Here is a 461373-nt window from a genome sequence, read left to right as displayed (position 1 = left end):
GCTGGCGGCGTTCACCAGCGTGCCAACGTGAAAAGCGCTGTGGCCGACGCGGCCGCTGATTGGCGAGGAAATGCGGGTGTAATCGAGCGTAATTTGTTGCGCCGTCACTCGCGCCTTCACCTGTTCCACGGCGGCGGCGGCGACGTCACGCTGCATCTGCGCGGTGTCGACATCATTACGGCTGATCGAGTGGTTGGTTTTAAGACTCTGGTAGCGCGTCAGCAGTTGCTGCGCCTGACGCAACGAGGCCTGCGCGCTTTTCAGCTCCGCCTGCGCCAGCGCTAACGCCGCGCGCGGCTGGGCGTCATCCAGCGTGAACAGCAGGTCGCCTTGCTTGATGTCCTGCCCGTCCTCAAAGTGGCGCTGCACGATGGTGCCCTCGGTACGTGCGCGAATTTCAACGGCGTGAATAGCCTCAACGCGCCCCGGCAGCTGGCGCTCAACCGCGTGCGGCGCGCGCTCGACGGTGGCGACGCGCACCGGTACCGAGGCAAACGCCAGCGTGCAGCCGGCCAGGCCACAGGCCAGCAGGGCGAGGCGGAAAGTGTTTTTCATGTCGGGGATCCTTGCGTGGCAAGCGTCCCTCTCCGACGGGAGAGGGACAAGTCATCACGACTACGTGGTCTTGTGGAAACGGCGGGTCAGACGCTTTTCAACTTCCACCACCAGGAACATCGCGGCTCCAATCGCCAAAGTGATGCCCCAGTAGCGCAGCGGCAGCGCTTCGGTGCCGAACAGCGTCTGCATCAGCGGCAGGTAGATAATCGCCAGCTGTAGCAGAAGCAGCACGCCGGTCACCAGCCAGATGCCTTTGTTCTTCAGCAGCCCACGGTTCAGGGAGAAGCCATTGCTGCGGCAGTTAATCATGTAGACCCACTGCGCGGTCACCAGCATCTGCAACAGCACGGTGCGGGTAAACTCGGCGCTGTGGCCACGCGGCGCCAGCCATGCCTCAAGAATGAAGGCGGCGATGGCAATCATCGAGCCGACGAAGGCGACGCGCCACACGGCAAACGCATCCATCACATGCTGACCGGTTTTACGCGGCGGGCGGTTCATCACGTTACGCTCGGCGGCTTCAAACGCGAGGCCGAAGGAGAGCGTGGCGGACGTCGCCATGTTCATCCACAGAATCAGCACCGGCGTCAGCGGAATAATATTCCCCGCCAGCAGCGCGATAATAATCAGCAGCCCCTGCGCCAGGTTGGTCGGCATGATGAACAGAATAGTTTTCTTCAGGTTGTCGTAAACGCGACGCCCCTCTTTGACCGAACTGGCGATGGTGGCAAAGTTGTCATCGGTCAGCACCATGTCGGCGGCCTCTTTGGTCACCTCGGTGCCTTTGATCCCCATGGCGATACCGACATCCGCCTGGCGCAGGGCCGGAGCGTCGTTGACGCCGTCGCCGGTCATGCCGACAATTTCACCGCTCTCCTGCAACGCTTTCACCAGGCGCAGCTTATGCTCCGGGCTGGTACGGGCGAAGATGTCATACTCCACCGCCGCTTTCGCCAGCTCGGCATCATCCATGTGCTCCAGCTGGTAGCCGGTCATCGCTTCGCTGCTGTTGCGGATCCCCAGCATCTGGCCAATGCTCATGGCCGTCTGCGGGTGATCGCCAGTGATCATCTTCACGCGGATCCCCGCGTTCTGGCAGGTGTGAATCGCATCGACCGCTTCCGGGCGCGGCGGGTCCATCATCCCGGCAATACCGAGGAACACCAGGCCGTCCTGCAGGTCGCTGTGGTCGAGGGTTTTCTGCCCGACATTGGCGGGCTTGGTCGCCGCCGCCACCATACGCAGACCCTGGCTGGCGAAACGCGCCATTTCTGCTTCCCAGTAGCTACGCACGAACGGCTCCACGCCGCGCGCGGTCTGCTGCTGCTGACACAGGGCGAAGAGGACGTCCGGCGCACCGGTTACCATCACAATCTCTTCGTCCGCCAGCTGGAAGTGGGTGGCCATGTACTTATACTGCGAGTCAAACGGGATCTTGGCGATCAGCTGCGTGTGTATCGGCTCCAGGCTGACTTTCGCCGCCAGCACCTTCAGCGCCCCCTCGGTTGGGCCACCGGTAATGCCCCAATGCCCCTGCGCGTCTTTTACCAGCTGGCTGTCGTTACACAGATCGATAGTCCGCAGGTACTTTTCCAGCACGGTGCGCGGCTGCACTTTCACCGGCTCGTTGCTGCCTTCAAGGTAGATATTACCGTGCGGCTCATAGCTGTCGCCGTCGACGCGGTAGCAGCTGTCGGCGGTAATCACCGCCTTCACGGTCATTTCATTCATGGTCAGGGTGCCGGTTTTATCCGAGCAGACCACGGTCATTGCCCCCAGCGTTTCCACGGTCGGCAGCTTGCGGATAATCGCCCGCTTGCGCGCCATCGCCTGAACGCCCAGTGACAGAATAATCGAGATAATCGCCGGCAAACCTTCCGGTACGGCGGCAACCGCGAGGCTAATCAACGACAGCAGCAGCTCGCCCAGCGGAATATCGCGCAGCAGCATGCTGAACACGAACAGCGCGACCATCATCGCCAGGATGATAGCGAAAATGGCTTTACCCAGCTTGTCCATCTGCACCAGCAGCGGCGTGCGGTGTTTTTCAATCCCCGCCATCATCTGGTTGATGTGGCCGAGTTCGGTCTCCTGGCCGGTGCCCACCACCACGCCAGTGCCGCCACCTGCGCTCACGGTAGTGCCGGAGAACACCATATTGGTGCGGTCGCCCAGCGGCAGTTCACCGTGCAGCACGTCAGTGTGCTTATCCACCACGGTAGATTCGCCGGTGAGAATCGCCTCTTCGACGCGCAGGTTATGCGCTTCAATCAGACGCATATCCGCCGGGATACGGTCGCCCGCGCGCAGCACCACGATATCGCCCGGCACCAGTTCGGTGGTCGCAACCGTTTTATGGCTGCCGTCACGAATGACCTGCGCGTCGCTGGAGAGCATATTGCGAATGCTTTTCAGCGACTTTTCTGCGTTGCTTTCCTGAATGTGACCAATCAGGGCATTGATCACCGTGACGCCGAGAATAACAAAAGTATCAACCCAGTGGCCCATCACGGCGGTCAGCGCCGCCGCGGCCAGCAGGACGTAGATCAGGACATCATTAAAGTGGGCGAGGAAGCGCAGCCACGCAGGCTTGCCTTTTTTCTCCGGCAGCGCATTCGGCCCCCAGGTGTTCAGGCGCTCCGCGGCATCTGCCCCGCTCAGCCCTTCTGGCTGGCTGTTGAGCTGGGATAACACGCGCTCGGTAGACTGCTGGTAGGCGTGCTCTTGCGGGTCGTAACCCGCGTGCGGCACATTTTTAGTATTCATCATTTTCGACACGATAAATTTTCCTTTTAAATTCCTGCAAACGGAAAGCCTGAAATCATTTCTGGCCAAGGCGACATCGTTGGATATTTTCTTAAGGCGAAGGAATATTATTTAACTCACAATATTTTCGCTTTTTAAATTTCAAAACGACATTCAGTTGATTTACTGATATTAATATTACAGAATATTCCTAAACCCCATCTAAACGAGGTCATTATGTTCGGAATCTACAGAGGACGCCGCCTGGCGCTATACATTGCACTGGCTATCGTGATTGCGACGCTGGTGGGATACAGTACCTATACTTTTGTAAAAATATTATCGTGAGCATGACGTTAATTTACGATTACATTATTTAATTTAAACCAAATCGTTATTTAACGACCTTTTCTGCGAATATATTCGTAGGCTTCATTATTTGTTTTAAATATTCAAAAAGAGTTTGTTAACATAGAAACATTGCGTTCCTGTAAAAATTACCGGAAAATAATATTTTTAACTAAAGATTAACACCGCATGAAGCATCCTCTTGAATCCCTGATGACCGCCGCAGGTATTTTGCTTATGGCGTTCCTTTCCTGTCTGTTACTTCCAGCGCCCTCGCTGGGGTTAACGCTGGCGCAAAAGCTGGTGGATACCTTCCACTTTATGGACCTGAACCAGTTTTACACCGTGCTGTTCTGCGTGTGGTTTTTGGTATTAGGGACGATTGAATATCTGGTGATTCGCTTCGTGTGGCGACGCTGGTTTTCGCTGGCGGATTAACTGATACGCGAACGCCCTCCCCGAAGGGAGGGCGCTGGTGTCAATGTGCCCGTGGACGGTGATGGACTTTACGGTAGGCACCCGGCGACTGGTTAAACGTGCGGGTGAAAATGCGTGTAAAGGTCTGCTGGGAATCAAACCCGTACTTCAGGCAGATGTCATAGACCTTTTGATCGGTCGTGCACAATTCATCCGCCGCCAGATTCAGCTTACGCTGGCGGATGTAGCGCCCAAGGCTCTCCCCTTTATGCTGTAAAAACAGACGCTGCAGATGCCATTTTGAATACCCCGCCCGGCGGGCGATCTCATCAATACGCAATGGCTGATGCAGATTTTCGTCAATCCATTCGACCAGTGTGTCAATCACCTGAGTGGCTAAATCAGTCATACACCCCTCCCCTCGTTTTATGACAGCCGGTGTTTATTCCCACCAGGCACGAAATGTTTGTGTTGGATTCGCCAGCCAAACCGGCTCGCCCTGCATCGGCGTTAACAACCGATACGCTTTATCTTTGCTGGCCTGCGCCAGCCGCTTGTACGGATCATCCCAGGTATGCTTCGCCAGCACGAAACGTCCGGCGTGCCCCGGCAGCACCCGCTGTGCATTCAGGTCCACCGCCGCCTGGGCGGTCTGCTCCGGCATCATGTGGATATAGCGCCAGTCCTGGTCGTACTGGCCATCTTCCAGAATGGCGACGTCCACCTTGCCAAACTGTTCGCCAATCGCCTTGAAGTGCGGGCCGTAGCCGCTGTCGCCGCTGTAATAAATCTTTTGCTCCGGCGTCACGAACATAAAGCTGGCCCACAACGTCTGGTTTCGCTTAAGGCCACGGCCAGAGAAGTGGCGCGCGGGCAGCACGTGGACGGTCAGCGCATCGCTGATAGCAACGTTCTGCTGCCAATCGGCTTCGGTAATCACTTCACTCGCCATGCCCCAGTAGCGCAAGTGAGACCCCACGCCTAACGGCACCACGGCACGCTTAACCTTTGGCATCAGCGCCTTAATCGTGGCGTAGTCCAGATGGTCATAGTGGTCGTGAGAGATAATCAGCAGATCGATCTCCGGCATCGTCTCGGCACGCCACGGATAGTGGCCGTCAAACGCTTTATTCAGAAACGAAAACGGCGCGGCGTAGCTGCTGAATACCGGATCAATCAGAATACGTTTGCCCGCCAGCTGCAGATACCAGGATGAATGCCCCAGCCAGATCATCGTCTCCTGCTCGCTCGGCAGGCTGGTGAGATCGGTCGGCACCAACGGCAGTGGCTGCTGCGGGCGCGCATTCTCCCGCTTCGCGGTTAAAAACTCCCACCACGCCATCAGCATGTTCTTGTCGCCGGTAAACCCCGGCGTCGGCAAGGTGTTGTGAAACGCCCCGTCGCGGTAGTTTGGCGAGCGCTCAATCAGACTCTTTTCCGCCCCTTGCGGCGGCTGGCCGAAACCGGCATTCAAAACAAAAGGCAAGCTTGCTGCACTGGCGATAAGCATGATGGCAACCACACTGATGATGAACGGTTTCATTTCCTGACCCGTGACCGGCCTCATCCAGGAAGCCACACAAAAAAAGTTGATTATGAGTGAGTAGGCACTCATTATAGAAAGGCGGGGAAAAAATCGTCAAGCAATTTTCAAATTTTGACAATCGGCGTTGAAGTCCCTGGGTTCGACATGTTTCAATCACCTTTTTAACCGTCAGAGAGGTAAAGTGTAGTGGCTCGTCCGAAGAGTGAAGATAAAAAACAAGCGTTACTGGAAGCGGCCACCTGCGCCATTGCCCAATCTGGCATCGGCGCGTCAACGGCGTTGATTGCGCGCAGCGCAGGTGTAGCGGAAGGTACCCTGTTTCGTTATTTCGCCACCAAAGACGATCTGCTTAATGCGCTTTATCTGCACCTGAAAACGGACTTATGCCAGACCATGCTGGCATGCCTGACCGACACTGAATCACCAAAAGCCTTCACCCACAGCATCTGGAACAGCTACATCGACTGGGGCATTCTCCACCCTGTTGGGCATCAAGCCATTCGGCGCATGGCCGTCAGTGGGAAAATTACTAACGAAACGATACTGCAGGCCAGAGCGCTATTTCCGGAGCTCAATAAACTCTGTCAGCGTTCCATGCGCCCGGTATTTATGTCTGACGACTTCCGTGCTTTTGGCGATGCGCTGTTCCTGTCGCTTGCAGAGACCACCATTGAGTTCGCCAGCCGCGAACCCGAACGTGCAGATAAACTTAAGGCGCTCGGCTTTGAAGCCATGTGGCGAGCGTTGTCAGAGGATGAATAATGGACGGTAAAACGCTGCATGAAAAAGCGCAGGAATTTGCGCTAACCCTCCCCTTTTCGGAACCAGCCTGGCCTTTTGGCCCCGAGTACGATGTGTTCACGGTTGAGGGAAAAATCTTTATGATCAAGATGTCGCTGCGCGGTGAGCACATCGTCAATCTGAAGGTTGATCCGGAGCAATCGTTGCTGCATCAGACAATCTACCCGCACATTAAGCCGGGCTACCACATGAACAAAAAACACTGGATTTCAGTCTATCCTGGCGATGAAATCACCGTTGAACTGCTCAACAGCCTGATTGAAGACTCGTGGAATCTGGTGGTGAACAAACTGCCAAAACGCGTTCAACAGCGCGTGCGTCCCGTTTGATTTTGCGTTAAATGCGATAAGTGTTATCGCATTTTCCACCCTTCTCATTTGTTAAATCGCACGGTACCCTGCTGTGATACAACGCACCGATTTGCGGTGCCTTTTATCATTCAGGAGTATTTATGGACATCGTTTCCGTTGCTAAAGCGCGCTATTCCACTAAAGCCTTTGATGCCAGCAAAAAGCTGACCGCCGAGCAGGCCGCCAATCTGAAAACCCTGCTGCGCTATAGCCCATCCAGCACCAACTCCCAGCCGTGGCACTTTATCGTCGCCAGCACCGACGAAGGAAAAGCGCGCGTCGCGAAATCCGCCGCTGGCGGCTACGTGTTCAACGAACGCAAAATGCTGGATGCTTCCCACGTCGTGGTGTTCTGCGCCAAAACGGCAATCGATGATGCCTGGCTGGAAAAAGTGGTCGATCAAGAAGACGCCGATGGCCGTTTCGCCACACCGGAAGCCAAAGCCGCTAACCACAAAGGCCGCACCTTCTTCGCCGACCTGCACCGTAAAGAGCGTCACGATGACGCGCAGTGGGCTGCCAACCAAACCTACCTGAACGTCGGCAACTTCCTGCTGGCTATGGGCGCCATGGGTCTGGACGCGGTGCCGATTGAAGGCTTCGACGCCGAGATTCTGGACGCCGAATTCGGCCTGAAAGAAAAAGGCTACACCAGCCTGGTCGTGGTGCCGGTTGGCCACCACAGCGTAGAAGACTTCAACAAAGCGCTGCCAAAATCTCGTCTGCCGGAAGAGACGGTGATTACCGAGATCTAATTTAAGTCGGCCACTTCCCGGCCTGGCGCTGCCTGGCCGGGAAATTTCAATACAGTAAAATTTGCGGATGTTTTACGCCACAAGCCAGTGCGTAGCGCGTCAGCGTATCGAGGCTCGCCCGCGTCAGCCCTGCATAACCACGCCACTGCGCGAGCATGTCACGCAACTTCTCCTGCCGTTCCTGCGTATCAAACGCCGCCATCACATCTGACCGTTCCAGCATTTACTCTCTGACATCGGCATGAACAAGAATTCTGAACACGATTATCGTCCCTGAGAATTAGCATATAAGGCAAATTGCATTAAAGGCTAATTCACCCTACCCCGGCAAATATCAAAATTCAGACTCCTGCTTCAAACATGGCTAACGGGATCTCACCACCGTCGTTTTTTGAAAGACAAAAAAATATTGATATGTTCTCATCTTTCTTTTGTCATATAGGATATATAAAAATGAACATTTTGAGACTTTTCTGTTCTGCACCAGTTGCAAAGCTTCCTTCTTATACCAGTTCGGAAATTAGTCATTCTGCGAAAAAGTTTATTAATGAACTGCAAAGCATTAGGAATACGGCGGAGACTAAAGGGAGTAAAGTTTCATCCATGTACCATAAAACAGAACATTATGCTGGAAAGTTAGCCAGTAGCGCCGAAAAAGGAAATATTAAAGATACTCTGAAATATGTAGGCAAATTACAAAAACATTCAGATGATTTATTTTCCGCAACGGGTAGTCCATTTACGCGAAGTGCCATTACGGCCGCAAAAGTGGAACGTTCAAATATTGCATCTGAATTGTTGCGGAACAAACTCAGTTTACGGTAACTGGAGCACTATTCTGCAAAGCTAACGAGGCTAATTTTAGTGAACCTCAATGGCTGATATTAACCTTGCCTCATGGAGGCAAGGTTATTCCGCCAAATTGCATTGTTTGAGACGAATGTTAACGTTTCATCTTTCAAAATCCTGTATACCATGGAATGTGCAATGTAGAGCTGTCTGCCTTCATTGGTACGTTCCAGTATCCTGCGCCATTCGGCCTGTGCCGCCGCTGACAGAACGGTGACTACCACTTTACCCATTTCACCATCGGTGCCGATCCCGTCATCAATAAACCGGACAGCCCCTCAGGGGATAAAACGCTTTCGGCCTGAAGTCCCTGACAAGGTCAAATGTTCCTGCCCTGACCCGGCAACGGCTGAACGGGACAAAAACAAACTACCTGCGGGGTGAAACGATCACCAGTACGAATGCCTGGCTGGTTGATATTCAGGCCACGCAGCCACTGGCACAGTTCTGGGGTATGTCTGAGCGGCCCTCTACTACAGCTTCGCCAGCACCGCCTCCCCCACTTCATCCACGGGTAAATAAACCAGCAGACGAGAGCCGTTGCGGGGCGCGGAGTACCAGTACATCTGCTGCAGCTGGAAATGGCCAAACTCAGGATGCTGGAAGTTTTTAATCTGGTTTTCGACGCCGCGAACTTCGTAACGCTGGTGCCATAGCGCCTCAAATTCGCAGGAAGCGGCAAAAAAGCGAGCCAGCTTGTTTTCCCATGCCGGATTGCCACGGTGCTCCGCCATCGCGGCACGGAAATAGGAGACAAAGGTCGCGAGCGCGTCGCGATTGGCCAGACGGCTACGCCAGCCGGGGTGGGTCAGATACAGGTAGATACAATTTCGATCATCTTCCGGAATGGTCGAAAAATCGACGCCCATCAGCCGACAAAACGCGTCATTCCACGCCACGATATCGAAATCAGGCTTCTGAATGCTGGCCGGTTGCGGCAGCAAACTGTCCAGCATACGCCGCGTGCCGGGGCTTATCCCTTCGCACGGGGGAACGTTAGCCGACTCCAGCGGTGTCAGCCCAGCCAGCACAAACAGATGACGAGTCTCAAGCGCGCTGCACTGGAGCGCTTCGGCGACCGCTTGCATTACCGCCGCCGACGGATTAACCTCGCGCCCCTGCTCAAGCCAGGTATACCAGGTCACGCCAACGTCCGCCAGCATCGCCACTTCTTCGCGACGCAGGCCCGGCGTGCGCCGCCGCCCACTGCGCGGTAATCCCAACCGCTGTGGATCGAGACTTTCCCGTCGCGCCCGAAGAAATGCACCCAGCTGCTTACGGCTATCGTCCTGCCGTGACGGCAATACGTCCATTTCATTGTGGCTGATGAGGCTCATGGTATCTCCAGCATGGTAGTGCCAGTACCAGTATAACCAGGAACTGGTACCCGTTTATTGAATCAGCGATGCTACGTCCAATCGCTGAATGACGCAATGGAGTCACCATGAAAACGTCTGCTGTTTCACCCGGTCGCGCAGGGCTTTTCCTGCTGTTGACCGGCCTGATGTTGCCCCAGATCGATACCTCGATCACCAATGTCGCCCTCGACTCAATCACCGCATCGCTGCACGCCAGCCCAACCCAGCTGGAGCTTATCGTCGCGCTGTACGGCGTGGCGTTTGCCGTTTGTCTGGCCATGGGCAGCAAGCTTGGCGACAACTACGGTCGCCGTCGGCTGTTTATGTGGGGCGTGGCGATTTTCAGCCTCGCTTCGCTGCTGTGCGGCCTGGCCAACTCGATCACCGCCCTGCTGGCCGCGCGCACCCTACAGGGCGCAGGCGCGGCGCTGATCGTCCCGCAAATTCTCGCGACCCTGCACGTTACGCTAAAAGGAACGGCCCACGCCCGGGCTATCAGCCTGTATGGCGGCATTGGCGGCATCTCGTTTATCGTTGGGCAGATGTTCGGCGGCTGGCTGGTATCAGCGGACATCGCCGGCCTGGGCTGGCGTAACGCCTTTTTCATCAACGTGCCCATTGGCCTGCTGGTGCTGGCCTTCAGTCGCCGCTACGTGCCAGAAACCCGTCGCGATGAGCACGCACGCATTGACTGGCAGGGTACCTTTAGCCTGGGCCTGATTCTCTGCTGCCTGCTGTTCCCGATGGCGCTGGGGCCGGAACTGCACTGGCCGTGGTCAATGCGTCTGATGTTGCTGGCGATTATCCCATTGTTGCTGTGGATGCGGGCCAGCGCACTGGGTAAAGAGCAGCGCGGTGAACACCCGCTGCTGCCGCCTCGACTGCTGAAATTTGCCAGTATTCGCTTCGGCATGGTCATTGCGCTGCTGTTTTTCAGCGCCTGGTCCGGCTTTATGTTCTGCATGGCGCTCACTCTCCAGTCCGGCCTCGGCATGGCGCCGTGGCAGTCGGGCAACAGCTTTGTGGCGCTGGGCGTCGCCTATTTTCTTTCAGCGATGTATGCGCCGAAGCTGATCGCCCGCCACAGCATGGGGCGCATTCTGGTGGCAGGCCTGATCGTGCAAATTAGCGGCCTGCTGCTGTTGATGGAGACGTTCCACCACTTCGGCCAGGCGACGTCCACCCTCACGCTGGTGCCCTCGACCGCGCTGATTGGCTATGGCCAGGCGCTGATCGTCAACTGCTTTTATCGGGTTGGGATGCGCGATATTACCGCCAACGATGCGGGTGCGGGCAGCGCGCTGCTCAGCACGCTACAGCAGGCCACGCTGGGCCTTGGCCCGGCGGTGTTTGGTTCACTGCTGCTGGTGCTGACGCGCGGGCATCATGGAAGCTATACCGATGCGATGACCGGCTTCCTCGGCGTAGAAGCGGTGATGATGCTGCTGCTGGCAATCATTGCCGTTAGCCTCCGCCATCACTTAAACCGTAGTCCGGCGATCGCAACGTCATAACCTTAAGTTCCTGTATAGCTGTTTGCATAATATAGCCAGCGCAGCCATTATAATTAGCTGGCTATACAGGAGACGTTATGCAGGAACTGATTTCACAGATCGAAGATATGGGCATTGAAATAAACCATACCAATTCGCTGATCATCATATTTGGTATTATTTTTCTCACTGCCATCATTGTTCATCTGATTCTACATCGGGTGGTGCTGCGCGCGTTCGAAAAACGGGCACAGGCCAGCAGTCATTTATGGCTGCAAATTATCACGCAAAATAAACTTTTCCACCGGTTGGCGTTTACCCTACAGGGGATTATTGTCAACGTACAGGCCGTGCTGTGGTTGCAAAAAGGCAGTGATGCCGCGCAGATATTAACCACGGGCGCACAGCTATGGGTCATGCTCTACGCTCTGCTGTCATTCTTCTCGCTGCTGGACGTTATTTTCAACCTCTCACAAAAGCTATCTTTCTCTTCGCAGCTGCCGCTCAAAGGGATATTCCAGGGAGTTAAGCTGGTCAGCGCCATTCTGATTGGCATTCTGATGATCTCCCTGCTGCTGGGGCAATCACCGGCAATACTGATAAGTGGTCTGGGTGCGATGGCCGCGGTACTGATGCTGGTATTTAAGGACCCGATTCTCGGCCTGGTGGCAGGGATTCAGCTCTCGGCAAACGACATGTTAAAGCTCGGCGACTGGTTGGAAATGCCGAAATACGGCGCCGACGGTGCGGTGACCGATATTGGCTTAACCACCGTCAAAGTGCGTAACTGGGATAATACCATCACCACCATTCCGACCTGGTCGCTGGTGTCGGATTCGTTTAAAAACTGGAGCGGAATGTCTGCTTCAGGTGGCCGAAGAATTAAGCGCAGCATCAACGTGGATACCACCAGCGTGCATTTTCTCGATGAGCAAGAGCAGCAGCGGTTAATTCAGGCGAAGCTGCTGAAACCGTATATGGACTCTCGCCATGAGGAAATTAACCTGTGGAACCAGGAGCACGGCAGCGCCGATTCGGTGTTGAATCTGCGCAAGATGACCAATATTGGTACCTTCCGCGCTTACCTCAACGAATATTTGCGTAACCATCCGAAAATTCGCAAAGATATGACGCTGATGGTACGTCAGTTGGCACCCGATAATAACGGTCTGCCGATTGAAATATACGCCTTTACCAATACGGTGGTGTGGGCCGAATATGAAGGTATTCAGGCCGATATTTTTGACCATATTTTTGCCGTGGTCGAGGAATTTGGCTTACGTATTCATCAATCACCGACCGGCAATGATATTCGCGCCCTGGCAGGCGCGATCGGGCAAGAATAATCACGCGCTAGCGCGTGAAATAAAGCGCCAGTCCAGCATCACCCGCTCCGGCGGCACGTCCGGGTTATCGATTTTATTAAGCAGCAGTTCGACCGCTCTGGCGCCGATCTCCCGCGACGGCTGCTGGACGGTCGTCAGCTGCGGCGACACCATTTCGGCAAGTTCAGTGCCGTCAAACCCCACCACCGCAATCTCTTCCGGTACCTTTAGCCCTGCCTGTTCAATGGCGCGAATAGCCCCGGCGGCCAGCGAGTCAGAAACCGCAAACACCGCGTCCGGGCGCGGGTTCATCGCCAGCAACGTTTGCATCGCCAGTTTCCCCGCCGCCGCGCTCAGATCGCTGGCATACTCGACAGCATGAAACGCCAGCCCTTGAGATTGCAGCACATTTTTGTACCCCTGCTCGCGCAGGCGGGCGTACTTGTAGCTCAAGTCGTGGTTAATCAACGCAATCCGCTCACGCCCCTGCGCTGCGAGATAGCTCACCGCATGCTCCGCGGCATCGACATCGTGGATCCCCACGCAGGAGACCGCGCCCGCATCAGCATATTCCGCACATTGCACCCATGGCGCATCGCCAATCACCGTGGTTAACTCCGGCAGCTTGCTGAAGGCGTCCATGGTGATAATACCGTCGACCATTTTTCCGGTTAGCAGTCGCAGGCCTGATTTAGAGCGTTCAATATCCGAGCCGGAGTTGCACAGTAAAATCCGATAGCCGTTCTTTTCCGCGGCCTCTTCAATTCCTTTTACCACTTCGGCGCAAAAAGGGTTGGCGATATTCGACACCATCACCAGAATCATGGAGCTTCGCGCCGTACGCAGCTGGCGCGCCAGCAGATTAGGCTGATAGTTACTCTCTTTAATGGCCTGAAGCACCCGTTCGCGGTTTTTGGCTTTTACGGTATCGCTGTTGTTAAGCACCCGCGACACGGTCGCCACCGATACCCCCGCCAACTGGGCGATTTTCTGAATTGACATACAACGCCGTTCCCTGCAGTTAACGCTTTGCGTGCAGGCTACCATAAAAAGCGTGCCCGGCGTACCGGGCACAGCGTTATTGTTCGACGCTGACCCAGCGCCGTTGCTGATGGCTTTTTATAATCGCATCAATGATATACATGACATTTGCTCCATCAATGAATGAGGCAAAATGCGGCTCGCCAGCGGCGGGCATTTTCCCGCTCTGCACGGCGCGGTAGAAATTGCCCATCATGTTTTTAAACGCGTCTGGCCATCCCTCACTATGGCCGCCGGGGAAGTTCGCCTGTCCGGCGACATCGCGGTTAAGCAGGCTCGGGTCGTCACTCAGCAACTGATTGGGCTGACTGCGGTGACCAATCCACAGTTGCTGCGGCGTTTCCTGATCCCAGGCCAGCGAACAGGCGCTGGCATTGATATCAAAATGCAGCCGATTTTTACGCCCGGCGCAGACCTGCGAAACGCTAAAGCAGCCTTTACTGCCGTCGTCGAAGCGGAACAGAACCGAACCGGCATCTTCGGTTGTCACCGCGACATCGCGATACTGCGTCGCGTCATCGTGTTCACTGAACGTCGCCTGCGCCTCAACGCTGGCCTTACGCGTTGGCCAGACGATAGCGAGATCGGCCATCACCTCCACAATCCGCCGTCCGGTCACAAACTGCACCGTGTCGCACCAGTGCGAACCGATATCGGCCACCGCGCGCGACGCACCACCCTGCGCCGCGTCCACCCGCCAGTTAAAGTCATTCTCCAACAGCATCCAGTCCTGATGGTAGCCGCCGTAGGCTGAGAACAAACGTCCGGCATGGCCTGCGCGCATCATGCTGGCCGCCTGCTGCACCATCGCAAACTGACGATAAACGAAGCTCACGCCGTGGACCACGCCCGCATCCCGCGCCATCTGCTCCAGTTCACGAGCCTCCTCCGACGTCATGCACAGCGGTTTCTCAGAGAAAACGTGTTTTCCCGCGCGTAAAATCTGCCAATTAACCGACGCGTGCAGAAAATTGGGCGTGCAGTTATGCACCACCTGTAGCCCAGGATGCGCCAGCAGCGCGTCAACATCAGCGTAAGCATGCGGAATATTGAGCTGCCGCGCTTTGGTCTGCGCCAGCTCCAGCGAGGCGTCGCACAGCGCGACCACCTCGACAAAACCCAGTCGACGCAGCGCCTCAATATGTGCCGGGCCAATAAAACCTGAACCGATAATACCCACCTGAATCATCCGCGCACCTCACTACCCGCGGCAAAGTCATCAAAGGCCCGCGCGGAGACGGGAATGATATGCCGTTTAATAAACTCGCTGCCTTCGCGCGCGCCGATCTGCGCGTCCTTCAGGCAGCACTCCCATTCCATTACCGCCCAGCCGTCAAAATCGTACTGGGTCAGCTTGCTGAAAATCTTTTTGAAATCGATATCGCCGTCGCCCAACGAGCGGAAACGCCCGGCACGATCCGCCCAGTTCTGATAGCCGCCGTAAACGCCGCTACGTCCGTTACGTTGGAACTCGGCGTCCTTAACGTGAAACGCGCGAATACGGGAGTGGTAGATATCGATATAGCTAAGATAGTCAATATCCTGTAAATGCAGATGGCTCGGGTCATACAGCATATGGCAGCGCGGATGATTCTTCACCTGGTCTAGAAAACGCTCGAACGTAACGCCATCATGCAAATCCTCACCGGGGTGAATTTCGTAGCACAGGTCAACGCCGTGCTCGTCAAAACAGTCCAGAATGGGCCGCCAGCGGCTGGCGAGTTCACTAAACGCTTCATCCAGCAGCGCCGCATTGTGCGGTGGCCACGGATAGAAATAAGGCCAGGCCAGCGCGCCGGAAAAGGTCGCATGCGCCTTCAACCCCAGGCGCGCCGAAGCTTGCGCGGCCTTTTTCACGCTCTCGACGGCCCACTGCTGGCGGGCCGTCGGATTACCGCGCAGCGCCGCCGGCGCAAAAGCATCGAAAGCGCTGTCATAGGCCGGATTAACGGCGACAAGCTGCCCTTCGAGATGCGTTGACAGTTCACTAATCACCAGACCGTGCTCCGCCAGTCGCCCGGCAATATCATCGCAATAGGTCTGGCTCGCCGCGGCCTGCGCCAGGTCGAATATCGCCGGGTGATTGCAGGGCAGCTGTAGCGCCTTAAAGCCCAGCCCGGCCGCCCATTGCGCTATCCCATCGAGCGTATTAAACGGCGGCTCGCCGCCGATAAACTGCGCCAGAAAAATGCCCGGCCCCTTGATGGTTTTCATACCCCCTCCTTAAAAATTTACGCCTGCTTTTGCTCGTCGTATTTAAACGAGACAAGGAAAATCACCGCGATCACCACGGCAGCCACCGCCGGAATCCACCAGAAGTTCACCCACGCCGCCGGAACGGTTTGGCCAGCGACCAGGTGGTTATACAGGGCACCGGAAATCTGCGATCCCAGCAGCATGCCGATGCCGTAGGTAAACATCACCACCATGCTCTGCGCCTGCCCTTTCACCTTTTCGCCCGCCACACGGTCGGTATAGATAAAGCCCACCACGAAGAAAAAGTCGTAGCACACGCCGTGCAGCAGAATGCCGAGATACAGCAGGAAGCGGGTCTCTTCATTGATACCCAGCGCAAAGAACATATAGCGTACGAACCACGCCAGCATGCCGATCAGCAGCATGTACTTCACACCCAGACGGCGGAACAGCAGCGGGATAATCAGCATAAAGAAGATTTCTGACATCTGACCGAAGGACATCGCGGTGCTCACATCCGCGACGCCCGCGTCCGCCAGAAATGACGCGGTATAGGCATAGTAAGTACCGAGCGGTACGGAAATCAGCGTGGCGCAGACGGCAAACACCAGGAAGTGCCGGATTCTGAGCAATGCGAAAGCGTCGGCGCAGAACAGATCGCGCAGCTTCAGCGGCTGGCCTTTCGCCGGGGCCGGCGTGTGCGGCAGCGTCAGGCTATATACCGCCAGCACCACCGAGCACAGCGCCGCCAGCGTAAAGATGCCGGTGGTATCCGAAATCCCGGTTACGCCGATAAAGATGCCCGCGACAATCCAACCGATGGTGCCGAACACGCGCACTACCGGGAAGGTTTTATCGATATTTTTCAGGCTGTGGAAGGCAATATTGTTGGTCAGCGCCAGCGTCGGCATATAACAGAGCGTGTAGCCAAACAGCAGCGCAATTAACAACGCACCGTTTTCCGCGACCAGCGCCTGCGGTACGAACCACAGAATCACCGCGCCAAGCAGGTGCATCACCGCCATCACCTTCTGCGAGGCAAAAAAACGGTCAACCAACATTCCCAAAACAAAAGGGGAAAGAATTGAAGCGATCGGCCCCGCCGAGAACGCATCGCCAATCAGCAGCGACATGTTGTACTGCGTCATCACCAGTCCAAGCGTGACCGACCAGCTTCCCCAGATAAAAAACTGCATAAACATCATTAACGACAGGCGCGGGACTAACAGCCGATGCTGTACGCCACTTTGTTCACGACTTTCCGTTGTAGACACCATGTTCTCACCCTCAAAAGTAATCGATTACAAAACACCACAAATGAAAAGTAATCGATTACAAAAATAAGATCGCGCTGATAGAAACGGATTTGGGAGAGCGATCACGATAAAAACGAGGAAGGGAATGTGTTGCAGCAACGAGCGGGAAACAGCGGAGGAGGCAAACCTGCCCCCTCCGGGCGATATTATCAGGCTTTACGACGCAGCGTTTTGAAAGCCGCAAACAGGAACAACACCCACACCGGCAGCAGAATCGCCGACAGGCGCATGCCGTCCATGGTGCACATCAGCCCAAGGATCATCAGCAAAAATGCGATACAGATGTAGTTGCTGGCAGGCGCAAACAGCGCTTTGAATTTCGACTCACGCCCCTTGCGGCGCATGGCGGCGCGGAACTTAAGGTGGGCCATGCAGATCATGATCCAGTTCAGCAGCAGCGTTGCCACCACCAACGCCATCAGCAGGCCAAACGCTTTCTGCGGCAGCAGATAGTTCACCAGCACCACCAGCGAGGTGATCGCGCCAGAGAGCAGCAGCGAATTCACCGGCACGCCGCGACGGCTCACTTTGGTCAGGAAGCGCGGCGCGTTACCCTGCACGGAGAGGCCAAACAGCATGCGGCTGTTTGAATAGACGCCGCTGTTATAAACCGACAGCGAAGCCACCAGAATCACAAAGTTCAGCGCGGATGCCACTACGTTACTGTCCAGATTGTGGAAGATCATCACGAACGGACTGCTGTCTGACTTAATGCCCTGCCACGGATAGAGCGCCAGCAGCACAATCAGCGAGCCGATATAGAACAACAGGATACGGTAAACCACCTGGTTGACCGCTTTCGGAATAGTGGTTTCCGGGCTGCGTGCTTCCGCCGCTGTAATGCCAATAAGTTCCAGCCCGCCGAAGGAGAACATAATCACCGCCAGCGACAAAATCAGCCCCTTCCAGCCCGTGGCAAGGAAGCCGCCATCACGCCAGAGATTGTCGATGCTCGCATGCTCACCGCCACGCCCCGTCGCCAGCATCCAGATGCCAAAGCCGATCATGCCGATAATCGCCAGCACCTTAATCAGTGCAAACCAGAACTCCGTTTCGCCATACAGGCGCACGTTCACCAGGTTGACGGCGTTAATCAAAATGAAGAAACCGGCAGCCCAAATCCAGGTCGGTACGTGTGGCAGCCAATACTGCATATAAATTCCGGCGGCGGTCAGCTCGGCCATTCCCACCAGCACGAACATGACCCAATAGTTCCAGCCGGAAAGAAAACCGGCGAACGGCCCCCAGTATTTATAAGCAAAATGAGCAAATGAACCGGATACCGGCTCTTCCACCACCATCTCGCCAAGCTGGCGCATGATCAGAAACGCGATAATTCCGGCAATCGCATAGCCCAGCACCACTGCCGGGCCAGCCATTTGAATCGCCGGGCCGATGCCAAGAAACAGGCCGGTGCCAATGGCGCCCCCAAGGGCGATGAGTTGAATATGACGGTTTTGTAACCCGCGGTGAAGCGTCGGCCCCTGCTCCGACGAAGCATCCGGTTGATTCTGGCTGGATGCTGAGGACGCGTTTTTCACGTCTAACCCCTGTAGCTTTTTTTGGAAGGGGCACCTTTTAACACTTAGCGCGGCTTGCCGCAAGGCAATCAGTCGCAGGAACCCCGTGCCCAAAAGTGCCGGAAGATACGCGTTGCTGGGGTGATAACCTTATTCCTACAAGGGGTTAGCCGCGCTAGCCAGCCCTAACGTTCAACGTATGCGGCACACCCGCTGTGAAGCAAATACCATTGGATACGTTGCCGTATCGGCGGAGCACAAAACGATGACCCGGCATGCCGTGGCTTGCGGCATAATTCGCTGACCGCATTTCGAGGAATCTTCCGTGCTGCTCAAAATCCTGCTGACTATGGCCGCGTTCGCCGCCAACTCGCTGCTCTGTCGGCTGGCGCTGAAGGGGATGCATATGGATGCCGTCTCTTTTAGTAGCATTCGCTTGCTAAGCGGTGCGGTGGCGCTGCTGATACTCCTGAGGCTACCCGCCATCAAAAAGAGGCCGGAATTCAATGTGCTGAACGCGGTACTACTGGCCATTTACGTCTTTGCCTTTTCCCTTGCCTACCTGTCCTTAACCACCGCCGCTGGCGCGTTGTTGCTGTTCGGTACGGTCCAGTGCGTGATGACCGGCTGGGGGTTGATTCGCGGCGAGCGCCTGACGTGGCTAAAAAGCGTCGGTATGCTGGGCGCAGTGACCGGGCTAGCGTTGCTGCTATTACCGGGTGCAGGTCATCCTTCCGGCGGCGCCGCGCTGCTGATGATGGTCTCCGGCGCGGCCTGGGCCGCCTACTGTATTACCGGCAAAAAAGTGCAGAACGCGGCAGCGGCCACGGCGGGCAACTTTACGCTGGCGGTGCCGATAGCGCTGGTGGTGTTTGTGCTTAGCGGTATGCACATCCGCGCCGATGCCGTTGGGCTAGTGCTGGCAGTCTCCTCCGGGGCGCTGATGTCCGGCGGCGCGTATCTGCTCTGGTACTCCCTGTTGCCACGGCTTAGCCCAACCACCGCCAGCACACTGCAATTAAGCGTCCCCTGTCTTGCGGCACTGGGCGGGCTAATTTTTATGGGCGAACCGTTGGGCCTGAGGATGGTGTTAGCTATCGCACTCACCCTCTCCGGTATTGGGCTGGTGATTATCGCCGATCGGCGACGAGAGCATTAACCGCCGGGCCGGCGTGTCGCCAGTCCGCACCACACGCCCGGCGTTTTTCACTACCCCTTTGGCTCGAGGGCAACAAACATTTCAATATCCCAGTAGCCGTCTTCCGCACCGTTGTTATGGTAGATTTCAAAGCATGGCTTCGCAGCCAGGCGGTAGGTTTCATCTTTCAGGACGCTATCAAAAAACTGATACCATGGCGTGGAGAAATCGTGATCGATAACCCGCGCACGCGCTGCCGCGTACAGGCCTCCCGCAACTTCCGCCATCATGACCCCTTCGCTGTTCGGCGGGATAACAAAGTCGTCATCGACAGAGACCACGGTGTCGCAACGCAGCTTTTCCGCCGGGACTTCATCCGGATTGTCGTAGTAAACGGCCAGCCACTCCCGAGCGGGAATCTGCTGGCCATCGACCCACATCATCAACTGCTCAAAACCCTGCTTAACCGTCTGCTCCCACGGCCCAACCATATGAAAACCGGCAATTTTACGCGCTGCAATCTGCTTAACTTCGTATTCCATACCGCCTCCGTTAATACACTGTAATTACATACAGTATAATGGGCGTTTTTTGTTTGCGCCAAACGGGTAGCGAGCGATATGTGAGCAGATTCGCACTCTTGATAAGAGAGTTGGGGGAAGAGGAAACAGGAAAATGGTACGCCCTACAGGATTCGAACCTGTGACCCACGACTTAGAAGGTCGTTGCTCTATCCAACTGAGCTAAGGGCGCACTGGGGAAGTCAAAACTTCATGGTGGGGTGAAACGCGTGGAATTATACGGTCACTGACAGGTGAGTCAATCCATTTCCTTACGAAACCTGCGCGGTATGCAATGATGGATAAAGTGCGACCAACTATCGCTCAACTCTTCGGCAAAACCACTTTCCGATGAAAACTCGCAAACGAGACCTGACAGCAAGCCTCGCATCTGACAAAATATGTCCATCCCCCCTTCGTGAATGACAGATGGAATATTTTCCCTGATGGCAGCAAAGATTATTGACGGTAAAACGATTGCGCAGCAGGTGCGCTCTGAGGTTGCGGAAAAAGTGAAGGCGCGCGTTGCCGCAGGAAAACGCGCCCCTGGGCTTGCCGTTGTGCTGGTTGGCAGCAACCCGGCCTCACAAATTTATGTCGGCAGCAAGCGCAAAGCCTGCGAAGAGGTGGGCTTCGTCTCCCGCTCCTACGATCTGCCGGAAACCACGTCCGAAGCCGAACTGCTGACGCTGATTGACACCCTGAACGCCGACACCACCATCGACGGCATTCTGGTGCAGCTTCCGCTGCCGGCGGGTATTGATAACGTTAAGGTCCTTGAGCGCATCGCGCCGGACAAAGACGTCGACGGCTTCCATCCGTACAACGTGGGTCGTCTGTGCCAGCGCGCGCCACGCCTGCGTCCGTGTACCCCGCGCGGTATCGTTACCCTGCTGGAGCGCTACCATATCGACACCTATGGCCTGAACGCCGTGGTGATTGGCGCGTCCAACATCGTGGGCCGCCCGATGAGCATGGAGCTGCTGCTGGCTGGCTGTACCACCACCGTCACCCACCGCTTTACCAAAAACCTGCGCCACCATGTGGAGCACGCGGATCTGCTGATCGTCGCGGTCGGTAAACCGGGCTTTATTCCTGGCGAGTGGATTAAAGAAGGCGCAATTGTCATTGATGTCGGGATTAATCGCCTCGAAAACGGTAAAGTCGTCGGCGATGTGGTGTTTGAAGAGGCTGCCGCGCGCGCCTCTTACATCACCCCAGTACCGGGCGGCGTCGGTCCCATGACCGTAGCCACCCTGATTGAAAACACCTTACAGGCGTGTGAAGAGTATCACGACGTGGAGAAGGCATAAGATGGCAACATTTTCTTTGGGTAAGCATCCGCATGTGGAACTCTGTGACTTACTGAAGCTGGAAGGCTGGAGCGAAAGCGGCGCGCAGGCGAAAATCGCTATCGCCGACGGTCTGGTCAAAGTGGACGGCGCGGTGGAAACCCGCAAACGCTGCAAAATTGTCGCCGGTCAAACCGTGAGTTTTGAAGGCCAAAGCGTTACCGTTACCGCATAAATCCTGCCAGTCACCCGGCTTCGCCAGTCGATGCCGGGTTTTATTCCCCAAATAGCGCCCTACCGTATCTTCCCACTTCAGCAGTAATACGCTGTATGTCCATACCCGATGCTAACTATCGTGACACGTCCATCGCCCGGTAGCGCTGCGTCAAAGTGAGGCGCATCACAAATCATCACGTCGAAGCCGTCTTCCCCGACGCATTCAAACTTTCAGCCTACATTTAATACTTTGAATTTAAAGATTTTAAAATCACCACCGACGAAATCAATTCAATAAAAATATCAATACGCGCATTAATTGAATTGGATTGCAAATCGACTGCTCCGCAGAATACCGCGAAACATCCCTGTTTCTGGAGTCTGTATGTCAACGTCAATTCTCAATAATGCCCCTTACGAAGCCGTCGAAATCCTGCGCGCAGCAAAGCCCGGGTTTACCCCGCGTATCGCCTTAATCCTCGGTTCCGGTCTCGGCGCGCTGGCCGACCGTATGGATAACAAAACCACCCTTTCCTACGAAGCGCTACCGGGTTTTCCGGTCAGCACCGTCATCGGCCACGCCGGGGAAATTGTAATGGGAACGCTGCACGGCGTGCCGCTGATTTGCATGAAAGGCCGCGGTCATTTCTATGAAGGCCTCGGCATGGGCATCATGACCCAGGCGGTACGCACCTTTAAGCTGCTCGGCTGTGAATTCATGTTCTGCACCAACGCCGCAGGCTCGCTGAACGCGGATATCCCCGCAGGCAGCCTGGTGGCGCTAAACGACCATATCAATACCATGCCGTCCACGCCGATGGTCGGCCCGAATGACGATCGCTTTGGCCCACGCTTCTTCAGCCTGGCAAACGCCTACGACAAAGATCTGCGCGCCCAACTGCACCAGACCGCCAAAGGGCTGGATATCCCGCTGCACGAAGGCGTTTTTGTCTCCTATCCGGGGCCAAACTTCGAAACCGCCGCGGAAATCCGCATGATGCAGCGCATGGGCGGCGATGTGGTTGGAATGTCGGTGGTGCCAGAAGTGATCGCGGCGCGCCACTGTGGGCTAAAAGTGCTGGCCGTATCGGCCATCACCAATATGGCTGAAGGGTTGAGCGACGTGGAGCTGTCGCACGAACAAACGCTCAAATGCGCAGCCATGGTGACGGAAGACTTTATCCGCCTGATTGGCCAGTTCATTAAACAATACGCCTAATTTCTGATGCATCGGCGGGTAGACTGCTGCCCGCCTGGAGATACGTCTATGTCTGACATGTCCTGGTCCCGCCCGAATTTAAACGCCGTCTCGTATCTAAGCTATTACTTCGTCGGCGCGTTAGTTTCCACCCTTGGCATCGTGCTCGGCCCGCTGTGCGCAGCCTTCCACAAAGACCCGAGCTTTATCGGCCAGGTCTTCACACTGATGAACATCGGCATGTTTATTCCCATCATGCTGGGCGGTATTCTGATGCGCAAATGGGGGCTGCAAAAACCGCTGGTTATCGCAGCGGCGCTCACCGTTCTTATCAGCGCGATTCTGTTTGTGTCGCCTACTCTGACGATGTTCAGCTTTGCCGTCGCCGGCATTGGCGCCTGTGGCGGTATTTTCATGACCATCGGCAGCTATCTGGTGGTGCGAATCAATCCGGACGAAAAAAGCCGTTCCTCGAGCCTGATTTTTACCGATTTCTTCTTTAGCCTCGCCGGGGCGACGCTCTCCTTCTTGCTGGCCTGGCTGTTCCGCATGGGCGCGAGCTGGGTGGCGATGTACGGTATCATGGGTGGTTTAGGTGCGCTGATGCTGGCGTTAACGATTCGCTGCCGTTTCCCGTCCACCGAAGCGCCAGCACCCGCGCAGCAAAGCACAAACACCGCTCGTGAGCCCTGGGGTCCATCGGTCTATCTGATTTGTTTCGCGCTGTTCGCCTTCCTGTTGGCTGAGCCTATCTTCACCATGTGGACACCGGGCTATTTACAGTTCCGCTTCCATATTGAGCCGCAGGAGGCAGCGCTGTACACCACCGTCTACTGGGTGGCGAAAGCTATCGGCCTGTTCCTCAACCAGTTCACCGTGAAGTGGATGAAGCTGCGCACCTTCCTGCTGGGTTGTACCGCGATCGGTCTTATCGCCATCATGCTGATTGCCAACAGCGGCAACACCACGCTGATTCTTGTCGCCTGCGCCGTTTTTGGCTTCTTCAACTCCGGTCTGTTCTCCGGGCTGATGAGCTACGGTTCGCTGCAGGTGAGCCAAAGCTCGCCAACGCTGATTTCCGCGTTACTGACCTGCGGTACGGTAGGCACACTGCTGTTCGCCAGCGTCTCCTCGCTCGTTAATGGCCGCTACGGCTTGCATGGCGCGCTGAATACCGCCACGGTGTCCTATATCGTGCTGCTGGTTGTGCTGGTCACGGCTATCTTCTGTAGTCGGGCTGAACGCCTGCATACCTCCCCGTCGGCGGCGGTTTGACAAGGCAAAAGGAGGGGGGCATGATGGCCCTCCCTCCCCTTTATCCCGAACGAACCATGACCGACGCTCTGGCCAACAACCGCATTAACATTCGCGCGCTGCGTTACTTTCAGGCTCTTGCTGAAGAACTGCATTTCGGGCGAGCAGCAGCGCGGCTGAATATCTCCCAGCCACCGCTGAGCATGCAGATTAAAGAGCTGGAAGAGACGCTGGAAACAAAATTGTTTGAACGAACCAGTCGGAAAGTGGTACTGACCCGCGCCGGGCTGGTCCTAAAAACCGAGGTTGACCGCATCCTGAGCGCCACCGAGCAGTCGTTGAACTACGTGCGGCAAATCGGTCGCAGCGAGAACCTGCATATCACCATCGGTATTGTCGGCAGCGCACTGTGGGGCACCCTACTGACGCGGCTGAAAACGTTTAAGGCGAAGAATCCGGGGGTCGAGTGGAGTCTGCGCGAGCTGTCGCAGCATCAGCAAATTGACGCGCTGCGCGCCCGCACTATCGACATCGCCATTAACCGCAACGTCCTGCCTTATGCTGAAACCAACATCCGTAACCAGCTGATTGCCCATGAATCTATCGCTCTCGCAGTGCCGGAGAACGATCCGTTGTGCCAGCTAAGCTCGGTTCCCTTAACCGCGCTGGCCACCAGACCGCTGATTTCACTCTCCTTTGAACAGAGCGACTTCGCTCGTCAGCTGCACGACCGCTGCGTGGAGGCGGGGTTTTATCCGTTAATTACCCATCAGGTAAACGAGCCGCAAACGGCGTTAGCGCTGGTGAGCGCGGGAATGGGGCTATCGCTGTTGCCGGAAACCTGCGGGTTGATTCACTGGCCGGGCGTACGTTTTCTGCCGCTTGCACAAGCGGTACCCGCCGATCTTTATGCATTGTGGTACGACGAACCGCTGTCAGAGCTGATGACGGCGTTTGTGGAGGGGCTACAAGGGCGGGAACCCCCTCTCTCTGGCAGAGAGAGGGGTTAAAGCTTACTTACGGCGCCAGGTTGTGCCCTGCGGGCCATCTTCCAGCACGATGCCCATCTCGTTGAGACGGTCACGTGCGGCGTCGGCCGCCGCCCAATCTTTCGCTTTACGCGCGTCCAGGCGCTGCTGGATTAACGCTTCAATTTCAGCCACTTCGCCGTCGTCTGCCTGCGCACCGCTTTGCAGGAAGGCTTCCGGCTCCTGCTCCAGCAGGCCCAGCACGGCAGAAAGCTTACGCATATGCGACGCCAGCGCGTTCGCAGCCTGCATATCTTCAGCCTTCAGGCGGTTCACTTCACGCGCCATATCGAACAGCACGGAGTAAGCTTCCGGGGTATTGAAATCGTCGTCCATCGCTTCAATAAAGCGCGCTTCGAACGCTTCGCCGCCCGCCGCCGGGACGGATGTGTCGGTACCGCGCAGCGCGGTGTACAGACGCTCCAGCGCGGAACGCGCCTGCTTGAGGTTCTCTTCGCTGTAGTTCAGCTGGCTACGGTAGTGGCCGGACATCAGGAAGTAACGGATGGTTTCGGCGTCGTAGTACTTCAGCACATCGCGCACGGTAAAGAAGTTACCCAGCGATTTGGACATCTTTTCGCGGTCAACCATCACCATGCCGGAGTGCATCCAGTAGTTCACGTACTCACCGTCGTGCGCGCAGGTAGACTGGGCGATTTCGTTTTCATGGTGCGGGAACATCAGATCCGAACCGCCGCCGTGAATATCGAAATGGTTGCCCAACTGCTTGCAGTTCATCGCGGAACATTCAATATGCCAGCCCGGACGGCCTTCGCCCCACGGAGACGGCCAGCTCGGCTCGCCTTCTTTGGACATCTTCCACAGCACGAAGTCCATTGGGTTACGCTTCACGTCAACCACGTCAACGCGCGCGCCGGCCTGCAACTGGTCCAGATCCTGACGCGACAGCTTGCCGTAGTTTGGATCGGTCGGCACCGAGAACATCACGTCGCCGTTGTCCGCCACGTAGGCGTGGCCTTTAGCGATCAGCTGCTCGGTGATTTCAATGATTTCGTGGATATGGTGCGTGGCGCGCGGCTCCTGATCCGGACGCAGAATATTCAGCGCGTCGAAATCGTTGTGCATCTCGGCGATCATACGATCCACCAGCGCGACAAAGCTTTCACCGTTCTCGTTGGCGCGTTTGATAATTTTGTCGTCAATATCGGTGATGTTACGCACGTACTTCAGCTTATAGCCGAGGAAGCGCAGATAGCGCGCCACCACGTCAAAGGAGACGAAGGTACGGCCATGGCCGATATGACAGAGATCGTAAACGGTGATACCACACACGTACATGCCCACTTCTCCGGCATGAATGGGCTTAAATTCCTCTTTTTGGCGGGTCATTGTGTTGAAGATTTTTAGCATCGAGAATTCCATGTTTACGTGTGTGAACCGGGCTTTCGCCTGAAACGGTATATTCTACCCGTAATTCAACCCGGAAGCAGCACACAATGCAAGGTGATCGATGTTCCGGGTTATGCTATAACAGACGCCTATATGCCGCCCACAGGCGGGCTAAAGCACCACTTTAAACGGAACAGGATGCAGAAATGGTTACTTTCCACACTAATCACGGCGACATCGTCATCAAAACTTTCGACGACAAAGCGCCGGAAACAGTCAAAAACTTCCTGGACTACTGCCGCGAAGGTTTCTACAACAACACGATTTTCCACCGTGTTATCAACGGTTTCATGATTCAGGGCGGCGGCTTCGAGCCGGGCATGAAGCAGAAAACCACCAAAGAAGCGATCAAAAACGAAGCCAACAACGGTCTGAAAAACACCCGTGGCACGCTGGCCATGGCGCGTACCCAGGCTCCGCACTCCGCGACCGCTCAGTTCTTCATCAACGTAGCAGACAACGACTTCCTGAACTTCTCCGGCGAAAGCCTGCAGGGTTGGGGCTACTGCGTATTTGCTGAAGTGGTTGAAGGCATGGACGTGGTTGACAAGATCAAAGGCGTTTCTACCGGCCGCAGCGGTATGCATCAGGACGTTCCAAAAGAAGACGTTGTGATTACAAGCGTGACCGTCAGCGAGTAATCGGTGGCGACACTCTTTATTGCAGATTTGCATCTGCAAACGGAAGAACCGGCGATTACCGCCGGTTTTCTGCGTTTTTTGCACGGTGAAGCTCGTCAGGCCGACGCGTTGTACATCCTTGGCGACCTGTTTGAAGCCTGGATTGGCGACGATGACCCCAACCCGCTACATCGTGAAATGGCCATTGCCATTAAATCGCTGGTTGATTCCGGCGTCCCCTGCTTCTTTATTCACGGCAACCGTGATTTCCTGATTGGCAAACGCTTCGCCCGCGAGAGTGGCATGCAGTTGCTGCCTGAAGAACAGGTACTCACGCTTTATGGCCGCCGGGTGCTGATTATGCACGGCGACACGCTATGTACCGACGATCCGGGCTATCTCGCGTTTCGCGCCAAAGTACACACCCCGTGGATCCAGAAGCTATTCCTCGCCCTGCCGCTGTTTATCCGCCGCCGTATCGCGCAGAAGATGCGTAGTGACAGCAAGGCCGCCAACAGCAGTAAATCGATGGAAATCATGGACGTCAACCCGCGGGCGGTGGTTGAGGTGATGGAAAAGCATCAGGTGCAGTGGCTGATTCACGGCCATACCCATCGCCCGGATATCCACACGCTAAGCGCCAACGGCGGGCAGGCGCACCGCGTGGTGCTCGGCGCATGGCACAACCACGGTTCTATGGTCAAAGTGACCGCGGAAGACGTTGAGCTGATCCCCTTCCCGTTTTAATTTTTCCGCCGTAATCAGCCGTCCCACGGCGACGCAACCGTTTTCCTTGCCCATTTTCCGTGTTATTCTCTGTGGCCTCTAACGTCGTGTGCAGCACACCCACAGGAGTTTTCAGACGCATGTCTTCCCGCAATAATCCGGCACGTATCGCCATCGTGATGGGGTCCAAAAGCGACTGGGCTACCATGCAGTTCGCCGCAGAAATCCTCGATATTCTGAACGTACCTCACCATGTTGAAGTGGTTTCCGCCCACCGCACGCCCGATAAACTGTTCAGCTTCGCCGAAGACGCCGAAAGCAACGGTTATCAGGTGATTATTGCCGGTGCCGGCGGCGCTGCGCACTTACCCGGAATGATTGCCGCCAAAACGCTGGTCCCGGTATTGGGTGTCCCCGTCCAGAGCGCCGCATTAAGCGGTGTCGATAGCCTCTACTCCATCGTGCAGATGCCGCGCGGAATTCCGGTCGGTACGCTGGCGATTGGTAAAGCCGGTGCCGCTAACGCCGCCCTGCTCGCCGCGCAGATTCTGGCTCAGCACGACGCGGAACTGCATCAGCGCCTCGCCGACTGGCGTAAAGCGCAAACCGATGAAGTGCTGGATAACCCGGACCCGCGAGGTGCCGCATGAAGCAGGTCTGCGTGCTGGGCAACGGGCAGCTAGGTCGTATGCTGCGCCAGGCCGGTGAGCCGCTGGGCATCGCCGTCTGGCCGGTCGGTTTAGAAGCCGACCCTGCCGCCGTGCCGTTTCAGCAGAGTGTGATCACCGCTGAAATCGAGCGCTGGCCGGAAACCGCCCTCACTCGCGAGCTGGCGGAGCACACCGCGTTTGTGAACCGTGACGTTTTCCCGATCATTGCCGACCGTCTGACGCAAAAGCAGCTGTTCGATAAGCTCAATCTGGCAACCGCGCCGTGGCAACTGCTGGCCCGCGCCGATGAGTGGCCTGGCGTTTTTGACCGTCTGGGCGAGCTGGCGATCGTTAAGCGCCGCACCGGCGGCTACGATGGCCGCGGCCAGTGGCGTCTGCGCAAAGACGACACCGCGCAGCTGCCGGACGAATGCTATGGCGAATGCATCGTTGAGCAGGGCATTAACTTCTCCGGCGAAGTGTCGCTGGTTGGCGCCCGAGCCCACGACGGCAGCACCGTATTCTATCCGCTGACGCATAACCTGCATCAGGACGGCATTCTGCGCATGAGCGTCGCCTTCCCGCAGGCCGACGCCCAGCAGCAGGCGCAGGCGGAAGCCATGCTCAGCGCCATTATGCAGGAGCTGAACTACGTTGGCGTGATGGCGATGGAGTGCTTCGTCACCCCTGGCGGTCTGCTGATCAACGAGCTGGCGCCCCGCGTACACAACAGCGGCCACTGGACGCAAAACGGCGCCTCCATCAGCCAGTTCGAGCTGCATCTGCGCGCCATTACCGACCTGCCGCTGCCGCCGCCGGTAGTTAATAGCCCGTCGGTGATGGTCAACCTGATTGGTTCCGATCTGAACTACGACTGGCTGAAGCTGCCGCTGGTGCACCTGCACTGGTACGACAAAGAGGTACGACCGGGCCGTAAAGTAGGCCATCTCAACCTCAACGACAGCGATACAGGCCGCCTGAGCGCGACGCTGGAAGCGCTGGTGCCGCTGCTGCCGGGCGAATACGCCAGCGGCATTGCCTGGGCGCAAACGCGTCTGAAATAGACCTTTCGTGCCGGGGAAAGTATCTAACGCTTCCCCGGCCCCCTCCTTGAAGCGTAAAATCCTGCCCTGACCGCCTTACCCCCACTTTGTTAGAGAAGGATTGCCCATGAAAAATGGGACGGATTACTGCGCTATTCTGCGCGCAGAAACGCCCATCATTGACGTTCGCGCGCCGGTTGAGTTTGCGCATGGCGCGATGCCCGCCGCAGTCAACCTGCCGTTAATGAACGATCAAGAGCGCGCTGCCGTTGGTACCTGCTATAAACGTCAGGGGCCGGAAGCCGCGCTGGCGCTGGGGCACGAACTGGTCTCCGGCGAAACGCGCCAGCAGCGCATAGCAGCGTGGCTGGAGGCCTGTCGGCAGGCGCCGCAGGGCTATCTGTGCTGCGCGCGCGGTGGGCAGCGTTCGCATATCACACAAAGCTGGATTAAGGCCGAAGGCATTGACTATCCGCTGATCGTCGGCGGCTACAAGGCGCTGCGCCAGGCGGCGATGCAGGCCACGGAAGAGCTGGTGCGCCACCCGATCGTGCTGATCGGCGGCTGCACCGGCAACGGCAAAACGCCGCTGGTCCGCCAGCAGCCGCAGGGGATCGACCTTGAAGGGCTGGCGCATCATCGCGGTTCATCGTTTGGCCGTACGCTTGACGCGCAGTTTTCACAGGCCACCTTTGAGAACCATCTGGCTACGGCGCTGCTCAAAGGGGCACATCAACAGGAGCGCGTTCGCTGGGTGCTGGAAGATGAAGGCCGGATGATCGGCGCGAATCATCTGCCGGAGTGTCTGCGGGATCGGATGGCCGAGTCGCCGATCGCGGTAGTGGAAGATCCGTTCGATCTGCGTCTTGAGCGCCTGCGTGAAGAGTATTTCACCCGCATGCATCACGATTTCCTCGCCGCCTATGGCGAAGAAAAGGGCTGGCTGGAGTACTGCGAATACCTGCATCACGGCCTGTTCGCCATTCGCCGTCGTCTGGGGTTACAGCGCTTTGCTGAACTGACGGCGACGCTCGACGACGCGCTGGCCGAACAGCAGCGCAGCGGCTCCACCGAGGCGCACTTCGCCTGGCTGGTGCCGCTGCTGAACGAGTATTACGACCCGATGTACCGCTATCAGCTAGAGAAAAAAGCCGACAAGATTGTCTTTCGCGGCACATCGGAAGCGGTCGTCCACTGGCTGGCTACGCACGCTTAAGCTTTAAATAGCCAGCAGGCCGCAAAGTGACGCGGCGCGATCTCCTGCATTGGCGGCTCCTGCTGCTGGCACTGCGGCATGACATGCGGGCAGCGGCTGCAAAATCGGCAGCCGCGAATGTCCGCCGTCGGGCTCGGAATCTCGCCCTTCAGCCCGCCTTCTTCCAGTTGCCGCACGCGTGGATCAGGCACCGGTACCGACGCCAGTAGCGCCTGGGTATACGGGTGCGCGGGCCGCTGATACAGTTCTCCGGCAGGCGCGACTTCGACCAGTTTGCCGAGATACATCACCCCGATGCGGCTGGAAATATGCCGCACCATCGACAGATCGTGGGCTATGAACAGATAGGTCAGCCCTAGCTCCTGCTGGAGATCCTGCAGAATATTGACCACCTGCGCCTGCACCGATACGTCCAGCGCCGACAGCGGTTCGTCGCACAACACAAACTCCGGATTCACCGACAACGCGCGGGCAATGCTGATACGCTGGCGCTGGCCGCCGCTAAACTCATGCGGGAAGCGCGTCAGATGCTCGGATTTCAGGCCGACTTTGTCGAGCATTTCCGCCGCGCGTTCACGCTGGGTCTGCGCATCATAGCCATGAATCTTCATCGGCTCCGCCACCAGCTGCTGCACCGTCATGCCGGGGTTCAGCGACGACCACGGGTCCTGAAATATCGCCTGCATCCGGCGGCGTAGCGGCTTAAGGGTTTTCTCCGACGCCTGGGCAATCTCCTGCCCGGCAAAGGCAATGTCGCCGGAGGTAATGTCGAACAGGCGTAAAATGGCGCGCCCCACCGTCGATTTGCCGCAGCCGGACTCCCCCACCAGGCCGAATGTCTCCCCCGGCTGAATATCAAAGCTGACGCCATCCACCGCTTTCACCAGCCGTTTGGGGCCTAACAACCCGCCATTCAGCGCATAGTGTTTACGTACCTCGCGCAGACGAATTAACGGTAACTCGCTCATGCCGATGCCTCCTGTTCCAGCCATAACCAACATGCCACCCGATGCCCCTCACCGCAGGAATAAAACGCGGGCGGACGCGCGCACTGCGGCCGACGATGCGCACAACGCTCGGCAAACGGGCAGCCCGGCGGCGGGTTTAACAGACCGGGCGGGGAGCCTTCAATGGGCGATAGCCGATGCTCCGGGTCGTCGGCACGCGGTAAGGAGGCCAGCAGCCCTTGTGTATAGGGATGCGCCGGGCGCAGGAAGATATCTTCAACCTTCCCCTCTTCCATCACCTGCCCGCCGTACATCACCACCACGCGGCTGCACATTTGCGCCACCACGCCAAGGTCGTGGGTAATCAGCAAGATAGCGGTCTGCGTCTGTTGCTGTAGCGACTTCAGCAGCCGCAGAATTTGCGCCTGGATGGTCACATCCAGCGCGGTGGTGGGCTCATCGGCAATCAACAGCTGCGGGTGACAGGAGAGCGCGATGGCAATCATCACGCGCTGGCGCATCCCACCGCTGAACTCATGCGGATACTGTTCAAAGCGTCGCGCCGCATCGGCGATACCGACGCTATCGAGCATCGCCAGCGCTTTCGCTTTTGCCGCCCGGCGGTCCAGCCCCTGGTTGCGCATCAGAATTTCGCTCATCTGGCGACCAATGGTCAGCACCGGATTCAGCGCCGTCATCGGGTCCTGGAAAATCATCGCAATCTCACTGCCGCGAATCCGCCGCATCTGTTGCGACGTTTTCTCCGCCAGGTCATCGCCGCGAAAGCGAATGCTGCCGCCGGTAATTTTGCCGTTATTACCCAGCAGCTGGAGAATCGACTTACAGGTGACGCTCTTACCGCATCCGGATTCTCCGACAATGCCGACCAGTTCCCCGGCGTTCAATGAAAAACTGACGCCACGCACCGCATGTACTTCCCCCTCGCGGGTGAAGAAAGAAGTGTGCAGGTTGGTAATATCCAGCAGGTTACTCATCGCGGTTGGCTCCCGGTTCAAAGGCGGTACGGAAAACGTCGCCCAGCACGTTAAAGCTGAACACGGTCAGCAGAATCAGAATCCCCGGGAACATCGCCAGCCACGATGCTTCGCCAATATACGACTGCGCATTGTTCAGCATGCTGCCCCATGATGCCGCGGGCTGCTGTACGCCGAGACCAAGGAAGCTCAGCGTCGACTCCATCAGGATTGCCGAAGCGATATTTAGCGTGGCGGCCACAATAATTGTCGGCAGCACGCCGGGAATAATATGGCGGGCAATAATACGCAGCGGATTTTCGCCAGAAGCCCGCGCGTAGAGGACATATTCACGCTCCTTAATAGACAGCGTTTCCGCACGCACCAGCCGCGACATGTTCATCCACGTCAGCAGGCTGATAATCAGAATGATGTTGTCCACGCCCGGCTTCAGATAGGCGTTCAGCACCAGCAGCAGGAAGAAAGCGGGAATCGCCATCAGAATATCAACGGCGCGCATCAGCAAATTATCCAGCCAGCCGCCAAAGTAGCCGCTAATCGTGCCCACCAGCGTGCCAATCAGCGTGGAAAACAGCATCGCCAGGAAGCCGACCAGCAGGGAAATTCGCCCGCCCCACAGCGCGCGGGTAAAATAGTCGCGGCCATATTCGTCGGTGCCGAACCAATGGCTGGCATCGGGCGGCAGCATCCGCGAGGCCAGTGACATCTGGTCCGGGTCGTAAGGGGTCAATCCCGCGCACAGCGCCGCGAGAATAAAAATAAACAGTACCAACAGCGAAAACTGCGCCGGACGATTGCGGCGAAGCTGATGGCGTACGTTTTGCCAGCGTCTGGTCATCGTGGCTACCTCAATGTACGAATGCGGGGATCGGCGAAGCGATACAGCAGATCGGCCAGCAGGTTGCCAACGATCAGCATCAGTGACGACAGCAGAATAATCGCCATGATCAGCGGGTAGTCCAGCGAGGTGATCGCCTGGATCCCAAGCAGCCCCATCCCCGGCCACGAGAAGACGCTCTCGGTGACATAGGCTCCCACCACCAGTTCGCCAAACGACAGGCCAAACAGCGTAATCACCGGCAGCAGCACGTTTTTCAGCACATGACGGAACAGAATCGTACGGTAGGTCGCCCCATAGGCGAGCTGCGTTTGCACGTAATCCGCCGAGAGCTGGCTAATGGTGTTGGAGCGTACGTAACGCACGTAAGTCGAGAGGTTGTAAAAAGTCAGCGCAATGCACGGCAACACGCCGTGGCGCGCCACGTCCAGCCAGCTGTCCTCAATGCCGATTGTGCGCATCCCCATACTGGGAAACCAGTTGAGCTGGACGGCAAACACGGTAATCAGCAGGATACCAAACCAGAAAATGGGTACCGAAATGCCGATATAGGCAAACAGGTTCAGCACGTAGTCCAGCCAGCGGTGCTTAAATGCCCCGGCCAGCAGTCCTAACGGCACCGCCAGGACGATAGCCAGCAGCAGCGATGCCCCCATCAGACCAAGGGTGGCGGGGATACGTTCAACGATCATCTCCAGCACTGGGCGATGGTAAATCAGCGAATAGCCCAGATCGCCACGCAGGATATTTTTCAGCCAGATGAGATACTGGGTGACCAGCGGTTTATCCAGCCCCAGGCTGTGGCGGATATGCGCAATGTCTTCCGGCGACATGCGCGGCGTTATGTAGGCCGCAACCGGGTCACCGGGGGCGAGTTTGACCAGCAAAAACGCCACCAGCGAGATAAAGAAAAGCATCGGCAGCAGCTGCAGCAGCCGACGAGTCAACATAGTGTTCACGACATTCCCTTCACAAAAAGCCCCCGCAAGCGGGGGCTAAAAATACTTACTTTTGATAGAGCTTCGATAAATCCTGGAACATATAAACCGGCTTCGGCTCTGCTTCCTGAGTGCCGCCGAAACGTTTATCAACCGCCACCACCGCGTTGGTGTAGGCAATCGGATAGTAGGTCATGTCCGTCGCCACCACCTGCTGGATTTGCTTATAGATTTCACCGCGTTTGGCGCTATCGGTTTCAATGGCGCCTTTATCCCACAGGGCATCGAACTGTGGATTTTTATAGTGCGCGTAGTTGTAGGCTTCGTTGCTCATAAACAGCGATTTGTAGCCATCCGGCTCGGCACCCATGATGTAACCGCCCAGGCTCAGTTCATAGGCGGTGTTGTTCATGTCCAGGCTGCGCTGGGACATGGCGTTGGCGTCCAGCGGCATCAGCTCGACGTTGATCCCCAGCGCTTTCAGCTGCTGCTGGATATACAGCCCCATGCTCTCCTGGGTTTTATTGGTGTTGATATAGGCTAAACGCAGCTTCAGGTCGTTCGGCGCACCGGACGCTTTCAGTAGCGCTTTAGCCTTATCCAGATCGTAAGCGTACTGATCCACATCGTCAGAGTGGTACAGCGTGTCCGGCGTCAGGAATGAGGTTGCCGGTTTAGCGTAGTCCAGCGACGTGAAGGCCGTCGTCACCAGATCGTTTTTGTTGATGGCATAGGCAATGGCCTGGCGCAGGGCTTTGCTCTGCATCGCCGGTACGTTCTGGTTAAAGGTCATGTAAGCCAGACGCCCTTCCGGGTAAACCACGAAGTTAAATTTATCGGTTTTTTGCAGGCGGGTGACGTCCTGCGGGTCGACCATCTTCAAGTTTATCTCGCCGTTTTGCAGCGCAAGGTTTGCCGAATTGCTGTCTTTCGCAAAGCGATAGGTCACCGAATCAAGCTTCGCTTTGCCGTTCCAGTAGTCGTCAAAGCGGGTGAGCGCATAGTACTGACCCGCGCGGTACTCTTTGAATTTGAACGGCCCGGAGCCTACCGGGGCATCGTTTTTCGCGCTTTTTTCCAGATCGCTTTCGTTAGCGAACACGTGCTGCGGGATCGGGTAGATCTGCACCAGCGTGCCAACAAACGCGGCGCTAACCTGCGGCAACGTAAATTTCACCGTTAAATCATCGACCTTGCTCACCTGCACCGGCTTGCCGCCGAACATAAACATACTGCGGAAGAAGCTATGCTGCTTTTCATCCAACAGTTTGTTGAAGGTGAAGACCACGTCGTCGGCTGTGATCGGCTGACCGTCCTGCCATTTCAGGTTAGGCTTGAGCTTCAGGGTATAGCTGAGGTTATCGGCGGAAGGCTCAAGGCTTTCAGCCAGGCCCCACTCGACTTTCCCGTCGTTGTAGCTGTAGAGCGGCGCGTACAGCGCCTGCATAATGGTGAGGGTTGTGCGATCGCTGGCATAAATCGGGTTCACCGCCAGCGGATCGCCGCTGGTAATACCGATAATCAGCGAACCGCCCTCTTTCGGCGCGCTGTCGCTGCTGGCCGCAGGAGCCGCGGCGGTTTCTTTATTTTTTGCATCATCACAGCCGCTTAAACCCAACGCGAGTGAAATTAACGCCGCGGGAACAAATAAATTACGCATACCTCATTAACTCCTTACCCTTAAATTTTTAATTCTTTCAAAGAAATAAATAACTGGACTGGCGCATTTAAGATATTTCACAAGCTTTTCATTACGCAGGATTTTATTTGCATCCCGTTTTATTTTTAACACGCTATATTTGCCCGTACAATCATTGCCAGGCAATTGAATTCTATTCACTTTGCCAATCTGTTCACAATTCCAACAGCATGAAAATAAAGCCAGCATTATCAAGAAGATAATTCCGGTAAGAGCCATTAAAAACGAATAAAAACAGGAAAATGAACGTTGGGGATTATAACCAGCTGATGTGTAACAAAAAAGCGGGAAGCGCGGCGGGAGTTAGATGTTATTTAACTAAGGAAAGACAAAAATAAACTAAGCAAAGGGCGGCAAGGCCGCCCTTTTGACGATTAGAAATCGTAACGCAGACGGACCAGGTTCATGTCGCCCAGATCGTCGGTGCTGGAGGTAAACACGTGTTCGTAGTCCACGCGGAAACCGTAATCCAGTTGGAAGCTGATACCCACGCCGTTATCGATGCGCTGGTAGTTGCGGCCATTCACGTATTCAATACGGTCACCCATAAAGTATGGCTGAACGGATTTAAGCGCGTACTGGCCCACCGGGATTTTGTAGCCCGCGAAGTATTCAATACCCCACGCATCGCCCGCGAAGTAATCGTGAACGGAGGATTTTTTGGTGGTCATAAAGTTCTGATACCAGCCGCCGCCAACGGAGAACGTCCAGTTATCCGGCGTCCAGCTCAGCGCCGTACCCACGATGTTCTGATCGTAAGTTTTACCGTCGTTGTTGTAGGTGGTATTCATATCCGCACGGGTATAGTTCCATGCCGTACCCCAGGAGAGGTCGTCGGTGATATGGTAATCCACACCCAGTGAACCGCCGCCTTTACGTTTGTACAGCAGACCGTTGTTGAGGTTCAAATCATCGCTGAATAGATAAGACGCGTAGAGATCAACATCGCCTACCGTTTTCTTATACTTCAGTGATTTACGGGTACGATAAGAACCATCGTAGTCGCCGTTGATACCGTTACCCGGCGCCTGACCAATCATGTCATAGTCCCAGATATCGGTTTTCGCACCGACCACATCGTAGTAGATGCTGTTTTGTTGACCGAAGGTCAGCGTACCCCAGGTATCGCTCTTCAGGCCGGTGTAGAGCATACGACGAGTCGTGTCGTTGGCGCCTTCAGCGTAGTGGTTATCCCAGTCGAAGACTGCCGGAATGTTCACGCCCAGTTCGTAGTAGCTGATCCAGCTAATGTCATCGAACAGGTAGTAATCCGCGGCGAAGCGGAAACGCGTGCCGCCGTCAAAACCGTTACGTTTGTAAGAGCCTTTGTCACCATCGCCGGTCATCATGTTGAACTGCGGACGAATACTCCCGCCCACGGTGAAGTTCAGACGGCTAAGCGGGTTCCCGGCCTGCGGATCCTGCTTGAGCAGGGTAATTTCAGCCTGGGATGCGAAAGACGTTAAAGCCACTGCAGCACCGATCGATAACGCCAGTGCTTTCATTTTTATAGTCATTATTTTTCCTTGATAGATTTATAGCCAACTATCTGGCAAACAAATATTATCGTTTATTAATAAATTCCACCTCGCTGATTTTTAATGAAACGTGCGCTTTAGGTTTCCAGAATTACCGAAAGGTGCCGTAAAACAGGCAACGTGATGAAAGGATGAGCGATTTCGATGAGAAGCGAGGAAGCGTGATGGCGGTTACCCGGCATTGCTGTGCTCCGCCGGGTAACGTCAGGACAGAATTAGCTTGAGAACTGGCGGAACAGCGCCCGCCCCTTCAGCAGGCGCAGGCCCAAACCGCCGCCGCACAGAGACAGCAGGAACGCCCCGCACAACGGCAACGATACCCACAGACGCCAGTCCGGCGACCACGGGAAATCAAACACGTGAGTTTGCAGCATCGCCAGCGCGGTTTCGGCTCCGATGGCTGCCACCAGGCCGGAAATCGCCCCGAGCAGGGCAAACTCGGCCCACAGCGTCATTCGCAGCAGCGACTTTCCTGCCCCGAGGGTGCGATACACCACCAGCTCCTGATGACGCTGACGCATCCCCACCTGCACCTGCGCCAACAGCAGCAGCACGCCGCAGGCCGTCACCAGCACCACCATCACCTCCAGCGCGCGGCTTACCTGGGCCAGCACCTGGCCGATCTGCTTTAATATCGCCCCAATATCCAGCAGGCTGACCGTCGGGAACTCGCGGTTCAGCTGCGTCAGCAGCGTGTTGCCGCGATCCCAGCGGAAGCTGGTCAGCCAACTCTGCGGCTGGCCGTCCAGCGCGCCGTCCGGGAAGATAAAGAAGAAGTTTGGCCGCAGGCTCTCCCAGTCGACCTTGCGGATACTGCTCACTTTGGCGGTAAAGTCCTGCGTGTCGCCGGTGAAGGTGACGCTATCGCCCAGATCAATCTTCAAGCGCTGCGCCAGCCCCTCTTCAATTGAGACCTCCCCAGCCTTTGGCGGCCAGCTTCCCGCCACCAGCGGGTTATGCGCCGGTCGCTGGTTTTGCCAGGTCAGGTTCAGCTCGCGGTTGAGCGACTCATCCTTATTGCCTTCGGTACTCTGACCGTTAATCTGGGTCAGCCGCGCGCGGACAATCGGGTAGAACGCCGCCGGGATCACCTGATGCTCGGCAAGGAACGTTTTCACCTCACTCACCTGCTCTGGCGCAATATTGATCAGGAAATAGTTCGGACTTTCCGGCGGCAACTGCTGTTGCCAGCGATCCAGCAGATCGCCGCGCAGCACCAGCAGCAGCGCCAGCAGCATAAACGACAACGAGAAAGCCGCCAGCTGGCTCAGCGTCGACCACGGTTGACGCAGCAGGCGGTTCACCGCCAGACGCAGCGGCAGCGCGCGCAAGGTCAGGCGTTTCAGAACCTTCAGCAGCAGCCAGCCCACCAGGCCACACAGCGCCGCTAACACCACCGCCCCGGCCAGCACCGACCACAGCAGCGGGCTGCCGCCCATCAGCCAGGCGAGCAGCAGGACAGTGACCCCGCTCACCAGCGGCAGGTAAATTTTCAGCGGCCAGACGTTGGCAACAATATCCTGGCGCAATACGCGCAGCGGTTGCGTCGCCAGCAGCAATCGGTACGGGCGCAGTCCCACCAGCAGGGAAATCATCGTCATCGACCCCACTGCCCACAGCCACGGCCAGGCGCTGGCGGCGGGCAGCGCCGCGGGCAGCACCGGCTTCAGCAGAGTCAGTAAGATAGATTCAAACAACAGCCCCATCGCGCCGCCCGCCAGCGCGGAGAGCGCCAGCAACAGCAGCCACTGGCCGATAATCAGCTTACGCAGCTGCGCGCGCCCTGCCCCCAGCGTTTTGAGGATGGCCACCAGATCGTAGCGGCTGCGGCAGTAGTGCCCCATCGCCACCGCCACGGCAGCCACCGCCAGCAGCAGCGTCAGCAATGCCGACAACAGTAAAAATTGCTGGGAACGCTGCAACGATTTGCCCAACGCGCCGTCGTCCTGATCCGGCCCGATCCAGCGGTTCTCAGGTTTGAGCTGCGGTAGCAGCCAGCTTTCATAGCTCGCCAGCTGCGCCGCATTGCCAGCGAACATATAGCGCCAGCTCACCCGGCTACCGGGCTGCACCGCGCCGGTTTTCGCCACGTCGGCCAGGTTCATCATCAGGCGCGGAGCCATCTGGAACGGGTTAAAGCCGCTGTCCGGCTCCTGCACAATCTCCCCGGCGATACGCAACGTGGCATCGCCAACATCGATATTGTCGCCGGTTTTCAGGTTCAGCAGCGCCAGCAGACGCGGCGCCAGCAGTACCGTGCCGGCGGCGGGCTTCAGGCTGGCCGGGGTGGTTTCCAGAACGCCATACAGCGGGTAGCTATCGTCTACCGCCTTCACATCCGCCAACTGCGGGGTATCGCCCGCCCAGGTCATGGTGGAGAAGTTAATCTGTTCGCCCACCGTCAGCCCCAGCGCACGGGCTTTTTCCAGCCATTCGCGCGGCACTTCACGCGAGCTGCGCAGCACCCGGTCGCCCGCCATATATTCGCGGCTTTGCTGATTAAGCCCTTTGTCCATTCGGTCGCTGATACTGCCCAGCGCCAGCACGCAGGCCACCGCCAGGCTTAGCGCCAGCCAAACAATCAGCAGCGACGGCGAGCGCCATTCTCGCCAGAACCAGCGTAAAATCATGCTTCCTCCCGGAGCTGCCCGTCGACCAGACGCAGACGGCGGTCACAGCGGGCGGCCAGCTGAGCGTCATGGGTAACCAGAATCAGCGTGGTGCCGTGTTCGCGGTTGAGCGAAAACAGCAGGTCGGCAATTTTGTCGCCGGTATGGCGGTCGAGGTTACCGGTTGGCTCATCGGCGAACAGCAAATCCGGGCGGCCGTTGAACGCGCGGGCCAGCGCCACGCGCTGCTGCTCACCGCCGGAAAGCTGGGCGGGAAGATGCTGTAGACGTTTGCCAAGCCCGAGCTGTTCCAGCAGCGCTTTTGCCCCCTGTCGGCTTTGCGCGTCGCTTTCACCGCGCAGCAGCGCCGGTAGCTCGACGTTTTCCAGCGCGTTGAGGGTCGGTATCAACATAAAAGATTGAAACACAAAGCCGATATGCTGAGCGCGCAGGCGTGCCCGAGCCTCTTCGTCCATGTTATCCAGCGGCTGGCCTAACAGCTTCACCGTGCCACTGCTGCCATCGTCCAGCCCGGCAAGAATCGCCAGCAGCGTCGACTTGCCGGAACCCGACTCGCCAATTAAAGCAAGGGTTTGCGCCGGTTTGACAATCAGGTTAACTCCGGTAAGGATGGAAAGCTCATGCTCCCCCTGACCGACGGATTTCTTAAGATGATGCACTTCAAGTACGTTTTCCGCTGGCATTTGCCTTTCCTGTTTTTAATACTGTTTAGCCTTCGCGCCGCGGCGGCGGACACGCTGTTAGTTCTTGGCGATAGCCTGAGCGCGGGCTATCGCATGGCGGGTACTGCCGCCTGGCCTGCCCTGCTTAACGACAAGTGGCAGCCTGATATCACGGTCATCAACGGCAGCATCAGCGGCGACACCGCCCAGCAGGGGCTGGCGCGCCTGCCCGCATTGCTGAAACAGCACCAGCCGCGCTGGGTGCTGGTCGAGCTTGGCGGCAACGACGGCCTGCGCGGATTTCCACCGCAGCAGATTGAACAGACCCTGCGCACCGTTTTGCAGCAGATCAAAGCCGCTAACGTCCAGCCGCTGTTAATGCAAATTCGTCTGCCCGCAAACTACGGACGCCGCTATAATGAGGCGTTTAGCGCGGTTTATCCGAAACTCGCCAGCGAATTCACTATTCCACTGCTGCCCTTCTTTATGGAAGAGGTCTACCTTAAGCCGCAGTGGATGCAGGATGACGGCATTCATCCCAACCGTGACGCCCAGCCGTTTATTGCCGACTGGATGGCGACACGTCTGGCTCCATTAGTTAATCACGACGCCGGAAAGTAAAGCGGTGTCTTCAGGTAAAGTTATGCAAAAATCGGTCTTAATTACAGGATGTTCCAGCGGCATTGGCCTGGAAAGCGCGCTTGAGCTGAAGCGTCAGGGGTTTCGCGTGCTCGCCGCCTGTCGTAAACCTGAGGATGTGAAGCGGATGAACGGCATGGGCTTCACCGGCGTGCTGCTCGACCTCGACAGCCCGGAAAGCATCGATGCCGCCGCCGAAGAGGTCATCGCGCTCACCCATAATCGCCTGTTCGGCCTGTTTAACAACGCCGGCTATGGCGTCTACGGCCCGTTGACCAGCATCAGCCGCGAGCAGATGGAGCAGCAATTTTCCGCCAACTTCTTTGGCGCTCATCAGCTTACCATGCGTCTGCTGCCCGCCATGGTGCCTCACGGCGAGGGGCGCATCGTGATGACCTCCTCGGTGATGGGGCTGATTTCCACGCCGGGCCGCGGCGCCTATGCGGCCAGCAAATATGCGCTGGAGGCGTGGTCCGACGCGCTGCGCATGGAGCTGCGTCATTCCGGCATCAAGGTCAGCCTGATCGAACCCGGCCCGATTCGCACCCGCTTTACCGACAACGTGAACCAGACCAGCGACCAGGCGGTGGAAAACCCGGGTATTGCGGCTCGTTTTACGCTCGGCCCGGACGCGGTGGTAGAAAAGGTGCGTCACGCCTTTATCAGCGATAAGCCGAAATTACGCTACCCGGTCACCCTGGTTACCCATGCCGTATGCTGGCTAAAACGCCTGCTGCCGGGGCGCGTCATGGACAAAATTCTGCAGGGGTAACGTTGAAGCGTGCGCTTTTGCCCCCACCTCGAATACAAACCGACTACAGAGAATGACTCATGTCCGTACAGAATATTGTAAACATTACTGAAGCTAACCTGCACCAGACGCTGGAACAATCCGTTGCCACGCCGGTGCTGTTCTACTTCTGGTCCGAGCGCAGCCAGCACTGCCTGGAGCTGACGCCGGTGCTGGAAAATCTGGCGGCGCAGTATAACGGTCAGTTTATTCTGGCGAAGGTCGACTGCGACGCCGAGCAGATGGTCGCCTCACAGTTTGGCCTGCGCGCCATCCCGACCGTCTACCTGTTCCAGAACGGCCAGCCGGTTGACGGCTTCCAGGGCCCGCAGCCGGAAGAGGCCATTCGCGCGCTGCTCGATAAAGTGCTGCCGCGTGAAGAAGAGCTGAAGGCGCAAGAAGCGCTGGCGCTGATTCAGGAAGGTAAGCACGCCGAAGCGCTGCCGCTGCTGAAAGACGCCTGGCAGCTTTCCGGCCAGGACAGCCAGATCGGCCTGCTGCTGGCGGAAACGCAGATTGCGCTCAACCGCTCTGAAGACGCGGAAGCGGTGCTGAAAACCATTCCGATGCAGGATCAGGATACCCGCTATCAGGGGCTGGTCGCGCAGATTGAGCTGTTGAAGCAAGCGGCGGATACGCCGGAGATTCAGCAACTGCAACAACAAGTAGAGCAAAACCCGGACGATGCGGCGCTGGCCTCGAAGCTGGCGCTGCAGCTGCATCAGGTTGGGCGTAACGAAGAGGCGTTGGAACTGCTGTTCAGCCATCTGCGCAAAGATTTAGGCGCGGCCGATGGTCAGGCGCGCAAAATGTTGCAGGAAATTCTGGCCGCGCTGGGCACCGGCGACGCGCTGGCGTCGAAGTACCGCCGCCAGTTGTATTCGCTGCTGTACTAACAGCGAGCGTTATCTTGTCGGCCTGATGGCGCTACGCCTGGCAGGCCGACGTTTCACTATGCGCTACGCGCGCTTCTTCAACGACGTCACCACCAGCTGGTGACGGGCGTTATAAAACTTCCGATAGGTCAGATAGCAGGCAATAATGGTCGACAGACTGGCGGTCGAAAGCAGCATAAAAGTGACCATAATCTGATACTTAATCGCCTTCACCGGGTCGATACCAGCAAAAATCAGCCCCGACATCATCCCCGGTAAGCTCACCAGCCCCACGGTTTTCGCCGAATCCACGGTCGGAATTAACGACGCGCGAATGCTCTCGCGAATCAGCCGCGCGGAGGCCATTTTCGGCGTCGCCCCCAGGCTCAGTTTTTCCTGAATTTGCTGCTGCTCGGCGCTAAAGCGCTGGCCGAGGTTGTTGTAGCACAGCCCCACCGCAATCATGGCGTTACCGGCGATCATCCCGGAAATCGGGATCACCTGCATTGGCACGAAGGCAATCGAGCCGGAAAAAACCAGTACAGCCAGCGTCAGCCCGGCCCCGGTGGTAATGGCGATAAACGAGGAGACAAAGGCTTTATCGATATACTTACTGCGCTTTTGCGCGTTATACGCCGCGTTAAAGCAGATAAACAGCACCATCAGCAGCGTCAACACCGCATGGTTAACGTTGAAAATATACTTCAGCACGTAGCCGACAATGATCAGCTGCACCACCGCCCGGCAGATACTCCAGATGATGTCTTTTTCCAGCGCCAGCTTTTCCCGGTAGCTCACCAGAATCGCCACCAGCACCAGCACCATCGACAGCGCCAGTGATTGGTTCGTAATAATATGTTCGTTATTCATGACGTGACTCCCTGACGCTCTCCTGATGGGATGGCAGTGTAATCACTTCATCCGCATGACTAATTTCATCTTTATCATGGGTGACCCACAGCACGGCAACGTTTTGCTCGCGGACATACTGATGAATAATCTCATTCACGTTCTTTTTATTTTGCTCATCCAGCGCGCTGGTAATTTCATCGAGCAATAAAACCTTGGGCAAAAATTGTAGATTGCGAATCAACGAAACCCGCTGTTTTTCCCCACCTGACAGATCATTAATCGATTTTGACAGCGTATCTTCCGCCAGATCAAAGCGCGACAGCTGGCCCAGAAAACGATCGGGATCCGGCTGCTGATTACGGATTTGCCAGGGGAAAATCAAGTTGTCGTAAACCGTATCGCCAAACAGCGCGGGCGTCTGCGCGCAGTAAGAAACCTGCTGGCGATAGGCTTCCGGCGACAGGGTATTGATATCCTGCCCGGCAAACAGAATGTGTCCGCCGCTCGGTGAAAGGAGCGAAGCGATGATTTTTAATAAAGTGCTTTTACCGCAGCCTGACGGGCCGGTGATGAGCTTAAATTCACCGGGGGCCACGCTAAGATTGATATTCTCAAGGACCGTTTTCTCGCCAATATGAAAGCTTACCTGCGTAAGCTGTAGAATCGCGCTATTTTCCTTCATTGCCTTTCTTTGCCCTGTTTTTTCTTTTATCTCTTGTAGTGTAACGCCAATTAATTTCAGGGGGCGAATTTCACCGCCAGAGCCGATATACTTATTGCAGTTACGGACAGTAAAACAGGAGGTTTTATGCTGGTGTTTATCCCTATTCTTATCTTCGTCGCCCTGGTGGTGGTTGCCGCGGGGGTCAAAATCGTGCCGCAGGGCTATCAGTGGACGGTTGAACGCTTTGGCCGCTACACCAAAACCCTGCATCCGGGTTTAAGCCTTGTCGTGCCGTTTATGGATCGTATTGGCCGAAAAATCAACATGATGGAGCAGGTTCTCGATATTCCATCGCAGGAAGTTATCTCTAAAGACAACGCCAACGTCGCCATCGACGCCGTGTGCTTTATTCAGGTGATCGACGCGCCAAAAGCGGCGTACGAGGTCAGCAACCTGGAACTGGCGATCATCAACCTGACGATGACCAACATTCGTACCGTGCTCGGTTCCATGGAGCTCGACGAAATGCTCTCCCAGCGCGATAACATCAATACCCGCCTGCTGCATATTGTCGACGAAGCCACCAATCCGTGGGGGATTAAAATCACCCGTATTGAGATTCGCGACGTGCGCCCACCGGCAGAGCTTATCGACGCGATGAACGCGCAGATGAAGGCCGAGCGTACCAAGCGTGCCTATATCCTGGAAGCTGAAGGGATCCGCCAGGCGCAGATCGTCAAAGCCGAAGGTGAAAAACAGGCGCAGATTCTCACCGCCGAGGGCGAGCGTCAGTCCGCGTTCCTGCAGGCAGAAGCCCGCGAGCGTTCCGCAGAAGCGGAAGCGCGCGCCACCAAAATGGTCTCCGAAGCGATTGCCGCCGGGGATATTCAGGCGATTAACTACTTTGTGGCGCAAAAATACACCGATGCCCTCCAGCAGATTGGCTCGGCGAATAATAGCAAAGTGGTGATGATGCCGCTGGATGCCAGCAGCCTGATGGGGTCTATCGCCGGGGTTGCCGAGCTGATTAAAGACAGCAGCCGCGACCGGAAATCATCATGATCGCGCTGGTGCTGGCGCACCCACATATCTTCTGGCTGAGCCTCGGCGGCCTGCTGCTGGCGGCAGAAATGCTCGGCGGTAGCGGTTATTTGCTGTGGAGCGGCGTGGCCGCAGCGGCTACCGGGCTGATAACCTGGGTACTGCCGGTCGACTGGGCATGGCAGGGGACGCTGTTTGCGGTGCTGACGCTGCTGGCGGCCTGGCTGTGGTGGAAGTGGCTCAGCCGTCGGGGCGACAGACAGCGCCCGGCGGAAAGTCAGCTTAACCAGCGCGGACAGCAGTTGCTGGGGCAGCGGTTTACCTTAGACAACGCGCTGATCAACGGACGCGGCCATATGCGCGTCGGCGACAGTTCGTGGCCGGTCCGCGCCGATGAGGATCTGCCCGCAGGCAGCAACGTTGAGGTGATTGCGGTGGAAGGGATCGTCCTGCGTATCAGGCTCTCCCCTCCTCGTTAGTCGTCAAGCCTGGGCTTTACGATGGCAGCAGCCGGAAAGATTATCAATAATCGGGCAGTCGGCGCTGTCATCTCCCGGGCAGGATGCCGCCAGCGACAGCAGCTGCTCGCGCATCGCCTGCAGATCGCTGATGTGGCGCTCAATATCCGCCACTTTCTGTAGCGTATAGGCTTTGACGTCGGCGCTGTGGCGTTTCGGGTCGTTAAACAGATTCACCAGCTCGCCGCACTCTTCCAGATTAAACCCAACCTGCCGCGCCTGGCGCAGCAGCGTAAACTCATCCAGATGCTTTTGCGTGTAGCTGCGGTAGCCGTTCTCGCTGCGCAGCGGCGGCGTCACCAGCCCCTTCTCTTCATAAAAGCGAATGGCTTTGCTGGTCAAACCGGTTTTTTTGGCAACATCACTGATATTCACATTCCCCCCTTGACCTTCCCCTTGCTGGAAGGTTTAACCTTTCTCACTGTAGACCAAAAGATGAATTTGGTCACCCATCAATTGAGGAGAGGAATATGTCTCAAACTATCGATCTGGCGCTGGACGGTCTGTCCTGCGGCCACTGCGTCAAACGCGTGAAGGAGAGCCTGGAGCAGCGTCCTGACGTTGACCATGCGGAAGTGACCATCGATGCGGCGCACGTTACCGGCAGCGCGAGCGCCGAGGCGTTGATTGACACCATCAAACAAGCCGGTTACGGCGCGGAGCTCAGCCACCCAAAGGCTAAACCGCTGGCAGAGTCATCACTCCCGTCGGAAGCACTGACAGCGGCCTCCCCTGAGCTTCCGGCAGCACAGGAACTGGATGACAGCCAACAGCTGCTGATCAACGGTATGAGCTGCGCCAGCTGCGTTTCCCGGGTCCAGAATGCCTTGCAGGCGGTACCGGGCGTGGTCCAGGCACGGGTAAACCTGGCGGAGCGCACGGCCCTGGTGATGGGTCATGCGTCCGCCAGCGATTTAGTCCAGGCCGTAGAGAAAGCCGGCTACGGCGCAGAAGCCATTGAAGACGATATTAAACGCCGCGAACGTCAGCAGGAAACCGCGCTGGCGACCATGAAACGTTTTCGCTGGCAGGCGATCGTCGCCCTGCTGGTAGGTGTGCCAGTCATGGTCTGGGGCATGATCGGCGACAATATGATGGTCTCCGACGACAACCGCTCGCTGTGGCTGATTATCGGCCTCATCACCCTGGCGGTGATGGTGTTTGCCGGCGGTCATTTTTACACCAGCGCATGGAAAAGCCTGAAGAACCGTACCGCGACGATGGATACCCTCGTGGCGCTCGGTACCGGTGTCGCCTGGCTGTATTCGATGAGCGTCAACCTGTGGCCGCAGTGGTTCCCGATGGAAGCCCGCCACCTCTATTACGAAGCCAGCGCCATGATTATTGGTCTGATTAACCTTGGCCATATGCTGGAAGCGCGAGCGCGCCAGCGTTCGTCCCGGGCGCTGGAAAAATTGCTCGACCTGACGCCGCCCACCGCGCGGGTCGTCACCGACGACGGTGAAAAAACGGTGCCACTGGCCGACGTACAGCCGGGTATGATCCTGCGCCTCGCCACCGGCGACCGCGTTCCCGTCGACGGCGAAATCAGCCAGGGCGAAGCCTGGTTTGATGAAGCGATGCTGACCGGCGAGCCGATTCCGCAGCAGAAAGGCGACGGCGACAGCATTCACGCCGGTACGGTGGTGCAGGACGGCTCAGTCTTATTCCGCGCCAGCGCCGTGGGTAGCCATACCACGCTGTCACGTATTATCAAAATGGTGCGCCAGGCGCAGAGCAGCAAGCCGGAAATCGGCCAGCTGGCGGATAGAATCTCCGCCGTGTTCGTGCCGGTGGTGGTGGCGATTGCCATTTTCAGCGCCGCCATCTGGTACTTCTTTGGCCCTGCGCCGCAGATTGTCTACACCCTGGTGATCGCTACCACGGTGCTGATCATCGCCTGTCCGTGTGCGCTGGGTCTGGCTACGCCGATGTCGATTATTGCCGGTGTCGGTCGCGCCGCAGAGTATGGCGTGCTGGTCCGCGACGCCGACGCGCTACAGCGCGCCAGTGAACTGACCACGCTGGTGTTTGATAAAACCGGTACCTTGACCGAAGGTAAGCCGCAGGTCGTCGCGGTGAAAACCCTCGGCGCGATCGGTGAATCGACCGCGCTGCGCCTGGCCGCCGCGCTGGAGCAAGGTTCGAACCACCCTCTGGCGCGCGCTATTCTGGAGAAAGCAGCCGATAACACGCTGCCACAGGTCACCGCGTTCCGCACGCTACGTGGGCTGGGGGTCAGCGGCGAGACCGAAGGACACTCGCTGCTGCTGGGCAACCAGGCGTTGATGCACGAACAGCAGGTGGATACCCGCGAGCTGGATAACGAACTGGCTCAGCAGGCAGCTCAGGGAGCCACGCCGGTACTGCTCGCCATTGATGGTCAAGCCGCCGCGCTGTTCGCCATTCGCGATCCGCTGCGTAGCGACAGCGTCGCCGCCTTGCAGCGACTGCATCAGGAAGGCTATCGACTGGTGATGCTGACCGGTGATAACCCGGTAACCGCTAACGCGATTGCCAAAGAGGCGGGCATTGATGAAGTGATTGCCGGAGTACTGCCGGACGGTAAAGCGCAGGCGATTAAAGACTTGCAGGCGCAAGGCCAGAAGGTGGCAATGGTCGGCGACGGTATCAACGATGCCCCGGCGCTGGCGCAGGCCGACGTCGGTATTGCCATGGGCGGCGGCAGCGATGTGGCGATTGAAACCGCAGCGATTACGCTGATGCGCCACAGTCTGGTGGGCGTCGCCGATGCGCTGGCGATCTCCCGCGCCACGTTGCGCAATATGAAGCAGAACCTGCTCGGTGCCTTCGTCTATAACTCGCTGGGCATTCCGATTGCCGCGGGGATCCTCTGGCCGCTGACCGGTACGCTGCTCAACCCGGTCGTTGCCGGAGCCGCGATGGCGCTCTCTTCCATTACGGTAGTGAGCAACGCCAACCGCCTGCTGCGCTTTAAACCCAAAGCCTGATCCACCGCCCTGCCCGAAACGGGCAGAGCGCGTTTGCACCTTTCTCCCCAGCGCGCTAGCATGGAATTTTCCTTCCAGGGAGCGCGGATGAGTCTGTTATATCAACTACAACGTCTATGGCGAACCCTGCGCGGTTCGCCTTACGGCTGGCCAGCGCTCGACGTGTCGCTGCCCGGTGGCCGCCACCTGCATCTGGTCGGCAGCATTCATATGGGGACACGCGATATGTCTCCCCTACCGGCAAAGCTGGTGAAGAAACTGCATCAAGCCGACGCGCTGATTGTCGAAGCCGATATTTCCGGCAATGAAACACCGTTCAGCAATCTGCCGGAATTCCCGCCACTCGCCGAGCGTCTGAGTGCCGAACAGTTAAGCGAACTGGAAAAACGGATCAGCGAGCAAGGAATGTCGCTGGTCCGTTTTGATAACCAGCCGTTATGGCAGATTGCGATGGTGCTGCAAGCCACCCAGGCGCAGCGGCTGGGATTACGTCCGGACTACGGCATTGATTACCAGTTGCTGCAGGCTGCGCGCGCGGCGTCGCTGCCGGTTCAGGAACTGGAGGGCGCAGACAGCCAGGTCAGCCTTTTGTGCCAGTTGCCCGACGGCGGCATGGCGCTGCTCGACGATACGCTGACGCACTGGCACACCAACGCGCGACTGTTACAGGTGATGATCGGCTGGTGGCTCGAGCAGCCACCGACGAACGGCAGGACTTCGTTGCCCAATACCTTTAGTCAGTCGCTGTATGATGTGCTGATGGTGAAGCGAAATGAAGCCTGGCGCGACGCGCTGCTGGCGCTGCCGCCGGGGCGCTATGTGGTCGCCGTGGGAGCGCTTCATCTGTATGGCGAAGGCAATCTGCCGGAGATGCTGAAATAAAAAAAATGGCCAATATCTCTATTGGCCCGTCAAAGAGGAATTTCATCATTATTATTATCCCGAAGTAATCACTCCGGATCTTTCGATTGTCGCTCAAAGTTGCTGCAACTGCCAATACCTATTGCGCAAGATTATACTATTTTTTAGTCCGTTTTAGGGCGTATGCTGGCTGCATACCCTGTCTGTAGTAAGAAGGAACGTTATGACTCCCGCGGTTAAGTTACTCGAAAAGAACAAGATCCCGTTTAGCATTCATACCTACGATCACGATCCGAATGAAACGAACTTTGGTGACGAGGTGGTGCGAAAATTAGGACTGAACGCTGACCAGGTTTACAAAACTCTGCTGGTGGCGATGAACGGCGATATGAAACAGCTGGCGGTAGCGGTCACGCCGGTCGCCGGGCAGCTGGATTTAAAAAAGGTCGCGAAGGCTTTAGGGGCGAAAAAAGTCGATATGGCCGATCCGATGGTGGCCCAGCGCGTCACCGGCTATCTGGTCGGTGGCATTAGCCCACTGGGGCAAAAAAAGCGTCTGCCCACGGTGATTGATGCGCCGTCGCAGGAATTTGCTTCGATTTATGTTTCAGGCGGCAAACGCGGGCTCGATATTGAGCTGGCGGCGGGTGATTTAGCGAAAATTCTTGGCGCGACGTTTGCGGATATTGCGCGACGGGATTAAACAGACGGTTCTCCCCTCACCTAAACCCTCTCCCCAAAAGGGAGAGGGTATTGAACAACGCCCGAGCTTACTGCCAGCTCACTTCCCCTTTCGGTTCGTAAGCATTCACATCCAGCGGCGAGTTCTGCTCAATGTACTGCTTAAGCACCTCGGCATCGATAAACCCGGTATTCACATACCCTGGTTTGTTGTCGATTTTCGGATAGCCGTCACCGCCGGTAGCGTTAAAGCTCAGCGTCGCCAGACGATAGGTTTTCGCCGGGTCGACAGGTTCGCCTTTGATTTTCAGGTCCTGAAGCTGGCCGTTCTTCGCCACAAAGCTGACGTTGGCAAACTGCGGATAAGCACCGGAATCGGGCTTCATCTGCGCCACGGCGGTCAGATACTCCACCACCTCTTTACCGCTCATATCGGCGTACACCACCACGTTGCCAAACGGCTGCACCTTCAGCACGCTCTTGTAGGTAATATTTCCCGCTTCAATGGAATCACGAATGCCGCCGCCGCTCATCACGCCAAAGTCGGCGCCGGTGCGCGCCATCTGCGCCGCCAGAATCAGGTGGCCCATGTTGGTCTGCACGAAGCGAACCTTGCTGCGGTCGCCTTCCAGATGCCCGTTCACGCTGCCCACTTTCACTTCCAGCTGCGCCTTGCCTTTACTCTGGAACGGCGTCAGCAGCGAGAGCATCTGCGGGTTTTCCGGAATTTGCGGCGTGTAAAGTACGCGCTCACTCTGCCCGTTATCGTAGGTGACTTTCTTCTTCAGGTTCACCGGGATCAGCTGATAGTGCACCATTTTCAGCTCGCCGTTGCGGAACTCGAAATCGGCGCGGCCCACATATTTGCCCCACTCATGGGCCTGCACAATCCAGATACCGTTCTGTTTATCTGGCGCACACGGGGTGCCCGGCACGTAGTCGACCTGCTTTTTATTCTCCGAAGCCATGCACACCGGATCCTGTGAGTGACCACCCACAATCATCCCTAACGCGCCGGTCGGCAGGCTGCGCGCCATCTCGACATCACCCGGTGCGTTTGAACCGTGTTCGCCGTTATCGTAGTGGCCCATGTGGGTCGCGGCCAGAATCAGGTCAGGCTTCTCTTTCTGCTGGAGCTCCTGAATCACCAGCTTCGCTTCTTCCGCCGGTTTGCGGAATTCAATATCGGTGAAGTATTCCGGGTTGCCAATTTTGGCGGTGTCATCGGTGGTTAAACCGATAACGGCAATTTTCAGGTCCTGGCGTTTAAAGATCGCCCACGGTTTAAACAGGCGTTCACCGGTACTTTTCTGGTAAATATTGGCGGAGAGGAACGGGAATTTGGCCCATTTTTCCTGCTGACGCAACACGCTCAGCGGGTTATCAAACTCATGGTTGCCGACAGCCATCGCGTCGTAGCCCACCAGATTCATGCCACGGAAGTCTGGCTCGGCGTCCTGCAGGTCTGATTCCGGTACCCCGGTATTGATATCGCCGCCCGACAGCAGCAGCACGCTGCCGCCTTCAGCCGCGACTTCCTTACGAATGCCGTCGACCAGCGTTTTTTGCGCGGCCAGACCGTACTCGCCGTATTCACTGCGCCAGAAGTGCCCATGGTGATCGTTGGTATGCAGGATGGTGATTTTATACGTTTTATCTTGCTGATAAGCCTGTGAAGGCAGGCTGACTAACGACAGTGCCGTCAGCATCGCCAGCGCCACGCCTCGTTTGACGAATTGCATGTTTCTCTCCCTGAGTGAATAACAACCGCAGAAATTACAACGCTATGAAATATTAGTCTAATTTGTTTTCAGAAATGAGACTTCCTTCAAACGTCTTAGACAGGTATCTTAGTCTGATAATTATTATTAAAGCGTTTATCTCCAACATCGCACTACCAAATATAAGTGGAATCTATGGCAATCACTGAAACCAGCCCTACCCGGCCTGGCCCATCTGCGTCTTCGCAAAAGGGCCGTACCTCATTCGGTATCCTGGGAGCGATCAGTCTCTCCCACCTGCTCAACGACATGATTCAGTCGCTGATTCTGGCGATTTATCCGCTGCTGCAGTCCGAATTCTCTCTGACCTTCGTGCAGATTGGGATGATTACCCTCACCTTCCAGCTCACATCGTCCCTCTTCCAGCCGGTCATCGGCTACATCACCGATAAGCGTTCGATGCCGTGGTCGCTGCCGGTGGGCATGTGCTTTACCCTGAGCGGGCTGGTGCTGCTGGCGCTGGCGGGCAGCTTCGGTACGGTGCTATTGGCCGCCGCGCTGGTGGGTACTGGCTCATCGGTGTTCCATCCGGAATCATCCCGCGTGGCGCGAATGGCCTCCGGTGGCCGTCACGGCCTGGCGCAGTCAATCTTCCAGGTGGGCGGTAACTTCGGCAGTTCGCTGGGGCCGTTGCTGGCGGCGGTTATCATTGCGCCGTACGGGAAAGGCAACGTGGCCTGGTTTGTGCTGGCGGCGCTGTTGGCTATCGTTGTGCTGGCGCAGGTCAGCCGCTGGTACGCGGCACAGCACCGTATGGCAAAAGGTAAACCGAAAGCTACGATTATCAATCCGCTGCCGAAAAACAAAGTGATTCTTGCCGTCTGCATCCTGCTGATGCTGATTTTCTCGAAATACTTCTATATGGCGAGCATTAGCAGCTACTACACCTTTTATCTGATGCAAAAATTCGGATTATCGGTACAAAACGCGCAGATTCACTTATTCGCCTTCTTGTTTGCGGTTGCCGCAGGGACCGTCATTGGCGGGCCGGTGGGTGACAAAATTGGCCGTAAATATGTGATTTGGGGCTCTATCCTCGGCGTTGCGCCGTTTACCCTCCTTTTACCCTACGCGACCCTTTGGTGGACCGGGATTTTAACGGTCATTATTGGATTTATCCTCGCCTCGGCGTTTTCTGCCATTCTGGTGTACGCGCAGGAGCTATTACCGGGGCGTATCGGTATGGTTTCCGGGCTATTCTTCGGTTTCGCTTTCGGCATGGGTGGCCTTGGCGCCGCCGTGTTGGGGCTGGTGGCTGACCATACCAGTATCGAGTTGGTTTATAAAATATGTGCTTTCCTACCACTTATTGGTATGTTGACCATATTCTTACCTGATAACCGCCAAAAACACTAAATTCCGGGCAGCCAAACCTTCATTTTGGCTGCCTCCTTTCTCCCCGCAACCGCGCGTCGTCTCTGACTTCTCATATTCAACTTTCATTTTTGTGCCATTTACTCTTAAAAATTCAATTTTTTAGCTAAATTCAAGAATTATTCACAAACAAAATAGTGGAAATTGTCATAAACTATTACGAGGTTTTTTGGTTTTCAGGCTGTTGCGACACTCTGCGCCAAAAATGGGACCACGCATCACGACGAAAGGAGACGGAATGCATCACGCCACACCGCTAATCACCACCATTGTTGGTGGCCTTGTGCTCGCTTTTTTCCTTGGCATGATTGCCAATAAGTTAAGAATTTCTCCACTGGTAGGATATTTGTTAGCGGGCGTACTGGCCGGACCCTTTACTCCAGGATTTGTCGCTGATACCAAACTGGCACCAGAACTCGCGGAATTAGGCGTTATTTTGCTGATGTTCGGCGTCGGTCTCCATTTCTCACTGAAAGATTTGATGGCGGTAAAGTCCATCGCCATACCCGGCGCGATAGCGCAGATAGCGGTCGCCACCCTGCTCGGGATGCTGCTCTCCACCTTCTTAGGCTGGTCCATAATGACCGGCATCGTCTTTGGCCTGTGCCTGTCTACCGCCAGTACCGTGGTGCTGCTGCGCGCGTTAGAAGAACGACAGCTTATTGATAGTCAGCGGGGGCAAATTGCCATCGGCTGGCTGATCGTTGAAGATCTGGTGATGGTCCTGACGCTGGTGCTGCTGCCCGCCGTCGCCGGAATGATGGAAAAAGAAAATATCGGTTTCGCCTCGCTGGCTATCGATATGGCGATAACCATCGGTAAAGTGGTGGCGTTTATCGCCATTATGATGCTGGTTGGCCGCCGCCTGGTGCCGTGGATCCTCTCTCGCAGCGCCGCCACCGGCTCTCGCGAACTGTTCACGCTCTCGGTACTGGCGCTGGCGCTGGGCATCGCCTTCGGCGCGGTAGAACTGTTTGACGTCTCGTTCGCGCTGGGTGCGTTCTTCGCCGGGATGGTGCTGAACGAATCCGAACTGAGCCATCGTGCGGCGCACGATACCCTGCCGCTACGTGACGCGTTTGCGGTACTGTTCTTTGTCTCCGTCGGCATGCTGTTTGATCCGCTGATTCTGATTGAGCAGCCGCTGGCGGTACTGGGAACGCTGGCAATCATCATCTTCGGTAAATCGCTCGCGGCGTTTGGCCTGGTGCGTTTGTTCGGCCACTCCCAGCGTACCGCCCTGACCATCGCCACCAGCCTCGCGCAGATTGGCGAATTCGCCTTTATTCTCGCCGGTCTGGGCATGGCGCTGGATCTCCTGCCGCAGGCCGGGCAAAACCTGGTGCTGGCGGGGGCGATTCTCTCCATTATGCTCAATCCGGTGCTGTTCTCCGTGCTGGAGAAATACCTCGAGAAAACGGAAACGCTTGAGGAACAGACCCTGGAAGAGGCGCTGGAAGATGAAAAACAGATTCCGGTAGATATCTGTAACCACGCGCTGCTGGTTGGCTACGGTCGCGTCGGCAGCCTGCTCGGCGAGAAGCTGATGGCGCAAGGGATTCCGCTGGTGGTGATTGAAACCTCCCGTACCCGCGTGGACGAACTGCGCGAGCGCGGCATTCGCGCGGTACTGGGTAATGCCGCCAACGAAGAGATTATGACGCTGGCGCATCTCGACTGCGCCCGCTGGCTGCTGCTGACCATTCCAAACGGCTATGAGGCCGGAGAAATCGTCGCCAGCGCCCGCGAGAAGTATCCGCATCTTGAGATTATCGCCCGTGCGCATTACGACGATGAAGTCGCGTATATCAGCGAACGAGGTGCCAATGAGGTGGTCATGGGTGAGCGTGAGATAGCGAAAACCATGCTGGGGCTATTGAGCGATCCGCCGTTGAGTGAGGCTGTTAGCGGATAGCATCGTAAGCCGGATAAGGCAAAGCCGCCATCCGGCAATGTGCATGCCTGATGGCGCTACGCTTATCAGGCCTACGCGTTTACGTAGGCCTGAATAACAATATTACCGCTCCCAGTACGCCTCTTCGAGGCTATCTTCTTTCTCCGGCAGGCCGCGCGTCAAACGCGGCGAATGCTGGTTCAGCACCTGATAACTCACGCGGTTAGCATACTTACACACCTGCGCCAGCGACGAGTAGGTCAGCCAGTTATGCTGGTGCTTACTGGAATTCGGCACGTTGCTGCGATGGTAAGCGTTAGCGGTAATGTCGTGCAGCAGCGCCGCCAGCGCGCCGTCACCTGCGCCGTTGGTATTCATGATCTTCTCAGGGCCACCCATAAACGGCGCAATGTGCGAGTAGATACGCAGCGGATCCTGACAGTCTTTATAGCGTACCGCACGGCTGAATTCGTACTGGTTAAACTCGGCAATGGCCCCCGGCAGCAGCGGGTGCTGAGTTTTGCGCTTGGCTTCGTTTTCGGTGAAGCCCGCCATATACAGCCCGGTCGGCCCGGCGGTACACAGCACCAGGTCCACCCAATCCAGCGCTTTATCCGCCGCCTGTAACGGGTCGCTCAAGCCGGTCAGCGCTTCCGCTTCTTCTTCGTTCATCGCCAGAATCGACACGTGCTCTTTAATAAAGCTCTGCCACCATTCCGGGCTATCGGCAATCACAAACTTGGTGCCCAGCGTCAGCACCACCGGCACATTGTGTTTCTTCGCGTAGGCGATGGCCTGCATCGTGGCGTCCGGCATCGGCTCGCCCGGCTTGCAGCGCACCAGGTAGGAGGTGAGCACCAGCGCAGAGGCGCCGGCAATCACCGATTCCGGCACGCTTTCCGGACGCAGTTTGTTCATGTGTCCTGGGCTGATAGCAAAAGTACGCTCTCCGCTTTCGCTGATCAGCGTAAAGCAGCGGCCAATCGGGCCATCGACGCCCTGTAGATGGTTGAGGTCGGTACGGCTGGAGGTATTACACAGGTAACGATAGGCATAGCCGCCAATTTCAATATTGCTGCACATGACGCCCAGCAGTACCGAACGGTCGTCCGCCAGAACCGAATAGTTGTGCATGGTATTACCGATGGTGCCACCGGCAAACTGATGGGTAATCAGGCTCTCGCGTACCAGTTCCTGGTATAGCGCTTCCGCGACATCATCTTCAATCACCAGCGAATGCCCGGCGCTCAGGCCATAGCGCTGAATAAACGCATCGTCGACTTTGGCTTCAATATCCACCAGCGTCTGGTCGATACCGACAACCCAGGCGGTACTGGTTTCACTTTCAGGTTGAATCTGCTGGAGCAGCGGATCGCGAGCGTCCACCGGGAAGTAATGTTTAGATTTGCGTTTACCGGGAAATTTCATGGTGATTTCTGGATGACTAGGAACAAGCGGGGAATAGTAGCACACCCCCCGCCCGCTTGCGATTAGCGATACGATGCCGTCAGATTCACCATCATTTCGATATGTGCGGCATCGTCATTGAGCGCCGGAATATACTCATATTTCTGCCCGCCCGCCTCGAGGAACAGTTCGCAGTTTTGCACCGCAATCTCTTCCAGCGTCTCAAGACAGTCGGCAGAGAAACCTGGGCACATCACCTGAATATGTTTCACGCCCTTTTCCGCGAGCATCTTGAGCGTTTCGTCGGTATACGGCGTGAGCCACGGTTCGCGGCCAAAGCGCGACTGGAAGGTCATCATCACCTTATCAGGCGAAATACCCAAAGCGGAGACCAGTTCACGCGTGGTGTCACGACAGCGCTGCGGGTAATCGTCGCCTTCATTAGCATAACGCTGAGGAATACCGTGGTAGGAAAGCAGCAGGAGATCGGGCTCGCCGTGGCGCTCAAATGACGCCCGTGCGCTCGCCGCCAGCGCCTGAATATAGTTGCGATCGGTCGCGTAATCACGAATAAACGAGACGCCCGGAATCGCGCGTTTGGTTGCCAGAATGCGTGCCAGTTCATCCCACACCGCAGCCACGGTGGAACAGGAATACTGCGGATAGAGCGGCAACACGATGAGCTGGTCAACGCCCTGCGCCAGCAGTTCATCCACCGCGCTTTGCAGCGATGGCGTGCCATAGCTCATGCCCAGCACCACCGGCACATCCGGCAGACGTGCCGCCAGCGCCTGCTGCTGACGACGGCTGTAGACCAGCAGCGGTGAGCCCTCTTCCATCCATACCGATTCATATAGCTTCGCCACTCTCGGCGCGCGGATCGGCAGAATGACGCCGCGCAGCAACGGCCACCAAAGCAGGCGAGGCGTATCCACGACGCGCTTATCGCTTAAGAACTGCTTCAGATAGCGTTTAATGGCTTCAGACGTGGGAGCATCGGGAGTGCCGAGGTTAACCAGCAGGATACCAGGTTTCTTATGATGCATTACCGCCTCTTATCGATTCAAATTGTTGATAATTGTAGCGGAAAAGCGAGGAAGAAAAACTAATTGCTGTGAGAGGTAAAGCGAGAATTTTTGCCTGATGGCGCTGCGCTTATCCGGCCTACAGAACGGCATAGATGGGATAAGGCGTTTACGCCGCCATCCGGCATCGGATGGCGGCACAACATTAGCCGAGAATTTTTTCCAGCTCTGCGCGTACGTCAGCCACGGCCTGAGTGCCGTCAACTTTCGCGTATTTGGTGTTACCCGCCTGCGCTTCTTTGGAGTAGTAGCCGATCAGCGGCGCGGTCATCTGATGGTATTCCACCAGGCGTTTACGCACGGTCTCTTCCTGATCGTCCTTACGGGTGGTCAGCTCTTCGCCGGTCACGTCATCTTTACCTTCAACTTTAGGCGGGTTGAATTTGATGTGGTAAACGCGGCCAGAAGCGGCGTGTACGCGACGGCCAACGATACGGTCAACGATCAGCTCGTCCGGTACGTCGAATTCCAGCACGTAGTCAACGTTGATGCCCGCTTCTTTCATGGCGTCAGCCTGCGGAATGGTGCGCGGGAAGCCGTCCAGCAGGAAACCGTTGCGGCAGTCTTCCTGAGCGATACGCTCTTTGACCAGCGCGATAACCAGTTCGTCAGTAACCAGTTTGCCGGCGTCCATGATGTCTTTAGCCTGTTTGCCCAGCTCGCTGCCGGATTTAACAGCGGCGCGCAGCATATCACCGGTGGAAATTTGCGGAATGCCATATTTCTCCATGATGAACTGTGCCTGAGTTCCTTTACCCGCGCCAGGTGCGCCAAGCAGAATGATACGCATTGCGAAAATCCCCTCAAAGGTTGTCAATATTTTTTAAAAAGCGCTAAAAGATACCACCAGAACGGCGATGGCTCAAGGAAGGCGGGACGGCTGAAACGGTTAATGGTCAGATATTTTGCGTACGGAGCAGTTTGATGCCCTCACCCCGCCCCTCTCCCACTGGGAGAGGGAGAATACCAGCGCCGGGCCAGTCCCCCTCCCTTTCAGGGAGAGGGTTAGGGTGAGGGTAAGGTTTATGACACCAGCAGCTGGTTCATGCGGCGGATAAACTGGTTAGGATCGTCCAGCGTACCGCGCTCGGCGAACAGCGCCTGGTCGAGCAGCAGTTCAACCCACTCTTTAAACTGCCCTTCGTCCTGGGTATCCGCGGTGCGTTTCACCAGCACGTGGTCCGGGTTCAGTTCAAAGATGTACTTCACTTCCGGCGCGGCCTGGCCCGCAGCGGCAAACAGCTTCGCCATCTGGGTGCTCATTTCATCGGCGTCGGTGGTGACGATGGCCGGGGTGTCGGTCAGACGGTGAGTCAGACGCACCTCTTTCACGCGGTCGCCCAGCAGGGTTTTCACGCGTTCAACGAACGGAGTCAGCGCTTTTTCTGCTTCTTTAGCGCTCTCGTCCACTTCATCCGCCAGCTTGTCGATGGACTCATCGGCTTTAGCAACGGACTGGAACGGCTTGCCGTCGAACTCGGTCAGGTAGTTCATCATCCACTCATCGATGCGGTCGGAAAGCAGCAGCACTTCGATGCCTTTCTTACGCAGCAGCTCCAGATGCGGGCTGCTCTTCGCCGCAGCATAGCTGTCGGCGGTGATGTAGTAGATCTTCTCCTGCCCTTCTTTCATGCGCGACACGTAGTCGGCCAGCGACACGTTCTGCTCGGAAGTGTCGGTATGGGTAGACGCAAAGCGCAGCAGTTTGGCGATCGCTTCCTGGTTAGCATGGTCTTCCGCCGGACCTTCTTTCAGCACCAGACCAAACTGTTTCCAGAAGGTCAGGTACTTCTCGGCGTCGTCTTTCGCCAGCTTATCCAGCATCTGCAGTACGCGCTTGGTCAGGGCGTTACGCAGGTTACGGGTGACGTTGCTGTCCTGCAGAATTTCACGGGAGACGTTCAGCGGCAGATCGTTGGAGTCTATCAGCCCGCGCACAAAACGCAGGTAGTTCGGCATAAACTGCTCGGCGTCGTCCATGATAAAGACGCGCTGCACGTACAGCTTCAGACCGTGTTTATGATCGCGGTTCCACATATCCCACGGCGCCTGCGACGGGATATACAGCAGGCTGGTGTACTCCTGCTTACCTTCCACACGGTTGTGGCTCCAGGTCAGCGGGTCGGTAAAGTCGTGGGCGATATGCTTGTAGAACGCTTTGTATTCATCGTCGTTCAGCTCGGCTTTATTACGCGTCCACAGCGCCTGCGCTTTGTTGATTTTCTCCCAGGAAACCACAGTTTCGCCGTCTTTCTCTTCGGATTTCTCTATTTCTACCGGCAGCGCGATATGGTCGGAATATTTGCTGATGATCGAGCGTACGCGCCAGTCGTCGAGGAACTCGTCCTCGCCTTCGCGCAGGTGCAGGGTAATTTCGGTACCGCGATCGTCTTTGGTGATGTCGGCCACGGTGTATTCGCCCGCGCCTTCGGATTCCCAGAACACACCGTTCTCTGCGCTATCGCCCGCCGCACGGGTGCGCACGGTAACTTTATCCGCCACGATAAACGCGGAATAGAAACCGACGCCGAACTGACCGATCAGCTGGCTGTCTTTGGCCTGGTCTGAGCCCATGGATTCGAGGAATGCTTTGGTGCCGGATTTTGCGATCGTCCCGAGATGATCGATCACCTCGTCGCGATTCATACCAATACCGTTGTCGGCAATGGTCAACGTACGCTTATCTTTATCGAAGGAGACGCGTACGCGCAGCTCGCCATCGCCCTCATACAGATCCGGGTTAGACAGCGCGCGGAAGCGCAGCTTGTCGGCAGCATCTGAAGCGTTAGAGATAAGCTCACGCAGGAAGATTTCTTTATTGGAATACAGAGAATGGATCATCAGGTGCAGAAGCTGTTTTACTTCTGACTGAAAGCCACGTGTTTCTTGTCCTTTCATTGCAAAATACCTCAATGGTGATTACAAGGTAAAAAAAGCGATGAGAGGAAAATGGGGATGGGTGGTGAGGATTTCAAGCGAGAGCAGAAAATCCTGCTCTCGTTTGATTAAAAACGAATCTTATGACGACCGGCCAGCGAGTGCGACAGCGTGGTGCCATCGACCATCTCCAGCTCACCGCCTACCGGAACGCCGTGGGCGATACGGCTGGCTTCAACGCCATATTGCGCGCACAGCTCAGCGATATAGTTGGCCGTGGCTTCCCCTTCCACCGTCGGGTTGGTGGCGAGGATAATCTCCGTGAGCTGCTCCGTTTCCAGACGCTGCTCAAGGCGGTCAAGACCAATATCATCCGGGCCGATGCCGTCGAGCGGCGACAGATGCCCCATCAGCACGAAGTAGCGGCCGGAGAACTGCCCGGTCTGCTCAATGGCGTAGATGTCCGCCGGACTCTCCACCACGCAGATCTGGCCGTTTTCCTGGCGACGCGGGTTCGCACAAATGTTGCACACCTCCTGCTCAGTGAAGGTGCGGCAATCGGCACAGTGGCCGATTTCCGACATCGCGCGGGTTAAAGCTTGCGCCAGACGCATCCCGCCGCTGCGGTCACGCTGCAGCAGGGTAAACGCCATACGCTGCGCCGACTTCGGGCCAACGCCCGGCAGGCAGCGCAGCGCTTCCATCAGCTGAGTTAACAGCGGACTGGTTTGCATCAGAACGGCATCTTGAAACCTGGCGGCAGCTGCATACCAGAGGATACAGAGGCCATTTTCTCTTTCTGGGTTTCATCAATACGGCGCGCCGCATCGTTGAACGCCGCAGCGACCAGGTCTTCCAGCATCTCTTTGTCGTCTTCCAGCAGGCTTGGGTCGATTTCAACGCGACGGCAGTTGTGCGCGCCGTTGATGGTCACTTTGACCAGACCTGCGCCAGATTCGCCGGTGACTTCCAGCTGGGCGATTTCTTCCTGCATTTTCTGCATTTTGTCTTGCATCTGCTGGGCCTGTTTCATCAGGTTACCCAGACCGCCTTTACCAAACATAGGCTTCTCTCTCAGTAGGTCACGTTAAAGAATAACGACCGTAAGCAGCGCTTGCGGTCAAATGGGGCGAATACTCTCTTCATCCAGGTCCGCGTCGAAGAACCGACGCAGGGTCTGAATGTTATTATCCGCGATGATCGACTCGCGCGCCTGCGCGAGTTTCTCTTCATAAATGGCCTGTCGCCACTCCAGCGGCGTACGCACCGCCGGATTATCATCTTCCACGATGGTCAATTCAACAGGCGCGCCGTATAAACTGCTCATCGCCTCAGCCAGCTTCTGCTTCGCGCCGGGGGAATTAAGATGCCGCTGCGTCGGGCGCAGATGCAGGCACACCGTACTGCCGTCCTGCTCTTTCCACGCGTTGAGCGCCACCTGCTCGACCAGCTTCGGCAGCGCCATCTGGCTGACCTCCGCCGCCCACGGGTCGCGCTCTAATGATTCCGCCGCCAGCTTCGCCGACAGTTCCGGCGTTTTTTCATGCTCCAGCGCTTTCTTCAACGCTTTTGGCGTGGCGACTTCTTCTTTTTTGACTTCTTCAACCGGCGTGGTCGCTTTCCAGCGATAAGCCTCTTTTTTCACCGCCGGTTGGGTCAACGCGGACGGCGCCGGGCGCGCCTGAACGCGTTCGGACACCGAAGCCAGTCTTTCCAGCGCAGCGTTATTCACCGGCCGCGCGCGGGAAGCGGCTGCCGGTTCACTCTTTTTTGGGGTGGTTGCTCCCTGACTGCTTTGCTGCAACTGACGTCGCGCGGCCAGCACCTGATGGGTGGACTCTGGCAGCGGCGCGGCCGCTGGCGGCGGCGTCATCGGCGCGGCAGAAGGCATGGGCGCAGGCTGTTGCGTCACCGGGGCATAGGCAGGCGCAAACGTCTGCTGCGGCCTTTCCGGCTCCGGCAGCGGCGCATTCGGATGAAATGCCAATGCGCGCAGCAGCGTCATTTCAATGCCCATGCGGCGATCCGGCGCGAACGGCAGCTCTTTGCGGCCAATCAGCAGCGTTTGATAGTACAGCTGTACGTCGGTGGGCGGCACGGTACGCGCAAGGTTGCGCATCCGTTGTTCAATCGCCGCCATATCGCTGCCCAGCGCCGCAGGCGACAGCTGAACCATGGCAATCCGGTGCAGCAGACTCTGCATTTCAACCAGCAGCGCCTCCCAGTCGACGCCGCGCAGCGCGGCATCGTTAACCAACTCCATCGTCCGCTCGCCATTCGCGGCCACCAGCGCTTCAATCAGCGACAGCGCCTGGTCGTCATCCAGCGTGCCAAGCATTTCGCTGACGGAGACGGTTGTCAGCTGGCCTTCGCCGCTGGCAATCGCCTGATCGGTGAGGCTTAACGCATCGCGCAGGCTGCCGTCCGCCGCACGCGCCAGCAGCTGCAGGGCGCGAGGCTCGTGGACGATATGCTCTTCGTCGAGGATATGCTCAAGCTGATGGCGAATCTGCTCAACGTCGAGCGCCTTGAGGTGGAACTGAAGACAACGCGAGAGAATGGTCACCGGCAGTTTTTGCGGATCGGTGGTCGCCAGCAGGAATTTGACGTGCGCAGGCGGCTCCTCCAGCGTCTTCAACAGGGCGTTGAAGCTGTGGCGGGAGAGCATGTGCACTTCGTCGATCAGATAGACCTTAAAGCGGCCGCGCGCAGGCGCGTACTGGACATTATCCAGCAGGTCGCGGGTATCTTCGACTTTGGTTCGCGAGGCGGCGTCGATCTCAATTAAATCGACGAAACGCCCCTGCTCAATTTCACGGCAGTTATCACACACGCCGCAAGGCGTGGCGGTAATGCCGGTTTCGCAGTTCAGCCCCTTCGCCAGCAAGCGGGCGATAGAGGTTTTCCCGACGCCACGGGTGCCGGAAAAGAGATATGCGTGATGAATGCGCCCTAACGATAAGCCGTTCGCCAGTGCGGTCAGCACATGTTCCTGGCCGACGACGTCAGCAAAGGTTTGTGGGCGCCATTTTCGGGCTAAGACCTGATAACTCATTGGCAGGCTCTGAAACGCTGGAAGGTGGATTCACGAAGGGATAATGCTACCACAGCCCCGCCGGATCGGCGAGGCTATGTATCGGGAAATGCTTAGTGCCCCGGGAAATTCACCAGGCTGTAGCTGGTGATGCCCTGTTTTTCCAGGCGCTGTTCGCCGCCCAGATCGAACAGGTTGATGATGAAGGCCGCATCGTGCACTTCACCACCCAGACGACGGATCAGTTTCACCGTCGCTTCAATGGTCCCGCCGGTTGCCAGCAGATCGTCGACTACCAGCACTTTGTCGCCCGGTTTGATCGCGTCAACGTGGATTTCCAGCTGATCGGTGCCGTACTCCAGCTCGTAGCTTTCGGCGATGGTTTCACGCGGCAGCTTGCGCGGTTTACGCACCGGGACAAAACCTACGCCCATTGCCAGCGCGACCGGCGCGCCAAACAGGAAACCACGCGCTTCGGTACCCACGACTTTGGTGATACCGGCGTCTTTGTACTTCTCGACCAGCAGTTCAATGCTGAGCGCGTAGGCTTTCGGGTCTTCCAGTAAGCTGGTGACATCGCGGAAAAGAATGCCAGGTTTCGGATAATCCTGGATGCTCTGGATGCTGTTCTTCAGATATTCAAGCTGCTGTGCAGTTGCGGTCATAGGTTTGTGCCTGATTGAAACAGTGTTACTCAAGGCGAGCAAAATGGGCTAAAAGTTACATTTGATTAACTTTTAACCAGGCGCGCCTGTGCTCGAAAACGCCAGAATTTACTGGCAAGCTCGCAGAATTGCAACACCATTAATGCGGTTCACGGCTTTTGTTGCTCTGCATCAACGACGGGAATTCGCCATAAAAAAATCAACAATCCGCAGAGGATTGCCAACAGCAGTAGACGAACCCACAGCAAATTGACCAGCCACAGCGAAACAGCAAAGGTCAACAAAATCACCGCGATGGCGCGCGGCTTCGCGCCCGGCGGCATAGCTTTGTAACGCTGCCAGTGGCGCAGATAGCCGCCAAACCAGGAGCGATACAGCAGCCAGTTATGAAAACGCGGCGACGAGCGGGCGAAGCACCAGGCGGCCAGCAGAATAAACGGCGTGGTGGGCAACAGCGGCAGCACAACACCGATTGTGCCGAGGGCTACCGCCAGCCAGCCAATAATGATTAGAATAGTACGCTGCATAATGCGAATCGTTATCAAATGAGCATGCTACTGTAGCATAGCCGATAACAAGAAAACGGAGAATCCGGTGAAAACGGCCCTGCTTTTACAAACGCTGGAACAACAGCTTGCACGTCTGCAGGCACGTATCGCGCCGCTTTCCGCGCACGCCACGCTGAGCGCCCGCTTTGACCGTCAGCTGTTCCAGACGCGCAGCACCCAAATGCAGGCCTATCTTGATGAGGCGAACGCCCATTTTCAGGAGTTAAAGCACGCCGTCGAGCAGCAACAGCTGCCACAGGTTGCCTGGCTTGCTGAACGCCTCGCGGCGCAAATTGAAGCCATCAATCGGGAAAGCGAAGCCTGGTCGCTGCGTGTGTGGGACAGCGCCTCGCCGGGGTTACGTCGCTGGCAGCGTAAGCGGCTGGAAACACAGGAGTTTGAGCGTCGTCTGCTGGAGATGAAGCAGCAACGCCAGCAGCAGTATCAGCAGGCGACCACGCTCGACGATCAACAGCGTCTGGCCCGCGAAATTACCGCCTTTGACGGTCGACTTGCCCGCTGCCGTCAGGCGCTGGAAGAAATAGAACGAGTGCTGGCGCGCATCACGCGCTAAAGGAGAAAGTATGTCGCTGGAAAACGCGCCCGATGACGTCAAGCTGGCGGTCGATTTAATAGAACTGCTGGAGAGCAACCAAATCGCCCCGGAAATTGTGCTAAGCGCGCTGGAGATGGTGCGCAAAGATTACATCAACAAGCTGAAAAGCCGCCCGGATGAGGCGCCTTAGCGCCCAGGACACGATCTGTAGGCCGGATAAGCGCTGCGCCATCAGGCACGCCGCCGTATATTGCCGGATGGCGGCGTTGCCTTATCCGGCCTACGGATTAATCGGCAATCATATCCTTGCCGTCATTTTTACTGTCGCGCTTCACTTCCGTCACTTCATCGCCCTTCTCATTGTGCAGATGCACTTCCAACTGGTTGAAGGCGATATTGATGTCGTTTTCGCGACACAGACGGTCGATGGTGCGGTTCAGTTCATCGACGGTGTAGCTGCGGTCGCGCAGTTCACGCACGTACAGACGCAGTTCGTGATCCAGCGTGCTGGCACCAAAAGCGGTAAAGAAGACCGACGGCTCCGGATCGTGCATCACCTTCGGATGCTCCATCGCCGCTTTCAGCAGCACCTCTTTCACTTTGGTCAGATCCGATCCATAAGCCACGCCAAGGCGGATCACCACGCGGGTGATGGTATCGCTGAGCGACCAGTTGATCAGGCGTTCGGTGACGAAAGCCTTGTTCGGAATGATCACCTCTTTGCGATCGAAATCAGTAATGGTCGTCGCGCGGATGCGGATCTTGCTAACCGTCCCGGAGAAAGTGCCGATCGTCACCGTATCGCCAATGCGAACCGGACGTTCAAACAGAATAATCAGGCCGGAGACGAAGTTACCGAAAATCTCCTGCAAGCCAAAACCAAGACCTACCGATAGCGCGGCGGCCAGCCACTGTAGTTTATCCCACGACACGCCCAGCGAGCCGAACACGGTCATCGCCCCGACGGCGATAATCACGTAGTTCAGAATCGTGGTAATGGCGTAGGAGGCCCCCTGACGCATGTTCAGCCGCGAAAGCACCAGCACTTCCAGAAGACCTGGTAAGTTACGGATCAGCGCCCACGCCACCATCGAGGCGATAATGGCGAACAGCAGGCTGCCCATGGTGACGCTTTTCACCACGCTCGCCCCGGCTTCGGTGCCGTTGTAATGCCACAGGGTGATGCTGTCAAGATAGCTAAAGACGGTAATTAAGTCTGACCAGATAGCCCAGAACATCACGCCAAACAGCGCAATCATCACCAGCATGGTAATACGCAGCGTCTGCTGGTTGATCTGCTCCAGCGCGATCGCCGGTTCTTCCTGCGGTTCGGCGCCTTCGGCCCCCTCTTTCACCATATTCTGCCGACGCGCGACCGCACGACGGTATGCGATGCGTCGCGCCGCGACGCTCAGGCCGCGAAGCACGGTCTGGTAAAGCAGGTTCCAGAAGATCACCAGATAAACGGTTTCAATCCAGCGGCCAGAGAGGCGCAGCGTGGTGTAGAAATAACCGGTGGCGGTCAGCACCATCAGGCCGACCGGCACCAGCGCCAGCACGGTCATGGTGATCAGGCGCAGGCTGTGTGATTCTTTATCGCGCCAGCTTTCGCGGCACATTGGCCACATCAGCGTCGCAATCACCAGCAGGTTAAGGAAAATCACGAACTGCCCCAGTACGTCGTCCATCAGGTTCAGCGGCGAAAGCTCAGACACCACAGACCAGAAGTGCAGCGGCAGCAGCGCCAGGCTGATGCGCACAATCTGCCGACGCCAGTGGCTGGTGAGCTGTTCCGGCATATTGAAGTGGCGTACGGCAACGCCGTTTTTCTCCAGCACCTTCCAGCACAGGCCAAACACCAGCCAGAAAATCGCCAGCTTTTTACTGAATGCCCACAGCAGCGCGCTGATGTTGAGTTGCATGGTGAGCAAAATCAGGCCAATCGCCAGAATGATCAGCACCACCGGCAGCGCGCGAATGAGATCGATGAGGATAGCCTTCGGCGTATGCAGTTGGCTGTCGTTACGAAGATTACCCACCTGATCGCCGAGCTTGTCCTGATAGCTGCGCAACCACTGTAGCCGCCAGCGAATCAGCCCGGCAATCAGCAGCAGCGGAAGCCCGGCAAGGAAGGCGACAAACACGGCGGGCCACGCTTTCTCCCAGTTTACGGTGATTTTCATCGACTTAAACTGGTCTTTCAGCGCTTCCGGGAAGGACTTAATCCAGTCCCAGTCCATCGGTTTATTGCTGTTAACCCAGAATATTTGCTGCGTCAGAATAGATTTCAGGCTTTTTGACACGCTCATCAACTGCTGCTGATTGATTTGCAGGTTGATGGCCATCATCAACTGGGTGCCCAGCTGTTTGTTGATCAGATCCAGCATTTCGCGGCGCGCATCGACAATTTGCAGCAGCGCGTCGTGCACTTCGCTATCCACTTCGCTGCTATGCCCTTCCTCCAGTTTGGCGACGAATTCATCGCTCTGGAACAGGGCATCACGCTGTTGGTTAATCTCAAACTGTTCGAGTCGCAGGTCGGCGATGCGGGTGGTCATATCCTCCAGTTCATCCGCCGACGGCAGCGTCTGCTGCTGTTGATAAAGAATACGCGACAGCAGCAGGCTTCCCTTCAGGACGGCAATCTGCTCTTTTACGTTACGTTCAGATTGCAGCGCGCGGTCGAGCCAGGTTTTCACCTTGATATTCTGTTGCACCAGTTGGTTACCGCTTTCGGTGGCGGTAATCAACTTCTGGCTTAACTGATGGTTAACTTCCAGCTCCTGCTTCACCAGCGGATTGCCCTGAATGCGGGCGGTCTCTTCCGGCGAGGCGTTTTCAGCGGCGGTTTTTTCCGTCAGCGTCAGGCGCTTGCTGTTCACCGCTTCCTGCAGCAGTTGAAGCTGGTGCTCCAGACGCGTGCTGTAAGCAGTCACGTAGTCACGTTGTTTTTGCAGGGTATCCTGCAAAGAGGTATTGCTGGCGAGGCTTTTACGCTGTAGCTCAATTTCGGCGTCGAGCAGCGTTTTCTGCACCTGTAGCATCGTCTGCTGGGTCGGCCGCAGCCCGTCCCCGACGGTGTTCGCGTTCAGGCTGTTTCGCACCTGCAGCAGTTGCTGCGAGGCTGAGTTCATGGCGTTCTGTACGCGCTCTGGCTGGGTTTGCAGCGAAACCAGCTGGCTGTTGTAAGTGGCAAGGTCGTTTTGCGCATTTTGCAAATCGTCAACGGCCTGCGAGACGCGAGCTTCCAGCTGGCGCAGGGACAGCGTGCTCAACGTTTTTCGCGTTTCTTCATCACTATCAACGTCGCTCAGCGCATTGAGATTATCGGTGGCCTGACGCAGCTTGAGCGGAGCTTGATCCACCTGTTTTTGCAGCGCCGCGGTTTCCGCCTTCACGTTGTCGATTTTATCCAGCAGCTGCAGAGTCTCCGTGAGGTCCTGCTGAACCAGTTTTTCCTGCGGCGTCAGGTCTTTCTTGTTATTCAACGCCGATAGCTGATCCTGGACATCGGCGCGGTCAGGAATATCGCTACCGTTTAGCGCGCGCGCCTGCGCCGTGGCTAACGAGAAAAGAAAGCAGACAATAATAATGAAAAATGCGGAAATCGTGGCCCGAGGGCGGATATTATGCAGCATAATTTTAACATGAGTGGTTGCTAAAGCCGGTGAAAAACCGGGGATAAATGCCCGCGCAGAATAGCACTTCTGGCTACAGGCGAAAAGTCGCAGAATCCAGGATTATTCCTGGTAATTAAGGAAGGTTCAGGCCGGCGTCTCGCCGCGCAGCGTCGGGCAAAATTGGTACATCTCGAGCAGGATGGCGACATAAGCCTGCGCCTCTGCCCGTAGGTCGAACGAAGTTGGGGCAAACAGCCAGTTTTCCATCAGCCCGGAAATATAGCTGCGGGTGAGAATAGCCGCGCGGCGACTGAGCAAATTAGCCGGTAAGACGTTGGCTGCCACACAGTCATTTAACGTCTGTTCAATGCGATCGTAACTTTCTAAACATAAATTACGCTGTGCCTGTTGCACTACGGCCATTTCACCGACAAACTCACATTTGTGAAAAATGATTTCCATCATCAGACGTCGGCGCTCTTCGAGCACGGTAGCTTCGAGAATGTAAACCAGGATTTCCCTCAATACTGAGAGTGGATCCCCCGGGTATTTTGCCCGATACTCAATCTCAAGATCGCTGATGCTGGATTCTGATAACGCCCAGATTTCGTTAAACAGATCCGACTTATCCTTAAAGTGCCAGTAGATTGCCCCACGCGTCACCCCAGCCGCTTTTGCAATCTCGGCGAGTGAAGTAGATGATACCCCCTGCTGTGAGAACAACCGTAGGGCAACATCCAGTATGTGCTGACGCGTAGCTTGCGCTTGTTCTTTGGTTTTTCGTGCCATAGGTCGGTGAAATTGCAGGGGTTAGATTTACATACATTTATGAATGTATGTACCATAGTATGACGATAATACAAACGCAGCAATGGGTTTGTGGACGCTTGTTCCATTGATCAATTTGAAATCGGACACTCGAGGTTTACATATGAACAAAAACAGAGGGTTAACGCCTCTGGCGGTCGTTCTGATGCTCTCAGGCAGCTTAGCGCTAACAGGATGTGACGACAAACCAGCTCAGCAAGGAGCACAACATATGCCAGAAGTTGGCGTTGTGACGCTCAAATCTGAACCTCTTGTAATCACGACAGAATTACCGGGACGTACCAGCGCCTTCCGTATCGCGGAAGTTCGTCCGCAGGTCAGCGGTATTATTCTGAAGCGCAACTTTATCGAAGGTGGCGAAATCACAGCGGGCGAATCGCTGTATCAGATTGATCCGGCAACTTACCAGGCGTCTTATGAAAGTGCGAAAGGTGATTTAGCGAAAGCCGAAGCGGCAGCGAACATCGCCAAACTGACCGTCAGCCGTTACTCTAAACTTCTGGGTACTCAGTACATCAGTAAACAGGATTACGATACCGCCCTGGCCGATGCCCAACAGGCTAACGCCGCCGTTGTCGCCGCAAAAGCCGCCGTAGAAACCGCGCGTATCAACCTGGCTTACACCAAAGTCACCTCGCCTATCAGCGGACGCATTGGTAAGTCTTCGGTCACAGAAGGCGCACTGGTACAGAACGGGCAAACCACCGCGCTGGCCACCGTTCAGCAGTTGGACCCTATCTATGTTGACGTTACGCAGTCCAGCAACGACTTCCTGCGCCTGAAGCAGGAGCTGGCGGATGGCAAACTGAAACAAGAAAACGGCAAAGCGAAAGTGGATCTGGTGACCAACGACGGCATCAAATATCCGCAGAGCGGCACCTTAGAGTTCTCTGACGTGACCGTTGACCAGACGACCGGTTCTATCACGCTGCGCGCGATCTTCCCGAACCCAGATCATACGCTGCTGCCGGGCATGTTCGTGCGTGCACGTCTGGAAGAAGGTACCAACCCGACTGCACTGCTGGTGCCTCAGCAGGGTGTCACCCGTACGCCACGTGGCGACGCGAGTGCGCTGGTTATCGGTGAAGGCGATAAAGTTGAAACCCGCCAGATTGTTGCAACCCAGGCCATTGGCGATAAATGGCTGGTGACCGAAGGTCTGAAAGATGGCGATCGCGTCATCATCAGCGGTCTGCAAAAAGTGAAACCTGGCGTTCAGGTAAAAGCCCAGGAAGTCACTTCTGACGATAAACAGCAAGCCGCAGCGGGCGCTGCTCAGTCAGAACAATCCAAGTCTTAACTTAAACAGGAGCCGTTAAGACATGCCTAATTTCTTTATCGATCGCCCCATATTTGCGTGGGTGATCGCCATCATTATCATGCTGGCTGGGGGGCTATCGATCCTCAAATTGCCGGTTGCGCAATATCCGACGATTGCGCCGCCTGCAATTTCGATCACAGCCATGTACCCCGGTGCTGACGCCGAAACGGTGCAGAACACGGTTACTCAGGTTATCGAACAGAATATGAACGGTATCGATCACCTGATGTACATGTCCTCCAACGGCGACTCCACCGGTACCGCAACCATCACGCTGACCTTCGAATCCGGTACCGATCCGGACATCGCTCAGGTTCAGGTACAGAACAAGCTCGCACTGGCAACGCCACTTCTGCCGCAGGAAGTTCAGCAGCAGGGTATCAGCGTTGAGAAAGCGTCCAGTAGCTTCCTGATGGTCGTCGGTGTTATCAACACCAACGGCACCATGAACCAGGACGATATTTCTGACTACGTGGCAGCGAACATGAAAGACGCCATCAGCCGTACCAGCGGCGTGGGCGACGTTCAGCTGTTCGGTTCTCAGTATGCGATGCGTATCTGGATGGACCCGAACAAGCTGAACAACTTCCAGTTAACGCCGGTTGATGTCATCAGCGCTCTGAAAGCGCAGAACGCCCAGGTTGCGGCAGGTCAGTTAGGTGGTACGCCGCCTGTACCTGGCCAGCAGCTGAACGCCTCTATCGTGGCGCAGACCCGACTGACGAATACCGAAGAGTTTGGCAACATTCTGCTGAAGGTCAATCAGGACGGTTCACAGGTTCGCCTGCGCGACGTTGCGAAAATTGAGCTCGGCGGTGAAAGCTATGACGTGGTAGCGAAGTTTAACGGACAGCCGGCTTCCGGTCTGGGGATTAAACTGGCGACCGGCGCTAACGCCCTGGACACCGCGAATGCCATTCGCGCTGAACTGGTGAAAATGGAGCCGTTCTTCCCGTCAGGCCTGAAAATCGTTTACCCGTACGACACCACCCCGTTCGTTAAGATCTCGATTCACGAAGTAGTGAAAACGCTGGTCGAAGCGATCATCCTGGTGTTCCTGGTGATGTATCTGTTCCTGCAGAACTTCCGCGCGACGTTGATCCCAACCATCGCCGTACCGGTCGTCCTGCTCGGGACCTTTGCGGTGCTTGCCGCGTTCGGCTTCTCGATAAACACCCTGACGATGTTCGGGATGGTGCTCGCCATCGGGCTATTGGTGGATGACGCCATCGTGGTGGTCGAGAACGTTGAGCGTGTGATGGCCGAAGAGGGCCTGCCGCCTAAAGAAGCGACGCGTAAGTCCATGGGCCAGATTCAGGGCGCACTGGTCGGTATCGCGATGGTGCTGTCTGCGGTATTTATCCCGATGGCCTTCTTCGGCGGTTCTACCGGTGCTATCTATCGTCAGTTCTCCATCACTATCGTTTCGGCGATGGCGCTGTCGGTACTGGTGGCGTTGATTCTGACGCCGGCGCTGTGTGCCACTATGCTGAAACCTATTCAGAAAGGCAGCCATGGCACAACCACCGGTTTCTTCGGCTGGTTTAACCGGATGTTCGAGAAGAGCACGCACCACTACACCGATAGCGTAGGCAACATTCTGCGCAGCACCGGTCGTTACCTGCTGCTGTATCTGATCATCGTTGTCGGCATGGCGTTCCTGTTTGTACGTCTGCCAAGCTCGTTCCTGCCGGACGAAGACCAGGGCGTATTCCTCAGCATGGCGCAGCTGCCTGCCGGTGCGACCCAGGAACGTACGCAGAAAGTGCTGGATGAGATGACCGATTACTATCTCACCAAAGAGAAAAACAACGTTGAATCCGTCTTCGCCGTAAACGGCTTCGGCTTCGCGGGACGTGGCCAGAACACCGGTATAGCGTTCGTGTCGCTGAAAGACTGGAGTGAACGTCCGGGCGCAGAGAACAAGGTTGAAGCGATTACCGGTCGTGCGATGGGCTACTTCTCGCAGATTAAAGACGCGATGGTGTTCGCCTTTAACCTGCCGGCTATCGTAGAACTGGGTACCGCAACCGGCTTCGACTTCCAGCTGATTGACCAGGCGGGTCTGGGACACGAAAAACTGACCCAGGCGCGTAACCAGCTGTTCGGGATGATTGCCCAGCACCCAGACGTGCTGACCGGCGTACGTCCTAACGGCCTGGAAGATACGCCGCAGTTCAAGATTGATATCGACCAGGAAAAAGCCCAGGCGCTGGGTGTATCCATCAGCGACATCAATACCACTCTCGGCACGGCCTGGGGCGGTAGCTACGTCAACGACTTCATCGACCGCGGTCGTGTGAAGAAGGTGTACCTGATGTCTGAAGCGAAATACCGTATGCTGCCGGAAGATATCGGCAAATGGTACGTTCGCGGTAGCGATGGTCAGATGGTGCCGTTCTCCGCATTCTCTACTTCACGTTGGGAATACGGCTCACCGCGTCTGGAACGTTACAACGGTCTGCCATCCATGGAAATCCTGGGTCAGGCGGCTGAAGGTAAGAGTACCGGTGAGGCCATGAACCTGATGGAAGAACTGGCGGGTAAACTGCCTGCGGGTATCGGCTACGACTGGACGGGGATGTCCTACCAGGAACGTCTGTCCGGTAACCAGGCCCCTGCCCTGTACGCGATTTCCCTGATCGTCGTCTTCCTCTGTCTGGCAGCGCTGTATGAGAGCTGGTCAATTCCGTTCTCGGTTATGCTGGTGGTTCCGCTGGGGGTTGTCGGTGCGCTGCTGGCCGCAACGCTGCGCGGTTTGACCAACGACGTTTACTTCCAGGTTGGTCTGTTGACCACCATCGGTCTATCGGCGAAAAACGCCATCTTGATTGTTGAGTTTGCCAAAGACCTGATGGACAAAGAAGGTAAAGGTCTCATCGAGGCGACGCTGGAAGCGGTTCGTATGCGTCTGCGTCCAATCCTGATGACCTCGCTGGCCTTTATCCTCGGTGTAATGCCGCTGGTTATCAGTTCCGGTGCAGGCTCCGGTGCGCAGAACGCCGTTGGTACCGGCGTAATGGGCGGGATGGTCACGGCGACCGTACTGGCTATCTTCTTCGTACCGGTGTTCTTCGTGGTCGTGCGTCGTCGTTTCAGTCGTAAAAACGAAGACATTGAGCACAGCCATAAGGTTGAGCATCACTAAAACGCTCTCACCGAAAGGGCCGCGCAAGCGGCCCTTTTTTTTATCCCATTGCCAACAATCTTAAAACGTCTATTTTTTAATCATTCATTAATAAATGTGAATCGTTGAGTCCCTGTAATAATAAAAATAACGTGGACTGTTAATTTTAAGAATTTGAGATTTATCTTTAATTTATTTCGAATAATCTGGAAAATGCGTATTCTCTTTAAAAAAATTAGGAATTTTCCTAACATAAATGAACGCACCAACCCTGGCAAACCGCTGTCTAAGCTTATGAATCGACATAGCCTGTAACCTCTTCTGAAGCAAAACAAGACGTTAGCTTTTCTCTGCTCATTCATATGGGTGAGAAGAAGAAAAATTTAACCGTCTGAGATTTAATTGTAATTTTTCGTAATAGCTCGGTGAAATCTTTTGCGGAGTAGATTATAGTTACAGCAGATCAGGAACAGGTGCACGTTTCAGGTTGCCAGCAGTACCATCCCACACCGGTATTTGTTATTCGTTGTTTGCACTACGACAAGGGGGATGCGTTATGGACGAATACTCACCAAAAAGACATGATATCGCACAGCTTAAGTTTCTTTGTGAAACCCTGTATCATGATTGTCTTGCCACACTCGAAGAGAGTAACCATGGCTGGGTGAATGACCCTACCTCGGCGGTTAACCTGCAGCTTAATGAGCTGATAGAACATATTGCGACGTTCGCACTTAATTATAAAATTAAGTACGACGACGATAATAAACTGATTGCACAGATTGACGAATATCTGGATGATACTTTCATGTTATTCAGCAACTACGGCATTAATAGCGTCGACCTGCAAAAATGGCGGAAGTCAGGGAACAAACTCTTCCGTTGTTTTGTCAATGCTAGCCGTGCTAACCCTGTTAGCCTGTCTTGTTAAAATTATTACAATCAATGGGTGAATTATGTCTGATAAACCACTAACTAAAACCGATTATTTGATGCGTCTACGCCGCTGTCAGTCTATTGACACGCTGGAACGCGTTATTGAAAAAAATAAATATGAACTCTCTGATAATGAGCTGGCGGTATTTTACTCAGCAGCCGATCATCGTCTGGCAGAATTGACGATGAATAAACTGTACGACAAGATCCCTTCAACCGTGTGGAAATACATCCGTTAATTTTTCTGTTTCATGCATGACTTCTCCCTGTTATGTGACTGATTGTGTGAATGGCATCACATCGACGAGTGGGGAACGTTCCCAAATCGCTAATCACCTTTTAAGGTGATGGCTCTATAAAAGGGAGACGCCCATGAGCGATGAAAAACGTAAGATGATTGCCGGCGAGCATTATCGCCCGGCCGATGACACGCTAAGAACGGACAGGATCCGCGCAAGGCAGCTTATTCACCGATATAACCATACGGCTCCGGATGAAAAAGCCGAACGCACAGCGCTACTCAACGAACTGCTCGGCAAAGGTGACGATGCTTATATCGAGCCAACGTTCCGCTGCGACTATGGCTACAATATCTTTCTTGGCGCCAACTTCTACGCTAACTTCGATTGCGTCATGCTCGACGTCTGTCCGATTCATATCGGCGATAACTGCATGCTGGCACCGGGTGTACATATCTACACCGCCACTCATCCCCTCAATGCCATTGAACGCAATAGCGGTATCGAGTTCGGCAAACCGGTGACAATCGGCCACAATGTGTGGATTGGCGGACGTGCGGTGATTAACCCCGGCGTGACGATTGGCGATAACGCGGTGATTGCTTCCGGCGCTGTTGTCGTGAAAGATGTTCCAGCCAATGCCGTTGTCGGCGGCAACCCGGCCCGCGTCATCAAGATGTTAGCTTGATAACAGCAACAGACTGTTATGCTTTTTTGCAACCAATCTGTTACTTTCTGCATGGATTAACGCAACATACAATAGGCTATTCCGCCTAACGTTGCCGAGCAAAAGATGTCAGAGATCCAGCGATTACTCACGCAAACTATTGATGAACTCAACGCCCGCGAAAAGCGCGACAACCGGCCGCGCTTTAGTATCAGCTTTATTCGCAACCACCCCGGCCTGTTCATTGCCATGTACCTCGCCTTCTTCGCCACCCTGGTGGTGATGATGCGTTCCGACACGCTGGCCGATTCGGTTTGGCTACTGTGGCTGCTGTTTGCGCTACTGAACGGCTTCTTCTTCTTCGACGTCTATCCGCGCTACCGCTACGAAGATATCGATGTGCTGGATTTTCGCGTGTGTTACAACGGTGAGTGGTACAACACTCGCTTCGTACCACCGGAGTTGATTGACAATATCCTGCACTCTAACCGCGTCGACGGTCAGTACAAAACGCAGCTGCAAAAAATGGTCACCACCAAGGGCGACCTGTCGTTCTACGACGTCTTCACCCTTGCCCGCGCCGAAGCGGCGCAATAAGCCGCTGTAACGTCCGTATTGCCGGTGCAAACTGTGAGGCGGACGTATTACCATAGCCCAACACCAACCCCGTACGGGCATGCTGACGGTCGAGATAAAATGTGCTGAGCGCGCTGGGCGTCATCTGATGCGCACGCGCCTGGCGCACCAGCGACACGTCATCAATGCCGTCAATAGCGACCGTCATATGTAACCCGCCCTCACCCGCCATTAATTGGTGCGGAACGCTTAATTCCTCTTCCAGCGCCGCGCGTAGCTGCGCCTGACGCTTGCGGTACAGACGGCGCATCGCCGCCAGATGTCGGGCATAGTGTCCTTCCTCAATAAAGCTCGCCAGCGCCCGCTGCTCCGCCCGATGTCCACCGCGCAGCAGCGCACGAATAGCAGGTTGTGCCGCCTCCACCAGCATCGGCGGCAGGACCATAAATCCAATGCGCAGCGATGGAAATAACGTCTTGCTGAAAGTACCGAGGTACACCACCGGCGCGTTGTCGTCCATGCCGCGCATCGCCGGAATAGGCTCACCGCTGAAGCGAAATTCACTGTCGTAGTCATCTTCGATAATCCAGCAGCCATGCTGGCGCGCATATTCCAGCAGCGCCAGCCGTCGCGCCACGCTGAGCACCCTGCCGGTCGGATACTGATGCGAGGGTGAAGTAAAGATCAGCGTCGGCGGCGGCAAATCATCGGCAATTCGCATTCCTTCGTTATCGACCGCCACGCCCTCCAGCACAAGCCCCGACGCCAGAAACGCGCTTTTCGCGCCGAAGTATCCCGGCTCCTCTACCCATGCTCTCTGTCCCGGTTCACTCAGCAGATGGGTGCAGAGATTCACGCCTTCCAGCGCCCCTTCCGTGATCACAATTTGCCGCGCATCGCAGTCGATACCCCGCGATAGCGCCAGATGCCGGGCAATCGCCGCCCGCAGCGGCCACTCTCCCGCCGCATCGCCGTAGCCAAGCAGGCTGCTACCCTGTTCGCGCAAAACGCGATCCAGCAATCGACGCCACAGCGGCAAAGGAAAGTAGTTGATAGCCGGCGTGCCGGGGGTGAACAGGAGCGGCGGCGTATCGCGAGGCTGTACCTGCGGCAAATCCAGCAGGCGTTCCGGCAGTGAGACCGGGATACAGTCTGTGGCCCCCGCCGTCTGCGGTAGAGACGCCACCCGGGAGCCACGACGATCGCGACGTAGATAACCTTCCATCGCCAGCTGATCCAGGGCGGCGTTGACCGTATTACGTGAAATGCTCAGCCGCTCGGCCAACGTCCGAGAACCAGGAAGCCAGCTCTGCGCCTGGAGCTGTCCGCACAGGATGGCGTCTCTGAGCGCCGCGTACAGGCTGCGTTGCAGCGTCTCCGCACCGCGCGCCGCAAGCGCATCATTCAAGAGAGTAAAAAAGGGATCGTCGGGAATATTCATGGCTGCTCCTCGTGGCACCATCAAAAGATACTCTGGTGGCACTTTTTATGGAACCAGCAAAGCCCTACGCTCGGCGTATTGTCTATTTCCCTAAGGAGAGGTTATGAGTCAGCTCAATCAATTTGGTCAGCTAATTGGCGATGCCCTGCCGGACTGGCAGCCGCGCCCGTATCCGCAGCGCGTGGTGCTGGAAGGTCAGTATTGCCGTCTGGAACCGCTAAGTCTGCAACATGCTGATGCGCTCTTTGCCGCCCATCAGCAAGCGGCGGATACCCGCAACTGGACGTGGCTGCTGCGTGAGCCAGAGGGATCGGTGGAAGAGTATCGTCAGTGGATCGCCGGCGTGGAATCCCTTCAGGATCCGCTGCACTTTGCGGTAATAGATATCCGCACCCAGCAGCCAGTGGGCTCGCTGGCACTGATGCGTATCGACCCAAATCATGGGGTGATGGAAGTGGGGCATGTTCACTTTTCGCCACTGCTTAGCCGCACGCCCGCCTCGACGGAAGCGCAGTGGCTGTTGATGCGCTACGCCTTCGAGACGCTCGGCTACCGTCGCTATGAATGGAAATGCAACAGTTTCAATGAACCCTCACGCCGTGCGGCACTACGTTTAGGTTTTCAGTTTGAAGGACGTTTTCGCCAGGCGCTGGTGATTAAAGGCCACAACCGCGATACCGACTGGTTTTCCATTATCGACGGCGAATGGCCCGCGCTGGACCGCGCCTTCCAGGCCTGGCTTGCCGCCGATAACTTTACCGCCGACGGCAAGCAGCGCCAGTCCCTGGAGGCTTTCCGTTAACGACGTTTTTTGCGCCCCTGTACGGCTTTAAAGCGGGGGTTGGATTTACAGATCACGTAAAGACGACCTTTGCGCTTCACTATCTGACAATCCGGGTGGCGCTGTTTCGCACTGCGCAGCGAGTTAAGTACCTGCATCAGGACCCCCTTTTCACATCAACAAAGCGGCCAAAACGCTGGGTAAAGCGCGCGACGCTACCTTCGGCGGAAACGCTGCGCTGCTTCCCGGTGTAGTACGGGTGCGATTTTGATGAAACATCAATCGTGACATAAGGATATGTCACGCCTTCCAGCTCAATTTCCCGGTCCGTTTTGATGGTGGAGCCGACTTTAAAGTACTCGTTAGCGCTGGTGTCGTGGAATACCACGGTACGGTAATGGGGGTGGATGTTCTCTTTCATCTGAGCCTCAATTAATATGTTATAACATAACAATTACGATACGCCGTCAAAAAGCGCTTTGCAACACTACAGTTTTAAGGGAAATAGCCGAAGTGCAGACTGCACTCCGGCAAGGGAGGTTAGCGGCTAAGCTGATGCGCAATCGCGCGCAGCTGCTCGGCAATCGCCTGCATATCTTTGCCCTGCTCCACCTTCGCACCAGAAGAGTGGCGCACGACAAGGCGAGCAGGGAGAATGGATGAAGTCCGTGACGAAGCGTTGTCGTCACTTTCAAGAATGCGGCGTACCGCCTCTTTGCCCTGCAAGTCCAGGTCTAGCGATACCGTGGTCAGCGCTGGGTAGAAAAATGAGCTTTCATAGGTATCATCGTAACCAATCACCGACTTTTCGCCGGGAATGGCGACCTGATGCTGATGAAATGCGCTCAGCACCCCTAACGCCATCTGATCGTTCCCCACCAGCACCGCCGAGAAATCCGGGGTCTCGCGCAGCATTTGCAGCGCACAGGCATAGCCGCTTTGTGCATCCCAGTTGCCGTGCAGCACGGTCACCGGCTTCAGTCCGTAGCTATTGAGCGTATCCAGCCAACTTCTCAAACGTAGGTTGGCGGAGACAGAACTCACCGGGCCGGCCAGAATAGCCATCTCACGATGACCCGACTCATACAGATATTTGACGCTGGCACGGGTGCCATCTGCCGGATTAAACGAAACGTTATACACCGAACTATAGGGATCAACATCGAGGAAAAGGCAGACGATATCATCGTTGTCATCTGCAATTTTCTGTGCTGTTTCAGTCTCTAATGGTACGTTGATAATCACTTTGCTGACCAGCTGTGATTTCAGTTCGTTGATCGAATCCTGAACACTATGATTGACGTTCTCATCAATCATCGAAATCAGTACCTGATACCCCTCTACATTTGCGTAGCGTTTCACCGCTGCCGCAACCTGAGAAGGCGCGTGCAACGCCAGTGAAGTGGTCACCAGTCCAAGGGTATGAGTGGTCTTGCCAACCAGCTGCTGGGCAAGTCGGTTTGGGACATAGCGGAGTGCCTCGATGGATTTCTCCACCTTGTGGCGTGTGGCTTCGGATACATTGGCAGATTTATTGAGTACCCTGGACACAGTCTGGTAGGAGACGCCCGCATGGCGAGCAACGTCTTCCAAAGTTGCGCTTTTAGACTTCATCGTCCGGTTCCTTATGTTGTTATCGCTAGATTGTAACAGGGGTCATCCCAAAAAACGTCTACCGACCTGATTTATGACATACGATAACATAAAAAAGAGATACGCCCACATTCCCATGCAACAAGAAACCCCTTACAAAATGAACAGAAAATGGTTAATTTATTTGCAGTTAGTCACATATCAACAATCAAATGTTTGCCAGATTTTACATTTAGGCATTTTATTACACTCGTTATGTGAACGTAATACAAAACAAAACGAGGATAATAATGAAAACAACCATACGCACGCTTTCAATTGCGTTAGCTACTGCGCTGACTTCATCTTCTCTGCTGGCGGCAACGTCAGTTCCTATTGATTTCCATGGCTACCTCCGCTCCGGCGTAGGCGTTTCTGGCGATGGCGGAATGCAGGAATGGCAAAAAAACAAACTCGGCCGTTTGGGAAACGAAGCCGACACCTACGGTGAACTTGAATTGGGTTCTGAGGTGTATAAGAAAAACGATGTCAGTTTCTACCTGGACTCAATGGTCAGCATGGTTTCCGACGGTTCAAACGATAACGAAACTACCTTCGGCGACGATGCGCAGTTTGGTCTGCGTCAATTAAACCTACAGATTAAAGGGCTTATCCCGGGCGATCCGAATGCGGTTATCTGGGGTGGGAAACGCTATTACCAACGCCACGATCTGCACATCATTGATACCAAATACTGGAATATTTCCGGCTCCGGCGCCGGGATCGAAAATTATACCGTCGGCCCTGGCGCAGTTTCATTGGCCTGGATCCGCGGCGACGCCAACGATGTCGACTATCGCGTTGACGGTGATAACGACGTAAACATTAACTACATTGATCTTCGCTATGCGGGCTGGAAACCATGGAGCGGTGCCTGGACCGAATTCGGTATCGACTACGCCATGCCGAACGCAACTGACAAACAGAAGGATTACGGCGGCCTGTATGATGCTGATAACGGTGTAATGCTGACCGGTGAAATCAGCCAGGATATGTTTGGCGGCTATAACAAGCTGGTGCTGCAATATGCCAACAAAGGCCTGGCGCAGAACATGGTCTCCCAGGGTGGAGGTTGGTACGACATGTGGAACTACGTCAATGATGCCACCGGCTACCGTGTTATCAACACCGGTCTGATCCCAATTACCGACAAGTTCTCTCTTAACCACGTGCTGACCTACGGTTCGGCGGATAACACCACCGAATACACCGATAAATCACGTCTGGTCTCGTTGGTTGGCCGCGCGCAATATCAGTTCACTGAATATGTACGTTTAATTGGTGAAGTGGGTGGTTTCTATCAGAAAGACTCATACACTGACGGTAGCCACTATAAGCAGAGCGGCGAGAAATACACCATCGCGTTAGGCCTGGCAGATGGCCCTGACTTTATGTCTCGTCCGGAGCTGCGCGTCTTTGCCTCTTACCTGAATGATTCCGAACAGGGCAATGCCTTTAACGACGGCACCGCCAGCGATACCTGGAACTTCGGCGTGCAGGTGGAAGCCTGGTGGTAATACGTTAACCTGACTGAATCATTGTTTTGCCCTAATTCTATCTTTTGTTATTTGCGCCAATTTTATATTTGCCACTCCATTATTGTTTCTATCATCTGGCCTTGGGGATAATGCTATTATTAGGTTGTCCTCTTTTTTTATCGCACCAATAATAAAAAACCCCGATATCAAATCAGGGTTTTCATATAAAGCCATTATTTCCCAAATAAACGAAGCGCCATCCGGCAGAACCGTGAAAAATTTCCAGATGGCAACATACCAATTTATTTATTACCCGCAAAGTGTTCATCTAACAACTGACGCAGCGCATCAGATTGCTTGCCAAAAATAGCGTGAACCTGCTGCCCAAGAATAATAACCCCCAGCGCACCTTCATTCTGCAACGCCTGAGAATCCACGACAGACAGGTCCTTAACCGTGACGCGCAATCGCGTAATACAGGCATCAACATTTTCAATATTATTCTGACCACCAAATGCGCTAATCAGACGCTGAATTTGCTGTTGCTCGCTGGCGCTTAATGGCACCGACGGTTTAGGCTGGGAGAAGTAGTGCAGGAAGGATTTAAGACTGACCATCATCGACGCTCCTTGATTATCTACAGAAGTAAAAAAGCCTGCTCGGATGAGCAGGCTTGGAATTGCAGCGGATTATGCTTTACGACGAACGATACGGCAGTCCCAGGGTTGCAGCACCTGCTGACCGCTGGCATCAGCGCCTGTCGCGGCATGTTCATAGCCATCCGGCAAGGTAACTGTCTGCGTCTGCGCGGTAAAGTTCTGCACAAAGACAAAGGCGCTTTCGCCATCGGTACGCGCGGTAGCCACCACCCCAGGTGGAAAGATGCTGGCAACCGCTCGCGGCAGCGCCAGCTCATCCATTAACGATGTGAAGAAATCTCGCTGGAACGCCAGATCGTTGCGCGAAGCAATATGCCACGCCTTGCCCTTACCGACGCTATTGACGGTCACGGCCGGGCGCCCCGCATAGAAATCATCACGATACGCCGCCAGCGTCTGCGCGGTTTCAGGGTGAATCAGTTCACACAGATGGCGCACCTGGTAAGGCCCCTGCAGTCCAACCATGTTTCCCGCCAGCCCCTGAACCTGGTTACGCTCGCCGTCGTCCAGGCAATCTATCTCTTCCGCCCAGATACCTAACAGCTTGCGCAGCGGGCCAGGGAAACCGCCCAGGTGGCAGAGATCGCTTTCATTGACGATCCCCGTCCAGTAGGTGGTGACCAGGTGGCCGCCGTTAGCGACAAAGGCTTCGGCGCGCTCGGCAAAACCTTCGCGCACCATATACAGCATTGGCGCAATCACCAGCTGATAGGCGCTGAGATCGCCATCGGCGTCAATCACGTCTACGGCGACCCCTTGCTCCCAGAACGGACGGTAGTGTTCGTTCACCGTCAGCTCATACTCCATACCTTTGTTACGTGGCCCTTGCGCATCGTCCATGGCCCAACGGCTCTGCTGGTCAAAGATGATGGCGACCTTCGCATCAGTGCGACAGCCGACAACGTCCGGTAGCTGTCTTAAGATATGACCAAGCTGAGTGACCTCGCGGCCAACGCGGGTATCGAGATGCCCGACATGATCGATAATCGCACCGTGGAATTTCTCCACCGAACCACGGCTCTTACGCCACTGGAAGTACTGCACGGAATCCGCGCCGTGGGCTACGGCCTGTAGCGAAGAGAGGATGTGCATACCCGGTTTCTTCAGCTTGCTGGTCGGCTGCCAGTTGGTCACACTCGGCGTGGATTCCATCAGCACGAACGGTTTGCCGCCCTTCAGTGTACGCATCATATCGTGGTACATCGCGGTATAGCAGGCGAGCGTGGTCTCGTCTTTATCGCGATGCCACATTGGATAGCTATCCCAGGAGATGAAGTCCAGCGGCTCGGCGAGCTGCGAATAATCGTAATCGTAGAAATACTCCATAAAGTTGGTGGTCACCGGCAGGTCCGGGTTCACCGCCTTTAATGGCGCAATTTCATGACGACAAAATTCAGTCACCTGCGCGGTGTTAAAACGTCGCCAGTCGAGGTTCAGGCCATGGATAGACACTTCCCCCTGCGGCGACGGTGATTCAATCTGCTCCCAGTCGGTATAGGTGTGGCTCCAGAAGGTGCTCCACCAGGCGTGGTTCAGATTATCGAGCGTCTTATAACGCGCCTTCAGCCAGTCGCGAAACTTAGCCTGACAACGCGGGCAGTGGCACTCGCCGCCGTATTCATTGGAAATATGCCAGCCCAGCACCGCCGGGTGCTGTGAATAGCGTTCCGCCAGCAGCGTATTGATTTTTAGCGTCTTCTCGCGGTAAACCGGCGAGGTCATACAGTGATTATGGCGACCGCCGTGCAGCGCCGGCACGCGGTCACGCCCCACGCGCAACACTTCCGGATAGGCTTTTGACATCCACGCCGGACGCGCGCCGCTTGGGGTGGCTAAAAAAACATGTATCCCGGCGGCATACAGTTTATCAATAACATTATCCAGCCAGGCGAAATCAAATACGCCTTCTTGCGGCTCAAGTTTGGCCCAGCTAAATATCCCCACCGACATGACATTACAGTTTGCCTGCTGCATCATCGTAATATCCTGGTCGATAATACCGGGATAATTCTCCCATTGTTCCGGGTTATAATCTGCACCATGCAATAGCGCATTAACCTTCGGGCTCAAAGGCGGAAATTTTTTCATAATAAAATCCTGAAAAAGAGTGTTCAAATTAATTAAATACTTTTACCGACGACAAGACTTTCCCTTTACAGTCAAATAGCGCCTGATTTTCGCGCGCATTACCTTCTTTCCATTCATCATGGATATATTTCATGCCCGGTTTTGTAGCCCAAGTATTTCCCGGAACGGCAATCCAGGTTGGCTCCCAATAAAAAATGCCTTTGCCTCGATTATCGGGAACATCAATAATGGCCTGCATCAAGTCATGAATATAGTTATATTGCCCCTGAACCGTGCCCGGATAACCACCGTCTTTCTCTTCTTTCGCCTGGAAGCTGTTTTCCGCGTTATCGCAGTTCTCCAGGGTATAGCCGTAGGCGGCTTCGACCACGATGACATCTTTGTTGTAGCGTTTGCTGATGTCATCCATGTTGGCCTTCAATGCGCTGATAGGGCCATTCCAGTAGGTATACATCGACAGGCCAATCACGTCATACGGCACGTTGCGTTTGCTGATTTCATCAAACCACCAGCGGAAAGTGTCGTTTTTAGTGCCTTCAGCCAGGTGGAGCATAATTTTAACCTGCTCGCCATCCTTCAGATTCTCTTTAAGCCCGGAAATCGCCGCATTCAGCAGGCCGGCTAAACGGTCAAATTCGCCGCCGCCCTGCCCCCAGCTTTTGCCTTCCGGCCAGAGAATACCGCCGTTAATTTCGTTGCCAATCTGCACCATATCCGGCAGCACGCCCTCTTTTTTGAAGCGGGCGATAGTGTCGCGGGTATATTTGTGAATCTCGGTTTTCAGCTGCGGATAGTCCATCTTTTCCCAGGCTTTTGGTTTGTACTGCTTGCCTGGGTCGGTCCAGAAATCACTGTAGTGGAAGTCCAGCAGCAGCTTCATACCCTGCGCTTTTGCTCGCTTCGCCAGCGCCAGCGTACTGGCGAGATCGTTATCACCACCGCCATACGCGTTGCCGTCGGCATCTTTCGGATCAACCCACAGGCGCAGACGAACGTAGTTCACACCGTTGGCTTTGAGAATAGCCAGCGCGTCCTGTGGCTGGTTTTGTTCATTATAGAAACGAGCACCATGCTTCTCGGCATCCAGCAGCGTCGAAATATCCGCACCTTTAATAAAGTCCGCTGGCATCGCGTTAAACGGCTTCGTTTGCAGCACCTCGGCCGCAAACGACGATGCGGAAAAACTACAGGAGAGACAAACAGCAAGCAAAGCGGGTGCAAATCTTTTCATGTGGTTATCCTTTGGTGCTGCCGGAGGTCAGGCCGGACACGAAGTATTTCTGTAATGCCAGATAGAGAATCGCCACCGGTACGGCAATCAGCACGGCACCTGCCGCGTAGGTGGTGTAACTGGCGCCCATTTTTTGCGCCACCAGGTTGTACAACCCGATAGGCAGCGTGTATTTATCCGGCGTACGCAGGATGGTGCTGGAGAGAATGAAATCTCCCAGCGGGCCGGTGAAGGAAAACAGCGCCACCACCGCCACAATCGGCTTCGACAGCGGCATGATTATCTCGATAAAGATGCGGAAGTTACTCGCCCCGTCCATGCGCGCGGACTCATCAAGATCTTTGGGGATCGCGTCGAGATAGCCTTTCATCAGATAGGTATTCATCGGGATCATCCCCGCCACGTAGATCAGCACCAGCGCGAAGTGGCTGTTAATCAGCCCCAGCAGCTGAGAGAGCACGAAAATGGCGATCAGCGCGGAAAACTGCGGGATCATCTGCAGCAGTAAAAACAGCATCAGCCCGTTCTGCCGCCCTTTAAAGCGAAAGCGCGAGAACGCGTAGGCGGTGAAGCTGACACTGATCAGCGTCAGTACCATGGTCAGGAAGCTGATTTTCATCGAGTTCCAGTACCAGGTCATATAGTTCACCTGGCCGTTAAACAGATCCGCGTAATGCTGGAACGACAGATTCTCCGGAATAATGGAGGTACTCAACAGGCTGTTACCGGCGTTGAGCGACGCGCCAATGGTCCAGATCAGCGGGTAAATAATGATGGTGGAAACCAGCACGATAACCAGCCAGGAGAGCGAGAGACGCACCCATTTTTCACGTTTGATACTTTGTGATTTAGCCATGTTATTCCCTTACGCCATATCGTCGTTTTTGAAGGATTTCGTGGCGCGGAACTGCCACAACGCCAGCCCGACGACAAAAATCGACAGCAGGATGGTAATGGTTGCCGCAATGGCGTACTGGGAAGAGGACATAGTCAGCTTATAGATCCACGACACCAGAATATCCGTACCGCCCGCGTTCGACCCAGCCACCGCCGGCCCACCGTTGTTAAACAAGTAGATGATGTTGAAGTTGTTAAAGTTGAAGGTGTATTGCGTGATGATGATGGGCGCAATCGAGTACAGCACCAGCGGCAGCGTAATCGTGCGCAGTTTGGTGGTGGTGCTGGCACCGTCCATCGTCGCCGCTTCGTAGAGATCGTCAGGAATCGCCTGCAATACCCCCGTGGTCATGGCAAACACAAACGGGAAGCCAAGCCAGGTCTGCATCATAATCAGCGCGGTCTTGGTCCAGAACGGATCGGTCATCCACGCTTTCGGGCTGATACCGAAGAACGCCAGAATTGCGTTGTTAATGACGCCGAAAGAGTCGTTAAACATCCCGGCAAACACCAGAATGGTGACAAAGCCCGGCACCGCCCACGGCAGAATAAAGATAGTCCGGATAAGCGGCTTAAAGCGCAGATCCTTCTGGTTCACCAGAATCGCCAGCAGCACGCCCACGGTACATTGCAGCGTGGTAGCCAGCAGCGTCCAGACCACCGTCCACTGCAGCACATCAAAGAAGGTCGAACGCCAGATGGATAGCGTGAAAATATTGACGAAGTTCTTAAGCCCTACCCAGTCCACCAGCTTGGCTGGCGGCGTGTGGTAAAGGTTGTAGTTGGTAAAGGCAATGGCAAAACCAAACAGGATCGGGAAAATCACCACGAATACCAGCAGGATGAACCCTGGGGTGATCATGAGATAGGGAAAGCCATCGCTCAGCAGCATCTGATACTGCTTGCGCACGCTGTTCAGCTGCTGGCCTTCATCGCGCTTCTTGCCGTTGACCCACGCATCACGCAAGGAGAGGTAATAGACGGTAACGCCAAAGGCGACAATCAGGACGCTGATAATCCCTTCCGCTAACAGGAAAATAGAGTTATCGCGCGGTACCTCTTCTCCCAACGTGTATAGCCCCCACAGCCCTTCACGCAAGAAATCATAAAACACCCCCATAAAGCTGCTGAGCAGCACCAGGAAGATAAGTCCCTTTAGCCACTGGCGGTGATAGAACTGGCCAAAGCCAGGCACAATGGCCAACAACAGGCCGCACCACGCATGGCGACCAGCCCCCTGCGCTCTGTTTACATTTTCGCTTGGATTGATAATCACACACGGCTCCTTCTTAAAACGGGAGGTCCCCCTCCCGTCCGTGACGTCAGCGCTTACTGGTTACTCGCCTGCATGGCTTCGATCTGCATCTTGACCTGTTTTTCGGCGTTATCGAGCGCCGCTTTCGGCTCTTGCTTACCGGTGAGGCTCAGCTCGAGCGCCGCGTTGGCCGGCCCCCACACTTCGCCCATTTCCGGAATACCCGGCATTGCCGTCGCGCGCGCCGCCTGCACCGCAACGGCGCTGGCTTTCTCATCGTTCTTGATAATTGGATCGTCAATCATCGCCTTCTGCGGTGGGATCTCACGCGTCGCGATATAGCGCGTTTTCACATACTGCGGCTGGTTGATAAACGCGATGAACTTCTGCGCCATCTCCTTATCTTTACTCCATGTCGACACCACGTAGCCCTTCACGCCAAGGAAGGAGCTCATCGGTTTACCGTCCGGCAGATTTGGTAGCGGTGCCACACCGTAGTTGATGCCGGCGGCTTCATACGGCTGGAAAGCCCACGGTCCATTGATAACCGCCGCCGCTTTCTTCTCAGTGAACAGCGAATCAATGGCGTTCAGACCGTTGTCGCCAATAATTCCCGCAGGGAAGACGCCGTCGGCATAGAATTTTTTCAGGTAAGTTACCGCTTCCACGGCGCCAGGCTTGTTCAGACCGACATCCTGCGCGTTGTAGCCGCCTTTGCCGTTATCGCCAAAGATATAGCCGCCCATCGGGCCAATCGCGCCCCAGCTGTAGTAAATCTGGTCGAACTTGGCGAGCAGCCCGTATTTGTTCTGCGCACGCTGGGTTTTCGAATAGTCATACCATTCCGGAAGGCTGGCCAGCGGCTTATCGATTAAATCTTTGTTGTAAATCAGCACCAGCGTTTCGACCGCTTTCGGCACACCATACAGAGCGTTGTCCATACGAAAAGCGTTAATCGATGCAGGGGTAAACTCATCAATTTGCTTCTGGTCAAGCTTCAGCGGCGACAGCAGCCCCTGAACCACCGCGCCACCGAGCTGATCGTTTGGAATAACCAGAACATCAGGGCCAATCCCCGCCGGGCCATCAAGGCGCAGTTTTTCCAGCTGCTGCGCGTAGGGCATCTCCTGCACGTTGACCTTAACGTCATACTGTTTTTCGAAATCAGCGATAGCATCCTTAATTCCGGCGGATTTCTTTATGTCTTCCCAGACGTTAAGCTGCGTAGCCGCGTGAGCCTGCAGGCTAATCAACTGCCCCGCGGCCAGAGTGGTAAGGACAAGTGCGGCAATAGTGTTCTTTTTCATTATCAACCTCATGTGAAGGTGTAACAATTTATCGTTTTTGACTACAGGGTACAGAACGCTGTGATACGTATAATGCTTGTTTAGCACCGAGTTACTCGGCCGCCTTTACTTTGTTATACGCTACGCTTTGAGTAATGATAAAACCACTAACAACTGCGAGTTGTGTGATCGTGATTGCAGAAATGAAACATCGATATAGGGCACGTAATTAGCGGAAGTTATAGTCTTTCCAAGATTTTTACGCTGTTGAGCATCGCCTGACTGAATTGTAATACGTAATACACAAATGACATTCAGCGGCCCTCCTCCAACGGCAGGCAAAGGTTAACAACTTCGGGGAACGTCGATGTCTAATATCCGACTGAGGAACGTCACAAAACGCTTTGGCAGCACCGTCACGCTGCATAATGTCAATCTCGATATTGAAGACGGCGAATTTGCCGTGTTTGTCGGCCCATCCGGCTGCGGCAAGTCAACGCTGCTGCGGATGATTGCCGGGCTGGAAGAGGTCAGCGACGGCGAAGTACTGATCGGCGACGAAGTCATGAACGATGTCGCGCCGTCGCACCGCGGTGTGGCGATGGTATTCCAGTCTTACGCCCTCTACCCACACATGACCGTCGCCGAGAACATGGGCTACGGCCTGAAGGTGAACAAAGTGCCGAAAGACGATATTCGTCGTCAGGTCGAAATGGTCGCCAAAACGCTACAGCTTTCTCACCTGCTGGATCGTAAACCAAAGCAACTTTCCGGCGGCCAGCGTCAGCGTGTGGCCATTGGGCGTGCCATCGTGCGTAACCCTCGCGTTTTTATGTTCGATGAGCCGCTGTCAAACCTCGACGCCGAACTGCGCGTGGATATGCGTCTGCACATTGCGCGCCTGCACCAGGAGCTGAAAACCACCATGGTGTATGTCACCCACGATCAGGTCGAAGCGATGACGCTGGCCGATAAAATCGTGGTGATGAACTACGGTAAGGTTGAGCAGATGGGCTCACCGATGGATCTTTACTACAACCCTATCAATAAGTTTGTCGCCGGGTTTATCGGCTCACCGAAGATGAACTTCCTGCCCGCTACCGTTGCCGACTGGCAGCCAGGCTCGCTGACCGTGAAACTCGCCCAGCAGCACACGCTGACGCTGGCTATAGAGACCACCCCACTCACGCCGGGCGCCACCGTCACGCTGGGCATTCGCCCGGAGCATCTCTCAACCAACACCACAAGCGGGACGGTACTGGCCTTTAACTGTGAAGTGGTCGAGCGTCTTGGCAACAATACCTATCTGTTCGGTCAGTGCTACGGCCACGATAACGTGAAAATTCTGCTGCCGGGGGACGTTCATTTCCGCCCATGGCAGCAAATTGACCTCGCCTTCGATAACCAGCACTGCATGATCTTTGACGAAGATGGCCTGCGCATCAGCGCAGATATTGCCGCGCCGAATCAGCATTAATCCCCTTCTCGCGCGCACGGCCTTGTGCCGTGCGCTTTAGCAAAATTTCGCAAAAGCTCAGACCCTCCCGCAGTTCTAAATTAGAAAATAACGTTATTGGTCGCCTCCTCCGCCATCAGGCAGTCTGTCTCCATTAACCCAAAGGAGATATCCCATGCAGCGCTGTTGTTGTCATCCCGCATTCGCACCACCTGAATACCACGGCATTCATCTGCAAAATGGAGAGCACCATGAGTCTGACCACCCTGCCAATCCTCAGCCTGGCCCGCTATCATCAGCCATCTGAGCGCGCTGAATTTCTGCAAGAGCTTCGCCACGCAGCCCGCGACGTTGGCTTTTTTTATCTGACCGATCACGGCATCAACGACGCCCTACAGCAGTCGTTACAGTCTGAATCCCGCCGCTTTTTCGCCCTGTCCGACGAACAAAAACAGCAGGTGGCGATGATTCACTCCCCGCATTTTCGTGGCTACAACCGCAGTGCCGCCGAGCTCACCCGCGGGCAACCAGACTGGCGAGAACAGTTTGATATCGGCGCGGAACGCCAGGCGATTACCCTAAGGGAACACGATCCACGCTGGCTGCAATTACAGGGGCCAAATCTGTGGCCCGAAGCGCTGCCGACGTTGCGCCCGGTTCTACTGCAATGGCAACGCGCGATGACCGAGATGGCCATGACGCTACTGCGCGCCTTCGCCGAGTCGCTCCAGCTGCCGCCGGAAGCCTTCGATACCCTGTACGGCGAAAAGCCGAACGAACATATCAAACTGATTCGCTATCCGGGCCAGCAGGAGACGCAGAACAGCACCCAGGGTGTTGGCGCGCACAAAGATTCCGGCTTCCTGAGCTTCCTGCTGCAAGATGACCAGAAAGGTCTACAGGTGGAGGTCAGCGACGGTCAGTGGATCGATGCGGTCCCGCTGCCCGGCAGCTTTGTGGTGAACATTGGCGAACTGCTGGAGCTGGCGACCAATGGCTATCTGCGCGCTACCGTCCATCGCGTGGTGACGCCACCAGCCAATCAGCAGCGCCTGTCTATCGCCTTCTTCCTCGGCGCTCAGCTGGACGCCGTGGTGCCGGTTTACTCGCTGCCTGAAACGCTGGCGCGGGAAGCCAACGGGCCACAAAGCGATCCGCAGAATCCATTGCTACGCGATGTGGGCTGGAACTATCTGAAAGGCCGCCTGCGATCCCACCCGGACGTGGCAGAACGCTATTACCGTGATGTGCTGCGCGCCCGCAGCGAACAACTGATTGCCTGACACCAAAACAATAAGGAAACACACCATGAAACATGCCGCATTCAAACTGGCAGGGGTTGCACTGTCTCTTTCTCTGGCCTGGAGCGCATCAGCCGAGCCGCTGCGTATCGCTGCTGACCCGGTTCCACATGCAGAAATCCTTAACTTTATTAAGAAACAGGATCCTAAACTCGATCTGAAAATCGTCGAGCTGACCAGCGGCGTTAACGCCAACGAACTGCTGGCCAACGGCGACGTCGACGCCAACTACTTCCAGCACGTGCCGTATCTGAAAGATCAGGAAAAAGCGTTGGGTAAAACCTTCGCCGTCGCCGCGACGGTGCACATTGAGCCGTTGGGCATCTATTCGCACAAGCACAAAGATCTGCAGTCGCTGCCGGAAGGCGCCACCGTGGCGGTACCGAACAACACCACCAACCTGAGCCGCGCGCTGTTCCTGCTGCAAAGCAAAGGGCTGATTAAGCTCGCGGCCAAATTTACCGACCCGGCCACCACGCTGGCAACGCCAAAAGATATCGTTGAGAACCCGCATAAGCTGAAGATTCTGGAAGTGGAATCGCCGCAGATCCCGCGCTCGCTGGATGACGTCGATCTGGCGGTGATCAACGGTAACTACGCGCTGGAAGCTGGGCTGACGCCGGCGAAAGACGCGCTGGGGCTGGAGAGCGCCGAACATAACCCGTATGCCAATATTCTGGTCACCAACCCGCAGTTGGCTAACGATCCGCGCATCAAAGAGCTGGCTAAAGATCTGACCTCGCCGCAGGTGGCGGAATTTATTCGCCAGCACTATAACGGCTCAGTGATCCCGGTTAGCGCGCCACAGTCATGATCGTTATTGAAGGGCTGAGCAAGCAGTATGCCGGAGGCGGCCAACCGGCACTCAACAACGTGTCGTTTAGCGTTCCGAAAGGGGCGATTTACGGGATACTCGGGCGCAGCGGCGCAGGTAAAAGTACCCTGATTCGTTGCCTGAATTTACTGGAGCGGCCCAGCGCGGGCCGCGTCCTGTTCAACGGAGAAGATATTGCGCAGTACGATAAGGCGCAGCTGCGCGCCCATCGTCTGCGCACCGGCATGATTTTTCAGCACTTCAACCTTTTACACGCCCGCAGCGTCGCCGACAACGTCGCGGTGCCGCTGGAAATTGCCGGTATCGCGAAAGCGCAGCGGCAACAACGCGTCGCCGAACTGCTGGCGCTGGTGGGGCTAAGCGACAAAGCTGACGCCTTCCCCTCCCAGCTTTCCGGAGGCCAAAAACAGCGCGTAGGCATTGCCCGCGCGCTGGCGGCGGAACCCGACGTGCTGCTGTGCGATGAAGCGACCAGCGCGCTCGACGCCGAGACCACTGCCAGCGTGCTGGCGCTACTGGAAACCATTAACCGCCAGCTTGGGTTGACGATTGTCCTGATTACCCACCAGTTGGAAGTGGTGAAAAATCTCTGCGATCACGTGGCGCTACTGGAAGGTGGCGAACTCCAGGAGAGCGGTAAAATCGCCGATCTGCTGGCCTCTCCCTGGTCGCGCCTGCGCGATATTTTACTGGGGGACGGCGACGAAGAGCGCCGCTTCCTGGCACGTCATGGCCTCGACAGGAGACAATTATGCATAGTCGCATGAGCTGGGAAGATTTATGGCCGCTGCTGGTCAACGGCACGCTGGAGACGCTGTACATGGTGGGTCTGGCAGCGCTGTTTACCGTGCTGATTGGCCTGCCGCTGGGGGTATTACTGTTCATCTCGCGCCGTCAGGGATTAGTGCCGATGCCGCGCCTTAACGCAGTGCTGGGCGCAGTCATCAATACCGGTCGCTCGCTGCCGTTTATTGTGCTGCTGATTGCGCTGATACCCTTTACCCGTCTGCTGGTGGGCACCACGCTAGGCAGCACCGCGGCGATTGTGCCCATTACCATCGGCGCATTCCCCTTTTTCGCGCGCCTGACGGAAAACGCGCTGGATGAAGTGGACTACGGGCGAATTGAAGCAGTGTTGTCGATGGGCGGCAGCGTCTGGCACGTCATCGCCAAAGCGCTACTCCCCGAAGCGCTGCCCGCGTTGCTGGCCGCCACCACCCTAACCATCGTGATGCTGATTGGCTTTTCCTCAATGGCCGGCGTTATCGGCGGTGGTGGGCTCGGTGACTTAGCCATTCGCTACGGTTATCAGCGGTTTAACGATCAAATTATGGTCGGCACCGTGTTAATTCTGGTACTGATGGTGCAGGCGGTGCAGATGGGCGGCGACAGGCTGGTACGTTCGCTGGCGCATCGGCGCTAGCCTGCTGTCATTTGAACAAACGAGCGATTTCGCGTAATAACCGTCTGGATTGTCAGGTATACTTGTCGTACTTAGCCTAGGATAAGGACTGGCAGTGACAACTCGACATCTGGTCGGTCTGATAACCGGCGTGCTTATTTTGGCCATTTTTTTGCCGATACTGCTGAGTGTCTGGCTCGCCCAACGTGAAGCGCACAATCAGTTTATCGATGAGCAGGAGACCTACGCCTCCCGGGTCTTTATTCGCACCGAACAGGTTATGGAGCAGGCAAAAGGCGCGCTGCGGGAGATGGATTCACTCCAGGTGTCCGGGTGTGACCCGGAACACCTGCAGGCCATGCGCCGTCTCTCCTACTCCTGGCGCTATATCCAGGAAGTGCTGTATCTCGATGGAAATACCGTCCAATGTTCGTCGCTGGAAAGTGACGGCAACGGCTTTACCTTCCCACCGCCGGACCGCATTATCCCCGCAGGCTATCGCGCCTGGTACACCGAGAGAAACGATCTGGGTATTCAGCGTTATATGGCGGCTTTCGCCTCCGAACACCATATGGTGATTATCGACCCTATCTCGTTTATTGACGTCATTCCGTTTACCAACTCAACCACCCAGGTCGCGCTGATCAGCACCCATAACAACCGCGTCCTCGCCAGCAGCGCGCCGCTCGACCAACAGGCATGGCAACGTATCAAGCAGGAGCATCTTTCATCGCTGACCAGCAACAACGTGGTCTACACCGTGCGTCAGTTCCCTGATATACAGGTCACGATCATGACCTGGTCGTCTACCCTCCCGCTGTCGACGCGTTTACGGCATCAGCTGATGATTTGGGTACCGGCAGGCATGGTCATCAGCCTGCTTGCCTGCTGGCTGATTCTGCGGGTGCTAAAACGTCTGCAATCACCAAAACAACGAATGCAGGATGCGTTAAACAACGACGATATTTCCGTTTACTATCAGCCGATTGTGTCGCTAAGCGACGGTAAAGTGGTGGGCTGTGAAGCGCTCGCACGCTGGAAACAACCGGACGGCACTTATCTCTCGCCGGAGATCTTTATTCCACTTGCAGAACAATGCGGGCTCATTACCGCGCTGACCGAAAGCGTCGTCAAAACGGTCTTCCACGACCTGGGTAAATGGCTAAGTCTGCATCCTGAACTGCACGTGTCGATTAATCTCTCAGTCGCTGATTTTCAATCGGTGGTGCTGCAAACTCTGCTACACCAGCAGCTGCGAATCTGGCAGGTGCAGCCGCAGCAGGTAGCGCTGGAGTTGACCGAACGCGGCTTTGCCGACCCGAAAACCACGCTGCCGGCGCTTAACGCCTACCGCGAGGCGGGACACGCAATCTATATCGATGACTTTGGTACCGGTTATTCCAGCCTGCGCTATCTCCAGGATCTGGAAGTCGATACCTTAAAGCTGGACAAATCCTTCGTTGACGCGCTGGAGTACGCACAAGTGACGCCCTACATCATCGAGATGGCGAAAACGCTACAGCTGAATATCGTGGCGGAAGGCATTGAAACCACCTGCCAGGAGGCATGGCTGCACGAGCATGGCGTCCAGTTTGGACAAGGCTGGCTCTATAGCAAAGCCTTACCGAAAGAGGCCTTTATTCTCTGGGCGGAGAACAACCTCAGGACGCACGCTACTTCAGATAAGACTTAATCACCTGCATCACCACATCGAGATCGGCCTCACGCTGCGTCTCTTCGGGCTCTTTCACCACGTGATCGGTGAGATGGCCCTGAATCACCTGCATCATCATGCCGTTTACCGCCCCACGAATCGCCGCCAGTTGCTGTAGCACTTCGGCACATTCGTGGTCTCGGTTGAGCATTTTTTCCAGCGCGGCACTCTGCCCCTGAATTTTCTTCAGGCGCGTCAATAACATCTTCTTGTGGCGAACGGTATGTGACATAGCGGGATCCTTTCTTAACTCCTGCGCAAGCATACCACGGGCGCTCTTCACTGGGCATTTTTATACTTAGGGGTAGTATATGACTACTGGGTGGGAGTATAGTGCATGCACTTTTTTGCAAGGATCCTGCCGACAATGACCGACTTCACCACACTCTTACAACAAGGCAATGCCTGGTTCTTTATCCCCGGCGCAATTCTGCTTGGCGCGCTGCATGGGCTGGAGCCGGGGCATTCAAAAACGATGATGGCGGCCTTTATCGTTGCCATTCGAGGGACGCTGAAACAGGCAGTTCTATTAGGGCTGGCGGCGACGCTGTCGCACACGGTGGTCGTGTGGATCATCGCAATGGCAGGCATGTGGTTTGGCCGCGGCTGGGATGCGCAAACCGCCGAGCCATGGTTTCAGCTGCTTTCCGGGATAATCATTATTGCCATCGCGTTGTGGATGCTGTGGCGCACCTGGCGTGAGTCGCACGGCGCGCACGATCATCACCATCATGACCATGACCATGACCATGACCATCATGACCACGATCACCACCACCACGATCATGATCATCATGCCCCTCATCACCCTCACGCAAATCTGGTCGATGCCGACTGGCAGGATGCGCATCAGCGCGCGCATGCCGAAGAGATCAATCGTCGCTTTAAAGGACAGGACGTCACCACCGGGCAAATCGTGATGTTTGGCCTGACCGGCGGGCTAATCCCCTGCCCGGCGTCAATCACCATTCTGCTGATCTGTCTGCAACTCAAGCACGTTGCGCTGGGCGCCACGCTGGTATTGAGCTTCAGCGTCGGGCTCGCGCTGACGCTGGTGGCTTCCGGCGCGATTGCCGCCATCGGCCTCAAGCACGTCAGCAAACGCTGGAGCGGGTTTGGCGAACTGTCGCGTAAAGCGCCGTGGTTTTCCGGCGCACTGATTATTGTGGTGGGGATCTACATGATGGGACACGGCATCAGCGCGCTGGCGTGATGCCGTTTTGTTCAGGAGAGCGGCTCGGCCTTCATCGGCGCGGGCGGCGCTGCGCGGGGTAGCTGGAACCACGGCAGGCAAATCTGGATCAACGGACCAATCGCCAACGCGTACAGTACGGTCCCGATGCCAAACGCGCCGCCCAGCACGATGCCAATCAACAGCACCGAGATTTCGATAGTGGTACGAATACGCCGGATCGGCCAGCCGGTCCGGGCGTGAATACCGGTCATCAGCCCATCGCGCGGACCTGCGCCAAACCCTGCGCCGATGTACATCCCGGTGGCCAGCGCATTCAGCAGGACCGCCAGCAGCAACAGCACGGCACGTAACCAGAGTGATTCCAGCGGCGGCATCAGCGACAGCGTCGCGTCTGCCGCCAGCCCGAGCACAATCACGTTACTGATGGTGCCAAGCCCCGGACGCTGACGCAGCGGGATCCACAGCAACAGTACCGCCGCACCGGTGAGAATCATCACCATGCCAATATCCATCGATGCCAGTCCGGCAACGCCGAGGTGAAAAACGTTCCATGGGTCGGCTCCCAGGTTGGCTCGCACGTAAACGGCAGTCGAGACGCCGTAAAGTATTAATCCGATATAAAGCTGAATCAGTCGGCGTAACATAAATACCTCTGCCTGTCGTATTGATGCTTTCATCATCGACAAAAATGGCATTATGATTAATGACCAGTTTTTAAAAAGTGGACTGCTCTGATGCGCCGACGTTCCGCCACCCAATCATTAGTTCGCCTGCTCGGTCAGTGGCAGGAAAGCCCCTCTTCCACGCCGCTCTGGCGCCAGCTTACCGATGCGCTGCGGTTGCTGATTCTTGATGGCCGACTGCCGCTGGATACCCGCCTGCCTGGCGAGCGCGAATTTGCCAGCGCGCTTGGTGTTAGCCGTACGACCATTGCCAGCGCGCTGGCGCAGTTGCGTGATGAGGGTTACGTACAGAGCCGTCAGGGCAGTGGCTCGACGGTGAGACTGGCTGGTGAAAACCGCCCGTCCACGCCACGCTTAAATACCGCCCAAACGCTGAATCTCTCTACCGCCGCGCTGGCGGCAGGGGCAGAAATTCACCAGGCCTATAGCCACGCGCTATCGATGCTGCCGGAGTACCTTGCTACGACAGGCTACGATCAGCATGGCCTGCCCGTGTTACGCGAGGCGATTGCCCAACGCTACACCGCTCGCGGTCTGGCTACTCATGCCGATGAAATTATGCTGGTGAACGGGGCGGTCAGCGGGCTGGCGCTGATTCTGCGCTATCTGACCGGGCCGGGCGATCGGGTAGTGGTGGAAACACCCACCTATCCGCTGGCGATTTCCGCCATTGAGGGAGCCTCCTGCCGTCCGGTGGCTCTGCCGCTGCCGGACCGGGGATGGGATACCGATGGGCTGGCGGCGATCATTGCCCAGACGGCCCCGCGCCTGGCGTATCTGATGCCCGATTTTCAAAACCCCACCGGGCAATGCATGGATCGCGCCACGCGGCAGACCGTCGCCGATCTGGCGGCCCGCACCTGCACGACGCTGGTCGTGGACGAAACCATGGTCGATTTATGGTACAACGCGCCGCCGCCGCCTCCACTGGCGGCCTTTAACCGCGAGGCGCCGATTATTAGCGTGGGTTCAACCGGCAAAAGCTTTTGGGGTGGATTACGACTGGGCTGGATCCGCGCATCGTCACAAACCATTGCCGCGTTGGTTCAAACCCGGGATACCCTGGATTTAGGTTCGCCGCTGCTGGAACAGCTGGCCACCTGCTGGTTACTGGAAAACGAAAGTACTCTGCTGCCCGCAAGACGTCATCAGCTGAAAGCCCGTCGCGACATGTGTGCCTCGCTGATGCAGGAGTATTTCCCACAGTGGAAATTCAGGATGCCGGAGGGCGGACTGTCGTTTTGGGTTGAACTACCGGAAATGATGGCGACACGTTTTGCCGCGCGCGCGGAAGGCAGCGGAATTCATATTGGCGTGGGGACGCGTTTTGGTCTGGCCGGAAGCGGCGAGCGAAATTTACGTCTTCCCTTCACCCTGGATGATGAAACGCTGCGTCGCGCGTTCACTACGTTGCAGCCAATATGGGCAACGTTAGCAGGCCAGTCCGGGGGAAATAAGATGCGAAAAATAATCTAACCGTGCGCATACCTATCTCGCCACCCAATAACGAAACCGGCCTGGCGCTGATATATTCTTTAAAAAGATAACGCCAAATAAAAGAATATATTAGTGCTGCGGAGGAATCGGAAAGCCTTTCAGTGAAATAACGAAAGATTCGCCCTCTTTCTTAATTTTTGCCCCGGTATCACACCAGTCAGAGGCGATACGAAAGAATTCATCGCTGCCGACGTTCCAGTTGAGAAGAACATGCTTGACGTAGCCCGAGCGTAACAGAGCGCAGGCTTCACTATAGTTACACGCTATTGTCGGTTGCTGTTTCATTTTTTCTTCTTCAGTAATTTACGTAATGCTTTGATTTCTTTAGGTGTAAATGGTGAAACATCCTCTTCCGTATGCTGGCTATCGATGTCGTCTTCACATACACCCGCCTCTTCTTCCGCCGTAAAGCCCGACAGCAGTAGCTTCTCCGCCGCGGCCCCTAAAGTCAGGCCATTGGCCTCAGCATAGTGACGAAGTTTCTCTTTAACGGTCTCATCAATTTTTACGTTCAGCACTGCAATTGTCATGTTTACCTTCCCGTAGCAACGCGTCATCCCGAACGCGTGTGTTAACCACTGAAAAATGGTTTTGTGTATTATTTCTGTAATAACTAATACATGAACTCAACAACACATTCCACAAATATATTTTTAACACAACAGGCAATATAAATACCCAATATTAATTTAAATACAATTTATGACACGTACATGACAGTATTATTACAAATAAATGAAGCTTAATTGACGCGCAGGCGAGAATAACCTTAATAAATAAAGGGATTAATAACATTACGGAGAATGAAAAAAAAGAGGGAATACAAATGGGTGGGGGCCCTGCCAGCTACATCCCGGCACACGCGTCATCTGCCTTGGCTGCTTCCTTCCGGACCTGACCTGGTAAACAGAGTAGCGTTGCGGGAGAACCAACAGAGCCCCCATTGAGAGCGTTGTTACCCAACGCGCTGGCGCATTATCCCTGCTGAAGCAGGCAATTGCAAGCTATCCGCTTCTACCTGCTGGATTCTTGCGCAATCCTCCCTTCACACGGGACATCAGGCTGATTATGCTAAAGGTTCTGCCTTCAGGAACTGACTATGGATGCTTTAGATTCTTTCCCCCAACGCGTTTGGCAAATCGTCGCCTCCATTCCGGAAGGGTATGTGACGACCTACGGCGATGTCGCCCGGCTGGCTGGTTCCCCGCGCGCCGCGCGGCAGGTAGGCGGCGTGCTCAAACGCCTGCCGGAAGGCTCAACGCTGCCGTGGTACCGTGTGGTAAACCGTCACGGCGCAATATCGCTTACCGGGCCGGATCTTCAACGCCAGCGTCAGGCGCTGCTGGCTGAAGGGGTACAGGTATCGGGGAGCGGACAAATTGATATGCAGAAATATCGCTGGCGATATTGAGATTCTGGCGTCACAGAACCGAAGTCGTCAGTCTGCGACGAACAAAAAAATGCCCTCACGCTGGAGGGCATTTTCATTTACGGCACCTGAACCGGCGCGGTGTCCTGCACCGGTACCGCGGTTTGCTGTACCGGAACCAGGGTCACATCGGCCTTGGTACCGCCGTGGTTGATGACTTCCTGGATAGTATCGGTAATAAACAGCAGCTTACCGTCGAGGGTCACCGCCGCGCTTAACAGGATGCGGGCGTTAGGCTGAATATCTGCCGGGTTATACGGCAGCACAAAGCTAAACGGCGCCTGCTTACCTTCGGTACGGGTCACTTTCTGCGACAGCACTTTTGCCGGCGCATCGGCCAGGGAAGCATCCGACAGCGTGACCGTCAGCACCGCTTCCGGCGGCAGCGCCACTTTCTGGCGAATCCACACGTTACCAGAGACGGTCGGGCCGGTAATGGCCTCAGCCTGAGTTGCTGCTTGCGGCGCAGGCGTCTGATTCTGACTTTGCTGGTGAGTCTGGGCACAGCCCGCGAGGGTCAGCGCAATCGCCAGACCGCTTAAGATCGGCACGAGTTTCATTAGCATTCTCCTTTTCGCTCACTCAAATTAAGGCTGTTTTCTCAATTGAGTGACATCGCCTTAACAACTTTTACCGCTCAAGTGTGGCACATATTTCACATTAATGCCTGCAAATGCCCCATTATTCAGATAATTGAACCCATCGGACCACTGACGAAACTGCGTTATAATGGAAACATTCACCTGACGCTGTGACAGTAAAAATATAGAGGGTATCAATGAGCCAGGCGCTATCGAATCTGCTGACATTATTAAATCTGGAAAAAATTGAAGAAGGTCTGTTCCGCGGCCAGAGTGAAGATCTTGGCCTCCGTCAGGTCTTTGGCGGGCAGGTTGTTGGCCAGGCGCTGTATGCCGCGAAAGAAACGGTCCCGACCGATCGACTGGTACACTCGTTCCACAGCTACTTCCTGCGCCCGGGCGACAGCCAAAAACCGATCGTTTACGACGTCGAAGTGTTGCGCGACGGCAACAGTTTTAGCGCCCGCCGCGTCGCGGCCATTCAGCACGGTAAACCGATCTTTTATATGACCGCCTCTTTCCAGGCGCCGGAACCGGGCTACGAGCATCAGAAAAGCATGCCAGCCGCGCCATCGCCGGACGGTCTACCTTCTGAAACCGACATCGCCCGCTCGCTGGCGCATCTGCTGCCGCCGCAGGCCAAAGAGAAGTTTCTCTGCGATAAGCCGCTGGAAATTCGCCCGGTTGAGTTCCACAACCCGCTGAAGGGGCACGTCGCGGAACCGCGCCGCCAGGTGTGGATGCGCGCTAACGGCGCGGTGCCGGATGATTTGCACATCCACCAGTATCTGCTCGGCTATGCCTCGGACTTTAACTTCCTGCCGGTGGCACTGCAGCCGCACGGCGTTGGCTTCCTTGAGCCAGGCATGCAGGTGGCGACCATCGACCATTCGATGTGGTTCCACCGTCCGTTCAACATGAACGAATGGCTGCTCTACAGCGTGGAAAGCACCTCGGCCTCCAGCGCGCGCGGTTTTGTACGCGGCGAATTCTATACTCAGGATGGCGTGCTGGTCGCCTCGACGGTGCAGGAAGGCGTCATGCGTAACCGCAACTAATGCGCTTCACGCACAAAAAAGCCTCCCAATGGGAGGCTTTTTTGGCTTTGGAGATAACTCATGATCCGTCGAATGAGGCGCAAACGTCAGTGTCGGCGGATTCCCGGCTTCGCAATGCTCGGCCGGGTGACAGGCGTTATCAGGCGTTGTAGGCGTTTTCGCCGTGGCTGTTGACGTCCAGACCTTCACGCTCCTGCTCTTCCGGCACGCGCAGACCCACCGTCAGATCCGCCACTTTATAACCGATAAAGGCCACAACGCCGGACCAAACGATAGTGATGGCGATACTTTCCAGCTGCACCAGCACCTGATGGCTCATGGTGACGCCTTCAGCGTACCCCACACCGCCCAGCGCGGTTGAAGCAAAGATACCGGTCAGAATACAGCCGATGATGCCGCACACCCCGTGGACACCGAACACGTCGCAGGGGTCATCCACACGCAGCCAGCGTTTCAGGGAAGTCACGCCCCACAGACCGGCCAGACCCACCACAATACCCAGAATCAGCGCACCGCCGACACCAATATAACCGCATGCCGGAGTGATACCCACCAGCCCTGCAATTGCACCGGAACAGGCACCCAACAGCGAAGGTTTGCCGCGCAGCGCCCACTCGCCGAAGACCCAGCCGAGGATAGCGGCGGCAGTCGCGACGACGGTGTTCACAAAGGCCAGACCGGCAATTTCATTCGCTGCGCTGGCGGAACCGGCGTTGAAGCCGAACCAGCCAAAATAGAGGATCGCCGTGCCAATAAACACCATCGGCAGGTTGTGCGGTTTGAAAGCTTCTTTACCGAAGCCTACGCGTTTACCAATCAGGTAAGCGCCCACCAGACCGGCTACCGCCGCGTTAATGTGCACCACCGTGCCGCCCGCAAAGTCCAGCGCGCCATGGCTTGCCAGCAGACCACCACCCCACACCATATGGGCGATCGGGATGTAGGAGAGCGTCAGCCAAATCACCACGAAAATCAGCACCGCAGAGAAACGAATACGTTCCGCCAGCGCGCCGACAATCAGCCCCACGGTGATGCAGGCGAAGGAGCCCTGGAACGCCACGTGGATGTACTGATAGAAGGAGCCCATCAGATCGGTGATTTTGATATTTTTCAACATGATCCAGTCGAAGCTACCGAAGAAGCTGCCGCCAGTGCCGAAGGCCAGGGAATAGCCGTAAACCACCCACAGTACGCACACCAGAGCGAAGGTGACCGCGACCTGCGTCAGCATCGAGAGCACGTTCTTACCGCGAATCAGACCGCCGTAGAACAGCGCAATGCCCGGAATGGTCATAAACAGCACCAGCGCGGTACAAATCATCATAAAGGCGTTATCCGCTTTATCCACCGCCGCCGGTGCCGCCATCGCCAGACCCGGCAACAGCGCCAGCGCGCTCAACCCCGTTTTTACCATTGTTTTTTTCATCATCTCGATCCCTATTACTGTGCTGTCTGGGAATTACAGCGCCGCTTCGTCGGCTTCGCCGGTACGAATACGGATTACGCGCTGCAGTTCGGCGACAAAAATCTTACCGTCGCCAATTTTTCCGGTATAAGCGGCTTTACTGATGACGTCGACGACTTCATCGAGCTGATCGTCGGCGATAGCCACATCAATCTTAACCTTCGGCAGGAAGTTGACGCTGTATTCCGCACCGCGGTAAAGCTCTGCATGACCTTTCTGGCGACCAAAGCCTTTCACTTCCGTCACCGTTAAGCCCTGAATGCCAATAGAAGACAGCGCTTCGCGAACGTCTTCGAGTTTGAATGGTTTGATTACCACGGTAACCAGCTTCATAGATCCCCTCCAGTCAGAATTTGGTAGTGGCTGCGAACACACAACAGATAAAGCAAGGGGCGTGCCAGAAATGAAAAAACGGCATTCATGCGGGATAATCAGGGATGGTGTGCGGGAAATCGTGGGACAAAAAAGAAAAACGCACCATGCGAGTGCATGATGCGCGTCACAAATGCATTCTGTTAGAAAAATGCCTGTCTCTGGTGCATCAGGCGGTCAAAGCATCGTCCTGAGCGCTGGCGGCCAGTTCTTCCCCGGCCAACTGTAGTTGATACATCTGCCAGTAACGCCCTTTTGCTTCAAGCAGTTGCTGATGCGTTCCCTGTTCTACCGCCTGCCCACGATGAAGCACCATGATGGTGTCCGCTTCGACGATAGTCGATAAACGGTGAGCAATCACCACCAGCGTGGTGTGTTGACGCACGGCGGCCAGCGCCTGCTGGATAGCGCGCTCGGTGCCGGAGTCGATATTGGCGGTCGCTTCGTCGAGAATCAGCACCTGCGGGGTATCAACCAACACGCGAGCCAGCGCGAGCAGCTGTTTCTGCCCAACCGAAAGGTTATTGCCCTGCTCGCCAAGATGGGTATAGATACCGTCGCTCATGCTGCGCGCCAGCTCCGCCAGTTGCACCGTTTCCAGCACCTGCCAGACCTGCGCCTCACTGATATCACGCCCCAGTGTGACGTTGGCAAAGAACGAATCTGCCAGCACCACTGGGTCCTGCTGCACCACGGCGATCCCCTGGCGCAGCACCTGATGACTCAGGCTCGACAATGGACGACCGCCGAGGCGAATCTCCCCCGCGTTCGGCGGATAATAGCCCATCAGCAGGCTGGCCAGCGTACTCTTGCCGCTGCCAGTATGCCCGACCAGCGCCACAAAGCTCCGCGCCGGAATCGACAGCGAGATATTTTGCAGCACCATTTTGTCGCTACGGTAGGCAAACGACACGTTATCAATATCAATGTCACCGTTGGCTAACGGCGCAATATCCTCGCCGTACTGCTGGCGCGGACGATCCATCAGCTCAAAGACGCGCTCCCCGGCGACCACCGCCTGTTGCAGCATTGACTGCTGGGTGGTGAGCTCAATCAACGGTTCGTTCAGACGCCCCAGGTAGCTAATAAAGGCGTACAGCACCCCCACCTCAATCGTTCCCTGCGCGCTAAAGCCGAACAACATCAGTAGCCCACAGAGGATCAGCGAGGAAAACAGGCTCAGCAGCGGGCGCAGCAGGAAGCCGTCAAGCCGCAGGGTTTGCATACGCGCCAGATAGTGTGAACGGCTGACCTCGCCAATACGCTCGCCAAAGCGCACCTGCTGGCGAAACTGCTGGATCACACTCATGCCGTTGATCACTTCGTTAAAGCCATCGTTGATGTCGGCAAGATACGCACGCACGCGGCGTACAATCGGCGTGCTGTAACGCTGATAAATCACCATCACCGTCATGACCGCCGGGAAAATGACAATCGCCACCAGCGCCATGCGCCAGTCGAGGCTGAACATGGCGACCAGCATGGCGCCAATCAGCGCCGCGCTGCGCAGCACCGTCGCCACCACGGTCACGTAAAGGTCACGAATCACTTCGGTGTCGTTGGTTACCCGCGAAATAAGCTGACCAACCGGCTGGGTATCAAATTCGCTTAGCGGCTGGCGCAGCGCGGCATCCATCACGTCGGTTCGCAGCTGTTGCACCACGCCGACCGCCGCGCGGTTAAACAGCAGCGACTGGCTATAGTGCAGCGTCGCGGCCAGCAGTTGCAGGCCAATATAGGCCGCCGCAAGACCAGCCACTTTCCCCCACGGCAAAATGTCTTTCGCCACCATATTATCGATAAAATAGCTGATCAGCAGCGGCCCGCTCACTTCAGCGGCAGCCGCCACCCACAACATCGCCACGGCAATCGACAGCGGCTTACGCCACGGCGAGCCGTAGGCCAGCAGCCGTTTTAAGGTTGGCCACAGTTGCCCGAAACTACGCATTCACTTCCTCCGGTTTCTCTTCTTCCGGCGCGTCGTTCAGCGCGGCTTCCAGCTGTTGATAACGGTACATATCACGATACCAGCCGGCCTGCGCCGCCAGCTGTTCATGCTGCCCGTGCTGGGCAATATGCCCATGCTGCATCACGATGATCTCGCTGGCGTCAGTCAGCGCCGATAAGCGATGGGCGCTGATAATGACTGTCCGCCCTTCGCCCCACTGACGCAGGTTATGCAATATTTGATGCTCAGTACGGCCATCAACCGCCGACAGCGCGTCGTCGAGAATCAGGATTTCAGCATCCAGCAGCAGCGCGCGAGCAATCGAAATGCGCTGTTTTTGCCCGCCGGAGAGCATCACGCCACGCTCGCCCACTTCGGTGTCGTACCCCTGTGGCAGACGCAGAATATCTTCATGCACGCAGGCCAGCTTCGCCGCGCGTTCAATTTCTTCCTGCGTGGCGCTCGGGCAGCCCAATGCGATATTGCTGGCCACCGTATCGGAAAACAGGAATGGCGTCTGGCTGACGACCGCCAGACGGCTGCGCCAGGCATCGAGCTGAAGCTGGCGTAGAGGAATATCGTGGAAACGGATCTCACCGTCATCCACGTCGAAGTGGCGCTGAATCAGCGCCAGAATAGTCGATTTTCCAGAGCCGGTCGGCCCGCAGATGCCCAGCATTTGCCCCGGTTTCAGCGTGACGTTAACCTCCTCAAGGGTCGGCTTGTCGGTTTGCGGGTAGCTAAAGCGGTGTATCGCCAGCGCGAGCGTACCGCGCCCTTCCGGCACCGGCTGGACGCCATCGTTCACCACCGGCGCTTCCGCCAGCAAAGTGCGAATGCGGCTATAGGCTGCGCTGCCGCGCTCGACAATGTTGAACATCCACGCCAGCGCCAGCATCGGCCAAATCATCAGCCCAAGGTACATCATAAAACTGGTCAACTGGCCGAGCGTCAGATCGCCCTGCATCACCATCCAGCTACCGCCGGCAATCGCCAGCAGGTTCGCCATGCCGATAGCAATATAAATCGTCGGGTCAAAGCGCGCGTCGATACGCGCGACGCGCATGTTTTTCACCCCGGTGTCCGCCGCGTCGGCGGCAAACTGCGCAGACTGCCGGTCTTCAAGGCCGAAGGCTTTGATCATGCGAATGCTGGTCAGGCTTTCCTGGGTGCGATCGTTAAGGCTGGAGAACGCCGCCTGCGCCACTTTGAAGCGCTCGTGCAGCAGATCGCCGTAACGATGGATAACCAGCGCCATAATCGGCATCGGCACCAGCGCTAATAATGTCAGCTGCCAGCTGAGCTGGGTGGACATCACGATCAGCACCGCGCAGCCCATCACCAGCGAGTCCACCAGCGTCAGCACGCCTTCCCCGGCGGCGAAGACCACGCGGTCAACATCGTTGGTGGCCCGCGCCATCAGGTCGCCGGTACGGTGGCGCAGATAGAATTCCGGATGCTGGCGGCTGAGCTGACGATAGAAATCTTCACGCAGTTCGACGGCCAACTGGTAGGATGCCCCAAACAGCAGCACGCGCCAGACGTAGCGCAGCAGATAGACCACCACGGCAATCAGAACCATAGTGCCAATCCACATCATCAGCTTACCGGCGGTGAAGTGGTGTTGCGTCACGCCATCAACCACGATCCCCACGACTTTTGGCGGAATCAGTTGGAGAATGGCAATGATAATTAGCAGGGCCACGGCGCCGAGATAGCGACGCCATTCCCGACGAAAGTACCAGCTAAGTTGAGCAAATAATCGCACGCAGTAAAATTCCAGAGATAGAGTTATTCGATGGGAAGTGCTGTGGTGTATTTAATCTGTTCCATCGCAAAGCTTGAGGTGACGTCCGACAGTCCGGGGACGCGATTCACCAGGCTTTTGTAAAAATCATCGTAGCGTTTCATGTCAGCAACCTGCACGCGCATCAGGTAATCATACTCCCCGGCCATACGCCAGAAGCCGAGCACCTCAGGCATTTGCGTCACTTCGCTGACAAACAGGCTGTACCAGTCGCTGCTGTGATGCTGGGTTTTAATCAGGACGAACGCCGTCAACCCTAAACCGAGTTTTTCCGGATCCAGCAGCGCCACACGCCCGAGCAGCACGCCGTCATCTTCCAGCCGTTTAAGCCGTTTCCAGCATGGCGTGGTGGTCAGATTAACGGCATCCGCTAACGCCTGCAAAGAGAGCGTGCAGTCATTCTGCAGCAAGGAGAGCAGCTTACGGTCAATTTTATCTAACATTACCTTCACCGAGAGAAAAATTTTCTCTCTTAATTGTATTTTAAAGGTCAGATGGCAACAATTTTTTCTGCCGTTTTCGCTAAGCTGGGCACAAAATGACAAACGGAAAATGATGATGAATAGCACCTGGGTCAAAAATGCCATTAGCGAAATTAACGCCGATTATCAACGCAGCGCCGATACGCATCTGATTCGTTTGTCGCTGCCCGCTTTCCCCGGTATTCAGCTGTATCTGAAAGATGAAAGTACCCATCCCACCGGCAGCCTGAAGCACCGCCTGGCGCGTTCGCTGTTCCTCTATGGGCTGTGCAACGGCTGGATTCAGGAAGGCACGACGATTATTGAATCCTCTTCCGGTTCCACTGCGGTGTCCGAAGCCTATTTTGCCCGCCTGCTGGGGCTGCCGTTTATTGCGGTCATGCCTGCCTGTACGGCGAAACGCAAAATCGAACAAATTGAATTCTACGGCGGCCGCTGCCATTTCGTGGAGAGTGCCTGTGAAATCTACGCCGCATCGGAAAAACTGGCCCGCGAGCTGAACGGCCATTATATGGATCAATTCACCTACGCTGAACGCGCCACCGACTGGCGCGGCAACAATAATATTGCCGACAGCATTTTCCGCCAGATGTCTCACGAACCGAATCCGGTGCCGTCATGGGTGGTGATGAGCGCGGGCACCGGTGGCACCTCCGCCACCATTGGTCGCTACATTCGCTGCCAGGGTTACGACACGCGACTGCTGGTCGTCGATCCAGAAAATTCAGTCTTCCTCGACTACTGGCAGCACCGCGACGTCAGCCTACGCGGCAGCGTCGGCAGTAAAATCGAGGGTATTGGCCGCCCGCGCGTCGAACCGTCGTTTATCCCGGACGTCGTCGATGACATGCTGCGCGTGCCGGACGCCGCCAGCGTCGCCACCGCGCAGTGGCTGGAAACCCAGTTGGGCCGCAAAGTGGGCGCTTCCACTGGCACCAATATGTGGGGCGCGCTGCAGCTGGCTGCGCAAATGCGCGCCGAAGGGAAACGCGGTTCGATCGTCACACTGCTGTGCGACAGCGGCGAGCGCTATCTCGATACCTATTACAACGCCGAATGGGTGGCGACTAATATCGGCGATATCGCGCCGTGGCGTCGTGAAATCGAGCGGCTGATCGCCCAATAAAAAAAGCCCGACATCATCAGATGCCGGGCTTGCTGGTAAGTCTCTCTATTCGGGGGAATAAGGTAGATTTGGTGTATCCAGCCAATGCGTTAAATAGTGGGAAACCGCCTGGTTGTTGCAGTTTCCGATAACCGGCAGATGAGGCAGCGCCGCTTTAAGCTGCCCCATTGCGTTGCCCATGATCACGCCCCGGCCCACCAGCCCCAGCATTTCACGGTCGTTCATGGCATCGCCAAAGGCCATGCACTCTTCCATGCCGACGCCAAGATGGTCGCTCAGCACCTTCAGCGCCGCGCCTTTATTGCTGCCACGCGGCAGCACTTCCAGACAGTCTATCGCTGAGAAACAGATATCGGCGCGATCATGCAGTGCTTCTGTGAGTTGAATACGCAGGCGGCAGAGATCGTCGTGATCGCCACAGAAACAAATTTTGGTCACCTGATGCGCCGGGATCCGCCGCAGATCGCGCAGCTGGTAGGAGAAACCGCTATACACATGCGCCTTGAGTAATTCCGGGATCTCGCGCCCGGTAAACCAGCCGTTATCGTTAAAAACGTGCATGCTGGCTTTGGTATCCCAGTAGGAATGCAGCACCTGCTCGGCGACGTCTGCAGCAAGGTCGCTGCGGTACAGCACTTCGCCCTGTTGGGTATGAATGCGCGTCCCGTTACCGGTAATTAAATATGCGTTCAGCGAAAGCGTGTCGACCAGCGGACGCATCTCCAGCACATGACGTCCGGTAGCAAAAGTCAGCGTAATTTGCCGTTCGCGCAGCCGTTTCAGTACCGCAACGGTTCTCTCGCCTAAACGATGGTCTGGCATCAACAGTGTGCCATCCATATCAAACGCCGCCAGTCTTGCCATGATTTTTCCCGCCTGTGATCGCTCTCTCTTGTCAGTCAGTATCTGCTGGGATATACGGAAGTAATACTGAATACTTCATTTTTATTGTTCCGGGTTTATATGCGACTGTTAAATCGTTTAAATCAGTTCCAGCGTCTGTGGCTGCCGTCGCAGGGTGACGATCAGCAGGTGACCATTGCCGAGCTGGCCGCCCGCTGTTTTTGCAGCGAGCGCCATGTGCGCACGCTGCTGCGTCAGGCGCAGGAGGCCGGGTGGCTCAGCTGGCAGGCGCAGTCCGGGCGCGGTAAGCGTGGTCAGCTACGTTTTCACACCACACCGGAGGCGCTGCGTAATGAGATGATGGAGACCGCACTCAACCGTGGGGAACAGCACAATGCGCTGGAACTTGCGCAAATTGCCCCGGTTGAGCTGCGGGCGCTACTGCATCCGTTTCTCGGCGGTCAGTGGCAAAACAACACGCCGACGCTGCGTATTCCCTACTATCGCCCGCTGGAACCACTGCATCCCGGCTTCCTCTCCGGGCGTGCAGAGCAACATCTGGCCGGACAGATCTATTCAGGCTTGACCCGCTTCAACCATGAGGCCTCTCAGCCGCAGGGGGATTTGGCTCACCACTGGTCGGTTTCTCCGGACGGGCTGCACTGGCAGTTTTACATTCGCTCGACGCTGCACTGGCACAACGGTGACGCCGTCGAGACGGAACAGCTACGCCGCCGTCTGCTGATGCTCTTCGAACTACCGGAGCTGGCAAAGCTGTTCGCCAGCGTGAAAGAAATTACCCAAACCCACCCTCAGTGTTTGAGCTTTATCCTGCATCGCCCGGACTATTGGCTACCGCACCGGCTGGCCAGCTACTGCAGCGTGCTGGCGCATCCGGACGACCCGGTGCAAGGGACCGGCCCCTTTATGCTGAAGATCTTCGAGCCTGAGCTGGTGCGTATTGAGAGTCACCATCGCTATCATCAAAGCCATCCGCTGCTCCAGGCGATCGAGTACTGGATCACGCCACAGTTGTTCGAGCAAGGACTCGGCACCAGCTGCCAGCATCCGGTGCAGATAGCCATCGGCAAGCCGGAAGAGTTGGCTGAGTTACGGTTAGTCAGCCACAGTATTAGCCTCGGTTTTTGCTATCTGGCGTTGCGTCAGAGCCCACGACTGAGCATGGCGCAGGCGCAGCGGGTCATTGCGCTGATTCACCGCTCCGGCCTGCTGCAAAGCCTGCCGCTAGGCGAAAACCTGATAACACCAAGCGAAGAGATGCTGCCTGGCTGGGATATCCCGTTGGTGCCGGAAGACGATGACGTCGCCCTGCCTTCCCGTCTCACTCTGCTTTATCACCTGCCGGTCGAACTGCATACGATGGCAGAGGAGTTGAAAATCGCACTCGCACGGCAAGGCTGCGAATTAACGGTGCTGTTCTACGATGCCAAAAACTGGACCGGTTGCCCCCACCTCCCCCAGGCCGACCTGTTTATGGGCGACAGGCTCATCGGCGAGATGCCGGAATATGCGCTGGAACAATGGCTACGCTGCGACGCGCTGTGGCCGGCGCTGTTTACCGATTCACAGGCTGCCCGCGTGCAGTCGGCGCTGGATGAAGCGCAGGCGTTGCCGGATGATGGCCTGCGAATTGCCGCGCTGAAGCGTATTTTTACGCGCTTAATGAGTGACGCCATCCTGACGCCGCTGTTTAACTATCAGTACCAGGTTAGCGCGCCGCCGGGGGTTAACGGCATTCGCCTTAACGCCCGCGGCTGGTTCGATTTTAGCGCGGCCTGGCTGCCGCCCACCGTGCGGTGAAGAAGCTGGTCGCCGCGCCGCACAGGCGTTACCATAGCGGCTTTCAGATTCACAGACAGGAAAAACCATGAAACGTGCCGTTGTCGTCTTTAGCGGTGGACAAGACTCCACTACATGCCTGGTGCAGGCGCTGCATCAATATGATGAAGTGCACTGCGTCACGTTTGATTATGGTCAGCGCCACCGCGCCGAAATTGACGTCGCCCGCGAACTGGCTTTAAAGCTAGGCGCCCGCGCGCACAAGGTGCTGGACGTCACTCTGTTGAACGAACTGGCGGTCAGCAGCCTGACCCGCGACAGTATTCCGGTACCGGACTATGAGCCCAGTGCCGATGGCATTCCCAACACCTTCGTGCCGGGGCGCAATATTCTGTTCCTGACGCTAACGGCGATTTACGCTTATCAGGTGCATGCAGAAGCGGTCATTACCGGCGTGTGCGAGACCGACTTCTCCGGCTATCCGGATTGCCGCGACGAATTCGTGAAGGCCCTGAACCATGCGGTGAGCTTAGGGATGGCGAAAGATATTCGTTTTGAAACGCCGCTGATGTGGCTGGACAAAGCGCAGACCTGGGCGCTGGCGGACTACTGGGGCAAGCTAGATCTGGTGCGCAGCGAGACGCTGACCTGCTACAACGGCATTAAGGGCGATGGCTGCGGCCACTGCGCGGCCTGTCATCTTCGCGCCAACGGGTTAAATCATTATCTGGCGGATAAGCCGGGCGTGATGGCCGCGATGAAACAAAAAACCGGACTGAAATAAGTCTTGAGACATTATCGATAAAACAGGATGCCAGGCCGGATAAGGCAACGCCGCCATCCGGCAACTGCGCTGCGCAGCCTGATGGCGCTTAGCTCATCAGGCCTACGAATTACGCTACCTTCAGTCTCAACACATTACTCAACCATTGCTTCCAGATGCTGCCGCAACTCGCCTTCCAACGGCAGCGCCTTCTGGGTTTTCAGATCGATACACACAAAGGTGATCAGCGCATCGGCCACCACCTGGCCTTCCGGATTTAGCGTCACCACCTGGCTGAGTACGCCGCTTTTGCCGTTTAGCTGCTCCACTTTGCTGGTCACCGTCAGCACGTCGCCCAGCACCGCCGGGCGGCGGTAGTTGATGTTGATATTCACCACCACAAAGGCAATGTGGTGCGCGCTCATCCACTGGAACCCCGCGCTATTTTCCAGCCCGTCCCAGCGGGCCTCTTCCAGAAACTCCAGATAGCGGGCGTTGTTAACGTGCTGGTACACGTCCAGGTGATAACCGCGAACTTTGATTTGTGTCTGCATAGCGCCATAGCCTTGTTATTTTAAATTATGAATAGAGTCAGAGGTCACACCACTGGTATGACCTCTTTAGTCTGGCAAATTTTCAGCCGAGTGCAAACCGTCAAAGCAAATTAAAGCGTGAGGTGCGCCAGATTCCTCTCAACCAGCGAGCTGCCCATTCCCGGTACTTGTTTAAGATCGTCCAGCGTTTTGAAGGGGCCATACTCCTCGCGATAGCTGACGATGGCCTGCGCCTTCTTCAAGCCGACGCCATCCATCGCCTGGGCCAGCGCTTCGGCTGACGCCGTATTGATGCTCACCCTGGTACCTTCATCCTCAGCGTTCTTGTTCCCCGGCACGGCCTTCGCCTGTGCATCCGGCGCGGCGCTCACGCTGCTCTGCGCTGCTGGCGTTTTTGCCGCCGCGGGCTGGGCGGCCTGCGTGCTGGAACTGACTCCGGCACAGGCCATAACGGCGGCGATAACACACAGTTTGATTCCACGTTTCATATTGATATCTCCTTATTGGTTAATGACCAGAGCACCATAACGAGCGGCGGAAGACCGTGCAAAAGGCGGATTTTAAATGTGGAAAAGGCCGCGAAAGCGGCCTTTGGTATGTTCATCGCATTACAAATTTATGCGAGGCGAGTTCCGATTATTGCTGCTGGTCGATGATATCGCCGAGCTTAATCTTCGCGGATTTACGCAGGTTGTTCATCATCGCTTCGAAAGCGATCTGGGCATTGTTCTGGGTAATTCCCTGCACCATCGCTTTTTTCTGCGCTTCCGGCATTTCGCCTGCTTTCACTTCGTCCAGCGCCAGCAGAACCACGTTACCCTGCATATCGTTGCCGATACCGAAGCTTGGTTTATCTTTCTGCGGCAGCGGCAGTGAGAAGGCCGCCTGGCTCAGCGGATCCTGACCCGCGCGGCTCAGCGTTTTACTGGCGCTAAAGCTCAGACCCGCCGCTTTCATCGCCTCGTCACCTTTACCGTCTTTCAGCGCCACCAGCAGCTTCTCAGCGTCCAGTTTCGCTTGCTGTTCAGCTTTGTTGTGCTTAACGATATCGGTCACCTGCGCTTTCACGTCGGCCAGCGGTTTCACCGCTTCGGCTTTGTGCTCGCTCACGCGCAGTACGAAGGCGCGATCGCCATCGACGGTAATAATATCGGAGTTGCTGCCCGGCATGCCGTTCTCGCCAACCAGACCGCCGTTAAAGATAGCGTCAGATACCGGTTTGAAGTTCAGCTCAGCGGGCAGGTTATTACGGTCAAACCAGCCGGTTTCGACGGCTTTAACACCTGCCGCCTGCTCTGCGCCTGCCAGGGAGTCGTTATCATTGCTCGCCGCGTCGCTCACTTTCTGCTGCAGGGCATAGAATGCGTCGAGCGCTTTTTCCTGCTTCACTTTGTCGGCAATGTCCTTACGTACGTCCGCCAGCGGTTTTACCACCGCAGGCTGAACGTCATCCAGACGTGCGACCAGGAAGCCAACAGAAGATTTAATCACCCCAGACAGCTGGCCTTTCTCTTTCAGCCCGGCATTTTTCAGTTCGTCAGGGGTCGTCGAGGCTTCCAGCCAGCCCATATCACCGCCGTTACGTGCAGAGATAATATCGGCAGACTTGGTTTTCGCCAGTTCAGCGAAGTCAGCGCCTTTGTTCAGCTCGTCCAGCACGGCTTTCGCTTCCGCTTCAGTTTTAGTCTGAATCACGCTGTAGCGGTCACGCTGCGGCTGAGTGAACTGATCCTGATGCTGGTCGTAGTAAGACTGGATATCGTCGTCAGAGACGTCCTGGCTCATTGCCGCTGCATCCAGCTTGATGTAGCTAACGCGGAACTGTTCCGGCGCCACGAACTGACCTTTGTTTTGTTCGTAGTAGCTGGAAATTTCCTGATCGCTCACCTGCTGTTTTGCCGCCAGTGCGTTGACGTCGATGGTCGCTTCGCGCACCAGACGCTGCTGGGATACCAGCGCCGCCAGCTGGTCGGTTTCGCCCGGCAGCATGAAGTCAGTGCCTGCAACGGCGTTAATCAGCTGCTGAGTGGTTAACTGGTTACGCAGCGCCTGAGCATACTGGTCAGGCGTCATGCCCATCTGATTCACCAGCGAGGTATAGCGGGTGTTATCAAATTTGCCGTCGTTCTGGAACGCCGGGGTAGCAAAAATCGCTTTACGCACCTGCTCATCGCTGATGCCAAGACCTAAGTCTTTCGCATACTGGTCCAGCAGCGCTTCGTCAATCAGGCGGTTCAGTACCTGCTGACGCATTGTTTTGATGTAGTTTTCGTTGGCCGCCAGCTCGGAGAACTGATCGCCCAGCTGTTGCTGCATACGGTTACGTTCGCTGGCAACGGCATTTTCAAACTGGCCGCGGCCGATTTCCTGGCCATTCACTTTCGCGGCAAAATTATTGTTACCGCCAATCAGGTAACCACTCACGCCGGTCAAAATGAACGACACGATAATGAGACCGAAAATGACTTTGATCACGACACTGTTAGCTGCCGTGCGTAAATTGTCCATCATGGTGTAACAACACTCCGCTGTAGGTGACTTTTATACCTCGTGCAGCATACCACGTGTGGCCGCTGCGCGTGAGGGCGTATTTTGACAAGAAACCGGGGCGGTTGTCAGCACAGACCGCATATAAACGCTTAAAAGTACGCAATAAGCCATAAAAAAAGGCACATCAGATGATGCGCCCTTGTACTTTGCCACATTCCCTTAGCGGGAAAGCGATCAGTTTACCGCGTCTTTCAGTGCTTTACCTGCACGGAAGCCTGGTACTTTCGCGGCAGCGATAGTGATCTCTTTACCGGTCTGAGGGTTGCGGCCAGTACGGGCAGCACGCTCTTTAACAGCAAAGGTACCAAAACCTACCAGCGCAACGTCATCCCCAGCTTGCAGAGATTCAGTAACAGAAGCAATTAAAGCATCTAACGCACGTCCAGCTGCAGCTTTGGAGATATCCGCGCCAGCAGCAATTTTGTCAATCAGTTGAGATTTGTTCACTGTTCTCTTCCTCTCTTTATTATTTATATCGCACCTGAATCCTTCAGGGTGCGATCGCGGAGCAGTTATATCAGGACTCCCATGCCCTTACAACACCCGTTGTCGACGACACACCTGCCAGCCGTCTAAATTAGCGAGACAAAAAAAGGCTGGCAAGTCAGTTTACGCTTGCCAGCCCGCTTTTTATTAACGCTCTTTGCGCGAGGTCACTATTTTGCGGTTACAACCTGCATGCCGGTCGGCTCATTTTGCAGCGCAAGGGACAGAACTTCCTCAATTCGTTTCACCGGGTGAATGTCCAGATCCGCCAGAACGTTGTCCGGAATCTCTTCCAGATCGCGTTTGTTCTCATCAGGAATCAGAACAGTCTTAATGCCGCCACGGTGTGCTGCGAGCAGTTTTTCCTTCAGACCACCGATCGGCAGCACCTGGCCACGCAGGGTGATTTCACCCGTCATCGCCACGTCTGCACGCACCGGGTTACCGGTCAGGCAGGAAACCAGCGCGGTACACATCGCGATACCGGCACTCGGGCCGTCTTTCGGCGTTGCCCCTTCCGGCACGTGCACGTGAATGTCGCGTTTTTCGTAGAAATCCGGGTTGATACCCAGTTTTTCCGCGCGCGCGCGCACCACGGTCAGCGCCGCCTGAATGGACTCCTGCATCACTTCACCCAGCGAACCGGTGTAGGTCAGCTTGCCTTTACCCGGTACGCAGGCGGTTTCGATGGTCAGCAGATCGCCGCCCACTTCCGTCCACGCCAGGCCGGTCACCTGACCCACGCGGTTTTCGTCGTCGGCGCGACCGTAGTCAAAGCGCTGAACGCCGAGGTAATCGTGCAGATTGTCGCCGTTAATCTCGATGTGCTTCAGCTCTTTGTCGAGCAGCAGTTGTTTAACTGCTTTGCGGCACAGTTTCGAAATTTCACGTTCCAGGCTACGGACACCCGCTTCACGCGTGTAGTAACGGATGATGCCGACGATTGCGCTGTCGTCCACCGTCAATTCGCCTTTTTTCAGGGCGTTACGCTCAATCTGCTTCGGCAGCAGGTGGCGTTTGGCAATGTTCAGCTTTTCATCTTCGGTATAACCGGACAGACGAATCACTTCCATACGATCCAGCAGCGGCGCCGGAATATTCATGGAGTTCGAGGTCGCCACAAACATCACGTCGCTGAGATCGTAGTCCACTTCCAGGTAGTGATCGCTGAACGCCACGTTCTGCTCGGGATCCAGCACTTCAAGCAGTGCGGACGCCGGATCGCCACGCATGTCGGAAGACATTTTGTCGATCTCATCAAGCAGGAACAGCGGGTTTTTAACGCCCACTTTGGCCATTTTCTGGATCAGTTTGCCCGGCATCGAGCCAATATAGGTACGACGGTGGCCGCGGATTTCCGCCTCATCACGCACGCCGCCCAGCGCCATACGGATGTATTTGCGACCGGTTGCCTTAGCGATAGACTGACCCAGAGAGGTTTTACCCACCCCCGGCGGCCCTACCAGGCACAGAATCGGCCCCTTGATTTTGTTCACACGGCTTTGGACCGCGAGATACTCAAGGATGCGGTCTTTCACGCGTTCCAGGCCGTAGTGGTCGGTATCGAGGATTTCCTGCGCCTGGCGAAGGTCTTTTTTGACCTTGCTGCGCGCGTTCCACGGCACCTGCACCATCCAGTCGATATAGCCGCGAACCACGGTCGCTTCCGCTGACATCGGTGACATCATTTTCAGCTTCTGCAGTTCGGCTTCGGTTTTTTCTTTCGCCTCTTTCGGCATTTTCGCCGCGTCGATCTTACGCTTCAGCGCTTCGTTCTCGTCCGGCGCGTCGTCCATCTCGCCGAGCTCTTTCTGAATGGCTTTCATTTGCTCGTTCAGATAGTACTCGCGCTGCGATTTTTCCATCTGCTTTTTCACGCGGTTGCGAATACGCTTCTCAACCTGCAGCAGATCGATTTCCGACTCCATCATCGCCATCAGGTATTCCAGGCGTTCGTTGATGTCGGACATCTCGAGAACGGACTGTTTATCAGACAACTTCAGCGGCATATGCGCAGCGATGGTGTCCGCCAGACGCGCAGGGTCGTCGATGCTGTTCAGCGACGTCAGCACTTCCGGTGGAATTTTCTTGTTCAGCTTGATATAGCCTTCAAACTGACCGATTGCCGTGCGCACCAGCACTTCCTGCTCGCGCTCTTCAATCTCCGGCGATTCCAGATACTCCGCCTTCGCCGAGAAGTGCTCGCCGTTATCAGACAGCGTGGTGATACGCGCGCGCTGAAGGCCTTCAACCAGTACTTTGACCGTACCGTCAGGCAGTTTCAGCATTTGCAAAATAGAGGCCACGGTCCCGACGGTGAAAAGATCGTTTACACCCGGCTCATCCGTTGAAGCGTCTTTCTGGGCGACCAGCATGATTTTTTTATCATGATCCATGGCCGCTTCCAGACAACGGATAGATTTTTCCCGCCCTACAAATAAGGGAATGACCATGTGCGGATAAACCACCACATCGCGCAACGGCAATACGGGGATTTCAATGCGTTCAGAACGCTCAGGATTCATAGAGCTCTCTCTTAGTTTAGTGTCCGCCAGGTAAACTGGTCATGCGACTGTGCTTCACACAACCATTAACATGTAACCAGTATATGGGGATGTATTCCACACATTCAACGCTATGAATACGGAAAAATAAAAGGGGAGATAAAATCCCCCCTTTTTGATTAACTGATTGTATGAACTGGTGAATTATTCGCCAGATGCCTGCTGCGCTTCCGGCTTGCCGTAAATCAGCAGCGGCTCGCCTTGACCGGCAATGACCGACTCGTCGATGACCACTTTCTCAACGTCTTCCATGGAAGGCAGATCGTACATGGTTTCGAGCAGCGCGGCTTCCACGATGGAACGCAGGCCACGGGCGCCGGTTTTACGCGCCATGGCTTTCTTGGCGATAGCGTCCAGCGCTTCATCACGGAATTCCAGATCCACACCTTCGAGGTTGAACAGCGCCTGGTACTGCTTAGTCAGGGCGTTTTTCGGCTCTTTGAGGATCTGAATCAGCGCTTCTTCGCTTAACTCAGTCAGCGTTGCTACCACCGGCAGACGACCGATAAACTCAGGGATCAGACCAAATTTGATCAGATCCTCCGGCTCAACCTGGCTCAGCAGTTCGCCTTCGCTGGCTTTATCCGTTTTCGATTTCACCGTCGCGCCAAAGCCAATACCCGAACCGGTTTCAACGCGGTTACCGATCACTTTATCCAGACCGGCAAACGCGCCGCCGCAGATGAAGAGGATCTTCGAGGTATCAACCTGCAGGAATTCCTGCTGCGGATGCTTACGTCCGCCCTGCGGCGGAACGGCCGCTACGGTGCCTTCAATCAGCTTCAGCAGCGCCTGCTGTACGCCTTCGCCGGACACGTCGCGGGTAATCGACGGGTTGTCAGATTTACGGGAAATCTTGTCAATTTCATCGATGTAAACAATACCGCGCTGCGCTTTCTGTACGTCGTAGTCGCACTTCTGCAGCAGTTTCTGAATAATGTTTTCAACGTCTTCACCCACGTAACCCGCTTCGGTCAGGGTGGTGGCGTCCGCCATGGTGAACGGAACGTCCAGCAGGCGAGCCAGCGTTTCTGCCAGCAGGGTTTTACCGGAACCGGTTGGGCCGATCAGCAGAATGTTACTTTTGCCAAGCTCAACGCCGTTGTTGGTATCACCGTTACGCAGACGTTTGTAGTGGTTGTAGACCGCAACGGCCAGCACCTTTTTCGCCTGTTCCTGACCGATAACATAGTCATCTAAGTGGTGGCGAATTTCGTGTGGCGTCGGCAGAGCACTGCGTTCACGATGCGGCGCCACTTCTTTAATCTCTTCGCGAATGATGTCGTTACATAAGTCGACGCATTCGTCGCAGATATACACGGATGGGCCGGCGATGAGCTTACGCACTTCGTGCTGGCTTTTGCCGCAAAAAGAGCAGTACAACAGTTTGCCCGAGCCATCTTTGCGTTTATCTGTCATGAGTCAAAACCTCTTTTTAAGTTCTTTGTGCCGCATATGACGACGCAAATGCCATTCTTAAGCGCAAGCTGCTACGCAAGCGTTGTGCCGCCCTTAGTATTATATACCGTGCAGCGGCACGTGCCGTCATGACATTAGTTACGTTGACTCAAAATTGAGTCAACCAGGCCATACTCGACGGCTTCAGAAGCGGACAGGAAGCGGTCACGTTCAGTGTCGCTTTCGATCTGCTCCAGAGACTTGCCGGTATGGTGCGCCATAAGCTCATTCATACGTCCTTTCACCTTCAGGATCTCACGGGCGTGGATTTCGATATCCGTCGCCTGGCCCTGATAACCGCCCAGCGGTTGGTGAATCATCACGCGGGAGTTCGGCAAGCAGAAGCGCTTACCTTTTGCGCCTGCGGTCAGCAGGAACGCGCCCATCGACGCCGCTTGCCCCATACAGATGGTGCTGACGTCCGGCTTGATGAACTGCATGGTGTCATAAATAGACATCCCAGCCGTAATCACGCCACCTGGGGAGTTGATGTACAGGTAAATGTCTTTTTCCGGGTTTTCCGCTTCCAGAAACAGCATTTGCGCCACAATCAGGTTCGCCATGTGGTCTTCCACCTGGCCGGTCAGAAAGATGACACGCTCTTTAAGCAGACGGGAGTAGATATCAAAAGAACGTTCGCCACGGGAGGTCTGTTCAATGACCATCGGCACCAGGGCCATGTGGGGTGCAAAGTTATCTCGTTCGCCACTGTATGACATTTCCGTCTCCTGGATAATAAATAAAATAGCCACAGCTTTCTGATTATAGAGATGCGGCGAGTGATTCGTTCCCCCAGTAATGGGTACGATCTTACCCTATTTCAAGCATAACAATATTTTGTTGTTACGCTAACACCCAAACGGCGTTTTATCATGTCAGCTTTACTTATCGCTGCAATAAAAAAAAACCCGTCACCAAAAGGCAACGGGTTTTTCTCAAAACCGTAAACCGGGAAGCGAAATTACGCCTGCTGGTTCATCAGTTCGTTGAAGGAAGTTGCTTTTTCAGTCACTTTCGCTTTTTCCAGAACCGCTTCAACAGCCTGTTCTTCCAGAGCGACGCTGCGCATGTTTTCCATCAGCTCTTTGTTTTTGCTGTAGAATTCAATAACTTCTTTCGGATCTTCGTAGGCGGAAGCCATTTCTTCGATCAGGGTAGCAACGCGTGCTTCGTCAGCTTTCAGCTCGTGGGTACGAATCACTTCGCCCAGCAGCAGGCCAACAACAACGCGGCGTTTCGCCTGCTCTTCGAACAGTTCGCGCGGCAGTTCCATCGCTTGCTGCTGGTTGCCACCGAAACGCTGAGCAGCCTGACGACGCAGAACGTCGATTTCGCTGTCGATCAGGGCAGCCGGAACGTCGATTTCGTTGGCTTTCACCAGACCTTCGATCGCCTGAGATTTCACACGGTTACGTACCGCGCCTTTCAGCTCGCGTTCCATGTTTTTACGCACTTCAGCGCGCAGACCTTCAACGGTGCCATCTTCAACGCCGAAACGTTTGATGAATTCAGCAGTCAGTTCCGGCAGCTCACGCTCTTCAACTTTCTTCAGGGTAATCGCGAACTTAGCCGCTTTACCTTTCAGGTTTTCAGCGTGGTATTCTTCCGGGAAGGTCACGTCGATGGTGAACTCTTCGCCTGCTTTGTGGCCTTTGATACCGTCTTCAAAGCCCGGGATCATACGACCCTGGCCCATCGCCAGTACGAAGTCAGTCGCTTTGCCGCCTTCGAACTCTTCGCCGTCTACGGAACCGATGAAGTCAACGGTTACGCGGTCTTCAGCGTCAACAGCGCCGTCTTTGTCTTTCCAGTTAGCCTGCTGCTTACGCAGGGTGTCCAGCATGCCGTCAACGTCGGCTTCGGTCACTTCAACAACCGGTTTTTCAACTTCGATAGCGTCCAGACCTTTCAGCTCAACTTCCGGGTACACTTCGAATTCTACTGCGTAGGTGAAGTCTTCACCCTGCTTGTATTCGCCCGGAACGTAGTTCGGTGCGCCAGCCGGATTGATCTTCTCTTTGATGATCGCATCAACAAAGTTGCGGCTCATCAGGTCACCCAGCACGTCCTGACGCACGGAAGCGCCATAACGCTGAGCAACAACATTCATCGGTACTTTACCTTTACGGAAACCGTCAATGCGTACTTTTTTCGCTACGTTGACCAGCTCGCTTTTTACAGCGGTCTCGATGCTGTCAGCAGCGATAGTAATCGTTACACGGCGGCCAAGGCCCTGAGTGGTTTCAACTGAAACTTGCATCTTGTTACCTCAAAAAAATCACAGTGCTCGGTCAACTCTGAATCATGCCTTGCAGTACTGGGACGTTCTCTTTTAATCAGAAACCATTCCCTGTAGCCAGAATCATCCCGAAGACATTCCGAAAAATAAGACGCAGCATTATAGCGGCATCACTTTTATGAGTCGAGAACGGTTATCACGCGTTGCTGCGGCATTTTTCACAATTCCCGGCTAATTTTTGTCTGAATACTGTTTTTAGCGCTCAAAATTCAGACAAAACAAAACGGCCCGCAGGCCGTTTTCTCATAATCTGTACGCAACATACTGGAAAAGTTCCGCGTTGCAAATGCCTTTTCTACGCGATAGTCCCCGCGCCGCGACACGGCGGCGAGGCAAAAACGGTATCCTGTAAACCTTCCCACTCTTTACGCGTGTAGGTATGCAGTGCCAGAGCATGTACGGTGGAGGCAAACTCCTCTGTTAGGGTGCCATAGATCATTCGGTGGCGATTCAGGAAGCGTTCCCCGGTAAAGCGATCGCTCACCAGCACAACTTTAAAGTGGCTCTCTGAGCCTGCCGGTACGTTGTGGCGGTAGCTTTCATCGACAACTTCCAGGAACACAGGATCAAACGCTGCCCTTAATTTTTCTTCGATTTGTTCACGCATCATCATGATATTACTCCTCCGACAACGTTAAGATGCCGCCTATCCCTTTAAATGTTAGCCGCTTTTACTGATTCCATTACACAAAGGCAACAAAAAATTAGCGTTCGCCTCATTTTATTTGTCAAGTAGATGAAGTTAACGCCTTTTACAATCCGTCCTCATCTGAAATCCTGCCGCAAACCGCTTCTTGTTGCAGAAAAGCACCAACACGATGAAATTACATGCATTGCCTACTTCCCCTAACCGTTGGCGATGTTATGATGGCGGGAATTTTCAGTAAACAATGCGTTTGAGAACCCTAACATGTTAAAAAAAATCCTCTTCCCACTGGTAGCACTGTTTATGTTGGCAGGATGCGCAACGCCGCCGACCACCGTTGACGTGTCGCCGAAAATCACACTGCCTCAGCAGGATCCGAGCCTGATGGGCGTGACCGTCAGCATTACCGGCGCCGACCAGCGTCAGGATCAGGCGCTGGCGAAAGTCACTCGCAACAACCAGCTGGTAACCCTGACCGCTTCCCGCGACCTGCGCTTCCTGATGCAAGAAGTGCTGGAAAAACAGATGACCGCGCGTGGCTACATGATTGGTCCGAACGGTGCGGTAAACCTGCAGATCATCGTTAATCAGCTGTACGCCGACGTTTCCCAGGGTAACGTGCGTTACAACATCAATACCAAAGCGGATATTGCTATCATCGCGACCGCCGCCAACGGTAACAAGATGACCAAAAACTACCGTTCTAACTATTCCGTTGAGGGCGCGTTCCAGGCCTCCAACCAGAATATCGCCAATACCGTTGATAGCGTCCTGAGCGACACCATCGCCGATATGGCCCAGGACACCGCGATCCACGATTTCATCAAACAGAACGCTCGTTAATCCTGTCTCAGACCCGGCACCTCGCCGGGTCTGAACGTATACGCCTATGTCTGCTCACTATCTGCGAATTTTTCAGCAACCGAAATCAGCCATTCTGCTGATTCTTGGCTTTGCGTCCGGTTTACCGCTTGCCCTGACCTCAGGGACGCTCCAGGCGTGGATGACGGTCGAGAATATCGACCTGAAAACCATCGGTTTCTTCTCGCTTGTCGGACAGGCATATGTGTTTAAGTTTCTCTGGTCTCCGGTCATGGACCGCTATACGCCGCCATTCCTCGGGCGTCGTCGCGGCTGGCTGTTAACCACCCAATGTTTGCTGCTTGCCGCCATTGCGGCGATGGGTTTCCTTGAACCCGCCACACAGCTGCGCTGGATGGCGGCGTTGGCGGTTGTTATCGCCTTCTGTTCCGCTTCGCAGGATATCGTCTTCGACGCCTGGAAAACCGACGTGCTGCCCGCCGAAGAGCGCGGGGCCGGTGCGGCAATTAGCGTGCTGGGCTACCGCCTGGGGATGCTGGTTTCCGGCGGTTTAGCGCTGTGGCTGGCTGATAAATGGCTGGGCTGGCAGGGCATGTACTGGCTGATGGCCGCGCTGCTGGTGCCCTGTATTATCGCCACCCTTCTGGCGCCGGAACCAAGCGACGTTATTCCGGTACCTAAAAGCCTTGAGCAAGCGGTGGTTGCGCCATTAAAAGATTTCTTTGGCCGCAACAACGCGTGGCTGATCCTGCTGCTGATTGTGATGTACAAGCTCGGCGATGCCTTCGCCATGAGTCTGACCACCACCTTCCTGATTCGCGGCGTTGGCTTTGACGCAGGCCAGGTCGGGATGGTCAACAAAACCCTTGGCTTATTCGCGACCATCGTCGGCGCACTGTACGGCGGCGTGCTGATGCAGCGTCTGACGTTGTTCCGCGCGCTGCTCATTTTCGGTATTTTGCAGGGCGTCTCCAACGCCGGTTACTGGATGCTGTCGGTCACCGATAAACACCTCTACTCGATGGCGGCGGCGGTGTTCTTTGAAAACCTGTGTGGCGGTATGGGCACCGCGGCGTTTGTCGCGTTGCTGATGACGTTATGCAATAAGTCGTTTTCCGCCACCCAGTTTGCGCTACTGTCGGCACTCTCTGCCGTAGGTCGCGTGTACGTCGGGCCAATTGCCGGCTGGTTTGTTGAAGCCCACGGCTGGCCAGCGTTCTATCTTTTCTCCGTGGTCGCCGCCGTGCCGGGAATCTTCTTACTGCTCGTTTGCCGACAAACGCTGGAGTATACCCAGCAAACCGAGCAGTTTATGCCGCGTACGGACTACAGCGGCGGCTATCGTCTGGCGCTGCGTCTGCTGTTAGTGGGTGTTGCGCTGCTGGGCATCTGGCTGCTGATGTTAATCAGCGATGCGCTGGATTTCTCAGCGCTATCGTGGTCAGCGAGGGTGCTTGAAGCGGGGGTAGCGATTGCCTTTGTTGGCATCGTTGTCGGCTGCCTGCTTGACTATCTGGCCCTGCGTAAAACGTCGGTTCCGCTAAATAAGTAAAAAATGCGGCCTATCCGATGTAATCACTACGCGTAATAATAACTCACGCATCGTATATAAAATTTTTTATTTGCGCTTTTGTGCGCTTTAGAATTCTGGAAATTACTGGAACGTTTAAAACAGGCTTTATTTCTTTAACCGATTCAGCAGCAGACCAATTAAATTTTCGTTTTTTAATTGTCTTTTATTTGATGATTATTTGTTAATTAATTGTATATTTTTGACAATGGTTATACCAATTGCCATCCTAACCCTTCCCTTATGCCCCCTTTCGTTATAACGCCCGTCAGATGGGCATTCCGCCTGAAAAATAGACACATTCGGCAACATCTGTGACAAGCACGGCAGAACCCGGTAACACATAACTGACAGAGCCCCAATGATGTTTACAGTAATGTAACCTTCCCGTAAAATGACCCCACACTTTAAACGCCACCAACACCCCGTGGAATTGAGGTCGTTACATGAGACTCAGGAAATACAATAAAAACTTGGGATGGTTGTCATTAATCGCCAGCACTGTATTACTCAGTGGCTGTGATTCTGCACTACTTGACCCCAAAGGACAGATTGGACTGGAGCAGCGTTCGCTGATTCTGACGGCCTTCGGCCTGATGATGATCGTCGTGATACCGGCCGTCTTAATGGCTGTTGGTTTCGCCTGGAAGTATCGTGCGAGCAATAAAGATGCGAAGTATAGCCCGAACTGGTCACACTCCAATAAAGTGGAAGCTGTGGTCTGGACCGTGCCAATTCTTATCATCATCTTCCTCGCCGTTCTGACCTGGAAAACCACTCACTCCTTAGAACCGAGCAAACCGCTGGTTCATGACGAGAAACCTATCACCATTGAAGTGGTTTCCATGGACTGGAAATGGTTCTTCATCTACCCGGAGCAGGGCATTGCTACCGTTAACGAAATCGCTTTCCCGGCGAACGTACCGGTGCAGTTCAAAGTGACCTCCAACTCCGTGATGAACTCCTTCTTTATCCCGCGTCTGGGCAGCCAGATTTACGCCATGGCCGGCATGCAGACCAACCTGCATCTTATCGCTAACGAAGCGGGTACCTACGACGGTATCTCAGCAAGCTATAGCGGCCCGGGCTTCTCTGGTATGAAGTTCAAAGCCATTGCTACGCCGGATCGTGCCACATTCGATCAGTGGGTCGCTAAAGCGAAACAATCTCCGAACACCATGAACGACATGGCGGCATTCGAGAAAGTGGCTGCACCGAGCGAATACAACAAGGTGGAGTACTTCTCCAGCGTGAAACCAGATTTGTTTAAAGCAGTGACCAGCAAATTCATGGATCACGGCAAGAGCATGAACATGTCCAAACCGGAAGGCGAACACGCAGCGCACGAAGGAATGGAAGGCATGGACATGAGCCACGCGGAATCCGCTCACTAAGGGGCCGAGGAAGAATACGATGTTCGGAAAATTGACACTGGATGCAGTGCCCTACCACGAACCCATTATCGTGGTTACGGTGGCTGCCATTATCGTCGGGGGACTTGCTCTCCTGGCGGCCATCACTTACTTCGGTAAGTGGTCCTATCTATGGAACGAGTGGCTGACCTCCGTCGACCACAAAAAACTCGGCATCATGTATGTCATCGTCGCTATCGTCATGCTGCTGCGTGGCTTTGCCGATGCCATTATGATGCGTAGCCAGCAGGTGCTGGCCTCCGCCGGGGAAGCAGGCTTCCTGCCGCCTCATCACTACGACCAGATCTTTACCGCCCACGGCGTTATCATGATCTTCTTCGTGGCGATGCCGTTCGTTATCGGTCTGATGAACCTGGTGGTTCCGCTGCAGATCGGCGCGCGCGACGTGGCGTTCCCGTTCCTGAACAACCTGAGCTTCTGGTTCACCGTTGTCGGTGTGGTTCTGGTTAACCTGTCGCTGGGTGTGGGTGAATTTGCTCAGACCGGCTGGCTGGCCTATCCGCCGCTCTCGGGAATTGAGTACAGTCCGGGCGTAGGGGTCGATTACTGGATTTGGGCGCTGCAGCTCTCCGGTATTGGTACCACCCTGACCGGTATTAACTTCTTCGTGACCATCATCAAGATGCGTGCGCCAGGAATGACGATGTTCAAGATGCCGGTATTTACCTGGGCATCTCTGTGCGCCAACATCCTGATTATCGCCTCCTTCCCAATTCTGACGGTTACCATCGCGCTGCTGACCCTGGATCGCTATCTGGGCACCCATTTCTTTACCAACGATATGGGCGGCAACATGATGATGTACATCAACCTGATTTGGGCCTGGGGCCATCCGGAAGTGTACATCCTGGTTCTGCCGGTCTTCGGTGTGTTCTCTGAAGTTGCCGCCACCTTCTCGCGTAAACGCCTGTTTGGCTACACCTCGCTGGTGTGGGCGACCGTGTGTATTACCATCCTGTCGTTCATCGTTTGGCTGCACCACTTCTTCACCATGGGTGCCGGCGCGAACGTTAACGCCTTCTTCGGTATTACCACGATGATTATCGCCATCCCGACCGGGGTGAAGATCTTCAACTGGCTGTTCACCATGTATCAGGGCCGCATCGTCTTCAACTCGGCGATGCTGTGGACCATCGGCTTTATCGTGACCTTCTCGGTCGGCGGTATGACCGGCGTTCTGCTGGCGGTGCCGGGCGCGGACTTCGTGCTGCACAACAGCCTGTTCCTGATTGCACACTTCCATAACGTGATCATCGGCGGTGTGGTATTTGGTTGCTTCGCCGGTCTGACCTACTGGTGGCCGAAAGCCTTTGGCTTCACCCTGAACGAGACCTGGGGCAAACGCGCCTTCTGGTTCTGGATCATCGGCTTCTTCGTTGCGTTTATGCCGCTGTACGTACTGGGCTTCATGGGTATGACCCGTCGCCTGAGCCAGCAGATTGACCCGCAGTTCCACCCGATGCTGGTGATTGCCGCATGCGGCGCTGCGCTGATTGCCTGCGGTATCCTGTGCCAGCTGATTCAGTTCTACGTGTCTATTCGCGACCGCGAGCAGAACCGTGACCTGACCGGTGACCCATGGGGCGGCCGTACGCTGGAGTGGGCAACCTCTTCCCCGCCTCCGTTCTATAACTTTGCCATTGTGCCGCAGATTCACGAACGCGATGCATTCTGGGAAATGAAAGAAAAAGGCGAAGCGTACAAGCAGCCGACACAGTATGAAGAAATTCATATGCCGAAAAACAGCGGTGCGGGCATCGTGATTGCCGCCTTCGCTACGGTGTTTGGTTTCGCCATGATCTGGCATATCTGGTGGATGGCGATTGTCGGCTTCGCTGGCATCCTGATCACCTGGATTATCAAAAGCTTTGACGAGGACGTGGATTACTACGTGCCGGTTGCAGAAGTCGAAAAACTGGAAAATCAGCATTTCGATGAGATTTCTAAGGCAGGGCTGAAAAATGGCAACTGATACTCTCGCGCACAACGCCCACGCGCATGAACACGGGCATCACGATACAGGGCCGATGAAAGTCTTCGGTTTCTGGATCTACCTGATGAGCGACTGCATTATCTTCGCCACGCTGTTTGCCACCTATGCCGTTCTGGTGAACGGCACGGCGGGCGGCCCGACCGGTAAAGATATCTTCGAACTGCCGTTCGTGCTGGTGGAAACCGCACTGCTGCTGTTCAGCTCCATCACCTACGGCATGGCGGCTATCGCCATGTACAAAAACAACAAGAGCCAGGTGGTTTCCTGGCTCGCCCTCACCTTCCTGTTTGGTGCCGGGTTCATCGCGATGGAAATCTATGAATTCCATCACCTGATTGTTGAAGGTATGGGCCCGGATCGCAGCGGCTTCCTGTCAGCGTTCTTCGCGCTGGTCGGGACTCACGGTCTGCACGTTACCTCCGGTCTTATCTGGATGGCGGTGCTGATGGTGCAGATTTCTCGCCGCGGCCTGACCAGCACTAACCGTACGCGTATCCTGTGCCTGAGCCTGTTCTGGCACTTCCTGGACGTCGTATGGATCTGCGTGTTCTCAGTTGTTTACCTGATGGGGGCGATGTAATGAGTCATTCTAACGATCACAGCGGCGCATCCCACGGCAGCGTGAAGTCGTACATGACAGGTTTTATCCTGTCTATCATCCTGACGGTGATCCCGTTCTGGATGGTAATGACCGGTAGCGCGTCGCATGCGGCAATTCTCGGCACCATTCTGGTGACCGCTGTTGTGCAGATCGTCGTACACCTAGTGTACTTCCTGCACATGAACAGCAAGTCTGACGAAGGCTGGAACATGACCGCGTTTGTCTTTACCGTGATAATCATTGCCATCGTGGTGGTCGGCTCCATCTGGATTATGTGGAACCTGAACTACAACATGATGGTTCACTAAGAGCGGCGAGTATGTTTAAGCGATACCTGCAAGTAACGAAGCCTGGCATCATTTTTGGCAACCTGATCTCCGTGATCGGCGGTTTCCTGCTGGCCTCCAAGGGCCACATCGATTATCCGCTGTTCGCCTGGACGCTGATCGGCGTGTCTCTGGTGGTCGCCTCGGGTTGTGTTTTCAACAACTACATCGATCGTGACATCGACCGTAAGATGGAACGTACGAAGAACCGAGTGCTGGTTAAGGGACTGATTGCGCCAAAAACGTCGCTGGTCTACGCCACCTTGCTGGGTCTCGCTGGCTTCATGCTGCTGTGGTTCGGCGCCAATCCCCTCGCCTGCTGGCTGGGGGTGATGGGGTTCGTGGTTTATGTCGGCGTCTACAGCCTGTACATGAAGCGCCACTCCGTTTACGGCACGCTGATTGGTTCTCTCTCCGGCGCTGCGCCGCCGGTGATTGGCTACTGCGCGGTCACGGGTGATTTCGACAGCGGCGCGTTAATTCTGCTGGCCATTTTCAGCCTGTGGCAGATGCCTCACTCCTACGCTATCGCGATTTTCCGCTTCAAGGATTATCAGGCAGCGAACATTCCGGTTCTGCCGGTGGTGAAAGGCATTGCCGTGGCGAAGAACCACATCACGGTGTATATCGTAGCGTTTGCTTTAGCTACGCTGATGCTCTCTCTTGGCGGCTACGCCGGGTATAAATACCTGGTTGTTGCAGCGGCAGTGAGCGTCTGGTGGCTCGGTATGGCGCTGCGCGGGTACAAAGTGGAAGATGATAAGGTCTGGGCGCGTAAGCTGTTCGGTTTCTCCATCATCGCCATTACCGCGCTGTCTGTGATGATGTCCGTGGACTTTATGGTGCCTAACTCACAGAGCCTGCTGACTTACGTCTGGTAAGACACACGGTCTGACAAAAAACCTCGCTTCGGCGGGGTTTTTTATTACCTGAAGAAAAGTGCCCGATATTGATGTTTTCCTAAATATTGGCGAGGCTGGTGTTTAAGCGGCTCATTCAAGGGGAAGAGGTATAAAATCGCGGCGGGTGCTTGAGACTATTTGTCTTGAGCATGACGTGAAAGGCAGATAGACAAAAGCCCCAGATAACATTCAGCGTCCGGCAAGACGCTTAACATTAATCTGAGGCCCCTAAATGAAAAGCAACATTAGGTTAGCCTCTTACCGACCTTCGGGTCAAGGAGAAGTAGGCTATGAAGCGGAACAAGGTAGTAATTGTTGCCCTGATCGTCCTCTGTATTACCGTCGTGTTGTCGGTGCTGGTCACGCGCAAAGATCTTTGCGCGGTCCGTATTCGCAGCGGGCATACGGAGGTCGCCGTCTTCACAGACTACGAATCTGTTAAGTAAGAGACCCGGCGGGGAGCAATCCCCGCCACTCTTGAAGTTGCCAGGTATTCTCAACGCACCCAATTATTTAACTAACTCACCAGCATCGCCTGTGCGCTATACAGCAGGTCAAGATGGTCGCGGCACAACGCCTCCAGCGAAGTTCGCGACTGATGGCTGGTCAGACTCAACGCCCCCCAGTACAGCCCTTCCCTGTCGGCCAGCGGCACGGCAATCACTAACATGCCAATTTCAAACTCCTGCTCGATGGTGGCGTACCCCTGATGACGAACCTGCGCGATGCGCTCCATTAATTGCGCGACGTCCGTCACCGTATAAGGCGTACGCTGCTCGCGGGTAATCCGCTGGAGTACCGCCTCGCATTCCGCTTCCGGCAACGATGCCAGCCACAGACGGCCCCCTGCCGTGCAATGCACCGGCACCCGCTCCCCCAGGCGCACAGAGGTCGAGTTAAACGGCGTATGTTTGCTGCGGGCGATATAGACCAGCTCGTTGTCATCAATGACCCCAACGGACGCATGTTCCTCGGTGCGGCTGGCGACATACTCAACGATCGGCCGCACCATGCGCGGGAACTGGGCAGAATCGACGTAAGCCTGGCCCAGACGGAGGTTTTTCGCCGTTAACCAGTAATAACGTCCGTCGGTCGCCAGATAACCATCATGTACCAGCGTCAGAAAAAAACGGCGGGCGGCGCTTTGCGTCAGCCCGCTCATTTTCGCCGCTTGCGGCACCGTTAAGCGCGGGTTTGCCTTTGAGAAAAGCTGGATTAGCGCCAGCCCCTTTTGTAATCCCACGATCAGGTCGCGTTGATGAATCTCGTTTTGCATAGTTGTTCACACTTTTGCAACATAGGGAGTCAATTACTGCGATTATCGCACTGTCGGTGCGATTAACAACCAACCTGTCCGAATTCTGCGTTGTCGCTCACCGCTTCCGTTGAAATACTCAAGCAACAGTTTGTTAACAAGTGAGGTGAGCTATGGTCAGCGGATTTACTCAGGTCGTCGCCGTAATCGGACATCCCATTACCCAGGTGAAATCACCGGAAAACTTTAACCACTACTTTGCCAGTCAGCATCTGGACAAGGTCATGATCCCTGTCGATATCGCGCCGGAAGCGGTTGCTGACTATCTGAACGCTCTGCGCGGCTGGCACAACATGAGCGGCATTCTGGTTACCGTGCCCCATAAACAGCGCGTCGCTGGATTGCTGGATACCCTGACGCCCCGCGCCCGCCATCTGAATGCGGTTAACGTGGTGCGTAAGTTGGCGGACGGTCGTTTAGAAGGCGACATGTTAGACGGTGTCGGCTTCCAGCGCGCCGCACAGGCGCATGGATTCCAGCCTGCGGGCAAGCGCGCCCTGCTTTCCGGCTGTGGCGGCGTCGGTAGCGCCATCGCCTGGGGGCTATGTGAAGCGGGCATTCAAAGCCTGGCTCTCTACGATCGCGATGAGGCCAGCCGCCAGCGCCTGGAAAATCGCCTTGCCACCCACTTCCCAACCGTCCATCTCACCGCCCTGCCCGAATCACTGGCGGAGATCGATCTGCTGGTCAATGGTTCCCCGGCCGGCATGGCGGGCTTCGATCCGCTGCCGTTAGATCCGACGTTGCTTGAAACATTAACCGCCGCTACCCACGTCGCCGACGTCGTAACGGCCCCCGTCATCACCCCGCTACTGGCCTTCGCCAGCGAGCGCGGATGCCGCACGCAAACCGGCCCGGAAATGGCGCTGGCGCAGATGGAACTCATGGGGCAGTTCATCGGAGCTATGCCTTCATCGCATGAGGCCGCCGCATGAAAAGTTGGGATGTGATCATCATCGGCAGCGGCGCGGCGGGGTTTGCCGCCGCCGTCACCGCCTGCTGCAAAGGGCTCTCCGTGCTGATGCTGGAAAAAGCGCCGCACTTTGGCGGCACTTCGGCGATTTCTGGCGGCGCGGTGTGGATTAACGACACCGATCAGGCCCGTGCGGCAGGAAAAAGTGGTGCGCCTGACGAGATGAAAACCTACCTGCGCACCATCATCGGCGAGGCCAATTATCGTCCTGAGATAGTTGATGCCTTCGTGAACGCAGGTCGCGAAGCGCTGGCTTTTCTCGAGCAGGAAGGCGCGGTGAAATATAGCCTGCGCCCGCTGTCGCCGGACTACTACCCGGATGAACCCGGCGCGGTCGACGTAGGCCGCGCACTGGAAGTGGTGGAATATGATGGTCGCGAGTTGGGCGAGCATTTCACCGCCTTACGCTCACCGCCGCAGGGAATGCTGCTGTTCGGCGGCATGATGGTTAATCGCGTCGATATTCAGCATTTCCTCGATATGCGCCGCTCGTGGCGCTCGTTCCGCCACTGCACAAAACTGTTGTTGCGCTATGGTCGCGATCGTCTGCGTCATCATCGTGGTACCCGTCTGGCGATGGGCAACGCGCTGATTGCCCGTATGGCCACGCTGGCGCTGCGCAAAGGGTTGACGCTGGAGCTGAACGTCACGGTGAAATCGTTAATTGAACAGAACGGCCGCGTGACCGGCGTGGAAATTGCGCGCGACGGTAAATCACTGGCTCTGCATGCTCGCCGCGGCGTCGTACTGGCTGCCGGTGGTTTCGCCGCCGGACGTATAGCGCCGCAGTTCCGTCCCGCAACCCAGCAGCACTACACCATGTCGCCCGCGACGAACGACGGGGCAGCGTTTCAGCTAGGGCTGGGCGTGGATGCCCGCCAGGGGGCCGACCTGCCATCGAACTTTTTCTGGGCACCGGTTTCCGTACTGCGCCGTCCGGACGGCAGCGAGGAGCGTTTCCCGCATCTGGTCACCGACCGCGCCAAGCCGGGCGTGATTGCCGTCAACCAGCGCGGTGTACGCTTCGTCAATGAGTCCAACTCCTACCATCATTTTGCCAGCGCCATGCAGCAGCAGCCGGAGAATGCCCCCTGCTATCTGCTATGCGATGCCCAGGCGATGAAGCGCTATGGACTGGGGCTGGCGCGCCCGGCACCGGTCAACAACGACGCGCTGGTGAGCGCCGGTTATCTGCATCAGGCACAGAGTCTGGGCGAACTGGCGCAGCAGTTAGGCCTTGACCCGCAGCAGCTTGAACACACCGTCGCCCGCTATAACCGCGACGCCGCCAACGGCAGCGATCCGCAATTTCACAAGGGTGGAAACAGCTATAACCGCGCCATGGGCGATGCGGCGCACAGCCCAAACCCTTGCAACGCGCCGCTATTAAGCGCGCCGTTTTATGCCATCAAACTCTTTACCGGCGATTTAGGCACCTCGCGCGGGCTGGTCACCACCGCCGACGCGCAGGTGATTAACCAGCAGGGTCAGCCTATCGATGGGCTCTATGCCGTCGGCAACGATATGGATTCGATGATGGCAGGCACCTATCCCGGCCCTGGCATTACCCTTGGCCCGGCGCTCACGTTTGGCTATCTGGCCGCCCTGCATATGACTCAGACCTCACCATACACTTCAGGAGAAACATCATGATCTACGAAAAACGTACTTACACCATCAATCCACTGAAGATGGCTGACTGGCTGGCGCTGTACAAAAGCGACGCCTACGCGGTGCAGACCGAGCATCTCGGCAAGCTGATTGGCTTCTTCTTCACCGAGATCGGCGTGGTGAATCAGGTCGTTCATATCTGGGCTTACGAAAGCCTGGACGACCGTCTGGTGCGCCGCGCGCGCATGGCGCAGGACGAGCGCTGGCTGACCTTTTCACGTAAAAATCGCGAGCTGGCAGCGGTTGAACGTCTGGAGTCGGTGCTGATGCGCCCGACCGATTTCTCTCCGCTGCAATAAGGAGTCGCGCATGAGCAGGCTCGTTGAGGTGGATATGCTGGTTATCGGCTCCGGCGCGGCGGGGCTGTCTGCCGCCGTAACCGCGGCGCTGCACGGCGCCCGGGTGCTGGTCGCCGAAAAAGAGTCGACGATTGGCGGCACCAGCGCCTGGTCCGGCGGCTGGCTGTGGATCCCGCAAAATCCGCTTGCCCGAGAAGAAGGCATTATCGAGGATGACGCGGCGCCGCTGGCCTATCTACAGGCCGAGATGGAGGGGCGTCCAGCCGATGCGCGTCTGCGGACTTTTTTGCGTTATGGGCCGGAGATGGTGGAATTTTTCCGTCGCCGTACCGCCGTGCAGTTCCTCTCCGGCAGCAAAATGCCGGACTTTCACAATAGCCGCGGCTCCGCCAACGGCGGTCGTTCGGTGACCGCCCAACCCTATGACGCTCGCGGGCTGGGCGACTGGCTGCATCGCCTGCGGCCGCCGCTGGAGACCATCAGCCTCGCCGGGATGGGCATCGCGGGAGGGACGGATATGGCGCACTTTTTTAACGCGACGCGTTCACCCCGTTCCGCGCTGTATGCCGCTCGACGCCTTGCCCGTCACGGCTGGCAGCGACTGCGTTACGGGCGTGGTCGTCATCTGGTGAACGGCAACGCGCTGGTGGCGCGCCTGCTGCGTTCGGCGCTCGACGCCAACGTCCATTTTCAACTCAATGCGCCGGTGACGCGGTTATTACAGGACGCCAGCGGTGTCACTGGCGCCATTCTCTGTAGCGATGACGGCGAGATTCAGGTTAACGCTCGCGCGGTAGTGCTGGCCTGCGGCGGCTTTCCACATGACAAACAGCGCTTGGCCGAACAGGTGCCGCACGCGGCGCAGGGCTATGGTCACTTTTCCGCCGCGCCGCCGGGCAATCAGGGCGATGGCATTCGCCTTGGTGAAACCGTGGGCGGGCAGTTTGACGATTCACTTAAGCACCCGATGGCGTGGGCACCGGTCTCCCGCGTGTCACTGGCCAGTGGAATACAGCTGGCGTTTCCGCATCTTGTTGAACGTGCCAAGCCGGGGTTTATCGCGGTGCGCGATAACGGCAAACGCTTCGTCAATGAAGCCGACTCGTATCATGACTTTATCGCCGCGTTGCTCAAGGCGACGCCGGAGGGAGAAAAACCGGCTGCCTGGCTGATTGCCGACAGCCGCGCGCTGCACCGCTACGGCCTTGGCCACGCGCGTCCGACACCGTTCCCGATAAAAGCCTGGCTGCGTACCGGCTACCTGCAAAGCGGCAACACGCTGGCGGAGCTGGCACAAAAATGCGGCATCGACGGTTCAGCGCTCAGCGATACCGTCGCTCGCTTTAACGGCTTCGCCCGTCAGGCTCGCGATGACGACTTCCAACGCGGCGCATCGGCCTACAACCTCGCGCAGGGCGACGCCCGCCACCAGCCTAGCCCGACGCTGGGTACGCTGGAACAGGCGCCGTATTACGCGGTGCGAATTCTTCCTGGCTCGCTGGGTTCCTTCAGCGGACTGAAAACCGATGAACAGGCGCGCGTGCTGGACGGAGAACAACAGCCGATCCCCGGATTATTTGCCGTGGGTAACGATATGTCGAGCGTGATGCAGGGGTTCTACCCCAGCGGCGGCATCACGCTTGGCCCTGCCATGACCTTTGGTTATCTGGTGGGAAAAAACCTGGCCGCAAACATAACATCTTAAAAAAATTACGCATTTAGCCAGGGAAAGGCGCCAAACATAACAAAAAATCTTACCTGCAACTGTACTGGAGTCTGTATGAATATGCGTTCCCTCTCGCTAGCAGCACTCACCGTGCTGGACGTTTCACCGCCGGAACACGTGCGTATCGCCGCGCTCACCGGCTACAGCCACGTGGGCATTCGTCTGTTGCCCGCAACGCCTGATGACCCTGACTACGACATGCTCGGCGATACGCCGACGGTACGCGAAACCCTGGCCGCGCTACGCGATACCGGGATACGCGTTTCCGACGTGGAGATTGTGCGCCTGACGCCGGACTTCAACCTTGATGCGCTGCGTCCGTTCCTCGAAACCGCCGCCCGGCTGGAGGCCCAGCAGGTGCTGGTAGCCGGCAATGACGATAACCTGCGCCGCTGCGCGGACAACCTTGCACGGCTGGCGCAGGCCGGAGAAGCCTATGGCCTGACCATGAACCTGGAGCCGATGCCGTGGACCCATCTTCCCACGCTCGCCTCCGCGCAGAAGTTAATTGCCGCCAGCGGACAGCACAACGTTGGCATCCTCGTCGATGCCATCCACTTCTGGCGCGCGGGTGAGTCACTGGACGCGTTGCGTGCGCTGGCGCCACAGCAGCTGAACTACATGCAGCTGTGCGATGCCCCGGCGCGAATACCCACAGACACCGGAGAACTGATTTACCAGGCCCGCTGCGCACGCCGGGTACCAGGCGAAGGCGAACTGGATTTGCGCGGCCTGCTGGCGGCATTACCGCCCACGCTGCCGGTTTCGCTGGAAGTCCCGCTGGACGGGGCTCAGGGAGCTTTACCGGCACAACAACGCGCAGCGCTGCTGTTTAACGCGGCACAATCCTTCCTGTAAACAGGAGTACGCTATGTCACAGACACAACGCCTGGATGTCAGAGAGTTAATCAATTCCAACCCGCTCAGCCGCTACCAGAAGCTGGTTATTTTCCTTGGTTTTTGCGTCATCGCGCTGGACGGTTTCGATATCGCCATCATGGGTTTTATCGCCCCTACGCTCAAACAAGAGTGGGGCGTCAGCAACCACGAGCTGGGCTTTGTCATCAGTACCGCGCTGATCGGCCTTGCGCTGGGCGCGCTTTTCTCCGGCCCGCTCGCAGATTGGCTGGGGCGCAAGAAAATCATCATCAACAGCGTCTTTTTCTTCGGTTTCTGGACCGTGGCGACGGCGTTTTCCCAGAACATTGAGCAGATGATCTTTTTCCGCTTTATGACCGGACTCGGACTGGGCGCGGCGATGCCAAACATGAGCACGCTGGTGTCGGAATACGCGCCTGAGCGCAAACGCTCGTTTATCATCACCGTCATTTTCTGCGGTTTCACCTTCGGTGCCGCCATTGGCGGGTTTGCCGCATCATGGCTCATCCCGCAGTTTGGCTGGCACTCACTGATGGCGCTGGGCGGCATACTGCCGCTGCTGTTTGCCCCCATTCTTATCTGGAAACTGCCGGAGTCCGCGCGTTTTCTGGTGATCAAGCAGGCGCCTGCCGCGCGGATCCACGCCATCCTTCAGCATTTCTACCCCGGACAGGTGAGTGAAAACGTGCAATTTATTTTGCCGCAGCAGCCAATCAAAAGCAGCGCCATGCGCATTGTGCTGTCGCGCGAGTACCTGTTCGGTTCGCTGATGCTGTGGTTGGTCTATTTTATGGGGCTGTTTCTGGTCTATATCCTCGGCAGTTGGTTGCCAACACTGGTAAAAGAGATTGGCCTGACCGTCAGCCAGGCCGCAATCATGACCGCCATTTATCAGGCAGGCGGCACCGTTGGTTCGCTGTTTGCCGGCTGGCTGATGGATCGAATTGATCCGCATCGGGCGCTGGGCGTCATTTTCGCCGTGGGCGGATTATTCACCATGGCGATTGGCTACGCGGGGGTGAATTTCCCGCTGCTGTGCCTGCTGGCCTTCGTTAGCGGCGCGTGTCTGAACGGCGCGAATACCGGGATGAACGCCCTTTCCGCTCGCTTCTATCCCACGCAGGCCCGCGCCACCGGATCCAGTTGGATGCACGGCGTTGGCCGCATCGGCGCCATTCTTAGCGCCTTCGCGGGTGCAGAAATGCTGGCTCTGGGGCTCGATTTTAAATCGGTGTTCCTGATCCTCGGCATTCCGGCGGCATTGACCGTACTCGGTCTGGCCGCGAAAGGGTACTGGGCAGCAGGCCCGGTCGACGCTCGCTCATCTCTCCCTACCACGCTGCGGAGCCCATCATGAATCGTATTCGTCTTGCCGTGATTGGCGCTGGCGCCATCGGACGTAAACATATTGAGGTGATCAATCAAACGCCGCAGGCCGAGCTGGTCGCCCTGGCCGATCCGTCGCCACAAGCGCAGGCGCTGGCAAAATCACTCGGCGTGGCATGGTATGCCGACATCAACGATATGTTGGATCAGGCCAGGCCGCAGGGCGTGATTAACGCAACGCCGAACACTCTGCACGTGCCGTGCGCCATTGCCTGCGTGGAGCGGGGGATCCCGGTGCTGGTTGAGAAACCGGTCGCCGAATCTCCGGAGCGCGCGCGAGAACTGGTGGATGCGGCAACAAGGCACGGCGTCCCGGTGCTGGTCGGCCAGCACCGTCGGCACAATGCGCTGACGGCGGCGGCAAAGTCGCTTATCGATAGCGGCGAATTGGGGCAGATTGTTGCCGTTTCGGCGCACTGGATCCTGCAAAAACCGGACGACTACTTCGATGTCGCCTGGCGACGGGAACCGGGAGCCGGACCGCTGCTGGTGAATCTGGTGCACGATATCGATCTGTTGCGTTATCTGCTGGGGGAGATTGACGATGTGCAGGCGATGACCAGCAACGCCGGGCGCGGCTTCGCCAACGAAGACAGCGCGGTGGTCAACCTGCGCTTCGCCTGCGGCGCACTGGGCAGCGCGGTGCTGAGCGACTGCGGCGTCAGCCCGTGGAGCTGGGAGATGAACTCGGCAGAGAACGCAGTCTACGCGCATACCGCGGAAAACTGCTATCTGATTTCCGGCAGCAAGGGGGCGCTGGCGATTCCGCAGATGCGCTGGTGGCGCTACGGCGAGCAGAGCGGTTGGCACGCTCCGCTGTTGCAGGAGACGCTGGCCGTCGAGCCCATCGACCCGTTTATTTTGCAGCTGCGTCATTTCCTGCAGGTGATTCGCGGTGAGGCAACGCCAATCATTGATGCGGCAGATGCGTTACGCTCGCTGGAAGTGATCGACGCGATCCGCCAGCAGGCGGCCTGATCGGAGACTGACCCGGCGGTTTCAGGCCGCCGGGTTATCACTTATGCTGCTATTCCGCACAAATGATTCAATAATGTAATATTTGTTAATTAACCCTCTGTTTACCCTTCTCTCTCCCCGCACTACACTACTCCCAGCTTTTATATAGAGGTGGGAATGAACGATTACAAAATGACGCCGGGTGAGTTACGCGCCACCTGGGGTTTAGGGACCGTATTTTCTTTGCGTATGCTCGGTATGTTTATGGTCCTTCCGGTTCTGACCACATACGGCATGGCATTGCAGGGCGCCAGCGAGGCGTTGATTGGCCTGGCGATTGGCATTTATGGTCTGGCACAGGCGGTGTTTCAGATTCCCTTCGGGCTGATTTCGGACCGCGTTGGCCGCAAACCGCTGATCGTCGGTGGACTGGCGATTTTTGTTCTGGGCAGCGTGATTGCCGCGATGTCCGACTCCATCTGGGGGATTATTCTTGGCCGTGCCTTACAAGGCTCCGGGGCGATTGCCGCTGCGGTGATGGCGCTGCTTTCCGACCTCACCCGCGAACAAAACCGCACCAAAGCGATGGCGTTTATCGGCGTCAGCTTCGGCGTGACCTTCGCCATTGCGATGGTGCTGGGGCCGATTATCACGCATAAACTCGGTTTGCACGCGCTGTTCTGGATGATTGCCGGGCTGGCAACGCTGGGGATTCTGCTCACGCTGTGGGTGGTGCCGGACAGTAAAAATCACGTGCTCAATCGCGAGTCCGGCATGGTCAAAGGTTGCTTCAGCAAGGTGCTGATGGAGCCCAGGCTGCTGAAGCTCAACTTCGGCATCATGTGTCTACACATCCTGCTGATGTCCACCTTCGTCGCCCTGCCGGGGCAGTTAGAGTCGGCGGGTTTTCCGGCCGCTGAGCACTGGAAAATCTATCTGGTGACCATGGTGGTGTCGTTCATCGCGGTGGTGCCGTTTATCATCTACGCGGAAGTGAAGCGCCGCATGAAGCGCGTGTTCGTGCTGTGCATTGCCCTGCTGCTGATTGCTGAAATCGTGCTCTGGGGCTCCGGAAACTATTTCTGGGAACTGGTGGCGGGCGTGCAGATTTTCTTCCTCGCCTTTAACCTGATGGAAGCGCTGCTGCCGTCGCTTATCAGCAAAGAGGCGCCTGCGGGCTATAAAGGCACGGCAATGGGGATTTATTCCACCAGTCAGTTCCTGGGCGTCGCCATCGGCGGTTCGCTCGGCGGCTGGATTGACGGCCTGTTTGATTCACAAACGGTGTTCCTCGCCGGCGCGCTGCTGGCGACGGTCTGGCTGCTGGTCTCCATGACCATGCAGGAACCGCAGTACGTCAGCAGCCTGCGCGTCGAGATCCCAAAAGACGTTGCCGCGGACGATGCATTACGTGAACGCCTGCTGGCGACGAACGGGGTGAAAGAGGTGCTGGTGGTGGCAGATGAGCACTCGGCCTACGTGAAAATCGACAGCAAAGTCACTAACCGCTTTGAAGTTGAACAGGTGATTGCCGCCCATTAAGCGGCATCGGCCCACACGGTGGTGTGGGCCGTACTTTCGCCGTTAGTCGCGGAAGTTTTTAAACTGGAACGGCTGGCCGAGATCGCCACCACGCACCAGCGCCATTACCGACTGTAAATCATCGCGGGATTTCCCGGTCACACGAATCTCTTCGCCCTGAATTTGCGCCTGCACCTTCAGCTTGCTGTCTTTAATCAGCTTGACGATTTTCTTCTGCACCGCGCTTTCGATGCCCTGCTTCAGCTTAGCTTCGACAAACCAGGTTTTACCGCTGTGCACAAACTCTTCCGGCACATCGAGAGATGCGCCTTCAATGCCGCGCTTCAGCAGCTTGGCGCGCAGAATATCCAGCAGCTGGTTCACCTGGAAATCAGACTCGCTCAGCACCTTAATGGTTTTATTGGCTTCATTCAGCTCAATTTTCGCTTCTACACCGCGAAAATCGAAACGCGATTCAACCTCACGGGCCGCGTTATCCACACCGTTGCGCGCTTCCTGAAGATCAACTTCAGAGACAATATCGAAAGATGGCATCTTTTCCCCTCCCTTAGTTTCTTTTGCGTTGCATAATACCTGCAACGCGGCATAACTCAACTTGTTATCCCCGGAAGCTCAGTGGATAGCGCTATACTCACACTCATTCGGGTCATCAGCGTGAAGTATGACATACCAGCAGCATCTGGTGTGGTAAGGAGGATGTTTGAAAATAACAGTATTGGGATGTGGCGCGCTGGGTCAGCTATGGATGACGGCGCTCTACAAAAAAGGATTTGAAGTACAAGGATGGCTACGTGTACCTCAGCCCTACTGTAGCGTCAATCTGATAGAGCTGGACGGCAGTGAGTTTAACCAATCGTTGACGGCCAACGATCCTGATTTTCTGGCGCAAAGCGATTTATTGCTGGTCACACTCAAGGCCTGGCAAGTCTCCGATGCGGTCAGAGCCCTGGCTTCACGTCTTCCGCAAACTACGCCTATTTTGCTGATTCATAACGGTATGGGCACATTGCTGGAGCTGAACGACCTCAAGCAGCCGATTCTGCTTGGCGCCACCACGCAGGCCGCACGGCGCGACGGGAACGTGATCATTCACGTGGCCAACGGTACCACCCATATCGGCCCGGCCAAACGCTACGACGCCGACTACAGCCAGCTGGCGGAAACCCTGCAAAACGTCCTGCCGGACGTGGCCTGGCACGATAATATTCACTCCGCCATGTGGCGAAAACTGGCGGTCAACTGCGTGATTAATCCCCTTACCGCGCTGATGAACTGCCCGAACGGCGATCTGCGTGGCCATCAGGAGCAAATTGCCCTTATCTGTGAAGAGGTTGCGCAGACCATGACGCGGGAAGGATTTCATACCTCTCCGGAAAGTCTGTTATTTTATGTGAACCAGGTGATTGACCTGACAGCAGAAAATATCTCATCGATGCTGCAGGACATCCGCGCGCTGCGCCATACGGAAATCGACTACATTACCGGTTTTCTGCTCAAGCGCGCGCGTGCGCACGGTATCCCCGTGCCGGAAAACACCCGCCTGTATGAACTGGTTAAACGTAAGGAGAGTGAATATGAGCGCGTCGGCACTGATTTGCCTCGCTCCTGGTAGTGAAGAGATGGAAGCCGTCACCACTATCGATTTATTAGTGCGTGGCGGTATTCAGGTCACCACCGCCAGCGTCGCCAGCGACGGCAACCTGACGATTACCTGCTCGCGCGGCGTGAAGCTGCTGGCCGACGCCCCGCTGGTGGAAGTGGCGGACGGCGATTTCGATATCATTATCCTGCCTGGCGGCATTAAGGGCGCGGAGTGCTTTCGGGACAGCCCGCTGCTGGTCGAAACGGTGAGGCAGTTTCATCTCTCCGGGCGTATCGTTGCCGCTATCTGTGCGGCAGCGGCGACCGTCCTCGTGCCGCATGATATTTTCCCCATCGGCAATATGACCGGCTTCCCGGCGCTGAAAGATAAAATCCCGCCAGAGCAGTGGATGGATAAACGCGTCGCGTGGGATCCGCGCGTCAAGCTCCTCACCAGCCAGGGGCCAGGGACATCAATAGATTTTGGCCTGAAGATTATTGACCTGCTGGTCGGGCGCGAAAAAGCGTATGAAGTGGCGTCGCAGTTGGTAATGGCTGCGGGCATCTATAATTACTACGAAGCTTAATCAGCGGTCTGCCCGGCGGGCCGTCCTTTAGCCCCAACCGTGAGGGTTCGTAGTATGTCTGAACACGCGACCGATACCCGCGACTTATCCATTTCTCGTCTTCTGAACGCGCCCAGAGCCTTACTCTGGCGCGCCTGGACTCACCCGGACCTGCTCAGCCAATGGTGGTGCCCCAAGCCCTGGACCACCGAGGTGCTCGCCTTTGACCTGCGCCCCGGCGGCGAATTTCATACGCTAATGCGCGGGCCTGATGGTGAAAGCAGCGATAATCCAGGCTGTTTTCTGGAAATCGTTCCGCAAGAAAGGTTGGTGATGACGACAATGCTGACCGCCGACTGGCGTCCGGCCACAACGCCGTTTGCCATGACAGTCATCGTCACCTTTGCCGATGAAGGCAGCGGCTGCCGCTATACCGCGCGGGTTCTGCATCCGGATGATGCTACGCGCGAACAGCATGAACAGATGGGGTTTTACGAAGGCTGGAATATCGTGATTACCCAGCTGGAAGCATTCGCCAATACGCTCAAGTAGCGCATTTGTCAGGCTGATATAAAAAAACCCGGCCAGGCCGGGTTTTTCTTTTCGTTACGGACGATAAACCTTCACGTTTTCAAAGCCCTGCTCGCGCAGATACAGCGCCTGCAGACGGCTCATCACGCCGCGCTCGCACCACAGCAGATAGGTTTTGCTGCGATCAAGGTCGCCAAACTGGGTGCTGAGTTTATAGAACGGCAGCGATGCCACTTCTACGCCCTCTACTTTCAGCGGTTTGTCGTCCTGCTCATCAACGGAGCGGATATCGAGAATCACGTCGTTGGCGCTAAAGCCGCTGACGGTTTCCACTTCCACCACCTCTTGCTGGGTCTGCTGGGCGATTTCGCGGATATCGACGTTGTTCGCTTCCGCCACCACTTTGTCGAGGATCGCAAAGTCGAAGTTCTCTTCTTCCGCTTCGATTTTCGCCTTCACCGCTTTGATGGTCGGGCTTTTTGAGATCACACCGCAGTATTCCGGCATGGTACGGGCAAAATCTTCGGTACCGATTTCACGCGCCAGATTGATGATGTGCTCTTTATCGTGCGAAATCAGCGGACGCAGAATCAGGGTATCAGAAACGTTGTCGATCAGACGCAGGTTGGTCAGCGTCTGGCTGGACACCTGGCCGAGCGCTTCGCCGGTCACCAGCGCCTGCACGCCGTAACGTTCAGCCACTTTCGACGCCGCACGCACCATCATACGCTTGAGCACCACGCCCATCTGGCCGTCGTCGACTTTCTCGAGAATTTCGCCCACTACCGGTTCGAAGTTGATCGCCACAAAACGCACGCGATGCGAACTGCCGAAGCGGTTCCACAGGTAGTGCGCGACCTGACGAACGCCGATTTCATGCGCCGCGCCGCCAAGGTTAAAGAAGCAGTAGTGTACGCGGCAGCCGCGACGCATCAGCATATAGCTGGAAACGCCGGAGTCGAAACCACCGGAGATCAGCGACAGCACGTCTTCCTGGGTGCCAATCGGGAAACCGCCAATACCTTCATAACGCCCTTTTACCAGCAGCAAACGATCGTTCTCGATTTCGAGATTGACGGTTACGTCCGGGTCGGTCAGCTTCACGCGCGCCGTTTCAATATGCTGGTTCAGACCACCGCCCACGTAACGCTCCACCTCAATGGAGGTGAATTCGTGCTTACCGCGGCGTTTTACGCGCACGCAGAAGGTTTTGTTTTCCAGCGCTTCGCGCCACAGTGGCAGCGTCTGCTCGAAAATATCGTGCAGGGAGGTGAACGGCACGTCTTCCACTTCGAGGATATGGTGAATCCCTGGAATGCGCGTCAGCGCGTCGCGGATAACCAGACGCTGGTTCTCATCTTTTGCGCGAACTTCGATGTGATCCCAGTGACGAACGACGGCGAGCGTTTCATCGTAGTGTTTAAGAACGTTACGAATGTTCCCGGTTAAAATTTTAATAAAGCGCAAACGCACAGATTGGCTTTTGATGGTGATTTCCGGGAACAATTTAATGATAAACTTCATGGCGGCAATGGTTCGTTGGCAAGCCCGACGGGCTTTGAGCAAAAAGATGTATCGCAGCGTACCAGCGGTCGCTACGTCCAGGACGCGGAGTATATCATCATCCCGCTGACCATTGCGTGTTATTTGCTTCACACTCAGACTCCGTTACCATAGACGCAGTCGCGACATAACAAGAGCCAAACATTCACTATGCCAAAGAAAAATGCAGCCCCGGCCAGTTTCGAAACCGCGTTAACCGAGCTGGAGCAAATAGTTAATCGTCTGGAAAGCGGTTCTCTGCCGCTGGAAGAGGCGCTGAACGAATTCGAACGCGGCGTGCAGCTGGCACGTCAGGGGCAGAGCAAACTGCAGCAGGCGGAACAACGCGTGCAGATTCTGTTGGCCGATAACGAAGATTCTCCCTTAACACCTTTCACGCCGGACGCTGAATAAATGGATTTTTCGCAACAGCTGGATGCCTGCGTCACTCAGGCGAACGACGCGCTGCGCCGTTTTATCGCGCCGCTGCCGTTTCAGAACACTCCACTGGTCGAGGCGATGCAATATGGCGCACTCTTAGGCGGTAAACGTCTGCGCCCATTCCTGGTGTATGCCACCGGGCAGATGTTCGGCGTCAGCGTCGCCACGCTGGATGCGCCCGCGGCGGCGGTGGAGTGCATTCACGCCTATTCGCTGATGCACGACGACTTGCCGGCGATGGACGACGACGACCTGCGTCGCGGCCAGCCGACCTGCCATATTAAATTTGGCGAGGCGAGCGCAATTCTGGCCGGTGACGCGCTGCAAACGCTGGCGTTTTCTATACTCAGTGATGCGCCGATGGATAAGGTCTCCGACCGCGATCGCCTGGCGATGCTCTCCGAGCTGGCAACCGCCAGCGGCGTGGCGGGCATGTGCGGTGGCCAGGCGCTGGATCTGGAAGCCGAAGGGCAACAGGTTAATCTGGAAATGCTGGAACGCATTCATCGCCACAAAACCGGCGCGTTGATTCGTGCTGCCGTGCGCCTGGGGGCGCTCAGCGCGGGTGAACAGGGGCGTCAGGCGCTGCCGCTGCTGGACAAATACGCCGAAAGCATCGGTCTGGCATTCCAGGTTCAGGATGACATTCTGGATGTGGTGGGGGATACTGCGACCCTCGGAAAGCGCCAGGGTGCCGACCAGCAGCTCGGCAAGAGCACCTATCCGGCACTACTGGGCCTTGAGCAAGCCCGGACCAAAGCCAGTGACCTCATCGCTGAGGCTCGCCAGTCGCTAGAGCAACTGGCCGCACAATCACTGGATACCACAACACTGGAAGCGCTAGCGAACTACATCATCCTGCGCGACAAATAAACAATAAATGAGTCTCAGATGAGTTTTGATATTGCCAAATACCCGACCCTGGCGCTGGTCGATTCCACTCAGGAGTTGCGCCTGCTGCCAAAAGAGAGCCTGCCGAAGCTGTGTGACGAGCTACGTCGTTACCTGCTCGACAGCGTGAGCCGTTCCAGCGGACACTTCGCCTCCGGGCTTGGCACGGTGGAGCTCACCGTGGCGCTGCACTACGTCTATAACACGCCGTTCGACCAGCTTATCTGGGACGTCGGCCATCAGGCCTACCCGCACAAAATTCTAACCGGCCGTCGCGACAAGATTGGCACCATCCGCCAGAAAGGCGGCCTGCATCCGTTCCCATGGCGCGGTGAGAGCGAATACGACGTGCTGAGCGTCGGCCACTCTTCCACCTCCATTTCCGCCGGTATTGGCATCGCGGTCGCGGCAGGCAGAGAGAACAAACAGCGTCGTACCGTCTGCGTGATTGGCGATGGCGCCATTACCGCCGGGATGGCGTTTGAAGCGATGAACCACGCAGGTGATATCAAGCCGGATATGCTGGTGGTGCTGAACGACAACGAAATGTCGATTTCCGAGAACGTCGGCGCGCTGAACAACCATCTGGCGCAGTTGCTCTCCGGAAAACTCTACTCCTCGCTGCGCGAAGGCGGCAAAAAAGTCTTCTCCGGCGTACCGCCGATTAAAGAGCTGCTCAAGCGTACCGAAGAACATATCAAAGGCATGGTGGTGCCGGGCACGCTGTTTGAAGAGCTGGGCTTTAACTACATCGGGCCGGTGGACGGCCACGACGTGCTGGGGCTGGTCAATACGCTGAAAAACATGCGCGACCTGAAAGGCCCGCAGTTCCTGCATATTATGACCAAGAAAGGTCGCGGCTATGAGCCCGCAGAGAAGGACCCGATTACCTTCCATGCGGTGCCGAAATTTGACCACACCAGCGGCAAGCTGCCTAAAAGCAGCGGCGGCCTGCCGTCATACTCCAAAATCTTCGGCGACTGGCTGTGTGAAACCGCAGCCAAAGACAGCAAGCTGATGGCGGTTACCCCCGCGATGCGCGAAGGCTCCGGCATGGTCGAGTTTTCGAAAAAGTATCCGGATCAATACTTTGACGTGGCGATCGCCGAGCAGCATGCGGTCACCTTCGCCGCCGGGCTGGCGATTGGCGGCAACAAACCTGTCGTAGCGATCTACTCCACTTTCCTGCAGCGCGCCTACGATCAGGTGATCCACGACGTGGCGATTCAGAAGCTGCCGGTCCTGTTTGCGATCGACCGTGCAGGCATCGTCGGCGCCGACGGGCAGACGCACCAGGGGGCGTTCGATCTCTCCTATCTGCGTTGCATTCCGGACATGGTTATCATGACGCCGAGCGATGAAAACGAGTGCCGCCAGATGCTGTATACCGGCTATCACTACGGCGACGGCCCAAGCGCGGTGCGCTATCCGCGCGGTTGCGGTACCGGCGCGGAGCTAAAACCGCTGGAGAAACTGCCGCTGGGTAAAGGGCTGGTGAAGCGTGAGGGCGAAAAGCTGGCGATCCTCAACTTCGGTACCCTGCTCGCGCAGGCTGAAGTGGTCGCCGCGAAGCTGAACGCCACCCTTGTCGACATGCGCTTTGTGAAGCCGCTGGATGAAAGCCTGATTCTGGAAATGGCCGCGCGTCACGAATCGCTGGTGACGCTGGAAGAAAACGCCATTATGGGCGGCGCGGGCAGCGGCGTAAACGAAGTGCTGATGGCGCATCGCAAACCGGTGCCGGTGCTCAATATCGGCCTGCCTGATTTCTTTATTCCTCAAGGTACTCAGGAAGAGATGCACGCCGAGCTTGGCCTCGACGCGGCGGGCATCGAAGCGAAGATCGCGGCCTGGCTAGCATAATCCTCCCCCTCGCTCCTGCTATGCTTAAAGGTAAACCTCTTACCCGCTAGCAGGAGCTGAATCATGCAATACGATACGTTAGGACACACCGGCCTTCGGGTCTCTCGTCTTTGTCTGGGCTGTATGACGTTTGGCGAGCCGGATCGGGGTAAACACGCCTGGACGCTACCGGAAGACAGCAGCCGCCCGATTATTCAGCGCGCGCTGGAAGGCGGCATCAACTTTTTCGACACCGCCAACAGCTACTCTGACGGCAGCAGCGAAGAGATTGTTGGCCGCGCGCTGCGCGACTTCGCCCGCCGCGAGGACGTGGTGGTCGCCACCAAGGTCTACCATCAGGTTGGCGATCTTGAAGAAGGTCTCTCCCGCGCGCAAATTCTCCGCTCGATAGACGACAGTCTCCGCCGCCTTGGCATGGAGTATGTCGACCTGCTGCAAATCCACCGCTGGGACTACCGCACCCCAATTGAAGAGACGCTTTCAGCGCTGGACGAGGTGGTGAAATCCGGTAAAGCGCGCTTTATTGGCGCGTCTTCCATGCATGCCCGTCAGTTCGCCCACGCGCTGGCGCTACAGAAGGCCAACGGCTGGGCGCCATTTGTCACCATGCAGGATCACTACAACCTGATTTACCGGGAAGAAGAGCGCGATATGCTGCCGCTGTGCGCGCAGGAAGGCGTGGCGGTGATCCCATGGAGCCCGCTGGCGCGCGGACGCCTGACGCGTCCGTGGGGCGAAACCACCGCACGGCTGGTGTCCGATGAGTTTGGTAAAAGCCTTTATAGCACTACCGAAGAGAACGATGAGCAGATTGCCGGTGAACTGGAACGCGTGGCCGAAGAGGTCGAGGCTAGCCGGGCGCAAACGGCGCTGGCGTGGCTGTTGAGCAAACCGGGCGTAGCGGCGCCGATTATCGGCGCATCGCGCGAGGATCAGTTGGATGAATTGTTGAACGCGGTAGATATTACGCTGACGCCAGAACAAATTGCGTCACTAGAAGCGCCGTATCAGCCGCATCCGGTGGTCGGGTTTAAGTAAAGTGTAGGGAAGCCCCTCACCCTAACCCTCTCCCCAAAGGGGCGAGGGGACTGTACGGTGCTGGTTTTTGACTATACCCAGCCGCACTGACTCGGTTTTCACCCTCTCCCTTCCAGGGAGAGGGCCGGGGTGAGGGTTAACGCCTCACAGGACGTGATGTCCCACCACATACAATATCGCGGCCGAAATGACCCCGGCGACGATGTCGTCGATCATAATCCCCATCCCGCCGTGGACGTTACGGTCAAACCAGCGGATCGGCCAGGGTTTCCACATATCAAAAATACGGAATACCACGAACCCCGCCAGCACCCATTGCCAGGTCATCGCCGGGATCGCCATCAGGGTAATCCACATCCCGATAAACTCATCCCACACGATACTGCCGTGATCGTGGGTGCCCATATCCCGCGCCGTGCGGCGGCAAATATAGACCCCAATACAGATACCGAACATCACCACCAGCGAATAAATTTGCAGCGGCAAAAACGTCAGCAGATACCAGAACGGAATGGCGGCAATCGAGCCCATCGTTCCCGGCACGATCGGGCTTAAACCGCTGCCAAAGCCCGTTGCCAGCAGGTGCCACGGGTTGCGCAAGTTCAGGCGGCTTTTTGCGATATCATTCTTAGCCAAAGTGATCGTACCCCTTCCAGTCCAGCGTCACCGCCTTCCCATCTTGTGTGAAATGCATGCCTTCAACATCGGCGCTAATCTGCCCGATGCAGGTAAACGGTGTCCCCAGTTGGCCCAGCGCCACTTCCAGCGCGCCGCGATTCAGCTCCGGCACGGTAAAGCAGAGTTCATAATCTTCACCGCCGGAAAGCGCCCAGCGGCAGGCTTGCTCTGTGGAGACATGGCGCTTCAGCGCTTCAGAATACGGCATGGCATCCAAGTCGATCCGCGCGCCGAGACCGCCGCTTGCCTTAAGGATATGCCCCAAATCGGAAATCAGCCCGTCGGAAAGATCGATTGCTGAACTGGCCAGATCGCGCAGCGCCTGCCCTTGCAGCACGCGCGGCGTTGGGCGCAGGTGACGCTGACGCAGATACGCCGCGTCTTCAGGGTTATCAATCACCAGCTGGTTGAGGATCAGCGCCAGCCCGGCGGCGCTATCGCCCGGCGTGCCGGTGACATAGATCCAGTCGCCCGGCTTCGCGCCCGAGCGCTTCAGCGCCCTGCCAACGGGTACGTAACCGTGAATACCCAGCGTCATTGACAGCGGCCCCTTGGTAGTGTCGCCGCCAATCAGCTGCATATCGTAGTAGCTTAACTGGTCAAACAGGCTGTCGCTGAATGCCTGCAGCCACTCTTCATCAACCGCGGGCAGGGTCAGCGCCAGCGTCAGCCACGCCGGATCCGCGCCCATTGCCGCGAGATCGCTCACGTTCACCGCCAGCGCTTTATAGGCCAGATCGGCCGGGTCGATATCAGGGAGAAAATGGTTGCCCGCCACCAGCGTGTCGGTGCTGATAGCCAGCGTCTGTTTTTCGGGAATATTGAGTAACGCGCAGTCGTCGCCGATTCCGGTGTCGACATCAAGACGGGCGTTTCGTACTCGGTCAAAATAACGGGCAATCAGGGAAAATTCGCCGCATGCCATACGTTATGCCTCAGCAGAAGGATAAAACAAGGCCGGGGGGATGGCGTTAAGCCACCCGCGCACCGGCCTGGAGATTACTTTTTGTGGGGACGAATAGCAGGAGCGGCTTTATCCAGCACGCCGTTGACAAACTTGTGGCTGTCTTCAGCGCCGAAGGTTTTCGCCAGCTCGATGGCTTCGTTGATGGCCACTTTGTACGGCACATCGTCACGTTTTGACAGTTCAAACAGTGCAATACGCAGTACGGCTTTTTCCACCTGGCCCAGCTCGTCGAGCAGACGGGACAGGTATGGCTTCATCAATCCGTCGAGGTACGCGCTGTTAGTCGCCACCCCGGACAGCAGTTCACGGAAGTACAGGACGTCAACGTCTTTCACGTCTTGTTCCGCCAGGAACTGGTATTCAACATCGGCGATGTCGTTCTGGGACAACTGCCAGGAGTAAAGCGCCTGGACGGCACACTCACGGGCGCGGCGACGAGCAGCAGGTTTCACGGATTTCCCCTTACAAAAATCAGGCCTTGATGGCTTTCAATACATTAATCATTTCAAGCGCGGTCAGTGCTGCTTCAGCACCTTTGTTACCGGCTTTTGTGCCAGCGCGTTCGATGGCTTGTTCAATACTTTCGGTGGTCAGAACACCAAAGGCTACCGGGATTTCGCTGTCCTGAGCGACGTGCGCCAGGCCATTGCTTGCCCCGCCAGCAACATATTCGAAGTGAGCAGTACCGCCACGGATAACCGTACCCAGCGCGATCACCGCATCGTATTTACCGGTTTTCGCCAGTGCGCCAGCCGCCAGAGGCAGTTCATAAGCACCTGGAACCCAAACAACGGTGATGTTTTCATCTTTAACCTGACCAATGCGCTTCAGGGCGTCGATAGCACCTTCCAGCAGGCTGTCATTGATAAAGTTGTTGAAACGCGCGATGGTGATGGCGACGCGAGCGTCCGGGGTAGCAACGTTAGCTTCAATAATGTTCATACTGTTCCTTTGGGTTCATTTGCCCCGCAGGGGGGCGGATTTTATCATAATATTCTGGGCGCTGCTTCCTCTAATTCGGAAAGCCTCACGCAGTCGTTAAATGCAGGCAGACATCCGGCCCAACCTGACGTATCTCGTTGAATTTGAAATGGGGGACGTCAGCCAGTTTCTCAAGCCCCGGCAGCACACATAATACGCGCGCATCACTTCCTAACAGTTTAGGCGCGATATAGACGATAAGCTCGTCCACCAGCCCCGCCTGAATCAGCGCGCCGGCAAGCGTTGGCCCCGCCTCCACCCAGATGCTGTTAATCTGCTGTTTACCCAGTTGCATCATCAGCAGCACCAGATCGAGATGGCCGTTATACTCCGGCACTTTCAGCGTCTGCACGCCTTCCGGCCAGACGCGGGTATCGTCTTCGGTACGTGCAAAGAGCGTTTCGCCCGGCTGATGCACGATGCGATGCTCCGGCGTCACGCGATTGCCGCTATCAATCACAATGCGCAGCGGCTGACGCAGATTTTCCTGCGAGTAGTTCGCCTGTGTTTCTGCGCTCAGTTCGTCCCAGCGCACGGTCAGCGCCGGGTCGTCGGCCAGCACCGTGGCGCTGCTGGTTAAAATAGCGTGGCTTTCGGCGCGCAGGCGCTGCACATCGCGACGCGCCTGTGGCGAGGTGATCCACTGGCTTTCACCGCTGGCCATCGCCGTACGCCCATCGAGCGATGCACCGAGTTTGAGCTGTACGTACGGGAAACCGGTACGCATCCGCTTGAGGAAGCCTTTGTTCAACGCTTCGGCCTCGCTCATCATCAACCCGTGGCTGACTTCAATACCCGCCTGCTGCAAGCGATAGAGACCACGGCCCGCCACCTGCGGGTTAGGATCCTGCATGGCGGCAACCACGCGCGAGACACCCGCGGCAATTAACGCATCGCAGCACGGCGGCGTACGGCCATGGTGACTGCACGGTTCCAGCGTGACGTAAGCAGTGGCGCCTTTGGCCTTTTCACCCGCCATACGCAGCGCGTGCACTTCGGCGTGCGGCTCACCGGCGCGATAGTGAAAACCTTCGCCGACAATTTCGCCCTGATTGACAATCACGCAGCCGACGCGTGGGTTGGGATGGGTGGTAAATCGCCCGCGCGCCGCCAGTTTTAGCGCGCGCGCCATGTACATTTCATCGTGCATAGCTTAGTCCTGTAAGCGGGCGATCTCTTCGCCAAACTCTTTGATATCTTCAAAGCTGCGGTAGACAGAGGCAAAGCGAATATAGGCGACTTTATCCAACTTTTTCAGCTGTTCCATCACCAGATTCCCCAGCAGTTTGCTCGGCACTTCGCGCTCGCCGGTGGCGCGCAGGTGCGATTTAATATGGTTAATCGCCATTTCTACGTCATCGGCGCTCACCGGGCGCTTTTCCAGCGCTCTCAGCATACCGCTGCGCAGTTTGTCTTCATTAAACGGTTCGCGCACGTCATTGCTTTTTACCACGCGCGGCATCACCAGCTCCGCGACCTCAAAGGTCGTGAAGCGTTCGTTGCACACCAGGCATTGCCGACGGCGGCGAACGGAGGAACCTTCTCCCACAAGACGGGAGTCAATCACTTTAGTGTCTACGGCGAAACAGAATGGGCAGTGCATACGACGTCCTGACGATGAGGGTGAGTGTAATGAAATCTATTTTACCCTGAACTGCGAAGACAACAAAGGCGGCATGTTTTTGAGACAATGGATCGATGCCATCAGCTCTGTTGCACGCTACCATTGCGTTATCCCGAAGAGAAGGAACAGACAGAATGACAAGACGTTACCTAAGAATTGCCCTGCTGGGAAGCCTCGTCAGCCTGAGCGCCTGCGCGCAGCAGTCAGAAGTGAAACAAATGCATCAAAGCATTAGCGCGCTGAGCAGCGAGATGACGCAGCTTAACAAAGAAACGGTGAAAATCACTCAGCAAAATGCGCTGAACGCCAAATCGACGAAGGGCGCCTATCTGCTGCCGGGGGCCAATACCCCTGCCCGTCTGAACAGTCAGATAGGCACGTTGCGCATGTCATTGCGTAACGTTGCCGCCAACGCTCAAGGGACGGCGCTTACGTTGCGCATCTCCGGTGAGTCCAACGATCCGCTTCCGGCTTTCACCGGCACCGTGGAATGGGGACAGATCCAGGGCACCACCGAGCAGTATCAGGAAGTGAACGTGCAAAATCAGCTGTTCTCCGCCCCGGCCAGCGTGCTGGCGCCAAGCGACGTCGATATTCCGCTGCAGCTTAACGGCGTCACGCCGGAGCAACTGGGCTTTGTCCGCATCCACGACGTTCAGCCCGCCAACGCGCAGTAATCTCGCTAATCGGCACTGTGACATGCAGTGCCGCCCTTCCCCCTATGCTCCCTCTATTGACCACATTTCCTGTATGTAAACATTTGCAATAATTCACCCCATCAGTACAATCGCCGCGTCTAAACTACGCAAACGTGAACGCAATCGATTACGCGTTTGAAAAATGTGTGAAGTGTGACTGATTTTCGTGAGCAAGGATTCATATAATAGGCTCGCAGAAACACGAAACATTTAGAAAAACTTCGGTGATAAAAATCACTCTCTTTCGAATTTTTTTATTAGTGGCATAAATATGAAAAAAACATTACTGGCAGCCGGTGCCGCGCTGGCGCTCTCCGCATCTTTCACTGCTAACGCAGCAGGCGACTCTCAGCCGCAGTATGTCTCTGACTGGTGGCACCAGAGCGTAAACGTGGTAGGCAGCTATCACACCCGCTTCTCTCCGAAGCTGAACAACGACGTCTACCTCGAGTATGAAGCGTTTGCGAAGAAAGATTGGTTAGACTTCTATGGCTACATCGATATTCCGAAGACCTTCGACTGGGGTAACGGTAACGATAAAGGAGTCTGGTCTGACGGTTCCCCGATGTTTATGGAAATCGAACCACGCTTCTCTATTGATAAGCTGACCGGCGCAGATCTGAGCTTCGGCCCGTTCAAAGAGTGGTACTTCGCGAACAACTACATCTACGATATGGGTGACAACAAAGCCAGCCGCCAGAGCACCTGGTATATGGGTCTGGGTACCGATATCGATACCGGCCTGCCGATGGGCCTGTCTCTGAACGTGTATGCGAAATATCAGTGGCAGAACTACGGTGCCGCGAACGAAAACGAGTGGGATGGCTACCGCTTCAAAGTGAAATACTTTGTGCCAATCAGCGATCTGTGGGGCGGTAAGCTGAGCTACATCGGTTTCACCAACTTCGACTGGGGTTCAGATCTCGGCGACGAACCAAACCGCACCAGCAACTCCATCGCCTCCAGCCACATTCTGGCGCTGAACTACGATCACTGGCACTACTCTGTCGTTGCCCGTTACTTCCATAACGGCGGCCAGTGGCAAGGTGGTTCGAAAATGAACTGGGGCGAAGGCGATTTCAACGGTCAATCGACCGGTTGGGGTGGCTACCTGGTTGTGGGTTACAACTTCTAAGTTTTGCCTTACCGCACGGCTATGCTGTGCGGTAAGTTTTTCCACGCACGCTCGGCAATAATATTACTTCGCTTTTATATATCCCTCATAAATACAAAACAAATTAAAATAAATACATTTAATGAATTAAATTCACGCCCTTAATATATAAAAACCACTCAAACGCATATCCGATCACGCTTTTATTCAAACAACATCACCAGCTTGTGATCTATTTATCAATCCACATTAATGCAAATGGGAAAACGTTTTCTCTCTCCATATACTAAGCCCGTCCACAAATACGGAAAGAGCATGACCATAACGCATAACGACAGAAAAAAACTCACAATTAAAGATATTGCTCACGCTGCCGGAGTGAGTATTAGCACCGTATCGAAAGTAATAAACAGCACAGGTTCAATCAGTCACATAACAAAAGAAAGAGTTTTATCCGTTATTAATGAATTCGATTACAGGCCTAATGAAATTGCACGTGCACTGCATCAAAAGAAAACATATACCATCGGCTTGTTATCAACAGATGATTACGGACGCTTCAGCTTACCTGTTTTAAAGGGTATTGAGAATGCCTTACTTGAAGCGCAGATTTCGGTATTTCTTTGTAACGCCAGCGGTTCGCCTCAGGAATTAAAGCGACACGTTGATTTACTGCTGGCAAAGCGCGTCGACGGTATTATCGTCACCGCAGCCAAAACGGATACCCGCGATCCGCTGCCGTTAAAGAAACACGATACGCCAGTGGTGTATGTCTATACCAACGTCGACGATGACAACGAACTCTGCGTTCTGCCTGACGATTTCGGCGCTGGCGCTCTGGCCTGTCGTCATTTAATCGACCAGGGCAGCCAGAATATCGTGCAGATCGCCGGTCCGGCATATTATCTGGCGGTGCAGCAGCGCCATGAGGGCTACCGCCAGGAGATGAGCAAAGAGGGGTTGATCGTCAGAGCGCCTGAATATGGTTCCTGGACATCAGCACATGGTTATCGTGCAATGCAATCTATTCTTGCGCGGTACCCTGAAATTGACGGTGTTATTGCTGGCAATGATTTAATTGGACACGGTGTTTTACAGGCGCTCTATGAATATGGGAAATCAGTTCCTGATAATGTCGCCGTGATCGGCTTTGATAACTGGCAGGTTATTACCGAATTATGTCGCCCGAAACTAAGCAGTATTGATTTTTGCCTGACGGAATTAGGCCGCGTCGCCGGCCAATGTTTAATAAAGAAAATAGATGGACACGATCTCAGGGGGAAAATTGCCGTCCCCTGTTTTTTACAACGCGGAGAATCAAGTTGTCGTTATTCTCAAAATTAATAAGAATGAGGTGTTTATGTTGTCTAAATTTATACATACCACCGTGGCTGCCTGTATTATATCCACATCACTCAGTGGATTAGCGCAAGCCAGAGAGACCATTACCTTCTGGGGCCGCTCGAATCAAACATCACTGGAACTGCTGGTTGATGCTTACAACAAGTCGCAGGATAAAGTTGACATTAAGCTAAATATGATTCCCGGCGAGTCGATGATGACCAAGCTCAGCGCTTCTATTGCCGCCGACAGCTCACCAGACCTTGTTTCACTCGATGTCTCCTTTCTTCCCCAGCTTAACGGCGCGGAACAGCTCACTGACCTCACCGACATTCTTGGCAATCGAGATTACGTGAAGCAGCTTAGCGGTTCGCTGAAAACCATCGGGGTTTATAAAGAGCGGCTGTACGGCATTCCTTTCTCTGCTGAATCATCGCTTCTGTTTTACAACAAAAAGATTTTCCGCCTCGCCGGACTGGATCCGGAAAGACCGCCAGAAACGCTACAGGAATTACGCGAATACGCCGAAAAAATCACCCAGTTAGGCGACGGATACTACGGCTTTGCTATTCCCGGCACCTGCTCCGGTTGCCTGGCCTTTACATTCCTCCCTTATATGTGGGCCAACGGCGGCGACCTGTTTGCCAAAGAAGGCGCCGAATCGATTGTCATTTCCGAGAGTAATAAAAGGACGCTGGCATTCTTCCACCAGATGTACAAAGACGGCTTAATGTCCCCACTCTCCAAAGCAGACAGTTCACTTAACGACGGATTTGCCACAGGCAAAATCGGCATGGTTGGCACTGGCGCGTTTACCTTTAAGGTTTTCAACGATAACTATCCCAACCTTGAATACGGCGTAGGCTACTACCCTGGAGAGAAAAAAGGCGATTGGGCCTCGTTCGCGGGCGGCGACGCGCTGGCGATTCCGCTGGGCAGCAAACACCAGAAGGAGGCCATCGCCTTTATCGACTGGGCGATGTCAAAAGAGACCCAGATTGAGCTACTGGCGAAGAATGGCTTTGTTCCCACCCGCATCGATGCCAGCGATAACCGCTACAATCGCGAGGACAGCCGTTTCCTGCTAGCGACAAAAGCCCTGGCAAAAGGCCGCTCCGTCTACCTCCCCGCATTTAACGAAGCCATTAGCGCTCCCAGCAGTCCTTTTCTGACCTTAATACAGAAATCGGTATTCGAGGGGGATATTGATAACGCCCTTAAAACGGCCGATCAGAAGTTTAAGCAGATTATTAAGATGTCGCAGGAATAATCTAAATCAATACCTTATGCCCTAAATCCCGTTGGAAATATCTCTACGGGATTTATGTAAGCGCTTACATCACTAACATCATGAGGTGTTTATGGTTTCGAGAAAAATTGCTTCCACCGTTTCAATATGCGCTTTCAGCATCATGTTTAGCTGCGCGCTTCAGGCCAAAGAAGTGGTTAATTTTTGGGGCCGCAGTGAGCAATCATCGCTGCCCATGCTGGTCAATGAGTTTAATAAATCCCAGGATAAGATCACGGTAAAACTGAATGAAATTCCGAATATTCAGATGCTGACAAAACTGAGCGCAGCGGTCGCCGTGAACAATCCCCCCGACCTGGTAGCAATTGATCTGGTCTACTTTCCAGAACTTAACCGCTCCGAGCAGCTCATCGATCTCACGGATAAAATCGGTACGATGGATTACGTGAGCCAGTTGAGCGACGCGCTAAAGGCCATCGGCAGCTACAACGGTAAATTTTACGCCGTCCCTTTTGCAGCGGAATCCTCCCTGCTTTTTTATAACAAGGCGCTTTTCCGCAAAGCCGGATTAGATCCCAATCGTCCACCAGAAACGCTGGGAGAACTGCGCGAATATTCAGAAAAAATCCGTGCGCTGGGCAAAGATTATTATGGCTTCGCCATTCCAGGAACCAGCTCCGGCGGACTCGCCTTTACCTTCACCCCCTACTTTTGGGCGAACGGCGGGGATATTATTTCTGCCGATGGTAAAAAGTCCGTGGTCAACTCTGAAAACAATAAACGAACGCTCACCTTCTTCCACAATTTGTACAAAGATGGGCTCATGTCGCCGCTCTCCCGCACCGACTCCGCACTTAACGACGCGTTCAGTTCAGGAAAAGTGGCGATGGTGGGCTCCGGCGCTTTTACCTTTAAAGTCTTTAAAGATAATTACCCCAACCTCGACTATGGCGTCACCTATTTCCCTGGCGAGGAAAAAGGCAATTGGGCCTCCTTTACCGGCGGCGATGCTTTTGCTCTACCGGTGGGAAGCAAGCATCAACAAGCCGCTATCGATTTCATTAACTGGACGCTATCCAAACAGACGCAAATTGAGTTGATGGCAAAGAACGGCTACGTGCCCACGCGTATGGACGCCAGCGATAACCCCTATAGCCAGCAGGACCCCAAATATCTTCTGGCCAACAAAGCGCTGGCAAAAGGGCATACCCCTTTTCTGGTCCCCTACAATGAGACCTTCAATGCCATCAATAGTCCTTATCTAACCATGATCCAGAAAGCCGTTTTTGAAGGGAAAATTGATGAAGCCCTGAAAACAGCGGATCAGAAAATGAATCAGATTATAAAAATGTCGGAAGAGTAAGCGTGCTTACTGTCTGAATGAATACATTAATTAAACATTCTGCCGTAATGGCGGTTGGCAGAATGTTGACTGAGGCATCTGGAATGTTTGCTAAAACTCAACAACCGCAACTGCAGTTTACTCACCAGACAGCATTGCCGGTATTCAGGAAAAATAACCGAAAGGGATATTTAGGTTTTTTATTCATCCTCCCCGTACTGGTCATTGTGGTGTTCTTTTTCATTACACCATTAATCATGACCGCATGGATGTCATTTTTTAAATGGCCGATGTTTGGCAAAACAAAATTCATTGGATGGATTAATTACACGAATATTTTCCAGGATGATGTCTTCTGGCATGCCCTGAAGTTTACGTTTATCTATGCGATCATTATGACTCCGCTTATTTTCATCTTTTCGATGATTCTCGCCTCGCTGGTAAAAGATAGTCATAAACCGGGCGTTTCCCTCTTTCGCAGCGTCTATTTTTTACCCACGGTCATTGGATTTGGCACAGCCAGTATTTTGTGGAAGTGGCTGCTGGATGTTCGCTTTGGCCTACTCAACCACCTTGCTGTCTCATTGCACCTGGTTGATTCGCCAATTATGTATCAGGACTCACTAAGCCAGGGCTTTATGGTCGTCGTGAGCATGGTGCTCTGGAAGACGCTGGGCTTCAATATGATCCTGCTGCTGGTTGGCCTGCAGGGCATCAGCAAAGATATCTACCAGGCTGCACAGGTCGACGGCGCCGTTGGCTGGCGACGGTTACGCTATATCACCCTGCCGTTAATGCGGCGGACCTTTATGCTGACGCTGATTCTCTCCGTCTCCGGATCGCTGCTGGCTTTCGATCAGTTCTACATCATCACTAACGGCGGGCCAATGGATCAAACCATAACCAGCGTGTTCTACATCTATAACAACTCATTTATTAATGGCCGCCTGGGCTACGGCGCTGCGCTCTCCATTATTCAGCTGTTTATTCTGATGGTGATTAGTGTTCTGCAAATCTGGTTATTACGCGACAAAGAAGGACGGGCATAGAATGAACGGAGATGTCGTCTTACACATCAAGAGAAAACAAAACGGGCTGGTGACGTTTTTCTTTTACGCTATTCACGGCTGTTTACTTATCGTCTTTCTCTATCCGCTGCTGTGCGTTGCGCTGGCGTCACTAAAACCCGCAGCCGATTTAGTATTGATGCCGCCCAAGTGGTGGCCCTCAATTTTCACGCTTGATAACTTCAATAAGATGTTATTTTCTAATGACAATATGTCCCGGGCGATTATGCTATCGGGTATTGTCTCCTTTCTGACGGTTATCGGTACGGTCATTCTGTCGACGCTGGCCGGGTATGGTTTTTCCCGATTTACCTTCCGGGGGAAAAATGTTTTCTTTGTGCTGATCTTATTAACCATGATGATTCCCTCGCAGCCGATCCTGACGCCGCTGTTTATCATCATTACCAAAATGGGTCTGCAAAATAATATTTTCGGTCTGGTATTGGTCTATATCACCTTCCAGCTACCGTTCAGTATCTTTATGATGCGTAACACGTTTGACAGCATCCCAAAAGAAATTGATGAAGCCGCAGAGCTGGACGGTTGCTCGCCGTTAAAAATTCTCTTTCGGGTCATGCCGCGGATGGTTTCACCGGGGATTGTTACCGTTATCGTGACGACCTTTATTGCCGCATGGAATGAATTTCTCGTCGCGCTAATATTTATGACCGACTCCGATAATTACACCATGCCCATTTTATTGCTGATGACCAGCGCCGGTAAATACGGCACCGTCGATTGGGGATTACTCCAATCCTGTACCGTATTTGCAATGCTACCGTGCATTCTTATTTTTCTGTTTCTACAAAAGCATTATGTCAGTGGTTTAACCAGCGGTGCGACGAAAGGTTAATGGCTCACGCCCTCTACTTTAAAAGGATATTTCGCATGAAGTTAAGTACTGTCTCAGCTATTCCGGGCACGCTATCATTTATCCCTCCCGGAAAAATCCTTCCTCAAGGCTGGCTGAAGCGCCAGCTGACGCTTCAGGCCCAAGGGCTATCCGGGCAACTGGAGGATATCTGGCCGGATGTCGGCGCGAACAGCGGCTGGCTTGGCGGCAGCGGTGAAAGCTGGGAACGCGGGCCCTACTACCTCGATGGCTTGCTGCCGCTCGCCTATTGCCTGCAGGATCGGTCGCTGATCGAACAGAGCCAGAAATGGGTAGAGTGGATGCTGAATAGCCAGGATAACGACGGCTGGTTTGGCCCACAAAACAACGTCGACTGGTGGCCGAGAATGGTGGCGCTGAAGGTACTAACCCAGTACGCCGACGCCACTGGTGACGCTCGCGTACTGCCCTTTATCCAGCGCTATTGCCACTATCAACTTCGGCATTTGCCCACACGTCCCCTGAGCGACTGGGGCAAAGCGCGCGCCGCCGACAATGTGCTGTCAGTGCTGTGGGCGTGGAAACAGCTACCAGAAGATGACTTGCTCCCTCAGCTGGCGAAAGTGTTGTTAGCACAAGGGGATAACTGGCCTGATTTTATTCTCCATCGGCTTCCTACCGGCCCGGTGACCTACTTCTCTCACCTCACTCATGTGGTTAACGTCGCCATGGGGATGAAATATTCCGCCATGCAGGACGACACACAGCAGCAGCGTCTGCGCCTGGAGGAAATTAAGCGCTGCTTCGCCGAGCTGGACATCTATCACGGCCAGCCGCAGGGAATATTTTCCGGTGATGAATTTCTGGCGGGCACGGCCCCGGAGCAGGGTGTTGAGCTTTGCGCTATCGTTGAACTGATGTTCTCGCTGGAAAATATGCTGCGCATTTATGGTGATGCGCAACTGGCCGAACGGCTGGAGCGTGTCGCTTTCAACGCCCTTCCAGCTGGCGTCAGCGCCGATATGATGTCGCATCAGTACCACCAGCAACCTAACCAGATTGCTGCCAGCATCGCGCCCCGTAACTGGACCTACAGCGGCGATGACTGCAACATCTTCGGCCTGGAGCCGAACTTTGGCTGCTGCACCGCTAACTTCCATCAGGGCTGGCCAAAATTTTGCAATAGCCTGTTTATGCAGGATGAAGCGAACAACCTCGCCAGTATGGTCTACGCACCTTGCCGCGTCACTACCGACGCATGGGACGTCTGCGTGCAGACCGACTATCCGTTCAACACCGATCTGACCTTTACCGTAAATCATGCGCCGACGGGCGACAAGACGCTGTGGCTACGTATTCCCCAATGGAGTACCGGCTCAGCCATTACGGTAAACGGCGAACCCCTGAGCTATGGCGATGGCAAAGGCTATTTTGCGCTCACCCGTGAATGGCGGGCCGGTGATGTTGTCACCCTGACCTTTGAACGCCAGGTTCGCACGGAAAGACGTATTCATAACGCCGTTAGCGTTTACTACGGCCCGCTGCTGATGGCGCTGACGCCCGGTGAAATCTGGCGGCCTATCCCTGGCGGCTCGCCCAGCGGTGACTGGGAATTGCAGCCGAAGAAAGAGTGGAACTACGCGCTGGATATTCATCCTCATCAGGGCGCCGTCGTCCGTGAGCTACAGCTTCATGCTTCCGGAGAGCAGCCGTTCGCGCTGAAGTCCGCGCCGATCAAGCTTCGCCTTAGCGCTTACCGTTTGCCGACATGGAAGGTCGTCGATAATTCCGCGGGGCCGATGCCCAACAGCCCGGCGCACGCCGCCCTGAGCGTGCAGTCCTCGGTGCTGCTGGTTCCATACGGCTGCGCGCGGTTGCGTATCGCGCAGTTTCCGTGGCTGGACGGCCGTGAAAAACAGACTGACGCAGCGTAAGGACAAAACCATGGCAACAATAAGACTGGAGTCCGTCTACAAAGCCTATTCGGCAAAACAAGTAGTCATCAATAACATCAATCTGACCATCCAACAGGGCGAATTCTGCGTCATTGTTGGGCCTTCCGGCTGCGGAAAATCCACGTTGTTGAGGATGATCGCCGGGCTGGAAGAGATCTCCGCCGGTGAGTTATACATCGACGATAAACGCATGACCGAAGTGCCCTCTTCTGAACGAGGCATCGCCATGGTATTCCAGAACTATGCGCTCTACCCGCATATGACGGTGGAAGAAAACATGGGCTTCGCGTTAAAAATGGCGAAGATGCCGGAAGACGAGGTGAAACGCCAGGTCGCGGCGGCGGCGAAATCACTGCAACTGGAAGCGCTCCTGACTCGCCGTCCCGCCGCACTTTCCGGCGGACAACGCCAGCGCGTAGCGATTGGCCGCGCTATTGTCCGCAAGCCCGGCGCCTTTCTGTTTGACGAACCGCTCTCCAACCTTGACGCCGGGCTACGCGCGCAAATGCGTCTCGAAATTGGCCGTCTGCACCGCGATTTTGAAAATGTCGCCACGGTCTACGTCACCCATGACCAGATTGAAGCCATGACCCTGGCGGACAAAATCGTGCTGCTCAACAGCGGTGATAGCGTAAACCGGTACGGTAGCGTCGCACAGATTGGCTCGCCAATGGAGCTCTACGAACAGCCGAGAAACAAGTTTACCGCCAGCTTTATCGGCTCACCGCAGATGAATTTTTTAGCGGCCCAGGTCGTCAAAGTTCGCGCAGACTCGGTGAGTGTCAGGCTGGAAAGCGGAGAAATACTGGCTATTAACGTTGACGGCGGGCAGCTTTCAGTCAGTGAAAACGTCACGGTCGGTATCCGTCCGGAGCATCTGCAGCTGGCAGACGGCAATGAGGAGAATCTCCTGCAACGCCGTATCCAGTTTATCGAACAGCTTGGCGATGCGACCTGTCTTTATCTGGAGGGCGAACTGACCTGTAAACTCAATGGTTACCATCATCACCCTCGCGGCAGCATGATTCATTTGCAGCTGCCAGCACACCGCTGCCACTTGTTCGATCGCCATGAACAGGCATGTCCACGCCTGCCCTCACAGGGAACAACTCAGCCATGAATATTGAAAATCGGGAGTTTATTCAGCAATGTTGCGAGCAGGTGCGCCAGCAGATGGGCAGCAACACCATTGCAGCAACGCTCAGGCATGCCCTGACGAACACGCTTGATACCACGCTACAGCGCGGCGATCGCGGTGTGTTTGTCATCACCGGCGATATTCCGGCAATGTGGCTGCGGGACTCCGCCTGCCAGATGCGCCCCTACCTGCTTTTCTGTCAGCAACACCCGGAACTGCAGGCAATGATTGCTGGTGTAATCCAGCAACAGATGCACTTTATTACTCTCGATCCTTATGCCAACGCCTTCAATCGCTATCCGGATTCAACGGGCCATCAGAGCGATCTAACCCACATGCAGCCGCAGATCTGGGAACGTAAATACGAGGTAGACTCGCTGTGTTATCCGCTACAGCTTGCATGGCTATTCTGGAAAATCACCGGGATAACGAGCCACTTTACGGACACCTTTGCCCGCGCCTGCTCGCTGGTTCTCAATCAATGGGAAATCGAGCAGCACCATCATAGCCGCTCCCCCTACCGCTTTGAGCGCCCACACCCGCCGGCCCCAACGGACACTCTGGGCTATGAAGGAAAAGGCGCGCCGGTCAGCTATACCGGCATGACCTGGTCCGGTTTTCGCCCCAGTGACGATGCTTGCGACTGGGGGTATCTGGTGCCCGCTAATTTTTTCGCCTCGGTCGTGCTGGATTACCTGGCGGAGATTGCACGCGAAGTACTGAACAATCGCCGCCTCGAACGTCGGGCCACCGCGTTGAGATCAGCCATTGAGGAGGGGATAGAAAAACACGCGGTCGTTCATCATCCTGATTACGGTGAAATCTATTGCTATGAAACGGACGGCGCCGGGCATTACCTGTTGATGGACGATGCGAACGTGCCTTCCCTGCTTTCACTGCCGCTGCTGGGCGCGATCGCCAACGAGCATCCGCGCTATCTGAATACCCGAAGGTTTATTCTCAGCGGCGATAACCCCTATTTTCACCGCGGACGTTTCGCGCAGGGTGTTGGCAGCCCACACACGCCTTCAGGATTCATCTGGCCGATTGCGCTGGCGGTACAGGGGCTCACCGCACGCGATCCGGCGGAAAAACTCGCCATGATCCAGATGATGACGGCAACCGACGCGGGGAGCGGATTAATGCATGAATCGTTCGATCCCGACAATCCCGCTCGCTTTACCCGCCCCTGGTTCTCATGGGCCAATGCCATGTTCTGCGAGCTGGTGCTGGACTACTGCGGCCTGTCTGTAAGCAAACTGATTGCCAACAAGGAATAGTCTATGCCTGTTATTGTTAAAAATCCTCTGGTTGACGGCTGGTATGCCGACCCGGAAATTCGCTTCTATGAAAATCAGTACTGGATATACGTCACTCGCTCCATCACCGACTATCAGATGCAGCGCAACATTGACGCCTTTTCTTCCCCCGATCTCGTTCACTGGCAAAAGCATGAAGGCATTATCCAGATGGACGATTTTCCGTGGATCTGGCGCGCGGTCTGGGCACCGACGATCGTCGAAAAAGACGGAAAGTATTTCTTAATATTCGCCTCAAACGACATCCAAAGTGATGAAGAGGAAGGAGGGCTTGAAATCGCCGTCGCTGATACTCCGGCAGGCCCGTTCCGCGCGTTGCTGAAACAGCCGTTAGTCGGCCGTTTTATTCATGGTGCACAGCCCATCGACGCCCATCTCTTTACCGATGACGATGGCAAAATTTATCTCTACTACGGCGGCTGGCGGCACTGTAACGTTGCGCAGATGAATTCGCAAATGAACGGCTTCATCCCCTTTGATAACGGCGAGATGTTCCGCGAAATCATTATTCCTGGTTACGTTGAAGCCCCCTGTATGATTAAGCGTCGCGGGCGCTACCATTTTATGTGGTCAGAAGGTAACTGGACGGACGGCAGCTATCGAGTCGTTACCGCCGATAGCGATTCTCCCTTTACCTTTAATGGCCCGAAAAGAACTATCCTTGCGGCGCAGGCTCTGGCAGACGGTCCGGGCCACCATAGCTGTATTGCGCTTAACGATAACGATGAATGGCTCATTGCCTACCATCGACGTATTCCTGGAGACAGTGAGGCCGGCCATCGAATGTTATGCCTGGATAAAATGGTTTTTGAAGAGGACCAGATACAGCCAGTGCTGATGACCGAAGCAACGTCTCTTTAAATTCGCAAAAAAGGCCAGAGGTCACCCTCTGGCCCGTTTCGGGCGCATGCTGCCATGCAGCGGTGAGTCGCGCCCACTACGCATTACTTCCTGTTATGCCACCAGCCTAAAAACAGGCTTGTTGCAATACCGACCAGCGTTGGTGCTGCCAGATCATGCCAGAAAGCCATACTCAACTCCGTGAGCGTCATCGTGCCGCCTTGGTTGCAATGGCAACGGTTCGCGGCTATCCTCAACTTGTCTAGGGTCAAGTTAGCCCCCGTTATGTTGCCGGTGTATACCGAACAATGTGCGGGGGTTTTCTCTTTCCAGCGACAAGGCCACCGGGGATCAAGCCCCCGCAACATTGCGCCTCACCGGGTAAACCCGGCTTGTCGCTGATTCTACGCCTCTCGCTGTTATCCGCATGACTTTAAAACGAAAAAATCCCGACCTTGCGATCGGGATTCCAGTGACGATGTATGCGTTACAGCGCCCAGCGCTTATTTCTTTTTATTCAGCATCGCTTTCAGGTCAGCAAACGGGTTATAGGTCGCCTCGCCGACGTCTTTCTGTGCATCTTCACCGGCAACCACCGTCGAACCGTACTGATCCGCCTCGGTATATTTTGAGTGCTCGTGATCGTGGCAGAACAGGCACAATAGCTCCCAGTTGCTACCGTCTTCCGGGTTATTGGTATGGTCGTGATCCATATGATGGACGGTCAGTTCACGCAGGTTGGAGTAGACGAACTCACGCGAGCAACGCCCGCAGACCCACGGAAACAGTTTCAGCGCTTTTTCACGGTAGCCGCTTTCCAGCCGCACGTAGTTTTTAGGGATGATAGCCATAATAACCCGGTATGTAGTAATAAAAGTAAGGGAATGTCCCAGTCTAAAGGCGCAATAAAAAAGCCGCAACACCCTACGGCGTTACGGCTTTTATCAGCACCTGACAGCGTCAGCTTACGGCAGAATGGACGGCTGATCCGCCCCTTCCTTCTCAACCTTCTGCTGCAACATGTGCTCGCGCTTCATACCCAGCTTCAGCGCCAGCGCCGATGCCACGTAGATAGACGAAGCGGTACCGATGGAGACACCGATCAGCATCGTCAGCGAGAAGCCTTCCAGTACCGGACCACCGAAGAGGTACAGCATCAGAATAACCACTAACGTCGTACCGGAGGTAATCAACGTACGGTGCAGCGTCTGGGTCAGCGACACGTTAAAGATTTCGTAAGGCGTCCCGCGACGAATTTTGCGGAAGTTTTCACGAATACGGTCCGATACCACGATACTATCGTTGAGCGAGTAACCGATGACCGACATCAACGATGCGACGATCGTCAGGTCAATCTCGATATGGAACAACGACAGGATCCCTAAGGTGATGATCACGTCGTGCGCCAGCGCGATAACCACGCCCGCCGCCAGTCGCCACTCAAAGCGGAAACCGACGTACACCAGGATGGAGATCAGCGCCACCAGCAGCGCCATCGCACCGGTTTGCGCCAAATCGGCCCCCACGCTTGGCCCCACGAATTCGATACGTTTCACGGCGGCGTTCTGGTTGGTGGATTCGTTAATCACACTCAACACCTTACTACCCAGTACCTGCCCGCCGTCTGCGCCTTCAGTAGGCGGCATACGTACCATAATGTCGTGGCTGCTGCCGAAGTTCTGCAGCAGCGGGTCAACAAAGCCCGCTTTCTCCAGCGCATCGCGCATCACGTCCATATCCGCCGGTTTTTCCAGCGTAATCTCAATGACCGTACCACCGGTGAAATCGAGACCCCAGTTAAACCCGCGTACGCCCATCACGATGATGGCCGCAATCAGCAGGAAACCCGAGATGCCGAAAGCCCAGAAGTCCCAGCGCATAAAGTCATAGACTTTACGGCCGTGGTTCAATTGTTCAACAGTATATTCCTGTGCCACAACGCACTCCTCAGATTGACAGCTTGTTGATGCGTTTGCCGCCATACAACAGGTTTACGATGGCACGCGTACCGACAATCGCGGTAAACATCGACGTCGCTACACCGATACCGGTAGTAATTGCGAACCCTTTAATGGCCCCGGTACCGACGGCATACAGGATCAGGACTTTAATCAGCGTCGTAATGTTCGCATCAAAGATGGAGCTAAACGCGCCGGCATAGCCTTCGTTAATCGCCTGCTGCACCGAACGTCCGTTACTCAACTCTTCTTTGATACGTTCGTTGATCAGAACGTTCGCATCGACCGCCACCGCAAGGGTTAGCACAATCCCCGCAATCCCCGGCATACTCAACGTCGCGCCCGGAAGCAGCGACATAATGCCGACAATCAGCACCAGGTTTGCAATCAGCGCGCTGGTCGCAATCAGGCCGAACTTCTTATAGAAGAAGATCATGAACAGGATAGACACCACCAGACCGGCCAGACACGCTTCCAGGCCCTGCTTGATGTTCTGCATACCCAAGGTTGGACCAATGGTACGTTCTTCGACGATCTGAATTGGCGCAATCAACGCACCCGCACGCAGCAGCAGCGACAGCTGACGTGCTTCGTTCGGGTTGCCAATACCGGTAATACGGAAGCTGTTACCCAGACGAGACTGGATATTGGCGATGTTAATCACCTCTTCCTGTTTCACCAGCACCGCACGACCGTTCGCGTCTTTCTTACCGCTGTCTTTGTACTCCACAAACAGGGTCGCCATCGGCTTGCCGATATTGTCCTTGGTGAAGTTAGACATGATGTTGCCACCCGCGCTATCCAGTGAGATGTTCACCTGCGGCTGGTTGTATTCATCCTGGCTGGAAGTGGAGTCGGTGATATGGTCACCGGTCAAAATCACACGTTTGTACAGCACAACCGGCTGACCTTCACGCGTGTTTTTCACCTCAGAGTCGCCAGGAATACGGCCAGAAGCGGCGGCAGCCTGATCGACGTTGGTGTTCACCAGACGGAATTCCAGGGTTGCCGTCGCGCCGAGAATTTCTTTCGCGCGAGCGGTATCCTGGATACCCGGCAGTTCAACCACGATGCGGTCTGCGCCCTGGCGTTGAACCACCGGCTCAGCCACGCCCAGTTGGTTAACACGGTTACGCAGAATGTTGATGTTCTGCTGAACCGCATATTCGCGTGCTTCACTCAGACGTGCGTCGGTCATAACCGCGCGCAGCGCCGTGCTGCCCTGGCTGGTGATAACCATATCGCGGTGACGCGGGGTCAGATAAGCGATAGCCTGATCGCGCGCGTTAGCATCGCGGAACGTGATGCTCAGACCATAGTTATCTTCTTTGCGTACGTTGGAATACGGAATGTTTTTCTCACGCAGATCGCTGCGCAGACTGTCGATATTTTGTTCCTGCAATTTGCCCAACGCGGTGTCCATATCCACTTCCATCAGGAAGTGAACGCCGCCACGCAGGTCAAGACCGAGCTTCATTGGCTCTGCTTTAATCGCAGCCAGCCAGCGCGGTGTTGCCGGAGCAAGGTTAAGCGCCACGACATATTTGTCACCCAGCACGCCCATCAGCGCTTCACGCGCGCGCAGCTGGATGTCGGTGGTGTCGAAGCGCGCAAGAATAGCGCCCTCTTCCAGTGCCACAGACTTAGCGGTGATTTTTTCTTCTTGTAACGTTTTCTGGACCTGGATCAGCGTTTGCTCACTGGCGGCGACGCCGCGCACGCCAGTGATTTGAACGGCCGGATCCTCACCATACAGGTTGGGAAGCGCATACAGCAGACCGACGACAATCACGACGATCAGCATGACATACTTCCACAAAGGATAACGGTTTAACACGGCAGTTCCCTTTGGGAAAACGGAATATTACAGCGCCTTCATGGTGCCTTTCGGCAGAACGGCAGCTACGAAGTCACGTTTGATAACCACTTCAGTGGTGTCGTTCAGCGCGATAGCAATGTAGCCAGTTTCCGCTACTTTGGTTACACGACCGACCAGGCCACCGTTGGTCAGGACTTCATCGCCTTTTGCGATGGAGTTCATCAGGTTCTTGTGCTCTTTGGTGCGCTTTTGCTGTGGACGCAGGATCATGAAGTAGAAAATCAGACCAAATACCACCAGCATCAGAATCAGAGACATCGGGCTGCCCTGCGCCGGAGCACCTGTTGCCGCTACCGCATCAGAAATAAAAAAGCTCATTAAATTTCCCTCATTATTAAAATTAATCAACGTTCAAAGGTGGAACGGGTCGCCCCTGACGTTGGTAAAAATCGGTCACGAAGCTCTCTAATTTACCCTCTTCAATAGCCTTGCGTAAACCAGCCATTAAGCGCTGATAGTAGCGAAGATTATGAATGGTATTGAGGCGCGCGCCCAATATTTCGTTGCAACGGTCAAGATGATGCAAGTATGCACGCGAATAATTGCGACAGGTGTAGCAATCACACTCAGCGTCGAGCGGGCTCGTGTCGCTTTTATGCTTAGCATTGCGGATTTTTACCACGCCGTCGGTCACGAACAGATGACCATTACGGGCGTTACGCGTTGGCATAACGCAGTCAAACATGTCGATACCACGACGTACGCCTTCAACCAGATCTTCCGGTTTGCCAACGCCCATCAGGTAGCGCGGTTTGTCAGCAGGGATCTGCGGGCAAACGTGCTCCAGGATGCGGTGCATGTCTTCCTTCGGTTCACCGACCGCCAAACCGCCGACAGCGTAGCCATCAAAGCCTATCTCTACCAGACCTTTAACAGAGATATCGCGTAAATCTTCGTAAACGCTACCCTGAATGATGCCAAACAGCGCATTTTTATTACCGAGGCCATCAAAGCGGTCGCGGCTGCGTTTTGCCCAGCGCAGCGACATCTCCATGGAGCGCTTCGCGTAGTCCCAGTCCGCCGGGTACGGTGTACATTCGTCGAAGATCATCACGATATCGGATCCGAGATCGTACTGAATCTCCATGGATTTTTCCGGATCGAGGAAAATCGGATCGCCGTTGATCGGGTTGCGGAAGTGTACGCCCTGCTCGGTGATCTTACGGATATCGCCCAGGCTGAAGACCTGGAAACCGCCGGAATCGGTGAGGATCGGCCCTTTCCACTGCATGAAATCGTGCAGGTCGCCGTGCAGCTTCATGATTTCCTGACCCGGACGCAGCCACAGGTGGAACGTGTTGCCGAGAATAATCTGCGCGCCGGTGGCTTCAACTTCTTCCGGCGTCATGCCTTTCACGGTGCCATAGGTACCGACAGGCATAAAAGCTGGCGTTTCCACTACGCCACGATCAAAAACCAGGCGGCCGCGGCGAGCGCGACCGTCTGTGGTGTCCAGTTCAAATTTCATCTTAACTCCTGCGTCAGAAAAACAGTCCGACGTTTTAAATACTCATGTCGCGGATTTATTCCCCGACACGCTCAGAAATAGCCTGCGGATTGTACGTGATAAACATGGCGTCGCCGTAACTAAAAAAGCGATATTTTTGTTCTACAGCAGCCTTATAGGCATTCATGGTGTGCTGATAGCCGGCAAAAGCGGAAACCAGCATAATCAACGTCGATTCCGGCAGGTGGAAGTTGGTGACCAGCGCATCAATCACCTGGTATTGATAGCCCGGGAAAATAAAGATCTGCGTATCGCCAAAGAACGGGGCAATCAGTTCATCTTTTGCCGCCTGCGCCGCGCTTTCCAGCGAGCGTACGGAGGTGGTGCCGACCGCAATCACGCGGTTGCCGCGCGCTTTCGCCGCCAGCACGGCGTCAACCACCTCTTGCGGCACTTCGGCGTATTCGGAGTGCATGATGTGATCTTCAATGCTGTCCACGCGCACCGGCTGGAAAGTACCTGCGCCCACGTGCAGGGTCACAAAGGCCATTTCGATGCCTTTCTCGCGCAGTTTCGCCAGCAGCGGTTCGTCAAAGTGCAGACCCGCCGTCGGTGCCGCAACCGCGCCAGGCTTTTCGCTATACACGGTCTGATACAGCTCGCGGTCGGCATCTTCGTCCGGACGATCGATGTACGGCGGCAGCGGCATGTGGCCGATCGCATTCAGAATATCCAGCACGCTACGCTCGTCGTCGAACTCGACTTCAAACAGCGCGTCGTGGCGCGCGACCATCGTCGCTTTAATGCTTTCGTCGTCGCCCAGCAGCAGCTCGGCGCCCGGCTTCGGCGCTTTAGAGGCGCGAATATGTGCCAGAATACGTTTATCATCCAGCATACGCTCGACCAGCACTTCAATCTTGCCGCCGCTGGCTTTACGGCCAAACAGGCGCGCCGGGATCACGCGGGTGTTGTTAAAGACCAGAAGATCGCCAGGGTTGAGCTTGTCGAGCAAATCGGTGAAAGTACCGTGCGTCAGCGCGCCCGTCGGCCCGTCCAGCGACAGCAAGCGACAGCTGCTACGCTCGGCTTGTGGATAGTGGGCAATCAGGGATTCAGGTAGTTCAAAGGAGAAATCGGCAACGCGCATGACTGTGACTCTGGGCTTAATAATGAGGCGGGTAGTCTAGTGCCGGGGCGTCGTCCCTGCAACCCTTACCCCTCTGGATAAACAGTAAACCATGAATTTTCTCGCTCACCTGCATCTCGCACACCTCGCCGACAGCTCGCTGTCGGGCAATCTGCTGGCCGATTTTGTGCGCGGCAACCCGCAGCAGGACTATCCGGCCGCCATTGTTGACGGTATTCATCTGCATCGCCGCATCGACGTGATGACCGACAACCTACCGCAGGTGAAAGAGGCCCGCGAGTGGTTTCGTCCCGAGACGCGCCGGGTCGCGCCAATCACCCTTGACGTGATGTGGGACCACTTTCTCTCCCGCCACTGGGCGCAAATTTCGCCCGATATCGCCCTGCCCGATTTTGTTCGCTATGCCCATGAGCAGGTCATCACTATTCTGCCCCAGGCTCCGGCGCGCTTTATTACCCTGAACGAGCACCTGTGGTCGGAACGCTGGCTTGAGCGCTATGGCGAGATGGCGTTTATCCAGCGCGTGCTGAACGGCATGGCCAGCCGCCGGCCTAAACTCGATGCGCTACGTGATTCATGGCACGATCTCGATGCCCACTATGCCGCCCTGGAGACCCGCTTCTGGCAGTTTTATCCGCAAATGATGCGCCAGGCGAAAAACAAAGCGCTGTAGGCCTTGCGCTCTGGCCGGGAAGCGCTATTCTTAAAAACTTGGAAAAAATAAATTATTGATAGGTAAAACCTAATCAATTAATCGTCATAGCCTTTTTGTATTAGCCGCTTACCCTCCCTATACTGGCCCGCGTTGCGTTCCATTAACCTTATAAATTCAAAGGAGAACCCCATGGTTCTGGTTACTCGTCAAGCGCCTGACTTCACCGCAGCTGCGGTACTGGGCAACGGTGAAATCGTTGAGAAATTCAATTTCAAACAGCACACCCAGGGTAAAGCTACCGTTCTGTTCTTCTGGCCGATGGACTTCACCTTCGTCTGCCCGTCTGAGCTGATCGCCTTCGACAAACGTTACGAAGAGTTCCAGAAGCGCGGCGTTGAAGTGGTTGGCGTCTCCTTTGACTCCGAATTCGTTCACAACGCATGGCGTAACACCCCGGTCGACAAAGGCGGCATCGGTGCAGTGAAATACGCAATGGTTGCTGACGTTAAGCGCGAAATCCAGAAAGCTTACGGTATCGAACACCCGGACGAAGGCGTTGCGCTGCGCGGCTCCTTCCTGATCGACGCTAACGGTGTTGTTCGCCACCAGGTGGTTAACGACCTGCCGCTGGGCCGTAACATCGACGAAATGCTGCGTATGGTTGATGCGCTGCAGTTCCACGAGCAGCACGGCGAAGTGTGCCCGGCGCAGTGGGAAAAAGGGAAAGAAGGCATGAACGCTTCTCCGGACGGCGTGGCTAAATACCTGAGCGAGAACGTCTCCAGCCTGTAATCGGCTCGCGTTCTGCTAAAAAGGCTCGCATTTTGCGAGCCTTTTTGTTATCGAAAGATTAGAACGAGAAGCAGGAACAACCCAGCGCGCCCCAGAAGGCGCGGTCATCAGATACCGGCACGCCGGATTTACGCGCCAGATCGTGCTGATGCCCATGCACGCCGCAGCTGCCGCAGCACTGGTGCATCTGCACTACCGCGCCGATATGATCGGATCCCGGAGGCGCTGAACGGTAGTGTCCCGGCACTTTGACCACCGGAGACCACTCCGGCAGCACCGGAATGGGCGGCGGCGCCAGGGGGGTAAAGTGCCCGGCGGCGTACACCACGCGGCCATCGACAATCGTCATTACTGACTCAATCCCCTTAATCTCCTCTTCCGGTACGCTGAAGTAATCCTTCGACAACGCCACCAGATCCGCCAGTTGCCCGGCGGCTATACGACCTTTTTTGCCCTGCTCGCTGGAGAACCAGGCGCTACCCGCCGTCCACAGCTCCAGCGCCACGTCGCGCGGCAGGCGATTTTCGTCGTCGTACATCGCCAACCCGCCCACGGTTCGCCCGGATACCAGCCAGTACAGCGCCGTCCACGGGTTATAGCTCGCCACACGCGTCGCATCGGTACCGAGACCAACCGGCACCTCCATCTCCAGCATCTTCGCCACCGGCGGCGTGTGTTTTACCGCGTCTTTCCCGTAGCGATCGACAAAGTATTCCCCCTGGAAAGCCATCCGGTGCTGCACCGCAATGCCGCCCCCCAGCGCTTTCACTCGTTCGATATTACGTTCGGTAATGGTCTCGGCGTGGTCAAAGAACCAGTGCAGACCGTTAAACGGAATTTCGCGGTTCACTTTTTCAAACACATCGAGCATGCGGCTGATGGATTCATCATAGGTGGCATGCAGGCGGAACGGCCAGCGGTGCTCGACCAGATGACGCACCACGCGTTCCAGCTCGTCTTCCATCCCTGGCGGCAGATCCGGACGCGGCTGCAGGAAGTCTTCAAAATCAGCAGCCGAAAATACCAGCATCTCCCCCGCCCCGTTGGCACGATAAAAATCCGTACCCTGCCCCGGCTTGAGCATATCGGTCCAGCGCTCAAAGTCGTCCAGCTCCTGCTTCGGACGCTGGGTAAACAGGTTGTAGGCGATACGAATGGTCATCTGCTTGTTAGCATGCAGCTGTTCGATAATTTCGTAATCTTCCGGGTAGTTCTGGAAACCGCCGCCCGCGTCGATGGCGCTGGTCAGGCCCAGCCGGTTGAGTTCGCGCATAAACTGGCGGGTAGAGTTCACCTGCTGCTCCAGCGGCAGTTTCGGCCCTTTCGCCAGCGTAGCGTAAAGGATCATGGCGTTTGGTTTAGCGATCAGCATCCCGGTGGGGTTGCCGTTGTTATCGCGAACGATCTCGCCGCCCGCCGGTGCCGGCGTCTCTTTGGTATAGCCGACGGCTTTCAGCGCCGCGCGGTTGAGCAACGCGCGATCGTAGAGGTGCAGCACAAACACCGGCGTATCCGGCGCGGCTTCATTCAGCTCTTCCAGCGTCGGCATACGGCGTTCGGCGAACTGGAACTCGCTCCAGCCGCCAACAACGCGCACCCACTGCGGCGACGGCGTACGGTCGGCCTGCTCTTTCAGCATTCGTAGCGCATCCGCCAGCGACGGCACGCCTTCCCAGCGCAGTTCAAGATTGTAGTTCAGACCGCCGCGAATCAAGTGCAGGTGCGAGTCGTTAAGCCCTGGCACCACGGTGTGGCCATGAAGGTCGATAATCTGCGTGCCTTCGCCCGCATAAGACAACATCTGCGCGTCGCTACCGACAGCGAGGATTTTGCCATCGGCGATCGCCACCGCTTCGGCGCGCGGCTGTTGCGGGTCCAGGGTATGAATCTGCCCCTGAGTTAAGATCAGTGTGGCTGTTTGTGACATAACGTTCTCCTTGGCCAGCTCAGGCTTTTTTTAGCCAGCCGGCAAACAGGCGGGTCACGATGGGCATCCAGAACCAGACCACCAGCGCGACCACACAGGCATCGTTGAGAAAATGCAGCAACAAGGTTCCCTTTAACGAGGGCAGCAGCGCGCCGGTAATGGCGGGCACCAGGTTAGTACTGGGGAAAATCACCAGCAGCGTTATCAGAAACTGTTTCCAGCGTTTCGGCTGGCGGACATGCGCTGCGGGCGGCGTAAACCAGAAGGCGGGTTCGGTACGAATTTCAGTGTGATCGCCTTCACCGAGCAATGGCGCAATCTCATTAACCAGCTGGCGACGGACGTCAGACTGAGTCCAGGCGTAAAGATGCTCGAGGGTGTCAAAGCGAATAATAATATTCCACGCCGTCTGCCCGTCGACCGGGCGAATCACGTTCGCGCCCAGGTGGCCGGGGTAGCTCGCCGCCACGGGCATAATTTCGCCCAGCCAGGCTTCATATTGTGCGACGTGTTCAGGGCGAATGGCGTGAGTAATCACCAGCGTGACGTGCTTTTGCGTCATGACGATAGGTTCCTTGCGCTGACCAACCGACGGGGAGAGGCCCCGTCGGCATCCTCACCTTAGGCTTTACGTTCAGGTGCGCCATGCACCATGGTGTAGGCGTAATCCACGCCCATCCCGTAAGCGCCGCTGTGTTCACGTACCAGATCCATCACCGCATCGTAGGTCTCTTTGCGCGACCAGTCGCGCTGGTACTCGAGCAGAACCTGCTGCCAGGTTACCGGCACTGCGCCAGCCTGTACCATGCGGTCAATTGAACGCTCATGAGCGTCAACGGAGGTACCGCCAGAAGTGTCGGTCACCACATAGACTTCATAGCCAGCTTCCAGCGCCATCAGGGCCGGGAAGGTCAGGCAAACTTCAGTCCACAGCGCGGAAATAATCAGCTTTTTACGCCCGGTGGCTTCCACCGCTTTAACAAACGCAGCGTCTTCCCAGGAGTTCATGGAGGTTCGTTCGATAGGCTTTACATCAGGGTGTACAGCAAGCAATTCAGGCCAAATGTAGCCACTGAAACTTTTGGTTTCCACGGAAGTATAAATAACCGGAACATTAAATATTTTCCCGGCTTTCGCTAACGCTACGGTATTATTTTTCAGCGTTTGACGATCGATATTTGCCACGCCAAAAGACATTTGCGGCTGATGGTCAATAAAAATAAGAGTAGAGTTTTGAGGGTCAATCAGTTCCCGAATAGACATAACACACCTTCTTAATCAATAAGTTAAAAGGCAACGGTCTTACACTGCCGTCAGCAGCAGGATCCTGAATCAGAAAGCCTGTTGAGTATAGCGGGAAATTTCTAACAAGTTATTAAAGAAAACTTACCATCCTGTGACGGTATTATTTTCTTATTACGATGAATCTCATTCATGAATCAAAAAAATGCGCAGGTTTCATCTAATTTATTCACTAGCATTGTTTTTCCCTATTCGTTACAACTGAGTGGTTTATTTTTCAGGATATTTTTTTCTTATGCGCATTAATCTCGACGTCTTACTGATCCTTGACGCTATCGACAAACACGGTACCTTCGCCGCGGCGGCGGAATCACTGTTTAAAACACCCGCCGCCCTGAGTTATATGATCCAGAAGCTGGAAAGCGATCTGAGTATCGAACTGCTCGATCGCTCCGGGCATCGGGCAAAATTCACCGATACCGGACGTATGGTGCTGGAAAAGGGGCGGCTCCTGCTGAATGCGGCAAAAGATCTGGAAAAACAGGCGCTGCAGCTGAGCGCGGGCTGGGAGAAGGAGTTAGCGATTGCGCTGGATGACTCATTTCCTTTTGCCGCCCTACTGCCGCACATCGAAGCCTTTTATGCGCTGAACAGGCAAACACGCCTCAATTTCACCCACCATACGCTGGCCGGTTCCTGGGAAGAGCTGACGCATAACGGCGCGGATATCATACTCGGCGCCATCAACGAGCCGCCGACATCTGCGGCCTGGTCCTACCATATGCTCGGCACGCTGGACAATGTTTTCGTCGTTTCCCCCAATCACCCGCTTGCCGCGGTGCCGGAAGACTTAACCAATGAACAACTGTGCCTGCACCGCGCGGTGATCATCAGCGACAGTGCACGCTATTGCCACCCACTGCAAACCAATCTGATGGACGAGCAGCCGCAAATTCGTGTTGACGATTTTAATAGCAAGGTGATGCTGCTTCGCGCCGGCATCGGCTGTGGTTTTCTCCCCCGACATATCGCCAGCCCGTGGCTTAGCACCGGCGAGCTGGTCGAAAAATCGGTTATCTCTTTCCGTCAGAAGGATGTTGCCTATATGGCATGGCGTAACGGTAGCGATGGCTTAGCTCAGCGCTGGTGGCGGGAAATCCTGCTGGCCAGCGCTGAGATTGCTCGCCTGTATCAATGAGCGGTCCACACCGTGGCGGAAATTGCCGGGAGAGACAGCGTGGCATCAGCCTGTTGCCCTTCCCCTTCCCGGCGCTTCCACTCCCCCACAGCAAGCAGCGGCGATATCGGCAGCGTCACCTCACAGGATTCCCCGCGGTTAATCGCCACCAGCACACGTTCCGCGCCCATTACGCGCAGGAATACCACCACATCGCCTTCGGCGTACAGCACCTGACATCCACCGTGGCGCAGGGCGGGTGTCGCTTTACGCAACGCGGCTAAGCGCTGATACAGCGCCAGCAGCGTTTGGTCCTGCTGGCTTTCATTCCACGGGAACGGCTTGCGGCAGAAGGGATCGTTATTGCCATCCAGACCCACTTCATCACCGTAATAGATACACGGCACGCCGGGCCAGCAGAACAACCACACCACCGCCAGCGGCAGACGCGCCACTTCACGACCGAGCAGCGATTTAAAACGCGCGGTATCGTGGCTATCAAGCTGGTTAAACATGCGCAGCTGCTGCTGATGGGACAGCCCGGCGCGGTAATCCTCCATCCACGCCATGCAGGTTTGCGCATCGATTTTCTGCGGGTCGTATGAAATATCAGTGTTGGCGAGGAACCCCCACAGCGGAAAGGTAAAGCCGCGATAGTTCATCGCCGAATCTTCCGCATCCTGCTGCAACCACTGCCGCGCATCACCAAAGTGTTCACCGAAAACGAAGGCATCCGGACGTGCCGCTTTCGCCGACTGCGTTATCGCCGCAACGTGCTTGAGGTTGTTCTTCGCTCCCCCTGCTTCGCCGAGCATATGCACCACATCCAGCCGCCAGCCGTCCATGTTCCATGGCGCTTTCAGCCAGTGACGCACAATGCTGTCCTCGCCGCCGTAGATTTCGTCAATCAACGTTGATGACTGATAGTCGAGCTTAGGGAGGCTGGAATAGCCTAACCAATCCAGCGCCTTGCCTTCGGCAGAAAAACTGTAGCGATCCCGCCACGGAGAGCTCGCATCATGGCACGCGCCGTTGTCGCCGCGGTGATGTCGGTCGAACCAGGCATGTGTGTCGCCGCTGTGGTTGAAGACGCCGTCGAGTATCAGCCGCATGCCTTCACGCTGCGTGTTGTGCCGCAGGCGCAGCAGCGCATCGTTACCGCCAAACTGCGGATCCACTTCCCGGTAATTTTCGGTATCGTACTTGTGCACGCTCGGCGCGGTGAAGACCGGATTCAGGTACAACGCGGTTACGCCCAACGCCTTGAGGTACGGCAGCTTCTCGCTGATACCGTCAAGATCGCCGCCGTAGAAGGTCGAGCCGCCGGCTTCGGCGGTCAATGGTTCATCCCAGTCGCGCAGGATAATGTCGTGCCCGGCGGCATGATGATGATAGACCTTGTCCTGCTGCTCGCTGCGCTTCTGACTACGCGCGAAACGGTCGGGGAAGATCTGGTAGAAAATCTGCTCGCTTACCCACTGCGGGCTGTCATCCGGGCAATCATAGGCAAAGAGTTCCAGCTTGGCTGGCGGGAAGGCGCTCAAACCTTTTGGCGCGAACCATAATTGGCGGTCACTCCACAACAGCTTAAACGCATAGCGACGTCGCGGCTGGCCCTCGTGCAGCGCGATTTCAGCACGCCACTGCACAACATCAGCTACAGGCGATTTACCGCTACGGCGCATGGGCACCGTTGTCTCTTCGTTGTCCACTTCCGCGCGCATCGTCACCCGCTGCGGAAGGTCATCGCCGCGCAGCCACAGCGTGATAATCAGTTTATCCTGCCGCTGCTTAATAAAGGGCGCAACCGGAAGGTGCCAGGCGTTTAACATCATCTATCCCCTATCATCAAAATGAGCACACCTTGCCATACGTCCCTGCCCCTCTAATCCTCTTTCACACTTTTTTGTAGGGAGGAGGACGGGGGCGCAGATAGCACAGACAAAAAACCCGGCGCAAGGCCGGGTTTAACAACGTTCGCGATGATTAGCGACTGCGGCGGGTTTTAAACATCCACCCCACCAGCAGCAGGACAATCCACGCAAAACCAACGTACAGCGAGATGCGCGTATCCGGGTGATAGCCAATCAGGCTGATGATAAAGACCAGGAACACCAGCCCCACAATCGTGGTGGCGACGCCGCCCGGCACCTTAAACTTCAGCGCTTTGACTTCATCTGCCGACAGACGGCGACGGAACGCCACCTGCGACAGCAGAATCATAATCCACACCCACACGGTGGCGAAGGTGGCCAGCGACGCGATCACCAGGAAGACGTTTTCCGGCATGATGTAGTTCAGGTACACCGCAAACAGCAGCGCGATGGTCATCACCATCACCGTCACCCACGGAATACCGCGGCGCGAGGTTTTCGCAAACACTTTCGGCGCGCTGCCCTGCTCGGCCATGCCGTGCAGCATACGGCCTACGCCGAACACGTCGGAGTTAATCGCCGACAGCGACGCCGTCAGCACCACGAAGTTAAGAATACTGGCCGCGAAGGTAATCCCCATATGCTGGAAAGTCAGCACAAACGGGCTACCATCAGTACCCACCTGGTTCCACGGGTAGATAGACATAATCACGAACAGCGTACCCACGTAGAACACCAGAATACGCATCGGCACGGAGTTGATGGCGCGCGGAATGGATTTCTCCGGGTCTTTCGCTTCCCCGGCGGTAATCCCGATAATTTCGATACCGCCGTAGGCGAACATCACCATCTGCAATGACATCACCATGCCGAGCCAACCGTTGCTGAAGAAGCCGCCGTTGCTCCACAGGTTATGAATACCCGTAGGCTGCCCACCGTTGCCGATGCCCCAGATAATGATGCCAAAACCGGCCACAATCATGATGATAATAGTGGCGACCTTGAAGAAGGAGAACCAGAACTCCAGCTCGCCAAATACCTTCACGCTCATCAGGTTAATGGCGCAGATAATCAGCACCACGCTGAGCACCCAGATCCAGTGCGGCACCGCCGGGAACCAGACGCCCATATAAATGCCGAACGCGGTGACGTCGGCAATGGCGACAATCAAAATCTCAAAGCAGTAGGTCCAGCCGGTAATATAGCCCGCCAGTGGGCCGAGGTTTTCCTGCGCATAGCGGGAAAACGAGCTGGCCGACGGGTTATGCACCGACATCTCGCCCAGTGCACGCATAATGATATAAGCGGCCACGCCGCCGATAATATAGGCCAGCAGCACGCTTGGCCCGGCCATCTTGATGGCGTCGGCGGAGCCGTAAAACAGCCCCGTACCAATTGCCGATCCGAGGGCCATAAAGCGAATGTGTCGGGTGCTTAACCCGCGCTTCAGCTTGTTGTTTTCCATCGTTTCCAGTGCCATGTCATACCCATCATCCCCGCGTCACCGCGAACGACTTAGGTGAAAGTACCCAAAATAAAAAACCACGGAACATCACGTTCCGTGGTTAAAACACCTGACTCTGCGACGCGAATTAATGCGCGCTTGATGTCACCTGACGACCCGCCATACGGTCCCAGACAATCGCCAGAACCGCCATAACGACCGTCGGCATCAGCCATGCCAGACCTTGCTCGGCCAGCGGCAGACGAGCGGCCCACCCCGGCAGCACGTCTGCGAACGCAGAGGCTTTAATCCCGTCAAGGATACCAAAAACAAGGCTGATGAACATCGGTGGTGCAATAACGCGGCCCGAATTATGCCACCAATTACGCGTAAAGCTGAGTACTACAAGTGCGATACACGGTGGATAGATGGCCGTCAGCACCGGAATCGAAATCTGAATCAGATGGCTCAGCCCCAGATTTGATACCGCCATTGAGAACAAACCAAGGATAAACACCAGCGTACGGTAGGAGAACGGCAGGTACTGAGCGAAGAACTCGGCACAAGCGCAGGTCAGGCCAACCGCGGTCACCAGACAGGCGATGAAGATCAGCGCCGCCAGCAGGAAGCTCCCGGCACCACCGAAAGTGTGCTGAACGTAAGCATGCAGGATGGCCGCGCCGTTGGCGTTCTGATCGACCAGAATCGCGCTGTCAGAACCCAGGCGGAACAGCGCCAGATACAGCAGCGTCAAGCCGACGCCGGCCATCAGGCCAGCCCAGATAGTGTAGCGAGTCAGTAAACGCGCTTCCGTCACACCGCGAGAACGCGCGGCATTGACGATAACAATCCCGAAGACCATCGCGCCAAGCGTATCCATGGTCAGGTAACCGTTAACGAAACCATTAGAAAACGCGGCGGTTTCATAGGCATCCAACGCATGGCTGATCGGGCCTGCGGGCCAGATAACCGCAGCAACGGCCAGCACAATCAGCGCCAGAATTTTCAGCGGCGCCAGGAAGTTGCCGACGGTATCGAGCAGCTTGCCCGGATACAGCGAGACCAGAATCACCAGCGCAAAATAGATAAGGCTATAGATAAACAGCGGCAGCTCACCGCTACCGGTCAGCGGCGCAATACCAATTTCAAACGAGACGGTCGCGGTACGCGGCGTAGCAAACAGCGGCCCAACCGCCAGGTAGCAGACGGTGGCAAGCAGCACGCCCGCCACTTTGCCGATTGGCGTGCTCAGGCTATCAACGCCGCCGCCCACTTTTGCGAGCGCGACCACGGTAAGCACCGGAAGACCCACAGCAGTAATCAGAAAGCCAATCGCCGCGGTCCAGACGTGAGGACCGGCCTGCAGACCAACCATAGGAGGAAAAATGATGTTACCTGCGCCAACAAACAACGCAAAGGTCATAAAGCCCAGAGCGATGATGTCACGCGATTTTAATTGATGGGTCATATGTAACTACTGCCTGTGGATGTGGTGTTGTAAAACAAATTTATCGCAATGGATTCAGCGGAATGATACAGAGCAAACCAACGATAAACTCAGAGGGATATGCTCCCTTCGCGGAGTAAATAAGAATAGTTTTTTGATTTACCGCGTATAAACAGTCTGTTTACGACCGTATGGGGGCCAATTTAAACGCTTATAACGTTTTAAAGCAACACGGGATCGCAAAACCAGATGATTATATTGATACTCAATTAATAGCCAGACTTATTAACTGGATTTAAGAAAAACATCCGGCTAATCATGCGAACAAAAAACAACCAGACGTTCGTTAATCAGGCAGCGTTTCCTTGACTGCAAAGCAAACAGACCAGCCGGGGCTGGTCTGTGGAAAGTTAAGATGACAAGCTGGCGATCAGTCGCTGTTTTTGGCAATTAAACGTTCCGGCAGCAGGAAGCTAAAGCACGATCCCTTGCCGACTTCACTGCTAATCTCCAGGCGACTGTCGTGGTGGCTGACGGCATGTTTCACAATCGCTAACCCCAGCCCACTGCCGCCGGTCTGCCTGGAGCGCGCTTTATCCACGCGATAAAAGCGTTCGGTCAGCCTTGGCAGATGCTCTGGCGCGATACCTGGCCCGTTATCTTCGACGCTAAACAGCGCCCCGTGCGGCGCTCGCTGCCAGCGCACCGTAATCAACGTGCCTTCCGGCGTATGATTGACGGCGTTATAGACCAGATTCGACATCGCGCTACGCAGTTGATCCTCATTGCCCAGCACCTTCAGCGTTTCATCCACTTCAAAGCGGAACTGATGCTTCTGCTGGCTCAGCGTCTGCGCTTCACGCTCGACCACCCGCAGCATCATCGGTACGTCGATTTTTTCATTCAGCGCGAGCGTCGGCGAGGCTTCAATCTTCGACAGCGTTAACAGCTGCCTGACCAACCCTTCCATGCGCTGGGTCTGCTCGCGCATGGTGTGCAGCGCTTTTTCACGCACTTTCCCTTCCAGCACCTGCTCGTGCATCATCTCCAGATAACCTTGCAGCACGGTGAGCGGCGTACGTAACTCGTGGCTAACGTTGGCGAAGAAATTCCGCCGTGCCCCTTCCAACTGGTGCATCTGCGTCACGTCGCGCGCCACCATCAGCAGCTGACGGTCGGTATACGGCATAATGCGGATTTCCAGATGGCGACCGTTATTCAGCACCAGATGCAGCGGCTTGAGAAAATCGCGCTTTTTGAGGTGTTGGGTAAATTCGGGGTAACGCAGCAGGTTGAGGATGTTCTGCCCGCTATCGTCGGGCCAGCGAAGCCCCAGCAGCTGCTGGGCGAGGCCATTACACCAGAAGATCGCCCCTTCTTCCGTGGTCAACACCACGGCGTCTGGCAGCGACTCGGCGCCGCTACGAAATCGTTTAATCAGATTTCCCAGCTCGCGGCGACGTTTTTTATTACGCAACTGCATCTGGTTAAGCCCGTACAGCAGCGGCTCCCAGCTGCCGCGACCCGGCGGCGGCGTCATACTTCTATCGACCCACAGCCACCACGACAAACGCAACAGATTCCAGAAATGCCAGATCAGCAGGCCGGTCACTGCCGCCAGTAAAAACCACGGCAGATAACCAAAAATCAGTCCCAGTACGACAGCCGGGAGACAACATAATAGCAGCTCCAGGGCCAGCCTTTTCCATGACAGCCGTTCCAGCACGCGTCACTCTCCTGTCAAAAATTAGAATCGGGCAGAGAAACGATAGCCCGTACCGCGAACGGTTTGCACCATACGATCGTGGCCGCTGTGCTCCAGCGCCTTACGCAAACGACGAATATGAACGTCGACGGTGCGGTCTTCCACATACACGTTAGTGCCCCAGACGTGGTTCAGCAGCTGTTCTCGGCTGTACACGCGCTCCGGGTGAGTCATAAAGAAGTGTAATAGCTTAAATTCAGTCGGCCCCATATCGAGGGGATTTTCACCTGTCATCACGCGATGGGAAGTGGGGTCGAGGCTCAGGCCCTGCATCTCGATCACCTCTTCCACCGCCATCGGGGAAATACGCCGCATCACGGCTTTAATGCGCGCGACCAGCTCTTTCGGCGAGAATGGCTTAGTAATGTAATCATCCGCGCCCGTCTCCAGGCCGCGCACTCGATCTTCCTCTTCACCGCGGGCGGTTAGCATCACCACCGGAATATCGCGGGTTAAGGCTTCACGTTTGATATGCTTAATAAATTGCAGCCCCGAACCGCCCGGTAACATCCAGTCGAGCAGAATAAGGTCGGGCCAGGGTTCATTCAGTTTACTCACTGCGGTATCGTAATCTTCCGCTTCTACCGGCTGAAAACCGTTTTGTTCCAGCACGAAACAAACCATTTCGCGGATTGGCGCTTCATCTTCAACGACCAGAATACGTCTTGCCATTATTTGCCCTGTTTTTAGACATCAGTATTATATACGGCGTCATTATGCGTCAGATTTATGACAGTTTTATGATAAACATGACCGTTTGATGATCGCGCTTAACCGTTTATGACACGCGCCATACGCGCTCATCGACCCCAGCGTAGGTGAATGTTTATAATCAACTTTACGTCACTTCTTACGGAATCGCTATGCGCATTATCCATACCTCGGACTGGCACCTCGGCCAGAACTTCTACAGCAAGAGCCGCGCGGCCGAACACGATGCCTTTCTGCGCTGGCTGCTGACCACCGCCGAGGCGGAGCGCGTAGACGCGATTATCGTCGCGGGCGACATCTTCGATACCGGTTCGCCGCCAAGCTATGCGCGCGAGCTGTATAACCGGTTTGTGGTCAATCTTCAGCAAACGGGCTGCCATCTGGTAGTGCTGGCGGGCAACCATGACTCGGTGGCGACACTTAACGAATCGCGCGATATTCTGTCATTCCTCAACACCACGGTGATTGCCAACGCCGGCCACGCGCCGTTTATTCTGAATCAGCGCGACGGCACGCCCGGCGCAGTGTTCTGCCCGGTGCCGTTTCTGCGTCCGCGCGACATCATCACCAGCCAGGCGGGGCTTTCTGGCAATGAAAAAGTACGTCAGGTACTGGAAAGCATCACTGATTACTATCAGCAGCAGTATCAACAGGCTTGCGAGCTACGCGACAACCTGACGCTGCCGATTATCGCCAGCGGCCATCTGACCACCGTCGGCGCCAGCAAAAGCGACGCGGTGCGCGATATCTATATTGGCACGCTGGATGCTTTCCCGGCGCAGAATTTCCCGCCAGCCGATTACATCGCGCTGGGGCATATTCACCGGGCGCAGAAAATCGGCGGCAGCGAGCATATCCGCTACAGCGGCTCGCCTCTCCCGTTAAGCTTTGACGAAACCGGCAAAGCGAAAAGCGTGAATCTGGTGACCTTTAGCGACGGCAAGCTGGCGGAAGTGACCCCGCTAACCGTCCCCATCACGCAAGCGCTGGCGGTGATCAAGGGCGATTTCGACAGCATCAGCGCCCAGCTCGCGGCGTGGGAGAAAACCGATACCGAGGCCACCACGTGGCTCGATATCGAAATCACCAGCGACGAATATCTGCATGACATTCAACGTAAAATCCAGGCCATCACCGACGATCTACCGGTCGAGGTCCTGCTGGTGCGCCGCAGCCGCGAGCAGCGCCAGCGCATTCTGGAAAGTCAGACGCGTGAAACCCTAAGCGAGCTGAGTATTGAAGAGGTGTTCCAACGCCGCCTGGCGCTGGAAACGCTTGAGGAACCGCAGCAGCAACGCCTGCAAACGCTGTTTAACGAAACGCTAAACAGCCTTGGCGAGGAACAACAACCATGAAAATTCTCAGCCTGCGCCTGAAAAACCTCAACTCGCTCAAAGGCGAGTGGAAAATCGACTTCACCCAGGAGCCTTTCGCCAGCAACGGCCTGTTTGCCATCACCGGCCCCACCGGCGCGGGCAAAACCACCCTGCTCGACGCCATCTGTCTGGCGCTGTACCACGAGACGCCGCGCCTCAATACCGTTTCGCAGTCACAAAATGACCTGATGACCCGCGACACCGCCGAGTGTCTGGCGGAAGTCGAGTTTGAGGTACAGGGGGTTGCCTATCGCGCCTTCTGGAGCCAGAACCGCGCGCGCAACCAGCCGGATGGTAATTTACAGGCGCCGCGCGTCGAACTGGCACGCTGCGCCGACGGGCAAATTCTGGCGGATAAGGTCAAAGACAAGCTGGAGATGACCGCGTCGCTGAGCGGGCTGGACTATGGCCGCTTTACCCGCTCGATGTTGCTTTCACAGGGCCAGTTTGCCGCCTTCCTCAACGCCAAACCGAAAGAGCGCGCCGAGCTGCTGGAAGAGTTGACCGGCACCGAAATCTACGGCCAGATTTCCGCGCAGGTGTTTGAAAAACATAAGCAGGCGCGTAACGACCTCGATAAGCTTCAGGCCCAGGCTAGCGGTGTGGTACTGCTGAGCGAAGAGCAGCAACAGTCCCTACAACAAAGTTTGCAGGCGCTTACTTCCGATGAAAAGCAGTGGCAACAACAGCAGGCGATCGCCCTCACACATCAGCAATGGCTGTCACGCCGAACGGAGCTGGAACAAAACGAGCAGAAAACCCAGCTGGCGTTGAAAGAAGCCCAGCAGGCGCTGGAAGCGGCGCAGCCGCAGCTTGCCGTACTGAGCCGCGCGCAGCCCGCTGAAGCGCTGCGCCCGCACTGGTCACAGATGCAGGAACAGGCCGCCACGGTGGCCAAAACCCGTGCGCAGGTTCTGCAAGTGAATACTCGCTTACAGGCAGCCCGTACCCAACGAGATCGCATTCGTTACAGCGCGGAACGCCAGCACGCCACGCTCACGCAATCGCTGCAACAACAGCAACAATGGCTGCAGGCGCATGAACATATTCAGCGCTGGCAAGGCGAGCTAACCGGCTGGCGCAGCGCGTTTGCTCAGCAGACGCGGGAACGTGCGCAGCAACAAACGCAGGAACAGCGCCGGAACGCGCTGGCGGCACAGCTCAGCCAGCTACCGCCTTCCACGCTAACGCTCACCCAGGAAGAGGTCGCCGCCCGAATTGCCGAACACGCGGCGTCGCGCCCGCAGCGCCAGCAGCTCAGCAGCCTGCACGCACGGTTTATCCCGCTACACGCCCGCCGACAGCAACTGATGGATGCTCAGCTGCAGCGCCAGCAGCAGTTGGAGAAAATCACCGCCGAACTGACCCCGCTGCGTCTGGTCTATAAAGAGAAAAAACAGCAGTTGGCCGACGTTAAGGCCATTTGCGATTTGGAAGACACCATCGTTAAGCTGGAAGCCGAGCGCGCGCGTCTCCAGCCGGGCGCGCCGTGTCCGCTGTGCGGTTCCACCAGCCATCCGGCGCTGGCCGAATATCAGGCTTTAAAACCGGACGCCAACAAAGCACGTCGCGATGCGCTGGAAAAAGAGGTTTCGCAGCTGGCCGAAAACGGCGCGGCGCTGCGTGGCCAACTGGAGACACTGCAAAAGCAGCAGCAGAAAGAAAATGACGAGCTCGCATCGCTTTCTCAGCAGGAGCAAGCACTTACCTCCCAGTGGCAGGAGACGCTCCAGCATCTGCATATCGATCTGCAACCGTCTGACGATATCAACGGCTGGCTGGCCGCACAGGATGACGCCGAACAGCAGCGTTATCAGCACCAACAACGCCTGACGCTGGAACAGCAGCTTCGCGAGCTTGAGGCGCAGCTAACGCAGCTACGCGAAGAACAGGAGCAGCGCACTGCCGCGCTTAATCAATCGTTCACGGCTTTTGGCCTGACGCAACCGGACGCTGGCGATGAAAACAGTTGGCTGACGGCGCGCGAAACGGAGATAGCCCAGTGGCAACAGCAGCAGGCGCAGCTCCAGAGCACTCAACAGCAGCTGGCGTTGATTCAACCGCTGCTGGAAACGCTACCGACCGCCGAAAATGCCGACGACGGTCAGCAGGCCTCGCTTGACGGCTGGCAACAAGCGCATCATGACTGTGTGTCGCTGGAAAGCCAGTGGCAAACGCTCCAGCAACAAGAAAAACTGGAAAATGGGCGTCTTCAGCAAGCGGAACAGACCTTCGACCAGCAGCTTTCCGCCTCGCACTTCCCGGACCGACAGGCATTTCTGGATGCGTTACTGGATGCCGGCGAACGCCAGCGTCTGGAACAGCTCAAACAGACGCTGGAGACGCAGCACCAGCAGCGCCAGACCCTCGCCGCACAGGTACAGGAAGCGTTGCAACATCATTTGACCGTGCGCCCGGAAACGCTGACAGCCGATTTGAGCCTTGCCGACGTGCAGGAACAGCTTCAGCAGCTTGCCCGCCAGCTTCGCGAAAACAGCGAGCGCCAGGGCGAACTGCGCCAGCAGCTCAAGCAGGACAGCGACAATCGCCAGCAGCAGCAGTCACTGTTCGTTGAGATTGAAAAAGCCAATGCCGTGCTGGAAGACTGGGCGCATTTAAATGCGCTCATTGGCTCCAAAGAGGGGGATAAATTCCGTAAATTCGCCCAGGGACTGACGCTGGATAATCTGGTGTGGCTCGCCAACGAACAGCTCAGCCGCCTGCATGGTCGTTATCTGCTGCAACGTAAAGCCAGCGATGCGCTGGAATTAGAGGTGGTTGATACCTGGCAGGCGGACGCGGTGCGCGATACCCGCACGCTCTCCGGTGGCGAAAGCTTCCTCGTCAGCCTCGCGCTGGCGCTGGCGCTCTCCGATCTGGTCAGCCACAAAACCCGTATTGACTCACTGTTCCTCGATGAAGGCTTCGGCACCCTCGACAGCGAAACGCTGGATACCGCGCTCGATGCGCTCGATGCGCTGAACGCCAGCGGCAAAATCATCGGCGTGATCAGCCACGTTGAGGCGATGAAAGAGCGGATTCCGGTGCAAATTAAGGTGAAGAAAATCAACGGGCTGGGGTATAGCCGACTGGATAAAATGTTTAGCGTGGAGTGAGGTTCCCCTCCCTCCTGGAGAGGGAGAAAACCGTGCAGAACGGCTGCTTTCCTCACCAACAACACAAGACGGTTCCCTCTCCCTTTGGGAGAGGGTTAAGGTGAGGGCTAAATCACGCCGGCCACAACCACGCCGCCCCGCGAACCCCGCTGGAATCCCCGTGCAGCGCTTTACGAATCGGCGTCTCACACTCACCGCCAAACACCCATTCTTTCACCAGCTGCGGTACCGTCTGGTATAGCCGTTCAACGTTGCTCATTCCGCCGCCCAGCACAATCACGTCCGGGTCGAGAATATTCACCACGTGCGCCAGCGATTTCGCCAGCCGCTGCTCGTAGCGGCAGAGCGCCTGTTCTGCCAGCGCATCACCCTCATCCACCAGGCGCATAATCTCGCTGCCCTTAAGCGCTTTACCGCTCAAGCGCTGATAGTCGGTGGCAAAACCGGTACCGGAAATAAAAGTCTCAATGCAGCCCTGCTTACCGCAGTAGCACGGCACTTCCGCACGATAGCGCAGCTCGTCGTCATTCATCCACGGCAGTGGATTATGCCCCCACTCACCCGCCGTGCCATTGCCGCCGATATGCGCGCGGCCGCCAATCGCTACGCCCGCGCCGCAGCCGGTACCAATGATCACCGCAAACACCGTCTGCGCGCCCGCCGCCGCGCCGTCTACCGCTTCCGACACCGCAAGACAGTTGGCGTCGTTCGCCAGCCGCACCTCGCGGTTCAGACGACGGCTTAAATCTTTATCAAACGGCTGGCCGTTCAGCCAGGTGGAATTGGCGTTTTTCACCACCCCGGTATAGGGCGAAATCGAGCCGGGAATGCCCATTCCCACCGTCCCGGTTTGCCCGGTCGCCTCTTCGGCCAGTGCGACGAGATGCGCAATGTTCTCAATGGTTTGCTGGTAGTCACGCGGCGTCGGCAGACGGTGACGATAGAGCTGCTCCCCGCGATCGCTCAGCGCGATAACTTCCGTTTTCGTTCCACCCAGATCGATACCAATTCGCATTCATCACTCCTGTTTAAAACAATGCAAGGCCAGAGACAATTCGTTATCATTGCACGCTGATTTAACGATAACACCGTGGAAATTATCATGCTGTGGTTCAAAAATTTAATGGTTTATCGTCTCAGCCGCGACATCTCGCTGCGCGCGGAAGAGATGGAAAAACAGCTCGCTGAGATGACCTTCACCCCGTGCGGCAGCCAGGATATGGCGAAAACCGGCTGGGTGCCGCCGATGGGTTCACACAGCGATGCGCTAACGCACACAGCGAATGGTCAGATCATTATCTGCGCGCGCAAAGAAGAGAAGATCCTGCCCTCTCCGGTGATTAAACAGGCGCTGGAAGCGAAGATCCAGAAACTGGAAGCCGATCAGGGTCGTAAGCTGAAAAAGACCGAAAAAGATTCCCTGAAAGATGAAGTGCTGCACTCTCTGCTGCCGCGCGCTTTCAGTCGCTTCAGCCAGACGATGATGTGGATCGACACCGTTAACGACCTGATTATGGTCGACTGCGCCAGCGCCAAAAAAGCAGAAGATACGCTGGCGCTGTTACGTAAGAGCCTCGGTTCTCTACCGGTCGTGCCGCTGACGCTGGAAAACCCGATCGAACTGACGCTGACCGAATGGGTGCGCTCTGGCACCACGGCGCAGGGCTTCCAGCTACTTGATGAAGCCGAACTGAAAGCGATCCTCGAAGACGGCGGCGTGATCCGTGCGAAAAAACAGGATCTGGTTTGCGACGAAATCGCTGTCCACATCGAAGCCGGTAAGCTGGTGACCAAGCTGGCCCTCGACTGGCAGCAGCGCATTCAGTTCGTGATGTGCGACGACGGCTCGATTAAGCGCCTGAAGTTCTGCGACGAGCTGCGCGATCAGAACGAAGATATCGATCGTGACGACTACGCCCAGCGTTTCGATGCCGACTTTATTCTGATGACCGGCGAGCTGGCGGCGCTGATTAAAAGCCTGGTGGAAGGGTTAGGCGGCGAAGCACAGCGTTAATGAATGAGGTGTTTCCCTTCCTGCCGCAGCAGGAAGGGAAACTATTACAGATAGCGGCACAGATAAGACGTTGGCTCTGCGACCTGCAGGTTAAACTCGCTGTGGCCCGGCACGTTGAAAACTTCCCCGGCAGCATAGACTTTCCACTCAGTTTCCCCCGGTAACAACACGTTCAGCGCGCCGCTGATCACGGTCATCTCTTCCGGCTGCGCGGTACCGAAGGTATATTCGCCTTCCGCCATCACGCCCACGCTCGCACGCCCGGTGCTGCTGCTGGTAAAACCAATGGATTTCACTTTTCCGTCGAAGTATTCGTTGCTTTGAAGCATAAACAGGCCCTTATTATCGTGTCGTCAAAAGACCAATATAGGGGGGCGAACAGAAACCTGTCACGCGAAATTCTCCCGTTAACACAATAATTCTGCCGCCAGTCTGGCGACCAGCACATTCGACAGTAAAACAGGCACATCCAGCGCTTTTTGTAATAGGTCACGGTGACGCTGGTGATAGCTGAGTGAATCCAGTACCAGCACGTCGGCCCCCTGTTCCAGCAGTGAACTGCCTGCGGAAATCAGGTGTTGATCGGTATCGAGGTTAGGATTGGCCAGCGCGTAATAAGGTGAGGTGGGCAGCATCTGCCACTTCTCCTGCTGGGCATTTAAAATGCCTTCGACAGGCACAAGCACCCCGACCTGGTGTCCCTCAACGATAGAGGCGACCAACGGTGGAATAATGCGCTGAGGTTCCAGCAGCATCGCATTGCGCGCCACCATACTGCGTAATTTGAACGTGTTCAGTAACAGGATGACGTCATAGGATTGGTTGTCCAGAACCTCAATAACGGCCTGGAGGCTCAACTCCACCTTCGGACGGGATACTTCAACAAATTGGTTATCATTTAGCAGAACCAGTAAGCGCTCTTCACCGGGTTCTGGTGCATACCCTTCCATGACGTCAGCACGATTCATTTTGCCTAGCAGGCTGATGTGGGTTATCTGATCTTCCCTGATGTGCTCGGTCAAAAGCGGCAACACTTCACTGACGGGCACCACCCCTATCGTAAGAATCGCCATCGTTGCACTCATGTTATTTACCTTCTGCTTTTCTGAAAGTTCACTTTACAAATAGCCACCTGGATGGATGAAAAATACCGCTCAGAAGCGTAGCACCTGCCGCGGGAGGCGGAATGTAAAGATTCCAGTTGTTTCCAGTACTCTCCTGATATGTTTTGATTTTAACTTTTCTATAACATACAGAATAGGTGAAAAATGTGATTTACGCCCGATATAACCGCAAAATAAAAAGGGTTATATCGGCAGCGTGCATCACAGCATGAGGAAGAGATGGGGAGAAAGCGATGCGTTTCGCTAGCTGGCGGTGGCCAGGTGCAGAGCGTCGAGGATCAACGTCACCACGCGCTCCGGCGAGAAGGAAGCGTCGACGATGTAATGGGCGGTTTCACGGTACAACGCATCGCGCTGAGCCAGCACATCGGCGACTTCTTCGCTAATGGGTTTACCGGTCAGCGTCGGGCGCTGGTCAGCTTCTGGAAAGGCTTCCAGACGGCGCGCTAAAACGGGAACCGGCGCATTCAGGTACACCACAACGCCGTTCTGGCGCATAAACTCGCGGTTTACCGGTGCAAGGATAATTCCACCGCCCGTGGCGATAACCGCCCCTGGCTGGGTGACGGAGATTAACGTTTCGGTCTCTCTGGCGCGGAAACCCGGCCAGCCTTCCGCCGCCACGATATCCGCCACGCTCATGCCTGACCGCTGCTGTAACACCTGGTCAGTATCAACAAAACGGAAATCGCAGGCATGGGTAAGCGCTTGACCTATTGTTGTTTTTCCGCAGCCTCTGGCTCCGATAAGAAAAATAGGTTGTGTCATTACCTGGAATTCCCCCTGATGACGCAAAATTGCGGGACGTGCATGTGAAGCGTGAATAATACCACCAAACTAGTACACAAGTAAGTGTAAACTTTAGGTTACAAAAAGATTCAGTCTGCGTATTTTATCCACTTTATATCCAGCCATCGTCTGCATTTAAAGCGTAAAAAAATAATTCCACAAGCCGTTGCGCTAACAGTACATGAAACTGTCTTGTTTTGACAAGCCGAACGACGCGGCAAAGGTAGCATATTCCGGTGACAGAAATCCTGTCAGCCCCGTTTTACCGCCAACAGCCACTTGTCCAGCTCTGCGGCGAACTGCTGGCGATCGCGCTGGGAAAGCGCGCTGGGGCCGCCGGTTTGAATACCGCTGGAACGCATTGTGTCCATAAAATCACGCAGCGTCAGACGTTCACGGATAGTGGCATCGCTGTAGCGTTCACCACGTGGGTTCAGCGCCGCCCCGCCCTTTTCCAGCACTTCAGCGGCCAGCGGAATATCGGCGGTAATCACCAGATCGCCCGGTTGGCACAGGCGCACAATTTCATTGTCGGCAACGTCAAACCCCTTTGGCACCACCATCGCGCGGATGAAGCGCGACGGCGGCACGCGCAGATACTGGTTTGCCACCAGCACAAGCTCAATCTGTGTACGGTCTGCGGCGCGGTAAAGCACCTCTTTAATCACGTTCGGACACGCGTCGGCGTCCACCCAAATCGTCATACTCACTCCGCTTAACGCTGGCTGTTAAAGGGCGATTATACGGTAAGCGCGTCTTCGGACGTAATAATGTGCAACCAGCGTCACAAAATTACGTTACCCATCGCCGGGAATGGCCTATAACAGTACACTACAAAAAAACAGACAGAGGGAGAGACATGATGGAGAAGAAAATTGGCTTCATTGGCTGCGGTAATATGGGAAAGGCCATTCTGGGCGGCCTGATTGCCAGCGGGCAGGTACTTCCTGGGCAGATTTGGGTTTATACCCCTTCCCCGGATAAAGTCGCCGCGCTGCGCGATGAGTTCGGCATTAACGCGGCGCAAAGCCCGCAAGAAGTGGCGCAGGTGGCAGATATCGTCTTTGGCGCCGTGAAGCCGGGCATTATGGTGAAGGTACTGAGCGACATCGCTTCCAGCCTGAACAAAGATTCACTGGTGGTCTCCATTGCCGCCGGGATTACCCTCGATCAGCTGGCGCGCGCGCTGGGTCACGATCGTAAAATCGTCCGTGCCATGCCGAATACGCCGTCACTGGTTAACGCAGGGATGACGTCGGTCACGCCAAACGCGCTGGTCACCCCGGAAGATATCGCCGATGTGTTGAATATTTTCCGCTGCTTCGGGGCCGCGGAAGAAATTGCCGAACCTATGATCCACCCGGTGGTGGGCGTTAGCGGCTCGGCACCGGCCTATGTATTTATGTTTATCGAAGCGATGGCGGATGCCGCTGTGCTGGGCGGTATGCCGCGCGCCCAGGCCTATAAATTCGCCGCGCAGGCGGTTATGGGCTCCGCGAAGATGGTGCTGGAAACCGGTAAACATCCGGGTGAACTGAAAGATATGGTGTGCTCGCCTGGCGGTACCACGATTGAAGCTGTGCGCGTGCTGGAAGAAAAAGGCTTCCGCTCGGCGGTCATCGAAGCGATGGCAAAATGCATGGAAAAATCGGACAAGATGAGTAAGTCCTGATGACGCTGGCCCGGCACACGCTGCCGGGCCAGGCTAGCTTGCCATAAGAAGTGAATTTACTTTTTCTTCAGACAGGTACTCATAAAGGTTTTACGCTCGTCGCCCTTCAGGGTCTTCTGAGCGGCCTGCGCGTTACAATCCTTCATTTTTTGCTGCTGCGGCGTTAACGCTTTGCCGTCTGCGGTCGCCCCTTCCCCTTTCAGACAGCTGCTCATATAGGTTTTGCGCTCATCCCCCTTCAGGGTTTTAGCGGTCGCCTGTTGATTGCAGCTACTCATCCGCTGTTGCTGTGGCGTCAGGGTCTTCTCCGGCGCGGCAGCCGTCGTCGCCGCAGACACGGCGCTGGCCGCAAACACGCCACACAGTAGGGTAATCAGTAATGTTGTTTTCATTGCACCATCCTTTTGTGAGTAGAACTCTGTAAGTCTGGTCGCTGGCAGGAATTTTACCAGGCCGGCAGCGAATTATATGCCGCCGGTCTGGTCGGGAGATTACAGCCCCAACGCGGCTTTCATGGTGTAGTAGAGATCAGTCTGGTCGGTCAGGCCCACTACGTTAGCGGCATGCGGGCCGTAGGCAGCGATACGCAGCTGGGTGCCAGTATGCTCCATTGACTCCTCTTCCGAGTTACCGTAGCTCATCACCATCACTGACCCATCTTTGGTGTTCAACGCCTGCGTCAGGCCCGGCGCTTTGGTTTCCGGTGGAATAATCTGACTGGCGTGCGCGTGGTCAGCGGTGACGATCACCAGGGTATTGCCGTCTTTTTTCGCAAATTCCAGCGCTTTTTGCACCGCTTCATCCAGATCGACCGTTTCGCCAATCTGGCCGCACGGATTCGCCGCGTGATCCTGTTTATCGATCGACGCCCCTTCAACCTGCAGGAAGAAGCCTTTTTCGTTGGTGCTCAGCAGGGAGATGGCTTTGTCGGTCATCTGCGCCAGAGTCGGCACGCTGGCATCACGTTTCGGGTTCGGCGTACAGGTCACCGCTGGCTTATCCAGGTTGCCATGATAAGAGGCCTTCGGCCCTTCCCAACGAACCGGCATATTGCCGTCAGAGAACAGCCCCAGTAACGGTTTGTCCTGGTTAGCCTGAGTAATCGCCGCCAGCGTGGTGGCGTTATCCACTAGCTGATAGCCGCGCGCCTGCGCCTGCTCACGCAGGGTTTTACCCTGCCATTCACCCGCTGTCGCAGTTTCGGCGAAGGTTTTTGCGCCGCCGCCCAGCGTCACGTCTGCGCGGGCATTCAGCAGCTGTTCGGTAATGGACCCTTTACCGCCTTTTTCCAGCGCGTTAGTCGGACATTTTTCGCTGGTCACGCTCGGGCCGTAACACTTACGCGAAGTGACATGAGAAATCTGCGCTGCAGGGGTCGCATCCTGCAATTCGGCGGTAGACACGTTACCGGTCGCCAGGCCGGCCGCTTTCGCCAGCTCAAGAATCGTCTGGTGATCTTTTTCATGGATATCGACGCCCAGCGCGCCGTTATAGGTTTTCACGCCAGTACTCCAGGCGGTGGCCGACGCGGCGGAGTCGGTCACGTAGTCCGGCTTACCGGTCTTTTTGTTCAGCGCATAATGGGTGTACTGGCCGGTTAACGGCAGCGCGTCAATACCTTTAAAATAACCGCCCGCGCCTTCCGCGTAGTTACGCGCGGCGGTAATTTCAGAGTCGCCCATCCCATCGCCAATCAGCAAAATAACGTTTTTGGCCTGTTTATTATTTAAGGAGGCGCGAATCGCGTCGGTTTGATCGGCAGATAAACGGCGAGCACCGCCTGGCTGGGTGATGTCCCCTTGCGCGGCGCGGTTATCGAGAACAGCGGTAGAGGTCTCCGCGTGAACGGTAGGCAGACCCAGCAGAGGTAATAATGCGGCAACGATAGCACGGTATTTCACGTTAGTTTCTCCATGTATAAATACTTAAAAAAAAGAAAACATGGAGACTGTAAGAAAAGAGCGTGACAGTTTAATGACAGCGTGAAATAAGCAAAGACCTACTATTTTTCGGGGGCTAGAAATAACCGTTTAACATGGTTATATAATAATTCGCGATGATGATCGGAAGCATCTTCCGGCGGTGTAAGCTTATTCAACGTGGCGGCAATGTGGCTTTCCAGATCGGACTGCGGCTGCTGTTTCATATGCAGTAGCAGCGTAGTCACCACCACTTCCAGCGCATCAACCTGAATACGTAGCGCGTTTGCTTCATCTTCCTTTTCGGCTAGTTTTACCAGCAATTCAGCAATGAAATTTTTCATCGCGCGTTTTCCTTATGGATAGCGATGGGCTGGATGCAGGCCCTGAAAAAATAAATAGACCGCTAAAACATACGGTTCCATTCCCCTTTGGCAAGCAGGAATAGAATTACAATATCCAGACAATTCTGCAAGTGAAACCCGCAAAAATATAATCCTCATGAATATCATGGAATTAGTTTCATTTTTCGCCAGCGAAACGTTTCTCTCGCATAATAATGCAGGGCCATCGAACAAAGTTGAATAACAGTGGAATGAATCGATGGAAATAACGTTGTGCCGCTATTTCCATCGTTACCATGATATTACTGGCGAACCGGCTGGGTACGGCGGAGCATTACCGCCAGTTGCCATAGGTTAATCAGCACAATCACCGCGGTGGCGATAAATACCCAGCGGAATCCGGCCATTGCGGAAATGGATGCGCCAATCAGCGGCCCCGCCACATTACCCAGATACATAAACGACTGGTTATAGCCGAATATACGCCCGGTAACGCGCTCGCTAATATATTTGAGCAACAGCGTTTGTACCGCCGGCAGCATCGCGCCATCGGCGAAGCCAAGAATAAAACGGAGAATGCCAAGCTGTAGCGGCGTAGTCACAAACGACATGGCAAAGAACAGCACCACGGCAAAGACCAGCGTGCCCAGCAAAATGCGGGCCGTGCCAATACGGTCCCCGAGCTTGCCCAGCCTTGGTGCGGAAATCAGCGCCGATACGCCGGGCACAGCGGCAATCATGCCGCTTAAGAAGGCAATGTTAGTGCTATCCGGCGACATCGATTTAATAAACAGCGCCAGAATTGGGCTAATCGAGCCGTTACACAGCTGAATCACCATCGTCGTCACAAACAGGCTGATCACCAGCCCGGGATACGGCAGTGAGGCAAATACCGCCTTACCGCTCAGCTTCTCGCCTTTTTCCAGCACCGGGCGGGAGCCCTCTTTGATTAAAAACAGCGTCACCAGGAAGCTCACCATCAGCAGGAATGCGGTGATAAAGAACACCATTCGCAGCCCTACATGGTCAGCCAGAAAACCGCCGAGCAGCGGCCCGCCGATCACGCCGGTGATCTGCGCCGTCGAGAGGGTGCTGAGCGCCCAACCGCTGCGCTCACGCGGCACCTGCGAGGCCACAAGGGCCATTGCGTTAGGAATATAGCCGGACGTTAAGCCCATAATGGCGCGCAGGAAAAAGAGCTGCCAGACGTTGGTGGCGAAGGCCTGCAGGAGAATCGCCACCGCCATCCCGAGCGATGCGCGCAGCAGCATTAACTTGCGGCCTTTACGGTCCGCGAGGCTTCCCCACATTGGCGAAACGATCGCCGAAACCAGAAAGGTGACGCTGAAGGTCAAGCCTGACCACATGGACAGCGATTCGTGCGAGGTGACGCCAAGCTGCGCCACATAAAGCGGTAAAAAAGGCAAAATCTGGCTAATCGCTAGCCCGGTGAAAAAACAGCCGAACCAGACGGAAATAAGGTTAACCTTCCAGGATTCCATAACGACGCGTTTGACTTCAATTGACGGGAACAAGTTGTCAGGTTAGCAACTCGCTTCTCTCGCCGTATTGTCAGAGATGCTCAATCGATAACTTCAGGATTTTATCAGTCAACAAACGCATTTTTGTGATACATATCACGATAAAAATGCAGAACATTAGTGACTTATGCTTAGCACCTGAAGATGATTTGCGCGGAACGATATGGAAAAGGCAGATAGCCCGCATCGCCCGTGGTATGTTATGTGCTTTGCGTTTTGGAATGGATGGATTGAGAGAATGGCAAAGTTGCGGGTTGGGATTGTTTTTGGCGGAAAATCGGCGGAGCACGAAGTCTCCCTACAGTCCGCGAAAAATATTGTAGAAGCGATTGATAAAACGCGGTTTGACGTGGTGCTGTTAGGCATCGATAAACAGGGGCAGTGGCACATCAGCGATGCGCAGAACTATCTGCTCAACGCTCAGGACCCCGCCCGTATCGCGCTGCGCCCTTCTACGACGACGCTGGCCCATATTCCAGGCCGCGAACGCCAGCAGATGATCGACGCCGAAAGCGGCCAACCGCTGGATGCCATTGATGTGATTTTCCCCATTGTGCACGGCACGCTGGGGGAAGATGGTTCCCTGCAGGGGATGCTACGTATGGCAAACCTGCCGTTTGTCGGCTCCGACGTTCTGGGCTCAGCCGCCTGCATGGATAAAGACGTCACCAAGCGTCTGCTGCGCGATGCCGGGCTGTCTATTGCGCCGTTTGCTACCTTGACGCGCCGCAACCGCGACAATTTCACCTTCGACGAGATCAAAGCGAAGCTGGGTCTGCCGCTGTTCGTTAAGCCTGCAAATCAGGGGTCTTCGGTTGGTGTCAGCAAGGTCAACGATGCGGAGCAGTATGCGAAAGCCGTGGCGTTAGCCTTCGAATTCGACCATAAAGTCGTGGTGGAACAAGGTATTAAAGGCCGTGAAATTGAGTGCGCGGTGCTGGGCAATGACGACCCGCAGGCCAGCACCTGCGGTGAGATCGTGCTGAACAGCGAGTTCTACGCGTACGATACCAAGTACATTGACGATAATGGCGCGAAGGTGGTGGTTCCTGCAGCGCTTCCCGCCGAAGTGAACGATAAAATCCGCCATGTCGCGATTGAGGCTTATCAAACGTTAGGCTGTAGCGGTATGGCGCGCGTGGATGTGTTCCTGACTGCCGATAACGACGTGGTGATTAACGAAATCAACACCTTGCCTGGCTTCACCAACATCAGCATGTACCCGAAACTGTGGCAGGCCAGCGGCCTGGACTACACATCATTGATTACCCGCTTGATCGAGCTCGCGCTGGAACGCCATCAGGCCGATAAAGCGCTGAAAACATCAATGAACGATTAAGACGTGTTTGCGGGGCACGGCAACGCGCCCCGATAAATCCTGACCTTTTACTCTTCTCTGCGACGAATAATCAACCCTGCCAGCCAGAAGCTAATCACCCACGTTACCAGCCCCACGGCATAGGTTTGCCAGCCCTTAGCCTCAAAACCCAGCAGGCCAACAATTCCGTTAAGAATAAAGATAAGACCAATCGCAAATGCGTAGTAGTGCCAGTCGCGTCGGATTTTTACAGGCAGGTTCATAGCGGCTCCATCACAAAGAAAACAGGATGCCATAAACCCGCGACAACGTCTGTGGTGTGAACGGCAGTTAGCGAATGTTAATGGGATTTAACCTCAAGCTGAAGCGGGAAATGCGTAAATCGGACAGCAAAACCAGGAATATTCTGGCTCAAAATTTACCATAAATCCGATATTGACAATTCCTATCTACTGCCACACTCACCCCAGTAACACGCAATCATCCGTCTTCACGTGATCCTGGAGGTCCCAATGACAGATTTTACCTTGTCAAAACTCATGTTCAGTGGGAAGAAAAAGGCGTCCTCCGCGTCAGGCAACCTCGCGTACGCGCTTTTCGTCCTGCTGTGCTTTTCAGTAGGCGCGCAACTGCTATCGCTGGTGCTGCACGCTCCAGGTATCTATGAGCACCTGATGCAGATTCAGGATAGCGGCCGTCCGCGCGTGGAAATTGGCCTCGGCGTGAGTACGCTGTTTGGCCTGGTGCCCTTCCTCGCAGGCTGCGCCATCCTTGGCGTAGTTTCCCTGGTGCGCCGCCTGCGTCATCACGATTAATTCAGCGCCATGCATTTGGCCCGGCGCTCATCAACCCGTTTAGCAAACCACGCCGTGGTTAACTGACGGGTTATTTTCGGGCTCTCCAGCTGAATCCCCGGTAGCATCTCGCGGGCCAGCGGTTTACCCGCTTTTTGCTCGGCAATTTTATACACCCCTTTGTACAACGCGGTGCTTTCAAACGCCTGGCTGTCGCCTTTTTGTAGCTGACGGTGAATTTCAGCGTTGCTCAGCGACAGCTTGTCCGCCAGTTTCCTGACCGCTTTCTCCGTGCTGCCCGGCTCATCGCTGCCGTAAAGAATAACGTCGCCATCCAGCGCCAGTTTCACGCCGGTGGCTTTACTGACCGCATTCTGGAAAGCCGCATTACGGCTGGCGTACCAACCGGCATTAAAGTCGGCGTAGCGATAAACAGGCGCCGTGTAGCTCGCCGGGTAGTTAAGCAGATGGTAGGTGCCGAACCACAGACCGCCGCGCAGCGAGAACACCTCCTGGCGTACGGTACCCTCCATCTTCCACGGATAGTTATCCTGATGCTGTTCGGCAAAGGCGATGCTGACCTGCATCGGCCCGCCGGTGTGGACCGGGTTAAGCGAGCCAAACAGCTTCTGCCCCATCGGCACCATGCCGATAAAGTCGTCGAATATCGCACTCAGCTGTTTTTCGGTTTTCACGTTATCCAGCCGTTCGCTGTAGCTTTTACCGTTGGGCGAGTTGATTTTCAGCGCGGTGTGCACCAGGAAAACCGGGATATGCATCTTCTCCGCCCGGCGGTCGATCTCCTGCCAGGCGATTTTGCTCAGATTAGGTACCGACGGGTCGGACTGATAGTTCGACTCCTGTTGCGCGACCGCCAGCACCGAACAGATATTCTCCTCCGTCGGCGCCAGCTTCTGGCTCTCGAAAGTCTTCGCCAGCGCCTGCGCCCAGGCGTCTCTGTCCTTCACGCTGGCGGGCATTTTTTGCCGCACCACGCTTGCCACATCGACCGGTTCTTCGCCCTCTTTCAGCTGCGGTGCCTGCTGGCTGGTACAGGCGCTTAACAGCGCGGCGGCCAGCAGGGTCAGGGCAAACGAACGGTAACGCGTTGTGGCTATCGCCATGGGCTATCCTTATCAAAAATAAACGGTTTTCTTAACTTTGCGGCTGAACGATTTCATCCGGCAGATCTTTGTTATCCAGCTCTCGTTCGAAGCTGCGCAGACGTTTGTAGATAGACATCAGCTCCACCAGCGTGGTCCAGGAGCTGATCAAATACTGGAACGAACTACGAACCTGATCGAATACGTTACTGATCTGCGTCATCAGACCGAGCGTAATCGTACCGGCTACAATCGACGGAAACAGCAGGAACAGACCGAAAACGGTATCTGCCTGTATATACACGATGCGTGCAATATTAAAATATGTGTAATGGAAATAGAGTTTAAAGTAGTTATGGCGCACGGCGTCAAACAGCTCGCGTACCGTTGGTGGTGTAGCGCGATTAGGATCATCCTCGCCGTACACCAATTCCTTACGATATGCCGCTTCCACCCGTTGATTCTTAAAATTTAACCCCGGTAGCTTGATACCGACTATCGCCAGTAAACCGGTACCGAGCAACGACCAGATAATGGCGGCAATCACCAGACCATAGGGTATATACCCAACAATCGGCAGTTCACGTACATGTGGGGAAAGTGCGACCAGTACCGGCAGAAAAGCAATCAGTTTCATGATCGCGTTCAGCAGGCTAACGCCCATATCCTCAAGCGTAGAGGCAAAACGCATGGTATCTTCCTGCACACGTTGAGCCGCCCCCTCGATATGACGCAGGTGCTGCCAGTGCGCGATGTAGTATTCGTTCATCGCGGTACGCCAGCGAAAGATATAGTGGCTAATGAAAAAGTTACTCAATACGCCAATGACTACCGCAATAAAGGCGATACCTAAAAAGATTCCAATTTCCTGATAAAACTGGCCAATTGCGACCTTATGCGGCGCGGAGAGCGCTTTTTGAATCAGATCGTAAAACGGCGCATACCAGGCGTTCACTGCCACGCTCACTTCTACCTGAAACCAGGTGACAAAAATAATCAGCGCCGTGCCCAGAATCGACCAGTACTGCCAGCGGTGCGGGCTGCGGATAAACCAGTAGCCGGCAAATAGCCCGACGCACACCAGATAGTAGGCATAAAACACCAGGTAGTTCAGCGACCAGAAACGCGCCGCGCTAATCGGCACATCATTGCTCGCGCCGGTCAGGCGCAGCAGCCAGCTACCGCCGCCCACCTGCCAGAAAATCACCGCGACCATTGCCCAAATAAACGCCGAGAGAAAAAAGGGACCCGGCTTAGGGAAAAAAGACTTAAACATCGTACTCTCCTGCTAACTTCTTATGATTCTGCGTTGTGCTGTGACAACAGAATACCGCCACGGATCGTTTTTACCGTAAAGAGGTATTAGGCAATGTAACTGTGCAATCAGACCGAAAAATACCGCCAGAGTTCGCAGGCGGTCCACGTCTCTATCATACGCGTCGGATCACAAAAGCGCGTATCCACATCGCGGAATAATCATCGCGTTTACGCTCGGTTACGTTTTTCCCGCTATCATACCGTTTAATGGCGCTGTGCCTGATGCCGATTCGATGTATTTTTAGTATAAATACGCATTACTCTCCCATTTCAATTCATGGATGCTTCCGTTGAAACGTAGTCTGCTTTTTTCTGCCGCGCTGTGCGTGGCGTCATTGACCTCGGTGCAGGCAGCTCAGCCACAGCCGATTACCGCGCCCGCGTTTGCGTCCGATATTGTTGACCGATACGCTAACCATATCTTTTACGGGAGTGGCGCGACCGGTATGGCCCTGGTGGTGATCGACGGCAACCAGCGCGTGTTCCGCAGCTTTGGCGAAACCCGTCCGGGCAACAACGTGCATCCACAGCTTGACTCGGTGATTCGTATCGCCTCGCTGACGAAGCTGATGACCAGCGAAATGCTGGTGAAACTGCTCGACCAGGGCGTGGTGAAGCTCGACGACCCGCTGAGTAAATATGCACCGTCGGGCGCGAGCGTCCCGACTTACAACGGCACGCCAATTCGCTTAGTGAACCTGGCAACGCATACCAGCTCTCTGCCGCGCGAGCAGCCGGGCGGCGCGGCGCATCGTCCGGTCTTCGTCTGGCCGACTCAGTCGCAGCGCTGGAACTATCTGTCAACGGCAAAACTGCACGCCGCGCCGGGCTCGCAGGCCAGCTACTCTAACCTGGCCTTCGACCTGCTGGCCGACGCGCTGGGCAACGCCGCGCACAAACCCTATCCACAGCTGTTTGAAGAGCAGATCGCGCGCCCGCTGGGCATGAAGGACACCACGTTTACGCCGTCGCCGGACCAGTGTGGCCGCCTGATGGTGGCGGAGAAAGGGGCCAGCCCGTGTAATAACACGCTGGCGGCCATGGGCAGCGGTGGCGTGTACTCTACGCCGGGCGATATGATGCGCTGGATGCAGCAGTATCTGTCATCCGATTTCTACCACCGCAGCAGCCAGGCCGACCGGATGCAGACGCTGGTCTACAAGCGTAGCCAGTTAACCCGCGTGATTGGCATGGACGTGCCGGGCCGCGCCGACGCGCTGGGCCTCGGCTGGGTGTACATGGCGCCGAAAGATGGTCGCCCTGGCATTATCCAGAAAACCGGCGGCGGCGGCGGCTTTATCACCTATATGGCGATGATTCCGCAGTCTAACGTCGGCGCTTTCGTGGTGGTGACCCGCTCGCCGTTAACCCGCTTCGTCAATATGAGCGACGGCATTAATGAATTAGTGACCGAGCTCAGCGGTAATAAAGCCAACGTTATCCCTGCCTCTTAATATTCCGAAGGCAAACGCGTAATACCGACGAGTTTGCCTTTTTCCATCTGGATATAATCGCCCTGGCGCAGCGCGGCTAACACCTCGGCTATCACCGAGCGCGATATTCGCGTACGTTGCTGAATATAATTCAGCACGCCAATACGTGCGCGAATATTATCGTCCCAGTTGCGCATCATTAATAATGTGGCACGAATCTGATGATAATGGTTAGCGCCAATTAACTGCTTATCGCGTTGTTCCAGCAAACGCGTCTGCCAGGCCATCCAGTAAAACGCTTCTCGCCAGAGCTGATAGCGGTCAAGGCATTGTAGGGTCTCTTTTGCCGGGAGGTAGTACCCCCGGCATTCGGCTTCGGCTGTGAGCGAATAACGGTTATGAATGGGGCTGGCCGCCGCGGCCAGACCAAAAATCGACGGTCCCTGAACCAGGCCAAAGAGAACGTTGTGCTCTTCGCGGCGTAGGGAAACCGCCCCTTTTTGTACCACGATGGTCATCTCCCCCAGGGTGCTGTCAACTGGCAGCACACTCTGCCCTGGTTGCAGATTAAAGCTCACGCCACGTGGCGCCAGATGCTTATCGAGCGCGATAAATTCGGCGTGTGGTTTACTGAGATAAGGCATGCGATGCAATCCGTGCAAATATCCCCCTCTTCGTGATGGGGATAATGTCCTAAGATATACAGAATAGTTCCGGTTCTGTATGCGCCAGGTCCGAAAAAGAACCTGATGAACATAATAAAAAACTTTCCCGCTGAGTAAAGTAAAAACTTTTAAAAATCGTTTTAAAAAAACCATTACCCCAATATGAAAGATGAAAACAAAAATATTAAATATACTTAATCACAAAATAATAAAAATTAAGTATTCATTCCACTCATGAGGTATTAAGCAATATCCGTTCGTCGCGTTCCATGCCGCCTGGCCGTACGATGAGCATAACCACCACTTTAGTAAAACATCTTTACCCTGATTCGGTTACAATAGTGGTCTTATTTCACAAACATCAGGCATACCATGACAGACTTACTCCATCGCCCCCGTCGCCTGCGCAAATCCGCTGCGCTGCGCGCCATGTTTGAAGAGACAACACTGAGCTTAAACGACCTGGTGTTGCCGATCTTTGTTGAAGAAGAAATCAACGATTACAAAGCCATCGAGGCCATGCCGGGCGTGATGCGCATTCCAGAAAAACATCTGGCGCGCGAAATTGAACGCATTGCTAACGCCGGTATCCGTTCGGTGATGACCTTTGGCATTTCTCACCACACCGACGCCACCGGCAGCGACGCCTGGAAAGAAGACGGTCTGGTGGCGCGTATGTCGCGCATCTGCAAGCAAACCGTACCGGAAATGATCGTCATGTCCGATACCTGCTTCTGCGAATACACCTCTCACGGCCACTGTGGCGTGCTGTGCGATCACGGCGTGGACAACGACCTGACGCTGGCTAACCTCGGCAAACAGGCGGTGGTTGCGGCGGCGGCGGGTGCCGACTTTATCGCCCCTTCCGCGGCGATGGACGGCCAGGTACAGGCTATTCGCCAGGCGCTGGACGCGGCGGGCTTCACCGATACCGCGATCATGTCCTACTCCACCAAATTCGCCTCCTCCTTCTACGGCCCGTTCCGTGAAGCGGCCGGCACCGCGCTGAAGGGCGATCGCAAAACCTATCAGATGAACCCGATGAACCGCCGCGAGGCGATTCGCGAATCACTGCTCGACGAAGCCCAGGGCGCCGACTGCCTGATGGTCAAACCAGCGGGCGCCTATCTCGATATCCTGCGCGATATCCGTGAACGCACCGAGCTGCCAATTGGCGCCTACCAGGTTAGCGGCGAGTACGCGATGATTAAGTTTGCCGCACAGGCCGGCGCCATTGACGAAGAGAAAGTGGTGCTGGAAAGCCTCGGCGCCATCAAACGCGCGGGCGCGGACCTCATCTTCAGCTACTTCGCCCTCGATTTAGCCGAGAAGAAAATTCTGCGTTAATCCCCCCAACGCCCCGCCATGCGGGGCGTTTTGTCATAAAACGTCACCAAACTGCCATCTAACCGACATCTCCCCCTTCTACTGTCACAGCAGGACAGAGGAGGAGCCACTATGTTTAGTCTCGACAATGTCATCGACGACCTGTGGCCAGAGGCGAGGCCCGCCCCCTGGCAAAAGAGCGTGCTGAGAAAACTGCTGCATGAAGAAGAGTTTCAACAATTCGCGGCACGCCACCGGCACCTGAAAGGGCTGGATACCGTCGAACAGGTGCTGGAATACCTCAATATCCACTGCGATCTCCCACTACGCAGTCTCGAACAAATCCCCGAACAAGGTCCGCTGGTGATCATCGCTAACCATCCTACCGGCACGCTTGATGGTCTGGCCCTGCTCTACGCCGTTTCCCGCGTGCGCCGCGACATCAAAGTGGTCACCAACCGGATGCTGACGCACCTTGAACCGCTTAGCTCACTGTTTATTCCGGTGGACAATATCAACGGTCGCACCGCTAAAGCCGCGCTCCAGCAAATGGACAGCCAGTTGCAAAACGGCGGCGTGCTGATTTTCTTCCCGGCAGGCGAAGTGTCGCGCCTGACGCGTCGCGGCATTCGCGATAAAAAATGGCACTCCGGTTTTATCAAGCTGGCGGCGAAATACCGCGCCCCGCTGCTGCCAGCGTGGATTGATGCGCGCAACAGTGCGCTGTTTTACGCCAGCACGCTGATGTCGCAAAACCTGCCGCTGCTGCTACTGATGCAGCAGATGTTCCGTCGCCGTAACAGCAGCCTGCCGTTAACGCTTGGTGAACAAATTTCGTGGTCCGCCTGGTTTAATCCGCAGTCCACGCCGCGTGAAATGACAGACCGGTGCTATCGCCACGTCCAGCGGTTAGGCAAAGGGCTGCCGGGCCTATTCAAAACCGAAAGCGCGATTGCTCGCCCGGAGGCGCGCGCGTTGCTTAAGCGCGAGTTCAACCAGGCGGAATGTCTGGGGCGCACGGCGGACGGGAAAATGATCTATTTATGGCAACGTAACGGCCAGGAAGATGCGCCGCTGCTGCGCGAACTGGGCCGTTTGCGTGAAATCGCCTTCCGCGCAGTCGGTGAAGGTAGCGGCAAACGCCGCGACGTTGACGGTTATGACGACGACTATCTGCATCTGATTCTATGGGATGAAGAAGATCTGGAAATCGTCGGTGCCTACCGCTTTATCCCTACCGCCATGCAGCTGGAAAAACGTGGGCTGGACGGCATCTACAGCTATAGTCTGTTCCACTACGATGAGCGGATGGATGATATTCTGCAACACGGTATTGAACTAGGACGCAGCTTCATTCAGCCGCGCTACTGGGGACGCCGTGGGCTGGACTACCTGTGGTCCGGCATCGGCGCGTATCTGGCGCGCTATCCGCACTACCGTTACCTGTTCGGTCCGGTCTCTATCTCCGGCGGGATACCACCGGCGGCGCACGACCTGCTGGTTGCCTTCTACCGTCTGTGGTTCCCGGCAACGCATCCGCTGGCGGAATCGCGCCGCCCGTACCCGGCGTCGTTACCCGACGTGCTGGCGCAGTTTAGCGGCGAAGATTACAGCGAAGACCTGACCCGGCTAAAGTCGCTGCTCGGCAACCTTGGCTGCGGCATTCCGCCGCTGTACAAGCAATATTCCGAAGTCTGTGAAGCGGGCGGCGTGCAGTTTATCGATTTTGGCAGCGACCCGGACTTTAACAACTGCGTGGATGGGTTGGTACTGGTGGACTTAACCTATCTGAAGGCCAATCGCTATCAGCGCTACATTGCCGCACATTTGGGTGAATAGAGCCCTCTCCGGACCGGGAGAGGGCCTGGATGAGGAGCGGATTACGCCTCATCCTCCGCTTCCAGTTGCGCAAAGCCGCCGTGCCCCTGCCAGCCTTCGAGCCGTTGATACACCACTTCGACCGCGTCTTTAATCGCCTCGGTCATCGGGTAATAGAAGCCGACGATATCCGGCTGAATGCCGAGGAAAACCACCTCACCCACGTCATCTTTCAGCTGATCCACCAGGTAGTTCAGCGGCATATTATGGGTGGTCATCATAAACATCTCGGCGATATCGTCCGGATCGATGATGCGGATCTCGCCGGGATTCAGCCCCATGTCGGTGGCGTCGACAATCAGCAGACGATCGGGATTCAGCTCGCGGATCGCGACGATGTCATTTTCCGGCGCGCTGCCGCCGTCAATCACCACCCACGCCCCTTTCGGTTGGGCGAGGCACTTTTCCGCCAGCAGCGGGCCCGCGCCGTCATCGCCCATCATGCTGTTGCCGACACAAAGTAAAACGTCAGTCATGGTTATTCCTCAATCTTGCAAAAATCAGTCACGCAGGCGACGCACCATCAGATAGATGGCGCTCTCCTGATGAATCGCGTGCAGCATATTGAGCATGGCCTGACTCCACTCCTGCTGCTGCGTGGTTTGTACGGCGCGCGCTTTATCAAAGGCGTGGGCCAGCATCGACACATGGTTGCTGTCGATAACAATCTCACCGTACTTCGGCACGCCTTCCATTTTACGTCGCGCCGTACTGCCCTCTTCCAGGGTGGCGATCCACGCCCGGTAGTCGTCCCACGGGCAGGTCAGCGCGGCTTCGAGGCAGTCGATGACCCCGAGGTGGTGGCCAATCGCCAGGCTGTAATAGACAACCTGCTGCGCCTCGTCGGGCGTCGCATCGTTCTCATCAATAAATTTACGGCTCAGTTGACTGAACACCACCTGTTCGCTCATCGAATACGTGCCTCTTCTACTACATGGTTAAGCTGCGTGACGATTTCCGTCAGACGCGGATCGTTTTCCGTCTCCAGCCACTGCTGAACCTGAGCATCGCCCTGATTCAGACGCAGCATATAGTCGTCGGCAATCTGACGACCGTAGCGATAGCCCGCCAGGCGGCGCGCGGCGCGGTCAACCTGCACACGCAGCGGTTGGACCATGTCCGGATGCAGCAGTTGCGCAGGCTGGGCGTCCAACTCACCCGGCGCGCGGGCGTGGATTTTCTGCTCCAGCAGGCCCAGCGCCATGGCAAAGCCGTACAGCGTCGCCGCAGGCGTTGGAGGGCAACCCGGAATATACACGTCTACCGGTACGATTTTGTCGGTGCCGCCCCAAACGCAGTACAGGTCATGGAAGATACCACCGCTGTTACCGCACGCGCCGTAGGAGATACAGATTTTCGGATCCGGCGCAGACTGCCAGGCGCGCAGCGCCGGCGAACGCATGGCGCGAGTCACCGCCCCGGTGAACAGCAGAATGTCGGCATGACGCGGCGACGGCACCACTTTAATGCCAAAACGTTCGGCGTCGAACAGCGGCGAAAGCGTCGCAAAAATTTCAATCTCGCAGCCGTTACAGCCGCCGCAGTCCACGCGGTAAACATAGGCGGAACGTTTGATGTTTTTCAGCAGCGACGCTTTCATGCTGGCGATAGATTCCTCTACCGTCATCGGCACCGGCATGCCGTTGGCGTCGCGTGGCCCTATTAAGTTGCTCATCAGATGGCCTCATTCATGTGGCGAGTCATGTCAATACGGTCGGAAGGCACCAAACATTTCTGACGCTTACATTCCGGGCAGGTCTCAAAGCTTTCACGGTGATTTTCCGCGCGGCTGTCGCCGTTGTGCTTGAGCAGCGCAATGGCGTAATCAATCTCTTTTTGCACCGCAAACGGACGGTTACACACGCGGCAGTTGCAGATATCAAAGCGCGACTGCTGGAGGAAATCTTCTTTTTTCCACACCGCCAGCTCATACTCCTGCGACAGCTTAATTGCCGCCGTCGGGCACACTTCTTCGCAGCGGCCGCAGAAGATGCAGCGACCGAGGTTGAACTGCCACGCCAGCTGATTAGCGGCGCGATCGGTTTCCACCGTCAGCGCGTTCGACGGGCAGGCGTTAACGCATGCCGCGCAGCCGATGCACTGCTGCGGATTGTGTTCCGGCTTGCCGCGGAAGTTTTTATCTACCGGCATCGGCTCTAACGGGTAGGACGATGTCGTCGTGCCGGTTTTGATGACTTTTTTAATAAAGGTAAACATAGTTGCTCCCAGCTTGCGTGCGGGGTTTTCCCCTCACCCTAACCCTCTCCCTAAGGGAGAGGGGACCGATCGGCGCGGTCAGTCAGTTCGCGCTCGATCTGCCCTTCCCCCTCGCCCCTGGGGAGAGGGTCGGGGTGAGGGGAAATCCCCCACGCAATGCCCCAATTATTTCAGCGGCGAGTTCTTACGCTCGATGCTGTAGCGCTCAAGCTCTTTGTACGGCACGACCTTGCTCTTCTTCTTACGCACATCGACCACAGTCATACGGTCAGTACAGGAGTAGCAAGGGTCGAGGCTGCCGATAATCAGCGGCGCATCGGACACGGTGTTGCCGCGCAGCATGTAGCGCAGAGTTGGCCAGTTGGCGTAGGTTGCCGCACGGCAGCGCCAGCGGTACAGCTTCTGGTTGTCGCCGGTCATGCTCCAGTGGATATCGTCACCACGCGGCGCTTCAGAGAAGCCCAGCGCGAAGCGGTGTGGAATGTAAGTGAAACCTTCCACCGCCAACGGGCCGCTCGGCAGGTTATCAAGGCCGTAGTCAATCATGTTCAGCGCGGTGAACACTTCGTTGATTCGCACCTTCAGACGGGAAATAACGTCGCAGCCCTGCTCGCTGTGCACTTCCATCGGCAGCAGACCGTAGCCCACGAACGGGTGATCGGCGCGGGTGTCACGGGCGTGGCCGCTGGCGCGAACCATCGGGCCGACGTTGCTGAAGTCGCGGGCGATTTCCGGATCCAGGCGGCCGATACCGACGGTGCGCTGTTCCATGTTCGGGGTGCTCAGCAGAATATCCACCAGATCCTGCACGTCACGACGCATCTGCTGCGCCAGTTGACGGGTCTGGATCATGTCGTCTTTCAGGAAGTCGCGACGGATGCCGCCAATCAGGTTCAGACCGTAGGTTTTACGCGCCCCGGTGAGGATTTCCGCCATTTTCATGGACGCTTCACGCACGCGGAAGAACTGCATAAACCCGGAGTCGAAGCCGGTGAAGTGGCACGCCAGGCCAAGGTTCAGCAGGTGCGAATGCAGACGCTCCACTTCCAGCAGGATGGCGCGAATCATCTGCGCGCGTTCCGGCACCACGATACCCATCGCGTTCTCGACGGAGGTGGTGTAGGCGGTGCTGTGGGCAAAGCCGCAGATGCCGCACACGCGGTCGGACAGGAAGGTCACTTCGTTATAACCCATGCGGGTTTCCGCCAGTTTTTCCATGCCGCGGTGGACATAGAACAGACGGTAGTCGGCGTCGATGATGTTCTCGCCGTCAACGAACAGACGGAAGTGGCCCGGTTCATCGGAGGTGACGTGCAGCGGGCCAATCGGCACCACGTTGTTCTTCTTGCTGCCCAGCTCGTTGATGAACTCGTAGGTTTCCGCGTCGGTGGTCGGCGCCGGACGCTGACGGTAGTCCATGCTGTCTTTACGCAGCGGATACAGCTCGTCCGGCCAATCATCCGGCAGCACCAGACGACGCTCATCCGGTAGGCCGACCGGGATCAGACCGTACATGTCGCGCACTTCACGCTCGCCCCAAACGGCAGCAGGCACGCGCGGCGTGACCGACGGGTATTCCGGTTTATTGGCGTCCACTTCCACGCGCACGGTGATCCAGCACTTAGTGCCTTTCTCCATCGACAGCACGTAGTAGACCGCATAGTGTCCATTCAGTTTACGTTCATCGTTGCCGAACAGCACCGACAGCCAGCCGCCCTGCTGGTAGTAAAGAAACTCGACGACTTCCGGCAGGTAGTTCACCTTTACGGTAATCGTTAACTGGTCTTTGGTCTGCCAGGCTTCGTCCAGCACCACGCCCGGGAAGGCCTGGTGCAGCGCAGCGAGGTAGTGTTGACCCACTTTTTCTTCAGACATGCTCAAAACTCTCTTATCACGCCACCAGCAAGGAGACGAAGGCTAAAAAGGCTAAACCGAACCCGGTCCAGGTGATACGACCGGTAATATCCAGACGCAGACGCGCCATGCTGTTTTCGAACAGCGCGATAATCAGCACGCCGACCACCAGCTTGACGATGGCGGCAACGATCGCGATAACCAGGCCGCTCACGCTAAAGCTGGTCATCTGGCCCCACGGGATAAACACGCCAACGAACATTTGCAGCACCACCAGCTGTTTCAGGCTGATGCCCCACTTCAGCACGCCGAAGCCGCTGCCGCTGTACTCGGACAGCGGGCCTTCCTGCAGTTCCTGCTCCGCTTCCGCCAGATCGAACGGCAGTTTGCCCATTTCGATAAAGGTAGCGAAGGCACAGGCGCAGAAAGCCAGCGCCAGGGGAATGCTGCGGCTGACCGGCCAGTGGTAAAGGGTGTCGGTGATATTGCTGATGTGCGTTGAACCGGCCACCAGCGCGGCGACCCACAGGCCCAGCAGCAGAATCGGCTCCACCAGCACGCCGAGCATCGCTTCACGGCTGGCGCCGATGGCGGTGAACGGGCTACCGGTGTCCAGACCGGCGATCGCGAAGAAGAAACGCGCCACCGCGAACAGATAGATCAGGGTGATGAGATCGCCCAGTCCCGGCAGCGGCGACGCCACGGTGACCACCGGCAGCGCGGTGGCGATGGTCAGCATCACGCCCACCATCACAAACGGCGTCAGGCGGAAAACCCAGCCGGACGCATCCGGGCCAATGCTCTGACGACCCAGCAGTTTGATGATGTCGCGATACTCCTGCATCACGCCCGGCCCGCGACGGTTATGCAACCGAGCGCGCAGTACGCGGGTAATACCGGAGAGCAGCGGCGCGACGGCGAACAGCACCAGCGCCTGCAGTAAAGCAAATAAGACCGTCATGTTCAGGCTCCTCGAGAGATGACAATCACGACCAGCACCGCCAGTTCAACCAGCGCCAGACGTTGCAGCAGCAGCGGCGCCGCCGCGTTCTGCCAGCCTGGAACCAGAGAGACCGGGTTGAGCCATTTACGCAGTTTGAGTACCGGGGCAAAGGCCTGTTTCACCGGCATCGCAAAACCGTGCGCGGTAATCACCATCGACTGTTCGTGGTCGTAGCCGCAGACCCACGCCGCGCCGCGCGAACGGCTCGGCAGGCGGTTGCCTTTGAGCAGCGCCAGAATGATGAACGGCAGCAGCGGGCAGGCAATCAGCAGCAGGGTAATCATCGGCTGAGAAACCACGGTATGCGCGGTGCTCATCGGCAGCGGCACGGCGGTGCTCAGCATTGGCAGCAGCCATGGCGCGGCAACGCCGCCCACAATGCACAGCAGCGCCATCACCACGGTGCTCACCGCCATCAGCAGCGGCGCGCAGCAGGCGTTTTCCGCCTCTTTGGTGCGCGGTGCGCCAAGGAAGGTGACACCGTAGACTTTCGCCATACACATCACCGCCAGCGCGCCGGTAATCGCCAGGCCAACGGCCAGCAACGGCCCCAGCAGACGACCAATAAACACGCCGCTGGTGCTCAGCTTGAAGAAGGACTGGTAGATAACCCACTCACCGGCAAAGCCGTTCAGCGGCGGCAGCGCAGCCATCGCCATCAGGCCCACCAGCATCGCCAGCGAGATCATCGGCATACGCTTGCCAATCCCGCCCAGTTTTTCGATGTCGCGATGGCCGGTACGGAACCAGACCGCCCCCGCGCCGAGGAACAGCGTGGTTTTAAACAGGCTATGGTTAAGCAGATGGTACAGACCACCGACCAGGCCCAGCGCCACCATCACCGGCTGTTGCAGCGCCAGACCGGTGACGCCAACGCCCAGACCCAGCAGGATAATGCCGATGTTTTCCAGAGTGTGGTACGCCAGCAGGCGCTGAATGTTGTGCTCCATCAGCGCGTACAATCCGCCGACAAACGCGGTGATCATCCCCAGCACCAGCAGGGCAATGCCCCACCACAGCGGCTGAGCATCGCCCAGCAGCGAGACGGTGAGAATGCCGAGCAAACCCACTTTCATCACCACGGTCGAAAACAGCGCGGCGGCCGGTGCGCTGGCATTGGCATGCGCCGAAGGCACCCAACCGTGCAGCGGGATAATGCCCGCCAACAGGCCAAAGCCCAGTACGCACAGCACCCAAATGTCAGAGCCGACCGGCAGTTGCTGCGCACGTTCGTTCAGCAGCACCAGATCCAGCGTACCGTAACGCTGCCACAGCAGCAGGCAGGCAATCGCCAGCAGAATGGTGCCCAGACGGCCCAGCGCAAACCACAGTTTGCCGGAGGAGGCGCAGCCGGTAAGGAACGCGCCGCACAGCGCCATAATTTCCGCCATCACCACCAGCGAGCCGAAGCCGCTGGCGACAATCGCACAGACAGCCGCCGCCAGCAGCACGTTCACCAGCAGGCCGTTGTTTTTCACTTTCGGGTGGCGATGCCAGTCGATGTTGTAGAGGCTGACAAACAGTCCGCACAGGCCAAGCGCAATCAGCCAGACCGCGTTCAGCGGCGTGACCAGCACGCTGTAGTGCACCAGCGACAGATGGCCCATCACCGGAAAGGCGTGAATCAGCACCTGCACCCCGGCCAGCAGCGCACAAACGCTGCCCAGCGCGCCGCCAATCCCGGCGATAAACCCGCTCAGCGATTTTTTAAACGACAGCAAAAAGGAGAGCACCGCGGCGAAGGCAAACCACGCCACCGCGCTATTGATTAAGGTCATCACGCTCATTTCGCCTCTCCTTGTTGCGCCTGAAACAGCGACAGATCGCCTAAATCGGTGTGGAAGGTCAGCTCACGTTTGCGTTTGCTGACGCGGGCGATATCCATGTTGTTGACCAGATGCAGCGCTTTCGTCGGACAGGTGCGGATACAGGCCGGACCTTCCTCATCGAAATGGCACAGGTCGCATTTCACCGCGATGGCGCGTACGCCCGGTACCCAGTCCAGCAGGGTACTGACGCGAGCCGGAGCAGGCGGCGCAGGCAGCGCTTTCGGCGTGTTGGCGTTCGCCGGGATATCCAGCGGGCGGCTACCGGAAAATTCAATCGCCCCAAACGGGCAGGCGATGCCGCACAGTTTGCAGCTGACGCACAGGCTTTCGTTAAGCTGTACGACGCCATCGACGCGGTTAATGGCATTTACCGGGCATACTCCGGCGCACGGCGCGTCTTCACATTGGTGGCACAACTGTGGCGCGGATTCTTTTTCATTGAGCATTACTCTGAGCCGCGGCATCGATTGCAGGCCATGGTGGCGATGCGTTTCCGAGCAGGCTGCTTCGCAGGTGCGGCAACCGATACAGAGGGTAGAGTCAGCAATTACAAAACGATTCACCAGGTCTTCCTCAGGTGACAGTCATTTTTGACGAAATCATGCAGAGCAGGTGTCATTTCGACACCTGTCGACACACCGATAATTCAGGCGATAGAAGCCTGATGAGATTGCTGCGCCAGGCCGCCGAAATTAACCGGGCTGTCGCTCTCCAGCGCCGCATACAGGGTGTCGTATACCGGCGAAATTTTTTCCAGGTAGTGTTCCAGCACCTGCTCGCGATCGCGGATATTGATGGTGCCATCAATAAAGCCGCTGGCGTTCAGCTCGGCGCGCGCAACGCACTCTTTATTCAGGCCATCCCGCGTTTCCACGTAGTACTCAACGGTGTGGCTATTAAAGCCGCCTGACAGGCTGACGGAGACCACAAAATGTTCGAACAGCACGAAGCTCAGCTCTTTCTCCGGTGCGCAGTTCATCGCGTGATGCAGACGCGCTTTTGACAATGTGATCCCTTGAACCAGAGAGTTACAGTACACACGCCATTGATCCTGATGGCGGCGGTGACGATCGGCGATGTAGTCGGCCTTCTCGCTAATTTCCCAAATAGTCATGTCGGTTACCCGGTTAATAGAAACAAGCCTCCTAAGCACATTTCATGCCATATTTTTAATGCATTGATTTTTATTGTCTTTCCAGAAATGACATGCCGCTAACGACATGTCATTTCGTCAGGGTGACATCGTCATCGACAGTCTTTCGCGACGCTTTTACATCTCTGGCATCGTTATTGCATTACGTCTGCAAGTTAAGAGAAACGGGAGGCGTTATGCACGAAATCACGCTCTGCCAGCGGGCGCTGGAAATTGTTGAACAACAGGCGATACAGAACGGCGCGAAGCGCGTGACGGGCGTCTGGATCAAGGTCGGCGCTTTTTCTTGTGTAGAGACGAGCGCAATGACCTTTTGTTTTGATCTGGTGTGCCGCGGCACGCTGGCTGAAGGCTGTAAACTCCACGTCGAAGAGCAGGAGGCAGAGTGCTGGTGCGAATCCTGCCAGCAGTATGTCCAGCTCGTGTCGGTACACGTCCGCCGTTGCCCACAGTGCAACAGCGACAACCTGCGCATCGTCGCCGACGACGGTTTACAGATTCAGCGAATTGAAATTGATCAGGAGTAAAGTATGTGTACCACCTGTGGTTGTGCCGAAGGCAACCTCTATATAGAGGGCGATGAACGTAATCCGCATTCACTGTTCCGCAGCGCCCCCTTCGCACCGGCGGGCCGTCCGGCCCTGTCGATTACCGGCGTCAGAACGCAACAATTCCAGCCGCAGGCCGCCGAAAACGGCGATCTGCACTACGGTCACGGCGAAGCGGGCACCCACGCGCCGGGCATGAGCCAGCGCCGGATGCTGGAAGTCGAAATCGACGTGCTGGATAAAAACAACCAGATTGCCGCCCGCAACCGCGCGCGCTTCGCCGCCCGCGAACAGCTGGTGCTGAATCTGGTCTCCAGCCCCGGTTCCGGTAAAACCACCCTGCTCACCGAAACCCTGATGCGCCTGAAAGACCGCGTCTCCTGCGCCGTTATCGAAGGCGACCAGCAGACGGTGAACGACGCCGCGCGTATCCGCGCCACCGGCACCCCAGCGATTCAGGTCAATACCGGTAAAGGCTGCCACCTCGACGCGCAGATGATTGCCGACGCCGCGCCGCGCCTGCCGCTGGAGAGCAACGGGATTCTGTTTATTGAAAACGTCGGCAACCTGGTGTGTCCGGCGAGCTTCGACCTTGGCGAGCGCCATAAGGTTGCGGTGCTGTCGGTTACCGAAGGCGAAGACAAGCCGCTGAAATATCCGCATATGTTCGCCGCCGCCTCGGTGATGCTGCTCAATAAAGTCGACCTGTTGCCGTACCTCAACTTCGACGTTGAGAAGTGCCTCGCCTGCGCCCGTGAAGTGAATCCGGATATTGAAATCATCCTCATCTCCGCCACCAGCGGAGAAGGCATGGACACCTGGCTAAACTGGCTGGAGACGCAGCGATGTGCATAGGCATTCCGGGACAAATTTCCGCCATTGACGGCGTGCAGGCAAAAGTGGACGTCTGCGGGATCAAGCGCGACGTCGACCTGACGCTAGTCGGCGCGGTGGATGAGAACGGCGAATCGCGTATCGGCCAATGGGTGCTGGTGCACGTCGGCTTTGCCATGAGCGTCATCAATGAGGAAGAGGCGCGCGACACCCTCGCGGCGCTGGAAAATATGTTTGAAGTGGAGCCGGACGTTGGCGCCCTGCTCTTTGGCGAGGAACGGTAATGCGTTTTGTTGATGAGTACCGCGCGCCGGAACAGGTGATGCAGCTGATTGCCCACCTGAAAAACCGCGCGCAACATCTGGCTTATACCGCCGAACGCCCACTGCGCATCATGGAAGTGTGCGGCGGCCACACGCATGCGATTTTTAAATTCGGTCTCGACCAGCTGCTGCCGGAGAACATCGAATTTATCCACGGGCCGGGCTGCCCGGTGTGCGTGTTGCCGATGGGACGCATCGACACCTGTATTGAAATTGCCAGCCATCCGGAGGTCATTTTCTGCACCTTCGGCGATGCCATGCGCGTGCCGGGGAAAAACGGCTCGCTGATGCAGGCCAAATCACGCGGCGCGGATATTCGTATCGTCTATTCGCCAATGGACGCCCTCAAGCTGGCGCAGCAGAATCCGACGCGCAAAGTGGTGTTCTTTGGTCTGGGCTTTGAAACCACCATGCCGACCACCGCCATTACGCTGCAACAGGCGAAGGCGCAGAACGTCGAGAATTTCTTCTTTTTCTGCCAGCACATCACGCTAATTCCAACCCTGCGCAGCCTGCTGGATCAGCCGGATAACGGCATTGACGCGTTTCTTGCGCCAGGTCATGTCAGCATGGTGATTGGCACTCACGCCTACGGCTTTATCGCCAGCGACTATCATCGTCCGCTGGTGGTCGCGGGTTTCGAGCCGGTGGATCTGCTACAGGGCGTCAATATGCTGGTGGAGCAGAAAATTGCCGAAGAGAGCCGCGTCGAGAACCAGTATCGCCGCGTAGTGCCGGACGACGGCAACGCGCTGGCGCAAAAAGCGATTGCCGAGGTATTTACGGTCAAGGGTGACAGCGAATGGCGCGGCCTGGGATTAATCAACGATTCTGGCGTACAGCTGACCGACGACTATCAGCGTTTTGACGCCGAAAGCCACTTTAAGCCGCAGCCTCAGCGCGTCTGCGACGACCCGCGCGCCCGCTGCGGCGACGTGCTCACCGGCCGCTGCAAACCGCACCAGTGCCCGCTGTTTGGCGCAACCTGCAATCCGCAAAGCGCGTTCGGCGCGCTGATGGTCTCGTCCGAAGGGGCGTGCGCCGCCTGGTATCAATATCGCAGTCAGGAGTCCGAAGCATGAACACAATCCAGTTAGCCCACGGCAGCGGCGGCCTGGCGATGCAACAGCTCATCGACAGCCTGTTTATGAAGGCTTTCGCCAATCCCTGGCTGGCCGAGCAAGAAGATCAGGCACGCCTGTCGCTGGCGTCATTGACCGCGCACGGCGATCGCCTCGCGTTTTCCACCGACAGCTATGTGATTGACCCGCTGTTCTTCCCCGGCGGCAATATCGGCAAGCTGGCGATTTGCGGCACCGCCAACGACGTGGCGGTCAGCGGCGCGGTCCCCCGTTATCTCTCCTGCGGATTTATTATCGAAGAAGGTTTGCCGCTGGAGACGCTGGAAGCGGTGGTGAACACCATGGCTGAAACGGCCAAAGCGGCAGACATTGCTATCGTCACCGGCGACACCAAGGTTGTTGGTCGCGGCGCGGCGGATAAACTGTTTATCAACACCGCCGGGATGGGCGCGATTCCCGCCGACATTCATTGGGGCGCGGCAACGCTGACGCCCGGCGACGTGCTGATTGTCAGCGGCACCCTGGGCGACCACGGCGCAACCATCCTCAATCTGCGTGAACAGTTAGGCCTCGATGGCGAACTGCAAAGCGACTGCGCGGTGCTCACGCCGCTGATTCAAGCGCTGCGGCCGATTGCCGGCGTCAAAGCGCTGCGCGATGCTACCCGCGGCGGCGTCAACGCGGTGGCCCACGAGTTTGCCGCCAGCTGCGGCTTTGGCGTCGAAATTCAGGAGCAGCATCTGCCGCTCAAAGACGCCGTTCGCGGCGTGTGCGAATTATTGGGGCTTGACGCGCTTAACTTTGCCAATGAAGGTAAACTGGTGATTGGCGTCAGCCGCGACGCGGCCGAAGAGGTGCTGGCCGCACTGCGCGCCCATCCTTTGGGCAGCAATGCCGCTATCATTGGCGAAGTGACCGAACGCCGGGGAGTGCGCGTTGCCGGATTATACGGCGTGAAACGCACGCTGGATCTCCCTCACGCCGAGCCGCTTCCGCGAATTTGTTAACAGACCACTCAAGGTCTGCATTTTATTATTATTATTATTTATCGCACCCTATGCGGTGCAGTTATGGGCAAGTGACATGTCGTATACACCGATGGGCGATCTCGGTCAGCAAGGGCTGTTCGATATCACCCGGACTCTTCTCCAACAGCCCGATCTGGCGGCACTGAGCGAAACGCTGGCGCAACTAGCGAAACAGTCTTCGCTGGCTGACAGCGCGGCGATCGTTCTACTCCAGCCGGGAAACCACCGCGCGGGCTATCACGCCACGCGTGAAGCCGGTCGGCCAATCGCTTACGAAGACGATAACCTGCTGGCAAACGGCCCGGTCCGACGCCTGCTCTCTCGTCCCGACGCGCTCCACTGTAGCTACGCTGAGTTTAGCGAAGCCTGGCCACAACTGGCGGCCAGCGAGCTGTATCAGCCGTTTGGCCACTATTGTCTGCTGCCGCTGGCGGCGGAGGGGCGCATCTTTGGCGGCTGCGAATTTATCCGCCAGGACGACCGCCCATGGACCGAGAAAGAGTATCAGCGTCTGCACATTTTCACGCAGATCGTCGCCGTGGTGACCGAGCAAATTCAAAGCCGGGTGACCAATAACGTCGATTACGATCTGCTGTGCCGCGAGCGCGATAACTTCCGCATTCTGGTGGCCATCACCAACGCCGTGCTGTCGCGCCTCGATATGGACGAGCTGGTTAGCGCGGTGGCGAAAGAGATTCACTACTACTTCAATATCGACGCCATCAGCGTGGTGCTGCGCAGCAACCGCAAGGGCAAACTGAATATCTACTCCACGCACTACATCGACGTTAACGATCCGGTGCACGATCAGAGCGAAGTGAACGAGTCAGGCACGCTGACCGAGCGGGTGTTCAAAAGCAAAGAGATGCTGATGCTCAACCTCAACGAGCAGGACAAACTTGCCCCGTACGAGCGCCAGCTGTTTGAGATGTGGGACGATAAAATCCAGACGCTGTGCCTGCTGCCGCTGATGTCCGGCGACCAGATGCTCGGCGTGCTGAAGCTTGCCCAGTGCGATGAAAAAGTCTTCTGCGCCGCCAACCTCAAGCTGCTTAAACAGATTGCCGAACGCGTCTCCATCGCCGTGGATAACGCCCTTGCTTATCAGGAGATCCACCGCCTGAAAGAGCGTCTGGTGGATGAAAACCTGGCGCTGACCGAACAGCTCAATAATGTCGACGGCGAGTTTGGCGAAATCATCGGTCGTAGCGAAGCGATGTTCAACGTCCTCAAGCAGGTTGAGATGGTCGCCCCAAGCGACAGTACGGTGCTGATCCTCGGTGAAACCGGCACCGGCAAAGAGCTGATTGCCCGCGCCATCCATAACCTGAGCGGCCGTAATAATCGCCGGATGGTGAAAATGAACTGCGCGGCAATGCCGGCGGGCCTGCTGGAAAGCGACCTGTTCGGTCACGAGCGCGGCGCGTTTACCGGTGCCAGCGCCCAGCGCATTGGTCGTTTCGAACTGGCGGATAAAAGCTCACTGTTCCTTGACGAAGTAGGCGATATGCCGCTGGAACTGCAGCCGAAACTGCTGCGCGTGTTGCAGGAGCAGGAATTTGAACGTCTGGGCAGCAACAAGCTGATCCAGACCGACGTGCGCCTGATCGCCGCCACCAACCGCGATCTCAAACAGATGGTGCTGGATCGCGAATTCCGTAGCGATCTTTACTATCGTCTCAACGTCTTCCCGATCCACCTGCCGCCGCTGCGCGAACGCCCGGAAGATATTCCGCTGCTGGTGAAGGCCTTCACCTTTAAAATCGCCCGCCGTCTGGGGCGCAATATCGACAGCATTCCGGCGGAAACACTGCGCACGCTGAGCCAGATGGAGTGGCCAGGCAACGTACGTGAACTGGAAAACGTGATTGAACGCGCGGTGCTGCTGACCCGCGGCAGCGTGTTACAGCTATCGATGCCGGAGCTGGCATTCGCGGGCGATGAGCCACAACCGGCCCCGGTGACCGAAGCGGCGAAAGACGGCGAAGACGAATACCAGCTGATTGTTCGGGTATTGAAAGAGACCAACGGCGTGGTGGCCGGGGCCAAAGGCGCCGCACAGCGTCTCGGGCTGAAGCGCACCACGCTGCTGTCGCGCATGAAACGTCTGGGCATCGATAAAGACGCGCTGATGTAACGCCGCCCCCGGCGTCGCTCCCCCGGACGACGCCATTCATTCCCCTCTCCCCCATGGGGAGAGGGTTAGAGTGAGGGGGCAGGCAGGGCATAAAAGAATATCCCTTTTAACGACATCGCATTCCCTCTCCATCGTTTCTTATTTTATGAAACACCATTTTGTGAATTATTTCGCGTTCTGCGGTCTTAATGAATGATAAACAAGCGTTTTCCCCGGGAGACGCTTATGATTCGCTTACCTCTGTCCGCTACCCTTGCCCTATTATTCTCCGCGCAGACGGCCTTTGCTGCCCTGCCTGCCTTTACCATTTGGCCCGGCGGCGAAGCGCCTGGCGCTAAAAGCAGCCCGGTCAGCTACGCGCTGGTCGAACGCAGCAAAGATCCCACCCTGCCCGACCGCGCGGTCACCGGCATCCGCGCGCCGGAAATCACCGTTTATGCGCCAGAACATCCGAACGGCGTGGCGCTGCTGGTCACGCCCGGCGGCTCGTACCAGCGCGTGGTGCTGGATAAAGAAGGCAGCGATTTAGCCGCGCCGTTTAACGCCAAAGGCTACACCCTGTTCGTCATGACCTATCGTATGCCCGCTGACGGCCACGCCGAAGGAGCCAATGCGCCGCTCGCCGACGCTCAGCGAGCGCTGCGTACTCTGCGCGCCCGCGCCGCCGAATGGCAGATTGATCCACACAAAATCGGCGTGATGGGCTTCTCCGCCGGTGGGCATGTCGCAGCCAGCCTCGAGACGCGCTATAGCGAGACGGTTTATGCCCCGGTCGATGAGGTCGACAAGCAGAGCGCGCGACCTGATTTCGTGGTGCTCGGCTATCCGGTCATTTCAATGGATAAGGCCATTGCCCATCCCGGCTCGCGGAAAGCGCTGATTGGCGACATGCCCAGCGCCGAGCAGATTAATCACTATTCGCCGGAGCTGAACGTCACCGCCCAGACGCCGCCGACCTTCCTGATGCACGCGGTGGACGACCCATCGGTACCGGTCGACAACTCGCTGGTGATGTTCAACGCCCTGCGTGAACATAAGGTACCGACCGAACTGCATCTGTTTGCCGAAGGCAAGCACGGCTTTGGGATTCGCGGCGCCAAAGGGCTGCCCGCCGCCGCCTGGCCGGAGCTGGCGATGAACTGGATAGCGTCGCTGCGTTAGCCGCGCCTGATGGCGCTGCGCTTATCAGGCCTACAGGTCCGCGCTCAATGTAGGCCGGATAAGGCGAAGCCGCCATCCGGCAATCTGGTTTATCACCAAGACAAAACTCAGATCTCATTTTTTCTTTTTGATCACAATAATCCAGTAAATCACCCCATTCTCTTCTGTCTCCCCGCCCTGCATTTGCCTAACGTAGAAGCCATAAGAAACGTCAGGTTAATCGCCCAGGAGCCAGAAAAATGACTACCCGTATCCAGCGCCTGAAAGAGGCCCTCTTTGCCAACCCGCGTGAAATCTCCCTTGAGCGCGCCGTCCTCTACACCGAAAGCCATCGCCAGACCGAGGGCGAGCCGGTAATTATTCGCCGCGCCAAAGCCACCGCGCATATTCTCGATAAGGTTGCTATCAGCATCCGCGACGACGAGCTGATTGCCGGCAACCGCACCATCAAACCGCGTGCCGGGATCATGTCGCCAGAAATGGATCCTTACTGGCTGCTCAAAGAGTTAGATCAGTTCCCCACCCGCCCGCAGGATCGCTTCAACATCAGCGATGACGACAAGCGCCTGTATCGCGAAGAACTGTTCCCGTACTGGGAAAAGCGCTCAATGAAAGACTTCATCAACGCCCAGATGACGGACGAGGTGAAGGCCGCCGTGAGCACGCAAATTTTCAGCGTCAACCAGACCGACAAAGGTCAGGGACACATCATTATCGACTACCCGCGCCTGCTGAATAATGGCCTCGACGCGCTGGTCAACGAGATGCGCGATCATCTGCGCCAACAGCCGGATAATGATTTTTACCGCGCGGTGCTGATTCTGCTGGAAGCCTCACAGCGGCACATTCTGCGCTACGCCGTCCTCGCAGAGACGATGGCCGCGCAGTGCAGCGACCCGCAGCGCCGTCAGGAGCTGGAAACCATTGCCACGATCTCTCGCCATAACGCCATACATAAACCGGAAAACTTCGGCCACGCCTGCCAGCTGTTCTGGTACATGAACATCATTTTGCAATATGAATCGAATGCCAGCTCCATCTCACTGGGGCGCTTTGACCAGTACATGCTGCCGTTCTGGCAGGCTTCGCTGAATCACGGCGACGATCCCGCACTTATGCAGGAGCTGCTGACGTCGCTGTGGGTGAAATGCAACGATATCGTCCTGTTGCGCTCCACCAGCAGCGCCCGCTACTTTGCCGGCTTCCCGACCGGCTACACCGCCCTGCTCGGCGGGTTAACCGAAAATGGCCGCAGCGCGGTGAACGTGCTCTCCTTTGCCTGTCTGGATGCCTACCAGAACGTGCGCCTGCCGCAGCCCAACCTCGGCGTGCGGGTCAACGAACTGATCGACCGCCCGTTTCTGCGCAAAACCGCCGAGACCGTACGCCTCGGCACCGGCATTCCGCAGATCTTCAACGACGAAGTGGTGGTTCCGGCGTTCCTTAACCGCGGCGTGTCGCTGGAAGACGCGCGCGACTACGCGGTGGTGGGCTGCGTCGAGCTGTCGATTCCAGGCCGGACCTACGGGCTGCACGACATCGCCATGTTCAACCTGCTGAAAGTGATGGAAATCGTCATGCATGAGCATGAAGGCGATGAGCAAATCACCTACGACGGCCTGCTGGCGAGCATTCGCGACAAAATTCGCCACTACATTCAACTGATGGTCGAAGGCAGCAACATCTGCGATATCGGCCACCGCGACTGGGCGCCGGTGCCGCTGCTCTCTTCGTTTGTCGAAGACTGCATCGAAAAGGGCGAAGACATCACCGCTGGCGGCGCGCGCTACAACTTTTCCGGGGTGCAGGGCATTGGCATCGCCAACCTCAGCGACTCACTGCACGCCCTTAAAGGCATGGTGTTTGACCAGCAGCGCATGAGCTTTGATGAACTGCTGGCGGTGCTGAAGGCCAACTTCGCCACGCCGGAAGGGGAAAAAGTTCGCGCCCGGTTAATCAATCGCTTCGAGAAGTACGGCAACGACATCGATGATGTTGATAACATCAGCGCCGATCTGCTGCGTTTTTACTGCAAAGAGGTGGAAAAATACCGCAACCCGCGCGGCGGCCAGTTTACGCCTGGCTCTTATACCGTTTCCGCGCACGTACCGCTGGGGTCGGTGGTGGGCGCGACGCCAGACGGACGTTTCGCCGGTGAGCAACTGGCGGACGGCGGGCTATCGCCGATGGTCGGCCAGGACGCACAGGGGCCAACGGCGGTGCTGAAATCGGTGAGCAAGCTGGATAATTACCTGCTCTCCAACGGCACGCTGCTGAACGTTAAATTCACCCCGTCAACGCTGGAAGGTGAAAGCGGCCTCAACAAACTGGCGGATTTCCTCCACGCCTTTACCAAACTGAAATTGCAGCATATTCAGTTCAACGTGGTGAACGCCGAAACGCTGCGCGAAGCCCAGCAGCGACCGCAGGATTTCGCCGGTCTGGTGGTCCGCGTCGCGGGCTACAGCGCCTTCTTTGTCGAGCTGTCGAAGGAGATTCAGGATGACATTATCCGCCGCACCGCGCATCAGCTGTGAGGTGATTGAGACGCGCGCCGACACGGCGCGCATTTTCAACATCCAGCGCTATTCGCTTAACGATGGGCAGGGTATCCGCACGGTGGTTTTTTTCAAAGGCTGCCCGCACACCTGCCCATGGTGCGCGAATCCGGAGTCGATGTCGCCCAGGATTGAAACCGTGCGCCGGGAAAGCAAATGTCTGCACTGCGTCACCTGTCTGCAGGACGCCGAAGAGTGCCCTTCCGGCGCGTGGGAAAATATTGGCCGCGACGTGACGCTGGAGGAACTTGAACGCGAGGTGCTGAAAGACGAGGTGTTCTTTCGCGCGTCCGGCGGCGGCGTGACGCTCTCCGGCGGCGAAGTGCTGATGCAGGCCGAATTCGCCGCTCGCCTGTTACAGCGGCTGAAACAGTGGGGTATCCGCACGGCGATTGAAACCGCAGGCGATACCTCGCCGCGCCGTCTGCTGCCGCTGGCAAGAGAGTGCGATGAGGTGCTGTTCGACCTGAAAATCATGGATACCGAACGGGCCCGTACTGTGCTGAACATGAACCAACCGCGCGTGCTGGAGAACTTCCGCCTGCTGCTAAACGAAGGCATTAAGGTTATTCCGCGCCTGCCGCTGATTCCCGGCTTTACCCTTAACCGAGAAAACGTGGCGCAGATTCTGGCGTTCCTCGCGCCGCTGCCGGTGGATGAGGTGCATTTACTGCCGTTCCATCAGTACGGTGAGCCAAAGTATGCTCTGCTGGATCGCGCGTGGGTCATGGCGGGGATTCACGCGCCGGAAGCTGAGGAGATAGCGCCCATTCAGGCGATGGTTGAACAGGCCGGGTATCGGGCTGTCATTGGCGGATAAAGCGACGAAGCACCGGCCAGGCCGGTGCTGCACGAGTTATGACGCGCGATAAAACGGCTTATCCCCCAGAATCGTCGCCCGGTGCATAATCCGCCGCTGCGGCAGATAATCGGCGTTAGCGTAGTGCTGCGTCACCCGGTTATCCCAAATCGCCACGTCGTTCGGCTGCCAGCGCCAGCGCACCTGAAATTCCGGTTTAGTCACGTGGGCAAACAGATAGCTCAGCAGCGCCTCGCTCTCTTTCTCGGTCACGTCGACAATCCGCGTGGTAAACCCTTCGTTGACGAACAGCGCCTGCTTACCGGTCACCGGATGGGTACGCACCACCGGATGCAGCAGCGGCGGGTGCTTCGCCACCGCTTCCAGCCAGCGCTGATGCTCTTCCTCGGTTTTACGATATTTGTATTCCTGGAACGATTTACGGAAATCGTGCTCGGCGCACAGACCGCTCAGCAGTACCTTAAACGGCTCGGAGAGCGCCTCATAGGCGGCAATCCCGCTGGTCCACAGGGTGTCGCCGCCGGTCGACGGCAGCTCTTTCGCCGCCAGAATCGCCCCGGCGGGCGGCGTGTCGATAAAGGTCACGTCGGTGTGCCAGTTGTCGTTATCCGGCGGATTATTGTCGTGGGTGTCCAGCACAATAATTTCTTCCACGCCAGGCGCATGCGGATACACCGGATGAATATGCAGATCGCCAAAGCGCTGGGCCAGCGCGCGCTGCTGCTCGGGGGTAATCAACTGCTCACGCAGGAAGACCACCTGATGACGCAACACCGCGTGGTATAACTGTTCGAACTGGTTGTCGCTCAGCGGACGGGTCAGGTCAGCGCCGGACACCTGCGCGCCAATGTACGGCCCGAGTGGGGTAATCGCCAGACGTTCACTCATTGTACTTCTCCATGCCAGGGGGTCAGGCGACGCTGAAGCGCACGCAGACCAAGTTCCAGACCAAAAGCGATAATTGCGATCACCGCAATCCCCGCCAGCACCACGTCGGTAGCCAAAAACTCCCCGGCGGACTGCACCATAAAACCTAAGCCACGGGTGGCGGCGATAAGCTCGGCGGCCACCAGCGTCGACCAACCCACGCCTAAACCAATGCGCAGGCCGGTTAAAATCTCCGGCAGCGCGCCGGGTAAAATCACCAGCCACAGCACCTGGGCGCGGCTGGCGCCCAGCGACTGCGCGGCGCGGATGCGTACCTGTTGCGCGCTTTTCACCCCAGCCAGCGCCGACATGGCAACCGGCGCGAAAATCGCCAGATAAATCAGTAATATTTTCGACGTTTCGCCAATACCAAACCAGATAACCATCAGCGGCAGATAGGCCAGCGGCGGCACCGGGCGATACAGTTCAATAATCGGATCAAGGATGCCGCGTACTGTCGGGCTCAGACCCATCGCAATCCCCACCGGGATCCCGACGAGCGTCGCCGCCAGCAGCGCGACAAGAATACGCCCGAGGCTCGCCGCCAGATGCTGCCACAGCGTCGCGTCCATAAAGCCCTGCGGGCTGGCGATGGTCAGCAGTTTATTCAGCACCTGAACCGGCGAAGGCAGAAACAGCGGGCTAATCAGCGCTAACGCCGCCACCGCCCACCAGATAGCCAGCAGCGCCGCCAGCGTCGTCAGGCTCAGCGTCAGATGGCGTGACAATGGCCAACGCAGCTTCGAGGTACGCTGACGCGGTTTATCATTAATCACCACGCTCATGAGAAGGCCTCCCGTTGTTCGAACACCCGGCTGAGTACGTACTCGCGTTGGGCAATAAAGCGCGGATCGGACTTAATGCTGCGGCAGGATTCCCCGGCGACAAAACGACGGGCGAAGTCCAGCGACAGACGCTCCTGCACGCGGCCCGGCCCCGGCGACAGCAAAACCAGCTCGGTGGCCATAAATATCGCCTCTTCGATGTCGTGAGTGATCAGCAACACTTTCTTACCCGTCTCATGCCACAGCTTCAGCAGCAGCGTCTGCATTTGTTCGCGGGTAAACGCGTCAAGTGCGCCGAACGGCTCATCAAGCAGCAACAGTTGCGGATTGGCCGCCAGCGCTCGGGCAATGCCCACCCGCTGGCGCTGACCGCCGGAAAGCTGCCAGATAAAGCGCTTTTCCGCGCCCTCAAGGCCAACTTTCTTCAGCATCTGCGCGGCGGTTTCCCGACGCTCAGACTTGCTGATGCCCGCGAGCTGTAGCCCCAGCGCGACGTTATCCTGCACGTTGCGCCACGGCAGCAGCCCTTCATTCTGAAAGACCACGCCGCGATCGGCGCCCGGCCCGTCAACGCGTTTTCCGTCGAGGATGATGCTGCCGTGCTGATATGGCACAAATCCGGCAATCAGGTTCAGCAGCGTGGTCTTACCGCAGCCGGACGGCCCCAGCACCACCAACAGTTCACCGCTGTCCAGCGTGAGACTGATATCCGCCAGCGCCGGTTTACCGCCGTAGTCGGCGGACAGATGCGAGATTTGCAGCATCATGGCCTCCTTACTTCACAAAACGGTCGGTAACGTACTGGCTGTAGTCGGTCGCCACGGCGGGCACTTTGCCCTGTTCTTTGAGGAACTGCGCGGTATCGACAATCGCCTTATTCACCGGGCCATTCAGCGCCTGCGCCTGCTGGTCGGCGGTGAGATAGGTGTTGCCCTTCACCAGCCCCGGCACGTCCGCTTCCGGCACGCCGCTCAGACGCGCCAGCTTGCTGATGTTGTCGGGCTGCGCCAGCCATTTATCCGGGTTATCGATATAGCCACGCTGAGCGTCAATCGCGCTTTTGGCGAATGCCTTCACCACCTCAGGATGCTGCTCGGCAAAGTCTTTACGCACTACCCAGACGTCCAGCGTCGGTGCGCCCCATTCGCCTACTTTTGAAGAGTCGGTCAGCACGGTTCCGTCTTTTTCCAGCGCGTTCACTGCCGGTGCCCACACGTAGGCGCCATCAATGTCGCCACGCTGCCAGGCGGCAATAATCGCCGGCGGCTGCAGGTTGATAATCTGTACCTGACCCGGCTTGATGCCCCAGTGCTTGAGCGCGGCCAGCAGGCTGTAGTGGGTGGTGGAGATAAACGGCACGGCAATGTGTTTACCAATCAGATCTTCTGGCTTAGTGATGGTTTTTTTCACCACCAGCGCCTCAGAGTTACCGAGCTGTGAGGCCAGCAGAAAGACTTCAATTGGCACCTGCTGACTGGCGGCCACCGCCAGCGGGCTGGAACCGATGTTGCCAATTTGCACGTCGCCGGAAGCCAGCGCGCGCACGATGCTCGCGCCGCTGTCGAACTTACGCCAGTCCGGCTTTGCACCGCTCAGCTTTTCGAAGGTTTTATCCGCCTGCGCCACTTTGGCCGGTTCAGCGGAAGTTTGATAGGCGATAGTGACGTCCACGGCCTGCGCCTGGAAAGCCAACAGCGCCAGCGCGGCGGCGATAACGGTGAAACGCGATGCGATTGCCATAATGTCCTGCTCCCATGTCTTGTTATGTGAGCAGTATTTCCGGCGCGAGGGGGTTTGATAAAGGAATTAAAAGTGCTGGTTAATGCCAATTTGTTTTTAGAAAAAAAGCGGCAAAGGATAGTTCAGAAATGGGATTATGCAGAGGACATTGTAGGCCGGATAAGCGAAGCGCCATCCGGCAATGTGCACCGAACAGCCGGATGGCGCTTCGCTTATCCGGCCTACAGGTGATCCGCGAGGGTTCTGAATCAGCAGTGCGATTTCAGCGCCGCAATATCCTTTGGCGTAGTTCGGCAGCAGCCGCCAATCAGCTTTGCTCCGGCGGCCAGCCACTGCGGCAGATAGCCTTCCAGCGTGGCGCAGGCTTCACCGTGGTGATGCCAGGTTTTACTCACCGCGTCATAGTGCTCACCCGAGTTCGGATAGACCACCAGCGGCAACGGCGTCAGGCTGTGCAGATACTCCAGCGCCTCGACGGTTTTTTCCAGCGCGATACAGTTAATTCCGACCGCCAGAATCTGCGGATAATCCGCCAGCAGGGCCAGCACATCGCGCAGCGGCGTGCCGTCGCTCAGATGCTGAGCATCGCGTAGCGTAAACGAGAACCACGCCTGCGCTACCGGATACTCGGTCAGCAGCTGCGCCAGCGCACGAATTTCATCAAACGACGGCAGGGTCTCACAGGCCAGCAGATCGACACCGCCATCCAGCAACGCTTCAACGCGCGGGCGGTGGAAATCCTGGAACACCTGCGCGCTGCGCTGGTAGTCGCCGCGGTACTCCGAGCCATCCGCCAGGTACGCGCCGTAGGGCCCCACGGAACCGGCAATCAGCAGCCCGTGGGCCGCCGGGTTTTCCGCGCGATACGCATCACGCGCCTGACGCGCCAGCTCAACGCTTTTAATAATCAGCGCCCGCGACTGCGTTTCATCCAGCCCGCGGGCGGCAAAACCGTCCGGTGTGGCCTGATAGCTGGCGGTGATCGCCACCTGCGCCCCGGCTCGGAAATAGTCGAGATGCACGTCGTAAATCAGCTGCGGATTTTCCATCAGTACTTTGGCCGACCACAGGCTGTCGGCCAGATCGCAGCCGCGCGCCTCCAGTTCGGTGGCCATCGCCCCGTCGAGTAATACGAAGGGACGATCGTTCAGAATGGCGGTTAAAGGATTATTCTGCGACATGCTGCGGCTCCTGTTGGCTCTGGCGCGAACGCGTTAAGAAATAGGCACCATAGCACAGCGCCACGAACGGAATCCCGCACCACAGCGCGATACGCTGCGACGGGTCAAAGGCCAGCCCCACGCAGGCCACCAGGCACAGCACGAAGCCCAGCACCGGCACCAGCGGATACCACGGCGCGCGGTAGTGCAGCTCGCTCAGCGCCTTGCCCTGCTGGAGATGACGGCGACGGAACACGAAATGCGAGGCGCAGATGCTTATCCACACCGCCACTACCGCAAAACCGGAAATAGCCGACAACGCCACAAAAACGGTATCCGGGGCGACGATGCTGGAGAGCAGCGCCAGCAAGCCGCCAAGCATACTCACCGATAGCGCCACCAGCGGCACGCCGTTATTGGTCAGCTGCGAGAAACAGCGCGGCAACGTGCGCTCGTTGGACAGCGACCACAGCATACGACCGGAGGCGTACAGCCCGGAGTTGGCCGCCGACAGAATCGCCGTCAGGATCACGAAGTTAAAAATGTCCGCCGCATAGGGAATGCCCACCTTCTCAAAGACCAGCACAAACGGACTTTTTTCGACGCCCGCCTGCTGCATCGGGATCAGCGCCGCCAGCACGAACACGGTGCCGATAAAGAAGATAATCAGCCGCGCGATAGTGGTCCGAATGGCTACCGGGATCACCTTGTGCGGGTTCTCGGTTTCACCGGCGGCAATGCCGATAAGCTCGGTGCCGGAGAAAGCAAAATTCACCGCCACCATGGTCATCAGAATCGGCAGCCCACCGTGCGGGAACCAGCCTTCGGCGGTAATATTACGCAGCCCCGGCGCCGGTGAGCCGTCCTGCATGGGGATAAACCCGAAGATGGCCGCGCCGCCCAGAATAATAAACGCGATGATGGTGATAACCTTCACCAGCGAGAACCAGAACTCCCCCTCGGCGAAAAAGCGCGTCGAGATAACATTCAGGCCGAAAATCAGCACGCAGAACAGCAGGCACCAAATCCACACCGGCACCTGCGGGAACCAGTACTGCATACAGAACCCGGCGGCGGTAAAGCTCGATCCTAGCGCTACCGTCCACGTCAGCCAGTAGAGCCACGCCACGGTGTAGCCAGTGGCCGGGCCGAGATAACGGGCGGCATAAACGTGGAACGCGCCGGTTTCCGGCATCGCCACCGACAGTTCGCCGAGGCACTGCATCACCAGCCAGACCACCAGCGCACCGATCAGATAGGCCAGCAGCGTACCCGCCGCACCGGTGGTGGAGATGATATAGCCGGTATTGAAAAAAAGCCCTGTGCCAATAACACCGCCCAGCGACAGCATCACCAGGTGGCGGGTCTTCATGGTGCGCTTCAGTTGCCCACCTTGTTGTTGTGTTGTGTTTTGCATTATTACCTTCTAAACGTATGGACATCTAAACATCCAAATGAGAAGGAGGTTATACAACGATTGTTAACGAATTGCAAAGCGGTGGGGAGCAGCAGGAATGAAGGAAGGGTGCGGCTTGTTCCCCTCACCCTGGCCCTCTCCCCAAAGGGGCGAGGGGATCGAACGGTGCAGTTGGTGGGTATGGCGCGGGTTTGCTCCCTCTCCCTTCCAGGGAGAGGGCTGGGGTGAGGGTACAGCGCATACCCTCACCCACCGCGGACGCTTACTCGTCGAAGAACCAGTATCCCTGGTTAATCAGCGCCGTCAGTTCCGCGACAAACGCCGGATTTCGCAGCGCCTCGCCAAAATGGGTTTTATCCAGTTCGGTATAGCGGCACAGCATGTCAGCCGCCTGCGGTTCGCAGGTCTCCAGCTTCTCGCTGTTGATAAAGAAGCTCTCGCCCACGTTCAGTACCCGCAGCCCGTTGAGGCGGCGCAGGGTTTCCCCATCTTCCAGCGCAGCAAGTACTTCTTCCGGTTCGAACGGCGGCTCCGCAGGGGCAATATCCAGCTCGTGGCGCGGCGTACTGGCAAAACTGCCGAACCACTGTTTGAAATCGTTCGGCTGACGGATCATGTCGATCATCATCATCCGCAGACGCTCCAGCTCGTGCTCTTCCACCTTACCCGCATGTTCGCGACGGGTGAGATCCGGGTCGGTGTAGTACTTCTCGCCGAGATCGTTCTCCAGCACGTAGTCGGCGAAACTGCTGATCAACTCGCGACCGTTCGGGCCACGGAAGCCGACGGAGTAGTTCAGCGTATCTTCATAGGTATACCCATCGTGCGGGAATCCTGGCGGAATATAGAGGATATCGCCCGGTTCCATTTCCACTTCAATAATCGGCGTAAACGGCTCAACGTGCAGCAGCGCCGGATGCGGGCAGTGCTGTTTTAACGGCAGCGCGTCGCCCACGCGCCAGCGACGACGGCCCATCCCTTGAATAATAAAGACGTCATACGGATCGATATGCGGGCCAACGCCGCCGCCCGGCACCGAGAAGGAGATCATCAGATCATCGAGGCGCCAGTCAGGCAGCACGCGGAACGGGCGCACCAGTTCGGCGGCAGGTTCGTGCCAGTGGTTCACCGCCTGCGCCAGCAGCGACCAGTTCTTCTCCCCCAGATGGTCAAAATCCTCAAACGGGCCGTTGCTCGCCTGCCACTTGCCGTCAACGTGGCTCACCAGACGGCTGTCAACCTCCATCTCCATCGCCAGACCGGCCAGTTCGTCAGGCGTAATCGGGTCGACAAAATTCGGGAACGCGTTTTTCAGGACCACCGGTTGTTTCTGCCAGTATTTCTCCAGAAACTCCGACCAGTTAAGGTTGAGTTGATAAGCCATGTTTTTTATACCATCAGTAGAGGGGTAGGCTCGATTATAAGGAGGGCTGCCCGGGGTCCGCTTTGTGATGAATCAATTGCGGATGCACACTGATGAATAGAATTCATAACGTCTTACTATTTTGCCTGATTATCCGTTCAGAAAATCAATATATTCTATCGGCCTTTAACACTCCCGAATGGAACAATATGACTGGTACTCCGGCGCGGAAGACACCCGCCAAAGGTCAGCATGGCCTGCTTTTTGTTGTCATCCTCAGTGCCTTAATGGCTTTTACCTCGCTCTCAACCGATATTTATCTTCCCGCCATGCCGGTGATGGCGCGCGATTTACACGGCAACGTCGAACTCACGATTACCGGTTTTTTAGTCGGTTTTTGCATTGCCCAACTGCTCTGGGGGCCGCTAAGCGACCGTTTTGGCCGTCGCTTGCCGCTGTTTATCGGCCTGGGACTATTTATCATCGGTTCGATCGGCTGCGCGCTCTCGCGCAATATTGAGCAGATTGTCTTTTGGCGTGTATTCCAGGCGCTGGGGGCCTGCACTGGCCCAATGCTGGCGCGTGCGATGATCCGTGACCTATTCAGTCGTACCCGCGCCGCGCAAATGCTCTCGACGCTGATCCTGATGATGGCCATCGCTCCCATTGCCGGACCGCTACTCGGCGGACAGATCATTGTGTTTGCCAGCTGGCACGTCATTTTCTGGCTGCTGGCTGTGATTGGCGTACTGATGTTCTTTACTCTCTTCTGGCTACCGGAAACGCTGCCGGAAGAGAAGCGTGTTAAAGCGTCGCTGGGCGGCGTGTTTAAGAACTACGGCCTGCTGTTAACCAACGTCGCCTTTATGCGCTACACCCTGTGCCTGACCTGCTTTTACGTCGCCGCCTACGCGTTTATCGCCGGGTCGCCATTCGTCTATATCAGCTACTTCGGCGTCGATCCGCAGCACTACGGCTGGTTATTCGCGCTGAACGTTGTTGGCGTCATGCTCATAAGCGTGGTAAACCGCCGAATCGTCCACCGCTATCCGCTGGAGACGCTGCTAAAGATATCGCTGTTGGTGGCGGGCGCGGCGGCAATCGTGTTGGCGATTGCCGCGCGCTGGCAGATGGGAGGTCTGCTGCTGATCGTGGTGGCAGTGTTCATACTGTTTTCGATGAATGGGATTATCGCCGCCACCTCGACTGCCGCCGCGCTGGACGCCGCACCAAACGTCGCGGGTTCCGCCTCAGCGCTGATTGGCGCATTGCAATACGGTAGCGGGATTATTTCGTCACTGCTGTTGGCGACGCTCAGCGACGGCACGCCGTGGACCATGGCGTGGATCATGGCGCTGTTTACCCTCGCCAGCACCGCAATAGCCCTGACGACGCGCGCCAGGGCCGTGGCGTAATCAGGCGCTGACTACGCGATTGCGCCCCTGCTGTTTGGCCCGGTACAGCGCCGCATCGCTGCTGCTGATAAGCTCAGCGGCGATGTCCGCGACGCTTTGAATGCTGCACACCGACAGCGGCGAATCCCAGGTCATCACGCCCAAACTGATGGTCAGCACGCTGCCGATGGGGTTGGTTTCATGCACAATCTCCAGCGCCATTACCCGCTCGCGCAGGCGTTCAGCCACCGCCAGCGCGCCTTCCGCGCTGGTGTCCGGCAGTATCACCAGAAACTCTTCGCCGCCGTAGCGGCTCACGCTATCGCCCGGGCGCAGGCCGCCTCTCAACGCGTCTGCTACGGCGCGCAGCACCTGGTCGCCCGCCGGGTGACCATAGGTGTCGTTGTAGCGTTTAAAGAAGTCGATATCCGCCATGCACAAAGACAGCTGCGAGCCCTCGCGCTGTGCACGGGTAATTTCATAGCTCAGACGGTCATCCATGTAACGACGGTTGAACAGGCCGGTAAGATGGTCGCGTTCGGCATACTGCAATAATGTCTGATTAGCGTGGGCAAGCTGCTGTTCCGCCAGCTTGCGGTCGGTGATGTCCATCCACGCCGAAGAAATACCCGCCACGTTGCCGCCCGCGTCGTACACCGCCATAGGCTTAATGTAGAAATAGCGACCATAGAGAAACAGCTCTTTGCTGGCAATCTCTTCACCGCCGTCGAGCAGAATGAAATCCTGCTGGAACAGCAGGTGCCATTCCGGCATCAGCGTTTTGAGCAACTGCCCCACCAGCTTTTCCTCTGGCTGCCCCAGCAGCTCACCCATCGCCTTGTTCGCTTTCGTTAACATGCCGTGACGATCAATCACGCACAGCGCCAGCGGCGTGTTCTGGTAGATGGATTCCAGCTGCAACACCCGCTCGCCGAGCTGGGAGATATCCCGATCGGTACCGCGATAGCCGGTCAGTTGGCCGTTTTCATCAAACAGCGGAATACCGCTGGTTTCGAGGATCACCGCCCGACCATCTGCGCGCAGGTTGCGGTTAATCAGACCCGAGAAGGGTTTGTGCGATGAGAGCACATCGCGGAAGGTACTCTCCAGCCGCTCGGCCTCGCCCGGCGCCATAAAATCAAACGGCGTACGGCCCAGCACCTCTTCGGCCGAGTAGCCGAGCAGGCGCATCACCACTTCTGAGGACCAGACGTAGCGCCCCTGCGTATCCACTTCCCACACCCAATCGGTGTTATGGTTGAGGAGATCGGCCAGCCTGCCGGAATCCATCGGGTCTTTCTGTACGAACGGCTTCTCCATTGTCATTCACCCTCTCCTTTGGTGTGATCGGCCTGACGAAGTGGTGTTTTTTCAACCACTTCATCAACCAAAACAAAATGACCTGTTATTTAATAGCCCGGAAGGCTTTGACGATTTGTGCGGCTGCACTATTTTATACCAAAGATAAAGGAGCCGTGCTCGTGATTGCAATTCAATATTTGTGTCCAAAATGTGCCGGTGTTACTGAAATAACCGACATTGAAAAAATAAAAAACGCGGAAGATCAATATCCGTTAACCTGTCACGCTTGTGGCGCGCCTTTCAGTAAAGACGCGCTTATCAAATTCGCCCGTCAAAAAGCCGAAGAAATGATTAACGAAGCCTTATTTCAATTAAAAAACTCGTCGCTTCAAGGAAATAAATAACCCGATAAGTTTTTCCTCAGCTACCACAGGAAAATATTAGATCTCATCCCTGTAGCGCTATTTATTTATTTTTCTTCATTTTCCCTAATCTATTTTTTAGTCCGTATTCAGAGCCTTACGCGCACAGAAGTGATAGCGCAAAAAATCGACGTTTGCTAACGTGGTTTCTCCATTCACTACGGCAAGGAGAGACACATCGTGTCACAGCCGCTGATTACTGCTCTCATCCCCGGAACCGGGTTTCCTGAACTCGACAACTACCGCAGCCGTCAGGCCGCTTTCTATAGCGATGACTACGGTCAACGCGCCCGCTATCGCCAGCACAACGAGGCCCTGCTTCAGCAGAACCGGAGCCCGCAGGTCGTTTTCTTCGGTGACTCCATTACCGACGGCTGGGATTTAGCGCAGAGCTTTCCGGGAAAAAACTACCTCAACCGCGGTATTGGTGGGCAAACCACCGCGCAGATGCTGGTGCGCTTTCGCCAGGACGTGCTAAACCTGCGCCCGCAGGCGGTGGTGATCCTCGCTGGCACCAACGACATCGCGGGCAATACCGGTCCGGTGAGCAATCTGGAAATTGAAGAGAACATCATGACGTTCGCCGAGCTGGCCACGCTACACGGTATTCAGGTGGTGATATCGTCCGTGCTTCCGGTCCATGACGCGAATCCCGACTCGCAGGATCTCTACGCCCAGCGTCCGCGCGAGCGCCTTATCGCGCTAAATCACTGGCTGAAAAGCTGGAGCGCGACGCAAGGCTTTGTCTGGCTGGATTACGCCACGCCAATGACGGACGCATGCGGCAAACTGATTACCCGCTACTCCGATGATGGTCTGCATCCCAACGCGGAAGGCTATCGCGTGATGGCCCCACTGGCGGAAAATGCCGTTCAGGCGGCACTGTCGAAGGGAGATGGGGACTCTCCTTCCGGCTCACGATGATTCATTGGCGCTGCGGCCATCGGGCAATCGATCCTGACCTGCCCGATGGCATTTAGGTAGTGAAGAAGGCTTAAGCCAGCGCTTCGGCCTCCATCATCACCGGATGGAAACGGCGTTTGAAATAGATGAGCCCGTGCCCCTCTTCTTCCGCCAACGCGATATGCTGAACCTCCACCAGATAGACCAGATGGCTACCGATGGTCTGCACCTGGCGTATCTCGCCTTCCAGACTTGCCAGCGCCGCCTTTAACACCGGCTGCCCCAACGCGCCGCGCTGCCAGCCTGCGAGATTAAAGCGCTCGTCCATCGCCATACCGGTCATGCCGGCAAAGTGACGCGCCATGATCTCCTGTTCATGGTTGAGCACGTTGATGCACAGCTTACCGTTGCCCTGGAACACCGGGTTCATGGCGCTGTTGGCGTTGATACACACCATCACCGATGGCGGCGTATCCGTCACCGAACAGACGGCGGTAGCGGTGATCCCGCAGCGACCCGCTTCCCCTTCGGTGGTGACGACGTTAACGGCGGCCGACAGGCTGGCCATGGCATCGCGAAAACGCAGACGTTGTTCATCTAATTGCATTGTGACCTCCCGCTGCCCATTACTTCAGCAGCTTATCCAGCAGATTAATATCAGCGTTGTTGTGCAGGTGTGGCACCGTCCAGCCGTTCTGGTCGTATTCAGACAGGCAGCGATCGACCATCGCCATCATTTTGTCCATGTTGCCGGAGGTCTGGGCCTGGCGCAGACACTGCAGGCGGATCTCATCCTGGCTACCGGAGTAGTTAATTTCGTACAGCTCGTGACGGCCGCCGAACTCGCTGCCGATGGCATCCCACATCAGTTTTAAGATCTTGATGCGCTCCACGTGATCCATGCCGTTGGAGCCGCGCACGTATTTCGCCAGATATCGATCAATCTGCGGATTGTTCAGATCGCGGGCGCTCGACGGCAGGTAGATAAGCCCGCTGGTCACGTTACGTTCGATAATATTTTTGATTTTGGCGTAGGCCATCGGCGCCATCACGCGGTAGGTTTGCAGCGCCGCGTGATCCGGCAGGTACGCGCCGTTAACCCACGGGGTCGCTTCAGAACACATGGAGTCGCTCAGCGCCCAGAACATGTTGCGCCACGCCACCACTTCGCCAAGATCCGCCTGCACGCCGCGGAACTCCGAAGTACCGGTGCACTCCAGCGATTTCTTCAGCAGGCCGGTAATAAAGTCGAGCTTCACCGCCAGACGCACGCACGCCTGTAATGGGTACATACGGGCAAAACCACCTTCCATCGTCCAGCGACGGCAGCGATCGAAATCGCGGTAGATCAGGACGTTTTCCCAGGGGATCAGTACGTTATCCATCACCAGAATCGCATCGTTCTCGTCAAAGCGGCTGGAGAGCGGATAGTCGTACGGAGAGCCAGTTGCGCCCGCCACCATCTCGTAGGAGGCGCGAGAAATCAGCTTCACGCCCTCGGCATCCATCGGTGCGACGAACATCAGCGCGAAGTCTGGGTTTTCGCCCATCACCTGCGCGGAGCCGAAGCCGATCATGTTGTAATGGGTCAGCGCCGAGTTGGTCGCCACCACCTTCGCGCCGCTCACAATAATCCCGGCGTCGGTCTCTTTCTCCAGCTTGATGTAAACATCTTTCACTTCATCAGCCGGTTTGTGGCGGTCGATGGGCGGGTTAACGATCGCGTGGTTGAAGTACAGACCGGTTTCCTGAATGCGCGAGTACCAGTGGCGGGCGTTCTGCTCAAACTGGCCGTAGAACGCCGGGTTCGCCCCCAACGCGCTGCCGAAGGCCGCTTTGTAGTCCGGAGTACGCCCCATCCAACCGTAGGAGAGACGTGACCACTCGGCGATGGCGTCGCGCTGCTGACGCAGGTCGTCGGCGCTTTTCGCCACGCGGAAAAATTTATGGGTGTAGCCGCCGCTGCCGGTATCAGTGCTCCAGCACAGCTTGTCCTGCATTTCCGGCTTGTGCAGCGCATCGTACAGCTGGCCGACAGAGGCTGCCGCGTTGCGGAAGGCGGGATGGGTAGTGACATCCTTGACGCGCTCGCCGTAGATGTAGATCTCACGGCCATCCTGGAGGCTTTTCAGGTACTCTTCACCGGTTAACGGACGTTTGGTGTCTGCGCGGAAATCTTCAGGTTTCATTCGGGTACACTCCAGTATTCATCGGATTTGTTAAATTTATGTTTTGTTCTTGTTTCGTAATTGAAGCGTTTAAAACGCAGACGGTGAAGAGACTTTTGGGTCAACGGCTGGTACTTTTCGGGCGGGGGGCGGTTCTGTGATCTGGGTAGGGTTTGGCGCGTGTTTGCCCCTCACCCCGGCCCTCTCCCCAAAGGGCGAGGGAGAAAACCCGCACGGTCGGTCCCCTCTCCCCTATGGGGAGAGGGTTAGGGTGAGGGGGGAACCTACGACACCGGGACTTTCTGCGCGCGAAACGCGCTCGGCGAACACCCCACTAAGCGATTAAAAAAGCGCGCAAAATAGGCCGGGTCCTTAAAGCCAAGCTGCCAGGCAATCTCGCTCACCGCGCTGTCGGAAAACAGCAGCAGACGCTTGGCCTCACGCAGCTGTCTGTCAAAAATCAGCCTTTTCGGCGGACGATTAGCGAAGCGGCGGCAAATATCCGTTAGCCTGGATTCGGTCAGGTGCAGCTCGCTGGCGTAGTCCGGCACCGTCCAGTGGCGGTGATAGTGGCTATCAATCATCTGGTTAAAGCGCTGGAACAGCTTCAGTTCGCCGCGCACGCCGCTGGCCGCGTGGTCGTCGAGCGGCGCGTTGCGCAGCAGCAACGTGAACACCGCCTGCGCCAGCAACACCAGGGTATGCTCGCGCCCCGGCAGCTCAGAGGTCGACTCGCGCTGAATCAGCCGCCAGTAGTGCGCCAGCGCCGCCAGTTCGTCGGGTTTGTCCGCCAGCGACAGGCACATTCCCGGCAGGCCGAACGCCTCACGGGTGCCGGGGTATAGCACCTCCAGCAGCGGCCAGATCAACTCTTCCCGCACTGTCAACACGTGACCGTCGCTGTCCGACTCGGTGATAAAGGCGTGCGGGACCGACGGCGGCGTCAGCACAAACAGCGGTGCCTGCACCGAGTAGCGGTGATCGTCGAGCTGCAGCTCAATCTGCCCGGTATCGAGAAAGTGCATCTGGAAGAACTGATCGTGGCGATGCGCCTGCATATCGCGGCCAAAAAACTCCGCCATGCGGGCAAACGACTGATAGTGCACATCCCTGGTGCCCAGACTCTCTTCATACTCGGTACTGATGTCGATATTGGTAATCACACGCTGGCACATAACGTCGGCTCCTTACGGCGTGGCGCGTGGGCGGGAAGATTTCATCGGTATCACCCAGATAATGGCCGCCCCCAGCACCAGTAGCGCTGCGACAAACCATAATCCGCTGTTAAAGCTGCCGGTCACATCTTTCAGCCAGCCAATCATAAACGGACTCAGCGCCGACCCAATGTTGCCCGTGGCGTTGATCACCGCGATGCCGATCGCCCTGGCGCGCAGGCTGATGGATTGATCCGGTGTGGTCCAGAAAATCGCCATCGCGCTAAACGATCCGGTCGAGGCCATCACGATCCCCAACAGTTGGATCAGGCTATGGTTGGTCGCCGAGGCCAGCAACCAACCGGCGGCGGCAAACAGGAACGGCAGCGCCGTGTGGTGCTTACGCTCCTGGTACTTATCCGAATGGCGGCTCCAGTAGATCATGCCAAGAATGGTACAAATCTGCGGGATTGCCGCCAGCAGGCCGATGGTGATGTTGCTGCTGCCCTCGTTAAAGCTCTTGAGGATTTGCGGTGTCCAGATACTGATGGCGCTGAGCGTATTAGTCAGGCAAAAGTAGGCCAGCGTGTACATCAGGACGATCGGCGTAAACACTTCGCGCCACAGGCTGCGCTGCTGCATCGCGGTATGGCTAATCGCCCCTTCCGGCTGCACCAGCGTCAGGCGATCGTTATCCATCATTTCCTGTAAGCACTTTTTATCCTCGTCGGTCAGCCATTTGGCCTTCGCCGGGGAGTCGTCGAGCCAGTACCAGACCATCACGCCGAGCAGCACCGCCGGGAATCCTTCCAGCAGGAACAGCCACTGCCAGCCGTGCATATTCAGCAGACCGTCCATCGACAGAATATAGCCTGAGACAATCGAGCCCAGCGCGGTGGTTACCGGCATGGCAATCATAAACAGGGCGTTAGCGCGGGCGCGGAAAAACGCCGGGAACCAGTAGGTTAAGTACAGCAGAATCCCCGGCAGGAATCCGGCTTCGGTGATGCCCACCAGCATGCGCAGCACGTAGAGGCTTTTCGGCCCGACGGCGAACATGGTGGCGGTGGAGGCGATACCCCACAGCACCATAATGGTGGCAATCCAGCGCCGCGCGCCAACAATGCTCAGCATAATGTTGCTGGGAATGCCGAAAATCACGTAGGTGGCGTAGAACAGCGTGGTGGCGAGGCCGAACATGGTGGCGTTGAGGCCGAGATCCGCCCCCATCGTCAGCCCGGCAAAGCCGATATTGATACGATCTAAGAATGAGAAGATAAACAGCACGAACAAAAACAGAACCAGACGACGAAACAGTTTGTTGATAACCGATTGTTGGCCTGCCGTCAGCCGCTTGTGCTGGTCGGCCGGGTTGAGTTGCTCCGGAATTGCAGGTGATGTGTCGCTCATTGTCCTTTCCTCTGATGGGAATTTGCGTAGGGTGAAGCAGTGTTGTTGCCCGGTGCGCTTCGCTTGCCGGGCCGACATGTCGATGGGTCTCCCCGGCACGCGTTAATACACGCCGGACGACCCGAGCGAGGTTTTCTCCGCGCCAAAGCGTGCCGCCAACGCCTCTGCACCGCGCGCCAGCAGGGTGGTATCGACGCCAACGGCGACAAACAGCGCCCCCAGCTCCAGATAACGTTTCGCCAGCTGTTCATTCGCCATCAGAATGCCCGGCGCTTTTCCCGCCGCACGAATCTGCACGATGGCCTGTTCAATCGCCGCCTGCACTTCCGGGTGCTGCGGATTGCCGGCAAAGCCCATATCGGCGCTGAGGTCCGCCGGGCCGATAAACACGCCGTCCACGCCGTCGACGTCGAGGATCTGCGCCAGATTGTTCAGCGCTTCACGAGTTTCAATCTGCACCAGCACGCACATGGCGTCGTTGGCCTGGTGGAGATAATCCGGAATGCGGTTCCAGCGTGACGCCCGCGCCAGCGCGCTGCCCACGCCGCGAATACCCTGCGGCGGATAGCGGGTTGCGGACACTGCGGCTCGCGCTTCGTCGGCGTTTTGCACCATCGGCACCAGCAGCGTTTGCGTGCCAACGTCCAACAGTTGCTTAATCTGTACCGCGTCATTCCACGACGGACGCACCACCGGCTGGCTTGGATAAGGCGCGATCGCCTGTAGTTGGGTCAGCACGGTCTGGACGTTGTTCGGCGCGTGTTCGCCATCAATCAGCAACCAGTCAAACCCAGCGCCTGCCAGCAGCTCGGCGCTGTAGCTGCTGGAGAGCCCGAGCCACAGGCCAATCTGCGGCAGGCCTGCTTTCAGCGCGTCTTTGAAGCTGTTCTTCATCATCATCGTCTTTTCCTTTTATACAAACCGGCAGGTAATCGCGCCCATGTTGCCGTAATCAACATGGAAGGTGTCGCCCTTACGCGCCGGTACCGGACGGGTGAACGAGCCGCCAAGGATAATCTGCCCTGCTTCCAGCTGAACGTCATACGGCGCCAGCTTGTTCGCCAGCCACGCCACACCGTTCGCCGGGTGGTTAAGTACCCCTGCGGCAACGCCGGTCTCTTCAATCACGCCGTTGCGATACAGCAGCGCGGAGATCCAACGCAGATCCAGTTCATCAGGCTTAATCGGACGCCCGCCGAGGATCACGCCAGCGTTGGCGGCGTTGTCGGAGATGGTGTCGAATACCTTGCGCGGACGCTGGGTTTCCGGGTCCACGTTATGGCTGCGGGCGTCAATCAACTCCAGCGCTGGGATCACGTAGTCGGTGGCGTTATAGACATCGAACAGCGTGCAGTTCGGTCCGCGCAGCGGCTTTGCCAGTACGAACGCCAGTTCCACCTCAATGCGCGGGACAATAAAGCGGTCGGTCGGAATCTCGCTGCCGTCGTGGAAGAACATGTCGTCGAGCAGCGCGCCGTAGTCCGGTTCGTTAATCTGCGAGCTGGCCTGCATCGCTTTGGAGGTCAGGCCGATTTTGTGGCCTTTGAGCGTTCGCCCTTCGGCAATCTTCATCGCAACCCATTCACGCTGCACGGCGTAGGCGTCTTCGATGGTGATGTCCGGGTAATCCAGCGAGACGGCACGGATCTGCTCACGCTGTTTTTCAGCCTGATTTAGCCGCTGGGCGATCAGGGTACGGGTCTGTTTATCGAGCATAGTGATTCCTGTGGCTGTGTTTTCTCCCTCTCCCTGTGGGAGAGGGCCGGGGTGAGGGCATCAGGCCGCGGAGGTCCCCCCTCACCCTAACCCTCTCCCCAAAGGGGCGAGGGGACTGACCGAGTGCGTGTTTTCTCCCGCCTCAAAAGAAGCGAAGGACTGGGCGGGCCGGTCTTATTTAAATAACGCGTGCACGTTGTTCTGTTTGTAATTCAGCGTCGGGTGCAGCTCGTCAATCTCAAACGACAGCGCCAGATAGCGGCTGTCCATCAGCGTGGCGAAGTGGGCTGTAATCAGCCCGAACAGCATTTCGCCCACCTCCTGACGGCTCTCCAGGCTGCGGCCTGCGCCGATTTTCAGCGTCATATGCACAAACGCGTAATCATGCTTACCGTCGGCCATCTGCCAGGTATCCAGCCAGTGGGCGCGGCTGCGGATGCCGCCGATGGGGAAAATTCCGGTGGCGACCAGCGCCTCGTTCACCTTGCTGAACAGGCTCGGTAAATCTGCCTGCTCGCGGATGTTGGTAGTGCATTCAGCAATAAAGTGCGGCATGGTTCATCCTCACGCTGGCAGCGGGAATACGGCGTTCACCTGCCCGGTGCCGGAGCTGGCGAACAGATCGGTAATAAACTCCACCTTGCCGTCGTACTTATCCCAGCCCAGCATTCCCAGCAGCATCACGGTGTCGTGCATGTTGCCTTCGCCGTAGCAGTAGTCGGCGTACTCCGGCAGCATGGTGCAAAACTCCTTGAACTTGCCCTCGCGCCATAGCTTGACCACGCGTTCGTCCATCTGATGGTCAAACTCGCGGGTGTAGCTGTTCATCCCCTCTTCCGCACGCTGGTCGTCGATAAAACGGTGCGACAGCGAGCCGCTGGCGAACACCGCCACGGTGCCGTCGTATTTTTCTATGGCTTTCAGGATCGCCTCGCCCAATCTGCGGCTGTCGGCAAAGTCATGCACGGTGCAAAACGCCGAGATGGAGACCACCTTGAAGTGCTTATCGGCGTTCATATAGCGCATCGGCACCAGCGTGCCGTACTCCAGCTTCAGGCTTGGAATGTTGTGCGCTTTGGCGCGCACGCCCAGCGCTACGGCTTCGTCGGCAATCAGCTGGCCCAGTTCGGGATTACCGTCATAGTCGTAGGTCATGTCGCGAATAAAGTGCGGCAGCTCGTTGCTGGTGTAGATGCCCTTAAAGCTTTCCGCGCAGTTAATGTGGTAGGCGCTGTTCACCAGCCAGTGAGTATCGAACACAATAATGGTGTCGACGCCCATTTCACGGCAGCGCTTGCCGATCTCTTTATGCCCATCGATGGCCGCCTGACGGCAGCCAAAGTTTTTCCCCGGAATTTCAGAGAGGTACATCGACGGCACGTGAGTAATTTTTGCTGCTAACGCGAGCTTGCCCATATCACACTCCCCACTTAGGAATCGGGTGATCGCCCATTGAGATGCAGACGTTCTTCATCTCCGCGAACACTTCAAAGCTGTACTCGCCGCCTTCGCGCCCGGTACCGGAGGCCTTCACGCCGCCGAACGGCTGGCGCAGGTCGCGCACGTTCTGGGTGTTGACGAACACCATCCCGGCCTCGATGCCGCGTGCCAGACGCAGCACTTTGCTGATGTCCTGGGTCCAGATATAGGAAGCCAGGCCGTACTCAATGTCGTTGGCCAGACGCAGCCCTTCCGCCTCGTCTTTGAACGGCAACAGGCAGGCTACCGGACCAAAAATCTCTTCCTGCGCCACGCGCATCCGGTTATCGACGTCCGCCAGCACTGTTGGGCGCAGGAAGTTGCCGCCACGCAGGTGTGCTGGCAGGTCAGTGGGTTTTTCCGGGCCGCCGGCCAGCAGGGTCGCACCCTCTTCAATGCCAAGGCGGATATAGCCGGAGACCTTTTCCCAATGCTGCTGGCTAATCAGCGCGCCGACCTGAGTATTCGGGTCGTTCGGGTCGCCGACGCGCAGGCGGTTGGCGCGCTCGGCAAAGCGTTTGACGAATTCCGGGTAGATGCTCTGCTGGATAAAGATGCGCGAACCGGCGGTACAACGTTCGCCGTTGATCGAGAAGATGGTGAACAGCGCGGCGTCCAGCGCCCGTTCAATGTCGGCATCCTCAAAAATCAGCACCGGCGATTTGCCGCCCAACTCCATCGAGTATTTTTTCAACCCGGCGTTTTTCATGATGTTGCGCCCGGTGGCGGTGCCGCCGGTAAAGGAGACCGCACGCACATCGTGGTGGCGTACCAGCGCATCGCCCGCCGTCGCGCCATAGCCCTGCACCACGTTCAGCACCCCAGGTGGAATGCCCGCTTCCAGCGCCAGCTCGCCCAGACGGTCGGCGGTTAACGGCGACAGTTCGGACATTTTCAGCACCGCGGTGTTACCCAGCGCCAGGCACGGCGCGACCTTCCAGGTGGCGGTCATAAACGGTACGTTCCACGGCGACACCAGCGCGCACACGCCCACCGGCTGCACGAGGGTGTAGTTGAGCATCTTGTCGTCGACCGGATAGGTTTTGCCGTTCATCTGCTGGCACACTTCGGCGAAAAACTCGAAGTTATGCGACGCGCGGGGGATCAGCACGTTTTTGGTCTGATGAATCGGCAGGCCGGTGTCGGCGGTTTCCATCGCCGCGATTTCCGGCACGTTCTGGTCAATCAGGTCGCCCAGACGACGCATCAGGCGTGCGCGCTCTTTCATCGGCAGATTGGCCCACTTCGGGAAAGCCTCTTTCGCCGCGGCTACCGCCTGATTCACTTCCGCTTCGCCGCCGGAGGCGACTTCCGCCAACACGTCGCCGGTCGCCGGGTTGGTGGTGTGGAAATAGTCATCGCTGGCGACGCTTTTGCCGTTGATCCAATGGTTAATTTTTTTCATTTTGCAGACTCCTCGCTGACAATCCGGTTCACCAGGCGACCGACGCCTTCCACTTCCACAATCACTTCATCTCCCGGCACCACGTCAGAGAGCCCTTTCGGCGTGCCGGTGGCAATCATGTCGCCCGGTTGCAACGTCATAAATTGGCTCAGGTAAGAGACCAGAAACGGTACGCTGAAGATCAGATCGGCGGTGGTGCCTTCCTGACGCAGCTCGCCGTTAACGTAAGTGCGCAAGGTGAGGTTATGCGGATCGGGAATTGCCGCTTTTGGCACGATATTGGGGGAAACGGGCGTCAGCCCGTCGCGGCTTTTTACCCGCAGGTTCGGGCGATAGTAGTTTTCCAGGTAGTCACGAATGGCGTAGTCGTTACAGACCGTGTAGCCCTCGACGTAGTCCATCGCTTCAGCTTCACTGACCTTGCGCGCGGTTTTGCCAATCACCACCACCAGCTCCGATTCGTAGTGCATGTACTCGACGTTGTCCGGGCGCACCGAAGTCTGGTTATCGCCGGTAAGGGTGTTCGGCGCTTTGATAAACACCAGCGGCTCTTCCGGCGGCTTGAAGTCCAGTTCGCTGGCGTGATCGGCGTAGTTCAGCCCCAGCGCAAACAGGGTGCCGTGGTCGTACGGACGTGGCACCGGGCGAGCGTCCGCTTCGGCGACTACCGGGTTTTCCAGCGGCGGGAAACCTTCTGCCAGTACGCGGACCCGATCGCCGGGACGCAGCGCCACGCGGTTGTGCGGGGTGCCCAGCAGAATGGCATCGCCCGGATTCAGCGTGGCGAAATCGCTCAGGGCGCTCAGCAGCTCGGCGGCATTGCGCGTGAGGTCGGCAGTGCTACACTGGTCGGCGTGGCGACCGTTGATTTCGGTGATGATGGTCAGGTTGTCGACGTTATCAACGCTCACCATTTCCCCCAGCGGGCAGAAGCCGTCACGGCATTTGGCTTTAATCGCCGGGCGATAGAAGCTCTCTTCCGGCAGGCTGACTTCGTTCGCCAGCGCGTATCCGGCGATATAGTCCACCGCGTCTTCAACGCTAACTTTACGCGCCGTTTTGCCCACCACCAGCGCCACCGTTGCCCCGCTGAATACCGCCTCTCCCTCCGGGTACGGGATCGGCTGACCGCCTTCGGTGACGGTATTGTGCGGTTTGATAAACCAGACGGCGGTTTTAGGCGGTGCCTTATAGGGGGCCTGCTCGAACGCGTCGCGCCAGGCATCAAGCTGGCTGCGATGGTTGAGCGCCACGGCGAAAACGGTACCTTTCATTTACAGCTCCTCAGAGACAGCATTTATTTCGTTAATATATTAATGATCTGTTTTATGCCTCCACTGCTCATTTAGCAAACACAAGTAATTTTTTTGTGACTCGATTAACAATAATTTTACACAAACTAAAAATAGTCGTTCATAATCAATGAACTAATGAAATTTCATTTCAGCAACGTCGGGTTTCATCAAAAATATGCTGTTGATAAAAGCAACATTGCTATATTGTTCATATATTAATGATGAGAAGTGGCAGGAGGCAGAATGCACGATTCTTTAACCATCGCCCTGATGCAGGCGCGAGAAGTGGCGATGACCTATTTTCGGCCGATCGTGAAGCAGCACAATCTGACGGAGCAGCAGTGGCGGATTGTTCGCGTGCTGGTCGACAACCCTTCAATGGACTTCCACGATCTGGCTGCCGCGACCTGTATTCTGCGCCCCAGCCTGACCGGGATTCTGACGCGCATGGAGCGCGATGGGCTGGTGTTACGCCTGAAGCCGGTCAACGATCAGCGCAAACTTTATGTCTCGCTCACCAAAGAGGGGTACGCGCTGTACGAGCGCGCGCAGGCGAAAGTGGAAGAAGCCTACCTGGAAATTGAACAGAAGTTCACGCCGGAGAAGATGAAACAGCTGACGGCGTTGCTACACGAGTTTATTACCCTCAACAAATAGCCCCTTATCTGCCTGTTTTCACAGCAATTCGGGCAGAATGAAACCGCCCTTAACGGTTCATTACGTCATTACTTACCCCGATACACTTAAGTGGTACGCCATCCTAATAATTTTGAATCAGATCACATAATTTTCTGAAACACAGGTTTAATATTCAGAAAAATGTGACACGGATTCACTAATTCTCATAAAAGGACCGCTGTGTGCCGCCGTATGGCTGGCGATTTATCTTCTCTCTGTATGACCGCAGTTGCGCCTGTTCACCCGCAGGCCGTCTCATATCCTAAGAAGTAAAGGAACGTTTTATGCGCACTACTGGTCATACGCGCTGGTTTATGGTGGCTCTTGTCACGCTTGGCACGATTTTATGCTATTTAACCCGCAATACTATTTCGGCCGCTGCGCCGACGCTTCAGAGCGATCTTCATGTCACTACCCAGCAATATTCCTGGATCGTGGCGACATTTTCCGCCTGCTACACCATTGCCCAGCCCATCGCGGGTTATGTGCTTGATACGCTAGGCACCAAAGTAGGTTATACCCTGTTTGGCGCACTGTGGGGCATCTTCTGCATCGGTGCCGCCTTCACCAACAGCTGGCAAGGCCTGGCGCTGTGTCGTGGCTTAGGGGGTTTTGCCGAGAGCGCGATGATCCCCGCCGGGCTGAAATCGGTCACCGAATGGTTCCCGGATCACGAACGTTCCGTCGCCGTGGGCTACTTCAACGTCGGTTCTTCGATGGGCGCCATCATTGCGCCGCCGATGGTGGCATGGGCCATTTATATTCACAGCTGGCGTCTGGCGTTCGTGATCGTCGGGATAGCCAGTATTGTGTGGGCGCTGGGATGGTACCTGGTCTATAACCGCCCGGGCCAGTACAAGAAACTGAGCAAAGAAGAGTACAACTACATCACCGAAGGCCAGCCAGAGAAAAAAACGGTCGATAAAGTACACATCGGCCAGCTGCTGAAGCAACGTAAATTCTGGGGCATCGCCCTGCCGCGCTTCCTGGCGGAACCGGCGTGGGGGACCTTCAACGCCTGGATCCCGCTGTTTATGGTGCACACCTACGGCTTCAACCTGAAAGATATCGCCATGTTTGCCTGGATCCCGATGCTGTTCGCCGATATGGGCTGCGTCATCGGCGGCTATCTGCCGGGGATCTTCCAGCGTGTCTTTGGCGTCAATATTGTGGTTTCACGTAAGCTGGTTGTCACCATGGGCGCAGCGCTGATGATCCTGCCGGGCATGGTCGGTCTGTTCAGCAGCCCGTTCGTGGCTATTGCGCTGCTGTGCGTCGGCGGTTTTGCCCACCAGTCGCTGTCCGGCGCGTTGATTACGCTCTCTTCCGACATGTTCGATCCGGGCGAAGTGGCCACCGCCAACGGTTTTACCGGCATGGCTGCATGGACCGCCAGCACCTTATTCGCCCTGGTGGTTGGCGCGCTGGCGGACACACTGGGCTTTAGCCCACTGTTTGCCGTGCTGGCAGTATTTGATGTGATTGGGGCGATTATTCTGTGGGCGCTGCTGCGTTCGCCAGAGCCTGAGCTGGAAGCGAACCCGGCCAGCTGAGCAAACCTCCCCTGCGGCGCTTCGCCAGGCCGGGCTAACGTTTATGTAGCCCGGCCTGCGCTAGCCGACTCCATGGGAGCCGCTACCCCATAATGGTCGCGACACCCATATGCGTGAAGGAAGATTTCACCGTCTGCCCGCTGACGCTTTTCACCACGGCATAGGCGCCGGTGGTGTCGTAATCCGTGTCGGTGATGCCAATGCCATTGTCGTCGTAGAATGCGCTTTGTGGCGCATTAATGGTAATTGGGTGCCCTACTTCGCTCGCGGTCACTGTGTGGATCGAAGAGGTCCACGTCTGGCTGCGTGGGTTATAGGATGGGCCGCCATCATCGCCGTATACCTGGAAGTGCAGCACAATCTGGTCCCCTTCCTTCATACCCGCATAAGGCGTTATCTGGAAATCAACGCCGCCGCTGGATTCATTGATATTGACGACATCATCCGATCCAATCCCCAGAGGAATCGGCCCATCAACTTGACCAATAGATTCAGCGATAAAGTTCGATGTGAAGCTCATCTGGTGCTCGCCGACTTTCGCCTGCACCTGGACGTCTTCCGCCGCTGTATCCGTGAAGCTGATATACGCATTCCCCTTCGCGTCCGTCACCGTTGTTGAATGTTTAATCTCTGCCTTAGAGGACGGCGATACCAGAGACCAACTCACTGTTTCACCTGCTGCTGGTTCGTGCTGACCATTTTCAACCGAAACCTGCACGATATTCTGGTGAACGCCATCGGCAATGACGCCATTTTTCACTGCGGACATCTCTACGTTAGTAATAATCTGCGAGCCCTGAATAAACGTCACGCTGCCGGAATCGCTGATATCATCCATTTTCGCCGTTACGGTCACTTTCTCCGGAACGGTATCCGTTAAGGCAAAAAGCGCCACGCCGCTATCATTGGTGATGGTTTCCGTTTTATTGCCCTTTGCCGTATCCGAGCTATCAGACCAGGCCACGGTCTGATGGCTCATCGGCTTACCGTTTTCATCGGTGACGACGGCTTTCAGTATTCCGCGATCCTGGCCATCAGCGCTTGCCGCCCCCCTCACCGTGCTGACCACGATGTGCCTGGTCTTATCACCACCACTCCCCTCAACAAACGTGGCTTTCGAGGTCTTCGTCTGCTGCTCTACGGTCGCGGTCACGTCCACTGTTTCTGCGACAACATCAGTTAAGCCCACGGTAGCAAGGCCGTAGCTATCCGTAGTGCTGGACGCTCGTGCCAGCTTCGCAGAACCGCTAACAGACCAGTTAACGGTGACGTTGGCCATCGGCGTACCGTCAGAATCGGTGACCCGCGCCACGGCGAAATCTTTGGTCGTACCGTCAGAATCCACCCCATTGCGCACAATTTGTATCGCTAAATCCGTGGTAGGCGCGTCTGGCGTCGGTTTTTCCTGCTTGCGGTAGTCCAGCACGATTTCATTATTACGCTCGACAAGATCGTAACGGCTGCCTGCGAGGCTTCGACGATACGCCACCTGATCGCCCGACAATTGTGATGACAAAGATTGTCCCAGCACATAGTGGAAAGCCAGGGAGAACTGGGTGTCATCCACCGAATCCTGACCGCGTTTATAGTCTATGCCTGCGGTCACCAGCGGAATCGGCGTATAGTTCAGACCCACCGTGACCGCAGAAGGATCTTTTTGCAGGTGGTCGGTATCAAATAGCGCAACATTATCGCCATAATACTGTTCGTACATGACCTTTGCGCCCAATTGCGGATAAGTCGGTAAATAGCCTTCAGCACGAATATCAAAACCATTTGCAGGCTTTTCATCGTAATCATCAAAATCACGTGAACTGTGCCAATCGGTAATACCGACATAGCCGTTTGCCGATAGTTTTAAATCATCGGTCCAGGCTTCGCCGCCAAATCCGGCGCGACGGTTACCACCGGTAAAATCATCATCAATAAAGCTGTTAATACCAAACATCCAGTTCGATGCATTAAATGTTCTGACGCCAAAACCAAGGTTTCCAGTAAAACGATCGTCCGGTGCGCGCATCCCCAATTGAGTGAAGATCACCGTTTTTTTGTTATCGTAAAACGGCAGCAGAAAATCAAAGGAGCTATCGTCCCAGTTGCCGTTGTTATCCACATTTAACTGCACGCGGGCAGTACCGAACTGCGAGAGCCAACCTTCCACGGAAGAAGAAGCATAGCTTGATGCGGCGGACGCCGCTGCACCTGCCGCCCCATTTGATTCGGTTGATGCCAGTGTGGAAGCTGTCCTGCTCAGCGTATCACTATAAGGATTAACGTCAGCATTCTCCGTCGCAGGTGCGTTAGCCATCGATTGTAGAGGGATCAACAGCAGCATCGGAGACAATACGCGCGGGACCTGTTTCAATTGAGCTAAAGAATAAGACACGCCATAACGACACAATAAAGATAATTTATTCATTTTATACAATGTGAATTTTCAGAAATGACAAAAATAGAGTATCAAGAGATACTCCGCGTTTTATTTAATTATTTCCATTTATTTGAAATGCAATGTGTTAACAGAAAGAAATATTGTAGTTACAAACCAGGATATAATAGTTGTTATCGAATAATATTATTTGGCGCAAGGCTTATTTGGTTGGTATTTTATCCAATTAAGAATAAATTGGCTCGATGTTTAGGTATCCGATTTTGGACACCCTGTGTAAATATAAAAAAATGTGGCAGAACAGTCGGTAAGGTATAGCAAAAAAAGAAAGGGATGCTTAAGGCGGTAATTGGGAGGATTATTATGTGGGCGCTGCTGCGTTCGCCAGAGCCTGAGCTGGAAGCGTACCCGGTTAGCTGAATGAACCACCCCGGCGGCGCTTCGCCTGACTGAACCGGGATGGTTCGAAAGCCTACCTATCAAGCAGCTTTCGATGCACTTTCACCACCGCTTTCTTTATCCCGGCGGGCGTCTCTCCCTGAATACCCGGTTTATGCGGCTCGCCGGGGAAAAACACCGCAAACATCCCTGCCTGCAACGTAACCGACTGCTGCCCCGCAATCTCATCACACAGTTGGTAATCGTCTTCGCGGTGCCATTCATCACACTGACGGGCACTGTCAACAAGCCCGAACTCGATGCGCTCTTCTCCCGCAAGCAGGATCTGCACATCAATATATTCCGCGTGCAGCTCAGCCCGTTTAGCGTGCGCAGGTTGCGTCATAAACTGCATCACGTTCATAAAAATATCTTCCCCCTGCAAAGCGTGACGGCCCGGCTCACAGCGTTGCGGGTCCGTCTTCAGGGCCAGGGTCAGCGCCGCGAGCAGCGGTGAAGGTAACCCGGCACGCTCAGGGCAACGAATATCGCCAAAAATCATATGATGTCCTCTTCTGCCAGCATTGCCGCGCCAAGTAACCCCGCGTCATGCTGATGATGGGCGGCGACAAGATGCGTGTGATAGGCCGCCGGTTCTCGCGCCAGATACCCGGCGACCAGGGATAAATAACCGTCCGCCAGACCGACGCTGCCGCCAAGAACCACGCATTCGCAGTCATAGCCGGCTTTCAGATCGGCAATCAGTCGCGCCACGGTTTGGGCCGAGCGCTCAATCAGGCACGTCGCCTGCGGATGCCCCTGCTGGTGTAGCGCATAGATTTGTTTCGCGGTCATGCCGTGGAGAGCGTCAACCGCCTGCGCGCTAATCCCGCGTCCAGAGGCAATCGCTTCCACACAACCGCGACGCCCGCAGCCGCAAAGCGGCCCGTGCGGGTCGGCCAGCGTATGACCGATATGCCCGGCCATCCCCTGACGGCCGGTGAGCAGCTTGCCATGACTGATGATGCCGCCGCCAACGCCTGTCGACACCGTGATAAACGCCATATCGCGAACCTCGCCCGGCAGCGCGCGATATTCCGCCCACGCCGCTGCCTGCGCATCATTCACCGCCAGACAGGGCAGCCCGGTCAGCTGAGCGAGGGTATCTACCAGCGGAAACTGCGCCAGGCCGCCAAGGTTATCCGGGTTGAGCGCCGTGAGGATGCCGTGACGGATGATGCCGGTTGAGGCTACCGCCACGCGCTGCGCCTGCCCGGCAAATGGCGCAATCAGCGAGCGCAGCGCCTCACGTAGCGCCTCCGGCGTGCGGCTGGCGGGCGTCGGTAAAATCCGGCGGTCGATAATCTGCTGTCGGGGATCGATAAGCGCCGCAGCGAGCTTGGTGCCGCCGATATCAATCGCCAGCGTGCTCATACCGCTTCCTCCACGATCGCGTCACGATACCACTGACAAATATGCTCAAGGCGCGTAATCGCCGAGCCGACGGTGACCGACCAGGCGCCGTGCCGCATGGCCTGTGCGGCCAGCGCCGGTGAGTTATAGCGGCCTTCGGCAATCACCCGGTAGCCTTTAGCGCTTAACGCCGCCACCAGCGCCAGATCGGGATCCTGCGGCACCACATCGGTGGTATAGCCGGAAAGCGTCGTGCCGATAATATCCGCGCCGAGGCGGTGACAGTCAGCGGCGTCCTGCTGCGAGGAACAGTCGGCCATCGCCAGGCGCTGATGATGATGAATCCGGGCAATAATTTCCGCGACCGCCGTCGGACGCACGCGGTCAGTGCCGTCAAAAGCAATGATATCGGCACCGGCCTGTACCAGCGCGTCTACATCGTCAAGGTAAGGGGTAATACGTACCGGGGAATCCGACAAATCACGTTTCACGATGCCAATAATCGGAACGCTAATCAGCGGGCGCGTCGCTTTCAGGTTTTCAATGCCTTCGATGCGGACAGCCACGGCCCCCGCCTGTACCGCCGCCAGCGCCATCGCCGCCACGATATCCGGTTTATCTAACGGGCTGCCGGGGACCGGCTGACAAGAAACAATAAGCCCACCCTGCTTTTGAATGCTTGTATCCAGATTCTCTAACAACGACATAAGTACATCCTTAACTTCAATTTGCGCCCGGCGCGTCCGGGCGCCTGTAATTAATGCTTACCGCAAACGGGAACCGATTTGTCTGTCTGACGGGTCAGCGCGCCGCTAAACGGCTTACCGTCGATGGCATCATGCGTGCGCAGTGCTTCCGGACGAATCCAGCGCTGCACGCGAGACGGCATATCCAGGCCAATCAGTAAAATCACCACGAACGTTAAACCAAAGGAGAGCGAACCCAACGCAGAGCCAAGGCTGAGATGCTGCGCCACCAGCGCGCCAATCACCGGCGCCGCCGCCCCGCCCAGCGCCCCGACGTTGTAGGTAAAGCCGAGGCCTGCCGCACGCTGGTCGGTATCGAAATAGCCGCCGATCAGCTTCGGCAGAATGCCGGCAATGCCCTGGCCTAGCATCTGCTGGAAGAACAGCAGGATACCCAGCCCCCAGATGCTGGAACCGCCGATGGCGAATACCGGGATAATCAGAATCTGCGAGGCTAGCAGGCTGTAAACGTAGGCTTTACGCGTTCCCAGCCAGTCGCCGAGGAAGCCGCCGACAATGCAGCCCACCGCTGCGCCAAAGCCGCTAAAGAACAGCACCTGCGCCACGGTCGCCGGGTTGTATCCCAGCTCGCTTTTGAGGTAGGTCGGCAGCAGCGCCTGAATCGGCCAGGAGTAGAGGAAAGCAAACAGCACTACGACCATCAGCATCACGCCGGTTGGCCAGCGTTTGCCGCTGCTTTGCACCATGAAGCTGACAAAAATCACCGTACACACCAGCGCCAGCAGCAGTACGATCGCCGGGTTATGCAGGTTGCCCGCAAAACAGAACCATAGCGCGGCGATAGCGGCGCAGCTCATCGCGATATTCAGCAGCCGCAGCTTGCCGCGATAAAGAATGTCGACCATCGTACGGACCGGTTTTTTATTCGCCTGACGCTCTTTCCAGTCTTCGGTTTCAGGAATATTTTTCCGCAGCCACAGCGCAAAAATAATCGGCAGAATGCCAATGAAAAACAGCGCGCGCCAGCCCCACAGAGGAACGATCAGACTGTAGACCTGCGCCGCCACCACCGCGCCGACGGAAAAGCCGGAAATCAGGAAGCCGCTGGCTTTATTACGAAGATGTTTTGGCCAGCTTTCAATCACATAGGTTGCGCTAGAACCGTACTCCCCCGCCATCCCCATACCGATAACCATACGGGCGATAAACATCGAGGTGTAACCCGGCGCCAGGCCACAGGCCAGCGTACCGACCGAGAAAAGAATAATACTGGTAACCATCGACAGACGACGACCGTAGCGATCGCCCATCGCCCCCAGCAGCAATCCGCCTAACCAGCGCGAAATAAACGCCGCGGAAATAATACTCGCCGCCTGTACGGTGGTGAGCTGGAACTCGCTCTGTACTTCCGTTAATACCAGGGCAATTAAGACAAAATCAAAACCATCAAGCAAATAGCCAAGCCATGCGGCTGAGAAAGCCCGCCACTGGGATTTATTAAGGTGTTTGTACCATGGAATGGCTTTTGTTATTCCACTCATGTTGCTCTCCTGTGATGAGCAAATTGCAATACCTACGTGCCTAAAGAGTGAGTGTGACACACCCAAATGAAGTAAAACTCCATTTAATAATTTTACAGGAAGCAAAACACCACAAGTGCATAGACTGAAATGTGTGAACACCATCATAGAGGTAAGCATGACGGAGGATAAAAAATCGATCTGCGTCACAACATGCCGTCGTCATCGGTACAGGTGTGCGCAAAATGGCGGCTATTACACGGTTTTTACACCGATTTTCTTGCCTGACCGCAGGCGCTGCCCCATCATTACCCACTCAGTCAGCGTGAAGAGCAGGAAGCAATGGAGAGTCCGAACTCACCGGTTAAGGCCGGAAAAATACTTGATACTCTGGGGGCGATGCAGAGTAGTCTGACCCGTGTGGGGCAGCGTATTGCCAACTACATCATGACGTCACCCCATAAGGTGACGCAGCTTTCCATTGCCGATCTTTCACAGGAGATCAACGCTGGCGAAGCGTCGGTGATCCGTTTCTGCCGCCTGCTGGGCTATAAGGGCTTTCAGAATTTCAAAATGGAGCTGGCCATTGAGCTGGCGATGGTTGACAGCGATGACAGCAGCACGCTGCTGGACGCTGAAGTGGTGGAAAACGATGACGCCCACACGATTGGTCTGAAGCTGCAAGGCGCGATTGCCAACGTGCTGTCCGAAACGCTGAATCTGCTGGATATGCGCCAGGTCGAACAGGTTGTCGATGCGCTGCACGCCTGCAACAGCGCCTATATTTTTGGCGTGGGCGCGTCCGGCGTCACCGCCGAAGATATGAAGCATAAGCTGATGCGTATCGGTATGCGCGTGGATGCGCTCACCAACAATCACTTTATGTACATGCAGGCTTCCCTGCTCAAACCGGGCGATGTCGCCGTCGGCATCAGCCATTCAGGCCACTCCCCGGAAACCACCCATGCGCTGCACCTTGCTAAAGAAGCGGGCGCGACCACCGTCGCGCTGACCCATAACCTGGGCTCACCGCTGAGCAAAGTCGCTGATTTTACGCTGATTAATGGTAATCGACAGGGGCGCCTGCAGGGTGACTCCATCGGAACCAAGACCGCGCAGCTGTTCGTGCTGGATCTCATCTACACCCTGCTGGTGCAGAAAGATCCGGAGCAGGCGAAGGCCAATAAACTGCGCACCATGGACGCCTTAACGGTTCCTCGTCAGGCCTAATTTAGTGCGGCCGATCACACTCTGATACTCTCGTTTTTCTCTATGGGTATCATTTGTCCGCAAAGTGGAGTTATGCTTCATTTTAACTTTTAGTTAAGAAGAAAAACACCACTTGAGGTTTACATGGAAAAGCTAACAGGTCTTATCGCTGCGCCGCACACCCCTTTCGACAGCCACGGTGAAGTAAACTATCCGGTCATTGATCAGATTGCCGAGCATCTTATTGGCCAGGGCGTGAAGGGCGTGTACGTTCTTGGCACCACCGGCGAGGGCATCCACTGCTCCGTTGCTGAACGTAAAAAGATCGCCGAGCGCTGGGTCGCGGCCAGCCACGGTAAGCTCAGCATTACGCTCCATACTGGCGCGCTGAGCATCGCCGACTCGCTGGATCTAAGCCGTCACGCGGAGACGTTAGATATTTTCGCCACCTCGGTGATTGGCCCCTGCTTCTTTAAACCGTCCAGCGTCGACGACCTGGTGGAATATTGCCGGCTTAACGCCGCCGCCGCGCCATCCAAGGGGTTCTACTACTATCACTCGGGAATGTCCGGGCTAAGCCTCGATATGGAACAGTTCCTGATTGCCGCTGCGGATAAAATCCCGAACCTGTCCGGTATGAAGTTTAACTCCAGCGACATGTACGAGTTCCAGCGTTGCCTGCGTGTTAACAACGGCCAGTTCGATATTCCCTTCGGCGTGGACGAATTTTTGCCGGCGGGGCTCGCCTGCGGAGCGATTGGCGCAGTAGGCAGTACCTATAACTATGCCGCACCGTTGTATCATCGCCTGATCGATAGCTTCAATCAGGGCAACCACCAGGACGTGGCGGCCTGCATGGACAAAGTGATCGCCATCATTCGCGTGCTGGTGCAGTACGGCGGCGTGGCGGCCGGGAAGCTGGCCATGCAGCTGCACGGTATCGACGTGGGCGACCCGCGCCGTCCGCTCCGCCCGATGACGGCGGAACAAAAGCAGGACGCGCTGGCGAAATTCCGTGCGGCTGAATTTCTTTAACGGTTACGGTCACCGCCTGTGCGGAGGCCGTGCGCGCTGAACCCTCACCCCGGCCCTCTCCCTGAAAGGGAGAGGGAGAAAACCCTGCATTAAGCCCACCAACTCTACCGTACAGTCCCTCTCCCCTTTCAGGAGAGGGCAAAACCCTGCATTAATCCCACCAACCGCACAGTACAGTCCCTCTCCCCTTTCAGGAGAGGGCAAAACCCTGCATTAATCTCACCAACCGCACCGTACAGTCCCCTCGCCCCTTTGGGGAGAGGGTTAGGGTGAGGGGGAGCCCCATCCCAACACCTGAAACCGATTTCATTACTGTACAAATACAAGACAGATCACACTTCTTTACATCTCACTTTGCATCCGACTAAGTGTTTCTATAAAAGAAACACTAACAACAATCATATGACGCCTCTTACCTTTTAAACCTTAAAATGATGAGAACACCTCTATGTCAGAACAACCGATAACAAGATCTGCCGCCCGCTCAACCGGTCGGGTACGCTTCTTTGTGCTAGGCCTGGTGTTTATTAATATTATTATCAACTACATGGACCGAACGAACCTCTCGGTCGCGGCCACGCAGATGTCCGGCGAGCTGCAGTTTACCCCGCTCCAGATGGGGCTTATCTTCTCCGCATTCGGCTGGATCTACGCCGCATTGCAGATCCCCGGCGGCTTTCTGATCGACCGTCTCGGTTCTCGCCTGGTCTACGGCGTGGGGCTGTTTATCTGGTCGTTGATTACCGCGCTGCACGCCGTCGCCAACAGCTTTGGCGCGCTGGTTGGCCTGCGTCTGGGCGTCGGGGCGTTTGAAGCGCCGGTGATGCCGTCAAACAACCGCGTGATCTCCAGCTGGTTCCCGGAGCAGGAACGCGCTACGGCGATCGGTATTTACTCTTCCGCCCAGTTTGTCGGCATGGCGCTGATGACCCCGGTGCTGTTTCATATTCAGGATCTCTTCGGCTGGCGCGGGCTGTTTCTGATCACCGGCGTGGTGGGGATGATTTGGGGCGTGTTGTGGTACTGCGTCTACCGCGATCCGCTGGATCACAAAACCGTATCGAAAGCCGAACTGGATCACCTGCGCGACGGCGGCGCGGTCATGGAAAGCCGCGAGAACGCCGCTAAGCGTCCGTTCAGCTGGCAGGATCTGGGGCTGATGTTTAAAAGCCGTAAGCTGATTGGCATCTACTTCGGCCAGTTTACCATCTCGGCCACCTTTTGGTTCTTCCTGACCTGGTTCCCGACCTATCTGGTGCAGTATCGCCATATGGACTTTATTAAGTCCGGCTACGTCGCCTCCGTCCCTTACCTCGCGGCGTTTGTCGGCGTGCTGCTGGCAGGGTTTGTATCAGACCGTCTGATTCGTCGTGGCGTCTCCGCCAGCTTTGCCCGTAAAGCACCGGTCATTCTGGGGATGGCGTTGACGCTGTTTATCCTTGGCGCCAACTACACCGATGACCCCACGCTGATCATCCTGTTTATGTCCATCGCCTTCTTCGGCAACGGTCTGGCGACAATTACCTGGGTGTTTGTGACAGCCCTCGCGCCGCGTCATCTGATTGGTCTGGCGGGCGGCGTCTTCAACTTTACCGGCGCGCTCTCTTCGATCGTCGTGCCAATCGCTATCGGCGCGCTGATCGACGGGCATAACTTCGCCCCAGCGCTCGGTTTTATCGCCGTACTGGCCTGTCTGGGGATCTGCTCTTATCTGTTCGTGGTCGGCAAGATTGACCTCGACAGCGACAACGCTACGCCGTCAGTCGGTCGCAAAGCGTGATGAGTTCGGCCAGCCGCGCGGCGGTCTGTTCCGGGATGGGATCATACATCCCGGCAAAAGCCAGCGCCGCCTTGTGTGAACCGAACTGAATCGGCCTGGCGAGAGAGACTTCGCCGTCGTCGTGCGGCCAGACCACATGGCCCAGCTGACGCTGCTGCTGAAGGTACGGCGCGATGCGCGCCATCTCTTCCGCGCTAAAGCGTTGGGCCAGCATCTCGTCGTCTTCGGCGGCGAGCAGCGCAATACCGATGACCGACTCGCAGGCCGGCATCATGTGAAAACCCGCCAGCGCCTGGCTGATATGGCTGCCGGGGCGGGAGTGGAAGATATAGATAACCTGGTCCTCCCACAGGACGCCCATCGCCACCACGATATCTTTCGGGGCGTAGGTTTCCAGCAGCGGGAGGGCTTTTGAAAACAGCGTTGAACCGCGGATCGCCTGTGCGGCCAGCGCGTGAATACCGGGCCCAGGCAGATAGCGGCGCTGCTCGTCCTGGGTGGTCAAGCCGATGGCCGCCATGGTCATCAGCAGACGGTTCACGCGGGTGGGGTTAATGCCCATCAGCCGCGCCAGCTCGCGACAACCGATAGCCCGATCGCTGGACACCAGATACTGCAGGCAGCGAATACCGTCGATAAGGCTTTGATTAGGTTGAGACGACATAGCGGGATCCCGTTTTTTTAAAGACTATTATTTTATCGCCAGAAAGGCAGGAATTACAATTTATGCAAATTTTCCAGCAAACCCATGAACGTGATTTTCCCCACCAGACCCTACGCACCGATCTGCTGGTCGCCGGCGGCGGCCTGGCCGGGCTATGTGCCGCGCTCGCTGCCGCCCGCGACGGTTTGCAGGTCGTACTGGTGCAGGACCGACCGGTGCTTGGGGGCAACGCCTCCAGCGAAGTGCGCCTGTGGGCCAACGGCGCAACGTCGCACATGGGTAACAATAACCGCTGGTCGCGTGAAGGCGGTATTATGGGCGAGATTCTCGAAGAGAACCTGTGGCGCAATAAAGAAGGCAACCCGATGATGTTCGACCTGCTGCTGCTGGATTTAGCGCAGCGCGAAAAGAACCTCACCCTATTGCTGAACACCGCCATTTACGCCGTTGAGCGCGAAGGCCAGCGCATTACCGAAGCCACCGGCTTTAACGCCGTCAATGAGACCTTCTATCACATTCAGGCCGCGCAGTTCTGCGACGCCACCGGCGACGGCGTGCTGGGCCATCTGGCGGGCGCAGAGTACCGCGTCGGCGCGGAAGACGCTGAAGAACTGGGCGAAAAAATGGCCCCCGGCGATAACTTCGGCCACAAGCTCGGCCACTCTATCTATTTCTACACCCGCAAAAGCAGCGGGCCGGTGAAGTTCGTGCCGCCCTCTTTCGCCTTGCAGGACATTGAAGCTATTCCGCGCTACAAGCGTCTGACCTCAACGCTAAACGGCTGCGATTTGTGGTGGCTGGAATGGGGCGGACGCCTTGATACCATCCACGACAGCGAGCAGATCAAATGGGAGCTGTGGAAGATTGTCTGGGGCGTCTGGAACTACATTAAAAACTCCGGTGAATTCCCGGAAGCCGAGAACCTGACCATCGAGTGGGTCGGTTCGATTCCAGGCAAACGCGAGAGCCGCCGCTTTATCGGCGACCATCTGCTGTGCCAGCAGGACATCATCGAGCAGCGTGACTACTACGACGCGGTGGGCTACGGCGGCTGGTCTATCGACCTGCACCCGGCGGACGGCGTCTATAGCAAACATGACGGCTGCCGCCAGTTCCACAGCAAAGGCACCTACACCATTCCGTATCGCAGCCTCTACAGCCGTTCGCTGGATAACCTGTTCCTGACCGGCCGCCTGATTTCCGCCTCTCACGTCGCCTTCGGCAGCGCCCGTGTGATGTGTACCTGCGGTCTGCTGGGTGAAGTGGTGGGCCGCGCGGCCGCGCTCTGTCAGCAGCATCAGCTCAGCGCGCCGCAGCTGGCGGAAGCCAAACACATCGACAAACTCCAGCAGCATCTCCAGCAAACCGGTTGTTACATTCCGCGTCAGCATCTGCGCGACCCGGCGCGCGGCGCGCGCGTGAGCGCCAGCAGCGAACTGGCGCTGACCGCCCTCCCCGCCAGCGGCCGCTGGATGGCGCTGGAAGAACGCATGGCGCTGCTGCTGCCGGTCAAAGCCGGTGAAGCGCTGCCGGCTCTGCGCTTTACCCTGCGCGCCGCCAGCGCACAGCCGGTAAACATCAGCCTGTTGAGCAGCCAGAAGGCCGCCAACTATTGTGCTGACACCTTGCTCGACGAACGGACGTTAACGGTGCAGGAAGCCGGGGAATATCTCGTTGAGTTTGGCTGGCAGAGCGACGTTGACCGCTATCTGTTTATCGCCTTCGAGCGCAACAGCGAGGTGGAGATGGCGCTAAGCGACGTGGCGCTGCCGGGTATCATGACGGTATTCAACAGCCAGAACGCCCGCGTGGCCAAGCACCCGCGTCAGGTGGTGGACGGGGATTACGGCGTCGAGGCGTTTGATTTCTGGGTGCCGCGCCGTCGCCCGCACCAGATAATGCCCGCAATCCAGTTCGCCGCGCCGCTGCGCTGCTACAACGTGCAAAACCTGCTGAACGGCCGTCTGCGCCCGGAACAACAGATTAATGGCTGGGCACCCGCGCTGGACGACGCCGCGCCGCGCCTGACCTGGCAGTGGGACACGCCGCAAACCGTGCAGTCGCTGACGCTGATGCTGGACAACGACTTTGATAACGCGATGGAAACCGTACAGATGGGCCACGCAGAGGCGGTCACGCCGCATTGCACCACCCACTATCGGCTGTGGGCCGACGATACGCTGATTGCCGAAGTGAGCGACAACCGTCACTCGGTGTGCCAGCACGCGCTGGAAGCACCGCGCACAGTGTCAAAAATCACCCTTGAGCTGGTGAAATCGGCGGGGGGCGTGCCCGCGGTTTATTCGCTTAACATCATGTAATACCAGCCCCAATTCCAACCGCATTGCGCGGGCTCTCTCCCCTGCGGGGGAGAGGGAATAAGTTGACTCACTAACGCAATACGCTTCTCAATCTCCTCCGCCGTTTCCGCCAGGTTAAACGAGTTCTGCCTTTTATCATTTAACGCCAGAATTCTTTTTTCACTGTCATAACCTGTCAGAGACCTGCTCTACCTTGTGGTATCGCTCCATAAAAGAACACCCGCTTGATCTTAAGTTTTGGGTATTCCGGCCGTTAATAATGTTTAAAGGGCGAGTAAAAGGGCGCGGGCAGGACCGTCTGCGTAATGATTTTCTGAATCACACTTTTCAGGATCATAATGAAAAAGAGCTCCGGAAAAAAGAACAGGCTACTGATAGAAAGAGTATGCGAAACGTTTAGCGCACTTTATCAGGGTTCTATTATTGATAAAGATTGGCTCTGTTCCCATTTTGATATTGCCGAGCGCACGGCCTATCGGGATTTAGCCAGACTATCCCCGCTGCTGGATGATATGGGTAACGGACGTTTTAAGCTTAGCAGTCATCTTATTCCTTCACTCCACTCCGGTCATCTGGCGGAATTTGCCCACTTCGCGGGCGTATCGCAACTTTTCCCGCAGACTGATGGGAAGTCGCTCCGTAATCGAATGAAAAAATCGGATAACATAGAAATCGTCGGAATAAAAAGCAGAGATAATAAATCACTTAGCAAACTATTCGACCATCTTGATAAAGCTATAACCGCACGATGTATAGTCACCTTCAGCTATCGCGAGAAACCACGCCGCGTACAGCCTTATAAACTCATTAATCACTACGGTTTGTGGTATCTGGCAGGCGTTGACGATGGCCGACTTAAAGCCTTTGAGCTGGCGCGCATTGGCGACTTTTCACTGTCGGAGACGAGTTTCAGTCCAACCGATGACGTGATAGCTGAGCTCAATAACGCAAGCGGGATTCGCTTTGGCCAGGGTATCCAGGCGACACTGTGGGTCTCTGCTCATGCCGCGCAGTTTGTCACGCGCCGGCCACTGTTTCCTGAGCAACGCATTGTCGAAAAACACCCAAATAACAGTCTGAATATCACCTGCGTTGTTAACGACAAGGATACCCTATTTCGCTGGCTACGCTATTGGATGCCGGATATCCACATTACAGCACCCGCAGCGCTTAAAGACGATTTTGTTAAAGACTTTCACTCGCGTATCGCCACGGCCAACGTTGCTAACGTTACCGAGGCATCTTCTTAATCGCCTGTTAACCGAATGAGAAACGAACTTATGGTTGATTTAACACAGTCTCAGCACACACAGCTATTACATAAAGCAGATGCTTTACTCGCCCAGAATAGTACTGCGGGTAAGCCCGTGGTTGTCGCATGGGGATTAATGAACGCGGGCAAAAGTTATCTTTTAAATATGTTAACCGATCATCTCCAGAGCGAGTGTTTTCGGACAAATGACGTCCGCGAAACGGCGGAGCTGAAAGAATTCGAAACCAAAGACTTTATATTCCTCGACACGCCAGGGCTGGATGCAAATAGCAGCGACGACTTGATTGCCGGAGAGGGTGCGGCAAAAGCGGACATCGTCCTGTTTGTTCATCAGCCGCAAGGGGAACTGGAGAAAATGGAAATCGATTTTCTTCGCGAAATGAAAGCGTCGTTTGGCGAGTATGCCGAGCAAAATATCATTCTGGTTCTTAGCAAATCAGATGTTGAATCGCCTGAGAAGATTGAAGAGATCAGGCAACGGATGCTCGAACAATGTCGCGATATCCTGGGATTCAATCCCCGATGCTTCGCCCTCTCCGGCTCGCGTTTTCATGCAGGAATGCTGCAGAAGAAAGAAGGCCTGGTGCGCGCCAGCCATCTCAATGACTTAACAACAACGCTGCATACACTAAATCGGGATGCCCACGCCGTGAAACAAGAACGCCAACGCCTGGCGATAGAGACGCTGCTTGAGGAAATAACCAGGGCCCAGCACACCATTCGTAAGCAACGGCTGCAAACGCAAAAAACCATCCGCATTGCGCTTGAGCCATTCGACCTGGCAATGAATGACTTTCGTGAATTAATGGCGACTCAACTCAGTAAATTCCCGGCTGCGTAAGGAGAAAACACATGGCATTACCCTGGTTAATTGGCGCCGCCGTCCTCGGCATTGGTGCAATCATCGCGTCATCCGGCGACGACAGCAGCTCAAACAACAATGGCGATGATGAAGAACGCCGTCGTAGAGAACGGGCCGAACGTGAACGACGAGAGCGAGAAATCAACGAACAGCGCCAAACCATTAAAGAAACACTGCTGAACGAAGGAGAAAAACGATCGGCTGATTTTCAACAGCTGTTATCCGGCTGTTTTAACGCCGAGTATCAGAGCCAGCCGCCGTTTAAGGCGAAAATCCTCGAAACGGGAACGCAATATAAACGCATTATCGCCGAGTACTACACTGACGCTCAGCAACTGTCCCTATTGTATGAAAAAACGCGTGAAAACCTGAACGAGTTTGAAGCCTGCTATGACGTTAAGCTCAGTATGACGGCAGACCTACGTGAGAAAGTTAACGCATACGCCCAGGGTCAACGTCAATTGGATGAATTGCAGCAGTATCGCAGCAAACTGGAAGCACGCCTCCAGAAACTCAAAAGCTAAGCGAGCAGGGATAAAAACATGCACAACGAGATGCTACGTGAGGAACTCCTCGCCTCTTTTCAACAGCTGCAAAATCAGTTCAATTCTTCCCTGGAAGAGGCGAAAGCATTGGATCGCGAATTTGCGAGTCGCTATCAGCAATTTAAACACAACCTCTCCGGCCAATTGGCTGAAGCACGCGCAAAGCTGCCAAAAACCAGCCCGCTGAGCCAGTCGCTCACGGAGTTTATCAGCGGGCTGGAAAAGCAAGATAGCGCATGGAAAGCAAAACTCGAAAGCCAGGATAAGGGGCTGAGTTTCCGCAAAAACTTCGAAGACTCTTTATTGGTCTACGTGTACGGCAAGGTCAAATCAGGTAAAAGTTCGCTGGGCAATTATATGGCCTGGGGATACACCGATCCCACCGAGCAGCAGCAACAGCAGCATGGTCAGAGCCCTCTGGAGTATAAATCCTACGAAAACTCCGACGCGGAAAATGGCGACGCTCGCCATGAAGCCGAACGTCGGGAGAAGTTTCGCGTAGGCGCTACAGAAGCCACCAGCTCGATCCAGAGCTTCCGTCTACCGGGGCTAACGTGGGTCGATTCGCCGGGCCTGCACTCTGTTCGCATGCAAAACGGCGCTCTCGCCAGAGAACATGCCGATCATGCGGATCTTATCCTCTATACGATGAAATCCGACGCGCCCGGCCGGGCCAGCGATCTGGCAGAGATCCGCACGCTGTGCAGCAAAGAAAAAAATATCATGCTGTTGCTGACCGGTAGCGACAAAAAAGAACACGACTGGGATGAGGAAAATGATGTATTTCTCGACCGTCTGGTAATGAAACCGGCGAGCGATCGCCAACTGCAATGTGAATACGTCAAAAAAGAACTTATTGCCGCCGAACTGGATGCTGACAACATCGAAATTCTCTCTGTGTCTGCACGCTATGCCGAGCATAACGCGAATGATGCTGCCAGCATTCGTGAAAGCGGCATGGGACAATTGTTCTCCACCCTGTACCGTATTTCGCAAGAGAAAGGGGTACGGATGAAGCGGGCTGTTCCAATCCGTAACTTCACCCACTTCCTCAACAGTTGTATCAAAGAGGTTGAACAATACCGTACGCTGACGGGCAAATTCAGCCTGCTTGTTGCGGAGATGAAAACCCGAACCGACCAACAAATGCGACCGGCCATTCTTGAAGCACAGTCCACGATGCGCAGGAATATTGAGGCGCAATTCAATGCGTTGACCGCGCATCGTGACAGCAAGGATCGGATCAACAACGCGCTGACAGCAGCTAAACACACGTGGGATGACGAAGCGGAGACGCTGATTACGCAAGCGCTGGATCGCATTTTAAGCGATGTGATGACCAACTTTAAATCGAAAGTGGTAGCAACCTGGACCGCATCTGAACTCAAGCTACCTGAGTTTTCCGTCCAGACGATCACCGAGAACATTCCGGATGGCTACATCAAAAGTACCCGGGGCCGTCGAAGCGGCATTGGCGCAGCACTCGGCGGTATTGCCGGTAGCTTCCTGGGGCCACTGGGCACCGTTGCCGGAGCAAGCCTTGGAGGGGCGCTCGGCGCCGCGGCGGGAAGCAGCGCCAGAGTCAGCACGCGTTCAATTGAGATTGCTATAGGCGATAACCTGAACGCTCTGCATGTCCAGGTTCAGAGTCTGTATAACGATGTCGTTGGCAAAGAAATTGAACATCGCGTTAATACGCTGCTCAGCACACTACTCATCGATATGAGTGATGCCTGCACAGAAATCAATAATGAAATCAGTAACTTCAAAGCTGCACTGGTGAAGCTCCAGGCAACCGCAAAAGATAAATTAATCAGCGAAGAGGGCTAACGCTATGGAAATCACCGCCTCTGCACTATTCAACGCCTATGACCGCACCGTTGAGCTGGTCAAGCAGCATCCCGCATTGGCCGCCGATTTTGCCAACGTACAGCGTCAGTTTGACGACAAACGCCGCCAGCCGGATGCTAGCATTATGGTGTATGGCGTTTACAACGCGGGTAAAAGCACGCTCATCAATGCGCTTATCGGCGATAACGTGGCGAAAACCGGCGATATTCCACTCACCGACAGCGTCGACGCTTACTCCTGGGGCAATATCCGGATTTTCGATACCCCAGGCGTTGATGCGCCCCTGGCGCATGAACAAGTGACGCGCGAGCAAATGCTCGCTGCCGATGCGATTATTTTTGTCGTTAATCCCTCCGGGGCCGCGGAAGAAGAGAAAACCCTTCAGGTGTTGGTCAATATCTTACAGGCCAAAAAAAAGCTGTTTCTGGTGCTGAACGACAAAGACAATATGGATATTGAGGTCCTGACGCGGCTCAAAAATGATATCCGTATTCGTCTACAAACGTTAGCGGAAGCACGCGGTATGCAGGAAGTCTTGCATGATATTCCGATCCTGCGCGTGAATGCAGAAATGGCGCTTAAGGCAAAGCTCGCCAACAAGTCGGGGTTACTCCAGGTGAGCGAATTTCCTGCCTTTGAAACGGCACTGACGACATTTATCGCAGGGATCGATACGCAGCATATCAATCGCCGCCTGGCCGCCACGCTATACCAGTTTCTGGACGGCGTACTCCAATCTCTTGATAAACAAACCACTAGCGAAACCGTGCGCAGCTTTGATGCCTTAATCAAAAGCATCGTAGAGCAGCAATATACGTGTAGAAAAACCCTGATGGCTGAAATCAAGCGCCAGAGCGAAGAAATGTACTACGGCAGTAAAGCCGCCCTGCGTCAGGGAGCGGGAAATGCGCAGCAGAAGATTGAAGCCATCTTTAATCAGGCCTGCGAGCGCATCGACACGTTACAGCGACAGGAGATCGAGTATCTGGTGACGCGCTTCAAACGCGATCTGGATCATCTCGAAACAGTTATCTGGGAGCAGGCGAAAACGCATCAGGATGTTCCACACATGCCAGAGGAGCAGGTCTATAAGGACACTGAACGTACGGATGAGCCCAACGCCATTAACGCCGATATGGTTAGCAATGCGGTCACAACGCTGGGATCGCTGGCCAAACCGGAGCACATCGTATCAGGCCTGAAGCTGGTAAAAGAGTGGGCCCCCTCGCTGATGAAAGGCATTGGGACCAAAACCATGGAAAAATGGGGCGCTGCTGTCATTGGCAAATGGATTCCTTACGTTGGGCCAGCGGTCACCGTGATCGGCTCACTCTGGGATATTTTCGCTGAGGATAGCGAAACCAAAAGAGCACGTGAGCAGAGCGAGCAGTATCGACGGGAATGGGAACGCTATCAGCAGGAAGTTGAAGATTTTGCCCGTACCACGGCGGCACAGTTTGAATCTTCGGCCATCAAGCAAATGAACAGCTCGCTCGACCCCTGGTTTAAAACGCTGCTGGAGGAGCTCAACGCATCGCGTGATATCGCCAGCCAGCAAGACCGGGCCATCAGCGACACCGTACTCGCCACCCAACAGCTTGCCTCAGAGCTGAAGGCTTACGCGTGACGCTCTCGCCATTTCCCTGTAACGCCTGCGGAAAATGTTGTCGCAGGGTTCATGCCAGCGAGCAAACCGCATTCCTCGATCGCGGGGATGGGGTTTGCCGCCACTTTGTCGAAGAGACGCACCTGTGCGCTATCTACGACATCCGTCCACTGGTGTGCCGTGTGGAAGATTACTACCGCGCTAATTTACAGGACGTCATCGAGTGGGATGCGTTCGTCAAGCTGAACGTGGCGATTTGCGAGAAGCTCTAAATCGCGACCAGTTGTCTGACGCCCTGCGCTTCCATGTCTTCACCGTGCCCACGTTGAATAATTGTGCCGCGCGACATCACCAGATAATTGTCCGCCAGTTCGGCGGCAAAATCATAAAATTGCTCAACCAGCAGAATCGCCATATCACCGCGATTGGCGAGACTGCGGATCACGGCGCCAATTTCTTTTATCACGGAAGGCTGAATACCTTCCGTCGGCTCATCGAGAATAAGTAATGACGGCTGACAGGCCAACGCACGGCCGATGGCTAACTGCTGCTGCTGGCCGCCGGAGAGATCGCCGCCGCGTCGCTGCTTCATTTCGCGCAGCACCGGAAACAGCGCGTAGATCTCTTCCGGTACCCCCTTCGCCTGGCTGCCGGAGAAGCGTGATAACCCCATCAGCAAATTTTCTTCAACCGTCAGACGCGGGAAAATCTCGCGCCCCTGCGGCACGTAGGCAATCCCCTGCTGCACCCGCTGATGCGGTTTACTGGCGTTAATCAGCTTTCCCTGCCAGTGAATGGTGCCGGACTTTGCCGGAATCAGCCCCATCAGACATTTCAGCAGCGTGGTTTTCCCCACGCCGTTGCGCCCCAACAGGCAGGTGATTTCACCGGGCGTGGTGTCAAAAGAGAGGCCGCGCAAAATGTGGCTGCCGCCGTAATACTGATTTAAATCATTAACCTGTAACATATCAGCGCCCCAGATAAACGTCGATGACCTGCTCGTTAGCCTGCACTTCACGCAGCGAGCCTTCCGCCAGCACCTGCCCCTGATGCAGAACGGTGACGTGGTCGGCAATGGTTTCCACAAAGCCCATGTCGTGCTCCACCACCATCAGCGAGTGCTTACCGGCCAGCGTGCGGAATAGCTCAGCGATATAGTCGGTTTCCGCATCGGTCAGCCCGGCGGCAGGCTCGTCCAGCAGCAGCAGATGCGGCTCCTGCACCAGCAGCATGCCGATTTCTAAAAACTGTTTTTGCCCATGAGAAAGCAGCCCGGACGGGCGATGACGATGCGCGGTCAGCCGCAGCAGCTCCAGCACTTCGTCAATGCGATCCCGCTGGACGCCGGTGAGTTTGGCCCGCAGGCAGGTCCACACTGACTTATCCATCTTCAGGGCGATTTCGAGGTTTTCCGTCACGCTCAGCGCTTCAAATACCGTCGGCTTCTGGAATTTACGCCCAATCCCGGCGCGGGCAATCTCCACCGATGACATCCCCATCAGGTCGATATTCTGGTCGTAGGTCACCGTGCCGCTGTCGGGCCGCGTTTTACCGGTAATCACGTCCATCAGCGTGGTTTTTCCCGCACCGTTTGGGCCAATCACGCAGCGCAGCTCGCCGACGCCAATCTTCAGCGACAGGTTGGTCAGCGCGCGAAAAGCGTCAAAAGTGACATTGATGTTGTTCAGCTCCAGCACCGGATCGGTGGTATCGCGATAGCGATCCTGAAGATGCGGTTGGGTAAACAGTGAATCAGTCATGCTTCCTCCGTTTAAGCAGGCCAATCACGCCGCGCGGCAGGAACAGCGTGACGAGGATAAACATCAGGCCGAGGAAAAAGAGCCAGAAATCCGGGAAGGCGACGGTGAAATAGCTTTTGGCGCCGTTGACGATCCCCGCGCCGAGAATCGGGCCAATCAGCGTGCCGCGCCCACCGAGCGCCACCCAGATAGCGGCTTCAATCGAGTTGGTCGGCGACATTTCACTGGGGTTGATAATCCCCACCTGCGGCACGTACAACGCCCCCGCCAGCCCGCACAGCACGGCGGAAAGGGTCCAGATAAACAGCTTGAAGCCTTTCGGATCGTAGCCGCAGAACATCAGGCGGTTTTCCGCATCGCGCACGGCGGTGAGCACGCGGCCAAACTTGCTGCGAGTGAGCAACAGGCCAATGGCCAGCGAAGCGGCCAGCAGCAGAACCGTGGCGACAAACAGCGCGATTCGCGTACCGGTGGCGGAGACCGGGAAGCCCAATAGCGTGGTAAAACCGGTAAAGCCGTTGTTGCCGCCAAACCCGGTTTCATTGCGGAAAAACAGCAGCATCCCGGCGTAGGTCAGCGCCTGCGTCATGATGGAGAAGTAGACATCTTTAATCCGCGAGCGAAACGCAAAGTAACCAAATACCAGCGCCAGCAGACCCGGCACGAGAATAATCAGGCACAGCGCCCACGCGAAATGCTGGGTGCCCGCCCAGAACCAGGGTAGCTCGCTCCACGACAGAAAGGACATAAAGGCTGGCAGGCCATCGCCCGCCGCCTGTCGCATCAGGTACATCCCCATTGCATAGCCGCCCAGCGCGAAGAACAGGCCATGGCCCAGCGACAGCAATCCGGCGTAGCCCCATACCAGATCGAGCGCCACCGCCACCACCGCGTAGCAAAGGATCTTGCCAATGAGCGTCAGCGTGTAGGTTGAGATAGCCAACGGATGTGCCGCAGGCAGTAGCGCGAAGAAAGGCAGCACCAGCAGCGCCGCCAGTACCAGCGCCGCCAGCGAGCCGGTAAGACGCGGCACGCGACGGGCGATCGTTAACGTAATAGGTTGGCTCATCAGTCAATTACCCGCCCTTTGAATGCGAACAATCCTTGCGGCCGTTTCTGAATAAACAGCACGATCAAGACCAGAATGGCTATTTTGCCCAGCACTGCGCCAATCTGCGGCTCCAGCACTTTGTTGAGCACGCCAAGCCCCAGCGCCGCGGCCACGGTGCCCGCCAGCTGCCCCACGCCGCCGGTCACCACCACCAGGAAAGAGTCGATGATGTACCCCTGCCCCAGCTCCGGGCCGACGTTGCCCAGCTGCGACAGCGCCACGCCGCCGAGCCCGGCGATGCCGGACCCCAGACCAAAAGCCAGCATATCGACGCGCCCGGTCGGCACGCCGCAACAGTCGGCCATGCGACGATTTTGCGTGACCGCGCGTACGTTCATCCCCAGGCGGGTTTTATTGAGCAGCAGCCAGGTCAGCGCCAGCACGCCAGCCACAAACACAATCACCGCAATACGGTTGTACGGCAGCACCAGATTTGGCAACGCGTTCCAGCCGCCCGACAGCCAGGCCGGGTTCGCCACTTCCAGGTTCTGGGTGCCAAACAACACGCGCACCAGCTGAATCAGCATCAGGCTGATGCCCCAGGTGGCCAGCAGCGTCTCCAGAGGACGCCCGTAAAGGTGGCGAATAATGGCGCGCTCCAGCGCCATTCCCACCGCCGCGGTGATAAAAAACGCGACCGGTAGCGCCACCAGCGGGTAAAGCGCCAACCACTCCGGGGCCAGGCGCTGGAAGGCGTCTTGCACCAGCCACGTGGAATACGCGCCCAGCATCAGCATTTCGCCGTGAGCCATATTGATAACGCCCAGCAGGCCGTAGGTGATCGCCAGCCCCAGCGCGGCGAGCAGCAGGATTGAGCCCAGCGAAATGCCGCTAAACGCCTGCCCCAGCCAGTCGCCCCACTTCAGGCGCTGCTGCACGTGTTTGAGGCTGTCCGCCGCCGCCGCGCGCACTGCCGCATCCGGTTCGTTTTGCGGCTGCGTCAGGCGACTGAGGCTAGACTGCACCTGTGGATCGCTGGCCTCGCCCAGCAGTTTTACCGCCTGCAGGCGCTGCTCGGCGCGGCTATCAGAGAGCTGGAGGTTGGCGACAGCAATGGCCAGCGCAGTATGAACGCGGCTGTCATGTTCGGCGGCCAGACGCTGTGTCAGCATCGGCAACTGATCCTGCCGGGCGCTGTTTTGCAGCGTGTTCGCTGCGTTCAGACGGACTTTATCGTCCTCGCTCACCAGTTGATGTGAGGCCAGAGCACTGGCTACCAGTCCTCGGATGCGGTTGTTCATAAACACTTTTTTGGTATTGCCCGCCGGTGCGGCATCGCCTTCGAGCGGCACCAGTTTGCCGCCCTGTTCATTGAACAAATGGCCCTGCGCGTCGCTCACCACCGATTCATGGCTAAGGGCTTCCAGCAGCGGCAAACGCGAAGGCTGCGGATCCACAGCCCAATGCTGGAGCAGTAGCGCCTGCTCGCTGCGGCTGGCCTGTCCGTAATCGGCCGCCGCGCCAGCCCGCGCCGGGGAGCTGAGCATGGCGGCGCAGAAAAAGAGAATGGCGAAAGCCGACCATCGCGCCGCCCGCGATGTGCTGATGCGAAATGTCATCGTTGAATTCCTGTTGGTATACAAGATGGAATTCATTTAGCAAGGCATGTGCCAAAAATTTAACAGACTGTTTATAAAAGGCTTAACGGTAAATCCGCTTGAAGAGGTCGTCAGCGCGCGCACCGAAACGGCACATTCGCGCACGTTATTAGCGCAATCCGTCACAAGGAAAGAATATCACGCCTTTTCCTTCCAGATGACTGGCTTATGGCTACCCATCTCAGCGTCACGGCAGCGGTTCATAACACCCGGTAAAGCATAAAAATATTTTAACAAAACCAGAAACAATTATTGATAATAAGAAACATTCTCCGCACAATTCGCATTCGCGGCTCTGCGCTGCTTTTCACTCACTTAACGCATTTTTGGGCTGGCCTTTGTCAGCCCGTGCACAGGAATGATGATGATGACTAAAAAGCCTACCCTCTGGGCGCTCAACCCTCTGCTTCTCGCCATGATGGCTCCCGCCGTGGCGCAAACCACCGATGACGAAAACATGGTGATCTCCGCCAACCGCAGCAACCGCACCGTGGCGGAGATGGCGCAAACCACCTGGGTTATCGAAAACGCCGAACTGGAACAGCAGATTCAGGGCGGCAAAGAGCTTAAAGATGCGCTGGCGCAGTTAATTCCCGGTCTTGATGTCAGCAGCCAGAGCCGCACCAACTACGGCATGAACGTGCGCGGTCGTCCGCTGGTAGTGCTCATTGACGGCGTGCGCCTCAACTCATCGCGTACCGACTCTCGCCAGCTCGATTCTATCGACCCATTTAATATCGAACACATTGAGGTTATCTCCGGCGCGACGTCACTGTACGGCGGCGGCAGTACCGGCGGTCTTATCAATATCGTGACCAAAAAAGGCCAGCCGGAAACCCAGGTGGAATTTGAAGCGGGGACAAAAAGCGGCTTTAACAGCAGCAAAGATCACGATGAGCGTATCGCCAGCGCCGTCTCCGGCGGCAATGATCATATCGCCGGGCGTTTGTCGGTGGCTTATCAGAAATTCGGCGGCTGGTATGACGGTAACGGCGATGCCACGCTGCTCGACAACACCCAGACCGGGTTGCAGTACTCCGACCGCCTCGATGTGATGGGCACCGGCACGCTGAATATCGATGAAACCCAGCAGCTACAGCTGGTGACGCAATATTACAAGAGCCAGGGCGACGATGACTACGGGCTAAACCTGGGCAAAAATTTCTCAGCCATTTCCGGTAGCAGCAAACCGTACGTCAGCAGCGGGCTGAACTCCGACCGTATTCCAGGCACCGAGCGTCATCTGATCAGCCTGCAATATTCCAACAGCGACTTCCTCGGTCAGGAGATGGTTGGCCAGGTTTACTATCGCGATGAGTCGCTGCTGTTTTACCCCTTCCCAAGCGTGAACAAGCAGCAGAAAGTGACCGCCTTATCCTCCTCACAGCAGGACACGAACCAGTATGGCGCCAAATTAACGCTGAACAGTACGCCGCTGGACGGCTGGCAGTTAACCTACGGCCTCGACGCCGATCATGAACGCTTTACCTCCAACCAGATGTTCTTCGACCTGCCTAAAGCCAGCGCGTCAGGCGGGATGAATAACCAGCAAATTTACACCACCGGTCGCTATCCGGATTACGACATCAGCAACCTGGCCGCCTTCCTGCAATCCAGCTACGACATCAACGACATCTTTACCCTAAGCGGCGGCGTGCGCTATCAGTACACCGAGAACAAAGTCGATGATTTTGTTGGCTATGCTGTGCAGCAGCAGATCGCCGCCGGAACGGTGAAATCCGCGGACGCCATCCCGGGAGGCTCCACTGACTACGACAACTTCCTGTTTAACGCCGGGCTACTTATGCACCTCACCGAGCGTCAGCAGACGTGGTTTAACTTCTCTCAGGGCGTGGAACTGCCCGATCCGGGGAAATACTACGGCCGCGGTGATTATGCGACAGCCGTTAACGGCCATCGCGCGTTGACCAACAGCGTCAGCGTCGACGGCAGCAAACTGGAAGGGATCAAGGTCAACTCGTATGAGCTTGGCTGGCGTTACACCGGCGACAATCTGCGGACGCAGGTTGCTGCCTATTATTCCCTGTCCGATAAGAACGTCGTGGTTAATGACGATCTGACCATCAGCGTGGTGGACGACAAACGCCGCATTTATGGCGTGGAAGGCGCGGTGGATTACTTTATTCCGGATACCGACTGGAGCGCCGGGGGTAACTTCAACGTGCTGAAGACCGAGTCTAAGGTGAACGGTAACTGGGAGAAGTACGACGTGAAGGTCGCCAGCCCGTCCAAAGCCACCGCCTATATTGGCTGGGCGCCGGAGCCATGGAGCCTGCGCGTACAGAGCACGACGTCATTTAAACTGCGCGACGAAGCCGGAAATGAGATTGAGGGTTACACCACCGTCGACCTGCTCGGCAGCTACGCGTTACCGGTGGGCAAGCTGAGCTTCAGCATTGAAAACCTCTTCGACCGCGACTACACCACGGTGTGGGGACAGCGCGCGCCAATGTACTACAGCCCAGGCTACGGCCCGGCGTCACTGTATGAGTACAAAGGTCGCGGGCGGACGTTTGGGTTGAATTATTCGGTGCTGTTCTGATAGCCAGGTTGCGCTATCTGCTTAATCCCGATGAAAAAATCTGATATTTGTCAGTAAGGTGAAGGGTTCCGTTCACTTTACGTCAGGTGGAATATGACGTTCCTTCACCGGTGAACGGGCCAAGGGGGGCGGCCGCGCCCCCCTTCGCAATCCCCGCGGCCCCGCAGGGAAATCGGTGCTTCGCACTGCGCTCGCCTACGACTCCAGCCTTCGGCACGGCGAAACTCGACGTCCCTGTCTCGGTTCGCCTCAGTCCGCCATCCATGGCGGACTGACCTTGTCTTCCGTGCTACGGCTCGCCGATTTCCAGCGGGGACTCATCGGTTTCAGAAAGACTGGTTTTCGCTGTTAACTTAAAGACCGCACGGTTTTTGGTGGCGTCTAAATCGCCGAAGCGTTTCCCGTAGGCCGGGTCAGCCCACAGGGATGTGGGCTGAGGGCGTGGTTCACAGGGATGTGAACTCACGCCCGACCCGAAGCCGGAGGGAATAAGCTGAGGGAACCGCGCAGCGGCGATTTTGCCGCCAGAGCCCGGGGGTGCAGGGGGCGGCGGCGATTGGCCGCCCCTTGCGCGCTCCCTGCGCCCGCGCAATTTATATGGCTAGCGCTGAAAGGGAGCGCAACAGAGTGATAACCCCAAATGTATCTCCCCTCGTTCAAACCACTGCCCCGTTACCAAACCTTACTTCCCACCCGTTTTCACCGGCGTATCCGGCTTCTTATCATTCCCCGGAATGTACGGGCTCCACGGCTGCGCGCGCACCGGCTTATCGGTGTTCCACACCACGTTAAACTGCCCGTTATCTTCAATTTCACCAATCATCACCGGTTTGTGCAGGTGGTGGTTGGTCGCATCCATGGTCAGCGTAAAGCCGTCTGGCGCATTGAAGGTTTGTCCCGCCATCGCGGCACGCACTTTATCCACGTCGGTGGTCCCTGCCTTCTCGACCGCCTGGGCCCACATATGAATACCCACGTAGGTGGCCTCCATTGGATCGTTGGTCACCACGCTATCGGCGTTCGGCAGCTTGTGCGCCTTGGCGTAAGCGCGATAGTCAGCGACAAACTTCTCGTTCACCGGATTGCTGACGGACTCAAAGTAGTTCCATGCCGCCAGATGACCCACCAGCGGTTTAGTATCAATACCGCGCAGCTCCTCTTCACCTACGGAGAACGCCACCACCGGCACGTCGGTCGCCTTAATGCCCTGATTCGCCAGTTCTTTGTAGAACGGCACGTTGGAGTCGCCGTTGATGGTGGAGATCACCGCCGTTTTGCCGCCAGCGGAGAATTTCTTGATGTTGGCGACGATGGTCTGATAGTCGCTGTAGCCAAATGGGGTGTAAACCTCTTCGATGTCTTTATCCTGAACGCCTTTGGAATGCAGGAAGGCACGCAGAATTTTGTTGGTGGTGCGCGGATAAACATAGTCGGTGCCGAGCAGGAAGAAGCGCTTCGCGCTGCCGCCGTCTTCACTCATCATATATTCCACCGCCGGAATCGCCTGCTGGTTTGGCGCCGCGCCGGTATAGAAGACGTTCGGCGACATCTCTTCACCTTCATACTGTACCGGGTAGAACAGCAGACCGTTCAGCTCTTCAAATACCGGCAGCACCGATTTACGCGACACCGATGTCCAGCAGCCAAACACCACCGCGGCCTTGTCCTGGCTTAACAGTTGGCGCGCCTTTTCGGCAAACAGCGGCCAGTTGGAGGCCGGATCCACCACCACCGGCTCCAGCTTTTTGCCCAGCACGCCGCCTTTGGCGTTAATTTCATCAATGGTCATCAGCGCCACGTCTTTCAGCGGCGTCTCCGAAATCGCCATAGTCCCCGACAGGGAGTGCATGATCCCCACTTTAATGGTGTCTGCTGCGTATGCCTGCAAAGAGAAGCCCATGCTCAAAAAGGTGGCTGACAGGGCAAATGCTTTCAGTAAAGAACGTCTTTTCATGACCAAAACCCCTAAATGATATTGAGTGATAAATGTTGCCCGCCACTACGGTGAAACGGGTTGTAAACGTGCCTGCTGCAGCCGGTGTAAGGTTATTTTTCGGACCTCGGCTTTACTCTGGGAAATATGCGCAGTGAGGATCCGCTGCGCCTCTTCCGTCTGTTGTTGCGAAATTGCCTGGAGCACCAGCGCGTGCTCGCTGTAGGTCGCCTCCACCCGATCCTCGCGGGTAAAATCGAGGTGGCGGATGATGCGCATTTTCTCGGTCAGCTCGACATGGACGCGAGCCATCTCGCTGTTGCCGGTGGCGCGTACCAGCGCGGTGTGGAAGGCTTCATCCTGCAGCGACAGCGCCTTACCCGGCGCCATACGCGGCGCTTCGCACCAGAAAGCCAGCAGCGGCGCCAGATGCTCGTGGCGGGCCTCGGCAGGCAGAGCGCACAGACGCTTCACCGCCTCCATTTCCAGCACGATGCGAAAGTCGTACAGCGCCTCGAAGTAGGTGAAATCGAACGGTTTCACCTGCCAGCCGCTGCGCGAGTACACCTGCACATAGCCTTCGTGCTCCAGCCAGAACAATGCCTGACGTACCGGCGTACGGCTGGCCGCCATCCGCTCGGAAATTTCGTTTTCGCTGAAGTGCTCGCCGGGCATAAGCCGGAAATCAAAAATATCGTTTTTCAGCGCCTGGTAGATGCGCTCCGCCAGCCCGGCCTGGCGCTTTTTGCCGTTGCTTTCCGTCATGCGGCGCTCCTCTCTTCCAGCCACAGCAGCACATCGCCGGGGCTAACCGGGCGGCCCGGCTGGCAGCCGATGTGTTTCACCCTCCCCGCCTGCGGCGCGTGAATCGCCAGTTCCATCTTCATGGCCTCGACGATGATTAAGGTCTGCCCCGCTTCCACCGTATCGCCCGGGTTAACCAGCACTCTCCAGATATTGCCGTTCATATCGGCGGTGACAGGTAGCGCTTCCTCGTCAACAACCACCTCGGCGGTTGGCATCAGACTTTCACTGACGGGCTGTTGCTCATCGCGCTGCCAGCGCTCAACCTCGGCGTCAAACGCCGTCGACTGGTGCTGACGGAAGCGGGCGATATCATCGGCATGTTCTTCAAGGAAACGCAGGTGCGCCGGGAAGTCGAAGACCGTCTCTTCAATGCGAATCGCGGCGCGGCCTTCGCGGAAATCTTCGCGCAGGCTGTCCAGCTCACTCTCGCTGACTGGATAGAAGCGCACCTGATCGAAGAAACGCAGCAGCCAGGGTTCGCCCGCGCTGAACTGGTCGTTTTTGAGGAACTTGTTCCAAATAGGCAGCGTTCGCCCCACCAGCTGGTAGCCGCCGGGGGAGTCCATGCCGTAGATGCACATGTACATACCGCCGATGCCGACGGTGCCTTCGGCGGTGAAGGTGCGCGCCGGGTTGTATTTGGAACTGAGCAAACGGTGGCGTGGATCCACCGGCACCGCACAGGGCGCGCCAAGATAAACATCTCCCAGCCCGAGGATCAGGTAACTGGCGTCGAATATCGTCTCTTTTACCGCTTCGCGGTTCGGCAACCCGTTGATGCGCTGAATAAAATCAACATTGTTCGGCAGCCAGGGGGCGCTAGCACGAACGGTATCGGCGTAGCGGCTGACGGCATCGAGCGTGGCGCTGTCTTCAAAGGCCATCGGCAAGTGCACGATGCGTGACGGCACCGTCATCTGACTGACGTCGCCAATACGCGTTTCCAGCTCCAGCAGCAGCGTCACCAGCGCCTGCTGACTGATGTCGCGGCTGTCGTAACGCACCTGTAGCGAACGTACGCCAGGTGATAGCTCCTTAATACCAAGATGAGCCCGTTCGCGCAGATGGGCCATCAGCACGTGAACGCGCAGGCGTAGCGCCAGATCCAGCACATTTTCGCCATACTCAATCAGGATGTAATTGTCCCCTGCCTGGCGGTAAACGATGGCGGGGGTATTGCAGGTAGCCGGCAGTGACACCAGACTTGCGGCGGACACACCGTCGCGGTCGGCCAGCGACGGCATGGCAAAGGTCGGCAGCGCGCTGGTTTGCAGCGTCTCAATGCTGCGATCCATGGCCTTCTCACGCGCCACCGCGTCTTCCACGCTCATCGGGTAGAAGCGAATGCGGTCGCCCGGCTTCACCTGCCCCACTTTCCACAATTCGGCTTTGGCGATCGTCACCGGGCAAACAAACCCGCCGAGGCTGGGGCCGTCGCGGGTGAGGATCACCGGGAAGTCGCCGGTGAAGTTAATCGCGCCAATGGCATATTCACAGTCATGAACGTTGGACGGATGCAGCCCCGCTTCACCGCCGTTTGGCCGCGTCCAGCTTGGTTTTGGACCTACCAGCCGCACGCCGAGGCGGTTAGAGTTATAGTGCACCTGCCAATCGCTGGCGAAGAATTCGTCGATGGATTCCGGGGTGAAGAAATCCGGCGCGCCATGCGGCCCATAAAGCACGCCGATGCGCCAGACTTCACCGTAGGCAGGAATCAGCGCAGGCGACAGCGCTTTAGCCTCGCTAATGGGTGCAGGCGTGGTGCAGGCCGCCAGTTCCGGGCGCGAGATCGGCAGCTGATCGGCCACCCTGAGCGTCCGCCCGGCGTGACCACCGAACTGCCCCAGGGCGAAGGTGGAACGGCTACCGAGGTACTCCGGCACGTCGAGGCCGTTACGTACCGCCAGATAGGCACGGCATCCGGTCTGCGCGCGACCCAGCGCCAGCGTTTGCCCAGCCTTGACCGACACCGGTTGCCACATCGCGACCGCTTCGCCATCGAGCAGCGCCTGGCAGTCGGCTCCGGTCAGCGCAATCAGCGCATCGCTGTGAAATTGCAGCACCGGCCCTTGCAGGGTGAATTCCAGCCCCGCCGCCGATTCGTGGTTGCCGACAATACGGTTCGCCAGGCGGAAAGCAAAATCGTCCATCGGCCCGGACGGCGGTACGCCGATATCCCAGTAGCCCTGGCGGCCGGGATAATCCTGCACGCTGCTCCAGGTGCCGGGTTGAAGCACCTCAATCACCGATGAGCGCGCGACCACGCTATCGAGCATCCGCGTCCACGCGGTGCCGCTGATAAAGGCCTCGCTGGCGGTTATCTGGCGCAGATAGTCAAGGTTGGTGGCGATGCCGTGCAGACGCGTGGCGTTCAGCGCGGCATGCAGTTTGCTCAGCGCGGCTTCGCGGGTGTCGGCGTGGACGATCAGTTTGGCGATCATCGGGTCATAAAATGCCGACACTTCACTGCCGGTTGCCACGCCGGTATCAATGCGTACGTTGTCCGGGAAGACCACTTCCGTCAGCACGCCGGGGCTTGGCTGGAAGTTTTTCAGCGGGTTTTCGGCATAGATACGCACCTCGATGGCAGCCCCCTGTGGCGCTTTCGCCAGGCGCGCCCAGTCGATCGTTTCCCCCGCCGCCACGCGCAGCATGCACTCCACCAGATCCAGCCCGGTCACACATTCGGTCACCGGATGTTCAACCTGCAAACGAGTATTCACTTCGAGGAAGTAGAAGGCGTCTTGCCCGGCATCATAGATAAACTCCACCGTCCCGGCGCTGCGGTAGTTCACCAGCTTGCCGAGCTGCACGGCGGCATTGAGCAGCGCCGCACGGGTGGCGGCAGGCAGATTCGGCGCGGGCGTCTCTTCAACAACCTTCTGGTTGCGCCGCTGCAGCGAACAGTCGCGCTCGCCCAGCGCCACCACGTTGCCGTTGCCGTCACCAAAAATCTGCACCTCGATATGGCGCGCACGGTCAATGCAGCGTTCAACAAACACGCCCGCGTCGCTGAAGAACTGCTCGCCCAGACGGCGCACGCTCTCCCAGCCCTGCGCCAGCGCTTCGGCATCGGCGCAGCGCGTCAGGCCAATCCCCCCGCCGCCCGCCGTGCTTTTTAACATTACCGGGTAGCCTATCCGCTGTGCCGCCTCCAGCGCGTCATCGAGCGAATTCAACAGCCCGGTGCCCGGCGTCATCGGCACGCCGGCTTGTGCCGCCAGCTCACGGGCGCGGTGTTTTAGGCCAAACTCGCCAATCTGCTGCGCGGTGGGGCCAATAAAGACAATGCCGGCTTGTTCGCAGGCGTCGGCGAACGGCAGGCTTTCAGAGAGAAAGCCATAGCCTGGCCAGATAGCCTGTGCGCCGCTTTCGCGCGCCGCCTGGATAATGCTGTCGATTTTCAGGTAGCTGTCGCTCGCTTTCTCGCCACCCAGCGCCAGCGCGATATCGGCCTGCCTGACGTGCTCGGCGTTTTTATCAGCGTCGGAGTAAACCGCTACGCTGGTGATCCCCAGGCGTTTCAAAGTGCGGATAGCGCGGCAGGCGATTTCGCCACGGTTAGCAATCAGGACGGTGTTAAACATGGGGGGTCTCCTTGCGGGCAATCCAGTGGCGCCAGCCCTTAAATTCGGTAATGTCCGTGGCATCGTTAAGCGCCGCCGGTTCACAGATAAAGCCTTTCACCCAACGACCATCGCTTAACTCCAGCGAGCCAATGCCCAGCGGAGCCGGAATTTCAGCGACAAACTCCCCGAATCGCGCCAGTGGGATATCCCACAGTTCCACCTCGATCGCCGCGCCGCTGGTCGCGCGGGCAATGCCCGGTTTTTGCGGCTGGGTATTGGCCAGCGCGTACAGGCGGTAGCGCGGTGCGGTATGGGTTGCTTCGACAAATACCGCCCGGCGAGTGGTGAGCTGGAAGTTGAGCGGCATGCCGCGCAGATGCGCGCCGACCACGGCCACGCGCACGTGCCGGGAAGAGACCGGCAGCGTGCCAGCCTCCGCAGCCAGCGGCTGCCCGGTGGCGCCCAGCGGCAGCGCCAGCTGTTGCTGCCAGCGCAGGCCAAAATCCGCCAGCGCGCGGTCGTGCCACGCGGGGGCAATCAGCGTGATGCCCGCAGGCAGGCCGTCGGCGCGGAAAGGCGCGGGTAGCGCCAGCGCGCTGAGATCCGCCAGATTGGTGAAATTGGTGTAGGTGCCAAACTGCGAGTTGAAACGCACGGGCTCCTGCTTCATCTCATCGAGGGTATGGATCGTCGGCGACGTGGGGACCACCAGCGCATCCACCTCGCCTAACGCGCGTTGAATTTTTTGCGCCAGTTCGGCGCGCAGGTATTCCGCTCTGAAGGCATCCACCGCGCTGTAGTTCAGCCCGGCGGCGATAATCGCGTGGACGGTCGGATCCATCTGTTCGGGGTGCTGTAGCATCTCGCCGACGGCCGCCGTGCGTTCGGCCACCCACGGCCCCTGATACAACTGTTCCGCCAGTTGAGAAAAGGCGCTGAAGTCGATCGGTTTAAGGGTGGCGCCGCTGTCATGCAGGGCATCCAGCGCCAGCTCCCAGGCCGTTTGCGCGTCGATATCGCCAAAGAAATTCAGCACTTCCGGGATAGCGAACACCGGACTGGACGGCATGGCGGCGGGCGTGGTCGCCGGATGTGTACGGGAATAGGCATCCTGAGCATCGTCACCGCCCGCCAGCGTGGCGATGGCGAATGCATCCTCCACCGTCAAGGCAAACACCGACAGCGTATCGTTCAGGCGGCAGGCAGGTACCACGCCCTTCGCCGATAGCCAGCCTTTGGTCGGCTTTAGTCCAACGATGTTGTTGAAGCCGGCCGGTACGCGCCCGGAACCCGCGGTATCGGTACCGAAGGCAAACGGCACCAGACCGCGCGCCACCACGGAAGCGGAGCCGGAACTGGACCCACCGCTGACGTAGTCGGCGTTAAAACTGTTCACCACCGCGCCGTATGGTGAACGCGTGCCCACCAGCCCGGTAGCAAACTGGTCAAGATTGGTTTTGCCAATCACGATGGCCCCGGCGGCTTTCAGGCGAGCCACCGCGGTGGCATCCTCCTCTGCCACATAGGCAAACGCCGGGCAAGCGGCGGTGGTGGGCCAGCCTGCGACATCGACGTTATCTTTAACCGCAAAAGGAATGCCGAATAACGGTAACGCTTCAGGATTGTTGCGGTAAACAGGCGTTAATGCGTCTAACTGCGCACGTAGCTGGGCGTCGTTGGCAATCATTAACCATGCGTTATCGTCGGTCGCCAGCGACTGAATATGCGTCTGTAATAATGCGAACACCGCATCGCTATTTTGCCTGATATGCTGACGCCAGCCGGCCAGCGTTTTTCCGGTCATAAAAGCCATCGTTGAATCCCTGTTGGTATACAAGATGGAATTCAATTAGCAAGGCCTATGCCAGAAATTTAATGCATTGTTTTATATTGAATTAAAATAAAACCCGGAAATTCACCTGATATTTCAACGCACCGTAAAGGCGCATTTTTGTACATTATCGGTGCAATGGTCATAGCAAAAACAAATAGTAAAATAAACAGCTAAAATAATTAGTTATGAAATAACTGACCCGGGATTAACAGCAGGTTCTGGCGTCTGCTTGCAATATAAAAAATCATCGCCTAACCGAAAATGCCTGTTTCAGAGTAAACTGTCGGCCAATAACAACAGGAGTGGAGAATGATAATGAAGCGTTTTTTTCCTTGTGCAGTGCTGTTTTTCACCTGTGCCAGCGCCAGTGCGGAATGCTGGGTTGTCACTAACGTGCAGGGAACAGGTGCTTATCAGTATAACCAGTACACTATCAAGAACGATGGTTTTGCGGGAAAAGAGTTTGCGATCAATATCGATAAAAAATCGCCATCCGTAACCGACAGCCTGATGACCTATACGGTAATAAGCCCCACCGCTATGGTTGGAGAATATGCCACTGAGTTGGGCCTGACTCTCCAGACATGGCAAATTTCCACGGATCGGACCAAAGCGTTTATGACCATCAACCGGACCAACACCAACAACATCATGCAGGATGCCGTAGCTGCATTTGTCGGAGATGTGAAGGGAAAGTGTGCCGCCGCACAATAATTAAGACTAAGAAAATCCATTAAAATAATGTCTTCTGGGGGATATTTATTTTATGTTTAACACATTCGTCTAAATATTATTAGAACAAGAAGTTAAAAATCTGCCATAACATGACAGATTTTTAATTTAAAATTAGAGATTTGCAACGTTATGATATACTTTCTGAACATCATCGTCATCTTCAAGGGCATCAACCAGTCCTTCAAAGATTTCTAAATCTTCCGGCGAGAGCTCAATTTCTGATTGGGCTATCATTTCTAATTCTGTCGTTGAGAATTCAGTAATACCAGCGGCTTTTAACGCTGCAATACCTTTATGAAGGTCTGTAGACTCAGTATAAATAACGATGTTTCCTTCTTCTTCGGTTACATCGCGAACATCAACTTCCGCTTCAAGCAGAATTTCAAAAATACGGTCAGGGTCTGTTCCTTTAAATACAATCACGCCGGTATTGTCAAACATATAGCTGACAGCACCTGCCGCTCCGATATTCCCGCCTTTTTTATTGAAAATTGTGCGGACGTTGGCAATCGTGCGGTTAACATTGGACGTCAGCGTCTCGGCGATGATCATCGAACCACTTGGACCAAAGCCTTCATAACGCCCTTGTACGAAGGTTTCATCACCGCCGCCCTTGGCTTTATCAATTGCTTTATCAATAACGTGTTTCGGAACCTGAGCTTGTTTCGCACGTTCAATAACGAACTTTAAAGATGAGTTTGATTCTGGATCAGGTTCACCTTGTTTAGCAGCGGCATAGATTTCCACACCGAATTTTGCATATACTTTAGACGTTGCACCGTCTTTAGCCGTTTTTTTAGCAACAATATTTGCCCACTTACGTCCCACTGGAATGGTCTCCTGGAAGATTTATTTACATTGCTGCCAGAATAATAACCTGACAACTTTATCCAGCATATTATATCATGAGATATAAATTCTCGTCCATGAGAATTAAAAACACCCTGACTTACGCAATGTTACTTTAAATTTATCAATAGTTAACAAAGTGGAAAACTATTGATGAATACATCTGCGGTTCTTTTATTTTTATTATTAATAATCAAACCACAGCAATAATACATAAGAAAAAGAGACAAATTTGATAATCCTGATGAGGAAGGGCTGATGGGAACGAGCACCGCGCTTCTCAGCGTGGAAGCTCACCTCTTCCATGGTAAATCCGTCATTGTGTTTACGGTTGCCCTACTGGCGTTTATAAACCTGGGGGTGAGCTTCTTATTTTTTAACGACGTGTCAGAACGATCCTACGATGGGCATATAACGTTTCTACTGATAGCTGAAACTGATATTCCCCGGCGCTGAGTTTGCGTGATTTTAGCATCTTCATCGTCACGCCACTTATCTGCCCCGCATCAACCCTTCGCTGAATTTCAGCCGCGCTCAGCATGAGCTGCTGTCGTAAAATAGACAGCAGGCTAACCTGAAAAGAACGGGAAATTCTGACGCTGACCCGAACCCAACGGCGAGGGAAGATGCTGACAGACCATCGTTCCTGCACACAAAAATCAGGCCGCCCCGATAGCTCAGCGTTGTTTCGCTTCAGTGTCGCGATGTCATAGGCAAAGTGCTGTACCGTGGTGGCATCGTTGGTCATCAGCCGGTGATGAAGCTGACGATCAATTTTGCTGACGTGCAGACGAGAAAACAGGGAGATATTCCAGGTGTAATCGCAGTGAGTACATTTATAAATACTCCAGATATCCAGCAACTTCTTTTGCGAATTTACCCGAATCGTCCCCGAAGGTATAAATTCACGTTTTACACAGCATGAAGGGCAGCGTTTCGCAATGCGCTGGTACCCCACGGGGGCAACGCTCCATGTAACTTTCATAACGTACCTTTTTTAACCCATACAAAACCGGGCCCGTATTGAACGGACCATAAATGTTTATGTATGAAAAATATTTATGAGATATTTTTCAGTGGGTTAGAAAAAGATTTCCAACGTTACAATCCTGTTGTATCGCCCAAAATATGGGCAGAGACTAGCAAAATGACATTCACCAGGTAAATGAGTTGAGTCAACATTTATAATGCTACCGACCGGATCTCTTGATCTGAGCCGCTAAATACCGCGCACTAACTCTGTATATTTAATAGACAATCACACGACAGAAGGAGCGCTTTATGACACAGCACGAACAATTTTGTCAGGCCTGCGGAATGCCGATGTCCGCCCCTGATGCACAAGGGAGCAGCGATAAATATTGTGTTTACTGCAGCGACGACGACGGTAACCTCAAACCGTGGGAAGAGGCCGTTTCCGGTCTGGCGAGCTTTCTTGATTCCTGGCAAAAGGTCGGCGAAGAGGAGGCACGCAAGCGGGCAAAACGCTACCTGACGGCAATGCCCGCCTGGGCGCACAAAGCGGACGAGTGAATCTCAATTCAGTGGTTCACCCCAGATTAAAGTGGATTCCGTGAGCTCGTATCGGGCACAACACTCAACCAGCCAGGTCACTGGCTGGTCATAAACCGACGGTCACGCCATCAAAAGACGCGTTACGCTTGCAGCATTCATCACCGGCAGGTCGTCAACAAGAGGGAGTGAGGAGAGTTTATGTTTTCTTACATGATGCTGGGGACTAACGATCTAGCGCGAGCCATCAGGTTCTACGACCCGCTGATGGAACTGCTTGGGCACCCAAAGGCAGGTCGTAACGAAGAAGGCGCCTCCTGGGGGACATTCAATAGCAACACCACCACCGGACTTTGTGTTGGAAGGCCCTTTGACAGACAGCGTGCCGGAGTGGGAAATGGCACGATGGTGGCGCTGAATGCACGCTCGTTGGAACAGATACAGCAACTGCACGCGCTGGCGCTCAGTCTTGGGGGCACGGATGAAGGCGCACCGGGGCACAGGCCGCAATACGGGCAAGGGTTTTATAGCGCTTATGTTCGCGATCCGGATGGGAATAAGCTCGCGTTTGTCTATTACGATCCTGCGCGCTGACACGTTCATTTCACGGCCATATGAATTCAGTACGACGCGACTTTAGCCCGGTGTTTCGATAGGGGCGCTCTCACAGGCTCCTGTCGGGATCACACTTTTCATACCAGGATATTCACTTATAAAAAACAGGTGTTATCATTCATCCTGTAAATACCTATCAACTCAACCCGAGGCTTTGATGCTGGAGAATGTAATCATCCGATAATCAGTTTCCCGACCTTTTCAGGCCGGACTGATTATCAATGCGCCGAAATCGAATGCGGACACCGCTGTGTGTTTGCACGTTTTGCACATGATGATTAAACAGGTTCTTCAGTATGAATTTATCCCGTCAGGAACAACGTACCTTACACGTTCTCGCCAAAGGTGGTCGCATCGCGCACGTCCGCGATGCATCAGGCCGCGTCACATCCGTTGAATGCTACAGCCGTGAAGGGCTGCTGCTGGCTGACTGTACGCTCGCCGTCTTCAAAAAACTCAAAACCAAAAAGCTGATCAAGTCCGTCAACGGTCAGCCCTACCGCATTAATACCACCGGGCTGAACAATGTTCGCGCACAGCCCGATAATCGTTAAGGAGAGCGTTATGGATATCAGCACTCTTATTTTTTCATCCGGTCGCCCGCAACTGTCAGCCGATGAACACAAAATCCCCTGGGACGATCCAGCCTTCAGCCAACGTATGCTGGAAAACCATTTGTCGCAGGATCACGACTGGGCCAGCCGTAGACAAAACGTGATTGAACAGCAGGTCGCGTGGATTGCCCGCCAGATACCGGCGGGTGCACGCATTCTGGATCTCGGCTGCGGCCCCGGCTTTTATACCCGTCGGTTAGCAGAGCGCGGATTCCGCTGTACGGGGGTGGATTTCTCCCCCGCATCTATTGAGTGGGCCCGCCAACAGGCACAAAACGCAGGTCTGAAAATTGATTACATTCATCAGGATATCCGTACTTACAACCCAGAACTCCCCTTCGATTTCATCATGATGACGTTCGGAGAGCTGAATGTTTTCAGTGCAACAGATGCTCAGACTCTTATCAGCCGCTGCGCGCGGTGGCTGGTACCTGGTGGCAGGCTGCTCGCTGAAGTTCATACTTTTGATGAAGTTAAACGTCAGGGCACAGCGCCGGCAAGCTGGCAACGCTGCCCGCACGGGCTGTTCCTTGAGGTCCCCCATCTTCTGTTAACGGAAAACGCCTGGGATGAAGAGGCAAAAACCAGCTCAACGCAGTTCTGGGCAATAGACGAAAGCGGATGCACTACGCGCTTCGGGAGCGTGATGACGGCCTGGCTGGATGACGAATATCCCCGCCTTTTCAGCAACGCGGGCCTTACAGTCGTGCAACGCCCTGACAATACCGAATGGCCGGTCAGCGAGACTTTTGAGGGCAAACTCTTTGCTCTGCTGACTGAAAAATCAAAATCCCCGGAAGGGAGCCACCTGAACATGCAATTCAAAAAAGGAATTAATTAATGGATATCCCACGCATTTTTACCATTAGTGAAAGTGAACACCGCATTCATAACCCGTTCACACCAGTAAAATACGCCACGCTGGGCCATGTACTGCGCATGAAGCCGGGGACCAGAATTCTCGATTTGGGCAGCGGCTCGGGCGAGATGCTCTGCACCTGGGCTCGCGATCACGGCATTACCGGTACGGGCATCGACATGAGTCCGCTCTTCACCTCGCAGGCAAAGCAGCGAGGAGAAGAACTCGGTGTCAGCGATCGCGTGCACTTTATTCATAATGATGCGGCAGGTTACGTCGCCGACGAAAAATATGACGTGGCGGCCTGCATCGGTGCAACCTGGATTGCAGGGGGTTTTGCCGGAACGATCGCGCTGCTGGCAAAAAGCCTTAAGCCCGGCGGAATCATCCTTATCGGTGAACCCTACTGGCGTCAGGTGCCCGCCAGCGAAGAGGTTGCCCAGGCCTGCGGCGTCTCGTCCGTGGCTGACTTTCTCACCCTCCCCGCGCTTGTCGACGCTTTCGGCGAACAAGACTATGACGTGGTGGAAATGGTGCTGGCAGACCAGGAAGGCTGGGACCGATACGAAGCCGCAAAATGGATGACCATGCGTCGCTGGCTGGAAGAAAACCCTGATGATGACTTTGCCTCTGAAGTCAGGAAAGCACTGACGATAGCGCCCAAACGCCACGTCACGTTCACGCGGGAATACTTTGGCTGGGGTGTATTCGCGTTAATGGCGCGATAGCTTGACGCAGGCGGCACAGCCAGAAAACTGTGCCGCCGTTAAGTCAGAAAGTGCGTGGAACGACAACGGGGGGGCTTACATCGGTGTCCGCATTATTGCTGAATCCCCCTTATCAAATTCCAAATACCTGCAATACAAATGCAAATATCATATTTGCGCCCTGTTCATCGCCTCTGTAATTTGTGTTTGATATAAACGCAATAATTTCAGGGTGCTATTGTTTCATATGATAAGACTTGAAAACATAAACAAAACGTACCCTGGTAGTACGCATGCCGCGATCGGAAAATTAAATATCGTTATCAATGAAGGTGAATTTTGCACATTCGTTGGCCCTAGCGGCTGCGGGAAAACAACTATATTACGTATGATTAATCAACTGGATATCCCGGATGCCGGTTCGGTATATGTTCAGGGTATTAAAATAGCCGATGCCGATATTATTCAGGTACGGCGAAAAATTGGTTTTGTCATGCAAAGTGCAGCCTTATTCCCGCACCGGACCGTTTCTCAGAATATCGCCACGGTTCCGCGTCTGCTTGGCTGGAAAAAAAAGCATATTCAGGCACGTATTGATGAACTGGTTGAGCTCATGTCCCTCGACCCGAGCCTGCTTACGCGCTACCCCCACCAGCTTTCAGGCGGGCAGCAAGGGCGGGTGGCGATTGCCCGCGCGCTGGCGGCCGATCCCCCGATTTTGTTAATGGATGAACCCTTTGCGGCCATCGACCCGGTGGTGCGGGAAAAGCTCCAGGACGAGCTGTTGCAACTCCAGCAGCGCCTGCACAAAACTATCGTGCTCGTCACCCATGACATCAATGAAGCTATTCGCCTGGGCGATAAAATGGCCATCTTTCAGGAAGGCGGAGTCCTGGCTCAGTTTGATACGCCCGATAGTATCCTCGCCCAGCCGGCCAGCGAGTTCGTGGCGCGATTCATCGGGCCTGAGCCCAACTTAAAACGCCTTGCCAGACTTCAGGTTGGGCAGCTTCCGCGTCACGATGTTCCCCTGGTGGACGAGGAATTAACCCCCATTTCCAGCCAGCATCCGCTGGTTGCCAGCCCGCTGCGGCTGGTGCTCGATAAACAGCTGCGCCCGCTGTACTGGCTTGACCCTGAGCGGCGCACCACCCTGCCCGTATCACTGACCCTGAAGGCGCTTCACTCCCTGCGTTTCGCCTACAGCGCACTGCTGGATGCGCCGGGGGGAGTGCTGGTGCACGTCAACGGAGACGGTCAGTATCAGGGCAGTATTTCCCACGGGCTGCTGCAGCGCGTACTGGACGGGCATGTGGATGTTCGCCGCTATGATTGACTGGCAATGGATTGCGGACAATCAAGGGCCGATTGCCGCCCTGTTCTGGCAGCACACGCAACTGGTGGCGGTATCGCTCTTTTTCGGTACGGCACTCACCGGGGTATTGATTGGCCTGACCCTGCGCTGGCCCGCATCGGCGCCGGTACTGCTCGGTCTGTGCGGGGTGCTGTTTACCATCCCCTCGCTGGCGCTGTTTATTCTGTTGATCCCGTTTACCGGCCTGTCGCTCACCACGTCAGTGATTGGCTTAACGCTCTATTCACTGCTGATCCTGCTACGCAACGTGGTCGCCGGGATAGAAAAGCTGCCGTCCGACGTGCTCGAATCCGCCCGCGCGCTAGGCTACACGCGCTGGTACCGGTTTGTTGACGTTGAGCTGCACCTGATTCTCCCGTCTTTGTTTGCCGGGCTGCGTATTGCCTCAGTCACACTCGTGGGGCTGGTCACGGTTACGGCGCTGATTGGTCAGGGCGGTCTTGGCCAACTGCTGCTGTCGGGCTTTAACCAGGATTTCCTGACGCCGATTGTGGTGAGCGTGGTGCTAAGCCTGGTGCTGTCGTTTATTTTTGACTCTCTGATAGCGCGTCTGGGCTATTGGGTTACGCCGTGGGCACGCTAATGGACATCTTAACCGCAACCTGGCAATGGTTAATTCAGCCGGACCACTGGCTTAGCGATACGGGGATCCTGCTGCGTTTGCGTGAGCATCTCTGGTATGTGCTAGTGAGCATGATCATCGCCTCGGCCATTGCGTTACCTCTGGGGGTGGCGCTGGGCTACTGGCGCAAAGGAGCTTTCCTGGTCATCAATCTGTTCAACATTGGCCGGGCGATCCCGTCTCTTGGCCTGATTTTATTGTGCATTATTCTTTTTGGTTTCAATGATGTGCCGGTGTTTCTTGCGCTGGTCGCGTTGTCTGTCCCGCCGATCCTGACCAACACCTGGGTCGGGATTTACCACGCCGACCGCACCCTTTGCGACGCCGCCACCGCGCTTGGCATGACGCCCGTGCAAAGCCTGTGGCAGTTGCGCATCCCGCTAGCGATGCCGTTGATCTTTGCCGGAATTCGCACCGCGCTGTTGCAGCTTATCGCCACGGCGGTGGTCGCCGCCTATGCCGGGCTGGGTGGGCTGGGCCGCTTCCTGATTGATGGTCTTGGGCAGCGCGATATACCGCAGGTTATTGCCGGCTCCCTTGTGGTGACGCTGCTGGCACTGGCCTGCGAGGGGATATTTTCACTTATCAACAACGTGTTATTTCAGTCAAAGCTCGCATCTGCAATAACGGAATCATGATAAAAACCACCTGCAAAAAAGAGGCTCTATGAAGCAATCATTATGGCAAGCGTTTAACCGCCGTGGATTTAAATTATCCCTTCTGGCGGCAGGATTATTCAGCTTAAGTTTTACCTCCCTGGCGGAAACCGTCACCATTGGCGGGGCGAACTTTACCGAAAGCTCCATTCTTGCCAATATTTACGCCAGCGCATTAAAGAAAAATAATATTGATGTGAAAACACGGCTTAATCTGGGTAACCGAGAAATTATTATTCCGGCCCTGAAAAGCGGTGAAATAGATATTGTCCCGGAATATCTCGGCGCACTGTTGAATTACTATGACACCAAAACCCTCGCGACCACCCAGGGCGACGTCAGCGCCGGGCTGGCAAAAGTGCTGCCGGCAGAATTTACGCTGCTCACCCCCTCTTCCGCAAGCTCGGTCACGGCCTGGGCCGTCCGCGCCGAAACGGCCAAAAAATACGGCTTAACCAAACTCTCCGATCTGACACCCGTTGCACACGAGCTGGTGATCGGCGGCCCGCCGGAGTTTCCGGTTCGCGCCCTCGGTTTGCCGGGTCTGAAGCGCGTCTACGGCCTGGAGTTTAAAGAGGTGAAATCCCTCGACATGGGCGGGCCGCTGTCCCGTCTGGCGCTGAACTCCGGCAAAATTGACGTGGCAACGGTGGTATCCACCCAAGGCTCGCTTGCCAAAGAGGACTGGGTGGTGCTGGAAGATGATAAACACGAACAGCCAAGCCAAAACGTTGTCCCGCTGGTTCGCAAAGCGGCGCTGACGCCAAAAATCGACGACATCCTCAATCAGGTGTCTCACAAGCTGGATAACACCGCTCTTGTCGAGCTGAACAAGCAGGTCGACCTCCAGCACAAGGATCCTGCTGCCGTGGCAGAACAATGGGTCAATACCAACCTTTAACGCATTTAATTATCCAATGGCCAGGGATCGGCCACAACCTGACACGGGCCCCACAATGTCGCACAACACCATGATCCTGAACCTGTTCTTTTTCAATCCACAGGGTGATTACCGGTTCTCATGGCGTCATCCGGACGCCCCCGAGCACGAGATTTTCACCCTCAACTACTACACCGCCCTTGCGCGCAAAGCCGAAGCCGCCACGCTTGATGCCCTGTTCATTGCCGACCATACCGGGATCTGGGACAGCGGCCTTGCCCATTACGCCAATGCCCGCCTTGAACCGCTGACGCTACTCTCGGCGCTGGCCGCCGTGACGGACAATATTGGCCTGATGGCAACCGCTTCAACGTCTTACACCGAACCCTATAACCTGGCGCGCTACTTCGCCTCGCTCGATTTCCTGAGTAACGGGCGCGCAAGCTGGAATATCGTGACCTCCTGGCTGGAAGAGGAAGCCGCCAACTTCGGTCTGGATCAGATCCCGCAGCACGGTAATCGTTACCAGCGCGCCGGGGAGTTTATCGATGTGGTCACCCATCTGTGGGACTCATGGGAAGATGGCGCGCTCCTGTTTGATAAACCGCGCGGCCTGTTTGCCGATGCCGACAAAGTGCATCATCTTAATCATCACGGCGATTTCTTTAAGGTGCGTGGCCCGCTTAATGTGCCGCGTCCGCCGCAGGGACATCCTGTTCTCGTGCAGGCAGGCTCTTCCGAAGCCGGTAAGCAACTCGCCGCCAGCAAGGCGGATATGCACTTTGTGTTTATCAAGTCCATCGAGCAGGGAAAAGCCTACCGCGAAGAGATGAATCAGCGCCTGAAAGCGCTCGGACGTTCGCCGGAAGCCTTTAAAATCATCGCCGGAGTGCTGCCGGTAGTGGTGAATTCCGAAGCCGAAAAAGCCGAGCGCCAGCAGCTTAACGCGCAGCTGATGAGCGATCGGATGGCTATCGATCTGCTGTCGGCGTATCTGAAGCTGGATCTGAGCCCTTATCCCTACGATAAACCGTTGCCGCCGCTGCCAGACGAAGCTAACTTCGACGGTATTCGCACCGTACTGCAACTCATCCGGGATTACGACCCCGCCCTGACCATTCTGGAGCTGGGTCGTCTGTTGCTGCAAAGCTCCGACAGCTGGCTGGTTATTGGCAGTGCGCAGGAAGTTGCCGACACGCTGGCGGAAATCTATCTTTCCGGGGCAGCAGACGGCTTTAACCTGATGTTCCCGTTGCTGCCGGGGGATTTTGATCGCTTCGCGGAACAGGTTGTCCCTATTCTCAAAGCTAAAGGGGTGATGAAAGCCGAATATGCACCGGGCACCCTGCGGGAAAAACTGGGCCTTCCGCTGGCCAGAAACCACTTTGCCTGAAGAGCTACAGCCGGGTAACACCGGCTGTTTGCGCCGCCTTGCGCCAGTCCAGTAATAACGAATAAGGCTCGCGCGTCACCTCGCTAAACCCGCCTATCAGCAGCGCGGCACAAATTTCCCGGTATTCCGGCGCACTCACCAGCGTATGAAGCGCCTCGCGCAGCGAGGCAAGGGTGTCGGAAGAAGTTTCCTTCGCGGTGATGAGCGGTAATCCAGGCGCCAGCGGACTTTGGTCGATAATCGCCAGCCCGTCCAGCAACGCGGGTTCATGGCGTTGTAATAGCGCCCAGGTCACGCAGTCGATGGCCGCGATATCCCCTTCACCGTGTTTTACATCGTGAAGCGACTGACGATGGCTGCCGCTCAGGACAACGCGCGAGAAAAAGCGCCCGTTCACCGCCAGTGGCGTCACAATTTTCATGAGTACGTTGTAACCTGACTGCGAATCAGTGGAATTGCACACCACCGCTCGGCCGCGAAAATCAGCAAAGGTTTGCTGTTTATCCTCTTCGCGCGCCACCAGCACGCTGCGGTAATAGATGTTCTCGCAGCCCGGCGCGGTGTAGTGAAAACAGCCGACTACCTGAACGTCCAAAAGCTGCGTCACCAGAGGGTAACCGCAGGTTTGGCTCAGGATCAGCTGCGGGTTTTGCCAGTGTGTCACCAGCGCCTCCTGCGGCAACGCTGGCGTGAGGCTCCCTACCGGCACACCCCGGTCAACCAGCAGTTTCTGAACTGCCAGCCACAGGGCATCCGTATCGCGGCGGTTAACGGCGTACATCGGGAATGCCAGCGGATCACTCATGACCGTCTCCTTTATGAATACCCGGATGGACCGTCACATCCACCGGTTTCCCCCAGAAATGGCGTAACCATTCACCGTATCCCTTCACCAGAAAACCGTGGTTGCGCCGCTGATAGGCATCGCGATTGTGCAGGTAAACCGCCTTCAGCCCATACCAGGGCACGCCTGGCAGATCGTGATGTACAGAATGATAGTTAAGATTCAAAAACAGGACTCGCCAGAACAGCCCGGCCTCGTTGATGACCGAACGCGCCAGCGGATCGTCCGCAGCCCGATGCTCAAAAAAAGATCGCACTTTGGTCAGCGCCAGCGCGGGGTAACTCACCGCCAGAACAAACCACAGAGGCGAGAAGCCAAGGTGCGACATCCAGCCAAAAAGCACGGCAAGTAAGGCCCCGTGAGTGATCCACATCAGCATGGCCGCTACCTGCATGCGGCGAAAGGCTGACACGGCACTGCCCAGCGTCTGCACGATATCTATCAGCGGCGCCAGCAACAGCCGTCCGATAAAGGTGTTACGCAGATGAATCACCCGCTTCTGCCACGGGCGAAACCGCGCCCAGCTTTCATCGCTGAAGTAATAAGACTCAGGATCGTCCACGGGTACGGTAAGGTGGTCGTTACGGTGATGCGCCAGATGGGAGTCGCGATACAGGCCATACGGATACCAGACCGCCAACGGCAGCGTGCCGAAAAGCTGGTTCAGCCGGGGAAATCGGGTGGGATGTCCGTGGATCAACTCATGCTGTAGCGACATATACCAGGCGGTAAACCCGATAAGCAGCACGGTGGCGGGATATAAACCCAACGTCTGCCAGTTCGCCAGGGTCGCAAACCAGCCGCCATAAATGGCCATCATGATTATCCAGGTCGGGAGTTCGCTGCGCCACAGGATGCTGGTTGAAAGCTGGTGAATATGTTCTCGTTGTTGTTGGTGCAAATAGAGGGAGTTTCGTTTACCCATTCCTTCAGACGCCCTTTCCGCCAGTGTATATATGGCATGAAGATCGGGGATAACGCCTGAAATAACAAAGAACTTAAATCGCTATGCTTTGCCAGAAAAACTGGGGCTGCACCACGCAACATCGGGTTAGCCGCCGGACGATAATCGTTATACGAGCACAAGCACCAGCGGACTAAGCCGCGCATCCGTGTATTGCCTATCAGTTTGGCGACGGAAGTATGTAGCAGTGGGATCTCATCCAGAGTGACTCACCGGCCGCAGGGACAGTGGGCCTTATCTGACAGCTATATGGAAGCGGAAGCGCCCGGCTGAGTCTGGGACTGGCATATGTTCCCCTAGAGCTAGTCGCCGATAATTTAGAGCGCGGGGCGCTTATTCGGGTTTTTTAGGGCGTACGAATGGAGGGACTGTTTCTCTATTATCCGCATCGCAACGTCTCCCTGCCCTCAGGATGGAGATTGAAACGTTGAATATTTGAGCATTTATATGTCTACTGCCTGATGGTGGCGCCGAGACATATAACTGGAAGAGCGCGGGACACGCTCTTCCACTGCACGATTTATGATTTTATAAACGCCAGAATATCAGCATTAATGACGTCCGCATGCGAAGTATGCATTCCGTGAGGATAGCCCGGATAGATACGTAGCGTGCTGTTGCTCAGTAATTTGTCCTGCAACAGAGCGGCGTTTTTATAGGGTACAACCTGATCGTCATCACCCTGCATAACCAGAACGGGTACCGTAATGGCTTTCAGATCGTCGGTCTGATCCGTCTCAGAAAAGGCTTTGATCCCTTCATAATGAGCTTTTGCACTCCCCATCATCCCCTGACGCCACCAGTTATTGATGGTTCCCTGAGAAACCACCGCCCCATCGCGGTTGAATCCATAGAACGGCCCGGATGCCACATCAAGATAGAACTGCGCGCGATTGGCAGCCAGCGCCTGACGAAAACCATCAAAGACAGAAACCGGTGTGCCGCCTGGATTACTGTCGGTTTTAACCATCAGCGGAGGTACTGAGCTAATCAGAACTGCTTTTGCAACACGGCCTTGTGGCTGACCATATCTGGCCACATAGCGCGCAACCTGACCGCCGCCAGTAGAATGACCCACATGTACTGCATTTTTCAGATCCAAATGTTCAACTACAGCCGATGCATCAGCAGCATAGTGATCCATATCATGCCCTTCACTTATCTGGTCCGAACGCCCATGACCGCGACGATCGAAGGCAATAACGCGGAACCCCTGCGCCAGGAAGAAAAGCATCTGGTTATCCCAGTCATCAGCACTGAGTGGCCATCCATGATGGAACACGATTGGTTGCGCTGATTTATCGCCCCAGTCTTTAAAATAAATATTAACGCCGTCTTTTGTGGTTACGAATGACATAGCGGTTACTCCTGTATTTAGATCATCTGGCCTATTGCCTCTCACTTAAGGAATTAAACTACGCCTTGTTACCCGTAACGTATAATTGACTTCACCAATGAATATCATCAGCAGGACCTTTTATTAGTAATGGTTATGTCATCGTCGCGAGGGACCATGCCAGCGAGGGGTAAAAAGTGGATCTTCAGCAACTTGGGTGGAGATTTTCATGTCTCTCAATAACACCATTACTCCAGCTACTGGTGATGGTTTCGCATAGCACCCAAACGTCACGTTCACGCGGGAATACTTTGGCTGAGGTGAATTCGTGTTAATGGCGCAATAGCATGATGCAGGCGGCGCAGCCGGAAAACTGTGCCGCTATTTAGTCACAACTATCTGCGGGATAATGAGTCTGACCGCAAATTTGAGCGTTGAGGCAAGCCGGTTAGATAAGCAAAACTGATACTGATGTCACTGAAAGCACGGTGACGTTTAACATTGCAGCAGGGACATATATTAATTATAACAAACTTTATAGCATCGCTTTTTTTAATAAAGACAGACAACTATGAATAATTTAACGTCACAATCCGGGCTTGACTTAGCCTATTCTTAAAGGTGACGGTGACATGTTTAATTGTAGTCATAATACTGGCACCTTGTTTACTGTGGCAGATATTTTCAACGCCAAACGTCAATGCTTGTTCCACGCATTGCTGCCTTGCTGAAGCAGCATTATCGACTACCATTCCGGATAGATAAATTTTCCCTGCATAAACCGGCGCGTTAACTAAAAAAATCATAAAAGCAGCAATGCTTAATATATTTCTCATTATCATAGCCTCAAACTCAACAGGACAAATACCATACTACCCACAACATCCACTTATTCAAGAGGTTGTTTTGAAATAAATAAAAAATTGGTATTTACGCTTCATTTGACGACAATTCAAATAAATTTAAAATTTATATTTTCAATAAAATAACATTTTCATATCAACCTGGTGATTTAAACTTTATATTCAGAAAGAATCAGACGATAACAGTAAGGTTTCCATCTTCGTAGATGTGTGCACAGAGAAAAGGTGGAAACCGTCTGGAGGCGAGCTTGTTGTATTTTAAGTGTGACAACATCAGAGATGACAGGCCAGTGTGAACGCATCACTGCCATGTTAGTGCGGCAATACGGTAGCGGCAGTCATGCCTATCGACTGTATTTTACCGATATCCCCCTCTCATCATCGTTACCATTCACATCGTTCTTGCAGGCTTCAAAGAGAAGTGAAACGTGATGGTCAACGGTTGCAACATGAGCATTAAGCGCTGACTCAAAACCAATACAGAATTCGGTGAGAAACGAAGTGCATAAATTTTTAGGTGGACCTGCTCATGCGACGAAGCGGTGCGTTGCCGAGTCAGTCATAAAATGACGGGAGTGCGGTGGGAAGAAGCAGGCTTTGCCCACCACGTGATGACTTCTACAGTAAGGTAATCTCTTTCTTATTTACCGCGATGATTTGCTGCTCAACCAGCGTATCAAGCGCCCGCGCCAGCGTCGATTGTGAAATGCCCAACAGTTGCGCTAACTCTTTTTTGTTCAGCGGAAGTTCAAAATCGTGGTGGTCAAAACCATATTCTTTACGCGTATCTGCCATTAGCTGGATGAAGTCGCTGACTTTCTGTAACCCGTCGGGTTTTACCAGCACGCTAATTAACTGCTGCTTTTCTTTGGCGGAGCGTGAAAGTATATGAATAATCAGATTGGTAAAGTCTTGTGTAATCTGACTAATCTGATAAAAGTGACGGTTTTGCAGCTCACAAACTTCTACCTCAGTGGCGGCCTGGACGCTGTACTGATAGTGGCTGGCAAACAGCTCATCCACGCCCACAACCTGGCCGGGAAAGACGACACCCTGGAGGGTATTTTGCGCATCATAAACCTTCGCAATACCGCGCCTCAGTGCATACAATGCGCGAACTGGCGTGCCACTTTGATAAATATACTCGTTTTTTGCTACTCTTTTTTTACGCGACAAATCGTTGATAAACATAGGCTCCTGCCGGTCGAAAAGATACGACTGGCAGGCGGCCGCAAAGCCGCATTTGGAACAATTAACACAATTTGATTTTTTGATTTCTTGATGCACAAGAACTTCCTTGTGATGTTGAACGAACATCAGGACTGAATGACGCAATTCATCAGCGGTGAGAGCGCATTACCGATAGTGATAAAGTTATTATCATTTTTCGTCATATGCATTGAATATTCACCACTGAGAAAGAATATTTTAATGGCGAGCGGGGATAAGTCGGCCGGGACATTATCGTGGGCCATAGTTTCCTGAGAAAGTACTTTCACCCTATAGGAGTTATCTTTGATGTTTGTATAAGTGAATTTTACGTAACGGGATAAAGTATAATTCTTCCCCTGATAACCCATATCGCCGGATAAATTAAATTGCCCTGTTTTATTTTTAGACATTTCAAAAACAATATTACCTTTGAAGCTGAAAGCGTTACTGTCGGTACTATCAGTGTAGGTGAAGTTCGCAAAGCAACGGTCATCTAAATAGGACGAAGAATGATCCATCAATCCCCAGAAAAATGTAGCCGTTAAAGTGGCTATAACCGCAGACAGTGTTAGTGCAAACTTCATTTCATTTCCCAGTTAAATGCGTAATGGTTTTCACAATAGGTCAGCTCACCGACCTCTGAATCCAAAGAACACAATGAATAAAAAATCCGTCCGCGGCTACCGTAAAATACGCTTGGCTGGATATTCACCATCAACTGTGTCGGGTGCTTAAGGCATTTCTCATTTAGATTTGGTTCGGCGGATCGCAGCACTTCCAGTATTCTTTTCCGTGTATCTGCTGAAACATGTTCGTAGGTACTGATAGTGCATTTTTCTAAGTTCCCCATGAAGGCCAGATTGGAATAGCGCTCATTCTTCTGCGAGGGATACCAGACCCACAGATTAGCGATGATAAGCACAATCACGATGAAGGTGGCGAACACGTATTTTAGCGGTAAGGATTTCTTTGGCGTATATACTGGTTTAGGTTCGGCCCGGCCCGGTATCTCGTTGACCGCATCAATTCGCTGAATGTCGATATCCGCAGAAAAGAAAAAACCCACTTTCGGGACAACAATAATTGACTCTTCAATATCAGTGAACGAAGTCAGCGTTTTGCGCAAAATGCTGATGTACTGATTTAATGATGAGCTTGAGCTGGTGTGGCCAACAGACTCCCATACCTGCTCAAGCAGATACTGGCGTTCAAGTACTTCACCGGGTGAGGCGATAAGCAGTGACAGGATCCGGTTCGCCGTATGTGTGAGCTTTTTGCTTTCAGTAAGCTCGTCATCAGGAATGTTCAGCTCCCCGCTTTCCGTATCGTAAACGACTTTATTGGCAATCAAATATTTCATTTTCTGTTCTTACAGACTCAATACATTGCGACAAGTGGCTTCACAGTTGCAATATTATGGTCTAGTAATACCACGATGTCCCGATCCAACCTATAATTCGCCGCCTCTTCACGGAGTATGGTCAGCGCTTTCTCACTTTGCATGCCTTGTCGGTAAGGGCGATTCTCTGTCATGGCAGTAAAAACATCCGCGACGGCAAGAATGCGCGAAGGCATATCGAGCGAGGCTGCTGTAAGCCTGAAAGGGTAGCCGCTGCCGTCCAACCGTTCGTGATGATTCGCAGCCCAGTGCACAATGTTGCCAAGCTCTGGAATCGGGTTGAGCATTACCAGCGTTTTATAGCTGTGCTGTTTCATTATCGCGTACTCATCGTTTTCGAGTTTCCCTCTTTTTTCCAGAATACTGAGCGGTGTAAAAAGCTTGCCGATATCGTGAAGGTAGCCAGCAATACATATTTTTTCCTGCATATCGCGATCGTAGCCGTACAGCTCAGCTAAGCGCGCGGCGACATGGGCCACGCTGGTGCTGTGGGTGCGAGTAAAGCTGCTGTGGGTATCCACAATTCTGGAAATCAGCTGGCACACCTCCAGAAAGTCATGGTGATCGAGCATGTGGTCGTGTAGCGGGCTGATGGCGTTCAGTACCTGAGGCAGCATGGGGTTACCAAGCCGGAACCAGAAGCCGTCCTCGTTGCTGGATTCCTTTAGTGCATTGATCAACTTTTCTGGCCACTGCTCGGGCAGGAGGAAAAACTGCGTAATAATCTGTTCACGCTGAGCAATAAAGTCGCCTTTAATCGTGCGCAGATAAAGTTCGAACGTGTCCGCCATATGCACAAGATGGTTCACCAGCGGCAGGTTTTCGTCGTTAGTATCGGACCACTTCACATGGTGATTTTCAAGGATCGGCGTGACCGGATTAAGGAAACGGATCCCTGATGTCATCGTTCTCCCCAGTTGTTCATGGTTATCAAGAAAGTCCTCGCTACCGACGGTGAGCCTGGCGCGATCTTTGCTGAGCGCACCGATATCATGAAGCATCCCGGCCAGAAATGCCGTACTGACGGACTGTTGATCAAGCCGGGCATGACGGCTCAAATAATAAGTGATAATCGCCGTTCTTTGTAAGTGATTAACCAGATCTGCAGAAACTGGAACAATAATATTGTGTAATAAATTAAGCACAGTCTGAATTGATATCTTCATGACAACCTTTCACGCTATTCAAAAATAGATAAACTTAGATAAATAATGACCTAATCGTAACCAAGCATAATTTGTGCCGTCGCCACAACTGTGCCGGTACTTAGCGCGGAAGCTTTATAGACTTTGTAATAAGCATGCAGATAAATATATTGAATATCCTGAATGTCATCGTTTTTGGCGATGTCAAGAATTTGCGTCGCGTGTTCCATATCGTTACTACTGGATATTTTAACTTCTTCATAATCGCCCAAAAAATAGCGACTGCGAATGGCAATACCAACGCCACCAGCGGTTGTTTCATCATTAACCATAACTTGATAGCTGGTGTCAGTTGTGAGCAGATCGTTGCTGGACAGCCAGGCTTTAACGTTCCTCGTCGCCGTTTTGACACCTGCAAGGTTGCCGCATTTTAAGGGAATAGTGAAATCAGCCCCATTGGCTTTGCCGTTTATTTTTAGCATATTCAGTGATGCTGGCGGTAATTTTACCGTCATATTATGCGTCATATTGCAGGTAGTCTCTTTGGGTTCAAACTGAATAGTAAGTTTCTCGTAGGCAATAAAATGATCGGTATCCCAGCTTTTGCGAGCGGTGTCCGACATCATGTTATTCCACGCACGATAGGCGTAGGTCTTACTGGACAGTAACGGGCTATCACTGCCAGAACCGGTACCGCTCATCACGGCGGGAATGACGCTCAGCGCGCCGTTATACGTGGTTTTAGTATAGGTAGACACCCCCGTTGGTGGAGTGGTCAACAGCTCCGCGCGCACGGTGTATTGTGTCTGGTAAGCTATCGAGTGAATACCCACGATACCACTGACGGTAACTTTGGTATCACCGGTGATTTGCGCCGTCACTTTAATCCAATAGCTATTCTCACCATCCGCGCTATTAAAGTTAAGATACACCGGGTTGCTGTTAAAACCGGTGAAATAATAGAGATGATCCTGCAACAGCCCGCCGATACCCACATTCCCATAAACACAGGTCATACTGCCGGACCAGCTTGTGGTGTAGGTTTTCTCGACGACGTTTGAGGTCAAAAACTCAGAAGAAAGATTTAACGATTTATCCGCCTCGGCAACGCTGTTAAATAGAATGCCGCTATTACGGCAAGTATCGCCAGTTACCGCTCGGGCCTGAACATCTGCCGCTGCATTGGCATCATGCAGTGGGAGAAATATCAACCCAAAAACAGCTGCGATAATAAATAAATTTTTTCTCATATTGGTATCATTACTCACATCAGGTTATCGGCAGATATTGGTGGCATTTTCTTTTGGCTGCATAATAACGCAGCTACGCTTTAATTTGCCTTTGCTGGTATTAATACGGATTGTGTCAGGCATCGTGTCAGATTTAATAAACATCTGACTTCCCTGAGACACATAGCCCAGCTCTTGGTTCTGGTTATCTGAAACCAGTGCACCGAACGGTAGTTGATCGCCGTTGCTGTCCTGAACATCCAACATAAATACCTTGCGAGTATCTGTTTTATATTTCAGATAAGTGATGCTGCCTTCGTATGGGGCGATATTCAGCAAGTTGCCCTGTAAATCTACATCGCTGCTTTTAGTACCATCCTGTTCGAGATGGAAGTTATTTTGTCGATACGGCGTAGCGCTGGTAACCAGGGCAATACCGTGGTTATTGGTTCGCGTGGATGAGTCACCGTTCACCACAGCATTTTCTACACCGGGGGCTTCAAGAATGACAAAGTTCCGCCCGGTATTTGGTGAGGCTATCACCCCGCCCTGCCACGCCAGAATATTGCCGCTCGCGCCGAGGCTGGTTTGACGATACTCGCGAGCCATGCTTAGCCCGGTGTTAAGACTGGTGAGACTATTTTTCCAGGAGGTATACAAATCAGCAGACCGTGAATTGCCATCGCGATCGTGTGCAAGCATCAGGCTATAATCAACATTTTGTGCGCTGCCGCTCAAACTGACATCAGACGAAGTATACTGCCCCTTCTGAACGCTGGCATGTGTCGCGACGCTGCCCGGAGTCCCAAAGATAGACATCGGGATAGTCACGGATAAATAAAGATTATTTTCCGTATTCCCCCGCGAACGCAGCGAACTGACAACGTTACCTTCGTTGTTCGTTTCATAGTCGTAGTAAGACTGCGATACCTCAGAGCGACGCAGTGAAACGGAGTAGTTCACGCTGTTAAAAACGTTACTCCAGGTCAGGTTATATTGACGACTGGTTTTTTGACCGCGCCAGTAATCACGCCAGTACGCCGATAACATAAGGCGGCCAAAATTATCCGGCAGCGGCTGATTAATATTGGCGCTGAAAGCCTGTTTGCTATTCTGCGTTGAGGTATTCGTACCACCGTAGTCCGCGATATTGGCTCGGGTCAGAATATAATCGCTGAACGAGGCGTAATCCTGTGTCCGGTAGTAATAGGAAGCCAGCGTCAGGTTAGTTTTGGTCGGGAAGAATTTACTCCATGAGAGCGAATATTTTTCACCATGGCGCTGACTATCTCCCGGCAATTTATATTGTGATGTCTCAGCGGATGCCGATAGCGACCCTGCGTAGGGAAGGGACAGCGCGCCGCCAACCAAAAACGAACGATAGTCGGCATTCCAGATGCTTCCCGCGGTGGCGGTCACATAGTTGTTGATCCCCCGCGAATAGCTGAGTTGAGCGAAGCTGCTATGGTCGTTGATACCACGCATATCCACTTCACCAATGTTGAACTGATAGTCGCTGGTCCCTGGACGAAGCATGTCAGGAATGGAAGAAAAGGGCACCACAAAACGCTCGGTATTACCGCCGTTGTTTTTCACTTCCACAGAGAGATCGCCTCGCGAACCGGTTGGCATTAAATCCCTGATTGAAAAAGGACCAGCAGGAACCGTGAGCTGATGAATAATATGCCCGTCCTGATATACGCTCACGACCGCAGAACTCGTGGCAATGCCGTTAATCACAGGCATATACACACGTTCGCTGTCGGGCAACATCTGGCGACTTTTGTTGAGCGTCAGGCCACGAAAGCGCACGGTATCAAAGTAGTCTGAGGTGGTATAAGCACGGCCAACGCGCATTAGTGCGCCAATCTGCGCAATCGGCTTCTCCAGATAACGGGTTGTATTGACCCAATAGCTTTTACCGAGGTTGCTGTAACGCATCCACGTTGAATTGTCGATGAAGTGCCAGCTGGATAGGTTCAAGCCGCTGTTCAGTGACAGATAAACGTTATCGCTGTTGGTATATCCTTCGCTCAGGCCGTGAAAGTTGTAGTAGTTTACGTTGTAATTGGTATAAATGCCGTTGATACCCTGGTCCCATTTCTGCGGGGAAACCCAGTTACGGTTCTCGGTGATCACGTAGGCCTGCGGCACTTCCAGATCCAGACGCAGCTCGCCCGGCGTCAGTTTGCTTTTCCCGCCGTGCAGTAACGCATTGATATCGATCAGACGCACTGGCGCAGCTTCAACCGCGGCGTCCAGGTCGCTAATTCCCAGTAATGACACATCATCTCGTGAAATCTGTACCGTCGTTTTATCATCGTTGGCAATCGTCATAGCGAATTTGCCGCGCCATGCATTATTCACATAGATATCAAGATCGTACGTACCTGGGGTCATCACCAGTTTTGTATTACTCCAATCCATATCCGCGGAATTACCGACCAGCAGGCTACTGTTGAACGTTTCGCCGTACGCCCCAAAAGAAGAACATAAAGCGAGGCTGACGGAATGAACTAACAGGCTTTTACAAAACAGAAAACTGTTCTTCATCAGAATAGAACCTGGTATCAGCAGTAATTACGATTTATTAAGTAGGCTGAAGCGTTTAGTACCGTAATCATCAAGCCAGGTTATACGATACTGTCCACCGGAGTGGACTTTGTCGGATACGAGTACACAGCCGAATGGCTGAATAAACACGGTATCGGAGAGTAAATTGTCTTTTCTGACCTGCTTTAGCTGACCGCCCTGCCAACTGACAACCTGAGGGATGGTTAGATAGTACGGCGAATCATTTTTCAGGCAGGTTCGACCGCCCGATGTAGAAATCGAGACTTTTTCGATCGTTTTACTATCCAGTGGTTCCAGTGAGGTCGGACGATAAAAGACTTTAATGCGGTTACGAATCGCCACCTGGAGGTAGTTTTCATTGGCATCTTCCGGCGTAGGCGGAACGTCCAATACGTTAAGCCAGAATACGCTTTCTCTATCAGCAGGCAGTGTCTGGATATTTGTCGCGGCAATTTTCAACGTTTGTCCGCTATGACCGCTCATTTTGACCACCGGTGGCATCAGAGAAAACGGCACTTTGATCTTTTCTGGTGCTGCGGATGCATCACCGTTATCCAGCCAGGACTGTACCAGGTGGGTTTTATCACTGTCATTAACGAGCTGTACCGAAACAAATTTTGTTCCGGCTGGATAGATAACGCGAGTCTGATTAATGACGACGCTGGCGGCGACCGTCTGTGAAACTAGAGCTGCGAGGAGAAACACTATTAATTTTTTCATGATCTTGAAGGCCGGGGTTGATACCCCGGCTTATGTGATTAATCGTAGCTAAAAGAATAGGTTGCATCGGTAACCACTTTACCGGTGGTCGCAGCAGTGCCGCCGAAGTTGTAGTAGTTAGCGTGCATAGTCAGCGTAACGCCGTCAGCGCTAGATGCGTCTGCAGAGGTCAGGCCGGTATTGAATGCCGTTTCAAACGGTACAGCGGTGGAGCCGTCAGAGGTCAGAGCAATACCCACACCTTCTGCGCCGTTGGCGCTGTAGTTTTTCAGGTATTTGCCATCATCAGACAGGTTGCTGCTGGTGAAGGTGATTTTCAGAGTCTGAGTATCTGCATCCGCTGCGGAGCAATTTTTCAGATTCATGGTGAAATTTTTGCTGTTGGCGGTAACGATACCCGTGGAGCTAGTTACGTCGGTAAGTGTGATCGGTGCCAGATTTACCGTGAAATCGGAACCATTATTAGTTGTCACATCACAGGTGGTGTCGGAGACAGAACCATTAAACGTGATAGTACCCCCTGCTACGCCGGTGCTTTCCGCTGCCATTGCTGCGCCAGAAAATACGATTGCCGCTGCGATTAACGTTTTCTTGAACATTCTTTTATATCCCAATTTTCAATATCAGTAGTGCCTATGCGCAGTGATCCGATGGGTGATAGAACATCGTATTGCACCGTCGCTTTTGGTTGGAATATAAAACCACTCAAAACACCATCAGTAAACGTAAATATCGCTTAAATCATTTTTTTAAACCTAAAACACCATTTTTTAATTAATTTATAGGTTTATATTCTTTTTGAAGATAAAAAGGAAAGTGAAGGGAGAAAGGAATCGCTATTTAAAAAAACTTAAAAATAGTCATATGGCGATTTTTTCTTTTAGAGGAATGGCTGTTTTTAAATATTTCGTTTCGTAATTACAAAATATCGTTAAATACATTTAACAAAAACAAAACATCATCAGCAGTGAGAGTACATAGGTCGGAAAATGAGAAGGTCACCTCCCGGGTCAACGCATAGACACTCACAGTAATCTGGATGCCATGCAGATCGTATTTCACGGTGTGAATGTCATGATCTCCATGGCGATATCATCGAGGAAAGATTTGATGCCGGCGTCCGTCTGGGGCCTGAAGTTGGGCAGGGCATGGTAGCTGTGCGCATCACGCCCGATATGGAGATGGCGATTGTGGGTACTCCGGAACATTGTCGTCGCGACGGTTTTCCGCAAACCCCGGCGGATTTAAAAGCGCATCCCTGTGTTTGCCGACGCCAGCGTATACCAGTGGGAACTCAATCAGGATGATAAAAAATAACCCATCGACCAGAAGGACAATGGACCTTATCTGACAGCCATATGGAAGCAGCCGCCGCCCGGCTGAGCCTCGGGTTAGCCTATGTCCCTGTTGAACTGGTCGCGGATGATTTAGAACACGGTAAGCTTATCAGGGTGTTTCAGCGTTACAGCCTGCGAATGGAAGGATTGTTTCTCTATTATCCGCATCGAAACGTCTCCCCTGCCCTGCGGATGGTCATTGATACGTTGAAGATCTGCTCGTTAGCGATGACCGCTTCTTCACAATGCAAAATTGTGTCAGGAAGTCCCTCAGCTTTCAATTCCAAGGTCCGCTTTGAGCGAAGAGCGGAAGTTGGTCATTGTTCTGCTAGTCTAATAGACGGTGAACAAAAAATGGGATGTCAGTACCATCTTATTCGCATCCATTCAAATGAGATCGAGGATTCTACTATGGGACCTTATCGTACTTTTCTTATTACAGGCGCAACCAGAGGTATAGGGAGAGCACTCAGTGACAAATTATCAGAACAGGGTCACCTGGTTGTGGGTATTGCCCGTAATAGTGATGCCAGCTTTCCAGGGGTTTTATATACGACCGATCTGAGTAGCTATGATGAAACAAATTTAATTCTAATGAAAATTGCCAAAAATCACGAAGTTCACGGTATCGTAAATAACGTAGGGGTGGCCTTACCTCAACAACTGGGAAGTATTGATATTCCGACCTTCCTGAATGTCATGGATATCAATGTACGGGTAGCAGTTCAGATAACACAGGCGCTGGTTGCCAAAATGAAGCGCAGAGGCTGGGGAAGAATTGTGAATGTATGTAGCCGTGCTATTTACGGTGCGACTGACCGAACAGCTTACGCAGCAGCAAAAAGTGCGCTGGTAGGTTGTACACGAACCTGGGCATTAGAGCTTGCTCAATTCGGGATCACCGCAAACGCGATTGCTCCTGGGCCAATAGAGACAGAGCTTTTTCATAAAACACGACCTGTTGGAAGTGAAGCAGAACAACGTGTTTTATCGACAATCCCTATGGGCAGACTGGGCTCTCCTGCTGAAGTGGCTTCAGCAATAGCCTTTCTTTTATCATCAGAAGCGAGTTTTATTACTGGCGTAGTACTGCCTGTTGATGGTGGAGGAAGCCTGGGAGGACGTTAGAAATGTTAAGAAACTCTGTGGAAATTGAAACGCTTATCCAGGGCTGGTATTTGATATTGTCGCAGTTAGTAAGATATTTTAACCTGTCTAACCTAATAAATACACATGATGCATTTAAGCGAGTTCTATGAGTTTAAAGCCGCGTAAAATCGTTTTAATTCCCGGGTTTATGCTGAATGAAATGCTTTGGCATGAATTTGAAACATACCTGCCGTCAAACTGTATTGTTCATCATGCATCTGTAACTGAAGGACGAACCATTCATGATGTCGTTCAGCATCTGATTACTCTTCTGCCTGAGAAGTTTTCTTTGATAGGCTTTTCGATGGGAGGGTATATTGCCCGACAACTGGCAGCAGAATTCCCTGAACGTGTAGAGTCCTTAGTGCTTATTGCCAGTTCCTTACGGGAAGATACGCCGTTAGAGGCTGAAGCAAAGCGAAAAAGCGTGCAGTCATTGTCCCCCACAACGTTTAAGGGGCTGAGCAGCCATGCTATTGCCCGGACACTCCATCCTATAAACACATCAAATCAGGATATGATTTCAGCTATTCAGAAAATGGGATGCTCTCTGGGATTTGAAGCCTTCATCACGCAATCATCCTTATCCCGGCAAGGTATACCTTATGCAACGATATGTTGTCCAACATTGGTTATCGCCAGTGAAGATGATGCCATCCGTTCGATGAAGGAGGCAGAAGAGTTGGTCGAAGCCATACCTTATGCGTCGTTTAGAATCATTCGGAATTGCGGCCATATGATTCCGCTCGAACAACCTAGGGAGTTGGCAAAAACTATTGTTGAATGGCTCCCGCCTACGTAAATTATTGGGTATTTATCCGCAAATATCCTGACTTACTTCATCAGGGTAAGGTCCCCTCCTGGCACAAAGCCGACCTTGAGTCCCTTATTAATGAACAAATCTAATAAACCCTAGCTAATTACTCCATCTAATTGAATAAATCACTTTGCGCTATCCTTTTCCTACTCAACGACCAAAGGATAACGTCATGCAAACTGTAAAACTGAACAACGGTATTGAAATGCCCCTGTTGGGCTTTGGTGTGTTTCAGATGTCTGATGCCGCTGAATGCGAAAGAGCCGTTATTGATGCCATCGATACGGGATACCGCCTGATTGATACCGCCGCGTCTTATCAGAATGAAACCCAGGTCGGGAATGCGCTGAAACAAAGCGGTATCACCCGTAACGAGCTCTTTGTAACGACCAAACTATGGCTGCAGGATACTAACTACGAAGGCGCTAAAGCACAGTTCGAACGCTCCCTGAATCGGCTGCAACTTGATTACGTCGATCTGTATCTAATTCACCAGCCTTACGGCGATGTCCATGGGGCATGGCGTGCTATGGAAGAACTTCAGCAGGCAGGTAAAATTCGCGCCATTGGTGTCAGCAATTTCCATCCTGACCGACTGGCCGATCTCATTGCCTTCAACAAGGTTTGCCCTGCGGTGAACCAGATTGAAGTTAACCCCTTCAACCAGCAGTTGCATGCGGTTCCATGGAATCAAAGCCATGGCATTCAGCCGGAAGCTTGGGCACCGTTTGCAGAAGGTAAAAATGGTCTGTTTGAGCATCCCATGTTAACAGCGATTGGCCAGAAGTACGGTAAAAGCGTTGGACAGGTTGTGCTGCGGTGGATCTTCCAACGAGGCATCGTTTCGCTGGCAAAAACGGTGCGAAAAGAACGCATGGAAGAGAACCTTAACATTCTCGATTTTGAACTGAGTGATGAAGATATGCTGCAGATTACCGCTATCGATACCGCAACAAGTGCTTTCTTCTCCCACCGCGATCCCGCCAGAATTGAATGGTTGACTGGTCGCAAACTGGACGTTTAAGACGCGATAAAAGAGACAATTAATCAATGCAAGAACGTTATCTGGGTCAATCAGAACTCGAAGTGTCCGCGCTTGGGCTCGGTTGTATGGGCTTAAGCTACGGCTACGGCCCGGCGGTAGATAGCGCTGGCGCTTGAAACGATTAAAATCGTCGGCGAATATTGCTCTCCCGAGCATCAGGCACGCATAGGTCATTGATATCTTGCGGGTTACACCGCGAATGGCGGACCCCGTTATTCCGAGTACCAAAGCGTATCGATCATCAGCACAAAGGCCGGCGGATGCCAAATACGGCACAAGAGGAGAAAGTAGTTTACTTAAAATTCAGATAAGCGCTTGATTTAAATGGTGCCGATAATAGGAGTCGAACCTACGACCTTCGCATTACGAAAACAAAAACAACCGTTTTCACAATGTCTCACCACATCTCACACTCATTATAATTAATGTTTTATATCAATAATTTAATGAATTCATTGTCTCATTTGGTTCCATATAACCTCACTCTATATTATGCTATTTAAGTACGCCAACAAGTACGCGAGATGAGTTCAAAATGGCAACTATGATCACCCAAGACAGACAGGTAGCAAACCTGACGCCAGACGAAGGGAAAGCACGTATTGTCGTCAGCGTTAAGTCAAAAGCCGGTTCAGGATTATCAGTCGAATCCCGATCGGGGAGTCGAACAAAGAGCTGGCTGTATCGCCCTTATCTCAATGGCAAACAAATCAAAATCACTTTGGGTGCTTATCCTGCGATGACGCTGGCTCAAGCGCGTGAAGCGCATGCAGAAGCAGTAGAGTTGGTTAAGCAAGGTATCGATCCACGCTACGTTCGGAAAACGACAAAACAACAAAATGAACAAATGCCGATTTTCTACCAATTGTGGGATAGCTGGCTGGCCTTCAGAGCAGAAAGCAAGCCCATTGGTGCACGTACACTGTCAGATTACGAGGGAACATTTCGTCGTCATCTGGAAAAAGGTTTAGGTTCAGTAAGGGTCTGTGATTTATCACGAGCATTAATCTATGAACATTTCATTAGGGTACGAAAAACCAGCACTGAAGGTGTTCGTAAGGGGTTGATCTTGCTGAACATGACCCTTGATCACGCAACATTACAGGGGTTTATTGATCATAATCCAGCACGGTTACTCAAGCCTGCTATGTTTGGAGCCTCAATGGGTAAACCGCGTGAGAGGTGGTTACAGCGGGACGAGTTGCAAATGTTATGGAAAGCATTGGAAGAAGCCGGAAATGGTGGTGGTTCTATTGCCGCTGGAGGGCAAGGTATAGCATCCAGCGTTATCCTTTCCCAGGCTGTTGCCAATGCATTACGCCTTATTATTTTCACAGGAGTTCGTCGTTCTGAAGCAGTAAATATGCGCTGGGAGCAAATTAATGGCGATCACTGGACAATACCTGAAACCAAAAACGGTAAAAGTCATATTGTGACCCTGCACCCGCTTGCTCTAGCCCTGCTGAAAACACAGCGCATCATTTCAACGGGGGATTGGGTATTCGAATCTTTCAGTAAACCAGGAGCTCCTATCACGGGTGATGCCATAACTCGCGCTCTCGAACGGTTGAGAACAAAATACATGGCAGCAACGGTACCATTTACTCCACACGACCTACGCCGAACAGTTGCCACAGGTTGCGCGGAATATCTGGATGCGCCTGAGCGATTGATAGAGTTACTTCTAAATCACATCCCTAAAGACCGCTTGATCAGAACCTATCAAGTTGGTCAGCAAGCAGACAAATTGCGGAATCTGTTTCTAAGGTGGGGGGATTTCATTGAGCATGAAATAATTCAGACCAGAAATTATGTCCCTGATAATGTTGTCAAGATTAGTTTTAGTAGGAAATAGTTAACACCATAACGAACCATGGGGTAAACACCTAATGAATTGACGTGTTTGTTAAAATCGTGGCTATTCACTGCTATCTACAGCCAAAAGCGGCGCATATTCCTGAACTCTTCATAAGGGGGCTTATATTCAGCTTAATATAAGCCCCCTGTGGTGCTCCTCGCGTCTGGTTTATCAGTTTTTCATTTCACCACTCTGCATTGGCGCTTCCATCCAGCGTCGGTAGTACAGAAAGCCCCATTTAGGCACTTCAGGAGGTAACAGCACCTACTTATGCATACGCTCGCTGGTTACCTGATAAAGAGGAAACGCAACTTTTGCTGTATCCATATATCTAATACGACAGAACCATTAATACAGTAACCTTGCACGAATAGTGCCCGGAATAACCTTTATAGCAAGTAGTGCAGCCTGCAAATTATCATATTCTGCTTCTATATCAGTAACCACGTACCCCATCTTCAGATTGGTTTGAAGGTACTGAGCCGCAACGTTTATACCATTTTCCACAAAAATCTGGTTTAAAGCCTTCAGCATGCCAGGGTGATTTTCATGAATGTGTAAAAGTCGATGCCCCCCTTGTGGTGGAAGCGATACCTCAGGGAAGTTAACTGCAGACAAGGTAGAGCCATTATCTGAATATTTTATTAACTTTCCTGCCACCTCAAGCCCAATATTCTCCTGTGCCTCCTGAGTTGAAGCGCCAATGTGTGGGGTCAGTATGACATTATCTAATTCACGTAGTGGGGAATTGAATGGATCGCTGTTTGTAGCCGGTTCAGTTGGGAACACGTCGATTGCCGCTCCAGCCAAATGCCTGCTCGCTAGTACTGCATATAAAGCGGTAATATCTACTACGGTCCCACGAGAGGCATTGATCAGGAATGCCCCAGGTTTCATCAACGTCAATTCACCAGAACTTATCATATTCGTAGTGGAGGCATTTTCAGGCACGTGCAGGCTTAGTACGTCGCTTATTTTCAGCAATTCGGAGAGATGCTGCACCTGGGTTGCATTACCTAAAGGCATTTTACTCTCTATGTCATAAAAAAACACGTGCATACCCAGTGATTCAGCCAGAATACCCAATTGTGTACCAATATGACCATAGCCGATAATGCCAAGTTTTTTACCACGCGCTTCAAAGCTGCCTGACGACTGTTTATCCCAGACGCCCCGATGTGCTTTGGCGTTTACAGTCGGCACGCGTCGGAGCAATAGCAGCAGTTCACCGATAACCAACTCAGCAACAGAGCGTGTATTTGAGAACGGCGCGTTAAATACGGGGATACCTCGTTTACTTGCCGCATCCAGGTCAACCTGATTAGTACCAATGCAAAAACAACCAATAGCAACCAGTTTTTCAGCTGCAGCAAGAATTTCTTCATTCAGATGTGTACGAGAGCGCAGTCCAATAAAATGAGCAAAACGGATAGATTCTTTCAGTTCTTTGCTATCAAGTGCGCCTTTGTAATACTCGATATTTGTGTAGCCAGCTGCGTGCAGAGTATCCACCGCTGTCTGATGCACTCCTTCAACCAGTAAAATCTTGATTTTTTCTTTATTCAGTGAAAATTTCTTCATTTTTTTCCCTTTCATAGTTAGATATTTCGATGCGTAAACTGTTCGTTATACCTGTCAACTCTGGCCTTCTTTCAATTGGTTAAAAAGCTTCCAGCTAAAATCAGCACCTGCGTTAAGTCGCATCCTGCGCAATTTTTAATTATAATTTATTAGTTGTGGTCGCTTATATTCTTCCTTAAGTAAATTCAAAGCCAAGAATGATAAGACTGTTATTTCCCATTTTGATAGAGTGGCTAACTAATTTATTCATACCCTCATATTATGCAACCAGCAGCGCTACGGCGTAGTAACTGCCCGCGACCGTGAAACTTCGGAATTGATGGTAGAGAAATAACCGACGGCAGAGTGCAGACTAGGCATTTTGTCTGGTTCGGTAATAACATGGATACAATATCTGCCTCCTGAAGTTATCTCGTTAACCTGCATGAACGGAAAAATGAATAACAGAAACCAGCCATTACACATCAGTCTCAGTCTTTAAAGGTGTTAACACCCTTATCACAGGGTATTAATCCAGCTCTATGGGGTTATGTCTCGCCCATGAGCACACATTGTCGCTGATATCATTCAGGCATTGAACTAACCTTCGTAGTCTCCGGTACTAATGCGGCGTTTATTTTCCCGCTACCCCCTGTGCTTTGGCTCGTCTAACTGCGTAAACAAAGAAATTGAACCACGAGTGAAGCAGAGGAAACAGTTCTTGACTATCTTCTTTACCAGAAAAGTTAGCATCTCATCCGCACGAATTAGAGGTATATTGCAACGCCTCCGCCTCTGTTTCACATCAGGCTACCTTGCCTTACGTTGAGAACACAATAATTCTGATTATCCATACCTGTTGAACACCCTGACTGAATACTCATTCTGTGAAATCACCCTTTTTAGATTTTTATATTGTGAATGCATAACGTTAAGGCCATGAATGAAAAAACTAACTTAGGTAGTTTAGCATACAGGATATGAACGAGTTATTGATTAAAGAGAGTAGGCTAACCACTTTTGATGATTAATTCATTTATTGTTTGAGTATTTTCATGAACGGAGATCAACCAATCCCCCTTGTGTCAGCATAGTTGTTGCTTACTTTTTTGAAGGAGAATGACTATGCCTGCGCATGCAGTACCGATTGATGTGAAAGAAAAGGGAGTGATGTGACTCTAGCCCCTCTATAGCAGGTCTGTCAGATCAGGTTTGAGCTAGTACATCTGCGGTTGTTTTACCAGTCCACCCACGTCAGCGTCGCCAGCTCAACCTCTGTACGGCTTTTCCAGCTCTGCCGGTGTATCACCTCCGCTTTATAAAGGCCATTGATGCTTCCGCCATCGCGTTGTCATATGAGTCTCCCGCGCTGCCGGTCGACGCAAGCAACTCTGCGTCCTTAAGCCGCTGTGTGTACGCCAGCGACACATAATGAGAGCCTTTATCTGAGTGATGGATGGTGCCACTGGGGCGTCTGGCCCACAGCACCTGCTCCAGCGCATCCAGCACGAACATCGTTTCCATCGACGATGAGACCCGCCAGCCCACGATGCGACCAGCGAACGCCACGTATGCAAAGCCCTGCTAGGTGCTCACAGCAGGTCATCACGTTGTGCGCGCTGACTGCGCCTGTCAGGATGCTTCCTGTGCTGCTGATGCAGGTAGTATGTCGACGGGGCGATATCCAGCTCGTGGCATACCGCTCCGACCCCGCGCTCATCACGCAGGATATCGTTGCTGCGGCACAGTTCGCGGACTTCCCGTTCCAGCGCCTTCAGACGTTGACGTTCAGTGGTGCTCGGCCCGCCATCACCGCCACCGGTATCCCGTTCATACTGACGAAGCCAGGTGCGGAGTGTCTCCGGTGTGCAGCCAATCTTCGGGGCGATGGAACTGAGTGCTGCCCACTGTGAGTCATTTTCGTTCTGACTCTCCAGAACTATACGGACGGCCCGCTGACGGACCTCAGGGGAGAAACGTGTATTTTTAGTCATCCTGTTACCTCTATCTCAAAGAGTTTAGTCTCCAGGATTCCTAGGACTGTTCAGAAAGAATTTCAATTTCCTGTACGTGAACGGTTTGCCGGGCAAGATATTAGCCGCAGCCCGGCAAACAGGCGAGACAAAAAGTCTCTTATCTAATCCAGATTTTCAGCAGAATTATGATGGCCGCAATAATCGCTACCTGAATAAAGACTTTATCCAGCGCTCCTCTGCACATCGCGCCCCCTTTCAGAACAGGATTTGCCAGATTGCCAGCAGCAGCACCAGCAGACCCATCAGGAAAAATATCAGCGCGATGATAGTGTCCGGAGAACGATTCATCTCTGCGCCTCCTTATCATCAGAACCACTGACCGAAACGTTTGATATAGAAACGCTTCATGCCCTGCGCGACCAGGCAATAGCTGAGCAGCGTCGCGACCAGCCATGGGAAGTAGCTCAGCGGTAGCGGCTCCAGTCCGACCATCGCTCCCAGCAGCGAGAACGGAATGTAGATCCCGATAGCCATAATCACGGCGGTGGTGAGCAGCACCGGCAAGGTCGCTCGGCTCTGGATAAACGGAATTTTCTGCGTTCTCAGCATATGCACGACCAGCGTTTGCGACAGCAGCCCTTCAATAAACCACCCGGACTGGAACAGCGCCTGGGCTTCGACGTGATTTGCTGCAAACACGTACCACATCAGCGCGAAGGTGGTTATATCAAAAATGGACGACGTTGGGCCAATCCACAGCATAAAACGGCCGATATTCTTCGCATCCCACTTGCGCGGCTTGCGCAGAAACTCTTTGTCCATTTTGTCCCACGGCAGCGAGAGCTGGGAGAGATCGTACATCAGGTTCTGAATCAGTAGATGAATCGCCAGCATCGGCAGGAACGGAATAAACGCGCTGGCCACCAGTACCGAGAAGACGTTGCCGAAGTTAGAACTGGCGGTCATATTCAGGTACTTAATGATATTGCCGAACGTCTCACGTCCTTTGATCACCCCTTCTTCCAGCACCATCAGATCCTTTTCCAGCAGGATGATATCCGATGCCTCTTTGGCGATATCTGCCGCGCTGTCAACCGAAATGCCGACGTCCGCATCGCGAAGGGCTGGCGCATCGTTGATGCCGTCGCCGAGAAAACCGACGGTGTGGCCGTTTTTCTGCAGCGTTTTCAGGATGCGCGACTTTTGCAGCGGCGTCAGCTTCGCGAATGCCGAGCGAGTTTCCACTTCTCGCTCCAGGTCGCGATCCGTCATCGTTTCAATCTGGGCGCCAGTCAGAATACCGTGGGCATCGATGCCCACTTCCAGGCAAATACGCGCCGTAACCACCGGGTTATCGCCGGTCAGCACTTTCACCGCCACACCGTTATCGCGCAACGCGGTAATGGCTTTTCCCGCGCTCTCTTTCGGCGGATCGAGGAAAGTCAGCATCCCTTCAACCGTCAGTCCCTGCTCATCGGCGGTGCATAGCGGCGTGGTCAGCGCGGAGTCATCCAGCTTGCGGGTTGCGACCAGCAGCACGCGGAAGCCCTGGGCGTTATAGTCCTTCGTTTTGGCTAACAGCAGATCGCGTCGGGTTTCATCCAGCGCCACAACGTTATCGCCTTCATGAAGATGCGTGGCGACCATCAGCATCTCTTCGACCGCGCCTTTGCAGATCAGGCTTTTGTCACCGTGGCGGACATCTTCCACCGACACCGAGACCCGACGGCGGACAAAATCAAACGGCAGTTCATCAAGTTTGACAAAACGCTCTTTGGTCGCTGGCGCAATCCGCCCCTCGCCAAAGCGCAGCACCGCCCGGTCCATCAGGTTACGCGCCCCGCTCTGGCTGCTGCTGTTAAGCCAGGCCAGCGTCAGCACACGGTCGCTCTCATGACCGCTGACATCAAGGTGATGCTCAAGGATGATATTGTCCTGAGTCAGCGTGCCGGTTTTATCGGTACACAACACGTCCATAGCGCCAAAGTTCTGGATGGCGTTCAGCCGCTTGACGATCACTTTGCGCCGCGACATGGCGATAGCGCCTTTCGCCAGGTTGGAGCTGACGATCATCGGCAGCATTTCCGGCGTCAGGCCAACCGCTACCGCCAGGGCAAAAAGCGAGGCCTCAACCCAGTCACCTTTGCTGAAGCCGTTAATCAGCAGCACAATCGGTACCATCACCAGCATAAAGCGGATCAGCAGCCAGCTGACGCTGTTTACTCCGCGATCGAACGCCGTCTGGGTACGCGTGCCGACGATGGATTTCGCCAGCGAACCAAACCAGGTACGGTTTCCTGTGGCCACCACCACCGCCTGCGCCCTGCCGCTGGTCACGTTAGTGCCCATCAGACAGATATTGCCCATCTCCAGCAGGCTTTTATCTTTGTTCGGCTCGGGAAGTCTGTCGCATACTTTACCGGAAACGCTGGCCAGAACGTCATACTTCTCAACCGGCAGCGACTCGCCGCTGAGTATCGACTGGCTGACAAACAGGTCCCGGGACTCCAGCAGGCGGACGTCTGCCGGAACCAGATCCCCCGCAGCAAGGGAGATGATATCCCCGGGCACCAGCTCCTCAATGGCAATTTCTTCCTGCACCGGCCCTATATTCCCGGGACCGCGGCGTAGCACCGTCGCCGTTGTACGGACCATGGATTTCAGCGCCTGCGCCGCTTTATTGGTGCGAAACTCCTGCCAGAAACGCAATAACCCGCTCAGGCTGACCATCGTGACAATAATGATGATCCCGGTCAGATCGGTCTCTTCGCCTTTACGCAGCGGTAGCCAGTAATCGGTCACGAAGCTGACGGCGGCCAGCGCCATCAGGACATAGATAAACGGGTTATTGAATGCCTGCAAAAGCTGGATCGACGCCGGCGGTGCCTGCTCATGCGCCACTTCATTGCGGCCGTATTCATCCAGTCGTTCAAGGGCATCTTCGGTGGTGAGCCCGTGGCGATTGCTGTTTAACCGCGCCAGCGTATGATCGGGGCTGTTAAATGCCTCGGTTTCAATAGCGAAGCTTTTTTTATGCTGCTTATCATTTTCTGACGCAGACCGGTTTCTTTTCCGGTTTTCTATTTTCATGTCAGTCATGATTAATCCTCAAATTTAAAACGTGGTTACCCCTGCATAAATGACTTATGCATATTTCATTTCTACGTTATTAAACGCTTATTACTTTAATCGTCTGGGAATATCCATCATTCCCTCCTTAGACAAATGATTGTCAGAGTGAAATAGTCGCGAGGTTAACTCCCCTCGACGCACCAGCGGACTGACGTAATTTTTTCGTCCCCGCCAATTCTTGTCATAATGAGATCACGCGCTTTACGACAATCGGTATACCCCACCAGTTCGATGCGGATTTCTTTATGCCCTTGTTCTTTTGCTGCTGTCGACACCAGTCCCTGAAGGCTGAGCGTCATCTCTTTACTGATATTAAGCAATAGCTGACGAATCGTGTTTTCATATTCGCTTTGACAGACAATATTCAGAACGTAGGATTTCTCGTCTTCTGTCGCGCCGGGGATCTGATTAATTCTCTGCGCCGCTTCGCGCAGTAGAATATTGGCGCAGAGGATTATCAGCGTTGCTGCCGCTGCTTGCCAGAACTGGCCTAAACCGCACAGTACACCAATCGCCGCAGAGCACCACAGAGTTGCGGCGGTATTCAGGCCGCGCACGTTCATGCCTTCACGCATGATGACGCCGGCGCCGAGAAAACCAATTCCGGATACCACCTGCGCGGCAATACGTCCGGGGCTCTCCGGCGATGTTGAAATGGAGCTCAGAATAAAAACCGCCGCGCCAGTGGCGACCAGCGAGTTGGTGCGCAGGCCGGCCATACGCTGACGCCACTGTCTTTCAGCGCCAATCAGCGCGCCCAACAGCATCGCGGCGAGTAAATTTGCGATATAAGGAAACATCAACATAGTTTCCTCCATTTTTGCTGGAAGAATTAACTACGTGCTTTATTAAGCACACGACAAATTGTCGCCGGGAAGGCGATTAACGTCGTGTTGACGGTGGAGGGAATAATGTATTTTTAAACATGAACATGACGATTATCCTCGCAGCCATGCTGCGTTATTTTTTATGGGATGCAATCGTCTGGATGAGGAGATTGCTGCCCGCCGGTTGGCAAGCAGCGCAGAAAAAATAGCGTCAGCTTGCCTTGATGTTTAAGTAAGGGTGACTGTCCAACATATTCCTCCTGTCTGAATTTGTGCTCATTATAGTCATTCAATTAGTCGAGTAAAGTTAAAATCCCGCTTTAGTGTCAATTTGTTTAGAATTGTAAGCAGCCTGAAGGCTACGAATTGAAAATCCTGCTGCCTTCCAGTTCTGTTGTTACCATACACTACGAGGTATACGTATATACTGATTACTTATTTCTCTCTGAGCCTTTCCTCAATGATGGTCCGTAAAAAGGCACTGTAGCAAAGTTATTGATGAGTTAGCCTTTTAAAGATGTTATATTTCAAAGACTCTGCTCACCAGACGCATCTCGCCCTGGGCGATGCCCCCAATAAAATGATTCTGCCTGACCTTTGCACAATGCGCGCATGACTTCGATTCCCTTTATCGTGGCGTAAGACGTCTTCATAGATTTAAATCCCAGTGTGCCACCAATTATTCTTTTCAGCTTGCCATGATCGCATTCAATCACGTTGTTCCGGTATTTAATCTGCCGGTACTCAACGTCCGGCGGGCATCGACCTTCGCGTTTGAGCAGCGCAAGCGCACGGCCATAGGTGGGCGCTTTATCCGTGTTGATAAGGTTGCGGTAGGAATAGCCGTTACCGGCTACCCCCCGCGCGGATCCGGACGTGCGCTGCTAACGCATCCGGCTCTTACCTTGGGTTCTGGCGTGAAAGCGGTGCATTGGGTGCGGGTGGACAATTCCGGGGGCGGGTATCCAGCGTTTGCACAACTCACTGAAGCGTTTCCATGTCATTCGGTGCCTCTGACTTCTCCGTTTCAGTGACTTCAGCCACAATTTTTTCACTTCCTCCACGAACCGGGTCAGCGCTCTGCTGTTGAAGGGGACACCGTAATAATTGATGTGCCCCTCAACCACTCGCCTTAACCATCGGCCTGTTGCGGCCGGTTTCTCGTGAAGTCGCTTTCGAAGTATCTGTTTGATTGCCTTCAGTTGTGCCAGACGACGGCTACGTTTGGTCTTGCGCATCACCACCGTGTTGCCTGCCCGGTTTTGTCCAACGTAGTGGGTAAATCCCAGAAAATCAAACGTTCCGGGCTTCCCCTGCTCTTCCCTGTAGTGGCTCAGGGCGAAACGCCCAAAGCGTACCAGTCGGGTTTTCTCCGGATGGACTTTCAGACCAAATTTCCCCAGCCGCTGTTTCAGAGCTGACAAGCACTCCCGGGCATCCCGGTGCTTCTGGAATCCCAGTACAGCGTCGTCAGCATACCTGACCATCACCACGTCCCCCTGCGCATACTTTCGGGTTTTGTTCATCCACTGATCGAAGCTGTAGTGCAGGTAAATGTTAGCAAGTATCGGTGAGCACACCGCGCCCTGCGGGACGCCGACGCGCGAACGCTGCCGGTGTCCGTGTTTATCCCTTACCCCAACCGTGATCCACTGTTTGATCAGCCTCAGTATGCGCTCGTCCCCGATCCGGTGCCGGAGAAACCGGAGCAACCAGTCATGTTCCACGGTATCGAAGAACTTACTGATGTCCAGATCCAGCACCCAGTTTACCTTTCGCGTCATAATCGCCGAATGCAGGGCATCCAGTGCGTCATGCTGACCTCTTCCCGGTCTAAATCCATAGGAAAACCCCAGAAAATCAGCCTCGTAGATTTGGTTCAGCACCGTCACCATCGCCTGCTGTACGATTTTGTCCTCCAGACACACAATGCTCAGCGGTCTTTCTGACCCATCTTCTTTGGGGATGAACACCTGCCTTGCTGGCAGGGGTCTGTACTGCCCCCGCTGAAGTCTGCCGTGGAGTGCTCTGAGATTGTCATGCGCGTTCTGCGCATAGCTGTCCCATGTCACTCCGTCGCAGCCCGGTGCAGACTGACGTTTGAGTTGATGGAAGCTCTGCATCAGCAGCGCCTCGCTTATGTGGTGGAAGAGACTGGTAAGCTGTTGATGTTTATCCCTTTGCGCAGCTTCCCGCACAGCCAGCAGACGTGACGTCGTATTTCCCCGGCTCTGAGTCCGGATACGGTCGTGCTGTTGGCTGTTCCCCTTGGTCACGGGCCTTCCCTCCGTCAATTCCGCCACACTGTTACATGTTTTGTTCACTGATTTCTCCGCTACTATGCCCGTGTCCGACTTCCTGAACTCCGTTGCACCTTGTCTTTACGCTTTAGTACAGCGGCCCGCGACTGCGGGGCTGGTTCAGGATCTCCCAGGTTCCGTATGACGAACTTCTCCACATGCGCCGGGTCTCCGACCCCGGGAGGTATGAACACGTCTCGCCATGATGACATGTCCATTATTGGTTTCTGCTTCGCTTAACAACATCACCACCTCCAATTAGCTTGTATTTCGTGGCTCAATACCGGGCCTGTGGATGCCTTCGCTAACACTTCACGTCAGAAGTTACTCGCTGCCGCGCATAGCTAAAGGACCGGGCGAGTGGCTGGCTCTTACCCGGGAGGGACTTTCACCCTCTGTTCTGTCACCAGCGTATCCTGGCGTACTAAGCGTCCAGCGAGAACCGTATTGACTGGGATGTGTTATTCAGTTGGCAGTGCTACGCGCCAAGGTAGCAGTTCGTTGACCCGGTTTATCGGCCAGTCAGCAATGACGTCAAGGACATAACGGAGGTAGCTTTCTGGCTCCACACCGTTCAGTTTGCATGTCCCGATCAGGCTGTACAGCAGCGCTCCCCGCTCTCCTCCATGATCCGAACCGAAGAACAGGTAGTTTTTGCGACCCAGGCTGACCATCCGCAGCGCATTCTCAGCTATATTGTTATCTGCCTCGGCCCAGCCGTCGTCAGTATAGTAAGCCAGCGCTGGCCACAGGTTCAGTACGTACGTGAACGCTTTCGCCAGTTCTGAGTGTCGCGACAGCGTTTTCACCTTTTCGCGTAGCCAGCTTTCCAGGGATTTCAGTCGCGGTTTAGCTTTTTGCTGACGTTCTGCAAGGCGTTGCTTCGCCGGCATCCCCCTTATTTCAGCCTCGATGGCATACAACTCACCGATCCGTTTCAGGGCTTCCTCCGTCAGCGCTGACGGGGTGCGAACGTGCACATCGTGGATCTTGCGGCGGGCATAAGCCCAGCAGGCAGCTTCCGTTATCTGTCCATTGCGGTAAAGATCGTTGAACCCGGCGTACGCATCCGCCTGAAGAACACCGCTGAAGCCGGCGAGATGGCTCTGCGGGTGGATACCTTTTCTGTCCGGGCTGTAAGCGAACCATACCGCTGGCGCCAGCTCTGACCCGGCGTTACGGTCCTCACGAACGTACGTCCACAACCGCCCGGTCTTCGTTTTCTTATTACCTGGCAACAGCACCGGGACAGGCGTGTCATCAACATGGAGTTTGCCGTCAGTCAGCACATAGTTCTGAAGCGCCTCTTCCAGCGGTGACAGTAACCGGCAGCACGCATCCACCCAGCCAGACAGCAGTGAGCGACTCAGCTCCATGCCCTGGCGGGCATATATTACCAGGCTCATTCAACGTCGACCAGGATAAAGAGGCCTACAACATAGTCAGTGATGTAAGTAGTCTTTTAGGCTGCCGGTCGGGTAGCAGCAACACATTGCTGTGCCGCCGCCCCCTAAGAACGGTGCATACCAGTTTCCCGGTACACCGCTCAAGCCTTTATAAGCCCTGTAAATGAATGAGAGCCGGTTTCACAACTGTGTAATTGTCGATGGCAATTCGGATGTAGTAAGACCAGATTAGACAATTCATCCCCTCCACCCATGATTTTTCTGACCTTATGGTCTATGTTCCAGCCGGTTTCATAGGTGATGCGCTGTTGGCACATTGGGCATCGGGAGCCTTGTTTTCTCCACATGGTCAGTACTCGCTTCTTTCCCCATATTGCGTTTTCCAGCATATAATCCTGTCGACGCTCGAAATACGTTTCCCATCGCAGATCGTATGGAGTGGCAATTGCTTTGATTTTTGTATGGCGTTTTATGGGCATCGAGTCAGCCTTGAAAAGAGTATATTTACGCTTCTCAGCATCAATACCGGTGAATATCCAATTTCGTATTCCACATGAGGTGAAATACTTACGTTGAACCCACCGTTTTCCTTTCTTTGGATGTCGTCTGACACACCACTGCCATAGTTTTAACCATATCTGATGATCGACATAGCTGAACGTTTTCTTGGCTACGGCGTGACGATGATAGTTTGCCCATCCCCGAATGATCGGATTCAGCAAAGATATCAACAACCACGCAGGCGCGGATTTGTTCTTTTCTATAATCGCTCTGACTTTGTGAAGAAAGGTTTTTAGATTCACCTTTGAGGGCTTGATAAGTAGTTTATCACTATATTTTCGGATGTTTTGTCCAAGAAAATCAACCCCCTGTCTGATATGAACGATCCGCGTTTTCTCTGGGGACAACGTCAGACCACGTTCCGCCAGAAAGTCGCAAACAACCGGCATGACATCATTACACAATAATTCCTGCGTATCCCCGGTTATCACAAAATCATCTGCATACCGAATCAGATGGATCTTTGCACGACGACCTTCCACCGTTGTCGACGGGAAACGTTTATCCAGTCTGGACTGCAGACCATCCAGCGCCATGTTCATCAGCGTTGGGGAGATAATTCCGCCCTGAGGTGTTCCGGCAATCGTGTTATAAAAAGACCCGTTCTCACAATATCCAGATTTCAGCCATTTCCGTAATACCAGCCTGTCCATGGGAATATGAGACAGCAACCAGTCATGGCTGAGGTTATCAAAGCATCCCTTTATGTCACCTTCCAATACCCACTCAGCTGATGCTTTCTTGCCACAGGCAATAAAAACGTGCTCGATAGCATCAGCTGTACTTCTCATGGGACGGAAACCATAGCTATTAGGGTCAGCGCTGACTTCGGATACGGGTTCAAGTGCAAGCAAATACAAGGCTTGCATTGCTCTATCCAATATCGTCGGAACTCCCAAAGGACGACGTTTGCCGTTTGCTTTGGGAATGTATATCCGCCGAAGAGGACAAGGTTTGTACCCCGTTCGCCGGAGTCGGGCAATTGCCGACCACTTTGCTTCGGGATGTTGCCACATTTTTCCATCGACACCGGGAGTTTTACGCCCGGTGTTTTCAGTGACCCGTTTAACCGCCAGAACTTTGGCAGAAAACGAGCGGGTCAGCATACGTAGCAGGATTTTAACCTTACGCCATTGTTGACCTTGTGTCGCCTTCGCAATACGTAACTGCAACTTCTTCACGCGCTGATGACAATATCTCCAGTTAATGAGATGCCAGTGGGGCCCGCGGGAAGCTGAAGATACACAGTGATGTGCACTCATCTTTCAGAACTTCCTTGCAAGTAGTTTTGCAGTATTTTTTGCGCTTAAAGACCAGACGAAAGTGGGCACGCTTTCGCGCCAGGGCAAAGGTGGAACCCCTATCCGAACCATTACAGATCGGCATTCGCTTTTTCCGTCCTCCTTTACCCGCATATCCAACAACATTCCTTGCGGTTTGCCTGCCCATAGGGCAGATATACGGGCTTACCAAGTTCCACTTAATATACAAATGAACGGGTTAGGTTCCGCCTCTCCACCGGTGATCTCTAGCCCATGTATTCCCAAACTGGAAGGAAATAACCGATCACACACCTTTTGGTTCAAGCCTGTCAGCATCTTTGGCTTGTCAGGTATAACGACGTTTATCAGCAGTTCACATAAGTTAACCATACCGCTCAGCCTGGCTTTCCATCCGCACGATGCTTGCAGATAACCTTCTATCCTCACGGACTCAGATCGGATATTTCCCAGAGTTACGTTGTCCTGAGGGCTTCAGACCACACTGTTGCCGGTGTCGCCTGCCTCAGTAGGCTACCGCTAATGGGATAACGGGTTTTATACATAAATCATGTTAAAACAATACATTAAGCGACTTCTTGTCGCCCCCAGTCGATACCTTCAAGGAGCATCGCCAGCTGTGCCGGCGTGAGAAACACTTTGCCATTCCGGGCTGACGGCCAGGCTAAGCGGCCGCGCTCCAGCCGTTTGGTCAGCAGACACAGTCCATCGCCGGTAGACCAGAGGAGCTTTACCTGACTGCCATTACGCCCACGGAAGATAAAAACGTGACCTGACATCGGATCGTCTTTCAGCGTCGTCTGCACCTTTGCCGCCAGGCCGTTGAAGCCGTTTCTCATATCGGTGATGCCAGCGACGAGCCAGATCTTTGTCCCTGATGGTAATGGGATCAACGTTTGAGCTCCCGTATCAGCAGGTTCAGGATATTTTCGCTGATGGCACCATTCAGACGGAGTGAGCCATGCCGAAACGTCACTTCACAGCTGATATTGAGTGATTCAGGTGCCGCAGCAGCTACAGGTTGTGACCGGGAGGAGGTTGTAGGAACAACATCTTCGGCAGCAAGTGTTATGGGGAGCAGCTCAGGCACGCTGTTTGCTGTTGTTGAAGGAGGGCGTAGTTTTCCTTCGCGCCAGTACTGGCGCCACTTGAACAGCAGATTATCGTTGATCCCATGCTCACGAGCGAGTTGCGCTACGGAGATATCTGGTCGATGCGAGAGTTCAACCATTTTGATTTTGAACTCAACGGGATAATTAGGGCTTTTTTTACGCACTGTGGTTAATGATTTCATGGATAGAGTCCACCATATTTGGTGTCCACTATCCTCTCAGGAATTTCAGGATCTGCCAGACGGTGCTGAGACGACGCTTACGTTGATAAATCGCGGAACCTGCCACTTCTTCACGTTGTTGGAGATTTCACCCTGGAAGCGGTGCGCAGCTTGCTGTTATGACGCAGGGAGAGATAAAAATAGATAGTGCGGCCCCTGCTGTCGACGGCGCGATAAAGGTAAGCTCAGCGGCCATTCACCTTCACGTACGTTTCGTCAATGTGCCACGGGTTGAGATCGGAGGAATTACGCCAGTACCAGCGCAGTCGTTTTTCCATTTCAGGCGCATAATGCTGGACCCAGCGGTAAATCGTGGTGTGATCGACATTCACGCCACGTTCGGCCAGCATCTCCTGGCGCTCACGATAGCTGATGCCGTATTTGCAGTACCAGCGAACCGCCCACAAGATGATGTCACGCTGAAAATGCCGGCCTTTGAATGGATTCATGTGCTGCTCCGTCAGCAAAAGATGGTGATCAGTTTACCACTGCCTGATATTTGCAACAGTGCCTTAATTACTTACTTTTTGCTGTTATTTCAGGGAAGTGACACAATAATGTCAAAACTCGTCTGGTACTTACCTGCTTTTGGATTTGATGCGGAAAGCGTCGAAACAAGAACGAGAGGGGTGCCTGACGCACTCGCAGTGAGTGAAACCCCATCTTTTAGTGACAGTCCATTTGCGGTAACTTTGGAAGTGATGCCACTTCCCAGGGAAAGATTATCAGTATCTGATTTGCTGAAAATTCGCACATTAAGAGTGGAGGTACACTTAACATTAGTAACAGCAGTAACAGTATTTCCATTCACATTTTTTTCTGTCAGAGAACCATGCGAGAGCTCGATTATATCTTCGCTGAATGAACAGGTGGATGGGGGGATTTCAGGTACGGCACAATAATCCGAACCACCTCCACCTAAAGGAGTTCCTCCGCTAGCTCCTCCATTTATCATGTAGCCCACCCAATAACAAATCTTTTTTTCATCAAAGTCCACGTAAGGACCTGCGAAATCCTTGTTTACCCATTGCCCGTCTGAAAAAAGGGCTCTCCCTAGCTCACCTATTGTCTTGGCTTCTGTTATGTATTTAGGGAAAAACTCGGATCTATTAACCATAGAGTAACTTCGAGATGATTTATACCCAATCCTTAATGAACACTGAGACGATGAATGGTATTGGCAACCGTAAAGAGGATTTGGGCGTGTGTCATTAAAATCCCAGCCAACTATTTTTACGTTGTGCCTCAGATACGAAGACTCCCGAAATGGTGTTATCTCAAGTCGTTCAGGGCCAGCAGCATATACAGTCGTACTTAAGGCACAATAAAGAGTCGAACACAAGAGGACTCTGGAGACACTGAATGCTCGCAGAAAAAGCCTTTCAGGCATCATTTAATCGTTCCTTTTCTGATTTCTTCACGTTAAAGAGAGTGTAGTAATGTCGGTATTTAGACTGCAGTTTTAATTTATCCAGAACAGTCAAACCCGGACTAAATTTTTAGCTTTAGCTGGTTACGTCACGTGCTACCGGTATTCCCGGAGAGGTGGAACAGGTGCTGCGCTTTCATGGCACTTCGCGAAAGCTACTGAAATGCCTCATCGTGTTGCTCTTATATCCGTGGTCAGCATTACGGTACAGAATTGCTTCAGCTGACCTACTCATACTCGAGGCTGAACGTCGCCACCGAACTAAAATCTCCCTTTCCTATCGTTTTCTGTGCCAGTGCTTGCGGCTCTCCGCGGACATAGGCTCTGAGGGAAATCACGTTACTCCCCTTCAGCAGGTCATACTGGTCGCCAGGCTTGTTCACAGGCAAAGGCTTCGCCTCTGGTGTCTCCAGCCCAATCGCTATCCCGGTCGCGCTGCTTCCCTCGTTTACGGACAGTAATCCGGGCAGCGCCAGGTTTTCATTACCATAGAATTTAACCGACACTGTCTTACTTATTTCTGGATCACATTGCGCCAGTCTTATTTCGAATGGCAGGCCCGGCGTGCGCTCGTTCAGATACAGAAAGCTGTCCACAATGACGCCAAAATCCAGAGGTATATCCTCTGAACCGGACTCGATAACACATGCGTCTGCCATCACTGCGACACTGACATTAACGCGTGTCACGGCCTCAGATGCCACAGAAACTGTCACAATAAGTGAAGCCAGCACCTGGATGATGTTCAGATTCAGAACCTTTAATCCCGCAATACGCATTCTCAGCCACCGACTCATAACATTACTGAATTTCTTAAAGGGTACTTTCGTTCCGGCTACTGCGTCTTTTTATCCGGCATCACCGCGCAGGTGGTGCCGGAGCAGCTGAAGGTCAACTGAGGCCGGGCGCCATAGTCATTAACATAGGTCAGTACAGGTGATGCCCCCACCTCTCCGGCACCGATATTAAGCGGTGCCGTCCCTTTCGGGGACACCATCACCGGCTTAAAATCCTTTACGCCTTCCGCTCCCTTCCTGCTGCCCGCATCCACCAGGGTTATGTAGTACGGCGTCGGGTTGTTGACCGTGTATTTACCCGCCTGCACTGTCAGCGTCAGCTTCTCCTGTGGCGGCGCGGCACTGCTGTCAATAGCAAGGCCGGACGGACGGTAAAAAAGCTTGATGCGCGTCTGCAGCGCAATCTGCAGCGTGTTCGGCCTGTCGCTCTTCGGCGGAATTTCCCGCAGGTTGAAGTAGTACAGCGTCTCCCGGTCCTGCGGCAGCTGTCTGGCTGCAGGGAGCGCCTGTACCTTCACCTGGCTCGGCTTGCCTGGCTCAATGCGCTGCACCGGCGGCAGGACGGTCAGCGGGCTCTGGATTTTGTTGCCCTGCTCATCCTCAAGCCACGTCTGCGCGAGATACGGTAGCTGCGTATTCTGGTTAGTGACCCCCAGACTCACGGACTTCTGGCTGCCGTCAAACACCACCCGCGTACGGTCCAGGGCTATTGCGGCCTCTACCGTGGAAGCTGTCAGCATGACGGACAGCAGCGCGGATAAACTCAGCAAAAGCCGCCCGCTGTTTAGAATTGCTCTGTTGTCTTTTTCCATGGTCTTCTCATTCTTTCTCATAATGTCTTTCACGGCCTCCAGCCCTCTGTCTGGTTAAGCAGATGCTTTTCTTATTTAACTCCTATGACAGCATTCCCGCGATCAGGAAGCTGTGTCACGTCACTTTCTTTGTCAGCCGTTTTGTCATTGCGGGCATGACAGGGCAGCAGCAGCGTGTTCGCCAGCATTTCTTCCGGCAGCGTTGCCGGCATGCGTACTTCACACTGCGCTTTGCCATCCCAGTGCACGGTCATGGCCTCGCCGGCATTGATGCCGCTCAGGTACACGTTTCCGCCATCATTGACAATGCCGGTCTCTCTTTTACGGCCATTCATCACCGAGGCACCAAAGGGCGGCTCGCTTCCGTTGGCAAGTTTAATTACCGCCATCGCTTTCTGTCCGGCAATGACCTGAAATTTGCGATAGCCGATAGCACCTTCGGTGAGCGTAGCCTGCACCACAGACTGGCTGACCTCTGCGTTATCGGCCAGCCCGTTCAGGTCGATACTGACCTGGTTACGGTAGTAGCTGCTGACTTCTCCGGTCACCGCCTTCCCCCAGACATTGGTTCGGGTAGTGGAGCCAAACCCTCTGACGGGAACGCCGGGTACACCGTCTGAATCAATCAGTATCCTGGTTCCGCCGGCCACCCCGTCCCGGTGCACCGCTCCGCCTTCCGCGGTCAGGGTCACCCCTCCACTGGCGGATGCGCCCACGGCGCTGTAGCGTCCTTCCTGATAGCTGGCGTTGGCACTCATGCGCGCCATATCGCCCTCAAGGCTGTAATAGCCACTCAGGCTGGTTCCGGAAGGCGAGCGGCCTGCGCTCAGCTGGTAATGACTGTGTTCATCGACGCGCCTGTTGTAGCTGGCCCTGTGTGTGACAGCGTCACGGTTCAGCGTCACGTTATAGCTGACCGTTGCGTCGGCACCCCACGGCACGGACAGGGACAGGTATCCACCATCATCCCTGAGGCCATTGTACTGGTTGCGGTAAGCCGACAGCGACAGGCTCAGGTTACGCAGTGGACCGATATCGAAGTAGCGCGAAAGCGACAGGTTATAAAGGTCGCCGGCCGGCCGGTCCCAGTAGGTCTCATGGGTGTAGTTGAGGTAAGCACTGACTCCCAGGTCGCGAAAATGCTTGTTAAATATAATGGAGTATTTCTCTTTCCCTTTTCCCGTGCGAATACCATAGTAACCTGCGTCCAGATACTCACTCATGCTCATAAAGGTCCGCTCCGAAAAGCGGTAGCCAGCGAACGTAATCTGGCTGTCGTATTCGTCAAAGCTCTTTGAATAGTTCAGGCGGTAAGAGCCACCGCTCAGCGTGTTATCCTCTTGCGGCAGCCGGGCCCTTGACTGGGTAGCGTCGAACGAGAGGGCTCCGAGAGCCAGCAGGTCACGCCCGATGCCGAACGACAGCGCACTGTAATCACCGCCGGCGAGCGCTCCGCCATACAGCGACCAGCCGTTGCTCACCCCCCAGGAAAATTCACCGGCACCAAACAGCGGCCCGCGCGAGCGGTGCTGCCAGTCTGACGGTTTACCCGTTGCAAGCTTATAACGGAACGAGCCTGGGCGCGTCAGGTAAGGGATACTGGCTGTGTTCATGGTGAACTCATGTACGCTGCCGTCCTGCTCCTCAACACGTACGTTCAGCGTTCCCGACACTGAATCGTTGATATCCTGTATGCGAAACGGACCTGCAGCAACGGTGGTCTCATACAGCACGCGCCCCATTTGGGTGATGATGACTTTGGCGTTGGTTTTCGCCACTCCCACCACCTCCGGGGCGTAGCCGCGCAGGTTCGGGGGCAACATGTTGTCATCCGAGACCAGACCGGCACCAGTAAAACGGAAGCTGTCGAATATAGCCGAATCCAGATACCCCTCACCTGCAGTGAGTTTTGCGCCCAGCGAGGGAACCGGCCGGTAGGCATAGTAACGACTCCACTTCATACTCTTCTGGGTGCGTCCTGAGCCAGAAAAACGGTCTAGCTGTGACTGCCAGTCTGCCCTCAGACGCCATGCCCCCACATTTGCCCCCGCCGTGCCGTTGCCGCTCAGCGAGTAAGAGATATCCCCACGGCGTGCATCTCTTTGCGCCTGTGAATTAAGACTGTAATCGAACAAAATACCAGGAATACCGTTATCCCAGCGGGACGGAGGGTCCCAGTTTTCTGCCGTGTATTCCATAAAGGCCTGAGGAATGCTGAGGTACAGTGACCCGGTGGAAATATCTCCCCGAGCCTGTGTACCCGGCAGGCTTTGCATGTCCAGACAGCGACCATTATTAACGTACCTGAGCGAGGGGATGATACTGTCCTTAAGCCCCAGTTGTGAAACCAGTCCCGGGGTCAGGCAGGGCACACTTCCTTTCGGGTCATCCGCCGGCGCATAGAACTCGACGGACGTCTCTGGCAGCGAAGCCCGGTTAACGTTAACGACCATACTGTATAGACCGGGAACAATGTAGCCACTGCGGGAAAACCGGGTAAGGTCAATATTACTGCGGTCATCCACATCGAGAGCGTCCATGTTGAAATGAATATCTTCCGCTCGCGCACTCACTGCTCCTGTTATAAGGATTGCCATACTCAAAGCCGTGCACGCTCGCAGGCGGAAACCCGGACTCGTCTGCATGAGCATGAGATACCTCTTCTATTCTTTATCTGTATTGCTGGGGGGCTACGGAAAAAGACCTGTCAAAGAACATCTGAAACAATTAAACGCGGGAGTATAAACCCGAAAATACTTACCGGACCCGATATCCTTTTATGTGTTTCAGATAACCTTCCCTTTACAGAGGGCGTGGTCTGCCCACGCACTCTGTACGTTAAAGGTCTTTAATTCGAGGTATTCAGATTAGTTGTAGGCCAGCTGGAAATTGGCTACGGCTGTGAAGTCACCCGGCACAACTGTTACTGGAGTTGACCCACCACCTTCACCTCCAGCCTGCGCAGGTAAACCCTTCAGATAGCCCTGGAAACGCAGTTCATTATCGCCTGCATTCAGCGTCTGCGCAGTAACAGCCGTACCGAAGAGAACGTCTTCACCCAGACCGGTTTTAATACCGACACCAGCACCTGAGGCAGTACCGTTAATTGCAAGAAGTTTATTGTTTGTCCCTGGAGCACCCTGACCGGTAAAGGTTACCTGAACATTGTTTTTCTTAGCCGGGTCGCCAAAATCGCAGCCTTGAAGCTTGATGGAAAACTCCTTCGGAGTGGAGGTTGCTCCATCTTTTTTCAAGAGCACATTAGACACCTGCCCCAAATCTACGGTCTGATCAGCAGATTTCGAATCAACGGAGCAGGGAGCGTCAATGATAGAGCCTGTAAAGGTTACTTTGCCGTGCCCCTGATCAGCGGCGCTTACCGCAGAAGACACGCCGGCAGTTAAAAAAAATGCAATCAATAATTTGTTCAACTTCATTTCATGTCCTTATCGATCAATAAAAAAACAGATGTAAACGTTACATCGCGGTGCCATTTTACATATATCTCTTTGATCGTCAAAAACGATCAATAGGCAAATAATAATAGCTTAAAGCTATTATGAATTAATTTATCGATCGGGTATTCCTATTACAATGAGTTAACGGTTTTTACATATGTGCATGAAATCCATATCTATATTTACACAAACATGCTGTGTTGGTCTGACATCATGAGTGTCGTACTGGTGACATCACCCGAGAGCAATAGAAATAATCTCTTACACTTTACCCCCACCCCTGCAAGTCAATCGAGGCAGGAGGTGGCACTGCTGCGGTAGTCTCAAATAAATATCCCACATCAACTCAGGGCGCTGTATTCATGGAGAGAATAACAGGCGATATACGATAAAAATGCTGACCACGAACCAGTACTTGACGATAGCCAGGACTTTTGTCACTAATTATCTGGTGATGTTTTTGGGCCAGACACAGGTTGTAGAATGGAAAAAATCGAGAATTTAGTTCCAATGGTGGTTTTCGCGCGTGTCGTCGAAACCCTGAGCTTCACTGAAACTGCACGCTCCCTGGGAATGTCAAAGTCGTCAGTCAGCCGGGATATTTCAACGCTGGAAAAGCGCATTGGAGCGATGTTGCTTAAGCGAACCACCAGGAAAATAGAGGTCACTGAGTTGGGGTTAAGCTACTATCAGCACTGCTTCAAAATACTGAATGAACTGCGTGCTGCCGAACGGTTTATTCGTAATTATTATGAGGAACCCGTGGGGACAATAAAAATAATTGCCCCTGTAACCTTCGGCAAAGAGTATGTTGTGCCAGCATTAAATTCATACCTGGAACGAAATAAGATGGCTAATGTCGATCTCGATTTATCGGACAAAGCAGTAGATATCAAAGAGAGTCAGTACGATTTGTCGATCATCGTGGCTCAGGACACACCGCCCCATAATCACACTAAATTTTTATGCTCGATTCAGTGGGGACTTTATGCCACCCCCGACTGTATTGCCCGTATGCGTTCGATCCTGACGCCAAACGATCTCCCTGCCCGTAACTACATCCTGTTTCGTGGCGTGGCGCATACGGTTTCCCTGCCTTTCAGGAAAGAGAAACAGAAGGTCAGCATTGACGTCCATAGCCGCTTCAGAAGTAACAACAGCGTGGCACTGGTCAGCATGGCGCTTTCCGGAATAGGCATTGCTTATCTGCCGAATTACATCGCGCGAGAAAGCGTAGCCGCCGGAAATCTGGTACGGCTTTTACCTGGCTGGCAGATGGATGAATATAAAGTCTGGCTACTGTCAAAGAATAAAAATACCATGACGTCAGACATTAAGCGCTTCAGTGACGAACTGCAGCAGATGATCTCAAGAGCAGAGGTCAAAGAAGGCAGCTAATATCCAGCACGGCATCAGGAATGATCAATACTTTGTCATCCAGCAAAAAACCGTGCGTAGTGGTGGTAGAACCCTGGTTTTCAGATCGAAAGTGACGATCCGATCGACAAAGTCTTCCATGACTTCCCGGGCGGGAAGAAATGACAGGATCGGTCTCGCGCTGAGGTTATCCGGCAAGGGTAACCATTAAAGGCCAGTCCAGCTGGCGATAGTGCACATATGCCACTTGTCACGCAGAACACCGAAAGAATAACTCCTGTACCCTGAATGAACCCTGCCTGCTTTTTTATCACATGCACCGTGCCACGCCAGTTGGTACAGATGAGCATTTCAACTTTACTTCTTTGCCATGTACTGTTAACCACCTATTCCAGTATATGTATATCAGCCAGATCGCTTAATCAAAACCTCAGATCTCAAGTAGAGGTCGCTCGGTTTAAAAGCTTTATTTTATTTATACATAGCATCCTGAATGGGTGTTAATGGGGAGCAGTGTAATCACGCTAATACGCAATTGAATAGTATATAAATGCCATTATCACTTACATCCGTTATGCACTGATAACCCCGGATAATTAATAATAATCTCCATGGCGATAATCCCAGGAGTTAAAATGAGCAGACATTAATTGAATAATTCTGTTCACATCGAGACCTTTTCGGATTAATACCGGACAAGGGGTCACCTTTCTGGCACCGGACTGTTCAGGAACAAGATTACCCTCACTGTCCACCATGGACACCATGACGCCCTGTTCATACCGGCTCTCCTGCGTTTCATCTGGCTGAACAGAACTGACATACTCGTTAGCACAAATAATTAAATCTGCACGGGTTTCAATGCGTTCTCCGATGAATTCCACCATGCCGCGATTGCCTTTTCCAGAAGGATTTGCAGAGCTGGCAAAAGAGATTTTCTGATGAATATTCCATAGCTCTTTAGCAATCATTTCCCCTGGTTTACCGAACTTAATAACAAAGCAGCTGGTTTTTCTGCCATCCATCATCAGCTCTTTCAGACCATTATCTGGTAATTTTTCGATGGCATCTTCCCGCCAAGGTAAAATACAGCCCAGCAGTACGTCTGCATCCCAGTGAGCCTGATAAAATACCTCGATCTCCCTGTTCAGCAGGGCCAGTGATTTAAGTTGTTCCATACTCCCGCACAACACCACGCCTGGTTTATTGCGATTTCGCTGTTTGGCCTCGAATTTCCTTTCAAGCCCTTCTTTATCCGAGGTCATAATGATATAACCAACCTTTGTCGGACAAACAATCATACCACCATCAGCCGATAATACCTTAACGGCCTCGGGCTGAACCTGACCATTCCACAAAATTTTCTTATTCATCATACATTCTTCCGGCTCTTTTCTGCTGTCATAAGTTCAGGGAAGGATGTCCTGTAATAATGGGCTTCGCAACAGTAAAGGAAATTCCCCCTGCATTGTTTCTGCACAGGAACAATATCGCCTATTTATGGGAAATTCGCCAGATCACCTGAAATTGTTATTGGTTTTCTTTCAATCGGAAATTTATAAAAAACACCGGCGAATGTCCATTTTCAGAATGAGGTTAACGCCAGGTGCGTATTAACACTCACAGAGACCGCCCAATAACATTACCGAAGTACGGCTGATAACATTTGGCTGGATCGCTGAATAACATTTATGGAGATCACTTTTGGCTCATTTTGTTATTTGGTGATCTCCATCAATGTTACTGGAACATCACAGGTGTGTTGTTCTGTATCCTTTAAATGGCTGCCCTACCGCGTTGGTAACGCAACGCCGTAACGGTTGGTCAATGCTGTGCCTTCGTAATGAACCAGCAGTAAAGCCAGATCCCGCCTCAAGGGTTTAAGAAAGTGCTTCCAGCGTTTAAGTACCCGTTCAGCCTCTGCCTTACCTAACTCACGATTCAACAAGCGTCGGGTAGTGGATTTAAGCGATAGCGTAAAGAACCCGCCGTTAAATACGCAACTGGTGTAAAAAGGGTGGCTTAAAACGGCAATTTGCGATGTAAATTGGTTGATTTGATTTTGGCTATTTAAAATGACAGCTTAACGGCGTTTACTGTTCCGTTACTTCCCAGCCACCGAGATCTACTTTCCACGGCGGCACAGCCTGGGATTATCACCGCGTCCGTGACCGGTGCTTTCGTACCATCTGTATCGTTATCAGGGCTGTGCATGTACGGTGCTCCTTCTGGTCAGGCAGGCTCTGGTTTCTTCATCCCGGCGGGCGTCAAGAACGGCCCTGGTTTCGTCGCGGACAGGCACGTCAAAGCCCATGCTGTCCACAGCACCGGCTCCCGCGAGACGATATGCAACCAGGCGCCCGCTGACAGGAATACGGAATTCCTGGGTGCTGCCGGGAGTGAGTTCTCCAAACTCGTACATACTGAAGTCCCCCGGCTCACAACGCTCTGTGACAGGCAGAATGACGAGGTAGCCCTTAGTGACCGGCTCATCGCCGTCGTTACGCAGGGTACCTCCCACAAAGAACTTCCCTTCAGCCCCTATGCCCATATGGAAGGCCAGAACCGGCAGGGCTTTTGCTCGTGCTGCGGTTGCAGTAACAAGCAGGCTAAGCAGCAGCACGGACAGCAATGCTTTCATCCGGTTAACTCCTTCGAAGGGTCTTCATCATCAATGTTTCAGTGCGGATTACGCGTTGAGAGAACGCTTCTTTATTTTATAAGTTCTGCTTACAACCAGTTGCTATCAGTCAGCATTGTCAGTAGTAAATCACTGTTCATGTGGTATACCACTCACGTATCACGGCGCATAAACCAACCCTGCCAGCGTGTGATCTGCTTTTCGACTGAATCCAGTATTGTCGTTACCTGATTGCCCGTCTGACGTCACATCACCCACGCCATTGTTTTCCACAAGGGGGGCGTGGTAAGCCATGACTGATATGCAACCTCTTCAATATTATCCGTGTCCGCTTCAGCGCCCCAGTCGGTTAACCGTGCGTCTGGCAGGACCTTTGCCAGCACCGTCTCGGGGAAACCGCCGCTGAATACAGCCTGTCCGCCGAGTTTTTTTATCCTGCGCCCGGTAACTTTGATATCCGGATACACGGTATGCACCAGTGAAAACAACGACTGCTGGTAGCATTTCAGAAACATGCCCTCCCGGATAAGCGTAAGCTTTCCCGGACGGGCACTCAGCGCCAGCCTCTCCTTTATCTCTATCATTCACTCTCCTCAGACTCCCCCGCGGGAACACGGGGGAGAATAAAAAAATTAATTAAAATTTAAAAAACACAAAGGTTAAAGGCTAAAAACTAAAATCTAAAGACCCTGACGACACACCACGTAGACCGGGATGAGGTCGCTGATGGCGGCGCCGTTAGGACCTTTCACAAAGAAGGCCCAGTAGTAGCCGGAAAAACTACTCTCATCCGACGCCCAGTAAATGCTCCCGGAGAAACCGTAATTTTCCGTGTTTCCCCACTCGTTCCACAGCCCCCCCGAGGTGTCCCGATTCGACGTGCGATAAAACTCGCTCAATGTTGGCAACCCGCCATCATTCTTACAGGCCGCTACCGCTTCGGCATGATGTTTGGTTCCACTTAGAAATTCGAACCATTTATTGAGAGTGAAGCTGTATTTGATGGTTTTCCCCTGACCGCTTGTGGGCGTCCCCGTTATGGTCACTTTTACTCCCGTCCCCTTACCTTTAAACGTCACAATCCCATTGGTCTCACCTACTTTTGCCCAGGTAGTGTCAGAGCTCCAATTGTAATCCGCTACATTTTTACCGTCTTTCGGCACAATGGTGAAGGTTGCCCCGTCAAAGCCGGTGGTCGGGAAGGTCCCAATTTCGCTGTTCTGGTCAAAGGAGAAATCGTTGAGCTGCGTTCTGATAGAGGCAGGCCCTTCTGTATTCTCCGTAATGGCATACGCCCCGGACTTCGCCGGCTCGCTCCAGCCGCTCAGCTTCAGCGTCGCCTGGTTGTTGGTGCTCACGGTCTTCGCCGTGTAGGTCGCGGTGTACGTGCCGTCCGGGCTCTCCGCCCAGCCGCTGCCCTTCAGCGTCGCGTTCGGTACCTCCACGGCATCCGCCGTCAGCGAGGAGGATGCCCCGGTCACCGCGTTATCCTGCGCGTCCTTCAGCGTCACCGTCACCCTCATGTCCGCACCCGCGGTGTAGGTGGTGGCGTCGGTGTCAATGACCGACTTCGCCTGCGCCACGGCTCCTGCCGTAATGGCATACGCCCCGGACTTCGCCGGCTCGCTCCAGCCGCTCAGCTTCAGCGTCGCCTGGTTGTTGGTGCTCACGGTCTTCGCCGTGTAGGTCGCGGTGTACGTGCCGTCCGGGCTCTCCGCCCAGCCGCTGCCCTTCAGCGTCGCGTTCGGTACCGTCACGGTCTCCGCCGTCAGCGAGGAGGATGCCCCGGTCACCGCGTTATCCTGCGCGTCCTTCAGCGTCACCGTCACCCTCATGTCCGCACCCGCGGTGTAGGTGGTGGCGTCGGTGTCAATGACCGACTTCGCCTGCGCCACGGCTCCTGCCGTAATGGCATACGCCCCGGACTTCGCCGGCTCGCTCCAGCCGCTCAGCTTCAGCGTCGCCTGGTTGTTGGTGCTCACGGTCTTCGCCGTGTAGGTCGCGGTGTACGTGCCGTCCGGGCTCTCCGCCCAGCCGCTGCCCTTCAGCGTCGCGTTCGGTACCGTCACGGTCTCCGCCGTCAGCGAGGAGGATGCCCCGGTCACCGCGTTATCCTGCGCGTCCTTCAGCGTCACCGTCACCCTCATGTCCGCACCCGCGGTGTAGGTGGTGGCGTCGGTGTCAATGACCGACTTCGCCTGCGCCACGGCTCCTGCCGTAATGGCATACGCCCCGGACTTCGCCGGCTCGCTCCAGCCGCTCAGCTTCAGCGTCGCCTGGTTGTTGGTGCTCACGGTCTTCGCCGTGTAGGTCGCGGTGTACGTGCCGTCCGGGCTCTCCGCCCAGCCGCTGCCCTTCAGCGTCGCGTTCGGTACCGTCACGGTCTCCGCCGTCAGCGAGGAGGATGCCCCGGTCACCGCGTTATCCTGCGCGTCCTTCAGCGTCACCGTCACCCTCATGTCCGCACCCGCGGTGTAGGTGGTGGCGTCGGTGTCAATGACCGACTTCGCCTCATCCGGCGCGGACGCTTTCAGTACCACCTTCACGGCAATCTGGCCAACCGGCTCGCCGTTGTAGTACGGTCTGATGGTGTACCGCCCCGGCACACTGCCGGCCAGCGTTGCCACATAAACGCCATCCCCTTCCGGCTCACTGATATCACTGAGCGCCAGCGGCAGGGCAGACCGCCCGCTGACCCCCTCAGGGGTAACCACGAACGAAAGATTGCCTTTAATCCCGGAGAGGGGGCTTCCCGCATCATCCCGGGCAGAAAGCGTCAGGGTGGATATATCATGACCGTCTGCAGCAATGGTTTCAGGTGACGCGGTGAACGTTGTGCGTTCCGCATCGGGTGAAAGACTGCTTATCGTCACCGTCGCCGCGCTCACTTTCTGCCCGCCAATTTCCGGCGTCACCGTCACGCTTTCCCGCCCGGTACCCGCCGTCACCGTCACCTCAAATACGCCCGCATCCTTCTGCACGGGGGCTGATACGGTTGCGGTGTGAAGCTCACCCGTTTTTATCACTATCTCTTCGGCCGGTATACTCACAGCCTGCCCCTCAGCATCCCTGACGGCGAGCGTCAGTACCTGCGTGCTTTTACCGTCCGCGGGAAGCATGGATGATGCCGGCGTAAAGGTGCTTTTTTCTGCACTGACCAGCGGTGCCTGCACGGTCACCTGGGTTTCAGCCCGGTCAGAAACGTTCCCTTTTATATCAACGGCAACGCCGCTGACGGTGTAACTGTTGACGCCTTCCGCTCCTGAGCGATAACCCGGCATCACCACCGTCCAGTCACTCCCGTTCTGTACGATTTTCCCGCCCGCTGCGATGAGCGGGGAAGCAGACCAGTCAATGCGCTCCAGCCCGTGCCTGCTGTTGACGGATACCCCCAGAGACTTCTGCTCACCGGCATAGCCCGTCACCAGGTCTGCCGTCTTCAGGCGGATAACTTCTTTTTTGCGGTACTCCAGCACGATATTATTGTTGCGATCGACCAGGTCATACCGGCTACCGGCCAGGCTGCGCATGGCGGCCACCGCGTCCGGATTAATCTGGTGCTGCCATGGCATACCCAGCTGGTAGTTCATATCAACGCTGAAACGGGTGTCGCTTTTACCTGACTGCCCCTGCCGCTGCTCTGCACTGAACGTCAGCAGCGGCACCGGCGTGTAATTCACGCCTGCCGTGATGGCGTGCGGATTTCGCTGACGGTTATCCCGGCCAAACAGGGCCACCTCATTACCGTAGTACTGCTCATACGTCAGCTTTCCGCCCAGCTGTGGCAGTGCCGGCAGCCAGTACTGCGCCCGGACATCCCAGCCGTTAGCCGGACGTTCTTCATAGTCCTCAAGGTCCGGTGAGCTTTTCCAGCCCGTCAGGCGGTGGTAGGTGTTGACGCCCAGCTTCAGGAAATCTCGCCAGTACTCGCCGCCCAGCCCCAGACGGGCATGGTCGCGGGACAGGTCGTAATCAAGAAAGGTGCTGGCGCCCAGCATCCAGTCAGCGGCGAACCAGCGGTAACCCAGACCGAGATTAGACTGGGTGCGGTCGTCGGTCCGGTGGATGCTGCCCTGGGTAAAGACAAGACTGTCCTTTTGTTCATACAAAGGGACAAGCAGGTCGAGCTGCGAGTTTTTGAGAGAGAAGTTTTTATCCGCATCCAGCTGCAGGCGGGCGGTGCCGAAACGGCTCAGCCACTGCTGGATTTCACTGCCGGCAGCACCGGTGACCATACCGCGGGCCATGGAAGCCGCCGCATCACCGTTCGGGTTGTTTGCCAGAAAGCTCCCCGCCTGCGAGGCATAGCCTGCGACTTTGTTCGCCTGCGTATCTTCGTTATTCTGACCGGGAGCTGAGGTTGCAGGGGCATCATCCCAGCGCACTTCCGGGAGCGGGGCTACCGGAACATCCAGCTCATCACCAGCCTGCAGGTGGTCAAAGCCACGCGCGAAAGTGCGGAACTGGTTCAGGGTACGCAGCGAGTCCAGCGACATATTGTATTTTCTGGCCACTGACGAAACGCTCTCCCCTTCCCCCAGGGTGTAAACCCGGGTATGCCATTCAGTCTGCGCCTGACGCTGCAGAAACCGGCCGTCACTGCCGGTGCCGGCAATGGCCGGCGTGAAGGCCATTGCCAGCGGAAAGGAGACCTGAACGCCGATATTAAACCAGGTCAGTAATTTTACCAGAGGTGGCACGCGCTCCCCGTGCCTGAATGCACCATACATAATATTTATCCGTCGTCGTTGTGGAATACACCAGAGTTCAGGTATCAGCCAGAGCGGGTCCGCACAACCCGACGGGCCGCCTGATGAAACCGTTGAGAGGTTCAGTAGGTCATGAGAAGCCGGTTCAGTTTCCTCACGCCAAATATAGTGGCGAGCCTGCCCTTATACCGGTAAAAGCTTGACCGTGAGCCCGCCGGACCGAAAGCACGCAGGGGAATGCCCGTCGCCCTGAAGTGAATGCACAGGCTCAGAAAGTCAGCGTCCGTCAGGGCGGGGGACTGGCGAGCTATGGTCGCCGGCAGCAGCCCGGTAACGGCAGGAGTCAGCTCAGAAATGATGGACGGGACAGAGGTTTCTGCGCTGATAACAGCCCGGCAGATGCTGGTGTTAAAGTTAAGATACTGCGCCAGGGGCATCATCCTGGGGCTTGCAATAATAACCGCGTGTCTGATATCCCGGGAACGAATCAGCTCAGGCAACCAGTGCAGAAACGCCATGACATTATGTCCGCACAGGTGAATGAAAACCCACTGAGTCGTATTAAGGGGGGGCAGGACATCGACCACCCCCTGCACGCCGCATCTGAAAAAACAGTCGTCCTCAGGCCAGCACCGCACCCTGTTTTTATATTCGTTCCGGTCGTCCCGAAGCATTTTCTTTCTCCCTTTACCGCGCGGACGCGTCACCGTCGCGCTTCAACATGTCTGACCAGCCTCCGGAAGCAGCCTGGAAAATAACCGCACGTAAAGCACGCTCCCGTGGCTTCATTTTACATACAGTTGATTGATCGCCAAAAACGATCAATATCTTAACCGTGATAGTCAAAAGCTATTACACAATAAATAATCGATCGGACATCCCTATAGCCGGATAAGGATGTCAATGTATAATTATCTGAAAGTAAGCGATATTTTCTGGCGCGGTCAGTTCAGTGTGGAAATGGAGGCGAGAACGGCGTGCGGGGTTGTGAATTATTTTGTTACAATTAAAAGTCCGTAGCCGGGTGAACGCAAAGCCCGTAATTTTATACGGGTTCATCTGCAGAAATCGGCGTTAACTGCCAAAAATGCAGGGCAATACCCCCGTATTTGTTATTTACTTAATGCTTTGAGGTAATCAGCGATATTTCTTCTTGATCGCCTTATAAAACAATCCAGGATGTGTCAATTTTATATTCCAACTGAAGCAGGTCATAAGCGCTCTGAAGACACCGCCAGAACTCAGGTGTTCTTCCCAGCGCAGGGGCAATGCGAATTGCCAGTGGTGGAGTTAATGCTGTTTTACCGGCAAAAAATTGCGATACTGTGGCGGGCATGACTCAGAGATGAGTGCAAATCGACGACCACTAACGCCCATAACCTCTAAATTTCTGGTAATAATCTCTCCAGGATGGGAAATTTTTAAACTGTCTCATTAGTGACAATCCGCATAGTTAAAAAGTAAGGGCACGATGTTAACCCGCGTTAAATATCCCACGCTGGCCAGCACCTGCCTCACGGAAAGTCATTCTGTCTTACGGTTAATGTTTGCGTGTTTAAACCATAAAAACAGTTTGAAAATGGTAGAGGCGACCTCAAGGTCGCCTAACATTTATTAAAATGACATCGTTACGCCAGCATAATAAGCACGTCCGGGTTCGTTATACGTTGAAGCCCCGGCGTTCTCACGATAGATACGTTTGTCAAACAGGTTGCTAATACCTGCACTGGCACGCAGATTTTTGGTGATATCGTAGTTGACGTTTAAGCCAACAACGGAATAAGGACTAATTTCTCGTTGTGAAAGACCTTTACGGTTTTCAAGGACGGTTTCAGCATACTGGCGCGGTTTCTGGCGACCATATTGCGTCCAGTTAACGTTTGTGCTCAGTTCTTCTGTCGCTTGCCATTCCAGCTGGGAGTTGATGGTAAACTCCGGGATGACTGACAACGGATTTCCGGTCTTCTTGCTTTCAGAACGGAACATGTAGGTTGCGTTAGAGCGCCACTCCAGCGCATCCACAATCAAAGGAATAGTCAGGTTACCCTCAAGCCCTTCAACGATGGCTTTACCACCGTTTTCCCACCGCAACACATTATAAGTACCGTTGCTGTAAACAGCAGAAGTGCCAGACACGATTTTGTTTTTGTAATCATTACGGAAGTAGGTGATCCCGGCAGCATAACCTGCACGACTGAATTCAATCCCCACTTCTTTGTTAACGCTGATTTCAGGATCGAGATTATCGTTACCCAGTAAATAACATTGGCTAAGACCAATCGGACAGCCGTTGCCGCGCGTGGCAAGCAGGTAGCCCGGCGTTGACTGATACAGATTAGGCGCTTTAAACGCACGTGCAATACCTGCTTTCAAAGTGAAATATTCACCCAGTCCCTGTGATATATTCAGACTCGGACTCCAGTTCGCACCGAAGTTATCGTGATAGTCAAAGCGCAGCCCCGGAATAACCTCGGTAGTGTCGGTCGCAGCAATATTATCCTCGAAATACAGCGAACTAATCGTTGCGGCGTTTTTACTGCTACGTTGAGATGGATCGCCCGAGCTACCAGGCAAAAAGTTGTTAGTACTTGACGACTGCATGGAGGCCGGATCGTTGAGTTCATCGCGACTCCACTCCGCACCGAGGGTCACAGTTTGATCAACGAGCAACTGTAGAGGAAAGTTTGCTTCCCCGCCAGCACGATAGCTTTCCAGGCGGCTGGTTGAAAAGACATCACTATTAATCATCCCTTCACTACTACCGCCAGTACCCTCTTTTAAACGGGTATTGTTTGTCTTTTCATAGTTGAAGTTAAGCCTTGATGTCCCCCAATCTCAGATTCCATTATGTGTGATCCCGTAGCTTTGACGATATAAACGATTCGTTTCACTGCCATAGAGCGATTCAACCAGACCATTAGCACTGCTATTACTGTTACTGTTTTGAGTATCACCCGCATAGATATTGCCCTGACGGCTATAGCCATAGGAGAAATCCAGGATCTGGGTTGGTGTCATTTTCCAGGACAATACTCCGTTGATGTCTTTGTTACGCACGCCTTCTCGACCGGCTGCATATGAACCGTTTTGTGCTGTGTTGATGTCATAGGCATCGGCATCGGTGCGGTTGAGGTTACCATAAAGACGCATCGTCAAAGCGTCGCCTGCCAGTGGACCACTAATATTGAAATTAGCACGACGAGTGTCGCCTTCTTTGCTGCTTTCAGGCTGGTTTGTGAAGAGTGATAAGGAGCCGTGCCAGTCGTTAGTGGGGCGTTTAGTAATGATATTAACCACCCCGCCCGCAGCACCGGAACCGTAACGGGCCGCAGCCGGACCACGGATCACTTCAATACGCTCCACCATTTCTGCGGGGACCCAGTTAGTATCACCACGGGAATCACGCTCACCGCGCCAGTTATAGCGCACTGAGTTACGAGAGCTTACCGGCACACCATCAATCAACACCAGGGTATTCTCCGGGCCCATACCGCGAATATCGATCTGACGGTTGTTACCCCTACTACCGCTTGCGCCGTTACCGGTCAAATTCACGCCTGGCATTTTGCGGATGATGTCGGAAAGATCGTTAACCGGAGGACTTTTTTGAATGTCCTCTTCAGTTATGATCGAAACACCAGGCTGTTGTTTCAGTCCTTGTTCGGCGGTGACGAGCATCGTTTCATCGTCTGCCAGTTTTTCTGTAGGTTCTTCAGCAAAAACTGGTGAGGTGAGGAAACCAGCCAAAAACAGCGCAATTGGGCGCTTCTTACATAAAGTTACATTCACTTCGATAATCCCCATAAAAGTCAACAATAAATGCAAATACGTATAGTATTGAGAATGATTCGTATTGCAAACAAAATGAAATGAAAACTTCCTTTTTACACATCATTTGATTCTTTGGCGCTTTATGTGTAAATACCCCCAGGCCACCAATAAGGAAAAATCACATTACCTTCAAACACTTGGGTAATTATACCTCTCTATCCTTTTGCCTGGTCGAGTCCGTCAAGGCGATGTAAATTCAGAGCCAGCCTTCCGGTCCGGTAATATGTCTGTTAAGCGCGGAGTGGCAGCGCTTCGATCACATCGTTTTCGCAACGCCCCCATGTTGAGATACACCTGACGCATATATTGCTGGGTTTCACGAGATACGTGACGTGTAGCATGGCGGGGCTTATTGAAGTGCGATAACGCTTTGTGGATCAATTGCTCTTCTGTCATGATCTTGACGTCACGAACACGCTTACCCACGGACAGATACCCGGGGCGTCCATATATGGTTTACTGAATTCAGCCCCGTTCCCCTCTCGGTAGCTTAATAGTCCCCTGCAGATCTAGGCGAAAGCCATATTCATCAAAGAAGCGCCGCTTGGTTTCTTGGTCAATCTCGATAAATGCTGGGTAGCGTTTATTGCAGCCAAAGGCTTTCTTGTGTTTGTATGCGCTGAGATTGTGATGTTGCTGCAGAAAAAGAATGGTGGATCTCAGCTGTTCTGTTGCATCACTTCGCCAGTTGGTCCGTTGCTCTTTCAACTCCACCAGATACAGCAGATTATTCGTGGTCAGCATGCCGTCACAGCGCCCGCGACCGGGTTGATCACCGTCCTGCAGCACGCACTTATCAATCGCTGTGAAGATAACCTCGAGCTGTGCCCGGTTCTCAACGGTCGCCACCCAGCCTTGCGCGTTATCAGTATCCACATAGGCGGGTGTGCTGTCTTGGTTGTCACAGATGCCAAAGGTTTCCTGCGTAAAAGGACCGCTCCGGCAGGCTGCCTTAAAAAAATCCATTTAAAGCTCCTCTTCCAGCTCCAGAAGCTGATCAAATATGGTATTACCCATCCGCAGCCAGTCATTCAGCAGATTTTTATCCGAAGGAATGCCCTCATAAGTTGTCAGCCGGATAACGCTGCCATCCTGATCGCTGCACTGGTAGATTGCTACTTCGTCCGGGTCCAGTAATGCCGTTTCCGGGATCAGGGCATTGAGGCGGGGTAATAACGCCTTCTGCTTACTCTCAATGATACGCTGCTGCAAATGTTTCCCCTGAACCGCCAGCGAGAGGTAGCTGACAATATAGGGACTGTGGGTGGTTAGCACCAGGCGATTGGCTTTACCCTGCCGGTTAAACGCCAGCAGGCTTTTCAACATTTCCCATTGTGAGGAGGGGAACAGATTCTGTTCCGGTTCTTCCACAATATTAATAAAGGCGCTTTTGTTAAACCGGCGCGAAAGAGCTGAGACAGCCACCCGTTTCTGCTCCTGAGTCAGGCTATTATTATCAAAAATACTCGTGAACTCCTGCGCGAAACGCTCTCTCTCATCGGCGCTCATTGGCTTATCCTGACTCTGGTCCTGCACGGCATTCGCCAGATGCAGGCTAACCATGTACAACGGTACAAGAGACTGGAATCCGCTAGAGGCATCTGTCAGACGCAGCCGATGGCCCGGGCCTTTCAGATTAACGATATCATTGAGTTTGTCATTTTCGATCTCAGTATCATTAATCGGTAGTTTTACGGTTTTGGGCAGGTACTGTTTTGCCAGTTCGAAAGCCGACAAAAACTCCTTTAGCGACTCAGAGGAGAGTTTCAGTTCACTGGGGTTACGCACATACGAGATAAAATTACGTTCGGCAGGGACATACATCACCTGCGGCAGCGCATACTGCTGACCAGGCAGCTCAGTAATACTTAACTGGTTCGCGCTATAACGGATTGCCCAGGCTTCACCTTCGTACTCAATCACCGGCTCTCCGCGCTTATCCAGATCCTGATAATTTTCCAAGCGGTGATAACTGAGAAACATGTTTTTGAAACGCCCTTTTCGCTCAAACCATTTCTTCGGGTGATCGCCACGAACCAGCGCTTTTTCAATCCAGCAAAAAGTGGAAAACAGTTTAGCGAGGGTACTCTTACCCGCGCCCTGGTTGCCAATAAACACTGTTACAGATTTAAATTCGATCCAGCCGTCAGTGTCCGCCGGCCACGGCCCTACCGGCCCAAAGTTTTTAACGCGCATACGGATCATCTTTGTATCTCCTGTTGGGTGAATCGTTCGGTTCCGGTTGCCATTGTCGGAAACACTCACGCCAGCTCGCAGCTTTCATCTCATTCTAATATATAACATTCGTGATGTTTTTTGTTTATCCCTCGCAGGCCGTTCAGGTCGTGGTCATAGTGGTACCCCTTAATGCTTCTTCTCAATCAACAGGTATGGATGGGACCAGTCAGTGACCTCTTCATAAGAAACAAACCCATCGTGTTCCAGTGCGCAAACACTTTTATGGTTGGCAACATAATCGTATACAGCCTGACTTTCCAGCCCCTGTAACATGTGCGACAACAGCTTTCGGCGCATCACATCTGACTTCCTGCGTTTACGCGCTGCCACATCTTTATAGGTAATGTTAAACGGTTGCCCTACCGCGTTTGTAACGCATTTGCCATAACGGTTGGTCAATGCTGTGCCTTCGTAATGATCCAGCAGTAAAGCCAGATCCCGCCTCAAGGGTTTCAAAAGGTGCTTCCAGCGCTTAAGTACCCGTTCAGCCTCTTCCTGACCTAACTCACGGTTCAGCAAGCGTCGGGTACTGGATTTAAGCGATAGCGTAACGAACCCGGCGTTGAATACGCTGGAAAACCTGAATTGCTTCACCAGCTCCTCTGCGACACGTAACACCCGGCAGATATATTGAGTTTCCAGCATCTCCAGCGATTTGGCCGAAATGCCAATACTCAGCAGCTCATGTCGCAGTATCTCAAGCTGGCATCCCTTGATGTCATAGTTCACACCCCGTGCCAGACACGCCCACTTCATTTTAGACGGCAGACTTTGGAAGCCAGTGCCAACCTCAAAGGATCTCCCACCTATGTACGCAGTCTTATACGATTGCCTGTAAGAAACCGTTAATGGTGATTCCGTCACCAGATCCACACCTGTTTCAGCCAGTCGCGACAGGAAGTTGAAAATGAATATTTTGTTCTTCTTGGTGGGATACTCGTTATAGTAATCCAGCAATACATCCAGATTGATTTCAAGCGGCTCAAGGTTGTTCCAGACACTCACTACCAGCTCCCTGAAGGCAGCGTTAGGGATATCGCGTTTAGACTGCTGATGTTTAGCGTTCTGCCCACGGTCGATCGCAACGCCGATCAGATCATCAAATGAGTAGCTTTTACGCTTGGTGAAAATGTCAGTCAGATAATGGTAGCGATCCTGACGGCTAAGGTATGCCTCGCGGTCGTTGCCAAACAACTTACGCAGAAAACGTTGAGAAACAGCATATTCCCGGCAAGAGCTTTGAACATTGGAATACCCGGTTAGCTTGATAATTCCCGCGGTTGCCAGTGCCTCCATTGCACGATCATAGGCTGGCCCACTTTTCTTAAATACTCCGGGAAGTTTATCCCTACCCAGCTCAAACGGCACTGGCACAGAATAAGACCATTTTTTATTCGCCTTAATCTTTGCTTTTTTCCTGTTCTTACGACTACAGGTCGACACACATATAACATGCTGAAGAAATACTGCTATATTACGATAAAAGGGACGCCGCAGACTTGGCACACCATTATAAGGAATACTGAAAACAACTTCTTTGAAATACTCCAGTGTTGAACCTGTCACAAGAATATTGTTATGTGTAATGTATGGTTTCATAATTCACCTGTATATTGAGATCAAAGCACCATGCCCTGACCCCATTTATTTACAACTGAATTACTCAAATCATATGTGAACCCAACAAGGTTCAGATGCTGGGATAATGATCATAATATTGGAGGCTGGAGCCTCATGATAGCTGATACTGGATAATGGCTATAGTATGTAGTGACATATATACAGTAATATAGAGATAGAGTGTATACAGAGCATAATAGATACGTCTATATACCTTGTAGACGCAAATAGCGAATAAATATCAGCTTAGCCAGAATGGGATTAGCGGATATACAAAACGTTACCGGTTATTAAGCGGTGCAACTTCCTCCCAGTGATATTCAATAGCGGTTATAGGCGCATGTACACATTCTGGATTTCGAGCTTTTGATACCTCTAATTTGCTCAAAACCGCCGATCCTTGCAACTGTCAGAGTCAGAGAAAGCCATCCCCGGTTTTCCCCTACCATTGTACGAGGTGCGGATCTGACACTAAACAGCTGCGATAGTTAGCCGGTCTACCACGCCAAAACTTAGCAACGTTGGGCGGTATTGAGGGAAGAATTCAGCGACACAAGAGGCATGAGGAACCTTCTCACCGAGTATAAAAGCCAAAGATATGGCGGCCTAAAAGACCACCATCAATGGTTAATGCTTGAACTACCGTTTTGGATGTTCCTGTTCCTGACGTTTTTGACGCCGTGTTTTGCGCTTCCGCTTGCGTGTATCCTTAGCAAACTGGCTGATGGCTATCTCTTCCTTGGTAGCAAACTCTGGCTTTAATCCACCAATAGCCTGCCCCAACTTAGCCATGCAAACAGGCCAAAAAGACCAGACATCATGCTTGTTAAACAGCTCTACCTCATTAAGATACAGGAGTTTGGTGAACTTACGGGCCAGACGTCCCTTTGAATCACCATCGCTCAACGTATTTGTCCATGCTTTGATCCCATTCGTTTTAGGGCGGTCATTGGTAAAAACAGCGTTCATTAGTTCCCCCTCCAGTTTGCGCTTATACACCAACAGACGCTCAAAGGGATGTTCGAGCTTTGAGAGATCCGACAGCATCAGCGCTTTTTGCTTGCATCCTCGTTTACCGGGGCCAGTAGACTCAGGTTGTATACGCACTTCAACACGTAGAAACTGCGGATATTCTTCCTTATCAATTTCAAGGAAATACTCCCGTTTACGCCTCCCTTTTTCATTCACATATCCTGCGCGCTCAGGGAATGCAATCCGCTTAAAGTGCGCAACATCAATCTTGCCATAGATTAAAACTGAAAGTTTCGAGTCTAACGCCCCAAGGGATAACCCCGGCAACCCGTTATCATTATCGTAGTCTTTATATTTCGATGACTTTTTTAACCCCCAAAGATAGTCATTCAACTTGCACCCATAGATATCCAGAGCGATATCAAGACGGGTGACCCATGCTCGCGCAAGCAGGTGAGCAAAAGTTTCACCGAGACGGTCACTCAACCACTTAAGCAGTAGATCCATCCGTTTACCCGTCATGTGTTGGGGATGAAAGTGGATACTGAACCCACCAGTTCCTAGTGCTTTTGGCCCCCACATGAGATATGCCAGCATTGGTGCATCAGGTTCATTACGTGAAATGCACAAACCATACTTGTAAGGGTGACATGTCCCCGTTGCGTTCCGTGGAGATTTCTCCTGCACAACATAGTTTTTCCACTCCCGCCCCAGTAAAGACTGCAACTTCTGAACAAATTCAGTTTTCTCCTCATCACTGTGGAAGCGAGATACAATTGAAAGCCAGTCGATGCGCAGCTTCATCTCATGCCCCTCAAGGCTGTCACAAATCTTATCTGATGGACTAAATTCAACATTCTTCTTGTTAAGCAACTTGTTCTTTTTCATTGGTGTTCCGTATCAGGGACTAACCTGAGTGAGGAACAGAGAGCACCAGCCCATTTCAGCTATCAGTACACTGTGATGAATCGATTGGTTAGTTAAACCAGTGTCAGCATTGGCTGATATGTTCTCTGTTCATAGTTATACGTGCGTGAATAACGTGCTGTTAGACGTTCATGCACTTACTGAACACGCTGGCGGTCAGCCAGCCACTGGTTAATTTCATGTTCGTAGAAACCTACCGAACGGATACCTATGCGGACCTGCCGGGGGAATTCATTACGATGGAGCATTCTGTAGAGTGAAGCCCTGCTTATGGCGCAACGTTCAAGAACTTCCGGGACTTTGATGATACGAATTGTGGTCATAACACACCTGTTTTCAGTCGACATCACTTGATGCCGAAGGTGCTTTTACAACCTTGTAATGCGTTGATTTTTATAGATATAAATAATCAACAAACTGACAATCAGTATTTAATTTCAACAATACTGACTGTCAGGAACCAACTTGATTCCCAAACCAAATACTGACAGTCAGTTTTATGAAAAAAGACTGTACGTTCGTCTACGCACCAGATAATCTCAATGAAATACTGACCGTCAGTTAAGGTAAGGAGAACGTTTTTATGCCCAAAGTCGACAGGAGGACGTTATCCCTTGAAGCACTCGAAGCCCTGAGAGAGAAGGAGCGTGGTTACAAAAAAACCAGCAGGAAAAAGAGAGGATTGATTGAGGTTCCTGTCAGCAGGGAAATGCTGTCAATGATACAAAAAGTAAGTAAATCGCTGAGCCTGCCTGCGCCGTCATCATCAACGCATGGTCGACTGGAAACGATATCCCAGGTATTCGAGTATTTGCTTAAAAAAGAAACTGAGTCGGAGTTTTATAAAATAAAAAAGACTGCCCCTAAAAGGCTTTTTCGTCTGCACAAAACAGTCTGGAATCTGAAAAACATCAAGGAAATGAGTGAAGAGGAGATTGCCAGGTATATGACAGAATCGGGGCAATTAACCCCAAAGGCAGTTTTAACGGGGAGTAAAGAGCGAGTATGGTCTGAAAGGACTGTGCAACATCTTCTGGATAAACAGAAAGTATATGACAAGCTTCATAAGCTGAATGATGAGTAATTCACCAGCATCTAATCCGCTTGCTGGCACTGATTTTCATCACCTCACCACGGCAGTCATAGCGCGTAGTCGTGGATATGTCGCTGTGACCTGCCAATTGGCGGACGGTGTTGATATCCACGCCCTGCTCCAGTAAACGGGTGATGAAGGTGCGCCGCATATCATGCGGGGTGAAACGCGCTATGCCTGATGCTTGCTGTAACTCCACCAGAATCCCCGTTAACCCGGTCGTTGTCAGCGGCTGGCTGGCGACTTTCCCGTTGCGCTGGATACGCCTGAACAGTGCGCTGTCAACCTCGTCTGTGCTGACTTTCAGCCACGCACGGATGGCCTTTTCTACTGTATCCGCCACATGAATTTCGCGGTATTTGCGCCCCTTCCCTTGCCTGACTGTCAGGATGCCATTGTCATAGTCCCGGCGCTCAAGTTTGACCAGTTCCCCGGCCCGCAGCCCCGTTCCACAAAGCGTCAGCACAATGGCGGTATCACGACAGCGCCGTACATGCTGCGGATGCTGTTTAGCGGCCTGAATCAGCGCACGGATTTCCTGCCTGTCCAGCGCCCTTCCCTTCCGCTGGATATCGCCACTTACGCGCTTCACTGACCGGATACGTGCCAACGTTTCGGCATTGATACAATTGAGGTTAAAGGCCGTCTGCGCCACACTCCGGAGTGCTGACAGCGCCATGTTGACCGACGACACGGCGTAACCGTCATCCAGCAGTGCCGCACGCACTTTAGCAACGGCGGCGTAGTTAAGTTGTTCCCACGGATAGTCTGCTGCATCCGTACCGTGTTTAAGTATGCTGGCGCTACGGTTTAACAGGCTGATGATACCCCGCCGTCCCGAGGGGGCAAGACCGCCAATATACGCATCAAACACGGTGGTTTGCACCACCGGCACGACCTGACGTAACGCAGCCCTGCTCATGGGCGTAACCCTTGATAACGTACATTAAACCAGGTAACTTTCAGCATCACACTAGCCCCCGTTCAGCCATTGATACCGTTTCCGTCCCCGCCACGATAAAGTGATCAAGTAACCGCACATCCAGCATTTCCAGCAGCTCCTGAAGCTTTTTAGTCAACTTGATATCGCAGCGGCTGGGTTCAGGCTCGCCGCTGGGGTGGTTGTGAACAAGGATGACTGCGGCGGCGTTATGTTTCAGTACACGCTTGATAACTTCACGGGGGTGAACACTGACCGAGTTTAACGTCCCCCTGAAGAGGATTTCGCGGTGCAGCAGCTGATTCTGATTATCGAGCAGGATGATGCCAAACTCTTCATGTTCAAGCGGTGCCAGCTCAACCATCACGCACCGTCGAACATCATCAGGGGAGCAGAGTTGAACCCCACGCTGATAGTACCGGCTGATAATGTCACGAGCCTGGTCAAGGATACGGGTTTCACGCTGGGTAAATAGGGTCATGTCAGAACTCCCGTTCAATGAAGTAAATGGCGTCGGGAAACAGCTGGCGGCGGGTTACGCCAGTACGCAGGGAGAAAGCTTTACGGGGCATGGTGGTTCGCCCGTTACTGTCGAAGAAGCAGAGCGTTTCTTCGTCCATTTTGGTGATAAGGGACCAGTGAAACTGGTCGCTGAGCATAATCAGGCGGGAGTGGTCAGTGACGTCCAGAAACCTCTGCATTTCCCTGAAAAGCCGCCCGTCTGATAATCCCCGCTTCCCGGCAAAGGGTCTGGTGATTTGAACCGGGAACTGGCGGCCGTAGTGCCCTTTCTGCAACACCTGCGCTATCAGCCAGTCCAGACGGTCCTCTTCAATCCCTTCAGTCAGCCATTCATGCAAAGGCCAGCGCTGCTGATAAGCCTGAATAAGCCGGTTCATTAACGGGCGTCGTTTCACCCTGCCGTCATACAGCCAGCTCAGCATGTTAACCACGCAATAAGCACCGCAAAGACAGTCCAGTTCGCCCTGTTGAGACGCACGTATCCCTCTGTTATCAGTCACAGATAATTCCCCATAAGGTAGTGATGATTAGTGCGGCGGGATTAGCTTTCCCACAGGACAGTAATGGTGTAAGCGTTCATGGCGTGATACTGAATAAAGTTGGATTGCCAGAGTTCAAACAACTCCCTTCCGGCGTTAACAGGCAGGTCCCCCCTGTACGCCAGAAAGACATATTGCTGACTCCAGCTAATATCAATTTCCTTTTCCAGTTCGGGGTATACCGTCCCCATATAACCGAAGTCGGTGATGTAATCAAAATACCATTCATCATTGCGTGAAATAAGCCGTATTTCGACGGGATGATAACCGCCCTTTTCGGCGCTGTAAGTCAGATCTTTAAATAACAGACTAACAGCGGTAATTCTGGCTTTATGCGACGGTGGATTCCCCGCTTCATTTAATATGATATTTATTAATTCCTGATCGACGGGCATAGCTAGCCCTTCCTGATGGATAACACTCATCGTTTTTATTCCGAAAAATATGCATTTGAATTGATGATACAAACCAATAATTGACCATTGCCCATACTGACTGTTTAGACGATAGACGTCCTCCCATCAGAATGGGATAATAAAATGCTAAGTTGGCAATTAATTTGTATCAGCTACTGGACAATATGACACTATCCAGCAATGTTATTTTACCAGGGCCATGCTTTTAATGCAAATAATTTCACTCAGGAACTAATTTGGTTGTTATTTTATAAACTCATCTAAAAACATAATTAAGCTTTTTCTTTTAGTGTTATCGAGCTTATTCCAGACTTGCTCGAGACGTTGTTTTAATTCAACGTCAAGCCCAGTGGCATAGTTAATCGGGATATCAGAAACATTTAAATCCTCCATACAATCAATAAAGAACCAGCTGATTGGAGTTTTTAAAGCAACGGCAATTTTGACTAAATGAGCAATATTGATCTTATTCGTTCCGCGTTCATAGCGGGAAAGTTGTTGTTGAGAGATATCGATAGTCTCTGCAAGATCGGCAGCAGTTAGCCCTGCTTCTTTACGTCTGGCCTGAATACGCTGTCCTACCAGCTTATCAGCTGAATCTGCCATCAGTTTAACCATAATTTTATCTCCAGAACGTCCATAAGAGGAATTCTGGGGCTTTTTTACTCTTGCATGAACATCACTAATGGACATAAAATCAACTATTACATCATTTATAGACAAAATAGCTGCAACCGATTAGCTAAGCTGGATTGGAAGCCCACTCAGTTGAGCAGCAGAGCAAAGGTGGGCAAAAAGGAGAACATTGTGGCAACCACCATTACTGAGATAACGGATTGCTTTGAGTACTTTTTCAGCTCTCTTTACCTGCGAGAATTTGTCAAAACCCTGCGTCTGAACGAATGTAGCGAGCGGGAATTACTGCCTCTGGTACGTTGCTATTTGCTGGGTTGGTTTGCAGATAACGTCTCACCGGAAGTAAAAAGCAAGCTGCCAGGAACTGTATCCGGGCACGGTTACATTGATTTTGTCATTGCTGATGTAGCCGTCGAGTTTGCAGTACGTAAACCAACTGCGGCACGTTCCAATGTCTCCGCGACCGTCAACAGTACAGAAGTTAAGAAATTGATGAAGCACGACGGCAAAGCCCTGCTTGTACTGTTTGACTTCTCTGACACGCCCTATTCAGAAGAACAGATTGAGTCCTTTCGTAACTGGCCTTCACTTGGCCGGGGAAATCACCGCAAGTCCGCATTCAACGTCGTTTATTTCTTTGTGGAAAAACGCAGACCACTGGCACTGGTGAAAATCGCTAAAAACATCCGTATCACTTAACAGGGAATTAATTAATGAACAAAAAATTGTTGGTTTTATTAATGGTAACCATAGCACTTCCAGCCGCGGCAACGCAGTACGTAAAACCCGGAGCGGTTCTAACCCTGAATCCGGGAAAGGGTAATGCTGAGTTCAACATTAATGCCTCAACAGGGGATGGCTCGGGCGTATGCAATATGGAGGGTACGGCACAGCAAATAGCTGCCGGAGAAAGCCAGAAGCATCGATGGATATGGAATGACAATACCAGCCAATGTGTTGCAGTAATTAGTGAGCTGCATAACGGTAATGCCAGCATTATGACTCGTGGTTGCGAAGGATACTGCGGGGCTTCTGCGGCAGGCGCAATGGATGGTCTATTTAATAAGAAGTAAAAGTATCATTAATTTACGAAGGAGCTACAAATGAAAAGAACAATACTTCTGGTATTAATTGCTGCTGGTTTGCTGGCTGGCTGCGGCGAGAAAACACCAAAATGTAGTAGTGATAATGCAAAAAATCTGGTCGTGGATATTGCTCACAAACAGATTAAAAAACAATTTGAGCAACTCAGAAACTCTCAGTTGGAAGGCATGGTTCCCGGTAATACCGATAGCTTGATACTGAAGGTTATTAAGGTCAGAACAACGCACTATGACTCTTCTGTCGATACTTATCAGTGCGCAGCCAGTCTTCAAATGACCATGACAGATGAACAATCAAAACTGCCGAACACGACCGAACTACCAATAACCTATGATATACAGAAAACTGATAATAATGGTCAGTTCTATATAAACGTATCTGGTTTATAATCACCTTAGTTAACATCAGGGTTCCTTTTGGGTAAGTAATTGATGCTTTGTCCCAGAAGGAAACCCCATGAAAAAGATTATCACATTCACTATTATGGCTATTGCCGATTTATATTGGTTCGCTATACACCCGGCAACTTTATCAGAAAAAGGTCTTCCTGCTAACGCTCCTTTCATTATCAATTCTCATCGGCCAGGCACATGTATAGTCAGTACAATCGCAACAGCTGTCGACACTAAACAAGATTTAGCCGATGTAGTGTGCAAGGTACAATTGTAGTCGATTTTGTCGTCATTCTTCAGGCTTGGAAGATGTCACACTAGGGATGATCCCTGCTGAGCTGCCATTTTTGCATATACCGCAATACAGTTACGTTAAATTCTACTTCCATTTTTTTAACTCCCGGCGATGATTACGGTTTTGAGGGATTTCACCTAAGGAAAGACGATGAACATACGTTATCCGATACGGGAAACCGACGCCCGGACTATAAGAAATGAGACGAGCTGCAGACCGAGATCCACAAGCCTTGCTTCGGCTGGCCTTTCGTTCTGGGCAAATACGTTTCATCTGTCACTCTGTCACTTTCAGGTTCATTTTCAAACGGGGCGACAACTATGCTGACACTGAGCGATTCGTATAGACTGAGTTCGCGGATAGCGGTGGCCACGTCGATGCGTTCGGCAGGCGTTAGGGCTTTTTGGCGAAACTCAGGGGAGTACTATTTACGGGGCCTCTTGCTAGTTGATACGGACTTTGTCATGTTAGCTACTTCTGATTGAGAGCTTACTCACTTAGTCGCGTGTCCACTATTGTTGGGTAAGATCAGCCAACTTGAATGCACGTGATGATATAATCTATTTTTATCATTTATTTAGGTGCATTAAATATGACAATGATCGCAGGGTATCGCTTAAAGAACGGCGGTTTTCTTCAGGCAGACATTCTTCTTACCAGCTCCAAAAACACCCCGTTAAGCCCTTTTCAGATACCATCATTCAGCCCCTCTGTTGATAGTACTCCATTAATGACACACACAGTCGTTGGACTATGCCAAAAAATCCTTGTTGTGAACAAATACTTCGCCGTTGCTTTTGCCGGTAGCGTTAATGAAATAATCAAAGCAACATATCTAATCGATAAACTCCTTGCGGAGAAAATTAAATTAACAGGAAAACGTTTTATTGATACTCTAATTAAAAACCAGATCAATAAATTAGCATTAACTGCAATCGTGCTCAGCGTTGAGGATAATGAAATCAAGCTCACAAACTTCGGTGCTGAGCCAAGTATATCCAATAAATATTTTGAACTACATGTCGGTGGTTCAGGGGCAGAGCATGCTAAAAATTACTATAAGCAGTTTCCTATTGCTGTTTTCGATATACCAGAAGACGATATAGTTGTGCATGGTACATGTATGGCACTCCAGCAGTTTGCAAACCACCTGATTGAAGAATATGAAGATCAATTTGAGTCCGAAAGTATTATTGACCTGTTTGGTGGGGGATTCGAGCTTGTGTCATACTATAATGGCCAGTTCCAAAAGATATCTGATGTAGTTTACGCTTACGCAGAAGCTGAATTTAACGCTGATGGTACACTTCAGGTCGATCATCCAAAATTCTTACTCAGGTCTACCTATCAAGATAATCATCTAAAAATTAGAAGTGTGGAAATCTGCCAAGATGAGGAGGAGGATGAATATACAACTCGAAATGATCGGACCTTCACCATTTTTCCTGTAACTTGCTTCCAGAGCACTTTTGTTAAAGATGAATGTAAAGATATAAGCTTTGTGGGGGAATTTCTTTGCTTTATTATCAAAGTAAAAGGAGTACACGGTAGCTTTACAATCCCATTCATCAGAAAATACGATCAATTGGTTGGATTTCTAGCTAAGGCATTCATTGCATGTACAGAAAAAGACAATGTCGATTTCATTTATTCGGAAACATTCAAGCAGGAACTGGAAGAACGCGTTATTAACTATATGAAAATGGTTCGTCAGGAAATGAAACTGACGAAGTGAACAAACAGAGAGTTATACGTTTATATAATAGTCCGTAATAAGCGTCTTCTTCAGTCTAGAAGACGCCATTTTCTCTGGCCTTATCGTCCTGCTATCAACGATTGCGATTAGGATATTATAAAACACGTTTCAGCGCATTGACGACCCCTTGATGTGGGAGATAACCAACAATTCCGTGAGCATTGAAAGTATTATTATCGACCGTACCATCGTTAAAGATATCGCTAGCGAAATTTTTCTCATCCAACGGTTTACCTAGAGCAACGAAATCTGATGGATCATAGAAGTTTTCCCATCTTTCGACAAAAACAGGTTTACGACGCGGCGGGCCAAGTTTTGCTTTGAAAGCCTCTAAAGCAAGAGGTGAACCCATGGTGATAAGAAGTGGAATTTTAATACCTTCCCCTTTTTTTTCCATCTCTCGTAGTAATTTAAAAGCAATAACGGTACCGAGTGAGTGAGTAATTAAGACCTGTGGAGTCCTGAGCAAAAGAGGGCGTACAATGTCATCAACCGCTTTTGCAGCCCCTGGTGACGAAAGATAAGTATGCCCCTGTCTTATCAGTCGAAGCAGAAGATTACCTTTATCCGGAGCGAGTTTTTCAACCAAGCGAGCCAGCCCTACAAGCCGCCTTACGATAGCATTATCCATAGGTACAATGCCGCCTTCTGCAACAGCAATTTGGGCTTCGTCTATATTATTTTTAATGGCAAACTCGTTTAAAACAGTGCTGAGGAATTTCAGTTCATCGGCATTGCCCATATCAACTTCAATACTCCCTTCCCCCAATGCAACTGCTTGTTTTGTCTTGCCTGTTGTCCAGTTGGCAAGAATCTCGCCGTAATATGCCATTTCAATTGAGGAACTCCCTAGCAAGCCAGGTTGAACACTATGGAGAGATGCTGTCCATTTTTCGAGAAGCTCATTTTTAGTCGATGCTTCTTGCCCGATACCATGAATCATCAACACGTTCAATTGCTTACCTCCATATGGAATTTTTCAATCAACATTCTTCCTCCTGTTGCACTGAATGAAGTAAACGGTGAAGGTAGTAAAAATGTAGCAATATTACTTATTTCTTCCGCCACAGCTTTTTCTTGAGGTTCAGGTTCATCCATGAATACCCACCCCTGACGGAGCCAAGGCCATAGCCCAGCAACCACTCCCATTCTCTCATGAGTAGCTCCAGTAACCCAGCGTGGAAACATATCGTTCGCGTCAGATCGAGCTCGTGCCTTTACTGATGGAACTTTTACCAACGTCTCGTGAAGCCCTATTTTTTTAAATGAAAGGAGTCCCATAAAGGCCACGTCGAAAGGAATAGGTTGATTATGCTGGATATAAAAATAGGCCATACGGCGTATGCTATCCACATCTCCTGTATAATCGTACAAATAGCTTGAAATGGCGCCCAATGTTGGATTTGCGTGCTTATCTGAACGTAACTGCGCCGCTATATTGTCTACTTTATCAGCCGTAAGATTGCCTGCTTGAAGATTCTCTATCGTGGCAATAAACGAGCGCAAACGCCTAGTAGGTAAAGCCATTCCAGAAGTGCAAGCCCAACTGATGCCCCCACTGATATCACGACTTATCACCGTAGTGAGATCTGCATACACTACCGCCGATGCAAAAACAGCATCTTCAAACTCTACAAGGATTTGAACGGCATTTTCGGCAGCGACATCAACATAATACGTTGCTCCATCATCATCATTCGAGTATCTTTCGACTGAAGATGTACTCCATACTTTTTTGGGCACAGCACCACGTATAGCCAAATTGAATTTCGGCATATCAGGGTTTAGGTGCAGAAATAAGCTATCTAGGACATGCCGCTTAAATATTTTAGTGTTAACTCCAGAGATTCCAGCCTGTATATCTTCTTCATTTTTATCATGCAGTTGATATTTTGAACGCGGTTCTGGCCATTTTGGCAGAACTACATTACTAGCCCCTTTGTTACGAAGGAAATAAATTGCATGATCTCTGGGAAAACCGGGGGCGAAATCGGGAGAAAAATTCAAATCGTATATTTCGCTAATCTCCTTTAATCGTTCCGAAGAGAATGATGCAAGCGAGTCAGGAATCACACTATCCGGAATATACTTATCAAACGCTTCGTCCTTTAGACCACACAGACCTTCGAGCAAAACCGTAGAAAAAACGCATCGGGATGGGGCAATATTATCTCCTTTTAGCATGTACGCCTGCTGACCATCCACAACAGCATTGAAACGAGCAATAGCAGGGATAGAAACCTCATAAGGTCCTCGAGGAAGAACCGGATCACCGCAAATATCTGCTGTTTCAATATCTGAAGGTAGCGACCGGCACGCATCGCCAAAAATCGATAAGCTTTTTATTCCATGCCTGTAAAGCCGTGACTTTAGTGCTTCCACAGATATAGCACGCAGTTCTTGGTGCCAATCACTAGGAAGCCAAATGTTTTGTTCTGCACCGTCACGAAATCCATGCCCTGCAAAATGTAAAATAAAAAGTTCCACCTCGTCGTTTATTGGAAGCATTTTGAGAAGAATTTTTTTGATGCGATCTATTGTGACAGGTATGTTGTTTTCATCAGTAATAACCTCCGTCACAAATCCGGTATTCCTCGCCCAATCCCCCATTTCATTAGCAACTGTAATCGCTCCAGGCAAATATGAAAGCGGAGGTGCTTTCGAAACCCCAATGGTCAGACATAGCTTCACAATTATTCTCCTATTTCCAAGACTCTATGGGGCGGGCGCTACTTCATGCCCTATGATGGCCCAATGTACTTCCTAACAACGCCCAAACAGCCATGGTGAGTTCAGCGCTAAGGTTACTCTATCCGCATAATTCTTTTTACAATCAGAAAATTATAGTAATTCATCTACGTAATCCGCCTATACCTGCAGCCATGTCCGGCACTCAGTGTCATACATATACAAGTTAGAAATCCCCTCAACATCACCGCGCGTATGCCCCAATATAGCCTCAGCTACCTCGTTTGGACATTGCAAACGAGATAGCCCTATACGTACTGTACGGCGCAGTTCATGGGGCGTCCAATGAGGTATATCAAGCATTTGACCGCTTTCACGTAAACGCCATGAGTTTTCAGTTAGATACTTCTGCTAGATTGGCTTCTTCGTAGCCAGTGAAGGAAACAGATATTTGTCAGAGGTAAGGCATAAAACCTTTAGAAAGTCGATTACCTGATCCGATAGCTGAGCGTAGGGAGGGCTTGACTACTGTGTTGGTTTCTCGCAAATGAGCAAATGAATTGTCCCTTTTTCAAGAGCAGCGGTAAACCGTATAAGGATCGGTGGACTGACCAACTTAATGGGGTCAGTCCATACAACCACAACAGCTAGCAACTCACAGAGTATCGATTTAGCTGCGCCAACACATGTTCAACATCACGGCTGTCCGTCGCTATCTGAAAATAATCATTTTCTTGGAAGTGAAAAATGTCTCTAAGCGTGGCACCAATTTGTGGGTCAATTTCCTTTGTAGGTAATAATGTACTTATGATGAATTGGCTGCGTTCTGCGACGATGCTGAATTCAGGCCACCCCTCAGTCTGAAGGCAGATCAGTCTGATAAAAGGGCAGAAGGCAGTACCGACTGCGGTCATATAAGTTATATTTAAATTGTTAAAAGCTTGCAATTTATCCCTAAGTTTCTGATAAAGGCAAAATGTGAGCAACTCGGCATGTTCACCATTAAGTTGGCTGCGCTTTAGTATATAAACCTTCTCGTTAGACTCAACACGAAGGGCTCGAGCTTCACAAAACTCGATGACTGCCGGCGTCCGGACGATCAATCCTCGCCAATCCTCACTCAGGGGCGCACTAGAAATGACATCTTCCAGTTGATTCGACAAGTCAATATGTGGATTCATTCGGTCCCACAGATTTTTCAGCAGACCGCGTTTTCCCTCAGAACGTAAGAATCGCTTCCAGCTGGCTTCATCATCTGCACGATCAACTATGAAGGACTGATTTTTTCCCTTTGGCAGTAAGCAGTCCCCCAAACTCAACAGAGCCCGCAGCCAATAGTACGCACCTAACTCCTTTAAGCCAACATTCGAAAAGGTAGCATGAGCCCAGCTCCAGTAGTGCTCAAAGGCATGCTGGAGCTCAAGATGTTGGTCAGCAGTCCAGTCACAGGGAGCTACCATTTTAAACTGGTCCGCTACACCTGAGAACTCTATTAGGAAGTCAATTTGACCAGCAAAGTATCCATGTACCTCCGCTGTTTGGATAAGAGGCCCCCACCCTTCATGGGCTTGTATCAATGCACACTTGATACGCTCCTCGTTAATTTGAAGCCTATTGAAGCCATCCACAGAGTTGTCGGGAATCGCTAGATACTCCAGAATACTATCTGCATGAATCAAAAGTGCATTTACACTTTCCAAGCTACGCCGGAAATCATCTACCCGGTTATAGGTAGTATTCACTGACAGATTCTTGATAACTCTCATCCAGTGATGAAATGCCTCTGGCTCAGGTTTGCCCTTATGTTTGTGGAGATAGCCCACATAGGCCGCGAACTGCACCGCTTCGCTATAGCTTAGGGAGGTGAAGTACGGACTAATAATTTTGCCTAGTATGGATGACTCATTAAAGAACTGATCGTTTAGCAACCCCGTGTACAATCTATTTTTTTCTGCGTGTAACGTATCCAGCAAATAAATAAGCGACGTAGAAAAACGCTCATCAAGCCAATCTCGGTGATGGTAGTCTTGGAATGACAATGTGCTATGTAGATTTCGCAACAGCTCGGTATCTTTATTGAATGCTTCTCCCCCTGAGTCTCGCGTTACCAAAGCCACCACCCTAAACAAGCGAAGGAAAGCTTGATCAAACAGGTTGCTTTCTTTGTCACGAAATTGCCAGAATAAGTCCCCCCAATGCGTGTCCAGTTGGATGGACACGTATTCATGGATGGGAAATGAGCTTTCACCAATATAAAACCTGCGATCTACAAACTTAGTTTTAAGCAACTGCTCATAACGAGCCTTGAAGTTTTCGAACTCAGTGAGAGGCTTTCCCCGGGCATTCATCTTGATATAAAGGTCATCCGAGAGGCCAAAGTCATGCAGACCTAGGAGTTGAAATGTGACAGCTGGACGAGCTTCGTCTACCAGTCTAGCGAATAAGTTCGAATGAGTTGCAAAGCGCTCATGGATGGCGTCCATCATACCTTGAACAGACTGGATAGAGGGGTCGCGTAGCCAGCTTCGGAAAAACCAAGGTTGATCGCAAACAATGTTCGCAAGCGAAACCACCTCATCCACAGTTTCGGTTGGACGATACACCACCAACTGGTCAAAAAAGTCATTACTACTAGGCCGAACTCCGTAGCGGAAACGAGACTTTCCCTCTGCCACGAACAATGCTGTAAATTCTTCCCAAGCGCTATCGCGCCATGCCAAATACCAATGAAGCAGAAACAAGGTGGTCAAACGCTGCTGCCCGTCCAAAGGGAGGAACTGTGTCTTTCCTTGGCATTCTTCAACACTGCCATAAATAAAATCTAAATTTAGCGGCAAGCTGACGTCATGAGCGGGCTTGAGCAGAGCATCCTCCAGTGCGGCAAGGAAAGTATCACGAACCTCTTGCTCATCAGGCCGACCTTGGGCATAGTCACGCTGAATAATCGGGATTTGGATATGTGTATGCTGTTGCAGCAGCTGAATGTAGGTGATTTGTTGGCCTAGGTTCATTGAATTTCCCTTTTGCTGCCGCAGAAAAAGTAGGTGAGTGTATCCAGCATAGCTATTTCGTAAGCTTCTCGGTCATGCTCAGCCCAGAACAGGGCATTACCCACCTGGGGGCTGTAGCATTTCAGGAAAATGTTACGGGTGCACAGCGGCACAAAGATACCGGCCTGATCAAGGGATAGTAATCTCTGGCGCTTTACCGCAAACACAGCATTGCCGTAACTGCGGTTGGTATGTTCATCCAGCAGAGTCAGATTGCACAAACCATGCTCTTCCTCCCACTCCCCCACTTCGGAAAAAAACTCCAGCACTTTGTCATACAGTTCGTCAAACACTTCAGGAAGCTTAGAGGCTGCTGGGTCAACTAAGTTGATCTTAATCTCTTCGTATAAAGCATTATTCGAGCCTTGCGTAGCCAGAAATCTAAGGCAATGTTCCAGCCAGGTCCTTTGTGCATCCGTACGGCCAGGCTTGTCATCGCTAACGGAGCGAATATGCTCGATATCCCAGCACTGGGTCTTGAAACTGTCGAACTGGAAACGCAGATTTGAGCGCACATCTTGCAACAAGGTTGCGAGGTTAAATAGAAGCAGCCAAGCACGAATGCGGCCGTGGCTCGACTTACGATCGTAGCTGAGTCCATCCATATGTGTAGACAGGCGCTCTCGTACAACCTCCTCGCTCACAGGAACAGACAGCGCATCACCTGTAACGAGGTGGAAGATCTTACAACGCAAAGTCAGCTCGAAACTGCTCTTAGTCGTGCCTTGCGCCAGTTTGCGGATATCGTTGATTCCGACACGTTGATGAACCAAAAAACCCACCATATGGAAGAGCCTACGATCCTCAAACCATTCTTCTAATTGCAGGAAGCTGGACTTAATGCGTGCCCACTCGTCTTCAACGCTGGCACCGGATGCCTTAAGCCGCCCATTGACATGATGAAATGTTGCATAGGTGTCATACTGCCATAACTGCGATAAACCGTCTTCTTGCGCAACCAGTTCAAACAATAGGCCAATGCGGTTCTGGGCAGGAGCTGGCTTGTTGCTTATGAAGTACCAAAAAGCATCGTTTTGGAGGGCTTTTTCCAGCTGGTCCCATTCATAGGCTATGCGTAACTGAGCGCTTGTGGGATCAGCACTGGCACCGGTGCTTCGACGCAGAAACAGCGCGCGGATAAGTTCGTCTGAAGTTAGCGGTATCTTACCTACATTCAGCCTGGTGAAAGCCTCAACCGGATGATCTTCATCTGCCAACTCGAACCAGATGAGCTTGACCTGGTTTATTATTGCAGCCTTGATCGTTTCCACCTCACTCTCGTGTCGAGCAAACCAGTCCTCTATGGTCTGCATAGCTAGATAAAGATGAAAATAGTCAGCGTTAGTCTCCGCCAGTTCAGAGGAAGGCTCTTCTAAAAAGGCCGGCAGTTTGGGACGAGTTTCATAATCCAGCTTATAGAGTGGCTGACGGAATCGCTCGGCTAAACGCTCGTTAAAGTGACGAAGGACCAACAAAAGTGTGGTCAGCCGTTGCTGACCATCTACTACCTCCCAGTCCCCTTGTAGCCGCGATTTGATTACTAAGGGCTGTAAGCAGTAGAATTCCTGAGGCTGAGGGTTGGGTCGCTGAGTGAACTCGTGAATGTCATCCAAAAGCTGGGTTATCTGGAACGAGGACCAACGGTACCCTCTCTGATAGGCTGGGATGAAAAAGCGTTGGGGCCGTCCATCTGCAAGGAAAGTGCGTAGTTCATGAACGGTTTTCAATTGAATTTGTTGTGTCGCCATACCAAACGGGACCTCTAAGGCAATAGTTTTTGGCTAATGTTTTACTCTCTACTAGCTCGAATATTTATAGTCGTATAAGAGCGCACTCAAATGCTCAAAAAAAGGATTCATCGACTATTTAAAATTAATCTATTAAAGTCGGAACAGTATTATTTCAAGGTGCAGTTTAAATTTTAACCTTGTCTAAATAATCAGCCCACACTTGCAACCACTTCCGGCACTCAGCGTCATACTTATACAAGTTATAAATCCCCTCAACACCACCGCGCGTATGCCCCAGTATGGCCTCGGCCACCTCATTTGGACATTGCAAGCGGGATAATCCTGTCCGCACTGTACGACGTAGATCGTGGGGTGTCCAATGAGGTATATCAAGCATTTGGCCGCTTTCACGTAAACGCCATGAGTTTTCAGTTAGATACTTCTGCTGGATTGGCTTCTTCGTGGCTTGCGAAGGGAATAGATATTTGTCAGAGGTAAGCCGTAGAACCTTGAGAAAGTCGATCGCTTGATCCGATAATTGAACATAACGCTCTACCCCAGTCTTGGTTTCTCTAAGATGAATGGTGCCTTTTTCAAGATCAACATCCTTCCATGCCATATTGCAGACTTCACCGGTACGACACCCGGTCCAGAGGGTCAGACGTAACACGTTTTTGATCGTTGGCGTATAAGCCGAACCCGGAAGCCATTTAAGAAATTTTGCAAGTTCATCCTCGCTCAGTACTCGTGTTCCACGTCCATTTGTGAGCTTGATTCTGGTCTGTCGTAAGCTGGATTTTGCTAACAGCGCTGGATTCGCAAAACTATCATCAAAACGTCCAAGGCCAATTGCAAATTCATATGCGAGTGAAAGCTCCCTCAGTACATTCCCTGCCTGTACAGTTGCACCTCGAGCTACAATGCCATTGATTAAATTAATGACATCCTGGCGCGTAATCTCAGCAGCATTCCGGGTTCCTAAGCTTTTAACAGCGTCACCATAGAGAGTACGACGAACCTCAGCCTGCCCTTTCGGCTTTCTGGCACCGGGTATGATCTTTCCGTCCTTCGTTTTACGATCCTCAATACGTTCGGTAAGATACAGTTCAACTAATCCCTGTACGGTCAATTCAGGGATCTTAGCTTGTTCAGCTTCAATCGCACGCTGGAGCTTATCTTTTTTGAGTTCAGTCGCAGGGCACCGACCTTCCTGTCGGAGGAGCTTTAATTCGTGAAGTTTAAGACGTGCAGCGGCGAGAGAAGTCTGCGGGAAGTTACCAATTTTAACCTGAGCAAGCTTGCCAGTCAGAGGGCTTGTGTAACGGTAGAAAAAAGACTTAACCCCAGTTGCACCACAGGAGACACGTAAGCCTCGATTTTCGCCTACATCAGCCTTATCTTTGTCGCCAGGCTTCATCATTTCTACCGCTTTAAACGAAAGTGGCTTTCCCTCTTGTTTTCCTGCCATAAAGACTCCGTTATCATGCACCTTATGCAGTCATGAACATAAATGTAGGTTGCGCTGTATGTGCCCATATTTTACCAGGCTATAGGTTGGCAAGCTACACTTTAACCTACATATAAATGTAGGATTTCATGATATCCGATGAGACAACGTGAAACCAAATGATAACCATAAAAATCACTAACTCATTAAAAATTAAGAAAATGGACATCACAAACCGATGAGTACAATAGAAAATCTAGACTCGCACACCCCAATGATGCAGCAGTACCTGAAGCTAAAAGCACAGCATCCGGAAATTCTGCTGTTCTATCGCATGGGCGACTTCTACGAAATGTTCTACGACGATGCGAAGCGCGCGTCGCAACTGCTGGACATCTCGTTAACCAAACGCGGCGCTTCTGCCGGCGAACCGATTCCCATGGCGGGTATCCCGCATCACGCGGTGGAAAACTATCTCGCCAAGCTGGTCAATCAGGGCGAATCGGTCGCCATCTGCGAACAGATTGGCGACCCGGCCACCAGCAAAGGTCCGGTTGAGCGTAAAGTGGTACGCATCGTCACGCCGGGTACCATCAGCGATGAAGCCCTGTTACAGGAACGTCAGGACAACCTGCTGGCGGCCATCTGGCAGGATAGCAAAGGCTACGGCTATGCGACGCTGGATATCAGCTCCGGTCGCTTCCGCTTGAGCGAACCGACCGACCGCGAAACCATGGCGGCGGAGCTGCAGCGTACCAACCCGGCCGAGCTGCTGTACGCCGAAGATTTTGCCGAGATGTCGCTCATTGAGGGCCGTCGAGGCCTGCGTCGTCGCCCGTTGTGGGAGTTTGAAATTGATACCGCGCGCCAGCAGCTGAACTTACAGTTCGGCACTCGCGATCTCGTCGGCTTCGGCGTTGAAGGTGCGCCGCGCGGCCTGTGCGCCGCAGGCTGCCTGTTACAGTATGTCAAAGACACCCAGCGCACCTCGCTGCCGCATATTCGCTCCATCACCATGGATCGTCAACAGGACAGCATCATCATGGACGCTGCGACTCGGCGCAATCTGGAGATCACCCAGAACCTGGCCGGCGGCTTTGAAAATACCCTCGCATCGGTGCTGGACTGCACGGTCACGCCGATGGGCAGCCGTATGCTCAAACGCTGGCTGCATATGCCGGTGCGCGACACAAAAATTCTCACCGAGCGCCAGCAGACCATTGGCGCGTTGCAGGATACCACCGCCGAACTGCAGCCGGTGCTGCGCCAGGTCGGCGATCTGGAACGTATTCTCGCACGTCTGGCGCTGCGTACCGCCCGTCCGCGTGACCTTGCCCGCATGCGCCATGCTTTCCAGCAGTTGCCGGAACTGCGCGCTCAGTTGGCCAGCGTCGACAGCGCGCCGGTACAGATGCTGCGCGAGAAAATGGGTGAATTTACCGAACTGCGCGAGCTGCTGGAGCGTGCCATCATCGATGCGCCGCCGGTGCTGGTTCGTGACGGCGGCGTAATCGCCCCGGGTTATAACGAAGAGCTGGACGAATGGCGCGCGCTGGCCGATGGCGCGACCGATTACCTCGACCGCCTGGAGATCCGCGAACGCGAGCGTACCGGGCTGGATACCCTGAAAGTCGGCTATAACGCGGTTCACGGTTATTACATCCAAATCAGCCGTGGGCAAAGCCATCTGGCGCCGATTAACTACGTGCGCCGTCAGACGCTGAAAAACGCCGAGCGCTACATCATTCCCGAGCTGAAAGAGTACGAGGACAAAGTTCTGACCTCGAAAGGCAAGGCCCTGGCGCTGGAAAAACAGCTGTACGACGAGTTGTTTGAACTGCTGCTGCCGCACCTGGCCGACCTTCAGCAAAGCGCCAGCGCATTGGCTGAGCTGGATGTGCTGGTCAACCTGGCGGAACGCGCCTATACGCTGAACTACACCTGCCCGACCTTTACCGATAAGCCCGGCATTCGGATTACCGAAGGCCGCCATCCGGTGGTGGAGCAGGTACTCAACGAACCGTTTATCGCCAACCCGCTGAGCCTGTCGCCGCAGCGCCGGATGTTAATCATTACCGGCCCGAACATGGGCGGTAAAAGTACCTATATGCGCCAGACGGCGTTGATTGCGCTGCTGGCCTACATTGGCAGCTACGTTCCGGCGCAAAGCGTCGAGATTGGTCCTATCGACCGTATCTTCACCCGCGTCGGCGCGGCGGACGATCTGGCCTCCGGCCGCTCCACCTTTATGGTAGAGATGACCGAAACGGCCAACATTCTGCACAACGCCACCGAACACAGCCTGGTGCTGATGGATGAAATCGGTCGCGGCACCTCCACCTACGACGGTCTGTCGCTGGCGTGGGCCTGCGCGGAAAATCTGGCGAATAAGATCAAAGCGTTAACCCTATTCGCCACCCACTACTTCGAGCTGACCCAGTTGCCGGAGAAAATGGAAGGCGTCGCCAACGTGCATCTGGACGCGCTGGAGCACGGCGAGACTATCGCCTTTATGCACAGCGTGCAGGATGGCGCGGCGAGCAAGAGCTATGGCCTGGCGGTGGCGCAGCTGGCGGGCGTGCCGAAAGAAGTGATTAAGCGCGCGCGCCAGAAGCTGCGCGAGCTGGAGAGCCTTTCGCCCAATGCGGCGGCCACGCAGATAGACGGCACGCAAATGTCGTTGCTGTCTGCACCCGAAGAGGTATCACCGGCGGTGGAGGCACTGGAAGGTCTGGATCCGGACGCATTAACGCCACGTCAGGCGCTGGAGTGGATTTATCGTCTGAAAGGCATGGTGTAAACCGTTCCTGGCGTCGCGACGCCGGGCTACACAGGTAGCCCGGCAGGTGAAAAATGGGTGCTGGAGGACAAATCCGGACAGCCAATACGCGGGGTTTCCCCCGCGTCGTCACTACTTCTTCGGTTCGTAAGCGAGAATAGCTTTAAACTCCATACCACGTTCATGGATACTCAATTCACACAGCGAATCGCGCACCAGTAACGTGAACCCCAGTGCTGTGGCACACAGCACGATGATCGCCACCAGGGCGTACTTCGTCAGCATATCTTGCCTCCCTGCAAAGAAGAGACTACCATCTGAACTGTTCGGGTTCGATGCTAGCCTCAGGTTGATAGAAATATCGCCTGGGGCTTTCACCTTTCTGGAACCCTGAAAATGCTCAAAGCCCAGAAAGCCTCAAGCACCCGCCGCTATTCTATTCCTGCCTGCCGCTTAGCAAATAAACGCCGTCCGTTGCTACGAGCCTGCTCGCAAAATAAAAAAGCCCGGATTAACCGGGCTACACATTAAAGCAGCAAGATCAGCGCTTATCTTCCGCCAGCAGCGGCGGAATGCTCGGCACCATCGGCGCGTCGTCGATATCCTTTTGCGTCATGCGGAACGCTTCCGGATAATGCTCGCGGCTGGTGCGGCGTAGCGGCTCAGTATCACGCCAGGTGTACAGGCAGTGCTGGCACTGGTATACGGTCCAGACACCTTTCACCGGCGATTTCGCCATCACTTCAATATGCTCATCGGCGCAACGTGGACAAATCATCTTTTCCTCCTTACTTACGGTTAGCCAGCATAGCGGTCAGTTTTTCAGCCCAGGCCTTGGTTTCCGGCAGGTCTTGTACGGGCTGGCTATAATGACCGCGGTTGTCCGGCGCAACCGGAGTGGTGGCGTCGATAATCAGTTTGTCGGTGATGCCCGCCGGGCTTGAGCCCGGATCCAGTTCCAGTACCGACATATTCGGCAACTGCACCAGGTCGCCCGCCGGGTTAACTTTTGACGATAGCGCCCACATCACCTGCGGCAGGTTGAACGGATCGACATCTTCATCAACCATAATGACCATCTTCACGTAGCCCAGACCGTGCGGCGTGGTCATTGCACGCAGCCCCACCGCGCGGGCAAAACCGCCGTAGCGTTTTTTGGTGGAGATAATCGCCAGCAGACCGTGGGTGTACATGGCGTTCACCGCCTGCACTTCCGGGAACTCCGCCTTCAGTTGCTGGTACAGGGGTACACAGGTTGCCGGGCCCATCAGGTAGTCAATTTCGGTCCACGGCATGCCGAGGTAAAGAGATTCAAAAATCGGTTTTGTGCGATACGAAACCTTATCGATGCGCACCACGGTCATGTTACGACCGCCCGAGTAGTGTCCGGTGAACTCGCCGAACGGACCTTCGATTTCACGCTTACGGCCTTCAATCACCCCTTCGAGGATCACTTCAGAGCCCCAAGGCACGTCGAAACCGGTCAGCGGCGCGGTGGCAATCGGATACGGGCTTTCACGCAGCGCGCCGGCCATTTCATATTCCGACTGATCGTACTTCAGCGGCGTAGCGCCCATCAGGGTAATAATCGGGTCGTTGCCCAGGGTAATCGCAATCGGCAGATCTTCGCCACGCTCTTCCGCTTTATGCAGATGTAGCGCGATGTCGTGCATCGGTACCGGCTGCAGGCCAAGCTTACGCTTACCCTTCACTTCCATACGGTAAATGCCGACGTTCTGTTTACCGAAGTTATCCGGATCCAGCGGGTCGCGTGAGACGACACACGCTTTATCAAGATAAAAACCGCCGTCGCCGTCGTTCAGGCGGAACAGAGGCAGGATATCGAACAGGTTAATGTCTTCGCCGTCGACGGTGTTTTCTGCCCACGCCGGGTTAGCGCGGCGCTCCGGCGCAATCGGGAATTTATCCCAGCGGCGAATAAACTCATCAATCTGTTTTTTCACCGGCGTGTTGATTGGCAGGCCCATGGAGATAGCGTGGTTCTGCCAGGAACCAATGGTGTTCATCACCACACGAGCATCGGTAAAACCGCGAATATTATCAAACCACAACGCGGGCGCGCCGTCGCCAATGCGGCCTGTGGCATTGGCCGCGGCGGCCAGATCGGGCTCGGCATTGACCTCTTCACTGATTTTCAGTAGTTGTCCCTGGTCTTCCAGCGCCTGCAAGAATCCACGTAAATCATCAAAAGCCATTATGCATTCTCCTGTGAATATTGGTTCGCCGCCGGTAAACCCTGCCAGCGACGGGCCTTGTCATGTTTGAGGCCAAACTGATCGAGCACGCGGGTCACCACGTGCTGCACGATGTCGTCCACCGTTTCCGGATGGTTATAAAACGCGGGCATGGGCGGCACCATGGCAACGCCCATGCGGGAGAGCGCCAGCATGTTTTCCAGATGGATAGTGCTCAGCGGCATTTCGCGGGGTACCAACACCAGCTTGCGCCCCTCTTTCAGCACCACGTCAGCGGCACGCCCCACCAAACCATCCGCATAACCAGCACGAATACCGGCCAGCGTCTTCATACTGCACGGGATAACAATCATGCCGTCGGTCTGAAATGAGCCGGAAGAGATGGTCGCAGCCTGATCGGCCGGGCTGTGGCTGAAGTCGGCCATGGCGGCAACTTCGCGTGCGCTCCACGGAGTTTCCAGTTCGATGGTGGTTTTGGCCCATTTCGACATCACCAGGTGCGTTTCCACCTCCGGCATGCCTTGCAGCGCTTGCAGCAGCGCAACCCCCAACGGCGCGCCGGTTGCTCCCGTCATGCCAATAATCAGTCTCATCTCTCACCTCATTTTCGTTCGTGTACGAACAATATGGTTAAGCTACTCCTGTTGGACGAGTCTGGCAAGGTTGTTCAGCGAAGCTCGCATTTTTTGTTCAATGGGTCGGGAGCGGCTATCATAAGCGCAGATACATTGCCGGAGAGCGATCATGGAGATCAAAAACGAAGCGTTTCACCTGCTCCGCCATCTTTTTCAACAGCATACGTCACGCTGGCAGCACGAGTTGCCGGAACTCACCAAGCCGCAGTATGCGGTCATGCGCTCCATCGCCGAATGCCCAGGCATTGAACAAGTGGCGTTGACCAGCGTGGCGGTTAGCACCAAGGCGACGCTCGCTGAAATGCTGAGCCGAATGGAGGCTCGTGGGTGGGTCAAACGCGAGCATGACCCGGATGATAAGCGTCGGCGTTTTGTTTTTTTAACCCCGGACGGGGAAGCGCTACTGGCGGCGAGCCAGCCGGTGGGAAATCGCGTGGATGATGAGTTTTTGCAGCGTTTGACGCCGCAGGAACGGGAGCAATTTACACATTTAATTCGTAAGATGATGGAATAACGCGGAAAAAAAGCAAAGAAAAAGGCCAGTCTGACGACTGACCTCTTTGAATAAAACAGGCTTATTCGCGGAACAGCGCTTCGATATTCAGCCCCTGTGTCTGCAGAATTTCACGCAGACGACGCAGACCTTCAACCTGAATCTGACGCACGCGCTCGCGGGTCAGGCCAATCTCGCGGCCGACATCTTCCAGCGTAGCTGCTTCATACCCCAACAGACCAAAACGACGCGCCAGCACTTCACGTTGTTTGGCGTTCAGTTCGAACAGCCATTTCACGATGCTTTGCTTCATGTCATCGTCTTGCGTGGTGTCTTCCGGGCCGTTTTCATTTTCATCGGCCAGGATATCCAGCAGCGCTTTCTCAGAATCTCCGCCCAGCGGCGTATCAACTGAAGTGATGCGTTCATTGAGACGCAGCATACGGCTTACGTCATCAACCGGCTTATCCAGCTGTTCAGCTATCTCTTCCGCGCTCGGTTCATGGTCCAGCTTATGGGACAGTTCACGCGCGGTACGCAGATAGACGTTCAGTTCTTTAACAATATGGATCGGCAGACGAATGGTACGGGTTTGGTTCATGATCGCCCGTTCAATGGTCTGACGGATCCACCAGGTGGCATAGGTTGAAAAACGGAACCCACGCTCCGGGTCGAATTTCTCTACGGCACGAATCAGCCCCAGGTTGCCCTCTTCAATCAGATCCAGCAGTGCCAGACCACGATTGCCGTAACGGCGGGCAATTTTCACCACCAGACGAAGGTTGCTTTCAATCATCCGACGGCGTGAGGCAACGTCGCCACGCAGGGCACGACGTGCAAAATAAACTTCTTCTTCAGCGGTCAATAACGGAGAATAGCCGATCTCGCCTAAGTAAAGCTGAGTCGCATCGAGTACACGTTGAGTGGCACCTTGCGATAAGAGCTCTTCTTCCGCGAGTTCGTTGTCACTGGGTTCCTCTTCATTTAAGGCCTTCTCATCGAAAGCCTCTACTCCATTCTCATCAAATTCCGCGTCTTCATTTAAATCATGAACTTTCAGCGTATTCTGACTCATTTTAAGGTGGCTCCTACCCGTGATCCCCAGGCAATGCACCTTATCATGTCACTTTTCAGGCGACCTCTGCGGTCGCCGACGTCACCTGAAAGCGTTCATGTGAAGTACTTTGCCGACTTATCGCTGCGGTAAATACTGCAGCGGGTTGACGGATTTCCCCTTGTAACGAATTTCAAAATGCAAACGTGTTGAACTGGTTCCGGTGCTACCCATGGTAGCGATTTTCTGCCCCGCCTTGACGTCCTGTTGTTCCCGGACCAGCATTGTATCGTTATGAGCGTAGGCACTCAGGTAATCATCGTTGTGTTTGATGATAATAAGATTACCGTAACCGCGCAGTGCGTTACCGGCATAGACGACGCGCCCATCGGCGGTTGCGACGATTGCCTGTCCTTTACTGCCTGCAATATCGATACCTTTGTTGCCACCGTCGGTGCCGCTAAAGTTCTCGATTACCTTGCCGTCAGTTGGCCAGCGCCATGAAGAGATCGGCGAACTGGTTGAAGTACTGCTGGCAGTCGGTACGGTTGTGCTCGCAGTTGGTGCCGTTACAGGCGCTGTGACTGTCGTCGCAGGCTTGTTGTTAGGCAACATTTTGTTAGCACTTTGTTCACCTGAATCCTCAGAATACGTAATTGTCGGAGTCGACGCAACAACCGCGGTTGAATTTTGTGCAGGTTTTGAGACTAATCCGGAATTTCCGCTGCTGGCCTGTGCGCTGGCCATGGCGACAGGGTTATTGCCGGTAATCGGCTGGCCTGAAGCGTTACCCACCTGCAGAACCTGGCCGACATTCAGGGCGTACGGCGCCGCGACGTTGTTGCGCTGGGCCAGGTCACGGAAATCATTCCCGGTCACCCACGCAATGTAGAACAGCGTATCGCCATGCTTCACCGTGTAGGTGCTGCCGCCGGTATAGCTACCTTTAGGAATGTCGCCATATTTACGGTTATAGACGATATGACCGTTCTGCATCTGTACCGGTTGTTCAGCAACAGGCTGCGCGACTTGCGGCTGCGCCTGCACCGGCTGGGTCTGAACCGGCTGAATCTGAGGCGTTGACTGCGCCGTGCTGCCCATTTTTGGCGGCGGCGTAATCAGCATGCCGGAGTTCGTGCTGCTGGAGCCTCCGCTGTTCACGGAGCTGACTGGCGCTGGTGTATTATTCGAAGAAGTACAACCGGCCAACCAAAGTGAAACCAGTGATAATGCCACAACACGATTGACGGTAAATTTAGGGCTTCCCGCGCTCATTTATCCCCCAGGAATAGGTTAACTGCCAGTGACTTAATACCGTGCAACGCAGGCGATGAACACTGGAAAACGTGTTCACCATACGCTGAATTGCGCTGAATACCCTCAGAAAAATCCGGGACTCAGGCCAGCTCCCCTTTTACCAGGGGAACGAAGCGAACAGCCTCAACGGTATCAATAATAAATTCGTCTCCCCGCCGATGAACGCGCTTGAGGTACTGGCGATCGTCGCCCACGGGTAAAACAAGGATACCGCCTTCGTCCAGCTGCGACATTAACGCAACCGGAATCTCCAGCGGTGCCGCCGTAACGATGATAGCGTCAAACGGGGCGCGTGCCTGCCACCCCTGCCAGCCATCGCCGTGGCGGGTCGATACATTATGTAAATCAAGCTGCTTCAGGCGACGCCGGGCGTGCCATTGCAGACTTTTTATCCGCTCAACGGAGCAGACATGATGCACCAGATGCGCCAGAATCGCCGTCTGATAGCCCGACCCGGTGCCAATCTCCAGCACCCGGGACTCCGGCGTCAGCTCCAGCAGCTCGGTCATGCGCGCCACCATATAGGGCTGCGAAATCGTCTGGCCCTGGCCTATCGGCAACGCGACGTTTTCCCACGCGCTATGTTCAAACGCTTCATCAATAAATTTATCGCGCGGAACCTGCGCCATCGCATCAAGCACCCGCTCATCGCGGATGCCCAGTTGACGAAGTTGGTTGAGCAGACTCTGGATACGTTTACTGACTACCATTGCACATCAACCCTCGCCTGCTCCAACCAGCCGGTGACCACCTCATGCGCGCTGTGCGCGGTGAGATCCACATGCAGCGGCGTCACCGATACGTAACCCGCATCCACGGCGGCAAAATCGGTGTCCGGCCCGGCGTCGCATTTATCGCCCGGCGGCCCAATCCAGTAGAGAGTATTACCGCGCGGATCCTGCTGTGGAATCACTTTATCCGCCGGATGGCGGCTGCCGCAGCGGGTCACTCGAATGCCTTTGATTTGATCGAGCGGCAGGTCGGGCACGTTGACGTTGAGGATGCGCCCGGTGCGCAGCGGTTCACGGGCGAGCGCACGCAGCAGCGAGCAGGTCACCGCCGCGGCGGTCTCATAGTGCTGATGACCGTTTAGCGACACCGCGAGGGCGGGAAAGCCTAAATGGCGGCCCTCCATAGCGGCGGCAACCGTGCCAGAGTAGATCACGTCATCGCCCAGATTGGGGCCGGCATTAATGCCTGAAACCACGATATCCGGACGCGGACGCATCAGCGCATTGACGCCCAGATAGACGCAGTCGGTTGGCGTGCCCATCTGCACGGCAATGTCGCCGTTATCGAAAGTGAAGGTACGAAGCGAGGATTCCAGCGTCAACGAGTTTGACGCGCCGCTGCGGTTACGATCGGGTGCAACTACCTGAACCTCGGCAAATTCCCGCAAGGCTCTGGCCAGCGTCTGAATGCCTGGCGCATGGATCCCGTCATCGTTACTCAGCAATATTCGCATAATCACCTGTTGTATTGATAAGTTCCCTTACCACGCTGGTCGCGAAACTGCCCGCCGGCAGCCAGAAGCGCAGTTCGACGGTGACGTCGTCCCACCAGTTCCAGCTCAGCTGCTGCGGATAGAGCAGCATGGCGCGGCGCGCGGCTTCGACTTTTTCACGCTGCAGCAGCGACTGCAGCGCCGTCTCTTCGGCCAGCACGGTCTGTTCAAATTCCAGGGCGGTACGCTGTGTTCCCCAGTCGCCGCTCCCAGGCAGCGCTGCAGTAATCATTAATTCACGCGCGTCGACGCGAGCCTGCAGTACGGCCTGCTCTTCATCGGTGGCAACAAACCAGCTGCCGCGTCCCGCTAATTGTAGCGCATCGCCGTCAACAACTTGATTAAAGTCCGGTTTTTTTAGGCGTTCGCTCACTATCTGATTAAACAACGCGCTGCGGGCCGCCGACAACCAAAAACTGCGTTTATTACGATCCCGCACCGGCGCGCCGCTTTCTGCCCAGCGCAGTGCGCCCAGCAGGTTGCTGCCGCCAATGCCAAAACGCTGAGCGCCGAAGTAGTTCGGCACGCCGCGTTCGGCAATCGCCTGTAATCGCGTCTCGACGTCATCACGGCCGCTCACCTCACGCAGCACCAGTGTAAACTGGTTGCCTTTTAGCGCGCCTAAACGCAGCTTACGCTTATGACGCGCGTATTCCAGCACCTGACAGCCTTCCAGCTGAAACTGGCTTAAATCCGGCATCGTGTTGCCCGGCACGCGCGCGCACAGCCACTGTTCGGTGACCGCATGCTTATCTTTCTGTCCGGCAAAGCTCACTTCGCGAGCATGTATTTTAAGGAATTTAGCCAGCGCGTCGGCAACAAATCGGGTATTGCAGCCGTTTTTCAGGATGCGCACGAGAATGTGCTCGCCTTCGCCGTCCGGCTCAAAACCTAAATCTTCAACCACCAGGAAATCTTCCGGGCTGGCTTTTAACTGCCCCGTTCCCTGCGGCTTGCCGTGCAGGTAGGTCAGTGCATCAAACTGAATCATGACGTAGCCTTTTGCAGCAGTGCGACCGCTTCGCAGGCAATGCCTTCACCGCGCCCGGTAAAACCCAGCTTCTCGGTGGTGGTCGCTTTAACGTTAACGTCATCCATATGGCAGCCGAGGTCTTCGGCAATAAACACGCGCATTTGCGGGATGTGCGGCAGCATTTTCGGCGCCTGGGCAATGATCGTGACATCAACATTGCCAAGCGTGTAACCTTTGGCCTGCACGCGTTTCCACGCTTCGCGCAGCAGGGCGCGGCTGTCCGCGCCTTTAAAGGCGGGATCGGTGTCCGGGAACAGTTTGCCGATATCGCCCAGCGCCGCCGCGCCCAGCAGGGCGTCGGTCAACGCGTGCAGCGCAACGTCGCCATCGGAGTGCGCCAGCAGCCCTTTTTCGTACGGGATGCGCACGCCGCCAATGATAATCGGGCCTTCGCCGCCAAAGGCGTGTACGTCAAAACCGTGTCCAATTCGCATTATGCATTCTCCGGGTTACCCGAGCGGGTGAGGTAAAATTCAGCGAGCGCCAGATCTTCCGGGCGGGTCACCTTAATATTATCAGCACGTCCGGCAATCAACTCGGGATGAAAGCCGCAATATTCTAATGCCGACGCTTCGTCGGTAATCGACGCGCCTTCGTTCAGCGCGCGGGTCAAGCAATCCAGTAACAGTTCGCGCGGGAAAAACTGCGGCGTCAGCGCATGCCACAGATCGTTACGATCGACAGTGTGCGCAATCGCAGCTTTCCCCGGCTCGGCGCGCTTCATGGTATCGCGCACCGGCGCGGCCAGAATACCGCCGACCCGGCTGGTTTCGCTTAAGCTGAGCAGACGCGCCAGATCGTCCTGATGCAGACACGGACGGGCCGCGTCGTGTACCAGCACCCATTGCGCATCATCAATCGCACGCAGGCCCGCCAGCACGGAATCCGCGCGCTCGGCGCCGCCTTCAACGACGGTAATCTGGGGATGTTGCGCAAGAGGCAGCTGCGCGAAGCGTTCGTCTCCGGCAGAGACGGCGATAATCACCCGCTGGACGCGGGCGTTAGCCAGCAGCGCATCCACCGAGTGTTCAAGAATCGTTTTGTTACCGATTGAGAGATATTGTTTTGGGCAGTCCGTTTGCATGCGGCGGCCAAATCCGGCTGCCGGCACCACGGCGCATACGCCCGGAAAAGTCACGGCCATGTCGTCATCCTGGGACTGATTATCGATTAGTTTGCGTTTGCCCCGCGCCCTGCGTGCGTTTAGACGCATCCGGAACCAGACGATAGAACGTTTCGCCCGGACGGGTCATGCTGAGTTCATTACGTGCGCGTTCCTCAATCGCTTCCTGGCCGCCATTAAGGTCATCAATTTCGGCGAAAAGCTGATCGTTGCGCGCTTTTAATTTTGCGTTGGTTGTTTGTTGTACGGATACATCATCACGGACTCGGCTGAAGTCATGCAGACCGTTCTTTCCGAACCACAGCGAATATTGTAGCCAGACCAGCAAAGCCAGTAATAGCAGCGTTAATTTACCCATCCTGCCCCCTGAAAAACGGCTCTATCATCCCATAACTTGCCGTCATACTCCACTCCGGCCGCAGGCGATACCGCATATCGCCGGAAATGTACCACATTTCCTTTGCCTGTTGGCGTGCAATCCGCCGCCGCTGAATCCTCATACGAAGGAATTAACTCATAATCCACATGAATAGCAAACCACACAGGAGGGCGACAGTCAGTAGCGTTGCAACAATGGTGTAACCTAACTTGCCTTTCACCAGCGAGTGAAACGCAACGCCAACCACCACCGCGACGGGCATCAGGGCAAGGAAAAAAGGCCAGGTGTAGAGGAAAAAGAACAGCGTGTTATTGCCGTAATGCAGATAGGGGATACCCAGCGCCATCAACCACGCCACAAAGCCGACAAAAGCCCCTGACAAAGACCAGGTGGTTTCATCATAAGCAGAGGCTAGTGACTCGGGCTGGGCCACGTTGATGTTCTGAGTGTTACGCATAAATAATCCTGTTAGGTCGGAGCAGGCAAACTCCGACACGTTTTCAGGATCTGATAATATCGCTCTGCCTCAGTAGATCTAATAATTGCGCAACCAAATTTGTTACTAATTGTTCACCGTCCAGGTGGATCGCAGGCTGCTCGGGTGATTCATACGATGAATCAATTCCGGTGAAATTACGCAACTCTCCGGCGCGCGCTTTTTTATACAGCCCTTTCGGATCGCGGGCTTCGCAAGTTGCCAGCGGCGTATCGACAAAGACTTCAAAGAAGCGATCGTCCCCTACGCGTTCACGCACCATCTGCCGTTCGGCGCGATGAGGCGAGATAAATGCGGTCAATACCACCAGCCCGGCATCCACCATCAGTTTCGCCACTTCGCCGACGCGGCGAATATTTTCTTTACGGTCTGCATCGGTGAAGCCGAGATCGCTGCACAGCCCGTGGCGCACATTATCGCCATCAAGCAAATAGGTGCTTACACCAAGCTCATGCAGCGCCTCTTCCAGCGCCCCGGCCACGGTGGATTTACCCGAGCCCGAAAGCCCGGTAAACCACAGCACAACCCCACGGTGACCGTGGAGTTGTTCACGCTGCTGCGCGGTGACGGGATGGGCATGCCAGACGACGTTTTCGTCATGTGCCGCCATTACTTGCCTCCCAGCAAATCGCGCGCGCCCCAATGCGGGAAGTGTTTGCGCACCAACGCATTCAGCTCAAGTTCAAAAGCGCTGAACTCTGAATTCACCACCGCATCCTCGGTATTCGGTTCACGCACCATGCCCGCACCGACGGTCACGTTGCTTAAGCGGTCAATAAAGATCAGGCCGCCGGTGACCGGGTTTTCCTGATATTTATCGAGCACCAGCGGCTCATCAAAAGTCAGATCCACCAGGCCGATACCGTTCAGCGGCAGCGCGTCCACTTCACGCTGGGTGAGGTTATTGATATCAACCTGATACTGAATACCATCGACGCGGGCGCGGGTTTTCTTACCGGCGACTTTAATATCATAGCTTTGCCCTGCTGCCAGCGGCTGCTCGGCCATCCACACCACGTCAACGGCAGCGCGTTGCACCGTCGGCAGCGCGTCCTGCGCGTCAAGCAGCAGGTCGCCACGGCTGATGTCGATTTCATCTTTCAGTACCAGCGTGATGGCTTCGCCTGCCGCCGCTTCCTGCAGATCGCCGTCAAAGGTCACGATGCGCGCCACGGTAGACTCTACGCCTGACGGCAGCACCTTAATGCGCTGGCCGACCTTCACGGTGCCGGAAGCCAGCGTGCCGGAGAAACCGCGGAAATCGAGGTTCGGGCGGTTCACGTACTGAACCGGGAAACGCATCGGTTGGGTATCCACCGTACGACGGATTTCCACCGTCTCCAGCACTTCCAGCAACGTCGGGCCGCTGTACCACGGCAGCTTTTCGCTGTTGCTGGCAACGTTATCGCCTTCCAGCGCGGACAGCGGGACGAAGCGAATATCGAGATTGCCCGGCAGCTGCTCGGCAAAGGTCAGATACTCTTCGCGAATGCGGTTAAAGGTCTCTTCGCTGTAGCCGACGAGATCCATTTTATTGACAGCCACCACCAGATGCTTGATGCCCAGCAGTGTGGAAATAAAGCTGTGACGACGGGTCTGATCCAGTACGCCTTTACGCGCGTCGATCAGCAAAATCGCCAGGTCGCAGGTCGACGCGCCGGTGGCCATGTTACGGGTGTACTGCTCGTGCCCCGGGGTGTCAGCGATAATAAATTTACGCTTCTCGGTGGAGAAATAGCGGTACGCCACGTCGATGGTGATGCCCTGCTCGCGCTCGGCCTGCAGGCCATCCACCAGCAACGCCAGATCGAGCTTCTCCCCCTGGGTGCCGTGACGCTTGCTGTCATTGTGCAGCGACGACAGCTGGTCCTCGTAAATCTGACGAGTATCGTGCAGCAGGCGGCCAATCAGCGTACTTTTGCCGTCATCCACGCTGCCGCAGGTCAGAAAACGCAGCAGGCTTTTGTGCTGCTGAGCGTGCAGATACGCTTCAACGCCGCCTTCATCGGCAATTTGTTGTGCAATAGTGGTGTTCATGGCGGCTCCTTAGAAATAACCCTGACGTTTTTTAAGCTCCATGGAGCCGGCCTGGTCGCGGTCAATCACGCGTCCCTGGCGTTCACTGGTGGTCGAGACCAGCATCTCTTCGATAATTTCCGGCAGCGTTTGCGCGTCGGACTCTACCGCGCCGGTCAGCGGCCAGCATCCCAGGGTACGGAAACGCACCATGCGTTTTTTGATCACTTCACCCGGCTGTAAATCAATGCGATCGTCATCGATCATCATCAGCATGCCGTCACGTTCCAGCACCGGGCGCTCAGCGGCCAGGTACAGCGGAACAATTTCGATGTTTTCCAGGTAGATATACTGCCAGATATCCAGCTCGGTCCAGTTAGAGAGCGGGAAGACGCGGATGCTTTCACCTTTGTTGATCTGCCCGTTGTAGTTATGCCACAGCTCCGGACGCTGGTTTTTCGGATCCCAGCGGTGGAAGCGGTCGCGGAAGGAGTAAATACGCTCTTTGGCGCGGGATTTCTCTTCATCGCGGCGCGCGCCGCCGAAGGCCGCATCAAAACCGTATTTGTTCAGCGCCTGCTTCAGCCCTTCTGTTTTCATAATGTCGGTGTGCTTGGCGCTACCGTGAACAAACGGGTTGATCCCCATCGCCACCCCTTCCGGGTTTTTATGCACCAGCAGTTCGCAGCCATAGGCTTTCGCGGTACGGTCGCGGAACTCGTACATTTCGCGGAACTTCCAGCCAGTGTCAACGTGCAGCAGCGGGAACGGCAGCGTACCCGGATAAAACGCCTTGCGCGCCAGATGCAGCATTACGCTGGAATCTTTGCCGATGGAGTACATCATCACCGGATTAGAGAATTCGGCGGCCACCTCACGGATGATATGGATGCTTTCCGCCTCCAGTTGCCGCAGGTGAGTAAGTCGTTTTTGGTCCATAACCGTTCCTTAAGCCTGATTCATTGCACGTCTGTTGTGTTGAGGGCCGATCTTGTCGTTGGCGCTTATTGGGTTGCTGCTGCGGGGTCGTGCTACAACTCGCTAACAATCAGCAATAGAGGGACTATAGGGGTAGGTTTAGACCAAATGAAATTACGAAAAGGAATGAGTAGTTACTCAAAGGAATAACGCGCTGGAAAAGCAAATATCAAAAAGTGCTTAACATGCTATTTTTCGGGCATTTAAGAGCTTTTGAAATTGTGTAATGAAAACCACAGTTTCATACTAAGCGCGTCTATTTTTTTGCTCTGTTGTAAGGACTTCCTATGTTCTCCGCATTGCGCCACTGCATGGCAGCCCTGGCGCTCGGCGTATGCTTCTCCCTCCCGGCACAGGCCGCCGCTTCGTCACTGGGCACCATCGCCAATACGCAGGCTCGCTATATTGCCACCTATTTCCCCGGACGCATTACCGGCACGCCCGCTGAAATGCTCTCCGCCGACTATATTCGTCAGCAGTTTGCGCAAATGGGTTACCAGAGCGATATCCGTACCTTTAACAGCCGCTATATCTACACCAGCAAAGATAACCGAAAAAACTGGCATAACGTGGTCGGCAGTACGGTTATCGCGGCGCATGAAGGGAAATCCAGCCAGCAGATTATTATCATGGCGCATCTCGACACCTACGCGCCGCACAGCGACAGCGACGTCGAACAGAATCTCGGCGGTCTGACGCTTCAGGGCATCGACGATAACGCACTGGGCCTCGGCGTGATGCTGGAACTGGCGGAACGTTTTAAAAATATTCCCACAGAGTATGGTATCCGTTTTATCGCTACCAGCGGTGAAGAAGAGGGAAAACTCGGCGCTGAGAATTTACTTAAGCGCATGAGCAGCGCGGAAAAGAAAAATACGCTGCTGGTCATTAACCTCGATAACCTGGTCGTCGGCGACAAACTCTATTTTAACAGCGGCGTCAAAACTCCGGCCTCTGTGCGCAAGTTAACCCGCGACCGGGCGCTGACCCTGGCCCACAGCCGCGGCATTGCTGCCGCCACCAACCCAGGCCTCAATCCGCAATACCCGCAGGGTACTGGTTGCTGCAACGATGCCGAAGTCTTCGACCAGGCGGGTATCCCGGTACTCTCCGTCGAAGCCACCAACTGGTCGCTTGGCAAAAAGGACGGCTACCAGCAGCGCGCGAAAAGCGCCAGCTTCCCGGACGGCACCAGCTGGCATAACGCGCAACTCGACAACCAGCAATATATTGATAAAGCGCTGCCGGGGCGTATTGAGCGCCGTAGCCGTGAAGTGGTCAGAGTGATGATGCCGCTGATGCGAGAGCTGGCGAAGGCAAAAACGCACGGCTGATACCCTCAAGGTCAGGCACCCCGCCTGACCTTTACCGCATTACACCGTGGGGATCGTTCCGCCATCAATAACGTACTCACTGCCGGTAATCGAACCGGCTCGCTCAGACGCCAGGAAAGCAATCAGGTTCGCCACCTCTTCCGGCGCTGACGGACGACCGAGCGCAATACCGCCCAGCGAATCCATAATGATCTTTTTACTGCCCTCGTAATCAATTCCTTTCTCAGCAGCCAGCCGCTCGGCAAAGCGCACGGCGGCCTCGGTTTCAATCCATCCAGGCGCTACCGTCAAGACACGAACGCCTTTTGGCGACACTTCTTTGGAGAGGCTTTTGCTGTAGGTGGATAGCGCAGCTTTCGCTGCCGCGTAGGCCGTAGTGGACTCCGGTAAAGGCAAGGTACGCTGGATAGACGAGACGTGAACGACCACACCCTGCCCGTTAGCCACCATCGCAGGCAGCAGCAGGCGATCCAGACGGACGGCAGGATAGAGGTTCAACGCCAGCTCCTGTTGCCAGATATCATCGCTGAGCACGGCGTAGCCTCCGGCCGGTGACGATGAGCCGCCAAGCATATGGACGACAATATCAACACCGCCAAGCTGCGTCTGTACAGCATCGGCCAACGCCACACAGCCCTCCGCGGTTGTGAGGTCAACGGCGACAAAAAGCGCATCGCTATGGGCTTCCGGTTGATGTCTGGCACAGGTCATCACCCGCGCGCCCTGCGCTAAAAATAGCGCCACCGTCGCCGCGCCTGCGCCTTTGGTCCCCGACGTGACCAGCACACGTTTTCCTTCAAGACCCAGAAAGCTCGGCATAACCAATCTCCAGTTCAACAATACGGTCTTTTAACAGGCGGAAATCGTAGTCCAGCACAACAGGGCTACCCGGGAAGTTGCCGCTAACATTGGCACGAATCGTCACGATGTCGCCACGTGCAAACATATCGAACGGTTCAGAGACAAAATCATACTGTTCTCTGGAAGCGACCCGCCATGCGCGGATAGCCGTGCGGCCGGTATAGGTATTCCCCTCATCTTTGACCACCGCATATTCCGCAAAGGCACTCATCGCCGTGTCGAGACTTTCTTCATTAAAGAAATGCTGTATTGCCGTTGGCATATTCATGCTGCCGCTCCTTTCAATAAACGTTACGGGTTTACTGTAAGGATCCGCTATAGTTTAAACAATCAGGACAAATGTTGATGAAGTGATGAAGGAAACGGGATAATGTCGCGCGTTGCGCTCACTGATTTAGAAGCCGTCATGGCGATTGCCCGTCGTGGAACTTTCCGCGCGGCGGCGGTCGATTTGGGTGTTTCCACCACGGCGCTGAGCCACACTATTGCCAAATTTGAGTCCGGGCTTGGCGTCCGGCTGTTTAACCGTACCACCCGTAGCGTCAGCCTGACCGATGCCGGTCGCCTGTTTATTGATAACGTCGGCCCTTCGCTTCAGGGGGTTTATGATGCCCTGGAGGTCGTTCGCGCCCGCCGCGAAACGCCGTCGGGGCTGCTGCGAATTAATACTCCGCCCTTTGCCGCGCGCACCATTCTCTCTTCGCTGGTGCTGAAGTTTCTGCAGCGTTATCCCGAAATGCAGGTCGATATTGTCACCGATGGTCGCCTGATTGATATCGTGGCGGAAGGCTTTGATATGGGCGTCCGTGTGGCGAAGCTTATTCCCAATGACATGATTGCCATTTCATTAGGCCAGCCGCAGCGTCACGCTATCGTCGCTTCGCCTCAGTATCTGAAAGAACATGGCAGCCCTGAAACGCCGCTCGATCTTCTCCATCACGCCTGCATTCGCGTCAGGCTGCCCGACGGTACGATTTACCGCTGGCACCTGGAAAACGCCGGAGAGGTTGTGCAGGTGGATGTTCAAGGGCGACTTACGCTTGATGAGGCCTCTTTAGCGCGGATTGCCGTGCTGGAAGGCGCCGGGATTGGCTGCTTTCTGGAGCAGGATGTGGTGGAGGATATTGCAGCAGGTCGTTTGGTTCGCCTGCTCAACGACTGGACACCACCCTTCCCCGGCCTGTGTATTTACTACCCCGGGCGTCGCAACCCGTCCGCCGGGCTTGCCGCCTTTCTGGAAATGGCGAGGGAATTAGGTCGCCAGCAGGCTTAATATCGCGCAACAGAGGGCCCGCTGCGCGATAAATTCACTACCCTTCGTGCAGCCCGCACTCGCGCTTCAGCCCGAAGAACCGCGTCTCTTCTTCCGCCATGCCCGGCTCCCATTTGCGGGTGGTGTGCGTATCGCCTACCGAAAGATAGCCCTGATCCCACAGCGGATGGTATTTCAGACCGTGCTTTTGCAGATACTGGTAAACGGTACGGTTATCCCAGTCGATAATCGGCAGCACTTTAAACACGCCGCGCTGAATCGCCAGCACCGGCAGCGTAGCACGGCTACCTGACTGCTCGCGGCGCAGGCCGGCAAACCAGGTCTGCGCGTTTAACTCCTTGAGCGCCCGGTTCATCGGCTCGACCTTGTTGATGTCATTGTATTTCTCAATGCCTTCAACGCCCTGCTCCCACAGCTTGCCGTAGCGCGCTTCCTGCCAGGCAGCGCTCTCTTTGGCGCGATAGACCTGGAGATTAAGTTTGAGTTTGTCCGTTAACTCATCAATAAACTGGTAGGTTTCCGGGAACAGGTAGCCGGTATCGGTGAGGATCACCGGGATATCCGGGCGAATCTGATTCACCAGATGCAGACTCACCGCCGCCTGGATACCAAAGCTTGAGGAGAGCACGTATTCGCCGGGCAGGTTTTCCAGCGCCCAGGCCACGCGATCCTCAGCGCTCAGTTTTTCCAGTTCAGCATTGGTTTCGGCCAGCGCCAGTACGCGATCGACTTTTGGCAGGTCGTTCAGGGCGTTTAGATCGAGTTTGGACATATGGACCTCGTTTATGTGTTTCCCCTCACCCCGGCCCTCTCCCCAAAGGGGCGAGGGAGAAAACCGAGCGGTCCCCTCTCCCCTGCGGGGAGAGGGTTAGGGTGAGGGGGGACGGTGTTATTCCCAGAAATCACGCGCTGGATCGAGCACCGGGCGAATGATGCCCGCACGCACCGTAAAGTCGCCGAAGCCTTCACCCGCTTCACGCTCTTTCGCCCAGCGCCCAACCAGTTCGTCAACAGAATCGAGAATTTCTGATTCCGTAATATTTTCGCGATACATACGCGGAATACGCGTCCCCATGCGGTTGCCGCCCAGATGCACGTTGTAGCGACCCGGCGCTTTGCCCACCAGCCCCAGCTCCGCCAGCATCGCGCGGCCACAGCCGTTCGGGCAGCCGGTCACGCGCATCACGATGTGCTCGTCCGGGATACCGTGTTTTTCCAGAATCGCTTCGACTTTGTCCGTGAACGACGGCAGGAAACGCTCGGCTTCCGCCATCGCCAGCGGACAGGTCGGGAACGACACGCAGGCCATCGAGTTTTCGCGCTGCGGTTTCACCGCATTCATCAACCCGTGGTCGCGCGCCAGCTTCTCGATCTTCGCTTTCTGGCTTTCCGGCACGCTGGCGATGATCAGGTTCTGGTTAGCGGTGATGCGGAAATCGCCTTTGTGGATCTTCGCGATCTCCAGCAGGCCGGTTTTCAGCGGACGTCCCGGGTAATCCAGGATACGACCGTTTTCGATAAACAGCGTCAGGTGCCAGTTGTTGTCGATCCCTTTCACCCAACCGATGCGATCGCCGCGACCGGTAAACTCATACGGGCGGATCGGCTCGAATTTGATCCCCGCGCGACGCTCAACTTCTTCTTTGAACGTGTCGACACCGACGCGCTCAAGCGTGTATTTGGTTTTCGCATTTTTACGGTCGGTACGGTTACCCCAGTCACGCTGGGTCGTCACTACCGCTTCCGCTACCGCCAGGGTATGCTCAAGCGGCAGGAAGCCAAACTCGCTGGCTGTACGCGCGTAGGTTTTCTTATTACCGTGCTCAATAGATAGACCGCCGCCAACCAGCAGGTTAAAGCCCACCAGCTTGCCGTTTTCGGCAATCGCCACGAAGTTCATGTCGTTGGCGTGCAGATCGATATCGTTCTGCGGCGGGATCACCACCGTGGTTTTAAATTTACGCGGCAGATAGGTTGCGCCAAGGATCGGTTCTTCGTCAGTGGTCGCGACCTTCTCCTGATCGAGCCAGATCTCCGCATAGGCGCGGGTGCGCGGCAGCAGATGTTCAGAGATCTTTTTCGCCCACTCATAGGCTTCCGCGTGCAGCTCGGACTCATACGGGTTGGAGGTGCACAGCACGTTACGGTTCATGTCGTTGGCGGTCGCCAGCGCGTCCAGCCCCACCGAGTGCAGCATCTGGTGCACTGGCTTGACGTTCTTCTTCAGAATGCCGTGGAACTGGAAGGTCTGACGGTTGGTCAGACGGATGCTGCCGTAAATCGTGTTGTCAGCGGCGAATTTGTCGATCGCCTTCCACTGGGTGGTGGTGATCACTCCGCCCGGCAGACGGCAGCGCAGCAGCATCGCGTGACGCGGCTCCAGCTTCTGCTCGGCGCGCTCGGCGCGAATGTCACGGTCATCCTGCTGGTACATGCCGTGGAAACGGATCAGCAGGAAGTTATCGCCGTGGAAGCCGCCGGTCAGGCCGTCATTCAGGTCTTCCGCGATGGTGCCGCGCAGGAAATTACTTTCACGCTTCATGCGCTCGGCGTCAGTCAGTTTGCCTTCGACCACTAAAGGCCCTGGGTGTTTTTCGCTCATTAGTAGACATCTCGCTGATAACGGCGCTCGACGCGCAGCTCACTTAAAAATTCATCCGCCGCTTCGATGTCCATTGCACCGAACTCAGCAATCACTTCCAGCAACGCCTGCTCAACGTCTTTCGCCATGCGATTGGCGTCGCCGCAGACATAAATGTGGGCACCGTCATTGATCCAGCGCCACAGCTCTGCGCCCTGTTCGCGCAGTTTGTCTTGTACGTAGATTTTTTCTTTTTGATCGCGTGACCAGGCCAGATCGATCCGGCTCAGCACGCCTTCTTTCACGTAACGCTGCCATTCAACCTGATAAAGGAAATCTTCGGTGAAGTGCGGGTTACCAAAGAACAGCCAGTTCTTGCCTTCCGCACCGTCGGCGGCGCGCTGCTGCATAAAGGCGCGGAACGGCGCGATACCCGTACCAGGGCCAATCATAATCACCGGAGTCTGCGGATTCGCCGGCAGGCGGAAATTATCGTTGTGCTCAATGAACACGCGCACTTCGCCCTCTTCTTCCACGCGGTCGGCGAGGAAGCTGGAAGCACCACCCGCGCGGGCGCGGCCTTCAATATCGTAGCGCACGACGCCGACGGTTACGTGCACTTCGCTTTCGACTTCCGCCTGTGAAGAGGCAATGGAGTACAGACGCGGCGTCAGCGGACGCAACAGGCCGATTAATGCTTCAGCGTCGAGCTGCGCCGGGGAGAAACGCACCATATCGACGATAGGCGTGGTGGCTGCATATTGCTGCAACTGCGTTTTATCGCCCACCAGCGGCAGCAGAGACTCGCTGCGCGTCAGCGTAGCGTAGTTCTCCACGATATTCGCGGTGTTGACCGTCAGTTCGAAGTGCCACTGCAGCGCTTCAGCCAGCGGCAGGGTTTTGCCGTTGACGGTAACGGGCTCGTCACCTTTCAGCCACAGCAGCTCCACCAGCTCTTGCACCAGCGCGGGATCATTCTGATACCACACGCCCAGCGCGTCGCCTGGCTGATAGCGCAGGCCAGAATCGCCGAGGTCAATTTCAATATGGCGGACGTCTTTTTCAGAATCGCGGCCGGTGATTTTCTGGTTCACCGACAAGGACGCCGACAGCGGCGCCTCTTTGGTGTACGGGCTGGAGTGAATCTCGTTCACCGCTCCGCTGGCAGCAGCCTGCACGGAAGGTGCAGCCGGCGCGCGGGCTTTCAGCACCTCAACCAGACGCGCACGCCATTCGGCCGCGGCGGCCTGGTACTCCACGTCTGCATCGACGCGGTCGAGCAGGCGCTCACCGCCCAGCTCGGCCAGCTTGCTGTCAAAGTCTTTCCCAGCCTGGCAGAAAAACTCATAGGAAGTATCGCCAAGGCCCAGCACCGCAAAGGCAGTATCGGTCAGCTTCGGCGCTTTTTTCGAGAACAAGAATTTATGCAGCGCTACCGCTTCTTCCGGCGTTTCCCCTTCCCCCTGCGTAGAGGTCACGATCACCAGCAGCTTTTCCGACGCGATTTGTTTGAATTTATAATCCCCGGCGTTCACCAGGTTCACGTTCAGTTTGGCGGCCAGCAGATCGTCACGCAGCGCTTCCGCAACGCGGCGGGCATTGCCGGTCTGCGAGGCGGAAATCAGCGTAATGGCCGGGACTTCGACGGCAGCCGGTGCGGCAGAAACGGCCGCAGCGCCAGGCTGCTGATTAAGCACGCCCCAAAAATAGCCGGAAACCCAGGCAAGCTGGGTGGGTGATAAATCAGTAGTGGCCGCCTGAAGGCGCGCTAACTGCTCCGGATTAAGCGGGAGCAAAGCTGAAGGGGGAGACTGTGTTGTCATGCGTTGTTATGTTCCAGTAGCAAAGCTGTTTCTAATCAGAAAAAACAAAACTGAATGTAAGGTTAACGACGTGGATAATAACAATTAAAGAAGGGATAGAAATATCAAATAACCAAATGGACTAACCTCTTTTCCTGGTAGTTAATAGCACTAAAACAGATTAAATAACTTATTGATATAAATAGATAATAATTATCACCGTGCACAATTAATGTTCTCTTTGGACATTTATCCCTTTTAGTTAATGCAGAAAAATGTGCATTCGGGTACTATGCGGCGTTTTTTTCCGCAAGACTGAGAGTTCATGATGTCCACCACACTGTTTAAAGATTTCACCTTCGAAGCCGCCCATCATCTGCCACATGTGCCGGAAGGGCATAAGTGCGGTCGCCTGCACGGCCACTCGTTTATGGTGCGTCTTGAGATTACCGGTGAAGTTGATCCCCATACCGGTTGGATCATGGATTTTGCCGAGCTGAAAGCGGCGTTCAAACCGACCTACGATCGTCTGGATCACTACTACCTGAACGATATTCCGGGTCTCGAAAACCCGACCAGCGAAGTGCTGTCCCGCTGGATCTGGGAACAGGTTAAACCGGTTGTGCCGCTGCTGAGCGCGGTAATGGTGAAAGAAACCTGTACCGCAGGCTGCGTCTACCGCGGCGAGTAAGTCAGTCGGCAAGCGGGGAGTCGGTTCGCGTCTCCCCCGTTCCCCTTCCGTAGTCTCCTATCACATTCATTTCCCTAATCTTTCAGAATGCGGCATCCGCCCAGGAAATATGACGAAGTTCTGTCACACTCTTTGGGTTGGTTAATACATTGTGAGGAATAAGGGATGAAAAAAACGCTTCTCGCCGCTGCAATGCCGGCACTGTTATTGTTCTCAGGATTAAGCCAGGCGCAAACGCCACCCGAAGGCTATCAGCTTCAGCAGGTGCTGGTGATGAGCCGTCACAACCTGCGCGCGCCGCTGGCGACTAACGGTAGCGTGCTCGAACAGTCGACGCCAAATGCCTGGCCGGAATGGGACGTTCCCGGCGGACAGCTCACCACCAAAGGCGGCGTGCTCGAAGTCTATATGGGCCACTATATGCGTGAATGGCTGGCGCAGCAGGGAATGGTCACCAGCGGGGAATGCCCGGCGCCGGACACGGTATACGCCTATGCCAACAGCCTGCAACGCACCGTTGCCACCGCCCAGTTCTTTATTAATGGCGCCTTCCCCGGCTGCGACGTTGTCGTCCACCACCAGGAAAAAATGGGCACCATGGACCCAACCTTTAACCCGGTGATCACCGACGACTCTGCCTCATTCCGTGAGAAGGCAGTACAGGCGATGGAGAAAGCGCGGCAGGCTCAACAGCTCGACGAGAGCTATAAGCTGCTGGCGCAGATTGCCCGTTATCAGGATTCTCCTTCCTGCAAAGAGAAGCAACAGTGTTCGCTGAGCGATGCCAAAGACAGCTTTAGCGCCAACTACCAGAAGGAGCCGGGTGTTAAGGGGCCGCTGGCAATCGGTAACTCGCTGGTCGATGCGTTCACGCTGCAATATTACGAAGGGTTCCCGCTTGACCAGGTGGCCTGGGGGGAAATTAAAACCGATCAGCAGTGGCGTCTGCTGTCAAAACTTAAAAACGGCTATCAGGACAGCCTGTTCACCTCGCCAGAAGTCGCGCGCAACGTAGCAAAACCGCTGGTGAAATATATCGATAATGCGCTGGTAACCGAAGCGGCGAAAACGCCGAAAATCACGGTTCTGGTGGGTCATGACTCGAACATTGCTTCGCTGCTGACGGCGCTGGATTTCAACGCCTACACGTTGCCGGGTCAGTACGAACGCACGCCAATCGGCGGGAAAATTGTGTTCCAGCGCTGGCATGATACGCAAGCAAATCGGGATTTGATGAAAATTGAGTATGTTTATCAGAGCGCCGAGCAGTTGCGTAACGCGGATGCATTAACCCTGAAAACACCGCCGCAGCGCGTCACGCTGTCGCTAAAAGGCTGCCCGGTTGATGCCAACGGTTTCTGCCCGATGGACACCTTCTCAAAAGTTATGAACGACGCGGCGAAGTAAAGCTTAACGCCCCCGGCTGAGCGAAGCGATGCCGGGATGTTTCCGGAGGAGACGCGATGCGCCTCCTCCGGGCGACAAATATCATCAGGCAATATTCAGATACTTGTGCGTCTGCATCGACAGGCGCCAGTTGCGCGCGATACAGGTTTCAATGCACAGACGGGTAGCATCGTCTTTCTGGCTAATCGGCTGCAAGGCAATAATCCGCGGCTTCTCGTCAGAGAGCGTCTCCAGCAGTTCGTCCAGCGCTTCAATATCGCGCACGCGGCCTACCGGATGCTTGATTTCATCGGCGCGTTCCAGTGCCTGCGACAGCACATCGTAGCCGCCGCGCATGTTCACCTTCGGCGACACGGTCACCCAGGTGTTCGGCGTGCAGCGCACTTCATGGGTACCGCTGGTTTCAATCTGGCAGCTAAAGCCATTCTGCTCAAGCAGCGCGGTAAGCGGAGTTAAGTCGTGAATGCACGGCTCACCGCCGGTAATCACCACGTGACGTGCGGTCCAGCCCTGACGGCTAATAATCGCCAGCAGATCGTCGCTGCTTGCCGCCCCCCATTTATCGCTCTCTTTGGTTTTCGCCAGGATACTGAACAGAGACACTTCCCGATCCTCGAGCTTATCCCAGGTATGTTTGGTGTCACACCAGGCACAGCCTACCGGGCATCCCTGTAAACGAATAAAGATGGCGGGGACGCCAGTAAAATAACCTTCACCCTGCAGGGTCTGAAACATCTCGTTAATCGGGTACTGCATCATCGGCTCTTCAGTAGTGGTAAACCGTCATTATTGCATATTTCGCGCCAGCGATCCCTCGCACTTCTTGCGCAACCGCACGTTGCTTTTTTGCCGACGCACTTAACGGGATTTTTCTGTGATCTATCCGATCTTTGTGGTGAGAATTAACATTTTCATTACATCGTTATTCGCCCTCTTTCACTGTTTAACATGTTGCTGCGTGATTCAAATTGGTATGACACATTTTCGTGAGTAATATCCAAAACCGGCTACATATCATACCAATTATAAATTTTGACAAGGAAAAAGGATGAACGCGTTTGCTGAAGCCCTGCCGGTGATCTGGGTCGCCCTGGGCGTTGTACTGCTACTTATTCTCAATATGAAATTTAAGATCAACGGGATGCTGGCGCTGCTGCTGGCGGCGATTTTTGTTGGCGTCTGTGAAGGATTGCCGCTGGAGGCTATCGGGAAATCGATTGAAGCGGGCGTGGGCAGCACGCTGGGGCATCTGGCGTTAATCATTCTGTTCGGTGCGATCCTCGGCAAGCTGATGGTCGATTCCGGCGCGGCCCAGCGTGTCTCCTCGACTTTGCTGCAAAGCTTCGGGCCAAAAAAGGTGCAGTGGGCAATCATGGTCATTGGCCTGATATTCGGCCTGGCGATGTTTTACGAGGTTGCTTTCCTGATCCTCGCGCCGCTGGTGATCAGTATTGCTCGCGAAGCCAAAATTCCGTTCCTGAAACTCGGCATCACGATGGTCGCCGCCGCGACAACCGCGCATAGCCTGTTTCCGCCGCAGCCAGGCCCAACGGCGCTGGTTGCCGCTTTCCACGCCGATATGGGGATGGTCTATATCTACGGCGTTATCGTCGCTATTCCAACGGTCATCTGCTCGGGCATTCTGCTGCCAAAACTGCTGGGCAATCTGGAGCGCCCAATTCCACAGCTGCTGGAATCACAGAAGGTTTTTCGCGATGACGAAATGCCGTCGTTCGCCACCAGCCTGCTGGTGCCGCTCATTCCGGCAATCATCATCACCGGCGTGACCGTGATTAAGCTGTTTATCCCGGCAGGGGCCAGCGTTATCTCGTTCCTTAACTTTATCGGTAGCGCGCAGGTCAGCATGCTGATTGCCGTACTGGTCGCGCTGTATGCATTCGGTACCGCGCGCGGTAAATCGATGACCGAGGTGATGAGCTCTTACTCCACCGCCATTGAGAAAGTGGCGCTGGTCGTCTTTATCATCGGTGCAGGTGGCGCCTTTAAGCAGATCATTATGGATACCGGCGTGGGTGATTACATCGCCGATATGATGCGTACCTCTTCCGTCTCGCCGTTGATTATGGCGTGGTTTATCACTGTGCTGCTGCGACTGGCTACCGGTGCAGGTACCGTCTCAGCGATTACCGCGGCGGGGATTGTGGGGCCAATGATTACGACTTTTAATGTTGATCCGGCGTTGATGGTGCTGGCGACCGCCTCGGGAAGCAACACGCTAACCCACGTCAATGATGCCGCATTCTGGTTATTCAAAGAGTATTTTGGCCTGTCGATTAAAGACACCTTCAAAACCTGGGGACTTTTAGAATTAACTAACTCCGTTGTCGGTCTGTTAATTGTATTATTGCTCGATTTGATTATCTAAATATTTCCCAAAAACAATTTTTATAAACAATCCGTAGCCAAGCCCGCTACGGATTGTTTTTCTTCTTTTAGAATGGCATTTATGGTGTAACAAAAAATGTTTATTTTTACAGTTAAGATACAACTATTGATTTTATAAAACCATTAATAAGCAACAGGTTATAATTGAAAATAAAATTTATTGAATCTTTTTAAATATCAAGATGTCAAATTCAATCCGCGCCAGTACTTAAGCTTAAAATAAGCTTAAGCTCTCCCTTTATTACCCCATTCTTTATTTAAGCGCCGTTTACTTTTCCGATCCTAGAATCCGCAAATCAACCATGACGAGACAGTATTCATGAATACATTATTAATCACGGGCGTTACCGGTTTTCTTGGCGGCGCGGCGCTGGAAGCCATTCTCAATACCCACAGCGACGTTAATTTACTGCTGTTAGTCCGTGCAGATAACGGTGAAGCCGCTGTCGCAAGGGTTAAGGAGAACTTACGTAAATTCAATATCGATGAAGAGAAGCTGGCGAAGATCGCCCCACGCCATATCCTGCTGGGTGACTTAGCCTACCCGGAGAGTTTTCTCGATGATGTGCGTCTGGACAAGGTAACCCACGTGCTGAACTGCGCCGCTGTGGCTTCCTTTGGCAGCAACCCGCTGATCTGGAAAGTGAACGTAGAAGGTACGCTACAGTTTGCTCGCCGTATGGCAAAGGTGGAAGGCTTACAGCGCTTTCTGCACGTCGGTACGGCAATGTCATGCTCGCCAGAGCCGGACTCTCTGGTCGCTGAAAGCGCAGAGTTCCGCGAGCGGGCCGAACACCTGGTAGAGTACACGCATTCCAAATCGACCATCGAACAGCTGATGCAACAGCAGCTTCCAACGCTGCCCCTGATTATCGCCCGTCCTTCGATCGTAGTCGGCCATACTCGCCACGGCTGCCAGCCGTCCAGCAGCATTTTCTGGGTCTTCAGCATGGGGCTGATGCTGCAAAAATTCCTGTGCTCGATGGAAGACAGAATTGATGTGGTGCCGGTGGATTACTGTGCCAACGCGCTGCTTCTGCTGCTGGATGCACCGCTGGTACAAGGGGAAGTGATACATATCTCGGCGGGAGAAGAGAATAGCGTTCGCTTTGCCGATATTGATTGTGCGATGGCGCAAGCCCTGGAGCAGGCACCGGTTGGCGACCGCTATGCGCAAGTCAGCTATGAAGCGCTGGTGAAAATGCGGCGCGAACTGAAAGGTATTTTTGGTCCGTGCAATGAGCGACTAATGTTGAAAGCGATGCGGCTGTATGGCGCTTTCGCCACGCTGAACGTGCGCTTTAGCAACGACAAGTTGCTCAGTATCGGCATGCCAAAACCACCGCGCTTTACCGACTATATTGATCGCTGCGTACAAACCACGCGTGGACTCTCGATTCCGCAGCAGATGACCGTCGATTTTAAGTAAAAAAAATGCCAGCCCAAAGGCTGGCATTTCTAAATCAGATAAAGACAGGATTACGCCTGACCTTTGATCTCTTTACGACCGTTGTACGGAGCCTGTGCACCCAGCGCTTCTTCGATACGAATCAGCTGGTTGTACTTAGCAACACGGTCAGAACGGCTCATAGAACCAGTTTTGATCTGGCCAGCAGCGGTACCAACAGCCAGGTCAGCGATGGTAGCGTCTTCAGTTTCGCCAGAACGGTGAGAGATGACAGCGGTGTAGCCAGCGTCTTTCGCCATTTTGATCGCAGCCAGAGTTTCGGTCAGGGAACCGATCTGGTTGAATTTGATCAGGATGGAGTTAACGATACCTTTCTCGATACCTTCTTTCAGGATCTTGGTGTTGGTTACGAACAGATCGTCACCAACCAGCTGGATTTTGTCGCCCAGAACTTTAGTCTGGTATGCGAAACCAGTCCAGTCAGACTCGTCCAGACCATCTTCGATGGAAACGATCGGGTACTGTTTGGTCAGGTCTTCCAGGAAGTGAGTGAATTCTTCAGAGGTGAACGCTTTGTTGCCTTCGCCAGCCAGAACGTATTTACCGTCTTTGTAGAATTCAGAAGCTGCACAGTCCATCGCCAGAGTGATGTCGGTGCCCAGCTCGTAGCCAGCAGCTTTAACAGCTTCAGCGATAACAGCCAGTGCTTCAGCGTTGGAACCCAGGTTCGGCGCGTAGCCGCCTTCGTCACCAACTGCAGTGTTCATACCTTTAGCTTTCAGAACTTTAGCCAGGTTGTGGAACACTTCAGAACCCATACGTACGGCTTCTTTCAGGGATTTCGCGCCAACCGGCTGAATCATGAATTCCTGAATGTCGACGTTGTTGTCAGCGTGCTCACCGCCGTTGATGATGTTCATCATCGGAACCGGCATGGAGTATTTGCCCGGAGTGCCGTTCAGTTCAGCGATGTGAGCGTACAGCGGCAGGCCTTTAGCGGCAGCTGCTGCTTTGGCGTTCGCCAGGGAAACAGCCAGGATTGCGTTCGCGCCGAAGTTGGATTTGTTCTCAGTACCGTCCAGATCGATCATGATCTTGTCGATGCCAGCCTGATCTTTAGCATCTTTACCCAGCAGAGCCTGAGCAATCGGGCCGTTAACAGCGGCAACAGCTTTCAGTACGCCTTTACCCATGAAACGGGATTTGTCGCCATCGCGCAGTTCCAGCGCTTCGCGGGAACCAGTAGAAGCACCTGACGGGGCAGCTGCCATACCGACGAAACCACCTTCCAGGTGTACTTCAGCTTCAACAGTCGGGTTACCACGGGAGTCGATGATTTCACGACCGATGATTTTAACGATTTTGGACATTAGGTTTTCCTCAGTACAAGTTAAACTAAAACTCCAGACAAACAACGCCCCTCGTGGGGCGCTGCCGTTCTAACTTTTTTTACTTCGCTTGACGCTTCTGGTACTCGCCAGCGGCTTTCACAAAGCCAGCAAACAGCGGGTGCCCATCACGCGGCGTAGAAGTAAACTCCGGATGGAACTGACAAGCAACGAACCACGGGTGATTCGGAACTTCGATGATCTCGACCAACTGATCATCACCGGAACGGCCCGCAACGCGCAGACCTGCAGCTTCAATCTGTTTCAACAACATGTTGTTGACTTCATAGCGGTGACGGTGACGTTCAACGATTGTTGGCGCGCCGTACATCTGACGAACCAGGCTGTCATCGCTAAGCTGGCACTGCTGCGCGCCAAGGCGCATGGTGCCGCCGAGGTCGCTCTTTTCAGTACGAACTTCGACATTGCCTTCTTCATCACGCCATTCAGTAATGAGCGCCACAACCGGGTACTTACAGTCTGGCACAAATTCCGTAGAGTTGGCGTTGTCCATCCCCGCAACGTTGCGCGCGAATTCGATCAGCGCAACCTGCATACCCAGGCAAATGCCCAGATAAGGAATATTGTTTTCACGCGCGTAGCGTGCGGTAGCGATCTTACCTTCTACGCCACGGTAGCCGAAGCCGCCAGGGATCAGGATAGCATCTAAATCTTTCAGAATTTCGACGCCGCGCGTTTCCACATCCTGCGAATCAATCAGCTTGATGTTGACGCTGACGCGGTTTTTCAGGCCACCGTGTTTCAGCGCTTCGATAACCGATTTGTAGGCGTCCGGCAGTTCAATGTACTTGCCGACCATACCAATGGTCACTTCGCCTGCCGGGTTCGCTTCTTCGTAAATAACCTGTTCCCATTCGGACAGATTCGCTTCCGGGCAGTTCAAGCTGAATCGTTTACAAATATAATCGTCCAGCCCCTGAGATTTCAACAGGCCTGGAATTTTATAAATGGAATCGACATCTTTCATCGAAATAACCGCTTTTTCTGGCACATTACAGAACAATGCAATTTTTGCACGTTCATTTGCCGGAATCGCGCGATCGGAGCGGCAGACCAGGATATCTGGCTGAATACCGATGGACAGCAGTTCTTTAACGGAGTGCTGAGTCGGTTTGGTTTTCACTTCACCGGCAGCCGCCATATATGGCACCAGCGTCAGGTGCATGAACAGCGCGTTCTCACGACCGATATCCACCGCTAATTGACGAATCGCTTCCAGGAACGGCAGAGATTCGATATCGCCGACGGTGCCGCCGATTTCAACCAGCACCACATCGTGGCCTTCGCCACCGGCAAGCACGCGCTCTTTGATCGCGTTAGTGATATGCGGGATAACCTGTACGGTCGCGCCCAGATAGTCGCCACGGCGCTCTTTGCGCAGGACGTCTGAGTAAATACGGCCGGTCGTGAAGTTGTTACGGCGAGTCATTTTGGTGCGGATGAAACGCTCGTAGTGACCCAGGTCCAGGTCGGTTTCAGCGCCGTCTTCGGTAACGAACACTTCCCCGTGTTGGATCGGGCTCATGGTACCAGGATCGACGTTGATATACGGATCCAGTTTCATCATGGTGACGTTAAGGCCACGGGCTTCAAGAATGGCTGCCAGGGAGGCTGCGGCAATGCCTTTACCCAGAGAGGATACGACCCCGCCGGTCACAAAAATATAGTTCGTTGTCATGCTGAACCTGAGAAGTTAGGGTGAAACGATGGAATAACCAAGACGGGAAAGTAGTATACCCGAACATGGCGAGCGCCACAAACTTTCATTCTCGCTCCTCAATCGCCGCAGAAACAAACATGGGGAGTGAGAAAATAGCCCCTTTTGGGTAAATGTTTTTGACGCAAATCAATCGCTTGTCATTTAAGATTTCGCACTTTTCGCCCTTTCCCGCAAAAATTCTTTAGAGATCATGTTCCTGCTGTTTTACCTGTTGCCAAACTTCTTCCATCAAATCCAGGTCTACGCCGGTCATTTCCAGGCCTCGCTCAGCGACAATTCGCTCAACCTCGCGGAAACGACGCTCAAATTTTTCATTCGCTTTTTGCAGCGCGGTCTCGGCTTTGACGCCTAAATGACGTGAAAGATTGACGGTGGCGAACAGCAGGTCGCCCATTTCCTCTTCCAGTCTAGCTTCATCGACAACCGCCTGCCTGGCTTCGTCCATGACTTCATCAATTTCTTCGTACACTTTATCCAACACCGGGCCCAGCGTCGTCCAGTCAAAACCCACCGCCGAACAGCGTTTCTGGATTTTGTGTGCTCGCATCAGCGCCGGGAAAGCGCGCGGAATGTCATCCAGCGCGGAGTGCTGCGCTTTTTCCGCACGTTCGGCGGTTTTGATCTGCTCCCAGCGGGCCAGCACTTCCTGACTGCTGCCGACATTTGCATCGCCGAAGATGTGCGGGTGGCGACGTTCCAGCTTGTCGCTGATGGCGGCGCAAATGTCGTTGAAATCAAAGCGCCCTTCTTCCTGAGCCATCTGGGCGTAGAACACCACCTGGAACAGCAGGTCGCCAAGTTCACCGCGCAGGTCGTCAAAATCTTCGCGAGCGATGGCATCGAGTACTTCGTAGGTTTCTTCCAGCGTGTAGGGGGCGATGGAGCTGAACGTCTGCTCTTTATCCCACGGGCAGCCGTTTTCCGGGTCACGCAGGCGCTGCATAATACCGAGCAGTCGGTCGATTTGAGTCATGGTGTTTCCTTGCAAAAATAGAGCGTTACCCTCTCCCAACAGGGAGAGGGTAAGGGGAAATTAACCGCCGTGCAGTCGACGCGCGTCGATCACGTCCGGCACCTGGTTCAGCTTGCCAAGCACGCGGCCCAGCACCTGCAGGTTGTAGATTTCAATGGTCATGTCGATGGTCGCCATCTGCTGCTTGGTATCGCTGCGGCTGGCTACGCCCAGAACGTTGACCTTTTCGTTGGCGAGAATGGTGGTGATATCGCGCAGCAGGCCGCTGCGGTCGTTAGCCTGCACGCGCACCACCAGCGAGTAACCTGCCGAGTAGCTTTCGCCCCACACCGCATCAACGATACGTTCCGGCGCGTGCGATTGCAGCTCCGCCAACTGTTCACAGTCCGCACGGTGCACCGAAATGCCGCGCCCCTGGGTAATGAAACCGACAATTTCATCGCCAGGAATCGGCTGGCAGCAACGGGCAATGTGGTGCATCAGGTTGCCAACACCTTCAACCACCACGCGACCGTTGTCTTTGCTGCGGTTTTGCGGCGTGTAAGATTTCTGCTGCAGCTGTTTAAGCGCGGCGGCATCCTGTTCAGCGGCGCTCGGTTTATTGAACTGCGCCTGCAGGAAATTCACCATCTGATTGAGGCGAATATCACCGCCGCCAATCGCCGCCAGCAGCTCTTCCACGTCGTTAAAGTTGTAGCGCGGCAGCAGGTGCTTTTCGGCTTCTTTGAGGCTGATGCCCAGATGTTCCAGCTCGTCGTCGAGGATCTGCCGCCCGGCCAGTACGTTCTTGTCTTTATCCTGTTTACGGAACCAGGCGTGAATTTTCGAACGCCCGCGGCTGGTTGTCACATAGCCCAGGTTCGGGTTCAGCCAGTCGCGGCTTGGGTTCGGCTGCTTCTGGGTGATGATTTCAATCTGGTCGCCCATCTGCAGTTGATAGGTGAACGGCACGATGCGCCCGCCGATCTTCGCGCCGATGCAGCGGTGTCCAACATCGCTGTGAATGTGGTAGGCAAAGTCCAGCGGCGTGGAGCCGGCCGGCAGATCCACCACGTCGCCTTTCGGCGTAAACACGTAGACGCGGTCATCAAAGACCTGGCTGCGCACTTCGTCGAGCATTTCGCCCGAATCGGCCATCTCTTCCTGCCATGCAATCAGTTTACGCAGCCAGGCGATACGATCTTCGTGGCCGGAGCGCGCGCCGCTGGCGGTACCTTCTTTGTACTTCCAGTGCGCGGCGACGCCCAGCTCGGCATCTTCGTGCATCTGTTTAGTACGAATCTGGATCTCAACCGTTTTGCCGCCTGGCCCCAGCACCACGGTATGGATGGACTGATAGCCGTTCGGTTTCGGGTTGGCGACGTAGTCGTCGAACTCATCCGGCAGGTGGCGATAGTGAGTGTGTACTATCCCCAGCGCGGCATAGCAATCCTGCAGGCGCTCGGCGACGATACGCACCGCACGCACGTCAAACAACTCGTCGAACGCGAGATGTTTTTTCTGCATTTTGCGCCAGATGCTGTAGATATGCTTCGGACGACCGTAAACCTCGGCTTTTACCCCTTCGGTTTTCATTTCACTGCGCAGGTGGCCGACGAAGTCATTGATGTAATGCTCACGGTCAATACGACGCTCGTGCAGCAGTTTGGCAATACGTTTGTATTCCGCCGGATGCAGGTAGCGGAAGCAGTAATCTTCCAGCTCCCATTTGAGCTGACCAATGCCGAGACGGTTCGCGAGCGGCGCGTAGATGTTGGTACACTCTTTCGCCGCCAGCACGCGCTCATCTTCCGGCGCATCCTTCACCTCACGCAGGTGGGCAATACGCTCGGCGAGCTTGATGACCACGCAGCGGAAATCGTCGACCATCGCCAGCAGCATGCGACGGACGTTGTCTACCTGTTCGGAGGAGACCGCGTCAGTATGGGTGGCCTTCAGTTGGCGGATGGCCGCCATGTCGCGCACGCCGTGAATCAGCGTCACTACCGACTGCCCGGCGCTCTCGCTGAGCACCTCTTCGCTGACCACGTTAGCGTCGACTAACGGGAACAGCAGCGCCGCGCGTAGCGTATCGTTATCCATACTCAGCGTCGAGAGGATTTCAACCATCTCAACCCCGCGCCACAGCATCAGCTCGGCGTCATCACGCCCAACGGTTTGGCGGCGACAGTAATCCCAGGTCTCGGCTAAGCGTTCACACGACTGCTGGCTGGAAATTCCCAGACTTGCGATCCATTTCTGTGGGTCAAACTCACCAGCTTTATTGAGATGTGCACTTCTTACCGCAACCATTGTCCTCTCCTTTCAGGGACCGGCCTGTCGAAGTCGACAAGCCACCGTTATTACCTACGCTCAAACAGCACCATAGATTCCTGGTGCCCAGTGTGCGGGAACATATCCAGCATTGCCAGACGCTGAATTTGGTAACCCGCATTCAGCAACGCCTCGCTATCGCGCGCCAGCGTCGCCGGATTGCAGGAGACATACACCACCCGCGTCGGCGCTAATTTTATAACATGCTGCATCACGCCCGGTGCGCCAGCACGAGCAGGATCGAGTAAAACTTTGTCAAAACCGTGTTTCGCCCATGCCTGAAGTGTTACATCATCTTCCAGATTCTCGTGGAAGAAGGTGACATTTTGCAGGTGGTTGAGTTCGGCATTCTCGCGCCCTTTCGCCACCAGCGCAGGCACGCCTTCAACGCCGACCACGCTGGCCGCGCGTTTGGCCAGCGGTAACGTAAAGTTGCCCATTCCGCAGAACAGATCCAGCACCCGGTCAGTAGGCTGCACGTCCAGCCATGCCAGCGCCGTCGCCACCATCTGCTGATTTACGCCGTCGTTAACCTGAATAAAATCGCGCGGGCTGAAGGTTAAGCGTAGCCCGTCTGAGGAATACCAGGGAGCATCACCGGTAACGCGTTCAAGTATCTCGCTTTCCGGCGCCAGATACAGCGCCACGCCGGAAGAATGCGAAAAGCGTTCCAGTTTTTCTTTATCTTCGCCGTTAAGCGCCGCCGTATGGCGTAGCACCATCAGCGGCCCGTTATCGGCGCTGACCAGCTCCACATGCCCCAAATGACGCAGGCCTTGCAGGCTGCTCAGGCATTCACGCACAGCGGGTAGCAACGCCTCAAGATTGGGCACCAAAACAGGGCATTGCACCACATCGATGATATCGTTCGAGTTGGCCTTGCGAAAACCCATCTGCAAGCGTTGGGTTTTTGGCTGATAATTCAAGCTTAAGCGCGCGCGGCGGCGGTATCCCCAGGCTTCCCCGGCGATAACCTCCTCGACCTCGCGCTTCATTAAACGATTCAGCGCCGCACGTTTGCTGCGCTGTTGTAGTGCAACCGACGCATGCTGCTGCTGGCAGCCACCGCAAACGCCAAAGTGCGGGCAGCGCGGTTCAACGCGCTCCGGGCTGTCGCTCAGACGACGTTTTACCTGCCCGCGCGCGTACTGTTTTTTGTCTTCCGTCAGGGTAATTTCCGCGCGCTCTTCCGGCAATAACCCATTGATGAATAATGCTTTACCGTTGTGGCGCGCCACACCTTGCCCGAAAGGATCAAGACTGCTGACTGTCACGGTTATGATCTGGCGCGTCGTCACGCGCCGTTTTGCAGAGTAGAATTGCGCCATCGTAGAGATTTTTCTCAATCAAATATATTGCACTGATTCTCCCACAACGGACCTCCATGACCAACTACAGCCTGCGTGCAAGAATGATGATTTTGATCCTGGCGCCGACCGTATTAATCGGTTTGCTGCTCAGCATCTTCTTCGTCGTCCACCGCTATAACGACCTGCAGCGTCAACTGGAAGACGCCGGCGCCAGCATTATCGAGCCGCTTGCCGTCTCCAGCGAATACGGTATGAATTTGCAAAACCGTGAGTCGATCGGCCAGTTGATAAGCGTGCTGCACCGTCGCCACTCCGATATCGTACGGGCGATCTCCGTCTATGACGAACACAACAAGCTGTTCGTCACCTCAAACTATCAACTGGATCCTGGCGAGCTGCAGCTGCCGCGCGGCATGCCCTTCCCGCGAAGGCTGAGCGTGACGCGCCACGGCGATATCATGATCCTACGCACGCCGATTATCTCCGAGCACTACTCGCCGGATGAATCACCGCAGTCGGACGCCAAAACGCCGGTCAATATGCTCGGCTATGTAGCGCTGGAGCTGGATCTCAAGTCGGTCAGGCTTCAGCAATATAAAGAGATCTTTATCTCCAGCGTGATGATGCTGTTCTGCATCGGCATTGCGCTGATCTTCGGCTGGCGGTTAATGCAGGATGTCACCGGGCCAATTCGCAACATGGTGAACACCGTTGACCGGATCCGCCGTGGGCAGCTCGACAGCCGCGTTGAGGGCTTTATGCTCGGCGAGCTGGATATGCTGAAAAACGGCATCAACTCGATGGCCATGTCGCTGGCCGCCTATCACGAGGAGATGCAACATAACGTCGACCAGGCCACCTCGGATCTGCGTGAGACGCTCGAACAGATGGAGATCCAAAACGTTGAACTGGATCTCGCCAAAAAACGTGCGCAGGAAGCGGCGCGCATCAAGTCAGAGTTCCTCGCCAACATGTCGCACGAGCTACGTACACCGCTCAACGGCGTGATTGGCTTTACCCGCCTGACGTTGAAAACCGAGCTCAATCCGACCCAGCGCGACCACCTCAATACCATCGAGCGTTCGGCCAACAACCTGCTGGCGATCATCAACGATGTGCTCGACTTCTCCAAGCTGGAAGCGGGCAAGCTGTTGCTGGAGAGCATTCCGTTCCCGCTGCGCAGTTCGCTGGATGAAGTGGTCACGCTGCTGGCGCATTCGGCGCACGATAAAGGGCTTGAGCTGACGCTGAACATTAAAAATGACGTGCCGGACAACGTCATCGGCGACCCGCTGCGTCTGCAGCAGGTCATTACCAATCTGGTCGGTAACGCCATCAAGTTCACCGAAAACGGCAACATTGACGTGATGGTAGAACAGCGCGCCGTCAGCAATAACAAGGTACAAATTGAGGTCCAGATTCGCGATACCGGCATCGGTATTCCGGAGCGCGATCAGTCCCGTTTGTTCCAGGCCTTCCGCCAGGCCGATGCCAGCATCTCCCGACGCCACGGCGGCACCGGGCTGGGGCTGGTGATCACGCAAAAACTGGTGCGCGAGATGGGCGGCGATATCTCCTTCCACAGCCAGCCCAACCGTGGTTCAACGTTCTGGTTCAATATCAACCTCGATCTCAATCCGAACGTCATTTCTGAAGGGCCGGATACCAGCAGCCTGCAAGGCAAGCGTATCGCCTACGTGGAGGCCAATGCCGCCGCCGCGCAGGCGACGCTGGATATGCTGGCGACAACGCCTCTCGAGGTCGTCTATGCGGTAAGTATTGCCGCGCTGCCCACCGAGTTCTACGACATTCTGCTGGTTGCCGTACCGGTTTCGGTGCGCGACCTCAGCATTCACCGCGATAAGCTGAGTACCGCGCTCGGCATGACCAACCATCTGGTGCTGGCGCTGCCGTGTCACGCCCAGGTTGACGCCGAGTCGCTGAAACAAAACGGTGCGGCTGCCTGCCTGTTGAAGCCGTTGACCATTACTCGTCTGCTGCCGGTGCTGCAGGAATTCAGCCGCAGCACGCCCACACAGGTGGCCGTCCCGGTGACCGAGCATCGCCTGCCGATGACGGTGATGGCGGTGGACGATAACCCGGCAAACCTGAAACTGATTGGCGCGCTGTTGGACGATCAGGTGCAGCACGTTGAGCTGTGCGAAAGCGGACAGCAGGCGATTGAGTGCGCTAAGCAGATGAAATTCGATCTGATTCTGATGGATATCCAGATGCCGGATATCGACGGTATTCGCGCCTGTGAGCTGATTCGTCAGCTTCCGCATCAGCAGCAAACGCCGGTGATTGCGGTCACCGCCCACGCCCTTGCCGGGCAGAAAGAGAAGCTGCTGACCGCCGGCATGAACGACTATCTGGCGAAGCCAATTGAAGAGAACCGTCTGCACGACCTGCTGCTGCGCTATAAGCCAGGCGTCATTACGCCGCCGCGTCCCGCGCAGTCCGCGCCGGTGGAGCCGCCGATCGATCTGAACGCCACGCTGGACTGGCAGTTGGCGCTGCGCCAGGCCGCCTATAAGCCGGACCTGGCGCGGGAGATGCTACAAATGCTGATCGCCTTCCTGCCGGAGGTGCGCAATAAGGTGGAGGAGCAGTTGGTCGGCGAAGAGCCGGAGAATCTGGTCGATGCCATTCACAAACTGCACGGCAGCTGCGGCTACAGCGGCGTACCGCGTCTTAAACATCTGTGCCAGCTGATTGAAAGCCAGCTGCGTAGCGGCACCCCGGCGGAGGAGCTGGAGCCGGAGCTGCTGGAACTGCTGGATGAAATGGATAATGTGACGCGGGAAACGAAGAAAATGCTGGGCTAGCCCAAACCTGTAGGCCGGATAAGCGAAGCGCCATCAGGCTTGTGTGTGATTGCCGGATGGCGGCGTTGCCTTATCCGGCCTACAGCGACTGTCCCACTTTTATCGTCGCCGCGATATTCCGCGCGGCCATACGAACATTCGCCCCGGCTTCCGCCAGCGCTTCATCAAGCGAACAGATCCGATGCAGCACGCTAAACACCGCATCCAGCCCATGCTGATGTACAACACCCACATCAGCCGTCAGGCTACCGGCAATGCCAATCACCGGAATCTGATAACGTTTGGCGACCCGCGCCACGCCTATCGGCACCTTGCCGTGGATCGTCTGGCTATCGATACGCCCTTCCCCGGTAATCACCAGATCCGCATCGGCCACCAGCGCATCCAGGTGCAGCGCGTCGGTCACAATATCAATACCCGGTCTCAGGTGTGCGCCGCAAAATGCGTACAGCGCCGCCCCCATCCCTCCGGCCGCACCGCCGCCTTCCAGCGTCAGCACATCAAGATCTAAATCTTGCGCAATTTGCCCGGCATAGTGCGCCAATGCGCGGTCGAGCTGCACAACCATCTCTGGCGTCGCGCCTTTCTGCGGCCCAAATACCGCCGACGCCCCTTCATCACCGACCAGCGGGTTCGTCACATCACAGGCAACATCAATCCGGCATTGCGCCAGGCGCGGATCCAGACCGCTGATGTCAATCGTTGCCAGCGTCGACAGCCCCGCGCCACCGGGCGCAATCGGCTGACCGTCAGCGGTTAGCAGCTGCGCGCCAAGCGCCTGCACCATGCCTGCGCCGCCGTCGTTGGTGGCGCTACCGCCAATGCCGATAATCATCCGCGTCACGCCAAGATCCAGAGCATGGCGAATCAGCTCTCCGGTGCCCCACGAGGTTGTTTTTAGCGGGTTACGCGCGGCGGGAGGTAAAAGCTCCAGCCCGCTGGCCGCCGCCATTTCAATAAATGCGCAGGATTCATCGCCGGAGATGCCATAAAAGCCCGGCACTGGCTCACCGAGCGGGCCAGTCACCGCAACCTCAACCATCCGCCCTTGTGTTGCCGCCACCATGGCCTCGACGGTCCCTTCTCCGCCGTCAGCAACCGGAAGCTTGATGTACTCGGCGTCCGGGTAGATCTCGCGAAATCCCGCTTCAATCGCACTGGCGACCTCAAGGGCGCTCAGGCTTTCCTTATATGAGTCCGGGGCAATCACAATCTTCATAAGCTGTCCTTGTGCGAAGTGGCGGCAGTAAGCTTAGCGCACCATGCAGGGGCGTTTGTTATCAAATGTCCAGTTTGGGATCAGGTACTGCATTCCCATGGCATCATCACGCGCCCCCAGGCCGTATTGTTGATACAGCGCGTTGGCCTGCATCACCTGGTCCATATCCAGCTCAACGCCCAGCCCCGGTGTATCTGGCACTTGCACCTTACCGTTTTTAATTTCAAACGGCGCTTTGGTCAGGCGCTGATTACCTTCCTGCCAGATCCAGTGGGTATCAATGGCGGTAATTTTTCCCGGCGCAGCGGCGGCGACGTGAGTGAACATCGCCAGCGAAATATCGAAGTGGTTATTGGAGTGCGAGCCCCAGGTCAGGCCGAATTCATGGCACAACTGCGCCACGCGTACCGAGCCTTGCATGGTCCAGAAGTGCGGATCCGCCAGCGGAATATCCACCGATTGTAGCGCCAGCGTATGCCCCATCTGCCGCCAGTCGGTGGCAATCATGTTGGTGGCTGTCGGCAGGCCGGTCGCGCGGCGGAATTCCGCCATTACTTCTCGGCCGGAGAAGCCCTGCTCGGCGCCGCACGGATCTTCAGCATAGGCCAGCGTCCCTTTCAGGTACTTACCGATTTTGATCGCTTCATCGAGCGACCATGCGCCGTTCGGATCCAGCGTTACACGCGCCTGCGGGAAACGTTTTGCCAGCGCGACGATCGATTCCGCCTCTTCTTCGCCCGCCATCACGCCGCCCTTCAGTTTGAAGTCGTTAAAACCGTATTTTTCATACGCGGCCTCCGCCAGACGTACAACGGCATCCGGGGTCATCGCCTCGTCGTGGCGCAGGCGGTACCAGTCGCACTGCTCATCCGGCTGGCTCTGATACGGCAGCGGCGTCGCCTTGCGGTTGCCGATGAAGAACAGATAGCCAAGCATTTCCACTTCGCTACGCTGTTGACCCTCGCCAAGCAGCGAGGCCACATTCACTCCCAAATGCTGGCCCAGCAAGTCAAGCATCGCCGATTCAATGGCGGTCACAACATGAATCGTGGTGCGTAAGTCGAAGGTTTGCAGGCCGCGCCCGCTGGCATCGCGGTCGGCAAAAGCCGCACGCACGCGGTTCAGGACGTTTTTGTACTCGCCGAGCGTTTTCCCCACCACCAGCGGGATAGATTCTTCCAGGGTGGCGCGAATCTTTTCGCCGCCGGGAATCTCCCCCACGCCCTTGTGCCCGGCATTATCCTGAATTATCACGATATTTCGGGTAAAGAACGGCGCATGTGCCCCGCTCAGGTTCATCAGCATGCTGTCGCGTCCGGCAACGGGAATCACCTGCATGGACGTGACAACGGGCGTGGAAGTGTGAATGGTCATGGTTAAATCCTTGTCTACTGGGTCGACGGCCGTAAACAGAGCACGGGTATTAACATGCCCAGCCCGACGCGTCAGGAGCGAGAAATCTGGCAATCGTTATTATTATGGCTAACAACAGTATAGAAACAGGCGTGCGGCAGCTCATCGTGCAAATGCACAATATTAACGGGGAATATTATTCAACGATGTGGTAAATGAACAAATAGCAGCCGGTGCGACGACGCCGCACCGGAAAGAAAATCAATCATGCTTATTTAAGCAGCGTTGCCCACTGCTCGACCCATGGATTGGAGACGCTCTCCGGTTCCGGGTCTTCGGAGGCATCGATCATCAGCATGTCGCCAATCCGCTGCGCGCCCTGTTCCTGCAACAGCGCGTCAAAGCGCTTGCCGCCGCCACAGAAATTCGCGTAAGTGCTATCGCCCAGCGCGATAATACCGTAGCGCAGATGCGGCTGGTACATATCCTGGAGATCGTTAAACAGCGGCACGATACTATCCGGCAGGTCACCCTGACCGGTGGTGGAGGTCACCACCAGCGCGTATTTACCGGTGTAGCTTTCCCAATCCGCCACCGTCGGGTCTTCAAAGACTTTCGCCTGATGCCCGAGACCGCCGAGAATGGTTTGCGCTTCTTCCGCCACCAGCAGCGAATTGCCGTACATGGTGCCGACAAAAATCCCTACTTCAGCCATGATTTAACTCCCTGTTTACTTCTGGATAGCTTCATCCTGACCGCAGTCGGCGACAAACTCAACCCTTTCATTCTCAGGGAGAAGCCCGCGCCAGCCGAAATGTGATAAAGCCTGCATCCAGACGTCGTCGAGCCCAGCGCGAATCGTCAGCGGTTCGCCGGTAAACGGATGGGTCATCGAGAGTTCGCTGGCGTGCAGCATCAGGCGGTTGCAGCCGAAATGCTCCGCCGCGCTGCGGTTCTGGCGCAGGTCGCCATGTTTGCTGTCGCCAATAATCGGATGACGCAGATGTGCCAGATGGCGGCGCAGTTGGTGTTTGCGGCCGGTTTGTGGGTCCAGCTCTACCAGGCCGTAGCGCGTGGTCGGGTAGCGGCCCGTCGCGACCGGCATTTCCACCGTCGCCATTCCCCGGTAGTGAGTGACCGCTGGCTGTGGATCCTTATTCTCACGGGCAAACTTGTCGGCGATTTTATCCAGCTCTTCCACCAGCGGGTAGTCCAGCACCGCTTCATCAGTCAGCCAGCCGCGCACAATGGCGTGGTAGCGCTTGTGAATTTGATGCTGTTCGAACTGCTGCGCCAGCAGCCGTCCGGCTTCGCTGGACAGCCCCATCAGCAGCACGCCGGAGGTCGGACGGTCGAGGCGATGGGCGGTAAAGACGTGCTGGCCAATCTGGTCACGTACCGTCTGCATCACCACCACTTTTTCATCGCGATCGAGCCAGCTGCGATGCACCAACCAGCCTGACGGTTTGTTCACCGCCACCAACCATTCGTCCTGGTAGATAATTTCCAGCATCAGTGGGGATCGCTCGTAAAGAAGGCATCCAGCTGCTCAAGCGGCGGCAGGATAATCGCGCGTAGCGGGTGCGCGGCGTCGAGCGCCATTTCGTAATACGGCGCGATGGCAAAATCTTTTGGCAGCGGCATTTCGCTATCCAGCAGTTGATGCATGCGCGGGATCAGCACCCACTGGAGCCACTCCAGCGGCTCCAGGGTGTCCATGCAGAACGGCTGTTCGCTGGCAAAGGCGCTTTCATGCGGCGCCGTCTCCTGCCAGTGCTGATGCTGACGCAGCAGCGTTTCAATAAGCAGTAGTTGGTCGCGTAGGCTGTCGTGGCGTGTCATGGAAACCTCTGAGGAATGAAAATCGCGCGCAGGATACCACTAGTTGGCGGGAAACAAAAAAAGGGGGCACTGTAAAAACAGTGCCCCCGGTTCGTTTCGCAGCAATCCAGCTACTTTTAGTGCTCCCTGCTCGTCCGTGACAACTTTTCCTGTGGTCTCCTGACCAGTTCGTCCCTAAACGGTTGCTTCCTGCATCACACCACCCCGATGTGATTTCACCCAATCCTTGAGTGTGTCCTGATCTTCCTGATCCACCAGATATCCTGTCTGGCTCTCGTTCTCCGTCCTGGAGGTGTCCTTTAACGCGGTCCTGCGCTATCCTTTTGCTTCATCCTGAAGCCTTTCCTTGAATCACCTTCCCGGTGTGTCCTATGAAGCGTCATCATCCTGATGTTCACTTCATTGTGCGACTCCCTGTCGACGTAGATAGAATCCGCTATTTCGCTTCGTCTTACAAGCGCCCCTCAGACAATCCCTTAAGGCTTACACGCAAGAAAATCACCTTATAGAACAATTATCATATTGATATAAAACGAAATTACTAAAACATAGGGATAAGAGTCTTACTTATAATCTGGCGATCTCTCACAGTGCGTGTAAGAGATCTCTCACAAAGGGATGGGCAAACTGTCTTACAGAATAGGCTCAAGTTGAGTCAGGAAACTCGCAAGGGAGGAGGCCAGAGGCAGGCGATTGCGCGTTCCGAGCGTCTCTTTGACCACTTCACCGGTCACGTTACAGACGGAAATCACGTCAAGTTCGCTGTCCAGCGTGGCGATAAACAGCGTCGGCGACAACTTCAGGCGCTTCTGCGTGACCAGGTGACCAATCAGGTTTTCCTGCACGCGACGGAAGTCGTCGGGGCTCCACACCTGCAGCAGCGTCAGGGCATCGCCCATGAAAAGCGCTTGCATATCACCCGCATACTGAGTGGTATAATAGGTGTGAATGGGTCGTTGTACCACAATATCCATTGCCCGTTCAACGCCATTTACATTCGGTTCACCGTCAAATTCCCGCGGTTGCCAGAAGACCGCGTCGCCGCTCGTCGAAACCTGGCATGGCGACGGGATGCCGTAAAGCTCTTCGCTGCGCGGCAGGCTGTTATAGGTGCGCTGCCAGGCATCGCAATAGCGTTGGGTAAAGGCGTGTAATGCGTCTGCAGTCTGCTGATCCACGAATTTCTCTCTTCAGGTTAGCCAGGATACACTAGAAGCCATAGTGTACCTGCTTTATAACGGTGAAACATGTCTTCTTATGATAACCATCAGGCGCTTGCCGGCCTGACGCTCGGTAAAACCACAGATTACCGCGATACCTACGACGCCAGCCTGTTACAGGGCGTTCCGCGCAGCCTGAACCGCGATCCGCTCGGGCTGCACGCCGATTCCCTGCCCTTCCACGGCGCGGATATCTGGACGCTGTACGAGCTTTCCTGGCTCAACGCCAAAGGCCTGCCCCAGGTCGCGGTCGGCCACGTCGAGCTGAGCCACGACACGGTGAACCTGGTAGAGTCAAAGAGCTTTAAGCTTTACCTCAACAGCTTCAACCAGACGCGTTTCGCCCGTTGGGAAGACGTGCAGGAAACGCTGCAACGCGACCTGAGCGCCTGCGCGGAGGGCAACGTGACGGTGGCCCTCTACCGCCTTGATGAGATTGAAGGCCAGCCGATTGCCCATTTCCATGGCAGCTGTATTGATGACCAGGATATCGAGATTGATAACTACCAGTTCAACGCCGACTACCTCGACGGCGCAGCCGGCCAGAAAGTGGTGCAGGAAACGCTGGTCAGCCATCTGTTGAAATCAAACTGCCTGATCACCCACCAGCCGGACTGGGGTTCTGTACAAATTCAGTACCGTGGCCCACAGATCGATCGGAAAAAGCTGCTGCGCTATCTGGTCTCTTTCCGCCATCACAACGAGTTCCACGAGCAGTGCGTCGAGCGTATCTTCAACGATATTCTGCGCTTCTGCGCGCCGGAGAGCCTGAGCGTCTACGCACGATACACTCGCCGCGGCGGGCTGGATATCAACCCGTGGCGGGCAAACGGTGAATTTGTGCCGGCAATTGGCCGTCTGGTGCGCCAGTAAGCTGAACAATTTCTCAATAATGCGCACATTGTTCCGCGACTGAGGTTGTAGTAAACAAGCCAGCGAGGCTATTGTAATCACTAAGGAAGACGATTTTCGTCCCGTTAAGGAGTCCACTTGATTACACATATTAGCCCGCTTGGCTCAATGGATATGTTGTCGCAGCTGGAAGTCGACATGCTTAAACGCACGGCCAGCACCGACCTGTATCAATTGTTCCGCAACTGCTCATTGGCCGTACTGAACTCAGGCAGCCTGACCGATAACAGTAAAGAGCTGCTGTCCCGCTTCGAAAGCTTCGATATTAACGTGCTGCGCCGCGAACGCGGCGTTAAGCTCGAACTGATTAATCCGCCGGAAGAGGCGTTCGTCGACGGGCGCATTATCCGTTCGCTCCAGGCCAACCTGTTCGCCGTGCTGCGCGATATTCTGTTCGTTTACGGGCAGATTCATAACACCGTACGCTTCCCGAATCTCGATCTGGAAAGCTCCGCCCATATCACCAACCTGGTGTTCTCCATTCTGCGCAACGCGCGCGCGCTGCACGTGGGCGAAGCGCCGAGCATGGTGGTGTGCTGGGGCGGTCACTCGATCAACGAAAACGAGTACCTCTACGCGCGTCGCGTGGGTAACCAGCTTGGCCTGCGTGAGTTAAACATCTGCACCGGCTGCGGTCCTGGCGCGATGGAAGCGCCAATGAAGGGCGCCGCGGTCGGCCATGCGCAGCAGCGCTACAAAGAAGGGCGCTTTATCGGCATGACCGAACCGTCGATTATTGCCGCTGAGCCGCCAAACCCGCTGGTGAACGAACTGATCATCATGCCGGATATCGAAAAGCGCCTGGAAGCGTTTGTCCGTATTGCCCACGGGATAATTATCTTCCCAGGCGGCGTAGGTACTGCGGAAGAGCTGCTGTATCTGCTGGGTATCCTGATGAACCCGGCGAATAAAGACCAGGTACTGCCGCTTATCCTCACCGGCCCGAAAGAGAGCGCCGACTACTTCCGCGTGCTCGACGAGTTCGTGGTGCATACGCTGGGCGAAGGCGCGCGTCGCCACTATAAGATCATCATTGATGATGAAGTGGAAGTGGCGCGCCAGATGAAAAAAGCGATGCCGCTGGTGAAAGAGAACCGCCGCGATACCGGCGACGCCTACAGCTTCAACTGGTCGATGCGCATTGCGCCAGACCTGCAAATGCCGTTTGAGCCGTCGCATGAGAACATGGCAAACCTCAAGCTTTATCCGGATCAACCGGTTGAAGTGCTGGCTGCAGACCTGCGCCGCGCCTTCTCTGGCATCGTGGCGGGTAACGTGAAGGAAGTGGGTATTCGCGCTATCGAAGAGTTTGGCCCGTACAAAATTCACGGCGATAAAGAGATGATGCGCCGCATGGACGAGTTGCTGCAGGGCTTCGTGGCGCAACACCGCATGAAGCTGCCTGGCTCCGCCTACATTCCTTGCTACGAAATCTGCGCCTGACCCACAGACGCAGCGTATTTCACTTCTCTACCGGCGGGTTTTCTCGCCGGTTTCCCACCTCAAAACGCGCCAAAAATGGCGTAGCTACCCGCAAGCCAATCGATTGCGTCAAAACTGAGACCACATATAATTAGCGATAATTATGTTTGAACGCTAAAAAACGCCATTTTCAGCATTTTTATCAGCAAAAACATCGCATTTCGCCATCCCCCATTTACCACGCATACTGCAAATGCTAGCCTTCGCGCCCATAAATATCCGCTTAAAAGGTAATTGCAGGGAAAATACCTGCAATATCCCTAACTAAAAGTAGATTATTACATTTGGGATCATGATCACTGATACATTCACGAGTTAAATGTACATTTGCGCTCGTCGAAAATGGTGTTGGGTAAAAATCACAAAAAAACCAATACTTCTAAAATTTAAAATTACGTTTTTATTTTTTTTCACTTTATTTGACTAAAAAATTAGCATTTTTCCTTCCTCCAGGAGATACAGATGGAAAACACTCAAACCAGCACGGTCGTCACAGCAGAATCTGCTAGCGGATGGCGCAAAACAGATACGATGTGGATGCTGGGTCTTTACGGCACCGCGATCGGCGCGGGCGTACTGTTCCTGCCGATCAACGCCGGCGTCGGCGGCATGATCCCGCTGATCATCATGGCTATCCTCGCCTTCCCGATGACCTTCTTCGCACACCGCGGCCTGACCCGCTTCGTGCTGTCCGGTAAAAACCCGGGCGAAGACATCACCGAAGTCGTTGAAGAGCACTTCGGCGTAGGCGCAGGTAAACTGATTACCCTGCTCTACTTCTTCGCTATCTACCCAATCCTGTTGGTGTACAGCGTAGCAATCACGAACACCGTGGAAAGCTTCCTGGCGCACCAGCTGCACATGACGCCGCCGCCGCGCGCTATCCTGTCGCTGATTCTGATCGTCGGTATGATGACTATCGTGCGTTTCGGTGAGCAGATGATCGTTAAAGCGATGAGCATCCTGGTGTTCCCGTTCGTTGCAGCCCTGATGGTGCTGGCGCTGTACCTGATCCCGCAGTGGAGCGGCGCAGCACTGGAAACCCTGTCCTTCAGCAGCGCGGCCTCTACCGGCAACGGCCTGTGGATGACTCTGTGGCTGGCGATTCCGGTGATGGTATTCTCCTTCAACCACTCGCCGATTATCTCTTCCTTCGCGGTCGCGAAGCGTGAAGAGTACGGTCAGGGCGCAGAGAAGAAGTGTTCCTCTATCCTGGCACGTGCCCACATCATGATGGTGCTGACCGTTATGTTCTTCGTCTTCAGCTGCGTACTGAGCCTGTCCCCGGCGGACCTGGCGGCGGCGAAAGAGCAGAACATCTCTATCCTGTCTTACCTGGCGAACCACTTTAACGCGCCGGTTATCGCCTGGATGGCACCGATTATCGCGATTATCGCTATCACCAAATCCTTCCTGGGCCACTACCTGGGCGCACGTGAAGGCTTTAACGGGATGGTGATTAAGTCTCTGCGTAGCAAAGGCAAATCCATCGAAATCAACAAACTGAACAAAATCACTGCGCTGTTCATGCTGGTTACCACCTGGATTGTGGCGACCCTGAACCCAAGCATCCTGGGCATGATTGAAACCCTGGGCGGCCCGATCATCGCGATGATTCTGTTCCTGATGCCGATGTATGCGATTCAGAAAGTACCGGCAATGCGTAAGTACAGCGGTCACATCAGCAACGTCTTCGTTGTGCTGGTAGGTCTCATCGCTATCTCCGCAATCTCCTACTCTCTGTTTAGTTAATCCCCCTGCGCCGCCTTTCGGGGCGGCGCACCTCGATACACAATGGACGCCTCATGATTAGCGTATTCGATATTTTCAAAATCGGCATTGGTCCTTCCAGCTCACACACCGTCGGGCCAATGAAAGCAGGCAAACAATTCACGGACGACTTGATTGCGCGTGGGATTCTGACTGATATCACTCGCGTAGTCGTCGATGTTTACGGCTCACTCTCTCTGACCGGTAAAGGCCACCATACCGATATCGCCATTATTATGGGTCTGGCTGGAAACCTGCCGGATACGGTGGATATCGATGCCATTCCGGCGTTTATCCAGGACGTGAATACCCATGGTCGCCTGATGCTGGCTAACGGTCAGCACGAAGTGGAATTCCCGGTTGATCAGTGCATGAACTTCCATGCCGACAACCTCTCGCTGCACGAAAACGGCATGCGTATTACCGCGTTGTCAGGTGACAAAGCCGTTTACAGCAAAACCTACTATTCCATCGGCGGCGGTTTTATCGTCGACGAAGAGCACTTCGGCCAACAGACTGAAGCGCCTGTTGCCGTGCCATACCCGTATAAAAGCGCCGCGGATTTACAGCGTCACTGCCAGGAAACCGGCCTGTCGCTGTCTGGCCTGATGATGCAGAACGAACTCGCGCTGCACAGCAAAGAAGAGCTGGAAAAGCACTTCGCTGACGTCTGGGCGGTAATGAAAGGCGGAATCGAGCACGGCACCACGACCGAAGGCGTATTGCCGGGCAAACTGCGCGTTCCGCGTCGTGCTGCCGCGCTGCGCCGTATGCTGGTCAGCCAGGACAAAATCAGCAGCGACCCGATGGCGGTGGTTGACTGGATTAACATGTTTGCCCTGGCGGTGAACGAGGAAAACGCTGCCGGTGGCCGCGTCGTCACCGCGCCGACCAACGGTGCCTGCGGTATCGTTCCGGCAGTGCTGGCTTACTACGACAAGTTTATCCGTGAAGTGAACGCCAACTCGCTGGCGCGCTATATGCTGGTTGCCAGCGCGATCGGCTCACTCTACAAGATGAACGCCTCCATCTCTGGCGCTGAAGTGGGTTGCCAGGGTGAAGTGGGTGTCGCCTGCTCCATGGCAGCGGCAGGTCTGGCTGAGCTGCTGGGCGGTAGCCCGGCGCAGGTGTGCATTGCCGCGGAAATCGGCATGGAACATAACCTCGGTTTGACCTGCGACCCGGTTGCCGGTCAGGTTCAGGTGCCGTGCATCGAGCGTAACGCTATTGCGTCGGTGAAAGCGGTCAACGCCGCGCGTATGGCCCTGCGCCGTACCAGCGTGCCGCGCGTGTGTCTTGATAAAGTTATCGAGACCATGTACGAAACCGGTAAAGACATGAACGCCAAATACCGCGAAACCTCTCGCGGCGGGTTGGCGATGAAAGTGGTAGCCTGCGACTAACGTCCCCCAGAGGCCTCGTTTTGCGAGGCCTCTTCCCGTTTTATCTCCCGCCAATAGCCTCACCCGCCCCTGAATGTTACCCTTAGCGCCCAATCTGTTAGGGAGAACGCCCGTGGCCGTCCATTTGCTTATCGTTGACGCACTCAACTTAATTCGTCGTATTCATGCAGTTCAGGGCTCCCCCTGCGTAGAAACCTGTCAGCACGCGCTGGATCTGCTGATTGCGCACAGCCAGCCGACGCATGCGGTAGCGGTATTTGACGATGAAGCGCGTAACAGCGGCTGGCGGCATCAGCGACTTCCTGACTACAAGGCCGGTCGTCCCCCTATGCCGGACGATCTGCATGCCGAAATGCCCGCCCTGCGCGCCGCTTTTGAGCTGCGCGGCGTACGCTGCTGGGAATCTCGCGGTAACGAGGCCGACGATTTAGCCGCCACGCTGGCGGTGAAAGTTGCTGGCGCGGGACATCAGGCCACCATCGTCTCCACCGATAAAGGCTACTGCCAGCTGCTCTCACCCAACCTGCGCATTCGCGACTATTTCCAGAAGCGCTGGCTCGACGTGCCGTTTATCGAAAAAGAGTTCGGCGTCCAGCCGCATCAGCTACCGGACTACTGGGGGCTTGCGGGGATCAGCAGCTCGAAGGTGCCGGGCGTTGCGGGTATTGGCCCGAAGAGCGCCACTCAACTGCTGACGCAGTTCCCCACGCTGGAAGCGCTGTACGAACATCTGGATGAGGTGCCGGAGAAATGGCGAAAGAAACTGGAAGAGCATCGGGAAATGGCGTTCTTGTGCCGGGATATCGCGCGCCTGCAAACCGATTTGCATATCGATGGCAATTTGCAGCAGCTCAGGCTCAACAGATAGCGTAAAGACGCAGGCCGGATAAGGCTTCGCCTTATCCGGCCTGCAAATCACATTCGACCGGGTTATGCGTGATTAACGCTCGTCGCGACGCCCACCCACAGCAGCCCACAGGCGACGCACGTGTACGGTCACTTCCTCGCGATCGTGATACAACTGACGCGCCTGAATCTGCGCGTTAATACCGTGCTCGTCCAGCTTTGCCTGGATGTGCGCCAGATTCTGCGACAGCTCTTCATAACGCTTTTTCATCGGCAGCTTCAGGTTGAAGATGGTCTCACGGCACCAGCCGTTAACCAGCCATTCCGCCATCAGCGCGGCCACCTTCGCCGGTTTCTCCACCATGTCGCACACCATCCACGAGATGTTGTTGCGGTTCGGGCGATAGCGGAAACCGTCTTCGCGCAGCCAGGTCACCTGACCGGTGTCCATCAGACTCTGCGCCATCGGGCCGTTATCCACTGAGGAAACCCACATGTTGCGCTTCACCAGCTGATAGGTCCAGCCGCCGGGGCAAGCGCCCAGGTCAACCGCGTACATGCCGTTTGCCAGACGTTCGTCCCACTCGTCGGCGGGAATAAAGACGTGGAACGCCTCTTCCAGCTTCAGCGTAGAACGGCTCGGCGCATCGGCCGGGAACTTCAGACGCGGAATGCCCATATAGAACGGTGAATTGTTGGTGCTATAGGAGTACCCGGTATAGCAACAACCTGGCGCGATAAAGAACACGTGTACCACCGGACGTTTGGTGGTCTCGTACGGCGCCAGCACTTTCGCCTCTCGCAGCGCCGCGCGCAGCGGCACGGTGAGCTTACGGCAGAACTTCATCAGCTCTTTGCTTTCGTTGGTGTCAGCCACCTCTACGCGCAGGTCGCCGCCCTTCTCCACCACACCTTGCAGCATGCCGACGATCGGCGTGACGCGGTCTTCTGGCGGTAAATCTTTTAACAGCTCGCCGACGACGATCATCTGACGAGCAAAGATGAGTGAGCTAAACGGCAGCTCGCGCGCCAGCTTATCGGCATCACCATCCTGATAGCATTCGAAAATCACATAGCCCGAGTTATCTTTTACGCGCGCGAAGCCAAACACCTCACGACGCCCGGCCTTGTCGGTGATTTCCGCAGCACACTCTTTCTCAAACCCAGGGCGGCAATACAGCACAACCTTATTCATGAACAACACCCTTACGCTTAAGTCGAATGGCACCAATTAACATCAACACCCAACCGGCGAGGAAGCTGACGCCGCCCACCGGGGTAACAAACGCCCACAGGCGTAAATGAGAGAGCGCCAGGCAGTACAGGCTACCGCTGAACAGCACAGTACCCAGCGCCAGAAATACGCTACTCCAGTAGAACCAGATACTAATGCGGCGCTGCATCGCCACCGCCAGGCCAAAAATCGCCAGCGTATGAAACGCCTGGTACTCCAGACCGGTCTGGATCCAGCCCATTTCAACAACGCCGAGCGATTTGCTCAGCACGTGTGCGCCAAACGCGCCCAGTGCGACAAAGACAAAACCGCTGATAGCGGCAAAAATCAGCATAAAACGGCTGGTCATGATGGTATTACCCTAAATTCATTTATTGTTCGTAACGAAAACGAAAAGTTTCTTGCTCATGGGCCGCTTTCGCCAGAATCCACTGACGAAAGGCCGCTATTTTACCCAGTTCTGCCTGACTGTCATGACAAACCAGATAAAACGCATTCTTACTGACCAGAACATCATTAAACGGGCACACCAGACGGCCTGCCTCAATCTCTGACTGCGCCATCACGTTGTTGGCGAGCGCAATCCCCTGTCCGTGGATGGCAGCCTGTAGCACCATGGCGCTATGGCTGAAGATCGGTCCCTGTTGTACGTTGATATGGTTGAGCCCCAGCTGGCGCGTATACGTTTGCCAGTCGCGGCGGGAAGCATCGTGCAGCAGCGTATGTTTGGCTAAGTCGGCGGGAGTTTTCAGCGCCTTATCGCCGGTCAGCAGCAGAGGAGAGCAAACCGGGAGTAAATACTCCGCGTACAGTTTTTCGACGCGTAACCCCGGCCAGTTGCCGCGACCGTAGAAAATCGCCACGTCGACATCGTCCGCCAGCTTGTCTTCCTGACGGTCTACCGCCTGGATTCTGACGTCGATTCCCGGATAAGCTGAGTTAAAGCTTGAGAGGCGCGGCACCAGCCATTGAATCGCAAAACTGGGCAATAAACTGACGGTAAGCGCCCCTTTCGCGCTGCGTGCCTGTAGTTTACGCGTTGCCTCTGTTAATTGCGAAAAGATCTCTTTGATATCCTGAAAATAGCTCTGCCCCTCTTCAGTCAGCAGCAACGAACGATTGCGCCGACGGAACAGCTTCAGCCCCAAAAAATCCTCAAGAGACTTGATTTGGTGGCTTACTGCGGCCTGCGTCACAAAAAGCTCATCGGCCGCGCGGGTGAAACTTAAATGGCGCGCGGCTGCATCAAATACACGTAATGCATTAAGAGGTGGCAAACGCTTTGACATGGTCCCAGAACCCAATTGTTAATTGAATTTAACAAATAGGAAACAACAGTTAACCTATTAGTTTTTTTTATCTGAGACATTATAATTTGTCCGTTGAGCTTCTACCAGCAAATACCTATGATGGCGGCACTTCCTGAGCCGGAACGAGAAGCTTTTTTTGGAATGCGTGTTCTGAAGGGCTTTTGGCTTACGGTTGTGATGTTGTGTTGTTGTGTTTGCAATTGGTCTGCAATTCAGATCACGGTAGCAAGGCTACCCTTTTTCACTTCCTGTACATTTACCCTGTCTGTCCATAGTGATTAATGTAGCACCGCCTAATTGCGGTGCTTTTTTTTGCCTGCGATTCGGCGCGCTATTTCTCCAGCGCCACCATCTCTTTCACATCGCTATGGTTGATTTGCTGTTTCACGCCGTTGGCATCGGTGTAAGAAATCATACCGGTGTCTTTATCGGTCTGCGGTTTGCCCTCGGAAACAATGCTACGACCATCGTTGGTGTGCATCACGTAGTTTGGGCCAGAACAGGCACTCAGGGCAAACGTCAGCATACAGGCAGAAATCATTGCGGCAGTCTTTTTCATCTTCTTCTCCTTTAGCGATTTATGCTATCTAAAGCTCATTTCATAACAGGCGAAAATATTTGCCTAACGTTATTTAGCATAAGACACTGGTCGGATAGTGCCAGCAGAACCAGACGATTCCGAGGATTGGCACAAACCTTGTATCAATGCTCATTTTGCGCCACGATCGGTTGATTGAACCGAGGAATACCATGAACGCTTTCAACCCCGCGCAGTTTCGCGCGCAATTTCCCGCCCTGCACGATGCCGGGGTTTACCTTGATAGCGCCGCCACCGCGTTAAAACCCCAGGCGGTGATCGAGGCGACAAACCAGTTCTACTCGCTGAGCGCGGGGAACGTCCATCGCAGCCAGTTCGCCGAAGCCCAGCGCCTGACCGCGCGCTACGAAGCCGCGCGCGATCAGGTCGCCCGCTGGCTAAACGCCCCTCGCGGCAAAGACATTGTCTGGACGCGCGGCACGACGGAAGCCATCAATATGGTGGCCCAGTGCTACGCGCGCCCGCGCCTGCAGCCGGGCGACGAAATTATCGTCAGCACCGCCGAGCACCACGCGAACCTGGTGCCCTGGCTGATGGTGGCGGAGCAGACTGGTGCGAAGGTGGTGCAACTGCCTCTTGGCGCTAACCGCCTGCCGGACGTCGAACAACTCACCACGCTGATCACCTCGCGCAGCCGCATTCTGGCGCTGGGGCAAATGTCGAACGTCACCGGCGGCTGTCCGGATCTGGCGCGCGCGATTACTCTCGCCCATCAGGCCGGTATGGTGGTGATGGTTGACGGCGCACAGGGCGCGGTGCACTTCCCGGCGGACGTGCAGGCGCTGGATATCGATTTCTATGCCTTTTCCGGCCATAAGCTCTACGGGCCGACCGGCATCGGCGTACTCTATGGCAAGAGCGAAATGCTGGATGCCATGGCCCCGTGGCTGGGCGGCGGCAAAATGATTAGCGAAGTGACCTTCAACGGCTTTACCACCCAGCCGGTGCCGTACCGCCTGGAAGCAGGCACGCCGAACGTAGCGGGCGTCATTGGCCTGAGCGCGGCGCTGGAATGGCTGTCTGAGGTGGATATCGTGCAGGCCGAATCCTGGAGTCGGGGCTTAGCGACGCTGGCGGAAGATGAGCTGGCAAAACGCCCGGGGTTCCGCTCCTTCCGCTGCCAGGATTCCAGCCTGTTAGCCTTTGATTTTGCGGGTGTTCATCACAGTGACATGGTGACGCTGCTGGCGGAATACGGGATTGCCCTGCGCGCCGGCCAGCACTGCGCACAGCCACTGCTGGCGGCACTGGGCGTCAGCGGCACGCTGCGCGCCTCGTTCGCCCCCTATAATACGCAAGACGATGTACACGCGCTGGTCAACGCCGTTGACCGTGCGCTCGAACTTCTGGTGGATTAATGACGACTCCTTTGCTCGCCGGACACCCGTTCGGCACCACCGTAACGCCTGAGGCATTACGGCAACAGTTTGGCGCACTTAGCCAATGGGAAGAGAAGTACCGGCAGCTGATTCTGCTGGGCAAACAGCTCCCCTCGCTGACGGACGATCTCAAAGCGCAGGCCAAAGAGATTCCCGGCTGTGAAAACCGCGTCTGGCTGGGCTACTCGCTGGAGGCTGATGGAACGCTGCATTTCTTTGGCGATAGCGAAGGCAGGATCGTGCGCGGCCTGCTGGCGGTGCTGCTGACCGCCGCGGAAGGCAAACGCCCGGAAGCGATTCTGGCTACCAGCCCGCTCGACTTTTTCGATGAGCTCGGGTTACGCGGCCAGTTGAGCGCCTCACGCAGTCAGGGCCTGGCGGCCCTGAATGACGCAATGATTGATGCCGCGCGTCAGGCGCTGGCCTGACGCTCCGCTTTCGCGAGCATCTTTTTCAACGCATGGGATACCGCGACAAAACCGAAGGTCGCGGTAACCATCGTCGCCGCGCCAAAGCCTGAGGCGCAGTCCATCCGTTTTGGCCCTTCAGCGGTACTTTTCATCGCACACACAGAACCGTCGGACTGCGGGTATACCAGCGCTTCGGTGGAAAAGACGCAGTCCACGCCCAGCTTACCTTTGCTATTCTTCACCACGCCAAAATCGCTTTTCAGCCGCTCGCGCAGCTTGGCCGCCAGCGGATCCTGGATGGTTTTCGCCAGATCGCTCACCTGGATCTGCGTCGGGTCGATTTGCCCGCCCGCGCCGCCGGTGGTGATCAACGGCACTTTATAGCGACGGCAATAAGCAATCAACGCCGCCTTTGGGCGCACGCTATCGATAGCGTCCACCACATAGCTGTAGCCCACGCCCAGATATTCCGCGACGTTATCCGGAGTCACAAAGTCGTCAATGACGGTCACACGGCATTCGGGATTAATCAGGCGAATACGTTCAGCCATCACCTCAGCCTTTGCCAGGCCAACGTTGCCGCCCAGCGCATGGATCTGGCGATTGGTGTTGGTCACGCACACGTCATCCATATCAATCAGCGTGATAGCGCCGATACCGGTGCGGGCCAGCGCTTCCGCCGCCCAACTGCCCACGCCGCCAATCCCAACCACGCAAACGTGCGCATCGGCAAACACCTGCAGCGCCTTTTCACCGTATAAACGTGCCGTGCCGCCAAAACGCTGGCGCCAGGCGTCACTGATAACCACAGACATAGAACCTCAGAGTTAAAAACAAAAAGAGCGGACAATGCCGCCCTGAGCGCCATTCCACTGCCGGATGGCGCTTCGTTTATCCAGCCTACGCGTTAATGTGTAGACCGGATACGCCATCGGGCCATTAGCCGCTGAATACGTTACCCGCGCTGCCGGATGACTTCAGCACCCACACGCGTCCGTAGTGATTATACCAGCCTGCACGATGTCCGGCATCCGGGCCGATGCCCTGATAGATGTCGAAGTGCTGGCCTTTAATCGCGCCGCCGACATCCAGCGCCACCATCAGGCGCAGCTCGTACTGACCGTTAAATTTGCCGTTGTTGTCCAGCTGCGGCACTTCCGCCAGCAGCGTGGTACCCGGCGGGATCACGTTACGGTCAGCCGCCACCGACGCACGCCCGACCAGCGGCACGGCGCTGGCGCCTTTCACCGGGGCGAAAGACTGCGGTTTAAAGAAGACGAACGACGGGTTCTGTTCCAGCAGTTCGCGAACTTCCGCTTCGCTGTGGGTTTCGCCCCAGTGACGGATGGCCTGCATCGACATATCTTCGCGCTTCACTTCCCCGCGATCGATCAGTACCTTGCCGATGCTCTTATAGGCCCAGCCGTTTTTGCCGGCATAGCTGAAGAAGTTCAGCGGCGAACCGTCGCCGAAATCGATATAGCCGCTGCCCTGCACGTCCATGATGAAGTTATCCATCAGCGAATTGCTGTAGGCAAGAATATAAGCATCGCTCAGTTGGCCAGCGTAAATCCCGGCGCGAGACGGCAGCTTGCCGCGCTTCGGCGGCATACGGTAAATCGGATACTGGAATTCGCCCTGACGCGTATGGCGCGCTTCCACCACTGGCGTGTAGTAGCCGGTAAACTGCACGTTGCCGTAGTTGTCGGTCCCTTCCATCTGCCAGGCATCGATACCGTACTGGCGCAGGGTACGGGTATCGCCGCCGGAAAGCAGCCACTGCTGCACGGCGTTGTATACGTTGCTCTGATTGCCATAAAGACGCGGCGAAGCGCTACGGATATGGCCCACCTGCTGCGCGAAGTCGCCCGCGTTGATCGGCGCGCCGACGGCATCAGGCTGATTGACTAAAGAGAAAGGCTGGGTGAATTTCCCGTCTTTATACTGTTGACCGCGATCGGTCGGTTTTGACGAACAGGCGGCCAGCATTGCCAGCATTGCCCCCGTTGCCACATATTTTACCCAACGTCCTTTCATGGTGTTTTGTATTCCGCATAATCGAAAGTGCCCGCTGAAGATAACAAACCGCCAGGGGTATTGAAATGCGATTGCGCAGCCCTGTCATAATTTCGAACAAAAAACGCTCAGATTGTGCCTAATACGCACAACTCATAAAAAAATGAGAGCTTTATATCAAAAATGGGTTGCAACAAATGCTCAGCAGAGTATAGTGCGCATCCACGGACGCGGGGTGGAGCAGCCTGGTAGCTCGTCGGGCTCATAACCCGAAGGTCGTCAGTTCAAATCTGGCCCCCGCAACCAATTAAAATCAGAAGCAGTAACATTACTCGATGGAAGAGTAATTACGGACGCGGGGTGGAGCAGCCTGGTAGCTCGTCGGGCTCATAACCCGAAGGTCGTCGGTTCAAATCCGGCCCCCGCAACCAATTAAAATCTGATGCAAGTTTACTCGATGAAGAGTAAAGACGGACGCGGGGTGGAGCAGCCTGGTAGCTCGTCGGGCTCATAACCCGAAGGTCGTCGGTTCAAATCCGGCCCCCGCAACCAATTAAAATGACACCCATCAGGGTGTTTTTTTTTGCCTGTTATCCAGCGAAAGTACGCCATCCTCACGAATGGCGCGCCGCTTCCCTACCCTTCTTTATGCTCGCGCATAATCGTATAAATCTTTTCAATATCAATATGCTGATGCATTGATTCCGCCAGGATATCGAACTGCTGCGCCTTATACTCCGCATAGTGAAAATCGTTATCCCGTGCCGGTAAGCCTTTGCGTTCACGCAGCCCGTTGACCAGCGCACGCGTAAAGGCGTCGCTATCGAACAGCCCGTGCAGATAGGTGCCAAACGCCAGTCCGTCCGCGCTAACCGCGCCATCCGCTTGATGCTGGCCGTTTTTACACAGCTGCATTAACGACAGCGCGTTGTCCGCCAGCACCGTCTCGCCCATATGAATTTCATAGCCTTGCAGCGCCATACCGGACACCCCCGCCAGCCAGCCCGGCAGCGCGGCGTTAAGCGTTGCCGTAGCCCGCGTGGTGGTTTTCTGCGGTGCAAAACGCGTGACGGTATTGAGCAGCCCCAATCCCGGCAGCGTCCCCAATCCGGATTCCACTTCATCTATCAGCATATCGCCGAGCATCTGATAGCCACCGCAAATGCCCAGTACCGGTACACGCTGATGTTGCGCCTCGAGAATCCCGTGCGCCAGCCCGCTATCCTGCAGCCACAACAGATCGCCCAACGTGTTTTTACTGCCCGGCAGAATAATCAGGTCCGCGCCCGCCAGCTCTTGCGCATGGCGCACGTAGCGTACTCGTACGTCCGGCTGGGCGGCCAGCGCGTTGAAGTCGGTAAAGTTAGAGATATGCGGCAGCTGCACCACGGCAATATCCACATCACGCTCGCCCGTGCTGCGGTACTTGCCCTTTTGCAACGCAACACCGTCCTCATCTTCCAGATCGACCTCCAGCCACGGCATCACGCCCAGCACCGGTACGCCGGTCAGCGCTTCAATTTGCGAAATCCCGGAATGCAACAGCGCTACATCGCCGCGAAACTTATTGATGACAACGCCCTTCACCCGCGCCCGTTCGTTATCGCGCAGCAGCGCCAACGTGCCGTAAATTGCCGCGAAAACGCCGCCGCGATCGATATCCGCCACCAGAATCACCGGGCACTGCGCCATCTCCGCCATGCCCATATTGACGATATCGCGGTCGCGCAGGTTGATCTCCGCCGGGCTACCCGCCCCTTCCAGCACCAGTACGTCATACTCGCTCGCCAGACTGCGATAGACGCTGAGGATTTGCTCGCGCAGACGCGGTTTGTAGTCGTGATAGCTGACGGCGTCCATATTGCTCGCCACTTCTCCCATCAGCACAATCTGTGCTTTGCGGTCGCTGGTTGGCTTGAGCAGAATGGGGTTCATCCGCACGTCCGGGGCAATACCTGCGGCTTCCGCCTGAAAAATCTGCGCCCGCCCCATCTCTTTGCCGTCCGGGGTGATCCCGGAATTAAGCGCCATATTCTGCGATTTGAACGGCGCGGTGCGCAGGCCATCCTGATAAAAAATCCGGCATAGCCCCGCCACCAGCATACTTTTACCGACGTCGGAAGCCGTGCCTTGTAACATAATGGCCTGGGTCATATCGTTCCTTTTTCTCGCATGCGGCGGAAAAACTCCGCCTCGGTTTTGCACAGCGGCAGCCCAAGCTCCGTGTGCAGCTTGACCAGCCACGGCTGGCTCAACCCCGCCTGTTCCATCAACTCACGCTGGGCAAATACCTCGCCGGGAGCGCCCTGCGCCAGCACTTCCCCCTGGCGCAGTACATATACCGCGTCGCTGACTTCATAAATCAAATCAATATCGTGGCTGGAAATTACCACATGATTGCCCTGCGCGACGATACGCTTGATGATGTCTATCATCTGCGCGCGTCCGGACGGGTCCAGCCCTGCTGTCGGTTCATCCAGCAGCAGGTAGCGCGCGTTCAGCACCAGCGCACCGGCAATCGCCACGCGCTTTTTCTGCCCGTGGCTCAGGCACTGGATCGGCTGTTGGCGAAATTGCTGAGCGTCGACCAGCGTGAGCGCATCGTCGATACGCCGCGCAATTTCCGTCTCCGCCACGCCGATATTGCGCAGGCTGAAGGCAATATCGCTGTCGATATCGGTATAGAAAATCTGCTGGTCCGGGTCCTGAAAGACCGTCGTCACCTGCTGGCGCAACGCCAGCAGCCCGCGTTTGCTGTAGTCCAGCAGTTTACCCTGCCACAGCACCGCCCCCTGCTGCGGACGCAGCAGCCCGCTGAGGTTCATAAACAGCGTCGATTTCCCGCACCCGTTGGCGCCCACCAGCCCAGTGACGGCCTGGCGAGAAAAATCCAGCGTTAACCCTTTAAGAATGGGCGCATCCTGGTAGCGAAACTCCAGGTCAGAGGTGGCAAGCATGGCGTTCCTTAAAGATGAAAATCACCCTGATACAGTTTGATATCCAGCGCGGTGCTCATCTGCTGATAACGCATCAGCACCCGCGTAAACAGCAGGCTCACCAGCATCGCCAGCGAGCGATAGCCGAGACGCACATTGCGATAACCAAAGCGCAGCGTCTGTGCCCGGTGAATGGCCATGGCTTCGTCAATCAGGATAAAGATAAAGCGCCAGGTCAGCAGAATCTGCTCGGTGAGCAGACGCGGCACCCGCGCCCGCTTGAGTAGCACAATCAGCTGTGGGAACGGCAGGTTCAGCACCAGCCAGAAAGTGGCTGAGAGTGCGGCGAGGCTGCGCCAGAAGGTCGCATTGGCGGTCGCGATTCCCTGTGCGGTAACGCCCAGCCAGTACGGCCCAATCGGCACGCCCGCCAGCAGCGTCTGCGGATCGCGACTGACGCTAAAGACAATTGTCAGCACACCTACCACGAGGAATCCCAGCGGCAGCGCCATCCAGCGGTACCAGCGCCACAGCGAGATACGCAGCAGCCAGCAGGTGAACGCCGCCGTTATCACCATCAGCAGCGCCTGCCACAACGGCGGCAGGCTGAAGGCCAGCCCCATCAACAACAGCCAGAACAGAAACTTACGCTCGGGGGCGATGTGAAACCAACGGCTCTGGTAGCTTAGTCTGTCAAGACCGGTCATCACGACGCTGACGCCCTTTGTAATAGCCGAGGATATAGAAAATCACCGCCGCGCCGAGGGAGCCCTGTAAGGTAAACAGCAGGCTTTCTATTTCACCGCTCGCCGGTTCATACAGCGGCTGGAACCACGGCTGATAATCCGGCGCAATGGCCTGAATCTGGCTTTCAGCCTCGCCGTCGGAACCGCCGTATTCACCGCCGTGGTTAATGAAGAACGGCAGGAGCATCAGCACAATAACCAGCGCCAACAGGATCAACGTTTTTTTCATCTTAATGCCCTCGCACCGGGATCAACTGCCGTTTGGTCAGTTGGTCGTAGATCATCACCGTTAACAATCCTTCAGCAATGGCGATCGGAATCTGCGTCAAACAGAAGATCGCCATAAACTTCAGGCTCGATCCGATAGCGCCCGCCTGCGGATCCGGAAAAGCGACACCCAGCTGTAGCGAGGTGACAAAGTAGGTCGCCAGATCCGCAAACATGGCGCAGAGAAAGACCGATACATCGCGACGGAACCCTGCCTTACAGGCCATTCTCCACACCAGATAGCCGACGATGGGGCCAATCACCGCCATCGACATGCCGTTCGCGCCGAGCGTTGTCAGCCCGCCGTGCGCCAGCAATAGCGCCTGGAACAACAGCACGATCGCGCCAAGAATGGCCACGACGCCCGGCCCAAACAGGATCACCGCCAGCCCGACGCCAGTCGGGTGTGAGCAGCTTCCGGTCACCGACGGGATCTTCAACGCAGAGAGTACAAAGATAAACGCCCCGCACAGCGCCAGCAGCACCTTCTGGTTGCTATCGTCCTGCACGATGCGGCGCAGGCGCACCAGCCCGTACCACAGGCACGGCAAGAACAGCAGCCACCAGGCCAGCGCCCACATTGGCGGCAGAAAGCCTTCCATAATGTGCATGGCGAACGCCTGCTCCGGCACCACCAGCAGCAACAGCGCCGCTGCCAGACCGCTCAACGACAGCTTTTTCAATTGTTGATCCGCTTTCATCGTTTCGCCTCCCACTGCTTGTTCACCAGGATGGTCGAGAAATAGGGCAGCGGCTGATCGTCATGAACCTCGGCCAAATTGCGCCAGCACTGCTCGCCGGGCAGCGTCGCTTCGGCCATCAGCAGCGCGTGGTTCAGCAACCCGGCTTTCGCCAGCAGCGCTTTGATCCGCGGGAAACGCCCGTAGACCTTCATCAGCACCAGGCTGTCGTGCTGCGCTAGCGCGCGCTCAATCTCTTCTTCCGGCGCGGTGCAGGCAACCACCGCCAGCGACTGCTGCTCCATCGCCAGCGGCATTTGCGCACCAGCGGCAATAGCGGCAAACGAGGTCACGCCGGGCACAATCTCCAGCCACGCCGGGTGTCCGATGCGCTGGAGTAAAAAGACCCAGGTGCTGAACAGCATCGCATCGCCAAGGGTAATGAAGCCGACGTTTTTTCCGGCCTCCACTTCACGCACCAGCGCCGCCGACACGTCATCCCACACCGCCTCTTTTTCGGCGCTGTCGGCGCTCATCGGGAAGTGACAGCAGCGCACTTCCGTCTGCTCGCCGAGGTACTCACGCACGATAGAGAGCGCCAGGCTGTCACCGCCTTTGCGCCCAGCCGGGGCATAGAGAATATCCAGCGAGCCCAGAATGCGCGCCGCGCGTACGGTAATCAGGTCAGATGCTCCGGGGCCAGTGCTCAGGGCATACAGTTTGCCGCTCATGCCGCCTCCAGAGACTGCTTTAGATGCTCAACAAACATCGCCCGTACCACCGGGTTTTCCCCCAGTCCGCGCAGCCACGGCGTGGCGGGAATACCGGCGGCATTAAACAGCGTTTTCCACGAATCGTCTTCGTCGGAGGCCATGTCGTTAATCGCATGGTCGCCCGCCACCAGCATCAGCGGCATCAGGTGCACGGCACGTACGCCCTCTTTGCTCATGCTGTCGATCAACACCTCCACTTCCGGGTAACTCTCCACCGCGCCAACCCGCGCCGGGAAACGCTGGGCAGTCATCATATGGTCGAGACAGGCGTAAGCGGCAAAAGCGTGGTGGCTGGCGCCGTGGCCCATAAACACCACCTTTTCGTTGGCGTTGAGCGCTGGCATCTGATGTTCCAGCGCCTGCATTAAACGTTGGTAGTCGTTGTGGCTGCTCAGCAACGGCGTGCCCAGCGTCAGACGTTTAAATCGTGGACGCTGGCTCTGCACTTCGCGGGCGATTTTTTCATATTCGTCGCCGTTGATAATATGCAGCGACTGGACGGCCACATCGTCAAAGCCCAGTTCAGCGAGCTTTTGCAGCGCTTCCAGCGGCGTGTCGGTGTCAATCCCATCACGCTGTTTGAGCTTGCGGATAATCATCCCGGAGGTAAAGGCGCGAAACAGTTCGCGGTCCGGGCAGCTGGCCGCCAGCGCCTGTTCGCAGGCGACAATATTTTTCTCGCAGGTGTCGTGGTAGCTGGTACCAAAACTCACCACCAATAGGGCTTTTTTCATGTTGAATTCCTTATGCCGAAGCCTGCCAGCGCGCCAGGCGCTCGGCAAAGGCCGGTAAACTGTCGAGTAACTCATCGCCGCCGACCAGCGGCATCGGGCGAGTTATGACCACGCAGGGAATGCCGGCATCAAGGCACGGTTGCACCTTTTCCTGATAGCCGCCTTCTGCGCCGGAGGCTTTGGTGACCACCACGTCGGCGCGGCAGTGTCGGTAAAAAGCGGCGTTAAACTCGGCGCTGAACGGTGCGCAGATCGCGAAAATGTCGCCGACGCCGAAGCCCAAGCTGGCGCACAGCTGTACCACCTCAGGGACGGGCAACACGCGGGCAAGCAGCGTTTTTTCCGGCAGACCCGCGCGCCACTGCGCCAGGTCCTTGCTGCCGGTGGTCAGCAGCACGCGCTGGCCCAGCGGGCGTATCAGCGCGCAGGCCTCCTCGATGCTGGCGACGTAATGCAGCAGCGGATGCGCTAGCGCATCAAGCTGCTCCGGGCGCTGATAGCGGCTCAGCAAAACGCCCGCCTGTGAGCAGGCGTCGAGTACGTTACGGCTGACGGCTTCGGCATACGGGTGCGAGGCATCGATCACCCAGCGGGTACCGTGCGCCTGAAGCCAGGCCACCATCTCCGCACAATCCAACCGCCCGCAGCGTACCTGTCCCTGAATATCCCCGGCCAACGCCTCGCCGGTAGGCGTGGCGACCGAGACGGTGTATTGCACATTTGCCGCATCCAATAGCTGGCAAATCGCCCGCGCATCGCTGGTGCCGCCCACCACCAGAACCTCCCCGAAACTCACAGCACGTAGCCTCGCGGGGTGATCATCAGCCCGTCCTGCACGTAAGTGGTTTTGTTGCCGACGATGACCAGGCTGGTCATATCCACCGGTTCAAAATCCATCGCGCCGAGGGTCGTGAGCCATTTTTCCTGCTTTTTACGTCCGGCAGATTTCACCACTCCCACCGGGGTATCGGCGCTTTTAACGGCGGAAAGCAGTTCAAAGGCGCGCGCCAGATGCCCTTCGCGGCCTCGACTGCGCGGGTTATAGAAGCAGATAACAAAGTCGGCTTCCCCGGCGGCGATAATGCGTTTTTCAATCACCGGCCACGGCGTCAGCAGGTCGCTCAGGCTGATATGGCAGAAGTCATGCATCAGCGGCGCGCCCAGCAGCGAGGCGGCGGCAATGCTGGCGGTCATCCCCGGAATCAGGCGCACTTCCACGTCGAGCTTCTGTTTACTGACCAGTTCAAGCACCAGCCCCGCCATGCCGTAGATGCCCGCGTCGCCGCTGCTGATTAGCGCCACGTTGTGCCCGGCCTGCGCCAGTTCAATCGCCGCCTGACAGCGTTCAATCTCTTTGCACATCCCGGTTTTGATCACCTGCTTGTCGCCGGTAAAAGCCTTCACCAGATGGGTGTAAGTTTTATAACCGACGACGATTTCCGCCGCCTGCAGCGCGTCGACGGCCTCCATGGTCATCATCGCCTGCGAGCCAGGGCCAATTCCAATAACGCTTAACATCAGTGTGTTACTCCCAAAGTAATGGTGATGCCCTGTCCGCGCAGGGTCTCACCGAGTAGATGCCCATTGCTCAGCAGCCACGCCGCCGGGCCGGAAACGCTGCCGACGCCGACCGTTTGCTTCACAAACCGCGACGAGGGAAAACGGTGTTCGTGTTCGCGCAGGGCGTCCACGCTGAACACGTTAAATGGCACGTCAAGGTCGCTTGCCAGCTGAATCAGCCCCAGCTCGTCCTGCTTGAGGGTGATGCTGCCGATAGCCTTCAGCGCCAGCGGGTCTACCTCCTGACACGCAAGCTGACGATGCAACAACTCGCCAAGAAGCGTGCAAGGCGTGCCGCGTCGGCAGCCAATGCCTGCCACAATGCGTCGTGGTACCAGCTTCCAGTGTGGGAGTTTCAATTCAGGCAGCGCAGCGCGAAGGGTGATGCACACCAGCGCATCCAGCTCAGGCAGCGCGTTCAGGTCGCTGACGGTAATAAACCCGCGTCGGTCGCAGCGGCTGACCTCATCGGCAAACATGTCGTCCCACCACAGCCCCACGCGCTGCTGGCTAACCAGCATCTGGTTAACGGTTTTCACCGCCGTGCGGAAGTCGGGCATCCGCGCGTTAAGCTGGCAGGCCAGCGTATCCAGCGCCGCCACGTCGTTAACGTCGGTAGCGGTAGTGATAACCGGGTCGACGCCGAGAATGCCCGCCAGATGCCGGGCGAGGTTGTTCGCCCCGCCGATATGCCCGGAGAGCAAGCTGATGACGTGCTGACCGCGTTCATCAATCACCACCACCGCCGGGTCGTGGAATTTATCGACCAGCAGCGGCGCAAGCGTGCGCACCGCAATCCCGGTCGCGCCGATAAAAATCAGCGCCGTATCGCGATGAAACGCCTGCCCGACGCTCGCCGCGAAGCCGCCGTCAAACGGCAGGAATCCCGGTTCCACCAGCCCTTCGCGGGTATAACAGGCCATCGGCAGCGCGGCGCTCAGCCGTTTTGCCAACGCCACGCCGCCGGGGGTCAGGCAAAAGAGCGCAATGCGCTCAGGCTTTGCGGTATTCATGGCTAAAGTCTGCGGCGTAGAGACGCGAGTAGTGGTACTCCTCGCCGAGGAAGTCACCGATCAGGATCAGCGCGGTTTTGCGTATATCGGCATCGCGCACCTTGTCGGCGATATCCAAAAGCGTGCCGCGTACGGTCTGGCTCTCAGGCCAGGTAGCTTTGTAAATCACCGCCACCGGCGTGGTTGCCGGGTAGCCGCCCTCCATCAGCCGCTCGGCGACTTTGTTAATGCGCTGCACGGAGAGGTAAATCGCCATCGAGGTGCGATGTTGCGCAAAGGACTCCAGCTGTTCGCGCTCCGGCACCGGGGTGCGCCCTTCGAGGCGAGTGATGATAAGGCTCTGCGACACTTCCGGTACCGTGTACTCGACGCCCAGTTCCGCCGCCGCGCCGAGAAAGGCGCTGACCCCCGGTACCACCTGCCAGGCAATGCCGCGACGGGTCAGCTCTTCGCCCTGCTCGCGCACCGAACCGTATAGCGACACGTCGCCGGTTTGCAGGCGTACCACCGTTTTTCCGGCCTTCACGCCCGCTTCCATCAGGTCGAGAATTTGCTCAAGGTGCAGCTCGGCGCTGTCGTGACACTCGGCCTCAGCCGGGCAGTAGCTCAGCAGTTCGGGGTTAATCAGCGAACCGGCGTAAATCACCACCTGCGCCTGTTGTAACAAACGGTAGCCCTTCAGGGTGATCAGGTCGCGGTCGCCGGGGCCTGCGCCGACAAACCAGACACAGCGTGAATCAAAGGCATCACTCATGGATTTCTTCCTTCTGACAGGCAATCACAAAAACGGGGTTATGCGGTTTGAAATAGTGGCCGCTGCCCAGCGCGGTAAGCGCCGAGACGTTCAGCTGCTGGCAGTCCACCGCCGTCACGCCCGCCAGCTGGAGGTGTTCGAGGGCGCAATGCAGGTTTTCCTGCAAAATAAAGGTCATCACCAGCCGCCCACCGGGGCGCAGATGACGCAGCGACCAGTCAATCAGCGCGGTAAGGTGACCGCCGCTGCCGCCCATAAAGATCGCGTCGGCGCGTTCGACGCTGACGTCAGGGGCTTCACCGGCAATAATCGACACATTACCGCAGGCAAAGCGCTGGCAGTTTTCCGCCAGCAAACGCAGCGCCGCCGGGTTGCGTTCAATCGCCGTGACCGCCAGCGTCGGATTTTGCAGCGCAGCTTCAATCGACACGCTGCCGGTCCCCGCGCCGATATCAATCAGGTGGCTGGCCCAGTGCAGCTCCAGCTTTGAGAGCGCCAGCGCCCGCACCGCCTCTTTGGTCATCGGCACCTTTTCGCCGCGCAGAAACAGCTCATCTTTCATCGAGGATCACCACCGTGTTCATCTCATAGTCGTTGTGGACTGCGCTCACCGGCAGCCAGTGAATGCGCTCGTTGTCCAGCGCCAGATTTTCGCCAATCACCATCCAACGATGGCCCTTACCGCGAGCAACCAGCGCGGCGGCAATCTCTTTCGGCCCGCAGCGTTTATCGGTGACCATCGCCACCTTGCGATGCGCGGCGAGCGTGTCGAAGCACACGTCGCGCCCGTGGCTGCTGGTTAGCCACATGTCGTTCATATCAATGCCCGCCCGCGCGCACAGGTACTGCACCGCGCTGACGCCGGGGACCACCTGCACGTTTTCACGGCCGAAGTGAGCAATCAGCCGCGTGCCGATGCCGTAAAACAGTGGGTCGCCGGAGGCCAGCACTACCACGTTCTGTGTCGCACGTTGGCTAATCCATGTCAGTACCTGCGCAATATTGGCCCCCAGCGGGCAGCGCTCGCCGGTAAAGTCCGGGAACTGCGCCAGGTGCCGCGTGCCGCCGACCAGCGCGTCAGCGCGCGCAACGGCTGCTTGCGCCAGCGGCGTCATCAACTGCATGCCCGCCGGCCCCATCCCCACAACGGTTAACATTGCATGTCCCTCACGATATCGCCGACCGGACGGTTGCTACCGAGGAGCTGGTTATCAAACGAGAACATAATGGCGTCGCAGATGGGGGGATTTTGCGTAAAGCGCAGACGTTGCAGCACGCGCTGACAGATACGTCCGGCAAGGTGGTTGTAGAGAGACTGGAAGCCATAGGCCTCGATATGCTCCATCGCCGCCTCGGTGGTGTCGCATTCACTCACCAGGGTGAGCAGTTCAAGCGGCGCGCCGAGCAGCGCCAGATGCGCCACCAGCGTCTCCATGCGCCCATCGGCGATATGGCTGTGGGTGTGGAAAATCCCGGCGGCGATTTTAACCAGCTTACCGGGGTGACCAATCAGCACAATCTGGCGGAAGCCAAGGCGCACCGACTCTTCAATCATGTAGCCGACGAAGTTGCTCATGGTGACCACCACCTGCGGGTCAATGCCCATTTGCTCGCGCACGAAGCGTTCGCCGTGGTTGCCCGGTACCAGCACCACCCGCTCCAACCCGGCGGCGCGCTTCATTTCCAGCTCCAGCGCCAGCGAGCGCTTCCAGCTCTCTTCCGACATCGGCGTCACGATGCCGGTGGTGCCGATAATCGAGATCCCGCCCAGAATACCCAGCCGCGAGTTATAGGTTTTCTTCGCCCGCTCCTCGCCTTCCGGGGCAAAAATCTCCACCTCAGCGCCGCGCGCCGGGCCGATGGCCTCACGGACGGCGGTTTCGATGGTGTGACGCGGGGTACGGTTAATCGCCGCGCTACCGATGGGCAAACCAATGCCTTTGCGGGTCACCGTGCCAACGCCTTCACCACCGCGCAGGATAATCTCGCCGCTGTCGTTAAGGGTCACGCGGGCGAAAATCAGCATCCCATGAGTAGCATCAATGTCATCGCCGCCGTCCTTGCGAATGGCGGCAATCCCCTGCTGACCTTCCACGTGCGGCGACTCTACGTTCAGGTTCAGCGTGACGCCCGACGGCGTGACGATCGATACCTGGTGAATCAGGTGCTGACGCATCACCATTAGCGCGGCAACCTTCGCCGCCGCCGTGGCACACGAACCGGTGGTGTAGCCCTTGCGCAGCGCCTTGCCGTTATGCCAGACCGGGGCGTCGAAGGCAGCGTCGTTCATTGCGCGGCCTGCAGATGGTAGAGAATGGCGTTAACGATCGCCGCCGCGACGTTGCTGCCGCCTTTGCGCCCCAGCGCGGCGATGCCCGGCAGGCTGCTTTTGCTCAGCGCCTCTTTCGATTCCGCCGCACCAACAAAACCGACCGGCACGCCAATCACCCCACCGACCTCCAGCTCGTTATGCTCCAGCAAACGGAACAGCGCGGTGGGCGCATTGCCGAAGACGAACACTTTGTCGCCCTCTTCTTTGGCGGCAATATCCACCGCCGCCATCGAGCGGGTAATGCCCTGCGCTTTGGCTTCGCGCACCACGCGCGGGTCGCTGATGTAACAGCGGCACTCGCCGCCGAAGGTCGCCAGCAGATTTTTATTGATGCCGGAGAGCGCCATGGTGGTATCGGTGTACAGCGTGCATGGGCGGCTGAGCGCTGCACTCAGCCGGGTTAAGGCATCGGGCGCGAACCACAGAATATCCAGCCACTCAAAATCGGCGGTGGTGTGGATCACCCGTTTGATAATCGCCTCGTGCAGCGGGCTTTCGAAACGATACGCCGGGCGGGTTTGCGTGATAATGTCGCTGATGATTTCGAAGCTCTTGCGCTCAATCGCTTGCGGTTGCTGGATATAGTTCATGCTGTTCTCCTCAGGCCGCGCCCATCAATCCGTACCTGACCGCCATAAACAGCAGCAGGGCCAGCGTGGAGGCCACCCACATCAGTCGTATCGTTCGGGAAATGTCATCGATGGCGATAGCGCGTCGGGCATCGCCGATCCACGGCTTCTCCACACGCTGACCAAAATAGTCGTTCGGGCCGCCGAGCCGCACGCCCAGCGCCCCGGCGACGGCGGCCTCTGACCACGCGCAGTTCGGGCTGCTGTGGTTGTAACGGTCACGCCAGCCGATGCGCAGCGCGCGCGGGCCGTCAAAACGGCAAAGAAATGCGGCTACGCTTATCAGCAGCCAGCTCAAGCGAGCGGGAATAAAATTGGCGACATCATCCAGCCGGGCGCTGACCATGCCGATAGCGCGGTACTTTTCATGTTTGTAACCCACCATCGAATCAAGGGTGTTGACGGCTTTGTAGGCCATGGCCAGCGGCGCGCCGCCGAGCAGCAGGAAGAAGAGCGGCGCGATAATGCCATCAACGGTGTTTTCCGCCACTGTCTCCACCACCGCACGGTTAATCTGCTCCGGCTGGAGCTGTGAAGTATCACGGCCGACAATCCATGAGAGTTTAATTCGGCTCTCGGCCAGGTCGCCCGCGCGTAGCGGGCGCTCAACATCCTGTGCAGAGCGGGCCAAGCAGCGTCCGGCCAGCACGGTGAAAATCATCCAGACCTCAACGCCCCAGCCCAGCCACGGGTGAATCAACGTCGCCAGGTGCAGCACGCCCCAGGCGATGCCGTAGGTCAGCCCTACCACCGCCAGCCACATCACGCCGCCGCCGATACGCAGGGCGCGATCTCTGCGACAAATACGGCGCACGACGCGCTGAACGAAATGAATCAGGTTACCTATCCAGCGCACGGGATGCGGCCAGCTCTGCGGATCGCCGATAAGAAAGTCGAGCAGCCATGCACAGCACCAGGCGAGTAGCGTCATAGAACGCTCCTTGCGGCGGCGAACCAGTGATTCAGCATGTCGGGGCGCTGGGCAAAGTGAACGTGGAGATAGCTGGCAAACGTGTTGCCAAGCTGCCAGCCCCCCTGCCATCGCTGAAGCACGACGCCATCGCGAGTTTTTCGGCAGGCCATCGCCGCCGGGAGTCGAGCGGTGAAATCAGAGTAGTGGAACTCGTGACCACGCAGCACTTCGCCGGGCGCGGCAAGCAGCGTTTGCTGCTCAGCCTGCGCTTCACAGTAACCAAAACGGGTGAGACGTTTGCCCATTTTGCTGTCGCCGGGGAGAATGTTTGCCATGGCGTATACCTCGCCCTGCGCATCCTCCAGCGTGGTGCCGAGATACATCAGGCCGCCGCATTCGGCGTAAATCGCCACGCCGCGCTCATGCGCCGCCCGCAGCTGGGCCAGCATCGGCGCGTTGGCGGCAAGCGCTCGGGCGTGCAGTTCCGGGTAGCCGCCGCCGAGCCAGATCATATGGCAGTCGGGAAGTTCCGTATCATGCAATGGGCTAAAGCGGACAAGGGTCACGCCCGCGCGTTCCAGCAGCGCGAGATTATCCGGGTAGTAGAAATTGAACGCTTCATCATCTGCGACCGCGAGGGTAAGCCCCTCGCCGCTGGCTGGCATCGGCGGCCACTCGCCCGGCGGTAACGTGTTCAATACGCTCAGCTCCAGCAGACGATCGACATCCAGCGTCCGTTCCAGCGTCGCGGCGAAATCCTGCCACGGCTGCGCATCGATGAGCGATTCTCGGGCGGTGACCAGACCAAGGTGACGTTCCGGCAGTGATACCCCTTCCGCGCGCGGCACGTAGCCAAGCACCGGCAGGTCGCAATAGCGCTCAATGGCGTTTTTCAGCAGTTGGAAGTGGCTGTCGCTGTTGACGCGGTTGACGATGACGCCCGCGATATTCAGGCTCGGGTCGAAGTGCTGAAACCCCATTACCGTGGCGGCAATGGAGGTGGAGACCGCCTTGCCGTCCACCAGCAGAATGACCGGGCAGCCCAGCTGTTTAGCCATCGCCGCGCTGCTGCAATAGTTGGGGTCGGTACCGTAACCATCATAGAGGCCCATCACGCCTTCAATAACGGCAATATCGGCCTGCTGCATCTGTTCGCCGAACAGCGCATTGAGCGTAGAAGGGGGCAGCATAAAGCCGTCGAGATTGCGGGACGCGACGCCACACAGTGCGGTGTGCCAGCCGGTATCGAGGTAGTCCGGGCCGACTTTATAGGGCTGAACGCGCAGGCCGCGCTGCTGAAGCAGCCTCAGCAGGCCGAGCGTCACCGTGGTTTTACCACAGCCGCTGCCGGTGCCTGCGAGGATAAATGCGTGCTGTCTGGCTGCCATACCCTGACCCTATTCAGGGTGGTTCTCGGGTATAGCCGTGCGCACGCCCAGTCCGAAGACTGTGCGACTCAAAGCAACCCACTTCCCACCGAAGTTGTTGTGAATGGCCAACAGGCAGGTCTTCTGGCTTAGCGTCATCCTTACCCGTCCTTCCCGATCCTCAGGATCAGTGGTCTTCACGGGGTCGTCAGCATCACAGCAGCGGGGGCTGCGAGGGATTTACACCCTCTTCCCTGGCACATACTATGCCAAACCTGTTGGTTGCAGATTTATGCCGGCACATCGGCCCGCATAAAATAAAAAGCAGGTTACTCTAGCGCCGCGAAAGAAGGATTTCGTTGCGCTATGACAATACCGGCATATTTATTTACGGTAGTTATATTTCGTTTGGCAAGGCAAGGAAAATCATGAGCGTGGCGCGCTGTCCCGCCTCCGGTGGGGAACTGATTCAGGGCTGGATTCTCGGCAGCGAAAAGCTCGTCTCCTGCCCGATAGACTGGTATAGCACCGTGGAAGTGCGCGAGGGCGTGCCGCTCGTCAATGAGCGACCGCTAGCGCGGGCGATGGTCAATACGCTGCTGGCGCGCTGGGGCTATCCGCCAACGCTGAGCCAGACGCTACGCATTGAGATTGACTCGACCATTCCCGTGGCGAAAGGGATGGCCAGCAGCACCGCTGATATTGCCGCCACTGCCGTTGCCACTGCGCATCATTTAGGACATTCACTCAGTGAATCTGAACTGGCGGCGCTGTGCGTATCGCTGGAGCCGACGGACAGCACCCTGTTTCATGCGCTGACGCTTTTCGATCACCACCATGCCCAAACCCAGATTGCCTGCGCCCCCGCCCCCCATTTTGACCTGCTGGTGCTGGAGAGCCCGGTTCAGCTTCGCACCGCCGACTATCACCGCCTGCCGCGACGCACGGCGCTGGAGGCCAACGCCGGGGTGCTGCAACAGGCATGGGATAAGGTACAAACCGCCTGCACAGGCAGCAATCCCAGCCTGCTCGGCGAAGCGGCGACGCTCAGCGCTGTTGCGAGCCAGACTCTGCTGCCAAAGCCGGGTTTTACGGCGCTGCTTTCACTTGTCGAGCGGTGTGGCCTGTACGGCCTGACGGTGGCGCACAGCGGCAGCGTGGTCGGGCTGATGCTCGACCGTCGCTATCATGATGTGGATTATCTGCACTGGGCACTGGCACAGCGCGACCTGGCGGCGCACTGGCCGCAGCGGCATCTGCTCGCGTCAGTGAATGGCGGGGTTCAGGCCAGCGCCTGACGCAGCGCCGTCAATAACCGCTGGTTTTCTTGGCGACTGCGAATCGCCACGCGGAAGTAGCGCCCGTCCAGCCCCGGATAGTTGGCGCAGCTGCGAATCAGAATCTGTTTTTCCAGCAGCGCATACTGCAGATCAACCTCCGCTCGCTCGCAGCACAGGAAAAGGTAGTTCGCCCACCCCGGATACACCTTCAGCCCCTCAATCTCACCCAGTGCCCGGTAAAAGCGCGTGCCTTCGTCAGCTAACCAGCGAAACGTCGCCTGTTGATAATCATGATCGTTGAGCACCACCTCGCCGGCCAGCGCGGCAAAAGCGTTGATTGACCACGGCATCTGCCGCTGACGCAGCCAGGCTACCGCTCGTTCATCGCTGTTCAGCAAATAGCCCAGCCGAAGGCCGGGAATGGCATAGAATTTGGTGAGCGATCGCAGCACCCAGACGTGCGGATACTGCGCCAACCGTGGGATAAAGCCCGCTTCATCGGGAATAAAATCGAGAAAGGCTTCGTCGAGGACCAGCGCGATTTCCAGCGCGCGACAGCGTTCGGCGATTGCCGTCAGCAGCGCGCCATCCGGCAGCAGGCCGGTAGGGTTATTTGGCGTGCAAAGAAACAGGCAGTCCAGCTCGGCGGTCAGCGCCGGGAGAATACGGTCAGTCAGCTGCCAGTCGTCCTCTTCACGCAGGAAAAAGGTCTCGATGGCGCAATCAACGGTTTCCAGCGCCCGGCGATATTCGGCAAACCCGGGCGCAACCACCATCGCCCGGCGTGGGCGCAGCCCCTGGACGAGCGTAAAGATGGATTCTGTCTCACCGTTTCCCGCAAGGATCCACGTCGCCGGAACACCATGGTGCGCCGCCAGCGCCTGATGCAGCTGCTGATACTCGACGTCAGGGTAACGTTCGGCGCAGCTGAGCTGGGCGACAATCGCGCGTTTTAAGCTTTCAGGCATGCCCAGCGGGTTAATGTTGGCGCTGAAATCCAGCAGTTGGTCGGCGGAAACTCCCATCAGCGCCGCCGCTTCGCGGATATTGCCGCCGTGGGCGCTTTTCAGACGCGACACGCCCGGTTACCCGCGCCGCGCCAGCGTTGCGCCGTCGGCGAAGTAGGCCTTAATCCCGGCGAGGATCGACTCGGCCACTTCCTGCTGGAACTTCGCGGTTTTCAGCTTACGTTCTTCTTCAACGTTACTGATAAACGCTGTTTCGACGAGGATCGACGGAATATCCGGCGCTTTCAGCACCGCGAATCCGGCCTGCTCAACCTGATTTTTATGCAGGTTGTTAATCTGCCCCATCTTCTTGAGCACCGCTTTCCCAAACTTCAGGCTGTCGGCGATGGTCAGCGATTGCACCATATCGAACATGGTGTGGTCGACGTAGCGGTCGCCACTTTTGCTGACGCCACCGATCAAGTCCGAGGCGTTCTGGGTCTGCGCGAGGTATTTCGCCGCCGTACTGGTGGCTCCCTTGGTGGAAAGCGCAAACACCGATGAGCCGCTCGGCTGGCGGCTGGTGAAGGCATCCGCGTGAATAGAAACAAACAGGTCGGCGCGCTGTTTCTGGGCTTTGGCCACCCGCACCTTCAGCGGAATAAAGATATCTTCGTTGCGCGTCATGTAGGCTTTCATGTTGCCTTCTTTCTCAATCAGCGCGCGCAGGCGACGGGCAATTTGCAGCACCACGTCTTTTTCCCGCGTCTTATACAGCCCCACCGCCCCGGAGTCTTCACCGCCGTGTCCGGGGTCAAGCATAATGACAATTGGTCGATCGCGACCGGCTTTCCCCGGCTGCGGCCCGCTCTGCGCTGGCGGCACCTGCTTTTCGAGGCCGTCTTTGTTGTACTCTTCCAGCAGCGCCAGCAGCGGGTCCTGCACATCGTTCGCGTTAGCGGGGTAGAGATCCATCACCAGACGTTCTTTAAAGTTGGCAACCGGCGCGAGGGCAAACAGCTGCGGTTTGACGTCCTGCTTCAGCTCAAACACCATGCGCACGGTCTGCGGGTCGAACTGGCCGACACGCGCGGATTTAATGAACGGATCGTCGCCGCGAATCTGCGCCGCCATCCCTTTCAGCACCGAGTTGAGGTTCACCCCTTCAAGATCAACCACCAGGCGGTCGGGATTGCTCAACGCAAACTGCCGATACTTGAGCACGCGGTTGGACTCCACCGTAACGCGCGTGTAGCTGGACGCAGGCCAGATGCGGACGGCCACCACCTGACTGACGGCAGCGAAACCAACCTGACTGACACTTAGCAACCACATGGCGCCCGCCCCTTTTAACAGGCGGCGACGACTCAAAGACTGACTTCCTGACATGCTCTATCCCAGGCAAAAAAAGACGATTTCAAATTAAGCAAAATATGATTGACCGAAAACTTTAACCAAAGGCGAATAAACTGTCATCTATAAAAGGGTAAACATTCGTTGGTTAAGCGAAATTTGGCGGAGATTTTTCCCATGTTTAGGCAAATTCCGGCTTGCGTTTAGCGCAAAAACAGAATAAAAATACACTTATTACGAATAATCATGCATTGAGGGTTGTGCCGTGGTGAAGGAACGTAGAACCGAACTGGTCGAGGGGTTTCGTCATTCAGTCCCCTATATTAACGCTCATCGGGGCAAGACGTTTGTCATCATGCTTGGCGGCGAAGCCATTGAGCATGAGAACTTTTCAAGCATTGTCAATGATATAGGGCTGCTGCACAGCCTGGGCATCCGCCTGGTGCTGGTCTACGGCGCGCGTCCGCAAATCGACGCCAATCTGGCCGAACATCAGCATCAGCCAACCTATCATAAACACATTCGTGTCACCGATAGCAAAACCCTTGAACTGGTTAAGCAGGCAGCGGGCCAACTGCAGCTGGATATCACCGCGCGTCTGTCGATGAGCCTGAACAATACACCGCTCCAGGGCGCGCACATCAATGTGGTCAGCGGTAACTTTATCATCGCCCAGCCGCTGGGCGTGGATGACGGTATCGACTACTGTCACAGCGGGCGTATTCGTCGTATTGATGAAGAGGCAATCCACCGCCAGCTCGACAGCGGCGCCATTGTGCTGATGGGGCCGGTTGCCGTCTCCGTCACCGGCGAAAGTTTTAACCTGACTTCGGAAGAAATTGCCACTCAGTTGGCGATTAAGCTGAAGGCCGAGAAGATGATTGGCTTCTGCTCGTCGCAGGGCGTTTACAACGAAGCCGGTGAAATCGTTCCTGAGCTGTTCCCGAACGAAGCGCAGGCGCGCATCGAAGAGCTGGAGCAGGAAGGCGACTACCTCTCCGGTACCGCGCGCTTCCTGCGCGGCGCGGTGAAAGCCTGCCGCAGCGGCGTGCGTCGCAGCCACCTGATCAGCTATCAGGAAGACGGCGCGCTGTTGCAGGAATTGTTCTCACGCGACGGTATCGGTACGCAAATTGTGATGGAGAGCGCCGAGCAGATCCGCCGCGCCACCATTAACGATATCGGCGGTATCCTCGACCTGATTGCGCCGCTGGAGCAGCAGGGGATTCTGGTGCGTCGCTCCCGCGAGCAGTTGGAGATGGAGATCGACAAGTTCACGATTATTCAACGCGATAACACCACCATCGCCTGTGCCGCACTCTATCCGTTCCCGGAAGAGAAGATTGGCGAAATGGCCTGCGTGGCGGTGCATCCGGACTATCGCAGCTCCTCGCGCGGCGAAGTGCTCCTTGAGCGCATTACCGCGCAGGCGAAGCAAATGGGGCTGAATCATCTGTTCGTGCTGACCACCCGCAGTATTCACTGGTTCCAGGAGCGTGGGTTTAAACCGGTTGATGTCGAGTTGCTGCCGGAGAGTAAGAAGCAGCTTTATAACTATCAGCGTCGTTCGAAGGTGCTGATGGCGGATTTAGTCTAGCTGCGCCGAGCGGTCCCCTCGCCCCTTTGGGGAGAGGGTTAGGGTGAGGGGAATGCCTGCACGGAGCCCCCAACCCTCACCCCGGCCCTCTCCCTTCAAAGGGAGAGGGAGCATTTTGTGCCCACGCTTACCGCTATGCCATCTCCGCAAATATCGCCGACAACCCGCTGCGCCGTTCTGTACGCGTAGCAATCGCCGCGGCCAGCAGATTTTCATCGGCATACATAGACAGGCGTGACTTCGCGCGAGTAATCGCGGTGTAGACCAGCTCACGGCTCACCACCGGCACCAGCTGCGTCGGCAGTACCAGTGCGGCGTGAGTAAACTCGGAACCCTGCGATTTATGCACCGTCATCGCCCAGGCGGTATCGTGATCCGGCAGACGGCTTGGCTGCACCGATTTAATGGTCCCGTCCGGCATCGGGAACCAGACACGCATCCCCTGCCCACGCTCTAACGCCACGCCGATATCACCGTTAAACAGCCCCAGCGCGCTGTCGTTACGGCTAATCATCACCGGGCGACCTTCATACCAGCGCGAGTGGCGCTGCGGCTGAATCAGGCGATGACGCGCCAACAGCTGTTCGAACTGCGTATTCAGCCCGCCGACGCCCCACGGCCCTTCCCGCAGCGCGCACAACAGTTGATATTCACCGAACGCCGCCAGCACCTCCGCGGGCTCGGCCTGCTCGCGTAAAAGCTGTAAATAATGACCGTAGCCCATCCGCGCATCGTCGAGCATGGCGGCATAATCATCCGTCGCGCGCAGCGGTTTAAGTTCGATATCGCTAAAGCCGCGGGCGAAGACCTCGCCAACGGCCTTTTTATCGCCCCGGTTTACCGCACCCGCCAGTTGCCCAATCCCCGAGTCGCTGCCAAAACGGTAGCTGGTGCGCAGCAGGCAGAGGCTGTCGCGCAGCGCCCCCGCCGTTTGGCCTTCACCCGCCGGGAGGTCGCTCCCTACCAGGCGGCTTAGCTGCGCCGCGCGTTCAGGCGTATAGCCAGCGTTCACCCAGCTACAGATATCCCCCAGTACCGCGCCCGCCTCAACCGACGCCAGCTGATCGCGGTCGCCGAGGAAGATGATTCGCCCGTGCGGCGGCAGCGCGTCAATCAGCCGCGCCATCATCGGCAGGTCGATCATTGAGGCTTCGTCGACCACCAGCACATCAAGGTGCAGCGGGTTGCCCGCGTGGTAGCGCATTTTCTGGCTGCCGGGTTGCGCGCCCAGTAGGCGGTGCAGCGTGCTGGCCTCGGTCGGCAGCATCGCTTTATGCGCGTCGCTTAGCGTCAGTTTACGCAGCGCCGCGCCCAAAGATTCGGTAAGGCGCGCAGCCGCTTTACCCGTCGGGGCCGCCAGGCGAATACGGAGTTTTTCGGCATTCGCCATCTGTACCAGCGCCGCCAGCAGTTTGGCGACGGTGGTGGTTTTCCCGGTGCCAGGGCCGCCGGAGATCACCGAAATACGCCGCGTCAGCGCAACGGCGGCAGCGACTTTCTGCCAGTCGACGTTGTCACTGGTGGGGAACAGCGCGCTCAGTGTCTGCTGGAGCTGCGCCTCGTCTACCGCCAGCGGAACCTGGGTGTCGCTAAAGAAGCGCGCCACCGTCAGCTCGTTATGCCACATGCGGTTGAGGTACAGCCGGTCACGGCTCAGTATCAGCGGCGACGGGCGTTCACCGGCACTCACGGCCTTAGACGCCAGCAACAGCTCAGCCCAGTCTTCTGGCGCGTCGGCATCGGTGAACAGTTGCTGCCAGAATTCACGCGCGCGCCCTTTCGCCTGCATCGTCGCACTCAGGTGCGACAGAGGCAGGCACACGTGCCCTTCGCCGGTATCGCGGCTGAGCATCGCCGCCGCCAGCATCACCGCCGGGTGCTCGTCGTGCGCGACCATCAGCGCAAACTGTACGTCCAGCGGGCGCAGCAGACGCTGCTCAACGGCATCCAGCAAACGTTGTTCGAGACTCATGCGTCCATCTCCTCGCCTTCTCCGGCAAACAGTGCATCCATGGCCGCAATGAGCGCGGGGTCTGGCCGGGTAGTGAATATCCCTTGCTGCCCCGCGTCGCGGTCAACGCCGCGCAGGAACAGGTAAATCACTCCGCCGAAGTGGCGTTGATAGTCATAATCGGCAATGCGATGGCGCAGATAGCGGTGTAGCGCCAGGCTATAGAGCTGATACTGCAAGTCGTAGCGGTGCGACTGCATCGCTTCGGCCATCGCCTGTTGGGTGTAGGCCTCACCGTTCTCTCCCAGCCAGTTGGACTTGTAGTCGAGCAGGTAGTAGCGCCCATCGTGGCGGAACACCAGGTCGATAAAGCCTTTCAGCATGCCGCGTACCTGGCGGAAATCGAGCGTAGGGCAGCCTGCCGAAAGCGGGTCATAGCGGCGGGTTAAGGCATCCAGCGCCAGCGGGTCGAGCGGCCGGTTGATGGGCAAATAAAACTCCATTTCCACCTGTTTTTGCTGTGCGCTCAACTGATTAAGCGCAATGCCGGTATCCGCCAGCGGCGCGGCCAGCACTTGTGAAATCCACGCCGTCAGCACCGGCTCCCATTCTTCGCCAAAGCCGTTGCTTTGCAGCTTTTCCAGCATCCATTCGGATGAAACCGGCTGGGTAAAGTCGAGGTCTTCAAACAGACTGTGCAGGAAAGTCCCCGGCGATGCGCCGCGCGGGAAATTATGCGGCGTCAGCGTCGGTTCCGGCAGCGTTTCCTGTGCGCCGGCGGCGTCAATATCCAGACGCGGCAGCAGATCCTGCGCCACGCTGTGGCCGCGTTGTTGCAGGCCGGAATAGCTGGTGACTCGCCAGTCGTCCACGACGCGACGCAGCACCTGACGCGCCGCCAGTTCAGGCATTTGTGCCTGAGTGGCCTGCCAACGCGCGTCGTCGGGCGCTGTCGCCAGCGTCAGCGCAATGTGCTCATCGCACAGCGCACGCAGACAGGCTTCCAGACCCGCGGCGTCGAGTACCTCGCCTTTTTGCATCAGCCTTCCCGGCGCGCTGTGATGGAGTTCGGTATCGGTCGGTTTATCGCTGCGCCGCGCGGTGAGCGGCGCCAGCCCCAGGCTACAGTGCCACACGGCGCGGGTTAGGGCGACGTAGAGCAGGCGCAGGTCTTCTGCCAGACGCTCGGCCTCCGCCAACTCCAGGCTTTCATCGCTTTCGTTAAGATCCAGCACCGCCGCGAAGGATTCCCGATCGTGATAGAACGCCTGCTTCTCTTTACGGAAACGGGCGATAAACGGCAGCCAGACCAGCGGATATTCCAGCCCTTTCGACTTGTGAATGGTGACAATCTGCACCAGGTGTTTGTCGCTCTCCAGACGCATTTGCTGGCTGGAAGCGTTGGTGTCCGGCTCAGCAATTTGCTGGTTCAGCCAGCGTACCAGCGCGTGCTCGCTCTCAAGCCCGGTGGCCGCTTCTTGTAGCAGCTCGCTAAGGTGCAGAATATCGGTTAAACGCCGTTCGCCGCCGTGAGTGGCGAGCAGGTTTTCCGCGAGGGAGCGCGCATTCATCAGGGCACGAATCATCGGCATCACACCGCGCCGCTGCCAGATAAGCCGATAGTCGCTGAACTCCTCCACCAGCGCATCCCAGGCGTGCTCATCCTGATTCAGCTGCTCAATGTCCCGCGCATTCAGGCCAAACATCGCCGTCGCCAGCGCGCTGCGCAGGGTATTTTCCCGCTCCGGCGTCAGCACCGCCTGCAACACCCACAGAAGCTCCTGCGCTTCCGGGGTTTCGAATACGCTGTCGCGGTTGGAAAGATACACCGACGGAATAGCCAGCGCATTCAGCGCATCGCGAATCAACGAGGCTTCCTGGCGGTTACGCACCAGTACGGTAATGTCTGAGGCCTGCACCGGACGCGCGCTGTCGCCGCGCCACAGCAGCGCCGTGCCGCGTTGGCCGCCGGTGAGCCAGTCGCGAATCTGCGCCGCGCACTGCTGGGCCATAAAAATCTGGTAGTCGCCCGCGCTAACGCCCTCACCGGGCATCAGCCAGAGGTTCATTGCCGGCTGGTTTTCGCCGTCAACCTCAAAACGTAGCGAGGCATTTTTCTCGGCGGATTTGACCGGCAGGAACGGAATATCGCGGAACATAAAGGGGTTATCAACCTGCCCAAACAGGCGGTTGACGCTTGCCACCATGCCCGGCGCGGAACGCCAGTTGGTATCGAGCGTATAGTGCGCCGCCACATCGCTGCGCGCACGCATGTAGGTAAAGATATCGGCGCCGCGGAAAGCGTAGATCGCCTGCTTCGGGTCGCCAATCAGCAGCAACGCGGTCTCCGGCTGTTGGCGCCAGATGCGGCGGAAAATACGGTACTGCTGCGGGTCGGTATCCTGGAATTCATCGATCATCGCCACCGGAAAACGCTGTCGAATGGCGGCGGCTAACGCCTCGCCGCTTTCGCTCTCCAGCGCTTCATCAAGGCGGCTTAGCATATCGTCAAAGCCCAACTCGCCGCGGCGGCGCTTCTCGCGGGCTACCGCCTCACGAATCTCTTTCATCGCCTGGGCAATCACCAGGTCGTTGAGCGTGAGCGGCGAGTCCAGTAGACGCTCAATGGCACTGAACAGCGGGTGCGTTGGCACTTCTCCGCCCGCTTTGGTGCGTTCAGCCAGGAACGACTGGCTGAATTTTTCCAGCGCATCGGGGAGCTGGTAGTTTTTGCTCTCTTCCTGCGCCCAGGCGCTGATCTTGTCGATCCACTTGCCCTGGTTGCCGCGGTTGAATTTGCGACGATCGATACCCGAGTTTTCCAGCAGCGGTTCAAGATCGCCGACCGCAGCCCGCCACTGCTGTTTGATGTCGCCAATCTGCGCGAGGATCTGCTGATGACGTGATTCCAGCGTCTCGGTCGCGCTGAGCGGCATCTTCAGCTGCGGCGCTTCCCCTTGCAGATAACGGTCGATCGATTTCAGCAGATCCTGCGGCCCTTTCCAGGACTCGACGATCACCTGCGCAATTTCGCGGTTCAGCGGGTAGCAGTGGCGGCGCCAGAAGTCGGCGCAGGCCTGATAGCGCAGCTGAGATTCATCTTCAATCAGCTGCTGTTCGAACAGCATCCCCGACTCAAAAGCATTGAGGCTAAGCATGCGCTGACAGAAACCGTGGATGGTAAAGACCGCGGCGTCATCCATCTGCCGTTCAGCCAGCAGCAGAACGTTCGCCGCCTGTTGAGGATCGTCGATTTCCGCCAGCAGGCTGGCATACAGCGGGTTGTCGGTGGCGTTACGCAGACAGGCGACGCGCAGTTCATGAATGTTGCTGCGAATACGCCCACGCAGTTCTTCAGTTGCCGCCTCGGTGAAGGTCACCACCAGCAGCTCTTCGACGTTGACCGGCCGGGGAAAGGCGGCCTCGCCGCCCAGCCCCAGCAGAAGCCGCAGGTAGAGTGCGGCGATGGTGAAGGTTTTTCCGGTGCCCGCTGAGGCTTCAATCAGGCGCTCACCGTAGAGGGGCAAACGCAGGGGATTAAGGGACTCAGCAGTTACGGTCATTCGTTCTCTCGTCTTATCGGTAAGGTTTGCTGCAACGCGCTAATGCTCTCCCATACCTTCCAGCCTTCCGGGTGCGCATAGTCCGTCTTACCATTCTGGCTGCCGGAAACCTGCGACAGCACCGTCATGCCCTGTGGCGCAACGACGGTCTGGTGGAAGAAATCAGCCAGCTTTTGCGGCGTTAACAGCTTAATCTGGGCCACTACTTTAGCACGTGAATCAAAGGCCATATTACCGCGATCGAAATCTTTGCTCAGCTGTGAGGCTTCATCACCGAGCGTTTGCGGCGCTTGCAGCATGTCGGCGATCACCGCCTGCTGCAGCTGCGCGAACTCTTCCGGCTTCATCGCCCGCAACTTTTGCTCGGCGGTCGGGAAGAAGGCTTTGAAACGTTGCCACAGGAACGCCGGCTGTTTGTCATTGCTTTGCAGCAGGAAGCCCATGCCCCACTGGCGGCCAATGTTCATCGAAAAGGCAAACACGGCGTAGCCAAGCTGTTCTTCAGTACGCAGTTGATTGTAGAACCACGGCTGGACAATCTGCGCCAGCATGGCGCTTGCCGCCGAGCTGGAGAACTCATCCACGTTCGGCGGGACAAACACCGCCGCCAGCGCCGAGTCGGTGCTGTTACCCGCTTTTTCAAAGATAGCGTTCTGCTGTTTTTCCACCAGCACATCTTTGTTACGGCACCATTCGTTACCGTTAGCGCCAAGCTGCGACTGGATACCGCGCGCCAGCGTCGTGGACTGCTCGGCGCTCAGGTTGCCAATTACCATAAACTCCGGACGTCCGCCGGTTTTCAGCTGGTCGCGGTAGGCCATCACCTCTTTCAGCGTGATCGACGGCAGCAGCGCCTTGCGGTCCTCGCGCTGGAAATAGGGCACCTGCGACACCATCTGCACCGGCATAATCGCCTGTTCGTAGGCTTTGCCTTTATCCGCCGAGTCCATCATCTGCTTGTACCAGGATTTTGCCTGCTCAAGCTGATCTTCGGTCGGCGTATAGCTGAAATAACCTTCTAACAGCGCACCAAACAGCTGCGGCAGACGCTGGGTGTAACCGTTGGCGTTAAGCATCAGGCCGTTGTTGGCACCGGTCGAGAAGCTGATCCCGCCGACGGCGGCCTGGTTGCTGAGCTGGTCGAGCGCAATGCCCGCCAGATAGTCGTTGAGGGCGAACATCACCTGATTTTTGGCGCTGTCCATCGCCTGCGGGTTACGCAGGATCATGGTGATATCGGCCTTCGGTTCAGACGCAAAATAGCGGCTCGGCATATAGACCAGACGCAGATTTGGTTCGTCGATAATCAGCTCCGGATGCGCGTAGCTTTTTTCGTTCTTGATCAGCGTGAAGTCATCGGGGATATACGGGTTCAACTGCGGCAGATTCAGCGTGATGTCGTCGGCCGCTTTCTGCCACTTCGCGAACGTTTCCGCGCTGATTTTATCGACCTGATACGGCGCATCAACAAAGTAAGCCGTCTTGTTATGCGGCTCTTTCGGGCTGATGTACCAGATACGCGCATTCTGCGGCGTCATCATCGCCAGGCGATCTTTTATCGCCTGCGCATCGTAACGATCGGCAATGTTCACCGCATCGAGCGTGTGTTCGACCGGCACGCGAATCATGGTGTCCGCCAGCCATTCGACGTAGTCCATATCGCGGTTAATCGACGGGTAGCGGAAGTCGAGGTCCAGCACGTGGGCCAGTTCATCAAAGTAGCTTTTGTCGACGCCCTTCTGGCGCAGCATGTCGAGGTAGCTAAAGATAGCCGCCACCACCTGATCCCGGTTAGCAAGGCCCTTGTCGGTTAAGGTGGCGGAAATCGCCAGCACGCCGCTGTTGCCGTTTACGACCGGGTCGGAATCGGCGCGAATACCTTCAACCAGCCCCTGCTTTTGCAGCCAGTCGGACAGCGTGCCCGGCGTGCGGTTACCGATAAGGTAGGTGATGAGCTCATCGGTTTTGCTGCGGAACTGCGCCGAGTTGTTATCAATACGGAACTCGACGCGCAGCACTTTACGCGGCAGCGCGGGTACGTAGTGGATAACGATGCCCTTCTGCGCGTCGGTGACCACCGGAACGGTAATTTCCGGGCGCTCG

414 protein-coding genes, 4 tRNA genes, 1 other RNA gene, 13 pseudogenes, 1 riboswitch and 1 other annotated feature (2 of these 434 running past the window's edge) are annotated in these 461373 nt (G+C 55.2%); of the genes and pseudogenes, 168 read left to right on the top strand and 264 right to left on the bottom strand.

Going from position 1 to position 461373, the window contains the following annotated elements; all coding sequences use genetic code 11:
* Window positions 1–555: the 5' portion of an efflux RND transporter periplasmic adaptor subunit gene (locus K7B04_RS11875; RefSeq protein WP_223804081.1), read on the bottom strand. It extends 516 nt beyond the left edge of the window; only the first 555 of its 1071 coding nucleotides appear in the window; the start codon lies at window positions 553–555; the stop codon falls past the left edge of the window.
* A 60-nt stretch (window positions 556–615) separates the two neighbouring features.
* Window positions 616–3327 (bottom strand): cation-transporting P-type ATPase, encoded by a 2712-nt coding sequence (locus tag K7B04_RS11870; protein WP_223804080.1) that lies wholly within the window; start codon window positions 3325–3327, stop codon window positions 616–618.
* Between the two features lie 513 nt (window positions 3328–3840).
* Here K7B04_RS11870 and K7B04_RS11865 point away from each other — a divergent pair.
* Window positions 3841–4089, top strand: coding sequence for a DUF1158 domain-containing protein (locus K7B04_RS11865; protein ID WP_163447707.1), 249 nt, complete (start codon window positions 3841–3843; stop codon window positions 4087–4089).
* A 40-nt stretch (window positions 4090–4129) separates the two neighbouring features.
* On the opposite strand, the gene K7B04_RS11860 is transcribed toward K7B04_RS11865, so the two are convergent.
* Complete coding sequence (locus tag K7B04_RS11860) at window positions 4130–4477, bottom strand: RamA family antibiotic efflux transcriptional regulator (RefSeq protein ID WP_223804079.1); 348 nt, start codon at window positions 4475–4477, stop codon at window positions 4130–4132.
* Window positions 4478–4510: 33 nt separating this feature from the next.
* Complete coding sequence (locus tag K7B04_RS11855; RefSeq protein ID WP_223804078.1) at window positions 4511–5635, bottom strand: MBL fold metallo-hydrolase; 1125 nt, start codon at window positions 5633–5635, stop codon at window positions 4511–4513.
* Between the two features lie 165 nt (window positions 5636–5800).
* Between K7B04_RS11855 and K7B04_RS11850 the strand changes: the two genes are divergently transcribed.
* The 3 genes from K7B04_RS11850 to nfsB all read left to right on the top strand — a co-directional run bounded on the left by K7B04_RS11850 (window position 5801) and on the right by nfsB (window position 7520).
* Complete coding sequence (locus tag K7B04_RS11850; RefSeq protein ID WP_163447710.1) at window positions 5801–6376, top strand: TetR/AcrR family transcriptional regulator; 576 nt, start codon at window positions 5801–5803, stop codon at window positions 6374–6376.
* Window positions 6376–6744 carry an MmcQ/YjbR family DNA-binding protein gene (locus tag K7B04_RS11845; RefSeq protein WP_163447711.1) on the top strand — a complete coding sequence of 123 codons (369 nt, stop codon included), beginning with the start codon at window positions 6376–6378 and terminating at the stop codon, window positions 6742–6744. The genes K7B04_RS11850 and K7B04_RS11845 overlap by 1 nt, the downstream gene beginning before the upstream one ends.
* Before the next feature lie 122 nt (window positions 6745–6866).
* Complete coding sequence (gene nfsB, locus K7B04_RS11840; protein ID WP_163447712.1) at window positions 6867–7520, top strand: oxygen-insensitive NAD(P)H nitroreductase; 654 nt, start codon at window positions 6867–6869, stop codon at window positions 7518–7520.
* Between the two features lie 46 nt (window positions 7521–7566).
* On the opposite strand, the gene K7B04_RS11835 is transcribed toward nfsB, so the two are convergent.
* Window positions 7567–7743: a hypothetical protein gene (locus tag K7B04_RS11835; protein WP_223804077.1), complete on the bottom strand. Its 177-nt coding sequence runs from the start codon at window positions 7741–7743 to the stop codon at window positions 7567–7569.
* A 137-nt stretch (window positions 7744–7880) separates the two neighbouring features.
* On the opposite strand from K7B04_RS11835, the gene K7B04_RS11830 reads away from it, so the two are divergent.
* Window positions 7881–8345, top strand: a complete 465-nt coding sequence (locus K7B04_RS11830; protein WP_167576440.1) for a hypothetical protein — start codon at window positions 7881–7883, stop codon at window positions 8343–8345.
* 59 nt (window positions 8346–8404) lie between these two features.
* Here K7B04_RS11830 and K7B04_RS11825 read toward each other — a convergent pair.
* Window positions 8405–8647: pseudogene (locus K7B04_RS11825) on the bottom strand (recombinase family protein); the annotation flags it as partial.
* 20 nt (window positions 8648–8667) lie between these two features.
* Here K7B04_RS11825 and K7B04_RS11820 point away from each other — a divergent pair.
* Window positions 8668–8823: pseudogene (locus K7B04_RS11820) on the top strand (Tn3 family transposase); the annotation flags it as partial.
* A 19-nt stretch (window positions 8824–8842) separates the two neighbouring features.
* Here K7B04_RS11820 and K7B04_RS11815 read toward each other — a convergent pair.
* Window positions 8843–9682: a helix-turn-helix transcriptional regulator gene (locus tag K7B04_RS11815; RefSeq protein WP_223804157.1), complete on the bottom strand. Its 840-nt coding sequence runs from the start codon at window positions 9680–9682 to the stop codon at window positions 8843–8845.
* Window positions 9683–9813: 131 nt separating this feature from the next.
* Here K7B04_RS11815 and K7B04_RS11810 point away from each other — a divergent pair, with 131 nt between their 5' ends.
* Window positions 9814–11241, top strand: a complete 1428-nt coding sequence (locus K7B04_RS11810; RefSeq protein ID WP_223804076.1) for an MFS transporter — start codon at window positions 9814–9816, stop codon at window positions 11239–11241.
* A 77-nt stretch (window positions 11242–11318) separates the two neighbouring features.
* The gene (locus K7B04_RS11805) at window positions 11319–12566 is read left to right on the top strand and encodes a mechanosensitive ion channel family protein (RefSeq protein WP_223804075.1); all 1248 of its coding nucleotides are present in this window, start codon (window positions 11319–11321) and stop codon (window positions 12564–12566) included.
* Here K7B04_RS11805 and K7B04_RS11800 read toward each other — a convergent pair whose 3' ends face one another.
* The 5 genes from K7B04_RS11800 to pheP all read right to left on the bottom strand — a co-directional run bounded on the left by K7B04_RS11800 (window position 12567) and on the right by pheP (window position 18639).
* The gene (locus tag K7B04_RS11800; protein WP_163447716.1) at window positions 12567–13547 is read right to left on the bottom strand and encodes a LacI family DNA-binding transcriptional regulator; all 981 of its coding nucleotides are present in this window, start codon (window positions 13545–13547) and stop codon (window positions 12567–12569) included.
* A 76-nt stretch (window positions 13548–13623) separates the two neighbouring features.
* On the bottom strand, window positions 13624–14775 hold the full coding sequence (locus K7B04_RS11795) for a Gfo/Idh/MocA family oxidoreductase (RefSeq protein WP_223804074.1): 1152 nt from the start codon (window positions 14773–14775) through the stop codon (window positions 13624–13626).
* On the bottom strand, window positions 14772–15800 hold the full coding sequence (locus K7B04_RS11790; RefSeq protein WP_223804073.1) for a sugar phosphate isomerase/epimerase family protein: 1029 nt from the start codon (window positions 15798–15800) through the stop codon (window positions 14772–14774). Before K7B04_RS11790 ends, K7B04_RS11795 begins: the two co-directional genes overlap by 4 nt.
* A gap of 17 nt (window positions 15801–15817) precedes the next feature.
* Window positions 15818–17059: an MFS transporter gene (locus K7B04_RS11785; protein WP_223804072.1), complete on the bottom strand. Its 1242-nt coding sequence runs from the start codon at window positions 17057–17059 to the stop codon at window positions 15818–15820.
* A gap of 188 nt (window positions 17060–17247) precedes the next feature.
* Window positions 17248–18639, bottom strand: a complete 1392-nt coding sequence (gene pheP, locus K7B04_RS11780; protein WP_163447720.1) for a phenylalanine transporter — start codon at window positions 18637–18639, stop codon at window positions 17248–17250.
* 304 nt (window positions 18640–18943) lie between these two features.
* On the opposite strand from pheP, the gene K7B04_RS11775 reads away from it, so the two are divergent.
* A complete protein-coding gene (locus K7B04_RS11775; protein ID WP_223804071.1) occupies window positions 18944–19777 on the top strand; it encodes a DMT family transporter in 834 nt (277 codons plus the stop codon).
* Window positions 19778–19827: 50 nt separating this feature from the next.
* Here the strand turns inward: K7B04_RS11775 and sbmC are convergent, their stop codons facing one another.
* Together sbmC and K7B04_RS11765 are read right to left on the bottom strand one after the other, a co-directional pair.
* On the bottom strand, window positions 19828–20298 hold the full coding sequence (sbmC, locus tag K7B04_RS11770; protein WP_223804070.1) for a DNA gyrase inhibitor SbmC: 471 nt from the start codon (window positions 20296–20298) through the stop codon (window positions 19828–19830).
* Window positions 20299–20432: 134 nt separating this feature from the next.
* Window positions 20433–20509: transfer RNA gene (locus K7B04_RS11765), tRNA-Arg, on the bottom strand.
* A 253-nt stretch (window positions 20510–20762) separates the two neighbouring features.
* Between K7B04_RS11765 and folD the strand changes: the two genes are divergently transcribed.
* The 5 genes from folD to K7B04_RS11740 all read left to right on the top strand — a co-directional run bounded on the left by folD (window position 20763) and on the right by K7B04_RS11740 (window position 25286).
* Entirely contained in the window at window positions 20763–21629 is an 867-nt protein-coding gene (folD, locus tag K7B04_RS11760) for a bifunctional methylenetetrahydrofolate dehydrogenase/methenyltetrahydrofolate cyclohydrolase FolD (protein ID WP_163445986.1), read from the top strand.
* 1 nt (window position 21630) lies between these two features.
* A complete protein-coding gene (gene ybcJ, locus K7B04_RS11755; RefSeq protein WP_004143016.1) occupies window positions 21631–21843 on the top strand; it encodes a ribosome-associated protein YbcJ in 213 nt (70 codons plus the stop codon).
* Window positions 21844–22209: 366 nt separating this feature from the next.
* Window positions 22210–23043 carry a xanthosine phosphorylase gene (gene xapA / locus K7B04_RS11750; protein WP_167576445.1) on the top strand — a complete coding sequence of 278 codons (834 nt, stop codon included), beginning with the start codon at window positions 22210–22212 and terminating at the stop codon, window positions 23041–23043.
* A gap of 48 nt (window positions 23044–23091) precedes the next feature.
* Complete coding sequence (gene tsgA / locus K7B04_RS11745; RefSeq protein WP_223804069.1) at window positions 23092–24297, top strand: MFS transporter TsgA; 1206 nt, start codon at window positions 23092–23094, stop codon at window positions 24295–24297.
* A 23-nt stretch (window positions 24298–24320) separates the two neighbouring features.
* The gene (locus K7B04_RS11740) at window positions 24321–25286 is read left to right on the top strand and encodes a LysR family transcriptional regulator (RefSeq protein WP_223804156.1); all 966 of its coding nucleotides are present in this window, start codon (window positions 24321–24323) and stop codon (window positions 25284–25286) included.
* Window positions 25287–25289: 3 nt separating this feature from the next.
* Here the strand turns inward: K7B04_RS11740 and cysS are convergent, their stop codons facing one another.
* A complete protein-coding gene (cysS, locus tag K7B04_RS11735; RefSeq protein WP_223804068.1) occupies window positions 25290–26675 on the bottom strand; it encodes a cysteine--tRNA ligase in 1386 nt (461 codons plus the stop codon).
* Window positions 26676–26860: 185 nt separating this feature from the next.
* Between cysS and ppiB the strand changes: the two genes are divergently transcribed.
* The 5 genes from ppiB (at window position 26861) to mnmH (ending at window position 30969) form a co-directional block, all read left to right on the top strand.
* Complete coding sequence (gene ppiB / locus K7B04_RS11730) at window positions 26861–27355, top strand: peptidylprolyl isomerase B (RefSeq protein WP_064548074.1); 495 nt, start codon at window positions 26861–26863, stop codon at window positions 27353–27355.
* A gap of 3 nt (window positions 27356–27358) precedes the next feature.
* Window positions 27359–28081 carry a UDP-2,3-diacylglucosamine diphosphatase gene (lpxH, locus tag K7B04_RS11725; protein ID WP_223804067.1) on the top strand — a complete coding sequence of 241 codons (723 nt, stop codon included), beginning with the start codon at window positions 27359–27361 and terminating at the stop codon, window positions 28079–28081.
* A gap of 119 nt (window positions 28082–28200) precedes the next feature.
* The gene (gene purE, locus K7B04_RS11720) at window positions 28201–28710 is read left to right on the top strand and encodes a 5-(carboxyamino)imidazole ribonucleotide mutase (RefSeq protein ID WP_064548070.1); all 510 of its coding nucleotides are present in this window, start codon (window positions 28201–28203) and stop codon (window positions 28708–28710) included.
* On the top strand, window positions 28707–29774 hold the full coding sequence (gene purK / locus K7B04_RS11715; RefSeq protein ID WP_223804066.1) for a 5-(carboxyamino)imidazole ribonucleotide synthase: 1068 nt from the start codon (window positions 28707–28709) through the stop codon (window positions 29772–29774). The genes purE and purK overlap by 4 nt, the downstream gene beginning before the upstream one ends.
* 106 nt (window positions 29775–29880) lie before the next feature.
* Window positions 29881–30969, top strand: a complete 1089-nt coding sequence (mnmH, locus tag K7B04_RS11710; RefSeq protein WP_163445979.1) for a tRNA 2-selenouridine(34) synthase MnmH — start codon at window positions 29881–29883, stop codon at window positions 30967–30969.
* On the opposite strand, the gene K7B04_RS11705 is transcribed toward mnmH, so the two are convergent.
* The 8 genes from K7B04_RS11705 to ybbA form a co-directional block, all read right to left on the bottom strand.
* Entirely contained in the window at window positions 30966–31937 is a 972-nt protein-coding gene (locus tag K7B04_RS11705; protein ID WP_223804065.1) for an ABC transporter ATP-binding protein, read from the bottom strand. The two genes, mnmH and K7B04_RS11705, sit on opposite strands and share 4 nt — an antisense overlap.
* On the bottom strand, window positions 31934–32911 hold the full coding sequence (locus K7B04_RS11700) for an ABC transporter ATP-binding protein (RefSeq protein ID WP_223804064.1): 978 nt from the start codon (window positions 32909–32911) through the stop codon (window positions 31934–31936). Before K7B04_RS11700 ends, K7B04_RS11705 begins: the two co-directional genes overlap by 4 nt.
* On the bottom strand, window positions 32904–33749 hold the full coding sequence (locus tag K7B04_RS11695; protein WP_223804063.1) for an ABC transporter permease: 846 nt from the start codon (window positions 33747–33749) through the stop codon (window positions 32904–32906). The genes K7B04_RS11700 and K7B04_RS11695 overlap by 8 nt, the downstream gene beginning before the upstream one ends.
* A gap of 5 nt (window positions 33750–33754) precedes the next feature.
* A complete protein-coding gene (locus K7B04_RS11690) occupies window positions 33755–34699 on the bottom strand; it encodes an ABC transporter permease (RefSeq protein WP_223804155.1) in 945 nt (314 codons plus the stop codon).
* A 55-nt stretch (window positions 34700–34754) separates the two neighbouring features.
* Entirely contained in the window at window positions 34755–36347 is a 1593-nt protein-coding gene (locus tag K7B04_RS11685; RefSeq protein ID WP_223804062.1) for an ABC transporter substrate-binding protein, read from the bottom strand.
* Window positions 36348–36760: 413 nt separating this feature from the next.
* Entirely contained in the window at window positions 36761–37903 is a 1143-nt protein-coding gene (locus K7B04_RS11680) for a porin (protein WP_163445973.1), read from the bottom strand.
* 236 nt (window positions 37904–38139) lie between these two features.
* Window positions 38140–40554 (bottom strand): putative ABC transporter permease subunit YbbP, encoded by a 2415-nt coding sequence (gene ybbP / locus K7B04_RS11675; RefSeq protein WP_223804061.1) that lies wholly within the window; start codon window positions 40552–40554, stop codon window positions 38140–38142.
* Complete coding sequence (gene ybbA, locus K7B04_RS11670) at window positions 40551–41237, bottom strand: putative ABC transporter ATP-binding protein YbbA (RefSeq protein ID WP_064548049.1); 687 nt, start codon at window positions 41235–41237, stop codon at window positions 40551–40553. The genes ybbP and ybbA overlap by 4 nt, the downstream gene beginning before the upstream one ends.
* Here ybbA and tesA point away from each other — a divergent pair.
* Genes tesA through K7B04_RS11655 form a run of 3 tightly spaced genes read left to right on the top strand, consistent with a single transcriptional unit; the run spans window position 41205 to window position 43541 of the window.
* Window positions 41205–41837 (top strand): multifunctional acyl-CoA thioesterase I/protease I/lysophospholipase L1, encoded by a 633-nt coding sequence (gene tesA, locus K7B04_RS11665; protein WP_223804060.1) that lies wholly within the window; start codon window positions 41205–41207, stop codon window positions 41835–41837. The genes ybbA and tesA overlap by 33 nt on opposite strands.
* Window positions 41838–41859: 22 nt before the next feature.
* Window positions 41860–42627 (top strand): SDR family oxidoreductase, encoded by a 768-nt coding sequence (locus K7B04_RS11660; RefSeq protein WP_223804059.1) that lies wholly within the window; start codon window positions 41860–41862, stop codon window positions 42625–42627.
* Between the two features lie 59 nt (window positions 42628–42686).
* Window positions 42687–43541: a co-chaperone YbbN gene (locus K7B04_RS11655; protein WP_064548044.1), complete on the top strand. Its 855-nt coding sequence runs from the start codon at window positions 42687–42689 to the stop codon at window positions 43539–43541.
* Window positions 43542–43604: 63 nt separating this feature from the next.
* On the opposite strand, the gene fetB is transcribed toward K7B04_RS11655, so the two are convergent.
* Both fetB and fetA read right to left on the bottom strand, forming a co-directional pair.
* Entirely contained in the window at window positions 43605–44390 is a 786-nt protein-coding gene (gene fetB / locus K7B04_RS11650; protein ID WP_167576455.1) for an iron export ABC transporter permease subunit FetB, read from the bottom strand.
* Entirely contained in the window at window positions 44383–45054 is a 672-nt protein-coding gene (gene fetA, locus K7B04_RS11645; protein ID WP_223804058.1) for an iron ABC transporter ATP-binding protein FetA, read from the bottom strand. The genes fetB and fetA overlap by 8 nt, the downstream gene beginning before the upstream one ends.
* Window positions 45055–45180: 126 nt before the next feature.
* Between fetA and K7B04_RS11640 the strand changes: the two genes are divergently transcribed.
* Both K7B04_RS11640 and K7B04_RS11635 read left to right on the top strand, forming a co-directional pair.
* Entirely contained in the window at window positions 45181–46098 is a 918-nt protein-coding gene (locus K7B04_RS11640) for an SPFH domain-containing protein (RefSeq protein WP_064548038.1), read from the top strand.
* Complete coding sequence (locus tag K7B04_RS11635) at window positions 46095–46556, top strand: NfeD family protein (RefSeq protein ID WP_223804057.1); 462 nt, start codon at window positions 46095–46097, stop codon at window positions 46554–46556. Before K7B04_RS11640 ends, K7B04_RS11635 begins: the two co-directional genes overlap by 4 nt.
* 3 nt (window positions 46557–46559) lie before the next feature.
* Here the strand turns inward: K7B04_RS11635 and cueR are convergent, their stop codons facing one another.
* A complete protein-coding gene (gene cueR / locus K7B04_RS11630) occupies window positions 46560–46970 on the bottom strand; it encodes a Cu(I)-responsive transcriptional regulator (protein ID WP_064548035.1) in 411 nt (136 codons plus the stop codon).
* Window positions 46971–47065: 95 nt separating this feature from the next.
* On the opposite strand from cueR, the gene copA reads away from it, so the two are divergent.
* From copA to ybaK, 3 genes are all read left to right on the top strand, one after another.
* Window positions 47066–49567, top strand: a complete 2502-nt coding sequence (copA, locus tag K7B04_RS11625; protein ID WP_223804056.1) for a copper-exporting P-type ATPase CopA — start codon at window positions 47066–47068, stop codon at window positions 49565–49567.
* 87 nt (window positions 49568–49654) lie between these two features.
* Entirely contained in the window at window positions 49655–50449 is a 795-nt protein-coding gene (locus K7B04_RS11620) for a TraB/GumN family protein (RefSeq protein WP_163445963.1), read from the top strand.
* Between the two features lie 202 nt (window positions 50450–50651).
* Entirely contained in the window at window positions 50652–51131 is a 480-nt protein-coding gene (gene ybaK / locus K7B04_RS11615; RefSeq protein WP_035891819.1) for a Cys-tRNA(Pro)/Cys-tRNA(Cys) deacylase YbaK, read from the top strand.
* Window positions 51132–51198: 67 nt separating this feature from the next.
* Here ybaK and ushA read toward each other — a convergent pair whose 3' ends face one another.
* The gene (ushA, locus tag K7B04_RS11610; protein ID WP_223804055.1) at window positions 51199–52851 is read right to left on the bottom strand and encodes a bifunctional UDP-sugar hydrolase/5'-nucleotidase UshA; all 1653 of its coding nucleotides are present in this window, start codon (window positions 52849–52851) and stop codon (window positions 51199–51201) included.
* Between the two features lie 174 nt (window positions 52852–53025).
* Between ushA and K7B04_RS11605 the strand changes: the two genes are divergently transcribed.
* Together K7B04_RS11605 and ybaL are read left to right on the top strand one after the other, a co-directional pair.
* Window positions 53026–54246 carry an MFS transporter gene (locus K7B04_RS11605; RefSeq protein WP_223804054.1) on the top strand — a complete coding sequence of 407 codons (1221 nt, stop codon included), beginning with the start codon at window positions 53026–53028 and terminating at the stop codon, window positions 54244–54246.
* A 256-nt stretch (window positions 54247–54502) separates the two neighbouring features.
* A complete protein-coding gene (gene ybaL, locus K7B04_RS11600) occupies window positions 54503–56179 on the top strand; it encodes a YbaL family putative K(+) efflux transporter (protein ID WP_064548024.1) in 1677 nt (558 codons plus the stop codon).
* Between the two features lie 102 nt (window positions 56180–56281).
* Here ybaL and K7B04_RS11595 read toward each other — a convergent pair whose 3' ends face one another.
* From K7B04_RS11595 to K7B04_RS11555, 9 genes are all read right to left on the bottom strand, one after another.
* On the bottom strand, window positions 56282–57586 hold the full coding sequence (locus K7B04_RS11595; protein WP_163445961.1) for an inosine/guanosine kinase: 1305 nt from the start codon (window positions 57584–57586) through the stop codon (window positions 56282–56284).
* Window positions 57587–57648: 62 nt separating this feature from the next.
* Window positions 57649–58611 carry a ferrochelatase gene (gene hemH / locus K7B04_RS11590; protein ID WP_223804053.1) on the bottom strand — a complete coding sequence of 321 codons (963 nt, stop codon included), beginning with the start codon at window positions 58609–58611 and terminating at the stop codon, window positions 57649–57651.
* A gap of 184 nt (window positions 58612–58795) precedes the next feature.
* Entirely contained in the window at window positions 58796–59440 is a 645-nt protein-coding gene (gene adk, locus K7B04_RS11585) for an adenylate kinase (RefSeq protein WP_014069168.1), read from the bottom strand.
* 233 nt (window positions 59441–59673) lie between these two features.
* Entirely contained in the window at window positions 59674–61548 is a 1875-nt protein-coding gene (gene htpG, locus K7B04_RS11580) for a molecular chaperone HtpG (protein WP_163445959.1), read from the bottom strand.
* A gap of 107 nt (window positions 61549–61655) precedes the next feature.
* Window positions 61656–62261 carry a recombination mediator RecR gene (gene recR / locus K7B04_RS11575; protein WP_064548015.1) on the bottom strand — a complete coding sequence of 202 codons (606 nt, stop codon included), beginning with the start codon at window positions 62259–62261 and terminating at the stop codon, window positions 61656–61658.
* Entirely contained in the window at window positions 62261–62590 is a 330-nt protein-coding gene (locus K7B04_RS11570) for a YbaB/EbfC family nucleoid-associated protein (protein WP_064548013.1), read from the bottom strand. The genes recR and K7B04_RS11570 overlap by 1 nt, the downstream gene beginning before the upstream one ends.
* 57 nt (window positions 62591–62647) lie before the next feature.
* Window positions 62648–64582, bottom strand: a complete 1935-nt coding sequence (gene dnaX / locus K7B04_RS11565) for a DNA polymerase III subunit gamma/tau (protein WP_223804052.1) — start codon at window positions 64580–64582, stop codon at window positions 62648–62650.
* Window positions 63254–63318 (bottom strand) — a sequence feature (DnaX frameshifting element). Its footprint overlaps the gene before it by 65 nt.
* A gap of 92 nt (window positions 64583–64674) precedes the next feature.
* Window positions 64675–65226, bottom strand: a complete 552-nt coding sequence (gene apt, locus K7B04_RS11560; protein ID WP_052283817.1) for an adenine phosphoribosyltransferase — start codon at window positions 65224–65226, stop codon at window positions 64675–64677.
* Window positions 65227–65375: 149 nt separating this feature from the next.
* Window positions 65376–65753 (bottom strand): DUF454 family protein, encoded by a 378-nt coding sequence (locus K7B04_RS11555; RefSeq protein WP_167576465.1) that lies wholly within the window; start codon window positions 65751–65753, stop codon window positions 65376–65378.
* A 67-nt stretch (window positions 65754–65820) separates the two neighbouring features.
* On the opposite strand from K7B04_RS11555, the gene priC reads away from it, so the two are divergent.
* Both priC and rsmS read left to right on the top strand, forming a co-directional pair.
* Entirely contained in the window at window positions 65821–66348 is a 528-nt protein-coding gene (gene priC, locus K7B04_RS11550) for a primosomal replication protein N'' (RefSeq protein ID WP_163445956.1), read from the top strand.
* A gap of 10 nt (window positions 66349–66358) precedes the next feature.
* Window positions 66359–66520, top strand: a complete 162-nt coding sequence (gene rsmS / locus K7B04_RS11545; RefSeq protein WP_163445955.1) for a pleiotropic regulatory protein RsmS — start codon at window positions 66359–66361, stop codon at window positions 66518–66520.
* A 97-nt stretch (window positions 66521–66617) separates the two neighbouring features.
* On the opposite strand, the gene mscK is transcribed toward rsmS, so the two are convergent.
* Both mscK and acrR read right to left on the bottom strand, forming a co-directional pair.
* The gene (gene mscK, locus K7B04_RS11540; protein ID WP_163445954.1) at window positions 66618–69968 is read right to left on the bottom strand and encodes a mechanosensitive channel MscK; all 3351 of its coding nucleotides are present in this window, start codon (window positions 69966–69968) and stop codon (window positions 66618–66620) included.
* Window positions 69969–70094: 126 nt separating this feature from the next.
* Window positions 70095–70739, bottom strand: a complete 645-nt coding sequence (acrR, locus tag K7B04_RS11535) for a multidrug efflux transporter transcriptional repressor AcrR (protein WP_163445953.1) — start codon at window positions 70737–70739, stop codon at window positions 70095–70097.
* Window positions 70740–70881: 142 nt separating this feature from the next.
* Between acrR and acrA the strand changes: the two genes are divergently transcribed.
* From acrA to K7B04_RS11505, 6 genes are all read left to right on the top strand, one after another.
* Window positions 70882–72078 (top strand): multidrug efflux RND transporter periplasmic adaptor subunit AcrA, encoded by a 1197-nt coding sequence (gene acrA, locus K7B04_RS11530; RefSeq protein WP_163445952.1) that lies wholly within the window; start codon window positions 70882–70884, stop codon window positions 72076–72078.
* Window positions 72079–72100: 22 nt separating this feature from the next.
* Complete coding sequence (acrB, locus tag K7B04_RS11525; protein ID WP_064547999.1) at window positions 72101–75247, top strand: multidrug efflux RND transporter permease subunit AcrB; 3147 nt, start codon at window positions 72101–72103, stop codon at window positions 75245–75247.
* A 535-nt stretch (window positions 75248–75782) separates the two neighbouring features.
* Window positions 75783–76157 carry an Hha toxicity modulator TomB gene (gene tomB, locus K7B04_RS11520; RefSeq protein WP_064547997.1) on the top strand — a complete coding sequence of 125 codons (375 nt, stop codon included), beginning with the start codon at window positions 75783–75785 and terminating at the stop codon, window positions 76155–76157.
* Window positions 76158–76182: 25 nt separating this feature from the next.
* Window positions 76183–76401 carry an HHA domain-containing protein gene (locus tag K7B04_RS11515; protein WP_064547995.1) on the top strand — a complete coding sequence of 73 codons (219 nt, stop codon included), beginning with the start codon at window positions 76183–76185 and terminating at the stop codon, window positions 76399–76401.
* A 133-nt stretch (window positions 76402–76534) separates the two neighbouring features.
* Window positions 76535–77089: a maltose O-acetyltransferase gene (gene maa, locus K7B04_RS11510; protein ID WP_223804051.1), complete on the top strand. Its 555-nt coding sequence runs from the start codon at window positions 76535–76537 to the stop codon at window positions 77087–77089.
* Window positions 77090–77194: 105 nt separating this feature from the next.
* Window positions 77195–77665, top strand: a complete 471-nt coding sequence (locus K7B04_RS11505; RefSeq protein WP_163445950.1) for a YlaC family protein — start codon at window positions 77195–77197, stop codon at window positions 77663–77665.
* Here K7B04_RS11505 and K7B04_RS11500 read toward each other — a convergent pair.
* Window positions 77634–79085, bottom strand: a complete 1452-nt coding sequence (locus K7B04_RS11500; RefSeq protein WP_223804050.1) for a PLP-dependent aminotransferase family protein — start codon at window positions 79083–79085, stop codon at window positions 77634–77636. The two genes, K7B04_RS11505 and K7B04_RS11500, sit on opposite strands and share 32 nt — an antisense overlap.
* Window positions 79086–79188: 103 nt before the next feature.
* Here K7B04_RS11500 and K7B04_RS11495 point away from each other — a divergent pair, with 103 nt between their 5' ends.
* Window positions 79189–79887, top strand: a complete 699-nt coding sequence (locus K7B04_RS11495) for a GNAT family protein (protein WP_163445948.1) — start codon at window positions 79189–79191, stop codon at window positions 79885–79887.
* Here K7B04_RS11495 and ykgO read toward each other — a convergent pair.
* From ykgO to K7B04_RS11480, 3 genes are all read right to left on the bottom strand, one after another.
* On the bottom strand, window positions 79884–80024 hold the full coding sequence (ykgO, locus tag K7B04_RS11490) for a type B 50S ribosomal protein L36 (RefSeq protein WP_003859006.1): 141 nt from the start codon (window positions 80022–80024) through the stop codon (window positions 79884–79886). The genes K7B04_RS11495 and ykgO overlap by 4 nt on opposite strands.
* The gene (locus K7B04_RS11485; protein ID WP_223804049.1) at window positions 80024–80287 is read right to left on the bottom strand and encodes a type B 50S ribosomal protein L31; all 264 of its coding nucleotides are present in this window, start codon (window positions 80285–80287) and stop codon (window positions 80024–80026) included. The genes ykgO and K7B04_RS11485 overlap by 1 nt, the downstream gene beginning before the upstream one ends.
* 119 nt (window positions 80288–80406) lie before the next feature.
* Window positions 80407–81480, bottom strand: a complete 1074-nt coding sequence (locus tag K7B04_RS11480) for a LacI family DNA-binding transcriptional regulator (protein WP_065356850.1) — start codon at window positions 81478–81480, stop codon at window positions 80407–80409.
* 269 nt (window positions 81481–81749) lie between these two features.
* On the opposite strand from K7B04_RS11480, the gene K7B04_RS11475 reads away from it, so the two are divergent.
* Complete coding sequence (locus tag K7B04_RS11475) at window positions 81750–83015, top strand: maltoporin (RefSeq protein ID WP_223804048.1); 1266 nt, start codon at window positions 81750–81752, stop codon at window positions 83013–83015.
* Window positions 83016–83033: 18 nt separating this feature from the next.
* Here the strand turns inward: K7B04_RS11475 and K7B04_RS11470 are convergent, their stop codons facing one another.
* The 7 genes from K7B04_RS11470 to K7B04_RS11440 all read right to left on the bottom strand — a co-directional run bounded on the left by K7B04_RS11470 (window position 83034) and on the right by K7B04_RS11440 (window position 90413).
* Entirely contained in the window at window positions 83034–83210 is a 177-nt protein-coding gene (locus K7B04_RS11470) for a hypothetical protein (RefSeq protein ID WP_163445947.1), read from the bottom strand.
* A gap of 68 nt (window positions 83211–83278) precedes the next feature.
* Window positions 83279–83593 (bottom strand): glucose PTS transporter subunit EIIB, encoded by a 315-nt coding sequence (locus K7B04_RS11465; RefSeq protein WP_035891882.1) that lies wholly within the window; start codon window positions 83591–83593, stop codon window positions 83279–83281.
* Window positions 83594–83665: 72 nt separating this feature from the next.
* Entirely contained in the window at window positions 83666–85723 is a 2058-nt protein-coding gene (locus tag K7B04_RS11460; protein ID WP_223804047.1) for a beta-galactosidase, read from the bottom strand.
* 28 nt (window positions 85724–85751) lie between these two features.
* Window positions 85752–86954 (bottom strand): arabinogalactan endo-beta-1,4-galactanase, encoded by a 1203-nt coding sequence (locus tag K7B04_RS11455; protein ID WP_223804046.1) that lies wholly within the window; start codon window positions 86952–86954, stop codon window positions 85752–85754.
* 4 nt (window positions 86955–86958) lie between these two features.
* Window positions 86959–87810 carry a sugar ABC transporter permease gene (locus K7B04_RS11450; RefSeq protein WP_035891868.1) on the bottom strand — a complete coding sequence of 284 codons (852 nt, stop codon included), beginning with the start codon at window positions 87808–87810 and terminating at the stop codon, window positions 86959–86961.
* Window positions 87811–87819: 9 nt separating this feature from the next.
* Window positions 87820–89127: a sugar ABC transporter permease gene (locus K7B04_RS11445; protein WP_163445944.1), complete on the bottom strand. Its 1308-nt coding sequence runs from the start codon at window positions 89125–89127 to the stop codon at window positions 87820–87822.
* A gap of 53 nt (window positions 89128–89180) precedes the next feature.
* Window positions 89181–90413: an extracellular solute-binding protein gene (locus K7B04_RS11440; RefSeq protein ID WP_167576475.1), complete on the bottom strand. Its 1233-nt coding sequence runs from the start codon at window positions 90411–90413 to the stop codon at window positions 89181–89183.
* Between the two features lie 346 nt (window positions 90414–90759).
* Between K7B04_RS11440 and ugpC (K7B04_RS11435) the strand changes: the two genes are divergently transcribed.
* The 6 genes from ugpC (K7B04_RS11435) (at window position 90760) to K7B04_RS11410 (ending at window position 97079) form a co-directional block, all read left to right on the top strand.
* Window positions 90760–91869, top strand: coding sequence for a sn-glycerol-3-phosphate ABC transporter ATP-binding protein UgpC (gene ugpC, locus K7B04_RS11435; protein WP_064547968.1), 1110 nt, complete (start codon window positions 90760–90762; stop codon window positions 91867–91869).
* A gap of 230 nt (window positions 91870–92099) precedes the next feature.
* A complete protein-coding gene (locus K7B04_RS11430) occupies window positions 92100–93131 on the top strand; it encodes an isopenicillin N synthase family oxygenase (RefSeq protein WP_163445943.1) in 1032 nt (343 codons plus the stop codon).
* 25 nt (window positions 93132–93156) lie between these two features.
* Window positions 93157–93963, top strand: a complete 807-nt coding sequence (locus K7B04_RS11425; RefSeq protein WP_167576476.1) for a MetQ/NlpA family ABC transporter substrate-binding protein — start codon at window positions 93157–93159, stop codon at window positions 93961–93963.
* Window positions 93960–94751, top strand: coding sequence for an ATP-binding cassette domain-containing protein (locus K7B04_RS11420; RefSeq protein ID WP_074416812.1), 792 nt, complete (start codon window positions 93960–93962; stop codon window positions 94749–94751). The genes K7B04_RS11425 and K7B04_RS11420 overlap by 4 nt, the downstream gene beginning before the upstream one ends.
* Window positions 94748–95407: a methionine ABC transporter permease gene (locus K7B04_RS11415; RefSeq protein WP_167577333.1), complete on the top strand. Its 660-nt coding sequence runs from the start codon at window positions 94748–94750 to the stop codon at window positions 95405–95407. The genes K7B04_RS11420 and K7B04_RS11415 overlap by 4 nt, the downstream gene beginning before the upstream one ends.
* Window positions 95408–95501: 94 nt before the next feature.
* Window positions 95502–97079: an EAL domain-containing protein gene (locus K7B04_RS11410; RefSeq protein WP_223804045.1), complete on the top strand. Its 1578-nt coding sequence runs from the start codon at window positions 95502–95504 to the stop codon at window positions 97077–97079.
* Here K7B04_RS11410 and K7B04_RS11405 read toward each other — a convergent pair.
* Window positions 97060–97332: a metal/formaldehyde-sensitive transcriptional repressor gene (locus tag K7B04_RS11405; RefSeq protein ID WP_065356860.1), complete on the bottom strand. Its 273-nt coding sequence runs from the start codon at window positions 97330–97332 to the stop codon at window positions 97060–97062. The genes K7B04_RS11410 and K7B04_RS11405 overlap by 20 nt on opposite strands.
* A gap of 135 nt (window positions 97333–97467) precedes the next feature.
* Between K7B04_RS11405 and K7B04_RS11400 the strand changes: the two genes are divergently transcribed.
* Window positions 97468–98313, top strand: coding sequence for a nickel/cobalt efflux protein RcnA (locus tag K7B04_RS11400; RefSeq protein WP_223804154.1), 846 nt, complete (start codon window positions 97468–97470; stop codon window positions 98311–98313).
* Between the two features lie 11 nt (window positions 98314–98324).
* Here K7B04_RS11400 and K7B04_RS11395 read toward each other — a convergent pair whose 3' ends face one another.
* A complete protein-coding gene (locus K7B04_RS11395) occupies window positions 98325–98939 on the bottom strand; it encodes a hypothetical protein (protein WP_163445940.1) in 615 nt (204 codons plus the stop codon).
* 87 nt (window positions 98940–99026) lie between these two features.
* Between K7B04_RS11395 and K7B04_RS11390 the strand changes: the two genes are divergently transcribed.
* Window positions 99027–100454 carry a PLP-dependent aminotransferase family protein gene (locus K7B04_RS11390; protein WP_223804153.1) on the top strand — a complete coding sequence of 476 codons (1428 nt, stop codon included), beginning with the start codon at window positions 99027–99029 and terminating at the stop codon, window positions 100452–100454.
* Window positions 100455–100544: 90 nt separating this feature from the next.
* Here the strand turns inward: K7B04_RS11390 and K7B04_RS11385 are convergent, their stop codons facing one another.
* From K7B04_RS11385 to ffs, 3 genes are all read right to left on the bottom strand, one after another.
* Entirely contained in the window at window positions 100545–100760 is a 216-nt protein-coding gene (locus K7B04_RS11385; RefSeq protein WP_065356864.1) for a hypothetical protein, read from the bottom strand.
* Window positions 100757–101005: a hypothetical protein gene (locus K7B04_RS11380; protein WP_223804044.1), complete on the bottom strand. Its 249-nt coding sequence runs from the start codon at window positions 101003–101005 to the stop codon at window positions 100757–100759. The genes K7B04_RS11385 and K7B04_RS11380 overlap by 4 nt, the downstream gene beginning before the upstream one ends.
* A gap of 307 nt (window positions 101006–101312) precedes the next feature.
* An RNA gene (ffs, locus tag K7B04_RS11375) (signal recognition particle sRNA small type) lies at window positions 101313–101409 on the bottom strand.
* 165 nt (window positions 101410–101574) lie between these two features.
* Between ffs and K7B04_RS11370 the strand changes: the two genes are divergently transcribed.
* Window positions 101575–101886 carry an MGMT family protein gene (locus K7B04_RS11370; protein ID WP_065356865.1) on the top strand — a complete coding sequence of 104 codons (312 nt, stop codon included), beginning with the start codon at window positions 101575–101577 and terminating at the stop codon, window positions 101884–101886.
* Between the two features lie 77 nt (window positions 101887–101963).
* Here the strand turns inward: K7B04_RS11370 and K7B04_RS11365 are convergent, their stop codons facing one another.
* Window positions 101964–102464 (bottom strand): YbaY family lipoprotein, encoded by a 501-nt coding sequence (locus tag K7B04_RS11365; RefSeq protein ID WP_163445938.1) that lies wholly within the window; start codon window positions 102462–102464, stop codon window positions 101964–101966.
* 218 nt (window positions 102465–102682) lie between these two features.
* Here K7B04_RS11365 and tesB point away from each other — a divergent pair, with 218 nt between their 5' ends.
* The gene (gene tesB, locus K7B04_RS11360; RefSeq protein ID WP_065356867.1) at window positions 102683–103543 is read left to right on the top strand and encodes an acyl-CoA thioesterase II; all 861 of its coding nucleotides are present in this window, start codon (window positions 102683–102685) and stop codon (window positions 103541–103543) included.
* Window positions 103544–103682: 139 nt separating this feature from the next.
* On the opposite strand, the gene amtB is transcribed toward tesB, so the two are convergent.
* The 5 genes from amtB to K7B04_RS11335 all read right to left on the bottom strand — a co-directional run bounded on the left by amtB (window position 103683) and on the right by K7B04_RS11335 (window position 109578).
* Window positions 103683–104969 carry an ammonium transporter AmtB gene (amtB, locus tag K7B04_RS11355; protein WP_064548126.1) on the bottom strand — a complete coding sequence of 429 codons (1287 nt, stop codon included), beginning with the start codon at window positions 104967–104969 and terminating at the stop codon, window positions 103683–103685.
* Between the two features lie 33 nt (window positions 104970–105002).
* Entirely contained in the window at window positions 105003–105341 is a 339-nt protein-coding gene (gene glnK / locus K7B04_RS11350; RefSeq protein ID WP_004858743.1) for a P-II family nitrogen regulator, read from the bottom strand.
* Between the two features lie 208 nt (window positions 105342–105549).
* Window positions 105550–107328, bottom strand: coding sequence for a SmdB family multidrug efflux ABC transporter permease/ATP-binding protein (locus tag K7B04_RS11345; protein ID WP_163445937.1), 1779 nt, complete (start codon window positions 107326–107328; stop codon window positions 105550–105552).
* Window positions 107321–109096, bottom strand: coding sequence for a SmdA family multidrug ABC transporter permease/ATP-binding protein (locus K7B04_RS11340; RefSeq protein WP_163445936.1), 1776 nt, complete (start codon window positions 109094–109096; stop codon window positions 107321–107323). Before K7B04_RS11340 ends, K7B04_RS11345 begins: the two co-directional genes overlap by 8 nt.
* Window positions 109097–109119: 23 nt before the next feature.
* A complete protein-coding gene (locus K7B04_RS11335; protein ID WP_065356870.1) occupies window positions 109120–109578 on the bottom strand; it encodes an Lrp/AsnC family transcriptional regulator in 459 nt (152 codons plus the stop codon).
* 112 nt (window positions 109579–109690) lie between these two features.
* On the opposite strand from K7B04_RS11335, the gene K7B04_RS11330 reads away from it, so the two are divergent.
* Complete coding sequence (locus K7B04_RS11330) at window positions 109691–110743, top strand: PLP-dependent cysteine synthase family protein (RefSeq protein WP_223804152.1); 1053 nt, start codon at window positions 109691–109693, stop codon at window positions 110741–110743.
* Window positions 110744–110788: 45 nt separating this feature from the next.
* Here the strand turns inward: K7B04_RS11330 and cof are convergent, their stop codons facing one another.
* On the bottom strand, window positions 110789–111607 hold the full coding sequence (gene cof, locus K7B04_RS11325) for an HMP-PP phosphatase (protein WP_223804043.1): 819 nt from the start codon (window positions 111605–111607) through the stop codon (window positions 110789–110791).
* A gap of 99 nt (window positions 111608–111706) precedes the next feature.
* Between cof and K7B04_RS11320 the strand changes: the two genes are divergently transcribed.
* Both K7B04_RS11320 and queC read left to right on the top strand, forming a co-directional pair.
* On the top strand, window positions 111707–113407 hold the full coding sequence (locus tag K7B04_RS11320) for an SgrR family transcriptional regulator (protein ID WP_223804042.1): 1701 nt from the start codon (window positions 111707–111709) through the stop codon (window positions 113405–113407).
* A gap of 67 nt (window positions 113408–113474) precedes the next feature.
* Entirely contained in the window at window positions 113475–114170 is a 696-nt protein-coding gene (gene queC, locus K7B04_RS11315; protein WP_223804041.1) for a 7-cyano-7-deazaguanine synthase QueC, read from the top strand.
* Window positions 114171–114304: 134 nt separating this feature from the next.
* Here the strand turns inward: queC and K7B04_RS11310 are convergent, their stop codons facing one another.
* The 9 genes from K7B04_RS11310 to bolA all read right to left on the bottom strand — a co-directional run bounded on the left by K7B04_RS11310 (window position 114305) and on the right by bolA (window position 124673).
* Window positions 114305–114703, bottom strand: a complete 399-nt coding sequence (locus K7B04_RS11310; protein WP_163445932.1) for a YbgC/FadM family acyl-CoA thioesterase — start codon at window positions 114701–114703, stop codon at window positions 114305–114307.
* A 110-nt stretch (window positions 114704–114813) separates the two neighbouring features.
* Entirely contained in the window at window positions 114814–115191 is a 378-nt protein-coding gene (locus K7B04_RS11305; RefSeq protein ID WP_223804040.1) for a helix-hairpin-helix domain-containing protein, read from the bottom strand.
* 148 nt (window positions 115192–115339) lie between these two features.
* Window positions 115340–117214 carry a peptidylprolyl isomerase gene (ppiD, locus tag K7B04_RS11300; protein WP_163445930.1) on the bottom strand — a complete coding sequence of 625 codons (1875 nt, stop codon included), beginning with the start codon at window positions 117212–117214 and terminating at the stop codon, window positions 115340–115342.
* Between the two features lie 213 nt (window positions 117215–117427).
* Entirely contained in the window at window positions 117428–117700 is a 273-nt protein-coding gene (gene hupB, locus K7B04_RS11295; protein ID WP_002444653.1) for a nucleoid-associated protein HU-beta, read from the bottom strand.
* A 209-nt stretch (window positions 117701–117909) separates the two neighbouring features.
* The gene (gene lon, locus K7B04_RS11290; RefSeq protein WP_163445929.1) at window positions 117910–120264 is read right to left on the bottom strand and encodes an endopeptidase La; all 2355 of its coding nucleotides are present in this window, start codon (window positions 120262–120264) and stop codon (window positions 117910–117912) included.
* Between the two features lie 183 nt (window positions 120265–120447).
* Window positions 120448–121722: an ATP-dependent protease ATP-binding subunit ClpX gene (clpX, locus tag K7B04_RS11285; protein ID WP_064547924.1), complete on the bottom strand. Its 1275-nt coding sequence runs from the start codon at window positions 121720–121722 to the stop codon at window positions 120448–120450.
* A 134-nt stretch (window positions 121723–121856) separates the two neighbouring features.
* A complete protein-coding gene (gene clpP, locus K7B04_RS11280) occupies window positions 121857–122480 on the bottom strand; it encodes an ATP-dependent Clp endopeptidase proteolytic subunit ClpP (protein ID WP_035894303.1) in 624 nt (207 codons plus the stop codon).
* Between the two features lie 242 nt (window positions 122481–122722).
* The gene (tig, locus tag K7B04_RS11275; protein WP_064547922.1) at window positions 122723–124021 is read right to left on the bottom strand and encodes a trigger factor; all 1299 of its coding nucleotides are present in this window, start codon (window positions 124019–124021) and stop codon (window positions 122723–122725) included.
* Window positions 124022–124355: 334 nt separating this feature from the next.
* On the bottom strand, window positions 124356–124673 hold the full coding sequence (bolA, locus tag K7B04_RS11270; RefSeq protein WP_064547920.1) for a transcriptional regulator BolA: 318 nt from the start codon (window positions 124671–124673) through the stop codon (window positions 124356–124358).
* Between the two features lie 297 nt (window positions 124674–124970).
* On the opposite strand from bolA, the gene K7B04_RS11265 reads away from it, so the two are divergent.
* The 8 genes from K7B04_RS11265 (at window position 124971) to K7B04_RS11230 (ending at window position 132799) form a co-directional block, all read left to right on the top strand.
* The gene (locus K7B04_RS11265; protein WP_167576491.1) at window positions 124971–125549 is read left to right on the top strand and encodes a lipoprotein; all 579 of its coding nucleotides are present in this window, start codon (window positions 124971–124973) and stop codon (window positions 125547–125549) included.
* A 46-nt stretch (window positions 125550–125595) separates the two neighbouring features.
* Window positions 125596–127080, top strand: coding sequence for a muropeptide MFS transporter AmpG (ampG, locus tag K7B04_RS11260; RefSeq protein ID WP_223804039.1), 1485 nt, complete (start codon window positions 125596–125598; stop codon window positions 127078–127080).
* 464 nt (window positions 127081–127544) lie between these two features.
* Window positions 127545–128492, top strand: coding sequence for a cytochrome o ubiquinol oxidase subunit II (gene cyoA / locus K7B04_RS11255; RefSeq protein ID WP_163445926.1), 948 nt, complete (start codon window positions 127545–127547; stop codon window positions 128490–128492).
* 19 nt (window positions 128493–128511) lie between these two features.
* Window positions 128512–130503 (top strand): cytochrome o ubiquinol oxidase subunit I, encoded by a 1992-nt coding sequence (gene cyoB / locus K7B04_RS11250; RefSeq protein ID WP_064547912.1) that lies wholly within the window; start codon window positions 128512–128514, stop codon window positions 130501–130503.
* Window positions 130493–131104: a cytochrome o ubiquinol oxidase subunit III gene (locus K7B04_RS11245; protein WP_064547910.1), complete on the top strand. Its 612-nt coding sequence runs from the start codon at window positions 130493–130495 to the stop codon at window positions 131102–131104. Before cyoB ends, K7B04_RS11245 begins: the two co-directional genes overlap by 11 nt.
* Window positions 131104–131433, top strand: a complete 330-nt coding sequence (locus tag K7B04_RS11240) for a cytochrome o ubiquinol oxidase subunit IV (protein ID WP_064547908.1) — start codon at window positions 131104–131106, stop codon at window positions 131431–131433. Before K7B04_RS11245 ends, K7B04_RS11240 begins: the two co-directional genes overlap by 1 nt.
* Before the next feature lie 11 nt (window positions 131434–131444).
* Complete coding sequence (gene cyoE, locus K7B04_RS11235; RefSeq protein ID WP_064547906.1) at window positions 131445–132332, top strand: heme o synthase; 888 nt, start codon at window positions 131445–131447, stop codon at window positions 132330–132332.
* 311 nt (window positions 132333–132643) lie between these two features.
* A complete protein-coding gene (locus K7B04_RS11230) occupies window positions 132644–132799 on the top strand; it encodes a Hok/Gef family protein (protein WP_163445925.1) in 156 nt (51 codons plus the stop codon).
* Window positions 132800–132870: 71 nt separating this feature from the next.
* Here the strand turns inward: K7B04_RS11230 and K7B04_RS11225 are convergent, their stop codons facing one another.
* Window positions 132871–133629: an IclR family transcriptional regulator C-terminal domain-containing protein gene (locus K7B04_RS11225; RefSeq protein ID WP_223804038.1), complete on the bottom strand. Its 759-nt coding sequence runs from the start codon at window positions 133627–133629 to the stop codon at window positions 132871–132873.
* 152 nt (window positions 133630–133781) lie between these two features.
* On the opposite strand from K7B04_RS11225, the gene K7B04_RS11220 reads away from it, so the two are divergent.
* The 8 genes from K7B04_RS11220 (at window position 133782) to K7B04_RS11185 (ending at window position 143101) form a co-directional block, all read left to right on the top strand.
* Window positions 133782–134603 carry a shikimate dehydrogenase gene (locus K7B04_RS11220; protein WP_167576494.1) on the top strand — a complete coding sequence of 274 codons (822 nt, stop codon included), beginning with the start codon at window positions 133782–133784 and terminating at the stop codon, window positions 134601–134603.
* Window positions 134600–136294, top strand: coding sequence for an FAD-dependent oxidoreductase (locus tag K7B04_RS11215; RefSeq protein ID WP_223804037.1), 1695 nt, complete (start codon window positions 134600–134602; stop codon window positions 136292–136294). Before K7B04_RS11220 ends, K7B04_RS11215 begins: the two co-directional genes overlap by 4 nt.
* Entirely contained in the window at window positions 136291–136611 is a 321-nt protein-coding gene (locus tag K7B04_RS11210) for an NIPSNAP family protein (RefSeq protein WP_064547897.1), read from the top strand. The genes K7B04_RS11215 and K7B04_RS11210 overlap by 4 nt, the downstream gene beginning before the upstream one ends.
* Before the next feature lie 10 nt (window positions 136612–136621).
* Window positions 136622–138316, top strand: a complete 1695-nt coding sequence (locus tag K7B04_RS11205; RefSeq protein WP_223804036.1) for an FAD-dependent oxidoreductase — start codon at window positions 136622–136624, stop codon at window positions 138314–138316.
* Between the two features lie 75 nt (window positions 138317–138391).
* Window positions 138392–139195, top strand: coding sequence for a sugar phosphate isomerase/epimerase (locus K7B04_RS11200; RefSeq protein ID WP_223804035.1), 804 nt, complete (start codon window positions 138392–138394; stop codon window positions 139193–139195).
* A gap of 13 nt (window positions 139196–139208) precedes the next feature.
* Window positions 139209–140573 (top strand): aromatic acid/H+ symport family MFS transporter, encoded by a 1365-nt coding sequence (locus tag K7B04_RS11195; protein WP_163445918.1) that lies wholly within the window; start codon window positions 139209–139211, stop codon window positions 140571–140573.
* Window positions 140570–141580: a Gfo/Idh/MocA family oxidoreductase gene (locus K7B04_RS11190; protein WP_223804034.1), complete on the top strand. Its 1011-nt coding sequence runs from the start codon at window positions 140570–140572 to the stop codon at window positions 141578–141580. Before K7B04_RS11195 ends, K7B04_RS11190 begins: the two co-directional genes overlap by 4 nt.
* 156 nt (window positions 141581–141736) lie before the next feature.
* Window positions 141737–143101: an MFS transporter gene (locus tag K7B04_RS11185; RefSeq protein WP_223804033.1), complete on the top strand. Its 1365-nt coding sequence runs from the start codon at window positions 141737–141739 to the stop codon at window positions 143099–143101.
* A 42-nt stretch (window positions 143102–143143) separates the two neighbouring features.
* On the opposite strand, the gene K7B04_RS11180 is transcribed toward K7B04_RS11185, so the two are convergent.
* On the bottom strand, window positions 143144–143635 hold the full coding sequence (locus tag K7B04_RS11180) for a YajQ family cyclic di-GMP-binding protein (protein ID WP_064547885.1): 492 nt from the start codon (window positions 143633–143635) through the stop codon (window positions 143144–143146).
* Between the two features lie 166 nt (window positions 143636–143801).
* Between K7B04_RS11180 and panE the strand changes: the two genes are divergently transcribed.
* Genes panE through K7B04_RS11165 form a run of 3 tightly spaced genes read left to right on the top strand, consistent with a single transcriptional unit; the run spans window position 143802 to window position 145800 of the window.
* Window positions 143802–144713: a 2-dehydropantoate 2-reductase gene (panE, locus tag K7B04_RS11175; protein WP_163445916.1), complete on the top strand. Its 912-nt coding sequence runs from the start codon at window positions 143802–143804 to the stop codon at window positions 144711–144713.
* The gene (gene yajL / locus K7B04_RS11170; protein ID WP_163445915.1) at window positions 144676–145269 is read left to right on the top strand and encodes a protein deglycase YajL; all 594 of its coding nucleotides are present in this window, start codon (window positions 144676–144678) and stop codon (window positions 145267–145269) included. Before panE ends, yajL begins: the two co-directional genes overlap by 38 nt.
* Window positions 145270–145323: 54 nt before the next feature.
* Window positions 145324–145800, top strand: coding sequence for an SRPBCC family protein (locus K7B04_RS11165; RefSeq protein ID WP_163445914.1), 477 nt, complete (start codon window positions 145324–145326; stop codon window positions 145798–145800).
* A gap of 54 nt (window positions 145801–145854) precedes the next feature.
* On the opposite strand, the gene thiI is transcribed toward K7B04_RS11165, so the two are convergent.
* Window positions 145855–147303 (bottom strand): tRNA uracil 4-sulfurtransferase ThiI, encoded by a 1449-nt coding sequence (thiI, locus tag K7B04_RS11160; protein ID WP_064547879.1) that lies wholly within the window; start codon window positions 147301–147303, stop codon window positions 145855–145857.
* A gap of 189 nt (window positions 147304–147492) precedes the next feature.
* Here thiI and xseB point away from each other — a divergent pair, with 189 nt between their 5' ends.
* From xseB to K7B04_RS11140, 4 genes are all read left to right on the top strand, one after another.
* Window positions 147493–147735 (top strand): exodeoxyribonuclease VII small subunit, encoded by a 243-nt coding sequence (gene xseB, locus K7B04_RS11155; protein WP_163445913.1) that lies wholly within the window; start codon window positions 147493–147495, stop codon window positions 147733–147735.
* Entirely contained in the window at window positions 147736–148635 is a 900-nt protein-coding gene (gene ispA, locus K7B04_RS11150; protein ID WP_223804032.1) for a (2E,6E)-farnesyl diphosphate synthase, read from the top strand.
* An 18-nt stretch (window positions 148636–148653) separates the two neighbouring features.
* Complete coding sequence (dxs, locus tag K7B04_RS11145; RefSeq protein ID WP_163445911.1) at window positions 148654–150516, top strand: 1-deoxy-D-xylulose-5-phosphate synthase; 1863 nt, start codon at window positions 148654–148656, stop codon at window positions 150514–150516.
* Window positions 150517–150579: 63 nt separating this feature from the next.
* Entirely contained in the window at window positions 150580–151554 is a 975-nt protein-coding gene (locus tag K7B04_RS11140; protein WP_163445910.1) for an aldo/keto reductase, read from the top strand.
* A 144-nt stretch (window positions 151555–151698) separates the two neighbouring features.
* Here the strand turns inward: K7B04_RS11140 and pgpA are convergent, their stop codons facing one another.
* From pgpA to nrdR, 6 genes are all read right to left on the bottom strand, one after another.
* Window positions 151699–152190, bottom strand: coding sequence for a phosphatidylglycerophosphatase A (gene pgpA, locus K7B04_RS11135; RefSeq protein WP_223804031.1), 492 nt, complete (start codon window positions 152188–152190; stop codon window positions 151699–151701).
* Window positions 152183–153157: a thiamine-phosphate kinase gene (gene thiL, locus K7B04_RS11130; protein ID WP_167576510.1), complete on the bottom strand. Its 975-nt coding sequence runs from the start codon at window positions 153155–153157 to the stop codon at window positions 152183–152185. The genes pgpA and thiL overlap by 8 nt, the downstream gene beginning before the upstream one ends.
* Before the next feature lie 74 nt (window positions 153158–153231).
* Window positions 153232–153651: a transcription antitermination factor NusB gene (nusB, locus tag K7B04_RS11125; RefSeq protein ID WP_064547866.1), complete on the bottom strand. Its 420-nt coding sequence runs from the start codon at window positions 153649–153651 to the stop codon at window positions 153232–153234.
* Window positions 153652–153670: 19 nt separating this feature from the next.
* Entirely contained in the window at window positions 153671–154141 is a 471-nt protein-coding gene (ribE, locus tag K7B04_RS11120; RefSeq protein ID WP_001021161.1) for a 6,7-dimethyl-8-ribityllumazine synthase, read from the bottom strand.
* An 85-nt stretch (window positions 154142–154226) separates the two neighbouring features.
* Entirely contained in the window at window positions 154227–155330 is a 1104-nt protein-coding gene (gene ribD / locus K7B04_RS11115; protein ID WP_223804030.1) for a bifunctional diaminohydroxyphosphoribosylaminopyrimidine deaminase/5-amino-6-(5-phosphoribosylamino)uracil reductase RibD, read from the bottom strand.
* A 3-nt stretch (window positions 155331–155333) separates the two neighbouring features.
* Window positions 155334–155783, bottom strand: coding sequence for a transcriptional regulator NrdR (gene nrdR, locus K7B04_RS11110; RefSeq protein ID WP_061282153.1), 450 nt, complete (start codon window positions 155781–155783; stop codon window positions 155334–155336).
* Between the two features lie 155 nt (window positions 155784–155938).
* Between nrdR and K7B04_RS11105 the strand changes: the two genes are divergently transcribed.
* From K7B04_RS11105 to K7B04_RS11055, 11 genes are all read left to right on the top strand, one after another.
* The gene (locus K7B04_RS11105) at window positions 155939–156481 is read left to right on the top strand and encodes a DUF3251 domain-containing protein (protein WP_223804029.1); all 543 of its coding nucleotides are present in this window, start codon (window positions 155939–155941) and stop codon (window positions 156479–156481) included.
* 292 nt (window positions 156482–156773) lie between these two features.
* A complete protein-coding gene (locus K7B04_RS11100) occupies window positions 156774–157637 on the top strand; it encodes a nucleoside-specific channel-forming protein Tsx (RefSeq protein WP_163445906.1) in 864 nt (287 codons plus the stop codon).
* 294 nt (window positions 157638–157931) lie between these two features.
* Window positions 157932–158960 carry a LacI family DNA-binding transcriptional regulator gene (locus tag K7B04_RS11095; protein ID WP_223804028.1) on the top strand — a complete coding sequence of 343 codons (1029 nt, stop codon included), beginning with the start codon at window positions 157932–157934 and terminating at the stop codon, window positions 158958–158960.
* 16 nt (window positions 158961–158976) lie between these two features.
* Window positions 158977–160227: a sugar ABC transporter substrate-binding protein gene (locus K7B04_RS11090; RefSeq protein WP_167576518.1), complete on the top strand. Its 1251-nt coding sequence runs from the start codon at window positions 158977–158979 to the stop codon at window positions 160225–160227.
* Between the two features lie 91 nt (window positions 160228–160318).
* The gene (locus tag K7B04_RS11085; protein WP_223804027.1) at window positions 160319–161569 is read left to right on the top strand and encodes an ABC transporter substrate-binding protein; all 1251 of its coding nucleotides are present in this window, start codon (window positions 160319–160321) and stop codon (window positions 161567–161569) included.
* Window positions 161570–161586: 17 nt separating this feature from the next.
* Window positions 161587–162597: a sugar ABC transporter permease gene (locus K7B04_RS11080; RefSeq protein WP_346015169.1), complete on the top strand. Its 1011-nt coding sequence runs from the start codon at window positions 161587–161589 to the stop codon at window positions 162595–162597.
* A gap of 1 nt (window position 162598) precedes the next feature.
* Window positions 162599–163468: a carbohydrate ABC transporter permease gene (locus K7B04_RS11075; RefSeq protein WP_223804026.1), complete on the top strand. Its 870-nt coding sequence runs from the start codon at window positions 162599–162601 to the stop codon at window positions 163466–163468.
* A 35-nt stretch (window positions 163469–163503) separates the two neighbouring features.
* On the top strand, window positions 163504–165381 hold the full coding sequence (locus tag K7B04_RS11070; protein WP_223804025.1) for a beta-L-arabinofuranosidase domain-containing protein: 1878 nt from the start codon (window positions 163504–163506) through the stop codon (window positions 165379–165381).
* Window positions 165382–165391: 10 nt separating this feature from the next.
* Window positions 165392–166522, top strand: coding sequence for a sn-glycerol-3-phosphate ABC transporter ATP-binding protein UgpC (ugpC, locus tag K7B04_RS11065; RefSeq protein WP_223804024.1), 1131 nt, complete (start codon window positions 165392–165394; stop codon window positions 166520–166522).
* Entirely contained in the window at window positions 166519–167820 is a 1302-nt protein-coding gene (locus K7B04_RS11060; protein ID WP_223804023.1) for a glycoside hydrolase family 125 protein, read from the top strand. Before ugpC (K7B04_RS11065) ends, K7B04_RS11060 begins: the two co-directional genes overlap by 4 nt.
* Window positions 167821–167823: 3 nt before the next feature.
* Entirely contained in the window at window positions 167824–168720 is an 897-nt protein-coding gene (locus K7B04_RS11055; RefSeq protein WP_223804022.1) for a glycoside hydrolase family 43 protein, read from the top strand.
* 83 nt (window positions 168721–168803) lie between these two features.
* On the opposite strand, the gene K7B04_RS11050 is transcribed toward K7B04_RS11055, so the two are convergent.
* From K7B04_RS11050 to queA, 7 genes are all read right to left on the bottom strand, one after another.
* Window positions 168804–168911, bottom strand: a complete 108-nt coding sequence (locus tag K7B04_RS11050) for a type I toxin-antitoxin system toxin Ldr family protein (protein WP_163445896.1) — start codon at window positions 168909–168911, stop codon at window positions 168804–168806.
* Between the two features lie 291 nt (window positions 168912–169202).
* Window positions 169203–169550, bottom strand: coding sequence for an HNH nuclease YajD (gene yajD / locus K7B04_RS11045; protein WP_035895149.1), 348 nt, complete (start codon window positions 169548–169550; stop codon window positions 169203–169205).
* 114 nt (window positions 169551–169664) lie between these two features.
* A complete protein-coding gene (secF, locus tag K7B04_RS11040; RefSeq protein ID WP_064547857.1) occupies window positions 169665–170636 on the bottom strand; it encodes a protein translocase subunit SecF in 972 nt (323 codons plus the stop codon).
* A 10-nt stretch (window positions 170637–170646) separates the two neighbouring features.
* Window positions 170647–172494, bottom strand: a complete 1848-nt coding sequence (secD, locus tag K7B04_RS11035; RefSeq protein ID WP_074398825.1) for a protein translocase subunit SecD — start codon at window positions 172492–172494, stop codon at window positions 170647–170649.
* Window positions 172495–172521: 27 nt separating this feature from the next.
* Entirely contained in the window at window positions 172522–172854 is a 333-nt protein-coding gene (gene yajC, locus K7B04_RS11030) for a preprotein translocase subunit YajC (RefSeq protein ID WP_002890398.1), read from the bottom strand.
* A gap of 22 nt (window positions 172855–172876) precedes the next feature.
* Window positions 172877–174004, bottom strand: a complete 1128-nt coding sequence (gene tgt / locus K7B04_RS11025; protein ID WP_012133574.1) for a tRNA guanosine(34) transglycosylase Tgt — start codon at window positions 174002–174004, stop codon at window positions 172877–172879.
* Window positions 174005–174059: 55 nt separating this feature from the next.
* Window positions 174060–175130, bottom strand: coding sequence for a tRNA preQ1(34) S-adenosylmethionine ribosyltransferase-isomerase QueA (queA, locus tag K7B04_RS11020; RefSeq protein ID WP_202216351.1), 1071 nt, complete (start codon window positions 175128–175130; stop codon window positions 174060–174062).
* Window positions 175131–175221: 91 nt separating this feature from the next.
* Between queA and acpH the strand changes: the two genes are divergently transcribed.
* Window positions 175222–175803, top strand: a complete 582-nt coding sequence (gene acpH, locus K7B04_RS11015; RefSeq protein WP_064547851.1) for an ACP phosphodiesterase — start codon at window positions 175222–175224, stop codon at window positions 175801–175803.
* Between the two features lie 171 nt (window positions 175804–175974).
* On the top strand, window positions 175975–176577 hold the full coding sequence (locus K7B04_RS11010) for a peroxiredoxin (RefSeq protein WP_064547849.1): 603 nt from the start codon (window positions 175975–175977) through the stop codon (window positions 176575–176577).
* A 58-nt stretch (window positions 176578–176635) separates the two neighbouring features.
* Here K7B04_RS11010 and K7B04_RS11005 read toward each other — a convergent pair whose 3' ends face one another.
* Genes K7B04_RS11005 through K7B04_RS10995 form a run of 3 tightly spaced genes read right to left on the bottom strand, consistent with a single transcriptional unit; the run spans window position 176636 to window position 179767 of the window.
* Window positions 176636–178504 carry an amidohydrolase gene (locus K7B04_RS11005; RefSeq protein WP_223804021.1) on the bottom strand — a complete coding sequence of 623 codons (1869 nt, stop codon included), beginning with the start codon at window positions 178502–178504 and terminating at the stop codon, window positions 176636–176638.
* A gap of 19 nt (window positions 178505–178523) precedes the next feature.
* Window positions 178524–179066, bottom strand: coding sequence for an antibiotic biosynthesis monooxygenase (locus tag K7B04_RS11000; RefSeq protein WP_065357845.1), 543 nt, complete (start codon window positions 179064–179066; stop codon window positions 178524–178526).
* A gap of 59 nt (window positions 179067–179125) precedes the next feature.
* Window positions 179126–179767 carry a hydrolase gene (locus K7B04_RS10995; protein WP_003021513.1) on the bottom strand — a complete coding sequence of 214 codons (642 nt, stop codon included), beginning with the start codon at window positions 179765–179767 and terminating at the stop codon, window positions 179126–179128.
* Window positions 179768–180041: 274 nt separating this feature from the next.
* Here K7B04_RS10995 and K7B04_RS10990 point away from each other — a divergent pair, with 274 nt between their 5' ends.
* Window positions 180042–180944, top strand: coding sequence for a LysR family transcriptional regulator (locus tag K7B04_RS10990; RefSeq protein ID WP_223804020.1), 903 nt, complete (start codon window positions 180042–180044; stop codon window positions 180942–180944).
* Here the strand turns inward: K7B04_RS10990 and malZ are convergent.
* The 5 genes from malZ to phoB all read right to left on the bottom strand — a co-directional run bounded on the left by malZ (window position 180938) and on the right by phoB (window position 188125).
* Window positions 180938–182758 (bottom strand): maltodextrin glucosidase, encoded by a 1821-nt coding sequence (gene malZ / locus K7B04_RS10985; RefSeq protein ID WP_223804019.1) that lies wholly within the window; start codon window positions 182756–182758, stop codon window positions 180938–180940. The genes K7B04_RS10990 and malZ overlap by 7 nt on opposite strands.
* 151 nt (window positions 182759–182909) lie before the next feature.
* Window positions 182910–184262 carry a proline-specific permease ProY gene (proY, locus tag K7B04_RS10980; protein ID WP_223804150.1) on the bottom strand — a complete coding sequence of 451 codons (1353 nt, stop codon included), beginning with the start codon at window positions 184260–184262 and terminating at the stop codon, window positions 182910–182912.
* A 127-nt stretch (window positions 184263–184389) separates the two neighbouring features.
* Window positions 184390–185709 (bottom strand): branched-chain amino acid transporter carrier protein BrnQ, encoded by a 1320-nt coding sequence (brnQ, locus tag K7B04_RS10975; RefSeq protein ID WP_064547843.1) that lies wholly within the window; start codon window positions 185707–185709, stop codon window positions 184390–184392.
* A gap of 409 nt (window positions 185710–186118) precedes the next feature.
* Window positions 186119–187414, bottom strand: coding sequence for a phosphate regulon sensor histidine kinase PhoR (gene phoR / locus K7B04_RS10970; RefSeq protein ID WP_223804018.1), 1296 nt, complete (start codon window positions 187412–187414; stop codon window positions 186119–186121).
* 21 nt (window positions 187415–187435) lie between these two features.
* Complete coding sequence (gene phoB / locus K7B04_RS10965) at window positions 187436–188125, bottom strand: phosphate response regulator transcription factor PhoB (protein ID WP_035895131.1); 690 nt, start codon at window positions 188123–188125, stop codon at window positions 187436–187438.
* A gap of 191 nt (window positions 188126–188316) precedes the next feature.
* Here phoB and sbcD point away from each other — a divergent pair, with 191 nt between their 5' ends.
* Window positions 188317–189519, top strand: a complete 1203-nt coding sequence (gene sbcD / locus K7B04_RS10960) for an exonuclease subunit SbcD (RefSeq protein WP_223804017.1) — start codon at window positions 188317–188319, stop codon at window positions 189517–189519.
* Window positions 189516–192656 (top strand): exonuclease subunit SbcC, encoded by a 3141-nt coding sequence (sbcC, locus tag K7B04_RS10955; protein ID WP_223804016.1) that lies wholly within the window; start codon window positions 189516–189518, stop codon window positions 192654–192656. The genes sbcD and sbcC overlap by 4 nt, the downstream gene beginning before the upstream one ends.
* Window positions 192657–192768: 112 nt before the next feature.
* On the opposite strand, the gene mak is transcribed toward sbcC, so the two are convergent.
* Window positions 192769–193671: a fructokinase gene (mak, locus tag K7B04_RS10950; RefSeq protein ID WP_223804015.1), complete on the bottom strand. Its 903-nt coding sequence runs from the start codon at window positions 193669–193671 to the stop codon at window positions 192769–192771.
* An 87-nt stretch (window positions 193672–193758) separates the two neighbouring features.
* Here mak and rdgC point away from each other — a divergent pair, with 87 nt between their 5' ends.
* Window positions 193759–194670 (top strand): recombination-associated protein RdgC, encoded by a 912-nt coding sequence (rdgC, locus tag K7B04_RS10945; protein WP_064547833.1) that lies wholly within the window; start codon window positions 193759–193761, stop codon window positions 194668–194670.
* A gap of 44 nt (window positions 194671–194714) precedes the next feature.
* Here rdgC and ppnP read toward each other — a convergent pair whose 3' ends face one another.
* The 4 genes from ppnP to K7B04_RS10925 form a co-directional block, all read right to left on the bottom strand.
* Entirely contained in the window at window positions 194715–194999 is a 285-nt protein-coding gene (gene ppnP, locus K7B04_RS10940) for a pyrimidine/purine nucleoside phosphorylase (RefSeq protein WP_065357852.1), read from the bottom strand.
* 78 nt (window positions 195000–195077) lie between these two features.
* Window positions 195078–195755 carry an AroM family protein gene (locus tag K7B04_RS10935; RefSeq protein WP_223804014.1) on the bottom strand — a complete coding sequence of 226 codons (678 nt, stop codon included), beginning with the start codon at window positions 195753–195755 and terminating at the stop codon, window positions 195078–195080.
* A gap of 282 nt (window positions 195756–196037) precedes the next feature.
* Window positions 196038–196562 (bottom strand): shikimate kinase AroL, encoded by a 525-nt coding sequence (gene aroL, locus K7B04_RS10930; RefSeq protein ID WP_223804013.1) that lies wholly within the window; start codon window positions 196560–196562, stop codon window positions 196038–196040.
* A gap of 272 nt (window positions 196563–196834) precedes the next feature.
* Window positions 196835–197287 (bottom strand): YaiI/YqxD family protein, encoded by a 453-nt coding sequence (locus tag K7B04_RS10925; RefSeq protein ID WP_064547826.1) that lies wholly within the window; start codon window positions 197285–197287, stop codon window positions 196835–196837.
* Between the two features lie 158 nt (window positions 197288–197445).
* Here K7B04_RS10925 and proC point away from each other — a divergent pair, with 158 nt between their 5' ends.
* Complete coding sequence (gene proC, locus K7B04_RS10920; RefSeq protein ID WP_064547835.1) at window positions 197446–198255, top strand: pyrroline-5-carboxylate reductase; 810 nt, start codon at window positions 197446–197448, stop codon at window positions 198253–198255.
* 56 nt (window positions 198256–198311) lie between these two features.
* On the opposite strand, the gene K7B04_RS10915 is transcribed toward proC, so the two are convergent.
* The 4 genes from K7B04_RS10915 to K7B04_RS10900 form a co-directional block, all read right to left on the bottom strand.
* On the bottom strand, window positions 198312–198647 hold the full coding sequence (locus tag K7B04_RS10915) for a PsiF family protein (RefSeq protein ID WP_163445884.1): 336 nt from the start codon (window positions 198645–198647) through the stop codon (window positions 198312–198314).
* Window positions 198648–198746: 99 nt separating this feature from the next.
* Window positions 198747–200174: an alkaline phosphatase gene (gene phoA / locus K7B04_RS10910; RefSeq protein ID WP_223804149.1), complete on the bottom strand. Its 1428-nt coding sequence runs from the start codon at window positions 200172–200174 to the stop codon at window positions 198747–198749.
* 83 nt (window positions 200175–200257) lie between these two features.
* Entirely contained in the window at window positions 200258–200518 is a 261-nt protein-coding gene (locus tag K7B04_RS10905; RefSeq protein WP_064547820.1) for a sigma-S stabilization anti-adapter protein IraP, read from the bottom strand.
* Between the two features lie 302 nt (window positions 200519–200820).
* Window positions 200821–202020, bottom strand: coding sequence for a multidrug efflux MFS transporter (locus K7B04_RS10900; protein ID WP_163445881.1), 1200 nt, complete (start codon window positions 202018–202020; stop codon window positions 200821–200823).
* 277 nt (window positions 202021–202297) lie between these two features.
* On the opposite strand from K7B04_RS10900, the gene ddlA reads away from it, so the two are divergent.
* Window positions 202298–203398 (top strand): D-alanine--D-alanine ligase, encoded by a 1101-nt coding sequence (gene ddlA / locus K7B04_RS10895; protein WP_223804012.1) that lies wholly within the window; start codon window positions 202298–202300, stop codon window positions 203396–203398.
* A 47-nt stretch (window positions 203399–203445) separates the two neighbouring features.
* On the opposite strand, the gene K7B04_RS10890 is transcribed toward ddlA, so the two are convergent.
* Window positions 203446–203640, bottom strand: a complete 195-nt coding sequence (locus tag K7B04_RS10890) for a DUF2754 family protein (RefSeq protein ID WP_065357860.1) — start codon at window positions 203638–203640, stop codon at window positions 203446–203448.
* A gap of 249 nt (window positions 203641–203889) precedes the next feature.
* Here K7B04_RS10890 and K7B04_RS10885 point away from each other — a divergent pair, with 249 nt between their 5' ends.
* Window positions 203890–204192, top strand: coding sequence for a DUF2755 family protein (locus K7B04_RS10885; protein ID WP_064547813.1), 303 nt, complete (start codon window positions 203890–203892; stop codon window positions 204190–204192).
* Here the strand turns inward: K7B04_RS10885 and K7B04_RS10880 are convergent.
* Both K7B04_RS10880 and sbmA read right to left on the bottom strand, forming a co-directional pair.
* A complete protein-coding gene (locus K7B04_RS10880) occupies window positions 204189–205295 on the bottom strand; it encodes a DUF1615 domain-containing protein (RefSeq protein ID WP_223804011.1) in 1107 nt (368 codons plus the stop codon). The two genes, K7B04_RS10885 and K7B04_RS10880, sit on opposite strands and share 4 nt — an antisense overlap.
* A gap of 31 nt (window positions 205296–205326) precedes the next feature.
* Entirely contained in the window at window positions 205327–206550 is a 1224-nt protein-coding gene (sbmA, locus tag K7B04_RS10875; protein ID WP_163445878.1) for a peptide antibiotic transporter SbmA, read from the bottom strand.
* Between the two features lie 331 nt (window positions 206551–206881).
* Between sbmA and ampH the strand changes: the two genes are divergently transcribed.
* Complete coding sequence (gene ampH / locus K7B04_RS10870; RefSeq protein ID WP_163445877.1) at window positions 206882–208045, top strand: D-alanyl-D-alanine-carboxypeptidase/endopeptidase AmpH; 1164 nt, start codon at window positions 206882–206884, stop codon at window positions 208043–208045.
* On the opposite strand, the gene K7B04_RS10865 is transcribed toward ampH, so the two are convergent.
* Window positions 208042–208668: a helix-turn-helix domain-containing protein gene (locus K7B04_RS10865; protein ID WP_163445876.1), complete on the bottom strand. Its 627-nt coding sequence runs from the start codon at window positions 208666–208668 to the stop codon at window positions 208042–208044. The two genes, ampH and K7B04_RS10865, sit on opposite strands and share 4 nt — an antisense overlap.
* A gap of 393 nt (window positions 208669–209061) precedes the next feature.
* Here K7B04_RS10865 and hemB point away from each other — a divergent pair, with 393 nt between their 5' ends.
* Together hemB and K7B04_RS10855 are read left to right on the top strand one after the other, a co-directional pair.
* Window positions 209062–210036, top strand: coding sequence for a porphobilinogen synthase (hemB, locus tag K7B04_RS10860; protein ID WP_163445875.1), 975 nt, complete (start codon window positions 209062–209064; stop codon window positions 210034–210036).
* Between the two features lie 111 nt (window positions 210037–210147).
* Window positions 210148–211854 (top strand): GNAT family N-acyltransferase, encoded by a 1707-nt coding sequence (locus K7B04_RS10855; protein WP_223804010.1) that lies wholly within the window; start codon window positions 210148–210150, stop codon window positions 211852–211854.
* 41 nt (window positions 211855–211895) lie between these two features.
* Here the strand turns inward: K7B04_RS10855 and hycI are convergent, their stop codons facing one another.
* The 9 genes from hycI to hycA all read right to left on the bottom strand — a co-directional run bounded on the left by hycI (window position 211896) and on the right by hycA (window position 219910).
* The gene (hycI, locus tag K7B04_RS10850; protein WP_223804009.1) at window positions 211896–212369 is read right to left on the bottom strand and encodes a hydrogenase maturation peptidase HycI; all 474 of its coding nucleotides are present in this window, start codon (window positions 212367–212369) and stop codon (window positions 211896–211898) included.
* 24 nt (window positions 212370–212393) lie between these two features.
* Entirely contained in the window at window positions 212394–212804 is a 411-nt protein-coding gene (locus K7B04_RS10845) for a formate hydrogenlyase maturation HycH family protein (protein WP_163445873.1), read from the bottom strand.
* A complete protein-coding gene (locus K7B04_RS10840) occupies window positions 212801–213568 on the bottom strand; it encodes an NADH-quinone oxidoreductase subunit B family protein (RefSeq protein WP_167576556.1) in 768 nt (255 codons plus the stop codon). Before K7B04_RS10840 ends, K7B04_RS10845 begins: the two co-directional genes overlap by 4 nt.
* On the bottom strand, window positions 213568–214110 hold the full coding sequence (locus tag K7B04_RS10835; protein WP_064547792.1) for a formate hydrogenlyase complex iron-sulfur subunit: 543 nt from the start codon (window positions 214108–214110) through the stop codon (window positions 213568–213570). The genes K7B04_RS10840 and K7B04_RS10835 overlap by 1 nt, the downstream gene beginning before the upstream one ends.
* 165 nt (window positions 214111–214275) lie before the next feature.
* Window positions 214276–215985 carry a formate hydrogenlyase subunit HycE gene (gene hycE, locus K7B04_RS10830; protein ID WP_223804008.1) on the bottom strand — a complete coding sequence of 570 codons (1710 nt, stop codon included), beginning with the start codon at window positions 215983–215985 and terminating at the stop codon, window positions 214276–214278.
* Window positions 215986–216001: 16 nt separating this feature from the next.
* Window positions 216002–216925, bottom strand: coding sequence for a respiratory chain complex I subunit 1 family protein (locus K7B04_RS10825; RefSeq protein WP_167576558.1), 924 nt, complete (start codon window positions 216923–216925; stop codon window positions 216002–216004).
* A gap of 2 nt (window positions 216926–216927) precedes the next feature.
* Complete coding sequence (gene hycC, locus K7B04_RS10820) at window positions 216928–218754, bottom strand: formate hydrogenlyase subunit 3 (protein WP_223804007.1); 1827 nt, start codon at window positions 218752–218754, stop codon at window positions 216928–216930.
* The gene (locus K7B04_RS10815; protein ID WP_163447245.1) at window positions 218751–219359 is read right to left on the bottom strand and encodes a 4Fe-4S dicluster domain-containing protein; all 609 of its coding nucleotides are present in this window, start codon (window positions 219357–219359) and stop codon (window positions 218751–218753) included. The genes hycC and K7B04_RS10815 overlap by 4 nt, the downstream gene beginning before the upstream one ends.
* Before the next feature lie 83 nt (window positions 219360–219442).
* Entirely contained in the window at window positions 219443–219910 is a 468-nt protein-coding gene (gene hycA, locus K7B04_RS10810; RefSeq protein ID WP_064547782.1) for a formate hydrogenlyase regulator HycA, read from the bottom strand.
* A gap of 215 nt (window positions 219911–220125) precedes the next feature.
* Between hycA and hypA the strand changes: the two genes are divergently transcribed.
* From hypA to K7B04_RS10765, 9 genes are all read left to right on the top strand, one after another.
* The gene (gene hypA / locus K7B04_RS10805) at window positions 220126–220476 is read left to right on the top strand and encodes a hydrogenase maturation nickel metallochaperone HypA (RefSeq protein ID WP_064547780.1); all 351 of its coding nucleotides are present in this window, start codon (window positions 220126–220128) and stop codon (window positions 220474–220476) included.
* A gap of 3 nt (window positions 220477–220479) precedes the next feature.
* Window positions 220480–221352, top strand: coding sequence for a hydrogenase nickel incorporation protein HypB (gene hypB / locus K7B04_RS10800; RefSeq protein ID WP_223804006.1), 873 nt, complete (start codon window positions 220480–220482; stop codon window positions 221350–221352).
* Window positions 221343–221615, top strand: coding sequence for a HypC/HybG/HupF family hydrogenase formation chaperone (locus tag K7B04_RS10795; RefSeq protein WP_064547776.1), 273 nt, complete (start codon window positions 221343–221345; stop codon window positions 221613–221615). The genes hypB and K7B04_RS10795 overlap by 10 nt, the downstream gene beginning before the upstream one ends.
* Window positions 221615–222736, top strand: a complete 1122-nt coding sequence (gene hypD / locus K7B04_RS10790; protein WP_163447241.1) for a hydrogenase formation protein HypD — start codon at window positions 221615–221617, stop codon at window positions 222734–222736. The genes K7B04_RS10795 and hypD overlap by 1 nt, the downstream gene beginning before the upstream one ends.
* A complete protein-coding gene (hypE, locus tag K7B04_RS10785; protein ID WP_223804005.1) occupies window positions 222733–223743 on the top strand; it encodes a hydrogenase expression/formation protein HypE in 1011 nt (336 codons plus the stop codon). The genes hypD and hypE overlap by 4 nt, the downstream gene beginning before the upstream one ends.
* Window positions 223744–223819: 76 nt before the next feature.
* Window positions 223820–225901, top strand: coding sequence for a formate hydrogenlyase transcriptional activator FlhA (gene flhA / locus K7B04_RS10780; protein WP_223804004.1), 2082 nt, complete (start codon window positions 223820–223822; stop codon window positions 225899–225901).
* Between the two features lie 225 nt (window positions 225902–226126).
* A complete protein-coding gene (locus K7B04_RS10775; RefSeq protein ID WP_163447235.1) occupies window positions 226127–227062 on the top strand; it encodes an alpha/beta hydrolase in 936 nt (311 codons plus the stop codon).
* A 239-nt stretch (window positions 227063–227301) separates the two neighbouring features.
* Window positions 227302–229599: a formate C-acetyltransferase gene (locus tag K7B04_RS10770; protein ID WP_223804003.1), complete on the top strand. Its 2298-nt coding sequence runs from the start codon at window positions 227302–227304 to the stop codon at window positions 229597–229599.
* A complete protein-coding gene (locus K7B04_RS10765) occupies window positions 229565–230440 on the top strand; it encodes a [formate-C-acetyltransferase]-activating enzyme (RefSeq protein ID WP_223804002.1) in 876 nt (291 codons plus the stop codon). Before K7B04_RS10770 ends, K7B04_RS10765 begins: the two co-directional genes overlap by 35 nt.
* A gap of 36 nt (window positions 230441–230476) precedes the next feature.
* On the opposite strand, the gene tauD is transcribed toward K7B04_RS10765, so the two are convergent.
* The 7 genes from tauD to K7B04_RS10730 form a co-directional block, all read right to left on the bottom strand.
* On the bottom strand, window positions 230477–231328 hold the full coding sequence (tauD, locus tag K7B04_RS10760) for a taurine dioxygenase (protein ID WP_223804001.1): 852 nt from the start codon (window positions 231326–231328) through the stop codon (window positions 230477–230479).
* Entirely contained in the window at window positions 231325–232152 is an 828-nt protein-coding gene (gene tauC / locus K7B04_RS10755) for a taurine ABC transporter permease TauC (protein ID WP_065358025.1), read from the bottom strand. Before tauC ends, tauD begins: the two co-directional genes overlap by 4 nt.
* A complete protein-coding gene (gene tauB, locus K7B04_RS10750) occupies window positions 232149–232916 on the bottom strand; it encodes a taurine ABC transporter ATP-binding subunit (protein ID WP_065358024.1) in 768 nt (255 codons plus the stop codon). The genes tauC and tauB overlap by 4 nt, the downstream gene beginning before the upstream one ends.
* Before the next feature lie 10 nt (window positions 232917–232926).
* Window positions 232927–233892, bottom strand: a complete 966-nt coding sequence (tauA, locus tag K7B04_RS10745) for a taurine ABC transporter substrate-binding protein (protein WP_223804000.1) — start codon at window positions 233890–233892, stop codon at window positions 232927–232929.
* 248 nt (window positions 233893–234140) lie between these two features.
* The gene (gene mmuM / locus K7B04_RS10740; RefSeq protein ID WP_223803999.1) at window positions 234141–235073 is read right to left on the bottom strand and encodes a homocysteine S-methyltransferase; all 933 of its coding nucleotides are present in this window, start codon (window positions 235071–235073) and stop codon (window positions 234141–234143) included.
* The gene (gene mmuP / locus K7B04_RS10735; protein ID WP_223803998.1) at window positions 235060–236469 is read right to left on the bottom strand and encodes an S-methylmethionine permease; all 1410 of its coding nucleotides are present in this window, start codon (window positions 236467–236469) and stop codon (window positions 235060–235062) included. Before mmuP ends, mmuM begins: the two co-directional genes overlap by 14 nt.
* Before the next feature lie 262 nt (window positions 236470–236731).
* Entirely contained in the window at window positions 236732–237853 is a 1122-nt protein-coding gene (locus tag K7B04_RS10730) for a cupin domain-containing protein (RefSeq protein ID WP_223803997.1), read from the bottom strand.
* A gap of 188 nt (window positions 237854–238041) precedes the next feature.
* Between K7B04_RS10730 and K7B04_RS10725 the strand changes: the two genes are divergently transcribed.
* Window positions 238042–239247 (top strand): multidrug effflux MFS transporter, encoded by a 1206-nt coding sequence (locus K7B04_RS10725; RefSeq protein ID WP_223803996.1) that lies wholly within the window; start codon window positions 238042–238044, stop codon window positions 239245–239247.
* Here K7B04_RS10725 and K7B04_RS10720 read toward each other — a convergent pair whose 3' ends face one another.
* Window positions 239248–240552 carry a GGDEF domain-containing protein gene (locus K7B04_RS10720; RefSeq protein WP_223803995.1) on the bottom strand — a complete coding sequence of 435 codons (1305 nt, stop codon included), beginning with the start codon at window positions 240550–240552 and terminating at the stop codon, window positions 239248–239250.
* On the opposite strand from K7B04_RS10720, the gene K7B04_RS10715 reads away from it, so the two are divergent.
* Together K7B04_RS10715 and K7B04_RS10710 are read left to right on the top strand one after the other, a co-directional pair.
* Window positions 240546–240932, top strand: coding sequence for a hypothetical protein (locus K7B04_RS10715; protein WP_223803994.1), 387 nt, complete (start codon window positions 240546–240548; stop codon window positions 240930–240932). The genes K7B04_RS10720 and K7B04_RS10715 overlap by 7 nt on opposite strands.
* A gap of 198 nt (window positions 240933–241130) precedes the next feature.
* Window positions 241131–241874 carry an SGNH/GDSL hydrolase family protein gene (locus K7B04_RS10710; protein ID WP_167576585.1) on the top strand — a complete coding sequence of 248 codons (744 nt, stop codon included), beginning with the start codon at window positions 241131–241133 and terminating at the stop codon, window positions 241872–241874.
* Window positions 241875–241944: 70 nt separating this feature from the next.
* Here the strand turns inward: K7B04_RS10710 and K7B04_RS10705 are convergent, their stop codons facing one another.
* The 10 genes from K7B04_RS10705 to hpaG form a co-directional block, all read right to left on the bottom strand.
* On the bottom strand, window positions 241945–242460 hold the full coding sequence (locus K7B04_RS10705) for a 4-hydroxyphenylacetate 3-monooxygenase reductase subunit (protein ID WP_223803993.1): 516 nt from the start codon (window positions 242458–242460) through the stop codon (window positions 241945–241947).
* A gap of 19 nt (window positions 242461–242479) precedes the next feature.
* Complete coding sequence (gene hpaB, locus K7B04_RS10700; protein ID WP_167576587.1) at window positions 242480–244042, bottom strand: 4-hydroxyphenylacetate 3-monooxygenase, oxygenase component; 1563 nt, start codon at window positions 244040–244042, stop codon at window positions 242480–242482.
* 263 nt (window positions 244043–244305) lie between these two features.
* Window positions 244306–245196: a 4-hydroxyphenylacetate catabolism regulatory protein HpaA gene (gene hpaA, locus K7B04_RS10695; RefSeq protein ID WP_163447205.1), complete on the bottom strand. Its 891-nt coding sequence runs from the start codon at window positions 245194–245196 to the stop codon at window positions 244306–244308.
* A 12-nt stretch (window positions 245197–245208) separates the two neighbouring features.
* Window positions 245209–246585, bottom strand: a complete 1377-nt coding sequence (gene hpaX / locus K7B04_RS10690) for a 4-hydroxyphenylacetate permease (RefSeq protein WP_167576591.1) — start codon at window positions 246583–246585, stop codon at window positions 245209–245211.
* A gap of 102 nt (window positions 246586–246687) precedes the next feature.
* Window positions 246688–247479 (bottom strand): 4-hydroxy-2-oxoheptanedioate aldolase, encoded by a 792-nt coding sequence (gene hpaI, locus K7B04_RS10685; RefSeq protein WP_223804148.1) that lies wholly within the window; start codon window positions 247477–247479, stop codon window positions 246688–246690.
* An 18-nt stretch (window positions 247480–247497) separates the two neighbouring features.
* On the bottom strand, window positions 247498–248301 hold the full coding sequence (gene hpaH, locus K7B04_RS10680; RefSeq protein WP_163447201.1) for a 2-oxo-hept-4-ene-1,7-dioate hydratase: 804 nt from the start codon (window positions 248299–248301) through the stop codon (window positions 247498–247500).
* A 174-nt stretch (window positions 248302–248475) separates the two neighbouring features.
* On the bottom strand, window positions 248476–248856 hold the full coding sequence (locus tag K7B04_RS10675; protein WP_223803992.1) for a 5-carboxymethyl-2-hydroxymuconate Delta-isomerase: 381 nt from the start codon (window positions 248854–248856) through the stop codon (window positions 248476–248478).
* A 9-nt stretch (window positions 248857–248865) separates the two neighbouring features.
* Window positions 248866–249717, bottom strand: a complete 852-nt coding sequence (hpaD, locus tag K7B04_RS10670; protein WP_167576595.1) for a 3,4-dihydroxyphenylacetate 2,3-dioxygenase — start codon at window positions 249715–249717, stop codon at window positions 248866–248868.
* A 1-nt stretch (window position 249718) separates the two neighbouring features.
* Window positions 249719–251185 (bottom strand): 5-carboxymethyl-2-hydroxymuconate semialdehyde dehydrogenase, encoded by a 1467-nt coding sequence (gene hpaE, locus K7B04_RS10665; protein WP_167576597.1) that lies wholly within the window; start codon window positions 251183–251185, stop codon window positions 249719–249721.
* A complete protein-coding gene (gene hpaG / locus K7B04_RS10660) occupies window positions 251182–252459 on the bottom strand; it encodes a 4-hydroxyphenylacetate degradation bifunctional isomerase/decarboxylase (protein ID WP_223803991.1) in 1278 nt (425 codons plus the stop codon). Before hpaG ends, hpaE begins: the two co-directional genes overlap by 4 nt.
* Before the next feature lie 264 nt (window positions 252460–252723).
* Between hpaG and hpaR the strand changes: the two genes are divergently transcribed.
* Both hpaR and K7B04_RS10650 read left to right on the top strand, forming a co-directional pair.
* Complete coding sequence (gene hpaR, locus K7B04_RS10655; RefSeq protein ID WP_064547751.1) at window positions 252724–253137, top strand: homoprotocatechuate degradation operon regulator HpaR; 414 nt, start codon at window positions 252724–252726, stop codon at window positions 253135–253137.
* A gap of 305 nt (window positions 253138–253442) precedes the next feature.
* Window positions 253443–254711 (top strand): MFS transporter, encoded by a 1269-nt coding sequence (locus K7B04_RS10650; protein ID WP_163447191.1) that lies wholly within the window; start codon window positions 253443–253445, stop codon window positions 254709–254711.
* Window positions 254712–254793: 82 nt separating this feature from the next.
* Here K7B04_RS10650 and K7B04_RS10645 read toward each other — a convergent pair whose 3' ends face one another.
* The 5 genes from K7B04_RS10645 to K7B04_RS10625 form a co-directional block, all read right to left on the bottom strand.
* A complete protein-coding gene (locus K7B04_RS10645) occupies window positions 254794–257046 on the bottom strand; it encodes an inverse autotransporter beta domain-containing protein (RefSeq protein ID WP_223804147.1) in 2253 nt (750 codons plus the stop codon).
* 526 nt (window positions 257047–257572) lie between these two features.
* Entirely contained in the window at window positions 257573–258040 is a 468-nt protein-coding gene (nanQ, locus tag K7B04_RS10640; RefSeq protein ID WP_223803990.1) for an N-acetylneuraminate anomerase, read from the bottom strand.
* A complete protein-coding gene (locus K7B04_RS10635) occupies window positions 258037–258912 on the bottom strand; it encodes an N-acetylmannosamine kinase (protein ID WP_223803989.1) in 876 nt (291 codons plus the stop codon). The genes nanQ and K7B04_RS10635 overlap by 4 nt, the downstream gene beginning before the upstream one ends.
* A complete protein-coding gene (locus K7B04_RS10630; RefSeq protein WP_223803988.1) occupies window positions 258909–259598 on the bottom strand; it encodes an N-acetylmannosamine-6-phosphate 2-epimerase in 690 nt (229 codons plus the stop codon). Before K7B04_RS10630 ends, K7B04_RS10635 begins: the two co-directional genes overlap by 4 nt.
* 50 nt (window positions 259599–259648) lie before the next feature.
* Window positions 259649–261139: an MFS transporter gene (locus K7B04_RS10625; protein ID WP_167576609.1), complete on the bottom strand. Its 1491-nt coding sequence runs from the start codon at window positions 261137–261139 to the stop codon at window positions 259649–259651.
* Between the two features lie 321 nt (window positions 261140–261460).
* On the opposite strand from K7B04_RS10625, the gene K7B04_RS10620 reads away from it, so the two are divergent.
* The 3 genes from K7B04_RS10620 to K7B04_RS10610 all read left to right on the top strand — a co-directional run bounded on the left by K7B04_RS10620 (window position 261461) and on the right by K7B04_RS10610 (window position 265142).
* Window positions 261461–262348, top strand: coding sequence for a MurR/RpiR family transcriptional regulator (locus K7B04_RS10620; protein WP_163447182.1), 888 nt, complete (start codon window positions 261461–261463; stop codon window positions 262346–262348).
* 123 nt (window positions 262349–262471) lie between these two features.
* Window positions 262472–263362, top strand: coding sequence for a dihydrodipicolinate synthase family protein (locus K7B04_RS10615; RefSeq protein ID WP_223803987.1), 891 nt, complete (start codon window positions 262472–262474; stop codon window positions 263360–263362).
* A 448-nt stretch (window positions 263363–263810) separates the two neighbouring features.
* On the top strand, window positions 263811–265142 hold the full coding sequence (locus K7B04_RS10610) for an MFS transporter (RefSeq protein ID WP_163447180.1): 1332 nt from the start codon (window positions 263811–263813) through the stop codon (window positions 265140–265142).
* On the opposite strand, the gene K7B04_RS10605 is transcribed toward K7B04_RS10610, so the two are convergent.
* The gene (locus tag K7B04_RS10605; protein WP_223803986.1) at window positions 265114–265806 is read right to left on the bottom strand and encodes an IclR family transcriptional regulator; all 693 of its coding nucleotides are present in this window, start codon (window positions 265804–265806) and stop codon (window positions 265114–265116) included. The two genes, K7B04_RS10610 and K7B04_RS10605, sit on opposite strands and share 29 nt — an antisense overlap.
* A gap of 62 nt (window positions 265807–265868) precedes the next feature.
* On the opposite strand from K7B04_RS10605, the gene K7B04_RS10600 reads away from it, so the two are divergent.
* The 7 genes from K7B04_RS10600 (at window position 265869) to K7B04_RS10570 (ending at window position 274536) form a co-directional block, all read left to right on the top strand.
* Entirely contained in the window at window positions 265869–268127 is a 2259-nt protein-coding gene (locus K7B04_RS10600) for an FAD-dependent oxidoreductase (RefSeq protein WP_223803985.1), read from the top strand.
* A 338-nt stretch (window positions 268128–268465) separates the two neighbouring features.
* Window positions 268466–269377, top strand: a complete 912-nt coding sequence (locus K7B04_RS10595; protein ID WP_163447175.1) for a WYL domain-containing protein — start codon at window positions 268466–268468, stop codon at window positions 269375–269377.
* 30 nt (window positions 269378–269407) lie between these two features.
* Window positions 269408–270241: a GTPase gene (locus K7B04_RS10590; RefSeq protein WP_163447173.1), complete on the top strand. Its 834-nt coding sequence runs from the start codon at window positions 269408–269410 to the stop codon at window positions 270239–270241.
* 11 nt (window positions 270242–270252) lie between these two features.
* Window positions 270253–270786, top strand: a complete 534-nt coding sequence (locus K7B04_RS10585; protein WP_163447171.1) for a hypothetical protein — start codon at window positions 270253–270255, stop codon at window positions 270784–270786.
* Window positions 270787–270804: 18 nt separating this feature from the next.
* Window positions 270805–272637 carry a dynamin family protein gene (locus tag K7B04_RS10580; RefSeq protein WP_223803984.1) on the top strand — a complete coding sequence of 611 codons (1833 nt, stop codon included), beginning with the start codon at window positions 270805–270807 and terminating at the stop codon, window positions 272635–272637.
* A gap of 4 nt (window positions 272638–272641) precedes the next feature.
* Window positions 272642–274285 (top strand): GTPase, encoded by a 1644-nt coding sequence (locus tag K7B04_RS10575; RefSeq protein WP_163447167.1) that lies wholly within the window; start codon window positions 272642–272644, stop codon window positions 274283–274285.
* Entirely contained in the window at window positions 274282–274536 is a 255-nt protein-coding gene (locus tag K7B04_RS10570) for a YkgJ family cysteine cluster protein (RefSeq protein WP_163447165.1), read from the top strand. Before K7B04_RS10575 ends, K7B04_RS10570 begins: the two co-directional genes overlap by 4 nt.
* On the opposite strand, the gene urtE is transcribed toward K7B04_RS10570, so the two are convergent.
* The 4 genes from urtE to urtB are packed head-to-tail and all read right to left on the bottom strand — an operon-like array spanning window position 274533 to window position 278622.
* Window positions 274533–275231, bottom strand: coding sequence for an urea ABC transporter ATP-binding subunit UrtE (gene urtE / locus K7B04_RS10565; RefSeq protein ID WP_163447163.1), 699 nt, complete (start codon window positions 275229–275231; stop codon window positions 274533–274535). The two genes, K7B04_RS10570 and urtE, sit on opposite strands and share 4 nt — an antisense overlap.
* 1 nt (window position 275232) lies before the next feature.
* Complete coding sequence (gene urtD / locus K7B04_RS10560; protein ID WP_163447161.1) at window positions 275233–276024, bottom strand: urea ABC transporter ATP-binding protein UrtD; 792 nt, start codon at window positions 276022–276024, stop codon at window positions 275233–275235.
* A complete protein-coding gene (gene urtC / locus K7B04_RS10555; RefSeq protein ID WP_223803983.1) occupies window positions 276017–277093 on the bottom strand; it encodes an urea ABC transporter permease subunit UrtC in 1077 nt (358 codons plus the stop codon). The genes urtD and urtC overlap by 8 nt, the downstream gene beginning before the upstream one ends.
* On the bottom strand, window positions 277093–278622 hold the full coding sequence (urtB, locus tag K7B04_RS10550; RefSeq protein WP_223804146.1) for an urea ABC transporter permease subunit UrtB: 1530 nt from the start codon (window positions 278620–278622) through the stop codon (window positions 277093–277095). Before urtB ends, urtC begins: the two co-directional genes overlap by 1 nt.
* A 472-nt stretch (window positions 278623–279094) precedes the next feature.
* Here urtB and iutA point away from each other — a divergent pair, with 472 nt between their 5' ends.
* Window positions 279095–281296: a ferric aerobactin receptor IutA gene (gene iutA, locus K7B04_RS10545; protein WP_163447157.1), complete on the top strand. Its 2202-nt coding sequence runs from the start codon at window positions 279095–279097 to the stop codon at window positions 281294–281296.
* Window positions 281297–281978: 682 nt separating this feature from the next.
* On the opposite strand, the gene urtA is transcribed toward iutA, so the two are convergent.
* From urtA to atzF, 4 genes are read right to left on the bottom strand one after another with little or no spacing between them, the layout of a single operon-like run.
* On the bottom strand, window positions 281979–283250 hold the full coding sequence (gene urtA / locus K7B04_RS10540) for an urea ABC transporter substrate-binding protein (protein WP_223803982.1): 1272 nt from the start codon (window positions 283248–283250) through the stop codon (window positions 281979–281981).
* Between the two features lie 45 nt (window positions 283251–283295).
* The gene (locus tag K7B04_RS10535; RefSeq protein WP_163447153.1) at window positions 283296–283994 is read right to left on the bottom strand and encodes a GntR family transcriptional regulator; all 699 of its coding nucleotides are present in this window, start codon (window positions 283992–283994) and stop codon (window positions 283296–283298) included.
* Window positions 283991–287623: an urea carboxylase gene (gene uca, locus K7B04_RS10530; RefSeq protein WP_223803981.1), complete on the bottom strand. Its 3633-nt coding sequence runs from the start codon at window positions 287621–287623 to the stop codon at window positions 283991–283993. Before uca ends, K7B04_RS10535 begins: the two co-directional genes overlap by 4 nt.
* Window positions 287616–289418, bottom strand: coding sequence for an allophanate hydrolase (gene atzF / locus K7B04_RS10525; RefSeq protein ID WP_223803980.1), 1803 nt, complete (start codon window positions 289416–289418; stop codon window positions 287616–287618). Before atzF ends, uca begins: the two co-directional genes overlap by 8 nt.
* 336 nt (window positions 289419–289754) lie before the next feature.
* Between atzF and K7B04_RS10520 the strand changes: the two genes are divergently transcribed.
* A complete protein-coding gene (locus tag K7B04_RS10520; RefSeq protein WP_223803979.1) occupies window positions 289755–290153 on the top strand; it encodes a hypothetical protein in 399 nt (132 codons plus the stop codon).
* A gap of 132 nt (window positions 290154–290285) precedes the next feature.
* Here K7B04_RS10520 and K7B04_RS10515 read toward each other — a convergent pair whose 3' ends face one another.
* Both K7B04_RS10515 and K7B04_RS10510 read right to left on the bottom strand, forming a co-directional pair.
* On the bottom strand, window positions 290286–291002 hold the full coding sequence (locus K7B04_RS10515; protein ID WP_163447145.1) for a YebC/PmpR family DNA-binding transcriptional regulator: 717 nt from the start codon (window positions 291000–291002) through the stop codon (window positions 290286–290288).
* A 397-nt stretch (window positions 291003–291399) separates the two neighbouring features.
* Window positions 291400–292008 carry a DUF1062 domain-containing protein gene (locus K7B04_RS10510; RefSeq protein ID WP_163447143.1) on the bottom strand — a complete coding sequence of 203 codons (609 nt, stop codon included), beginning with the start codon at window positions 292006–292008 and terminating at the stop codon, window positions 291400–291402.
* 296 nt (window positions 292009–292304) lie between these two features.
* Between K7B04_RS10510 and K7B04_RS10505 the strand changes: the two genes are divergently transcribed.
* From K7B04_RS10505 to K7B04_RS10465, 9 genes and pseudogenes are all read left to right on the top strand, one after another.
* Window positions 292305–292556, top strand: coding sequence for a zinc ribbon domain-containing protein (locus K7B04_RS10505; RefSeq protein WP_163447141.1), 252 nt, complete (start codon window positions 292305–292307; stop codon window positions 292554–292556).
* Window positions 292557–292736: 180 nt separating this feature from the next.
* Entirely contained in the window at window positions 292737–293129 is a 393-nt protein-coding gene (locus K7B04_RS10500; RefSeq protein WP_163447139.1) for a VOC family protein, read from the top strand.
* A gap of 317 nt (window positions 293130–293446) precedes the next feature.
* A complete protein-coding gene (locus K7B04_RS10495) occupies window positions 293447–293704 on the top strand; it encodes a YjhX family toxin (protein WP_163447137.1) in 258 nt (85 codons plus the stop codon).
* Window positions 293705–293714: 10 nt separating this feature from the next.
* Window positions 293715–295351: pseudogene (locus tag K7B04_RS10490) on the top strand (methyltransferase domain-containing protein).
* Window positions 295352–295577: 226 nt separating this feature from the next.
* Window positions 295578–296666, top strand: coding sequence for an ABC transporter ATP-binding protein (locus K7B04_RS10485; RefSeq protein ID WP_223803978.1), 1089 nt, complete (start codon window positions 295578–295580; stop codon window positions 296664–296666).
* Entirely contained in the window at window positions 296659–297288 is a 630-nt protein-coding gene (locus K7B04_RS10480; protein WP_163447131.1) for an ABC transporter permease subunit, read from the top strand. The genes K7B04_RS10485 and K7B04_RS10480 overlap by 8 nt, the downstream gene beginning before the upstream one ends.
* On the top strand, window positions 297288–297965 hold the full coding sequence (locus K7B04_RS10475) for an ABC transporter permease (RefSeq protein WP_223803977.1): 678 nt from the start codon (window positions 297288–297290) through the stop codon (window positions 297963–297965). Before K7B04_RS10480 ends, K7B04_RS10475 begins: the two co-directional genes overlap by 1 nt.
* A gap of 28 nt (window positions 297966–297993) precedes the next feature.
* Window positions 297994–298884, top strand: coding sequence for an ABC transporter substrate-binding protein (locus K7B04_RS10470; protein ID WP_163449522.1), 891 nt, complete (start codon window positions 297994–297996; stop codon window positions 298882–298884).
* Between the two features lie 55 nt (window positions 298885–298939).
* The gene (locus tag K7B04_RS10465) at window positions 298940–300256 is read left to right on the top strand and encodes an LLM class flavin-dependent oxidoreductase (RefSeq protein ID WP_163449523.1); all 1317 of its coding nucleotides are present in this window, start codon (window positions 298940–298942) and stop codon (window positions 300254–300256) included.
* Window positions 300257–300260: 4 nt separating this feature from the next.
* Here K7B04_RS10465 and K7B04_RS10460 read toward each other — a convergent pair whose 3' ends face one another.
* Together K7B04_RS10460 and K7B04_RS10455 are read right to left on the bottom strand one after the other, a co-directional pair.
* Window positions 300261–301061 carry a PhnD/SsuA/transferrin family substrate-binding protein gene (locus K7B04_RS10460; protein ID WP_163449524.1) on the bottom strand — a complete coding sequence of 267 codons (801 nt, stop codon included), beginning with the start codon at window positions 301059–301061 and terminating at the stop codon, window positions 300261–300263.
* Window positions 301054–302025: a fatty acid desaturase gene (locus K7B04_RS10455; protein ID WP_163449525.1), complete on the bottom strand. Its 972-nt coding sequence runs from the start codon at window positions 302023–302025 to the stop codon at window positions 301054–301056. The genes K7B04_RS10460 and K7B04_RS10455 overlap by 8 nt, the downstream gene beginning before the upstream one ends.
* A gap of 158 nt (window positions 302026–302183) precedes the next feature.
* Here K7B04_RS10455 and K7B04_RS10450 point away from each other — a divergent pair.
* A pseudogene (locus K7B04_RS10450) lies at window positions 302184–302503 on the top strand (LysR substrate-binding domain-containing protein); the annotation flags it as partial.
* Between the two features lie 81 nt (window positions 302504–302584).
* On the opposite strand, the gene K7B04_RS10445 reads toward K7B04_RS10450, so the two are convergent.
* From K7B04_RS10445 to K7B04_RS10400, 10 genes are all read right to left on the bottom strand, one after another.
* Window positions 302585–303421, bottom strand: a complete 837-nt coding sequence (locus tag K7B04_RS10445; RefSeq protein ID WP_163449526.1) for an alpha/beta hydrolase — start codon at window positions 303419–303421, stop codon at window positions 302585–302587.
* Between the two features lie 548 nt (window positions 303422–303969).
* Window positions 303970–304236: a hypothetical protein gene (locus K7B04_RS10440; protein ID WP_163449527.1), complete on the bottom strand. Its 267-nt coding sequence runs from the start codon at window positions 304234–304236 to the stop codon at window positions 303970–303972.
* 645 nt (window positions 304237–304881) lie between these two features.
* Window positions 304882–305550, bottom strand: a complete 669-nt coding sequence (locus K7B04_RS10435; RefSeq protein WP_223803976.1) for a Crp/Fnr family transcriptional regulator — start codon at window positions 305548–305550, stop codon at window positions 304882–304884.
* Window positions 305551–305579: 29 nt separating this feature from the next.
* Window positions 305580–306059 carry a hypothetical protein gene (locus K7B04_RS10430; RefSeq protein WP_163449528.1) on the bottom strand — a complete coding sequence of 160 codons (480 nt, stop codon included), beginning with the start codon at window positions 306057–306059 and terminating at the stop codon, window positions 305580–305582.
* Window positions 306056–306835: a winged helix-turn-helix domain-containing protein gene (locus K7B04_RS10425; RefSeq protein WP_163449529.1), complete on the bottom strand. Its 780-nt coding sequence runs from the start codon at window positions 306833–306835 to the stop codon at window positions 306056–306058. The genes K7B04_RS10430 and K7B04_RS10425 overlap by 4 nt, the downstream gene beginning before the upstream one ends.
* A 17-nt stretch (window positions 306836–306852) precedes the next feature.
* Window positions 306853–308040 (bottom strand): HD domain-containing phosphohydrolase, encoded by a 1188-nt coding sequence (locus K7B04_RS10420; RefSeq protein ID WP_223803975.1) that lies wholly within the window; start codon window positions 308038–308040, stop codon window positions 306853–306855.
* 50 nt (window positions 308041–308090) lie between these two features.
* Complete coding sequence (locus tag K7B04_RS10415) at window positions 308091–309269, bottom strand: fimbrial protein (RefSeq protein WP_163449531.1); 1179 nt, start codon at window positions 309267–309269, stop codon at window positions 308091–308093.
* Between the two features lie 24 nt (window positions 309270–309293).
* On the bottom strand, window positions 309294–311801 hold the full coding sequence (locus K7B04_RS10410) for a fimbria/pilus outer membrane usher protein (RefSeq protein WP_163449532.1): 2508 nt from the start codon (window positions 311799–311801) through the stop codon (window positions 309294–309296).
* A gap of 27 nt (window positions 311802–311828) precedes the next feature.
* Window positions 311829–312542: a molecular chaperone gene (locus K7B04_RS10405; RefSeq protein ID WP_223803974.1), complete on the bottom strand. Its 714-nt coding sequence runs from the start codon at window positions 312540–312542 to the stop codon at window positions 311829–311831.
* A gap of 38 nt (window positions 312543–312580) precedes the next feature.
* Window positions 312581–313090 (bottom strand): fimbrial protein, encoded by a 510-nt coding sequence (locus K7B04_RS10400; protein ID WP_223803973.1) that lies wholly within the window; start codon window positions 313088–313090, stop codon window positions 312581–312583.
* 540 nt (window positions 313091–313630) lie between these two features.
* Here K7B04_RS10400 and K7B04_RS10395 point away from each other — a divergent pair.
* The 6 genes and pseudogenes from K7B04_RS10395 to K7B04_RS10370 all read left to right on the top strand — a co-directional run.
* Window positions 313631–314095 (top strand): annotated as a pseudogene (locus tag K7B04_RS10395) (LysR substrate-binding domain-containing protein); the annotation flags it as partial.
* Window positions 314072–315007, top strand: a complete 936-nt coding sequence (locus K7B04_RS10390) for an SDR family oxidoreductase (RefSeq protein WP_346015171.1) — start codon at window positions 314072–314074, stop codon at window positions 315005–315007. The pseudogene K7B04_RS10395 and the gene K7B04_RS10390, both read left to right, overlap by 24 nt.
* A gap of 127 nt (window positions 315008–315134) precedes the next feature.
* Window positions 315135–315830, top strand: coding sequence for an alpha/beta hydrolase (locus tag K7B04_RS10385; protein ID WP_047038613.1), 696 nt, complete (start codon window positions 315135–315137; stop codon window positions 315828–315830).
* Window positions 315831–316017: 187 nt separating this feature from the next.
* Window positions 316018–316869, top strand: coding sequence for an aldo/keto reductase (locus K7B04_RS10380; RefSeq protein ID WP_223803972.1), 852 nt, complete (start codon window positions 316018–316020; stop codon window positions 316867–316869).
* Between the two features lie 26 nt (window positions 316870–316895).
* Window positions 316896–316994: pseudogene (locus K7B04_RS10375) on the top strand (aldo/keto reductase); the annotation flags it as partial.
* Window positions 316995–317425: 431 nt separating this feature from the next.
* Window positions 317426–318745 (top strand): site-specific integrase, encoded by a 1320-nt coding sequence (locus K7B04_RS10370; RefSeq protein ID WP_223803971.1) that lies wholly within the window; start codon window positions 317426–317428, stop codon window positions 318743–318745.
* Window positions 318746–319096: 351 nt separating this feature from the next.
* Here K7B04_RS10370 and serA read toward each other — a convergent pair whose 3' ends face one another.
* From serA to K7B04_RS10285, 18 genes and pseudogenes are all read right to left on the bottom strand, one after another.
* Window positions 319097–320329, bottom strand: coding sequence for a phosphoglycerate dehydrogenase (gene serA, locus K7B04_RS10365; RefSeq protein ID WP_223803970.1), 1233 nt, complete (start codon window positions 320327–320329; stop codon window positions 319097–319099).
* A gap of 1216 nt (window positions 320330–321545) precedes the next feature.
* Window positions 321546–322302: pseudogene (locus K7B04_RS10360) on the bottom strand (transposase).
* Window positions 322303–322441: 139 nt separating this feature from the next.
* On the bottom strand, window positions 322442–322528 hold the full coding sequence (gene mgtU / locus K7B04_RS24495; RefSeq protein ID WP_256450015.1) for a magnesium transporter protection protein MgtU: 87 nt from the start codon (window positions 322526–322528) through the stop codon (window positions 322442–322444).
* Between the two features lie 11 nt (window positions 322529–322539).
* Window positions 322540–322632, bottom strand: coding sequence for a protein MgtR (mgtR, locus tag K7B04_RS10355; RefSeq protein WP_004101989.1), 93 nt, complete (start codon window positions 322630–322632; stop codon window positions 322540–322542).
* Between the two features lie 18 nt (window positions 322633–322650).
* Window positions 322651–325383, bottom strand: a complete 2733-nt coding sequence (gene mgtA / locus K7B04_RS10350) for a magnesium-translocating P-type ATPase (RefSeq protein ID WP_223803969.1) — start codon at window positions 325381–325383, stop codon at window positions 322651–322653.
* A gap of 155 nt (window positions 325384–325538) precedes the next feature.
* Window positions 325539–326234, bottom strand: coding sequence for an MgtC family protein (locus tag K7B04_RS10345; protein ID WP_223803968.1), 696 nt, complete (start codon window positions 326232–326234; stop codon window positions 325539–325541).
* Window positions 326235–326763: 529 nt separating this feature from the next.
* A pseudogene (locus tag K7B04_RS10340) lies at window positions 326764–327067 on the bottom strand (DDE-type integrase/transposase/recombinase); the annotation flags it as partial.
* A 60-nt stretch (window positions 327068–327127) separates the two neighbouring features.
* Window positions 327128–328519, bottom strand: a complete 1392-nt coding sequence (ltrA, locus tag K7B04_RS10335) for a group II intron reverse transcriptase/maturase (RefSeq protein ID WP_223803967.1) — start codon at window positions 328517–328519, stop codon at window positions 327128–327130.
* Window positions 328520–329004: 485 nt separating this feature from the next.
* Window positions 329005–329937: pseudogene (locus tag K7B04_RS10330) on the bottom strand (IS66 family transposase); the annotation flags it as partial.
* A gap of 152 nt (window positions 329938–330089) precedes the next feature.
* Window positions 330090–331772, bottom strand: a complete 1683-nt coding sequence (gene ltrA, locus K7B04_RS10325; RefSeq protein ID WP_223803966.1) for a group II intron reverse transcriptase/maturase — start codon at window positions 331770–331772, stop codon at window positions 330090–330092.
* A 584-nt stretch (window positions 331773–332356) separates the two neighbouring features.
* On the bottom strand, window positions 332357–332683 hold the full coding sequence (gene tnpB / locus K7B04_RS10320) for an IS66 family insertion sequence element accessory protein TnpB (protein WP_223803965.1): 327 nt from the start codon (window positions 332681–332683) through the stop codon (window positions 332357–332359).
* A complete protein-coding gene (locus K7B04_RS10315; protein ID WP_223803964.1) occupies window positions 332680–333084 on the bottom strand; it encodes a transposase in 405 nt (134 codons plus the stop codon). Before K7B04_RS10315 ends, tnpB begins: the two co-directional genes overlap by 4 nt.
* Before the next feature lie 81 nt (window positions 333085–333165).
* A pseudogene (locus K7B04_RS10310) lies at window positions 333166–333572 on the bottom strand (IS6 family transposase); the annotation flags it as partial.
* An 89-nt stretch (window positions 333573–333661) separates the two neighbouring features.
* A complete protein-coding gene (locus K7B04_RS10305) occupies window positions 333662–334240 on the bottom strand; it encodes a hypothetical protein (protein WP_223803963.1) in 579 nt (192 codons plus the stop codon).
* A 539-nt stretch (window positions 334241–334779) separates the two neighbouring features.
* Window positions 334780–335331: a fimbrial protein gene (locus tag K7B04_RS10300; RefSeq protein WP_223803962.1), complete on the bottom strand. Its 552-nt coding sequence runs from the start codon at window positions 335329–335331 to the stop codon at window positions 334780–334782.
* A gap of 56 nt (window positions 335332–335387) precedes the next feature.
* Window positions 335388–336089 (bottom strand): fimbria/pilus periplasmic chaperone, encoded by a 702-nt coding sequence (locus K7B04_RS10295; protein ID WP_275957289.1) that lies wholly within the window; start codon window positions 336087–336089, stop codon window positions 335388–335390.
* 143 nt (window positions 336090–336232) lie between these two features.
* Window positions 336233–338806 carry an outer membrane usher protein gene (locus K7B04_RS10290; protein WP_223804144.1) on the bottom strand — a complete coding sequence of 858 codons (2574 nt, stop codon included), beginning with the start codon at window positions 338804–338806 and terminating at the stop codon, window positions 336233–336235.
* A 222-nt stretch (window positions 338807–339028) separates the two neighbouring features.
* Window positions 339029–339598, bottom strand: a complete 570-nt coding sequence (locus tag K7B04_RS10285) for a fimbrial protein (protein ID WP_223803960.1) — start codon at window positions 339596–339598, stop codon at window positions 339029–339031.
* A 504-nt stretch (window positions 339599–340102) separates the two neighbouring features.
* On the opposite strand from K7B04_RS10285, the gene K7B04_RS10280 reads away from it, so the two are divergent.
* A complete protein-coding gene (locus K7B04_RS10280) occupies window positions 340103–341017 on the top strand; it encodes a LysR family transcriptional regulator (protein WP_223803959.1) in 915 nt (304 codons plus the stop codon).
* A 575-nt stretch (window positions 341018–341592) separates the two neighbouring features.
* Here K7B04_RS10280 and K7B04_RS10275 read toward each other — a convergent pair.
* The 11 genes and pseudogenes from K7B04_RS10275 to K7B04_RS10220 all read right to left on the bottom strand — a co-directional run bounded on the left by K7B04_RS10275 (window position 341593) and on the right by K7B04_RS10220 (window position 358257).
* On the bottom strand, window positions 341593–342372 hold the full coding sequence (locus K7B04_RS10275) for a Sua5/YciO/YrdC/YwlC family protein (RefSeq protein ID WP_223803958.1): 780 nt from the start codon (window positions 342370–342372) through the stop codon (window positions 341593–341595).
* Between the two features lie 824 nt (window positions 342373–343196).
* Complete coding sequence (locus K7B04_RS10270; RefSeq protein WP_223803957.1) at window positions 343197–343637, bottom strand: membrane-associated Zn-dependent protease 1; 441 nt, start codon at window positions 343635–343637, stop codon at window positions 343197–343199.
* Window positions 343638–343882: 245 nt separating this feature from the next.
* A complete protein-coding gene (locus tag K7B04_RS10265) occupies window positions 343883–344221 on the bottom strand; it encodes a hypothetical protein (protein WP_223803956.1) in 339 nt (112 codons plus the stop codon).
* 96 nt (window positions 344222–344317) lie between these two features.
* Window positions 344318–348337 carry an inverse autotransporter beta domain-containing protein gene (locus K7B04_RS10260; protein ID WP_223803955.1) on the bottom strand — a complete coding sequence of 1340 codons (4020 nt, stop codon included), beginning with the start codon at window positions 348335–348337 and terminating at the stop codon, window positions 344318–344320.
* A gap of 131 nt (window positions 348338–348468) precedes the next feature.
* Complete coding sequence (locus tag K7B04_RS10255) at window positions 348469–348864, bottom strand: hypothetical protein (RefSeq protein WP_223803954.1); 396 nt, start codon at window positions 348862–348864, stop codon at window positions 348469–348471.
* A 1096-nt stretch (window positions 348865–349960) separates the two neighbouring features.
* A pseudogene (locus tag K7B04_RS10245) lies at window positions 349961–352150 on the bottom strand (TonB-dependent siderophore receptor).
* Window positions 352151–352642: 492 nt separating this feature from the next.
* Entirely contained in the window at window positions 352643–353143 is a 501-nt protein-coding gene (locus K7B04_RS10240; protein WP_223803953.1) for a hypothetical protein, read from the bottom strand.
* Window positions 353144–354382, bottom strand: coding sequence for an AAA family ATPase (locus K7B04_RS10235; RefSeq protein ID WP_223803952.1), 1239 nt, complete (start codon window positions 354380–354382; stop codon window positions 353144–353146).
* A 159-nt stretch (window positions 354383–354541) separates the two neighbouring features.
* Entirely contained in the window at window positions 354542–356014 is a 1473-nt protein-coding gene (locus tag K7B04_RS10230) for a hypothetical protein (RefSeq protein WP_223803951.1), read from the bottom strand.
* Between the two features lie 660 nt (window positions 356015–356674).
* A complete protein-coding gene (locus K7B04_RS10225; protein ID WP_223803950.1) occupies window positions 356675–357895 on the bottom strand; it encodes a hypothetical protein in 1221 nt (406 codons plus the stop codon).
* A gap of 176 nt (window positions 357896–358071) precedes the next feature.
* A complete protein-coding gene (locus K7B04_RS10220) occupies window positions 358072–358257 on the bottom strand; it encodes an AlpA family transcriptional regulator (RefSeq protein WP_223803949.1) in 186 nt (61 codons plus the stop codon).
* Between the two features lie 260 nt (window positions 358258–358517).
* On the opposite strand from K7B04_RS10220, the gene K7B04_RS10215 reads away from it, so the two are divergent.
* Window positions 358518–359018, top strand: a complete 501-nt coding sequence (locus tag K7B04_RS10215) for a hypothetical protein (protein WP_223803948.1) — start codon at window positions 358518–358520, stop codon at window positions 359016–359018.
* Window position 359019: 1 nt separating this feature from the next.
* Here the strand turns inward: K7B04_RS10215 and K7B04_RS10210 are convergent, their stop codons facing one another.
* From K7B04_RS10210 to K7B04_RS10190, 5 genes are all read right to left on the bottom strand, one after another.
* On the bottom strand, window positions 359020–359949 hold the full coding sequence (locus tag K7B04_RS10210) for a site-specific integrase (RefSeq protein ID WP_223803947.1): 930 nt from the start codon (window positions 359947–359949) through the stop codon (window positions 359020–359022).
* Window positions 359950–359995: 46 nt separating this feature from the next.
* A complete protein-coding gene (radC, locus tag K7B04_RS10205) occupies window positions 359996–360448 on the bottom strand; it encodes a DNA repair protein RadC (RefSeq protein ID WP_134935136.1) in 453 nt (150 codons plus the stop codon).
* A gap of 1 nt (window position 360449) precedes the next feature.
* Window positions 360450–360911 carry a hypothetical protein gene (locus K7B04_RS10200; RefSeq protein WP_181684308.1) on the bottom strand — a complete coding sequence of 154 codons (462 nt, stop codon included), beginning with the start codon at window positions 360909–360911 and terminating at the stop codon, window positions 360450–360452.
* A 119-nt stretch (window positions 360912–361030) separates the two neighbouring features.
* Entirely contained in the window at window positions 361031–361423 is a 393-nt protein-coding gene (locus K7B04_RS10195) for a DUF2787 family protein (protein ID WP_223803945.1), read from the bottom strand.
* A gap of 264 nt (window positions 361424–361687) precedes the next feature.
* Window positions 361688–362062, bottom strand: a complete 375-nt coding sequence (locus K7B04_RS10190; RefSeq protein WP_039695432.1) for a helix-turn-helix transcriptional regulator — start codon at window positions 362060–362062, stop codon at window positions 361688–361690.
* Between the two features lie 189 nt (window positions 362063–362251).
* Between K7B04_RS10190 and K7B04_RS10185 the strand changes: the two genes are divergently transcribed.
* The 4 genes from K7B04_RS10185 (at window position 362252) to K7B04_RS10170 (ending at window position 363853) form a co-directional block, all read left to right on the top strand.
* Window positions 362252–362779: a hypothetical protein gene (locus K7B04_RS10185; protein ID WP_223803944.1), complete on the top strand. Its 528-nt coding sequence runs from the start codon at window positions 362252–362254 to the stop codon at window positions 362777–362779.
* A 14-nt stretch (window positions 362780–362793) separates the two neighbouring features.
* Window positions 362794–363153 (top strand): acyl-CoA dehydrogenase, encoded by a 360-nt coding sequence (locus tag K7B04_RS10180; protein ID WP_114443939.1) that lies wholly within the window; start codon window positions 362794–362796, stop codon window positions 363151–363153.
* Between the two features lie 30 nt (window positions 363154–363183).
* Window positions 363184–363573, top strand: a complete 390-nt coding sequence (locus tag K7B04_RS10175) for a hypothetical protein (protein WP_114443940.1) — start codon at window positions 363184–363186, stop codon at window positions 363571–363573.
* 67 nt (window positions 363574–363640) lie between these two features.
* On the top strand, window positions 363641–363853 hold the full coding sequence (locus K7B04_RS10170) for a hypothetical protein (protein ID WP_114443941.1): 213 nt from the start codon (window positions 363641–363643) through the stop codon (window positions 363851–363853).
* 352 nt (window positions 363854–364205) lie between these two features.
* Here K7B04_RS10170 and K7B04_RS10165 read toward each other — a convergent pair.
* Window positions 364206–364337: pseudogene (locus K7B04_RS10165) on the bottom strand (IS3 family transposase); the annotation flags it as partial.
* Window positions 364338–364463: 126 nt separating this feature from the next.
* Between K7B04_RS10165 and K7B04_RS10160 the strand changes: the two are divergent.
* Window positions 364464–365606, top strand: a complete 1143-nt coding sequence (locus tag K7B04_RS10160; protein WP_100662795.1) for a hypothetical protein — start codon at window positions 364464–364466, stop codon at window positions 365604–365606.
* A 115-nt stretch (window positions 365607–365721) separates the two neighbouring features.
* Here K7B04_RS10160 and K7B04_RS10155 read toward each other — a convergent pair whose 3' ends face one another.
* From K7B04_RS10155 to K7B04_RS10130, 6 genes and pseudogenes are all read right to left on the bottom strand, one after another.
* Window positions 365722–366582 carry a hypothetical protein gene (locus tag K7B04_RS10155; protein WP_111768996.1) on the bottom strand — a complete coding sequence of 287 codons (861 nt, stop codon included), beginning with the start codon at window positions 366580–366582 and terminating at the stop codon, window positions 365722–365724.
* The gene (locus tag K7B04_RS10150; protein ID WP_114443943.1) at window positions 366579–368318 is read right to left on the bottom strand and encodes a caspase family protein; all 1740 of its coding nucleotides are present in this window, start codon (window positions 368316–368318) and stop codon (window positions 366579–366581) included. Before K7B04_RS10150 ends, K7B04_RS10155 begins: the two co-directional genes overlap by 4 nt.
* A gap of 177 nt (window positions 368319–368495) precedes the next feature.
* A pseudogene (locus K7B04_RS10145) lies at window positions 368496–368891 on the bottom strand (tyrosine-type recombinase/integrase); the annotation flags it as partial.
* Window positions 368892–368962: 71 nt separating this feature from the next.
* Window positions 368963–371326, bottom strand: a complete 2364-nt coding sequence (locus K7B04_RS10140; RefSeq protein WP_223803943.1) for a DUF262 domain-containing protein — start codon at window positions 371324–371326, stop codon at window positions 368963–368965.
* Window positions 371323–373113: a DUF262 domain-containing protein gene (locus K7B04_RS10135; RefSeq protein WP_115188175.1), complete on the bottom strand. Its 1791-nt coding sequence runs from the start codon at window positions 373111–373113 to the stop codon at window positions 371323–371325. Before K7B04_RS10135 ends, K7B04_RS10140 begins: the two co-directional genes overlap by 4 nt.
* Window positions 373114–373279: 166 nt before the next feature.
* Entirely contained in the window at window positions 373280–374563 is a 1284-nt protein-coding gene (locus K7B04_RS10130) for a site-specific integrase (RefSeq protein ID WP_223803942.1), read from the bottom strand.
* A gap of 217 nt (window positions 374564–374780) precedes the next feature.
* Between K7B04_RS10130 and mutS the strand changes: the two genes are divergently transcribed.
* Entirely contained in the window at window positions 374781–377342 is a 2562-nt protein-coding gene (gene mutS / locus K7B04_RS10125; RefSeq protein WP_223803941.1) for a DNA mismatch repair protein MutS, read from the top strand.
* A gap of 111 nt (window positions 377343–377453) precedes the next feature.
* Here the strand turns inward: mutS and K7B04_RS10120 are convergent, their stop codons facing one another.
* From K7B04_RS10120 to K7B04_RS10105, 4 genes are all read right to left on the bottom strand, one after another.
* Complete coding sequence (locus K7B04_RS10120; protein ID WP_223803940.1) at window positions 377454–377606, bottom strand: Hok/Gef family protein; 153 nt, start codon at window positions 377604–377606, stop codon at window positions 377454–377456.
* A gap of 256 nt (window positions 377607–377862) precedes the next feature.
* Entirely contained in the window at window positions 377863–378099 is a 237-nt protein-coding gene (locus K7B04_RS10115) for a non-oxidative hydroxyarylic acid decarboxylases subunit D (RefSeq protein WP_065357919.1), read from the bottom strand.
* A gap of 10 nt (window positions 378100–378109) precedes the next feature.
* Window positions 378110–379537, bottom strand: coding sequence for a non-oxidative hydroxyarylic acid decarboxylases subunit C (locus K7B04_RS10110; RefSeq protein WP_064543132.1), 1428 nt, complete (start codon window positions 379535–379537; stop codon window positions 378110–378112).
* Window positions 379537–380130, bottom strand: coding sequence for a non-oxidative hydroxyarylic acid decarboxylases subunit B (locus tag K7B04_RS10105; protein WP_163446285.1), 594 nt, complete (start codon window positions 380128–380130; stop codon window positions 379537–379539). The genes K7B04_RS10110 and K7B04_RS10105 overlap by 1 nt, the downstream gene beginning before the upstream one ends.
* Before the next feature lie 151 nt (window positions 380131–380281).
* Here K7B04_RS10105 and K7B04_RS10100 point away from each other — a divergent pair, with 151 nt between their 5' ends.
* Complete coding sequence (locus K7B04_RS10100; protein WP_064543127.1) at window positions 380282–380686, top strand: MarR family transcriptional regulator; 405 nt, start codon at window positions 380282–380284, stop codon at window positions 380684–380686.
* A 61-nt stretch (window positions 380687–380747) separates the two neighbouring features.
* Here K7B04_RS10100 and rpoS read toward each other — a convergent pair whose 3' ends face one another.
* The 12 genes from rpoS to cysD all read right to left on the bottom strand — a co-directional run bounded on the left by rpoS (window position 380748) and on the right by cysD (window position 390526).
* Window positions 380748–381740 carry an RNA polymerase sigma factor RpoS gene (rpoS, locus tag K7B04_RS10095; RefSeq protein ID WP_106926080.1) on the bottom strand — a complete coding sequence of 331 codons (993 nt, stop codon included), beginning with the start codon at window positions 381738–381740 and terminating at the stop codon, window positions 380748–380750.
* A 117-nt stretch (window positions 381741–381857) separates the two neighbouring features.
* The gene (nlpD, locus tag K7B04_RS10090) at window positions 381858–382994 is read right to left on the bottom strand and encodes a murein hydrolase activator NlpD (RefSeq protein ID WP_223803939.1); all 1137 of its coding nucleotides are present in this window, start codon (window positions 382992–382994) and stop codon (window positions 381858–381860) included.
* A 122-nt stretch (window positions 382995–383116) separates the two neighbouring features.
* The gene (locus K7B04_RS10085; protein WP_065357922.1) at window positions 383117–383746 is read right to left on the bottom strand and encodes a protein-L-isoaspartate(D-aspartate) O-methyltransferase; all 630 of its coding nucleotides are present in this window, start codon (window positions 383744–383746) and stop codon (window positions 383117–383119) included.
* A complete protein-coding gene (gene surE, locus K7B04_RS10080; RefSeq protein ID WP_223803938.1) occupies window positions 383740–384501 on the bottom strand; it encodes a 5'/3'-nucleotidase SurE in 762 nt (253 codons plus the stop codon). Before surE ends, K7B04_RS10085 begins: the two co-directional genes overlap by 7 nt.
* Window positions 384482–385531, bottom strand: a complete 1050-nt coding sequence (truD, locus tag K7B04_RS10075) for a tRNA pseudouridine(13) synthase TruD (RefSeq protein ID WP_163446289.1) — start codon at window positions 385529–385531, stop codon at window positions 384482–384484. The genes surE and truD overlap by 20 nt, the downstream gene beginning before the upstream one ends.
* Entirely contained in the window at window positions 385528–386007 is a 480-nt protein-coding gene (gene ispF, locus K7B04_RS10070) for a 2-C-methyl-D-erythritol 2,4-cyclodiphosphate synthase (protein WP_064543116.1), read from the bottom strand. Before ispF ends, truD begins: the two co-directional genes overlap by 4 nt.
* Window positions 386007–386717 carry a 2-C-methyl-D-erythritol 4-phosphate cytidylyltransferase gene (ispD, locus tag K7B04_RS10065; RefSeq protein ID WP_167575142.1) on the bottom strand — a complete coding sequence of 237 codons (711 nt, stop codon included), beginning with the start codon at window positions 386715–386717 and terminating at the stop codon, window positions 386007–386009. The genes ispF and ispD overlap by 1 nt, the downstream gene beginning before the upstream one ends.
* A gap of 19 nt (window positions 386718–386736) precedes the next feature.
* Complete coding sequence (gene ftsB / locus K7B04_RS10060; RefSeq protein ID WP_163446291.1) at window positions 386737–387054, bottom strand: cell division protein FtsB; 318 nt, start codon at window positions 387052–387054, stop codon at window positions 386737–386739.
* 151 nt (window positions 387055–387205) lie between these two features.
* Entirely contained in the window at window positions 387206–387532 is a 327-nt protein-coding gene (locus tag K7B04_RS10055; RefSeq protein ID WP_163446292.1) for a DUF3561 family protein, read from the bottom strand.
* 43 nt (window positions 387533–387575) lie between these two features.
* The gene (gene cysC, locus K7B04_RS10050) at window positions 387576–388181 is read right to left on the bottom strand and encodes an adenylyl-sulfate kinase (protein ID WP_163446293.1); all 606 of its coding nucleotides are present in this window, start codon (window positions 388179–388181) and stop codon (window positions 387576–387578) included.
* Window positions 388181–389608, bottom strand: coding sequence for a sulfate adenylyltransferase subunit CysN (gene cysN / locus K7B04_RS10045; protein WP_223803937.1), 1428 nt, complete (start codon window positions 389606–389608; stop codon window positions 388181–388183). Before cysN ends, cysC begins: the two co-directional genes overlap by 1 nt.
* A gap of 9 nt (window positions 389609–389617) precedes the next feature.
* A complete protein-coding gene (cysD, locus tag K7B04_RS10040; protein ID WP_064543103.1) occupies window positions 389618–390526 on the bottom strand; it encodes a sulfate adenylyltransferase subunit CysD in 909 nt (302 codons plus the stop codon).
* Window positions 390527–390852: 326 nt separating this feature from the next.
* Here cysD and K7B04_RS10035 point away from each other — a divergent pair, with 326 nt between their 5' ends.
* Window positions 390853–391899, top strand: a complete 1047-nt coding sequence (locus K7B04_RS10035) for an aminopeptidase (protein WP_167575140.1) — start codon at window positions 390853–390855, stop codon at window positions 391897–391899.
* A 39-nt stretch (window positions 391900–391938) separates the two neighbouring features.
* Here K7B04_RS10035 and K7B04_RS10030 read toward each other — a convergent pair whose 3' ends face one another.
* Together K7B04_RS10030 and K7B04_RS10025 are read right to left on the bottom strand one after the other, a co-directional pair.
* Window positions 391939–392718 (bottom strand): SDR family oxidoreductase, encoded by a 780-nt coding sequence (locus tag K7B04_RS10030; protein WP_223803936.1) that lies wholly within the window; start codon window positions 392716–392718, stop codon window positions 391939–391941.
* Window positions 392696–393028, bottom strand: coding sequence for a nuclear transport factor 2 family protein (locus tag K7B04_RS10025; RefSeq protein WP_163446297.1), 333 nt, complete (start codon window positions 393026–393028; stop codon window positions 392696–392698). Before K7B04_RS10025 ends, K7B04_RS10030 begins: the two co-directional genes overlap by 23 nt.
* Before the next feature lie 102 nt (window positions 393029–393130).
* Between K7B04_RS10025 and K7B04_RS10020 the strand changes: the two genes are divergently transcribed.
* Window positions 393131–394033 carry a LysR family transcriptional regulator gene (locus K7B04_RS10020; protein ID WP_223803935.1) on the top strand — a complete coding sequence of 301 codons (903 nt, stop codon included), beginning with the start codon at window positions 393131–393133 and terminating at the stop codon, window positions 394031–394033.
* A gap of 37 nt (window positions 394034–394070) precedes the next feature.
* Here K7B04_RS10020 and cysH read toward each other — a convergent pair whose 3' ends face one another.
* The 3 genes from cysH to cysJ all read right to left on the bottom strand — a co-directional run bounded on the left by cysH (window position 394071) and on the right by cysJ (window position 398437).
* On the bottom strand, window positions 394071–394805 hold the full coding sequence (cysH, locus tag K7B04_RS10015; RefSeq protein WP_223803934.1) for a phosphoadenosine phosphosulfate reductase: 735 nt from the start codon (window positions 394803–394805) through the stop codon (window positions 394071–394073).
* 117 nt (window positions 394806–394922) lie between these two features.
* A complete protein-coding gene (cysI, locus tag K7B04_RS10010; RefSeq protein WP_065357930.1) occupies window positions 394923–396635 on the bottom strand; it encodes an assimilatory sulfite reductase (NADPH) hemoprotein subunit in 1713 nt (570 codons plus the stop codon).
* Window positions 396635–398437, bottom strand: coding sequence for an NADPH-dependent assimilatory sulfite reductase flavoprotein subunit (gene cysJ, locus K7B04_RS10005; protein ID WP_223803933.1), 1803 nt, complete (start codon window positions 398435–398437; stop codon window positions 396635–396637). Before cysJ ends, cysI begins: the two co-directional genes overlap by 1 nt.
* Before the next feature lie 304 nt (window positions 398438–398741).
* Here cysJ and queD point away from each other — a divergent pair, with 304 nt between their 5' ends.
* Together queD and agp are read left to right on the top strand one after the other, a co-directional pair.
* The gene (gene queD, locus K7B04_RS10000; RefSeq protein WP_163446301.1) at window positions 398742–399107 is read left to right on the top strand and encodes a 6-carboxytetrahydropterin synthase QueD; all 366 of its coding nucleotides are present in this window, start codon (window positions 398742–398744) and stop codon (window positions 399105–399107) included.
* 165 nt (window positions 399108–399272) lie between these two features.
* Complete coding sequence (gene agp / locus K7B04_RS09995; protein WP_163446302.1) at window positions 399273–400514, top strand: bifunctional glucose-1-phosphatase/inositol phosphatase; 1242 nt, start codon at window positions 399273–399275, stop codon at window positions 400512–400514.
* Window positions 400515–400598: 84 nt separating this feature from the next.
* Here agp and queE read toward each other — a convergent pair whose 3' ends face one another.
* A complete protein-coding gene (gene queE / locus K7B04_RS09990) occupies window positions 400599–401270 on the bottom strand; it encodes a 7-carboxy-7-deazaguanine synthase QueE (RefSeq protein ID WP_223804143.1) in 672 nt (223 codons plus the stop codon).
* 292 nt (window positions 401271–401562) lie between these two features.
* On the opposite strand from queE, the gene K7B04_RS09985 reads away from it, so the two are divergent.
* Both K7B04_RS09985 and K7B04_RS09980 read left to right on the top strand, forming a co-directional pair.
* On the top strand, window positions 401563–402900 hold the full coding sequence (locus tag K7B04_RS09985; protein ID WP_163446303.1) for a gluconate:H+ symporter: 1338 nt from the start codon (window positions 401563–401565) through the stop codon (window positions 402898–402900).
* 339 nt (window positions 402901–403239) lie between these two features.
* The gene (locus K7B04_RS09980; RefSeq protein ID WP_223803932.1) at window positions 403240–404349 is read left to right on the top strand and encodes an SDR family oxidoreductase; all 1110 of its coding nucleotides are present in this window, start codon (window positions 403240–403242) and stop codon (window positions 404347–404349) included.
* A gap of 50 nt (window positions 404350–404399) precedes the next feature.
* Here the strand turns inward: K7B04_RS09980 and eno are convergent, their stop codons facing one another.
* From eno to rlmD, 5 genes are all read right to left on the bottom strand, one after another.
* A complete protein-coding gene (gene eno, locus K7B04_RS09975; protein WP_163446305.1) occupies window positions 404400–405698 on the bottom strand; it encodes a phosphopyruvate hydratase in 1299 nt (432 codons plus the stop codon).
* 79 nt (window positions 405699–405777) lie between these two features.
* The gene (pyrG, locus tag K7B04_RS09970) at window positions 405778–407415 is read right to left on the bottom strand and encodes a CTP synthase (glutamine hydrolyzing) (RefSeq protein WP_064543087.1); all 1638 of its coding nucleotides are present in this window, start codon (window positions 407413–407415) and stop codon (window positions 405778–405780) included.
* Window positions 407416–407638: 223 nt separating this feature from the next.
* Complete coding sequence (mazG, locus tag K7B04_RS09965; RefSeq protein WP_223803931.1) at window positions 407639–408430, bottom strand: nucleoside triphosphate pyrophosphohydrolase; 792 nt, start codon at window positions 408428–408430, stop codon at window positions 407639–407641.
* A gap of 60 nt (window positions 408431–408490) precedes the next feature.
* Entirely contained in the window at window positions 408491–410722 is a 2232-nt protein-coding gene (relA, locus tag K7B04_RS09960) for a GTP diphosphokinase (protein ID WP_163446308.1), read from the bottom strand.
* Between the two features lie 50 nt (window positions 410723–410772).
* Window positions 410773–412071, bottom strand: a complete 1299-nt coding sequence (gene rlmD, locus K7B04_RS09955) for a 23S rRNA (uracil(1939)-C(5))-methyltransferase RlmD (RefSeq protein WP_223803930.1) — start codon at window positions 412069–412071, stop codon at window positions 410773–410775.
* Between the two features lie 56 nt (window positions 412072–412127).
* On the opposite strand from rlmD, the gene barA reads away from it, so the two are divergent.
* Window positions 412128–414881 (top strand): two-component sensor histidine kinase BarA, encoded by a 2754-nt coding sequence (gene barA, locus K7B04_RS09950; protein ID WP_223803929.1) that lies wholly within the window; start codon window positions 412128–412130, stop codon window positions 414879–414881.
* 79 nt (window positions 414882–414960) lie between these two features.
* Here the strand turns inward: barA and K7B04_RS09945 are convergent, their stop codons facing one another.
* From K7B04_RS09945 to syd, 6 genes are all read right to left on the bottom strand, one after another.
* Complete coding sequence (locus K7B04_RS09945) at window positions 414961–416100, bottom strand: glycerate kinase (protein ID WP_223803928.1); 1140 nt, start codon at window positions 416098–416100, stop codon at window positions 414961–414963.
* A gap of 33 nt (window positions 416101–416133) precedes the next feature.
* A complete protein-coding gene (gene gudD / locus K7B04_RS09940) occupies window positions 416134–417474 on the bottom strand; it encodes a glucarate dehydratase (RefSeq protein WP_163446312.1) in 1341 nt (446 codons plus the stop codon).
* 250 nt (window positions 417475–417724) lie between these two features.
* Entirely contained in the window at window positions 417725–418168 is a 444-nt protein-coding gene (locus K7B04_RS09935; RefSeq protein WP_163446313.1) for a flavodoxin, read from the bottom strand.
* A gap of 15 nt (window positions 418169–418183) precedes the next feature.
* Window positions 418184–418966, bottom strand: a complete 783-nt coding sequence (gene truC / locus K7B04_RS09930; protein WP_163446314.1) for a tRNA pseudouridine(65) synthase TruC — start codon at window positions 418964–418966, stop codon at window positions 418184–418186.
* Window positions 418966–419295, bottom strand: a complete 330-nt coding sequence (locus K7B04_RS09925) for a YqcC family protein (protein ID WP_167575126.1) — start codon at window positions 419293–419295, stop codon at window positions 418966–418968. The genes truC and K7B04_RS09925 overlap by 1 nt, the downstream gene beginning before the upstream one ends.
* Before the next feature lie 632 nt (window positions 419296–419927).
* Window positions 419928–420473, bottom strand: a complete 546-nt coding sequence (syd, locus tag K7B04_RS09920) for a SecY-interacting protein (RefSeq protein ID WP_223803927.1) — start codon at window positions 420471–420473, stop codon at window positions 419928–419930.
* A gap of 69 nt (window positions 420474–420542) precedes the next feature.
* Between syd and queF the strand changes: the two genes are divergently transcribed.
* The 5 genes from queF to xni all read left to right on the top strand — a co-directional run bounded on the left by queF (window position 420543) and on the right by xni (window position 426950).
* Window positions 420543–421388 carry an NADPH-dependent 7-cyano-7-deazaguanine reductase QueF gene (gene queF, locus K7B04_RS09915; RefSeq protein WP_223803926.1) on the top strand — a complete coding sequence of 282 codons (846 nt, stop codon included), beginning with the start codon at window positions 420543–420545 and terminating at the stop codon, window positions 421386–421388.
* Between the two features lie 117 nt (window positions 421389–421505).
* Window positions 421506–422870, top strand: a complete 1365-nt coding sequence (gene ppnN / locus K7B04_RS09910; protein ID WP_065358090.1) for a nucleotide 5'-monophosphate nucleosidase PpnN — start codon at window positions 421506–421508, stop codon at window positions 422868–422870.
* Between the two features lie 501 nt (window positions 422871–423371).
* Window positions 423372–424661: an HAAAP family serine/threonine permease gene (locus K7B04_RS09905; RefSeq protein ID WP_065358091.1), complete on the top strand. Its 1290-nt coding sequence runs from the start codon at window positions 423372–423374 to the stop codon at window positions 424659–424661.
* Window positions 424662–424714: 53 nt separating this feature from the next.
* Window positions 424715–426082 carry an L-serine ammonia-lyase gene (locus K7B04_RS09900; protein ID WP_065358092.1) on the top strand — a complete coding sequence of 456 codons (1368 nt, stop codon included), beginning with the start codon at window positions 424715–424717 and terminating at the stop codon, window positions 426080–426082.
* 112 nt (window positions 426083–426194) lie between these two features.
* Window positions 426195–426950: a flap endonuclease Xni gene (gene xni, locus K7B04_RS09895; protein WP_223803925.1), complete on the top strand. Its 756-nt coding sequence runs from the start codon at window positions 426195–426197 to the stop codon at window positions 426948–426950.
* Between the two features lie 72 nt (window positions 426951–427022).
* Here xni and rlmM read toward each other — a convergent pair whose 3' ends face one another.
* From rlmM to K7B04_RS09875, 4 genes are all read right to left on the bottom strand, one after another.
* Window positions 427023–428123 carry a 23S rRNA (cytidine(2498)-2'-O)-methyltransferase RlmM gene (rlmM, locus tag K7B04_RS09890; RefSeq protein ID WP_163446319.1) on the bottom strand — a complete coding sequence of 367 codons (1101 nt, stop codon included), beginning with the start codon at window positions 428121–428123 and terminating at the stop codon, window positions 427023–427025.
* Complete coding sequence (locus K7B04_RS09885; protein WP_163446320.1) at window positions 428116–428511, bottom strand: DUF423 domain-containing protein; 396 nt, start codon at window positions 428509–428511, stop codon at window positions 428116–428118. Before K7B04_RS09885 ends, rlmM begins: the two co-directional genes overlap by 8 nt.
* 22 nt (window positions 428512–428533) lie before the next feature.
* The gene (gcvA, locus tag K7B04_RS09880; RefSeq protein WP_167575123.1) at window positions 428534–429451 is read right to left on the bottom strand and encodes a glycine cleavage system transcriptional regulator GcvA; all 918 of its coding nucleotides are present in this window, start codon (window positions 429449–429451) and stop codon (window positions 428534–428536) included.
* 352 nt (window positions 429452–429803) lie between these two features.
* Window positions 429804–430031: a YgdI/YgdR family lipoprotein gene (locus K7B04_RS09875; RefSeq protein WP_163446322.1), complete on the bottom strand. Its 228-nt coding sequence runs from the start codon at window positions 430029–430031 to the stop codon at window positions 429804–429806.
* Between the two features lie 191 nt (window positions 430032–430222).
* On the opposite strand from K7B04_RS09875, the gene csdA reads away from it, so the two are divergent.
* Together csdA and csdE are read left to right on the top strand one after the other, a co-directional pair.
* Window positions 430223–431428, top strand: a complete 1206-nt coding sequence (csdA, locus tag K7B04_RS09870; protein WP_223803924.1) for a cysteine desulfurase CsdA — start codon at window positions 430223–430225, stop codon at window positions 431426–431428.
* Window positions 431428–431877: a cysteine desulfurase sulfur acceptor subunit CsdE gene (gene csdE / locus K7B04_RS09865; protein ID WP_223803923.1), complete on the top strand. Its 450-nt coding sequence runs from the start codon at window positions 431428–431430 to the stop codon at window positions 431875–431877. The genes csdA and csdE overlap by 1 nt, the downstream gene beginning before the upstream one ends.
* On the opposite strand, the gene tcdA is transcribed toward csdE, so the two are convergent.
* Together tcdA and mltA are read right to left on the bottom strand one after the other, a co-directional pair.
* Entirely contained in the window at window positions 431862–432674 is an 813-nt protein-coding gene (gene tcdA / locus K7B04_RS09860; protein ID WP_064543045.1) for a tRNA cyclic N6-threonylcarbamoyladenosine(37) synthase TcdA, read from the bottom strand. The genes csdE and tcdA overlap by 16 nt on opposite strands.
* Window positions 432675–432798: 124 nt before the next feature.
* Window positions 432799–433896: a murein transglycosylase A gene (mltA, locus tag K7B04_RS09855; RefSeq protein ID WP_065358098.1), complete on the bottom strand. Its 1098-nt coding sequence runs from the start codon at window positions 433894–433896 to the stop codon at window positions 432799–432801.
* Window positions 433897–434104: 208 nt separating this feature from the next.
* On the opposite strand from mltA, the gene K7B04_RS09850 reads away from it, so the two are divergent.
* From K7B04_RS09850 to K7B04_RS09840, 3 genes are all read left to right on the top strand, one after another.
* Window positions 434105–434181, top strand: a tRNA-Met gene (locus K7B04_RS09850).
* 48 nt (window positions 434182–434229) lie between these two features.
* Window positions 434230–434306: transfer RNA gene (locus tag K7B04_RS09845), tRNA-Met, on the top strand.
* A gap of 44 nt (window positions 434307–434350) precedes the next feature.
* Window positions 434351–434427 (top strand) — tRNA-Met (locus K7B04_RS09840).
* An 84-nt stretch (window positions 434428–434511) separates the two neighbouring features.
* Here K7B04_RS09840 and K7B04_RS09835 read toward each other — a convergent pair.
* From K7B04_RS09835 to K7B04_RS09755, 17 genes are read right to left on the bottom strand one after another with little or no spacing between them, the layout of a single operon-like run.
* On the bottom strand, window positions 434512–436029 hold the full coding sequence (locus K7B04_RS09835; protein ID WP_223803922.1) for a cobyric acid synthase: 1518 nt from the start codon (window positions 436027–436029) through the stop codon (window positions 434512–434514).
* A complete protein-coding gene (locus K7B04_RS09830; RefSeq protein ID WP_223803921.1) occupies window positions 436026–436832 on the bottom strand; it encodes an energy-coupling factor ABC transporter ATP-binding protein in 807 nt (268 codons plus the stop codon). Before K7B04_RS09830 ends, K7B04_RS09835 begins: the two co-directional genes overlap by 4 nt.
* An 8-nt stretch (window positions 436833–436840) precedes the next feature.
* Complete coding sequence (locus K7B04_RS09825; RefSeq protein ID WP_223804142.1) at window positions 436841–437518, bottom strand: energy-coupling factor ABC transporter transmembrane protein; 678 nt, start codon at window positions 437516–437518, stop codon at window positions 436841–436843.
* Window positions 437505–437786: an energy-coupling factor ABC transporter substrate-binding protein gene (locus K7B04_RS09820; RefSeq protein WP_223803920.1), complete on the bottom strand. Its 282-nt coding sequence runs from the start codon at window positions 437784–437786 to the stop codon at window positions 437505–437507. Before K7B04_RS09820 ends, K7B04_RS09825 begins: the two co-directional genes overlap by 14 nt.
* A 1-nt stretch (window position 437787) precedes the next feature.
* Window positions 437788–438525 carry a cobalt ECF transporter S component CbiM gene (cbiM, locus tag K7B04_RS09815; protein WP_223803919.1) on the bottom strand — a complete coding sequence of 246 codons (738 nt, stop codon included), beginning with the start codon at window positions 438523–438525 and terminating at the stop codon, window positions 437788–437790.
* Window positions 438522–439235, bottom strand: a complete 714-nt coding sequence (locus K7B04_RS09810; protein WP_223803918.1) for a cobalt-factor II C(20)-methyltransferase — start codon at window positions 439233–439235, stop codon at window positions 438522–438524. Before K7B04_RS09810 ends, cbiM begins: the two co-directional genes overlap by 4 nt.
* On the bottom strand, window positions 439232–440011 hold the full coding sequence (locus K7B04_RS09805; protein WP_223803917.1) for a sirohydrochlorin cobaltochelatase: 780 nt from the start codon (window positions 440009–440011) through the stop codon (window positions 439232–439234). Before K7B04_RS09805 ends, K7B04_RS09810 begins: the two co-directional genes overlap by 4 nt.
* A 10-nt stretch (window positions 440012–440021) precedes the next feature.
* Window positions 440022–440807: a cobalt-precorrin-6A reductase gene (locus tag K7B04_RS09800; RefSeq protein ID WP_223803916.1), complete on the bottom strand. Its 786-nt coding sequence runs from the start codon at window positions 440805–440807 to the stop codon at window positions 440022–440024.
* Window positions 440804–441529 carry a precorrin-3B C(17)-methyltransferase gene (locus tag K7B04_RS09795; protein ID WP_167575113.1) on the bottom strand — a complete coding sequence of 242 codons (726 nt, stop codon included), beginning with the start codon at window positions 441527–441529 and terminating at the stop codon, window positions 440804–440806. Before K7B04_RS09795 ends, K7B04_RS09800 begins: the two co-directional genes overlap by 4 nt.
* Window positions 441529–442584, bottom strand: coding sequence for a cobalt-precorrin 5A hydrolase (gene cbiG / locus K7B04_RS09790; RefSeq protein ID WP_223803915.1), 1056 nt, complete (start codon window positions 442582–442584; stop codon window positions 441529–441531). Before cbiG ends, K7B04_RS09795 begins: the two co-directional genes overlap by 1 nt.
* Window positions 442565–443338, bottom strand: coding sequence for a cobalt-precorrin-4 methyltransferase (locus tag K7B04_RS09785; protein ID WP_223803914.1), 774 nt, complete (start codon window positions 443336–443338; stop codon window positions 442565–442567). Before K7B04_RS09785 ends, cbiG begins: the two co-directional genes overlap by 20 nt.
* Complete coding sequence (locus K7B04_RS09780) at window positions 443331–443900, bottom strand: decarboxylating cobalt-precorrin-6B (C(15))-methyltransferase (protein ID WP_223803913.1); 570 nt, start codon at window positions 443898–443900, stop codon at window positions 443331–443333. Before K7B04_RS09780 ends, K7B04_RS09785 begins: the two co-directional genes overlap by 8 nt.
* On the bottom strand, window positions 443890–444495 hold the full coding sequence (locus K7B04_RS09775; protein WP_167575109.1) for a cobalt-precorrin-7 (C(5))-methyltransferase: 606 nt from the start codon (window positions 444493–444495) through the stop codon (window positions 443890–443892). Before K7B04_RS09775 ends, K7B04_RS09780 begins: the two co-directional genes overlap by 11 nt.
* Window positions 444489–445628 carry a cobalt-precorrin-5B (C(1))-methyltransferase CbiD gene (cbiD, locus tag K7B04_RS09770; protein WP_223803912.1) on the bottom strand — a complete coding sequence of 380 codons (1140 nt, stop codon included), beginning with the start codon at window positions 445626–445628 and terminating at the stop codon, window positions 444489–444491. The genes K7B04_RS09775 and cbiD overlap by 7 nt, the downstream gene beginning before the upstream one ends.
* Window positions 445625–446260, bottom strand: coding sequence for a cobalt-precorrin-8 methylmutase (locus K7B04_RS09765; protein ID WP_223803911.1), 636 nt, complete (start codon window positions 446258–446260; stop codon window positions 445625–445627). Before K7B04_RS09765 ends, cbiD begins: the two co-directional genes overlap by 4 nt.
* A gap of 10 nt (window positions 446261–446270) precedes the next feature.
* Window positions 446271–447230, bottom strand: coding sequence for an adenosylcobinamide-phosphate synthase CbiB (cbiB, locus tag K7B04_RS09760; protein ID WP_223803910.1), 960 nt, complete (start codon window positions 447228–447230; stop codon window positions 446271–446273).
* The gene (locus tag K7B04_RS09755; RefSeq protein ID WP_223803909.1) at window positions 447227–448600 is read right to left on the bottom strand and encodes a cobyrinate a,c-diamide synthase; all 1374 of its coding nucleotides are present in this window, start codon (window positions 448598–448600) and stop codon (window positions 447227–447229) included. The genes cbiB and K7B04_RS09755 overlap by 4 nt, the downstream gene beginning before the upstream one ends.
* A gap of 95 nt (window positions 448601–448695) precedes the next feature.
* A riboswitch (cobalamin riboswitch) is annotated at window positions 448696–448873 on the bottom strand.
* Window positions 448874–449007: 134 nt separating this feature from the next.
* On the opposite strand from K7B04_RS09755, the gene K7B04_RS09750 reads away from it, so the two are divergent.
* Entirely contained in the window at window positions 449008–449877 is an 870-nt protein-coding gene (locus K7B04_RS09750; RefSeq protein ID WP_223803908.1) for an L-threonine kinase, read from the top strand.
* Here K7B04_RS09750 and cobD read toward each other — a convergent pair.
* Both cobD and amiC read right to left on the bottom strand, forming a co-directional pair.
* Complete coding sequence (gene cobD, locus K7B04_RS09745) at window positions 449862–450938, bottom strand: threonine-phosphate decarboxylase CobD (protein WP_223803907.1); 1077 nt, start codon at window positions 450936–450938, stop codon at window positions 449862–449864. The two genes, K7B04_RS09750 and cobD, sit on opposite strands and share 16 nt — an antisense overlap.
* Window positions 450939–450944: 6 nt before the next feature.
* Window positions 450945–452195 (bottom strand): N-acetylmuramoyl-L-alanine amidase AmiC, encoded by a 1251-nt coding sequence (gene amiC / locus K7B04_RS09740; protein ID WP_064543004.1) that lies wholly within the window; start codon window positions 452193–452195, stop codon window positions 450945–450947.
* A gap of 229 nt (window positions 452196–452424) precedes the next feature.
* Here amiC and argA point away from each other — a divergent pair, with 229 nt between their 5' ends.
* The gene (gene argA, locus K7B04_RS09735) at window positions 452425–453756 is read left to right on the top strand and encodes an amino-acid N-acetyltransferase (RefSeq protein ID WP_064543002.1); all 1332 of its coding nucleotides are present in this window, start codon (window positions 452425–452427) and stop codon (window positions 453754–453756) included.
* A 133-nt stretch (window positions 453757–453889) separates the two neighbouring features.
* On the opposite strand, the gene recD is transcribed toward argA, so the two are convergent.
* The 3 genes in view from recD to ptrA are tightly spaced (each overlapping or abutting the next) and all read right to left on the bottom strand, a layout consistent with a single transcriptional unit that may run on beyond the window.
* Window positions 453890–455728 (bottom strand): exodeoxyribonuclease V subunit alpha, encoded by a 1839-nt coding sequence (gene recD / locus K7B04_RS09730; protein WP_223803906.1) that lies wholly within the window; start codon window positions 455726–455728, stop codon window positions 453890–453892.
* Window positions 455725–459270: an exodeoxyribonuclease V subunit beta gene (gene recB / locus K7B04_RS09725; RefSeq protein WP_223803905.1), complete on the bottom strand. Its 3546-nt coding sequence runs from the start codon at window positions 459268–459270 to the stop codon at window positions 455725–455727. The genes recD and recB overlap by 4 nt, the downstream gene beginning before the upstream one ends.
* Window positions 459267–461373 carry the 3' portion of a pitrilysin gene (gene ptrA, locus K7B04_RS09720; protein ID WP_223803904.1) on the bottom strand. The gene runs 779 nt beyond the window's last position, so only the last 2107 of its 2886 coding nucleotides appear in the window; its start codon lies off the right edge, out of view — the gene reads right to left on this strand; it ends in the stop codon at window positions 459267–459269. Before ptrA ends, recB begins: the two co-directional genes overlap by 4 nt.

Source organism: Kluyvera sp. CRP, assembly GCF_019930565.1.
GTDB lineage: Bacteria > Pseudomonadota > Gammaproteobacteria > Enterobacterales > Enterobacteriaceae > Kluyvera > Kluyvera georgiana_A.
The sequence above is the reverse complement of the archived record's forward strand: the minus strand, read 5'-3'. Positions and strand labels throughout refer to the sequence as shown.

Excerpts from the sequence above, each read along its gene's own strand:
- K7B04_RS11210 (WP_064547897.1), top strand. The coding sequence starts at position 136,291 with ATGATCTACGAAAAACGTACTTACACCATCAATCCACTGAAGATGGCT.
- recD (WP_223803906.1), bottom strand. The coding sequence starts at position 455,728 with ATGAGTCTCGAACAACGTTTGCTGGATGCCGTTGAGCAGCGTCTGCTG.
- thiI (WP_064547879.1), bottom strand. The coding sequence starts at position 147,303 with ATGAAGTTTATCATTAAATTGTTCCCGGAAATCACCATCAAAAGCCAA.
- queD (WP_163446301.1), top strand. The coding sequence starts at position 398,742 with ATGATGTCCACCACACTGTTTAAAGATTTCACCTTCGAAGCCGCCCAT.
- K7B04_RS10345 (WP_223803968.1), bottom strand. The coding sequence starts at position 326,234 with ATGGAGGAAACTATGTTGATGTTTCCTTATATCGCAAATTTACTCGCC.
- K7B04_RS11795 (WP_223804074.1), bottom strand. The coding sequence starts at position 14,775 with ATGATTCAGGTGGGTATTATCGGTTCAGGTTTTATTGGCCCGGCACAT.
- K7B04_RS11470 (WP_163445947.1), bottom strand. The coding sequence starts at position 83,210 with ATGGCTTTATATGAAAACCCTGATTTGATATCGGGGTTTTTTATTATT.
- K7B04_RS10885 (WP_064547813.1), top strand. The coding sequence starts at position 203,890 with ATGACAGATTTTACCTTGTCAAAACTCATGTTCAGTGGGAAGAAAAAG.
- fetB (WP_167576455.1), bottom strand. The coding sequence starts at position 44,390 with ATGAATAACGAACATATTATTACGAACCAATCACTGGCGCTGTCGATG.
- truD (WP_163446289.1), bottom strand. The coding sequence starts at position 385,531 with ATGATTCAGTTTGATGCACTGACCTACCTGCACGGCAAGCCGCAGGGA.
- sbcD (WP_223804017.1), top strand. The coding sequence starts at position 188,317 with ATGCGCATTATCCATACCTCGGACTGGCACCTCGGCCAGAACTTCTAC.
- K7B04_RS09835 (WP_223803922.1), bottom strand. The coding sequence starts at position 436,029 with ATGACCCAGGCCATTATGTTACAAGGCACGGCTTCCGACGTCGGTAAA.
- K7B04_RS10935 (WP_223804014.1), bottom strand. The coding sequence starts at position 195,755 with ATGAGTGCAACGATGGCGATTCTTACGATAGGGGTGGTGCCCGTCAGT.
- K7B04_RS10880 (WP_223804011.1), bottom strand. The coding sequence starts at position 205,295 with ATGGCGATAGCCACAACGCGTTACCGTTCGTTTGCCCTGACCCTGCTG.
- K7B04_RS10625 (WP_167576609.1), bottom strand. The coding sequence starts at position 261,139 with ATGAGTGGAATAACAAAAGCCATTCCATGGTACAAACACCTTAATAAA.
- amiC (WP_064543004.1), bottom strand. The coding sequence starts at position 452,195 with ATGTCAGGAAGTCAGTCTTTGAGTCGTCGCCGCCTGTTAAAAGGGGCG.
- K7B04_RS10220 (WP_223803949.1), bottom strand. The coding sequence starts at position 358,257 with ATGACCACAATTCGTATCATCAAAGTCCCGGAAGTTCTTGAACGTTGC.
- K7B04_RS11070 (WP_223804025.1), top strand. The coding sequence starts at position 163,504 with ATGAAGTTAAGTACTGTCTCAGCTATTCCGGGCACGCTATCATTTATC.
- K7B04_RS11050 (WP_163445896.1), bottom strand. The coding sequence starts at position 168,911 with ATGACGCTCACGGAGTTGAGTATGGCTTTCTGGCATGATCTGGCAGCA.
- csdE (WP_223803923.1), top strand. The coding sequence starts at position 431,428 with ATGACGACTCCTTTGCTCGCCGGACACCCGTTCGGCACCACCGTAACG.
- ugpC (WP_223804024.1), top strand. The coding sequence starts at position 165,392 with ATGGCAACAATAAGACTGGAGTCCGTCTACAAAGCCTATTCGGCAAAA.
- K7B04_RS11305 (WP_223804040.1), bottom strand. The coding sequence starts at position 115,191 with ATGAAACGTGGAATCAAACTGTGTGTTATCGCCGCCGTTATGGCCTGT.
- K7B04_RS10200 (WP_181684308.1), bottom strand. The coding sequence starts at position 360,911 with ATGCTGAGCTGGCTGTATGACGGCAGGGTGAAACGACGCCCGTTAATG.
- K7B04_RS11495 (WP_163445948.1), top strand. The coding sequence starts at position 79,189 with ATGAGTCAGCTCAATCAATTTGGTCAGCTAATTGGCGATGCCCTGCCG.
- K7B04_RS10470 (WP_163449522.1), top strand. The coding sequence starts at position 297,994 with ATGAAGCAATCATTATGGCAAGCGTTTAACCGCCGTGGATTTAAATTA.
- hpaH (WP_163447201.1), bottom strand. The coding sequence starts at position 248,301 with ATGCTCGATAAACAGACCCGTACCCTGATCGCCCAGCGGCTAAATCAG.
- K7B04_RS11465 (WP_035891882.1), bottom strand. The coding sequence starts at position 83,593 with ATGGTCAGTCTTAAATCCTTCCTGCACTACTTCTCCCAGCCTAAACCG.
- ppnP (WP_065357852.1), bottom strand. The coding sequence starts at position 194,999 with ATGCTTCAAAGCAACGAATACTTCGACGGAAAAGTGAAATCCATTGGT.
- K7B04_RS11440 (WP_167576475.1), bottom strand. The coding sequence starts at position 90,413 with ATGAAAAAGAACACTATTGCCGCACTTGTCCTTACCACTCTGGCCGCG.
- K7B04_RS11620 (WP_163445963.1), top strand. The coding sequence starts at position 49,655 with ATGAGTCTGTTATATCAACTACAACGTCTATGGCGAACCCTGCGCGGT.
- K7B04_RS10765 (WP_223804002.1), top strand. The coding sequence starts at position 229,565 with ATGACATTATCCGCCGCACCGCGCATCAGCTGTGAGGTGATTGAGACG.
- xapA (WP_167576445.1), top strand. The coding sequence starts at position 22,210 with ATGTCAACGTCAATTCTCAATAATGCCCCTTACGAAGCCGTCGAAATC.
- urtD (WP_163447161.1), bottom strand. The coding sequence starts at position 276,024 with ATGACTGATTCACTGTTTACCCAACCGCATCTTCAGGATCGCTATCGC.
- fetA (WP_223804058.1), bottom strand. The coding sequence starts at position 45,054 with ATGAAGGAAAATAGCGCGATTCTACAGCTTACGCAGGTAAGCTTTCAT.
- K7B04_RS11190 (WP_223804034.1), top strand. The coding sequence starts at position 140,570 with ATGAATCGTATTCGTCTTGCCGTGATTGGCGCTGGCGCCATCGGACGT.
- mak (WP_223804015.1), bottom strand. The coding sequence starts at position 193,671 with ATGCGAATTGGTATCGATCTGGGTGGAACGAAAACGGAAGTTATCGCG.
- K7B04_RS11220 (WP_167576494.1), top strand. The coding sequence starts at position 133,782 with ATGGTCAGCGGATTTACTCAGGTCGTCGCCGTAATCGGACATCCCATT.
- mgtR (WP_004101989.1), bottom strand. The coding sequence starts at position 322,632 with ATGAATCGTTCTCCGGACACTATCATCGCGCTGATATTTTTCCTGATG.
- cysS (WP_223804068.1), bottom strand. The coding sequence starts at position 26,675 with ATGCTAAAAATCTTCAACACAATGACCCGCCAAAAAGAGGAATTTAAG.
- ybbA (WP_064548049.1), bottom strand. The coding sequence starts at position 41,237 with ATGCCAGCGGAAAACGTACTTGAAGTGCATCATCTTAAGAAATCCGTC.
- cbiD (WP_223803912.1), bottom strand. The coding sequence starts at position 445,628 with ATGAACGACGCTGCCTTCGACGCCCCGGTCTGGCATAACGGCAAGGCG.
- K7B04_RS10100 (WP_064543127.1), top strand. The coding sequence starts at position 380,282 with ATGGAGATCAAAAACGAAGCGTTTCACCTGCTCCGCCATCTTTTTCAA.
- K7B04_RS11335 (WP_065356870.1), bottom strand. The coding sequence starts at position 109,578 with ATGTTAGATAAAATTGACCGTAAGCTGCTCTCCTTGCTGCAGAATGAC.
- K7B04_RS11005 (WP_223804021.1), bottom strand. The coding sequence starts at position 178,504 with ATGTCACAAACAGCCACACTGATCTTAACTCAGGGGCAGATTCATACC.
- K7B04_RS11655 (WP_064548044.1), top strand. The coding sequence starts at position 42,687 with ATGTCCGTACAGAATATTGTAAACATTACTGAAGCTAACCTGCACCAG.
- K7B04_RS09810 (WP_223803918.1), bottom strand. The coding sequence starts at position 439,235 with ATGAGCGGCAAACTGTATGCCCTGAGCACTGGCCCCGGAGCATCTGAC.
- clpP (WP_035894303.1), bottom strand. The coding sequence starts at position 122,480 with ATGTCATACAGTGGCGAACGAGATAACTTTGCACCCCACATGGCCCTG.
- K7B04_RS11330 (WP_223804152.1), top strand. The coding sequence starts at position 109,691 with ATGATGAATAGCACCTGGGTCAAAAATGCCATTAGCGAAATTAACGCC.
- K7B04_RS11430 (WP_163445943.1), top strand. The coding sequence starts at position 92,100 with ATGAGTCTGACCACCCTGCCAATCCTCAGCCTGGCCCGCTATCATCAG.
- K7B04_RS10285 (WP_223803960.1), bottom strand. The coding sequence starts at position 339,598 with ATGAAGTTGAACAAATTATTGATTGCATTTTTTTTAACTGCCGGCGTG.
- K7B04_RS10445 (WP_163449526.1), bottom strand. The coding sequence starts at position 303,421 with ATGTCATTCGTAACCACAAAAGACGGCGTTAATATTTATTTTAAAGAC.
- K7B04_RS10300 (WP_223803962.1), bottom strand. The coding sequence starts at position 335,331 with ATGCGTATTGCGGGATTAAAGGTTCTGAATCTGAACATCATCCAGGTG.
- K7B04_RS09905 (WP_065358091.1), top strand. The coding sequence starts at position 423,372 with ATGGAAAACACTCAAACCAGCACGGTCGTCACAGCAGAATCTGCTAGC.
- ybcJ (WP_004143016.1), top strand. The coding sequence starts at position 21,631 with ATGGCAACATTTTCTTTGGGTAAGCATCCGCATGTGGAACTCTGTGAC.
- K7B04_RS09775 (WP_167575109.1), bottom strand. The coding sequence starts at position 444,495 with ATGTTAACCGTTGTGGGGATGGGGCCGGCGGGCATGCAGTTGATGACG.
- cbiM (WP_223803919.1), bottom strand. The coding sequence starts at position 438,525 with ATGAAAGCGGATCAACAATTGAAAAAGCTGTCGTTGAGCGGTCTGGCA.
- tauA (WP_223804000.1), bottom strand. The coding sequence starts at position 233,892 with ATGGCAATCGCATCGCGTTTCACCGTTATCGCCGCCGCGCTGGCGCTG.
- K7B04_RS11685 (WP_223804062.1), bottom strand. The coding sequence starts at position 36,347 with ATGCGTAATTTATTTGTTCCCGCGGCGTTAATTTCACTCGCGTTGGGT.
- K7B04_RS11695 (WP_223804063.1), bottom strand. The coding sequence starts at position 33,749 with ATGACCAGACGCTGGCAAAACGTACGCCATCAGCTTCGCCGCAATCGT.
- K7B04_RS09820 (WP_223803920.1), bottom strand. The coding sequence starts at position 437,786 with ATGAAAAAAACGTTGATCCTGTTGGCGCTGGTTATTGTGCTGATGCTC.
- K7B04_RS10115 (WP_065357919.1), bottom strand. The coding sequence starts at position 378,099 with ATGATTTGTCCACGTTGCGCCGATGAGCATATTGAAGTGATGGCGAAA.
- hypB (WP_223804006.1), top strand. The coding sequence starts at position 220,480 with ATGTGTACCACCTGTGGTTGTGCCGAAGGCAACCTCTATATAGAGGGC.
- K7B04_RS09980 (WP_223803932.1), top strand. The coding sequence starts at position 403,240 with ATGAATACATTATTAATCACGGGCGTTACCGGTTTTCTTGGCGGCGCG.
- cysH (WP_223803934.1), bottom strand. The coding sequence starts at position 394,805 with ATGTCCAAACTCGATCTAAACGCCCTGAACGACCTGCCAAAAGTCGAT.
- mutS (WP_223803941.1), top strand. The coding sequence starts at position 374,781 with ATGAGTACAATAGAAAATCTAGACTCGCACACCCCAATGATGCAGCAG.
- K7B04_RS10270 (WP_223803957.1), bottom strand. The coding sequence starts at position 343,637 with ATGAAAGCATTGCTGTCCGTGCTGCTGCTTAGCCTGCTTGTTACTGCA.
- K7B04_RS10105 (WP_163446285.1), bottom strand. The coding sequence starts at position 380,130 with ATGAGACTGATTATTGGCATGACGGGAGCAACCGGCGCGCCGTTGGGG.
- K7B04_RS10720 (WP_223803995.1), bottom strand. The coding sequence starts at position 240,552 with ATGACAATGGAGAAGCCGTTCGTACAGAAAGACCCGATGGATTCCGGC.
- K7B04_RS11055 (WP_223804022.1), top strand. The coding sequence starts at position 167,824 with ATGCCTGTTATTGTTAAAAATCCTCTGGTTGACGGCTGGTATGCCGAC.
- mnmH (WP_163445979.1), top strand. The coding sequence starts at position 29,881 with ATGAAAAATGGGACGGATTACTGCGCTATTCTGCGCGCAGAAACGCCC.
- lon (WP_163445929.1), bottom strand. The coding sequence starts at position 120,264 with ATGAATCCTGAGCGTTCTGAACGCATTGAAATCCCCGTATTGCCGTTG.
- nfsB (WP_163447712.1), top strand. The coding sequence starts at position 6,867 with ATGGACATCGTTTCCGTTGCTAAAGCGCGCTATTCCACTAAAGCCTTT.
- K7B04_RS10465 (WP_163449523.1), top strand. The coding sequence starts at position 298,940 with ATGTCGCACAACACCATGATCCTGAACCTGTTCTTTTTCAATCCACAG.
- K7B04_RS10605 (WP_223803986.1), bottom strand. The coding sequence starts at position 265,806 with ATGTCGTCTCAACCTAATCAAAGCCTTATCGACGGTATTCGCTGCCTG.
- recB (WP_223803905.1), bottom strand. The coding sequence starts at position 459,270 with ATGACCGTAACTGCTGAGTCCCTTAATCCCCTGCGTTTGCCCCTCTAC.
- K7B04_RS11640 (WP_064548038.1), top strand. The coding sequence starts at position 45,181 with ATGCTGGTGTTTATCCCTATTCTTATCTTCGTCGCCCTGGTGGTGGTT.
- K7B04_RS11505 (WP_163445950.1), top strand. The coding sequence starts at position 77,195 with ATGTCAGAGATCCAGCGATTACTCACGCAAACTATTGATGAACTCAAC.
- K7B04_RS10610 (WP_163447180.1), top strand. The coding sequence starts at position 263,811 with ATGTCAGAACAACCGATAACAAGATCTGCCGCCCGCTCAACCGGTCGG.
- K7B04_RS10480 (WP_163447131.1), top strand. The coding sequence starts at position 296,659 with ATGATTGACTGGCAATGGATTGCGGACAATCAAGGGCCGATTGCCGCC.
- hycE (WP_223804008.1), bottom strand. The coding sequence starts at position 215,985 with ATGTCTGAAGAAAAAGTGGGTCAACACTACCTCGCTGCGCTGCACCAG.
- sbmA (WP_163445878.1), bottom strand. The coding sequence starts at position 206,550 with ATGTTTAAGTCTTTTTTCCCTAAGCCGGGTCCCTTTTTTCTCTCGGCG.
- K7B04_RS10845 (WP_163445873.1), bottom strand. The coding sequence starts at position 212,804 with ATGAGCGAACAGGTGGTGTTCAGTCAACTGAGCCGTAAATTTATTGAT.
- ybaK (WP_035891819.1), top strand. The coding sequence starts at position 50,652 with ATGACTCCCGCGGTTAAGTTACTCGAAAAGAACAAGATCCCGTTTAGC.
- hycA (WP_064547782.1), bottom strand. The coding sequence starts at position 219,910 with ATGACTATTTGGGAAATTAGCGAGAAGGCCGACTACATCGCCGATCGT.
- yajC (WP_002890398.1), bottom strand. The coding sequence starts at position 172,854 with ATGAGCTTTTTTATTTCTGATGCGGTAGCGGCAACAGGTGCTCCGGCG.
- K7B04_RS11320 (WP_223804042.1), top strand. The coding sequence starts at position 111,707 with ATGCGACTGTTAAATCGTTTAAATCAGTTCCAGCGTCTGTGGCTGCCG.
- K7B04_RS10485 (WP_223803978.1), top strand. The coding sequence starts at position 295,578 with ATGATAAGACTTGAAAACATAAACAAAACGTACCCTGGTAGTACGCAT.
- sbmC (WP_223804070.1), bottom strand. The coding sequence starts at position 20,298 with ATGGAATACGAAGTTAAGCAGATTGCAGCGCGTAAAATTGCCGGTTTT.
- cyoA (WP_163445926.1), top strand. The coding sequence starts at position 127,545 with ATGAGACTCAGGAAATACAATAAAAACTTGGGATGGTTGTCATTAATC.
- K7B04_RS10835 (WP_064547792.1), bottom strand. The coding sequence starts at position 214,110 with ATGTTTACCTTTATTAAAAAAGTCATCAAAACCGGCACGACGACATCG.
- K7B04_RS10590 (WP_163447173.1), top strand. The coding sequence starts at position 269,408 with ATGGTTGATTTAACACAGTCTCAGCACACACAGCTATTACATAAAGCA.
- apt (WP_052283817.1), bottom strand. The coding sequence starts at position 65,226 with ATGACCGCAACTGCACAGCAGCTTGAATATCTGAAGAACAGCATCCAG.
- K7B04_RS10705 (WP_223803993.1), bottom strand. The coding sequence starts at position 242,460 with ATGCAATTAGATGAACAACGTCTGCGTTTTCGCGATGCCATGGCCAGC.
- bolA (WP_064547920.1), bottom strand. The coding sequence starts at position 124,673 with ATGATGATGCGTGAACAAATCGAAGAAAAATTAAGGGCAGCGTTTGAT.
- K7B04_RS11810 (WP_223804076.1), top strand. The coding sequence starts at position 9,814 with ATGAAAACGTCTGCTGTTTCACCCGGTCGCGCAGGGCTTTTCCTGCTG.
- hycC (WP_223804007.1), bottom strand. The coding sequence starts at position 218,754 with ATGAGCGTGATGACCTTAATCAATAGCGCGGTGGCGTGGTTTGCCTTC.
- K7B04_RS11405 (WP_065356860.1), bottom strand. The coding sequence starts at position 97,332 with ATGTCACATACCGTTCGCCACAAGAAGATGTTATTGACGCGCCTGAAG.
- K7B04_RS11245 (WP_064547910.1), top strand. The coding sequence starts at position 130,493 with ATGGCAACTGATACTCTCGCGCACAACGCCCACGCGCATGAACACGGG.
- K7B04_RS10455 (WP_163449525.1), bottom strand. The coding sequence starts at position 302,025 with ATGGGTAAACGAAACTCCCTCTATTTGCACCAACAACAACGAGAACAT.
- K7B04_RS11380 (WP_223804044.1), bottom strand. The coding sequence starts at position 101,005 with ATGACAATTGCAGTGCTGAACGTAAAAATTGATGAGACCGTTAAAGAG.
- K7B04_RS11855 (WP_223804078.1), bottom strand. The coding sequence starts at position 5,635 with ATGAGGCCGGTCACGGGTCAGGAAATGAAACCGTTCATCATCAGTGTG.
- K7B04_RS11000 (WP_065357845.1), bottom strand. The coding sequence starts at position 179,066 with ATGACGCAAAAGCACGTCACGCTGGTGATTACTCACGCCATTCGCCCT.
- K7B04_RS10575 (WP_163447167.1), top strand. The coding sequence starts at position 272,642 with ATGGAAATCACCGCCTCTGCACTATTCAACGCCTATGACCGCACCGTT.
- relA (WP_163446308.1), bottom strand. The coding sequence starts at position 410,722 with ATGGTTGCGGTAAGAAGTGCACATCTCAATAAAGCTGGTGAGTTTGAC.
- adk (WP_014069168.1), bottom strand. The coding sequence starts at position 59,440 with ATGCGTATCATTCTGCTTGGCGCACCTGGCGCGGGTAAAGGAACTCAG.
- K7B04_RS10420 (WP_223803975.1), bottom strand. The coding sequence starts at position 308,040 with ATGAAGATATCAATTCAGACTGTGCTTAATTTATTACACAATATTATT.
- aroL (WP_223804013.1), bottom strand. The coding sequence starts at position 196,562 with ATGACACAACCTATTTTTCTTATCGGAGCCAGAGGCTGCGGAAAAACA.
- hemH (WP_223804053.1), bottom strand. The coding sequence starts at position 58,611 with ATGCATCATAAGAAACCTGGTATCCTGCTGGTTAACCTCGGCACTCCC.
- nrdR (WP_061282153.1), bottom strand. The coding sequence starts at position 155,783 with ATGCACTGCCCATTCTGTTTCGCCGTAGACACTAAAGTGATTGACTCC.
- ribE (WP_001021161.1), bottom strand. The coding sequence starts at position 154,141 with ATGAACATTATTGAAGCTAACGTTGCTACCCCGGACGCTCGCGTCGCC.
- K7B04_RS11595 (WP_163445961.1), bottom strand. The coding sequence starts at position 57,586 with ATGAAATTTCCCGGTAAACGCAAATCTAAACATTACTTCCCGGTGGAC.
- cysJ (WP_223803933.1), bottom strand. The coding sequence starts at position 398,437 with ATGACAACACAGTCTCCCCCTTCAGCTTTGCTCCCGCTTAATCCGGAG.
- K7B04_RS10770 (WP_223804003.1), top strand. The coding sequence starts at position 227,302 with ATGACTACCCGTATCCAGCGCCTGAAAGAGGCCCTCTTTGCCAACCCG.
- hypD (WP_163447241.1), top strand. The coding sequence starts at position 221,615 with ATGCGTTTTGTTGATGAGTACCGCGCGCCGGAACAGGTGATGCAGCTG.
- K7B04_RS11785 (WP_223804072.1), bottom strand. The coding sequence starts at position 17,059 with ATGGTGTCTACAACGGAAAGTCGTGAACAAAGTGGCGTACAGCATCGG.
- K7B04_RS10500 (WP_163447139.1), top strand. The coding sequence starts at position 292,737 with ATGTTTTCTTACATGATGCTGGGGACTAACGATCTAGCGCGAGCCATC.
- clpX (WP_064547924.1), bottom strand. The coding sequence starts at position 121,722 with ATGACAGATAAACGCAAAGATGGCTCGGGCAAACTGTTGTACTGCTCT.
- ybbP (WP_223804061.1), bottom strand. The coding sequence starts at position 40,554 with ATGATTTTACGCTGGTTCTGGCGAGAATGGCGCTCGCCGTCGCTGCTG.
- K7B04_RS11100 (WP_163445906.1), top strand. The coding sequence starts at position 156,774 with ATGAAAAAAACATTACTGGCAGCCGGTGCCGCGCTGGCGCTCTCCGCA.
- phoB (WP_035895131.1), bottom strand. The coding sequence starts at position 188,125 with ATGGCAAGACGTATTCTGGTCGTTGAAGATGAAGCGCCAATCCGCGAA.
- proY (WP_223804150.1), bottom strand. The coding sequence starts at position 184,262 with ATGGAAAACAACAAGCTGAAGCGCGGGTTAAGCACCCGACACATTCGC.
- K7B04_RS11010 (WP_064547849.1), top strand. The coding sequence starts at position 175,975 with ATGGTTCTGGTTACTCGTCAAGCGCCTGACTTCACCGCAGCTGCGGTA.
- K7B04_RS11225 (WP_223804038.1), bottom strand. The coding sequence starts at position 133,629 with ATGCAAAACGAGATTCATCAACGCGACCTGATCGTGGGATTACAAAAG.
- K7B04_RS09935 (WP_163446313.1), bottom strand. The coding sequence starts at position 418,168 with ATGGCTGAAGTAGGGATTTTTGTCGGCACCATGTACGGCAATTCGCTG.
- K7B04_RS11460 (WP_223804047.1), bottom strand. The coding sequence starts at position 85,723 with ATGAAAAAATTTCCGCCTTTGAGCCCGAAGGTTAATGCGCTATTGCAT.
- K7B04_RS11680 (WP_163445973.1), bottom strand. The coding sequence starts at position 37,903 with ATGACTATAAAAATGAAAGCACTGGCGTTATCGATCGGTGCTGCAGTG.
- queF (WP_223803926.1), top strand. The coding sequence starts at position 420,543 with ATGTCTTCTTATGATAACCATCAGGCGCTTGCCGGCCTGACGCTCGGT.
- K7B04_RS10235 (WP_223803952.1), bottom strand. The coding sequence starts at position 354,382 with ATGATCCGTATGCGCGTTAAAAACTTTGGGCCGGTAGGGCCGTGGCCG.
- gudD (WP_163446312.1), bottom strand. The coding sequence starts at position 417,474 with ATGACCATTCACACTTCCACGCCCGTTGTCACGTCCATGCAGGTGATT.
- K7B04_RS10135 (WP_115188175.1), bottom strand. The coding sequence starts at position 373,113 with ATGGCGACACAACAAATTCAATTGAAAACCGTTCATGAACTACGCACT.
- tauC (WP_065358025.1), bottom strand. The coding sequence starts at position 232,152 with ATGAGCGTGGTGATTAATGATAAACCGCGTCAGCGTACCTCGAAGCTG.
- K7B04_RS10180 (WP_114443939.1), top strand. The coding sequence starts at position 362,794 with ATGAACAAAAAATTGTTGGTTTTATTAATGGTAACCATAGCACTTCCA.
- K7B04_RS10140 (WP_223803943.1), bottom strand. The coding sequence starts at position 371,326 with ATGAACCTAGGCCAACAAATCACCTACATTCAGCTGCTGCAACAGCAT.
- tomB (WP_064547997.1), top strand. The coding sequence starts at position 75,783 with ATGGACGAATACTCACCAAAAAGACATGATATCGCACAGCTTAAGTTT.
- K7B04_RS10210 (WP_223803947.1), bottom strand. The coding sequence starts at position 359,949 with ATGAGCAGGGCTGCGTTACGTCAGGTCGTGCCGGTGGTGCAAACCACC.
- K7B04_RS11370 (WP_065356865.1), top strand. The coding sequence starts at position 101,575 with ATGGATGCTTTAGATTCTTTCCCCCAACGCGTTTGGCAAATCGTCGCC.
- K7B04_RS11800 (WP_163447716.1), bottom strand. The coding sequence starts at position 13,547 with ATGTCAATTCAGAAAATCGCCCAGTTGGCGGGGGTATCGGTGGCGACC.
- dnaX (WP_223804052.1), bottom strand. The coding sequence starts at position 64,582 with ATGAGTTATCAGGTCTTAGCCCGAAAATGGCGCCCACAAACCTTTGCT.
- hycI (WP_223804009.1), bottom strand. The coding sequence starts at position 212,369 with ATGACTGACGTTTTACTTTGTGTCGGCAACAGCATGATGGGCGATGAC.
- K7B04_RS09765 (WP_223803911.1), bottom strand. The coding sequence starts at position 446,260 with ATGAACTATATCCAGCAACCGCAAGCGATTGAGCGCAAGAGCTTCGAA.
- K7B04_RS11475 (WP_223804048.1), top strand. The coding sequence starts at position 81,750 with ATGAAAACAACCATACGCACGCTTTCAATTGCGTTAGCTACTGCGCTG.
- K7B04_RS11395 (WP_163445940.1), bottom strand. The coding sequence starts at position 98,939 with ATGTTACGCCGACTGATTCAGCTTTATATCGGATTAATACTTTACGGC.
- K7B04_RS11230 (WP_163445925.1), top strand. The coding sequence starts at position 132,644 with ATGAAGCGGAACAAGGTAGTAATTGTTGCCCTGATCGTCCTCTGTATT.
- folD (WP_163445986.1), top strand. The coding sequence starts at position 20,763 with ATGGCAGCAAAGATTATTGACGGTAAAACGATTGCGCAGCAGGTGCGC.
- K7B04_RS10795 (WP_064547776.1), top strand. The coding sequence starts at position 221,343 with ATGTGCATAGGCATTCCGGGACAAATTTCCGCCATTGACGGCGTGCAG.
- acpH (WP_064547851.1), top strand. The coding sequence starts at position 175,222 with ATGAATTTTCTCGCTCACCTGCATCTCGCACACCTCGCCGACAGCTCG.
- K7B04_RS11420 (WP_074416812.1), top strand. The coding sequence starts at position 93,960 with ATGATCGTTATTGAAGGGCTGAGCAAGCAGTATGCCGGAGGCGGCCAA.
- hpaE (WP_167576597.1), bottom strand. The coding sequence starts at position 251,185 with ATGAAAAAAATTAACCATTGGATCAACGGCAAAAGCGTCGCCAGCGAT.
- K7B04_RS09825 (WP_223804142.1), bottom strand. The coding sequence starts at position 437,518 with ATGACCGGTCTTGACAGACTAAGCTACCAGAGCCGTTGGTTTCACATC.
- mscK (WP_163445954.1), bottom strand. The coding sequence starts at position 69,968 with ATGCTGCATAATATCCGCCCTCGGGCCACGATTTCCGCATTTTTCATT.
- K7B04_RS11555 (WP_167576465.1), bottom strand. The coding sequence starts at position 65,753 with ATGCAGCGTACTATTCTAATCATTATTGGCTGGCTGGCGGTAGCCCTC.
- K7B04_RS11500 (WP_223804050.1), bottom strand. The coding sequence starts at position 79,085 with ATGAATATTCCCGACGATCCCTTTTTTACTCTCTTGAATGATGCGCTT.
- K7B04_RS11265 (WP_167576491.1), top strand. The coding sequence starts at position 124,971 with ATGTTAAAAAAAATCCTCTTCCCACTGGTAGCACTGTTTATGTTGGCA.
- dxs (WP_163445911.1), top strand. The coding sequence starts at position 148,654 with ATGAGTTTTGATATTGCCAAATACCCGACCCTGGCGCTGGTCGATTCC.
- K7B04_RS10025 (WP_163446297.1), bottom strand. The coding sequence starts at position 393,028 with ATGAATATGCCAACGGCAATACAGCATTTCTTTAATGAAGAAAGTCTC.
- K7B04_RS10825 (WP_167576558.1), bottom strand. The coding sequence starts at position 216,925 with ATGACGGTCTTATTTGCTTTACTGCAGGCGCTGGTGCTGTTCGCCGTC.
- K7B04_RS10615 (WP_223803987.1), top strand. The coding sequence starts at position 262,472 with ATGGAAAAGCTAACAGGTCTTATCGCTGCGCCGCACACCCCTTTCGAC.
- K7B04_RS10475 (WP_223803977.1), top strand. The coding sequence starts at position 297,288 with ATGGACATCTTAACCGCAACCTGGCAATGGTTAATTCAGCCGGACCAC.
- ykgO (WP_003859006.1), bottom strand. The coding sequence starts at position 80,024 with ATGCAGGTACTTAACTCGCTGCGCAGTGCGAAACAGCGCCACCCGGAT.
- ppiB (WP_064548074.1), top strand. The coding sequence starts at position 26,861 with ATGGTTACTTTCCACACTAATCACGGCGACATCGTCATCAAAACTTTC.
- nanQ (WP_223803990.1), bottom strand. The coding sequence starts at position 258,040 with ATGATTTTTGGCGATATTCGTTGCCCTGAGCGTGCCGGGTTACCTTCA.
- K7B04_RS10995 (WP_003021513.1), bottom strand. The coding sequence starts at position 179,767 with ATGTCTATTCGGGAACTGATTGACCCTCAAAACTCTACTCTTATTTTT.
- K7B04_RS10580 (WP_223803984.1), top strand. The coding sequence starts at position 270,805 with ATGCACAACGAGATGCTACGTGAGGAACTCCTCGCCTCTTTTCAACAG.
- cysD (WP_064543103.1), bottom strand. The coding sequence starts at position 390,526 with ATGGACCAAAAACGACTTACTCACCTGCGGCAACTGGAGGCGGAAAGC.
- K7B04_RS10990 (WP_223804020.1), top strand. The coding sequence starts at position 180,042 with ATGCGCATTAATCTCGACGTCTTACTGATCCTTGACGCTATCGACAAA.
- K7B04_RS09875 (WP_163446322.1), bottom strand. The coding sequence starts at position 430,031 with ATGAAAAAGACTGCCGCAATGATTTCTGCCTGTATGCTGACGTTTGCC.
- K7B04_RS10290 (WP_223804144.1), bottom strand. The coding sequence starts at position 338,806 with ATGCAGACGAGTCCGGGTTTCCGCCTGCGAGCGTGCACGGCTTTGAGT.
- cbiG (WP_223803915.1), bottom strand. The coding sequence starts at position 442,584 with ATGAATACCGCAAAGCCTGAGCGCATTGCGCTCTTTTGCCTGACCCCC.
- tig (WP_064547922.1), bottom strand. The coding sequence starts at position 124,021 with ATGCAAGTTTCAGTTGAAACCACTCAGGGCCTTGGCCGCCGTGTAACG.
- mltA (WP_065358098.1), bottom strand. The coding sequence starts at position 433,896 with ATGAAAGGACGTTGGGTAAAATATGTGGCAACGGGGGCAATGCTGGCA.
- K7B04_RS11195 (WP_163445918.1), top strand. The coding sequence starts at position 139,209 with ATGTCACAGACACAACGCCTGGATGTCAGAGAGTTAATCAATTCCAAC.
- K7B04_RS11700 (WP_223804064.1), bottom strand. The coding sequence starts at position 32,911 with ATGAGTAACCTGCTGGATATTACCAACCTGCACACTTCTTTCTTCACC.
- serA (WP_223803970.1), bottom strand. The coding sequence starts at position 320,329 with ATGAAGAAATTTTCACTGAATAAAGAAAAAATCAAGATTTTACTGGTT.
- K7B04_RS11570 (WP_064548013.1), bottom strand. The coding sequence starts at position 62,590 with ATGTTTGGTAAAGGCGGTCTGGGTAACCTGATGAAACAGGCCCAGCAG.
- K7B04_RS09885 (WP_163446320.1), bottom strand. The coding sequence starts at position 428,511 with ATGACCAGCCGTTTTATGCTGATTTTTGCCGCTATCAGCGGTTTTGTC.
- ltrA (WP_223803966.1), bottom strand. The coding sequence starts at position 331,772 with ATGAGTGCACATCACTGTGTATCTTCAGCTTCCCGCGGGCCCCACTGG.
- cysN (WP_223803937.1), bottom strand. The coding sequence starts at position 389,608 with ATGAACACCACTATTGCACAACAAATTGCCGATGAAGGCGGCGTTGAA.
- K7B04_RS11085 (WP_223804027.1), top strand. The coding sequence starts at position 160,319 with ATGGTTTCGAGAAAAATTGCTTCCACCGTTTCAATATGCGCTTTCAGC.
- K7B04_RS11185 (WP_223804033.1), top strand. The coding sequence starts at position 141,737 with ATGAACGATTACAAAATGACGCCGGGTGAGTTACGCGCCACCTGGGGT.
- K7B04_RS11200 (WP_223804035.1), top strand. The coding sequence starts at position 138,392 with ATGAATATGCGTTCCCTCTCGCTAGCAGCACTCACCGTGCTGGACGTT.
- K7B04_RS11180 (WP_064547885.1), bottom strand. The coding sequence starts at position 143,635 with ATGCCATCTTTCGATATTGTCTCTGAAGTTGATCTTCAGGAAGCGCGC.
- K7B04_RS10230 (WP_223803951.1), bottom strand. The coding sequence starts at position 356,014 with ATGAAACCATACATTACACATAACAATATTCTTGTGACAGGTTCAACA.
- surE (WP_223803938.1), bottom strand. The coding sequence starts at position 384,501 with ATGCGAATATTGCTGAGTAACGATGACGGGATCCATGCGCCAGGCATT.
- acrA (WP_163445952.1), top strand. The coding sequence starts at position 70,882 with ATGAACAAAAACAGAGGGTTAACGCCTCTGGCGGTCGTTCTGATGCTC.
- K7B04_RS10410 (WP_163449532.1), bottom strand. The coding sequence starts at position 311,801 with ATGAAGAACAGTTTTCTGTTTTGTAAAAGCCTGTTAGTTCATTCCGTC.
- urtE (WP_163447163.1), bottom strand. The coding sequence starts at position 275,231 with ATGTTACAGGTTAATGATTTAAATCAGTATTACGGCGGCAGCCACATT.
- K7B04_RS11815 (WP_223804157.1), bottom strand. The coding sequence starts at position 9,682 with ATGGACGTATTGCCGTCACGGCAGGACGATAGCCGTAAGCAGCTGGGT.
- recR (WP_064548015.1), bottom strand. The coding sequence starts at position 62,261 with ATGCAAACCAGTCCGCTGTTAACTCAGCTGATGGAAGCGCTGCGCTGC.
- K7B04_RS10195 (WP_223803945.1), bottom strand. The coding sequence starts at position 361,423 with ATGCCCGTCGATCAGGAATTAATAAATATCATATTAAATGAAGCGGGG.
- K7B04_RS10405 (WP_223803974.1), bottom strand. The coding sequence starts at position 312,542 with ATGAAAAAATTAATAGTGTTTCTCCTCGCAGCTCTAGTTTCACAGACG.
- ftsB (WP_163446291.1), bottom strand. The coding sequence starts at position 387,054 with ATGGGTAAATTAACGCTGCTATTACTGGCTTTGCTGGTCTGGCTACAA.
- K7B04_RS11425 (WP_167576476.1), top strand. The coding sequence starts at position 93,157 with ATGAAACATGCCGCATTCAAACTGGCAGGGGTTGCACTGTCTCTTTCT.
- K7B04_RS10020 (WP_223803935.1), top strand. The coding sequence starts at position 393,131 with ATGTCGCGCGTTGCGCTCACTGATTTAGAAGCCGTCATGGCGATTGCC.
- K7B04_RS11240 (WP_064547908.1), top strand. The coding sequence starts at position 131,104 with ATGAGTCATTCTAACGATCACAGCGGCGCATCCCACGGCAGCGTGAAG.
- rlmD (WP_223803930.1), bottom strand. The coding sequence starts at position 412,071 with ATGGCGCAATTCTACTCTGCAAAACGGCGCGTGACGACGCGCCAGATC.
- cysI (WP_065357930.1), bottom strand. The coding sequence starts at position 396,635 with ATGAGCGAAAAACACCCAGGGCCTTTAGTGGTCGAAGGCAAACTGACT.
- K7B04_RS11635 (WP_223804057.1), top strand. The coding sequence starts at position 46,095 with ATGATCGCGCTGGTGCTGGCGCACCCACATATCTTCTGGCTGAGCCTC.
- K7B04_RS11105 (WP_223804029.1), top strand. The coding sequence starts at position 155,939 with ATGACAAGACGTTACCTAAGAATTGCCCTGCTGGGAAGCCTCGTCAGC.
- amtB (WP_064548126.1), bottom strand. The coding sequence starts at position 104,969 with ATGAAAAAAACAATGGTAAAAACGGGGTTGAGCGCGCTGGCGCTGTTG.
- K7B04_RS10415 (WP_163449531.1), bottom strand. The coding sequence starts at position 309,269 with ATGAGAAAAAATTTATTTATTATCGCAGCTGTTTTTGGGTTGATATTT.
- hpaD (WP_167576595.1), bottom strand. The coding sequence starts at position 249,717 with ATGGGCAAGCTCGCGTTAGCAGCAAAAATTACTCACGTGCCGTCGATG.
- K7B04_RS10600 (WP_223803985.1), top strand. The coding sequence starts at position 265,869 with ATGCAAATTTTCCAGCAAACCCATGAACGTGATTTTCCCCACCAGACC.
- rlmM (WP_163446319.1), bottom strand. The coding sequence starts at position 428,123 with ATGAATAAGGTTGTGCTGTATTGCCGCCCTGGGTTTGAGAAAGAGTGT.
- tsgA (WP_223804069.1), top strand. The coding sequence starts at position 23,092 with ATGTCTGACATGTCCTGGTCCCGCCCGAATTTAAACGCCGTCTCGTAT.
- K7B04_RS11605 (WP_223804054.1), top strand. The coding sequence starts at position 53,026 with ATGGCAATCACTGAAACCAGCCCTACCCGGCCTGGCCCATCTGCGTCT.
- K7B04_RS11845 (WP_163447711.1), top strand. The coding sequence starts at position 6,376 with ATGGACGGTAAAACGCTGCATGAAAAAGCGCAGGAATTTGCGCTAACC.
- cyoE (WP_064547906.1), top strand. The coding sequence starts at position 131,445 with ATGTTTAAGCGATACCTGCAAGTAACGAAGCCTGGCATCATTTTTGGC.
- tesB (WP_065356867.1), top strand. The coding sequence starts at position 102,683 with ATGAGCCAGGCGCTATCGAATCTGCTGACATTATTAAATCTGGAAAAA.
- K7B04_RS10425 (WP_163449529.1), bottom strand. The coding sequence starts at position 306,835 with ATGAAATATTTGATTGCCAATAAAGTCGTTTACGATACGGAAAGCGGG.
- K7B04_RS10510 (WP_163447143.1), bottom strand. The coding sequence starts at position 292,008 with ATGAAAGTTACATGGAGCGTTGCCCCCGTGGGGTACCAGCGCATTGCG.
- K7B04_RS11835 (WP_223804077.1), bottom strand. The coding sequence starts at position 7,743 with ATGCTGGAACGGTCAGATGTGATGGCGGCGTTTGATACGCAGGAACGG.
- K7B04_RS10620 (WP_163447182.1), top strand. The coding sequence starts at position 261,461 with ATGGAGAGTCCGAACTCACCGGTTAAGGCCGGAAAAATACTTGATACT.
- K7B04_RS10280 (WP_223803959.1), top strand. The coding sequence starts at position 340,103 with ATGGAAAAAATCGAGAATTTAGTTCCAATGGTGGTTTTCGCGCGTGTC.
- ispA (WP_223804032.1), top strand. The coding sequence starts at position 147,736 with ATGGATTTTTCGCAACAGCTGGATGCCTGCGTCACTCAGGCGAACGAC.
- eno (WP_163446305.1), bottom strand. The coding sequence starts at position 405,698 with ATGTCCAAAATCGTTAAAATCATCGGTCGTGAAATCATCGACTCCCGT.
- K7B04_RS10915 (WP_163445884.1), bottom strand. The coding sequence starts at position 198,647 with ATGAAAACAACATTACTGATTACCCTACTGTGTGGCGTGTTTGCGGCC.
- K7B04_RS09830 (WP_223803921.1), bottom strand. The coding sequence starts at position 436,832 with ATGCTTGCCACCTCTGACCTGGAGTTTCGCTACCAGGATGCGCCCATT.
- K7B04_RS11860 (WP_223804079.1), bottom strand. The coding sequence starts at position 4,477 with ATGACTGATTTAGCCACTCAGGTGATTGACACACTGGTCGAATGGATT.
- K7B04_RS11450 (WP_035891868.1), bottom strand. The coding sequence starts at position 87,810 with ATGGCTAAATCACAAAGTATCAAACGTGAAAAATGGGTGCGTCTCTCG.
- yajD (WP_035895149.1), bottom strand. The coding sequence starts at position 169,550 with ATGGCTATCATCCCTAAAAACTACGTGCGGCTGGAAAGCGGCTACCGT.
- acrR (WP_163445953.1), bottom strand. The coding sequence starts at position 70,739 with ATGGCACGAAAAACCAAAGAACAAGCGCAAGCTACGCGTCAGCACATA.
- K7B04_RS10520 (WP_223803979.1), top strand. The coding sequence starts at position 289,755 with ATGAAGCGTTTTTTTCCTTGTGCAGTGCTGTTTTTCACCTGTGCCAGC.
- K7B04_RS10430 (WP_163449528.1), bottom strand. The coding sequence starts at position 306,059 with ATGAAGTTTGCACTAACACTGTCTGCGGTTATAGCCACTTTAACGGCT.
- K7B04_RS11690 (WP_223804155.1), bottom strand. The coding sequence starts at position 34,699 with ATGTTGACTCGTCGGCTGCTGCAGCTGCTGCCGATGCTTTTCTTTATC.
- purK (WP_223804066.1), top strand. The coding sequence starts at position 28,707 with ATGAAGCAGGTCTGCGTGCTGGGCAACGGGCAGCTAGGTCGTATGCTG.
- K7B04_RS11485 (WP_223804049.1), bottom strand. The coding sequence starts at position 80,287 with ATGAAAGAGAACATCCACCCCCATTACCGTACCGTGGTATTCCACGAC.
- tesA (WP_223804060.1), top strand. The coding sequence starts at position 41,205 with ATGATGCACTTCAAGTACGTTTTCCGCTGGCATTTGCCTTTCCTGTTT.
- rsmS (WP_163445955.1), top strand. The coding sequence starts at position 66,359 with ATGTCGCTGGAAAACGCGCCCGATGACGTCAAGCTGGCGGTCGATTTA.
- K7B04_RS10055 (WP_163446292.1), bottom strand. The coding sequence starts at position 387,532 with ATGCGTAACACTCAGAACATCAACGTGGCCCAGCCCGAGTCACTAGCC.
- hpaX (WP_167576591.1), bottom strand. The coding sequence starts at position 246,585 with ATGAGCGACACATCACCTGCAATTCCGGAGCAACTCAACCCGGCCGAC.
- K7B04_RS10190 (WP_039695432.1), bottom strand. The coding sequence starts at position 362,062 with ATGGTTAAACTGATGGCAGATTCAGCTGATAAGCTGGTAGGACAGCGT.
- cof (WP_223804043.1), bottom strand. The coding sequence starts at position 111,607 with ATGGCAAGACTGGCGGCGTTTGATATGGATGGCACACTGTTGATGCCA.
- K7B04_RS10370 (WP_223803971.1), top strand. The coding sequence starts at position 317,426 with ATGGCAACTATGATCACCCAAGACAGACAGGTAGCAAACCTGACGCCA.
- barA (WP_223803929.1), top strand. The coding sequence starts at position 412,128 with ATGACCAACTACAGCCTGCGTGCAAGAATGATGATTTTGATCCTGGCG.
- ribD (WP_223804030.1), bottom strand. The coding sequence starts at position 155,330 with ATGCACGATGAAATGTACATGGCGCGCGCGCTAAAACTGGCGGCGCGC.
- atzF (WP_223803980.1), bottom strand. The coding sequence starts at position 289,418 with ATGGCTTTTATGACCGGAAAAACGCTGGCCGGCTGGCGTCAGCATATC.
- sbcC (WP_223804016.1), top strand. The coding sequence starts at position 189,516 with ATGAAAATTCTCAGCCTGCGCCTGAAAAACCTCAACTCGCTCAAAGGC.
- flhA (WP_223804004.1), top strand. The coding sequence starts at position 223,820 with ATGTCGTATACACCGATGGGCGATCTCGGTCAGCAAGGGCTGTTCGAT.
- K7B04_RS10650 (WP_163447191.1), top strand. The coding sequence starts at position 253,443 with ATGCGCACTACTGGTCATACGCGCTGGTTTATGGTGGCTCTTGTCACG.
- K7B04_RS11080 (WP_346015169.1), top strand. The coding sequence starts at position 161,587 with ATGAATACATTAATTAAACATTCTGCCGTAATGGCGGTTGGCAGAATG.
- K7B04_RS10585 (WP_163447171.1), top strand. The coding sequence starts at position 270,253 with ATGGCATTACCCTGGTTAATTGGCGCCGCCGTCCTCGGCATTGGTGCA.
- rdgC (WP_064547833.1), top strand. The coding sequence starts at position 193,759 with ATGCTGTGGTTCAAAAATTTAATGGTTTATCGTCTCAGCCGCGACATC.
- xseB (WP_163445913.1), top strand. The coding sequence starts at position 147,493 with ATGCCAAAGAAAAATGCAGCCCCGGCCAGTTTCGAAACCGCGTTAACC.
- K7B04_RS10730 (WP_223803997.1), bottom strand. The coding sequence starts at position 237,853 with ATGGCTTATCAACTCAACCTTAACTGGTCGGAGTTTCTGGAGAAATAC.
- copA (WP_223804056.1), top strand. The coding sequence starts at position 47,066 with ATGTCTCAAACTATCGATCTGGCGCTGGACGGTCTGTCCTGCGGCCAC.
- K7B04_RS10840 (WP_167576556.1), bottom strand. The coding sequence starts at position 213,568 with ATGAGCAACTTAATAGGGCCACGCGACGCCAACGGCATGCCGGTGCCG.
- K7B04_RS10645 (WP_223804147.1), bottom strand. The coding sequence starts at position 257,046 with ATGCTGCTGTTGATCCCTCTACAATCGATGGCTAACGCACCTGCGACG.
- mmuP (WP_223803998.1), bottom strand. The coding sequence starts at position 236,469 with ATGCAAAACACAACACAACAACAAGGTGGGCAACTGAAGCGCACCATG.
- queA (WP_202216351.1), bottom strand. The coding sequence starts at position 175,130 with ATGCGCGTTGCCGATTTCTCCTTTGAACTACCTGAATCCCTGATTGCC.
- K7B04_RS10505 (WP_163447141.1), top strand. The coding sequence starts at position 292,305 with ATGACACAGCACGAACAATTTTGTCAGGCCTGCGGAATGCCGATGTCC.
- queC (WP_223804041.1), top strand. The coding sequence starts at position 113,475 with ATGAAACGTGCCGTTGTCGTCTTTAGCGGTGGACAAGACTCCACTACA.
- csdA (WP_223803924.1), top strand. The coding sequence starts at position 430,223 with ATGAACGCTTTCAACCCCGCGCAGTTTCGCGCGCAATTTCCCGCCCTG.
- K7B04_RS10305 (WP_223803963.1), bottom strand. The coding sequence starts at position 334,240 with ATGGTTAATAGATCCGAGTTTTTCCCTAAATACATAACAGAAGCCAAG.
- K7B04_RS10255 (WP_223803954.1), bottom strand. The coding sequence starts at position 348,864 with ATGGCGTTTCTGCACTGGTTGCCTGAGCTGATTCGTTCCCGGGATATC.
- K7B04_RS11660 (WP_223804059.1), top strand. The coding sequence starts at position 41,860 with ATGCAAAAATCGGTCTTAATTACAGGATGTTCCAGCGGCATTGGCCTG.
- K7B04_RS10130 (WP_223803942.1), bottom strand. The coding sequence starts at position 374,563 with ATGGCAGGAAAACAAGAGGGAAAGCCACTTTCGTTTAAAGCGGTAGAA.
- K7B04_RS10160 (WP_100662795.1), top strand. The coding sequence starts at position 364,464 with ATGACAATGATCGCAGGGTATCGCTTAAAGAACGGCGGTTTTCTTCAG.
- tauD (WP_223804001.1), bottom strand. The coding sequence starts at position 231,328 with ATGAGTGAACGTCTGGCGATTACCCCACTCGGGCCGTACATTGGCGCG.
- K7B04_RS09780 (WP_223803913.1), bottom strand. The coding sequence starts at position 443,900 with ATGAAAGATGAGCTGTTTCTGCGCGGCGAAAAGGTGCCGATGACCAAA.
- cysC (WP_163446293.1), bottom strand. The coding sequence starts at position 388,181 with ATGGCGGCACATGACGAAAACGTCGTCTGGCATGCCCATCCCGTCACC.
- K7B04_RS11455 (WP_223804046.1), bottom strand. The coding sequence starts at position 86,954 with ATGAAAAGATTTGCACCCGCTTTGCTTGCTGTTTGTCTCTCCTGTAGT.
- K7B04_RS11165 (WP_163445914.1), top strand. The coding sequence starts at position 145,324 with ATGTCTGAACACGCGACCGATACCCGCGACTTATCCATTTCTCGTCTT.
- ispD (WP_167575142.1), bottom strand. The coding sequence starts at position 386,717 with ATGGCCGTGACTTTTCCGGGCGTATGCGCCGTGGTGCCGGCAGCCGGA.
- gcvA (WP_167575123.1), bottom strand. The coding sequence starts at position 429,451 with ATGTCAAAGCGTTTGCCACCTCTTAATGCATTACGTGTATTTGATGCA.
- K7B04_RS11415 (WP_167577333.1), top strand. The coding sequence starts at position 94,748 with ATGAGCTGGGAAGATTTATGGCCGCTGCTGGTCAACGGCACGCTGGAG.
- K7B04_RS09805 (WP_223803917.1), bottom strand. The coding sequence starts at position 440,011 with ATGAAAAAAGCCCTATTGGTGGTGAGTTTTGGTACCAGCTACCACGAC.
- K7B04_RS11385 (WP_065356864.1), bottom strand. The coding sequence starts at position 100,760 with ATGAAACAGCAACCGACAATAGCGTGTAACTATAGTGAAGCCTGCGCT.
- K7B04_RS11790 (WP_223804073.1), bottom strand. The coding sequence starts at position 15,800 with ATGAAAACCATCAAGGGGCCGGGCATTTTTCTGGCGCAGTTTATCGGC.
- K7B04_RS11830 (WP_167576440.1), top strand. The coding sequence starts at position 7,881 with ATGGCTAACGGGATCTCACCACCGTCGTTTTTTGAAAGACAAAAAAAT.
- tcdA (WP_064543045.1), bottom strand. The coding sequence starts at position 432,674 with ATGTCTGTGGTTATCAGTGACGCCTGGCGCCAGCGTTTTGGCGGCACG.
- K7B04_RS09900 (WP_065358092.1), top strand. The coding sequence starts at position 424,715 with ATGATTAGCGTATTCGATATTTTCAAAATCGGCATTGGTCCTTCCAGC.
- hypA (WP_064547780.1), top strand. The coding sequence starts at position 220,126 with ATGCACGAAATCACGCTCTGCCAGCGGGCGCTGGAAATTGTTGAACAA.
- hpaG (WP_223803991.1), bottom strand. The coding sequence starts at position 252,459 with ATGAAAGGTACCGTTTTCGCCGTGGCGCTCAACCATCGCAGCCAGCTT.
- tgt (WP_012133574.1), bottom strand. The coding sequence starts at position 174,004 with ATGAAATTTGAACTGGACACCACAGACGGTCGCGCTCGCCGCGGCCGC.
- K7B04_RS10215 (WP_223803948.1), top strand. The coding sequence starts at position 358,518 with ATGCCCAAAGTCGACAGGAGGACGTTATCCCTTGAAGCACTCGAAGCC.
- K7B04_RS11310 (WP_163445932.1), bottom strand. The coding sequence starts at position 114,703 with ATGCAGACACAAATCAAAGTTCGCGGTTATCACCTGGACGTGTACCAG.
- hpaB (WP_167576587.1), bottom strand. The coding sequence starts at position 244,042 with ATGAAACCTGAAGATTTCCGCGCAGACACCAAACGTCCGTTAACCGGT.
- K7B04_RS10380 (WP_223803972.1), top strand. The coding sequence starts at position 316,018 with ATGCAAACTGTAAAACTGAACAACGGTATTGAAATGCCCCTGTTGGGC.
- K7B04_RS10495 (WP_163447137.1), top strand. The coding sequence starts at position 293,447 with ATGAATTTATCCCGTCAGGAACAACGTACCTTACACGTTCTCGCCAAA.
- K7B04_RS09925 (WP_167575126.1), bottom strand. The coding sequence starts at position 419,295 with ATGACACGCCACGACAGCCTACGCGACCAACTACTGCTTATTGAAACG.
- K7B04_RS10675 (WP_223803992.1), bottom strand. The coding sequence starts at position 248,856 with ATGCCGCACTTTATTGCTGAATGCACTACCAACATCCGCGAGCAGGCA.
- K7B04_RS10775 (WP_163447235.1), top strand. The coding sequence starts at position 226,127 with ATGATTCGCTTACCTCTGTCCGCTACCCTTGCCCTATTATTCTCCGCG.
- K7B04_RS11345 (WP_163445937.1), bottom strand. The coding sequence starts at position 107,328 with ATGCGTAGTTTCGGGCAACTGTGGCCAACCTTAAAACGGCTGCTGGCC.
- K7B04_RS10905 (WP_064547820.1), bottom strand. The coding sequence starts at position 200,518 with ATGAAAAATTTCATTGCTGAATTGCTGGTAAAACTAGCCGAAAAGGAA.
- ybaL (WP_064548024.1), top strand. The coding sequence starts at position 54,503 with ATGCATCACGCCACACCGCTAATCACCACCATTGTTGGTGGCCTTGTG.
- K7B04_RS10390 (WP_346015171.1), top strand. The coding sequence starts at position 314,072 with ATGGTCATTGATACGTTGAAGATCTGCTCGTTAGCGATGACCGCTTCT.
- htpG (WP_163445959.1), bottom strand. The coding sequence starts at position 61,548 with ATGAAAGGACAAGAAACACGTGGCTTTCAGTCAGAAGTAAAACAGCTT.
- queE (WP_223804143.1), bottom strand. The coding sequence starts at position 401,270 with ATGCAGTACCCGATTAACGAGATGTTTCAGACCCTGCAGGGTGAAGGT.
- K7B04_RS11870 (WP_223804080.1), bottom strand. The coding sequence starts at position 3,327 with ATGATGAATACTAAAAATGTGCCGCACGCGGGTTACGACCCGCAAGAG.
- K7B04_RS10630 (WP_223803988.1), bottom strand. The coding sequence starts at position 259,598 with ATGTCGTTGTTAGAGAATCTGGATACAAGCATTCAAAAGCAGGGTGGG.
- urtB (WP_223804146.1), bottom strand. The coding sequence starts at position 278,622 with ATGCTCAGCTCCCCGGCGCGGGCTGGCGCGGCGGCCGATTACGGACAG.
- K7B04_RS09985 (WP_163446303.1), top strand. The coding sequence starts at position 401,563 with ATGAACGCGTTTGCTGAAGCCCTGCCGGTGATCTGGGTCGCCCTGGGC.
- ppiD (WP_163445930.1), bottom strand. The coding sequence starts at position 117,214 with ATGATGGACAATTTACGCACGGCAGCTAACAGTGTCGTGATCAAAGTC.
- purE (WP_064548070.1), top strand. The coding sequence starts at position 28,201 with ATGTCTTCCCGCAATAATCCGGCACGTATCGCCATCGTGATGGGGTCC.
- K7B04_RS10900 (WP_163445881.1), bottom strand. The coding sequence starts at position 202,020 with ATGGAATCCTGGAAGGTTAACCTTATTTCCGTCTGGTTCGGCTGTTTT.
- iutA (WP_163447157.1), top strand. The coding sequence starts at position 279,095 with ATGATGATGACTAAAAAGCCTACCCTCTGGGCGCTCAACCCTCTGCTT.
- K7B04_RS11095 (WP_223804028.1), top strand. The coding sequence starts at position 157,932 with ATGACCATAACGCATAACGACAGAAAAAAACTCACAATTAAAGATATT.
- K7B04_RS09785 (WP_223803914.1), bottom strand. The coding sequence starts at position 443,338 with ATGAGTGATGCCTTTGATTCACGCTGTGTCTGGTTTGTCGGCGCAGGC.
- hpaR (WP_064547751.1), top strand. The coding sequence starts at position 252,724 with ATGCACGATTCTTTAACCATCGCCCTGATGCAGGCGCGAGAAGTGGCG.
- agp (WP_163446302.1), top strand. The coding sequence starts at position 399,273 with ATGAAAAAAACGCTTCTCGCCGCTGCAATGCCGGCACTGTTATTGTTC.
- K7B04_RS10385 (WP_047038613.1), top strand. The coding sequence starts at position 315,135 with ATGAGTTTAAAGCCGCGTAAAATCGTTTTAATTCCCGGGTTTATGCTG.
- hpaI (WP_223804148.1), bottom strand. The coding sequence starts at position 247,479 with ATGAAGAACAGCTTCAAAGACGCGCTGAAAGCAGGCCTGCCGCAGATT.
- ispF (WP_064543116.1), bottom strand. The coding sequence starts at position 386,007 with ATGCGAATTGGACACGGTTTTGACGTACACGCCTTTGGCGGCGAAGGC.
- hpaA (WP_163447205.1), bottom strand. The coding sequence starts at position 245,196 with ATGTGCCAGCGTGTGATTACCAATATCGACATCAGTACCGAGTATGAA.
- K7B04_RS09795 (WP_167575113.1), bottom strand. The coding sequence starts at position 441,529 with ATGTTAAGCGTTATTGGAATTGGCCCTGGCTCGCAGGCGATGATGACC.
- tauB (WP_065358024.1), bottom strand. The coding sequence starts at position 232,916 with ATGCTGCAAATCTCGCATCTGTCCGCCGACTACGGCGGTAAACCGGCG.
- K7B04_RS10595 (WP_163447175.1), top strand. The coding sequence starts at position 268,466 with ATGAAAAAGAGCTCCGGAAAAAAGAACAGGCTACTGATAGAAAGAGTA.
- K7B04_RS10725 (WP_223803996.1), top strand. The coding sequence starts at position 238,042 with ATGACTGGTACTCCGGCGCGGAAGACACCCGCCAAAGGTCAGCATGGC.
- radC (WP_134935136.1), bottom strand. The coding sequence starts at position 360,448 with ATGACCCTATTTACCCAGCGTGAAACCCGTATCCTTGACCAGGCTCGT.
- K7B04_RS09755 (WP_223803909.1), bottom strand. The coding sequence starts at position 448,600 with ATGGCAGCCAGACAGCACGCATTTATCCTCGCAGGCACCGGCAGCGGC.
- mgtU (WP_256450015.1), bottom strand. The coding sequence starts at position 322,528 with ATGTGCAGAGGAGCGCTGGATAAAGTCTTTATTCAGGTAGCGATTATT.
- ddlA (WP_223804012.1), top strand. The coding sequence starts at position 202,298 with ATGGCAAAGTTGCGGGTTGGGATTGTTTTTGGCGGAAAATCGGCGGAG.
- mmuM (WP_223803999.1), bottom strand. The coding sequence starts at position 235,073 with ATGTCGCAGAATAATCCTTTAACCGCCATTCTGAACGATCGTCCCTTC.
- K7B04_RS11060 (WP_223804023.1), top strand. The coding sequence starts at position 166,519 with ATGAATATTGAAAATCGGGAGTTTATTCAGCAATGTTGCGAGCAGGTG.
- urtC (WP_223803983.1), bottom strand. The coding sequence starts at position 277,093 with ATGAGCCAACCTATTACGTTAACGATCGCCCGTCGCGTGCCGCGTCTT.
- K7B04_RS09750 (WP_223803908.1), top strand. The coding sequence starts at position 449,008 with ATGAGCGTGGCGCGCTGTCCCGCCTCCGGTGGGGAACTGATTCAGGGC.
- pyrG (WP_064543087.1), bottom strand. The coding sequence starts at position 407,415 with ATGACAACGAACTATATTTTTGTGACCGGCGGGGTCGTATCCTCTCTG.
- K7B04_RS11865 (WP_163447707.1), top strand. The coding sequence starts at position 3,841 with ATGAAGCATCCTCTTGAATCCCTGATGACCGCCGCAGGTATTTTGCTT.
- K7B04_RS10035 (WP_167575140.1), top strand. The coding sequence starts at position 390,853 with ATGTTCTCCGCATTGCGCCACTGCATGGCAGCCCTGGCGCTCGGCGTA.
- K7B04_RS10110 (WP_064543132.1), bottom strand. The coding sequence starts at position 379,537 with ATGGCTTTTGATGATTTACGTGGATTCTTGCAGGCGCTGGAAGACCAG.
- K7B04_RS11205 (WP_223804036.1), top strand. The coding sequence starts at position 136,622 with ATGAGCAGGCTCGTTGAGGTGGATATGCTGGTTATCGGCTCCGGCGCG.
- K7B04_RS10635 (WP_223803989.1), bottom strand. The coding sequence starts at position 258,912 with ATGAGCACGCTGGCGATTGATATCGGCGGCACCAAGCTCGCTGCGGCG.
- K7B04_RS10440 (WP_163449527.1), bottom strand. The coding sequence starts at position 304,236 with ATGAGAAATATATTAAGCATTGCTGCTTTTATGATTTTTTTAGTTAAC.
- hypE (WP_223804005.1), top strand. The coding sequence starts at position 222,733 with ATGAACACAATCCAGTTAGCCCACGGCAGCGGCGGCCTGGCGATGCAA.
- K7B04_RS11075 (WP_223804026.1), top strand. The coding sequence starts at position 162,599 with ATGAACGGAGATGTCGTCTTACACATCAAGAGAAAACAAAACGGGCTG.
- K7B04_RS10295 (WP_275957289.1), bottom strand. The coding sequence starts at position 336,089 with ATGCTGACAGCTTCCACGGTAGAGGCCGCAATAGCCCTGGACCGTACG.
- K7B04_RS10855 (WP_223804010.1), top strand. The coding sequence starts at position 210,148 with ATGTTTAGTCTCGACAATGTCATCGACGACCTGTGGCCAGAGGCGAGG.
- ampG (WP_223804039.1), top strand. The coding sequence starts at position 125,596 with ATGTCTGCTCACTATCTGCGAATTTTTCAGCAACCGAAATCAGCCATT.
- urtA (WP_223803982.1), bottom strand. The coding sequence starts at position 283,250 with ATGAAAAGACGTTCTTTACTGAAAGCATTTGCCCTGTCAGCCACCTTT.
- thiL (WP_167576510.1), bottom strand. The coding sequence starts at position 153,157 with ATGGCATGCGGCGAATTTTCCCTGATTGCCCGTTATTTTGACCGAGTA.
- acrB (WP_064547999.1), top strand. The coding sequence starts at position 72,101 with ATGCCTAATTTCTTTATCGATCGCCCCATATTTGCGTGGGTGATCGCC.
- cyoB (WP_064547912.1), top strand. The coding sequence starts at position 128,512 with ATGTTCGGAAAATTGACACTGGATGCAGTGCCCTACCACGAACCCATT.
- K7B04_RS10535 (WP_163447153.1), bottom strand. The coding sequence starts at position 283,994 with ATGACGGAAAGCAACGGCAAAAAGCGCCAGGCCGGGCTGGCGGAGCGC.
- cbiB (WP_223803910.1), bottom strand. The coding sequence starts at position 447,230 with ATGACGCTACTCGCCTGGTGCTGTGCATGGCTGCTCGACTTTCTTATC.
- K7B04_RS11400 (WP_223804154.1), top strand. The coding sequence starts at position 97,468 with ATGACCGACTTCACCACACTCTTACAACAAGGCAATGCCTGGTTCTTT.
- K7B04_RS10460 (WP_163449524.1), bottom strand. The coding sequence starts at position 301,061 with ATGAGTGATCCGCTGGCATTCCCGATGTACGCCGTTAACCGCCGCGAT.
- ugpC (WP_064547968.1), top strand. The coding sequence starts at position 90,760 with ATGTCTAATATCCGACTGAGGAACGTCACAAAACGCTTTGGCAGCACC.
- K7B04_RS11140 (WP_163445910.1), top strand. The coding sequence starts at position 150,580 with ATGCAATACGATACGTTAGGACACACCGGCCTTCGGGTCTCTCGTCTT.
- K7B04_RS10925 (WP_064547826.1), bottom strand. The coding sequence starts at position 197,287 with ATGACGATTTGGGTGGACGCCGACGCGTGTCCGAACGTGATTAAAGAG.
- K7B04_RS11805 (WP_223804075.1), top strand. The coding sequence starts at position 11,319 with ATGCAGGAACTGATTTCACAGATCGAAGATATGGGCATTGAAATAAAC.
- mgtA (WP_223803969.1), bottom strand. The coding sequence starts at position 325,383 with ATGACTGACATGAAAATAGAAAACCGGAAAAGAAACCGGTCTGCGTCA.
- K7B04_RS10085 (WP_065357922.1), bottom strand. The coding sequence starts at position 383,746 with ATGGTAGTCAGTAAACGTATCCAGAGTCTGCTCAACCAACTTCGTCAA.
- K7B04_RS10030 (WP_223803936.1), bottom strand. The coding sequence starts at position 392,718 with ATGCCGAGCTTTCTGGGTCTTGAAGGAAAACGTGTGCTGGTCACGTCG.
- proC (WP_064547835.1), top strand. The coding sequence starts at position 197,446 with ATGGAGAAGAAAATTGGCTTCATTGGCTGCGGTAATATGGGAAAGGCC.
- uca (WP_223803981.1), bottom strand. The coding sequence starts at position 287,623 with ATGTTTAACACCGTCCTGATTGCTAACCGTGGCGAAATCGCCTGCCGC.
- mazG (WP_223803931.1), bottom strand. The coding sequence starts at position 408,430 with ATGACTCAAATCGACCGACTGCTCGGTATTATGCAGCGCCTGCGTGAC.
- K7B04_RS11705 (WP_223804065.1), bottom strand. The coding sequence starts at position 31,937 with ATGAGCGAGTTACCGTTAATTCGTCTGCGCGAGGTACGTAAACACTAT.
- K7B04_RS11090 (WP_167576518.1), top strand. The coding sequence starts at position 158,977 with ATGTTGTCTAAATTTATACATACCACCGTGGCTGCCTGTATTATATCC.
- K7B04_RS10315 (WP_223803964.1), bottom strand. The coding sequence starts at position 333,084 with ATGAAATCATTAACCACAGTGCGTAAAAAAAGCCCTAATTATCCCGTT.
- K7B04_RS10275 (WP_223803958.1), bottom strand. The coding sequence starts at position 342,372 with ATGATGAATAAGAAAATTTTGTGGAATGGTCAGGTTCAGCCCGAGGCC.
- K7B04_RS11515 (WP_064547995.1), top strand. The coding sequence starts at position 76,183 with ATGTCTGATAAACCACTAACTAAAACCGATTATTTGATGCGTCTACGC.
- nlpD (WP_223803939.1), bottom strand. The coding sequence starts at position 382,994 with ATGAGCGCGGGAAGCCCTAAATTTACCGTCAATCGTGTTGTGGCATTA.
- K7B04_RS10400 (WP_223803973.1), bottom strand. The coding sequence starts at position 313,090 with ATGGCAGCGGAAAGCACCGGCGTAGCAGGGGGTACTATCACGTTTAAT.
- K7B04_RS10265 (WP_223803956.1), bottom strand. The coding sequence starts at position 344,221 with ATGATAGAGATAAAGGAGAGGCTGGCGCTGAGTGCCCGTCCGGGAAAG.
- K7B04_RS10240 (WP_223803953.1), bottom strand. The coding sequence starts at position 353,143 with ATGGATTTTTTTAAGGCAGCCTGCCGGAGCGGTCCTTTTACGCAGGAA.
- ushA (WP_223804055.1), bottom strand. The coding sequence starts at position 52,851 with ATGCAATTCGTCAAACGAGGCGTGGCGCTGGCGATGCTGACGGCACTG.
- K7B04_RS10170 (WP_114443941.1), top strand. The coding sequence starts at position 363,641 with ATGAAAAAGATTATCACATTCACTATTATGGCTATTGCCGATTTATAT.
- K7B04_RS10890 (WP_065357860.1), bottom strand. The coding sequence starts at position 203,640 with ATGAACCTGCCTGTAAAAATCCGACGCGACTGGCACTACTACGCATTT.
- hemB (WP_163445875.1), top strand. The coding sequence starts at position 209,062 with ATGACAGACTTACTCCATCGCCCCCGTCGCCTGCGCAAATCCGCTGCG.
- glnK (WP_004858743.1), bottom strand. The coding sequence starts at position 105,341 with ATGAAGCTGGTTACCGTGGTAATCAAACCATTCAAACTCGAAGACGTT.
- malZ (WP_223804019.1), bottom strand. The coding sequence starts at position 182,758 with ATGATGTTAAACGCCTGGCACCTTCCGGTTGCGCCCTTTATTAAGCAG.
- rpoS (WP_106926080.1), bottom strand. The coding sequence starts at position 381,740 with ATGAGTCAGAATACGCTGAAAGTTCATGATTTAAATGAAGACGCGGAA.
- yajL (WP_163445915.1), top strand. The coding sequence starts at position 144,676 with ATGAGCGCGTCGGCACTGATTTGCCTCGCTCCTGGTAGTGAAGAGATG.
- K7B04_RS11480 (WP_065356850.1), bottom strand. The coding sequence starts at position 81,480 with ATGAAGTCTAAAAGCGCAACTTTGGAAGACGTTGCTCGCCATGCGGGC.
- K7B04_RS11740 (WP_223804156.1), top strand. The coding sequence starts at position 24,321 with ATGGCCCTCCCTCCCCTTTATCCCGAACGAACCATGACCGACGCTCTG.
- K7B04_RS10225 (WP_223803950.1), bottom strand. The coding sequence starts at position 357,895 with ATGAAAAAGAACAAGTTGCTTAACAAGAAGAATGTTGAATTTAGTCCA.
- K7B04_RS09945 (WP_223803928.1), bottom strand. The coding sequence starts at position 416,100 with ATGAAGATTGTGATTGCCCCGGACTCATATAAGGAAAGCCTGAGCGCC.
- truC (WP_163446314.1), bottom strand. The coding sequence starts at position 418,966 with ATGCTGGAAATTATCTACCAGGACGAATGGTTGGTGGCGGTGAACAAA.
- brnQ (WP_064547843.1), bottom strand. The coding sequence starts at position 185,709 with ATGACCCATCAATTAAAATCGCGTGACATCATCGCTCTGGGCTTTATG.
- K7B04_RS11365 (WP_163445938.1), bottom strand. The coding sequence starts at position 102,464 with ATGAAACTCGTGCCGATCTTAAGCGGTCTGGCGATTGCGCTGACCCTC.
- K7B04_RS11215 (WP_223804037.1), top strand. The coding sequence starts at position 134,600 with ATGAAAAGTTGGGATGTGATCATCATCGGCAGCGGCGCGGCGGGGTTT.
- maa (WP_223804051.1), top strand. The coding sequence starts at position 76,535 with ATGAGCGATGAAAAACGTAAGATGATTGCCGGCGAGCATTATCGCCCG.
- K7B04_RS10120 (WP_223803940.1), bottom strand. The coding sequence starts at position 377,606 with ATGCTGACGAAGTACGCCCTGGTGGCGATCATCGTGCTGTGTGCCACA.
- K7B04_RS10175 (WP_114443940.1), top strand. The coding sequence starts at position 363,184 with ATGAAAAGAACAATACTTCTGGTATTAATTGCTGCTGGTTTGCTGGCT.
- K7B04_RS10865 (WP_163445876.1), bottom strand. The coding sequence starts at position 208,668 with ATGCCTTATCTCAGTAAACCACACGCCGAATTTATCGCGCTCGATAAG.